Below are 350360 nucleotides of genomic sequence, written 5' to 3'. Positions count from 1 at the left end.
TGGAACACCCAGAGCGGCCCCGGCACGATGACCCCCCACAACGCCATGGTCAACGGCGCCGGCTTCGGCCAGACCATCCGCTCCATCAACGGCTCACTGGAATGCGACGGCCGCAACCCGGCCCAGGTCCAGAGCCGCGTCGACGCCTACCAGCGCTTCACCTCGATCCTCGGCGTCACCCCCGGCAACAACCTGTACTGCTGAGCACGTCCGGGCCTCCCCGCACGGCGGACCGGTGGTTTCCCCCCACCGGTCCGCCGGTGCTCCCGCGGCCGGTTCTTCCGGTGGGTGGGCCGCCGGCAGCCGCCCCGGGACGGCCGGTGCCCGGACAGCGCGGGGCAGGCGGGCACGAAGACGCCGACGGTGACAACCGGACGTCGGCGGCCGCGCCTCCTCGGCAGCCCCGGCGCCGCCGCGGTTCCCCTATCGCGGTACCGGGAGCGGCTTGCCCCTACGGCGATGTGTCGCGGTGGGCGGGGCACGGGTTCGGTGACGTTCTTCTGATGGGGACCAAGACCGCCTGGGCGTCAGCGAAATACCAGGGCCGGCGACCCGGTTCGAGGCACAGTTCGACCTCCGATGACGCGGTCGGTGTCGACAGCCGGGGACGAAGCGGCTCGGTGAACCCACGGAAGCCCTATGCGTCCACGGCACCTTTGACGAATCGCCGGAGGTGCGCACGCACCGCGTCGGGCTGCTCCAGCCAGGGCTCATGCCCGGCGTCCGCTACCCGGGTCAGCGGACGAGCGAGCCGGAGCGCGAGTGCTTCAAGCGCCGACACAGGACGGGGATCGTCGGCCCCGCCCAAGAGTTCCGTCCTCGCGGGCAGGCACGCACGCAGATCGGCAAGGTGCTCGTCGAGCGGATCCGCACGTCCTTCCCCGCCGAGTTCGCCGTTCATGGACCAGTTGACCGGGCGCCGCCGCCGAGCCCCCTGGGCCGCCCAGTGCCACCCGCGGTCCGGATCGGCGTGGTCGGTGAACCAGGACAGCGTGAGCAGTTCGACTTCCTGTTCCTCCGTGCGCTGCGGCAGCTCCTCCAATGCGCGGAGCCTCGCCCGCTGTGCGGCGGACATGCGGCGGCCGCGTTCCGCTCGGTACCCGGTACGCCAATCTCCGGTGAACGGCCCGCACATCAGCAGCATCGCGGCAACCCGGTCGGGGTGCCTCAGGCAGAACCGGCTCGCCAGATCGGTGCCGTAGGAGTGCCCGATCAGCACGGCCCTGGGCACCTCCCATGCGTCGAGCAGTTCGGCGAGATCGTCGACATGCCGGGCGAAGGAATGGCGGCCCCGCCACGGGGACCGGCCTGTGCCACGCTGGTCGTACCGGTACACGGGCGCGAGGTCCGCGATCACCGGGGCGACATCGCCCAGGTAGTCGGGCAGACCCGGACCGCCGTGAAGCAGGATCACGGCCGGCTGCCGAGTCGTGTCCCCCCGCGCCACCCATCGCAACTGTGCCCCGTCGGTCATCGGCACAAGGCCGTGCGTCTCCATCGAAGTCACCGCGAAGAACCTACCGGCGTCTTCGAAGCCCCGCCAAAGGTCGAAGAACGAGCTCGGGAAACGAGCACGATCCGTCCGGGCAGGCCGACTTCGGCCGGTCGGGCGTGGGCTACGGCTACGGCTACGGCGCGGGAGGGCTGAGTCCGGTCGGTCCGTGGCCGAAAAGGGAGGTGCCGGCACCGGGAGTTGTTCGGCGAACGCCCGCAGGGCTTACGGGACATGGCCGCACCGGCGGTGGCGGGAACTCCCCCAGGCCGGCGTCTCAGGCGTGCGCGGTCGCCTCGCGCGGCGGTACGCGAGAGCCGATGAAACGATGCGCCAACCTATTGACGCCGCTCATCAACTTTCATACATTTCCACCGCATTCACAGTTTGAAACGATTCAATCACTCGGCCGCCATCACGCTCTGCCGGTCGCCTGCCACGAACACCGACGATCGTCCGAGCTGCCGCAGACCGCGACCGGACGGGACCTCCCGTCCGCGTCCGCCGCTCACCGAGCCGCCCTGCTTCGCCCGACGCGTGTGAAGGAGTACTCCGTTGGCCAGTCAGACCACACCCCCCACCCCCGGCTCACCCGATTCGCCCGGCTCCGGCTCGCACACGCCCCACGACGAATCCCCGGTCAGCAGACGCGGCTTCCTCGGCACGGCGTCGGCGCTGGCGGCGGGTGCTCTCGCCGCGGGAACTGTCGGCACGTTCGCCGGCCGCGCACAGGCGGCCACCGGAGCGCCCCCGGCCGGGCCCGTCGGGCTGTCCCCGGCCCACTGGATCTGGTATCCGGAAAGCGGTCCGGGCTCCGACGCCCTCGCTGGACACCGCTACTTCCGGACGAGCTTCACCGTCGCCGAGGGCGAGGTGACCGAAGCGCAACTCGTCGTCACCGGCGACGACTCCGTCGACGTATGGCTCAACGGGAAACCCCTCGCCGGCTCTCCCCGAGCCGCCCGGTCCTGGCGCGACGCCCTGTACGTGGACCTGCGGCCCGCCGTGACCGCCGGCACCAACACCATCGCGCTGGCAGGCCGGACCGAGGGCGGCTCGGCCGGCGTCATAGGACGGATCCGCGTGCGGACCACCGGCGGCACGACCGATGTCGTCACCGACGGCCGCTGGTCGGCGGGCAAGGACGTGCCGGCGGGATGGGAACAGCCCGGCTTCACCGAGGCCGGCTGGCCGGCCGCCCGGGATCTCGGCGCCTACGGAACGGCCCCCTGGTACTCCCGGGTGGCCGCTCCCGACCTCTCGGCCCCGTCCCCGCTGAGCGTGGCCGCCTGCACGGTGGAGCACCGTGCCCTCCCCCTGGGCGTGGACACGGCACACCCGCGCTTCGGCTGGGTCCTCGACTCGACGGAGCAGCAGCAGCGTCAGGGCGGCTACCGGATCCAGGTCTCGGCCACGGCCGACGGCTCGGGTGAGCTGTGGGACAGCGGGCGTGTCGCGTCCGACCGGCAGGTCGACATCGCCTACGCCAGCGGGCCCCTGAAGAGCCTGACCCGCTACTTCTGGCGGGTGGGTGTCTGGGACGCCCAGGGCCGGGCGGCCGCGTGGAGCAGACCGCAGTGGTTCGAGACCGGGTTGCTGGTGCCCGCGCAGGAGTGGTCCGCCACGTTCATCGGGCGGCCGCCGGGACCGGACCTCTCGGGGGCCACCTGGATCTGGTACCCGGAAGGCGATCCCGCGTCCGAGGCGCCGGTGGCGACCCGCTTTTTCCGGCGCACCTTCACTCTGACGGACGCCCCCGCCGCCGCGAGCCTGATCGTCACCGGGGACGACACCGCGGACGTCTGGGTCAACGGGACCCAGGTGAGTACCTCACGACGCGTGACCGACTCGTGGAAGAGTGCCGCGACGGTCGATGTCACGGCGTATCTCAAGGCCGGCGACAACACCCTCGCGGTCGCGAGCCGGAACACGACCCTCTCCCCGGCGGGACTCATCGCCAAGCTCACGGTGACGGGCGGCCCGACCGTGGTCACGGATGATGCGTGGCGGTCGCACCAGGACCCGTCCGCGGACTGGCAGAGCCCCGGATACGACGACAGCGCCTGGCCCGCCGCACGCGCGCTCGCCCCGTACGGCAGCGGTCCGTGGGGATCGAACGTCCAGGTCGTGGGGCCGGCGCCGATGCTCCGCAAGAGCTTCGGCGTGCGGGGGCGAGTCGCCTCGGCACGGCTGCTGACCACCGCGCTCGGTCTTCACGAGACACGGCTCAACGGCGCGAAGGTCGGCGACGACGTGCTGGCCCCCGGGTGGACCGACTACGCGAAGCGCCTCCAGTACAAGGTGTTCGACGTCACCGCGCACATCCGGCGGGGCGCCAATGTGCTCGGCGCCTGGCTCGGCAACGGCTGGTACTCGGGCAACCTGGGGTTCGCCGGCAGCCGGCACTACGGCACCCAGCCGTTCTACGGCGCACAGCTGCTCATCACCTACACCGACGGATCCACCCAGTTGGTGACGACGGACGACAGCTGGAAGACGGCCGGCGGTGCGATAAGGGCGGACGATCTGTACCAGGGCGAGACCTACGACGCGCGCCTGCACGTCGAGGGCTGGGACTCGCCGGGCTTCGACGACAGCGGCTGGACGGCCGTCGCCGTCCACGACGGGCCCGTTCCACGACTGGTGGCCCAGGTCGACAGCGGCGTCACCGTGCAGCAGGAGTTCCGTCCGGTGTCGGTGGCCGAGCCGCAGCCGGGGGTGTGGATCCTCGACATGGGGCAGAACTTCGCCGGCTGGAACCGGATCGCGGTCCGCGGCGACGCCGGCACCACGGTCACCGTCCGGCACGGCGAGGTCCTCAACCCCGACGGCACGCTCTACACCACCAACCTGCGCGCCGCCCAGGCCACCGACTCCTTCACCCTCGCCGGCACCGGGAGCGTGGAGACGTACGAGCCCCGGTTCACCGTCCACGGCTACCGCTACGTCGAACTCACCGGCCTGCCGTCCGGTTTCCGGCCCGACCCCACCACCGTCACCGGTCGCGCGGTGTGGACGGACGCCCGGCAGCCGGGCACGTTCAGCGCGTCCGACGCACTGCTCAACAAGCTCCAGCACAACATCGTGTGGGGTGAGCGCAGCAACATGCTCTCGATCCCGACCGACTGCCCCCAACGGGACGAGCGTCTGGGCTGGACGGGCGACATCGCCGCCTTCTGCGCGACCTCCACCTTCAACCTGGACACGCAGGCCCTCCTCACCAAGTTCGTCGACGACCTCACGGACGCCCAGCAGGACAACGGTGCCTTCACGGATGTCGCGCCCGCGGTGATCGGCGGCTCCGGGACGGCCGGCTGGGGAGACGCGGGAGTGGTCATCCCCTACACGTTGTGGCAGCGCTTCGGCGATCTCGACGTCGCGGACCGGCACTTCACGGCGATGGCCCGGTGGGTCGACTATCTGCGCGCCACGTCCGGCAGCGACCTGATACGCGATCAGCAGACCTTCGGCGACTGGCTCAACGTCAACGACAACACGGCCCAGGATCTCATCTGCACGGCCTACTTCGCCTGGTCGGCCCGCCTGGTGTCGCGCATGGCGGCGGCCACCGGCCGCAGCGCCGAGGCCACCGCCCACGGGCAGCTCGCCGACCAGGTGGCAGCCGCCTTCCGCTCCCGCTTCGTCTCGGACGACGGCACGGTCCGCGGCAACACCCAGACCGGCTATGTGCTGGCCCTGGCCTTCGAGTTGCTGCCCGCGTCCCTGGTCCGGGCCGCCGCGGACAAGCTCGCCGCCAAGGTCGCGGCCACGGACGGACACCTCAGCGTCGGCTTCCTCGGCGTGGAGAACCTCCTGCCCGTGCTGGCGGACCACGGTCATGTCGAGACCGCGTACCGGATTCTGCTCCAACGCGGCTTCCCGGGCTGGGGCTACATGATCGACCAAGGCGCCACCACGATCTGGGAGCGCTGGGACGGCATCCGCACCGACGGCTCGTTCAACGACCCGGGTATGAACTCCTTCAACCACTACGGTCTCGGCTCGGTCGGCGACTTCCTCTACCGCCAGGTCGGCGGCCTCGGCCCCGCGAGCCCCGGATACGCCTCCCTGCGCATCGCGCCGCGGCCCGGCGGTGGGTTGACCTCCGCCGTCAGCACCTACGACACCCCGTACGGCAGCGCGGCGAGCAACTGGGCCGTCTCCGGCGGCCGGCTCAGGCTCCAGGTCACCGTGCCCGTGAACACCTCCGCCGACGTCACGGTCCCCACCTCACGGCCGGAGTCGGTCGTCGCCCCGGCACAGGCCGTCCCGACGGGCCCGGCGACCTACCATCTGCCGGCCGGGCGCTACACCTTCACTGCCGTCGTCTGACCACCAGGAGAGTGTGCGGGGACGGGGCGCACGCCCCGTCCCCGCACAGCCGCCGCGGCCTGCCCTGCCTCCGTGACCGCCAGGACCGCCAGGACCGCCACAGAGGTCGGGCCGGGAGCGGCCACGGCCTGCGCCGCGGGGCTCGCTTTGAGAAGTGACACCGATGAATGCGATGTGCGTGAGCTGTTGGACTCGGCAATCGCACCAGGGCACAGTAGGCACGTTCGCCCCCCCCGAACGGCATGAAACCCACTGTCACCTGCGGAGACCCCCATGAACCACGTCGCGGACCCCGAGCGGTACAACGGCACGATGCGCTACCGGCGCACCGGGCGTTCGGGCCTCGACCTGCCCGTCCTTTCGCTGGGCTACTGGCACAACTTCGGTGACGACCGCTCGTTCGAGAGCCAGCGGGACATCGCGCTGCGCGCCTTCGATCTCGGAATCACCCACCACGACCTGGCCAACAACTACGGGCCGCCCTACGGTTCCGCGGAAATCAACTTCGGGCGGCTGCTGAAGCAGGACCTCGGTCCGTACCGGGACGAGCTGGTCGTCTCCACGAAGGCCGGCTGGGACATGTGGCCCGGCCCCTACGGTCAGGGCGGAGGCTCCCGCAAGTACCTGCTGGCCTCCCTCGACCAGTCCCTGCAGCGCACCGGCCTCGACTACGTGGACATCTTCTACTCCCACCGCCTCGACGCGAGCACGCCCCTGGAGGAGACGATGGGCGCGCTCGACACCGCCGTCCGCCAGGGCAAGGCCCTGTACGTCGGGATTTCCTCCTACGACGCCGAGCGCACCCGGCAGGCCGCCGCGATCCTGCGGGAACTGGGCACGCCCCTGCTCATCCACCAGCCGTCGTACAGCATGGTGAACCGCTGGATCGAGACGGACGGGCTGCTCGACGCGGCGCAGGAGGAGGGCTTCGGCGTCATCGGGTTCACGGCGCTGGCGCAGGGCCTGCTCACCGGGCGCTACCTCGACGGCATCCCGGAGGACTCGCGGGCCGCGGCCGGCACGTCGTTCGACACGGACTGGCTGTCGGACGACATGGTGGACAGGCTCCGCGCGCTCAACGACATCGCCCAGCGCCGGGGGCAGACCCTGGCGCAGATGGCACTCGCCTGGGCACTGCGTGACGAGCGGGTCACCTCGCTGGTCATCGGTGCGTCGCGTACCGAACAGCTCGAGCAGAACGTCGCCGCTCTGGAGAACCTGGAGTTCACCGCGGAGGAGCTGGCCGACATCGACACATACGCCGTCGACGGCGGCGTCGACCTGTGGCACGACGCCCGGACCGGAAAGATGAACTGAGCCCGTACGTGCGTAGCCCGACCGACCGCGGTCGTGCCGGGGAGACCGGTGGCCTGTGCGACCGCGCACGCCACCTCGGCACCCCGTCGTACCGGCCGGCACGGCTCGCGTCAGCGTCAGGACGTGCGCTGGCGGTCACGGGGGGGGGCATGGTCAGGCGAAGGCGAGCGACCGGAACGTGTCGCGGACGTGGATGAGGGATCCCTGATCCCTGGTGTAGTAGCCCGTGTTGGTCAGCAGGACCGCCCAGCGGCCCTGTTCGGGAGACAGCCATGCGCCTGCCGCGCCGGAGCCGTAGTGCTCCCAGATGTCGTCGGCGCCAGGGGCCGTTGCCTGGGCCGCGTGCCAGAACAGTCCGCCGGCGGGGGCAAGCACGCCGGTCTGGGTGCGCAGTGACTCCTTGATCCAGGCGGTGCCGAAGCCCGCCAGGTCGGCGTCCCGTCCCGGCTGGAGCAGATGGCGGAGGAAGGTCGCGAGGTCGGGGAGGACGGAGAACACTCCTGAGACGCCGCAGACTCCGCCGAGCAGGCGCGCCGACGAGGCGTGGGCGGTGCCTCTCAGGCGGGACCCCGTGATGTCGTCGACCTCGGTCGGCGCGCAGCGGGCGGCTGCCGCGTCGGGCAGGGGGCCGTAGCGGGTGCGGGTCATGCCGAGGGGCTGCCAGACTTCGGTGGCCGCGAGGTCGTCGAGGCGCCGGCCGGAGAGTTCTTCGGCGAGATAACCGAGGACGAGGGCGGCGCGGTCGGTGTACTCCACGGCCTCCCCGGGCGGGCGACGCACGGCGTCGTGGAGGACGCCGTCGCGCATGTCCTGGGGGTCGGTGCCGTACCGGTTCAACGGGTCGGTCCGGAGCGGGATGCCTGCCGTATGGGTGAGCAGGTGGCGAGCGCTCACCCGGCCCAGCGGATGCCCGCGCACCTCGGACCAGAAGTCACCCAGTTGCTCGTCGAGGTGCAGCTTGCCGGCTTCGACGAGGGATCCGATGGCCGACCACACCGCGAGGATCTCTGTCAGGCCTTCGACGTCGAAGACGGTGTCGTGCCGCATCGGTTCGTCGGGCCGGTCGGGATCCGGGACCCCCGGGGTACCGAGGACCATGGTTCCGGAGCGGTCACCGACGGCCCAGACGGCACCCGGGTAGACCTTGTCGCGGACACCTTCGCCGAGGAACCGGCGGATGCGGTCGATGTCGAGCTCAAGGGCCATGTGGTCTCCCGATCTGTCCTGGTCCGGGCGGTGTCCCGGCGCTCAGCGTAGTGAGACGGGCGGGGAGGTCCTGGCTGCGCCACGGCGAGCCGGGCGCGCTGTTCGCCGAGGTTGCGCGCCTGCCGCCGGGGCGGTGGGCGGGCGCCGCCCGCCGACCGGCTGAGGTCGCGCCGCCAACCGGCGGGTTCTGCGGGCCGGCCGCCGGCGGGCAGGCTTCGCGGGGGTACGCATCGACCGGGGCACGCGAGGAGCGGAGCGCACATGATCCGGGTACTGGTGGTCGATGACGAGGCTTTGATCCGTACGGGTTTCACGCACATCCTCGAGACGGCGGAGGACATCGAAGTCGTCGCGGCGGTACCCGGTGGCCAGGCCGTACAGGCGGTACGGGAGCTGTGCCCCGACGTCGTCCTGCTCGACATCCGGATGCCGGACGTGGACGGGCTCACGATCCTGGCCGACCTCCGCCGCATGCCGGAGCCGCCGGTGGTCGCCATACTCACCACGTTCGACACCGACGAGTACGTGGCGACCGCCCTGCGTTCGGGCGCCGCCGGTTTCCTGCTCAAGGACACCGATCCCGAGCAGCTTCCCTACCTGGTGCGTACGCTGGCCGAGGAAGGGACCGTGCTGTCGTCCAAGGTCACCCGACTGGTGGTGGGCGGCTACCTCGACAACAACGGTCGTGAGCCCACCGCCGTCCGTCTCACCGCCCGGCTCACCGAGCGTGAGCGTGCGGTGCTCGTCCTCATGGCGGAAGGACTCGCCAACAACGAGATCGGCGAGCGGCTGCACCTGAGTACCGGCACCATCAAGGGGCACGTGACCAACGTGCTCGGCAAACTGCGGGTGAGCAGCCGTGTCCAGGCGGCTCTGATCGCCGAGCGCGCGGGCCTGCTCACGCACGCGCAGGACGAGGGCGCCCGGTGAGCCGCCGCCGGGCGCGCGCCGCGCTCATCGACATCGCTCTCGTCGGGACGGCGCTGGCGGACGCCTGGGCTCACGTGGACCTCGAGGACCGGCCGACCACTGCCTGCGCGGTGCTCGGCGCCCTCGCCCTGGTGCTGCGCCACCGGCTGCCCCTGACGACCTTCGTCCTCACGCTCCCCACCGGCCTGGTCACCGACGCGGTGGTCGCCCCCACGGCCGCGCTGTACACCCTGTCCTCCGTCAACCGTCACCGTTTCCTGCTGGGCGGCTGCGCGCTGCTCTACGCGATCATCGACTTCCTGCCCTGGCCGTGGTCGTCCCTGGACGCGACCGAGCTGTCCCAGACGAACAGCCTGTTCCATCTCAGCTACACGCTGGCCACCGCTGCCGCTCCCGTCTTCCTGGGTCAGCTCGTCCAGGCCCGCCGCGAGCTGTCGCTGCGGCTCGCCGACATCTCGGAGGCGCGCAGGCAGGAGCGGCTGCTGACCGCGCAGAGCGTGCTGGCCAAGGAGCGTGCGCAGCTTGCCCGGGAGATGCACGACGTGGTCTCCCACCAGGTCAGTCTCATCGCCGTGCAGGCCGGAGCGCTGCAGGTGGGCGGCCGGGACGCCGAGACGAGACAGGCCGCGGCCACGATCCGCCGCCTGAGCGTGCAGACCCTGGACGAGCTGCGGCACATGGTCGGCGTGCTGCGGGCCTCCGGCAGCAGGCCCACGGAGCTCACCCCGCAGCCGTCGCTCGCCGACCTGGAGCATCTGCTGGAGGCCGGCGGCATCGAGGCGAAGCTGGAGACGGATGTGCCCGAGGAGCTTCCGCCCACGGTTCAGCGGGCCGTCTACCGGACCGTGCAGGAAGCGCTGACCAATGTCCGCAAACATGCCCCCGGCGCCGCCGTGACCGTCCGTATCGGGCTCAGGGAGGGTGTCCTCTGCGCCACGGTCACCAACACCGCCCCCACCCGAAGCGCGCTCGCCCTGCCGAGCGCCCATCACGGCCTGGCGGGTCTGGCCCAGCGGGCGGAGCTCCTCGGCGGTACCGTCACCTCCGGCCCCACGGATCAGGGTGGCTACGAGCTCCGGCTCGAACTGCCCCATGAGCCCGACCGGTGAACGCCGCCACCGAGCCGACGGCCCGCGCGTTCGCAGGCCGCGCGCCGGGTCCGCCCCCTGCCTCGTCGCTGCGTGCTTTCCCGTTCTCCGCAGGGGGGCCGGCCGGTCGGCGGGGTGGTTTCGGACACCTGGCGGATGGTGCCGGTGGGGGTCCCGCACCGACTGTGGAGCAGGTGAGGCACGACGTGCCGGCAGCCGCCACAACGTCCGAAGCCACGCCCGGCCAGGAAAGAGGTAGGTCCCATGTCGATCCACCTGACGCTTCTGTGTGCGCCCGGCGGTGACCCCACTGTGGATCCGCTCCTCGGCGACGCCCATCTCAGCGACGAAGGCATGCACATGGCAGGCGCCGCGAGAGCGATGCTCTCTCCTTGCGAGTCGGCCGTCCGGGCACCTTCGATCCGTTGTACGGAGACTGCTGATGCCATCGGTCTCGCGGCATCGTCCGAGCCCATGCTGCGCGATCTCGACGTGGGCAGGTGGAGCGGTCGAACTGTCAGGGACATCGCCGCGACCGACCCCGCCGGGTTCACCGCCTGGCTCACGGATCCGGATGCCACGCCGCACGGCGGAGAGTCCGTACGACAGCTCTGCCGCCGGTCGGCGCAGTGGCTGAGCAGCATGGCGCCGCACACGAGCCACACGGTGGCCGTCACCGAGGCAGCCGTCGTCCGGGCCGTGCTCATCGATGCTCTGGCCGTACCGGCGAGAGCGTTCTGGCATCTCGCGGTGCCACCCCTGTGCGCGGTCTTCCTCACCTGGCAGAACGGCTCCTGGGACGTCCAGTTCGGTGGCGTCTCGCCCCAGGAGCCCCGGCGTCGGCTGCTCTCCCAGCGTGCGAAGCTCGCGACGGGCAGGGCCTGACCAGCCCGGTCCTCGGTTCCCGCACGACGCGTTCCCCTGTGTCCCGGCCGATCGCCCCGGACCCACGGGAACGCGCCACACCGAGGCATACGAGCGGGGCTGTCGGCTCCCCCGCCGACGGCTCAGCCCGGCAGGCTCAGCTCGGCAGCTTCCAGTTCTGGGCCGCCGTGCCGTTGCAGGTGTACAGCTGGAGTTGGGTGCCGTTGGTCGTCGAGGAGTTCGGATCGTCCAGGCACAGCTTCGACTGGGGGTTGACCAGCGACCCGCTGGCGCCGGCGGTCCACTGCTGGGCGCCGCTGCCGTTGCAGGTCCACAGCTGGATCAGCGTGCCGTTGGTGGTCCCGCTGTGATCGGCGTCCAGACACTTGCCGAGGGTCCGGATCGTGCCGTCACCGGCGACGATCCAGTCCTGGGCGTACGTGCTGTTGCAGCCCCAGATCTGCGCGTGGGTGCCGTCGGAGGTGCCGGAGGACGCGTCGTCCACACACAGGCCGGAGGCCACCGCCGAGGTGAGCGGACCGATCCGCGGCGAGGCCGGCGCCGCGGTGTCCCCCGCGTACGAGGGCGGAGCCGCGGTGGCCGCCGTCGCCCAGGAGGTGTTGGCGCTGGTCCCGAGCGTGAAGTCGAGGGTGCCACCGGCCGTGATCGCCGTGGTGGGGGCGTAGGCGTTGTTCCACGCGGTGCCGTTCCACGCCGCGGACTGGACGTAGGGGGCGTTGTCCGCGGCGCCGTTGCCGTTGACCGTCAGCGTCCTGCCCGAGGGAAGGGTGACCACGGCCTGCGTGAACAGCGGTGAGCCGAGGGCGAGGTCGGAGGTTCCGGGCGTCTCGGGGAACATGCCGAGCGCCGACCACACGTACCAGGCACTCATCGCGCCGAGATCGTCGTTGCCGTCGGCCAGGCCGCCCGGGGTGTTCGACCAGATCTGGTCCTGGATCGCCCGGACCGTGCCCTGGGTCTTGTAGGGCTGCCCCGTGTAGTCGTACTCCCAAGGGAGTTCGATGCTCGGCTCGTTGCCGACCCAGGCGTAGCCGTTGGCGCCCGTGTAGCTGCGCAGCACGGTGTCCAGGTAGTGGTTCATCGCCGTGTTGCCCCCCTTGGCGCGCGTCAGGCCGCCGATGTTGAAGGGCACCATCCCGGTGTAGATCCACGAGTCGGCCTCGACCATGTCGGTGCCGCTGGTGGGGTCGAAGCCACCGGTCCACGAGCCGCCCGCGTTTCGGGGTTCCACGAAGCCGGAGGCGGGGTTGAGCACGTTACGCCAGTCCTGCGCGCGGTTGGCGTACGCCTTCTGGTTCGCGGTGTCGCCGAGCGCTCCGGCCATCGCCGAGATCGCGAAGTCGGCCGTGTCGTACTCCAGGGTGGTGGCCACCGGGCCGTAGAAGTTGCAGCAGCCGTAGCTGCCGTCGTGCGGCATGTATCCCGGTGAGTTCAGGTAGGCGAGACCTGGCCGGTCGTTGTTGGTCGTGCTCGCCTGCCTGACCATGTCGGCCAGGGCGGTCGTGGTGTCGAAGTTCCGGGCGCCGAAGGCGTAGTAGTCGGCGAGGATGGCGTCCGCCGGGTCACCGACCATGACGTACGACTCGCCGTTGTTCTCCGACCATTTGGGGAAGATCCCGGTCTGCGTGTAGTCGTCGACCATCGACTGCGCGGTGTCCGAGGCGACCTGGGGAGCGACCAGGGCTTCGAGCTGGGCCTGCGAGCGGTAGATGTCCCAGCCGGAGTAGTTCGCGTACACCGCGCTGTGGCCGGCGTCCACGGTGTGCGTCTTTCCGTCGAAGCCGTAGTACTGGCCGTTGGCGTCACTGATCACGTTCGGGTGCAGCAGCGAGTGGTAGAGCGCGGTGTAGAAGCTCTGCTGCTGCGCGGCGGTCCCGCCGGCGATCTGCACTCTGCCGAGCGTGCTGTTCCACGCGTTCTGTGCCGCGGTGCGGGTCGCGTTGAAGTCCCAACCGGTGTTCTCCGCGGTCCGGTTGGCGACCGCGCCGGCGACCGACACATAGGAGATGCCGACCTTGGCCTGCACCACCGGGTTGGACGTGGTGTTGAAGGTGACGTAGCCGTTCGAGGTGGCGGCAGCGGGGGCGGCGGCGTTGGGGGCGGACCGCGGGGAGCCCGTGGTCTTCGGCTCCGGGGCGCCCGGATTCTTTCCGTGCAGCACGGGCCTGTTGGGCTTCTCGGCGGCGTTCTTCGACGCCCTGGCGGGGGCGGTGGAAGTGGCTGTCGCGGCCTTGGCGAGCGAGCTGCCCTGCGAGGCGAACGGCTGGTCGAAGACCATGTCGAAGTACACGTTGTAGGTGTTTCCCGCTCCGCAGAAGTGGCCGCTGGTCACCTGGCCGCTCACCTCGGTGCTCGACACCTTGGTGAACTGTGTCGAGGTGGCACCGTTCTGACTGCCCGTCAACTTGAAGATCAGGTTGGCCTGGCTGGTCGAGGGGAAGGTGAAGCGCGCCATACCGCTGCGCGCGGTGGTGGTCAGCTCCGTGGTCACCTGGTTGTTGAGCGCGACCTTGTAGGATCCGGCGGACGCCGACTCGTTGGCGTGCGAGAACGCGTCCGTCGCACCGGTGTTCACGGCTCCCACCGTGGGCAGCACCGGAATGTCACCGGCCGCGCCGCAGCCGGGGCCGGCGATGTGGGTCAGGCTGAAACCGGTGATCGACGAGTCGTTGTACTCGTAGCCCCCGCCGTCGGGGCGCGACGGCGTGTCCGGGCTCCACTGCACCATGCCGAACGGGACGTCGGCCCCCGGGAAGTCGTCGGCCTGGTTGGACGTTCCGATGAACGGATTGACGAGAGTCGCCGGCGAGGTGACGAGCGCGGCCTTCCCGGCCGCCCACGCAGGCGTGCACAGCCCGGCCGCGGCAAGTGCCGCTGCGGCGAGGAGACCGATCGCCGCCGTTCCGGGAGGTCTCGACAGTCGTGTGATCACGGGGTTTGCTCCTCTACTCGGGAGTGGAGGTCCGACAACGTTGTCTCCGCGCCGAGAACGCGACCCCGGGTGAGGGATGACGCACCGAGATGTCTTGATCGCCAGAGGCTGACAACGTTGTCTAACCGTGGAGATGAGGTGCCTGAGATGCGAGCGTTTCGATGGGACCCTGGGCTGCGGGCGCCCAGGAAGCACGTACGGGACTCTTCGCGAAGCTAGCCACAAGGCAGGGGCATGTCAACGACTGCCGCAAGGTCACCGGGTACAGATGTGACGGCATCTCGGGCGGCGGTCCGGCTGAACCGCGGCCGCCCGCCGGACCGAGCGACAATCTACGGTGGCGTACCCGACGCCGAGGGAGGCAGTACATGATCGACGTCGTCTTCGGAGTTGACGTTGGCACCTCCAGCACCAAGGGCGTGGTGGTCGACACCGCCGGCCGCATCCTGGGCGAGGCCGTACGCACTCACGTGGTCGACCGTCCCCGGCCGGGGCACGTCGAGATGGACGCACAGGTGTGGTGGGACGAGTTCGTCTCGCTCGCGGCCGAGCTGCTCGATCGCGACGACGTCGTCGTCCGAGCCGTCGGAGTCAGCGGCATGGGGCCGTGCACCCTCCTGGTCGACGACGCGGGAGAGCCGGTGCGTCCGGCGGTGCTGTACGGGGTGGACACCCGCGCCGAGGAACAGATCACCCGGCTGAACCGGGAGTTGGGGGCGGACGCCGTCTTTCGCAGGTGCGGTTCGGCGCTGTCCTCCCAGGCCGTCGGGCCGAAACTCGCCTGGATCCGCGAGCGGGAGCCCGAGGTGTGGGCACGCGCCCGCCGCCTCCTCATGCCCGCCTCGTGGCTCGCCCACCGGCTGACCGGCGCCTACGTACTGGACCTGCATTCCGCCAGCCAGTGCACCCCGCTGTTCGACATCCACGAGCAGCGCTGGATCCCCGAATGGGCCGAGCACATCGCACCCGGCGTCGAACTCCCCCCGCTGCGCTGGCCGGGCGAGGAGGCCGGCCGGGTGCGCACGCCCGTCGCGGGTGTCCCGGCCGGGACGCCGGTCATCGTGGGGACGATCGACGCGTGGAGCGAGGCCGTCAGCGTCGGCGGCCACGGCGTCGGTGATCTGATGCTGATGTACGGCACCACGATGTTCCTGGTGAACACTGTCGACCGGCTCGTGACCAGCCCGTCGATGTGGTCCACGGTCGGCGCCCTGCCCGGCACCCGTTGCCTGGCCGGCGGCATGGCCACCTCCGGAGCCGTCACCGACTGGCTCGGGCACCTCTTCGGCGACGTCGGCCTCGGCGTGCTGTTCGACGAGGCGGCGGCCTCGCCCCCGGGGGCGAACGGCCTGGTGATGCTGCCGTACTTCGCCGGGGAACGCACACCCGTCATGGACCCCGACGCCCGGGGCGTGATCGCGGGCCTGACGCTGGGTCACACCCGGGGCGACCTGATGCGGGCGGCGCTGGAGGCCACCGCCTACGGTGTCCGGCACAACGTCGAGACGATGCTCGCGGCCGGCGCCGACATCCGGCGGATCGTCGCGGTCGGCGGCGGCACCCGGGGCGGACTGTGGCCTCGGATCGTCAGCGATGTCACCGGTCTCGAACAGATCGTCGCCCGCACGACCATCGGTGCCAGCTACGGTGCCGCCTTCCTCGCCGCCGGCCTGATCGGCCGACCGGACATCACGGCCTGGAATCCGGCGGAGTCGGTGGTCCGGCCCGATCCCGCCACCGCGGCCGTCTACGACCGCCGGTTCACCCAGTACCGGGTCCTGTACGAGAGCACCACCACGGTCACCCACGCCCTGGCCCACGACCAGAACAGGGCGTGAAGGAAGCACCCCCGCGCCGCGGCGTGGCGCGGCGCGTTCACCGACGGCGCGGACCGGCTCGTTCATCGGCGTGCGGCGGCCGGTCCGCGCTTGCCCGCGAGGTCTAGAACTCCTCGACGAAGTAGGGCTCGACGGTCATCCAGCCGTTGCCCGAGGCGCCGTTCAGCCGGCCCGTGGAGTTCTGGGCCAGGGTGTACCAGGACTCCACGTAGTCGGGGTCGTCGGTGAACCAGCCGTCGGGGATCGCGCTGAGGACCGCGTTCACCAGCGGGATGTAGGTGCCCTGGTCGGTCACGGTGAGCAGCGCCGTGGTGATCGCCTGCGCCAGCGCACGGTAGTTGGTGCCGTCGTCGTCCTCCATCATGACGACGTCGGCCAGGTTGTACTTGTAGTTCGACCAGTTGACCAGGATCTGGTTCGGGTAGTAGACGGTGCCGTCGTAGTCCAGGTAAGGCATGTCCACCGAGTCGACGCGCGCCGTGCCGTCCTGACCGAAACCGGTCACCAGCGAGAACATCTCGGCGGAGCCCTTGAACCAGGGCTCCTGGTCGTCGTTCACCTCGACGGCCGTGACCTTGGTCGCCCACCAGCCCGCCGCGGCGGCGTGGGCGCTGTTCGCGGCCTTGGACGGGAGGGAGGTCAGCCCCTTGTCGGCGAAGGCGTTCTGCAGCACCTTCAGGCCGGCCCGGTGAGCCTTGCTGACGTCGATGTCCAGGACGTACAGCGGGCGGTCGGGGACGCGCGCGGTGTCGACGGCGTGGGCGTGGCCCCGACTGTCGTACGCCGTGATGCTCCTGGCGTCGTCGGCGGCCGCGGCGACGGCGATCCAGGGGGTGGCGTCGGCGTTCAGCCGCGACCGCATGGACGGCGCGGCCAGCCGAACGCGCAGCAGCGACCCGGTCGACGCGGGCAGGCCCTTCAGCCTCGCGATGCGACGGTCCGCCGCCGAGACGGAAGCGAACAGGTTCCTGCCCTCGGCAGCGGCGCTCCTGCCGGCCAGCGCCTGAAGGTCCACGTCCTCGGTGCCGAGCGCGGCCGCACGGATCTGCTCGCGCCACCGCGGGTCGCGCAGCGAGGCGGACAGCGCCCGCGCGATCTCCTGCTCGGTCGACCGCACCGGAGACTGCCGGAACGGTGTGGCCTGGTCGCCCGCGTCCCGCACCGGCGCGGCGATCGCGGGCTGGACGGTGCCGCCGATGACCGCGGACAGCATCACGCCGATGAGGACGCCGCGTCTCTTGCTCGATCTGCTCACCATGCTCCTTGTGTTGTCGGTCGCCGCCGCGTCCACGGTGAACGGGCGGCCGTCCTGGGGGTGATGGGCCCGGATTGCCCCGGGCTCCTGAGGGGTCGCCGCCGCGCGCCTGGTCTCGCCCCGCCGGGCGTTCACCAGGGCACGTCGCTATGACCCGTACATGACACATAGAGAAACGTGGAACGAACGGGCATCCGCGCATGATCGGGCCACGCCCGGTCCGGGCCGCCTCGCCGCGCACGGCTCGCCTCGACGGGAGCCGGCGGACCCGCAGCCGGGGCCGGGAAACGCGGCTACCGGGGGCTGTCGGCGGCCGGCCGCCCGCGAGGACTGCCCAGCGCCCCGAGCATGATCTTCTCGGTGCCGGCCAGATACGTCTCCGCGGCGCGCCGCGCCCCTTCGCCGTCCCGGTCGACCACGGCCCTCACCACCGGCGCGAGCCGGTCCGCCGCCCGCGCCGCGTCCTCGAACGGCGCCCGCAGCGAGGCCCGTACCGGAAGGTAGGCGTTGAACAGTGTGTTCGTGAGGAGCAGATAGACCCGGTTGCCCGTGGCCCGCGCCAGTTCGCGATGCACTTCCGCGTCGGCGAGCTGGACGGCGTCGGCGTCCGGGCCGTCCGCGACCTGGCCCAGCAGGTGTTCCAGCCGCCGGGCCTGTCGTTCCGTGCGCCGGTCGGCCGCGCGGCCGGCGATCAGGGTGCCGATCTGCCGCCGTACCTCGAAGACCTCCCGCAGCCATGCGGGATCCTGTGCGGCCAGCATCGGCAGCAGGTCGGCGCCGCCGACCCGCAGGTAGTCCAGGATGCGCGTGCCGATGCCGTGCCGGGTGCTCAGCAGTCCCGCCTGCTCCAACCGGGTCAGCGCGTGTTTCAAGGTCGTACGGGTGACCCCGTAGCCGGCGGCCAGCTCCCTCTCGGGGGGCAGCAGGGAACCGGGTTCGTGCGTGCCGCTCAGGATGTCGTCACGCAGCCGTTCTTCCAGCAGGTCGACCACGGTTCGGCGCGGAATGCTTTCGACGGCCACGGAGGATCTCCCAGGCTTCGGTCAGTGGTTCAGCGGCCCACTGGTCTGGCGGCCCGCCGGTTCAGCGACTTCTTGGTCCAGTGGCTCAGCCACTGCCTCAGTGAAGCAGCCCCCCGACCGCCACGTCAATCACCTGATGGCACAGAGGAGTTGTGCAGGGGTACGCGCGTAGAGGACCGGGGCGCGGACGAGCGGTGTGCGGCCTGGCACTCAGGGACAGCGGGTGGATCGGCTGGTGCCCCACGGCCCTCTTCGGGCCGGACCACCTCCTGCGGCGAGTCCCGCCGTGCCGCCCGGTGCTCCGCGCCGGCCGCGCGTCCGGACCCCGCGGAGTGACCGGGTCTTTCGTGGATCCGCCATGTCTTGGCGGATCCGCCGACCTCGCCGCCGTTCTGTTCCGGGCCGTCCGCGTCCGTCCCACACTGGCGCAGCCGGCAACGCCGCCGGATCGATGAAAGGTCAGCACGATGCCGATGTTCAACGACGGGATGTCCGAGACCGAGCTGCCGGCCGACTCGGCCGTCACGACCGACGTCGTGGTCGTCGGTTCCGGTCCCGCCGGCGCCTCCGCGGCGCTGCTGCTGGCGACGCTGGGCGTCGACACGATCATGATCACGAAGTACCGGTGGACGGCGAACACGCCCCGCGCGCACATCACCAACCAGCGCTCGATGGAGGTCTTCCGCGATCTGGGCATCGAAGCACAGGTGCTGGCCGACGCCACGGACCACTCCCTGGTCGGCGACACGGTGTTCTGCACCAGCATCACCGGCGAGGAGATCGGCCGTATCCACACCTGGGGGACCCGGCCGGACCGGGAGGCGGACTACCGGCTGGCGTCCCCCTGCCTCACCGTGGACATCCCGCAGACGTACCTCGAGCCGATCCTGGTCCGCAACGCGGCGCAGCGCGGCGCTCAGACACGGTTCTCCAGCGAGTACCTGTCGCACACCCAGGACGCCGACGGCGTCACCGTGCGGGTGCTGGACCGGCTCACCGGGCACGAGTACAGCATCCGCGCGAAGTACCTGATCGGCGCGGACGGTGCCCGCTCCAAGGTCGCCGCGGACATCGGTCTGCCCTTCGAGGGCGCGATGGACATCGCGGGCTCGATGAACATCACGTTCAAGGCCGACATAAGCCGCTACGTCGCCCACCGGCCGTCCGTCCTGTACTGGGTCGTCCAGCCCGGCTCGAACGTCGGCGGCATCGGCGCCGGGCTCGTGCGCATGGTGCGGCCGTGGAACGAGTGGCTGATCGTGTGGGGCTACGACATCGCCGGGGAGCCCCCGGTCGTCGACGAAGCCGCTGCCGTGCAGATCGTCCGCAACCTCCTCGGAGCACCCGACCTGGACGTGGAGATCACCGGCACCAGCCTGTGGGGCAACAACGAGATGTACGCGACCCGGCTCCAGCAGGGCCGCGTGTTCTGTGCCGGCGACGCCGTGCACCGGCATCCGCCGAGCAACGGCCTGGGCTCCAACACCTCCGTCCAGGACGCGTACAACCTCGCCTGGAAGATCGCTGCCGTGCTCAAGGGGCACGCGGGAGCGAGCCTGCTGGAGACGTACACGGCGGAGCGGGCTCCCGTCGCCGAGCGCATCGTCAAGCGTGCCAACAGGTCCAGCCGCGAGTTCGTCGACATCTTCGAGGCACTGGGCGTTCTCGGCGCGCCGGACGAGGCCGCGATGTCGGCCGCCATCGAGGAACGCAAGGCCAACACCCCTGCCGGGGCCGCCAAGCGGGCCGCGCTGGTGCGCGCGATGGAGCTGAAGAACTACGAGTTCAACGCGCACGGTGTGGAGCTGGGCCAGCACTACACCTCGACGGCCGTCGTCTCCGACGGCAGCGAACTGCCCGCGCCCGCCCGCGACGCCGATCTGTACTACGAGATGTCGACCGTCCCCGGCGCGCATCTGCCGCACGCCTGGGTCGGAGACAGCGCCCACCGTCACGCGCTGATGGACCTGGCGCCGTACGACCGTTGGACGCTGCTGACCGGCATCGCGGGCGAGGCGTGGGAGCGGGCGGCCCAGAGGGTCGGCGAGGAACTGGGTGTCCCGCTCACGACCGTCGTCATCGGCCCGGGCCGCGAAGTGACCGACCTCTACTACGACTGGGCCAAGCTGCGCGGGATCGACGAGAGCGGTGTGCTGCTGGTGCGTCCCGACAAGCACATCGCGTGGCGGGCCGTGGAACTGCCCGAGAACCCCGAGGACCAGCTGCGTGCTGCTCTGCTCGCCGTCCTGGGAAGGGGCTAGACCGTGCGCTTTGTCCACGACACGCTCCCTCAGCGGGTCCGGTTCGCCTCCGGCGCGGCCGCGGAGGGCCTGGCCGCGGAGGTCGCCGCGCTCGGCGCCCGGCGGGTGATGGTCATCGCCGGAGCGGCCGAGCGGGAGTTCGCCGAGCGCGTCACCGCCGGCCTGCCCGTGGTCCACCGGCATGACGAGGTCGTCATGCACGTTCCCGTCGAGGTCGCCGCGCGGGCTCGCACGGCGGCCGCCGACCGGGACGTCGACGCCCTGGTCAGTGTCGGCGGCGGCTCCACCACGGGGCTGGCCAAGGCGGTCGCGCTGACCACCGGGCTGCCGATCGTCGCCGTCCCGACCACGTACGCCGGCTCGGAGGCCACCGCCGTGTGGGGGCTGACCGAGGACTCCGTGAAGACCACCGGTACGGACCCGAAGGTCCTGCCGCGTGCCATCGTGTACGACGCCTCGCTCACGCTCTCCCTTCCGGTCGGGCTGAGTGTCGCTTCGGGTCTCAACGCGCTCGCCCACTGCGTGGACTCCATGTGGGCACCGCGGACCGATCCGATCGACCAGGCGCTCGCCGCCGAAGGCGTGCGGGCGCTGCGGACGGGGCTGCCGCTGGTCGTGAAGGACCCGCAGGCGCTGGACGGGCGGGAACAGACCTTGTACGGCGCCTACCTGGCCGCCGTGGCGTTCGCCTCCGCCGGGTCGGGACTGCACCACAAGGTCTGCCATGTGCTGGGCGGCATGTTCAACCTTCCGCACGCCCAGACCCACGCGGTGGTCCTTCCCCATGTCCTCGCCTTCAACGTGCCCTTCGCCCCGGACGCCGAGCGGCGCCTGGCCGAGGCCTTCGGCTCCCCGACCGCTGTCGAGGGGCTCGTGGGCCTGAGTGACCGGCTCGGCGCGCCGCGCTCGCTGCGCGACCTCGGTATGCCCCGGGACGGTGTGGCGGCCGTGGCCGAGGCCGTCGTGGCCGCCGCGCCCGCGGGCAATCCGCGGCCCGTCACCCTCGACGCGGTCACCGATCTCGTCCGGAACGCCTGGGAGGCCCGATGAACGACACCCGCACCCCCCGCAAGCCCGTCCCGGCCGAGCAGCAGGAGCGTGAGGAGCAGATCACCCGCCAGGTGCTGGCCTCCTTCGACGACTGCGCCGACCCCCGGCTGCGCGAGATCATGCGGTCGCTGGTCCACCACCTGCACGCCTTCGTGCGAGAGGTCCGGCTCACCGAGGACGAGTGGCACAGGGGGATCGAGTTCCTCACCCGCGCGGGTCACATCACCGACGAGCGCCGCCAGGAGTTCATCCTGCTGTCGGACGTGCTCGGAGCCTCCATGCAGACGGTCGCCGTCAACAACGAGGCGTACGGCGACGCCACCGAGGCCACCGTCTTCGGCCCGTTCTTCGTCGACAACAGCCCCGAGATCGCCCAGGGCGGCGATCTCGCCTTCGGGGCCGCCGGAGAACCCTGCTGGGTGGAGGGCACCGTCACGGACACCGCCGGAAACCCCGTGGCCGGGGCGCGGATCGAGGTGTGGGAGGCCGACGAGGAGGGCTTCTACGACACGCAGTACGGGGACGACCGGATGGCGGCGCGGGCGCATCTGTTCAGCGACGCCGACGGCCGCTACCGGTTCTGGGGGCTCACGCCGACGCCGTATCCCATTCCCCACGACGGGCCGGTGGGAGGGTTGCTGGCGGCGACCGGCCGTTCTCCGATGCGCGCCTCGCACCTGCACTTCATGGTGAGCGCTCCCGCGCTGCGCACGCTGGTCACGCACATCTTCGTCCGCGGTGACGAACTGCTGGACCGGGACTCCGTGTTCGGGGTGAAGGAGTCGCTGGTCAAGGACTTCGTGGCGCAGCCGGCGGGTACGCCCACGCCGGACGGGCGGGACCTCGGCGAGCGGTCCTGGTCCCGGGTCCGCTTCGACATCGTGCTGGCACCCGACGGCACGTGATCCCGCCCCCGCTTCGCGCGGGCACGGGCCCCGCTACGACCGGGCGCGCGCCTCGCGCAGGACGTCGGTGGCGCGCAGGCCGTAGCGCTCCTTGAACCGATGGGAGAAGTGGGCGGCCGACACGAACCCGCAGCGCGCGGCGACCTCGGCCACGGTCGCCTCTCCCCCGGCGGTCAGCAGGGTGCGGGCCCGTTCGAGGCGGCGGTGCAGCAGATAGCGCGGCACGCTCGTGCCGCCCGCGGCGAACACCCGGGACAGATGGCGCTCGCTGATCCCGATGCCGCGGGCGATGCGGGCCGCGGACAGCCCCGTGTCGGCCAGGTGGTCGTCGATGTAGGTCTTCGCGACGGTCAGGTGGACGGTGGAGAGGGAGGGGGCCCGGCCGCTCGCGGCGGACACGAGCAGGTCCAGCACGGTGTCCTCGTCCACGCTCGCGGCGACGGAGGACTCCGGTGGCAGCGCCCGGGCGACCAGGGTGGCGAGCGTCCGGGTGTGGACGGCGCCGGCGTCGACGACCAGCGGCTGGGGCAGGGAGGGCGGGCCGCCGAGGTCACGCCACACCTGGTGGGGAATCTTGACCGCGAGCTCCTCCAGGCCGTGCGAGAAGCCCCGGATGAAGGGCTGGTCGGCGTCGCAGACCAGCAGTTGTCCCGGACGCAGCAGCCGTACGCCGTCGTCGTAGTAGAAGAAGGCGTCACCGGCCAGGGTCAGATAGCAGGCCACGGCGTCCGACGGCACGCGGCGGATCTCGGCGTCCGGTCGTTCGACGACGTGCGGGCTGCCGAGGACCCGGGCGAGGTGTGCCCTGGGCAGCTGGAGGTTGATCTCCGTCGCGTCGAGGGCGGTGTCGTGCAGGGAACGGCAGCGCAGCCCGATCAGGGCCTCGGCGTTGTGCTCTTCCCACAGGGCGATGCGTTCCGCCTCGGGAAGTCCGGTCGTACTGAAGCGCACCGGCGCACCTGTTGTGCCGCTCGTCATCCCTCCAGCGTAGAGGGCGGGGCTTGCCGGTGTTCGGGCCCGTCCACACATTCTCTGATCACCGAGGCGACCTGCTCGGTGGCGGGGGTGGTGCGCCGGGCATGGCCGGCGAGGACCAGATCCACGGATTCCGTCTGGGTGAGGGGCACGTAGGCGACGCTGGCGAGGCGCAGGCTCTGTACCGGTGAGGGCACGAGGGCGACGCCGTGTCCGGCGGCCACGAAGACGACCAGGGTGGCCGTCTCTCCGACCTCCATCAGTGAGGTCGGCTGGAATCCGGCGCGCCGGCATGCGGCCAGGACCCGGCCGTACATGGAGGAGCGCGAGGAGTGGACGACGAACGGCTCGTCGGCCAGGGCCTTGAGTGAGATGCGTCGCCGGGCCGCGAGGGGGTGGTGCGAGGGGAGGACGGCCACCAGGGACTCGGAGCGCAGGGGCGTGGTGCGGATGTCCTCGTGGTCGGCGGGGCCGCGCAGGACCGCCAGGTCGTAGGTGCCGTCGAGCAGTCCGTCGACCAGGTCGGGGGTGAGGAGTTCGCCGCGCAGGTCCATGGTGATCCTGGGCAGCCGGGCCCGCACGGTGCGTGCGACCTGCGGCAGAAGATCGTAGGTGGCGGTGCCGATGAAGCCGGTCGAGACCCGTCCGGCGTGGCCGCCGGCCAGCTCCGTCATGTGCCGGCGGGCGCGCTCCTCCTCGGCGACCAGGGTGCGGGCGTGCTCCAGCAGGTGATGTCCGGCCTCGGTCAGGGCGACGTGCCGGGTGGAGCGGGTGAACAGGGTGGTCCCGAGCTCCTTCTCCAGCTGTTTGATCTGCTGGGAGAGGGCCGGTTGAGCCACGTGCAGGCGCGTGGCCGCCCGTCCGAAGTGGCACTCCTCGGCCAGCGCCAGGAAATACCGCATCTGTCGCAGCTCCATACCCCCATTCTATAAGATCGGCTTATCAATCCATGCAGATTGGGTCTTGGACGTAGTGAAGCCCGCGCTTCTACCGTGACGGTATGACCGACAGTTATCTCTACTCGGCGGTGCGAACCCCCTTCGGCCGCTTCAGGGGCGCCCTCTCCGAGGTCCGGCCCGACGACCTCGCGGCACAGGTCATCGGCGGGGTCCTCGCCAAGACCCCCGCACTGGATCCCGGACGCATCGACGACGTCGTCTGGGGCAACGCCAACGGCGCCGGCGAGGACAACCGCAACGTCGGCAGGATGGCCGTCCTGCTGGCGGGCCTGCCCACCTCGGTGCCCGCCACCACCGTCAACCGCCTGTGCGGATCGTCCCTCGACGCCGCCCTCATCGCCTCGCGCGACATCGAGAGCGGCGACGCGGACATCGTCCTCACCGGCGGAGTCGAGTCGATGACCCGCGCCCCGTGGGTTCTGCCCAAGCCCGGGCGCGGCTTCCCCGCGGGGGACGTCACCGCCGTGTCCACCACCCTCGGCTGGCGCCTGGTCAACGAGCGCATGCCCAAGGAGTGGACGGTCTCCCTGGGCGAGGCGAACGAACAGCTCGTAGACCGCTTCGCGATCTCCCGCGAGCGCCAGGACGCGTTCGCCCTCCGCTCCCACCGGCTCGCCGACGACGCCTGGAACGCGGGCTTCTACGACGGCCTGGTCGTTCCCGTGTCGGACGGCGAGCGCACCGTTCTGGAACGCGACGAGGGCATCCGCCCCGGGTCCACCATGGAGAAGCTCGCCACGCTCAAGCCCGCCTACCGCGCCGACGGCCTCATCACGGCCGGGAACGCCTCGCCGCTGAACGACGGCGCCTCCGCGGTGCTGCTCGGTTCGGCCGCGGCCGCCGCCCGCATCGGCGCGGAGCCCCTCGCCCGCGTCGCGGGCCGCGGCGTGGCCGCGGTGGATCCGCAGATGTTCGGATACGCGCCCGTCGAGGCCGTGAACAGGGCGCTCAAGCGCGCGGGCATCTCCTGGGGCGACGTCGACGCCGTCGAGCTGAACGAGGCGTTCGCCGTCCAGGCGCTGGCGTGCGTGGACGCCTGGGATGTCGACCCGGGGATCGTCAACACCAAGGGCGGGGCCATCGCGCTCGGCCACCCCCTCGGTGCGTCCGGCGGCCGCCTGCTGGGCACCCTCTGCCGCCGTCTGCAGGAATCCGGCAAGCGGTGGGGTGTCGCGGCGATCTGTATCGGTGTGGGCCAGGCCCTCGCCGTGGTCCTGGAGAACGTCGCCGGAGGCAGCAGGTGACCACACAGCTGTGTGCCCACGCGGACGAGGCGGTCGCCGGCGTCCAGGACGGCTCCACGGTGCTCGTCGGAGGCTTCGGCATGGCGGGCATGCCGGTGGCGCTGATCGACGCGCTGATACGACAGGGGGCCACCGACCTCACGGTCGTCTCCAACAACGCCGGCAACGGCGACACCGGCCTTGCCGCGCTGCTGGCCAAGGGACGGGTCCGCAAGGTGATCTGTTCCTTCCCGCGCCAGTCGGACTCCTGGGTGTTCGACGGCCTCTACCGGGCGGGCCGCATCGAACTCGAAGTGGTCCCCCAGGGCACTCTGGCGGAACGGCTGAGGGCGGCGGGGGCGGGCATCGGCGCCTTCTTCTGCCCCACCGGTGTCGGCACGATGCTCGCGGAAGGCAAGGAGGTGCGTGAGATCGACGGCCGCCTCCATGTGCTGGAGTACCCCATCGGCGGGGACCTCGCGCTGATCGGCGCCCATCGAGCGGACCGGATGGGCAATCTCGTCTACCGCAAGACCGCGCGGAACTTCGGCCCCGTCATGGCCACCGCGGCCACCACCGTGGTCGCCCAGGTCCGCGAGGTCGTCGAGACCGGCGAGATCGATCCCGAGACCGTCGTGACGCCCAGTATTTTCGTCGACCGCGTGGTGCAGGTGGCTGATCACTCATGACCCGGACTTCCCCGACGACCGGCGGTCAGGGCCCGCTGGGCAAGCACGACATCGCCGCCCTGATCGCCCGTGACATCCCGCACGGATCCTTCGTCAACCTGGGGATCGGCCAGCCGACCCTCGTGGCCGACCACCTCTCCCCCGGTTCCGGCGTCGTTCTGCACACCGAGAACGGCATGCTCAACATGGGCCCCGCCGCCTCGGAGGACCAGATCGATCCGGACCTGACCAACGCGGGCAAGGTTCCCGTCACCGAACTGCCGGGCGCCGCCTACTTCCACCACGCGGACTCCTTCGCGATGATGCGCGGCGGTCATCTGGACATCTGCGTCCTCGGTGCCTTCCAGGTCTCGGCACGCGGCGACCTGGCCAACTGGCACACCGGCGCACCCGACGCCATTCCCGCGGTCGGCGGAGCCATGGACCTGGCCATCGGGGCGAAGAAGGTCTTCGTGATGATGAACCTCTTCACCCGGGACGGAGCGCCCAAGCTGGTCCCCGAGTGCGGCTACCCGCTCACCGGCCTGGCCTGCGTGGACCGCGTCTACACGGATCTGGCGGTATTCGACCTCACCCCGAGCGGGGTCCGGGTGCGGGAGACCTTCGGCATCGACGTACCCGAACTCGCCGACCGCCTGGGCCTGCCGCTGCAGACCCGTGCCCCTGAACAGCGGGCCTGAACGCGGACGGCCGTCGGCTCCGGTGAGTGCCCATCGGGGCCGGCGTTCGTTCACTGTCCGCGTTCGCCGCGTGATCCGCCGGTGTGGGCGAAGCGAGCCCCGGTGATATTCAATGAGGTGTGCGGTCAGGGATCTCGGGGCCCCGTCGCCGGGTCCGAGCACGGCTCCGGCGCTGCGTCGGCGATTGCTGAGAGAGCCACATGGACTCCACACCCTCCTCTTCGTCGTCTTCGCCGTTCGGCATGGTCAGCAGCGCGCTGGGGCGTTACGTCCCCCGTGGAGGAGCGGAACCGGCCGCCGGTCGCGCCGATGCCGACGGGCGCGGCACGGGTCCGCGCGTACCCGACGGCCCGGCGGCCGGCCGGCAGGATCAGATACTCGGCGTGATCAACCTGGACAGGGATCTGAGAGTGATCCGGTCCAATCTGGACGCGCCGGTGTTCGCCGGTCTGGACGCCGTGGCCGGGAGTCCTTTCGTCGATCTCCTGCCCCCGGGGGACGTACCGACGGTCACCCGTCGGCTGCGACAGGTCCTGGAGACCGGTGAGGCGCATGTCGCGCGGATCCAGCGCCTGCGGCGCCGCGACGGGTCGGAACTGGTGGTGTCGCTGAGCATCCTGCCGGCCGCGGTGCCGCAGGAAGGCCTGACCGTCTCCGTGATCGCCATGGCCAAGAGGCTGCACCTGTACGCCGCCGAGACCGCAATCGGCACCTCGCTGGACATCGGCGAGACCGCGCAGTCACTGGCGGAGTCCCTGCTGGCCTGGGGAGACGTGGCCGCCGTCGACCTCGACTTCACCGTGTGGACGGGCGAGGGAGTCACCGGGCAGGCACAGGGGCGCATCCGGCTGCGGCGGGCGGCCCTGGTGCCGAACCGCGCGTGGCCCGAGGGCTATGTCACTCCGGGCGACGATCTTCCCGGTGACGCGAGTCGCCTGCTGGCGCAGGCGGTGCGGCGGGACGACGCCCCGCAGGCCATCGTCATCCCCGACCGGAAGGCGGTCGAGCGGGTCCTCGGCAGTCCTCGGCTGATACGTGCCCTGGTGCCCGGCGACCGGTCGGCGGGTGTGGCGTGCATACCGCTGGTCCTGGACGGCGCGCCGCCCGTCGTGCTGGGCCTGGCCGAGATCTGGCGTCGGGCCGACAGTCCGTTCCGCGACAGCGAACTGTTCGACCTGCAGGAACTGGTCGCCAGAACCGTCCACCACGTCGATCTGGCGCGTCAGCACCAGCGTGAGCACAAGCAGGTGCTGGCGTTGCAGCGCCGGCTGCTGCCCCGCATGGGCGGGAACACCATCGAGATCGCGAGCGTCTACCAGCCGGCCACGCCCGACAGTGCGGGGGTCGGCGGTGACTGGGTGAACAGCTTTCCGCTGCCGGACGGCCGTACCGCGCTGGTGGTGGGTGACGTCGTCGGACATGGCCTGGGGGCCGCGGCGACCATGGGCCAGCTGAGCATGGAGGCCCGCGCCCTGCTGTCCGCGGGGCTCGCGCCCGACGAGGTGCTGGAGCACCTGGACGAGACCGTGACGCTGCTGGACGACACCGAGTCCGGGCTGGCGGCCGGCTACAGCGCCCTCGGTTCGACCTGCTGCATCGCCCTCTACGACCCGGTCAGCCACAGCATGGCGCTGTCCAGCGCCGGCCACCTTCCCCCGGTCCTCGTGTCCCCGGACGGGCACGCGGGCCCCCTCCCGATTCGCCCGCATCCGGGTCTGGGCGCCGAGTTCGCACTGCGAGAGCCGTTCGACGTACACACGTTCGACGTTCCCTCCGGTTCTCTGCTCGCCCTCTACACGGACGGCCTGGTGGAGGATCCGGCCGTGGCGATCGACGACGGCATCGGCAGGCTGGCGGACGCCGTGTCCACGGTGCACCCCTGGGACGCCCTCCAGCAGGCCGCACGGCACGTGGTCTCCGCGTTGGCACCCCCGCACCAGCGCGACGACGTGACCCTGTTGCTGGCGCGGCTGATCGGCTACCGCAAGGGGGACACCGCGACCTGGCGGCTGCCCGCCCGCGATGACGCGCCGGCCCGGGCCCGCGCGCTGTTCTCCGCGCTGTTGCGGCAGTGGCACGCCCGGGACGACACCCGGGACAACGTGCTGCTCCTGGTCAGCGAGCTGGTCACCAACGCGGTGCGCTTCGCCACCGGCCCCGTCACGGTACGGCTGATCAGGACCGGCCGCAGCCTGCTGTGCGAGGTGGGCGACACCGGCAACGGCAGGCCGCGCCTGAGGCGGGGCGGCCTCTACGACGACAGGGGTCGCGGCCTGTACGTCGTACACCGGCTCACCACCCGGTGGGGCGTGCGGTGGACGGACACCGGCAAGGTGGTCTGGGCGGAAGTCGCACGGTGACGCGGGGACGGCCGCGCGCCGTACGGATGGCGCGGGCCCGGACCACCACCCGCCACCGCCCCCCTTCCGGCTAGAGCCACTCGCCTTCCAGGGCGGTCGCGCTGAGGCCCGGTGCCGCCGCGTACAGGACGGCGCGGCTGCCCGACTTCTGCCCGGCGTCGTACGCCCGCCGCATGATGTCGAACACGGCGGCGCCTCCGCGGTTGCCGCTGGTGTAGCTGTCCCGGCTGTACTCCAGCAGTCCCGACGGCCACGCGTCGGGCATCGTCTGCTCCATGTACTCCAGCACCCGGGTCCCGCCGGGGTGCGCGAGCAGCACGTCGGGGTGCCAGGAGTCGGGGTCGTCCTGGTGGCGGACGCGCAGCCACTCCCACATCGCGGTGACCGTCTCCTGCACGGCGCGCGGCCCGCGCCGGTCCATCACGAAGTGGGTGCCGTCCGCCCGCGTGTCGAGACGGTGCAGGTCCTGGGTGCCCGGCAGGGTATGGTGCCAGGCGGCGTCCAGCCGCAGCGCCGACTCGCTCCGCCGCCGGCCCGTGACCACCGTGGCGACCGCGGTGTCCGCGAACAGCAGCCGGACGATCAGGGACTCGAGAGTGTCGTCCGCGGGCTGGTAGGTCGTGCTCAGCGCCTCCGCGATCACGACCAGGACCACCCGGTCGGGGTCCGCGGCCACGAGATCCGCCGCCAGCGCCAGGGAACGGGTTCCCGCTATGCAGGCCCACTGTGTGGCCGGCAGCAGCATCACGTCGTTGCGCAGGGAAAGCCTGTTGGCCAGGGCGACGTCCAGGCCGGGCAGCGCCGGGGTGGTGGAGTGACTGGTGATCAGGCAGTCGACGTCCGCGGCGTCCAGACCGGCGATCTGCAGGGCCCCGCGTGCCGCATGCTCCCCGTAGGACTGCACCGCCTCCCAGGCCGGCGCGGTGCGCTCCTGCACGGTCTGCGGCGCGGGTATCGCCTCGAGCGCGGCGATCGCGCGGTCCACGTCCTGCTGGGTGAACCCTTCACGCGCCAGTGCTTCTTGGGCCGGGGCGCTGCCGACGGACTGCAGGCCACCGCCCTTGCCGGGCGCCACGGCGGTCTCCAGCGGCAGCATCCACCCGCGGGTCTCTATGCCCGTGCTGGCCGCGATTCCCTCGATCCGCGGCGTCCACGTCGCATGCGGATGCCGGTCGCGCACCTCCGCCACGATCTGGCTGGTTTCCACGGCGTACTCTCCGTGGATCACGGCAGGAGGACAAAGAAAAGCGGACATAAGGTGTCCTTCCGGGAGGATTAGGGAGGGTTGTCGCGGGCACTGTGCCATGGGTCACTTCAGAAACCGCACGCCCAAGACATCGACGGCAGGCTCCAGTTCGGGAGCCGATCGCGCCGCTTCGAGCATGGACGCCAAATGGACATTTCCGCTGTGATGCAAACAACTCAGACCACCCTCGATGGGCGTGACAACGCACACACCTCTCGGACCAGAGCTCTCAGGCCGGTTCCAGGCGCCTTACATGACGCACCGTCAGCAACGAGCCCCAGGTCACTGTCGCCGGTGTCGAGTCACGGCCGCCCATCACCTGGCCGGCGGTGATAATCGGCACGTGAGCGGCTACGAGTCCACCGAGGCGTCCCAGGGACTGGCAACGCAGAGCAAGACGCGCTGGCGTTCCTTCGTGCAGACCGAAACCGGCAGTGCCGTCCTGCTCCTCGGCGCGGTGTGCGTCGCGCTGCTGTGGGCCAACATCGACATGCACTCGTACCAGGCCGTGTGGCAGGCGCACTTCACGATCGGCTTCGACACCAGGCACCTGTCGCTGACCCTGCACGAGTGGATCAACGCCGGGCTGATGAGCCTGTTCTTCTTCGTCGTCGGCCTGGAGGCCCGGCACGAGTTCGACATGGGGGAACTGCGCGACCGGCGCTGGGTGCTGCTGAGCGCGGTGGCCGGACTGGGCAGCATGGTGGTTCCGGCGCTGATCTACTGCGCGTTCAACGCGGGACGGGACTCCCTGCACGGCTGGGGTACGGCGATGTCGACGGACACCGCCTTCGCGCTGGGCATCCTGGCCATGCTCGGGTCGCGGCTGCCGGCTTCCCTGCGGGCGTTCATCCTGTCCATCTCGGTCGTCGACGACCTGGTCGCGCTCCTGGTGATCGCGGTCTTCTACAGCGACGACATCCACCTGCCCGCGCTGTTGGTCGCCGTGGGCACGCTGCTGGTCATCATGCTGTTGCGGCTGGCACGCGTCCGCAAGGGACGGTACTGCGCCGTCCTGTCGGTGGTCGTCTGGGTGGCGCTGCACGAGGCCGGGGTGGACCCGGTCGTGACCGGTCTGGCCGTCGGCGCCCTGATCGTCGCCTATCCGGCGCCGCGCGAGGGCCTGGAGCAGGCCAGTCGTCTCTTCCGGCTGTTCCGGGAACAGCCCACACCCGAGTTGCAGCGCTCGGCCGTACAGGGCCTGACCGCGGCGCTCTCCCCCAACGAGCGGCTGGAACAGAGGTTCCTGCCGTGGGTGAGCTTCGGCATCGTGCCGCTGTTCGCGCTGGCCAACGCCGGCATCGAACTCAGCGGCGGAAAACTCGCCGAGGCGTTCACCTCGCCGATCACGCTGGGCATCGTGTGCGGCTGTGTGGTGGGCAAGATGATCGGGCTCGTCGGGTCCATGGCGGCCGCCCGACTGCTGTCGGGCGGCAGGCTACGGCCCGGTGTCGGCTGGGGCTCGGTCACCGCCGGCGGAGCGATCGCCGGAGCGGCCTTCACGGTGTCGCTGCTGATCGCCTCGCTGGCCTTCGAGGGCGAGGAACTGGACCAGGCGCGTATCGGCATCCTCGCCACGCTGGTCGGCGCCTTCGCGGTGAGCTGGGCGGTCACCGGGGTGATGAACCTGCTGCCGGCCGCCCGCCGGGCCCGGGCGCTGCTGGGCAACGCCGATCCGCTGACCGATCTCGCGGTCACCGTCGACGCCCGCCACGACCGTGTCCGCGGCCCCGAACGGGCGGCGGTCACCCTGGTGGAGTACGGCGACTTCGAGTGCCCGTACTGCGGCCAGGCCGAGGCGGTGGTACGGGAGTTGCTGGGCTGTGACGCGGACGTCCGCTACGTGTGGCGGCACCTGCCGCTGACCGACGTCCACCCCAACGCGCAACTGGCGGCGGAGGCGTCGGAGGCCGCCGCCCGCCAGGGGCGCTTCTGGGAGATGCACGACCTGCTGCTGGCCCGGCAGGACGCTCTCGGCGCGCGCGACCTGCTGCGTCACGCGCAGGAGATCGGGCTGGACGTGGAGCGGTTCCGGCGGGACCTGGAACAGCACCGCGGCGCGCCCCGGGTGGCGGAGGACGTGGACTCCGCGGACCTCAGCAGCGTCTCCGGTACGCCCACCTTCTTCATCAACGGCCGACGTCACCAAGGTGCCTACGACATCCAGACACTGGCGGCGGCCGTCGACTACGCCCGTCAGCGGGCACTGGCGGAGCACGCGGGCGCCGGCCGGGCGAAGCCCGCGACGGACTGAGCGTGCGGCTCGTGCGGACCGCACGGCGCGGTCCGGCAGGTCGCCGCTGCGCCCGCGCGGGTGACTCCGTCGTGCCCACCGCGCGGCAGCCGCGACCGGCCGGACCGATCTGATGATCATCTGAGTGTGACGACCTATCACGGCCCCCACGCCGCGCACTCCTCACGCCGCACGGCGCTCTCCGCCGGACTCGGCGCCCTCTCCCTGCTCTGCCTCGCGTCCCTGTCGGCCGCGCCGCCCGCGGCCGCGCACGAGGAGGCCGTCGGCGCCCCCCGGCCGATGACGGCCGCGGAGGCCCGTACGGCCGCCTACCTGGAGTCGATCCGCAACGACCCCCGGCTGCTGCGCGGTTTCTTCCGGCACCTGCCCAAGGGCGGCGACCTGCACAACCACCTCTCCGGGGCGGTCAGGACCGAGTACCTCGTCGAACTGGCCGCCGACGACGGGCTGTGCGTCGACACGGCCACGCTGACCGCCGTCGTACCGCCGTGCGGTCCCGGTACCCGCCCGGCCGCCGATGCCCGGGCCGACCGCGACTTCTACGAGGCGATCGTGCGCGCCTGGTCGATGCAGGACTTCCCGCCCGACCAGAACGGTCACGACCACTTCTTCGACACGTTCAACAAGTTCGGGGAGGTGCCCTGGCGGCATCGCGGAAAGCTGCTCGCCCAGGTCGCCGACGCGGACGCGGCGCAGAACCAGTTCTACCTGGAGACCATGATCACCCCGGCCTCGGACGGCGCCCGGCAACTGGCCGCCGAGGTCGGCTGGGATCCCGACCTGGCCGCGCTGCACGCCAAGCTCGTGGCCGGGGGCAGGCTCGACAGGGTCGTGGCCGACGCGCGCAAGGAGGCCGACGACGGTGACGCCGAGTTCCGTACGGCCGCCCGCTGCGGCACCAGCCGTCCCCGCCCCGGCTGTGCGCTGACCGTGCGCTGGATCTCGCAGGTCAACCGCGGCAGCGCGCCGGAGCGCGTCTTCACCCAACTGGCCCTCGGCATGCGGCTCGCCGAACGCGACCCCCGGTTCGTCGCCGTCAACCTCGTCCAGCCCGAGGACTGGAACAGTTCGCTGGCCGACTACAGCCTGCAGATGCGCATGCTCAACTACCTGCGCACCGTCTATCCCAAGGCCCATGTCACCCTGCACGCGGGCGAGTTGTGGCCCGGTCTGGTCAAGCCCCAGGACCTGAGGTTCCACATCGCGGAAGCCGTGAACGTCGCCGGCACCGAGCGCGTCGGCCACGGCGTCGACCTGGTCCACGAGGACGGCTGGCAGCAGACCGCCCGCACGATGGCCGCCCGCCAGATCGCCGTCGAGGTGCCGTTCACCAGCAACGCCCAGATCCTCGGCGTGCGCGGCGCCGAACACCCCTTCAACACCTACCGTTCCTACGGCGTACCGGTCGTCCTGGCCACCGACGATCCCGGCGTCTCCCGGATCGACGTCACCCACGAGTACCAGTACGCCGCCCAGACCTACGGCCTGACCTACCCCGAACTGAAGGACCTGGCCCGCGCCTCCCTCGAGTACGCGTTCCTCCCCGGCCGGAGCCTGTGGCGGGGCAATCCCACCCGTGACGGCTACCGCCCCGCGACCGCCTGCGCCGGCCGGCTGCCCGGCAGCGGCCGTACCCCGAGCGAGGAGTGCCTCCGGCTCGTCGCGGTCAGCGCGAAGGCCGCCGTCCAGTGGCGGCAGGAGGCCGCCTTCGCCTCCTTCGAGAGGTGAGTACCTGAGCGCGGGGGTGCCGTGAGCCCAAAAGTTGCAAATTCCGATGAACAGGTGTCGGGCGACGCGCGTGGAGTCATTCATGTGTGGCCCGAACCGTTCCGGACGGCATGCCTCGCTCCCGTGTCGATGTGCTGTCGTCATCGCCGACCCCGACGGCCCATGTGCGAAGGGGTGCAGGAGGCACCGTGCTCACCGCGTTCATCAATGCCTTCAAGACGCCTGACCTGCGCAAGAAACTGCTCTTCACGCTGGGCATGATCGTGCTCTACCGGGTCGGTACCCATGTCCCGATCCCCGGCGTCAACTACAGAGCCGTCCAGACGTGTGTGGGCGAGGCGTCCGGCAACCAGGGGCTGTTCGGACTGGTCAACCTCTTCAGCGGGGGCGCGTTGCTGCAGATCACGATCTTCGCGCTCGGCATCCTGCCGTACATCACCGCCAGCATCATCCTTCAGCTGCTGACCGTGGTCATCCCGCGGCTGGAAGCCATGAAGAAGGAGGGTCAGGCGGGCACGACGAAGATCACCCAGTACACCCGTTACCTGACGGTGGCCCTCGCCGTCCTCCAGGGCACCGGCCTGGTCGCCACCGCCCGCAGCGGCGCCATCTTCTCCGGCTGCTCGGTCGCCTCCAGCATCATTCCGAACCAGTCGATCTTCACCACCATCACGATGGTGATCTGCATGACCTCCGGCACCGCTCTCGTCATGTGGCTCGGTGAGCTCATCACCGACCGCGGCATCGGCAACGGCATGTCGATCCTGATGTTCATCTCGATCGCCGCCTCCTTCCCGTCCGCACTGTGGGCCATCAAGAAGCAGGGCACCCTGGCCGGCGGCTGGATCGAGTTCGGCGCCGTCATCGTCGTCGGCCTCGCCATGGTCGGCCTGGTCGTCTTCGTCGAGCAGGCCCAGCGCCGGATCCCGGTCCAGTACGCCAAGCGGATGATCGGCCGCCGGTCCTACGGCGGCACCTCGACCTACATCCCGGTGAAGGTGAACCAGGCGGGCGTGATCCCGGTCATCTTCGCCTCCTCCCTGCTGTCCATCCCGGCCCTGGTCGCGCAGTTCTCGGGCGGGGACTCCGTCTGGAAACGGTGGATCACCCAGAACCTCACCAAGGGCGACCACCCGATCTACATCGCCCTGTACTTCCTGCTCATCGTGTTCTTCGCGTTCTTCTACGTCTCCATCTCCTTCAACCCGGAGGACGTCGCGGACAACATGAAGCAGTACGGCGGCTTCATCCCCGGCATCCGGGCCGGGCGGCCGACCGCGACGTATCTGTCGTACGTGCTCAACCGGATCACCTGGCCGGGTTCGCTGTATCTGGGGGTGATCGCCCTCGTCCCGACCATCGCGCTGGTCGGGTTCGGGGCGAGCCAGAACTTCCCGTTCGGCGGCACCAGCATCCTGATCATCGTGGGTGTCGGTCTGGAGACCGTGAAGCAGATCGAGAGCCAGCTCCAGCAGCGCAACTACGAGGGCTTCCTCCGCTGACCCCGGGGGCTGGGGCCTGACGGCATCGCATCCATGTACATAGCCGGTAAAATCGGTACGACGTGTGGACCGGACTCCGACTTCGGTCGTGCCGTCCCCGAAGGAGCGGACATGGGTGGGCCTGAACCGATCAGCGCCGAGGGTCGTCGCGCGCTGGAGCAGCAGCTGACCGATCTCCACACCGAGCGGCAGGGCGTCGCCGCGACGCTGCGGGGCGACGATTCCCCGGGCGACCACGCGGACGAGGCCGACGAGTTGCAGCGGGCCGACGACCTCCGGCGCCTGGACGCCCGCATCGAGGACATCACGCTGCGGCTGCACCAGGCGGTGGTCGCCCAGCCGGCCCCCGCGGGCGTGGTCGGTGTCGGCAGCACGGTCACCGTGCGGTTCACCGACGGCGCGGTGCAGGACATCGCGATCGGCGAGATCGCCTCCGCGGCGGACGAGAACCTGGTGACGGAGGACAGCCCTCTCGGGCGTGCACTGCTGGGACACCGCGTCGGCGACACCGTCAGCTTCCAGACCCCCCAGGGAACCACGGACGCCACCGTGGTGTCGCTGGGGGCTCCTAGGTGATACCGGACCGGATTTCGGCGGTAGCGGGCTGAGGGCTGTGTTCGGTGCCGTGCCGTCCCGTGAAGCCGTGGCGAGCTGCTGCTCTCGCACCTGACCGTCAGGATGGCTGGACCTGGTCGAAGAGGGCGAGGGCTTCGGCGGGGTCCTCGCTCACGAGGCGGTCCAGACCGGCCGTGGTGATCTTCGCCCACCTGCCGGCCCGTGCCCACATCCTTTCCTCGAAGGCGCGGACGGTCTCGTCCAGATCTCCGGCGCCGGAGGCGATGGACTCTGCGAGTTCGGCGCCTTCCAGCATCGCGAGGTTCGCGCCCGCGCCCAGCGGGGGCATCAGATGGGCGGCGTCACCCAAGAGCGTCACCCCGCATACGTGGGCCCAGGTGTGGGACACGGGCAGGACGTAGAGGGGGCGGTGGGCGAAAGCGGTGCCGTGGCGGAGGAGTTCGAGGACGGGAGCGGCCCAGCCGTCGAACAGAGCCAGCAGGCTCGATCGCACGGCCTCGACGTCGGCCAGGTCCAGGTTGGTGTGCCAGTCCAGCGGCGCGCGGAACTGGGCGTACACCTTGACGTGGCCGCCGCTGTTGCGCTGGGCGACGAGCTTGCGGTTCACGCCGTACACGGCCACGGAACCGTCGCCGATCAGGCGCGCGAGCTCAGGGTGTCGGGTGTCGACCTCGTCGAGGGAGGTCTCGACCGTGGTGACGCCGGTGTAGTGCGGCGTCACCGTCGAGACCGCCGGGCGGACCCGGGACCAGGCGCCGTCCGCGCCGATCACGAGGTCGAACGTCTCCTGCCGCCCGTCCGCGAAATGGACCAGCACGCCGTCCCGGCTCCCCGGCGCCACCCGCGTCACCTCCCGGCCCCACTGAACGTCCAGCGGCCCGAGCAACAGGTCACGGAGTTGCCCGCGGTCGATCTCGGGATTGGCCCGGTCACCCGGACGGGGTCGCCAGTCGCGCAGGACGGTCCCGTCCGCGTCCAGGATGCGCATGGCCTGCCCCTCGGGGCGGGACAGTGCCTGGAACTCCGCCAGCAGCCCCGCCTTCTCCAGCGCGAGCTGGCCCATCCCTTCGTGCAGGTCCAGCGTGCCGCCGGGGGGGCGGGCGTCGGGCGCGGGGTCGCGTTCGAGAAGGGCGACCGGGTGGCCATGGCGGTGCAGGACGCGGGCGAAGGTGAGGCCGGCAGGACCGCTCCCGACCACTGCGATGCGATGTCTCATGTCGATACACTGTATTTCTTCTTGACGATGCATCGCAACGGTACGGTGTGACCATGACTGTGTGGGACCGGCCGCAGCCGCCGACTCAACCCGTGCCGCTCGACCGGCAGCGGATCGTCGCAGCCGCCATCGCGCTGGCCGACGAGGGCGGGCTGGAGGCGGTGTCGTTGCGCAAGGTCGCCGCCCGCCTGGACGCCGGCCCGATGCGGCTGTACAGGTACATCTCCACCAAGGAGGAGCTGTTCGACCTCATGGTGGACGAGGTCCAGGCCGAGATCCGCCCCGCGGAGCAGCCCGGTGACTGGCGGGAGGCGCTGCGCGTCCTCGCCCAGCGCACCAGGCAGGCAGCGCTCCGTCACCCATGGCTGGCCGACCTTCTCGGTAATCGCCCGCCCCTGGGCCCGAACGGCCTCGCCCTGACCGAGGCCAAGCTGGCCGCCCTCGACGGCCTCGCCGACATCGACACCGTCATGCGCGCCGTGGAAACCGTCAGCGCCTATCTCATCGGCGCGATCAGGCGTGAGATCGCGAACCTGCGGGCCGAGCGCGCCACGGGCCTGTCCAAGCGCGACTGGCAGCGCGCCTCCGGCCCGCATGTGACGAGAATGCTGGCCACGGGCCGCTTCCCGGCGCTGAGCAAGGCCGTGTACGACGGCACGGACGTGGACGCCGAGACATCCTTCGCGACCGGCCTGGACTGGGTCCTCGACGCCGTGGCCGCCAGACTCACCCGGCCGCCGACGTGACGCTCGACTCCTGCCGAAGGTGAGGGAGGTCGGGGTCGGACGGTCAGGGACCCGTTGCCGCCCCTGACGACACCGTGTGCGTCACTCCCCCTCGCCGGCATCCGGGCTGACCGGGACCGCGCGGTCGCTCGGCGCGGCCGGGTTCCCGCGCCGCGGGTTGGCGTACCTGTCCCGCAGGGAGCCCGCTCTGTCCCAGAGGGAGACGTACCAAGCGGGCAGGCGCCGCACCGCGCCGATGACCCAGGCCGGGAGGTGCGCGCGGAGGTGGCGGCGGGCGCGGAGGTGGGCCCGGTCCATGGCCAACTGGGCGTTGGCGCCCGCCTCGGTGGGGCCGAGGTCGTTGGTGAGGGAGATCTCGAGGCCGCCGTTGTACGGGGCGGTCAGGTTGTACAGGAAGGTGGTGAGGGCCGCCAGGCACGAACCCAGGACGACCTCGAGGGTGATGACGCTGAAGGTGATGGTCAGGAACGTGCCCAGCCGGGGCAGGGCGTCCGGCGCGAGGATCGCGGCCAGGCCCCAGGCGGCGACGGAGGTGACGACGGTGAGGATGCCGAGACCACCGAGGAGCAGGAAGCTCATCACCGTCACGGACCAGGGTTCCGCCTCCGATATGCGCATGCGCATCGTCCGTGGCCCAGGCTCAGGACCCTGTGCGGGGCCTAGCGGGAGCGTGTCGCGCACGGTCGGCGAGGTCGGACGGTCTGCCGCGCCGGGCAGGGACGTGTCGGGCAGGGGCCCGTCGGGCAGGGGTGTGTCGGGCGGGGACGTGTCGGGCAGAGGCCCGTCGGGCAGGGGTGTGTCGGGCGGGGACCTGTCGGGCAGAGGCCCGTCGGGCAGGGGTGTGTCGGGCAGAGGCTCTTCGGGCAGGGAGCGGAGTGCGGCGGCGGCCTGTGGCGCGGGCTCGTCCGCGGCGGGGCGGTCCGGCACCGGCTCGTCCTGAGGGACGGTTGCCGTCGCGGTCTCGCCGTGCCCGGGGGCACCTTCGTGCTCCGCCGGCGGCACTCCCCCCTCGTGGAGTGCCGCGAGTGCGGGGGCGGCCTTTTCGTCGGTGTCCCTGCCGAGTGCCGCGGCTTCCGGCCCTTCGACGGACTCGCTCTGCCTCGTGGTGCGGACGGCGCCGTGGGGCCTGGGCGTGGCCTGCTTGCGGGAGGGGTTACGGGTCCTGCGCTTGGCGCGACTCATGCGTGTCTCCCTGAGTGGCCTGGCAGTCTCGCAGGGGGCTCCGCACCGCATCGAACGGGCCTCCGTCGACCGCCCGGCGGCCGGTGGGGGCCTGCTGGTCGTTGCCTTCGACGGTATGGGCTCCTGCGTGATCTTGCATTCCTGGCGACGCACCCGGGGGCCGCCGGCCGGGTCAGCGCCCGCTGTCACGGCGGTGTCCGTCCGGCAGCCGTGACTTCGGGCTCGGCGCGGAGGGTGGTGATCGACGCGGGTCCCCGGCCGCGCGGGGAGGGCCTGCGGGCCGGCCCGGCGGACCTCGCCTCAGGCGCTGTGGACCCCGACCTCGTACAGCGAGTATCCCCAGCCGGTGCCGCGGGCGAGGCCGTGGACGCGGACGTAGCGGGCCGGAGTCCCCGTGAACCGGGCCGTGTCCAGGCCGCCGTCGCCCGAGGTCGTGGACCAGGCGGTCCCCCAGTTCGTGCCGTCGGTGGAGAGCTCGATGCGGTACGACCTGCCGTAGGCGCGCTCCCAGTCCAGCGTCACCCGGGACACCAGGTGGGTGGAGCCCAGGTCGACCTGCCACCACTGGTCGTCGCTCCAGTCACTGGCCCAGCGCGTGGCGTCGTCGCCGTCGGCGGCGCGGCCCGGCTGATAACTGGTGAACGGGTTCCACTCGGACGAACCGGCGCTCGCCGGCCGCCCCTTGGCGAGGTTCACCGAGGCCTGGTGCTGTTCCGTGGCCCTCCAGGTGTCGAGGTAGGACTCGGCGCCGCGGAACAGGTCGTCGACCACGTCCTGGCCGCCGACCTGCCGGATGTCCTCGATCCAGTCGGGGATCATGCCGACGTGGGCCGCGCCGTCGGTGTTGATGTCGAAGGTGCGCTCACCGGAGGTCTGCCGGTCGATGACGGAGCCCCCGTCGACGCTTCTGAAGGGGTACGTCACCTTGTTCGCGGCGTCCGCGCCGCGCGGGGCGGGGTGGTCGCCGATGCCGTTGAAGTCCGTGCCGAAGCCGTAGCCCACGCCGTACTTGTCGCGCAGCGCCCTGGTCCGCGCCGCTTCCGCGACGAACCCCTCGGAGCCGTGCATGTACTGGGCGACGAAGCCGCCGAGGGAGTAGACGCGCTCGGTCCAGTTCAGGTCCATCCAGCTGTGCGAGGAGATCACGCCCGGGTAGGACTCGGACTCCAGGATGTCCAGCGCCTGGCCGACGGCCTTGACGCCCATGTGGTCGATCTCCAGCATCATCTTGCGTTTCATCATGCCGCGCACGGCGTACTCGCCGAGTTCGGTGAGGCCGCGTCTGTTGCACTGGGCGTCCGCGTCGTACGCGGGGACGGCCACGCCCGCCGGCAGGTCCGACTCCGCCTGCGACGAGGCGTTGCCGATGGGGTTGTCGTGCTGCGGGCCGGTGCACTTCTCGGTCTCCCAGAAGGTTCCGGTCGACAGGAACTGCCCGACGTTGATGGCCGTCCCGAGGCCGCCCGAGTCGAAGCGGACGCCGCACAGCGCGTTGTCGAACTTGTGGCACAGGAACATGGAGCGGACGCCGAGCGCGTACAGCTCGTCCAGCCCCCTGTCGATGTCCGCCTTGTCGCACTGCGGGATGTCGAGGACCTGCTTGCAGCCGAAGGGCTCGGAGGTCTCGACGCCCAGGACGACGGCCAGCTTGCCCTGCTCGACGACCGCACGCGCCTGCGCGCTGTCGGTGACGATCCGGAACCAGCCCTTACCGGTGCCGCCGTACATCCTGTCGACGTACGCCTGGAGGTCGTACGTCATCTTCGCCTGCAGCCGGATCGACGTCATCTCGTCGCAGCCGCGGTCCTTGAAGGGGTAGACCGAGCAGATCATGCCGTTGGTGACCAGGTCGTTGACGAGCACCCGCTGGCCGCCGCGCCAGGCCCGCTCCACCCAGGCGTAGTAGTCGGCCTGATGGGTCATCGAGTCGTACGCCGGCCAGTCCTTGAACGTCGGCCAGCCGACCGGGTCGTGCTTGCCGTCGCCGCCGTGGGTGATGTAGTCGAAGAGCGCGAGCGAGCCGTCGGGGTAGTGCTCGGGGCAGTCCTTCAGGGCGTCGGCCACTCCGGCCTCCGAGAAGACCTTGCCGCAGATCAGCCTGCCACCGAAGGCCTCGTTGCCGAACAGGTGGTTGTGCGCGTCGACGAACCCGCGCACCTCGCCCGTCGAGGTGGTGCCGGTGAACGGTTCGCCCGTGACGCCGATCTGGACGTCCGGGGCGGGTCGTGCGGCCGGGGTCCACCAGTCGCCGCCGGCCGCCGAACTCGGGGTGGGCCCGAGGACCACGGCCAGTACCAGGAGCAGCAGCGACAGCACAGTGACGTTTCTGCGTCTGCGGTACGAGCGTCGAGTCTGCGTCACGGCCACATCCCTCGGTCGGCGGGAAGGCGCGGTTGGCGAACCCTTGAGGTTGTCATGACCCGCGCAATACCTCGGACGAGGATGAGGCCGCCCGGCTACCGAGTCAAGGGCCCGGAACGCTTGACCCGCTGACTCAACGGTGCGACTGGCGGGCCCAGTTGCCGAGTACGGGCACACACTTGTCGGCGAAGTACTCGTAGTCGGCTGGCGTGTTGTAGACGTGGGCGGACACGCGCAGGTAGCCGATGCCGTCGAAGCTGGTGAAGTTCGCCTCGACGGCGAGTTCCCGGGCCACTCGGTCGCGCAGCGCGTCGGCCTCGATCCGGCTGCGCCCGAGGCCGTCGGGCAGCCGTACCAGACGCATGCCGGGCACGGGCATCCCGACGTCGGTCCGGCTGTCGTCACCGGTGAGCCGGGCGAAGGCGGCGCCGACGACATGGGCGGCGTAGTCCGCCAGCCGGTCCATGTACCGCCGAGCGGCGGACCAGCCCCAGGTGCGCTCGACGAAGTCGAGGGACGTGGGCGCGGCGAGGTAGGAGGTGGCGTCGATCGTGCCCTGCTGGTCGAAGCGGTCGGGGTACGGCTCCTCGGCGCCCCACGAGTCGATCAGGGGGTGAAGCAGGTCCCGCAGGGGCCCACGGGCGACCAGGGCCGCGGTGCCGCGCGGGGCACAGCCCCATTTGTGGAGGTTGCCGGTCCAGAAGTCGTACGTCGCGCCGTCGAGCGGTGCGACGAGCAGACCGGGCGCGTGGGCGCCGTCCACGAGCATCGGTACGCCGTGCCGGCGTGCCTCCGCGCCGATCCGCTCGACCGGCAGCCGGCGGGCGGTCGGCGAGGTGATCTGGTCGACCACGACGAGGTCGGTGGCCGCCCCGATCTCGGCGGCCACGGCCTCGTACGCCTCGTCCTCGTCCGCGCCCAGTGGTATCCGCGCCGTGCGCACCCGGCCGCCCCAGCGGCGGGCCAGCCGTGCCGCTCCCATGGTGACGGCCCCGTAGCCGTGGTCGGTGACGACGATCTCCCCGCCACGGCGGCGTTCGAGGGCGTTGAAGACCACGCTGGCGCCGGCGCTGGCGTTCGGCACCAGGGCGAGGTCACCGGCGTCGACGCGCAGGAAGCCGGCGAGCTCGGCGCGGGTGGCGGCGAGCCGTCCCGGCAGCTTCGGGAACCACACCACCGGTGCGCCCTCCATCTCGGCGCGCAGCCGCGCCTGCCGCTCCTGCGCCACCAGCGGAACGGCACCGAACGAGCCGTGGTTCAGGTGTGTCAGCGCCGGGTCCAGCGACCACGCGTCGGCGGCGGGTCGGCCGTCGGCCAGCAGCAGGGGGTGCGGCGCGAGGGCCACCTCGGTCTCGGTCACGTCAGGAAGCCTCCGGGAACACAGCGGTCACCCGGCATCCTGGCACGACGGTGCTCGTTCCCCGAGGCCGGGTCGCCGGCGGGACCCTGCCGCCGGAACACACGACCGTGCCCCACCCTCGCCGCCGACCGGGCCGAGCCTCAGCGAGTGGAATCCGCGGCGCCCGCCCCGAACCCGGCCGCGATCGAAACGCGCGGGTGCGGGCAACGCCGGGCCGCCTTCTCAGCCCGTCGCGGCGCTCACTCCACGGGCCATGTGTGTGCCGCCGCGTTCAGGTGCATGTAGTCCATGTACGTGGTGGTCATCCGCCGCAGCGCCTCCCGGCGGTCACAGGTGCCGGTCCGCTCCAGGTGGTGGACCGTCTCCGCCTGCCACAGGGCGCCGTTGCGGGCGTTCACGCAGCGCTGCTCGATGATGCCCAGCATGGGCTCGCGCCAGGAGGCGTCCAGGCCGGCCAGCTCCAGGCCCCGGTGCGCCAGCGGCAGCAGGCGTCTGAGCACCAGTTCCGTCACCGGTACCTCGCCCACCCCCGGCCAGTACAGGCGGGCGTCGATGCCCTCACGGGCCGCCGCGTGCAGGTTCTCCTCGGCGACCGAGAAGGACATCCGTGACCACACCGGACGGTCCTCGTCCACGAGGGCGCGCGTCAGGCCGTAGTAGAAGGCGCCGTTGGCGATGGTGTCGGCCACGGTGGGGCCGGCGGGCAGGACGCGGTTCTCGATGCGCAGGTGCGGCCCGCTGTCGGTGACGGCGTACACAGGGCGGTTCCAGCGGTAGATGGTGCCGTTGTGCAGCGTGAGTTCCCCGAGCTGCGGCACACCGTCGGCGTCGAGGACCTGTCGCGGGTCCTCGTCGTCGCACAGGGGCAGCAGCGCAGGGAAGTAGCGCACGTTCTCCTCGAACAGGTCGAAGACACTGGTGATCCATCGCTCTCCGAACCACACCCGCGGCCGTACCCCCTGGGCCTTGATCTCCTCGGGACGGGTGTCGGTGGCCTGCTCGAACAGGGGGATACGGGTCTCGCGCCACAGTTCCCTGCCGAAGAGGAAGGGCGAGTTGGCGGCGAGGGCGATCTGCACGCCCGCGATCGCCTGGGCCGCGTTCCAGTAATCGGCGAAGTCCTTGGGGGCCACCTGCAGATGGAACTGGGTGCTGGTGCAGGCGGCCTCGGGGGTGATGGCGTCGGCGTACATCGAAAGGCGGTCCACGCCCTCCAGCCGGATCCGCAGGTCCTCGCCGCGCGCCGCGAAGATCTGCTCGTTCAGCAGCCGGTAGCGCGGATCACCGGACAGGGACTTCTCGCCCACGTCCGGCTCGCCCAGCGTCGGGAGGATCCCGATCATGATCAGGTGGGCGCCCACCGTCGCGGCGCGGTCCTCGGCGTGGTTGAGCGCGTCGCGGATCGTCTGCTCCCAGGCGCCGGGGCCACCGGAGGTCAGCTCCCGGGGCGGGATGTCGATCTCCAGGTTGAAGCGGCCGAGCTCGCTCGACCAGGCGGGGTCGGCGATCGCCCGCAGCACCTCGGTGTTCCGCATCGCCGGCAGCCCGTCGTCGTCCACCAGGTTGAGTTCGATCTCCATGCCGACCTGGGGGCGCTCGCTCTCGAAGCCCGAATCGCGCAGCATCTGCGCCAGCACGTCGAGACAGGTGTGCATCTTCTCGCGGTACCGGCGCCGGTCCTCCCGTGTGAACACCCGGGCCGGCACATCACGTCCCATCGGGCCCTCCCGGGTCCCCTCGGCGGATGCCTGCCGTCCCAGCGTCGCACCTCCCGGGCATACCGGACACTCGCCGAGTCGCCGGCTCACGGAGTGCGCCCTGCGGGGATGCGCAGAGTGACCGGACCGGCCCTCCACCAGCCTTTGGCCCGGGCGTACCGAAATCGCCGTTTCTCCGGGACTCGGCGGTCCCACGGAAACACAGGCGCGGGCGCGGGCGCGGCTGGCTCCCTCCGGCCCGACCGGCTGTGCCCGGACACCGTCCGCCCAGTCCCGGACCGGCGCCCGCACCCGCACCCGCACCCGCAGCACCCGCAGCACCCGCAGCACCCGCACCAGGCAATACCCGTCCGGAGCACGCCCGGCTGCCGGGCACACGTGTCCTCGGGAGGGTCAGGCCATCCGGCCAGCCGCCCGTCCGCGTCAGTCGCGGTCCGGGCGGACGGCGAGTTCGGTCTCCACCAGCCGGTTCAGGTGACGGCGGGCGTCCTGGGTGCTGAGCGGCGGCGTCTGCCGCAGCCGCTGGAGGGCGAGGCCGTCGGCGAGGGCGGCGAAGCGGACGGTGAACCCGTCGAGGTCGTCGCCCGCGAACTCCCCATCCTCGACGCCCCGTTCGACCAGGGCACGGATCTGCTGGTGCCAGGCTTCGTAGCGCTGGGCCTGGCCACGGGTGAACGTCTCGTCGGTGTCCGGGTCGCCGGCGTTCCAGTAGTCGAACCACATCCGCCAGTGCCGGTCGGTGTCCTCGGTGAAGAGGGCGTCGACGAGCAGCCGCAGCGCCTCGGCGCCGCTGCCGGCCTGTTCGGCGGCCTCGCTGAGCGCCGCGTAGTAGCGCTCGATGTGCAGGACCATGGCCTCGGACAGGATCTCCTGGACGCTGCCGAAGTGATAGGTGACCGTCCCGACGGAGACCCCGGCCGCGGCCGCCACGTCCCGGACGCCCACCGAGGCGTAGCCGCGCTCCGCGATCAGCGGGACGGCCGCCTCGACGATCAGCCGGCGGCGGACCTCGGTGGGCTGGCGGGTGCGGTCGGCGGCGGCGACGGCACGGCGCGGGGTCTTCGCGGCGCGCTGCGGCTTGGCGGCGCTCATCCGGACGTCCTCGCGCTGGTGTGGTGCCAGGAGCGCTTGGCCACTGTCTCTCCGTTCGCCCGTGCCTCGATACGGCTGTCCATGACGAAGTCCGCGGCCGTGGCCCGCAGCTCCGTACGCGTCATGATCTCAGCGTCGTAGTCGTCGCCGCGCCGCAGCCGGATCCGCCACTGGGACACGGCGCTCGCCGACAGCGGGTCGCCGCCGCGGACACGGTACGTCTCGCGCGCGCTCTCCTCGTAGCGGAGCCCGTCCGGATACGTCCGTGATCCCCCGTAGTTGGGGTCGACCTCCAGGGTCCACTCCCCCGCCGCCACGTCGTGCGTGACGAGTCGTTCGGGGCGCGGCTCGGCGGGCCGGTCGTAGGTGACCGGCAGCGCCGGCGCCTGTTCCGGCTCCTCGAAGACGATCGGCGGTTCCTCGACGGCCGCCCGCACGGGCAGGAGGACGGCGCTGTCGGCGGGTACGACCCGCAGCTCGCCGCGCTCACCGTGCGGCCACACCCACGGCCAGTACACGTCGGAGACGGCGACCCGGACCCGGTGGCCGGGCGGGAAGGCGTATCCGATGCCGGTGAGTTCGACCTCGACGTCCTCGTACGTCCCCGGGGTCCACTCGACCGCCCTGTCGCGGCCGTGCCTGCTCAGCAGGTTCAGCGCCCCCCGGGTAACCAGCGTCGAGGAGCCGTCGGGAGCCACGTCGCACAGCCGGACGATCACGTGGGCGCGTGGGGTGGCGCTGTCCAGGCGCAGCCGGACGCGCGGCCGGCCGAGGATCTCGACGCGCTCGGCGAGGGGTGCGGAGTCGAAGCACACCGAACGGCCGTCCTCCTCGCGCTGGTCGGGCGGCAGGTCGCTCGCGTTGCCGAAGGGGAAGAACCGGCCGGCGTCCAGGCCGGTGTGGAGCGGGGAACGGACCAGGACCGGGGTACGGCAGTCGGGAGCGAGGGCGCGCTCGCTCCATGTCACCTGCGACGAGGGCCAGTTGCTCTCCCCCACCCAGCGGCCCGGCATCGTGTCGTACGAAGTGGCGGGCGGGACCGGGTCGTTGATCCAGGCGCGCAGCAGCGGTTCGCGCAGTACGCCGGTGTCGGTGTCCTTGAGGTGCTGGTCCCACCAGCGCAGGGTCTCCTGGAGGAAACCGATCGCCGGGCCCGGCGGCAGCCCGCGGTCCGGGTACTGGTGGGACCACGGGCCGATCAGGCCGCGCACCCGGTCGGCCGGGAGGTGTTCGACCAGGCGCAGCACGGTGTCGCGGTAGGGGTCGTGCCAGCCGCCGACCGCGAGGACGGCGGCGTCGATGGCGGTGTAGTCCTCGCAGACGCTGCCGTGCCGCCAGTAGGCGTCGCGCTCCTGGTGGTCGAGCCAGGTGTGCAGGAAGGGCTGGAGAGCGTCGAGGCGTTCGCGCCACATGGGCAGCCAGCGGTCGGTGCCGACGCTCGCCGGGTCCGGGGGTCGGGCGGCGAAGGCGAGCATGGTGCCGGCCCAGGCGAGCATGTCGATGCCGAGGACGGCGCCGCCGGTGTAGTGGACGTCGTTGTCGTAGCGGTCGTCGGTGGAGCAGACGGTGACGACCGCCTTGAGCGGCTCGGGGGCGAGGGCCGCTGTCTGGAGGGCGTTGAAGCCGCCCCAGGAGACGCCGAACATGCCGACCTTGCCGGTGCACCAGGGTTGAGCGGCGAGCCAGTTGACGACGTCGACGCCGTCCGCGAGTTCCTGGGCGTCGTACTCGTCGCCGGGCGTGCCCTCGCTGTCGCCGTGGCCTCGGATGTCGACCCGTACGGAGGCGTAGCCGTGTCCGGCGTACCAGGGGTGGCGCTGGGCGTCGCGGGGCGCGGTCCAGTCGCTCTTGCGGTACGGGAGGTATTCGAGCAGCGCGGGCACCGGGTCGGCACCGGCGTCCGCGGGCCGCCAGATGCGCGCGTGCAGCCGGGTCGCGCCGTCCCGGGTGGGGATCCAGACGTCCTCGCGGACGACCTGGCGCTCGAACTGGTCGCGGTACTTCACGAAACTCCTTCGGCCACGGGGGCGTCGACGGGTTGCCGGCGGCGGATCCGATGGCCGCCGCCGAGGTCCGTCCAGGTGTCGTCCGCCTCTGCTGCGTCCGCCCAGTCGGGGGCGTCGCCGGTCAGGGGCGGGGCGTCGGGGTCGGGTTCGAGAGCGGCCGCCATCAGCCGGCGGGTGTAGGGGTGGCCGGGCGCGTCGAAGACGGCTTCCGTGGGGCCTTCCTCGACGACGACTCCGTGCCGCAGGACGACGACGCGGTCGGCGATGCCGCGTACCACGGCGAGGTCGTGGCTGATGAAAAGGCAGGCCAGGTCGCGTTCGCGGCGCAGGTCGTCGAGGAGGCGCAGCACCTCGGCCTGGACGGAGACGTCCAGGGCGGTGGTGATCTCGTCGGCGATCAGGACGTCCGGTTCTCCGGCCAGGGCCCGTGCGATGCCGATGCGCTGGCGCTGTCCGCCGGAGAGCTGGGCGGGCAGCCGGTCGGCGAGGGCCGGGTCCAGGCGTACGTCGGCGATGAGCCGGCGGGCCTGTTCGGCGGTCTCGGTGCGGCCGGTCGCGGTGCCGAAGAACCGCAGCGGGCGGCGCACGGCGTCACCGACGGAGCGGCGGGGGTTGAGGGAGGTGTCCGCGTTCTGGAAGACCAGCTGGACCCTGCGCCGCAGCGGCAGCGGCCGCTGGGGCGCGGGGCGGGCCAGGTCCCCGGCCTCGTGCGTCATGGTGCCGCCGGAGGGGGTGCGCAGTCCCGCCAGGGTCCAGGCCAGGGTGGACTTGCCGCTGCCCGACTCGCCGACGAGGGCGAGGACCTCGCCGCGGCGGACGTCGAAGGAGACCCCGTGCACGGCGCGGGTGCTGCCGTAGTCGATGGTGACGTCGCTCGCGGCGACCGCGACCGGTGAGCCGTCCGGGACCACGGCCTTGGCGCGGACCGTCCGTTCCCCCGCCTCGTCCACGACCGCGAGACCGGCGTCGTCCAGCCGCGGCACGCTCGCCAGCAGTCGCTTCGTGTACGGGTCCTGCGGCGCGGCGAACAGCCGCCGGGTGGCCGCCGACTCCACCACCCGGCCGGACTTGAGGACGCACACCTCGTCGGCCAGGTGGGCGACGACGCCGAGGTCGTGGCTCACCAGGACGGCGGCCAGGCCGAGTTCGTCGCGCAGGGCGGCGATCAGGTCCAGGACGCTGCGCTGGGTGATGACGTCCAGGCCGGTGGTCGGCTCGTCGAGGACCAGGACCTTGGGGCGGGCGGCGACGGCCATGGCGATGGCGACGCGCTGCTGCTGGCCGCCGGACAGCTCGTGCGGGTAGCGGCGGGCGAGTTCGGCGGGGCGCGGCAGCCGGACCTGTTCGAGGAGTTCGACGACGGGTACCGCGCCGCCCGCCTCCTCGATCTGCCGCCCGATCCGCATGGTCGGGGTCAGCGCCTGCCCGGCGTTCTGGGCGACCATGGCGACGGTCCCGCCGCGCAGCCGCCGCAACCGCGGTGCGGGCAGCGCGAACACGTCCTGTCCGTCGACGTGGACGCTGCCGCCGGTGATCCGGGAGCCGTGCCGCAGATGGCCCAGGAGGGTGGCGGCGACCGTGGACTTGCCGCTGCCGGACTCGCCGACGAGGGCGAGGGTCCGGCCCGGCGCCACCTCGAGGGACACCTCGTGCACGACCGGGACGTCGCGGCCGCCCGAACGGTAGGCGACGGAGAGCGAGTCGACGGTGACGACAGAGCTGACGGGGTCGACGGAGACGACAGAGGTCATCAGGAGCCCTCCCTGATCCGGTCGACGCCCCACGCCTTGGACAGGCCGTCGGCCGCGAGGTTGAGCCCGACCACGAGGGTGGCCAGGGCGATGATCGGTGCGAGGCTCGCCATCGGCACGACGGTGATGGCGGTGCGGTTCTCGGCGACCATCAGCCCCCAGTCGGGGGTCGGCGGGTCGGCGCCGAAGCCGAGGAAGGACAGCGAGGAGATCAGCAGCACCACCCAGGAGGCGCGCATAGCGAACTCCACGCAGACCACGTCGGTGATGTTCGGCAGGACCTCGCGGCGCAGGATCGCCCAGGTGCTCTCGCCGCGGGCGCGGGCGGCGGTGACGTAGTCCATGGGTACGACGGCCAGTGCGGCGCCGCGTACCACGCGCACGACCTGGGGGACGTAGACGACGGCGATGGCGAGGACGATCACGGCGGGCCCGGTGCCGAGCGCGGTGACGACGACGAGCAGGGCGAGGATCGACGGCACGGACAGGATCGCGTCCAGCACCCGGCCGAGCAGGTCGTCGAACCAGCCGCCGCGCAGGGCGGCCGCGCAGCCGACCACCGTGCCGAGGGCGACGGTGATCAGGGTGGCGGCGACGGAGACGCCGAGCGCGTACCGGCCGCCGTACAGCACCCGGGCCAGGACGTCGCGGCCGTACTGGTCGGTGCCCGCCCAGTGCGCCCAGCTCGGGCCGAGCAGGGCGTGCGAGGCGTCGTTGGCGATGGGGTGGTAGGAGGTGAGCAGCGGGGCGAGCAGCGCGACCAGGATGTGCACGGCGACGACGGCCAGGCCCACCAGGGCGGTGCGGGAGGAGCGCAGGCCGCGCCAGGCGCGGGCGGCGGAGCGCGGGGCCGCCGGAGCGGTGGCCGGGGCGGCCGGGGTGGTGTCGAGCGCGGTCATCGGGTCCTCCCTCGGGTGCGGAGCCTGGGGTTGAGGGCCATGGCGCCGAGGTCGGCGGCGAGGTTGCAGACGACGTAGATCACGGCGCTGACGAGGGCGATGGCCTGGATGACGGGCAGGTCGCGGTTCTGCACCGAGGAGAGCATCAGCTTTCCGATGCCGGGGTAGTTGAAGACGTTCTCGACGACGGCGACCCCGCCCGCGAGCCAGGCGACGTTGAGGGCGATCACGTGCAGGGTGGGCAGCAGGGCGCTGGGCAGGGCGTGCCGGGTGACGACCCGCCAGGTGGACAGGCCCTTGAGGCGGGCAGTGGTGACGTACTCGCCGGCCAGCACGTCGATGACGGAGGTACGGGCCATCCGCACGATGTAGGCGGCCATGACGACGGCGAGCGCGAGCGCGGGCAGCCAGACGGCGGGCAGGAGCCGGCCGACGCTCGCCTCGGGGCCGTAGAGGACGACCGCGGGGAACCAGGGCAGCGCGACGGAGAAGCACAGCACCAGCACGGTGGCGACCACGAACTCGGGGACGCTCATGCCGACCAGGCTGACGGTGGAGATGAGGTGGTCGGGCCAGCGGTCCCGGTACAGGCCGGCGAGGACGCCCAGGACGAGGGAGCCGGTCACCGCGAACAGGATCGTGACGAGGGCGATGAGCGCGGAGTTGCCGAGGTACTGGGCGACTTCGCCGCCGACGCCCTTCCCGGAGACGAGGGAGGTGCCGAAGTCGCCGTGCAGGGCGCCCCCGACCCAGTCGAGGTAGCGCTCCCAGGCCGGCCGGTCGAGGCCGAGTTGGTCGCGGAGGGCGGCGACGGCGTCCGGGGTGGCGTCCTTGCCGAGGATCTGGGTGGCCACGTCGCCGGGCAGCGCCTGGACGGCGAGGAAGACGAGGACCGAGGAGAGGAACAGCGTGCCGACGGCCGAGGCCAGCCGGCGCAGGATGAACGACAGCATGCTCAGGCCCCCTTCACGCCGATGTTGAGGTAGTCGAACTCGAAGCCGTGCTCGGCGTAGCCGCGGACCTTGCGGGAGATGCCGACCAGCCGGTCGGCGAACATCGGGGTCATCGCCCCGCCCCGCTCGATGACCAGCCGCTGCGCCTCGCCGTAGAGTTCACGGCGCTCGGTGTCGTCGGTCTCGGCGCGGGCCCGGTCCAGGACGGCGTCGAACTCCTTGTCGGACCAGGCGGTCTCGTTGTAGGAGGAGCCGCTGCGGAAGATCTGGGTGAAGAGCTGGTCGACGGGCCGCCCGGTGAACCAGTAGGTGGCCATCAGCGGCTTCTTCATCCAGATCTGCGTGTAGTACGAGTCCGAGGCGGCCGTCCTGACCCGGACCCGGATGCCGGCGCGCCTGGCGGAGTCCTGGTAGGCGAGGGCCATCGGCGTGAACAGCGGGTCGTAGGAGGAGGTGTAGAGGTCGACGGCCAGGCCCTCGTGACCGGCCTGCCTGAGGAGGTGACGGGCCCGGTCGGGGTCGTGCGCGGGGTGCGCGGAGATGTGCGCGGGGTCGGTGGGCGGCACGGGGTTGTCCCAGCCGGCGCTGCCCGCGCCCTGGAGCGCGACCTTCACGACGTGCTCCGGGTCGTAGGCGAGCTTCATCGCCTGCCGGACCCGTACGTCGGTGAAGGGCTTCTCGGTGGTGAGCATCGGCAGCACGTACCACTGCGCGTCCTTCACCCGGGCGATGGTGGCCCGGTCGGAGGCGGCGACCACCCGGGCGGTGGCGAAGTCGAGGTTGGTCTGGGACAGCAGGTCCACCTGGCCGGCGATCAGGGCGTTGGAGCGGGCGGACATGTCGGCGACCGAGTAGAAGGAGATCGCGTCGAGGACCGGGCGGCCGGCCCAGTGGTCCTTGTTCGCGGTGACCCGCCCGGGACCCGCGGGGGCGAAGGACTCCAGCTTGAAGGGACCGGTGCCGATGCCGGTGCGGCCGATGCCCTTGGCGCTGCCGTCCGGGACGACATAGCAGTTGTAGTGCGTCAGCAGGCTCGGGAACTCGGCGTTCGGGGTCTTCAGCGGGACGACGAGGGTGTGGGCGTCGGGGGTGCGCAGGGTGCCGGGGTCGAGGAGCGGGGCGAGAACGGCGGCCTGGGGTGAGGCGGTCGCCTTGGCGAGGATGTGCCGCAGCGTGTAAGCGGCGTCGGCGGAGGTGAAGGCGCGTCCGTCGTGGAAGGTGACGCCCTTGCGCAGTCGGAAGGTCCAGGTACGGGCCTTGCTGTCGGACTCCCATGACTCGGCGAGGTCGGGGGCGAGTTCGCCGTCCGCGCCGACGCGGACCAGCCGGTTGTAGAGGGCGCCGAGGTACTCGTACGCCGACAGGGAGCCGGCGGGATCGAGGGTCTCGGCGTCGGAGGCCGGAGGGCGGGCGATGCGCAGGGTGCCGCCGGCGTCGGGGGTGCCGGTCAGGGCGGCAGCCGTCAGGTCGGGGGCGGCGGCTGCCCCCGTACAGCCGGTGAGCAGCCAGGACGCGCCGAGCGAGGCCGCGCCGGCCGCGCCCGCGGCGAGCACCGAGCGGCGCCCCGGCAGGTGGATGTCGGACATGGACCGACCGTCTCTCTCGCTATTCGTTCGGTGGAACGATTGAGTGAAGTGCGTGAACGATAACCAGATGACGACTTCCAGCCAACCCTTCGGACGCGGAAATTAACCTGCGAAACGGATCGGTAACGGGGGCGGGCGACGGCGCGGCGCGCCCGGCGCCGGCTCCATGCGCGGACGGCACGGTCCCCGCTTGACGGGGATCCCACCCGGGCACACGGTCACCGCTTGACGGGGATCCCACCCGGGCACACGGTCACCGCTTGACGGGGATCCCACCTGGGCGCACGGTCACCCCTTGACGGGGATCCCACCCGGGCGCACGGTCACCGCTTGACGGGGATCCCGCCCGGGGGCCCCGGCGTACGAGGGGCTTCGTGCGGGCCGTCGCCGAGCTGCCGCCGGACGACGGCTCGTCGGTCGCGGAGCGCCGCGGTGTCGTACTCGCCCTGCCGGGCGGCGACTTCGCCGTCTGCCGCGCGGGGCGGTGCGCGTCGTGTTGAATACGGCTCCATGAGCGAGAGCGAGCGTGCGGCGAGCCGGACGGCGGTCCTGGTCTGCCAGGGGCGGGCGGCGGCGGACGGGAAGACGGCCGTGGGCCGGTTCGCGGATCCGGTGGCGGTGCGGCTGCTGCGCGCCGAGGAGCGCGTGCCCGTGGACGAGGTGCGCGCGGGCACCGTGCCGGAGGGCTGGCAGGCGCGCGTCGCGTACGAGGGTGTGCGGGCGTGCGCCGACGTGGTCGTACCACGGACGGTCGCGATCGACGAGGCGCTGCGCGCCCGTCCGACCGGCCAGCTCGTGATCCTGGGCGCCGGTCTGGACACCCGCGCGTGGCGGCTGCCCGAGCTTGCGCGGACGGATGTGTGGGAGGTCGACCATCCCGCCTCCCAGCAGGACAAGCGCGCCCGCCTCGCCGACATCCCCGAGTTGCCGGCCGTCGCCCGTTCCGCACGGTTCACGCCGGTCGATTTCGCGGTCGACGATCTCGGGGCGGCCCTGGACGCGGCCGGGCACGATCCGTCGGCTCCGACGACATGGCTGTGGGAGGGCGTCGTGCCCTACCTCACGCGCGACCAGGTCCGGGCGACGGTCGCCGCGCTCGCCGCCCGGTCGGCCCCGGACAGCGCGCTCGTCGTCAACTACCAGGCGCCGTCGGCGAGGGCGTCCGTGGGGCGCCTGCTGGCACGCGTACTCGGCAGCTCCATGACGTCGGGCGAGCCGTGGCGCTCACTGTGGCGGCCGCGGCGCCTGGCCGCGCTGCTGGCGGAGTACGGCCTGCGGGTGGTGTCGGACGACGATCTCCTCACGCTCGCACGCACCTTGGGCAGCCCGGCGCGGCGGCGGTCGTCCCTGCGGTCCGGTCGCGTGGCCGTCGCGGAGCGCCACCGCGGGTGAGCCCGCCGGTGGCGGCCCGACGGGCGAACGCCGTCGCGCGGAGGATGTCCGACGGCGTCGCGGTTCCTGTGGCCGACGGACTCGAACACGGTCGGCCCGCCGGGGCGTTCGCGGGAGCGGCGGCGAAGGGCGTCTTCGTCTCGCGCCCGCAACGGGACCGGCTCGCGGCACCCCGGCCCCCCGGCCCCCCGGCGACGGAACAGCGGGCCCGCTTTCCCGTTCTACCAGAAGGCACTTGACGTGATGTCCGTCCCGCGCGCCCGACGGCGCGGCCGGTCCCGGCCCGCGTGGGGCGGCGCGCGTGCGCATCTCCTGTACGAATCTTGTTTGCCCGTTGCATGCTTTCCCCGTGTCTGATGGCGGCGGCCGCGCACGCTGCCGGGGGATCCCGTGCGTCCGCCGCCGTCTCGCCCCGAGTCCGCACGGCCCGGGTGCCGTACGGGCTGACAACGTTGTCCCCGATGGGCCCGACCGTGCCGCGTACCGCGACGTTGGAGAGGTTCCGTGCCTGTCAGACCCGATGCCCTCTTGCCCCGCCCACTGCCACCGAGAACCGCCCGCAGGCGTCGCCGGTCACTGCGCGCGGCGGTTGCCTCGCTGCTCGCCGGGGCGCTCGGCGTCGCCGCGCTGGCAGGTGGCGGCGCGGCGGTGGCACTGCCCGCCACCGCCGAGTCCGCGGGGACGTCCGGTGGCACCGACTACACGAGACTGGTCGACCCGTTCGTGTCGACCGCGGGCGACGACGGCAACGACCTGCCGGGCGCGCAGGCGCCGCACGGCCTCGCCAAGGTCAACCCGTTGACCACTCCGGACCGCAACCACACCGGGTACGACTACAACGAGGACCACATCGCGGGCTTCACCGCGACGAACCTCGACGGCGTCGGCGGCTCGGGCGGCGGCGGCGACCTGCTCGTCGTGCCGACCTCCGTGCGGTACGACAAGCGCCCCGCGCCCGGCACGTACGCCCACACCTACCGTCACGACGACGAGAGCGCGACGCCCGGTTCCTACCAGGTGGGGCTCGGATCCGTCTCCGGAACCGCGTCGTCGGTGACGCAGGACCCCGGCACCGTCGAGGCCGAGATGACCGCGACGACGCGCACGGCGCTCGAGCGGTACAGCTTCCCCGCCGGGGCGAACCCCGAGCTCGTCCTCGACCTGGCCAACAACTTCACCAGCCGCACCCGTTCGACGATGAGGGCGACGACGCTCGCCGACGGGACCACCTCGATCTCCGGGCTCATCGCGGGGTCGTTCAACGGCGCCGCGTACCAGCTGTACTACAACGCCACCACGAACGTCCCGGTGACCTCGCTGAAGAGCTGGGGCGACGACGGCAGGCTGACCGACGCGACCACCCAGGACGGCTCCGACACCGGCGCCGTCCTCGGGTTCGACAAGTCCGCCGGAAACGACGTCGAACTGCGCATCACGTTGTCCCCGATCAGCGCGGAACAGGCGGCGGCGGACCAGCAGAACGAGGTCGGCAAGCTCACCTTCGACCAGGCCCGCGCGCAGACGAAGGAGGCCTGGAACAGCGCGCTCGGCGCGGTCGACGTGCGCTCCTCGGCGAAGTCCGACCCCGGGTCGACGCTCACCAAGGAGTTCTACACGCACCTGTACCGCATGTACGCGCTGCCGGTGAACGCCACCAGCACCAGCGGCACCTACCGCGGCGCGGACGGAGCGGTGCATCAGGCGAACGGCTTCACGTACTACGACGGTTGGTCCACCTGGGACGACTTCCGCAAGTACTCCGTCGAGGCGTACATCGACCCGGCCACCTACCGGGACATGATCCAGTCGCTGATCGAGCTCTTCGCCGACCAGCGCGCCTCCGGCAAGAGCCTCGGCAGCCTCACCCACTCGGTTCCCACGGTGCGCTGGGAGCGTTCGGCCGTCCTGGTCGCCGACGCGCTGTCGAAGGGCTTCAAGAACTTCGACCGGCTCGACGAGGCGTACCCGGCACTGCTGTCCTACTCCGGGTACTACACGGGGGCCCAGCTGCGGCAGGGTTACGTCAGCGGTGATCCCGGTACGACCGTCCAGCGTGGCTACGACCAGTGGGCGCTGTCCGTCATCGCCGACGCGCTCGGCAGGGACGCGGACGCGAAGAAGCTGCGCACGCAGTCGACCATGGCGATCGACAACCTCGTGAAGTCCGACGCCTGGACCGCGTCCGACGGCACCAAGGTCGGTCTGCTCACCCCGCGTGCCACGGGCGGCGACTGGCAGGCCGCGGACTACGAGAAGTTCGAGGCGGCCGGCCTCTACCAGGGCACGCTCTGGCAGTACCACTGGTACGACGCGTACGACATGGGCGGCCTCATCAAGGCCATGGGCGGCGACAAGGCGGGCAAGGCCGCGGTCAAGCACATGTTCGGCGAGGACTCCAGCGCCGACGACGGCTCGACCATGCTGCACTCCAACGCCAACGAGATCGACCTTCAGGCCCCGTACCTCTTCAACTACGTCGGAGAGCCGAGCCTGACCCAGAAGTGGGTGCGGTCCATCTACACCGGCACGACCTGGAACCGCTACATCGCGACGGGCTCCACGAACGAAGCCCCCAGCTCCGGCGGCCAGTTCACCCCGCCGGTCAGGACCCAGGTCTACAAGCTCTCCCCGAACGGCTTCCTGCCCACCATGGACAACGACGCCGGCACCATGTCGACCATGTTCGTCGGCGCCGCCCTGGGCCTGTTCCCGGTGACCGCCGGTTCCAGCCAGTTCCAGATCGGCAGCCCGTTCTTCGACGCCACGACGATCACCTACGCCAACGGCTCCAAGTTCACGGTGAAGGCCGACGGCGTGTCGCCGAGCAACTACTACGTGCAGAGCGCGAACCTCAACGGCAAGCGGTTCGACAACACGTGGCTCGACTACTCCCAGATCATCTCCGGCGGCACCCTGGGCTTCACCATGGGGTCCAAGCCCTCCCAGTGGGGCACCCACTCGCAGCCCGCGTACTCGCTGAACACCGACGGGGGCGACACGGGCGACAGCGGCGCCGGAACGGGCAAGGGCGACACCGTCGTCTCCGCCCGTCCGGACACCGTCGACACCGACGCGGACGGCAAGGTCGACGGCAGCGTGAAACTCACCCTGTCCGGACCGGCGTCGTTCGCCGCCCGCAACGGAACCAGCCTGACCAAAACCGGGGCGGCGACCGTGACCGGCCTCCCGGGCGGTGTCACGGCGGACCTGCGCGTCACCGGCTCGCGCACGGCGACGCTGTCGCTCACCGGCGGGACGCAGGTCGACGCGCACTTCGGCATCACCTTCGCCGACGCGGCCTTCGCCCACGGCGTGCGGGCCTCGACGGTGCGCGGCACCGGGGTGTCCCCGACCGACCCGCTCGCCATCTCCGCCGCGGAGGTGCACCGCAAGGCCCTTCGCACCCTGGTCGACCAGGCGTCCCTGGTACGCAGCGGCAACTACTCCGACGGTTCCTGGAGCCTGTTCCGGTCGGCGCTCGAACGCGCGCGGACCGTCCTCGCGGACACCGCCTCCGCGACGGGCACGATCATGGCCGCCGACGACGCGCTGCACTCCGCCATCGGCACGCTCACCATCGACGAGGGCGGCTACGCCGTCCTGCAGGCCGAGGCCCCCGACCAGAAGGAGGGCCCCAGCCTCATCAGCGAGCGGAACAACTCGGACGGCAACCTCGGTGGCGTCACCGAAGGCGCCTGGGAGCGCTACACCAAGCTGGACTTCGGCGGGGTCGCCCCCAGGACCATCTCGGTCCGCTACGCCAACTCGCAGGCGGCCAACGCGAAGCCGAGCAGCGTCGACATCCACGCCGGCGCCGCAGACGGGCCCGTCGTCGCCACCGTCCAGCTGCCCGGAACCGGCGGCTGGCAGTACTACAGCACGGTGCAGGCGGCCGTCACCGACCCGGACGCGCTGCTGAACGCGTCGAGCGCGACGTTCGTGTTCCACGCGCCGGCCGGCCAGCAGTGGGTGTCGAACTTCGACTGGTACCAGTTCTCGCCGTACGAGGTCGCCACGTCCCCGACGACGACGCTCGCCACCCTCACCGCGGTCAACAGCACCACGACCGGCGGCGGTTCGGCCCCGCTCAACCTCTCGAACGGCATCTTCGAGAACGTGACGAACGGCGCGTGGGCCGAATGGAAGGACACCGGCCTCCGGGACGGTGCCGACACCCTCACCGTCCGCTATGACAAGCCCCAGTCGCGCGCGGCCTCGGACTCGCACCTCGAACTGCACCTCGGTTCGAAGGACGGTCCGAAGACCGTGTCCGTGCCGCTCGACTACAGCGGATCGGGCTGGGGAACCATCGCGACCACGAGCGTCCACCTCGACCCGGGCGTCTTCACCGGCGTCCAGGACGTGTACGCCGACTTCGTCTCCAGCACGCAGTCCCCGTCCCAGCCCTACGTGGGCAACATCTACTCGCTGACCCTGACGCAGGAGGCCGACGCACCCGTCGGCTTCGACGCCACCGCGTTCCGCGCGAACAGCGGCGGCGGGCTCAAGAGCGAACCGGTCGGCTGGACCGGCTCGGGCTCCACCACCGACCTCGGCGGCACCTACGACGGAGCCTGGCTCGACTACGGGGACATCGACTTCGGTGCTTCCCGGAAGAGCACCGTCACGATCACCTACGTCAACAACTCCGCCCGCTGCGGCACCGGTTCCGCCGTTGGCCTCTACCTGGACTCCTTCGACACCGCCGACCCCGGCACGCCGTACGCGACCGTCCCGCTGCCGGTCACGGGAGCCGCCTGGTCGTCCGGAGGGACGACGAGCCTGACGCTGCCCAAGGCGATCACCGGCACGCACACCGTCCATCTGCGGTTGACGACGACCCCGGACTCCTCGCACCCGTACGTCGCGAACCTGGGCCGGATCACCTTCAACCACGTCGAGACGCCGGCCGTCACCGACAAGTCCGCCCTGCGCAAGGCGATCGAGCAGTACGAGGGCCTCGCCGCCGACGAAGCGCGCTACGACACCGTCGACTTCGGTGTGTACCGGCGCGAACTCGACGCCGCTCGCGCCCTCGTGGACGCCGACGGCACGACCCAGCTGGAGGTCGACACCCGGACCCGGAGCCTCACCCTCGCCGCCAGACAGCTCGTCCCGGTACCGAGGCTGCGGCTGGAGGACCTGGTCACCACCGCGTCGGCCCTCCAGGACACCCGCTACACGGACGCGTCGTGGAAGGCGTTCACCCAGGCACTCACGGACGCGAAGGCCACGCTCGCGGACGACACGGCCACGGACGCGACCCTGACGGCTGGGTACGACGCGCTCCAGCGCGCCGTGGCCGCGCTCGCCACGAAGCCCAGGACGGTCCCGGCCGCACCTGACACGGTGTCGGCGACGTCGTCCGGCACGAGCGTGACCGTCGCCTGGGCCGCGCCCGGGGACACCGGCGGATCGCCGGTCACCGGTTACCGGGTCACCCTGGACGACGGCCACCAGGTCGAGATCCGGGACCCGGACAGCCGGAGCACCACGTTCACCCGGCTGCGGTCCGGCAGGTCGTACACGGCACGCGTCCGTGCGGTGAACGCGGTCGGCACCTCCCTCCCCAGCGCGGCCACCACGCCGGTGGTGACCGGTGACGGCAAGCCGCAGAAGCCGTCCGTCACGGGCGTCGTCACCACCGGCAAGCAGGTCCGGGTGACCTGGCGGCCGGCCGGCGACGGCGGGTTCCCGATCATCGGCTACACCGTGGCCCTGCGCGACGGAACCACCGCGCACGTCTCCGCCACGGCGGACACCGCGCTGCTCACGACCGCGGGCAAGGCGACGGCGCACACGGCCACCGTCACCGCGATCACCCTGGCCGGGACCTCGGACGACTCCACCGCGGGCACCTCGGCGGACGGCTCCGCGGCTACCGCCCCGGCGGACACCGGCGACCCGGCGTACGTGCCCTCCCCCTTCCCGGACGAGACGCTCGACGCGGCCTACCCGTCGGACAAGTGGCCGGGAACCGGTGACGGGACCGACTACTTCTACGACCTGCTCAACGGCATCGGCGATCTCGGCTCCGGCATCATCGGCGCCAACACCAAGGTGTCCCAGGGCACCCCGCTGACCGCCGAGAACGACCGGATCGCCGTGCGGATCAACAACGCGGCCACGCAGAAGGAGGTGGACCGGGCCGAGGTCGACGCGACGAACAGCTCCACCGTCACGATGGCGGACGGTCTCGGGTCCCGGCTCGGGCAGATCTACAGCGACGCCCTGAAGGGTGGCCGACTGCCCAAGACCAGCGCCCTGTTCTCCCGTGTCACGCAGAACCTCGACAAGGTCGACGCGGCCAAGAACCACTACGGCTACCAGCGTCCGTACGTGCGGCTCGGGTTCGTCGGCGACGGCGGCTCCGTCTACGAGTCGCAGGACGGCTCGTACGGCAGCCTTGCCACCAGCGGCTCGTACCCGAGCGGCCACACCTACGGCGGCTACGAGGCCGGCACGATCCTCGCCACGCTCCTCCCGGAGCTGGCGCCGTCGATCCTCGCGCGCACCTCGGAGTACGGGGACAACCGCATCGTGCTCGGATTCCACTACCCGCTGGACGTCATGGGCGGCCGGATCTCCGGCCAGGCCACCGTGGCGCACCGGTGGGCGGACCCCGACTTCGCGAAACTGCTGCAGCAGGCCCACACCGAGATGGAGAACGTGCTGCTCGCGCAGTGCCAGGAGGAGGGATACGGCGACACGCTCGCGGCCTGTGAGGGCGACCCGTACGCCGGTCTGAGCACGGCGCAGGACGTCGACCTGTACACGCGGCGGCTGACCTACGGGTTCTCCCAGGTGGGCAAGGCCGGGCAGGCTCTCAGGACGCCGTCCGACGCGGCGGCCCTGCTGATCACGGCCTTCCCGGACCTCACCACCGGGCAGCGCACCCAGATCCTGGAGCAGACCGCGACGGACTCCGGGTACCCGCTCGACCTCACCGCCGACGGCGGGGCGAGCTGGCAGCGGATCAACCTCGCGGCGGCGATGGCGGCGAAGGTGGTCGTCAACGCCGACGGGTCGGTCACGGTGAAGAACTTCTCGGACGCCACCAAGGCCAGTGTCGCCGACGCGAAGGCGCTCACCGTCGGAGGCGTTGCGATCGACGGGTTCGACCCGGACGTGTCCACCTACGTCGTCGACTGGCCGAAGAACGGCAGGATCCCGGCCGTCTCCGCCGTGCCGGCCCGGTCCGGCGAGCGGGTGAAGGTCACCGAGGGCAGTTCGGTCCTCTTCTCGACCGGGTCCCGGTTCACCACCCGCACCATCAAGGTGACCTCGGCGAACGGTTCGGTCACCCGGACCTACACGGTCGGGTTCCGGCGCACGGACCGCGACGAGCGGCCGGTCCCGGCCGCAGGTGACGGCACCGTCGCGGGACCCGGCGGGTGGAACGCCTCCGGCGCTTCGGGCGGCGGGCTCTGGTCACGGGGAACGGAGTGGGCGGAAACCCGCGGCATGCCCTGGGCGTAGAGCACCAGCTGACACCGGGAACCCGCCGTGCCCTTCGGGGCACGGCGGGTTCCCGCCGTTCCGGGCCGCTACGAGACGTCGGGGGTGTTCATGGCCCAGCGGATCGTGCGGGTGAGCAGCCGGCCGGCCGGTCGCACCGTGACGTCCTCGACGAACGCGAGCCGGGGCAGCCGCAGCAGCGACCGGGCCCAGGAGGGCAGCAGTGTCACGGCGTTGGCGGCGAGTATGCCGTACAGGGGACGCACCGGCAGGGGCAGCGGGGGTTCCAGGAGCAGGAAGCGTGCCGCCGACCGGGCCTCGGGCGTGGCCCTGAGCTCCGGCCGGTAGCCGGCCAGCCGCGCGGCCAGCTGCCGGCGGTCGCGCGGCGGATCGGTCACCCCGAGTGCCTCGGCGACCCGCGCGGTGTCGGCGACGTAGGCGTCGTAGCCGGCCGCGTCCAGCGGGCGGGAGCCGAAGCGTTCGTGAGCGCGCAGGAAACACTCCGTCTCGGCCGCGTGCACCCACCCGAGCAGGTGCGGGTCGGCGGCGTGGTACGGCTCGCCGTCCGGTGTCGTCCCGCGCACCTTGTCGTGGATGCCGCGCACCGCGGCGACGGCCGCCTGCGCGTCGTCGGCCACGCCGTAGGTGGTCACCGCCAGGAAGGCGCTGGTGCGCTGGAGCCGTCCCCACGGGTCGCCGCGGTATCCCGAGTGCGCGGCGACGGCGGCCATGGCGAGGGGATGCAGGGACTGCAGAAGGAGGGCGCCCAGTCCGCCGACGAACATGGCGGCGTCCCCGTGGACGACGCGGATCGGACGGCCGGAGGCGAACCAGCGGGGACCGGGTGTGCCATGGATACGGGCGCGGGTGGCCGGTCCGTCGGGGCCCGCCACCCGGCGGAAGAGCATCGCGCCCAGCGACGCACGGACGTCCGGCACCACGGCTGCCACCTTTCTCGCCTCTCGCATCGTGTCACCGGCCGGCCGGTCCCGTCACCCCCGACGGCTGCGCGGCCCACCTCGGCTCGCCCGCCCGGCCCGCCGCCCGGCGGGGCTCAAGCGGGCCGGCCTGCGCGAACGTCAGGCTCTGTCCTCGCGGGTACTTGCACGATCCTCGCAACGATGGGAACAGGAGGGCAGCGGGTGGTGCAATGGGCGCATGCCTCTCGAAGAGTTCCGGAGCCTGCTGGACCAGCACGCCCGGCCCGACTGGAGCACCGCCATCGACGGCGTCCTCATCTCGAAGATCGACCGGCCGGATCCGCCGGGGCCCTCGATGTCCGGCACCGTGCTCGCGGTCATCGCCCAGGGCGCCAAACGCCTCGCCCTGGGCGACCGGATCTACGAGTACGGCGCCGGGCAGTACCTGGTCGCCTCCGTCGACCTGCCCGTCACGGGGAAGTTCACCCGGACCGGCCCCGAGCACCCGGCCCTCGGGTTCGGTCTCACCCTGGAGCCGTCCGCCGTCGCCGAACTGCTGTTGCGGGCCGGCCCCGGCGATGTCCCCCGGTCCGGCGCGGGCGTGCCGTCGGGGATCGCCGTCAGCGACGCTCCGGCCGCGCTGCTCGACGCGGTGGTCCGGCTGCTGCGGCTGCTCGACGAGCCCCGCGACCGGGCCGTGCTCGCGCCCCTGTTCAAGCGCGAGATCCTGTGGCGCCTGATCACCGGCGAGCAGGGGGCGACGGTACGCGAACTCGGGCTGGCCGACAGCGGTCTCAGCCATGTCTCCCGGGCCGTGCGCTGGATTCGCGAGCACTACGCGCACTCCTTCCGCGTCGAGGACGTGGCCCGCATGTCCGGCATGAGCGTCTCCGCCTTCTACCGCAACTTCCAAGCGGTCACGGCGATGAGCCCCATCCAGTTCCAGAAGCAGATCCGGCTCCAGGAGGCCCGGCTGCTGCTGGCCACCCACCCCGGCGACGTGACCGGGGTGGGCCGGCGGGTCGGCTACGACAACGCCTCCCAGTTCAGCCGGGAGTACCGCCGCCAGTTCGGCGTACCCCCGAGCCGGGACGCCGCCCGACTGCGCGGCACCACCCGGGCACCCGCGAGCATCCTTCCCTGAGCGGACCGGAAAGCCGTGGAGGATCGTGCAGGCGACGTCACCGGCTCGCCCGGGCCAGGTGACGGCGACGGCCTAGCCGCAGGTCAGCGTCGGTGTCCCCCAGTCGCCGTGGTCGTTGCCGTCGCCGTCGCCCGCGTCACCGACCTTGAGGTCGATCACCTGGGCGCCGCTGACGTCGACGTCGATCGGCACCGCCGCCTGTCTGCCGCGTACGGTCGGCGTGGTCACCAGGGTCTTGCCGTCGGCGATCACGGAGAAGGTGACCGTGCCCGCGCCGCCCGTCTCGTCGTCGACACCGACGTCCGCCGTGAAGCGCGAGCACTGTCCGGCGAGGTAGAGCTGGACGTCGCTGACGGAGTTGGTGCCCAGGCCCTTGGCGTGGCCGACGCCGGCGATGGTGATCGGGCGGCCGTCCCCGGCGGCCTGCTCGCCGACGCTGCTGTCCCGTTCCACCGGGCCCCACCCGTTGGTGGACGACAGGAACGTCAGGTCGCTCACCGCGCTCTTCCCGGCCGGCGGAGCCGGTGGGATCCCGCCGACGACGCGCTCGTCGGTGCCGGTGGCCTGCCGGCCGTTCTGCCGGTAGCGCACCGTGGCGGTGAGTGCCGAGGCGGACGGCAGCGTCCCGTCCGGTGGCCGGACCTTCCACGTGAAGGTGGCCGACGTGCCGGGTCGCAGACGGTCCCATGACGTGGGGCTCGTGGCACTTGCGCTCCAGCCGTCGGGCGCGGAGAGCGCGGCCGTCAGCCGGGAGGCGGACGACCGGTCCTTCGGCACCGCCACCGTCGCGCGGGCCGTGAAGGCCTGTCCCGGCTGGGCGGTGTCCGGCACGTCCAGGGTGACCTCCGCTCCCGGAGCCTTCGGCATCGCGTAGGTCCGGGCGTCGTAGCGCGGGCTGTCGTTCTGCGCGACGCGCAGGGACGAGGCGTAGCTGCCGTAGTTGGTGAGCGAGACCTTGCCGAGGCCGCCGGTGCTGCCGTCGAGGTTCCACACGGCGATGGCGATGCTGTTGTGGCCGTTCGGGTTCAGGATGCCGTCGGGGACGGGGAAGGTGTGCTGCGGGCCGAGGTAGTTGACGTAGTTGCCGACCTGCCAGCCGTTCACGAAGATCGTGGCACGGTACTTGCGGGCCGGGTCGTCGGTGAAGGTCAGCCCCAGCGAGGTGTCCTGGCCGTGCGGCAGGCTCAGCCGGGCGTCGGTGCGGTACCAGGAGACCCCGGCACGGGTGTCGGTCGTCGGCAGGGACACCCGGTCCCAGTCGCCGTCCGGGTAGCCGGGCAGGGACCAGCCGGCCCGCTCGCCGTACAGGCCGCCCGTCGAGAGCGGGCCGCGCACGGTGTCCTGGAGGTCCTCACCGCCGCGTACGCCCTGCAGCCGCCAGGTGACCGAGGTCAGCGGCGCTCCGACGAGGGAGGCGCTGGTCAGGCCGCGCGCGGTCTTGTTGCCGTTGGTGGAGTTGTAGTCCTCCTCGTGCCCCATGTTCACGGTGAGCACGGAGATGAGGTTGTCGCCGTCGGACCTCACCGCGCCGGCCGGGAAGGTGAAGTCGGCGCCGCCCGTGGTGGAGCTGCCCAGGAAGGTGCCGTTGAGCCAGGCGGAGAACGCCTGCGCGCCGCCACCGGAGTCCGAGACCAGATGGATGCCGGTCTCCTTGCCGGTGGCGCGGAAGCGGCCGCGGTACCAGGTGTTGCCGGTGTGGAATCCGTAGTCGTCCGCGTAGAGCACCGGCAGCGCGTTGACGCCGGAGACGCTGTTGGTGGTCGTCCTGTCGGCCACCTGCCAGCTGGAGTCGTCGAATCCGGGGCCCGCTTCGGGGGATTCCTCGGCGTGCTTCCAGTTCGTGAGCGCCGGCAGGTGGATCGGGGCGGCCACCGGGACGGTGCCGGTCAGGCTCCCCGTGTCGGTCGACCTGTTGCCCAACGTCCTGCCGTTCCAGGTGACATGGGCGGCGGTGGTGAACACCTCGATGTTCTTGTCGTCGGCGTTGTCCCCGGTGAGCGCCACGGTGCGGCCGCCGTCCAGGCTGGTCGCCGTCCGCAGCAGGTGGGTACCGCGTACGAGCACCGGGCCGGTCGCCGTGTCCTGGCGCCAGAAGGTCTCCGCCGTGGCCTTGTCCCCCACGAGCAGGAGCAGCGGGCGCTTCCCGCCGCCGCTGACGCTGACCCGGACGAGGCCCTTGTGCGTGTAGTTGAGCCGCAGGTCGCCGGTGGCGGCGTCCCACGTGGTCGTGACCGTGCCGCCGGTGGCGGTCACGGTGGGCCTGGTGGCGTAGCGGAGGACGGTCTCGCCGTCGCTGCCCTGGTCGCCGTAGAGCACGGCGACATCGCGGCCGCCGATCGTCGCGCTGGTCATGATCTCCGAGGTCGAGTACTGCAACTGCGAGTCCCCGAGCCGGTAGTTCGCCACGATCACGTGCGAGTCGCGTCCGTCGAGGGTGATCGCGGTGCCCGGCTGCTGCGGCACCACCGGGTAGGTCGGCTCCGCGGTGTCGGCCGTCGGCACGTCGATGGCGTCGATGGCCACGTAGTTGTCCGTGGAGCCCGAGCTGTGGTTCCCGTCGACGACGATCTTCAGGGTGTGTGCTCCTGGCGTCAGGCCGGTCTTCTGGAAGAGCACCGCCTGGTTCTCGCCGCCGGAGTCGTCGACCGTCGCCACCTTGGTGCCGTCGAGGTAGACGTCGGCGTTGCCGTGGTTGTTCGTCTTCGAGCCGATCCAGCGGACCGCGGTGCCGTCGAAGGGAACGGTGACCGAGTCACCGGCCTTGTTGGAGAACGACTCGGTGTGCTTGTAGTCGCCGCCGGTGTAGCTCTGGTCGGCCACGTGCGACCACGAACCGGTGTACTGCAGCGCGGAGTCGGGGTCGTCCCAGGTGTAGGTGGTGTCCGCGGTCGGCTGCGCGTTGAAGTCCAGCGAGACATGGGTCCTGTCGACCGCGGTGGACGTGGAGTCGCCGTGCCGCAGGACGTGGAACTGCGTCTTGGTGTCGGGGTTCATCCGGGCGGTGTCGACGACGGCGGAGTCGTCCGGCGGCGTCGCCCTGATCGCCTCGGTCTCGGTCAGCGGGGCGACGGACTGGGTGAAGTACCCGATCAGCTTGTCCTCGTAGTACTTCGGATCGAGCTGCCGGGTCTCGCGGATCGCGGCCCCGTAGTCGTACGACGTGTAGTTCTCGGGCATGCCGAGCCAGCCCCAGTTGGTGCCGCCGTAGGTCATGTAGAAGCTCTGCGCGGTGGCGCCGACGGCGATGTTCTGCTTGTAGAAGACGTCGGCGAACCGGTCGTTGATCAGCTGCGCGCACTTGTCGTAGCCCGGTCCGCCCCAGGGGTCGAAGGCGCCGCCCTGGAACTCCGGCGAGTAGAGCGGCTTTCCGGCGGGGTGGTCGTAGCTGATGTCGGGGACGCCGTTCCACTTCGAGGGGTTGGAGCAGTCGAAGCCCTGGGGGTAGGAGTCCGGGCCGTCCACGTCCAGGGCACCGGTGCCCGAGTTGAAGGTGCCGTTGTTGTTGCCGGTGAGCGGAACCGTGATGCCGTCGGCGCGGGCCTTGTCCTCCAGGTGCTGCATGTAGGAGCGGCCGGCGGCCGAGCCGTTGTAGTACTCGTTCTCGACCTGGTAGGCGATGACCGACCCGGTGCCGTTGGTCAGTTGGTGGCGGGCGATGATCCGGTCGATCTGCGTCAGCCACTCGTCGGCGTACCGGAGGAATCGCGGGTCGTCGCTGCGGTTGTTCCCGGCCTTCGTGGTCAGCCAGCCGGGCAGGCCGCCGCTGTCCACCTCCGCGTTGATGTACGGCGCCGGGCGGGCGATGACGTAGAGGCCGGCCTCCTGGGCCATGTCGAGGAGCTTGTCGACGTCCCGCACCCCGGTGAAGTCGTACACCCCCGGCTTGGGCGAGTGGTAGCCCCAGTCGAAGTACAGGGAGGTGGAGTTGAAGCCGGCGGCCTTCATCTTCTGGAAGATGTCGCGCCACAGGTCCTGGCTCGGGAGCCGGAAGTAGTGGAACTCTCCGGACCACAGGTAGGTGCGCTTGCCGTCGACGAGGAACGAGTAGCCGTCGAGGGTCACCGTGTGCGCCCGCGCGCCGGCGGCTGCTGCGGCGGCGGGTGCCTGCCGGGCGGTGTCCCGGGCCGCGGCGGCGGGCGCGGTCATGCCCACCGCCAGGGCGATGGTCGCGGCCGTCGCGAGGAGCGCCCTCCACCACCTACGGCGATCGGGTCTCGCGACCTCTGAACGGATCCCACTTCCCCGCACTGCGGCCTCCATCCCCCTGAGCAATCACCATCGAACAGACTCAGGCAAAGCCGAACAGTAAGGGGACACAAGGTTCAACACAATGGGGCGGGAGGACACAGTCGAGGCGGAAATCCGGGACCGGTTCGCCTGGGCCGCCGCCCCGAAGGCGTGGGCGGCGAAGCCCTCGTCCCCCGCATCGGCCAATGCGCCGACGGAAGGTTCACCGCCGCGTACGGACCCGCACCGAGGTCCGCCGGCGACATGCTTCGCACCTGTGCGGCCGCGAGCTCCAGCGCCGGCGGCAGTCGTTCCAGCTCCTCACAGAAGCCGGCGGTCTTCTGCCGGTGGGTGTCGTCCGCGGTGGCTCCTAAGCCGATTCGCTGCCGTCCTCCGGGCCGGGGTCGGTCGCCAGCCATGCCGAGAGCCAGGGCTCAAGTTCGTACGCGGATGCCCGGCCCGGCTCGTTCCTTGCAGAGCCGGGACCAGTGGTGATGCATGGCGGGGTGCTGGTGTGACCGGCCGAGGCGGGCTCCGCATCACGGGGCGTGGGTCCTGGGGCAGTATGCGTGACGCTCATCGTGCCACCCACTCCCGGTTCCGATCGAGCAACGACCACCGACACGACCAGTGTTGATCGGCGAGGCACCCAGGGCATCGCATGATCCGGTGATCGGCCCGCGCGCCGTCGGGCCGCTCCTCCGGACACGGTCCGTTTCGGGGAGGACGCCGTGCCGTCGGGTCCGGCGTCACCGGTGCCGGCGGGCCGGGCATCACCCATTCAGGGGATCTCTGTGCCCGGGCTCCGCGGTCGGTGGACCCGGTCGGTCGAGCCCTTCGGCACCGGTGCCCCGCTCGATCGCCAGCCGGGTCAGCTCGACCCGTGAGTTGATGCCGAGCTTGGCGAAGATGTGCTTCATGTGGGTGTTGACGGTGTGCACGGACACGTAGAGCCGGTCGGCGACGGCCCGGTTGGTGAGGCCCTCGACGACGAGCGGGATGAGTTTCCGCTCCGATTCGGTCAGGTCCTCCCACCCGCGGGGGCCGGCCGGGTGGCTCCGTACCGGGGCGGTACGCACGCCGAGCCGCCTCAGGCGCCCCCTGATCCGTTCCTGGTCCAGCCCGGCCCCCGAGGCCGACGTCAGGCGGCCCGCTTCCTCGAAGTACGGGATCGCCGATGCCGTGTCCCCGGCTACGGCGATCAGTTCGGCGAGGTCCTCGCAGGCCGCGGCGAGGGCCAACGGTCTGCCGGTGTTCCGGTAGCCGGCGACGGCGGACTCCAGCGCACCGGAGTCGTGGTGGAGCAGGCCGTCCACGTGGGCGCGGACGGCCCCGATGATCTGCCGGCTCTCGTCCTGAACGGCCAGACCGCGCAGGGCCCCCGACACGGCCTCGGCGAGCGGCTGGTCCCCGCCACGGAGCGCCGCGCGCACGATTCCGGGCCAGTGGGACGGGGGCAGTGCCAGCAGACGCGCCGGTTCCTGGCTCGCGAAGCTCTCCGCGAGTGCCGCCGCAGCCTCGCCGTCGTCCCCCTCGGCGTCCGCCAGGCAGGCGCGCGCCAGAGAGACCCAGGGCCCGTACCGATGGGTGTGTGTGCCCGGGTCGGTGCCGGCGGCGCCGAGGTGGTCCTTGGCCTTGGCGAAGTCACCTCGTCTGGTCTCCACCAGTGCCAGGACCGCGCGGGCCTGCGGAGTCGGCAGGGTGATCTCCAGTTCGTCCGCCACCGCCAGGCTGGCCTCGGCCTCCACGGCCGCGTCGTCCAGCGCGCCCTGTTCGAGGAGCGCGCAGGCGCGGGCGGCGTGCCAGTGGGGCAGTGACCAGCCCAGGGCCAGCGCCTCCGCGTCGCGTTGTCCGTCCCGCAGGGTCCGCCCGGTGTCGGCGAGCCGGTCGGTGACGGTCAGTACGGTGGCCAGCCACAGCGCCGGAATCCGCGGGGGCCGCAGATAGAGCACGTCGGGCAGGGTGCCGGCGCGCCGGGTGGCCTCCTCGGCGAGTTCGAGGGCGCGCGCCAGGTGGCCGCGGTAGAAGAACGTCTGCGACTGGAACACCATGGCGCTGACGACCACGGCCGGATCGTCGCTGCCGTAGGAGGCCTCGACCAGCCCGGCCCCGGTGCGCTCGGCGGCGGCGATGTCTCCCAGGTAGACGTGGCCCGTGGCCTTGGTCTTCAGCAGCCTGACCCACAGGTCCGACGGCAGCCCGGGCAGATCCAGGGCCTTCTCCAGGTGTGCCATCGCGGCGGCGTCGTCGCCCGCGGCCTGGTGGATCTCGGCGGCGACCAGACGCAACCGCGCCTCCTGCGGCGGCTCGAGTCCTTCCGGCAGCGTGGCGTCGACCAGGTCCAGCGCCTCGTGGACCCGGCGGGTGCGGCCCAGGTACTCGGCGGCGTCGGTCAGCAGGGCGATACGGCGCGGGTCGTGCGGGGGCCGCAGGCCGGCGACCCGCTGGGCGAGGTCCGCCGCCGCGTCGGGCGCCGAGGACGACATGTCCCGTACGGCGGTGGCCAGCGTGGTCACGGAATGGTCGTCGACCGGGCCGCCCGACATCACGACGTGCCAGGCCACCTCCGCGGGGCGTGCTCCGGTGCCGCGCAGGCTGTCGGCCGCCTCCCGGTGCAGGGCCGTCCGCACGGCCTGCGGCAGGTTGTCGTGGACCGCCTGCCGGGTGAGGTCGTGACGGAAGGCCAGGCGTGGGCCGTCGGCCGAGAGCAGATCGGCGTTGAGGACTGTGTCGACGCCCGACAGCAGGCTGCCGACCTGTCTGCCCATCATCCGGGCGGCCGTGCCGAGGTCGAATTCACGGCCGAGGACGGAGCCGATCTGGAGCAGGTGCAGGGCGTCTTCGGGGAGCCGGTCCAACCGTGCGGCGACACTGCGCCGGAAGCTGACGGGAATGCCGTCGCGGGGCAGGCCGGTCTCGCCCGCCTCCATCCCGGCGACGTCGGTGTGGGCGAAGCCGCGTACCAGCTCGATGGCGAGAAAGGGGTTGCCCGCGACACCGCGCAGCAGCCTGGCCAGTCCGGGGGACGGCGTCGCCCCGAGGACGTCGGCCGCGATGTGCTGCAGCTCGCGCTGCGGCAGGGGGCCCAGGGTGAGCCAGCGGGCGCCGAGGCGTTCGAGGTCCTCCCGGACCCTGGCCACGATCGGCCGCTCGGCGTCCGACCGTACCGCCAGAACCCACAGAATCCGTGCGGCGGCGAGCCGCCCGGGCAGGGTCCGCAGGACGAAGAGCGTGGCGGGATCGGCCCACTGGGCGTCGTCCACGAGCACGGCCACCGGCGCGCGCTGGGCCCGCTCCTCCAGGGCGTCCGCGATGCTGTCCAGGAGCAGGAGCCGCTGGTCGTCGGCGGCCGCGAGGGCCCGGTGGGAGCCGTCGGAGGGTTGCAGGGCGGACTGCAGGGCGGCTCCCGCCGCGTACTGGTCGAGTTCGTCGGCCCGTACCGAGACCACGTCGAACCCGGATCGCCGTGCCATCCCGTCCAGCTCCGCGAGGAACCGGCTCTTGCCGACGCCGGCCGCGCCCTCCACGACGACGCAGGCGCCCCGGCCGCCGCGCACCACGTCCAGTGCCTCACGGGCCGCTGTGATCTCGCGGTCCCGTCCCCGCAGGCGCGGCCCGGTCACGGCCCGGTTCCCGCGCCCACCGGCCTCGTCGCCGGCGGGGTCTGTGCTGTGCATGCGGCAAGCATGGCGCACGGTCACATCGGGCCTCAACGCGAGTGCCGGGGTGACCATCGCTTTCACCCGGGTGAAAGCCCCTTCCGGGCCGTCGGCTCACCCTGTCCGGACACATGCTGCCTGCCATCCGGATCTCTTGTCCCTGGAGAGGAGTACGACGTGCGTACAGGCAAGGAATACCTGGCAGCGCTGAACGACGGCCGCACGGTGTGGGTGGGCGACGAGCTCGTCGACAACGTGGCCACGCACCCGAAGACCCGGGCGTACGCCCGGAGCCTCGCGGCCTTCTACGACCTTCACCACCGCCCGGACCTCCAGGACGTCATGACGTTCGTGGACGAGGACGGGGTACGGCGGTCCATGACCTGGTTCCAGCACCGCTCCGCCGACGAGCTGCGGCGCAAGCGGGAGTACCTGGAGACGGTGCAGCGCGAGCTGGGCGGCGGGGCCGTACCGCGCACGCCGGACGTGAACAACTACGTCCTGCTGACCTATGTCGACGACCCGGAGCCCTGGAGCAGCCAGTCCGTCGGGACCGACGGCCGGGACCTCACCGCGGGGCTCCTCGACTTCTGGAACGAGGTGCGCGACGGCGACCTCAACGCGACACCGGCCTTCGTCGACCCGCAGGCGGACCGCTCGCGCGACTCCGCCCAGGCCGAGTCCCCCGCCCTCAGGGTGGTCGCCACCTCGGAGGAGGGCATCACCGTGCGGGGTGTCAAGGCGATCAGCACCGGCGCGGCCTTCGGCGACTGGATCCACATCGGTGTGTTCTACCGCCCGGGCATCGTCGCGGAGCAGATCATCTACGGGGCGGTGAAGCCCAACACCCCCGGGGTCACCGTCATCTGCCGTGAGAGCAACGTCCGGGACGGCGAGGAGGTGGAGCACCCGCTCGCCTCGCAGGGCGACGAACTGGACAGCATCATCGTGTTCGAGGACGTGCTCATCCCCTGGAACCGCGTCTTCCACATCGGCAACCCCCAGCACGCGTCGCTGTACCCGCAGCGCGTCTTCGACTGGCTGCACTACCACTCGCTGGTGCGGGCGACGGTGAAGGCCGAGTTGATGCTCGGTCTGGCCCTGCTGGTCACCGAGCACATCGGCACCTACCAGTTGCCGCCGGTCCAGGCCCGGATAGCCAGGTTCGCCGGCTTCCACCAGTCGCTCAAGGCGCATGTGGTGGGTTCGGAGGCCCAGGGGTTCTACACGCCCGGCGGCATCTTCAAGCCGAACGTCCTGATGTTCGACTTCGGGCGGGCGTACTACATCGAGCACATCACCGACATGGTGCACGAGCTCATCGACCTGGCCGGCCGGGCCGCGCTCATCTACCCCACCGAGGGGCAGTGGCAGCAGCCCGAACTCAGGCCGTGGCTGGAGGCCCTGCACACGGGGCCGGTCGGCAGGCCGCACGACCGGCTGAAGATCAGCCGCGTGATCCGCGACATGTTCCTGTCCGACTGGGGCGACCGCATCGGCGTCTTCGAGAACTTCAACGGCACGCCCCTGCTGGCCATCCGCACGCTCACCATGAAGCGCGCCGAGATGTCCCCGGGCGGCGCCATGGCGGACCTCGCGCGCAAGGTCTGCGGCATCGAGAACGTGAACACCGAGGAGGAGTCCGCGTACCGGGCCCAGGCGAACTACGCCCGGCGCCAGGACGCCTCACGTCAGGACGCCTAGAGCCCGGACGCGCGCCGGCCGGAGGGGCTCCTTCGGCCGGCCGGTGAGCCGGGACGACATCGCCGGCTCGGTGCGCGCCCGGGAGCCAGGGGCCAGGGCCCGGCCCCGGGAGCAGGAGCCAGGGCCCGGGTCACGGCACACCGCCCCCGGGCCCTGGTCACAGCACACCGATCCCGATCCCGGGTCACAGCACACCGCACTCCCGGGCCCCGGTCACAGCACACCGCCCCCCGGGCCCGGGTCACAGCACACCGCACTCCCGGGCCCTGGTGACCGCCTCGTTCCTGTCGTGGGCGTCGAGCTTGCGGAAGATCGCGCGTACCTGGGTCTTGACGGTGTTGTGGGACACGTACAGCTCGGAGGCGATCTCCCGCAGGGTCAGCGAGCCGCACAGCGCACGCAGCACCCGGCGCTCGCCCAGGGACAGGTCCTGGGGCCGGGGACCGACGGGTACGACCGACGGGTCCCCGCCGACCCGGCCGAGCAGGTCCGTCAGGATGCCGGGCGACTCACATCTGGCCGCCGCTCCCTCGGCAGCCGCCCGGGCCCCGCGCGCCGCGTTCGTGTCGTGCCGTGCGGCCGCCAGCCGCGACCGCGTGAAGTGCCACAGCGCGCGCACGTGGGGTTCGCCTTCCGTCCGGGACGAGTCCGCCAGTGCCGCTTCCGCGGCGGCCAGCATGTGTTCGGCCTCGCCGAGGCGTGCCTCCCTCAGGAGCAGGCCGGCCCGGCCGACGTAGGCGGGCACCGAGACGAAGTGCCGGTCCAGACCGGCCGTCGCCATCTCATGCAGCGCCTCGTCGCTCAGGACGTGTGCCAGTTCGTGACGTCCGGCCAGCAGTGCGCACAGGGTCCGCAGACCCAGCGCGCGGACGAGTGCCAGGCCGTGTCCGGCGGCGTGCGCGTCACGGGTCGCCTCGCCGAGCAGTTCCTCCGCCTCCTCGTACCGGCCGGTCCACAGGAGCGCGGTACCGCGGGCCGTACCGGCGAGGGCGCGCCAGGAGGTCAGCGGCAGGGTGCCGGTGACGGCGGACTCGCCGAGCCGGTCCGCGGTCAGGACCTCCCCCTTCAGACAGCAGGCCACGGCCCGGGCGACGGCGGCCGCGTCGCCGACCGTGCCGCCCTCGCCGACGGTCTGGGCTCCCGTCTGCCTGAGCAGGGCCACGTCCAGCCACCGGCAGGCCGTGGCGGGTGCGCCTTCCGCGAGGGCCGTCATGGCCGCCACGACACACAGGCGGGCGTCGGCGGCCACCGTGCGGCGCGACAGCAGGTCAAGCCACTGCGAGACGCGCGCACCGTGGCCCGCCGAGATCTCCTTCTCCCACCCGTCGAGGACCGCCACGACGGCCGCCGGCTCGTCTCCGCCCAGCATCCGGTGCCGTACGGCCTCGGTCGTCCGTCCCTGCCGTGCGTACCACTGGGCCGCCGACCGGTGCAGGGTCGCGACGGTGTCCGATCCCTCGGATGCCAGGACGTCGGACAGCAGTGCGGCCAGTGCCCGGTGACGGCGGTAGGTGGCCGCCTCGGCGCCGACGGGCACCAGCAGTTGAACGGTTCGTGCCAGTTCGCGCAGCAGGACGCCCGCCCGGTCGCCGGCGAGGGCCTGGCACGGTCCGGCACCGAGTTCGTCGAGCACGCTGGTGCGGAGCAGGAACCGGCGCTGTTCGGTGGTGAGCCGGTCGAGGACCTCGGTGGTCAGGTACTCGGTGACCGCTTGTCTGCCGCGGGCCCGCTGCCCCTCGACGTCGGCCTCGTTCCCGGAGCGGGCCAGGGCCCGTCCCATGATGCACAGCCCGGCGGCCCATCCCTCGGTGGCCTCGTACAGGGCGCGCGCGTTCGCCTCCGTGGGAGGGGAGCCGAGCAGAGCGGTGAGCACCGCTTGTGCCTCCCCGGGGGTGAAGGCCAGGTCGTGCAGGTCGAGTTCGGCGACCAGGCCACGGGCCCGCAGAGCCGGAAGGGGGCCTCCGGGAAGGTGCCGGGTGGCCAGGACGACGCGGAAGCCGTGCGGCAGCCGGATCACGAAGTCCGCGAGGGTGCGCAGTGCGTCGGCGTCCGTGACGGTCTCCAGGCCGTCGAGGACCAGGGTGAGCGGTCCCGCCGTGCCCACCGCCGTCAGCAGGGCGGGCAGGTTCCCGTCGAGCCAGGAGTCGGCCGTCCACTCACCCTCGTCGAGACGGCCGGGCAGGTCCGCTCGTGCCTGGTGCAGTGCGCGCAGGATGCCCGACCAGAGCCGGTCCGGAGCGTTGTCGCAGGTGTCCAGGCTGAGCCAGGCGCAGGCCCCGCGAGCCGTCTTCTCCCGCGACCACTCGGTCAGCAGCACGGTCTTTCCGGCACCCGCCGGCGCGGAGACCACCACCACGGGCTCGGTCGCCGCGTCGAGCCGGTGCAGCAGCCGCGGACGGGTCAGAAGATGCGGGGGCTGGGCCGGAGGATGCAGTTTGAAGGCCGGCACGGAGCTGGTCATGGCACTTCCCCAGGAGTGGGTCGGAACGAGCGGGAGCCCCCGACGGCGGTGGCTCGCCTGCGAGAGCCGGACGTCGGGGGCGTCGGTGGGCCGGTCACCGGCACGGCGGCTGCCGCCGAGGCCTAACGCGAGGCCCTGAGCGCGCCGAAGCCGCCGGCGAAGTGGACCAGCGGCCGGCTGTCGACGCGGTGCGTGCAGTAGCGGACGGCCCCGACGAAGATGGTGTGATCGCCGCCGGGGAGCGCCTCGGCGACATCGCAGACGACGGCCGCGATGGCGTCCTTCAGCACCGGCACGCCGTGGTCGTCGACGGTCTCGATGCCCGCGAACTTGTCCGGTTTGGAGGCGGCGAAGTTCCGCGCCAGGGCCTCGCCGTCCTCGCCGAGCACGTTGACCGCGAACCGGCCGTGCTCCGCGATCGCGGTCCGCGTGTACAGGTGGTTGCCGATGCACACGAGCAGTTGGAGCGGGGCCAGGGAGAGGGCGGACACGGCGCTCGCGGTCATGCCGATGGGTGTGCTTCCGGAGCGTGTGGTGATCACGCTGACACCCGTGACGAGCCGGCCCATCGTGGCTCGGAAGTCGATTGCCGTGTCGAGGATTTCGGTCATCGGAAGCCTCCGTGAAAGTCGGGGGGACGTCGGTGTGAGGCGCGGGGCCCGGGATCGCTCCCGGTCCCGGTGGGTGTGTGAACCCCCAGGTCGCTCGGGCGCGGCCTGACGTGTGCGGCGCCGGCGGTGAGGTCAGTCCGCGGGGAGGGGTTCGAGGACGAAGGTGCGGCGCAGCAGGGTGTACGGCACGTCGGTCAGGCCGCGGCAGGGACCCGTGTCGGCCTCGTAGGTGTCGTAGGACTCCAGCAGCGACTGCTTGACCCCGAACACCGGATCGGCGTCGAGGTACGGGTCGTCGGAGGGGAAGAGCATGGTGGTGACGCGCTGGAATCCCGCGGCCTCGATCAGCAGATGCAGGTGGGCGGGACGCATCAGCGACCTGCCGGTGGCGCTCATGAGTTCACCGACCGGGCCGTCACCGGGGATCGGGTAGCTGGCCGGGCGGATGGAGCGGAAGCCGAAGTGCCCCGTCCCGTCGGTCCGGAACAGCGCCCGCATGGCCGGGTCGACCCGGCCGGGTACCTCCATGTCGTAGTGGCCGTCCGCGTCGCTGTGCCAGACGTCCACCCCGGCACCGGGCACCGGTGCTCCGTCATGGTCCACGACCCGTCCCTCGAAGAACAGCGGGGTGCCGGGCAGGCCGCCGGAGATGTCGGCGGCGTCGGACCGCTGCGGCCGGTCCTCCCTGAAGTAGGGGCCCAGGACGCTGTTCTGGGTGGCTTCGGCGGGGCGCCGGTTGCTCAGGGCGTCGACGAGCATGGTGACGCCCAGCACGTCGGAGAGCAGGATGAACTCCTGGCGCGTCGGCGTGCACGTTTGCCCGGTACGCGTCAGGAAGTCCACTCCCGCGGCCCATTCCTCCTCGGTCGGTTCGACGTCGCGGACGAAGGCGTGCAGGTGCCGTACCAGTGAGTGCAGGATCTCCGCGAGGCGGGGGTCCTTCGTGTCCCGCATGGTCGAGATCACGGCCCCGGTGATGGTGTCGCTGGTCAGATCGCGCATGGCGTGCTCCTGTGGTGATCGAGTGTTCGCTGGCGGAGTCGGTCTGGGCGCCGGTGCTCCGGTGACGGTCAGGGCCGCTCGCCGGCCCAGGCCCGGGTCAGGAGGGCGGTCACCGCTCTCCGGTCCACGGGACGCGGGTTCCAGTAGCCGTCCCGCACGACGAGTTCGGCCGCCTGCGAGATCCCCGACTCGGGCATGCCGAGGTCCCGGAGGGCCCTGGGTGCGCCGAGCCGTCCCGCGAGGTCGAACAGGGAGTCGGCGGGGTCGTCTCCCGGCAGTGCCCGCGCGATGCGGGCCATTGCTTCGCCGGCGGCCGGGGCGTTGTAGGCGACGACGTGGGGCAGGACGACGGTGTGCGTCTCGGCGTGCGGCAGTCCGAAGGTGCCGCCCAGCACATGGCACACCTTGTGGTGCAGGGCCATCCCCACCGTGCCCAGGCAGGTGCCGGCCAGCCAGGCGCCGTACAGCGCGTCGGCCCGTGCCTCCGCGTCGTCCGGGCGTCGCGCGATCAGGGGCAGGGAGCGGGCGAGGGCGTCGAGTGCCTCACCGGCCATCAGGAAGGCGACCGGGTCCTCGTCCTGTGCGTAGAGGGACTCCACGGCGTGGGCCATGGCGTTGATTCCGCTGACCACCGAGACCGGAGCCGGAAGCGTATGCGTCAGCTCGACGTCGTACACGACCGTCCTGGGCCGTACTTCCGGCAGCCGCCTGGTGGTCTTCCTGCGGCCCTCGGTCTCTCCGAGGATGGGTGTCATCTCCGACCCGGCGTAGGTGGTGGGCAGCGCCAGCAGCGGAAGACCGGTCCGGGCGGTGATCGCCTTGCCCAGGCCGACGGTCGACCCGCCGCCGACGGCGAGCACCGCGTCGGCCGCCACGGACCGGGCGTACGCGACCGCCTTCTCGGTGACCTCGACGGGGGTGTGCGGGGCGGCCTCGGTGAAGGTTCCCGCGGCTGCCGCGCCCAGCAGATCCCGTATCCGGGCCGCCTGCTCGACCTGGTCGGGCGTGCACAGTACGAGCACCCGACGGCATCCGAGGGCATCGGCCTCTTCGGGAACACGGCTGCGGGTTCCGCTGCCGAATACCACCTTGGTGATCTGGCCCCGGTGCACGAATGTCTTCATGATGATTTCCTCGGTCCTGCCGCGCCATTTCCTGGGTGGAAGGAAGCGTCGTCATGGAATTGAGGTGCGTCAACGGAATCCATGGAAGATGACCGACCGCCCCGCGGGAATACCCTGTTCGCGTGACCCGCACAGCCCCAACGCCCCCTGCAGCACGTGCGATATCACTCATCTGCGGTATGGCCGGACCGGGTCGGCGCGCCCGACTGTGGGTGCAGGTGCGGACCCGCGATTCGTAATGCTCGAAGGGTGTCGCCGAGCCCGAGCGAATTCCCGTTCATTGCCCGACGAAAACCCCCGGTGGATCCGCATTGTCGAGAGGCAGCGTGAAAAGCGATCGATGAGGTGGTGGCCTGCACCGGCGTCCGCCGGCGCGTCGCCCTGGTCCTCGAACGCTGACACCCCTGCGCGTCGCCGCCCCGGCCCAGCCGAGCGGAGGGCGAGCCTTGACAGCACAGGCAAGGGTACCCAGGATGGGAAACCATGGAAACTAACCCAGTTTCGAAAGTTTCCGAGGGTGACGAGCGGCGTGCCGAGGCGATCGTGGAGGCCGCCGGCCGGTTGTTCTTCGCGCCGGGCCTCGCGCCCGTGAGCATGGACGCCCTCGCTCGTGAGCTCGGCATGAGCAAGAAGACGATCTACCGCCACTTCCCTGACAAGCGCAGCCTGCTGGCCGCGGTGCTGGACCGGCAGTTCGCGGCGGTGGAGGACACGCTGGTGGCGGCGGCCGAGGGCGCGGAAGGGCAGCCGTTCGACGTACGGGTCCAGCGGTTCCTGGTCGCCGCGGGCACCGAGCTCGGGCGGATCGGCGCGGCTCAGCTCGCCACCGGACGCGGCGGCGACCCGATGCTGCGCCAGTACGTGGAACAACGTGTCGACGCGGTGATCTACCGACGCATCGACGAGCTGTTCCGGTACGGGCACCGGGAGGGGCTGCTGACCGCGCCTCCCGAACTGCTCTGCGAGATCACCCGCGGCGCGCTGGAACGCCTGTTCACCTCCCGGCTGCCGCAGGAACTGGAGTGGACCGCGGCGGACCTGCTGCGGGCCACCGTCGACACCGTGCTCCACGGGGCGATCCGCCCCACCGGCACCGGTACCGACGCCGAACGACTCGGAGCGGCCATTCCGGCTGCCCGTGACGACGACAAGGAGGTGAGCCCATGACCGCGACAACCGGCAGGGTGGCCCTGGTGACGGGCGCCAGCAGCGGAATCGGCGCGGCCACCGCCCGCGTGCTCGCCGAGCGGGGCATGCGCGTGGTGCTCAACTACCTCAGCAACACCAGGGCGGCCGAGGAGATCGTGGCCGACATCGAGGCGGCCGGCGGCCGGGCCATGGCCGTACAGGCCGATGTACGCGAGGTGCCGGCCGTCGAGGACATGGTCGAGCGGGTACGGTCGGCCTGGGGCGGCGTGGACGTGCTGGTGCACAACGCGCTCATCCCCTATGCCGTCAAGTCGTTCCACGACATCACGTGGGACGAGCTGGGCGGCAAGCTCGACGCCGAGATGCACGCGGCCTTCGCGGTCACCAAGGCGGTGCTGCCCACGATGACCGCGCAGGGCTGGGGACGCATCGTCTATCTCGGTACCGGCCTCAGCCGCCGGCCCCGGGAGGGCATGATCGCGCTGGGGACGTCCAAGGCCGCGCTGGAGCAGTTCGCCAGGTACCTCGCCCAGGAACTGGGCCCGCAGGGCATCACGGTCAACATCGTCTCGCCCGGACCGGTCGAGTCCCGTATCGCCGCCGACGTGTTCGACGACGCGACGAAGCAGCGGCAGGTGGCCGCCACTCCCCTGGGCCGCCTGGCACACCCGGCCGACGTCGCCCAGGCGGTCGCCTTCTACGTCGGCGAGGACAACGCCTTCATGACCGGCACCACCGCCGCGGTCAACGGCGGAATGGCCATGTACTGAATCCGCCCCGCCGTCCCCCGCACGCGGGACCGCGCCGTCACGGTCCGGTCGACCGCCGGACGGCATCCGACACACCGTCACCAGAGCACCGGGCACCGGGCACCGGGCACCGGGCACCGGGCAGCACGGCGCCTGTGACCGTCACGGAACGCGCGCCTGCGACACGATCAAGGAAGCAGCGTATTCATGCACACGATCGATCTTGCCTACGTCGGCCGGGGCCTGCACGAGGAACTGGCCGCCTACATCGCCGACCAGGAGGACTACTACGCCGACGAGGGCGTCCATGTCGCGCTGCGCGACGGCTGCACCTGGGACGAGGAGCGGCTGCGCCGCGGCGCCACCATCGGGCTCGGCCGGGCCCTGCTGTCCCGGCTGACCGACGGCACCCCGTGGGTCGGGCTCAATGTCAACACCCACCGTCCGCTGTTCTGGTTCCTCGCCCGTCCCGAACTGACCTCGATGGCCGACCTGGCCGGGCGGCGGCTGGCGGTGCACGCCCCGCACACCGCTCCCGGGTGCTTCACCAGGATCGTGCTGCGCAAGGCCGGTCTCGACCCGGACCGTGACATCCGGACGATCGTCCGGGCGCCCGGCGACTACGGCATGGACCTGCGCCGGCTGCGGGACGGCGGGATCGACGCGGCGCTGGTCGGCAGCACCATGGCGCCGGAGGCGGTGGCCGCCGAGTACGGCTGGCGGGTGCCGGCCTGGATGGGCGACCACTTCCGGATCCCCACCGTGGGCCTGGCCGTCGACACCACCTACACCGACCCGGACGACCCGGCGGTGCAGGCCGTCCTGCGCGCACACCGACGGGCCCTGAAGGTGATCCACGAGGACCCCGACACCACCGTGCGGCACATGCAGACGTTCCTCGGCGGACACACCCCGGACGAGGTCCGAGCGCACTACGACACCTTCATCGCACCGCACTTCACCACCGACGGCCAGGCCGACCTCGCGATCGGCGACGCCGCGATCGCCGCGGTCGCCGCCGAACTCGGCGTGCCCGCCACCTTCACCGCGGCCGAGTTCTACCGCACCGCCCCCTAGAGCCGCACCCCGTGTCGCGTGCGTCCATCGGGTGTCACCGGGGACGGGGTGTCACCGGGGACGGCAGGGCGTCATTTCCCCGACCCCGGGAATGAACGCGGTGGCAGCATTTCAGAAGAGCGCCGTCGTTTCGATCCCATGTCCTGATGTGCGGGCGTCGTGGCACATCAACCCCTCCGACTTGGCTGCCCTTTCCGCCTACCGTGATGGTGTGACGCGCCGGAAGGATATTCTGCCGAATCGGGCGCGTCTGCCATTGGCCGTATGCGAAGAGGAAAGAAGGCGATCCGCGTCGTGGCATTGCGATCCCGCGCCGGACAGCCGGCGTCGAATGGGCTGGAATTCGGCCTCAACGAATGGGTTGTCGACGAACAGTACGAGCGGTATCTGCGGGACCCGGACTCCGTCGACCGGGCGTGGCGGGATCACTTCGCCCTCCCCGGCCCCGCGACGGACGGACGGGCACCGGAGAACACGGTCTCCGAGAGCGGCCGTGCGGAGGAGACAGCCGTCAAGGCCGTCCGCGTCGCGGCACTGATCCACGCGTACCGCGTACGCGGACACCTGATGGCCGATACGAACCCGCTCACGAACCAGCAGGGGGTCACTCCCCCGGAGCTCGGCCTGAAGACGTTCGGACTCGGTGAGGAGGACCTGGACCGGACGTTCGTCGTGGACGACTTCGCCGGGCGGGACACGATGACGCTGCGTGACGTGCTGGACGTACTACGGGAGTCCTACTGCCGGACCGTCGGCGTCCAGTACATGCACATCCAGAGCTCCGAGGAACGCTGTTGGGTCCAGCGCCGGATCGAATCGCCGCAGCGGCCGCCGGACCGCGCCGAACAGTTGCAGATCCTCTACCGGCTGGGCGCGGCCGAGGCCTTCGAGAGGTTTCTGCACACCAAATACGTGGGCCAGAAGAGGTATTCGCTCGAAGGCGGCGAGTCGGCGATCGTCCTGCTGGACGCCCTGCTGCACCGCGCCATCGCTCACGGCGTGCGAGAAGCCGTCATCGGCATGGCGCACCGCGGCCGGCTCAATGTGCTGGCCAACATCGTCGGAAAGTCCTACCGGGAGATCTTCCACGAGTTCGAGGATGCCGTGGACATCCGCTCGGTCCAGGGTTCCGGTGACGTGAAATACCACCTCGGGGCGGAGGGGACCTATCGCGCCCTCGACGGCGGCACGGTCGGCGTCTCCGTCGTGGCGAACCCCTCGCACCTGGAGGTCGTGGGCCCGGTGGCCCAGGGAGTGGTCCGCGCCAGGCAGGAAGTCGCCCCGGACGGCGGCGGCGCCTTCGCGGTCCTCCCCGTCGCCGTCCACGGAGATGCCGCCTTCGCCGGTCAGGGCGTGGTCGGCGAGACGCTGAACATGTCGCTGCTGCCCGGCTATCACACCGGCGGGACGGTTCACGTCGTCATCAACAACCAGCTCGGTTTCACGACCACACCGGCCCACGGCCGGTCGAGCGCGTACGCCACCGACGTGGCACGGACCGTCGAGGCCCCGATCCTGCACGTGAACGGAGACGATCCCGAGGCCGTCGTGCGAGTCGCCCGGTTCGCCTTCGACTACCGGCAGGCCTTCCACAAGGACGTCGTCATCGATCTGATCTGCTACCGGCGCCACGGCCACAGCGAGGTCGACGACCCGTCCATCACGCAGCCGGAGATGTACGACCGTATCGACGCCAGGCCCTCGGTGCGCAAGCTGTACGCCGACGCCCTGGTCCGCCGGGGAGACATCGGCGCACGGCAGGCGGAAGGTGCCCTGCGGGACTACCGGGAGCGTCTTGAGCATGCCTTCGCCGAGACCCACCCGGTGCCGGCACCCGGCCGCCTGCCGGAGCACGTCGCCGCCGAGGACCGAGGTCACGCGGCCGCCGCTCCGGCCACCGCGATCACGGAGGCGACCGCCCGGCACGTCCTCGCGTCCCAGACCGACCTGCCACGGGGCTTCACCGTGCACCCGCGTGTTCTGCCGCAATTGCACAGACGTGCCACGATGCTGGACGCGGGAACCATCGACTGGGCCACCGCGGAGACCCTCGCCTTCGGCTCCCTGCTGCTGGACGGGGTTCCGGTGCGGCTGGCCGGGCAGGACTCCCGCCGCGGCACGTTCGGGCAGCGGCACGCCGTGCTCACCGACCGGCACACCGGCGTGGAGTACACACCGCTCAACTCGCTCGGCGCGCAGGCCGCGACCTTCACGCCGTACGACTCGATGCTGTCCGAACTGGCCGTGCTGGGCTTCGAGTACGGCTACTCGCTGGCGCGGCCCGAAGCCCTGGTGCTGTGGGAGGCCCAGTTCGGCGACTTCGCCGACGGTGCGCAGACCGTCGTGGACGAGTACATCGCGTCGGCGGAGCAGAAGTGGGGGCAGCGTTCCGGGGTGACCCTGCTGCTGCCGCACGGCCTTGAAGGGCAGGGACCGGACCACTCCTCCGGCAGGATCGAGCGCTTCCTCCAACTGTGCGCGCAGGGGAACATGAGCGTGGCCGTGCCCACCCTGCCCGGCAACTACTTCCATCTGCTCAGGCAGCAGGCGCTCGAGGCCACGCAGCACAGAAGGCCGCTGGTGGTGTTCACCCCGAAGTCGATGCTGCGGTCGAAGGCGGCCGTCTCGACGCCGGCCGAGTTCACCGCGGGCGGGTTCCGCGCGGTCCTGCCGGACGAGACGGCCGACGCCGCCCGGGTCAGGCGTGTGCTGGTGTGTTCGGGCAAGGTCTTCTACGACCTGGACGGCTACCGGCGCGACGCCGGTCTGTCGGACACCGCGATCGTCCGTGTGGAGCGGCTCTACCCGTTCCCGGAGCGGGAACTCGCCGCGGAACTCGCCCGGTTCCCCGCCGACGCGGAGGTGCGGTGGGTGCAGGAGGAGGCGGAGAACCAGGGAGCCTGGCTGTTCGTGAGCTCCCCTCTGCGGCGGCTGGCGGACCGCCCCCTCGGTTGCGTCAGCCGGCCGCCGGCGTCGGCCGCGGCCGTGGGCTCCGCCCGGCGGCATGCCGACGAGCAAGGGGAGCTGGTGGCATCCGCCTTCCGCTGACCACGGCACACGGACCGGATTCCCGCGGCCCCGACGCCCGCTTCGGGGTGGGACACCGGCCCCGCACGGCCGTTGACCAGCGACGGCACGCGGCCGTGTGTCGGGGAAGCCGGGGCGGGCTGCCCGACCAGGTCTTTCGGCGAGTGTGAGGATCCGCACGTCCGCCGGGATTGCGTCGGCCGGGCCCGCACGCAAGAGTGTTCCAACTGCCCAGCCCAGCAATCGAGATGATTCCGTCGGGCGCCGCGCACAGCGGCACCGGCGAAGAGGATGCGATGCGCGTGAGCCCCATGCCGTTGAGGGGACTCGCGGTGGCCTCGGCCACCGCGGTCACCGCTGTCGGAAGCGTCGTCGGTGTTGCCTCGGGCAGCAGCGCACAGAACAACGACGCGCAGGCGGCGGCTGCCACCGACGCCACCCTCCTCGCGGACCTGCCCGCCGACCAGCAGGCACAGGTGCAGACCGCGTCCCTGACCCAGCAGGCCGACGCCGTGGCCGTCCAGGCGGACGTGAGCGCCCGCAAGGACGCCGAGCAGGCCGCCCGGGCCGCAGCGGCCAAGACCGCACAGGCCAAGAAGGCCGCCGCCGACAAGGCCGCCAGGGAGCATGCGGAGGCCAAGGCAGCGGCCGGCGATTCCACCGCCAGCTTCCCGGTGCGGAGTTCGTACACCGTGGCGCAGCTCAAGGCGATGGCCGCGGAGATAGTGGGCAGCAGCCAGTTCCAGTGCTTCAGCAACATCGTGGACCACGAGTCCACGTGGAACTATCTCGCCGTCAACCCCTCCTCCGGCGCCTACGGGCTCGTCCAGGCCCTGCCCGGCTCCAAGATGGCCTCTGTCGCGGCGGACTGGCAGACCAACCCGGCCACCCAGATCAAATGGGGCCTGAACTACATGAACACGGCCTACGGCAGCCCCTGCCAGGCGTGGGCCTTCTGGCAGGTCCACCACGCGTACTGACAGCCCCTGACCCAGCCGGCGCCGGCCGCCGCGCACCCGAGGATGAGGCGAGGGTGGACCCCTTCGCCGCCCGGTCTTCTGCCGCCGCGAAGCGGTCAGGAGTCGGCGATGGTGCTGAGCAGTGCTGCGGCGCGGGCGATCACTGTGCGGTCTTCGGCGCTGAGGGCGCGCAGTTGATCGTCGAGCCAGGCGTTGCGCCGGGCCCGGGCGGCGCCGGCGAGTTCGTCGCCTTCCGCGGTGGTGCTGAAGAGGACTTTGCGGCCGTCGGCCGGGTCGCGGGTGCGTACGGCGTACCCGGCCGAGGTCAGGCGGTTGACGGTCTGGCTCATGGAGGCGGGTGAGACGCGGCCGTGCTCGCTGAGGTCGGTGAGGGTCTGCGGTCCGTGCTTGTGGAGGCGGGTGAGCACCTCCAGGGCCACGTCCCCCAGGCCGCCTTCGGGACGCTCGCTGCGGAATCGGCGGTAGAGGCGTCCGACCGCGGAGCGCACCTGCCCGCCGAGGTCCGTCTCCTCGCCCTCGGCGGGCCGACCTTCGGTTGCATGCTTCCCCATGGATCATTAGTATACCGAAAAATATCTCTCCTTCACCTATTCCAGTGAGAGCCAGATCCTCAGGCAGGAAGAGTCGAGGCCATGCCCGCAAATCCCCTCGGGGTCGCGCTGCGCAACCGGCGCGCCGGCCACCACACTCTCGTCTGGGCCCGCCCCGACCTACAGGTCCCGGAGAGCTTCGCCCTGACCAGCCCCGCCTTCGAAGACGGCTCACCCATACCGGAAAGGCACCGCGGCCGGTTGTTCGGCGCGAACATCTCACCCGCCCTCGCCTGGACACCGCCGCCGGCGGGCACCGTCGAACTCGCGCTCGTCGTGCAGGATCCCGACGTCCCCATGGGGAAGCCGGCCACCCATGCGCTCGCGCTGGGCATCGACCCCTCCCTGGACGGCCTCCCGGAGAACGCTCTCGCCAACCCCAGCCCTGTCGCGGGAATCCGACACGGGAAAGGCCCGCTCGGCCGCCGCGGCTGGGTCGGGCCCATGCCGATCAGATCGCACGGGCCGCACGCCTACGTCTTCCAGCTCTACGCCCTCGACCGGGCCCCCGAACTGCGTGCGGGCTTCGCCCTCGACGAGCTGATCGCCGCCATCGCGGGCCACGCCGTCGGCCGCGCCCGGCTGGACGGAACATACGAGATCAGATAGCGCCCGCGCGATCAGGTCAGGTGCCGGGAGAAGAACGTCAGTGCGCTGTCCGGTTCGAATGCCGGCAGGTCCCCGTGTCTGCCGGGGTTGGCGTGCAGCGTCTTCTCGGTCGAGGCGAAGGCGTCGAACAGCGCCAGGCACTGGTCACGCGGGACGCGCTCGTCGTCCCACTGCACCAGAAACTGCACCGGAACGCTGATCCGTGCGGCATCCGCCCCCGTGGCCAAGGCCCCGCCGAGACCCAACACGGCAGCGCGGACGCGGGGTTCGGCGGCGACGAAGGGAACACCGAGCCCGCATCCCAGCGAGACTCCCCAATAGCCCACCGGGCCATCGCCCACGTGCTCGAGCCGCCGAACCGCGTCCAGAACCGCCCGCCATTCCGGAACGGTCCGGCGGGCCACGAGCGCCTGGAATCTGGCGACCAGCGGCGCGAGTTCTTCGCCGGCCTCCACACGTGCCTGGTTCTCGGTCGCGATCCGGTTGAACTTCTCGTCCAACGGCCGGTCACCATGGCCGGGCACGTCGACCGCCAGCACGGCGAACCCGCACTCGGTCACGAAGCGGCGCGCACGGTCCATGATGTCGGGGGCCTTCTTGTGCTGACCGCCCCCATGTCCCATCACGATGAGCGGACGGGTCCCGGCAGCGCCTTCCGGCGTCCACAGAACACCGGGAACCTCGTCGCGGACGAAAAGCTGTTCGCGGACGCCGTCGGAGGACGTCTCAGAAAGGAAGCGCATGACGTTCAAGCCCTTCGGGATGCCTTCTGCGGGCGCTCCCTAGGCCATGCGAGGGAGAGAGGCCCGACCTGTCACAGTGTCGATCGGTCTCACCTCCCCAGTTCGCAGCAAGCGCACGGCGGCACCGAAGCTATCACGGGGCCCTCAGGCTCTCGACTCGGCTGCCGTGGTGATGCCTGTTTCCGTCAGGGGCGGTTCACGCGGAAGTGGTAGCAGCCGTATTCGACGGCGCGGACGTGTACCTGCGCGGTGTCGGGGTCGGCGAAGGCCTCGGCCAGCGCCTGCTCGAAAGCCGCGCGGGGATCCTCGGGAATCTCCAGCATGCGACCGCCCGCGATGTGGCCTCGGCGGTCATAGCGGCGCAGGACGCGCAGGGCGCCGGGGCGCGCCCACGGGTAGCCGGCGTCCTCGTCGGCCGGGCCGCCGCAGTCCTCGGCGTGGATGAAGACCGGCCCCTGTTCGTCGTACGCCCCGGGGTCGGCGTCCGTCTCCGCCGCCCACCGGCGCAGCGGGGCGTAGCAGACCAGGGCGATCCGCTCTCCCCTGGTACTGGACCGCAGGCAGCAGCGCAGAGGCGCGTCGCCTTCGTCGTCCGTGTACGGGCGTGGCGGGTTCCCGGCGTCGTCACGAACACGCAGTTCCTCGAGGGCTTCGGACGGGATGGGAAGAGGAAGGAAGGCAGGAGTCATGGGTTCAGCCTGACGCGGGCCGAGCGGGGACGCTGGCGGGATCCGGACGCCGTCTTTCAGGCCGGAGGAGCGTCCGCCGAAGAGGCCCGGAAGTCCCGTTCGGCCGGTAGCGGTCATGGCGTGGCGGGTTCGCGTCCCGTCCCTTCCCGCCGGCGGCAGGCGTGGGGGCGCACCGGGAGTGAACCGGTGGGTGCTCTGGGGCTCGTGAGATGTGCGACGGCGCACTCTTCGAAGCAATCGCGCCACCTCGCGCTCCGTTAATGCTTCCTCACTCCTGGGCAGATATGCCACGGTCAGCTCCGCGCACCGCGGACCACCCCCGCCGACTCCGGCCGCACCCCTGGCGGACCAGGCCCGCGCCGGAGACCATGGCGCCCGACTCACACGATCGCGACGTACGAGACGTCGTCCCGGACGACCGGCGCCATCAGCTCCGCCCGATCTTCGAGCCGCACGGCGTGCGGTCACCCGAACCGCTCTCCCCGCTCGCGGTCCGCCATACGCGGGGCGGAATCCCCTACGAGGAGTTGCCGAAATGTCCCATGATTCACCCGAGTTACCCTCGGACCGGCACCCGTACGACCGCTCCCCCGACGACCGCTCCCCGTACGACCGCTCCCCGCACAACCGCTCCCCCGACGACCGTTCTCCGCACGACCTCTCCGCGCAGGACCGACCGCCGTACGACCGCTCGCCGTACGACCGTCCCTCCCCCACCTGGTCCACCGGGCCGGTGGAGCTGTCCGGCGTCCGTCCCCCGGACCCGCACTCCGGCCCCCACCGCACCCTGCGCCTGCTGCGGCGCGCCTACCGCTGGCAACGGCGCGTGGCGACCGTCACCGCGCTCGGCTACTTCGCCGCCTTCCTCACCCTGACCGTCAAGGCGCCCTCCCTGATGGCCCGGCCGGGCCCGGGCGGCCTGCCCACCGGGCTGGTCCTGGCCCTCGTCCAGATCCCCGTCACCTGGCTCGCGGTCCTCCTCTACGAAGCCGCCGCGCACCGCTTCGTGGATCCCCTGGCGCGCCACGCCCGCCGCCAGACCCACGTGGCCGTCGCGGACCGGGAGCAGGGGCCATGACCGAGTTCAGCGGCTCCGCCCAGTCCTGGTCCCTCGTCGCGTTCTGCACGGTCGTCGCCCTCACCCTGCTGCTGTGCGTGCTCACCGGCCCGGAGGCGGACGACCTCGCCGAGTTCTACACCGGTTACCGGTCCCTCTCCCCGATACGCAACGGGCTGGCCGTCGCCGGTGACTACATCTCCGCCGCCACCGTCCTCACCGTCGGCGGGATCATCGCCCTGTGCGGCTACGACGGAATCGTCCTGGCCCTGAGCGCCCTGCTGTCCCTGTTGTTGCTGATGTTCCTGCTGGCCGAACCCCTCCACAACACCGGCCGCTACACCATGGGCGACGCGCTGGCCCGCCGTCACCCCGCGCGGTCCGTGCGCGTCACGGCGTGTCTGGTCACCCTGGCCGCGCTCGTCCCGATGATGGTCGTACAGCTGGCTGGGGTCGGTGAACTCCTGGCGTACGTCCTCGGGTTCACCGATCCCGGCATGAAGAACGGCTGTGTGGCCGGGGCCGGCGTCCTCATGATCACTTATGCGGCGCTGGGCGGGATGCCCGGCACCGCGCTCGTCCAGATCATCAAGACCGTGGTCCTGCTCGGCTCCGGGCTGGTCGTGAGCGTCCTGATCCTGCGCACGTTCGGCTGGCAGCCCCAGGCGCTGTTCCACGCGGCGGCCGGGGGGAGCGGAGCGGGGCCCGCCTATCTCAGATGGGGTCTGCAGTACTCCAGCAGCCCGCATCCCGCCCTGGACATGGCCAGCACCCAGTGCGCGATCGTGCTCGGCGGTGCCAGCCTGCCGCATGTCACCATGCGGATGTACACCGCGGGCACCCCGCGTCAGGTGCGCCGTGCGATGTCCTGGGCGGTCTCCTCGGTGACCCTGTTCGTCCTGATGCTCACGGTGATCTGCACGGGTGCGGCCGCACTCGTCGGTCACGACCGCATCGCCGCCGCCGACGCGCACGGCACCACCGCCTATCTCCTGGGCGCCCGCGCCGCGTTCGGAACCAGTCTGTCCCGGCCGGAGAGCCTCCTCTTCGCCACCGTCACCACCGCCGTCTTCCTCACCCTCCTCGCCTCCGTCGCCAGCATGACGCTCGCCTGCGCCAACACCCTCGCCCACGACCTGACCGCGTCCCGCGCCCATCCGCCGGCTCCAGCCCGGGAACTGGCCCTCGCCCGGTTCAGCGCCCTGGTCGTGGGCATCCCCACCATCCTCCTGGCCGTCCTCGCCCAGCACCGCAGCCTTCAGCCGCTGGCCACCGTCTCCTTCACCCTCGGTGCCTCGGCCATCGCCCCCGCGCTCCTCTACACCCTCTTCTGGCGCCGCTTCACGCGCACCGCGCTCCTGGCCACCCTCATCGTCGGCTCCCTGAGCGTCCTGGCCCTGGCCCCCGGCACCACCCTGGTCTCGGGGACACCGCTGTCCGCCTTCCCCGAGGCCGACTTCGCCTGGTTCCCCTACAACACGACCGCCCTCGTCTCCGTACCCGCGGGCTTCCTGGCCGGCTGGCTCACCACCGTCCTGTCCGGGCGGCGGGCCACCGCCCGCGAACGCAGCCGCTACGAGTCCCACGAGCACCACCTCCTCACAGGGCCGCCGCCACGCCACTCGCCCCGGTAGTGCCGGACACGGCGGGAAGGGGCGCCCCCCGCCGGGGACGCCCCTTCCCTTCACCGCCCTTCGGAACCTACTCGACGTTGATCTTGAAGGTGCTGGTCGTGTTCTTGATGTCCTGGGCGTTGCCGCTCATCCGCAGGTTGCGGAAGGTGGCCTCGCCGACCGCCGGGCCCTGGCCGGGCTCGGGCAGTTCGTTGGCCCAGATGCCGAAGCCGGACTTGGCGTCGAACGCGTCCCCGCTCTTCTTGGAGTTGGTGATGGAGATGTCGGTGAAGATGGTGTCCTTCACCGGGAACTGCGGCTGGCCGCCGACGTAGTTGGTCTGGAACATCACGCCTCCGTAGGTGGAGTCGTCGATGTCGACGTCGTTGACCCTGATGCCCTGGAAGACCTTCGAGGCGGAGAACGCCCAGATGGCGGGGAAGACCTGGGAGCCCCAGAAGTGGCCGCCCGTCCGGTCCAGCGAGACGTTCTCGATCGTCGTGGGTTCGGTGCCGAAGCCGTTCATCGGGTAGCCGAAGTCCAGCGAGGAGATCGTGATGCCGGAGTAGACGAGGGTGTCGGCGACCCGGATGTTGCGGAAGGTGTTGTTGTAGCCGCCGTAGACCGCGATGCCCGCCGCGCGCCAGGTGAGGGTGGACGTCAGGTTCTCGTAGAGGTTGTTCTTCTCGTCGGCGCCGCCGGCGTCGATGGCGGAGAAGAGCGCGAAGCTGTCGTCACCCGTGGCGCGGGCGTCGTTGTTGACGACGTGGTTGTCCGTGGAGCCGTTCGTCATGTTGATGCCGTCGGCGAACGTGTCACGGATACGGGAGTTCTCGATGGTCATGTTGTCGGTGTTGGCGCCCCAGTAGAGGCACACCATGTGCTCGGCCCAGATGTTGTCGATGGTGATGTTCGAGACGTTGGAGAAGTCGAACACCTTGCCCGGGCCGTCGATCCGGGACGTGTAGTTGCCGAAGTAGGCGAAGCCGGAGAAGGTCGAGCCGTTCGCGGTGGCCTCGGCCCGGAAGCCCACGTCCGTGTTCTCCTGCGAGGAGGGCGCACGGAAGCGGGTGAACCACGGCCCGGCCCCGACGACCTTGACGGCCTTGCCGTAGACCTGGAACTTGCTGGAGGTCTCGTAGTCACCGGCGGGCAGGTAGACGCCGACGAGCTTGCCCGTGGTGTCCATGCGCACCTTGTCGAGCGCGTTCTGCACGTCCTGCTGGGTGAAGCCGGCCGGGACCGTGTAGGCGGCCGGGTCCGGGTTCGGGATCTCCGTCGCCTGTTCGAGGTTGATGAAGTCGACGGCGTAGGTGGAGGTGTTGGCCGCGTCCTTCTGGAGGCGGATCTTGGAGCCGGCCGGCACGGTCTTGCCGAGCAGCAGGTTGGCCTCGTCGTAGATGTGGCGCTGGGCACCGGAGCCGGGCGAGTTGCCGGGCGCGGTCTCGCTGCCGTAGAGCCAGGCGTACTTCGAGGTGAGGTCGATGGCCTTGAGGAACTGGCCGTCGACGTAGACGTTCAGGGTGGTGTTGGTGCCGTCCGGGATCGAGAAGCGGGTGACCAGGGTGTTGGTCGCCGCGCGGGTGGTCCACTCGACGTACTGGCCGGTGCTGTTGAGCGTCACCGCCTTGCGGCCGCTCGCCTCGCCCGCGATGTCGCCGATGGTCCGGTTGGGACCTACGACCTGGGCGCCGCCGCCGACCGTGCCGTCCTCGGCCTCGTACATGTCGTACGGCATGTCCGCGCCGCGGCCGACGAACAGCGGCTGCGTGGTGGTGTTGTTGGTGCGCTTGACCGGCAGTTCGTTGGTGTCGTCGGCGATGACCGTCTTGACGGTGTACTTGCCGTTGACGGCCGTCCACGACCCGAGCGAGATCGGCGCGGTGGTCTGACCGGACGCGATCGCGCCGTTGTAGGAGCCGCTGAGCGTCTTGACGGTCGCGCCGTTGGCGTCCTGGATCGTCAGGGTGACGCCGTGGGCGCCGGCGGCCGAGGCCACCGTGCCCTGGTTCTTGATGGCGACGGTGAAGGCGACCGCGTCGCCCGCCGAGGCGCTGGACGGTGTCCAGGCGACCGGTGCGGCGACCAGGTCGGAACTGGAGACCGGCTTGACGACCAGGGTGTCGGAGCGGGTGAAGACGTTGTTCGCCTCGTTCTGCTCGATGACCTTGTTCGACGGGTCCACCTCGGCGCCGACCGGGTAACTGCCCGCGTCCCGGCTGCCGATGCTCGCGGTGACCGTCGTCGACGCGCCGGCCGCGAGGGCGGGCACGTCGGCCGTGGCGACCTTGGTGCCGCCGAGCGTGAAGTTCAGGTCGGTGGCCTTGGAGGCCTTGCTGCCGCTGTTGGTGACGGTCGCCGTCAGGCTGATGGCGTCCGACTCGACCGGCGCGGCGGGCGAGTTGGTGATCCCGGTGACCTTGAGGTCAGGGTTGGCGGCCGGGGTGCCGATCACCTGCACCTCGGCGACCTGCGCGCCCGGGGCACCGGTGTTGGAGGCGAACTTGAGCTGGATGTCGGCGGCGGCGCCGGAGACCGGGATGGTCACCGTGTTGCCGGTCGCCGGGTTGAACGTGTAGTCCTTCGCCGCGGCGAGGCTGGTGAAGGCCGTGGCGTCCTGGTCGCGGCCGAGCACCTGGATGTTCTGGGTGCGGGTGGACCAGGCGGGGTCCGGGTTGAGCTTGACGACGACCTGGCCGAGGTCGGCGTTGGCACCCAGCTTGGTGGTGAGGGTGGCCGGGTAGGCGCCGCCCGCGCTCTCCCAATAGGTGCCGATCTGACCGTCGTTGGCGTTGGCCGCGACGTAGGTGAAGGTGTACGAGGAGGCGTCGATGGGCTTGCCCTGGGCGAGGTCGGAGCCGGAGCCGTTACCGGCCCGGGTGACGCTGTTGCTGGCCACCGACACGTTCCCGGCGGCGTCCTTCGCCTTCACGTAGTAGGTGACCGTGGCCGTCGCCGACGGGGTGTCGGTGTACGTCGTGACGTCACCCGCCACGGACTTGACGAGCTGGTCGTTGGCGTAGACGTCGTAGCCGGTGACCTGGACGTTGTCGCTGGACGCCTGCCAGGTGAGCTTCACGTCGCTGCCGGACTGGGTGTAGGCGAGGTTGCCGGGCGCCGTGGGGGCCTGGGTGTCGCCGCTCGCCCCCTTGCGGGTGACGCTGTTGCTGTTGGCGGAGACGTTGCCCGCCGCGTCCTTGGCCCGCACGAAGTAGGTGATGTCGCTGCCGGCCGGCTGGGTGTCGGTGTAGGTCAGGACGTTCCCGGCGACGCTCGCCCGCAGCTGGCCGTTGGCGTAGACGTCGTAGCCGGTGACGGCCGTGTCGTCGGTGGCCGCGTTCCAGGTCAGCTTGATCTGGCCGGTGGCGGGCTCGGTGTAGCTCAGGTTGGACGGCGCGGTGGGCGCCTGGGTGTCGCCGGTGGCCGGTCCGTACACCTCCAGCTCGGACGCCTGCCCGGCGGGCCAGCCGCTGTTGGCGGTGAACAGCGCGCGCACGTACCGCGTGGTGGTCGCGTCGAACGTGATGGTCGCCGACTGGTCGTTGGAGCTGTCGAAGGTGTACGCCTTCGAGGCCGTCAGGTCGGTGAAGTTCTGGTTGTCGGTCGAGCCCTGGATCTTGAGCGTCTGGCTGCGGCTCGGCCAGCCGCTGGGCAGCCGCAGCGTCACCTGGTTCACCTTGACCGACGAGCCGAGGTCCACCTGGAGCCACTGCGGGAAGGCGTTGTTCGTGCTCTCCCAGTAGGTGTTGCGGTTGCCGTCACCGGCGTTGGCCGCGCCGTAGACGTCGGCGTGGCCGCTCTCGCTGAAGGGCTTGCCCTGGGCGAGGTTGGGGGTGGAGGCGGCGGCGGTGAGGACCTGCATCTCGGCGAGCTGCGCGGTGGCGGCGACCGAGTTGGCGCTGAAGTCGGCCCGTACGTACCGGGCGAGGGTGGCGGGGAAGGAGACCTTCACCGTGTTGCCGTTGCCGGGGCTGAAGACGTACTGCGCCGACGACTTGAGGGTGGCGAAGCTCTTGCCGTCGGCGCTGCCCTGAAGTGCCAGCGTCTGCTTGCGGGGCTGCCACTGCTCGGGCAGCCGCAGCACGACCTGGCGGACGCGCTCGGTCCGTCCGAGGTCGGTCTGGACCCACTGGGCGGACTTCTTTCCGGCCTGCCAGTAGGTGTCGGTGTCGCCGTCGGTGATGTTGGCGGCCGCGTGTGCGGCGCGGGCGCTGCCCGCCTGGGTCCTGGCGTCCGCGGCGGCGTTGGGCCCGCCGGCCGCGTGCGCGCCGACGGCGGGCAGGCCCAGAACCATCACGGCGGAGGCGAGCACAGCGGTCGCTGCGCGCCGTCTCCAGGATCTCGGCTTGTGTCGAGTCATGCGAGGTCGCTTTCTGCGGAGGCTCGCACGCCGGAGGGGCGGGCGAGGGCGGCTCGTTCCTGGCGGAGTGGGGCAGAAAGGTGCGGGGCTGAACGGGGTCGCTGCGGTCTTTCCGCGGTTTCTTTGCCGTCTCTCTGCGGTCTCTCTGTGGAGCGATGACACGGTGATACGGTGCGCAGAATATTGCGTTGTTTCATCGAAATATTGCAGAGAGCCGCGAGTCGGTCCACAGGCAGGACGGCACAAGTTTCACCAGAAACGCTCATGACACTGCGGCACAGGCAGCCCAAAGCCAGCCAAAAAGCAAGCAGTCAGGCGCACTTCACGGGACCTGACACCCCGGGCCGTCACTCGGATGCGCGCTGAGCGCTTGCGTCACCGGACCGCAAGTGAACGCAAAGAGCGCAAGAATTTGCGCGCTCATGCGTCGCGCAGCTTACAACCCAGGTCCGGGTTCGGCGGTGTGCGGCGAGTGTGCCGGTGAGAACTCCGACGACGCCGGCCCGGCCCGGACCCCCGCAGGAGCAGTGTCGGCTCTTTCGGACTGTGCACAGAGCGCGGTCCGAGCCGACTACGGGCGGTCGGCGTCGCGGGCTGCTCGGGTGGCCGCTCGGGCGAAGAGGCTCCACCGCCCCCCTGCTCGCCGAGACGCCTGGCGAGTTGTCGACTTCGCAGGTCAACAGCCCAGTCCTGACGTGCCCTTGGCGGCCCGCCGCACCCAGGGAAATCTCAGAATGCCGCCTGTTCCCCGGGCGGCGGCCACCCTTCGTTCACGTGTCCGTCGCCGCGGACCGGCTTGCTGTGGGGCGAAGTTATATAGACAACTTTGCTCACCCGGGCGTCGTCGCGACGGCGTCCGGGGCGGAGAGGACCCAACACCGTGCAACCCCTCTCACAGGTCGCCGCGGCCGGCAGCAGCATCAGCATCGGCTTCCCGACGTCCCCGCACCGCGGCGACAGACTGACCTTCGACTGGGCCACCGACGCACCCGACCCGAAGAACTGGATCGGCGTGTACGACGGTGACCGGCAGCCCGGCAGCGGCGGTGGCTCGCTCGTCTGGGCCTACGTCCCCGGCACCTCCGGGCAGACCACGCTCGACACCTCGGGGCTCAGCGCCGGGCCGTACACCGCCTACCTGCTGGCCAAGGACGGCTACGGCATCCTCGCCGAGACGGAGCCGTTCACCTTCGCGGTCCGCCCCGTGATTCCCCGTCCGCACGCGGTCGTGGACGCCGTGACCACCGCCGCGCAGACCGCGGGCACGTCCTTCTCGGTGTCCCTGGGCGGCCTGTGGACCAGGCCGGAGGGCAATGCCCCGGGCAGTCCGTCCTTCCGGCGGGTGTCCGGCGACGCGTGGCTGTCGGTGGCGGCGGACGGCACCGTCAGCGGCAGGGCCCCGGCTCTCGGGCAGCGCACGCCCGGCCGCGTGGTGGTCTCCGTCACCGACAGCGCCGTGGGCAGCGACACCGTGACCGTCCAGGTGCCGGTACGCGGCTCCCGGGACCGGCTCCGGCTCAAGATCGCCACACTGAACCTCTGGGACGGCGGCAGTCACGTCGACGGGTTCCTGGAGAAGCAGTTGCGGCTGGTGCTCACCCAGGGCCTGGACGTCGTGGCGCTGCAGGAGTGCGGTGCCCAGGGGGCCGCCGGCCTCGCCGCGGCGCTCGGCTGGCACGCGTGGCAGGCCGGTGGCCTCGGCATCGTCAGCCGTTATCCGCTCACCGATGTCGTCGCCCCGACCGCCGCGCTGCCGGCCGCCGCGGTGACGCTGCGCCTGCCCGGCGACCGCGCGGTGCGCGTGTGGGCGGCCCAGCTGGACGAGGCGGACTACGGCCCCTACGCGCTGCTGGCGGGCCGGACCGCCGCGCAGGTCGAGGCGTCGGAGAAGGAGACGGTTCGCTACACGCAGGCCAAGGCACTGGTGGCCGCGATGCGACCGGACCTGGCGTCCCGCACGCCCGTCGTCCTGGCGGCCGGCCTCGCCTCGCCCTCGCACCACGACTGGACGGACCGGACCGCGTCCGCCCACCAAGGTGCCGGCCAGGTGCGCTGGCCGGTCACCGAGGTCCTGGAGCAGGCCGGTCTCGTCGACGCCTTCCGCGAGGTCCACTCGAACCCGGCGAAGGCCCCCGGCACCACCTGGTCCCCCGTCAGGCCGCAGCACGAGGGCGGCGGTACGGAACCGCAGGACCGCATCGACCAGATCCAGTACGCGGGACGGCTGCGGGTGCTGGAGGCCCACAGCCTGGTCACCGGCTGGCCGCGGCCGGTGCCGGACACGGCCGCCAACGGCTGGCCCTCCGACCACGCGGCCGCCGTCGTCACCTTCTCCCTGTCCCGCCGCGGCTGACCCGAACGACCCGAAGGACTTCATCCCATGACCGAGATCAGCCGCCGCACCTTCATCGGCACCACCGCCGTCACGGCCGCCGTCGCCGCCGGACTTCCCGGCACCGCGGAGGCGGCGGGGCGCGACACGCGCGGCAGCATCGCCGACGTCAGACACGTGGTGATCCTGATGCAGGAGAACCGCAGCTTCGACCACTACTTCGGCACCCTGAACGGCGTCCGGGGCTTCGGCGACCGGCAGGCCAGCGTCCTGGCCAACGGCGACTCCGTGTTCCGCCAGCCCGACAGAGGCCGGAAGGAGGGTTATCTGCTGCCCTTCCGCATGGACACCACCAAGTACAACGCGCAGAACGCCGGGGGCCTCCCGCACGACTGGGACACCGGGCACACCGCCGTCGACGGCGGCGCCATGGACAAGTGGGTGGCCGCCAAGGGCGAGCGGACCATGGGCTACTTCACCCGCGACGACATCCCTTACCAGTACGCGCTGGCCGACGCCTTCACCCTCTGCGACGCCTACCACTGCTCGCTGAACGGCCCCACCGACCCCAACCGCCTCTACCTGTGGACCGGCACCGCGGGTCCCGGCGTCGACGGCACCACGGGCCCGTGGACCGACAACACCCCGGTCACCGGCAACCCGGTGGCGGACTGGACGACGTACGCCGAACGCCTGGAGCAGGCGGGTGTCAGCTGGCGCGTCTACCACAACCCCGACGGCACCGACGACCGGTACGGCGACTACGACGACAACGCGCTGTCGTACTTCAGGCAGTTCCACGCGTTCCCCAAGGACGACCCGCGCTACGTCAACGCCATGACGAAGTTCGACCTCACGGCGTTCGACCGGCACTGCAAGGACGGCACGCTGCCCACCGTGTCCTGGCTGGTCGCGCCGTACCTGTTCTGCGAGCACCCGGCGGCCAGCCCCGACTACGGCGCCCACTGGGTGAACACCGCGCTGCAGTCGCTGTTCGCCAACCCCGAGGTGTGGAAGCACACCGTCTTCCTGCTCATGTACGACGAGAACGACGGGTACTTCGACCACGTCGTCCCGCCGTCGCCCGAGCCCGGTACCAAGGACGAGTTCGCGGACGGCAAGCCGATCGGGCTGGGCAGCCGGGTGCCGCTGTGGGCGGTCTCGCCGTGGTCGCGCGGCGGCTGGGTCAACTCGCAGGTCTTCGACCACACGTCGGTGCTGCGGTTCCTGGAGCAGGTCACCGGGGTGCGGGAGCCCAACATCTCCGACTGGCGGCGCACCGTCTGCGGTGACCTCACCAGCTGCTTCGACTTCACCCGGCCCGACTACAGCATCCCGAAGCTGCCGGACACGGTCGCGCTGATGGCGAAGGCCGACGCGGGCACCGCGCTGCCGGCGGTGAAGATACCCGACCAGCAGTCCATGCCCGTGCAGGAACCGGGACGGCGTCCGCACCGCCCGCTGCCGTACCGCCCGTGGGCCGAGATCACCGTCGACCGCACCACCGGCAAGGTCACCTGCACCCTCACCAACGACGGCGCCGTCGGCTACCACTTCACCGTGCTGCCGAACATCGAACTGCCCTTCACCGGCGTGCCGTTCACGGTCCCGCCGCGCTCCTCCCGCAGCTACGTGTGGGACGCCGCCGCGACCGACGGCCGCTACGACTTCTCGGTGCACGGCGCCGACGGGTTCGTCCGCCGCTTGGCCGGGACGGTCGTGCGCTACGGCCAGGACGACGTGGCGGTGCCGTCCGTGACAGCGGCGCTGACGCACACCGCACGCGCCCAGGACGCCAGGATCGAGCTGGAGCTGCGCAACGACGGCGGCACCGAGGCGGCCTTCACCGTCACCCCGAACGACTTCGCCGGCAAGGAGCAGACCGTGTGGGTCAAGGCGGGCGGCCACTCCCGGCTGACCTGGCGCACCGACGAAGGCCGGTACGACATCATCGTCACCGCGGGCACCGGGGCCCGGTTCGCCCGGCGCTACGCGGGGACCGTGCACGCAGGCTGAGCGACGCGAGGTGGGGCCGGGCGCGGGCTGTCGAATCCGTGTCCGGCCCCTTCCTGATGCGGAGTCGCGGGGGCGTCGTGCTCAGGGCGAGCCGGTTCCGCGCCGGGTGGGTGGGGTGCCCGGGTGCCCGCCGGGCGGGTGGAGGGTGGTGATGCCGGTGACGACGAAGTCGATGCCGGCGAGGAACTGCTCGCGGTCGTCGTGCTCGCGCATCTGGTCCGCGACGGCCCGGGTGAACGGGTAGGCCTCGGGGTCGAGCTCCTTCCACGCCGTCGAGACGGCGCCGAGGAACTCCGCCCGGTCCGTGTCGGGGCCGGGGGCACCGGCGTTCACGGCGTTCTGGCCCGCGGCGCCGAGGATGTAGTGCAACAGCGCCGAGGTCGCCGTGAACCAGGTGCTCTCGGGCACGCCGAGCGCGCGGACCTGTCGACCGATGCTTTCGAAGAGCCGCGCTGTCACCGTCCCCCAGGGGTTGCGGGAGAGCTGCACGGCGAGCTGGGTGGCCAGCCAGGGGTGTTCCTCGATCGCCCCGGACAGGCCGAGCGCGACGGCACGGATCCCGTCCTGCGGTGACCCGGCGGGATCGGTGGATTCCGCGGGATCGGTGGGTCCGGTGGGACCGGCGGGTCCGGTGGCCAGGGCTGCCGCGACGACACCTTCGGTGGCGGCGCTGAGCAGTTCGTCCTTGTTCGCCACGTGCCAGTAGACCGCCCCGGGGCCGGTGGCGAGGCGCTCCGTGAGCGCCCGGAACGTCAGTCCGCTCTCACCGGCCGCGTCGAGCAGTTCGACGGCGGCCTCGACGATGCGGTCCCGCGAGAGCGCCTCTGTGCGCCGCTGTGACCGGCGCGTCCGCGTTGCCATGCCGCCATGTTGACACATCTGGAGCGCCGTTCCAACATGGAGCACCGTTCCATTCTGGAACGGCGTACCAGAAATTCGAGGGAGAGCCACCATGCGCAACCACGTCACGATCATCGGCGCCGGACTCGGCGGCCTCACGCTCGCCCGCGTCCTGCACGTGCACGGAATCCCGGCCACGGTCCACGAGGCGGAGGCCTCCGCGACGGCGCGGGCGCAGGGCGGGATGCTCGACATCCATGACAACAACGGCCGGCCGGCCCTCGAGGCGGCCGGCCTGATCGAGGAGTTCCGCGCTCTCGTCCTGGAGGGACGCCAGGCGACCCGGGCCCTCGCTCCGGACGGTGCGGTCCTGCACGACGAACCCGACGACGGCACGGGGGGCCGCCCCGAGGTGCTCCGCGGCGAGCTGCGGCGGACCCTGCTCGACTCGCTCCCGGCCGGCACCGTCCGGTGGGGCCACAAGGTCAGCGATGTCCGTGCCCTCGGCGACGGCCGCCACGAGGTGACCTTCGCCGACGGCGGCTCCGTCACCACGAGCCTGCTGGTCGGCGCGGACGGCGCGTGGTCACGGGTCCGGCCGCTGCTGTCCGACGCGGTGCCCGAGTACGTCGGCACGGCGTTCGTCGAGACCTACCTCTTCGACGCCGATACCCGGCATCCGGCCACCGCGAAGGCGGTCGGCGGCGGGGCGATGCTCGCGCTGGCGCCGGGGAAGGGGATCCAGGCCCACCGGGAGAACGGCGGGACCCTGCACACCTATGTGGCACTCCGCAGGACGCAGGACTGGTTCGCCGACATCGACTTCACCGACACGGGAGCGGCGGCCGCGCGGATCGCGGCGGAGTTCGACGGCTGGGCACCGGAGCTCACCGCGTTGATCACCGACGGTGAGACCGCGCCGGTCCTGCGCCCCCTCCACACCCTGCCCGTCGAGCACCGGTGGGACCGGGTGCCGGGGGTGACGCTGCTCGGTGACGCCGCCCACCTCATGGTCCCGAGCGGCGAGGGCGCCAACCTGGCCATGTACGACGGCGCCGAACTCGGCAGGGCCCTGGCCTCGCACCCCGACGACACCGAGGCCGCGCTCACGGCGTACGAGCAGGCCATGTTCTCCCGCAGCGCCGAGGAGGCCGCCGAGGCCGCCCAGCTCCACGAGCTCATGTTCGGCGACGACTCGCCCCACGGCCTGATCGCCATGTTCACCGGAGCCGAGCGGCCGTCGTGAACCACGCGCCGTGCGGCCCGTGAGATCTGTGAGGCGGCCGGGTGACCGGGCCGGGCCGCGTTCCCGAGTGGCGGCACCGGCTCGGTGGGACCAGGCTGGATGCCGGACAGCCCGGCCCTGCCGCGTCGACCCGACTCCTCGGGAACCGGGCGTACGGGTTTGCCCAGCACACGCAGGGTCACCCGCTCACAGTACCGAAGACTCCGGAACCGAGACGCGAGCACATCCGTGCGGCACCCTCCCGGGGCGAGGCCACAGGTGCACCGGCCGGCCCTGGGACAGCGCGAGGACCGGCTGCCCCGTGCGGAGAAAGGCAGAGTCATGACGCAGAAGCCACCCCTCACCACCACCGACTCCGGTGCCCCCGTCGAGAGTGACGAGCACTCGCTGACCGTGGGCCCCGGGGGGCCGGTCCTGCTGCAGGACGCCTATCTGATCGAGCAGATGGCGCAGTTCAACCGGGAGCGCATTCCCGAGCGCCAGCCGCATGCCAAGGGGAGCGGCGCGTTCGGTCACTTCGAGGTGACCGAAGATGTCAGCGCCTACACCATGGCCGGCGTCTTCCAGCCCGGCACCCGCACCGACCTGGTCATACGTTTCTCGACGGTCGCCGGTGAGCGGGGCAGCCCCGACACCTGGCGCGACCCTCGCGGCTTCGCGGTGAAGTTCTACACCAGCGAGGGCAACTACGACATGGTCGGCAACAACACCCCGGTGTTCTTCATCAAGGACCCGATGAAGTTCCAGCACTTCATCCGGTCCCAGAAGCGCCGTGCCGACAGCAACCTGCGCGACCACGACATGCAGTGGGACTTCTGGACGCTCTCCCCGGAATCCGCCCACCAGGTCACCTGGCTGATGGGCGACCGGGGCATCCCGCGGACCTGGCGCCACATGAACGGCTACACCTCCCACACCTACATGTGGATCAACGCCAAGGGCGAACGGTTCTGGGTGAAGTACCACTTCAAGACCGACCAGGGGATCGAGTTCTTCACCCAGCACGAGGCCGACCAGATGGCAGCCGCCGACACGGACTACCACATGCGCGACCTCTTCGAGCACATCCGTGACGGCGAGTTCCCGAGCTGGACCCTCTACGTGCAGCTCATGCCGTACGCGGAGGCCGCGGGCTACCGCTTCAACCCGTTCGACCTCACCAAGGTGTGGCCGCACAGCGACTATCCGCTGGTCCCGGTCGGCCGGATGACCCTGGACCGCAACCCGACCGACAACCACGCCGAGATCGAGCAGGCGGCCTTCCAGCCCAACAACTTCGTCCCCGGCATCGGGCCCAGCCCGGACCGCATGCTGCTGGCGCGGCTGTTCTCCTACGCGGACGCCCACCGGCACCGGATCGGCGCCAACTACCAGCAGCTCCCGGTGAACGCTCCCGTCGTCGACGTCCACACGTACTCCAAGGACGGGGCGATGGCCTACCGGAAGACGTCCGATCCGGTGTACGCCCCGAACTCCAAGGGCGGTCCGGCGGCGGACCCGGCCCGGTTCGGCCCGCCGCCGACCTGGGAGGCCGACGGCAAGATCACCCGCGCCGCCTACGTGTCCCACCCCGAGGACGACGACTGGGGGCAGCCCGGCACGATGGTGCGGGAGGTACTGGACGACGCCGCCCGCGACCGTCTGGTCGACAACGTCGTCGGGCACCTCCTCAACGGCGTGACCGAACCCGTCCTGCAGCGCGCCTTCACGTACTGGTCGAACATCGACGAGACGATCGGCAAGCGTATCGCCGACGGCGTTCGGGCCAAGGCCGACGAGAAGGACCCCAAGGCCGCCGAGCAGGGCAACCCCGCACGCAGTTCCATGCAGCACAAGGCCTGACCTCGTCCGGCTGGCCGAACCGCCACGGAACAGGAACACGCGCCACGGGCCGAGCGATCCGCTCGGCCCGTGGCGGCGCGTCCGGCCCCGTCCTCGGCCGTTCCGCCGACGGCTCGGCCGGTGCCGCGGACCCGGCCGGCACAGTCCTGCACGACCGCCGGGGGGAACACCGACCGGCAGGGCCGGAAGGCAGCGACACGCGTCCCGGGGGGAGCCGCCGCGGTCGTCTGGCCGGCCGGCGCGAGCCGCCGCCCGAACCGCTCGCGCAGAACGGCCGCCGCGACGGACGACGCGCGCGAGCGCTGGTGCCGTGCAGTGCCGCGCAGTGCGACCAGCCGGGTCACCTCGGTGCCCACCATCACTGCGAGCACGCTGTCGGCCTCAGGTACCGAGCAGGGCGGGGGCGATGATGTCGTCGATGGTGAGCAGGCGCCGGGACAGGCCCTGTTCGTGGTGGTAGCGGAGGAACGTGTTGACGGCCTTGCGGTTGCGTTCGACGCCGTACGGCCACCAGTCGTCGCCGAGCAGCCGGCGGTTGCGGTCGAACAGGCTGCTGAACCAGGGGGTCATCAGGTCCCAGTGCTGCTTGGCCGCCCCGTCGACGTAGCGCTGCCCGGCCAGGTCCTTCGCGGCGCGGAACGCGTCGTAGACGGCCGTCACGAGGCTGGTGTCGGTGGCGAGTTCCCGGCGGACGGCCACCAGGTGCATGGGCGGGAAGATGCCGGTCCGCCGGAAGTAGTCCCGCTCGGCCGACTCGTAGTCGGGGAAGAGGCGGGCGACCCGGGGGTTCCCGGCGAGGATCGCCTCGGGCACGTCGACGGAGACCAGTGCGTCGATCTCGCCTGCTTCGAGGAGGGCCCCGAGGGTCCGGCCCTCGGCGAGGCGCCGGATGTCGACGCCCGCCGGCAGCGGCTGGGGCAGCCAGTCGAAGGGCGGGAGGGGGAAGTTCGTACCGCCGATGACCCAGGAGCAGTCCTCGGGCCGTACTCCGAACTCGTCCGCCAGGATGCCCTTCGGCCAGACCCCGGCGTCATGCCCGTACAGGGCGAACTCGCCGATGCGCCTGCCTGCCAGGTCCTCGGGTTTCCCGATGCCGCTGTCGGAGTTGACGAAGACCGCCGAGTGCCGGAAGTTGCGGTTGGGGAAGACCGGCAGGCCGACGAACGGGCACTCCTCGGTGTCCCACATCCGCAGGAAGTAGGTCAGGCCCAGCTCCGCGACGTCGAAGTCCCCCCGCACCATCCTGCGGAAGATCTCCGAGACGACCGAAGCCGACTCGACGGTCGCCGTCACGCCTTCGATCGCGATGTCCCCGCTGAACAGCCCTTCTGTGTGTTCATAGCGATGCACGCCGACCCTGATCCGGCGATCACTCATGGGGATGCCTCCTCACTCGGCACAACTTTCCGCGAATGACCATTCACGGAAAGAGTTGCGCGATTGACGGAAGCAGTCAAGATGAATCAGCATTCGCTTTAGGAAGGGACAGGAGGACCGATGCCGCGCATCACCCCGGAACGCCGGGCCGCGAACCGCGCCGTGATCGTCGCGGCGGCTCGGCGCTGCTTCTCACGCGACGGGTTCCACCGGACTTCCATGCCCGGCATCGCCGCCGAGGCGGGTGTGGCGGTCGGCGCCGCCTACCGCTACTTCACCGGCAAGGACGACCTGATCATCGAGGTCGCCAAGGACGCCTTCGCGGTCGTCTTCGGCCCCCTGGAACGGCTCCACGACCAGGGCGGCGAAGGTTCGGCGGCCGACCTGATCGCCACCGCCGTCCGGGCCGCGGTGACCGCGGAACCCGTCGACGCCGCCGGGAATCCCGTGCCCGTCGGCGAACTCCTGCGCTGCGCGGTGCAGACATGGGGCGAGATCCTGCACCACGAAGGGCTGCACGAGCGCGCCGCCGACGGCGTCGAGCGCGCGCTCGGGCATCTCACGGCGGTCCTGCGGCGCGGCCAGCGGCACGGCGACGTACCCGCCGATCTGGATCCCGTCCAGGGCGCCCGGGCCGTGATGGCTCTCCTGCACGGCTACCTGCTCCAGCAGGTGGCCTTCGGCCCGGTCGACGCCGACGCCTTCACCCATGCCGTACGCGCGCTGCTGGCCGGCCGGCCGGTGGCGTGAACCCCGCGTCGGCGGGCGGTTCGCCGTCAGCGCGGGTGCGAACGCGTCCGGGACACCGAGTGCGGCCCGCCGTGCGAGTTCCGCAGGCCGGCGACGTACAACTCCTTCGAGGTGGTGATCAGCTCCCGCTGCTCCGCGCGTGAACCGACCATCGGGCGGGACCCGTTGAGCGGGACCTGCGCGCTCTCCGGCAGGAACCGTACGGTCAGCAGACCGATCGCGCCGGCCAGCATCAGGTAGTAGGCGGGCATCAGGTCGTCGCCGGTGACGTTCACCAGCGCCTCGGTCACCAGGGGTGTGGTGCCGCCGAACGCGGCGACCGCGATGTTGAAGCCGATGCCCATCGCGGCGTACCGGACGGCCGTCGGGAAGAGGGCCGGCAGCGTGGCGGCGCTCGGTGCCGCGAAGCAGGCCAGCAGGGTGGCGAGGATCAGCACGCCGAGGACGGGCAACCAGGTGCCGTGCGCCTTGATCAGCTGGAAGGACGGCACCGCGAGCAGGATCATGGCGGCCGCGGAGACCCCGTAGACCGGGCGTCGCCCGATCCAGTCGCTGAGCCGGCCGATGAAGGTGATGAGTACGACGATCCAGACCATGCCGATCAGCACCAGCACGTCGGCGGAACCGCTGGAGCGGTGCAGCGTCTCCGTCTGGTACGTCGGGAGGAACCCGGTGACCATGTAGTTGGTGACGTTGTACAGCAGCACCAGGCCCATGCAGATGAGCAGCGGACGCCAGTACCGGGTGACGACGCTCTTGAGTTCGCTGCCCGCCGACGCCTGCGCGAGGCTCTCCTCGTGTTCGTCCAGCTGCTGCTGGAAGGCCGGCGACTCCTCCAGCCTGAGCCGCATGTAGAGGCCGATCACGCCCAGCGGGCCGGCGATCAGGAACGGCAGGCGCCAGCCCCAGCTGAGCATCTGCGCGTCGGTGAGGAGCAGGTTCAGCACGGTGACCAGGGCGGAGCCGAGGGCGTAGCCGACGAACGTGCCGAAGTCGAGCCAGCTGGAGAGGAAGCCGCGGCGCCGGTCCGGCGAGTACTCCGCGACGAACGTGGTCGCGCCGCCGTACTCGCCGCCGGTGGAGAACCCCTGCACCATCCGGGCGAGGAGGAGCAGGATCGGCGCGGCGATGCCGATCGTGGCGTAGCTGGGGATGAGCCCGATGGCGAAGGTGCCCAGCGCCATCATGATCATGGTGGTGGCGAGCACCTTCTGCCGGCCGACCCGGTCGCCGAGCGGGCCGAAGAAGAGCCCGCCGAGGGGCCGTACGACGAAGGCGGCCGCGAAGGTGGCGAACGAGGAGATCACCTGGGCCCCGGGCGAGGCCCCGGGGAAGAAGACCTTGCCGAGGGTGGCGGCCAGGTAGCTGTAGACGCCGAAGTCGAACCACTCCATGCAGTTGCCGAGCGCCGACGCGCCGACCGCGCGTCGCAGCAGCGGGCGCTCGACGACCTGGACGTCACCGCTGCGGAAGGCTCCCTTGTTCCGTCGCAGCCTGCGTGTGAGTTCGTCGCGGACCTGCCGGGGCAGTTCGGCGACCGCCTGCGGCATCTTCGCCGGACCGGGTTCGGAAATCCCGTCGGGTACGGCTCCAGCCACGCCGCCTCCCCCCTTTCACGATCTTCGTACTTCGTTCTTCCGCGATCAGATGTTTCACTGAAGCGAATTCTGTGCCAGGCGTGAACGTCTCGCACGAGAACCGGCCGCCCCGGAACGGTGAACTCATACGCGCGAACTGTGCGCCTGCAACGGCCAGCGCACCGAACGGCGCGATGCGGGCGCCGCGGAGGTGTCCGATTCCCCCACACCCCGACAGCAGCCCACGCTCCCGCACTTGGTCTGAACCAAAAAGGAAACAATTATTGACGGGGTCGAACAGGGTGCGTAGGTTCCGGGCCGAGCCGATCGAAGAGCTGTGTCGCCGTGCCGTCGGTGCGGCCCTCCCCCACTCCGGCCTCGAAGGGACTTGCCATGCATGGTGCCCCGCCCGCCTGGAATGTCATGAACCCACCAAGACCATGGACCGGACCACGGACGTGGCGGGCGCGGGTCGTCGCCGCGCTGGCCACCCTCGGGCTCGCGCTGGGGCTGCTGCTCGGGCTTCCGGCCGTCTCGCAGGCGGCGGGCTCGCTGCCGTGCGACATCTACGCCGCGGCCGGCACCCCGTGCGTGGCCGCGCACAGCGTCACCCGCGCGCTGCTCTCCTCCTACGCCGGCCCGCTCTACCGGGTGACCCGGGTCTCGGACGGCGCGACCGCCGACATCGGGCTGCTGGCACCGGGCGGGTACGCCGACGCGGCGGCCCAGGACGCCTTCTGCGCGACCAGCGGTGGCTGCCGGATCACGAAGATCTACGATCAGAGCGGCCGGCACAACGACCTGACGCCGGGCCCCGCCGGTACCGCGGGCATGGGCGACGACCGGGGCGCCGACGCCTCGGAGATCGCCGTCACCGCGGGCGGCCACAAGGTGTACGGCGTCTGGATCTCCCCGGGGGTCGGCTACCGCTACACCGGCGTCGCCTCGGGAGTCGCCGTCGGCGGTCAGCCCGAGGGCGCCTACATGGTGGCCAGCGGTACCCACGTCGGATCGGCCTGCTGCTTCGACTACGGCAACGCGGAGCGCACCCCGGCCGACACCGGCAACGGGCACATGGACGCCGTGTCGATCGCCACCACCTGCTATTTCGCGCCATGCACCGGGAACGGGCCCTGGGTGGAGGCCGACCTGGAGAACGGCATGTTCCAGGGCGACAACGGCTCCAACACGGCGAACCTCGGCAACAGCAGCACCTTCGTGACCGCCGTGCTGAAGAACAACGGGCAGACCCGGTACGCCCTCAAGGGCGGTGACTCCCGGTCCGGCGCGCTCACCACCTGGTGGGACGGCGCGTTGCCCACCCGGGGCGGCTACCAGCCCATGCACCAGGAGGGCGGGATCATCCTGGGGATCGGCGGCGACAACAGCAACTGGAACCGGGGCACCTTCTTCGAGGGCGTCATGGTCTCCGGCTATCCCACCGACGCCGCCGAGAACGCCGTCCAGGCGAACATCGTCTCCGTCGGCTACAACGGCCGGACGGACGTGCCCAACGGCCCGCAGGGGACGATCACCGGCCCCGGCGGCAAGTGCGTGGACGTCGCGGCGGACGACACCGGCACCAATGGCGCCGCCGTACAGCTGTGGGACTGCCAGACGTACGCCGAGGACCAGCACTGGACGCACAACCCGGACGGTTCGCTCTCCACGCTCGGGCGGTGCCTCGACATCGAGAACAACGGCACGACCGGCGGGGCCAAGCTGGAGCTGTGGGACTGCAACGGGGTCGGCGGCCAGAAATGGGTCCAACAGGCCGACGGCTCCCTCCTCAACCCCCAGTCCGGACGCTGCCTCGACTCCCCCAGCGGCGCCACCGCCAACGGCACCCGCCTGCAGATCTGGGACTGCAACGGCTCCACCGCACAGAAGTTCTCGGTGAACGGCGGAGGGCCGGTCAAGGGGCCGGGCGGCGCGTGCGTGGACGTCGCCGCCGATGACACCGGCACCGACGGGGCCGCCGTACAGCTGTGGGGCTGCCAGTCGTACGCGGTCGACCAGCACTGGTACCACGGGTCCGACAACTCGCTCGCCACGCTGGGGCGTTGCCTGGACGTCGTGGGCAACGGCACGGCGGCCGGCGCCCAGGTGGAGCTGTGGGACTGCAACGGCGTCGGCGGCCAGAAATGGGTCCAACAGGCCGACGGCTCCCTCCTCAACCCCCAGTCCGGACGCTGCCTCGACTCCCCCAGCGGCGCCACCGCCAACGGCACCCGCCTGCAGATCTGGGACTGCAACGGCTCCACCGCACAGAAGTTCAGCCTGAGCTGAGCGCGGGCGCAGGTCAGGGGCCTCTTCCCGCCGTGGCGTTCTTCCGTCGAAGGGTGTCACCCACGCCACTGGGCGGTGAGGGGCCCCTGGTCACGTTCGGTGCGTACCCGGCGGCGGCGCCGCCACGGACGGGGCGGTGACCGTCGACCTCGTCTCCGCCGAAGGGTCCCGCGAAGTGGTCGGCGGTGTCGCGGGGATCGCGCTGCGCGCCACCGCCGTACTCGACCCGGACCGCGCCGGACCGGTACTGGTCCCGGGCGCGGCGGGCCGGATCGGGACCCCCGGTCCGGCTACTGGTTGCTGAACGCGGCGTCGAAGGACGCCTTCGGCACGGGCCACAGCAGCGAGCGTACGAAGGTCACCGCCTCCGCGGCGCCGTGCAGGCGGTCCATGCCGGCGTCCTCCCACTCGACGGAGATGGGCCCGTCGTAGCCGATCGACTCCAGGGCGCGGAAGGCGTCCTCCCAGGGGACGTCGCCGTGGCCGGTGGAGACGAAGTCCCAGCCCCGACGCGGGTCGCCCCACGGCTGGTGGGAGCCGAGGACGCCGGCCCGGCCGTTGCGCGGGCGCAGCCGGGTGTCCTTGCAGTCGACGTGGTAGATGCGGTCCTTGAAGTCGGTGATGAACCCGACCGGGTCGATGTTCTGCCACATCATGTGGCTGGGGTCCCAGTTGAAGCCGAAGGCCTCGCGGTGGCCGATCGCCTCCAGGGTGCGGACGCTGGTCCAGTAGTCGTAGGCGATCTCGCCGGGGTGCACCTCGTGGGCGAAGCGCACGCCCTCCGCGTCGAACACGTCGAGGATCGGGTTCCAGCGGGTGGCGAAGTCCTCGTAGCCTGCGTCGATGACGGTGGCCGGTACCGGCGGGAACATGGCGACGTAGGGCCAGATGGCGGAGCCGGTGAAGCCGACGACGGTGTTCACGCCCAGTTTGCGGGCCACCCGCGCGGCGCGCTTCATGTCCTCGGCGGCGCGTTGCCGTACGCCTTCCGCCTCGCCGTCGCCCCAGACGTACGGGCGCAGGATCGCCTGGTGGCGGAAGTCGATGGGCGCGTCACAGACGGCCTGGCCCGCCAGGTGGTTGGAGATGGCGTGGACCGTGAGGCCGTGCCGGTCGAGGATCTCCAGGCGTGACGCCGCGTAGGCGTCGTCCTCGTCGGCGCGCTTCAGGTCGAGGTGGTCGCCCGAGGCGGCGATCTCCAGGCCGTCGTAGCCCCACTGCGCGGCGAGGCGGGCGACCTCCTCGAAGGGGAGATCCGCCCACTGTCCGGTGAACAGGGTGACGGGGTGGGTGGCTGCGGTCATGTGCGGTCCTCCGTCGCGGGTGCGGACTCGCTCGTCTCGGGTGCGGACTCGCTCGTCTCGGGTGCGGTCTCGATCCAGGTGCCGCGTCCGGCGGCGGAGGCCAGGACGGCCTCGGTGAGCCGGGCGGCGCGCAGTCCGTCGTCGAACGTCGGCATCCCCTCGGGGTGCCTTCCCCGGACTGCGTCGTACACGTCGGTGACGAACGCCGTGAAGGCGTCCTGGTACCCGAGGGCGTGGCCGGGAGGCAGCACCGACAGGCGGGCCGAGTCGGGGGCGGCGGTCCCGGGGTCGCGCAGCAGCAGCTGCGATCCGTCAGGTCTGCCGATCCACAGTTCTTCGGGGCGTTCCTGCTCGAAGCGCACGCTCTGCCGGGTGCCGTGGAGTTCCAGGGTGAGGCTGTTCTTGCGGCCGGGGGCGAGCTGGCTGACGAGCAGGGTGCCCAGTGCCCCGTTGCCGAGTTCGACGAGGAGGGCGGCCGTGTCCTCGTTGGTGACGTGGGTTCCGCCGCGCTCGGCGAAGACCGTCCGGGTGCGGGCGGCCAGCCGGTGGATGCGCTGTCCGGAGACGAACTCGACGAGGTCGCACAGGTGGGAGCCGATGTCGGCGAAGGCCCGGGAGGCGCCGCCCGCTTCCGGGTCGGCGCGCCAGTTGGTGTCGCCGGGGTCGAGGAGCCAGTCCTGGAGGTAGCAGGCGTCCAGGGTGAGGACGGTGCCGAGTTGTCCGTCCGCCACCAGGGCGCGGGCCTGCCGGGCCATCGGGTGGTAGCGGTAGACGAAGGGGACCGCCGCCACCCGGCCGGCCTCCCGGGCGGCCCGGACCAGTAGTTCGGCGTCCGCCGCGGTGGTGGCCAGGGGCTTCTCGCAGATGACGTGCGCGCCCGCCGCCAGCGCCGCCAGGGTGTGTTCGGCATGCAGGCGGTTCGGGCTGCACACATGGACGACGTCGAGGTCGCCGACGGTGGTGAGGCTGCGGGCGTCCGGTTCGGAGCGTTCGACGCGGAGGGCCTCGGCGGCCCGCTTGCCGCCTTCGGGGGTCGAGCTCGCGAGGGCGGTGGGCCGGCCGCGGGCGGCCCGGCTCGCGCGGGTGTGCACGGCCGCCATGAAGCCCCCGCCGATGAATCCGGTGCGCAGCGGGCGGCTCACAGGGTGGCTCCGTAGGGGTCGCGGTCCTCGGGGACGAGAGGTATCTCGCCCGCGGCGCTGGCGACCTGGACGGTCTGGCCGGAGATGACGGACTCGTCGACGGAGATCATGGTGTCGAGGACGTGGTAGCCGAGGTCTCCGGAGGCGATGTGGGGGCGCCCGCCACGGATGGCCCGGGCCATGTCCAGGACGCCCAGTCCGCGACCGGCCTCGATGCCGACCGGCGGGACCGTCTCCCATACGGGTTCCTGGCCGCGTTGCTGGACCCGGGTGATCCGCACCTCTCCCGCGAAGGTGTTGGGGTCGGGCAGCACCAGCGTGCCCTCGGTGCCGGTGATCTCCACGAAACCGGTGCGGGTGAGCGGGGAGTCGAAGCTGAACACGCTCTGGCCCACCCCGCCGTTCTCGAACTGGGTGAGAGCGGAGACATGGGTGGGTACGGCGACGGCGAACTCGGTGCCCGCCCGCCGTCCGCTCCTGACCGTGCGCACCGTCCGGGCGGTGGAACCGACCGCGGCGACCCGGCTGACCGAGCCGAACAGGCAGACCAGGGCGGTGAGGTAGTAGGGGCCCATGTCGAAGAGCGGTCCGGCGCCCCTGGCGAACAGGAACTCGGGGTCGGGGTGCCAGAGGTCGGGTCCCGCGTACTGCATGACGGTCTGTGCGGACAGCGGGGTGCCGATGTCCCCGCGGGCGACGGCCCGCAGGGCGGTCTGCAGTCCGGGGCCGAGCACGGTGTCGGGGGCGACTCCGACCCGCAGCCCGGCCGCGGCCGCCTGGTCGAGCAGGGCACGGGCGTCGGCCCGGTCGACGGCGATGGGCTTCTCGGACCAGACGTGCTTGCCCGCGGCGAGGACCGCCGAGCTGACCTCGGCGTGGACGGCGGGGACGGTCAGGTTGACGACGATGTCTACGTCCGGGTGGGCGAGGACGTCCGCGGCGGTGCCCGACTCCTCGATCCCGTACTTGCGGGCCTGGGTCTCGGCGCGCACGGTGTCGAGGTCGCCCACGACGGTCACGTGCAGGTCGGGGAAGCGGGTGAGGTTGGTCAGGTACTGGTCGCTGATGTTGCCGGCGCCGACGAGGCCGACGCCGACCGGGTGCTGTGCCGCCATCAGGCGATGCCCTTCCCGTTGAGGTAGGCGACGCCCGCCGCGATGCCTTCGAAGATGTCACCGTCGTAGTGGTCGAACTCGATGACGGCGTACTCGGCGTCCGTGGCCGCGGCCAGGGAGGCGTCGAGCGGTATCTCCCCCCGGCCCGCGGGTACCTGGCGGGTGTCGGCGGCGTCGAAGGGGGCGCCGGAGGTGAACGGGTCGTCGATGACGGGGCCGTCCTTGACGTGCAGGGCGCGCACCCGGGAGCCCAGGCGGTTCAGCAACGACACGACGTCGTAGCCGCCCGCCGAGGCCCAGAACAGGTCTATCTCCAGGGCGACTTCCGGGGCCAGCAGGTCGGCGAAGCGGTCGAAGGCGTTGACGCCGGCGACGGTGTGGACGAACTCCTGCGAGTGGTTGTGGTACCCGACGCGCAGCCCGTGGTCGGCGGCCCGCTTCGCGGCCTCGTTCAGGAGCCCGGCGGTACGGGCGATCTCCGTCTCGTCGGCCCAGCGGGCGGCGGGGACGAACGGGTCGAAGAGGATCTCCACGCCCAGCCGCCGGGCGGCCCGGAAGGTCTCGTCGAGGGTGGGGGCCGGTGCCCCCTCGGCCGTGGCGCGCTCCGGGGAGAGGAAGCCGGCGTGTCCGGTCGGCGCGGACAGGCCGTGCCGGGCGAGCGCGTCGGCCAGTTCGGCGGCGCGGTGCACGAAGCCGAAGGCCTCGACCCTGCTCAGTCCCAGGGCGGCGAGGCGGCCCAGGGCCGCGTCCTCGTCGGCTTCCAGAGCGTGACGGACGGAGTAGAGCTGCACCGACATCCGTGGTGTCGACATGTTGGGCTCCTCTCGATGCGGACGACCGCACAACAGAATACCGACAGGGGTGCTGGTTTCTAGAGGGCGATTAACATCTCCGTATGGCAAAGGCGACCGCGCGGCAGGGGACGGCCCCACGGAACTACCCCAAGGGGGAACGCCGGCGCGCCCAGATCATCGAGGCCGCGTTCACCGCCTTCGGGCAGGTCGGCTACCGCAACGCGAGCATGGTCCAGCTGGCCGCGGCCTGCGATGTCTCGCGCGCCGGCCTGCTCCACCACTTCCCGACCAAGGAGTCACTGCTCGAAGCGGTTCTGGAGGAACGGGAGCGCCAGGACGACGCGCACTTCTTCGGTTCGGGCGCGGTCAACCGCGACGGCCTGGAGTACTTCGCCAGCATGATCCGGCTCGTCGCGCACAACCAGGCCAACCCGCTGATCGTGAGCCTGTTCGCCGTGCTGTCGAGCGAGGCGACCGCGGCCGACCACCCGGCCCACCCGTACTTCGTCGCACGCTACGAACGCACCCGCCGGCAGATGCAGTTGGCCGTCGACGACCTGGTACGACGCGATCTGCTGCGACCCCACGTGGACGCGTCGGGGCTGGCGGCGGACCTGATCGCGTTCATCGACGGCCTGCAGATCCAGTGGCTGCTCAGCCCGCACGACATCGACATGCCGGACCACCTGCGCAAGCTGCTGCGCGGCCTCATCAGCGTCGAACTGCCCTAGTCCGGCACCGGGCTCCCGCGTGCCCCTCCGTACGACGACCGTGTCGTCCTGCCGCGCCGCGAGACCGTCACCGACTTCGTACCCGGCGAGCGGGACGGTCACCAGCAGCCCGTCGCTCCGATCGACCACACCGGCGGCCCGGTCACAGCGCGAACAACCGGGCCGCGTTGTCGTGGCACACCGCCCGCAGCCACTCCGGTCCGAGGTCCAGACGTTCCAGGGCCTGGAGCTGGTGCACGTACGGATAGGGGATGTTGGGGAAGTCGGAGCCGAGCAGGATGCGGTCGCCCAGGTCGGCGACCCGGGACAGGGCGCGGCGGGGGAACGGCATGAACCGCTCGGTGAAGTCGGTGAACGCCATCGTCGTGTCCAGCCGCACCTCCTCGAACCGTTCGGCGAGGCCGAGGAAGTCCTCGTACTCGGCCATCCCCATGTGGGCGACGATCAGCCGCAGCCCGGGATGCCGCGCCAGCACCCGTTCGATCGGCTCGGGGCCGGTGTGCTCGCCCGGCGTGGGACCGGAACCGCAGTGGATCACCACGGGAATCCCGGCCTCGGCCAGCAGTCCCCACGCCTGCTGGAGAAGTTCGTCGGCCGGATCGTACGCACCCACCTGGACATGCGCCTTGAAGACCCGGGCGCCCGCTTCGACGGCCTCGCGGACGTACGTTCCCACGCCCGGTTCGGGGTAAAGGGTCGCGGTGTGCAGACAGTCGGGGGTGCGCTGGGCGAAGTCGGCGGCCCACGCGTTCAGCCAGGTCGCCATGCCGGGCTTGTGCGGGTAGAGCATCGCGGTGAAGGCCCGGACACCGAACTCCCGGAGCAGGGCGGTGCGTTCCGCCTCCTCCTTCCGGTAGGTGATCGGCCATTCCAGTCCGCCGAGCGACTCGCCGTTCGTGTCGAAGTAGTTCCAGACCTTGCGCAGGACACGCTCGGGCATGAAGTGCGTGTGGACGTCGACCAGTCCGGCCAGCCCGTGCCGCTCCCGGAATCGGCGGATCTCGGCGGCCTCCGCGCGCGCGGACGCCTCGCTCATGCCCTCCGGCGATCCGGTGGGATCGCCCGGCGCCGGTACTCCCGGGCGGTCGGCAGGTGCCTGGACGGGGACCGGTTCGGCAGGGCCGGCGGAGGCGGCGCGGTGATCGTTCATACCCCCACGATCGGTGCTGGTGAACGCCGAGTCCAGGGTGTTCGCCCGCGGACCGTCCACCGTGCGGGCGGGAGGGCGGCGCCCCGTCGGGCGGGGGCCGTCCTCCCGGCACATCGGGCCCGGGCGCGTGCGGTCCTCAGGACAGGTAGCCCTCCACCTCCGACGCCGAGCGGACGTTCGCCTCGGTCGGGTCCTGCCCCGCCGCGACCCTGGCCCGGCGCTGCCGGAGCAGGTCCCAGCACTGGTCGAGCTCGGTCTCCAGGTGTGCCAGACGGGCGTGCTCGGTCGTCCCGTCGGTCTCCTCCTGCGCCAGGCGCTCACGCAGGTCCTTCTCCTGGCTGATCATTTCCGTGATGCGGCCGAGTATCTGCCTCTCGGCCTCGGCTTCCGGTCCTGTCATGGCTGCCTCTTTCCTGGCGACGGGGGCGGCTCACCCCTACGACGGGACGCTCGCCGTTTCGTCCGCCCCTCCCCCACCTTCTCCCACTCGGCCCCCAGTCGCATCGGTCGGTCGACCGCACCTGCCCGGCCGTCGGGCGCCGGGTGTACGGTGACCGGCGGAAAGCGGTTGCCACAAGCCGGAAGCGCAGGGAGGACCACCGCCGATGGCGTCGACGTCGGAACGACCGCTCGACCACCGTTACCGGGGCGAACACCCCATCCGCACCCTCCGGTACCTCCTGCGCGCCGACCGCCGCAGCCTGACGGCGGCGGTTCTCGTGTTCACCGTCAAGCACAGCCCCATCTGGCTCCTGCCGCTGATCACCGCCTCGGTCGTGGACACGGTCGTACAGCACCGGGAGATATCCCGGCTCTGGACGGCCGTGGGGATCATCATGGCGATCCTGCTGGTCAACTACCCGCTGCATGTGCTGTATGTGCGGCTGCTCTACGGCAGCGTGCGCCGGATGGGCACCACGCTGCGCTCGGCGCTGTGCACCCGCATGCAGCAACTGTCCATCGGCTACCACTCCCGGGTCAGCGCCGGTGTCCTCCAGGCCAAGGTCGTGCGGGACGTCGAGACCGTCGAGCAGATGGTTCAGCAGACCGCCGAACAGGGCCTGGGCGCGCTGACCGTGCTGACCGGCGGGCTGGTGATCATCGCCGTCCGCACCCCGGAGTTCCTGCCCGTCTTCCTGGTCGTGGTGCCGGGCGCGACCCTGATCGTGGCCCGGCTCCGGTCGCGGCTGCGGACCCACAACGAGCACTTCCGGCACGAGGTGGAGACCCTGTCCTCCCGGGTGACCGAGATGACGCGGCTCATCCCGGTCACCCGCGCCCACGGCCTGGAGGGCAAGGCGCTGCGCCGCATGGACGGCACCCTGAGCCGGCTGCTCACCTCCGGGATGCGGCTGGACCTGGTCAACGGCCGCTTCGGCTCGCTGGCCTGGGTGGTCCTGAACGTGATCGGCGTCGCCGTGCTCGCCGCCGCCGCGCTGGTGTCGTACTACGGCATGTGGGGCGTCTCCGCCGGTGACGTCGTCATGCTCAGCGCCTTCCTGACCACTCTCACCAACTCCACGACGACGCTGACGAGTCTGGCGCCGGTCGTCACCAAGGGTCTGGAGTCGGTGCGTTCGGTCGGTGAGGTGCTGCAGGCGCCCGAGCTGGAGGACAACGAGGGCAGGGCGGAGGTCACCGCCGTCCGCGGCGCCGTCGTGTTCGACCGGGTCGGTTTCGCCTACGAGGACACCGACCGCGCGGCGGTGGCGGACTTCACCCTCGATGTGGTGCCGGGCGAGACCGTCGCCCTGGTGGGCGCCTCGGGGGCCGGCAAGTCCACCGTGCTCAACCTCGTCATCGGGTTCATCCGGCCCACCGCCGGCCGGCTGCTCCTGGACGGCACCGACATGAGCGGGCTCGATCTGCGCACCTACCGGCGGTTCGTCTCGGTCGTGCCGCAGGAGTCGATCCTCTTCGACGGCACCATCCGGGAGAACGTCGCCTACGGCATGGAGGACGAGGCCGACGAGGGGGCGGTGCGCGCGGCGCTGCGCGACGCCAACGCGCTGGAGTTCGTGGACCAGCTGCCCCAGGGCCTGGACACCGTGGTCGGCGAGCGCGGCGCCCGGCTCTCCGGCGGCCAGCGCCAACGCCTCGCCATCGCTCGGGCGTTGATCCGTGATCCGCGGGTCCTGGTGCTGGACGAGGCCACCTCGGCGTTGGACACCCGGTCCGAGGCGCTGGTGCAGCAGGCCCTGACCCGTCTGCTGCGCGGTCGTACCACCTTCGTGGTGGCCCACCGGCTGTCCACCGTCCGCGGCGCCGACCGCATCGTGGTGATGGACGACGGCCGTATCCGCGAGATCGGCACCCACGAGGACCTGCTCCACCGGGGCGGTGCCTATACCGCGCTGCACGGTGGGCAGGTGGCCTGACCGACGCACCCGAGGCCCGCGGCGGCCCGGCGGCCCGGTCCTCGGAATCCGCCTGCCGGCGTGCGGGAGACCGGAGCGACCCGGGGTGCCCGCATGCCGCGCTCGGAGAGAGCGCCGGGCCTGCTCACGGCATGCTGGAACCATGATGGTGCTCGCCGTGATCTTCGCCGTCCTGGGTGCCGTCAGCAATGCGACGGGCACGGCCTTCCAGCGGAAGGCCGCGTCGACGCTGCCCGCCGGGGGCGGGGTGCGCCTGCTGCTCGCCCTGGCCCATCGGCCCGCCTGGGCCATCGGGATCACCGGTGTCGTGGGGGCCGCGGTGTTCCAGGCGCTGGCCCTGGTGAACGGCCCGATGGCGCTGGTCCAGCCGCTGTTCATGCTGGAGCTGCCGTTCGCCCTGCTCATCGCCATGCCGCTGATGCACCGGCGGCCGAACCCGCAGGGCTGGTGGGCGATCGCGGTGGTGGTGTCCGGCCTGGCCCTCCTGCTCGGTTCGGCGGCTCCTTCGGGCGGCCGGGAGCAGGCGTCCATGCAGCGCTGGATCCCGGCCCTGGCCCTCACCGTGGGGGCCATCGCCGGCATCGTGCTGCTCGAACGGTCCTCGTCGTCGCCGCTGTTCCGCGCGGCGGCCCTGGCGTCGGGTGCCGCGATCGGCAACGCGCTGACCGCCGCGCTGATGAAGTCGGCCACCGGCCGGCTCGCCGACGACGGGCTGCCCGCCTTCCTCACCACCTGGCAGACCTACGGCTTCGCGCTCGCCGGGATCGCGGCGCTGATGCTCCTGGAGAACTCGTTGCAGGCCGGTCCGCTCGTCGCCTCCCAGCCCGCGCTGACCATCGGCGACGCGTCGGTGAGCCTGCTGCTGGGCGTCGCCCTGTTCGGCGAGTCGGTACGCACCGGCTGGTGGCTGCTGCCGGAGGCGCTCGGCGCCGGGCTGATCACGTGGGGCGTGGTCCGGCTGACCCGCGTCGTACCCCACCTGACGGACGTCGTGCACTGAGACGTCGTGCCGTGCGGCCGGTCCCGGGCCGGGGTGCTTCAGCTGCCGTCGGCGGTGAGTCTCGGGGCGGCGGTGACGATCGCGTGCACGGTCTCGGTGACCAGGCGCCGGTCCAGGGGTGCCTCGTCGAAGGCGCGGTGCATCGGCCAGCCCTCGATCAGCGCGTCGAGCGCGCGGGACACCCCGGGCGTGAAGTGCAGGGCGAGGCTGTCCCTGCTGCGTTCGAGCCAGGTGCGGGTGGTCGCGGACACCGCCGCGTTGTGGTTGGCGTAGGCGTACATCTCGAAGATGAGCGTCATGTCGCGTTCCGTGGCGTACGCCGGTCCGCAGATCAGCTCGACGACGGCCGCCTCGGCGTCGGCCGTCGACGCGGCGGACTGCAGGGTCCGCCGGTAGAGCTGGGACATGGTGTCCGACAGGCGGGCGAAGGCCTGGGCCAGCAGGTCCGCCATCCCGTCGAAGTAGTACGTCAGCGAGCCGAGCGGGACCTGCGCGCGCGCCGCGATCCTCCGATGGGTGGTCGTGTGCACACCGCCCTCGGCGATCACGTCGAGGGCCGCATCCAGAATGCGCTCCTTGCGTCCGGGGTCGTTCGGGATCTCGCGTCGTGTGCCGGTCACGCCCTCAATCTGCCATGGGTCGCGCCACACCGAGTGTGTACGGATGTACAAGCCAGTGTGTACATTCGTACAGACTCATGCACAGGGACCCATCGGGCACATCTGGAGCCAGCAGCCATGACCGCCGACCTCACCGGGCGCCGTAACGCCGTCTTCGTCCTGTTCTTCGTCCCCGGCCTGACCATCTCCTCCTGGGTCACCCGCACCCCGGACGTGCGGGACATGCTCGGCGCCTCCACCGCGCAGATGGGGCTGATCCTGTTCGGGCTCTCGGTCGGCTCGATGGCCGGCATCCTGTGCTCGGGCGCGCTGGTGGCCCGCTGGGGCGCCCGGCTCGTCATCCTCGCCGGCACGTCGGCGATCGCCGCCGGTGCCGCGCTGATCGGTATCGGAGCCGCCGCCGGCTCCGGCCTTGCCGTCGCCCTGGGCCTCGGCCTGTTCGGTCTCGGCATGGGCGGCGGCGAGGTGGCCATCAACGTGGAGGGCGCGGAGGTGGAGCGGCTGCTCGGCCGCTCCACGATGCCCGCCATGCACGGTTTCTTCAGTCTCGGCACCGTCGTCGGCGCGGTCGCCGGCATGTGTCTGACCGCGGTCGGCTTCCCCGTGCTCGTCCATCTCGTCACGGTCGCGGCCGTGGTCCTCGCCGCACTCGCCCTGGTGATCCGGACCGTCCCCTCCGAGGTGGGCCGGCGGACCGCCGCCGAGCGCCGCGAGCCGGGCACGGCGCGGGCCGCGGTGTGGAAGGACCCCACGCTGCTGCTCATCGGCTGCGTCATCCTCGCCCTCGCCATGGCCGAGGGCACCGCGAACGACTGGCTGCCGCTGGTCATGGTGGACGGGCACGGCTTCGACGCCGCCCTGGGCTCGGCCGTGTACGCGGTGTTCGCCGCCGCGATGACCCTCGGACGCTTCGTCGGCGGCCGCTTCGTCGACCGGTTCGGGCGGGCGGCGGCGCTGTGCGGGAGCGCGCTCGTCGGGGCCGCGGGCCTGGCCCTGGTGATCTTCGTCGACAACCAGGGCGTGGCGGCTGCCGCCGCCGTCCTGTGGGGCCTCGGGGCGTCGCTCGGGTTTCCCGTCGCGCTCTCCGCGGCGGGCGACTCCGGCTCCGACCCCGCCGCCCGGGTCGCGCTGGCCGCGACCGTCGGCTACGTCGCCTTCCTGGTGGGGCCGCCCTCCCTCGGCTACCTGGGTGAGCACTTCGGGCTGCGGCACGCTCTGATCCTGGTGCTCGCCCTGGTGGTGGCCGCCGTGTTCGCGACGCCTGCGGCCCGGTCGCCGCGGCGGGTACGGGACGCGGAACCGGCCCGCGGGTGAGATCCGCCGAATCCGCGGTGGGTCCCGCCGTCACTCCGCCGGGCGGGAACCCGGCGTGTGGCCGAAGGCCCGCCGGAAGGCGTCGATGAAGGCACTGGCCGACGACCACCCGCAGGCGTGCGCCACCGCCGTCACCGGGGTCCGCTCGGCCAGCAGGACCAGCGCGTGCTGGAGGCGCAACTGGGTGCGCCACTGCGGGAAGGTCATGCCGAGGTCGCCGCGGAACAGCCGGGACAGGGTGCGGTCACCGGCTCCGACGACACGGCCGAGTTCCCGGAGCGTGCGGCCGTCGGCCGGGTCGGCCTGGAGGATCGCGCACACGTCGCGCAGCAGCGGCGCGGTGGGGGTGGGCAGGTGCAGCGGCTGCTGCGGTGAGGCCCGCAACTGGTCCAGCAGGACGGCGCGCAGCCGGGCCCGTTCGGGGCTGTCGTCGTCCTCGCCACGGGTGTAGGCGATGATCAGCTCGCGCAGCAGCGGGCCCACGGCGAGCACGGTCGGGGCGTCGAGCGCCAGGGGATTCTCGGTGGCGGGCAGTCCGATGAAGTGCAGCTCGAGTTCGCCGTGGGCCCGGTGCGCGTGGACGGTGCCGGCCGGTACCCAGATGGCGCGGTTGCCGGGGGCCACCCAGGAGCCCGCGCCGGTCGTCACGGCCACCACGCCCCGGCCGGCGTAGACGATCTGGTGGTCGTCGTGCCGGTGGGCGTCGATGGCGTGGCCCGCGGCCAGCGATCGGGTGTGGGTGAGGGCGTGTGCCTCGTGGCGGATTTCCGGCATCACTTGGCAGATTACCGGAAGTGCGACAGGCCATCGGGCTCGGAGCATGGCGGGGTGCGAAGGAATACATCGATCACTCTGCTGTCCGCCGGCCATGCCTGTGTCGACATCTACCAAGGTGCCGTGGCGGCACTGCTGCCGTTCTTCGTCGCCGAGCGCGGCTATTCGTACACGGTCGCCTCCGGTGTCGTACTGGCGGCGTCCGTGCTCTCCTCGGTGGCGCAGCCGCTGTTCGGGGTGCTGACCGACCGCTGGCCGATGCCCTGGCTGCTGCCGGTCAGCACCCTGCTGGGCGGTACCGGTGTCGCGCTGAGCGGGGTGAGCGGCTCCTACTGGCTCACCCTGGCGTTCATGGCCCTGTCCGGGATGGGGGTGGCCGCCTACCACCCCGAGTCCGCCCGGGTCGCCCGGGTCGCCAGCCGCGGCAGCCACAGCGCGATGGGGGTGTTCGCCACCGGCGGCAACATCGGCTTCGCGCTGGCACCGCTGATGGTGGGTGCCGTCGTCGGCGCGGGCGGGCTGCGCTGGACACCGGTACTGGTGGTACCGGCGCTGGCCGGTACCGCGCTGTGCCTGCCGGTGCTGCGTGCGCTCCGCGCCGGCCGGACCCCCGGCGAAGCCGCGCCGGTGCCGGCCGGAACCGACGACGTCGCGTCCTTCGTACGGCTGTCCCTGGCCGTGGTGTTCCGGTCGATCGCGTTCGTGGGGCTGAGCACCTTCATCTCGCTCTACGCCGAGCAGCGCACGGGCGGCGCCACCGCCGCCGGCACCGTGGCCCTGACGGTGCTCTACCTCGGGGGCGCGGCAGGTTCCGTGCTGGGCGGGTCCCTGGCCGGCCGCTGGGACCGGGTGACCGTCTCCCGCTCGTCCTACGTGCTGGCCGTGGTGGCCGTCGCGGGTGTGGTGTGGGTGCCGGGGCCGGCGCTCTACCTGTTCGTGGCGCTGGCGTCGGTCGGCCTGTATGTGCCGTTCTCGCTCCAGGTGACGCTCGGGCAGGACTATCTGCCCTCGCGGATCGGCACGGCCAGCGGGGTCACCCTCGGCCTGACCGTGAGCATCGGCGGCCTGGCCGGACCCGCCCTCGGCAGCCTCGCCGACGCCACCTCCCTGCAGACCGCGCTGGCGCCGCTGGTCCTGATGCCGGTACTGAGCCGGCTGCTGTTCGGCACCCTGCGCGAGCCCGGCGGCACCCGGCCACGCGCCACGGCGTCCGGTACCGGGGACGGCGACGACGCCGCGGTTCCGACCGCACCGGGACGCCGCTGACCGCCGCCGCCACGCACTGCCTCCCGTTCCGGCCGGGTAAGCTCGCGCCGACCCGGCCGGAACGGCGGCGTCGAGCACGACGCCGGCCCGCACGGGCCCGCTGCCGTACGCCGTCGAAGGACCGGCTCAGGACGGCCAGACGCGGGTGGCGTAGTCGAGGAAGTTGCGGCCGAGGATCTTCTCGATGCGTTCGGAGTGGTAGCCGCGTTTCTCCAGGAGACGGATCAGCTCGCGGAACTGGTCCACGCCGCGCAGGTCCACGACGAACGGGTAGGTGTCGGCCCGTTCGCCGGCCGCGCCGACACCGGCCGCCTGCCGGGCGGCGACGTGTTCGGCGAGGGCCGCGCGATAGGCACCGAGGTCGTCCACGGCGGTGACACCGCCGTCGGTGCCGATGCCGACGTGGTCCTCGCCGCAGACGTCGACCGCGTGCACGATGTGGTCGACGACGTCGGCGGCGGTCGCGTGCCCGCTCGGGTTGAGGAAGGGCATGAAGTAGATGCCGACGAAGCCGCCTCGGTCGGCGACCAGCCGGAGTTCCTCGTCCGTCTTGTTGCGCGGCAGGTCGGCCAGGGCACGGCAGCCGGTGTGGTTGATCGAGACGGGCTGCCGGGAGTGCCGGGCCGCGTCCAGGCAGGTGTTCTCCCCGCTGTGCGAGAGGTCGACCATCAGGTGGTGGTCGTTGAGGGCCTCGACGACCTGGCGGCCGAAGCGGGTCAGGCCACGGTTGGCGGTGGCCATGGAGCCGTCGCCGAGGTGGTTGGCCTGGTTGTAGGTGAGCTGGACGACCCGTACGCCGGCCTCCGCGAAGCCCGCGACCCGGGCGTCGACGAGGGCGGGGTCCTCGCCGACGGCGACGGCGTTCTGGAAGCCGTAGACGACGCCGATCCGCCGCTCCTGGTGGGCGCGTCGGATGTCGGCGGCCGTACGGACCTTGAGCAGGTCGGCCGGGTGGGCGTCGATGATCCCGTCCCAGACCGCTATCTCCTCCAGCGTGTGCTCGTACGGCGGCAGGTCGCCCATGGTGTAGCCGAGGGTGATGTTGACGGCGGTCAGGCCGGACGCGTGGGCGTCGGCGATCGCCCGTGCGTCGACGGCGAGTTGACCGCTGGAGGGGTTGAGCTGGGTGGCGGCGGCCAGGGCCGCGGGGGCGTTGGGGTTGTCGAGCTGTCCCAGCGCGTTGACGATCACGGGGTGGGTGGCGGTCACTTGGCGTCCTTCTCGAACTCGGCGCGGTCGAAGCGGCAGCCGCGTTTCACGGTGAGGGTGATGGTGCGCAGGTTGGTGATGTCCCGGAGGGGGTCCTCGTCCAGGACGGCGAAGTTCGCGAGTTTTCCGGGTTCGACGCTGCCCATGTCCGCCTCGGTGCCGGCGGCCCGGGCGCCGACCAGGGTCGCCGAGCGCAGGACGTCGGCGGCGGGGATGCCGCAGCGGTCGACGAGGAAGGCGAGTTCGCCGTAGAGCGCGGGGAAGGGATCCTCCGGGCCGGTCTCGAAGTCCGTGCCGGTGCAGACGTCGACTCCGGCACGGTGCGCCTGGGCGGTGAGGGCGGCCGCCAACTCCGCGTTGCGGCGGGCCCGTTCGGCGGACTCGGCGGTGTCCCCACGGAGCTCGTCACTGGTCCACATGGACGCGGTGGCGTCGAGGACGGTGCCGCGACGGCGCATCTCGGCGAAGAGGGCGGCCAGTTTGGGGTCGTCGCCCGTGGCGAAGCGTTCGTGGTCCACCCGGGGTTTGGTCTTGTAGCTGCTCAGCGGCTCGGTGGGGTTCTCGAAGGCGAGCAGGGTGACATGCGAGACGCTGTCCACGCCCGCGGCGACGACCTCGCCGGGCGCGGCCGGGAAGACGGTGGCGTGCGCCCAGACGGCGATGCCCTGGCGGTGCGCCTCGGCGGTGACGGCGGCGACGGTCGCGGCGTCCAGGTCGGCATAGACCTTGATCGCGGCGGCGTGGGTGCCGCGGGCCAGGGCGACGGCGATGGTGAGATCGGTGCCGGGGGTGACGGCCTGCATCCAGGGCACCGCTCCGGGTACGGCGCCCCGGGAGACCTCGTGGGTGCGCGGGTCGTCGAAGAAGGTGGGCCCGGCCATGAGCGCCGCGTAGCGGATGTCGGGGCCGGGGATCTCGCCGACCAGGGTGGCCCGGGCGAGGTCGCCGATCTGGCGCAGGTCGTCGGCCATGTCACGGACGGCGGTGACCCCGCTGTGCACCAGGCGCCGGAGCACCGCCTCGGCGACGGGCCGGTCGGGCGGGGTGGCCAGGTGCTGGTGGGTGTCGATCAGGCCGGGGACCACGAACCGCCCGTCGAGGTCGACGCGGGGTGCGTCGGCCGCGAGCGGGGGAAGCGGATCGCCGTCGCCGGTGACGGTGTGGATCCGGGCCCCGTCCGTGACGATCGTGGTGTCCGGGCGGGGGCGGTCACCGGTGCCGTCGAAGAGCGTGGCGCCGCGGTAGACCGTGACGGTTCCGGCGGGCGGTGCCGCCCAGGGGGTCGGGGCGCCCGGGGGCAGGTCGGTCATGGTCACCTTCGGTCCGCGAGACGGCACGCTGTTACGGTGTACGCAACAGCTGTATCGTGTGATGAAAACGCAGGTACTGTACTCCGCGACCGCCGGATCACCGCAAGGACCCGAACCGGACAGGGCGCCGGTCGGCGCGGCGCCGGACGGGACACCGGGCGGGTCGCGGGCCGGGACGCCGGACAGGACACCGCCCCGGACGCGGACCAGGACACCCCGGTCCGTGCCGCACCGTGGACGAGAGGGAAGAACCGCTGCCATGCCCGTCGTACCCCGTACCGCGGCGCCGCCCCGGTCGGCCGTGGACAAGGCGCTCGACCTGGTCGAGGCCGTCTCGCGCGCACCGCACCCGGTGCGGCTGACCGATCTGGCCGCAGAGGTGGGCCTGCACCGCGCCACCGCCTACCGGATCCTGCTGGACCTGGTCCGGCGGGGCTGGGTACTGCGAGCCGGTGACCGTTATCTGCCCGGTGCCGCGGTGCTGCGGATGTCCGCCTCGGCCGTGGGCAACTCACTGACCGCGCTGGCCCGTCCGGTGCTGGAGCGGCTGTCCGCGGAGACCTCGATGATGGTCAACCTCCAGGTGCTGGAGGAGGGCGGCGCCCGGGTGATCGACGTGGTCAGACCCGAACGGCTCGCGATGATCAGCCACTTGCGGGGCGAGTTGCTGCCGGTACGGCGGTTCGCCGGTCCGCTGGCCCTGGTCGCCGCGCTCGAACCGGAGGCGAGGAGCAGGTGGCTGGACGGGCTCGGGGAGGACGCCGGAGAGGTGGCGCGGGAGCTGGCCGAGGTGGAGCGGACCGGTGTCGCCGTGGAGCACGGCCGTAACGACAAGCTGGTCGCCTCCGTCAGCCGGGCGGTGGTGCCGGACCCTGGCGCTCCGGTGTGCGCGCTGACGGTCGTGGGACCGGACGCCGAGTTCGGCGGGCCGAAACTGGCGTCCGTGCGGCGGGAGTTGCGCGCGGCCACGGACGAGCTGGCGACGGCTCTGACCGCCGGCACGGCGGAGGCCGGCCGGTGAGGCCGGTGAGCGGCATGCTGGTGCTGGACCGCCGGCAGACGGCCGCCGCGTTGCCACCCGCCGTCGTACTCGACGCGGTGGGCCGGGCGCTTGTCGCCGTCGCCCGCGACGAGGTCTCCGTCCCGCCGCGGATCGCCGCCCTGACCCCGACCGGCCTGCTGGGCGCGATGCCCGGTTACGTCCCGGGGCTCGGCCTGGCCGCGAAGCTGGTGACCGTGACCGCCGATCCCCGCCACCCCGGACGCGGTTTCCACCGGGGGCTGGTGGCACTGTTCGACGAGCACGACGGGCGGCCGCTGGCACTGGTGGACGGCGAGTCGCTGACCGAGGTCCGCACGGCGGCATCCGCCACGCAGAGCGCGCTGGCCCTGGCCGCCCGCCCCGGTCTCGGCCGGGTGACGGTGGTGGGGACGGGCGCCCAGGCCCGCGCCCAGTTGGCGCTCCTCGCGGCGGTGCGGCCGGGCGCCGAGGTGACGGTGGCCGGCCGTGATCCGCTGCGAGCCGGTGCGGCTGCGGCCCGGTATCCCGGCGCGCGGGTCGCCACCGGCATCGAGGACGCCGTGCGCGAGGCCGAAGTGGTGTTCTGCTGCACCGGCGCCACCGCTCCCGTCCTCCGCCGCGAGTGGCTCGCTCCCGGCGTCCATGTCTCCTCGGTCGGCGGCTCCCAGGGGCCCGAACTGGACCCGGGCACGGTACGGGACGCGGTCCTGTTCACCGAGTGGACCGGCGCGGCCACCGCACCGCCGCCCGCGGGCGCACATGAGCTCCAGGACCTCTCCCCCGGCCGGCCGGTGACCCTGCTCGGGTCCGTCCTGGACGGCGGCCACCCGGGGCGGGGCGGGGACGCCGATGCCCTCACCGTCTTCAAGTCCACCGGCCACGCGGCGCTCGACGTGGCGGCGGTCCGAGTGGCCTACGACGTGGCGCTCGAGCAGGGGTGGGGAGTGCGCGTGGATCTGTGACGGGCGGGTGCGCCGGCAACGGCGGCCGCCGGCCGGGGAGGTGACCCCGTCCCGGCCGCGGACCCGGCCGGCGCCCCTGTCCCGGCAGGTGTTCCCCGCCGATCCGGGTGTCCCCCGGCATTGCTCTGGTCCAGGCTCTTTGTTTCACCATACATCTAGATGCATAATGCCGTTATGGAGAACCGGATCGAAGATCGGGGCGGCTCCGACGGGCCGGCGGGTGCCGAGGATCCCGCTGGTTCGGCGGAGCAGTTGATGATCGCCGTGGAGCAGTTGGTGCGCCATGTGCGGCACAGCGCCACCGCCGGCGGCCTGAGCACCGCCGCCTCCGCCGCGCTGGGCCGGCTGGGCCGGGAGGGTCCGCTGCGGCTGACCGAACTGGCCCGCGCCGAAGGCGTCTCGCAGCCGGGGATGACCCAGCTCGTCGGCCGGCTCGAGCGCGCGGGGCTGGTGGCACGCAACGCCGACCGCACCGACGGCCGGGGCGTACTCGTGGAGATCACCGGGACCGGACTCGAAGTCTTCCGGCAGCGCCGCTCCGAACGCGCCCACGCCCTCCGGGAACTGATCGAGGAGCTGACCGAGCCCGAGCAGCGCGCCGTCCGGCTCGCCCTGCCCGCCCTGGCCCGTGCGATCGAGGGCCGCCGGGCCCACAGCTGACCCCTTCACTCCCTCCCCCATGGCCGTCCCGTCCGTCCGCATCCGGAAAGAGGACCGTTGATGAGTGCTCCGCACCCGAGGACCGCAAGCCCGTTCAGGCAGCCGAAGGCCGTGTGGGCCGTGGCGTTCGCCTGTGTCATCTCGTTCATGGGCATCGGCCTCGTGGATCCGATCCTGCCCGCCCTGGCCACGAGTCTGCACGCCTCCCCCAGCCAGGTCTCGCTGCTGTTCAGCAGCTATCTGATCGTGACCGCGGTCGCGATGCTGATCGTCGGCTGGGTGTCCAGCAGGATCGGCGCCAAGCGCACCCTGGTCACCGGGCTGGCGATCATCGTGGTGTTCGCCGCGCTCGCCGGCACCTCCGGCTCGATCGACGGCATCGTCGGCTTCCGCGCCGGGTGGGGACTCGGCAACGCCCTGTTCATCGCCACCTCACTGGCCGTCATCGTCGCCTCGGCGAGCGGTGGTTTCGCCGGCGCGATCATCCTCTACGAGACCGCCCTGGGCCTCGGCATAGCCGTCGGCCCCCTGCTGGGCGGCGAGTTGGGGGCCATCAGCTGGCGGGGGCCCTTCTTCGGCGTGGCCGTCCTGATGGCGATCGCGCTCGTCGCGACGCTGGCCTTCGTGCCGGCGCTGCCCAAGCCGGAACGCCGTACCTCACCGCTGGCCCCGATCACGGCGCTGCGCCACCGCGGTCTGCTGACCATGGGCATCATGGCCCTGCTGTACAACTGGGGCTTCTTCACGATGCTCGGCTACGCGCCCTATCCGATGGAGCTGGACGCCCATCAACTGGGGCTCGTCTTCACCGGCTGGGGTCTGCTGGTCGCCGCGTTCAGCGTCTTCTTCGCGCCGCGTCTGCAGGCCCGCTTCGGCACCGCGCCCGTGCTGTACGCCAACCTCGTCGGCCTCGGCGCGGTGATGGCCGTCATCGCCGCCGGGGTCGACACCCCGACCGTCGTGATCGTCGCCGTCATCGCCAGCGGGATCTTCATCGGCGTCAACAACACCTTGACCACGCAGGCGGTGATGGTGGTCTCGCCGGTGGAACGACCGGTGGCCTCCTCCGCGTACGGCTTCCTGCGGTTCATCGGCGGCGGCCTGGCCCCGTACGTCGCCGGGAAGCTCGCCGACGCCACCGATCTGAGCGTGCCGTTCTACCTGGGCGCGGGCACCTTCCTGCTGGCGATCCCGGTCCTGGCCAGCGGGCATGGGCTGCTGCGCGAGGCGGAGTTGCGCCTCGGCGGCGGGGAGCCGGTCGCCCCGGCCCTCACCCCCGTGGGGCGGCGAGTCATCGCCGGGACCGGTCCGGTCGTCGTGGCCGTCGGCGGCCACGGGCAGGCCGCCGCCATCGTCGACGCCGCCGCCCGGCTCGCGCGGGACACCGGCAGCCCGCTGGAGGTGGTGCACGTCCAGCGGACCGCCGTGGTCGAGGAGCAGGCCGCGGACACCGAGACCGCCGAGCAGGCGCGGGCCGCCGTGACCGCCCACCTGGACCGGCTCGCCGCCCAGGGGTTCGCCGCCACCGGCCAGGTACTGGACAGTGTCGGCGATCACGCCGCCGCGGGACGGGTGCTGGCCCGGCACGCCGCCGAGGTCCACGCCCGTGCCGTCGCCGTCGGACGTTCGCCGCGCGGCCCGCTGGCCCAGTTCGCCGACGGCAGCCTCACCACCGCCCTGGCCCATGCGGCGACCTGCACGGTCGTCCTCGTCGACCCGGCCGACGCGCCCCTGCGCCTGACGGCGTCCACCCTCGTGGAACTCCGCGGCGACACCCCGGCCTGAGCCCGCGGTCCCGCCGGCCGGCGGCGCTCAGCCGGCGGGGCGCCGGTCCTCGACAGCGCGGTCCCCGATGCCCTCGCCCACGGCCACCGAGGCGCGGCCCTCCTGCGAGGTGACCACCTTCGAGGGGCGGTTGCCGCGGTCCAGGACGCCGCCGGTGACGGCCAGCGCCAGGCCGGCCATCGCGAGGGCCGCGCCGACCAGGTTGGGGGCCGCCCAGCCCCAGCCCGCCGAGATCACCAGGCCGCCGAGCCAGGCGCCGGCCGCGTTGGCCATGTTGAAGGCGGAGTGGTTGGAGGCCGCGGCCATCGTCGGGGCGTCCTTCGCGTTGATCATCAGCAGCATCTGGACGGGCGTGGTGATGAGCGCGCCCATCGCGCCGATGAAGGTGACGGTCACCAGGGCCGGCACCGTGCTGTGGACGGTGAAGTAGAACGTCACCAGCGCGGCCGCCAGCAGGATGATCCCGGCGTACAGCGTCGGGCGCAGGGCCCGGTCGGTGAGGGGACCCGCGGCCAGGGTGCCGAGGGTCATGCCGACGCCGTAGAGGGCGAGGACCGCGGTGGTCGAGGAGTCGGAGATGCCGGTCAGGTGCGTCAGCATGGGGACGAGGTAGCTGTAGACGGCGAAGAAGCCGCCGAACCCGACGACGGCGGTGCCGAGGCCGATGAAGACCTGCCGGTTGCCCATCGCCCGCAGTTCCCGCCGGATGCCCGCCTGCGGGCCGCGCGGCTGGTGGGGCACGAGGAGGGCGAGCGCGGCGAGCGCCACCAGGCCGATGACGGCGACCGCGCAGTAGGCGTACCGCCAGCCCAGATGCTGGCCGAGGGCGGTACCGGCGGGAACGCCGACGATGTTCGCGACGGTGAGGCCGAGGAACACGCTGGAGACGGCGCGTGCCGCACGCTCCGGGGCCACCAGCCGGGAGGCGACGACGGCGCCCACGCCGAACAGGGCGCCGTGCGGCAGTCCGGCCAGGAAGCGGGCGGCGAAGAGCAGGCCGAAGTCCGGGGCGAGCGCGGACGCCGTGTTGCCCACCACGAACAGCCCGGTCAGCAGGAGCAACAGCCGCTTGTGGGACACCCGGGCGCCGATGCCCGTCAGCACGGGGGCACCGACGACGACGCCGAGGGCGTAGGCGGAGACGAGGTTGCCGGCGTGCGGCACCGAGACACCGAGCCCGTCCGCGATCTGGGGCAGCAGGCCCATGGTGGCGAACTCGGTGGTGCCGATGCCGAACGTGACGACGGCAAGGGCAAGCAGAGCCAAAGGCATGGTGGGTGAGCGAACCTTTCGGGGACGGCGGTCCGGGGGACGGGGAGCGGGACGGACCGGGAGGTGTTTTCGGCCTCCGGGGACCGTCGCGCCGAGCGCCCTTGCCCAGCACACCCCCAAGAAAGGTGTAGCGACATGGGGCCGGCTCCGCATTCCACGAATGGCCGAAACAGCAGGGTGACCTACGTCACGGCCGCCACGGCCGGCGCGTCACGGCCGGCACGGCCGGTGCCACTACCGGCCGGTCCGGGGATCCTGGCGCCGGGTCGGCCAGAATCCGGCGCCGCCACAGCACGGTCCAGGCGACGAGGGGGGCCAGCACCACGTACTCCAGCGGCGGTGTGACGGCGGCGGCCGTGGCCACGGGCAGCACGAGCACCAGCAGGACACGGGCCAGCGCCTCGGCGGTCAGCCCGGCGCCCAGGACGAGGGTCTGCGTCCGGTGTGCGCGACGCAGGCGGGCGTCACCGGACGGATGCCCGTGCAGCCGGCCGGCCAGATAGCCGGTCGCCGGTGTGCCGCGCAGCCGGCTGACCAGGAACACCAGGCCGGCCAGGCCGCTCACCAGCGGGTCCCGCAGGAGCAGCAGGCGGGGTTCGGCGGTGAGCGCGGCGAAGGCCGCCGAGAGGCCGTACATCAGCAGCATGCCGCAGGCCAGGGCGTCGGCCCGGCGGTCGTACAGCGCGGTGGCGGCGAGCCAGACCGCGGCCACCACCGATGCGGTGAGCAGGGCGGGCAGTGTGTCCAGTCCGGCGAGGACACAGCCGTAGTAGGCGAAGGAGGCGATACCGAGGTCGAGGGCGAGTCGGGTCAGACGCGCCAGGCGTCCGGTGCGGGACGGTTGCATGGCTTCTCCAGATGCGGTCCTGGTCCTGGTTCGGCGATTTTTTTAGCTTGGGCGTGCTAAATAAAACCGTAGCATGGCCGTGCTATGAAAGACGGGTGCCGAAGGTAGTGGACCCCGAGCAGCGTCGCCGCGAGGTGATGGAGGCCGTCTTCCGGGTCGTGGCCCGCCGCGGCATCCAGGCGGCCACCCTCCAGAACGTGGCCGCCGAGGCCGGGCTCGCCGTCGGCTCCGTGCGGCACTACTTCGACAGTCACGCCGAACTGCTCGCCGCCGCGGCCCGCGAGATGGTGCACCGCGTGGAGGCACGGGTGCTGGCGCGGCTGGAAGAGCGGCGCCCCGAGCGGGATCCCCGGCGTTTCGTGGAGGAGATCGCGGGCGAGTTCCTGCCGCTCGATGCGGCACGCGCCGACGAGACGGCGGTCTGGCTGGAGTTCTCGGTGGCCGCGCGCACGCACCACACCCTCGGCTCGGTCGCCGCCGAACTCCACGACGGGCTGCGGGACATCAGCCACCGACTGCTGCGCCGCCTGGGCGTGGACGACCCCGTGGCCACGGAACACCTCGCCGCCCTCCTCGACGGCCTCGCCCTCAACGCGGCGCTCCACCCGGACCGCCTGGACCCGGACACGGTCCGCGCGGTCCTGCGCCAACATGTGGCACAGCTGCCGGGCGTACGGCCGGAGGGGCCCGCGGGCACACCCTGAACAGGGTCTGCCCGCACATCCGTCGACGGCAGTCGCGCTCCCGGCGGACGGCGCGCGCGGCCGTCCGCCGGTTCAGGCGCCGATGGCTCTCTGACACTCCGCGCACAGCCCCCACCAGGTGATCTCGGCCTCGTCGACAGCGAAGCCCAGGTCCTTCTCGGGGGTGAGACACGGCGCCACACCCACGCTGCATTCGATGTCCTCGATCCGACCGCAGCGGCGGCAGACGAGGTGATGAGAGAAATCGCCCCGGGGGTCTGGACCGCCGATACTTGTTCACCTACTGTCTAGACATGCCTGGACAGGTTCACAAGCACCATCGCATCGCCCGCGTTCTCGCCGACGAGATCCGCGCCGGGGTCCACGCCGACGGCAGCCGGCTCCCGGGGGAGCACGCGCTGACCGAGCGGTTCGGCGTGAGCCGGACCACCCTTCGGCAGGCTCTGCAGGTTCTCGGCGAGGAGGGCCTCATCGCCACCCACGCGGGGATCGGCTCCTTCGTCACCTTCGACGGGACGCCGATCGACAACCGCCTCGGCTGGACCCGGTCGCTGGCCGAGCAGGGCTCGGAACTCACCACCGAGGTCCTCCGCTTCGAGGAGGTGAGCGATCCGGGGCTGGCCGCTCGGCTGGGGCTCACCTCGCACGCGTTCATCGCGCTGGACCGGGTCAGACGGCTGCCCGACGGGCCGGGCGTCTCGCTGGAACGCAGCCGGGTGCCGGCCATCGGGAGCCTGGCCGGGCTGCCCGAGCGCGGTCTCGACGACGGTTCGCTCAGCCGGGCGCTGATCGCCGCGGGCCGGATCACCGACTCCGGTGAGGGCGTCGTCTCGGTGCGCGGGCTGGCGGCGGACGAGGCGGTCGTACTGCACCGCTCCCCCGGTGAATCCTTCCTCCGCCTGGACCAGGTGTACCGGGCCGCCGACGGCTCGGTGGTCGAGCAGGTCAGCAGCCTGCTCGATCCCGCCCACTTCGAACTGCACGTCCGCTCGGGCCATGGAGGCCGCTCGTGACCGACCGACTCGACCGCGCCCTGGGCGCCTTCTACGGACTCGCCCTCGGTGACGCCCTCGGCATGCCCACCCAGGTGATGTCCCGCGAGGACGTCGTCCGGGTATACGGCACCCTCACCGGCTTCGAGGCCGCCCGGCCCGACAATCCGGTGAGCGCGGGCATGCCCGCCGGGTCCGTCACCGACGACACCGAACAGGCCGTCATCGTCGCCCGGCTCATCGACGAAGGCCACGGGCGGATCGATCCGCTGCGCCTGGCCCATGAACTGCTCGACTGGGAGAAGGAGATGAAGGCCAAGGGGTCCTTCGATCTCCTCGGTCCGTCCACCAAGGCCGCGCTGGACGCGGTGGCCCGCGGCGTCTCCCCCCAGGAGGCGGGCCGCAACGGCACGACGAACGGCGCGGCGATGCGTGTCACCCCGGTGGGGATCGCCTTCGCCGCCGACCCGCTCGACACGTTCGTCGACCGGGTGGTGGAGTCCTGCCAGGTCACCCATGACACGACGATCGGCATCGCGGGCGCGGCCGCGGTGGCCGCCGCGGTCAGCACCGGAGTGGGCGGCGGCTCGCTCGGCGAGGCCGTCCACGCCGCCGTGACCGCCGCCCGCGCCGGTGCGCGGCGCGGGCACTGGATCGCCGGGGCGGACATCGCCGCCCGGATCGAGTGGGCGTGGCAGCTGGTACGGGACCTCCCGGAGGCGGAGGCCCTGGACCGGGTGGTCGCGCTGGTCGGCACCAGCGTGGCGAGCCAGGAGTCGGTGCCCGCCGCCTTCGCGGTCCTCGCCCTGGCCGACGGCGATCCCTGGCGGACCGCGCTGCTCGCCGCCAACCTCGGCGGCGACAGCGACACCATCGGCGCGATCGCCGGGGCCGTGGCCGGTTCGGTCGCCGGGCTCCGCGCGCTGCCCGCCGACGCCGTACGCACCCTCCGCACCGTCAACTCCCTCGAACTGGAGCCCCTGACGGCCCGTCTGCTCACCTTCCGCTGATCCGACAGTCCTCAACCAGGGGAGCGCGTCACGCGCGCCGCCCCAGACCGCCGCACCGCCCGCCCTTCCGCACCGCACCCTGCAAGGAGGTTCCGTCATGGCCGTTTCGAAGACGAACGATCGCGTCGGTGCCATCGAGACCCGCGGGATCGAACCGGTCCCCGACAGTGAACGGCACGGCCATGCCGGCCAGATGTTCTGGACCTGGTTCGCCGCCAACATCAGCATCCTCGGACTGCCCCTCGGTGCCACCTTGGTGGCCTTCCGCGGCCTGGACATCTGGCAGTCGGTGCTCGTCGCCGTCCTCGGATCGTTCGGCTCCTTCGCCCTGGTGGGCGCCCTGAGCCTGGCGGGCAAGAAGGGCGGCGCCCCGGCTCTCACCCTGTCCCGCGCGGTCTTCGGACAGCGGGGCAACGCGGGTCCGACCCTGATCACCTGGCTGAGCCGGGTCGGCTGGGAGACCATCTCCACGACCACCGCGGCCTACGCGCTGCTGGCCCTGCTCGACACGGCGTTCGGCATCCGGCGCAACACCGTGCTCACCCTCGTCTGCCTGCTGGTGTTCATCGCCTGCACGCTGCTGATCAGCGGCCTCGGCCATGCCACCATCATGTGGATCAACAAGTGGGCCACGGTCGTCTTCGGCGTCCTCAACCTCGTCGTGATGGGCTTCCTGATCTCGAGCGTCGACTGGAGCAAGGTCCTCGACGCCCCGGCGGGGCCGGCCAGCGCGGTGGTCGCCGGTGTCGGGTTCATCGCCTCCGGCACGGGCATCGGCTGGGCCAACGCCGGTGCCGACTACGCCCGTTACCTGCCCCGCACGATCCCGGGCCGACGGCTCGTGGTGGCCTCGGCGTTCGGCGCGGGCATCCCGCTGGTGCTGCTGATCTCGCTCGGCTCGCTGCTCTCCGCGGGCGACCCGACGCTGGCCACCGCCTCCGACCCGGTCGCGGCGATCAACGCGATGCTGCCGTCCTGGATGGCGATCCCCTACCTCGTCGCGGCCTTCGGCGGACTGCTGATGTCGAACCACCTCTCCACGTACTCCGCGGGGCTCACGATGATCACCCTCGGCCTGCGGGTGCCGCGCGCCTACGCCGTCGCCATCGACGTCGTGGTCATGTTCGCCGGCGGTGTCTACTTCATGCTGATCGCCGACGACTTCTACGGCCCGTTCTCCACCTTCCTGACGCTGCTGGCCGTACCCATCTCGGCCTGGATCGGGGTGGTCGCGGTGGACTCGCTGCGCGGCCGCACCTACGACCCGCAGGCCCTGATGGACACCACCCGCTCCAGCGCGTACTGGTACACGGGCGGCCTGCGGCTGCCGGCCGTGTCCGGCTGGGCGCTGGCCATCGTGGCCGGTCTGCTCTTCACCAAGGCCTCCACCAGCGCGAGCGACGTCTGGTTCGCGGGCCCGCTCTCCGACACCTGGTTCGGCGTCAACGGTCTCGGCTGGGCCGTCTCCATGGCCGTCGCCGCCGGGGTGTACGCGCTCTTCGGCCGACGGGACCCCGCTCCGGACGGCGGCGGCGAACCCGCCTCCGCTCGCCTCCTGGGAGCCGGTCGATGACCGGCCGGGTGGTCCTCGCCGGGAACGTGATCGCCGATCTGGTGATCGAGGTGCCCGCGCTGCCGGAACGCGGCGGCGACGTCATCGGCACCCGCACCGAGATGACCGCCGGCGGCGGCTTCAACATGCTGGTGGCGGCCCGCCGCCTGGGCACGGAGGCCGTCTACGCCGGTCTGCACGGCACCGGACCGCACGGCGACCTCGTCCGCGCGGCGCTGACCGGCGAGGGCATCGGGACTCTGCTGCCGGCCCGCACGGACCGCGACACCGGCTTCACGGTGGCTCTGGTCGACTCCGGCGGCGAGCGCACCTTCGTGACCAGTTTCGGGGCCGAAGCGACCCTGGCCGCGGCCGACGCGGCCGCGGTCGCGGCCCACCTGCGGCCCGGTGACCTTCTCCAGCTCTCCGGATACGGGCTGGCCCTGCCGGGCAACGGCCCGCTGCTGTCCGGCCTCGCGGCCGCGCTGCCGGCCGGGATCACCCTCTGCCTCGACCCGGGACCCCTGGTCGCCGACATTCCCGAGCGCCTCCTCGCCCCCGTCCTCGCACGGACCGACTGGCTCAGCGCCAACGCCCGCGAGGCACGCATCATGACCGGACACGAGGACCCCCGCGCCGCGGCGGCGGCTCTCCGGCAACGGCTGGCGACCGGGGCCGGTGTACTCGTACGGGCCGACAAGGACGGCTGCTGGCTGGCCGCCCCCGGTCGGCCGCCCGTGCACGTACCGGGGTTCCCGGTCACCGCGGTCGACAGCAATGGCGCGGGCGACGCCCACGTCGGTGCGTTCCTCGCCCTGCTGGGCCAGGGGCTCGACCCGCTGACGGCCGCGCGCGGCGCCAACGCGGCGGCGGCGTACGCGGTCACCCGGCGAGGCCCGGCCACGGCGCCCGACCGGACGGAGCTGGCCGCGTTCCTGGCGGGCGACCCTCTCGCCGAGACGATCTCCGGCTCCGGGGACCGCTGAGACGCGGCGGCCGCTCCGGCCGCCCGTTTCGCCGGCCGGATCTCGCCCTTCCTGTCCTGATCGCACCTCCCCGGACGAGCGGCGGCCCTTCGTTCACAGAGCTGACGTATCGTCATATCCTCTTATGGGAAAAGGAATTCAGTCAGGACCACTGGCGCGGCGTACGTCCCACCGGATATCTCATGCCTCTGACAGCGTTGGTATCTCGTGTCAGAGTGAAGGGAAATCCCGTGCGACTGCGCCCCCTGCGCGTCCTGTGCTGTTCCGCCGTCCTCGCCCTGTCGGCGCCCGTCCTGCTGCCGGGCACCGCCTCGGCGGCCGTCCCCGTCTCCTCGGTCTATCTGCAGAACTTCGTCACCGGCCTCGACGCGGCCGACAGCGGTGGCACGGTGGTGGCCCACAACCCCAAGGGCAACGAAGACCACCAGCAGTGGACGGCCGTCGCGGTCGGCGGCGGCTACCAGCTGCGGAACGCCGACGGGTCCGGCACCTGCCTGGGACGCGGCGGCACCGCCGCGGTGACCGCCGCCTGCGGCGCGGACGGCACCACCTGGAGCATCACGGCCGGCGCCGACAGCACCTACACCGTCGCCGTCCCCGGCACCTCGCAGTACCTCACCGGCTCCACCTCGGGCGCCGTACAGCTCGGCTCGGCGGGCGACCTCGCGCGCTGGTACCTCACCCCGGTCTCCTACGCGACCACGACGATGCCCTCCGCCGACACCCGCACCCTGGACCAGGTCACCTTCCTGACCGCACACAACGCCTTCGCCAACGGCTCCGACGGGAACTTCGCCTCGTTCCCGGTCAACCTGTTCCCCAACCAGAACTACGGGATCAGCCGGCAGCTGTCCGACGGGGTCCGCGGCTTCATGCTCGACGACTACACGGTCTCCGGTCAGGCCGTGCTCTGCCACAACAGCTGCGACGGCGTGAGCAACCCCGTCCCGCTCGCCACCGACCTCCAGCGCATGGTCGACTTCCTCAAGGCCAACCCCGGCCAGTTCGCCACGGTCTTCCTGGAGGACTACGCCTCCTCCGACGTGCTGAAGTCCTCCCTGGCCTCGGTCGACGGCCTCTCCGACGTGCTGTACCGGCCGGACCAGGAGGGCGCCGCCACCAGGGGCTGGCCCACGATGGCCGACCTCGCCGCCCGCGGCAAGCAGTTGCTGATCTTCAGCGACCGGACCCGGGCGAGCGACACCGCCAACGGCTGGGCCACCCGTGACACCTTCGGCGTCATGTACCAGCGCGAATGGACCGTGGAGAACTACTGGTCCATGGGCGGCGGCATAGGCGGCTCCGACTGGTCCTGCTACAGCCGCTGGGGCACCGACAGACCCCTCACCACCGACTCGGCGGCCTTTCACCCGCTCTTCGTCATGAACCAGTTCAGGGACTACCCGATCGGCTCCACGGCCGCCACCGACAACGGCAAACTCCTCAACCGCGCCCAGAACTTCTGCACCCCCGCCGCCCGCAAGAAGCCCAACTACCTCGCCGTGGACCGTTACGACACCGGATCGCCCACCCCGCTCACGACCGTGGGCACCCTCAACACCTACATCCTCGCGCCGGGCCAGTGACAGAACCCATGTAGCGGCCAACGTTCTTCAACGCTCGGCAACGCCCGTGCGGCGAGGGGATGGTGAAGGTAAATCCCGGACCAACTCCTTCCGTGCGTTGGCCCGGAGTTCATCGGCCGCCCCTGATGCACCCCATCTCCCGGGGCCCACAGTGAACGGCGGCCCGTCCTCACGGCCGGGCCTGCCGTCACTCCCGCAAAGGTTCCCGCCCCCCGGAGAACTTGAGAATGGAGCATCCATGGCCGAGTTGACCCGTCGCAGACTCCTGGGCTCCGCCGCCGGCGCGCTCGGCGGCGCCGCGGCCCTCTCACTGCTGCCGCCCAGCGTCCAGCAGGCCGTCGCCGCCGGACCGCCGAAGAACAGCTCGCTGCGCGACATCGAACACGTCGTCATGCTGATGCAGGAGAACCGGTCCTTCGACCACTACTTCGGCACTCTCTCCGGCGTCCGCGGCTTCGCCGACCCGCACGCGCTGAAGCTGGAGAACGGGCGGTCCGTCTTCTACCAGCCCGACGCCGTCAACCCCAAGGGCTACCTGCTGCCCTTCCACCTCGACACGCACACGTCGAGTGCCCAGGCCATCCCGTCCACCAGCCATGCCTGGTCGGTGCAGCACCAGGCCTGGAACAACGGCAAGATGGACCAGTGGCTGCCGGCCCACCGCAAGGCCGACGGCGTCAACGGCCCTTATGTGATGGGCTATTACACCCGCAAGGACATCCCCTTCCAGTTCGCCCTCGCGGAGACCTTCACCATCTGCGACAACTACTTCTGCTCCGTCTTCGGCCCCACCTGGCCCAACCGGCTGATGTGGATGACCGGGAGCATCGACCCGGGCGGCACCCTGGGCGGCCCGATCATCAGCAACGTCGCGCCCACTCCGTACCGCTGGACCACCTACGCCGAGCGCCTCCAGGCGGCCGGCGTCAGCTGGAAGGTGTACCAGGAGGAGGACGACTACGGCACGAACATGCTGGAGCAGTTCGCGACGTTCAAGAGCGCGCAGCCCGGCTCCGACCTGTACGAGCGGGGCGTGCGCCCGCAGCCGCACGGCACCTTCGAGGACGACGCCCGCAACGACCGGCTCCCGACGGTGTCGTGGATCTGCCCCACCAGCTACCAGTCGGAGCACCCGGACTACCTCCCGGCCGCGGGCGCCGACTACGTGGCCTCCAAGATCGAGGCCATCGCCTCGAACCCCGAGGTGTGGCGCAAGACCGCGTTCATCCTCAACTACGACGAGAACGACGGCCTGTTCGACCACGTGGCGCCGCCGACCCCGCCCGCGGGCACCAAGGACGAGTTCATCAAGGGCCTGCCGATCGGCGGCGGCTTCCGGGTCCCGGCGATCATCGTCTCGCCCTGGACGGTGGGCGGCTGGGTCGCCACCGAGGCCTTCGACCACACCTCCGCCCTGCAGTTCCTCGAGCGGTTCACCGGTGTCGAGGAGCCGAACGTCAGCGACTGGCGCCGTGCGACCTTCGGCGACCTGACCTCCGCCTTCCGGTTCCGCGAGGCCCGTCCGCGACCGCCCCGTCTCCCCCGCAACACGGCCGAGCAGCTGGCGAAGGCGAAGGAAGAGGTCGCCACCCTCCCCAAGCCCACGCTTCCGCAGGCCGACCAGAGCTACCCCCACCAGGAGAAGGGCCACCGCCCCCACACCTGACCGCCACCACACCCCGCCGCCGCGGTCGGCGGCGGCGGGGTGTCAGGCGAACGGCCGATCGTTCAGCGGCGGGCTGTCACACGAACGCCCGTCCGTCCGGCGGCGGGGTCGTCACGCGAACAGCCGTCCGACCGGCGCGGGCTGTCACGCGAACGCCCGTCCGACCGGCGGCGGGGTCGTCACGCGCACAGCCGTCCGTTCGGCGGCGCGCGCCGAACGGGGTCCGTTCTACGGCTTGGCGGCCGGCTCCAGCGCACCCACCGCCGCGGCGGCCGCGGACGAGTCCTCGCCGTAGAAGATGTCGATGTCGACCTCTTCACCGCCCATGGTCAGCGTGTCCCAGGCGCCGCTGAGGACCAGCATGCGCAGTGTGGCGGGCTGCAGGGTGCGCAGGCGCTCCAGGATCGCCTCGTCGTCCGGCATTCCCTCCAGCCGCAGGGCCAGACGCGCACGGATGGCCTGCATACGCTCCAGCAGCGTCTTGGTGTCCGCCTCGCGGTCGGGCTCGTCGGGGATCCCGTCGATGCCGTGGCCGATGATGTCCTTGATGGCCCAGGTGACGCCCTTGTCGTCGGTGGTGACCATCGCCTTCCAGGCCCGGCTCTTGTGCCGGTACTGGAGCATCGACATGGCCGCCTCGTGCCGCAGGAAGTCCGCGTCCCGGAACGGCCGCCCGCTCCACGCCCCGTTGAGGGACCGGGCCAGCGAGATCGCCGAAGCCAGACCGCTGTTGAGGCCGCGGCCGGGCCAGAAGTGGATGGCGTTGGCGGCGTCACCGAGGAGGAAGCCGTAGGTGCCCGGGGAGTTGGCGGTGGGCGGCAGCAACTCGGCCGAGAAACGTGGGCGTTGCACCATGTCGAGCCGGAAGCTGGTGACCGCCGACAGGTCGTCGGACTCGACCCCGAACAGCAGCAGGCCCTCGCGCACCCGGCGCCACAGCGGGGAGCCCTTGACCAGGGCGGGGAGGAACAGCGTGCCGTGGGTCGCGCACTGGAAGTCGCCGTACTCGTCGCGGTCCATCAGGCACGGCCGGGAGGCGATGCACTCCTCGAAGACCCGGCGGACCGGGTCGAGGCCGATGACCTCCGCGGCCTCGGCATCGGTCAGCCGCATGTTGAGGAAGCCCTCGCCGCGCAGCGAGTTGAGCAGGAAGCGGTTCTGGGCGACGGTCAGCAGCACCGCCATGGGGTCGGTCAGGCCGGACTTCACCCGCAGGCCGAGGACGACGTCCTGGAGGTGGCGCCCGTCGAGGGAGTAGATCGACTCGTCGGCCTTGCCGAAGCGGGCGGCGAACCGGTCCCGGGTGCGCGAGCGGCCGCCGTCGCAGATCGCGAGCACATGCTGGGTGGCGAGTGCCTCCTGCTGCTCCTCCGCGTCGAACCGGGCGGGTATGAGCCGGATCCGGTCCCGCTTCTCGTTCGCCAGCTCCAGCAGCCGGTCCTCGATGTAGGCGATGCGCATGTTGCGCGGGTGGTTGTCGCCGACCGAGTCCGGGCCGGAGGGCCACATCTCGGTGAAGTGCTCCGGGTCGAAGAGGCGCTCCCGCACCTCCTCCGGCCAGGCGAGGTACTGGCGGCTCTGCACGGTCACCACCTGCAGACGCCGTACGTTGCCCTCGGCCGGGCTCTTCCAGACGACGGTTCGGCCCTGCTTGCGCCACCTGCCGTCGTAGACGGCGATCTGCACCTGGGGGCCGAGGAAGTGTTCGAGGAGCAGGGCGAACGACAGGCCGACCGGGCCGCCGCCGGCGACGGTGACCCGCAGGACGGGTCCGCGTTCGCCTTCCTCCGCGCCGTGCGTCACGGATCGCGGCAGGGAGAGCGCCATCAGCGTCTCCATGGCGTCCGCCACCTCGAAGCGGAACTCCTGGTCGCCCAGGGAGATCTCGTCACCGGGCTGCAGCAGCCGGGACTCCACTTCCTCCCCGTTGACCAGGGTGCCGTTGCTGCTCTCCAGGTCACGCAGTACGTAACCCTTGTCCTCGTCGAAGACGATCTCCGCATGGAAGCGGGAGACGCTGAGGCTGGAGATGACGACGGTGTTCTCCGAGTTGCGTCCGAAGGTGACGCGGGTGTCCAGGACCGGGATGCGCTCCCCCGCCAGCAGACCTTCGAGTCCGACCAGCACCGGTGCCACGGCACTTCCTTCCACAAGCTTGTCAGTTGTTGAACCGGGACACCGATCGTGCGCTACGGCGCGGCAGTTCCCAAGTCGGCATGCGGCCCTGTCCCCCGCCCGCCCCCGCAGCCGAGCCTATACTTGCTTAACCAAGTATTTCCAGTGCACGCTTCGGTACAATCCCTGCCGATCTGACGGGAGTTCGTCGGTTTTCGGCCAATGTGGACTCGCGGAGGGAGGCCCCGAGCGGGCCGGGCGGATGCCGCCCGGCCCGCCGGGCTCGGGTCAGCGGCCGTGACCGTCGGAGCGCTTGCGGTGCAGGGTGAAGTTCTCGAAGACGGTCAGTTCGCCGTGCGGCTTGTTGACGTTGTAGTAGGTGACGTGCATCCGGGTGGTGTCACCGGGGTGCCGGCCGGGGTCGACGGTGAACGCCGCGAAGCCGTAGGGGTGTTCGGTGTCCCGGACACCCGTCCACACCGCCTGCTCCTTGACATAGGTGGAGGTGCGCTTGCCGTTGGAGCCGGGGGTCGCCGACACGGCGGTGATCACCTTGGCGGTGCCGTCCTTGAAGAAGCTCTGGTTGGTGGTTCCCGAGACGCCTCCGCCGCCGAGGATCATGTGCACGGTGCCGAGGCCGGCGTCGATGTCGTCGGTGGCCCGGGAGACCGGGTTGGGGGTGAGGGTCTCGCTGCCGGTCACCACTCCGCGCACGGCCAGCGAACGCTCGTAGTTGTGCTCGTGACCGCAGAGCACCAGGTCGACGTCGTACCGGTCGAACAGCGGGCCGTACTTCTCACGCAGGCCCAGGTCCGCGCCGTTCGCGTCGGAGGAGCTGATCATGACCTGGTGCATCGCCACGACCACCCAGTCGATGTCGCGTGAGGAGCGCGCCGCCTTCAGCTCCCTCTCGAGGAAGGCGAGCTGGCGGCCGCCGGAGTAGCCGCTGATGTAGACGTCACCGCCGTCCTGCAGGCAGTTGTCGTCGTTCTGCAGCACGATCACCCGCACCGAGCCGGCCGTGAACGCGTACCACAGGCCCGCGAGTTCGGCGTCCGTCTCGGTGGAGGGGAGGGAGAAGTAGGTCTGGTAGGCGCCGAGGCCGATCGGGCCGTTGGCCTTCTCGATCTCGTGGTTGCCGGCTGCCGGCATCCAGGGACGGAAGCGCGCCGAACGGGTGTTGTTGGTGAAGAAGTTGTTCCAGGTCCGCACCCGGTCGACGTCCAGGTTGGCGTAGCAGAGGTCGCCGTTGAGGAGGTGGAACAGCGGGGCGACCTGCTCGATACCGGTGACGATGTCCTTCGTCGCGGGCGTGGAGTTGGCGTCCAGGGCGACGGTGCCGTCGGCGGACCAGGTCACCTGCGGGGCGGACTGGTCGCCGAAGCTGGTGAAGGTGACCGGCCGACGTCCCTGCGGAGCCGTGCGGAACGTACCGCTGTCGGGGGTCGCCCCCTCGTGCGTGGCGAGGTAGAGGTAGTCCGTGTCCGGGGCGAGCCCCTTCAGCAGGGCGTGGTGGACGTAGACCGTGCGGTCCGAGGTGCCGTCGACGTAGGTGACGGTCTCGGCCTTCTTGCTGGAGCCGAAGCCGTGCTCCAGGGTGCCGTAGCGCACGACGGGCTTGGTCACCGGCCGGTCCGTGATCCACGACACCGTCATCTGGGTGCGCGGGTCGGCCCCGAAGGTCAGGTGCAGGCCCTGGACGGGGGGCGCGCCGGAGGAGTCCGCGGTGAGGTGGAAGGCCGGACCGGCGTTCGGAGCGGCCTGAGCCGCACCCGCGCCGAACAGCCCGGTGGCGGCGGCGCCCGCCCCCGCGGTGCCCAGCAGGCCCAGCGCGTGACGACGACTGAACCCCTCCGAACCTTCCGCCGATCTGCCCTCTGTTGAGTCTGCCTGTGTGGTCATGACGCCCTCCCGACGAACAGCTGAGCTGACAACGACCGCACCCTGACCCAGCCCAACTGCCCCCACATGAACACCACATGACCACACGGCCACCACGCGTCAGGCATCAGGCCGCCAAGACCGACCCATGCCCTCGCCTTTACCGTCGGCCGCCCTGGCCTTGACCGATCCCGCCCCCGGGGCCCATGGGGTGAGACCCACGTCACACGCGACTTCCTGTCACACATCGCGGTCGGCTCCGGTCAGTCAGGTGGAACCGCCCCCCCCCCAGCGAGGAGATCATCGTGGAATCGCGACTCGACTACTTCGGCCACCCGCTCGCCGGGAAGGTGCTGAGGCACATCAACTCGGCCGGCAAGGCCGTCTCGGACTCGACGCTGCCGGCCACGATCCAGGAGCTGGTGAAGATCCGCGCCAGCCAGATCAACGGCTGCGGTTTCTGCACCGACATGCACACCAAGGACGCCGTGGTGGCCGGGGAGACCGCGCAGCGCCTCCACCTGGTCGCGGCCTGGCGTGAGGCGAAGGTGTTCACCGATGCGGAGCGTGCCGCGCTGGAGGTGGCGGAACAGGGCACCCGGATCGCCGACGCGGCCGGGGGCGTCGCCGACGAGGTGTGGGCCAACGCCGCCAAGCACTTCGACGAGGAACAGCTCGTCGCCCTGATCTCCCTGCTCGCCGTCATCAACGCCTACAACCGCATCAACGTCATCAACCAGCAGCCCGCCGGGGACTACCAGCCCGGCCAGTTCGGGTGACCGACGCCCGCAGGCAGGGCCGGCTGCGCCTTCCCTCTCCGTGGAGGGGGGAAGGCGCAGCCGGTCCGTCGTCCGTCAGTCCGTGGTGGGGCGCGGGGCGCGCAGATGGGCCCGTTCGGCCAGTTCGCCCTCGTCGACCAGCTCGAGCATCGGCTTGCCCGGCGCGCACATCATGGTCACCACGAACCGGGTCCGCGCATCCGTGAGGGCGTTGCCGTCCTGGTAGTGGATCACGTCACCGCCCGGCTCCCAGAACGTCCCGCCGGCCCCGACCACCCGCTCGGGCTCGCCCTCCAGCTCGAAGCGGACGGCGCCCTCGACGACGTACCCGAACGCGGGTCCGGAGTGGCGGTGCGGCGGGGTCCCCGGGTCTCCCGGCTCCCACTCGACATAGATGGTCATCGCCGAGGCCCCCTCGGGGACGGTGATCGGTGCGGCGTCCTGCAACACCGTCACCGCCGTCTTCCACCCCTCCGGGCGCGACTGCCCGCCGGGCCCGTTCGCTGCGTTCCTGTCCGACATGGTCGGGCACCTCCATGGATTCGTCGTCCCTCGGTACCGGCCTTCGCCACGGATGACCGAGCACGCTGGATCTGTGACACGGCGGGACCGGTTCATACCCCTCCGTGCCGTTATGCGAGTGCCAGCTTGTAGCATGATGATCCAACTCTGGAGGACATCCATGCGCGGCGGTGAGAACGGGGGCTCGAGCTCCCTCGACCAGGCGACGAAGGAATTCCTTGCCGCGCGTCCACAGCTGTTCGGTATCGCGTACCGCGTGGTCGGCAGCGCCGTGGAGGCGGAGGACATCGTCCAGGAGGCGTGGCTGCGGTGGCAGAACACCGACCGTGCGGGCATCCGTGAGCCGGCCGCGTTCCTGGCCACGGTCACCACCCGGCTGGCGATCAACTTCACCCAGTCCGCCAAGGTACGGCGGGAGTCGTACGTCGGCCCCTGGCTTCCCGAGCCCGTCGACACGAGCACGGACCCCCAGCTGGGCGCGGAACACGCGGAGGCACTCGACATGGCGGTTCTCCTGGTCCTGGAGAAGCTGAACCCCGTGGAGCGGGCCGCCTACGTGCTGCGGGAAGCGTTCGACTACACGTACAGGCGGATCGCGGACATCGTCGAGACCAGCGAGGCCAACGCACGCCAGCTGGTGAGCCGTGCCCGCAAGCGGCTGACGGCGGAGCGCCGGGAACCGGTGGACTCCGCCGAGCACCGGCGATTCCTGGAGGTGTTTCTCGCCGCCGCGCAGAACGGCCGTCTCTCGGTGCTCGAAGAGGTGCTCACCGAGGACGTGGTCAGCTACGCCGACGGCGGCGGAATGCGCGGGGCGTCCAAGATTCCGGTCATCGGGCTCCCGCATGTCTCCCGGTACCTCGTCGCCTTCGCCCCGCGTTTCTGGCCCCAGACGGACGTCCGCTGGGTCGAGGCCAACGGCAGGCCGGCGGTCCTGATCTCGGCCGGCGGGAACCCGGTGGCACTGCTGTCGGTCGACGTGTCGGCACGCGGCATCGAACGCATCATGTGGGTGATGAACCCGGCCAAGCTGGCCCCCTACGTGTCGTCGCTGGACGGCTGAGCCCCTCGTCCGACAGGCCGCACGCACGGGCTGCAGAGGATGATTTTTCCCGGCTTCCCGGGCGGGCTGTCACAGGCGGAAGGGCTCTCCGGTCTCTTCTGGTGCAGACACCAGAAGCACTCCGAGAGGAACTCCGTCATGAAGGTCGTCGTGATCGGTGGCACCGGACTCATCGGTTCGAAGCTCGTCAGCAGGCTTGGCGAGGACGGGCACGAGGCGGTAGCGGCCGCACCCAGCACCGGCGTCAACACTCTCACCGGGGAGGGGCTGGCCGAGGTCCTCGAGGGCGCCTCGGTGCTGGTCGACGTGTCCAACTCCCCTTCGTTCGAGGACCGGGCCGTCCTGGACTTCTTCCGCACCTCCACGGCCAACCTCCTCCAGGCCGAGGCGGACGCCGGCGTGCGGCACCATGTGGCGCTGTCGGTGGTGGGCACCGACCGGCTCCAGGAGAGCGGCTACTTCCGGGCCAAGCAGGCCCAGGAGGATCTGATCAAGGCGTCCGGCATCCCGTACTCCATCGTCCACGCCACCCAGTTCTTCGAGTTCGCGAAGGGGCTGGCCGACGGGGTGACCGAGGGCGACACCGTGCGCCTGCCGGACGCCAGGATCCAGCCCCTCGTCTCCGACGACGTGGCCGCGGCCGTGGCCCGCGCCACGGTGGGTGCGCCGGCCAACGGCGTGGTGGAGGTGGGCGGCCCCGAGGCGTTCCAGCTCGAGGAGTTCATCCGGATCGCGCTGGACGCGGCGAACGACCCCCGCAAGGTCGTCACGGACCCGCAGGCGCGGTACTGGGGAGCCGAGCTGCGGGAGGACACGCTGCTGCCCGCTCCGGACGCGAGCCTCGGCGAGGTCAGGTTCACCGACTGGCTCGCGCGGCAGCGGTAGGCGCCGACGGGTGGTGGCCCCCGTGGGAGGGGGTACGGGAGCCGCCACCCGGCCACCGAGCGCACGCGAGAACCCCGCCGATGCCGCGGCGCCGCGTGCAGGCCCTACGCGCCGCGGCTCACGACGCGCCGACCAGCACCACGGTGACGCACAGCGCCATCACCACGGTGATCAGGATCATCGCGGTCAGCGTCCCGCGCAGCCAGTGTCCGAAGCGGGCGCGATGCCGCTGTTCCACCACGTGGATGCTCGCGGCGATGTGCTCCGTCACCATGCGGGCCACGTAGGTCTGTTCCGCGAGGTACCAGCGTTCGATGTCCGTCCGCTGGTCCTGCGTCAGTCCCGGCTCCTGCGCGGTGAAGTCCGCGACCCGCCGGCGTGCCGCCCGCAGATGGGCCTGCTGGTAGAGGAAGTCCTGGATGTCGGTCAGGCCGCGGGCGGCCTCCTCGTTCGTGTCCATGGTGTGCTCCCCAGGTGAGGCGGCGGCTGTCCGGCCGGTCACTGTGGTGTGGGCGCGGGGTACGCGCGTCAGCGCCGGGGAGGAGAGCAGCGCGCACGAACGGTCGGGCCGGGACTGGTCGGGCCGGCGAACTCACGAACGCCGCGCAGAGAGCTGGAGCAGACAGCGTGAACGACCAGCGTGGCAACATCCGCGTGAAGCCGCAAGGGCATCGGCCCGGTGGTGTCCCGGGCGTCTCCCCGCACGCCCGGAGGACGGCCGGCGCGATCCGCTCCACGAACTACGTCAATTGACGGAATCGGTCCCGGCGGCGGCCGTCTAGCTTTCTTCGCGTGGCCGCGACGGTCGGACACGCCGAGGGAGAAGCCATGAGTGCTGCAGCACGGAACGTCGTTCTCGTCCACGGAGGTTTCGTGGACGGATCCGGCTGGCAGGGCGTCTACGACGTCCTCACCCGGGACGGGTACGACGTCAGCATCGTCCAGAACCCGACGCTGTCGCTGGAGGGGGACGTCGCGGCGACGCGGATGGTCCTCGACGCGCAGGACGGCCCGGTCGTCCTGGTGGGGCACTCCTACGGCGGTGCGGTGATATCCGAGGCGGGCAGTCACCCGAAGGTCGCGGCGCTCGTCTACATCGCGGCGTTCGCGCCCGACAAGGGCGAGTCGGTGAGCACGCTCATCGCCGACCCGCCGCCCGGTGCCCCCGTGCCGCCGATCCTGCCGCCCAGGGACGGCTTCCTGTTCCTGGACCGCGAGAAGTTCGCGAACTCCTTCGCCGGTGACGTGCCCGCCCAACTGGCGGCGTTCATGGCCGACTCGCAGGTCCCGTGGGGCCTCGACGCCCTCAACGGCGCCGTGTCGGAGCCGGCCTGGCGGGTGAAGCCGAGCTGGTACCTCGTCGCCACCGACGACCGTATGATCCCGCCGCCGGCTCAGCGGGCGATGTCGGAGCGGGCGGGCTCGACGGTCGTCGAGGTTCCCGGCAGCCACTCCGTGTACGTGTCACGGCCGGACGCGGTGGCCGACCTGATCAAGCAGGCCGCGGCCGCTCACTGACCCCGCGGCGTCCTGCGCGCGGCCGGGATCCGGGCAGCCCCCGCGATCCCGGCCGCGGCGGGGTGCCCGGGCGCGTCGCGGCCGGTGTTGGGGCGCGTCGCGGCCGGTGTTCGGACGCGTCGCGGCCGGTGTTCGGGCGCGTCGCGGCCGGTGTTCGGGCGCGTCGCGGCCGGTGTTCGGACGTCGGTGGGAAGCTCGAGAGCGGCGGCCCGCGCCGCCGGCGTACCGCGGGCCACCGGGCTGCCCTCCAACGCCACCGGGCCGGGCCCTCCACCCCACAGCGGATCGCCCTCGGGTCAGTGGCCGCGACCTGCACCGCGCCGCGAACCGAGCGTGCCACAGGTCGCGCAGGAGTGCGATCTCGGCCATGTGGTGGACGAGTTCGAGGCTGGTCTCCCACAGCACGTCGACGAACGGATCGCCGGAGTCGGCGCCGGACGGGTACGGCGAGAGGCCCGGGGCCGACGACCCGTCGGCACGGGGCGCCGGCGGATTTCGGTGCGGGCGGCCCGGGGCCGCTGAGCGGTCAGCTGTCGTAGTCGACCGTCAGCTTCTCGGAGACCGGGTACGTCTGGCAGGTCAGCACGTAGCCGGCCTCGACCTCGGCGGGCTCGAGGGCGTAGTTGCGGCGCATGTCGGCTTCGCCGTCCGTGATCCGTGCCCGGCAGGTGCCGCAGACGCCGCCCTTGCAGGCGAAGGGGAGGTCCGGGCGGATGCGGGCGGCGGAGTCGAGGAGTGCCGTGCCGCGCGGCAGCCGGGCGGTGGTGGAGCGGCCGTCGAGGGTGACGGTGACCTCGCTGGCCGGGCCCGTCGCCGCCGCCTCCTCGTGGCGGACGGGTTCGATCGGCTCGTCGGCGAAGAAGAGCTCCTGGTGGATCCGTCCGCCGGGGACGCCCAGTCCGGCCAGGACCTGCTGGGCGTCGAGCACCATGCCGTGCGGTCCGCACAGCCACCAGTGGTCGGCGGAGGGTACGTCGATCAGCCCCGCGACGAGGGCGGCGAGGCGGTCGCCGTCGAGGCGGCCGGAGAGGAGCTCGGCTTCGCGGGGCTCGCGCGACAGGACGTGGGCGAGGTGGAAACGGGTGCGGTACTCGTCCTTCAGGTCGGCCAGTTCGTCGGCGAACATCACGGTGTCGGTGCGCCGGTTGCCGTAGAACAGCGTGACCCTGGAGCGGTCGTCGGCCGCCAGGACGGACTCGGCGATCGACATCATGGGGGTGATGCCCGAACCCGCGGCGATCAGCACATGGTGGCCGGGCACCGTGAGGTCGGGGGTGAAGGCTCCGGTCGGGGCCATCACCTGCACGGTGTCGCCGGGCCGCACCTCGTGGACCAGCCAGGAGGAGAAGAGCCCGCCGGGCACCTCCCGGACGCCGATGCGGGGCGGTGCGCCGACCGGGGAGCAGATCGAGTACGAGCGCCGCTCGTCGCGCCCGTCGATCTCACGGCGCAGGGTGAGCGACTGACCGGGGCCGAAGGCGAACTCCTCCGCCAGGGCCTCGGGGATGTCGAAGGTGACGGCCACGGCGTCCTCGCACAGGCGCGTGACGGCGGCGACGCGCAGGGGATGGAAGGCTGGGCGGCGCCGCCGGACTGTCGTCGCGGGGGCACCGGCGGTCGGTGCCATCAGCTCTGCCATCAGATCTCCTTGACGTACTCGAACGGCTCGCGGCAGGCCAGGCACCGCCACAGCGCCTTGCAGGAGGTGGCCGCGAAGCGGGAGGTCTCCTCGGTGTCGGCCGATCCGCAGCGCGGGCAGGTGACCGTGCGCCGGGTCGGTGACAGGTTCAGCGGGACGGGACCGGTGGGCTGCCGCGGTGCCGTCGTGGGCGGTGCGATGCCGTGTGCGGCGAGCTTGCGGCGCCCTTCGGGGGTGATCCAGTCGCTCGTCCACGGCGGGTCGAGGACCGTACGGATCTCGACGCGGTCGAACCCGGCGTCCCGCAGGCGGGCGGCGACCCCGGCCCGCATCTCGGCCATGGCGGGGCAGCCCGAGTAGGTGGGGGTGAGACCGGCGACCACCGTACCGTCGGCCTCGATCGTCACCGTCCGCAGTACCCCGAGGTCGGCCAGCGTGAGCATGGGAAGTTCGGGGTCGGGGACCTGTTCGGCGAGGTGCCGGGCCCGCCGGACGTCGGACAGGACGGTCACCATGTCGCCTCCGGGTGGGCGCGGGCCACGCTCTGCAGCTCGGCCAGGAGCGGGGCGAGGTGTTCGGTGTGTCCGCCGTGCCGGCCGTGGCCGGGCAGGGGCGCGGTGTGCGGCACGGGGAGTCCGGCCGCGTCGAGGACCTGCTGGAGATCGGCGAGGACCGCCTCGCGCACGTCCTGCGCGGCGAACAGTTCCTCCCAGTAGGGAGCCTGTGATTCCAGGGCGGTCAGCATGCGCGCGCGGGACTCTTCGGTGCCGTCGCCCAGGCGTACGACCCATTCGGCGGCGTACTGCCGGTGGTAGGTCAGCTCCTTCACGCCCTTGGCCGCGATCGCCGCGAGTACCGGGTCGGGCGTGGAGGCCAGTCCGGTGAAGTGGGCGAGGCGCCAGCTGGCGAACACCAGCAGCCGCAGGACGGAGAAGGCGAAGTCGCCGTTGGGGAGTTCGGCGAGGCGTACGTTGCGGAAGTCGCCGGCGTCACGGAAGTAGGCGTAGGCGTCCTCCGTACGGCCGGTGCCGTCCACCTGGCCGCAGCGCGCGTACAGCAGGCGCGTCTGGCCGAGCAGGTCGAGCCCGATGTTGGCCAGCGCCACCTCCTCCTCCAGTTCGGGGGCGCGGGTGACCCATTCGGCGAGCCGCTGGGCCAGGACCAGGGCGTCGTCGCCGAGCGCCAGGCAGTGGCCGGCCAGTGCGGTGGCGTCGACGCCCTCGGGTACGGCGGTGTCGACGCCGTGCAGCGGGTCCTCGAAGCCGGTGCCGAAGGCCCAGCGGGCGTCGCCGTCGTCGTGGCCCTCGGCCAGCGAAAGGTAGACGTGGTCGTCGCTCATCACCGGCTCCTAGATGTGCGGGACATCGTCGGGGATGTCGTAGAAGGTCGGGTGCCGGTAGACCTTGTCGGCGCTGGGGGCGAAGAAGGGGTCCTTCTCGTCCCGGGTGGAGGCGGCGATGTGGTCCGAGCGCACGGCCCAGATGCTGACGCCTTCGTTGCGCCGGGTGTAGAGATCGCGGGCGTGGGTGAGGGCCATCTCGTCGTCCGCCGCGTGCAGTGAGCCGACGTGGACGTGGTTGAGGCCGCGCTTGCCGCGGATGAACACCTCGTACAGGGGCCAGTTCTCCGAGTCGCTCATGCGACTGTCTCCTTACGTGCCCGGGCGGCCTGCTTGGCGGCGTGCGCGCCGGCGGCCGCACGCACCCAGGCGCCCTCCTCGTGGGCGTCGCGCCTGCGCTGCATCCGCTCCGCGTTGCAGGGGCCGTTGCCGCTGATGACTTCCTTGAGTTCGGAGAAGTCGGGGGTGCCGAAGTCGTGCCGGCCGCGCTCCTCGTTCCAGCGCAGTTCGGGGTCGGGCAGGGTCACGCCGAGCCTGGCCGCCTGGGGCACGGTCATGTCGACGAAGCGCTGGCGCAGTTCGTCGTTGCTGTGCCGCTTGATCTTCCAGGCCATCGACTGCGCGGAGTTGGGCGAGTCGGCGTCGGGCGGGCCGAACATCATCAGGGACGGCCACCACCAGCGGTCCACCGCGTCCTGCACCATCTCCCGCTGCGCGTCGGTGCCGCGCATCATGGTCATCAGCAGCTCGTAGCCCTGCCGCTGGTGGAAGGACTCCTCCTTGCAGACCCGCACCATGGCGCGGGCGTAGGGCCCGTACGAGCTGCGGCACAGGGGGACCTGGTTGCAGATGGCCGCGCCGTCGACGAACCAGCCGATGACCCCGACGTCCGCGAAGCTGGGCGTGGGGTAATTGAAGATCGACGAGTACTTCTGGCGGCCTTCGAGGAGTCGCTGGGTGAGGTCGGCCCGGTCGACGCCCAGGGTCTCGGCGGCCGAGTACAGGTACAGGCCGTGGCCGGCCTCGTCCTGGACCTTGGCGAACAGGATCGCCTTGCGGCGCAGCGAGGGCGCCCTGGTGATCCACTCGCCTTCCGGCTGCATGCCGATGATCTCCGAGTGCGCATGCTGGGCGATCTGCCGGACCAGCGTCCTGCGGTACCCCTCGGGCATCCAGTCGCGCGGTTCGATCCGCTGGTCGCGCGAGATCGTCGCCTCGAAATGGGACTCCAGGTCGTGCTCGGCGTCCCTTCCGGCCGCTTCAGTCATCTCCACCCACTCCCTACCGACCATTCGTTCGGTTCATCATAAGGTATGCCCTCCCTGGTCTGGCAAGGGCCGCACCGGATCGGTGCCCGGCAAAAGGCGGCCGTCCGCGCGGGCCACCGTCCGCCGGGGACGGCGCGCACCGTGCCGTGCCGGCCCGCGCCGGTCACCAGGTGTAGAAGCCCCGGCCCGTCTTCTGTCCGAGTTCGCCGCGGGCCACCTTCTCGCGCAGCAGCCGCGGCGGTGCGAAGCGGTCACCGAGGGTGGCGTGCAAATGTTCGGCGATGGCGAGCCGGACGTCGAGCCCGACCAGGTCGGTCAGGCGCAGCGGCCCCATGGGGTGCTTGTAGCCGAGCCGCATCGCGTCGTCGATGGCCTCGGGCGCGGCGACGCCCTCCTCGACCATGCGGATCGCCTCCAGCCCCAGGACCAGGCCGAGCCGGCTGCTGGCGAAGCCGGGCGAGTCCTTGACCACGACGTCCTGCTTGCCCAGGGCTCTGGTCCACTCCAGAGCGGCCCGCACGGTGTGCTCGGCGGTGTCGGGGGCGACGACGATCTCGACGAGTGCGGAGGCGGGCACCGGGTTGAAGAAGTGCATCCCGAGGAACCGTTCCGGTCGCCTGAGCACGGCGGCGAGGTCGGTGACCGACAAGGAGCTGGTGTTGGTGGCCAGGACGGTCGTGTCGCCCACCGCCTCCTCGGCGGCCTTCAGCAGGCGGGCCTTGAGCGCCGCGTCCTCCGGTACCGCTTCCACGACCAGTTCGGTCCCCGGTGACAGGGCGTCCACCGCGGGCACGACGGTCACCCGGGCGGCCACCCGCTCCGCGGGCTCGCTCAGGTGGCCGCGCTCCCCGGCCCGCCGCAGACTGCCGCCGATCCGCTCCAGCGCCGCGGCGGCGGCCTCCGCCCCGCTCTCCACCACGGTCACGGCGGAGCCGGCGGTGGCGAACGACTGGGCGATCCCCGCGCCCATCAGGCCGCCGCCGATGACGGCGACGGTGTCGGGTGCCGAGGTCATGCGCGACTCCTCTTCTCGAGAAAACGTGTCATGCGGTCCTTCTTGTCCGCGCCCTCGAAGAGCACGGCCTGCGCCAGGTCGTCGGCGACCGGGTGGGCCCCGGGCGAGTCGACGACGAGCTTGGTCAGCCGCAGGGCCGTGGCCGAGGACCGCGCCATGCGGTCGAGCAGCGCGTGGGCGCTCGCCAGCAGTTCCTCGGCGGGAACGACCTCCATGACCAGACCCGCGGCGAGCGCCGCCGGGGCGTCGAGGTTGCGGCCGGCGAGCAGGATCTGCTTGGCGACCGACTCCCCGACCAGTTCGGGCAGCCGCCAGCAGGCGCCGGCCGCCGCGAGGATGCCGAGACCCGGCTCGGGGTTGCCGAAGACGGCACCGGGGCCGGCGATCCGCAGGTCGCAGGCGTAGGCCAGCTCGGCTCCGCCGCCCAGCGCCCAGCCCTCGACAGCGGCCAGGGTGGGCATGGGCAGCCGCCGGACGCGTTCGAACAGTCGGCTGTTGATGCCCTGGAGCGCCTCGTCTCGGCCGCGCTCCAGCAGCTCGGCGATGTCGGCGCCGCCCGCGAAGACCCCGCCGTGGCCGGTCAGGAGGAGCAGCCTGGGCTCGCGCTCCAACTTCTCGCACACCTGGTGCAGTTCGCTGATCATGCGGCCGCTGATGGCGTTGCGGGCCTCGGGGCGGTGGAGGGTGACGACGACCCGGTCGGCCCGCTCCTCCACCAGCAGCGTGTCGTACGACGAAGACGTGCTCACACCCGCTCCACCAGCAGTGCGACGCCCTGGCCCACGCCGACGCAGAGCGTGGCGAGGCCACGACGGCCGTTCTCGCATTCCAGGCGACCCAGGAGGGTGAGCAGGATGCGGGCGCCGGAGCAGCCGAGCGGATGCCCGAGGGCGATGGCGCCGCCGTCGGCGTTGACCTTGTCCTCGTCGAGCTTGAGACGGCGGATGACGGCCAGGGCCTGTACGGCGAACGCCTCGTTGAGTTCCACGGCGTCCAGGTCGCCGGTCCCCCAGCCGGCCCGGGCCAGCGCCTTCTGGGTGGCGGGGACCGGCCCCAGACCCATGAGGTTGGGCTGTACCCCGGCGGAGGCCGAGGCGACGATCCGGGCCCGGGGGGTGAGGCCGTAGCGCTCCACCGCATCGGCACTGGCGACCGTCAGGGCCGCCGCGCCGTCGGACAGCGGGGAGGACGAGCCCGCGGTGACGATGCCGTTCTCGCGGAAGACGGTCCGCAGGGAGCCCAGCTTCTCCAGGGTGGTGCCGGGGCGGGGGCCCTCGTCCCGGGTCACCTCGCCGTCACGCACGGGGACGGGGACGATCTCGCGGTCGAAGCGGCCCGCCTCCTGTGCGGCCACGGCCCGCTGGTGGCTGCGCAGGGCGAAGGCGTCGGACTCGGCCCGGGTGATGCCGTCCAGGGCCGCGACCTCCTCCGCGGTCTCGCCCATGGACAGCGTGACCTTGACCGCCTCCGGCCCGGCGTCCCCGGGGACGGCACGGTCGGCGGCGGTGAAGCGCGGGTTGGTGAACCGCCAGCCGAGAGCGGTGTCGTACACCTGACCCGGCTTGGCCCACGGAGTGCCGGGCTTCTCCATCACCCAGGGCGCCCGGGTCATGGACTCCACTCCCCCGGCGACCACCAGGCCGGCCTCCCCGGCGCGGATCGTCTGGGCCGCCGACGCCACCGCGGTCAGGCCGGACGCGCACAGGCGGTTGACGGTGTAGCCGGGCACGGTGTGCGGCAGGCCGGCGAGCAGTACCGCCATCCGGGCGACGTCCCGGTTGTCCTCGCCCGCCTGGTTGGCGGCTCCGAGAACGACCTCGTCCACGGCCTCGCCGGGCGCTCCGGCGCGCCGCACGGCCTCGGCGACGACGAGGGCGGCGAGGTCGTCGGGGCGGACGGCGGCCAGGGCACCGCCGTAGCGGCCCTGCGGGGTGCGGGCCCCGTCGATCAGGTAGACGTCCGGCATCAGGCGGCCTCCCTGCCCTTCGCGGCGTACTCGCCGTGGACGGATCTGCTCGGTGACTCCGGGTACGCGGACCGGTGGCCGCGGCTCGTCACGGCGTCCGCCGCACGCTCGATCGGAGTGCGGTGACGGGCGAGGCGGTCGGGCCTCTCAGGGGTCTTCTGCGGCATGCGGCACACCTCTTGACATGCGGGGGTCTCGCTGGATTACCTTGACCACACCGCACGCTAACCGAATGTTCGGTCGGTCCACAAGGTGGTGGAAATGACGACCCGGGTACCGGATACGACGCCTGGCCCCGTCGAGACGATGTTCGCCGCGGACGAGGCGTCACAGGGGCTCGGCATCGAGCTGCTCGAGCACGGCGAGGGAACTGCCGTACTGCGGATGACCGTGGCGCCCTCGCAGGTCAACGGGCATCGGATCGCCCACGGCGGCTATCTCTTCCTCCTCGCCGACACCGCGTTCGCCTGTGCCTGCAACAGCCACGGTCCCGTGACCGTCGCCGCCGGCGCCGACATCGCCTTCATCGCGCCCGCGTACGAAGGCGATGTGCTGGTGGCCACGGCGCGGGAGCGCGTTCGGTTCGGCCGCAGCGGTGTCTACGACGTGAGCGTTGTGCGCGGAGACGAAGTGATCGCGGAGTTCCGCGGCCGCAGTCGCACCCTCCGCGCGCGGATTGAGGAGCCGTGATGAGCAGCGAAGTGATCGCGCCCGAGCCGAGGGCCACCCGCCGGGGGGAGCCGCTCCCCGAGGCGCTCCTGGACGACGCCGAGCGGATGTCCCGCGAGGAGCTGGCCTCGCTCCAGCTCACCCGGCTGCGCGCGACGCTGCGGCACGCGTACGACAACGTGGAGCTGTACCGCGAGAAGTTCGACGCGGCCGGTGTGCGGCCCGAGGACTGCCGGACCCTCGCGGACCTCGCCCGCTTCCCCTTCACGACCAAGGCGGACCTGCGGGACACCTACCCCTTCGGCATGTTCGCCGTCCCGATGTCCGAGGTGCGGCGCGTACACGCCTCCAGCGGCACCACCGGCCGCCCCACCGTGGTCGGCTACACCGACAACGACCTGTCCATGTGGGCGGACGTCGTCGCCCGCTCCATCCGGGCGGCCGGCGGCCGGCCCGGGCACAAGGTGCACATCTCGTACGGCTACGGCCTGTTCACCGGCGGTCTGGGCGCCCACTACGGCGCGGAACGCGCCGGGTGCACCGTGATCCCCGCCTCCGGCGGCATGACCGCGCGGCAGGTGCAGATCATCCAGGACTTCCGTCCCGAGATCATCATGGTCACGCCCTCCTACATGCTGACCCTGCTCGACGAGTTCGAGCGTCAGGGCATCGATCCCCGCTCCACCTCCCTGGAGGTCGGCATCTTCGGTGCCGAACCCTGGACGGAGGAGATGCGCCGTGAGATCGAGGAGCGCCTGGACATCCACGCGGTCGACATCTACGGGCTGTCCGAGGTCATCGGCCCGGGTGTCGCCCAGGAGTGCGTGGAGACCAAGGACGGGCTGCACGTCTGGGAGGACCACTTCCTCCCCGAGGTGGTGGACCCGCTGACCGACGAGGTGCTGGCCGAGGGCGAGAACGGTGAGCTGGTCTTCACCTCGCTCACCAAGGAGGCGCTGCCCATCATCCGCTACCGCACCCGGGACCTGACGCGACTGCTGCCCGGCACCGCGCGTCCCGGCCTGCGCCGGATCGAGAAGATCACCGGCCGCTGCGACGACATGATCATCCTGCGCGGGGTGAACGTCTTCCCCAGCCAGGTGGAGGAGATCGTGCTGCGCACGCCCGGCGTGGCCCCGCACTTCCAGATCCAGATCACTCAGCGCGGCCGGATGGACCACATGACCGTCCGCGTGGAGGCCCGGCCCGACGCCGGTCCCGCCGACCGTGAGGCCGCCGCGAGGACGATCGCCCAGGGCATCAAGGACGGCGTGGGCGTCACCGTGGCGGTCGACATCGTCGACCCGGAGACCCTGGAGCGTTCCCTCGGCAAACTCCGCCGGGTCAAGGACCTGCGCAGGGGCTAATACGCTGGCGGGCGGACGGCCGGGGTGCCTACTGTCCTGCGCATGCCCGAGTTGCAGCTGCTCCGCCCGGACCACGCCCCGGCGATCCTCGCCTTCGAGCAGGAGAACCGCGCCTACTTCGCGGCGTCCATCCCCGACCGCGGTGACGAATACTTCGCCCGGTTCGAGGAGCGGCACCGCGCGCTCCTCGCCGAACAGGACGCCGGGATCTGCTACTTCCATGTGGTGGCCGGCGATGCGGGCGAAGTGCTGGGGCGGGTCAACCTGTTCGACGTGGCGGACGGCGGCGCCGACCTCGGTTACCGGATCGCGGAGCGGGCCGCGGGGCGGGGGCTTGCGACCTGGGCCGCGCGGGAGATCTGCGGCCTCGCCGCCACCGGATACGGACTGACGTTCCTGCGGGCCGCGACCACTCTCGACAACACGGCGTCCCGGGCCGTCCTGGCCCGGGCCGGCTTCACCGTCACCGGCGAGACGCGGCTCTCCGGCCACCCCGGTCTGACGTATCTGCGCCGTCTGTAGGGGATTTGCGGGAACATCCGGGCGGACCGCCTCGTTGCCTCAGGGCCGATCCCGTCCCCGACCCAGGGAGCATCGTGCCCGTATCCGCGTCCGTCACCGCCACCGTCCTCCCCGCACTCCCGTCCCTCCGCACGCAGGCCGACCGGCTCATCGAGTCGGGAGTGCACGAGATCGCCGGGCTGTCCGCGGCCGAGGTCCGCGCCGCCGCCGCAACCCCTGCCGGGCCGGGTGCCCTGCTCGCCGTCCATCCGCAGCACGCCCCCGCCTCCGTGCTCGCGCCGCTGCTCCGGCACGACGGCAGGCCGGGGTTCGTCGTCACCGACATGACCGACGCCGACCTCTTCGCCCCGCTCGACACGATCGCGCTGCCCGACGCCCCGCTCTACGTCCTCACCGGTCTCGACCGGGGCGACCGGATGGCGAACTGGAGCCCGGAAAGGCGCTGCCCGCGCTCACCGCGCAGGAGCGCACCCCGCTGCTGCTCAGCGAGGGCCTCCACTGGGTGCTGCAACAGCCCGCCGTCCTGGAGCGCAACCACTGCTTCATGACCATCGGTTCGCGGCTGCGCAAGGCCAACGGCGCCCTGGACGCGCGCACTCCGGCGATCTGGATCAGCAACGGCACCGGGCGGGACGGCCGTGAGCGCCGCAACGCGCCCAAGGTGGGCTGGTGCTGGGCCGGTAACCGGCACACCTGGCTGGGGTTCGCCTCGGCAGCGGGCCGCCGAGTCCGATAGGACGCGACTCCGGGAGGCCGCGGTGCTCGTGGCGCACCGCGGCACCGCGGCCTCCCGGAGTCGGTCAGCCGCTCACCGGCCTGCCGCGGCCCCACGCCCAGGCGAGGCGGTCGGCGCCGGACTGGTTGGTGGTGGCCAGCCAGGGGCGGGAGGTGTCGCCGACGAGCTTCTGGATCGAGTAGGTGTCGTCGGTGCGCAGGCCGGGCCAGTACACCGAGCCCATGCCGAGCTCGCGGAACAGGTCCGTGTCGGCCTGGATGAAGTTGACGGAGTTGTCGTCGGGCGTCGGCACGTCGTAGTCGAGGCCCGTGGTCATCGGGGCGCCGAACTCGTCGGCGACGGTCCGGCCCGCGCAGTCGCCGAGCCGCTCCTTCAGGTCTGCCGCCCACTGGTCGTAGGTGGCGTAGCTCTTCCAGAAGCCGTAGTGGTGCAGGGAGAGGTAGGTCCCCTTCAGACGCGGGTCGGCACAGACGGTGGTGACGTGGTCGTTGTAGCCGGCGCCGCTGACGAAGACGCGGTCGTGCGGGACGGACGGATACGTCGCCAGCCACTTGGCGGCGAGGTCGGCCCACTCGGCGTCGGTGTAGCCGTGCGGCTCGTTCATCGGCTCGAAGTAGACGTGCGGGTCGTGCCGGTAGGCCTTCACGACGGTGTTCCACATCGGCCAGTAGGTGGCCTCGTCGTCGATGAAGCCGTCCTTGTTCGCGCCGGTGCCCTCCCAGTAGGAGACGATCACCTTGAAGCCCTGCGCCGAGGCCGCGTCGACGACTCCGCGGTAGGACTTCCAGTAGGAACCGTTCACCGTGTAGGGGTTGATGGGCAGCCGAACGGTGTTGGCCCCGAGGTTGGCGCGGAACGCGGCGATCACCCGGGTCGCCTTGGCGTAGGTCTGCGCGTAGCTGTCGGAGAGCGACAGGCCGGAGAGGACCACCGGGTCGTCGGCGTAGTTGTCGCGCGGGTCGGCCCAGTTGACGCCCTTGAACTGGCTGGTGCCGTGGCCCGGCACCGCGGCGGAGGCGGAGGCTGGGCTGCCGGTGAGGGTCGTGGCGCCGACCGCGGCGATCGCGACCGCCGCCAGGGCGGCGCGCTGGCGAGGGGTGATCCGGGTTCCGGCGGGGGTCTTGCGCATCAACGTGCCCTTTCAGGAGAAGGCGGCTCGGCGCGGCGGCTCGTTGCCCCGGTCGGATGTTCACGTAAACATCGATCGGGTGTGTTTACGTGAACATCCGCTGCACGACGCGGCACGGAGATCTCCGTGCCGGGCTGTTCACACCGCGATGTTTACGTAAACTCGAAAGCGTCGGAATCGTGGCATCCGCTCCTGCGGCCGTCAAGGTTTCCCGCTCCGTAACATCCGGTACGTGAAGGAGACTTGAGGGGTGAGCCGATGGAGCTGAACGAGCCGGGGGCACCGGTGCCGTCGGCCACGGGCGGTGCGCGGCGGGGCGGTTCCGGGGTGCCGGGCGGGCGCCGGAAGCAGCGGGTCTCGATGGCGGACGTCGCCGAGCTCGCCGGTGTCTCCTCACAGACGGTCTCCCGGGTCTCCAACGGCCATGCCGGCGTGATCAGTTCCACCCGGGAGCAGGTGCTGGCCGCGATGCGGGAGCTCGGTTACCGCCCCAACAGCGCGGCCCGCGCCCTGCGTTACGGCCGGTTCAACACCATCGGTGTGATCCTGTTCAGCCTCTCCTCGACGGGCAGCAGCCGTACCCTGGAGGCGATCGCCACCCATGCCGCGGCCGAGGGGTACGCGATCACCCTCATCCCCATCGACGTGGCCACGCAGGACAACGTGCTGGGGGCGTTCACGCGGATGGGCGAGCTGGCGGTGGACGCCGTGATCGTCATCATGGAGATCCATCTGCTCGACACCAGCACGGTCCAACTGCCGCCCGGCGTCCATGTGGTGGTCGTGGACTCGGACGCCGGGGACCGCCACAGCGTGGTCGACACCGACCAGGCCGACGGCGCCCGGAAGGCCGTACGGCATCTGCTGGAGCTGGGCCACCGGACCGTGTGGCACGTGACCGGTCCCGGGACGTCGTACGCGGGCCAGCGCCGCACCCAGGCCTGGCGGGCCGAGCTGGAGGAGGCCGGACGCCCGGTTCCGGCGCCGCTGCACGGCGACTGGTCCGCCGAGTCCGGTTACGCGGCCGGGCTCGCGCTGGCCCGGGAGCCCGACTGCACCGCGGTGTTCGCGTCCAACGACCAGATGGCCCTGGGTCTGCTGCGCGCCTTCCACGAGCAGGGCCGGTCCGTGCCCGCCGACGTGAGTGTCGTGGGGTTCGACGACACCCCCGACGCGGCCTTCTTCATCCCGCCCCTCACCACCGTCCACCAGGACTTCGCCGAGGTCGGCCGCCGCTGCGTCGAGGGCGTCCTGCGCCAGATCAGCACCGGGGACGACTCCCGTCCCGGCACCGATCTCGTCCCGGCCCGTCTGGTGGTCAGGGACAGCACCGCGCCGCCGCGCAGTTCACCGGGCCGCGGCTGACCTGCCGTCGCAACGGCACCCCGGCCGGCTCAGGCGGTACCGGCCGGCGTACTCGCGGGGCGTCGGGCACGGCACCGAACTCGTCCGGCCCGGGCCCTGGGCCGCAGTCCCCGGGCGCGCACACCCGAACGGGTCCGCGGTCACGGGGGTCGGGGTGCGCCCGACCCTCCGGGGCGGGAGTTCGTGTTCGTGGCGCGGCGGCCGCGGGGCGGGTGAGGTGCGCGGTGCGGGGTACCCGGCCGCCGAACGCGGTGACCGGCACCGCACGGACGTGGAAGGTCAGGCGTCCAAGCTCCATGTCCACGACGCATCCCGCCGAGCGCACCCGCAACGGCCGGGGCTGGTTCGAGCGGCTGGCGGAGGCGGCCTCGAACGTCACCAGCTCCCTGCTGTTCATGTGTTTCTGTCTGACCCTGATCGCGGCCTTCGTCGCCGTCCATGCCGCGGGCCTCGACCTGAGCTGGCAGCTCCTCGTCGGTGATGTCATGACCTCCCTGAACCTGCTGCTGCTCGCCCTGCTGAAGAACTCCGAGCGCCGCGCGGAACACGCCATCCAGCGCAAGCTCGACAGCATCGCCGCCGCGCTGCTCGATCAGCGGGAGGGCGACACCCCGGAGGAAGCGGCGGCGGAGCTGCGCAAGGTGATCCGGATGGAGGAGGAGCTCTGACTCCGCCGAGCCGGGTGAGCGGGCCGTGCCGGGCGTCGGTCGTGTCCTCGTACCCTGTTCGACGTGCCTCCCACCTGCCTGCATCATGTCGCCGTCCTCGTGCTGGAGGGGGCGAAGCCCCTCGACGTGGGTATCCCGGCGCAGGTGTTCACGACCCGGGCGAGCATGCCGTACGAGGTACGGGTGTGCGGTGCGGCGCCCGGACTGGTCACCGGCGGCGACGGGCTGTCGTACCACGTCGCTCATGGGCTGGACGCGCTGGAGTGGGCGGAGATCGTGTTCGTGCCCGGGTACCGGTTCCCGGACCGGGAGGACCCGCCGCGGGCGGTCGTCGACGCGCTGCTCGCCGCACACGAGCGGGGCGCGCGGCTGGCGGCCATCTCGACGGGGGCCTTCGCGCTCGCCGCGACGGGACTGCTCGACGGCCGGCGCGCCACCACGCACTGGCACTACACGCGCGCGCTCGCCGAGAAACATCCGCTGGTCAAGGTCGACGAGAACGTGCTGTTCGTCGACGAGGGCAGCGTGCTGACGTCGGCCGGCGCCGCCTCGGGCATCGACCTGTGCCTGCACATCCTGCGCGGTGACCTCGGGGTGGCCGCGTCGAACCACGCGGCCCGGCGGCTGGTCGCGGCCCCCTACCGCAGCGGCGGCCAGGCGCAGTACGTGCCGCGCAGTGTGCCCGAGCCGCTGGGTGAGCGGTTCGCGGTGACCCGCGAGTGGGCGCTGCACCGGCTCGGCGAGCCGCTCACCCTCGACGCGCTCGCCCGGCATGCGGGGGTGTCGGCACGTACGTTCTCGCGGCGGTTCGTCGAGGACACCGGGTACACGCCGATGCAGTGGGTGATGCGTGCCCGGATCGACCTGGCCCGGGAACTGCTGGAGCGGTCGGAGCGGAGCGTCGAGCAGATCGCCGACGACGTCGGTCTCGGCACCGGGGCGAACCTGCGGCTGCACTTCCAGCGGATTCTCGGTACGACACCGAGCGACTACCGGCGCACTTTCACCAAGGGCGAGTAGCGGCCACAGGACGACGCCGGTCGAGCACGGGTTCACACTCGGCCGCGCCGACGTTCCCCGGCGCCGGTCCAGATGCCCGACCGCGGGCCCGGACGCCGGGGGCGCTGCCTGCGGGGCGGGGACTCAGTTCGGTGGTCACCGGCGCTCCTCTCTCGTCGCTTCCGATGCGGAAAGGGCGGTCAGTTCACGATCGCCGGGCTGCGCGCGGGGGCGGCCCGGAACGCTGTCCACGGCGTGCGGTCGACGACCAGACGGCCCAGCGTGCGCACCTGCCGCGGGGCGTTCCAGCCGAGTACGCCGACCACCCTCCCGTGGTGCCCGTAGGCGGCGGCCAAGTGACCGTCCGACGGGTCGCCGTGGACGAACCGCAGCTCCGTACCCGGCGGGAAGATGCCGTACGCCTGGATCCTGGTGTCGTACTGGTCGGTCCAGACCGATACGGTCCCCGAACGGGCGCCGCACCGGGACCGGCTCGGGCTCGACCACGGCCACCTCCAGGCCCACGGTCCGGGCGGCCGCGGCGACCTCGGTGCCGAGGAATCCGGCCCCGACCACGACCACCCGGGGCCCGGCCCGCAGCGCGGCGCGCAGGGCGATCGCGTCGTCGAGGGTACGCAGGAGGTGGACTCCGGCCAGGTCGCTGCCGGGCATGCGCCGGGGGGGCCACACCGGTGGCGATGACCAGCGCGTCGAAGCCGACGCTCGCGCCGTCGGCCAGGCGCACCCGGCGGCCCGGCACGTCGAGCGCCGCGCACGGCAACCGTCTGGAACGGGACCACGCGATCCACTGGGCCGACGTGTACGCCGCCTCCCGGGGCCTTGCCCACCCGGCGGCCGGTGTGGCGGGATCCTTTTGAACCATGGCGATCTCGCCGCTGTCGTGGCCGGGCGCGGCCCGCGAACCTGGTGGCGTAGCGAAGGGACACCACTTATGACTCGTATCGCCATCAACGGATTCGGCCGCATCGGACGCAATGTGCTGCGCGCCCTGCTGGAGCGGGACAGCGACCTGGAGATCGTCGCCGTCAACGACCTCACGGAGCCCACCGCTCTGGCACGGCTGCTCGCCTTCGACTCCACGGCGGGCCGCCTCGGGCGCCCGGTGACCGTGGACGGGGACGTCCTCGTCGTGGACGGCCGCCGTATCAAGGTGCTCGCCGAGCGGGAACCGTCGCAGCTGCCGTGGGCCGCGCTCGGCGTGGACATCGTGCTGGAGTCGACCGGCCGTTTCACGTCGGCCAAGGCGGCCCGCGCCCACCTCGACGCCGGTGCCCGGAAGGTCCTGGTCAGCGCACCGTCGGACGGTGCCGACGTCACGCTCGCGTACGGCGTGAACACCGGTGCCTACGACCCGGACACGCACACGGTCGTCTCCAACGCCTCGTGCACGACCAACGCGCTCGCGCCGCTCGCCGCCGTCCTCGACGAACTCGCCGGTATCGAGCACGGGTTCATGACCACGGTGCACGCCTACACGCAGGAGCAGAACCTGCAGGACGGCCCGCACCGCGACCCCCGTCGCGCCCGTGCCGCCGGTGTCAACATCGTGCCGACCACGACCGGCGCCGCCAAGGCGATCGGCCTGGTGCTGCCGAACCTCGACGGCAGGCTGTCCGGCGACTCGATCCGGGTGCCGGTCCCGGTGGGCTCGATCGTCGAGCTCAACACGACGGTCGCCCGTGACGTGACGCGCGACGACGTGCTGGCTGCGTACCGTGCCGCCGCGGAGGGGCCGCTCGCGGGCGTCCTCGAATACTCGGACGACGCGCTGGTCTCCTCGGACATCACCGGCAACCCGGCGTCGGCGATCTTCGACTCGGCCCTCACCCGCGTCGACGGCCGCCACGTCAAGGTGGTCGCCTGGTACGACAACGAGTGGGGCTTCTCGAACCGGGTGATCGACACCCTCGAGCTGCTCGCACGCTAGCGGGCCCGGCGGAGCGGCCGGCCTTCGTCAAACGGCCGGCCGCTTCGCGGTGCGCGTCAGCTCGCGGCCCCGGCGGGGTGTGCCGTCGCCTCCGCCCTGGCCTGCGGGGCCCGTGCCGGGCGGATGCCGATCAGGGCCACGGCGATGACCGCGGCCACCAGCATGCCGATCCCGCCGACGAGGGCGCAGGTGTGCAGGGCGTCGGTGAAGCTCGCGCCGTAGGCGGCCTGGGCCTGTCCGGTGCTCTCGGGGGTGTTCAGGTGCAGGAAGGCTCCCGCCTGGATACCCACGCCGGACACCAGTCCGCCGACCTGCCCCTGGTCGGCGGGGCTCAGCCCGGACGAGGCGAGGTGTCCGGGCAGGGTGGCCAGGGTGCGGTGGGTGAGGATGACGCCGAAGACGGCCGGACCGAGGGCGCTGCCGATCTGGCGGAGCGCGCTGTTGGCCGCGGCGGCGGTGCCCCCGAGCCGGTGCGGCAGGGCGTCCATGGCGATGGTGGTGATCGGCGCCATGGCGAGCGCGATGCCGATGCCGAGCACGCCGATCACCAGGGCGGCCTCGCCGGTGCCGGTGCCGGCCTGGAAGACGTTCATGACGAGGGCGCCGATCCCGCCGATCACCAGGCCGGTGACCAGGAGCAGGCCGGGCGTGGCCCGGTTCATCAGCCGCCCGACCAGCGGGCCGAGCACCACCGTGAAGCCGTTGATGGCGATGAGGCGGATGCCGATGTCCAGCGTCGAGGCGTGGTGCACGAGCCCGAAGTACTCGCTCAGCGCGAAGACCAGGCCGACCTGGGCGAACAGGGTGACGGCCATGACGAGCGCCGCTCCCGAGAACGCCGCCGACGTGAACAGGCGCATGTCCAGCATCGGGCAGGAGGACCGGAGTTCCACGAGGACGAAGCCGACCGCGCCGGCCGCGGCGGCCACGAAGGCGATCACCGCCCGGGCCGACGACCAGCCGTCGCTGCCGCCCTCGATGACGCCGTAGACGAGTCCGGTGATGGCGACGACGGCCAGCAGCTGCCCGGGGATGTCCAGGTGGCGTTCGCGCTCGGCGCGGGAGTCGGTCAGTACGACGGCGCCGATCACGGCCGTGACCACGGCGAGGACGAGCGAGGGCAGGAAGATCCACCGCCAGCTCGCGTGCTCCACGATGACGCCGTTGACCACCGGGCCGAGGGTGAGTCCGAGGCCGAGGGCGGCCGTCCACAGGGCTATCGCCCGGGCGCGCCTGCGGGGGTCCGGGATGACATGGCCGATCAGGGCGAGCGTGGACGGCAGCAGCGCGGCCGTGCCGACACCGGTGAGCGCCTGGCCCACACAGACCTGGACGACGCCGCCGGCGGTCAGGCACACCAGGCAGCCGAGGCAGAACAGTGCCAGCCCGGCCAGATACGTCTTCTTACGACCGTACAGGTCACCCACCATGCCGCAGGTCAGCAGCAGTGCCGCGGTCGGCAGGATGAAGGCGTCGGTGATCCACTGGAGCCCGACGGTGGAGGCGTCGAGTGCCTGTTGCATGACCGGCAGCGCGACGGAGACACCGACGACCGGCAGGTAGGAGACGAACACGCCCAGGCAGGCCAGCACGACGGTGACCGTGATGTGCCGGGTGCCCGTGTCGGGCGGCGCGGACGGGGACGCGGCAGGAGAAGGCATGGCCACAGGGCACCTCGAAGCAGTGGAGTGACAGGGCGACGTGCTGGGGCGGTGATCGGCGGCCTGTCGACTCCCGGTCGACCGGCGCACCGCGGCTCTACCGCCGCTCCGACAGCGCGGACCCGGTCATGTCGATCCCGTCGGCGGGCCGCGCGGCGCCTGCGCGGAGGGTTCGGCCGGAATCTTCGTTGACGTGGGCCAGTTCTGTCGGGGCGAGCGCTACGGACCGTATACCGAGGCGTGGCCTGCGGAGATGCCCTTGGACCTGCAACCTAAGGTGAACGCCGCTGACGCCTGCCCCACCGCGCCCCCGGAGAAGGCCGCCGCACCGCGGCACCCGGTCGGCGGTCCCGCGCCCGTCCCGACCGCGGTGACCGGCCCGGGCAGCTCACCGCGATCACCGCGATCACCGCGATCACCGAGCAGCGGTACCGGCACCAGCCCTGCTGGGCAGCCCGTCTAGTAGGTCGACCCCAGTGTCTGCGTCGTGTACGCGCACTCCGTGTAGAGGTAGCCGTAGCGCAGTTTGGCGGTGTCGGAACCCGGGGTGGCCGTGCTGTCGTTCTTCGGTTTGTGCACGAAGTACGTGGTGCCGGGCGGGAGGCTGATCGTGTGCTGCGGATAGTGCTTGCCGCTGTCGCCGCACGGCTCCCAGCCGGGGAGCAGCGAGGAGGCGAACGAGTACGCCTCGCAGCTGCCGCACGGCCCGAGGGTGAAACTGCCGGTGACCGGGCCGGTGTAGAGGACGGTGATCTCGTCGGGGCTGTCGTTCCTGACGGTCACCGAGATGCCGCCGCCGGACGCCATGGTGGGCAGCTTCTTGCCGGCGGCCGGGAGCGTCTGGGCGACCTCGGCACCGATGGCGATCTTGCGGGCGTGGTCGCGGTTCCTGTCGTGCGGGCTGTCGGTGACGAACTGCTGCATGGTCTGCTGCGCCTGCGCGTAGTCGCCGTCCCGGTACTGCCTGACACCGCACGCGTACTCCCCCGAGTCACCGCTGCGGTCGGCCCGGTCGGCGACCTTGACCAGGCCGTCGGCCTCGGTGCCGGTCCCGTTCGACAGCCGGCCGATCTGGGTGTTCAGCGTGTGCAGCCGCTCGACGGCGCCACAGGGATCCTTTCCGGCGACGGCCTTCGCCGCCTTCTTCTCGGCCGCGTCCACGGCGGGGACGACCTTGGCGGCCTGGCCGGAGTCGGGGAAGGTGCTCAGGAGTTCCCCGAACTGGGGGACCCAGTCGTCCCCGCCGTCGGCGAGACCGCCCGCTCCGCACTCGTACAGCGAGGTGGCCAGCCGGTCGTCGGGCCAGTGCGTGAGCGTGCCGAGCTGGTCCCTGGGTATCGAGTCGGGCACCGTCCGCAGGTATGTCAGCGGTGCGACCGCCGCGCAGTAGTCCTGGTGGCCGTAGGCCGCCGCGACCGTCGTGTAGTACGTCTTCATACGGTCGGGGACCTGGGCGGCGGCCCGGGAGCCGGAGTGGTGGACCGCGAGGTCGCGGTAGACGGCGAGGGCGTCCTGGTACTCGGACCTGGCGGTGGCGAAGTCCTTCTGCCGGGCCGCGTCGACCCGTTCGTCGGCGCCGTCGAGACGGTCGAGGAGCGCGCGTTCGACGGCTTCCTTCCGGGCACTGTCGTACCAGAGCGCGCCGCCCACCGGGACGGCGAGGAGGACCACGCCCAGCACGAGCGCGACGGGCCGCTGTCCCGGCCACACCAGCCGGGTACGCACGCCGACGAACGCGCCGTGGAGGGCCGCGAGCAGCAGGAACACGGCATAGCCGACGAGCGCGGCTCCGGGCACGCCGTCGGCGTCCGCGGGCAGCGCGACGAGCAGCAGGACGGCGGTCGCCGCCAGGCACACGGCCAGCGGGAGCCATCTTCGGACGAGCAGATAGCCGAGGCCGAGCCCGGTCAGGTTGAGCAGGGCCACGGCGGCGGCGCGCAGGCCGTCCGGCGGGGCGGGCGGCGGACTCGACGGCATCGGCGGGACGAGAGAACCCGGGGTCGGGAATCCCTGCCGCGAGAACCCCTGACCCGAGAACCCCTGACCCAGGGAGCCCTGGCCGGCGAAACCCTGCTCCGGGAACCCGTGGCCGGAGGGTCCCGGCTGGGGATGTCCTCGATTCGGAGGCCCTTGATACGGGGGCTCGTGATAGGGAGGCTCTTGGCTCGGGGGTCCTTGATAGGGAGGCCCCTGGTAGGGAGACTCCTGGTCCGGAGGCCCTTGATAGGGCGGCCCCTGGTTCGGAGGCCCTGGGTCCGGAGGCCCTTGGTTCGGCGGCTCCTGATTCGGCGGTCCTTGATGCGGACCGTACGCATCCCCGGACATGGCGGCTCCCCCAATTGCTGCCGAATCCCTCGGAATTGACAGCGTACGGCCAAACGTGCGAATTCGACAGAGCCTGGGACATCCGTGCCGCTCCCGGTCCGCCCGGCCGACCGCTCCCCTGCCGCCATCCGCGTGAAAGCCCTGCCGCCTCGCGTGGTTACCGCCGCCTGGTGAGCGTGGCACGTCGGGCGACGGGGTGCCTCCCTCTTACATTCCGGCTGACGGACCGTCGGCCGGACCGTCGTGACGTCGATACCTCGGGCGTGGCGCCGCCGCCCGGTCGCCCGGCTTCTCTGGGAGAGATGTGACCCGGTCCCGCATCCGTTCCACGCTGGCCTGGCCGGTCGCCGGCCTGCTCCTCACCACCGGCTGGTTGGCCGGCTGCGGGGACCGGACCTCGACGGGGGACGCCCACTCCACCCGGCAGCCCGCGCCGGACGAGGACATGGGCATGATGGCCGTCCTGGACATCGTGGCGCCCCGCGAGACCTCACCCGGCAAGTGACCACCATCGCGGGCCGGCCGGACACCGGCCCGTGCCCTGGTCCCACCCGGCGGGAGGCGGGGCAGCCCAGTCCGGCGGGAGGCAGGGCAGCCCAGTCCGGCCGGAGGCAGGGCAGCCCAGTCCGGCCGGAGGCGGGGCAGCCCAGTCCGGCGGGAGGCGGGGCCGCCTAGTCCGGCGGGATCTCCTGCTCGGCCCAGATGATCTTGCCCTCCCCGGTGTAGCGGGCGCCCCAGCGGTGGGCGAGCTGGGCCACCAGGAAGAGGCCGCGGCCGCCCTCGTCCATGCTGCGGGCGTGCCGCAGGCGGGGTGCCGTGCTGCTGGCGTCGGCGACCTCGCAGGTCAGCCGGGAGTCCCGCAGCAGTTTCAGCCGGATGGGCGGGGCGGCGTAGCGGATGGCGTTGGTGACCAGTTCGCTGACGATGAGTTCGGTGGTCACCGCCAGCTCGTCGTAGCCCCACGCCACCACCTGGCGGACCGCCCGGGCCCGCACGTCGGCGACGGCGGCCGGGTCCACGGGCACCTCCCAGGAGACGACATGGTCGGCGCCCAGGGCGTGGGTGCGGGCCAGGAGCAGGGCGATGTCGTCGGGCTGGGGCACGGGGACCAGCTGCTGCACGGCGGCCGTGCACAGCGTGGCGAGGTCGGCGCCGGGGTCGGCCAGCGCGGCGCGGAGGCGGGCCATGCCGCGTTCGACGTCCTGGTCGGCGCCTTCGATGAGGCCGTCGGTGTAGAGCCCGAGGAGGCTGTTCTCGGCGAGTTCGATCTCGATCGCCTCGAAGGCCATGCCGCCGAGCCCGAGCGGCGGTCCCGCGGGCATCTCGACGAACCAGGTCCGCCCGTCGGGTGCCACGACGACCGGTGGCGGGTGTCCGGCCCGGGCCATGACGCACCGCCGGGTCACCGGGTCGTAGACCGCGTACAGACAGGTCGCTCCGACGAACGTGGCCGTGCTGCCCTGGCAGGCCGTGCTCCCGTTCTCCTCCTCCCCCAGCCGCAGCACCAGGTCGTCGAGGTGGGCGAGGAGTTCGTCGGGGGGCAGCTCCATGTCGGCGAGCGTCTGGACGGCGGTGCGCAGCCGGCCCATGCTCGCCGCCGCGCCGAGGCCGTGGCCGACCACGTCGCCGACGACCAGGCCGACCCGGGCGCCGGACAGCGGGATGACGTCGAACCAGTCACCGCCGACGCCGTCCGTCGCGTCCGCCGGCAGGTAGGAGGACGCCACGTCCAGGGCGGTACCGCCCGACAGGGCCTGGGGCAGCAGGCTGCGCTGCAGGGTGACGGCCGCCGTGTGCTCCCTGGTGTAGCGGCGGGCGTTGTCGACGCAGACGGCGGCGCGCGCGACCAGTTCCTGGGCGAGCAGGACGTCGTCGGGCTGGAAGGAGACCGGGTTGAGCGAGCGGGCGAACGTGGTGAGGCCCAGGGCGGCGTTGCGCGCCCGCATCGGGACCGAGATGAGGGAGTGCAGTCCGTACTCCCTCATACGCGCGGTCCGCTCGGGCTGCTCGGCGAGCCACAGCGGGTCCTCCGGGTCGAGCTCGGGGATGAGGATCGGCTCGCCGTTGACGAGCAGGTCGATGCCGTACGTCGGGGGCAGGAAGTCCACCGGGTCGCCGACGTGCGCCACGGCTTCGGGGTTGCCGTCCCGGACGGTCTTCAGCGCGGCACGCCGCATCGCCGGCCCGGTGGGCGCCGGGCCGGCGTCGCTCAGCCAGGCCCCGTGGTCCTCGGTGCTGAGGACGGGCTCCAGGAGGTCGACGATGACGAAGTCGGCGAAGCGGGGGACGGCGAAGTCGGCGAGTTCCTGGGCGGTGCGCAGCACGTCGAGGGTGGTGCCGATCCTGGTGCCGGCCTCGTTGACCATCGACAGCCGCTGCCGGGCGTTCCAGCGCTCGGTGACGTCGGAGACCATGTAGCAGACGCCGGTCACCGAGTCGTCGGCGTCGACGAGCGGAAAGAACGACGTGGAGTAGGCGCGTTGGCGGTGCGGATCGGCCCAGCTCCAGCCGAGGTACTCGTAGTCCTTGACCGGCTCCCGGGTGGTGAGCACCTTGCGCATCAGGCCTTCGATGGTGGTCGCCTGCAGCCCGGGCAGCAGTTCGCTCAGCCGGCGGCCCAGGCGCTGCTCCCGGGGCACTCCGCCGAAGCGCTCCAGGGTGTCGTTCAGCCACACATAGCGCAGCTCGGGGTTCATCAGGGCCAGGCCGATCGGCGAGCGGGTCAGGAACCCGTCGAGGACGGACTGGCCCACCGTCCACTGCGGCCGCCGCTCACGGGCGGACAGGAGGAAGCACTCGTCGCCGTCGATGTGGAAGGCGGCGGAGACCCGCAGGTCCACCTCGAGGGTGTGGCCGTCGCGGTGCCGTACCGGGACGAGCCCGCTCCATCCCATGCCGGAGCGGCAGCGCTCGGCGACGCCGGCGGCCCGGGCCGGGTCGGCGCGCACGGCGAGCAGCTCGGCCGCGGGCCGGCCGACCACCTCGGCGGCCGGGCGGCCGAGCAGGGCCTCGGCGCCCCGGGTCCAGCCGATCACGACGCCCCCGGCCGACAGCACCGCCGCCGCGTCGCTGGAGGCGTCGAAGAGATCGCGCGGACCCACGGTGGGCGGCGCGTCGAATTCTTCTCGCGGAAAATCCATTGGCTACATCCTCTACGTACACCAATGTTCCTGCTTGTCCACCTGATACGCATCGCCCCCGGGGGGCGCCGCGGGCGGCGGCCGGCGGGCACGGGCGGGAGCTCCGCGCGGATCGGGGTACTCGGCCCGGGTCGGCGCGGTCGGGCGGCCGGGGGCAGCATGGAAGTGCCGTGGTGACGGTGTCGGCCCGCCGGCCGGTGGAGGTGGTGGTGGCATGGCTGTGGGATTCCTGCGAGCCGGTGGCTCGGACGGCTCCGGCGGTGACGGGTATGACGGGTACAGCCCCGGCGGAGCGCGCCCGACCGGGCTGCTGGACGTGCTGAGCGTGGCCGCGGTGGCGCTGGACTCGCAGGGTCGGATCGTGTTCTGGACCCCACAGGCCGAGGAGCTCTTCGGCTACACGGCCGAGGAGGCCCTGACCAAGAACGCGGCGAAACTGCTCATTCACCCGGAGCATCTGAAGGCCGTGGTGAACATGTTCATGGAGGTGCTGGAGACCGGCCGCAGCTGGGCCGGCGCCTTCCCGGTCCGGCGCAAGGACGGCGGCAGCCGGCTGATGGAGTTCCGCACCATGCGGCTGCTGGACGATCTCGGCGACGTGTACGCGCTCGGCATCGTGGCCGACCACACCATGCTCCAGCGGGTGGAGACCGACCTGGCGCTGTGCGAGCGGCTGATCAACCAGTCACCGATCGGCCTGGCACTCCTCGACCCGGACCTGCGGTATCTGCTGGTGAACCCCGCGCTGGAGCGGATCGACGGCGTCCCCGCCGAGGAGCACATCGGCCGCCATCTGCGGGAGACCCTTCCGCTGCCCGACATCGACAGCGTCGAATCGGCGTTGCGCCAGGTGCTCACCACCGGCACCCCGCTCCTCGACCAGTACCACGTGGGCCGTCCGCCGACCGATCCCGAGCGCGAGCACGCCTGGTCGCTGTCGTTCTACCGGCTGGAGGATCCCGGCGGCCGCGTCCTGGGGGCGGCGACCTCGGTGGTCGACGTCACCGAGCGGCACCGCGCGGCCGCCGAGGCCGACCGGGCCCGGCGCAGGCTCGCCCTGATCGCGGACGCCTCGGCCCGGGTGGGCACCTCGCTGGAGGTGGAGCGCACGGCGCACGAGCTGGCCGAGATCGCCACCCCGGTCCTCGCGGACGTGGTCGCGGTGGACGTGCTGGACTCGGCGCTGGCCCTGCGCCGCTCCCGCAGACCGGAGAACGGTCCCGAGCTGTTTCGTGCCCTCGCCCTCGAGGCGGCCCATCCGACGGTCGCGCTGCGGGCCGCCGACCCGCCCGGTGACCTCGCGGCCTACGACGGCGACCGGCTGGTCACGCTGTGCGTGCACACCGCGCGGCCGGTCCTGGTCCCGCATGTCGGCCCCCACGATCTGCCGCGCATCGCCCGCAACTCCGAGGCGGGCGATCTGCTGGCGCAGGCCGGGGTGCACTCGTATCTCGCCGTGCCGCTGATCGCCCACGGGGAGGTGCTGGGCGCCCTCGACCTCAAGCGCACCCGCAATCCGCTGCCCTTCGACGAGGACGACGTGGTGCTCGCCACCGAGCTGGCCGGGCGGGCCGCCGTGGCCATCGACAACGCCCGCTGGTTCCAGAGCGTCCGCAACACCGCCCTCACGCTCCAGCGCAGCCTGCTCCCCGACCATCCGCCGCACCACACGGGCCTCGAGCTGGCCTCCCGCTACCAGCCCGCCCAGGCGACGAGTGAGGTCGGCGGCGACTGGTACGACGTGATCCCGCTGTCGGAGGACCGCACCGCGCTGGTCGTCGGCGACGTGATGGGCAACGGCATCGACGCGGCCGCCACCATGGGCCGGCTGCGCACCGCCACCTGCGCCTACGCGGACCTGGAGCTGCCCCCGGCCGCGGTGCTCCAGCACCTGGACAAGATCACCTGCGACCTGGAGCACTACATCGTCACCTGTCTCTACGCGGTGTACGACCCGCACACCCGGAGCTGCGAGATCGCCAACGCCGGCCATATGCCGCCCGCGCTGGTGCACTCCGGGGAGGCGCCGACGCTGCTGGAACTGCCGCCGGCCGCCCCGCTCGGCGTCGGCGGCATCCCCTTCGAGACCAGCACCGTCGACCTCGCCGCCGGTGACCTCCTGGTCCTGTACACCGACGGCCTCGTCGAGACCCGCCGCCATCCCATCGACGACCGTCTCGGTGTCCTGCTCGGCTTCCTGGACGAGCCGGACCGGCCGCTGGAGGAGACCTGCGACCTGCTGCTGCACGGCCTGCGCCACCCGGACGACCACGACGACGTCGCGCTGCTGGTCGCGCGGACGCTCTGAACCGGCTCTCTACGGCGTACCGCAGCAGTCGGTACGGCAGAAGCAGGAGGCGCTGATCGGTACGTCCGCGGTCGCCGCCGCGAGCTTCAGCTGCTGGGCCACGATCCGTGCCTCGCCGTCCCTGCCGAGCCGCCGGAGACATTCGTGGAAGCCGTGCAGGGACCAGACGTTGCCGGGGTGCTGCAACGGCCGGGGCAGGGTGTCGTCCAGGCCGAGGTCGGCCCGGTAGACGGCCTCGGCCTCCTCGACCCGGCCGCGTTCCAGGAGCAGGGCGCCGTAGGCGTGCCGGGTGGGTTGCATCCAGCCCCAGGGTTCGTCGTAGGGAAGGTTGTCGTCCAGGTCGACCGACCGCCGCAGTTCGGCGAAGGCCGTGTCGAAGTCGCCCTTGCGGTAGGCGAGTTCGCCGTCGAGCATGGCGGCGGCGACGGCCAGGATGTCGGCGCAGGTGTTGTTGAACAGCATGCGGGTCCCGGGTACGGCGGCGGCCGCCTCCCGGAAGCGGGCGCGGTCCGCCTCGGCCTCGGCGGTCCGGCCGGTGGCGGAGTGGGCGACGCCCCGCGCGTAGTGCAGCATCGCGGTGGTCACGCAGTACAGGCCGGGGTCCGCGGGCAGCGGCAGGCGCAGGATGTCCTCCCAGCGGCCGAACCGGATCAGGACGTGCACCCGCATCGCCAGGAAGCCCTCCAGCCAGTCGGCCATCGGCGGGCTCGTCACGCGCAGCAGTTCCTCCGGTACGGCGGCTTCGAGCCGTTCGGCCGTGGCGAGGGCGTCCTGGAGACGACCCAGGAACATCGCGCCGTAGATCCGGAAGTGCAGGTTGTGGCAGCGGTAGAGGGTGTAGAAGTTCATCGCGCCGGCGCGGGCGTGGTATTTCTCGTCGGCGGCGACGGCCGCGGCGTTGTCGGAGACCACCCGCCGGTAGTCGCCGCAGAGGACTTCCAGGTGCGAGGGCATGTGCTGGAGGTGCCCGGCGTCGGGGACGAGATCGCGGAGCAGGTCGGCGACGGGCAGGGCGGTCTCGGGCGTGGGCGACATCTCCATCAGGTGGATGTAGAGGTGCAGCAGGCCGGGGTGACGGGTGCCCGCCGCGGCGCCCAGGGCCCGCTCCAGCACGGCCTTTGCTTCCGGCGTCCGGGCGCCCTCGGCCGGCCGGCCGCCGCGGATGTCCCAGAGCTGCCAGGGGGTGAGGTTCATCAGGGCGTCGGCGTACAGGGTGGCGACATCGAGGTCGTCGGGTGACTTTTCGTACACCCCGCGCATGCTGTCGGCGTAGGCCGTGTTCCACACCGAACAGGCCTCCGCGTCCGGGGCCGCGGCCTGCGGGTAGCGGGCGCGCAGTGCCACGACCAGGGCGCGCTCCACGGGGGTCGCGTGGGCGGCCTTGGCGTGGGCGCGCTCCACGGCGGCGTGCGTGCGCTCCACCGTGTGCGCCAGGTCCTCCTGGTCGAAGAACTCCCAGGGTTTGTTGTAGTTGGGGCCGAGGGCGTAGGCCACGCCCCAGTCGGCCATGGCGCATGCCGGGTCCGCCGCGCCGGCCGCCTCGAAACAGCGGACGGCTTCCTCGTGGTTGAAGGCGTAGGTCCAGATCAGCCCCCGGTCGAACCACGTCTGTGCCTCGGGGGACGTCGTCGTCACGCGCCGGCTGTGACTGCCCAGGTCGTAGTAGTCCACGCCCACGAAACTAGTGGCGGAGTGCGCGCCGAGGATTCGTGTTCATCCGAACTCATGAGGATGGCGCGGCGGTTGACGGGCCGCCGCGCCACTCGTGCCGCTGTTCTCAGGGTGCCACCGCGCGGCCGGTCTGCTGGGAGATGCGTCCGGAGCACAGGCCCTTGGCCGCCAGGGTCTGCGCGATGCGCGGGATCGCGGTGAGCGTGTTGGCAGGCCATTCGTGCATGAGGATGATCTGGCCGTTGGTGAGCCGGGAGACGGCCTGCACGATCGCGTCGGTGCTCGCGCCGTTCCAGTCCTGCGAGTCGACGTCCCAGATGATCTCGGTGAGCCCGTACTTGGCCTCGACCGTGCGCACGGTCGTGTTGGTCTCGCCGTACGGCGGCCGGAACAGCACCGGAGTGCCGCCACCGGCGCCGGCTATGGCGGACTGGGTGCGCGAGATCTCCGAGTCGATCTGCGCCTGGGTCTCCTGGGTCAGATGCGGGTGGGTGTAGCTGTGGTTGCCGACCCACATACCCGCGCTCACCTCGGCCCGGACCTGGGCCGGGTAGGCGGCCGCGTACTGGCCCTCGTTGAACAGGGTGGCGCGCAGCCCGGTCGCCCTGAGGGCGTTGAGCAGACCCGGCGTGTGGGCGGTGGACGGGCCGTCGTCGAAGGTGAGACCGACGTAGCCGGCGCAGCCTGCGGAGCGGGCAGGGGCGGCGCCGACGGCGAGCGTGCCCGCGGCGGCCAGCGCGAGGGCGATGACGGTCGCCGGCCAGAGGTGTGACGAGCGCTCCGGTACGGCACTCATCACGCCACCGTGATGGTGGAGCTGCCGCTGCTCTGGTAGCCCTCGGTCGCGAGGATCTGGTAGTAGCTGAAGCTGCCGAGGGGCATGCCGGCCCTGGCCCAGGCGTCGAAGTGGTTGCCGGTGGTGATGGTGCCGCCGGTGCGCTTCGACTGGCGGACGCTCCAGTACTGGTTGAAGGTCTTGGTGCCTTCGACGGACGGGGCGTTGTACCGCGTCGTCTGGTAGATGTCGTAGGTGCCGCCGTCGCTGGTGACGCTGCCCTTGTACGTGCCGGTGGGCCGGTAGGTGCCCCAGTTGTCGACGATGTAGTACTCGACGAGCGGGTTGGACGTCCAGCCGTAGAGGGACAGGTAGCCGTTGCCGGAGGGGCTGAAGCTGCCCGAGTAGGTCACGTTGCGGCGGGCGCCGGTGCTCCAGCCCTTGCCGCAGACGAAGTTGCCGGTGTTGCGCCAGCTGGTGCTGTAGTTGCCGCCGGAGCCCAGGGTCATGGAGACGGTGCCCTGCGCGTCGGTCCAGAACGAGTAGTAGTAGCCGTTGTTGGTGCCGGTCTGGTTCGTGGTGACGACGGTGGCGGCGCGGGCGGTGCCGGGCAGGGCCAGCCCGGCGGCGGCGCCCAGCAGCAGGGCGCCGGCGCTCCGGCGGCTCAGTGCGTGGTCGAGCGGGTTCATGCGGTGCCTCCTCGTATGGCCAGTGCGGGTGTGGCTTGGTGGGGAGTGTTGGTCTGCCCATGTCACCTGTCAACAGTTTCGGTAATTATTTCGAAACCTTCGCTCTACCCGTCCGGCCATTTCCGCACTTCACATAGGTGTCAAGCGAATCTACGATTGACTCTGTCGACAATCGGCCAAATAGAGATCAAAGCGCGAATCCTCGAATCCTCGAATGTTTCGATATCCGAGGCGAATGCTGCCGACAGCACCGGAACATGCCGCTGAGTGGAGCAATCACCGGCGCGGCGGGGGGCCTCCCGCCAGGCTGGGCGTCTTGTCGAGATTCGTAGGCCAGGAGTCCCGGGTGAGGCACGACGGTCGCAATTCAGCACTGCCCGCGCCCCCGGCGTGGATGCGCTGGCTTCCGCTCCTGTACGTCGTCGGTGTGCTGCTGATCGAACCGGTCACCCCCGTGCAGTGGCCGGTCAGCTTCTCGCTGATCGCCCTCCCCCTGGTGACCGCCTTCGCGCACCCGCCCGTCGTCGTCGCGGGCGCCACCGTCTTCGGCATCGGCTTCGAACTTTTACTGGCCGGAACCCCGTGCTGCGCGGGACGCGACGTCGGCTACATCTGGGAACGCCACTATGTCGCCGCCTACGCGTGTACGGCCCTGGTCGGCGCCCTGGGCACGATCCTGGCCGCGCACCGGATCCGCCGGGAACGTACCCTGGCCGACGTCCGGTTCGTGGCCGAGATCGCGCAGCGCGTCCTGCTCAGACCCGTCCCGCACCGGATCGGCAACCTGCTGCTGGAGAGCTTCTACCTGTCCGCCGCCGCGGAGGCACGGATCGGCGGCGACCTCTACGAGGCCGTGCCGACCGCGCACGGGGCCCGGCTGCTCATCGGCGACGTGCGGGGCAAGGGCCTGCTCGCGGTGGAGACCGCGGCGGCGATGCTGGGCGCGTTCCGGGAAGCCGCGCACGACGAACCCGACCTCAACGCCCTGGTGGAGCGGGTGGACATCAGCATGACGCGCCGGGCCCACCAACTGGGGGGCAGCGAGACGGGCGAGCGGTTCGTCACCGCCGTCTTCGCCGAGATCCCCTACGACGAGAGGGTCGTCCGCGTCCTCAACTGCGGCCATCCGCCGCCGCTGCTCATCCGCCCCGGCGAGGTGAGCGAACTGGACCGGGGGCGGTCGGGGCCGCCGCTGAACCTCGGCATGCTGGTCGGGGACCCCTATCACGTCGACACCTACGCCTTCGGCCCCGGCGACCAGCTGCTGCTCTACACGGACGGTGTCACCGAGACCCGTGACCCGGACGGTTCCTTCTACCCGCTGCTCCAGCGGCTGCGCTCGTGGGGACCGATGCCGCCCCCGGAGCTGCTGGAACGGCTCCATCAGGATCTGCAGACCTACAGCGGCGACCAGTTGCAGGACGACACGGCCGCACTCACCGCCTTCCTGCTGCCCGCGGGGGCGGCCGGGGTGCCGGACGGCGGAAACGACGTCCCCGGCACCGAAGAGCTCGGGGACCCGCCGCCGTGACGCGTGTTGTGAGGGTTCTGGGCCGGTCCCCGGCGGCCCCTGTGGGGCAGGTCACGGGTGACTGCACTCCGCCACCGTGAGTTACCACCAAGCGGGTCGTCGGGCACCTCACCGTCGTCGACCTCAAGCCCGACGGCGACTCCTGCGAACGGGCCGTCCTGACCGCCGACCGCCACCAGATCCGCATCGTCGGGGAGAAGCTCGGCAAGGTGGCCCCCGCTGCGTGCGACCTGGCCGACGCCGCCACCGACCACGTGGTCGGCGTGCTGGACGACGGCCCGGTGCCCCGCCGGACGGCCCGGCCCGCCGCGGGCTCCCTGGGCCGCCTCGACGCCTGCACCCTGCTCGGCGCGGCCGACCTCGCCCCCGTGCCCGGGGTCGACGCGGACAACCCGGCGGCCGTCGTCGGGAACATCGCGAAGCGGCTCCCGGGGACGTGAGACGGGCCGCCGCCCGCTCCCAGGTTCTCGTCAGAGGAAGCTGACGCCCTGGGCCAGGGTGAGTTCGCCGGAGTAGTTGACCGTGTTGGTCGCGGCGCGCATGTACGCCTTCCAGGCGTCGGAGCCGGACTCGCGGCCACCGCCGGTGTCCTTCTCGCCGCCGAAGGCACCGCCGATCTCCGCTCCCGAGGTGCCGATGTTGACGTTGGCGATGCCGCAGTCGGATCCGGCGGCGGACAGGAAGATCTCGGCCTCCCGCTGGTCCCGGGTGAAGATGCTGGACGACAGGCCCTGCGGGACGTCGTTGTGCAGGGCGATCGCCTCGTCGAGGGTGTCGTAGCCGAGGACGTAGAGGATCGGCGCGAAGGTCTCCTCCCGTACCACGTCGGTCTGTTCGCCGACGCGCACCAGGACGGGCTCGGTGTAGGCGGCCGCCGGTGCCGCCTCCGCCAGCCGCCGGTTTCCGCCGGCCAGGATCTTGCCGCCCTGCGCCTGGACCCGGGTGAGGGCGTCGTGCATGGCGTCCAGGGCGGCGGTGGAGATGAGCGGGCCGACCAGCGTCGTGTCGTCGAACGGACTGCCGACGGGCAGCCTGCCGTAGACGGCTGTCAGGCGCTCGACGAGGGTGTCGGCGAGGTCGCGGTGGACGATGAGGCGGCGCAGGGTGGTGCAGCGCTGGCCCGCCGTGCCGGCCGCGGCGAAGACGATGCTCTGCACGGCGAGGTCCAGGTCGGCCGAGGGGGCGACGATCGCGGCGTTGTTGCCGCCGAGCTCCAGCAGGCTGCGGCCGAACCGGGCGGCGACGCGCGGGCCGACCGCGCGGCCCATGCGGGTGGAGCCGGTGGCGCTGACGAGGGCCACCCGGGGGTCGTCGACGAGCCGCTCGCCGACCGTGCGGTCGCCGAGCAGGAGGCGGTGCACGTCGCGGGGTGCGCCGGTCTCTTCGGCGGCCCGGGCGAGCAGGTGGTGGCAGGCCAGGGCGGTCAGCGGGGTGAGCTCCGAGGGCTTCCACACCACCGTGTCGCCGCAGACCAGGGCGACGGCGGTGTTCCAGGACCAGACGGCGACGGGGAAGTTGAAGGCCGAGATGACGCCGACCACGCCGAGCGGGTGCCAGGTCTCGGCCAGGCGGTGGCCGGGGCGTTCGGAGGCGATCGTACGGCCGTACAGCTGCCGGGACAGGCCCACGGCGAAGTCGCAGATGTCGATCATCTCCTGGACCTCGCCGAGCGCCTCGGAGCGGATCTTGCCGGCCTCGAGGGTGACGAGATCGGCCAGGTCGCTCTTGTGCTCACGCAGCAACTCCCCCAGCCTGCGTACGAGTTCGCCGCGGCGCGGGGCGGGGGTGGTGCGCCAGCCGAGGAAGGCGGTACGGGCGGCCGTGAGGGCCTGTTCGATGTCGTCGCCGGTGGCGGACTTCAGCCCGAAGAGGTGCTCGCCGGTGATGGGGGTGCGGGCCGGGAAGTCGTCGCCCTCCGCGACCCGGGCGCCGATGGTCCGCAGGCAGGCCCGGGCGCGGGTGCGCAGGTTGTCCGTGCTGGGCAGCGCGGTGCTGGTCATCGTGGGACCTCCAGGGGGTGAGGGGTCAGCGGAGGGTGCCGGTGACGCCCAGGGCGCGGGCGACCTGGGCGAGGGAGCCGTTCTGCTGCTGCTCGTAGAGGGCGTAGGGGTCGAGGACCTCGCGGTCGATGGCGCCGGAGAGCCAGTCGGCGTCGTAGGCGGTGCCCTGTTGGTCGTTGTCGCGGGTGCCCTCGCCGGTGAGGTTGGACTGGAAGATGCCGGCGGCGGAGCGGGGCAGGAAGTCCTCGTAGACGACGGGTTCGGCCAGCACCCAGCCCTGCCGGACCAGTTCACCGACGTCGGTGGGCGGGCTGCCGCCTTCGTGCGGCCGCCCGTCGGCTAGCCGGTAGGTGAAGTACGCCAGGCCCCGCGCCGCGAGTTCCTCCTCGCTGCCGGGCATGTGCCGCTCCCAGACGGTGCGGGCGAGGTCGCCGCGCGGGACCGTGGGGTGCCGGGACGCCTGCTCGTCGACGCGGCCGAGGAGCTCGTCGTAGTGGGCCCGCCCGGCACGGGTGAGGGCGATGCCACGGGCCTCGACCTCGCCGAAGCGAACCCGCAGGGAGCCGTTGACCACGCTGCCGTCCTCGGCGCGCATCGGGCGGGACTCGGCCAGCGCCCGGAAGGAGGTCTGGCGCAGCAGGACGTCGGGGCCCTTCCAGGCCGGCGGGCCCTGGATGGTGTCGATCATCTCGACACCGCGGTCGGTCATACGGCGGTACAGCTCGTCGATGTCCAGCACGCGCGGGGTGAGGTGGTTGATGTGGGTGCCGCGGACCCCGCCGATGTCGGCGGCGACGGCGGAGACCCGCTCCAGGGTCCGGTACCAGGCCCGGTCCACCGGTTCCCTCGACAACTCGAAGACCCGCACGGCCAGTCGGAGGAAGCGTTCGGCGTCGTCCGCCGGCAGTTCGCGGTCGGCCGCGGCGCGGTCGGCCAGGGTGAGCAGCTCCGGGGGAAAGAGCTCGCGGCCGGCCAGGAAGGTCTCCAGGCGCGCGCGCAGGTCGGCGTCGAAGAAGCGCGGGTCGGCGACGGTGAGCATGGAGGTGAACACGCGGAAGGGGTTGCGGGCGAGTTCCGCGCCGTCGACCGGCCGGAAGGCGGTGGAGACGACGGGGACGGCGCTGGCGGCGGCCTCCCGCAGGTCGTAGAAGCCGACCGGGTGCATACCGAGAGCACCGAAGACCCGGGCGACCTGGCGCAGTTCCCGCGGGGTGCCGACGCGGATGGCGCCGTGCCGCTCGGCGGTCACCCGGCCGATGGATCCGAGGCGTTCGGCGTCGGCTCCCCGGTCCCGCAGCACGTCCTCGTTGACCTGGCGCGAGACGTCCACCAGCGTCGTGTAGGCGGGCACCTCCCGGCCGTACATCTCCGACAGCCGTTCCGCGAACGCGGCCCGCAGTCGCCATTGACTGATCGTTGACATGGTTCGGCCTTCCGGGCGGACGACGGGACGGCGATCATGTCTTCGATGGTCGCCGACCGGCCCCCTGCCGTACAGATGACAGGGCCGCGCGCGAGGCGGTCGTGGCGCCGTCGGAAACCCACTGGACCGATCACCGCCTGTGATCCCTACGATATGACCGCAAGACATCTATGCGACCGGTCCGTTGGATGCGGGCCGGTCGGGGTCGCCGATGCCAGGGTCCGCTCCCCGGGCTGCGGTGATCTTCCTACCCAGGAGGACCTTCCGCATGTTCCGACGTATTGGCACTGCCGTCGTCCGACATCCTGTCTGGACGATCGTGGCATGGCTGATCGCGGCGGTGGCGATCGTCGCCACCGCCCCGAGCCTGCCCTCGAACAGCGACGAAAGCAGTTTCCTGCCCAAGAGTTACGAGTCGATCAAAGCGGCCGATCTCCAGCAGAAGGCGTTCCCCAGCGCCTTCACGCCATCCGCGATCGCGCTGTACCAGCGCACCGACGGCGGCAAGCTCAGTCAGGCCGATCTCAAGGACGTCACCCGGATCACCACCGAACTGGGCGACAAACACATCGATCAGGTGCAGAAGGTCGTCCCCGGCCCGCCGTCCAAGGACGGCAGGTACACCCTGACCCTGGTGCAGATGGACAGCAAGAAGGCGGGTCAGCCCGTCCAGGCGGACGCCGCCAAGGTGTTGCGCGACGACGTCAAGCAACTGGCCAAGGGCACAAACCTGGAGGTCAAGCTCGGCGGTTCGGCCGCGCAGGCCCTGGACCAGCAGGACTCGTCCAAGCGCGGTGAGGCGCTGATCGGTATCGGCACCTTCGTGATCATCCTGGTGACCCTGCTGATCATCTTCCGGGCGCCGATCCTGGCGTTCCTGCCCCTCCTGCTGATCGGCGTGGTGTCGGCGATCGCCAACGGGCTGATCGCGTACGCCACCAAGCTGTTCGGACTTCAGGCCAACAGTTCCGTCTCGTCGATCCTGATCGTCGTGCTCTTCGGCGTGGGCACGGACTACTTCCTGTTCCTGATGTTCCGCTACCGCGAACGCCTGCGCGCGGGTGACGAACCCAAGCAGGCCATGATCAACGCGGTCGACCGGGTCGGAGAGGCCATCGCCTCGGCGGCCGGCGCGGTGATCATCGCCTTCCTCGCGCTGGTGCTGTCCACGCTGGGCTTCCTCAAGCAGATGGGCCCGGCGCTGGCCATCTCGGTCTCGGTCACCCTGATCGCGGGGCTGACCCTGATCCCGGCCGTGGTCTCGCTCATCGGCCCGAAGGTGTTCTGGCCCTCGAAGTCCTGGCAGCAGGAGCCGGCCAACGCGCGCTTCGCGGCCCTGGGCCGCGGTGTGCGGCGCCGCCCGGCGCTGACCGCCGCGGTCTCCGGTCTGGTCCTGGTCGTGCTGTCGCTCGGCACGCTCGGCTACAAGGCCACGTTCGACCTGGCGTCGGGTTCCATGCCGAAGACCAAGGAGTCCATGGTCGTCCAGGACGAGATGCAGACGGCGTACTCGGCGGGTGCCGCCGCGCCCACCGACGTGTATCTCTCCAGCAGCGACGGGAAGCCGCTGGACCGGTCCGCGTTCGACGCCTACGCCTCGAAGCTCGGGGCCGTGGACGGTGTCGCGAGCGCCCGGATGTCCCAGGTGAACAAGGCCGGTACGACCGCGGACTTCACCGTCACGCTCAAGTACGAGGCGTCCACCGACAAGGCGATCGACGCCGTGGGCCGGGTGCGGGACGTCGCGCACGCCGACGCTCCCGAGGGCACCGAGGCCGTCGTGGGCGGCATGTCCTCGATCTACAAGGACATCGACTCCGCGGTCAACCACGACTACCGGACGGTGTTCCCCGTCGCCGCGCTGCTGATCATGGTGATCCTGGGACTGCTGCTGCGCAGCATCGTGGCTCCCTGGTACCTGATCGCCTCGGTGGGGCTGGGCTTCGGTGCCACGCTCGGTGCCACGGTCTGGATCTTCCAGGAGGCGCAGAACAAGCCCGGTCTGATGTTCATGCTCCCGGTGATCATGTATCTCTTCGTGGTCGCCATCGGGACGGACTACAACATCCTCATGATCGCCCGGCTCCGCGAGGAGGCCCGAGAGGGACGCGAGCCGCGCGAGGCGGCCGGGATGGCGCTGCGGCACGCCGGGCCGACGGTGGCCGCTGCGGGCTTCATCCTGGCGGCGACCTTCGCCACGATGATGCTGGCGGGCAACGCGCTGCTCACGGAGATGGGCTTCGCGGTCTCCTTCGGCATCGCGGTCGCCGCGTTCGTCATGGCGATGTTCTTCACGCCGAGCCTCACCGCGCTGATCGGTCACGCCGCCTGGTGGCCGGGCCACGCCGACCGGGCGGAGCCGGGAGCGGACGCCGGCTCCTCGCCCGCCGAGGACGACGAGTACCAGGCCGCGGGGCGTCGCGGCTAGCGGCATGAGGACAGCGGGTCGCGACCAGCGGCCTCGGGACAGCGGGGGTCCGCCGGGCCATGTGGTCCGGCGGGCCCCCTGCCCGTTCCAGGAGTCCGCTCAGGTGAGGCGGGTGCGGCGCACCGTGTTGCGGAGTTCGCCCAGTCCGCTGACGCGGGTCACGACCACATCGCCGTCGGCGAGGAAGATCTGCGGGTCACGGGCGTTGCCGATGCCGCTCGGGGTGCCGGTGAGGACCACGTCCCCGGCGCGCAGGGTCATGCCGCGGCTCAGCTCGGCGATGATCCGGGGGACGGAGAAGGCCATCTGGCCGCTGGTCGCGTCCTGCAGCAACCGGCCGTTGACCTCGCACCGCACCCGCAGGCCGGTGAGGTCGTCGATCTCGTCGACGGTCGTCAGCCAGGGCCCGAGCGGCATGGTCGCGTCGATGCTCTTGCCCTTGAGCCACTGGCCGCCGTGCGCCCGCTGGAGGTCGCGCTGGGAGACGTCGTTGGCGACGAGCAGGCCGAAGACGTGGTCCAGTGCCTTCTCTTCCGGGATCGAGCGTCCGTCGCGGCCGATGACCAGCGCGATCTCGGCCTCGTAGTCCCATTTGGCGGAGAGGCCGGGGTCGTAGGCGATGTCGTCGGCGGGGCCGATGACCGTGTCGGGGCCCTTGGTGAAGAAGGTGGGGTGCTCGGGCCGCCCGTCCGGGTCCTGTCCGTCCCGCTTGCCCTTCGACTCCTCGAAGTGGTCCCAGTAGTTCCAGCCGGTGCACAGGACGTCGCGGTTGAAGCGGTGCAACGGGGCTTCCAGACGGATCCCGGACAACGGCACGGTCTTGCCGGGTGCCGCGGTGCGGACCGCCTCGAGGGCCTCCGGGCCGCCGCGGACGATGTCGTCGACGGTGCCGATCTCCGCCGGCAGCACCGTGACCGTCCGCTCGGACTCGTCCACGACGCCGGACCGTCGCACGCCGTCGACGGCGAGGGATGCAAGTTTCACGTCGCCCCTTTCGCTCTGCCCGGGTTCGGGCACCCCACGACCGCCCGCGGACCGCAAGGCGACGCATTGACTTTAAATGACGGCCGTGAAAAATACGAGATACCACTTCCCTCTCCCCCGGAAGGCCGGCATGACTCCTGAAGCGGCCCGCACCGTCCACCGATGCCGCGTGGAGTGGCCGGACACCGACGCCTCCGGGCACTACCACGACTCCGCTGTGGTGCGGTTCGTGGAGGCCGCCGAGGCGGCGCTGGTGCGCGAGCGCGGTCTCGTCGGTTATTTCGGTGCGGCGCCCCGCGTGCGCTACGAGGTCGACTTCGCCGCCCCCCTCTGGTTCCAGCAGGAGGTGACGACGGTCCTCGACGTGGAACGCGTCGGCACCTCCTCCCTGACGTTCCGGTTCGAGGTGTGGGGCGAGGAGACCGACGGCCGGCCGCGCCGGCTCGCCGCGTCCGGGCGCTACACGGTCGTACACGTGCCGCAGGGGGAGGAACGGGTGAGCGCGCCCTGGCCCGCCGAGTGGATCGCCGCCCTCGCCGTGGCCCCGGCGGACACGGGAACGGGCGGGGCCGGGCAGCCGTGACCGCCTCCGGGAGATGCCGCCGAGCCGGGGAAGGCGCAGCGCGCGGCGGCCCGGCCGCGGGAGCCGGACCGCCGTGTCGTGCGGGCGGGTCCTACGCCGCCCGGGATCGCCGTGCGCGGGTCCTACGCCGCAAGGGCGTGCCCTGGATGCAGGACCACCTTGGTGTAGCCCTCGATCCGCTGGTCGAACTTCTGGTACGCGCCCGGTGCGTCCTCCAGGGGCAGTTCGTGGGAGACCACGAAGCTGGGCCTGGCCCGCCCCGCGATGATCAGGTCGCGCAGCTGCCGGTTGTACTGCTTGACGTTGCACTGGCCGGTGCCCATCCGCTGCCCCTTCTCGAACATCCGCCCGATGGAGACCAGCAGCTGGCCGTGCTTGGCGTGTTCGTCGGGTCCGCCCGGGTCGGAGGGTACGTACAGGCCGGGTATGCCGAGCATGCCGGTCGGCCGTACGGTCTCGACGAGGGTGTTGAGGACGACGGCGGGTTCCTCGTGGCTGGCGTCGGGCGACTGGGCCTGGTAGCCGACCGCGTCGACGCCCTTGTCGGTGCCCTCACCTCCGGTCTGTTCCTTGATCTGCTCCGCCGGGTCGCCCTTGCTGAAGTCGATCGGTATCGCCCCGATCTCCGCGGCCTTGGCGAGCCGCTCGGGCACCCGGTCGACCGAGAACACCTTGGACGCACCGCGCAGTAGCGCGGAGTACGCCGCCATCAGCCCGACCGGGCCGGCTCCGAAGACCGCGACGCTCTCGCCAGGGGTCACCTGGGCCAGCTCACAGCCGTGGTAGCCGGTCGGGAAGATGTCGGCCAGCAGCACGAAGTCGGTCTCGAACTCCTCGCCCGGCGGCAGCTTCAGACAGTTGAAGTCGGCGAACGGCACCCGGAGCAGCTCCGCCTGCCCGCCCTCGTAGGGGCCCATGGCCACATAACCGTAGGCTCCGCCGGCGAAGCCCGGATTGACCGTGAGGCAGAAGCCGGTCTTGCCCGCCAGGCAGTTCTTGCAGAATCCGCAGGCGACGTTGAACGGCATGACCACGCGGTCGCCCTTGGACAACGAGGTCACACCGGCGCCGGTCTCCTCGACTATGCCGAGGTTCTCGTGTCCGAAGACGATGCCCGACTCGGCGGCCGTGCGGCCCTCGTACATGTGCAGGTCGGATCCGCAGATGGCGGTCGACGTGACGCGTACCAGCACGTCGTTCGGGTGCTGGATGCGCGGATCGTCGACGTCCCTGACCGCGACGCTGAAGGGCTTCTCATACACAACGGCTTTCACCTGGGTTCACCTCCGCGTGGAACGCCGGGACACGACGACGGACCGCACAGACCGAGGCTCTGGCCAGGAGAAACATGTCGAGACAGAGCCCCCGGTCCATGCCGCAACCCTAGGCGCTCGTGTTTCACCATCGGATACTTCCAGAAAACGCCGCTCACGCGGGCGCTGCAACTCCCTGGAAAAATCGCCTGCCCGAGCCCCCGGACCCCGGCGGCCCGGACGCGCCGCCACGGCGGCTCCACCGCCTCGGTCACGGGGGCCGCGCCACGGCCCCCGGGCGCCACCCGCACGCCACCGCGCGCCCCGGCACGCCACCGCGATCCTGCGCCCCGCCGGCCCTGACCCGGATCGGCGCGGTGAGCGGGACGGCACCGCGGGTACCCGGCCTCCGCGCCACCGCCACCGCCACCGCCACCGCCACCGCCACCGCCGACCGGCTCACCCGTTGATCCGCCCCGCCCCGCCCGGCGCGTCGCCCTCGACATCACCACCATGTCCGGACGTAGGCTCGCCAACAGGCCTATATGACAAGGGTGTTGGTCCAAGGGGGAAATTCGTGGCAGTGGCGCGGACTTCGGCCGTACGGCCCGTTGCGGAGTTGCTCGTCGAGAACTCCCGGCGGCAGGGCGGGAAGACCGCCTTCGCCGACGACCGGCGGGCGGTGAGCTGGGCCGAGCTGGAAGGCAGGACCGGCCGGTTGGCGGCCGGACTCGGTGTCAGCCGCACGGCACGGGTGGCGTTCTGCCTGGACAACAGCGTGGAGCTGGTCGAGGGCCTGCTCGCCACGGTACGGGCCGGCGCGGTGGGCGCGCCGCTGAGTGCGCGCGCCACGGATGCCGAACTCGCCCAGTTGCTGGCCGACTGCGATCCGGCCGTGCTGGTCACCGACCGGCGCCACCTGCCGCGGCTCGCCCGGCTCACCGCCGGCCGGCCGGTCCGGCTGCTGGTCACCGGCGAGGGTCCGCCGCCGGACGGGGCCACCGCCTGGGAATCCCTGGTCGCGGAGTCGTCGTCCGCTCCCCCCGACGACCTCGGCCTGGACGAGCCGGCCTGGCTGCTCTACACCTCAGGCACCTCAGGGGCCGGCCGGGCCGCGGTCTCCAGCCAGCGCTCCGCGCTCTGGTCCTCGGCCGCCTGCTACCTCCCCCGGCTCGGCCTGTCGGCCACGGACCGCGTCCTGTGGCCGCTGCCCCTCTCGCACACCTACGCCCACTCGCTCTGCGTCCTGGGCACCACCATGGCCGGGGCGACCGCCCGGATCACCGAGGCCCCCGAACCGGCCGCGCTGGTACGGCTGGTCGAGGAGTACGCGCCGACCGTCCTGGCCGGGGTGCCCCTCACCTACCGGCAGTTGCTGGACGCCGGGCTGGGTTCCGTGCCGTCGCTGCGGCTGTGCGTCACGGCCGGCGCGCCCAGCGACCCGGAACTGCGGGAGGAGGCCGAGGCACGGTTCGGCGCCCCGCTGCTGGACGGTTACGGCTCCACGGAGACCTGCGGAAAGATCGCCATGGAGGGGCCTGACGGACCGAGGACACGGGGCGGCAGCGGGACACCGCTGCCCGGTATGGAGGTACGGATCGTCGCGCCGGAGGACAACACCGGTGGCGGTGGCGGTGGGGACGGCAGCGGTGCCGGCGGTGGCGACAGCGCTGGCGGTAGCGGTAGCGGTAGCGGTAGCGACAGCCCTCCCGGTGGCGGGGTCGACAGCGGTGCCGATAGCGACAGGAGTCGCGACAGCGGTGCCGGTAGCGACGGCAGTGTCGACAGCGGTGGCGACGGCGAGATCTGGGTGCGTGGTCCCGGGGTGATGCTCGGCTACCACAACCGGCCCGAGGAGACCGCCGCCGCCCTGCGTGACGGCTGGTACCGCACGGGTGACCTGGGCCGGCTCGACGGGGACGGCCGTCTGACCGTCACCGGGCGGGCGAACGACCGTATCGTGCGCGGCGGCGAGAACGTCGACCCGGCCGAGGTGGAGCGCGTCCTGCGCGATCTGCCCGGCGTACGGGACGCGGCCGTGGTCGCGCGGGCCCATCCGCTGCTCGGTGAGGTTCCGGTGGCCTTCGTGGTGCCGGACCGGCCGGACCTCGACCCCGCGCCGCTGCTGCGCGCCTGCGCGGCGGTGCTCTCCGCACCCAAGGTGCCCGAGGAGGTCCTGCTCATCCCGGCCGTGCCGCGCACCGCCGCCGGCAAACCGCGCCGCGCGCTGCTGCGCCAGGCCCTCGCGGGCAGCTCGGCCGAACCCGGCCTCGCCGAACTGGCCGGCCGGACTCCCGGCGAGCGGCGGGCCGCGCTGACCGACCTGGTGTGCACGGAGACGGCGGCGATCCGGGGGACCCGGGGGGCGGCCGCCGAGCCCGGCACCGCCTTCGCCGACCTCGGCCTGACCTCACTGGACGCCATGACCCTGTGGCACCGGCTGGGTACCCGCACCGGGCTGCGGCTGCCGGCGACGCTGGTCTGGGACCACCCGAACCCGGCCGCGGTCGCCGCCTACCTGGACACCCGGCTGCACGGCACCGCCGGGCCCGCACCCGGGCCGGTGAAGCCCCGGCGCGCCCCGGAGCCGGTGGCGGTCGTGGCGGTCGGCTGCCGTTACCCGGGTGGGGTGAGTTCACCCGAGGATCTCTGGCGGCTGGTGGCCGAAGGGGTCGACGCCACCGCCGAGTTCCCCACCGACCGCGGCTGGGACCTGGCCTCGCTCCACCATCCCGACCCCGACCGGCACGGGACGACGTACACCCGCCGCGGCGGATTCCTGGACGGTGTGGCGGACTTCGACCCGCTGTTCTTCGGCATGTCGCCCCGCGAGGCGCTGGCCACCGACCCCCAGCAGCGGCTGCTCCTGGAGGTCGCCTGGGAGACCTTCGAGCGCGCGGGCATCCCGGCGCCGGAGCTGCGCGGGACCGACACCGGAGTGTTCGTCGGACTGATGCACGCAGGCGGGTACGCCACCGGGCTGTCGCCGCACGAACTGGAGTCCCACTTCGCCGTCGGCTCGTCGGCGAGTGTGGCGTCCGGCCGTATCTCCTACGTCCTGGGGCTGCGCGGCCCGGCGCTGACGCTGGACACGGCCTGCTCGTCGTCGCTGGTCGCGCTGGACCTGGCGGCCGGGTCACTGCGGTCCGGGGGGTGTTCGCTGGCGCTGGCCGGCGGGGTGACCGTGCTGTCCAACCCGGAGCCGTTCGTCGCGTTCAGCCGGCTGCGCGGGCTGTCGCCGGACGGCCGCTGCCGGTCGTTCGCGGCGGGCGCGGACGGCACCGCCTGGGCCGAGGGCGCCGGACTGGTGCTCCTTGAGCGGCTGTCCGACGCCCGGCGCAACGGCCATCCGGTGCTGGCCGTGCTGCGCGGCTCCGCCGTCAACTCGGACGGCGCGTCGAACGGACTGACCGCGCCCAACGGCGAGGCCCAGCGGGAGCTGATCCGGCTGGCGCTGGCGGACGCCGGGCTGGGGCCGGCCGACGTCGACGCGGTCGAGGGGCACGGCACGGGAACCGCGCTCGGTGACCCCGTCGAGGCGGGCGCCCTGCTGGCGGCCTACGGACAGCACCGTGACCGGTCCGACCCGCTGTGGCTGGGGTCGGTGAAGTCGAACCTCGGACACACCCAGGCCGCGGCGGGGGTGGCGGGCCTGATCAAGATGATCGAGGCGATGCGCCACGACGAGCTGCCCGCCTCGCTGTACGCGGACCGGCCGTCGCCGCACGTCGACTGGTCCGCGGGCGCGGTCCGGCTGCTCGACCGGGCCCGGCCCTGGCCGCCCCGCGACCGCCCGCGCCGCGCCGCGATCTCGTCCTTCGGCATCGGCGGCACGAACGCCCACGTGATCATCGAGGAACCGGCACCAGCGGACAAGACCGACTCGACCGCGCCCACACCATGGCGGCGGCTCCCGGACACCCGCCGGCTCGTGGGCGGCGGCACCGACCTGGCCGGGCGGCCACCGAGCCCCACCACCACACCGACGACCACGTCAACCGCCGTGCCGGACAGCACCTGGACCGTGCCGGGGCTGCCGGTCATCCCCTGGCTCGTGGGCGGTGGCGACGAGGCGGGGCTGCGTGCGCATGCCGCCGTGCTGGCCGGTGTGCTGGCCGATGCAGAGGACCGGGCCGGTGCCCTGGACGCCGCGTACTCGCTGGCCACGGGCCGGGCGCCGTTGACCCACCGGGCGGCCGTCCTGGCGAAGGATGCCGAGGGCCTGCGCGCGGGTCTGCGCGACCTGGCGGCCGGCGTCGACGGCCCCGCCCTGCTGCAGGGCGTCGCGATCCCGCGTCCGGCCGACATCGACAGCCCCACCCTGCTGCGGGACGTCGCGCACCCGCGTCCGGCCGACATCGACAGCCCCACCCTGCTGCGGGACGTCGCGCACCCGCGTCCGGCCGACATCGACAGCCCCACCCTGCTGCAGGACGCCACCCACCCGCGTCCCGCCGACATCGACAGCCCCACCCTGCTGCAGGACGCCACCCACCCACGTCCGGCCCGCATCGACAGCCCCACCCTGCTGCGGGGCGTCGCGCGCCCGCGTCCGAAGGTGGCGCTCCTGTGCCCCGGCCAGGGCACCCAGCGCCCGGGGATGGGCCGTGAGCTGCGGGCGGCCTTCCCCGCCTTCGACGCCGCCTTCACGGCTCTGTGCGAGGAGTTCACCCCCTGGCTCGACCGCCCCCTGCTGGAGGCGCTCGACGAACCGGGGCTGCTCGACCGTACCGACTACGCGCAACCCGCCCTCTTCGCCTACGCGGTGGCCCTGCACGCGCTGCTCGCCGGCTTCGGGGTGGGCCCGGACCGGCTGGCCGGGCATTCGATCGGTGAGCTGGCCGCCGCCCATCTGGCCGGGGTGTTCTCCCGTGCCGACGCGGTACGACTGGTCGCCGCGCGCGGCCGGTTGATGGCGGCCCTGCCCTCCGGCGGCGCGATGATCGCCGTCCGGGCGCCCCTGGCCGAGGTGACGCGCCTGCTCGACGGGACGCCCGGCGGAGCCGTCGCGGTCGCCGCGGTCAACGGGCCGGAGGCGGTCGTGCTCTCCGGGCCCGAGGACGCGGTGACGGCACTGGCGAGCGCCCTCGCGAGGCCGTACCGCCGGCTGCGGGTGAGCCATGCCTTCCACTCCCCGCTGCTGGACCCGATGCTGGGCGAGTACCGTGCGGTTGCCGAGTCGGTCGTGTACCACCGGCCGTCGCTGCCGGTGGTGTCCACGCTGACCGGTCGTACCGAGTCGGACGCGCTCACCACCGCCGACCACTGGGTACGCCAGGCGCGTGAGACGGTCCGGTTCGCCGCCGCGGTGGACGGGCTCGCGCAGGCGGGTGTCACGGCCTTCGTCGAGGCCGGCCCGGCCCCCTCGCTCGGCGTGGCGGCCGAGGAGTGCCTCGGGCCGGACGCCGGTGCGGTGTTCGCGTCGTGCGGGGACGCGAGCGCGACGGTCGAGGCGCTCGCCGCGCTGCATGTGCACGGAGTGCCGGTGGACTGGCGGTCGGTGTACGCGGACACCGGTGCCCGTCGGCGTCCGCTGCCCACCTACCCCTTCCAACGGCAGCGTTACTGGCTGAACGCCGCCCCGCGCCGGGGCCGCTCCGGCCACCCGCTGCTGGGCGAGCCGCTGCCCGATGCCGACGGCCCCGGCGTCCGGCACACCGCCGTGCTGTCGCTCGCCCGTCATCCCTGGCTGGCCGACCATGTGATCGGCGAGCGGGTGGTGGTGCCCGCGACCGTCTTCGCCGAACTCGCCGCCCGGGCGGGCGGCTCCCCCGGCCCCGTCCGGCTGGCCGAACTCGCCCTCCACGAACCGCTCGTACTCTCCCCTGAGCAGGGTGCGCAGGTGCAGGTGGTGGCCGGGAAACCGGACGAGACGGGCGGGCGTCCGGTCACCGTCTGGGCGCGCCCTGACCAGGCGCCGGGGCCGTGGACCCGGCACGCCACCGCGACGAGCGTGCCGGCCGGGGCACCGCCCGGCGGCACGCCAGGACCGTGGCCGCCGGCGGACGCGCGGCCGCTCACCGTCGACTACGGACGTCTCGCCGCCCACGGACATGGTTACGGACCCGCCTTCCGCGGGGTGACCGCGCTGTGGAGCCGCGGCGACGAGGTCTTCGCCGAGCTGGCGCTGCCGCCCGGGGAAGCGGCGACCGCGGGTTCCTACACTCTGCACCCGGCCCTGTTCGACGCGGCGCTGCACGCCGCGCTGCTGGCCGAGGGCCCGGGTGAGCCGAGGGCGCCGTTCTCCTGTTCCGGTGTGACGGTGTACGCGCCCGGTGCCTCCGCAGCGCGGGCGGTCGTACGGCGGCTCGGCCCGGACGAGTTCCGCGTCACCCTCGCCGACGGGACCGGGTTGCCTCTCGCCGCCGTGGAGTCGGTGGTCACCCGGGCGATCCCGACCCGGCCGCCTGCGCGGACCTACCGCCTCGGCTGGCGGCCCGTGCCGCCGGACGGTGCGGGGAGCACGGAGCACGAGGTGCTGGACGTGGCACGGCTGGCCGCCGCCCTGCCCGCGGACGCCACTGTTCCCGACCGGGTGCGCGGGCTGCTCACCGCGGTGCTGGGGCGGGTACGGGACTGGACCGCCGACGTCCGGCCGGGCCGTCTGCTGGTGCTCACCCGCAACGCCACCGGCGTCGACCCCGACCTCGCCGAGGCGGCCGTCGCCGGACTCGTACGCAGCGCCCGGTCCGAGCATCCCGGCCGGATCGTCCTGGTCGACCGGCGGGGTGCCGCGGTCACGGCGGCGGTGCTGGAGGCGGCGCTGCGGTCCGGCGAGCCGGAACTGGCCGTGCGCGACGGTGTCGTCCTCGCGCCCCGGCTGGCCCTCGCCGACCAGCCGGCCGTCGAGACGGCCGAACCGGATCCCGAGGGGACCGTGCTCGTGACCGGAGGTACCGGAGCGCTGGGAGCGAGCCTGGCCCGGTATCTGGTCGCCGAACGTGGGGTTCGCCATCTGCTGCTGGTCAATCGCAGCGGAAAGGTGCCGGACTGGGCTGGCGAACTGGCCGCCGAGGTGCGGGTGGTGGCGTGCGAGGTGAGCGACCGCGCTGCCGTGGACGCCCTGGTCGCGTCCTGCCGGCCGGCGCTCACCGCGGTCTTCCACCTGGCCGGGGTGGTGGACGACGGCGTGGTGGACACCATGACGCCGGAGCGGCTCGCGGCCGTCCTCGCCCCGAAGGTGGCCGGCGCCTGGCATCTGCACGAGGCGACCCGGGGGCTCGGTCTGTCCGCCTTCGTGCTCTACTCCTCCGCCGCCGGTGTACTCGGCCGGCGGGGACAGTCCAACTACGCCGCCGCGAACGGGTTCCTGGACGCGCTGGCCCGGCACCGGACGGCCTACGGCCTGCCCGCGCGGTCGCTGGCCTGGGGACCATGGGCCACGGACGACGCGGCGGGGATGGCGGGCCGGGTCGCGCCCGACCGCCTCCGTGAAGGCGGCGTCCTGCCGGTCGGCGAGTCGGAAGGCCTGGCCCTGCTCGACGCGGCGCTGCGGATTCCGGAACCGGTGCTGGTGCCGGTGCCGCTGGATCTCCGGGCCGCCGCCGGCCCGGACGGGGCACCCGTACTGGCCGACCTGGTGCCGCGCACCCCGGCCACGGCCGTGGCCCCGCCCCCCGAAGCCCCCGGGCAGGCACCCGGTGCCTGGCGCGAGCGGCTGGCCGCCGCGCCGTCGCCCGAACGGCTGTCCCTGTTGGCCGAGTTGATCCGCGCCGAGATCGCCGCGGCCCTGGGCTTCGCGCACCCTTCGGCCCTCCCCGTCGACCGCGGCTTCACGGAGCTCGGTTTCGACTCCCTGTCCGCGGTGCAGATCCGCAACAGGCTCGGCGCGTTCACACAGGTACGGCTGTCCCCGACCGTCGTACTGGAGCACCCCACGCTGCCCGAGCTGACCGCACACGTCCTCGCGGCGCTGGACGACGGGGAGGCGCCGCCGGAAACAGAACCGGGGCATGCGGCCGACCCGCGCGGGGGGAGGCCCTGATGGCCGCGGGCGCCGCGCTCTCCACCGATGTCGTCGACGGGCTGGACGACTCCCTGCTGCTCGCCGGGGGCGGGTACGCGCGGGTGCTGGAGGACCGGCGGCCCCGGCCGTCGCCGGTTCCGGCCCTGTTGCTGCGCGGCCGGCCCACCGCCGAGATGCCGCGCGGCGCACCCGACGGGGACTGGCACTGGCCGCTGCCGCACGACGGCGTGGACGTCCCCGGCGACCACTTCTCGTTGCGCCACCAGGACGCCGACGGCACGGCCGCGGCGATCCGCGCCTGGCTGCCCCGCTGACCGCGCAGGACCACCACGAGGAGAGACCCCGGACGACTTCGGACCACGACCCGATCGTCGGCGGCGGCCCGCCGGACGCCCCGGCCGTGCCCCGCCGTTCACCCAGGGCCGGCCCGGGGTCACCGAGGACGTCTGTGCCGGCTCCCGGTGTCTAGGGTGTGAGCCATGGACGCCAGTACAACACCCCTTGCTCCGGCCGCCGTTGACCCGGCGGAGCTGCTCGCCGACCCGTACGCCGTGTACGCCCGGCTCCGGGAGGCCGGTCCCGTGCACCGCTTTGCCGGAACCGACGGGCTGCCGGCCTGGCTGGTGACACGGTACGAGGACGTCCGGCAGGCCCTCGCCGACCCGCGGCTCTCGCTCGACAGGGCCCACGCGAAACCCGGCGGCTACCGGGGGCTCGCGCTGCCGCCCGCCCTCGACGCCAACCTGCTGAACATGGATCCGCCGGACCACACCCGGGTACGGCGTCTGGTGTCCCAGGCCTTCACCCCGCGCCGCATCGCCCTGCTGCGCGAACCCGTCCGGCGGACCGCCGACGCGCTGCTCGACGCCCTCGAACCGCTCGGCCGTACCGACCTGATCGCCGGCTACGCCGCGCCGCTGCCCATCGCCGTGATCTGCGAACTGCTCGGCGTGGCGGAGGAGGACCGGCCGGACTTCCGGTCCTGGACCGACGCGCTCGTCGTCCCGGACCCCACCCGGCCCGAGCGGGCGATTGAGGCGGTGCAGGCGCTCCTCGCCTTCTTCGCCCGGCTGCTCGCCCGCAAGCGTGCCGAGCCCGCCGACGACCTGCTCTCCGCGATGATCGCCGTACGGGACGAGGAAGACCGGCTCAGCGAGGACGAGTTGATGTCCCTGACCTTCCTCGTCCTCTTCGCCGGGTACGAGAACACCGTCCACCTGATCGGCAACGCCACCCTCGCCCTGCTCCTCAACCCCTCCCAACTGGGCGCCCTGCGCGAGGATCCGGCGCGGATCGGCGCGGCCGTCGAGGAACTGGCCCGCTACGACGGACCCGCCCCGCTCGCCATCCGCCGCTTCCCCACCGAGGACGTCACCATCGGCGGGGTCACGGTCCCGGCGGGCGAGACCGTGCTGCTGTCCCTGGCGGCGGCCCATCGCGACCCGCGCCGCTTCCCCGAGCCGGACCGGCTCGACATCGGCCGCGACGCCACCGGCCATCTCGCCCTCGGTCACGGCATCCACTACTGCCTCGGCGCACCGCTCGCCCGCCTGGAGGCCGAGGTCGCCCTGGCCGCGCTGCTGGAACGCCTGCCCGGGCTCGAACTCGACGTCCCCGCCGACGCGTTGCGCTGGCGCCCCTCGATGCGCACCCGCGGCCTGCTCGGCCTACCCGTGCGGTACTGAGCGGTTCCGGCGGGAGAAGGGGCGCACCTCAGGGAAGCGGTCCGGCAGGGCTTCGCCGGTACGGCCGCGCAGTCGGCGGTCGAAGAAGCCGGCGAGGCAGGCCCGTTCGGCGGCGATCGCGCGGGCCGGGGCGATGGTGCCGATGTTCTGGACGACCGTCTCGCGGGGCAGGCCGAGCTGACGGGCGATCTGCGGGATCATCGCCTCCGCGTCGGTGTACGTCGCGTGTTCGGCGCCGCGCAGGGTCAGGCCTTCGCCCCAACCCCGGCTGTGCCGCCACAGGGCGTTCCAGGAGGGCACCGTGCTCAGGTCGTTGCCGTCCTTGCCCACCAGCAGGAACGGGCGGTCGAGGCCCTCGGCGGCGACAGCCGAGAGGTAGCCGGAGTCGCTGTCCTCCTGGACGTACGCGAGGACGCCGTCCAAGTCGGCCGCCGCGGCGATACGCCGGTCGTCGTGCATCGCCTGCAACGCGGTGAAGCCGCCGGCCGAGTGGCCGAACATGCCGAGACGTTCCCAGTCCGCGATGCCGCGCACTCCCCCGGGCAGCGCACCGGGCAGGGCGTCGAGGAGGAAGCGGGTGTCGGCCACCCGTACGGCCATCGTCTTCCTGAGCAGCGCCCTGATGCGCGCCGGGTCCGGGTACGCCTTGTCGAACTCGGCGGGCAGCACGGTGCGTTCGACCCGGCCGCCGGGAAACTGGACGGCCGAGGCGTCGTAGGTGTGGTCGAGTGTCACCACGACGTAGCCCCGGGAGGCGAGGTCGTCGCAGAGGGTGGTGCCGAGGGAGCGTGGGTCGCCGGCGCCGGGCGAGTAGCAGACGACCGGGTACGGCCCCCGGTCCCGGTCGGCCGGGGCGCCCCGGTACGCGTGGGTGCGGGTGGCCGCCCAGTCGACCTTGTCGCCGGGCACGTGGGTGAGGTTGTTGACGGCGGCGAAGCCGGCGGCCTCCCCCGGCAGCATCTGCGGCGCCCTGGAGTGTCCGCCGACGGCCCGCGCCGGGTAGCGGACACCGATCATCAGCTCCCGGTACGGCCGGGCCGTCATCCAGGGATCGGCACGTGAGGTGTCGACGAGGCGCAGGGAGACCGTGCCCACCGGGTGCGGTCCGCCGGGCGCGGGCAGTTGCAGCCGTACCGGCACGGTCTTGCGTGGCGTCGCCGCCAACGCCGTGCCCGTGGTGACGGCGGACAGGGTGGTGGCGGCGACGGCCGACAGGACAGCGGCGCGGCGAGTGAGCACGGCAGGCCTCCTTGGCTGCGGGTGTTCGGTGGCTCCTCTCAGCTTTGTGGACCGGACCGGCCGGGACCATCCGGCCTGCCGGTCGCCGCACCGGGGGGCTGGCCGTACCCCGGGCCGGGGGCGCATGGCCGGTCCGGCGCCGGGACGGCGGTGTCGGGAAGGCGGTCAGGAAGCGGTGAGGCGCAGGTAGTCGAGGTTGAAGCCGCCGGTCTCGCAGTAGACGGTGACCGTCTGTTCCCCGGCCCGGAGGGCGACGGGTACGTGCACCGACTGGTAGCTCGCCCAGCCGCCCGTGGCCGGCACGGACGCGGTCGCCAGGGTCGTGCCGCTGTCGTCGCGCAGGGACACGGCGTTCGCCGCGGTGGCGGCCGTGCCGTTGGCGACGCGCAGTTCGAGATCGTACGTGCCGGTCTCCGGCACGTCGACGCGGTAGGTCAGCCAGTTGCCGGCGGCGGTCCAGCCCACGTTCCTGCCGCCGCTGGCGGCCGGGTTGCTCTCGATGAAGTTGCTGCCGTCGGCGGCCCAGCCGTGCTGGTCCGTGTACCCCTCGGCCTCGATCCTCTCCCCCACGGGTGCCGCGTGCGGGCGGACGGTCAGGTGGAGGGTCACCTGGTCGTGGGCCCGGCCGTCGGTGGCGTAGAAGGTCAGGTCCTGCTCGCCGGTGGCCGTCGGACGGATGGTGACCAGGCCGGTCGCCGGGTCGAGGGTGACGCCGTCGGGCAGTTCGGTGGCGTAGTAGGAGAGCCGGTCGCCGTCCCGGTCGGTGGCCTTCAACCGCACCTGTGTGGTGCCGTACTGGTCGGCGACGACGTCGGCGGCCGGCGCGAGGACCGGGGCGTGGTTGCGGGAGCCCGTGGCGGCCCTGCCGTGCCACCGGTAGGTGGCGAAGGAGCCCGCCGGTACCGTCACGACGAACGTCTGGTCGCCGACGACCACCCTGACCCTGCGGTCGGATCCGGCGCCGTTGCCGAGGACGGCCACGTAGCCGCCGTCGCGGGTCCGGTAGACGACGTTGCTGACGCCGTCCGCGGCGGCGCTGGACTCGAGGCGTACGTCACCGGGTGACAGGTACTTCGCGAACTGCCCCAGTTGGTAGAGCTCGTCGCGGACCGTGAACTCCTTGGTGCCGGTGTTCACCGTGACCAGCCGGTCGGGCCACTTGGTGGTGGCGGCGACCTCGTCCCAGTCGATGTTGTTGTCCCGCGACGGCGTCCAGTGCAGGGTGCCGCCGTCCTGGTCGGTGGTCTGGGCCCACAGGATGTAGGAACCGGCGTCGAGGCGGAAGTCGTCGAGGACGGTCGAGGGCGACAGGTCGCTGGTCTCCGTGAGCTGGACCGGCTTCCCGGTCTGCTCGTAGGCGTCGCGCATGACGGTCGGGTCGCCCCAGTAGGGGTGGAAGGCGATGGCGTCCGCCGCCTTGCGGACCTGGGCGCCGGTCACCGAGCCGTCCGGGGCGTCCTCGAAGATGCGGTAGTAGTTCTTCGTCGCCGTGCTGTTGGGGTCGTGCCAGTCCCAGAAGTTGAAGTCATGTACATACAGCTGGGTGCCCAGGTGGGCGGCACGGACCTCACGCTTGATCGCCAGCGCCAGCTTCTGCTGCTGCGCGACGCTGATGTCCATGGCCGGGTAGACGACGTCCATGCCCGGCTCGTTCAGCAGGGTCAGCGCGTCCACGCCGATGCCCTGCCGGGCGTACGCCTGGACGTACTTGACGTAGTACCGGGCGAACACCTCGATGCAGTCGTCCCGCAACTTGCCGACCTGGTAGTAGTCCGTGCTGCTCCCGGGCTTGAGGGCGACCTCGCCGAGGAACCGGTTGTTCGTCTTCATCCAGGCCGGCGCGCTCCACGCCGACGCGAAGAACGTGGCGTGGGGGTTGTAGCGCTGGATGAGTTTGATGGTGTCGATGATGTGCAGGTCGAGGTCCCGCTGGATGGAGAAGTGCTTCAGGCCGAAGTCCTCGGCGACTCCGGCGGGCAGGTCGTCCTCCGACCAGAACGGCAGGTGCTCGATGAGATCGGGGCTGCCGATCGTCAGCCGGAACCGGTCGAGTCCCGCGCCGTGCTCGGGGTCGACAAGGAGCCGGATGGCTTTGGCACGTTCGCCGGGGGTGAGCTTCCACAGGTTGGACACGCTCGTCTCGTCCAAGGAGAAGCCGATGCCGGTGTACTGCTGCCGGAGGGCGCTGGGGTCGGCGACCACGGTGGCGTCGACGGGGCCGTGGGTGTCCGTGCCCGTCCTGACGATCGGCAGAGGGCGCCAGGTCTGGGCGCCGCCGGTGGAGTAGGTGCCGGTCACGACCTGGCCGTGCCCGGTGCGCCCGCTCGCGGGCCGGTCGGCCTGCGCGGTCGGGCCCGCGCCGATGAGTGGCAGTGTCATTGCCGCCACGGCCGCGATCGTGGTGAGCGTACGTCTCACAGCTGCTCCTGGGCTCTGGTGGGTCGGGGGTGTTGCCGTGCCGAACCGGAGGCGCCTGACCGCTGCGTCACCAACGGCCTACTGGGAACGCCGACTTGAGATCCAAGCAATGTCCCCGATGTTAAGTCAAGGCGTGAAGAAAGGGTTTCGCGGTGGGGGGTGCCGGCGCCCGGCCGGTGTGACGGGTACGGCCGGGCGCCGACGGCCCGTCAGGTCAGGGCCGGTGACGTGCCGGGCCGGACCAGATGCCGGGCGAAGAAGCGGACCGCGCTGTCGGCCTCGAACCTGGGCAGTTCCTTGTGGCGGCCGGTGTTGGCGTGCAACGTCTTCTCCTTCGAGGCGAAGGCGTCGAACAGCGCGAGTCCGGCCGCACGCGGAATGTGCTCGTCGTCCCACTGGAGCGCGAACTCGACGGGCACGGTGATCCGCCGGGCCGGCTCGGCGAGGGCATCGGGCCAGTGCAGGCCGAAGACCGCGGCGGTGATCCTGGGCTCGACGGCCGTCAACGGCACCCCGATCGCGGTGCCCATGTTCAGGCCGTAGTAGCCGACCGGTCCCCCGGCGCCGATCTCCGGAAGCTCCTGGAGGGCGTCGAGGGTCGCCCGCCACTCCGGTACGGCGCGGGCCGCCAGGTGGGCGTTGTAGCGGACGACGACGGGGCCCTCCGGCTCGCCCGCCTCCCTCGCCCGGTACAGCTCGGCGATCTCCCGTTCGTCGTGCGCGGTGCGCGGCCGGTCACCGTGGCCGGGCGAGTCGATGCAGGCGACGTGGAAGCCGCAGCCGGTCACCAGGAGGCGGGCCCGGCCCGTCATCGCCGGCCACTTCTTGTGGGTGCCGCCGCCGTGGCCCATCAGCACCAGGGGCGCGCGATCGGGACCGGACTCGGGGACGGACTCGGGACCGGGGCCGGCTTCGGTCCCGGGGACGGACTCGGGCGACCAGAGCACGCCGGGGATCTCGCCCAGGATGAAGTCACGTTCGACGACGCCTTCCGACGTCGTCCGGGCGGTGAAACGCAGGGACTGCATGAGTTGTTGCCTTTCGGGATGGCCTTCTCCTACAGGCGCTCCCGGCGACACCTACGTCAATCGCCCGACCGTGACGGGAGAGGGAGCACCCACTCTGCTACAGCGTTCACGGGTCTCACCTCCTCGCACGACATCACGGTGCCCCGGACGTTACGCACCCGAGCCCGGCGCGTCCAACGCGTTTTCGGCCCGTACGACGACGTCCGCGCGTCCGACGCGGCGCCGCGCCCACGCCGGCTGCCGTGGTCGTCATGCCGGTGGCCGCGCCCGGGTCCGTAGGGGGAACGGTCAGGCGCCCAGGCGGTTGATGTCCTTGCTGTACAGCACCCGGTTCTCGGTCACGCCGGGGCGGGTCAGCGCCAGCATGGCGCGGGCGAGGTGTCCGGTGGTCGTCGTGTGGGCGGGCAGAAGCCGGTGCAGCAGCGGGTAGAGCCAGGACGTGAGGGAGTACATGACACGGTAGGAGCGGGTCCGGGAGACCTCTCCGTGGCGGGGCTGGATATAGCCGGGACGGAGCATGTACGCGTTCATCGGCATCGCCAGGAGGGCGTTCTCGGTGCGCCCCTTCACCCGCGCCCACATGGTGCGGCCCTGTTCGGTGCTGTCGGTGCCCTCGCCGGAGACGTAGGTGAAGGTCGGTCCGGGACCGGCGGCGACCAGCGCACGGGCGGCCGCGAGGGTGAAGTCGTGGGTGACGCGGGTGTACTCGGCCTCGCTCATGCCCGCGGAGGAGACACCGAGGCAGTAGAAGCAGGCGTCCAGGCCGGTCAGCCGGTCGCCGATGGCGGACAGGTCGGTGAAGTCGTCGTGGATGACTTCGGTCAGCTTGGGGTGCGTGACGCCGAGCGGGCGGCGACCCACCACGAGGACGCTGCCGACCGAGGGGTCGAGGAGGCAGGCGCGCAGGACGCCCTGTCCGACCATGCCGGACGCGCCGAAGACGACGACGTTCACAAAGGTCTCCCTCACTGGAAGGCGGTGTCCGGCACCGTACCGGACCTCCGCCGGGCGGGGGCGGTGCCGGTCCGGTCGTCGAGGGCACTGCCCCCTGTCCGCGGCCGTTGCGCGGTCACATCCGCGATGATTTTATACATCTGTCAAACAGATAGCCGCAAGAAGGTACTGGAGGAGCCCCTCATGGCCGCCCACACCTCCGTCTCACCACGGGAAGCCGCCGACCGGCTTGCCATCCGTGAGCTGATCGACGCCTACGCCCACTGCGCGGACCGGCGGGACGCCAAGGGCCAGATGAGCCTGTTCACCGAGGACACGCGTTTCCTGGTGTTCATGGACGCCACGGCGGCGGAGCCGACGCAGGAGCTGCACGGCCGCGCCTCCCTCGCCCCGGTGTTCGACAACCTCAACTCGTATCGGACGACGACCCACTTCAACGGGCAGAGCACCGTCTCCCTGGACGGCGACCGCGCCACCGGCGAGAGCTACTGCCTGGCCCACCATCTCTCGGTCGGGGACGACGGCGGGCGCACGCTGATGATCGCGTCGATTCGCTATCTCGACGAGTTCACCAGGCAGGACGGCGAGTGGCTGTTCGCCGAGCGCCGTCTGATGGTCGACTGGACGGAGACGCGCCCCTCGGCCCCGTGACCTTCGGGCGTCGCGGAGAAGGGTGCGCGCGGTGGGACCGGGTACCCGGCGGCCACGGGAGAGCGAGTCGGACACCGACCGCCCCCGGTGACGAGCCGTTTCCGACGAGGAGGAACAGATGAGCACGGTCAAGAAAGCCGTGGACGTCGCCGTGCCGGTCCACACGGCCTACAACCAGTGGACCCAGTTCGAGGACTTCCCGAACTTCATGGAGGGCGTCGAGGAGGTCAGGCAGCTCGACGACCGGCACAACCACTGGACCACGAGGATCGGCGGGGTGCGGCGCGAGTTCGACACCGAGATCGTCGACCAGCTGCCGGACGACCGGATCACCTGGCGGGCGATCGAGGGTGACATCCGGCAGCGGGGATCCGTCCGGTTCGAGCCGCTGGACGAGACGCACACCCGGGTCGAGCTCACGATGGACGTCGAGCCCAGCGGCATGGCCGAGAAGGGTGCCGACGCACTCGGCCTGATCGACCGCCGCGTCAACGGCGACCTCAACCGCTTCAAGGACTACATCGAGCAGCACGGAGGCGAGACCGGCGCCTGGCGCGGTCGCATCCGCCCCGGCGATCCCGGCTCGGCCTACTGACCGCACCCCCGAAGGCTCCGGGGAAGAACCCGAGAGCGGTCGTACGGCTCCGGCTGCGGACCCATTTGGGCCCGCAGCCGGAGCCGTCGCTTCACGCCGCCGCCGCGCTGCGCAAGGAGCCGCTGCGGCCGGACTACCAGCGAGGGCGGGCCTGGTTCTCGCTGGACCTGGTGGGGGCGTTGCCGAGCTGGTACGGGGAGAGACGGTCACCGTCGCTCCCGGCCCGCGGCACCTCGTTCGGCTCGCGCATCTCACGCTCCTCGCGCACCGGTCCCGTGCGGGGCGGAGTGGGGTGTTCGGAGCGCCGGGGCGGCGCGGACTCCCGCCGCCGCACCCCGATGCCGAGGCGGACGGCCCCCACCAGCGCGGCCACGACGAGCAGACCGCAGACGACGATCACGATCATCCCCACCGCCGAGCCGGCGGCGGCCAGTTGTTCATGAGTCCTGTACATCCGCCCCGGGTACCCCCCGCGGCACGGCGGACACCCGCGAGGCGGCGGACGGCGGCCGGGACGGCATGCGCGGGCCACCCATGGCACCGCTCTGAAGCGGCCGGCACCGGAGCGTCCGGGACCCGCGTGGGGTCCGCCTGTCGAAGACCCCGCCTCCCCCGCCCTCTCCTCATCCGGGCGGCACACCGTGCACAACCCGGCGGACAGGGGGTACTCGGCAACGGACTTCAGTCGGACCGCTCGAGGTGGTGGACACCGTGCCCAGGCCAGGAGGGACCGACGGCAGCGCGCTCGTCGTCGACGGGATCACCACCTCCGGCCACGAGGACATCGAGTCGCCGCTGCCCGTCCGGGCCTCGCCGGGCGCCGGGCCGTACGGCATCCGCGCCGACCGTAGCGCGCCCATCACCTCAGGAAGGGTTTTCCACCATGTCGACGAAGGTCTCGGACTACATCCTCCAGCGGCTGCGCGAGTGGGACGTGGAGCATGTCTTCGCCTACCCGGGTGACGGCATCAACGGTCTGCTCGCGGCCTGGGGACGGGCCGACAACAAGCCCACGTTCATCCAGTCCCGCCACGAGGAGATGTCCGCGTTCGAGGCCGTCGGCTACGCCAAGTTCTCCGGCCGGGTCGGGGTCTGCGCCGCGACCTCGGGACCCGGCGCCATCCATCTCCTCAACGGCCTGTACGACGCCAAGCTCGACCATGTACCGGTGGTCGCGATCGTCGGGCAGACCAACCGCAGCGCCATGGGCGGCTCCTACCAGCAGGAGGTCGACCTGCTGAGCCTGTACAAGGACGTCGCCTCCGACTTCTGCGAGATGGTCACCGTCCCCGAGCAGCTCCCGAACGTGCTCGACCGGGCGATGCGCACCGCCGTGGCCCGCCGGTCGGTGACCGCCGTGATCATCCCGGCCGACGTCCAGGAGCTGGACTACGCGCCGCCCGGGCACGCCTTCAAGATGGTGCCCTCCAGCCTCGGCATGCCGCACTACGCCCCGGTGCCGGACGACGACGACCTCCAGCGGGCCGCCGACGTCCTCAACTCCGGCGGCAAGGCGGCGATTCTGATCGGGCAGGGTGCGCGGGGTGCCCGGGCGGAGGTGCAGGAGGTCGCCGACCGGCTGGGCGGCGGCATCGCCAAGGCGCTGCTGGGCAAGGACGCCCTCGACGACGACCTGCCGTACGTCACCGGGGCGATCGGGCTGCTCGGCACCCGGCCGTCGTACGAGCTGATGCGGGAGTGCGACACCCTGCTCGTCATCGGCTCGTCCTTCCCCTACACCCAGTTCCTGCCGGAGTTCGGCAAGGCGCGCGCCGTGCAGATCGACATCGATCCGCACATGGTCGGGCTGCGCTACCCCTTCGAGGTCAACCTGGTCGGCGACGCCGCCCGGACGCTGCGCCGGCTGCTGCCGCTGCTGGAGCAGATGGAGGACCCCTCCTGGCGGCAGAAGATCGAGAACAACGTCAAGGACTGGTGGGAGGTGATGGAGCGGCGGGCCGCCGTCGACGCCGATCCGATCAACCCGGAGTACGTCACCCACGCCCTGAACGGGCTGCTCCCGGACGACGTGATCCTCTCCGCCGACTCGGGGTCGGCCGCCAACTGGTACGCCCGGCATCTGAGACTGCGGGGCGGGATGCGCGGTTCGCTGTCGGGGACGCTGGCCACCATGGGGCCGGGGGTGCCGTACGCCATCGGCGCCAAGTTCGCGCACGGGGACCGGCCGGCGATCGCCCTGGTCGGCGACGGGGCGATGCAGATGAACGGCATGGCCGAGCTCATCACCATCGCCAAGTACTGGCGGGACTGGGCGGATCCGCGGCTGATCGTGGCCGTCTTCAACAACCGGGACCTGAACCAGGTGACCTGGGAGATGCGCGCGATGGAGGGCGCCCCGCAGTTCCTGCCCTCGCAGTCCCTCCCGGACGTCGCGTACGCCGACTTCGCCCGCTCCCTCGGCCTGGACGGCATCCGGATCGAGCAGCCCGACGGGGTGACGGGCGCCTGGGAGGCCGCGCTCGCCGCCGACCGGCCGTGCGTCCTCGACTTCGTGACCGACCCGGCCGTACCCCCGATCCCGCCGCACGCCACCCTCGACCAGATCGAGGCCGCGGCCGCCGCCGTCCTCAAGGGCGACAGCGACCGGGCGGCGATGGTCCGCCAGGGCTTCAAGGCCAAGATGCAGGAGTTCCTGCCGCACCACCGTGAAGCGGGGCGGCGATGACGGACCCCGGCCTGTTGCCCGGGGAGCCGTCGGCATCCGCCGGCTCCCCGGGCAACAGGGGGTAGGGGCGGCAGCCACCGACGGGGGCCACGCCGAGGCTCACAGCGGGTCGGTCCAGCGGCCGTCCGAGCGGGTCAGCGCGAACGCGTCGAGCGTGCTGCCCGCGAGGAGCACGGTGGCGAGCAGCAGCGGCAGGGCGGGGGTGCCGTCGCGGACGGCGAAGGCGCCGATCAGGGCCCCGGCGAACATCGCCAGCACCGAGAGGGCACGCCGGCCGGTCCTGCCTCCGCCGCCCCCGGCGGCCTTGCTGTCCGAGGCCATGCCGGTGATGGTCAGGGTCAGGACGGTCGTGGTGAGGTCGGGTACGGCGAGCGCGCGGGCGGTCGCGTTCTGGACGCCCATGGCGAGACCGAGGAGTGCGATCAGCGAGTACCGGGTCCCGGCGGTGTCCAGGGGGGCGCCGTACCGGGCGACGGCGTAGGCCGCCAGGAACAGGACCGTCTCCACGACGAGCGCCAGGCGCAGCACGCGGCCGCGGTGCGCGCGGGCCCGGTGCGCGATCCGGCCGCCCACCAGGGCGCCCGCGCCGAAGGCGGCCAGCGCGGCCAGCGAGGCGGCCAGCGAGAACCCTGCGGCGCCCGCTATCGCGAAGCCGGAGAAGACCACGTTGCCGGTCATGTTGGCGACGAAGACATGGCCGAGCACCAGGTAGCTGAAGGCGTCCACGAGGCCGGTCACCACGGTGAGGGCGAGCATCAGCGGGGGCAGGGGGCCATGGCGGTCCGCCGGGTCGGGCAGCACGGTCGCCCGTGCCTCACGGAATACGGGCTGGACTGCATCCTTGATCGACATGACGGTCCCTTCGGGACTGGAGCGAAACCGCACCTCGCGGGGTGCGTCCTCTCCAGCCTCCGGCCACCCCGGTCCCACTGTCCAACATATGGATCCGGGTGCAGCGATCGGTCATACCGATCGATCGCCGTGCTGTTCGAGGACTTCGAGAAACGCCTCGGCGGCCGGAGCCAGCCGGGTGCCGTCGTACGCCACACAGATGTGGTGCACGGCCTCGTCGTCCCTCAGACGCAGCATCCGCGCGCCCCGGGGCAGCTCGTCGGCGGCGTCGAGGCCGAGCACGGAACCGGGGCCGACGACGGTGGACCGGGGTACGACGGTGACGCCCACCCCGCGTGCGGCCAGCCGGATCATGTCGTGGATCTGGCCCACCTCGAAGTGCTGCCCCGCCTCCGCTCCCGCGCGGGCGAAGGCCGCCTCGACCTGGCGGCGCAGGCCGCTGCCCCGCGTGAACTGGATCAGCGGGTGGCTGTCGGGCAGCTCGGCCAGGTCGATGGCCTCCCGGTCCGCGAGAGCGTGCTCGCGCGGTACGACGGCGACCAGCGGGGCGCTGCCCAGCGTCCGGTGGTCCAGCCCCTCCGGCACCTGCCGGGCGGCGAGTCCGACCACCCCGACATCGAGGGTGCCGGCGAGCACCGCGGCGGCCATCCGGGAGCTGGGATCGTTGGAGACGCGCAGGTCGACGCCGGGATAGCGGGCGCGGTAGTCGGCCAGCACCTCCACCATGTCGAAGGGCACCGCCATCGTCTGCACCAGGCCCAGCCGGAGCCGGCCCCGGCGCAGACCCGCCAGCGCGTCGAGGGCGGCCTGGGCGTTGTCGACGTCGGCGAGGATGCGCCGGGCCCGCGGCTCCAGCAGCTCACCTGCGGCGGTCAGCCGTACCGAGCGGCTCGTGCGGCTGAACAGCGGGGCACCGACGTCCTTCTCCAGCCGGGCGATCTGCTGGCTCAGCGCCGACTGCGCCACATAACAACGCGCGGCGGCCTGGGTGAAGTTGTGGGTCTCGGCGACCGCCAGGAAGTACCTGAGATGGCGCAGCTCCATGGACATCAATCTCCCCCACCGATCGATCGAGGTCAATTCATGCGCCAGGCCGATGCCCGCATCGAGGCCACGGCCACCGTGCGGGAGACGGCGACCTGAACGCGCGCCGGCGGCAGCACCGGACGCGGTGGCCGAAGATCGTTGCGCGTACGCTCGAGCACATGGTTCAGCATCGATTGATCGACGTGAACGGAATCCGGCTGCACATCGCCGAGGAGGGTTCCGGCCCGCTGGTCGTGCTGCTGCACGGCTTCCCCGAATCGTGGCACTCGTGGCAGCACCAGTTCGGCCCGCTGGCCGCGGCCGGCTTCCATGTGGTCGCCCCCGACCAGCGGGGCTACGGCAGCAGCGACCACCCCGAGGATGTCGACGCGTACAGCATCTTCCACCTGGTCGGCGATGTCGTCGGGCTGATCCGGGAGTTGGGCGAGGAGAAGGCGTTCGTCGTCGGGCACGACTGGGGCGCGCCGGTGGCCTGGCACACCGCGCTGTTCCGCCCGGACCTGGTGCGCGGGGTGGCCGGGCTGAGCGTGCCGCCGCCGTTCCGGGGGACGAGGCCGCCGCTGCAGGCCATGGACGAGGTGTTCGGGGGCCGCTTCTACTGGAACTACTTCGACCGGCCGGGTGTCGCCGACGCCGAGTTCGCCCGCGACACCCGTACCACGCTGCGGAAGTTCTTCTTCTCGGCCTCCGGCGAAAGCGGTTCGGCCGGGCAGCCCCTGGTCGACCCCGAGCGCGGCTGGCTCGCCGACATGCCGGATCCCGAGCGGCTGCCCGAGTGGTTCACCGAGGAGGACCTGGACGCCCTCACCGAGAGCTTCTCCCAGGGCTTCACCGGTGCCCTCAACTGGTACCGCAACCTCGATCGCAACTGGGAACTGACCGCTCCCTGGCAGGGGGCCCGCGTCACCCCGCCCGCGCTGTACGTCTACGGCGACCGTGACGTGGTCCCGGCGTTCCCCGGTACGCCCGAACTCATCGAGCGGCTTCCCGTCCTGATGCCCAACCTGGTGCGCGAGCCCCTCAAGCTGGCCGGCTGCGGCCACTGGACCCAGCAGGAGCGCCCGGACGAGGTGAACGCGGCACTGGTCGAGTTCCTCGAGTCCCTTTCCTGAGTGCTCCTCCGCGGTCGGGCTCCGCGGCCCGCGCCTGCCTCTACGATCTTCTCGTGAGCGCGTGGAACAAGAGCCTGACCGCGGCCGGGATCCGGGATGCGGAGCTGCGACAGGACTACAGCACCCAACGGCGTACGGTCCGGCGGTATCGCCGGAGCGCCTATCTGGCCTGCCGGATGCTGCTGCCACCCGCGGTGCAGCCCCATGTGGTGGCCGCGACGGCCGTGATGCACCACGGGGACGACCTGCTGGACAGCGGTCCCGAGGCGGGGCGCGCGCAGGCGTGGGCCGACTGGGAGCGGCGGGTGCGTGCGGGGCTGGAGACGGGGACCAGTGCCGATCCCCTGGTCCGCACCCTTCTGCACACGGTCGCCGCGCACCCCCGGCACCGGGCGGTCGTGGAGGCCTATCTGGGCACCGCCTCCGCCGAGTTGGAGTTCACCGGCTTCGAGACCGAGGCCGACTACCAGGACTACCTCGACGCCTACTCGATGCCGGCCTTCCTGCTGATAGGCGCGCTGCTGGGCCCCGAGACCGATCCCGGCGGACGGTTCCTGGCCGGCTGCCGCAGGCTGATCGACGGCAGCCAGCGGCTGGACTTCGTCAACGACCTCGCCGAGGACCTGCGGGAGGGCCGGCCGGGCATCCCCGCGCAGACCCTGAAGCGTTTCTCGGTCACGGCGGAGGACCTCGCGGCGGGCCAGGCCTCGCCCGGTCTGCGTTCACTCGTGGCACACGAGGTCGAGACCGCCCGGGCGGACCTGCGGTCGGCCCGGGCGCTGCTCGAACTGATCCCGGCCGCGCACCGCCCCCTGGTGGGCACTCTGATCGAGATCGAACTGCTCACCGCCGAGGCCGTGCTCGCGCCCGGCACGGACGTGTTGCGCGGCTCGGCGTCGCCGTCCACGGCGGGCACCCTCAGGCTGGTGCTCGGTGCCCGCCGCCGGGCGGCGCGTGCTCAGCGGTAGCAGCCGGTGACGCCGGGATGTCAGGGGCAGGCGATCCCGGCGAAGCCGCCGTCGGCGACGACTCCGACGCTCAGGACGTCACCACCGCGCAGCACCTGACTCTCCTGGACCAGGCCTTCGGCGCCGTCCCGGATCGTCTGCACCAGCCACCGTCCACGGCCGATGCTCAGGGGGACCGTGGCGGTGCGGGCGTACACCCCGCCCAGGATCGCGTCGTACCACCGGAGCATGGACTGCGCCTCGGAGTTCATGAAGTCGATCTTGACGCCCTTGACGCTTACGGCAGTCCCCAGGCCGCGCCCGGTTCGCTGACGGCGGCCGGTGCGATGACGAGGTCCGGGCGGGAGCCGGAGTGCACGAGCACCTCGCGGCCGCGGGGCAGGTCGATGGCGAGGGTGCCGTCGCCGAGGTCGTGGGTGCGGGCCGGGGTGCCGTCGTCGAGCAGGACGGTGAGCGGGCCGGTCAGGCCGTGCCGGAGCTTGAGGGGCTCGCCTGCCAGGCTGCGGATCCGGATGAAGCGGGTCTGTCCCGCCTCGCGGACGGCGCTGACCAGGAAGGCGCCCTGGGTGCGGAAGTTGTGCAGGGTGAGGTCGGCCCAGGCGGTCGGTACGGCGGGGAAGACGCGGACGATCCCGCCCCAGCTCTGGCAGAACATGTCGTGCAGGGACTGCGAGGCGGACAGCGGGGTCTCGATGACCGGACCGGCCTCGGTGTAGTGGGTGTTGGCCCGGCAGGGGTAGCGGGTCGTGGGGTCGAAGAACTTCCGCAGGTAGCCGATGGCGGTGTCGCCGTCGCCGGTCATCGCGTACATGGAGGCGGCCCCGGTGTAGCTGTAGCCCCGGTGGGCGCCGGTCAGCGCGTGCCAGCGGACCACGGACCTCGTGATCAGGTCGCGGTTCTCCGGCTGGTCCCAGTTGACCAGGTACAGCGGGTACACCATCAGCAGGTGCGAGTAGTGCCGGTGGGACTGGGCGTACGGGGTGTCGGCGCCGATCATGAAGCCGTTGTCGTCGACCGGGTACGGGGTGAGCCGGGCCAGCACCTCCTGCCAGCGGGGCTTCGACTCGTCGTCGATGCCGAGCAGTTCGGCGGAGTCGAGGAGGGTCCGGCAGCCCCAGCGGATCAGGGCCAGGTCGTAGTTGGTGTCCTGCGGCGGGACGACCGGGTACTCGGGTGAGAGCGTGCTGGGCAGGTGCAGCCTGCCGTCGCTGCCCGGGGTGAGGAAGTGCAGGTAGTAGTTGACGGCGCGGCGCAGCACCGGGTAGATGGTGTCCCGGAGCAGGGACGTGTCCATGGAGTGCCGGTAGGACAGCCAGACGTTGTGCAGGGCCCAGGTGAGGTCGCCGGTCTCGGCGCCCGTGCTGGGCCGGCCCACCTCGCGGACGGCGAACATGTCGGAGCTGCGGCCGATGCCGGAGCTGTCCGAGCCGTAGGCGGCGGGCACGTTGGCGGCGAGCTGTTCCTGGTTCTGGCGCAGGGTGGTGGCGAGGGCGTCCAGTTCCGGGTGGTTGAAGGCGTGGATCAGCCAGTATTCGAGCTGGACGTTGAGGTTCCACCAGACCGCCGGCCAGGGTGTGGGCTCCAGCCAGGGGCCCGGGGTGGCCATGACCGGCCCGTCCGCGCGGCTGGCGCAGGCCACCTTGTAGAGCTGGATCCAGTGGAAGCTCTGCAGCCGCTGGTCGGGGAACGACACGAAGCTCTTCCGGTAGAAGGCGTGCCACCAGCGGGTGTGCCGTCGTCGGAGGGTGCCGTAGGACATCGCGCGGCGCAGGTTGCGGCGGGAGTCGGCCTCGGCCGCGGTGTCCGAGGGGAAGCTGTGGCCGACGCTCAGCAGGAGCTCGTCGCCGGTACGGCGGTAGGAGGTGGCCGTCTGGCCGCCGCCGGTGAGAGGTTGGAGGACCTGTTCGGTGCCGTCGGCCGACGTCCGTTCGGTCCAGGGCGGGTTGGCGGTGTACCCGGCGGGCGGTGACTCCTGGATCTGCCGGGGGCTGACGGCCTCCTCGGGGTGGAAGGTCCAGGTGACCTGTTCGCCGCCGTCGGCCGTGGCGCGGACGGCGAGCACCTCGTCGTGGATGAGAACGGCGAGGGTGAGGGTGCCGGCGGTGGTGGTGACGGTGCCGGTGAGTTCGGCGTTCCACAGGCTCAGCCGCCAGTCGACGGCGGTGACGGTGCCGGCCGGTTCGAGCGTGAGGTGCCCGACCGGGAGGCGGGCGGTGCCCCAGCCGCTGCCGAACTCGGGCCGGTGGTCCTGGACCCGGCCGTGCTGGACGGTGAAGCGGATCCGGTTGGCACCCGGCTCCTGGTAGATCATGCTGCCGAGCAGCCCGTCGCCGAGGAACGGCCCCTCGTACCAGAGGGCGGGCAGTCTGCTCCACAGCAGGTCCTGGCCGCGCAGGAACCGGTCCCAGGCGCGGTCGGTGGTCATGGTGTCGCGGAGTTTCCAGGGGTGTCCGTGGCCGGCCGCCGCCGCTGGGGGCTGCTGTCCGGCATGGGCGGTTCCGGGCAGGGCCGCGGCCGCCGCGCCGCCGAGGGCGGTGCCGAGTACGGCTCTGCGGGGCACCGGTGAACGTTGCTCCGGCTGCGAGGTCATCGTCGTCCTCCAGACCTGATGGATCCTCGATACATCGGGTGTATCGCGGAACCTAGCAGCGCGCGAGAAGCTGTCAACCGCCTCAACAGGTCAAGCCCGTCCCCCACTCTGGGCGGTGAGCTTTGCGTTCACATCGACAATCCCGGCTCAGGTTCTTGACTCCTCCGATGAATTGACTTGTTCTGGCGCAGCCGAATGCGCACGCCGGTCACCTCGGAGGGTGGCGCGGGTGGCAGTGGCCGGCTTGGACGCCGTCGGCCGCGACCCGTTCACCGGGTCGCGGCCGACGCAGAGGGGCCCCGGACAGGTCAGCCCTTGTGCCACTTCTGGTTGGGGGTGCCGGCACAGGTCCACAGCTGGAGCTTGGTGCCGTTGCCGGTGCCGTTGTCGGTGACGTCCACACACTTGTCGGCCAGGGAGCTGACCAGGTCGCCGCCCGAGCTGAGGTAGAACAGCTGGGCGCGGTTGCCGCTGCACTTGGCGACCTGGATCGCGGTGCCGTTGGCGGTGTTGCCCCAGGCCAGGTCCATGCACAGGCCGAGCGAGCGGATGGTGCCGTCCGACTGGAAGACCCACTTCTGCTTGGCCGCGCCCGAGCAGTCCAGGATCTCCAGCCGGGTGCCGTCCCCGCCCGCGTTGGTGACGTCCACGCAGCGGCCGGACGGGTTTCCGATCAACGCCACGCCGGGGACGGTGGTGGTCTTGGTGCCCCCGCTCGACGAGGAGCCCCCGGCGGAGGACTTCCCGCCCGAGGACGACGACTTGGTCCCGCTCGACTTCGAACCGGACGAGGTGGAGCCCGAGTTCGTGCCGGAGCCCGAGTTCGAACCGGAGCCGACGGATCCGCCGCCGGACTGCTGCCCGGCCGGGCCGGCGCCCGTGCCGCCGCCGGACCCGGAGCCGCCGGAACCGGTCTTGGCGGGCTTGTGGGAGGGGGTGTGGGACGGCGTCGGTGACGAGGACGTGGAGAGCGACTCCGACGTGCTGGACAGCGTGGTCGGCTCGCCCGGGGCCACCGCCGCGGCCGGTGTGGTGTCCGGGTCCGGGAAGAGGTCGACGTGGCTCAGCACCGGTACGGCCAGGGCGACGACGACGGTCAGTCCGGCCGCCGCGGCCACGGTCGCCCACACGCGTACGCCAGGCACCAGCCCGCGGCGGGGCGTGGCGGGACGGTGGGCGAAGGTGTCACTGAAACGTCCCGTCGGACTGCCGGACCGTTCCGCCGAGGGCCGGGGTTTACGAAGGGGCGGCACGTCGTCTCCTGAAAGGTCTCGTGAAGTTCTCGGAACGCCCGGAACGAGCGGGACACAGGAACAGTAACCAAGGCGGGGCGCAGCTCAGGACGCCTGTCCACGAAGATCCCGCCGAACGTCACCTTCCGTCCACCTATGCGGAGTTGCCTGTGACGAACTTGTTGACGTCCGCTGCGATGGTGACTTCGGGAAGTTCCGATTTTCGCGCTAGCGTTCGTACCTGCAGCGTTTCACAGTGACACAGAGCAACACCGCACGACAGCACAACAGCACCACCCGACACCGGAAGGCGGAGGCATTGAGCCTCATCGACCATGACCGCGCCGACAGCGCGGACCGGACGCTCGGCCTCCTGCTCGCGGAGCGCGACAGCCTGCGCCGCTTCGTGACCGGCATGATGGGGCGTGACCCCCATGGCGCGGAGGACGTCGTCCAGGAAACCCTGTTGCGGGCCTGGCAGTCGGCCGGCCGGCTGGACTGGGGCGACCGGCCCATCCGCATGTGGCTGTTCCGGGTCGCCCGCAACCTCGTGGTCGACAGCCGGCGCCGGGACCGGACCATCCTGGTGGGGATCACCGCGGCGGACTTCGGCGGTGCCACGCCGGCACCCGTGCCCGACCACGCCGAACAGGTCGGTGACCGCCGGGTGCTGGTCTCCGCGCTGCGCACCCTGGCTCCCGCCCACCGCGAGGCCGTCGCCCGGGTCCATCTGCTGGGGCAGGCCGGCGACGACGTGGCCCGCCAGCTCGGACTCCCCCCGGGCACCGTCAAGTCCCGTACCCATCACGGCATCCGCGCGCTGCGCACCACCCTCGAATCCCACGGCTGCCACCCGGCCGGAGCAGACAGACTCCGGGGAGAGACGCGATGACCTCCGACACCATCACCACCCTGCTCGGCCTGGTCGGCGTGCTGGTCCTCGTCCTCGCCGTCACCAGCTGGCTGGTGCGGCGCGGCGGCGGCTGGAAGGCCCTGTGGCGCCGGCTCGGGCGTGAGATCACCCTCACCGTGCGGGCGTTCACCGGTCCGGTCCGCACCGAGCTGCGCTACCGGCGCGGACTGCGGCTGCTGGTCCGGCTGCTGCGGGACCCGGCCGTGTGGTCCGACGCCGAGCGGGCCACGGCCCTGGCCGCCTCCGTCCGCCCCGGGGTCCGGCCCTACGGCGTGCTGGCGGGGCCCGAGTGGATGGCCGTGCTGGTCGCGGCGGACGGCGACGCGCTGCGCGAGCCGCCGGAGCCCTGGGCGGCCGACGAGACCGATCCACGGCTGTGGTGGATCGACCGCGGGGATCTCACGGACGACACCGAGGACTCGCCCGTACCGCTGCTGGTGTGCGTGGGTCACGACATGGGGCACGCCGTGCTGCTCGACGTGCGCTCCGGGCCGCCCGCGCTGTCCGTGTACGGCCCGCCGCGCGCCGCCCGTACCGCCCGCGCCGTGCTCCAGGCGCTCGCCGCGCAGGTGGACGCCCGGCTGCCCGAGGGCCGGGTCGCCATCGCCGCCGGGGTGCACCCCCGGCATCCGGGGGCGACGGCCACCGCCACCGTCGGGCAGCCCGGTATCGAGGTCGCCGTGTGCGCCGACCCGCTGGAGCGGCCGCTGCCGTCAGGTGTACGGCTGCTGAGCCTCGGGGTGGCCCGGGGCCGCACCCGGCTGCTGGAGATCGCGCCGGACTCGACGCTCACGGCGCACGGCGCTCCCGCCGCCACCCGGGTCGACGTCCTGCCGCTGTCGCGGGCGGTGGCCCGGACCCTGTCCGCGCTGCCGCCGTGCCCCGACCGCCCGGACGACGAGGCCGCGCGTCCGCAGGACGTCACCTCCGCCGCCGATCCCGACCTGCTGCCGGACGAGCCGGACCTCGACGCCGGCGCGGTGCCGGTCGCCGAGCCGACCGGCGTCTCGGCCACCCGGCCGGCCCCCGGGCCCGAGCCGGCCGTCGCGCCGGTACCCGCTCCGGCTCCTGCGGCCGAGAGCGACGACGACTTCGCGGAACCGAGCACCTCCGGTGCGGCCGGTGTCTCCGCGAGCTCGCCGCCGGCGCCGTAACCGCCGTACCCGTCCCCTGATTCCGCACGAACGACCGCCCGGCTGGGAGCCGTGAACCTCACCATCACCACCGTGGACGCCACGGACGGACAGCGCCGCGACCACCAGGTCCGGCTGCCCTCGAACGCGACCGTCGGCGATCTCGCCGCCGCCCTGACCCAGGACGAGGCCGCCGCCGGTGGCGCCGACTGGGCCACGGCCGGCGCCCCGCAGGCACGCAGCCTCTACGCCGACGGCCACCGGCTCGACCCCGGGACCCGGGTCTCCGGCAGCGGCATCCGCGACGGCGGCCTGCTCGGGCTCGGCGGCCCGGCCCGCCCGGCGGACCTGGTCCGGGCTCATGACGACAGCGACCAGGACGGTGTCCTCGCCGAGGTGCACATCGTCTCCGGGCCCGGCGCCGGGCGCACCTGGCGGCTCGGCCCCGGCAGCCACGAGATCGGTACCGACCCGCTGTGCGCGCTGCGGCTCGACGCAGGCGCCGGGGTGCCCGAGTCCGGGCTGTGGGTGACGGTCGGCGCGGACGGCTCCGCGGCCTGGCACCGCACCGACGCCGAGCCCGAGGCGACCGTCCGGGCCCGGCTCGCCTCGCCGCCGCCCGACGACGCCATCACCCAGCTGCGCAGGCCCCGCCCCCAACCGCCCCGGGAACGCCCGGCGGGGCCGGGCCCGGTGCCCTGGCCGGCCGGTGAGGACCTGACCGTGGGTCCGGTACTGCTGCGGATGAGCGCGCCGGTCGAGGCGGACGCGGCCGTCACCCCGTCCGCCGACGGCTACGGCGTGGACTACAACCGGCCGCCCCGGATCGCCCCCCACCTGGACGCCGAACGGGTCCGGCTGCCGCAGCCGCCGTCGCCGCCGCAGAAGCGGCCGTTCCCGACCGTGATGATGATCTCCCCGATCGTCCTCGGCCTGTTCATGGTCAGCATCTTCAAGTCGTACTACTTCCTGGTGTTCCTGTTCCTCAGCCCGATGATGATGCTGTCGAACTGGGCGACCGGCCGGCGTGCGGCCCGCAAGCAGTTCCTGGAGTCCGAGCGGGCCTACGAACAGCGCCGTGACGTCCTCGAGAAGCAGGTCCGGGACGCGGTGGTCGGCGAGCGGCGGGTCCGGGACAAGACCGGTCCGGACCCAGCGGCCGTCGCCCTGATCGCGACCGGTCCCGGCGGCCGGCTGTGGGAGCGGCGCCGCCGGGACCCGGATCACCTGGTGCTGCGCCTCGGCACGGTCGACCAGCCGTCGGTCCGGGAGCTGGAGGACCCGGCACGGGACGAGAACCACCGCTCGATCCGCTGGAACATCCCCGACACGCCGATCGGCGTCGACATCACCGCGCACGGCGTCGTCGGCATCGCCGGTCCGGCCGCCGAGGTGCAGCCGCTGGCGCGCTGGCTGGTTGCGCAGGCGGGCGTGCTGCACAGCCCGCGCGACCTCAGGGTCGTCATCCTGACCGAGCCGGACCGGGTGGCGGACTGGGCGTGGACGCGCTGGCTGCCGCATCTCAGGCCCGGCACGGCCGGCGGACCGATGGTGCTGATCGGCAACGACCCCGAGTCCACCGCCGCCCGGATGAGCGAACTGGTCTCCCAGGTGCAGGCGCGCCGCCGGCAGGCCGGCAACGACCGTGACGTCGTCTTCACCGACCCCGACGTGCTGGTGATCGCGGACGGCGCCCGGCGGCTGCGTGACGTGCCCGGCATGGTCCAGGTGCTCACCGAGGGCCCGCGGGTGCGGATCTTCAGCGTCTGCCTGGACGAGCAGGAGCGGCTGCTGCCCGAGGAGAGCACCGGAGTGGTCCTCGCCGCCGACGGCCGGCTGACCGTGCGGCGCCCCGGCGCGCCCGACCTGCCCGCCGTCCGTGCCGACCGGGTCTCCCCGGAGTGGTGCGAGCAGCTGGCCCGGGCGCTGGCCCCGATCCGGGACGTCAGCCCCGAGCACGACGCCGGACTCCCCCAGCGGGTCCGCCTCCTGGACCTGCTGGACCAGGAACCTCCCAACGCACAGGGCCTGTTGGAGCGCTGGCAGCGTGATCCCGCCAGCACCTCCTTCCTCATCGGCACCGGCTTCGACGGGCCGCTCTCCCTGGACCTGGTGCAGGACGGGCCGCACGGCCTGGTCGCCGGTACGACGGGTTCCGGCAAGTCGGAGCTGCTGCAGACGTTCGTGGCCTCTCTGGCAGCCGCCAACCGGCCCGACGAACTCACCTTCGTGCTGGTCGACTACAAGGGCGGCAGCGCCTTCAAGGAGTGCGCCCACCTGCCGCACACCCTCGGCATGGTCACCGACCTCGACGCCCACCTCGTGGAGCGGGCGCTGGAGTCGCTGGCCGCCGAACTCCGGCGCCGGGAGCAGGTGCTGGCCGCCGCCGACGCCAAGGACCACCCGGAGTACCGGGCCAAGCGGGCCGCCGATCCCTCGCTGGCGCCGCTGCCCCGGCTGCTGCTGGTCATCGACGAGTTCGCCACCCTGGTCCGCGAGGTCCCCGACTTCGTCCCCGGGCTGATCAGCATCGCCCAGCGGGGCCGCTCACTCGGCATCCATCTGATCCTGGCCACGCAGCGGCCGGCCGGAGTGGTCACCGGTGACATCCGCGCCAACACCAACCTGCGGATCGCGCTGCGGGTCACCGACCAGACCGAGAGCCAGGACATCATCGACGTCAAGGACGCCGTCGACATCTCCACCGCCACGCCCGGCCGGGCCCTGGTACGGCGCGGGCCGCGGCAGGCGGATCCGTTCCAGACCGCCTGGGTGGGTGCCGAACGCCCCCGGGAGAACCCGGCCGCCACGACCGAGCCGGAGGCCGGTCCCCGCAAGCCCGTGCGTTCCGTGGACGTGGGCTGGGACGCGCTCGGCCGCCCCGCCGAACTCCCCGCGGAGACCCGGACGGTGACGACCTCGGCCCCGCAGGGCCCGGCACCGACCGACCTCCAGGTCCTCGTCGAGGAGATCCGCTCCGCCGCCGACCTGCTCGACGACTTCACCCAGCAGCCCAGCCCCTGGCTGCCGCCGCTCCAGCACCGGCTCGTCCTGGACGACCTGGACGAGCTCGGCGCCACCCGCGACGGGCGCCTGGTCATCCCCTACGCCCTGGAGGACGTCCCCCAGCTCCAGCAGCGCCGGGTCGCCGTCGCCGACCTCACCACCTTCGGGCATCTGTACATCATCGGCGCGCCGCGCTCCGGGCGTACCCAGGTGCTGCGGACCATCGCCGGTTCGGCGGCCCGGGTGGCGAGCACCGCCGACGTGCACCTGTACGGCATCGACGCGGGCGGCGGCGGCCTCACCGCCGTCGGCGCGCTTCCGCACTGCGGGGGTGTGGTCTCCCGGCACGACCTGGAGCGGCTCGGGCGGATGCTGCGCCGGCTGAACCAGGAACTGACCGAACGGCAGGACCTGGCCCAGACGCACAGCGCGACCGGCATCGCGGAGCTGCGCCGGCTGCTGCCGAAGGCCGAACGGCCGGCGCACATCATGCTGCTGATCGACGGCTGGGACTCGTTGCAGGTCATCCTCGACGAGCACGACCACGGCCAGCTGCTCCAGGAGGTCATCCGGCTGATGCGCGAGGGTGCCGCCGCCGGCATCCATGTCGTCGCCACCTCGGAACGCTCGCTGCTGGGCGGGCGGATGGCCGCGCACAACGACCACAAGCTGCTGCTCCGGCAGGGCGACCGCAGCGACTACCAGGCCGTCGGCATGATGCCGAACAAGATCCCGGCCGACATCCCGCCCGGCCGTGGCTGGCATGTGCTCAGCGGCACCGAGACCCAGGTGGCGCTGCTCGCCACCGGCGGCGGTACCGAGCAGGCGGAGGCGCTGCGCTCGATCGGCGAGAGCGCCCGCAAGCGGGACGCCCAGGTGCCGGAGGCCCGGCTGCCGTTCCAGGTGGCCGTGCTGCCGCGCTCGGTGGAGTTCGCCGAGGCCTACGCGAAGGTCCAGCCGGACCGGCGGCGGCCGCTGTGGGGTCTGCTCGGTGTCGGCGGCGACGACGGCGGCCCCGTCGGCACGGACCTGGCCGGCACCGCCTCGGCGTTCGGGGTGTTCGGCCCTGCCGGGTCGGGGCGCAGCAACACTCTCGCCTCGATCGCCGTGTCGCTGCTGGCCGGCGGCACCTCGCTGGTGGTGCTCACCCCGCGTGAGTCTCCGCTGCGCGCCCTGGACCGGCATGCCACCGCCACCGTGCTCACCGAGAGCGACCCCTTGGCCGACACCGTGCGGGCGGCGCTGGACGCGCTGCCCGGACCACGGGTGGTGATGATCGACGACGCCGATCTGCTCACCAACTCGGCGGCGGACAAACTCCTCAAGGAGCTCGCCGTCTCCGGTCGCGACCAGGGTCTCGGCCTGGTCTACGCGGCCTCGGCGGAGGGTTTCCAGAGCGGTATGAGCGGCTGGACGCTCGCCGCCCGGCGGGCCCGGAGCGGTCTGCTGCTCGCGCCGAAGAACCTGTCCGAGGGCGATCTGGTCGGCCTGCGCCTGCTGCCCAGTGTGGTGCGGGCGGCCACGCATCCGGGCCGGGCCTGGACGGCCGGTCCCGGCGGCACCCTGCTCGCCGTCCAGGTGCCGCTCACGCCACTGCGCGCCTGACCGGCACAGCGGAACGGCGAGAGGGCCTCCCCGGAAACCCCGGGGAGGCCCTCGTCGTGCTACGCCTCGTCGTACTGCGGGAGTTACGAGTTGTTCTGCAGGCTGCTGCTGATGCCCTGGTCGAACTGGATCGCGTTCTCCTTGATGCCGTTGAACATCTCCGAGAAGTCGTTGATGCCCTTCACGGCGGCCAGCAGGCTGGTGTCGAAGTTGTTGTAGGTCGTGCGGATGACCTCACTGGACTGCTGGAACACCATGCCGTCGTCGACGAGGGTGTTGACCCGGTTGCGCAGGTTGCTGAGCACCGGCAGCAGGTTCTCGTGGGCGTCGTGCAGCAGGCTCACGACCTCCTCGATCTTGTGGTAGTCGAGGTTGATGCCGTTGTAGCTGGCCATGGGTTCCTGTCCGTTCCTGTCGGTCTCGTTGCGGTGGTCGGGTCGTCACCAGGCGGCGGGGGTGCTGTTGTAGTCGTTGCCCCCACCGTCGTCGTCATCGGTGTTGCCGCCCGTCTGCTGCCAGTCCGGCTGGTTGCCGTTGGCGTCCTTGGGGCCACGGGTGTACTCGGTGCGGTCACCGTCGCTGCCGGTGGTGACCATCGTGCCGCTGCCGTCGGAGTTGAGGTTGGTCTCCGAGTGGACGGTGCTGCCGTCCGGGTAGGAGGTGTCCGTGGTGTAGTGATTGCCGTCGCTGGAGTAGTTGGTGACCGAGGTGTACGTCTTGCCGTCGTAGGTGACGGTGGACTCCTCCTTGATCACATGGCGCTGGTCGTCGAGGGTGAGGTGCGTGTGGACGCTGCCCCGCTCGGTGTTGATCGTCTGGTCCAGCGGCGGGGCGCCCGGGTCGGTGGCGGAGCAGAAGTCCGGCATCGTGCCGTCCGGGCCGGGCACGCACTGGTCGAGGTGGGACTGCTTGTAGTCCCACAGGTCCTTGTCCCGGAAGTAGTTCTGCAGGCCCAGGTTGCTGCCCGTGATGCCCATGCCCTGGGCCAGTTCCGAGTCGAAGGACAGGAACGCCTCGCCCACCGAACCGAAGGCGCCGGCCAGCTCCTTGAGGCCCTTGTCCGCGTGGGACATGGTGCTGCTCGCGTTGGAGTAGAAACCCGAGAGCGCGTCGGCCAGGGTCTGGTCACCGAGGACCGTCAGGGCTTCGCTGGAGGTGTATCCGTCGTAGTCCGTCTGGCCCAGCCGGGAGAACGTGCTGTTGTCGAGCAGCGGCCCGATGTCGCCGGCCAGGCTCTCCAGGTCCCGCTTGGCGTCGTTGAGGACGTTGTATTCGATTTTCAGGCTGTCGGCCATGCGTGGGCCTCCCAGTCGAGACTCCGGTCAGTTGGACCACGCCGCAGGCGTCCCGCCGGTTCACCGGGAACGGCGGGTGTAACCCACATCACGTGAACCGCAGCGAGCGCTGTGGCGTGGTCTGTTGGGGAGGAACCGCCCCGAGCCCCGCAGCTTCCGGGAGGAACCCGTATGCCACGCCCGACCGACTGGAACGCGATCGGGCTCGACAGCGACCCCACACCCGGTGACCCCGACCAGATCCGGACGCTGTCCACCGAGCTGAACCACCTGGGCTCCGAGGCCCGGCGCATCAGCACGGCGATCGACGCGGTCATGAACACCGCCGGGGACAGCGTCTTCGTCGGCGAGGCCGCCAACGCCCTGCGCGACAAGGTCAACGACCGGCTGCGCGGGCACGTCGAGGACGTGGCGCAGTCCTTCGAGACCGCGGCGACCGCGCTGAGCACCTGGGCGGACAAGCTCGTCGAGCTGCAGTCCCGTGCCGACGGCGCGCTCAACTCGGGGCGCGGGCTCTCCGAGGACGACTCGAACCGGGAGACCTACGCCTCGACGGCCCGGCAGGCCGGCACCGAGCACGGCGAGGGCGCCTCGGCCGCGGCCGGCAGCATCTCGGGTGTCTCCAACATCCAGCTGCCGATCTCCAAGTGCCAGCTGTTCTGGGAGGCGTTCCAGTGGCTGGCGATCATCCTGATCGTGCCGGCGCTGATCTTCGGCGGGCCGATCGCACTGCTCGCCCTCGGCGTCAACCTCACCCTCTTCATCAAGACGATCGTCGACTTCGCCAACGGTGACGCCAGCTTCCTGGACCTGTTCCTCGCCGGGCTCGGCATCCTGGCGCCCACCACCAAGGCGCTGCCGATCTTCCAGATCATCAAGGGCGTCACCACGACGGCCTTCGCCAAGGGCTTCGCCAACATCGCCCGGGGCACCTTCCAGGCCCTGCGCAACCTGTTCACCAACGGCTTCCGCCCCACCACCCTGCTGCTCGGCCTGAAGGACCTGGTCAAGCTGGGGAGCACCTGGGTCTACAAGGGCGGCCTGTGGGTCCTTGACGGCATCCACAACCTGCCCGGCATCATCGGCCGCGGGATCAACACGGCCGGCCTGACCGTCGTGCAGGGCCTCAAGGGGATCCCCGGGTTCGTGCGCGGGCTGCCCGAGACGTTCTCCAGGGGCTGGCAGGCGACCAAGACCTGGGTGGGCCAGGAGTTCGGCGGCACCAAGTGGCTGCGGATCTTCCTGCCGGTGGACGCGGCGGAGATCGGCGAGTACGGCTTCGCGCGCGCCCTGCGGATCAGCCTCTTCGACCGCGGTGTGCTCGGGCAGCACGTCTTCGGCGCCCCGATCACCAGCAGCATCGGCCGCACGATCAGCTCGGTCCCGGTCGACCCGCGCACCGTGGACGCGCTGGTCGACATGCCGCGCATCCAGCTGAACGAGGTGCGGTTCGGGGCGGGTTCGGGTCAGAGCAGCATCCGGAACCTCGACCTCAACCTGCCCAGCACGCACCTGGACGTCACCTCGACCCTGCGTCCGCCGTCCCTGAACCTCGGTGACGTGGGCGCCATCGCCCACCGCGGCAACTTCGGCGTGCACGCCGCGCGTACGGTGGACGCGCTGGTCGACATGCCCCACGTGCAGCTCGGCAACGTCCACGTGGAGAACTTCGGCGCGCTGGGCGGGCGTTCGGACGTCGGGGTGAGCGTGGGCGCCACACCGACCGTCACCACCGCCTCCGGCCTCCACCTGCCCGCGTCGGCCGGTGTCCCCGGCGCCACCCACGGCCTCACCAACACGCCGGTGACCGGCGTCACCGGCGGTGCCCACACCACACTCACCGGGCTGCACCCGACGCCGACGAACCTGACGTCCACCGCCGACGTGCTGCTGCCGGGCGGGGCGCACAACGGCACCCACGTACCAGGGACGACCGTCCTCACCGGCACCCACGCCACCCCGCCGCCGGTCGCCGGCACGCTCGGTGACATCTCCACCGGAAACCCGGCCGCGGTCACCCTGCACTCCGCGCTCACCGGCAACCCGGGTGTCGGTACCGTCCACGCGCCCGGCACGCCCGGCCTCGGCGCCGCCCACACGACCCTGACCGGCACGCCCGGCACCAACGTGGCGCACACCGCGCTGAACTCGACCCCGACGCCCGGGGCCCCGCACGACGTGACCGCGCCGAACAGCCTGCTCACCGGCCCCACCACGGTGTCCCACCCGTCCCCGGCCGGGATCGGGCACGGCGGTCCGGGCAGCGTCGACGCCGGCAACTCGGCCTTCGACCTGCTGGCCGGCACCCGCCACAGCACGCCCAACACCCCGGTGGCTCCCGGCACCGGCAACGCCCTGGCCGACCGCACGACCAGCGCCCTGTCGGCCAACCAGACCCGGCTGCACCTCGACGAACTGGTCCAGAGCCCCGGCACCCCGCACCCTGGCACCCCGCCGCAGCAACTGCTGCACAGCACGACCACGACGCCGCCGGTCAGCCCCGAGCGGCTCACCACGAACCCGGCGTCCGTCACGACCCCGGACCGGCTCACGGCGAACCCCGGGAACGCCGGCACCCCCGACCGGTTCGCCGGCAACGGCGCCCCGCACGACCCGGCGCCCGTCTCCCCCGGCGGCTCCGGACACCCGGGCGCGCACGGCAACAGCGCCGCCCTCGACCTCGTCGACACCGGCCGCAGCGCCCGCACCACCGACAGCCCCGCCTTCGCCGGCGCGCCCACGCACACGGACGCCGACAAGGGCCTGGCCGGCTCGGCCAACAGCACCTCCGCGCACGTCCCCGAGGACCTGCCGGCGCACGCCGCCCCCACCCCGCCCGGGACCCACACCCCGCTGCCGGGCCACTCCTCCCCCGCGCCGGCCGCCCACACCGCCGACACCACAGGCGCCTTCGACGATCTCCTCAAGGACCCCAACGTCGTCAAGGTCCCGGGCGACCACCAGCTCGCGGTCAAGGCACCGCGCGGCGGCGCACCCGAACTCCACGGCGGCGCGGTCGAGTCGGGCCGGTACACCGTGGAGAAGCAGGGCACGGGCTTCGTCGTACGGCAGCTGGACGCCGTCGGCGGCACCGTGGTGCACAGCTGGACCTTCAAGCGGCTGGGCGGCATCCGGCTCGCCGAGGAGACCGTGCGGTTCGGCGACGGCCCGTTCAGCGGGGTGAGCGTCAAGGTCGCGGGCAAGTCCGTGGACTCCCTGACCGACGCCACCGGCACCTGGCCGGCGAAGCTGGGCGGCGAGCACGAGATCGTCGTCGCCTCCACCTCGGGGAGCCACGTCTACAGCCGGTCCACCGGTGAGCTGCTGCGGTCGTCCACCCCGGACGTCACGCCGCCCCCGCGCCCGGCCGAGCTCACCGGCACGTCCGCGGACAGCTGGGACGCCGCCGCCCACGCGGCCCGCGGCCACATGGGCAGGGCCGCCACCGACAACGAGACCAAGCTGTTCATGCAGGGCGTCATCGGCGGCGCCTTCACCTCGAAGAAGGGGTACGGCGGCTTCGTCAACCCCAGCGCCCTGGAGGCCAGTCCGGGCCTGGTCGGCAAGGTCAAGCAGTTCAACAAGGTCGCCGGTGACCTGATGTTCGAGGGCCCCAACCAGCGGATGACCGTCTGGCGGGGCGTGTCCATGGACCCGCGAGCGGCGCAGGCCGACGTGTTCGTGGAGCGGCTGCCCGCCTCGACCTCCAACAACCGCGCCTTCCAGGCGGAGTGGGCGAAGAACGGCGTCAACAGCAACCGCGTCGTCTTCGAGATCGACGTACCGGCCGACCACGGCAAGCTCGCCATGGCCTACCCGCCCGGATACCAGAAGGCCGCGGACGACGCCCTCGCGCTCAACCAGGACCAGTGGGAGGTCACCCTCTCGCCGACCCGGCTGGTGCGGACCGGGCCGGCCCGGGTGGAGGACGGCATCACGGTCGTCCCGGTGCGCGCCGAGCAGATCCCGGAGGGCCAGCTCGAGAAGCTCATCAACGAGAAGTGGTCCGGGCTACGGTCGGGCGAGGCGTTCGAGGACTTCGGCCGCGCCTTCGGGCAGGACGCGATGCGCCGCTGGGAGGGGCTCGGCGACGCGGTCGTACGGGAGGGCGGTGACGGCCCGAACGTGAGGACGTTCACGGTGAGCCGCCCCGGCTTCGCCGACGAGATGACCGTCACCGTCACCCACAAGGTGGACGACAACGCGGTCTCCGTCACGATCACCGGCGGCGACCGCACCTTCACCAGGGAGTGGAGCGGGACCGGCTTCAACGACCTCGCAGCGGACCTGCGCGGCCACGTCCTCCACAACAACGAGCTGCTCAGCTCCCTGCCGACACCCACGTCATGGGGCGGGGAGCTGCCGAGCCCGGTCCACACCGGCGCCCACACGGACACGCCCGTCCCGAGCCCGGCCGCCGCCACGACTCACACCCATGGCCCGGCCGCCGCCACGACTCACACCCATGGCCCGGCCGCCGCCACGGCCCATACCGACACACCCGTCCCGAGCCCGGCCCGGAGCACCCCCGGTACGACATCCACGCCGCGCCCGGAAGCCCCGCACTCCGGTGGTCAGGAGCTGCCCGGGCGCGGGCCCCGGCTCACCCCGGCCGAGATCGAGCAGGCGTGGTTCCGGGACGGCGAACGGGTCGACGCGCTCTTCGGCCACCTTGACGACCCGCTGCGCGGGGCGCGCCGCGAGGCCTGGCGGGGTCATGTGCAGGCACGGTACGACCTGGGCCGGGCCGAGGATCTGCTGCCGAACAGCGGGCACGCGGGCAGCTCCCGCGGACCCACGCCGGACGAGATCCGCGCCCGCGAGAACGTCGACATCGCCCAGCAGCGGTACGACGCCACCCACCACCGCCTGACCGAACTCGGCGTCGATCCGGTGCGGATGGAGGCCGACCTCGGCGCCCTGCGGCAGCTCAGTCTGAAGGAACGGCCCCGCCTGCTCGGCGGCACGGTCACCACGGCGAACGACGCGACTCCCCCGCCCGCGGTGGCCGCCCACGGCGAGACGGGCGCGGCCTCCGTGACACCGCCCAGGCGGCTGAACGAGATCCTGACCGACCAGACCAAGGCCCACAAGGACCTGCAGCAGGCGGAGATCGCGCAGACGCAGCTGGGCAAGGACGCCGACAAGATCGCGAAAGCCAACGCGGACCTGACCGAGGCGGACACGAGGTTCAAGGACGCCACCCGCGAACTCGACGAGGCGCTCCAGCACGAACTCGACAACCGCCTGCTCTCGCAGCGTGAACTGAATCAGCTCGTCGACCAGTTCGCGGGCGCCGGCGACATCGACCGGGCCCGGGCACTGCAGACCCACGCACGGGATCTGGACGTCCGTTCACGTGGCGCGGGCGACGGCCCCGTCCGCTCGGACCAGTTCATCCGGACCGGCGAGGAGATCCAGTCCCAGTCGGTCACCGTCCAGCGGCTCGCCAACGAGCTCGAGAACCTGGTGAGGGCCGGTACGACTCCCCCCGGTGAGCTCAAGGGCCTGGCAGCGGGTCTCGAGAACGCCGCCAAGGACCTGGACGCGGCCCTCCAGGGCCATGTCACGGACGCCGCCCGCTTCGGGGGCACCTACACGCTGCGCAACCAGCACACGCCCGTCGCCGCCGTGGCCCACCATCTCGCCGAGCTGGTCGACGACGCCGTCAAGGCGGCGAAGCCGGGCGACGGCCTCGTACTCAAGGGCTTCCTCGGCACCGACGCCTCGGTGGAACGGGTCCGGCGCGGCATCCCGGACCTCCTGCGGCGCTACCGCGAGAACCAGGCGTTCGGCGAGGTGCACAGCGGAGAGCAGTGGAAGGCGGTACTGCCCGGGACCGAGGCCCAGTGGCAGAAGGTGTTCGAGAACTTCGACGGCTTCGACAAGCTGTCCAGGTCCCAGCAGCACGACTTCGTGCGCAAGCTGTCCGAGAAGAACATCGCGGACCTGCGTGCCGACGTGGACGGCCTGCTGAAGGACCTGCCGGAGGCGGACCGGCTGAAGTTCCAGCAGCTGCGGGACAGGCTCGAGAACCTGCCCTACCGGATCAAGCACGCCACTCCGGCCTACCACGCCATCGCCAACACCGGTGTGATGTCCTCCCAGGGCGACCTGACCCGCCGGGGCGTCAAGTTCCTCGCGTCCGGCAAGAGTTCGGCGAAGAACACCTCCAATCTGGGCAACGACGACTTCGTGTTCTTCCGTATGGAGGTCGGCGACAAGCCGATGGCGACCCGGTACGGGCCGACCACGCTCGTCTTCGACGCCAAGGTCCTGGAGGAGAAGGGCGGCTGGGTCTCGCTCCACGACCAGCTGCACCCGCTGGACCGCGACACCATGAACCAGCTGAAGGTCGGCGACGACGTCGTGCGCAGCGCGAAGTACGACGACGGCTTCGATGAGGTGGGCAGGCGGGGCCGCTGGACGTACGAGTACCCCGACCACAGCACTCGGCAGGTCTCCTTCGAACAGGAGGTCTTCCACGGCGAACACGTGCAGGAGGCGCTCGCCCTGTCGGTGGTGCGCGAGGTCCGTCTCATCGGCGGCGCCTTCAAGGACGACGTCTTCAAGCTGCTCGCCGCCGGCACCGGCAGTCCGGAGGACCTGGGCTCGGTCATCTCCAAGCTGTACCGGCCCGAGGCGAAGTTCGGCTCGGGGCTGCCCATCAACCCGTTCGGGAGCCATGCCACGAGCGAGTGGCCGTCACCGCTCGCGGTCCATGACGCGGACGGCGACGGACGCTATCTCGCCGACGGCACGGTCGACCCGGCCGCACGGGCCGCCGGCAAGGCCTTCGACGAGGCGTCGGACCGGGTGCGGCAGGCGGACAACGCCGTCAAGAGCGGCAACAACAAGGCGCTGCGCTACAACCTCAACAAGGCGCAGCCGCACGCCGAGCAGTCGGTCAAACTGACCCAGGAGTTCCACGCGGCCGCCGTCGGCGAACGCAAGGACATGGCGAAGACCCTGCTCGACCAGCGCGAGCAGCTCCTCAAGGACATCAACACCCGCCTCGACGCCCTGAAGCCGCAGGCCAGGCCCGAGGGCGCGAAGACACAGCCCAGGCCGGGCAAGAACCAGGGCGCCGGGACCTCCTCGTCGGCCGCCGGGGCGAACGGCCCCAACCTGAGCGAGCTTTCGCAACTGGCCGAGGACGCGCTCAAGGGTGTGCCGGGCATCACCGACCAGATGAAGAAGATGGTCCGGGCGCTCGCCAACTCGGACGGCTTCCGGTCCCTGCCGGACTCCAAGGTCGGCACGCAGACCACGGCCGCCGTCGACCTGGGCAGGACCGCCTTCGACAAGGCGTTCAAGCACCTGTCGAGGGCGGGACTGGTCCACGGTGACTCCGCCGGCCTCCACTTCACGGACGAGGGCCGCCGGCTGTTCCTGCGGCCGGGCGCCGACACCAGGACAGCGGCGCCGTCCGGGTCCGGCGCGACCGACGTCCACACGACACCGGCCCACGCCCAACCCCAGCTTCCCCACACCCAGTCGGGCCCCGACACCAAGACCCCCACGCTCACCGGCGACGGCCTCCCGTCCCACAGCCTGGACACCAGCGCACCGGCACCCCACGACCTCGACACCGACTCCGCGGCGCCGCACGGCACCGACACGCGGCTCCCGGCGCCGCACCGGATCGACTCCGAGATGGCCCCGCCGCTGCTCAAGGAGGGCGACACCACCGTCTCGCACCCCCTCGACGCGGAGATCCCGCCGCAGCACCTCTCCGACACCACCACACCGCACCGTCTCACCGAGACCGGGACGGAGACCTTCCAGTCGCACCCGCTCGACACCGGCACGCCTCCGTCCCGTCTCACCGGGGCCGGCACCACCACACCGCACCTCCCCGACACCGGGACGCGCACACCCCACCTCGCGGACACCGACAGCACCCCGCCCCGTCCCACCGAGTCCGACACGGCCGCACCGCACCTCGACGACATCCACTCGGCCGCACCCCACCGTGGCGGCAACGGCGACTTCGCCTCGATGCCCCCGGGGGACGGGACACGGCTCGGGGACGGCCGGCCCGCGCGGCCGCTCGGGGACGCCGTCCTGGACGACATGCTCGGGCCGCCCCGGCGGACCGGCGACACCACCGGCACGACGGCGCCCGGTACCGCTCACCCGGCCACGCCCGACCTCCTCGACCGGGACGCCTTCCGTCGCAGCACGTACCGGGAGAACGGCATCCGCGCCCGCTCGCAGATCCGGTACGTCGACCGTGCCCTGGACGCCTTCCACCGCGTCCCCGCCGACCAGTTGGCGCGCCGGGCCCAAGCCCTCGACGACCTGGCCGACGCCGCCGGGCGCTTCCTGCGGGACCGCCCGGACTCGGTCCGCCGGGCCGGAGTGCAACAGCTGCTGCACCAGGTGCGGGCCGAGGCGGACGCCTACCGGCTGCTCGACGACTTCCGGCGGCTCGACGGCGGCGCGGACGGGCTGGCCGGCCGCATCCGTACCGCCCTCGACGCCGGCGGCACGACGCCGCTCACGCAGACCAGGCTCCAGACGACGCTCGACGGCATGGACAGGTCCGCGCGGGCCCAACGGCAGAACGACGCCCTGAGCCTGCTGGACGGCACCCCGCCGCTCCGGAACACCGGTGACACGACGCTCACCGCACCGGGCCGGCTGGACGGCGACACGAGCCCGGCGGCAGCCGCCCCTCTCCACGGCGACACCACTCTCGACGCACCCGCCCGGCTGGACGGCGACACCACCCCCGTGGCGCCGGACCGGCCGGACCGGGGCAAGGCTCCGGCCGCGCCCTCCCGGCAGCCCGGGGAGACGCCGTGGGCGGAGGATTCGGCGCGGTTCGACGAACTCCTCGGCGGCGACGGCCGGCCGTTCCGCGAGGCCTGGGTCGAGCTGTCGTCCGCCCGGATCGAACTGAACCGGGTCGAGGATCTGCGCGGCCGGCCGGGCGGCGCCAGCACATCACAGGGTGTCAGCGAATTCGACGTGCAGCTCAACCACGAACTGGTCTCCGCTCAGGACCGGTTCCGCACCGCCTACCGGAACCTGGAGGACCTCGGCATCCATCCGACCGAGATCGAGGCCCGGATCCACGAGATCCAGGTGGCGGCCACCCACCGCGGCGCCACGCTCGGCGCGGGCAAGCTCGCCACGCTGCCCGACACCGCCCCGCCCGCGGTCAACCACGTCGCTCTGAACAACTCGGGCGTGAGCGGGCCGAACGGGCTGACCATCGAACGGAGCGTGGCCCAGGACAACACGGTGACGCTGCGGGTGGTCGACCAGCAGCTGCACCCGGACCCGCTGCGCACGGTCGTCGCCCGGCCGGACGGCGGTTTCGACGTGCGGCACACCCCGTCGGACACCGTCACCACGTACACCGCGAACGGCGACCGGATCGCCGACGACATGCCGCTGTACGGGCCCGACGGCCGGCCTACGGGGCTGCGTCTGCACACGGATCTCAACGCCCACGGCCTGCGCCAGACCATGACGGTGAACGGCCCCGGCGCCGACCGGCTGACCGCCTTCCCGCTGCCAGGCGACGCGGCGCGGATCACCCATCTGGACACCGGCGTCACCCAGCGCGTGGACGCCCTGGGTCTCCGGCTCGACGAGGGCGTCCAGCTCACCGGCCGGGACGGCGTCCCCGCCGGGACCGACCGGGTGTGGGTCACCGACGGCACCGACGTCCGTGTCACCGATCTCGCGGGCGACCCTCTGGACCTGCGGGTGCAGGACCTGGGTGACGGGAACGGCATCAGGGTCACCGACGATACGACCGGGGTGTCCGTACGCCACGACGGCCAGGGCCGCCTCCAGGAGACGGGTGTCGCGCTGACCGACCCGCAGGGCACGCGCGGGCAGCGGTTCCTGGCCGACGACGGCACCGGCCGCTTCACCCTGACCGACACGGCCGGTACCCGGCAGCCGCAGACGGTCACCGCACTTCCCGGCTCCGCCGGCTTCCGGGTGACCGACGAGACGAGCGGCGCGACCAGCAGGTTCACGGCCGACGGCCGTTACCAGGACACCGGCCTCGCCCTGTTCGACCCCGCCACGAACACACGCGGCGGCCGGATCCTCGTACCGGACGGCGCGGGCGGTCACCGTCTCACCGACACCGCGGGGCAGCCGCTGCCACAGCGGGTGGTCGCGGTCGGCGGCAACCGGCCACGCACGATCGACGACGTCACCGGCGAGTCGGTGCTGTACAACGCCCAGGGCCGCCCGGTGAGCACCTCGACCGCGCTGGCCGACCCGGCCGGCGGGCCGCGCGGCGGCCGGTTCGCAGAGCCCGACGGGGACGGTGGCCACCGTCTCACCGACGCCGACGGCAACCGGCTGCCCGACACCGTCACCGCGCTCCCGAACAACGGCGGTTTCCGTACCGTCCACGACACCGGGCACCGCACCTTCGACGTCAACGGCGGCTTCACGGGCGACGGGCTGCGGCTGACCGGACGCGACGGCCTGCCGGCCGGGCGTCTGGACCGGCCGCTCGGCGCGGCCCCGCGCCGGCTGGACGACGCCTTCGCCCCGGACCCGGCGCGCGCGGTCACCCTCGATCCGGCCGGCCGGATCGAGATCGCCCTTCCCGGCGGCGGCCACCAGGTCTTCGACCAGGCCACCGGCCGGTTCGTCCAGGAGACCGTCCCTCTGCCCGGCGGCGGCCACCGGACCACCCTGGCCGACACCTCGTTCACCCGGTACGACGGCCAGGGCGCCGTCACGGCCGCGGGCACTCCGCTGCCCGCGGGCCACGGCGGCCGTTTCCTCGTCGTGGAGCCGCCGGCCGCCGCCCACCCCGGGGCAGCCTGGCTGGAGGACGGGGCGGGCGGCAGGCTCGCGCACTGGGACGCCGTCCGGCGCCCCGACGGCACCACCCGGATCGGGTTCGACGACCCGACCAGCCCGCGGCACGGCGAGTTCGTGCATCTGGCCGCCGACGGGACCCCGGTCCGGCAGGGCTTCAACGTGCTCGACAACGGGCGGCGCACGGACTTCCGGTACGTCGTCGACCACACCGCGGGCACCTGGGAGCGGACCCTGCGGAGCGGGGCGCCGACGCCCGCGGGCGCCTTCCACCACGGCACCGCCGACCTCTCCGGCGCGGCGAGCGGCCACATCCGGCTGCTCAGCTCGACCAAGGCCCGGGTGCCGGTCTTCGAACGGCGGGTGCTGCCCGGTGCCGCGGGCGACGCGGTGGACGCCTTCCGCCGTACCGACACGATCTCCTTCGCCCGCACCAACCCCCGTACCCACTGGGTGCGCTGGGACGACAGCGGCACGCCGGCCGGTACCGGCAGCCGTCACTACGACACGGCGGGCACCGGCTGGCGCGACACCGACGGCTGGGGCCGCACGGTGCGCGAGTACCGGGACGGGCTGCAGAAGTTCGACGGGCGGCCCGGGCACACCCTGGGCGTCGACGACGGCAACGGCGGCTGGACCTGGCACCGTTACGACGGCGCGGGCAGGGAGATCGCCTCCGGCCCGCGGACCCGTGAGCACCTCGGCGGCGGCTGGACCGACCGCACCGCCGGCGGTGACATCGCGCAGCGGCAGTGGGGCATGGCCGAGTGGCCCGAGCGGGCCGGCCAGTACCAGGAGCACGCGATGGCCACGGACGGTACGTTGCGCGGTACCTGGGAGCGGCACTCCCCGCACGGCAAGGAGGTCGGCAGGCACGAGGCGTTCGGCGACGGCTTCCTGACCACCGACCGCTGGCGCGAGCAGCGCCCGCCGACCTGGGTGCGCACCCGCTGGCTGACCGGCGCCGAGCACACCCGGCCGCCGTACGCGCACGTGAGGGGCGACAACACGTACCAGATGTTCACCTGGAGCAGGGAGGCGAACGACGGTACCGTCGCCGCCTCCGGGGTGCGGTACGTCGGCATGGACGGCGGCGCCCTGGACCTGGCGGCCGACGGGAGCTTCGCCCGCTTCAGCGGCAAACTGCACGACGGCACCTCCCTGAAGGTCGGTGACCACGCCGGGCGTCCGGGCCACGCCCCGACGAACCCCACCGACCAGCCCTGGCAGGCGGGCAACGTCAGGGGCTACCGCGAGCCGCTCGCGAACGACCCGGCGGGCCGGCTCTGGCAGGACGTCCACCAGGACGCCGGCGGCACCACCCACGTCGCCCGCGAGGGGCTGCCGGGCGGGGTGGTCCGGGAGTACACCGGCCTGCCGGCGAACCGCCGCTGGGTCGAGCGGGACCCGCACGGCAACCTCGTCGGCCAGAGTCACGCCAAGCCGAACCAGCCGGACCATGTGATCCAGGGCTCCGGCCGCGCCGACTCCGGCCGCTGGACCTGGCGCGAGCTGGACGCGAACGGCGCCCAGGTCGGCACCGGCGAGCGGGAGTTCTTCCGCGGCTCCACCGACTCCCGGCTGCCCTGGGACGACTCCTACCGGGACTTCGACGCGAACGGGCGGCTGGTCCGCGAGCGCCGGATGCTCGACTCGGGCAGCTACGTGGACTCCTGGCGCGACGCCGACGGCCGGTGGAGCGCCAACGCCTTCCGGCGCGACGGCACGGCCCTGGACCCGGCCCTGGCGAACCAGACCCGCCGCTGGTGGCACGGCAACGCCTGGCAGGACCAGTGGGCGCCCGGCGCCCGCCACTTCCGCGACTCGCTGCCCGGCAACGGGCAGGGCGCCGCGCCCACCGTCCTGCGCGAGACCCCGGTGCACAACGGCGGTCCGGTGCGGGTGCGGACGTACGACACCGGTGCCAACACGCCGGGTTCGGTGTGGAAGGAGTACGACCACGGCGGCGTGGTCCGGGAGCGGAAGGCGGAGGGCACCGGCTTCCTGGAGACCGACTCCTGGCGCGGCCAGTGGAACCGCTACAGCGACCGGGGCGAGCTGATCGCCCAGCGCACCGACAACGGCCTGGTGTTCGAGCGGGACACCTTCAACCGCTGGCGGCTGACCGGCAACGAGTACGACTTCCGCGGCCCGCTCACCGAGATCCGCGGCTGGGGCCGTACGACCCGTGAGGCCCAGCGCATGCCCTGGTCCGGCACGGTCCTGCCGGACGGCAACGCGGCGTTGCGCGAGGCGCGTTACGAGCCGTACTGGCAGAGCGTGGCCAAGAAGGCGGCGCTGGAGTTCGGCCAGGAGTTCATCCTGGAGTTCGGTGCGAACCTCGCCGTCAACGGGATCGTGGCCGCCGTCCAGAACAAGCCGTTCACCGGCAAGGACGCGCTCAAGTCGTTCGCCAACGCGGCGGTCGGCGCGACCATCAAGACCGGTCTGAGCACCGCGGTGCACGAGAACCGGGCTCTCGGGTTCGAGAATCTCGGCAAGTTCAAGGCCGGTGTCGCCAACGTGGACGGCGGCAAGCCGTGGACCCGGCGTCCGCTGAACCACGACAAGACCTGGGTCAACGAGTGGGCGGGCAACGAGACGCCGACCCGCTGGCGGGGCGGTGCCTACGACTTCTCGTTCGGCGTTCTCAGCAGCGCGCTGTCCGGCTGGGTCAACGGCAGTATGAACGCGGCCGTGTGGGGCGTGACCGACGCCGACGGCCAGACCGTGAAGCTGCACGGCGGGGACGCGGTCTGGGAGGGCGGGATCAACGCGGCCGCCTCGGTCACCACGGCCGCCACCACCGGACTGGTCAAGAACGTGTTCGTGATGAGCGCGGGCAGCCGGCTCTTCCACCGCCAGGGATTCGCCGACTTCTGGATCCAGCTACCCTTCAAGATCTTCGAGAAGTCGATCCAGTCGCTTTATCTGACCAGTGCCTATCGTGCGAGCATCAGTCCCACCTATTACCAGGCACCATGATCGGGCCAGCGGCGATCACCGAGGACACTGAGGAACGTAGATGACCACCCGTCACACCGTGGCGCCCAAGGGTCAGGGCGGCCGGGGCGCGTACCGGACCATCGGCGAGGCGATACGCGCCGCCTCGCCCGGCGATCTGGTGGTGATCGCCCCCGGCACCTGGACCGAGAACCTGGTCCTGGACCGCGCGGTGGTGCTCACGGCGGAGCACGGCCGGGGCAGCGTCGTGATCGCGGCGCCGCCGGGGGATGCGCCCGCGGTGACCGTGGACGGCCCGGACTGCGCCCTGCACAACATCACCGTGTGGGGCTCCGACGCGGGCCGGCCCGCCGTGAGTGTGTCCCCCGGGGCCGGACTGGTCCTGGAGGAGTGCTCGGTGGAGGGCGGCCGGGTGCAGGCGAAGGGCCCGGACGACGAGGAGGGCGGTACGACGGCGGTCGTGCTGCGCCGCTGCCGTCTGGAGGGCGCCCGGCTGGCCGGCCTGCATCTGGCGGGGGGCGTTCGTGCGCGTGTGGAGGACACGGCGGTCACCGGCGTCGACGGCACCGGCGTGGTGCTGTCCGGCACCGCGAGCCTGGACGCCGTGCGGCTGCGGCTGGAGCGCACGACCGGGTCCGGGGTGCGGCTGCGCGGCCGGTCCCGGCTGCGGCTGACCGACTCGGTACTGGCGGGAAGTGGCCGGGCCGGCCTGCTCCTCGAGGACGCCACCGAGGCCACCGCCGGGGAGTCGCGCATCGAGACGCCCGGCGCGGCGGGGGTGCATCTGACCGGTTCGGCGCGTGCCGAGCTGACCGACTGCAAGATCCGCGGGGCGGCCGCCAGCGGGCTGGTGGTGCAGGAGACCGCGCGGCTCAGCGCGTCCGGCTGCTCGGTGGCCGACGCGGGCGCCAACGGGCTGCTGGTGACGGGAGCGGGCGAGGCGGACCTGGCGGACTGCCGGATCGACCGCAGTGCCTTCAGCGCGGTCCACCTGGCCGGTACGGCCGTGGGGCGGCTCGCCGACTGCCGGGTGCGCGGCGGTTCCGAGCACGGTGTGCACGCCACGGGCGAGGCCCGGATCGAGCTGACCGACTGCGGGATCATCGACGTCGCGATGACCGGGGTGAGCGTCCTGGAGCGGGCGGTGGCCGTGCTCACCGGTTGCCGGGTCGCCGGGTCCGCCGCCGGCATCGGCATCGGCTCGCCCACCGGCAGCACGGTCGCCGACTCCACGGTGACCGGCACCAGGGAGATCGGCGTCCAGGTCGCCAAGGGCGCCGCCGCCTCCCTCGCCGGGATCCGGATCAGCGGCGCCGGGGCGGCCGGGCTGGTGGTCGACGAGGGCGCCGAGGCGACGGTGAACGGCGGCTGGGTCGAGGACTGCGCGGGCTCCGGTGCCGTCATCTGGACCGGCGCGAGGCCGGAGATGACCGGGCTGCACATCGACCGGCCGGGCAAGAACGGGGTGTTCCTCGCGGAGGGCGCGGGCGGCACCTTCACCGGGCTCGACGTCACCCGCGCCGGCTTTCCCGCGCTGCATGTCGCCGCGGGGGCCGACCCGGTGTTCCGGCACTGCCGGGTCCGTGACTGCGCCGAGGCGCTGGGCACCGACGAGGGCGCCAAGCCGGTCCTGGAGGACTGCACGGCCGACGGCGTCCCGCTGACCTTCGGCACCCCGGCCGCGGCCCCGGCGCACGGCACCCCCGGGACGGCGCCTTCCCCCAGGACCGCGAAGTCCGCCGCCGACGACACGGAGGAACCGGCGGAGGAGAACCTGGAGGACCTGCTCGGCGAACTCCACGAACTGGTCGGCCTGGACCGCGTCAAGCAGGACGTCGGCTCCCTGGTCAAGCTCATGCAGACGGTCCGCCGCCGCGAGGAGGCCGGGCTGCCGGCCCCGCCGCTCAGCCGCCACCTGGTGTTCGCCGGCAACCCCGGCACCGGCAAGACCACCGTCGCGCGTCTCTACGGCCGTCTCCTCAAGGCGCTCGGGCTGTTGCGCCGGGGCCATCTGATCGAGGTCGACCGTACGGCGCTGGTGGGCGAGTACGTCGGCCACACCGGCCCGAAGACCACCGCCGCCTTCAACCGGGCGCTGGGCGGGGTGCTCTTCATCGACGAGGCCTACTCGCTGGCCCCGGCGCTGGCCGGCAACGACTTCGGCACCGAGGCCGTGGCGACCCTGGTGAAGCTGATGGAGGACCACCGCGACGACGTCGTGGTCATCGCCGCCGGCTACCCCGGTGACATGCACCGCTTCATCGGCTCCAACCCTGGCCTCGCCTCCCGTTTCGGCCGCACCCTGCTCTTCGAGGACTACGAATCGGCCGAACTGGTCTCGATCGTCGAGTTCCAGGCCGGACAGCACCGCTACGAACTGACGCCCACGGCCCGCACCGAACTCCGCGCCCTCTTCGAGGCCATGCCCCGGGGCGAGGGCTTCGGCAACGGCCGCTCGGCCCGGCAGATCTTCCAGGAGATGACCGAACGCCAGGCCCAGCGGGTGGCCGAGCTGACCGCCCCGACCTCGGAGGAGCTGATCAGCCTGGAAGCCCACGACCTGCCCCACCCGGCCGCACACTGACGGCGCGGGCCCCGGACCCGGCAGGCGTCAGAGCGTCGCCGCCCAGCCGTCCACGGTCGTGACCTCCGCCTGCTTGGGGAACACCTTCTCGGTGAGCACCCGGTGCACCTCCGGGTCGGAGTCGAGGCAGCCGTCGGACAGGACGGTGAGTTCGAAGTCGAGGTCGGCGGCCTGACGCAGGGTGGACAGCACGACACCGCTGGTGGCGATGCCGGTGAGGACGAGGTGATCGATCTCGCCGGCCCGCAGCACCAGGTCGAGGTCGCTGCCGGCGAAGGCGCTGACGCGGCGCTTGGTGACGACGGTCTCGCCGGGTGCGGGTGCCACGTCGGGGTGCACCTGCGTGGCCGGGGCGTCGCCGGCCAGGCCGGCCGCGCGGCTCGGCATGGCGCCGAAGATCTTGTTGCGGGCGCTGATCTCCGGGTATCCGGGGCGGAAGCCGACGACTACGTAGATCACCGGGACCCCGCCGGCGCGGGCGGCGTCGATGGCCTTGGCGAGACGCGGCAGGTAGTCGTCGGCGTCGAACCGGTCGGTGACGACCTGCTGGACGTCCATGACGAGCAGAGCTTGCTCAGGCACCGTCGATGTTCCTTTCCCACGGCCCCGTTAGTCATCAAGCGATTACTTGGTAACGTAGCCCCGCCCCAGGACCAAGTCAACGCACGATTACTTACCGACGGGCCCCTCCCGGGCCGCGGGAACGTCCATGAGAGGAGCCGACGTGTCAGCGGACGAGGCACCCTCGCAGCCCGATCACGCCGATCCCGCCGATCCGGCCGGCGGACGGCGGCGCAGGGACGCGGCGGCGACGCGCCGGGCGCTCCTCCTGGCCGCCCGCACCCGGTTCACCCGGCTCGGGTACGACCGTACGACGCTGCGGGACGTCGCGGCGGACGCCGGGGTCAACCTGGCGCTCGTCAAGCGGTACTTCGGCTCCAAGGAGGGCCTGTTCAAGGCGGCGCTGGCGTCGACGCCCCGGTTCCTGGGCGGTCAGGAGGAGTTCCCGCACGGCCGGGACGCCCTGGCCGAGGCGCTCAGCCGTCAGCTGGCGGCCGGGGCGTGGGCGGAGTTCGGCGAGCATCCGGTGCTGATGCTGTTGCGGGACTCCGGTGACGAGCAGGTGGCCGAACTGCGCCGGCGGGCGCTGGAGGAGTTCGGCCGGCAGGTGCTCGAAGCGTCGGGTGCCGCATCGGCACCCGACGCCCTGCTGCGGGCGGAGCTGCTGGTCGCACTGGGGGTGGGCGTCGCGGTCGTACGCTCGGCGGTCGGCCTGCGGCCACTGGCCGAAGCGGCCCCCGACGACCTCGTGGACCCGCTCCGCGACATCGTGGCAGCCCTGTTCGGCGGCAACCCGACGGACTGACCGCGGGCCGCGGCCCGGTCACTCGGGCCAGGCGGAGCCCTTGATGACCTCGACGAAGTCGCCGCGCCGGAAGCCGGGGACGTAGTGGGCCAGTACGTCGGCCTTGACGTTGCCGAAGGTGGTGTCGGGGCGGTCCTGGATGCCCTCGGTGAAGGCGGCGAGGATCTGGTTCTTGAAGTCCGGGCGCGGGTGCGCCGCGACGACCGCCGTCCGCTGCTCGTCGCTCACCTCGTGATAGCCGATGCCCAGGACGTCCAGCTCGACCCCGCGGGTGACCAGGGCGATCTCGGGTGCCATGTGCAGCGGGATCTCCGGGGTGGTGTGCAGGGCGATGCTCGTCCAGACCCGGTCGGCGGGCTCGCCGGTGATGCCGTGGGCGTGCAGGAACGTGCGGGCCTCGTCGGCGCCGTCGATCTCGAACCGCTGGTCGGTGCGGCGCAGGCTCTTGGTCAGCCCGAGGTCGTGGAACATCGCCCCCACGTACAGCAGCTCGGGGTCGAAGGACAGTCCCAGGGCCCGGCCGCGCAGCGAGCCCCACAGGAACACCCGCCGGGAGTGGTCGAACACCAGCGGAGTGGCGACGTCCCGCACCATCTCGGTGGCCTCCCGCACCAGGGCGGTGTCCGGGATCCGTACGCCTGCGATCTCTTCGCTCATCCTTCTCAGCCTCCATGTCGGATCGGTGGTGTGCCTCCAGGGTTCTCCGGGCGGCGTACGCTGGGCCATGTCTCTGCCGCCAGGAAAACCACGGATTCGGACATGACGCATCGGGTGGGCTTTGTGGTCTTCGACGGGGTGACCATGCTCGACGTCAGCGGTCCGTCGGAGGTGCTGCACCAGGCGGGCCGCCTCGCCGACCCCTATGAGCTGGTCCTGGTCTCACCGGAGGGCGGCACGGTCACCACGTCCGCCGGACTGGCGCTCGCCGGCACGGTCCCGGCGGCCGACGCCGGCCCCCTCGACACGCTCCTGGTCGCGGGCGGCGACCGGCTGGCCGAGCGGCCGATCGAGGAGGAACTGCTGGCCACGGCCCGCGAACTGATCGGGCGGGCGCACCGGGTCGCCTCGGTGTGCACCGGCGCGTTCGTGCTGGGCGAGCTGGGCCTGCTGGACGGCCGCCGTGCGACGACCCACTGGCGGCACGCGGCCGCGTTCGCCCGCCGATACCCCCGGGTGCGGGTCGAGCCGGACGCCATCCACATCCGCGACGGACGGTACGTCACCTCGGCGGGCATCAGCGCGGGCATCGACCTCGCCCTCGCCCTGGTGGAGGACGACCACGGCGCCGGCGTGGCCCGGAACATCGCCCGCGAACTGGTCGTCTTCATGCAACGCCCGGGCGGGCAGTCCCAGTTCTCCACGGCCATCACCACCCCTCCGGCCCGCGGCGACCTCCTGCGCACGCTGGTCGCGTCCGTGCTCGCCGACCCGACCGCCGACCACAGCCTGCCCGCCCTGGCCGCGTCGGCCGCCGTGAGCGCCCGCCATCTCACCCGGCTGTTCCGCGCCGAGCTGGGCACCACACCCGCGCGCTGGGTCGAGCGGGTCCGTCTGGACCGTGCCCAGCAACTGCTCCTGGAAGGCCACAGTGTCACCTCGGCCGCGCTCCACAGCGGCCTGGGCACCGACGAGACCCTCCGCCGCGCCTTCGCCCGCCACCTGGGCACCACCCCGACCCACTACCGCAGCCGCTTCGGCACGACCGGCGGCGGCCGGGAGACGGACCTGCGGATCCCGAGCGGGTAGTCACAGGTGGATCGGCAGGTGGCGGGGGCCGCGCAGCATGGCGTTCTGGCGGTAGGGAGGCGGGTCCTGGACCAGGCTCGCCGTGCCGAGCAGGGGGAGCAGTGCGCCGAGCGCGGTCTGGGCTTCGATGCGGGCGAGCGGTGCGCCGTAGCAGAGGTGGATGCCGTTGCCGAAGCCGAGGTGCTCGTTGTCCGGCCGGGTGGGGTCGAACCGGTCGGGATCGTCGAACCGCCGGGGGTCGCGGTTGCCCGAGGCCAGCACCAGGATGACGGAGGTGCCCCGGGCGAGCGTGGTGTCGCCGACGGTGATGTCGGTGAGCGGGACGCGCTCGCGCATGTGGACCGGGGGTTCGTAGCGCAGGAGTTCCTCGACCGCTCGCGGCAGCAGGCCGGGGTCGCGGCGCAGGTGGTCCAGGTGCTCGGGCCGGCGCAGGAAGGTGAGCACCCCGTTGGTGATGAGGTTGACCGTCGTCTCGTGTCCGGCGATGAGCAACAGCACGGCGGTTTCCGCGAGTTCCTCCTGGGTGAGCCGCAACGCCGGGTCCGGCTCGTTGACGAAGGCGGAGAGCAGGTCGTCGCCCGGGGCGTCGCGGCGCCGTTCGGCGAGGTTCACGAGATACCCGCCCAGCTCGATCCGTGCCTGGTCGCCCGCCTCACGCTTCCCCGCTGAGCCGTCCTCCTCGGGCTTGAGGTCGGCCGCCTCGACCAGCACGTCGGACCAGGCCCGGAAGAGCGGCTCGTCCTCGCGCGGCACGCCGAGCAGGCGGCAGATCACCGTGACGGGCAGCGGGTAGGCGAAGTCGTCGACGAGGTCGATCTGCCGGCCCGACTCGAAGGGCTCCAGCAGTTCCCGGGTGATCCGGTCGATCTCGTCACGCATGGCGTCGACACGGCCCGGGCTGTGGGGCGGTCCGAAGGGCCGCATGGCCAGCGTGCGCAGCCTGTGGTGTTCCGGGTCGTCGAGCCGCAGGAACGGCGGCTTGTGCGTCACCTGGCCGCGGATGCGGGGATCGGCGCTCATCCGCGGGTCGTGGAGCAGGGCGGCGATGTCGTGGTAGCCGCCGACCAGGAAGCTGCCGTCCGCCTGCCGCACCACGGGTCCGGCCTCCCGGAGTTCCGCGTACAGCGGGTAGGGGTCGGGACGGCTGGCGTAGTCGGTGATCCGTGTCAGCAGGGTCTCGGAGTCCATGGTGGCTCCTCGTGGTGGGAGTCGTGGACGGACGCGGGTCAGCGCGTCGGCGGCACCACGGTCAGTCGGCGGTCGGGCAGGTATCCGGTGAGCGCCACGGTGGGGCCGTGGGACAGCACGGAGGGATCCGGTACGTCGGACGGGACCGGGACGTCGGCCGCGAGCGCCCGGTCCGCCGCGCCGGGCGGGGGCGGGAACGGCGCGGCCGCCTCGATCATGTGCCGGTAGTAGTCGAGCGACTTGGCCATGTCGACGGTGACCGCGGCGGTGACCCGCCCCTTGTAGCCGTAGACCATGACCAGGCGGCGCGCCTCCAGCGAACCCTGGGCGATGACCACGTGGTCGGAGTAGGTCGGCACGCCCACCGACTTGATGTTCAGCCCGAACTGGGTCGACCAGAACGTCGGGATGGCCAGGTGGGGTCGTTGCAGCGGCCCCGGGTTGACCATGTTGTGGGCCGCCACCGCGGCCTGTTCGACCGCGTTGCCCCAGTGTTCCAGGGAGAGCATCTGGTAGCCGAACAGCGGATGGGGGAAGCGGGAGACGTCACCGGCCACGAAGACGTCGTCGGTGACGATGCCGTACATGGTGAAGGCGCGGCAGCCGGCGTCGCAGGCGATCCCGCGCGGGCCCGCCGCCAGTCCGGACTCGGCCAGCCACTCGACGTTGCGGACCGCGCCCAGCGCCACGACGCAGACGTCGGCGTCGACGCGGCTGCCGTCGGACAACTGCGCGCCGGTGAAGACGCCGTTCCCGTCCCCGTGCAGGGCGGTGACCGTCACCCCGGTGCGCAGGTCGACGCCGTGGTTGCGCTGCATGGCGGCCGCTAGCTTCGCCAGGGTGCCGCCGAGGGCGCCCACCAGTGGCGCGGGGCCGCGTTCGGCGACGGTGACCTCCAGTCCGCGTTCCCGGCAGGCGGAGGCGATCTCCGAGCCGGTGAAGCCGCCGCCGATGACCAGCACCCGTTCCGGCCCGGCGGCCAGCCGCTCGGCCAGTCCCTCGCCGTCCTCGCGGGTGCGCAGGGTGAACACCCCGTCCAGGGCGCCTTCCTCGGCGTTGGGCCACGGCCGTGCGCGGGTGCCGGTGGCGATCAGCAGCCGGTCGTACGGGAGCGACTCGCCGTCCTCCAGCAGCACCTGTTTCGTGAGCAGGTCCACGCCGGACGCGCGTACCCCGAGCCGCCAGTCGGCGTCCGGATCGCGGCGCATCGGCAGGCCGGTGGTGTCCGCCGTCGCCTGCCCTAGCAGTACCTGCTTGGACAGCGGCGGCCGGTCGTAGGGCGGGTGGGGTTCGTCGCCGACCACGGTCACCGAGCCGGTGAAGCCCTCGTCGCGCAGCCCCTCCGCGGCTCTCAGCCCCGCCAGTGACGCGCCGACGATGACGGCACGGCCGTCCTTGAGGTCACCGGGCACCGCCGCTCACCTCTTCCCCGAGGAGGATCGCCTGCACCGGGCACGCGGCCGCGGCCTGGCGCACCCGCTCCACCTGGTCGTCGGGGACGGCCGTGGCATACAGCAGCCCCTCGTCCCCGTGCAGCTCGAACACCCGCGGTGCGAGGAAGACGCACTGTGCATAGCCCTGGCAGCGTGTGAGGTCCACAACGGTCTGCATCCCACCACTTCCTCCGTTGCCGCACCCCCCTCGTGCCCGCCCCTCGTCTCCAGCATGGAGCCAGACCGAGGCTCCCGCACGCCACACCGCCGGCTCCACCGGACGCATCGCCCGGGTACGGCCCTTCTCCCACTCGGCCGGGCCGGCCGGCGGCTGCTTCCGGTGGACGCCATTCCGTTTCACCGCCCGAGAGGGGGTACTCGGACAATGCACGGTTTCCCATGGGGACTAGGACGGTGAACGATGATGTCCGGACAGCAGAAGGCCAAGGGAAAGATGGAAGAGGCCAGCGGAAAGGCCAAGGAGACGGTCGGCCAGGCCGTGGGCAACGAGCGGATGACGGCCGAAGGCCAGGCCAAGAAATCGAAGGGTGCGGCGCGTCAGGCCAAGGAGAAGACGAAGGACATCTTCAAGCACTGACAAGTCCGGCGCCGAGCGGGATCCCGTGTCCGGGATCCCGCTCCTTCGTGCGCTGCCGGGGCGCCCGGTGACCGGCCCGTTCCCTGTCCCTCCCGGGAGCCGAGGAGACCAAGGGCGTCCGCCATCCCGCCGCCGAGCCCGTTGTCCGCGCCTCGACCGACTTGGTGGTGCCGCCGGCACGGCGGAAACGCTCGACCAGGGCGCCGCGGGGTGGGTTCAGGCCCGGGGCTCGTCGCGCGGGTGGTCGTGCTGGAGGAGGAAGGCGAGCAGTTCGGCGACCGGGAGGCCGCCTTCCGCCGGGTGACGGAGACTGGTGTCCGGCTGGATGCGGTAGCTGTTGCTCCGGCCGTCGCGGGTGTGGGTCAGATACCCCTCGGACTCCAGATCGGTGATGATCTTCTGGACCGCCCGCTCGGTGAGCCGGCAGCGCGCCGCGATGTCGCGGATGCGGGTGGAATGGTCCTCCGCGATGGCGACCAACACGCGGGCGTGATTGGTGAGAAACGTCCAACCGGTGTGTGGCTCTGGTGCCTCAGCTACTTGCCCCATGCCTCCCAGGCTAGACGTGTTGTTCACGCATTCAAAAGACTGAAACTCTTTTCCGGTATCTCTTGACGTGTAATCGGCCGGTGGGTGAGTCTTGTGGAGAGCTTGTGCCGTCGTGTGGAGGCAGCCATGCAGCAGCGGCGAATCCCGCACCCTGCCGGCGCCGTGGATGTGAAGGCAGCCGGAACCCTGGCGGTCGCGATGCCGTACGAACCCGAGGTGAGCACGTGGTCGTACGACGGCACCGTGACCGTCGTGATCCGCGGCGAGCTGGATATCGCCGGCGAGCAGGTACTGAAGCGCGCGCTCAAGGACGCCGTGAACCGGTGCCGCGACCACGTGGAACTGGACCTGGGCGGAGTCGAGTTCTGTGACTGCTCCGGGCTGAATGTGCTGCTGGCCGCGCGGCGACAGGCCGCCGGGCAGGGCAAGACCCTCAGCGTGGGGGCGGTGGGCCCGGTTGTGAAGAATCTCTTGATCAAGACGGGAACGTGGCCGTTGTTTACGGGTACCTGGGCGGCGAAGGACGCCCGGAGCGGGGAGACGGAGGACGCCCTGAGCGACGACGAGATCAAGGACGCCCTGGGTGAGGACGACCTTCTGGCCGAGGTCGCTCAGCTACGACGGGCCATGCGCACGCGCCCGGCCATCGACCAGGCCACAGGCGTTCTGATGGCGACGTTCTCCCTCAACGCACAGGACGCGTGGGCCGTGCTGGTCACGGTCTCCCAGAACACGAACACCAAGCTGCACCACATCGCCGAGGAGGTCCTGGCAGCCCTGCAGGGCGGCTCACTGCCCGACAGCCTGCAGACCCATCTGGCCGCCGCCGTGAGCGCGCTCCGCGCCGGGGAGGGCAGCCCCTCCGGATGACAGGGCCGCGTGGGGCGGGCGAAGACGCGCACGGGGCGAAGGGCAGGGCCGAGCCGGGCGGGTGCCGGGATGCGACGGTTCGAATCCGCGCGCATCCCTTCCCGCACGGCGGTGACAGCGGCTCAGTCCTCACCCCGTACGACGTTCCAGTCGTCCCCGCGCCGGGGCCGGCCCGCGTCGCGGTCGATCGTGGCACGCACCCAGGTGCGTATGCCCTTCCCGCGCAGGCGACGCGCCTTCGCCCAACCCGTTTCGGATACGCGCTCGCTGCCCGTCTTCATGACTTCCATGGTCACGGCTTCTCATCTTCTCTCTGCCCCGGCCCGTTCCGGCCCGGTCGGTAGCCACTCTCCGTCGTCTCCCCCCGTACGCTTCACCCCGGCCGAGTCCCCACCCGACCCGGCCGGAAACGCTGGTCCAGACCGCGGGGGCCGGGCAGCGTACGCGGAGCGGGCTGCGGCCCGCCGAGAGCGGACGACGAGGTCGTGACCGAGGGCGGCGAACCCGCGGGAACCCCTGACGGCCCGTCAAGCCCGAACCGGCTTGGCGCGCCACCCGGTAGCGGAGGCAGCCGACTCTCGAAGGACCAGCACGGCGGGTTCCTCAGTCGGACGAGGTGGCCGGACGGCGGGACAGGGCCGTTGCCGGGGGGTGCGTCACCAGTTCCACCAGGCGTTCGGCCAGGTCGTCGTCGAGTGACGACCCGATCATGAGTCGGCGGTAGAGGATGGTGCCGGCCCACAGGTCCTGCACCAGTTCGGTGTCGAGGTCGGACGGAAGGTCCCCCCGCTCCATCCCCCGGCGCAGCACGACGTCGATGTTGTGCCGCTTGCGGCGCAGGAAGGTTTCCCGGAAGCGGGTCATGAGCTCAGGGTGGGGCAGCAGGCCGGCGGCGAGCGCGGGCAGGGACGCGGCCAGGTCCTCGTCGGCGTAGTTGCGGATCGTCATGTCGACGGCCTGGCGCACTTCCGCGCGGGTGTCGCCCTGGTCGGGAATCTCCTCCGCCCGGAACACCTCCGCGAGCGCGTCGGCGACGAGCGCTTCCTTGTTCGGCCACCAGCGGTAGATGGTCGACTTGCCGACGCCCGCGGCCGCCGCGACCCCCTCGATGGTGAGGGTGGAGTAGCCCTGCTCGGTCAGCAGCGCCCTGGTGGCGTCGAGGATCTTGGGGGCCGAACGCGGGGTGGCCGCCGGATCCGAGGTGAACGCGAGTCCCATGGTCGCAACGATACGTACCGTTTCGTTTTCGGGTCAAGTCGTGTTAGCGTCCAGACGTCCGATTGAAACGGTACGTATCGTATCGGTCCTGGAAGGGAAATCTGCCATGAAGGGTTACACCCTGCCTCTGTCTCCCCGCGGCACCGCCAATCTGGCGCCGACCCCGCCGTGGCACTACGCCGGAACCGTCGTCGGCGTCGAGTTCTTCACCGACCCCGCAGCGGCCGAGGCGGCTCTCCCCGAGGGCCTCGTGCTCGACCCGGACACCCCCGGACGTGGCGTGGCCATGTTCATCGACTGGCAGTACTCCGCCACGGGCCAGGAGTACCTGGACCCCGCCCGTTCCCAGTACCGGGAGTTCCTCACCACCCTCGACGCGCGCTTCGACGACCTGTCCGTCGCCTGGTGCCCGTACATCTACGTCGACAACGACGCGGCCATGGCCCGCGGCTGGGTCCAGGGCTTCCCCAAGAAGCTCGGCGTCGTCCACCAGACCCGTGCCTACCCCCTCGGCAACCCCGCCACCCCGCGGGTCGGCAAGGGCGGTCAGTTCGGCGCGACCGCCTCCACCGCCGGCCAGCGCATCGCCGAAGCCCGCGTCACCCTCGAACAGCCCCTCGGCGATCCCGCCGCCCTCATGAACCGCCCCGTGGTCAACCTCCGGCACTTCCCCAGCCTCGCCGCCGGGCAGCACGACAAGCCTGCCGTTCACGAGCTGGTCCTCGCGCTCCTCGACGACGTGAGCATCACGGAGGCCTGGATCGGCACCGGCGAACTCGACTTCCTCCCGGCCCGCGGGGAAGAGCTCGCCGACCTCCCCGTCCGGCGGACCGGCAAGGGCTTCCGCTTTCACCTCGCCTACTCCGTCAACGACCTCAGGACCCTCACGGACTACGGCAACTGACCGCTCGCCACAACAGCCCGGGGGCGCCCCGGCGCAGCCGGGCACCGGTCCGGGTTCCGCGCCGGGCCACTCCCCCGGCCGGGCACGGAACCTCGCGAGTGCGTCGGGCCCAGGCCCCGAGCAGACGGCGCTCCGAGCCGGCTCCCCCATCTCCGACTCACCCCCGACCCACCCCCGACCCACCCCCACCGGAGACGACATGCCCCTCTACACCTGCACCACCGCGCAAGGCACGCTGACCAAGGAGACCAAGGCCGCGCTGGCCACGGAGATCACCCGGATCCACACGGCGGTCAACCATGTCCCGCCGGCCTACGTGAACATCGTGTTCCCGGAGCTTCCGCGGGACAACGTGTTCGTCGGCGGGGCCCCCGCGACGCCAATCCTGCTCAATGGCTGGGCGCGACGCGGTCACCCGCAGGAGAGCACGAGCCGGCTCGCCCTGGAACTCGCTGCGGCCGTCGCACGGATCGCCCGGGTGGATCCGGAGTCCGTGCTGGTGGTCATCCAGGACAGCCCCGCCCGCTCGGCCGTGGAGGGTGGCCGTCTGCTCCCCGAGCCGGGCCGCGAGTCCGAGTGGACGGGGGCGCACGACCAGGACACGGAGTCACCGGTGGACGACCCCTCTGTGGAGACCCCTGATCCCCGCGGCGATGCCGGCCACCACCACTTCGGCGAGCCGCTGCCGACGCTGACGGGTTCCGTGCTCCGCGCCGACTTCACCCTGGGCGACCGCACGGACGCGGCACCCCCGTCGTCCACTCCACTCCCACCGCCTGCTGTCGCGGGCCATGGCGATTCCGGTACGGAGCAATGCGATAGGAAAGTGGCTGCCGTTGGACGAAGGGACGAGACGTCGTGGACGTGTACGAGGCCGTGAACAGCCGCCGGGCCGTAAGGGCGTTCAGCCCTGAGCCGGTACCCAAAGAGGTACTGGAACGGGTTCTGGCCACGGCGGCCCGGGCTCCGTCGAGCGGGAACCTGCAGCCGTGGCACGTATACGTCGTGACCGGCGCCCCCTTGGCCGAACTGAAGAGACGTGCGACGTCAAGGGCGCTGGCGGGGGACCCGGGTGACGAGCGGGAGTACCCGATGTACCCGGCCGAACTGGTCTCGCCGTACCTGGACCGTTTCTCCGCCGCGGCCGCCCAGCGGTACGAGGCACTGGGAATCGAGCGCGCGGACCCCGCCAGGCCCATGAAGATCGCCGCCCGCAACTCGGCGGCGTTCGGGGCTCCGGTCGTCCTGTTCTGCTACCTCGACCGGACGATGGGGCCCGGTCAGTGGGGGGATGCGGGGATGTACCTGCAGACGGTCATGCTCCTGCTGAGGGCGGAAGGACTGCACAGCTGCCCTCAGGTGATGTGGACGATGTATCGCAGGACCGTCGCCCAGGCAGTCGGGGCCGATGACGGACTCGTACTGTTCTGCGGTGTCTCGGTGGGCTTCGAGGAGGAAGGCGCACCACAACTGCGCACCGGACGGGCGGACATGACGGAAACAGTGAACTTCGTCGGAATGTGATCAAAGATCGGCCTGTTGGCGGGCCTGGGAGAGGACCGCGAGCAGGTGACCAGGGCGCTGCACCGGCTGGTGGAGGCCATGGAGTCGCAGGTGGGGCACCGCTGATCCCCGCCGACGGGCACGGCTGCGAGGGCACCTCCATCGAAACCCATGTCCACCGCCCGCCTCAGGCCGCGCTCGTCCCGTCCTCCGCGGCAGCGGCGGCCAGCACGGCCGTCAGCAGGCCGGGAAAGCGCCGCTCCATCTCGTCGGCGCGGAGCGTGTTCATCTTGGCCGTCCCGACGTAGTACTGCCGGATCACGCCGGCCTCGCGCAGCACGTTGAAGTGGTGGGTCAGCGTCGAGAGCGACACCGGCGCCTCGAACGTCCCGCAGCTCAGGTCCTCGCCGGCGCGGGCGAGCTGCGCCACCACCAGGCGCCGTACCGGATCCACCAGCGCCTCCAGCACCTGCTGGAGCGAGACCTCCGACAGCTCGGGGTGCTCCACTGTGCGTGCGGCGGTACGGGGGCGGGCCACGGTGGCTCCTCGGGACGGCTTCGGGACGGTCACGTCATAGTACGACCGTCATCGAAACCACCGGCGGGCCCGAGATCATTCCTCAGAGCCCTGTGACACCGGCCCGTCGGCCTTCAGGAGCCGGAATTCCGCCAGGTCGAAGCGGTGCCCGTTGACCTGGAGCTGCACTGCGTGGGCGCCCGGATAGTAGACGCGCGTGGTGATGGGGCGGAACGAGTGGCTTCGCGTCACGTCGGCCGACTCCCCGGGGGCCAGCTCGCGCTTGGCGAGCTTGAACACCTTCGGCGCCAGCTTCCCGTTCGCCTTCAGGTGGTGGACGACATAGTCGACGGCGAGGGACACCGCCTTGCCCGAGACGTTGGTGATGCGCGCGGTGAAGACCAGATTTCCGCCCAGGGGGACCTCGCTCTCGTCCAGCAGCGGACCCACCACCTTCAGGTCCTCGCCGCCGCCGTGGAACCCGACCAGCTCCAGGGCGGCCGGGTCGCCCTTCTTGACGAGGGTGCGCATCGCGTGCCGGACCAGGGCGGAAGTGGTGGGCTCCGGCTTCCGCAGCCAGCGGGCGGCGGCCTCGGCGGCCAGTCCGGGATCGAGTCGGGAGATGTCGTTGAGGTGGTTCGCCACCGAACGGCGCACGTCCTGCGAGGCGTCGGCGTACAGCCTGTCCAGCAGGGGCACCGTGACTCCGGGGTCGCGGTTGAGGGCGGGCACCTGCCGGGCCCAGGGGAGTTTGGGGCGGCTGCCCTCGCTCGCCAGCCGGCGCACGGCCGGGTCCGGGGAGTCGGTCCAGGTCAGGGCCGTGGCGAGAGTACGGTCCAGGTCCGCGTTGAGGAAGGTGCGGAGCGCGAACTCGCTGGTCAGGCGGGGCGTGAGCCGCGCCAGCAGGTCCAGTCCGTCGTCGAAGTGCCGGTCGGCGCCGGAGGTGGTGGCCGCGGCGGCCACGGCTTCGGTGACCGGCCAGATCATCCAGCCCGTCAGATCGGCACGGGCGAGGGTCCCTCGTACCGCCCGGGCCAGCTCCTCGTAGTCACCGCCGCAGTCGGCCAGGAGCGCCTCGGCCACCGTCCGGGCCCGCTCACTGAGGCCGAGCGGTCCGAGCAGTGCCGGGCTGTCCGCGACGGCTTGCCAGCGTGACGTACCGGGGGCGGTCTCCCGGAGGATGACAGCCAGACGACGGATGCTGTCGGGACTGATCAGCTCGTCCGCGGTGGGCATGCTTCCTCCAGAAGGCGTTTTGCCGACCGGCGACGCGGGGCGCGCGGCGCCGAGGGCGGAGCGGGTACGGCCTGACCGTGCGGCCGTGGCTCTCCGAAACCGTACAACTCCGTTGCCCCGGCCGGTCACGGTCGCTAGGGTCGGCCGGGTGACTGCCGGGTCGGCCATGGGCCATGCACGAGTGAGGTTCCCGGCCTCGGCGTGAGCCCGAGGCGGGCCAGGGGCCCGCCCGTCCTCTCCGCGTCTTCGCTCCCGGCGCCCGTACCCCCCGTATGCGGCGCCCAGCCCGAGCAGATCCCGAGACCGGAGACTTCCTTGACCTCTGAACAGCAGCGCCCGCACGACCGGACGCACCCTCACGCATCCGAGCCGCCGACGGGCGCCGTCCAGCTGAACCACACCGCCGTCTACGCCAGCGACCGCCACCGGTCCGCCGAGTTCCTCGCCACCGTCCTGGGCCTGCGGGTCGGCGCCCCGCTGGGGCCGTTCCTGCCCGTCGACCTCGGCAACGGCGTGACGCTCGACTACTACGAGAAGCGGGACGAGCCGATCCAGTCCCAGCACTACGCCTTCCTCGTGCCCGAGGAGCGGTTCGACGGCATGATCGCCCGGCTGGAGGCGGACGGCGTCACCTACTACGCCGACCCCCACCACACCCGGCCCGGAGGCGTGAACGGCCTGTTCGGCGGCCGGGGCGCCTACTTCGAGGACCCGGACGGCCACAACATGGAGATCATGACCCGGCCGTACGTCCGCCCCTAGCGGACCCGTGCTGGGTGTCCGTGCCGTCGTCGTCCCGTACGACGGCACGGACACCCGGCACCCGGGCCCCGGGGCCCGCCGTCAGAGGTTGATCATGTGTCCGGCGAGTCCGTGCAGGGCGTCCTGGACCGCCTCGCTCAGGGTGGGGTGGGCGTGGACGTTGCGGGCTAGTTCGGTCACCGTGAGGTCCCACTTCTGGGCCAGCGTCAGCTCGGGCAGCAGCTCGGTCACGTCCGGGCCGATCAGGTGGCCGCCGAGGAGTTCGCCGTAGCGGGCGTCGCTCACCAGCTTCACGAACCCGACCGTGTCGCCGAAGCCGTGGGCCTTGGCGTTGGCCATGAAGGGGAACTTCGCCACCCGCACGTCGAAGCCCTCGGCGCGGGCCTCCGCCTCGGTCCAGCCGAAGCTGGCGATCTGCGGCTGGCAGAACGTGGCCCGGGGGATCATGCGGTAGTCCAGCTCCATGGTCTCCGCACCGGCGATGGCCTCGGCGGCCACGATGCCCATCGCCTCGGCGGTGTGCGCCAGCATCAGCTTCGCCGTGACGTCACCGATGGCGTAGATGTGCGGCTGGCTGGTCCGGCAGTACCCGTCGACGTCGATGGCCCCGCGCTCGGTGAGCCGTACCCCGGTGGCGGCCAGTCCGTAGCCGGCCGTGCGCGGCTGGAAGCCGGTGGCCTGAAGGACCTTCTCCGCCTCCAGGACCTGTTCCGTGTCGCCCTTGCGGACGGTCACGCGGACGTTCTCCTCGGTCTCCTCGATGGCCTGCACGGCCGTCGAGGTGAGCACGCGGATGCCCTGCCGTTTGAAGCGCCGGGTGAGTTCGGCGGAGACCTCCTCGTCCTCCAGCGGTGCGATCCGGTCCAGGAACTCCACCAGCGTGACCTCGACGCCGTACGACCGCAGCAGATAGGCGAACTCGACGCCGATGGCGCCGGCACCCGCGATGACCAGGCTGGCGGGGAGGCTGTCGGAGAGGATCTGCTCCTCGTAGGTGACCACCCGCCGGCCCAGGCTCGTGCCCGGCAGCAGTTTCACGGTCGAGCCGGTCGCGATGATGCAGGAGCGGAAGGAGAGTGTCGTCTCGCCGTCCCGCATCCGCACCTGGAGGGTGTGGGGATCGAGGAAGGTGCCCTGTCCCTCGAACTGCTCGATCTTGTTCTTGCGCATGAGGAAGCCGACGCCCTTGACACGTCCGTCGGCCACCACCCGGCTGCGTTCGTAGGCGGCGCGGTAGTCCAGGTCCACCGCACCGCTGATCTTCACGCCGAACTTCTCCGCGTCGTGCAGGATCAGCTGGGCCACCTCTGCGTTGCGCAGCAGCGCCTTCGCCGGGATGCAGCCGATGTTCAGGCAGACACCGCCCCAGAACCGGCCCTCCACGATGGCGGTGCGCAGGCCCAGCTGGGCGGCCCGGATCGCGGCCACGTAGCCGCCCGGCCCGGCCCCCAGGACGACGACATCGAAGTCGGTTTGCATGGCTCCACCTCACCATTGGGTTGAGTCGGTCCGCTGACTCCACCGTCGCACGATCAGGCGGCGCCGTAGATGAGATCGAGCGGCCCGGACAGGGCGGCGCGAACCTTCCGGGTCGTCTCGTCGACCAGCACTTCGGGCTCGTCACGGGCGATGGCGTCCATGGTCTGCGCCGCCACTTCGGCCGGGTCGATCTTCGGACCGGCGATCTCCGTGGTGGCATCGGTCTCCACATAGCCGACGTGCACACCGACGACGAGGGTCCCCTGGTCCCGCAGGGCCAGGCGCAGCGCGTTGGTCAGCGACCACTGAGCGGACTTCGACGCCGCGTAGCTGGGGAACCGGCTGTTCGCCCGCCAGGAGGCCACGGACAGCATGTTCACCAGGGCTCCCCCGCCGTTGGCCGCGAGGACCGGCGCGAAGGCCCGGGAGACGGCCCAGGTGCCGAGATAGTTCACCTCCAGCTCCCGCCGTGCCCCGTCCAGGGAGCCGTGCTCCAGCAGCGGCGGCCCACCCTGGATGCCCGCGTTGTTGATCACGATGGTGGCGTCGGACGCCGTCCGCGCGGCGGCCTCGACCTGGTCGCCGTCGGTGACGTCGAGGCGCAGCGGTTCCAGTCCCGGCTCGGCGAAGTCCTCCGGCCGGCGGACGCCCGCGTACACCTTGGCCGCGCCCCGGGCCAGCAGCGCACGCGAGAACGCCAGCCCGATCCCCCGGTTCGCTCCGGTCACCAGCGCGACCGATCCCTCGATCCTCATGGTCGGACACCTCGTTCCGCCGCAGGAAAACCGTCATGACCAGTCAAAGCGCAGTGGGCAGCGCTGTCCACGCGGCTCGTGCGCGGTCGGTCGCCGGCAAGCCGATACGAGACATCATCGACACCATCGTCAGCTGAGTTTTCTCATGAGACTCGTTATCGTAAGGACATGAAACGGACGTCGTTCGCCAAGTGGCCGTGCTCCATCGCACGGACCGTCGATCTGCTGGGTGACCACTGGACTCCGCTGGTGGTGCGGGAAGCGTTCTACGGGATCCGTCGCTTCGACGAGTTCCAGCAGGAACTGGGCATCGCCCGCAACACGTTGACCGACCGGCTGCGTCATCTGGTCGACGAGCGGATCCTGGAGAAGCGGCTGTACGAGGCCGAGCCGCCGCGCTACGACTACGTCCTCACGGAGAAGGGGCGGGACCTGTTCGCGGTGCTCGCCGCGATGTCCGCGTGGGGCGACCGCTGGCTGGCCGGGGAGCGCGGGGTCCCCGTGGTGTTCCATCACGACGCGTGCGACCACGACACCACGGCCGAGGTGGTCTGCGCCCAGTGCCGGGCCCCGCTGCGGGCGGAGGAGACCTCGATGCGGATGGGGCCCGGCTATCCCGAGCGGCTCAGGCAGCGGCCGGATGTCCGACGGCGGTTCGGCACCGACTGAGCACGCACTCCCCCTTGACAGGCAGAGTCTCATAAAGCAACTCTGATGGTCAGACCCTTGACGGCGAGGAGGCCGACGACCTTGGAGTGGACGGGCGCACGCTACACGGACAAACCCACGGTCGAGGTGCGGACCTGGATCGACGCCCCACCGGCGAAGGTGTGGGCCCTGGTCAGCGACATCGAACTGATGCCGGACATGAGCGAGGAACTCCGGTCGGTCGCCTGGCTGGACGGCGCGGCCGGGCCGGCGGTGGGCGCCAGGTTCGTCGGCCGCAGCGAGCACGAGGCGTTCGGCAGGTGGGAGACCACGTCGCAGGTGATCGAGTGCGAACCGGAGGCGGTGCTCGCCTGGGCCGTGCAGGACCCCGCCGAACCCTCCGCGGTCTGGCGGTTCCGGCTGCGCTCCGAGCACGGGGGGACCGAGTTGTCGCAGTGGATGCAGCTGGGACCGGGTCGTTCGGGGCTGTCCGTGGCGATCGACCAGATGCCCGACAAGGAACAGAAGATCGTGTTCGTACGGTTGCGGGAGTTCGAGCGGAGCATCACCGCCACCCTCGCGCAGATCAAGCAGCGGGCGGAGGCGTGATGCGGACGGCCACCACGATCGAGGCCTCGGGCGGCGAACACTGGTCCCGGCTGGGCGACTTCGTCGTCGAGGCGGAGAAGCTGGGCCTGGACATCTGCTGGGTCGCCGAGGCCTGGGGCTCCGACGCCCCCTCCGCGCTCGGCTACTACGCCGCGCTCACCGAGCGGATGCTGCTCGGCTCGGGTGTCATGCAGCTGGGCACCCGGACCCCGACAGCCGTGGCCCAGACGGCCATCACTCTCTCCAACCTGTCCGGCGGGCGCTTCCTGCTGGGCCTCGGCGCCTCCGGCCCACAGGTGATCGAGGGACTGCACGGCGTGCCCTTCGCCCGGCCGCTGCGGCGCATGCGCGAGACGGTGGAGATCGTGAGGCGAGTGCTCGACGGCGGCCGACTCGCCTACTCCGGCACCGAGTTCAACGTCCCGCTGCCCGGCGGCGAGGCCGTACCCATGCGGCTTTCGATGCGCGCCGAGCACGAGATCCCGGTCTATCTCGCCGCCCTGTCCCCGGCCATGCTGCGGCTGACCGGTGAGGTCGCCGACGGCTGGCTGGGCACCAGCTTCGTGCCCGAGGGGGCCGCCGACGCGTATTTCTCCCACCTCGACGAGGGCCTGGCCCGCAGTGGTCGCAGCCGCGCGGACCTGGACGTCTGCCAGGGCGCCGAGGTCGCCTTCGCGCCCGACGAGGAGGCGCTCGGCGCGATGGTCGCCGGCCGCAAGAAGGAACTCGCCTTCAGCCTCGGCGGCATGGGGTCTGCGTCCACCAACTTCTACAACGGCGCCTACAGCCGCCAGGGCTGGTCCGAGGTCGCCGCCGAGGTGCACGAGCGCTGGCAGGCGGGTGACCGGGACGGCGCGGCCGCCCTGGTGACCGACGAGATGGTGCTGGGCACGACGCTGATCGGCACGGAGGCCATGGTGCGCGAGCGACTGGCCGTCTGGCGTGACGCCGGCGTGGACACGGTCCGCCTCTATCCGGCCGGGGAGAACCTGGAGGACCGGCTCACCACCCTGGGCAGGGCGATCGAGCTGGTCCACGAGGTCGGCGGGGCCGCCTGAGCCGACGGAGTCACGGGGCGCCGACCCGGGGCCCGTCGGCATACCGGCCGCTGTCCGGTTGCCCGAGGCCCGCTGCCCCACCCTGATCGAGCAGAACATGACCGTCGCCGCCGGCAAGGACGCCCGGCACGGCGGGTGACCCATCCTCGCCCCATCGTCGGAGGTCCTCACACCGAGGGCCTCCGACTGTTGCGTCCGGGTTTTTGACCGCATTCCCAGAGCCCCTCGCCCGATATACCGCGCGCATTCCGGGATTCCAAGGAAAACGACAGAAAATTCGCACCCGCCGCCGAGCTGGGCCGATGAGACGATCTCGCCGCCTGCAATCTTAGATCTCGCGCCGCCTCCGTTGACGGTCTCTCACCCCGATGCGACGCTCACGGCGCACCCGCACAGCAATGCGTTCTCCTTTCCGGTCCCGTGAGACCGACCGCCCGCTCGACCCGCAATTCCCAGCCATATACCGCCGGGTCGAATCCGTCCGGTCAATTGATTCCGGCCGGAGGAGAGATGTGTGACGCCGCCCATTGAAAACCGGACAGAGAACCGGCGGATCGCCCTCGTGGCGCCGGGCCGCTCACTGCGCGGCTGACCCGCCGCCCCCCACGTTGAAGGGAGTTCGTCTTGGTAACCAGGCGCACGCTCATCGCCGGCTCCGCCGGCATCGGCACCGTGGCCGCACTCGGCGGCACCGCCGTCGCGGCCGCCTCTCCCGGTCCGACGGATCCGGTGTCCGGGGCCGGACACATCGTCGGCGCCACCGCGATCACCAAGGTCTACGGCGTCGGCCAGAAGCTCGTGGCGGTGGCGGTCGAGTACGACCGTCCCCTCGCCGGCGCCTCCCTCTCGGTCTCGGCGTTCGCGGTCACCGACCGCACGGTCACGAGGGTCTACGCCAACACCTCGGCCGCGCTCGCCGAGCGGGGCAGGGACGGCCGTCACGTCATCGTGGAGCTCTCCCCCGACGACAGGGCGGCCCTGCTGTGGGGCAAGGACGCGGTCGGCGCGTCGAGCAGCCCGGCCCCGGCGCCCAGCGGGTCGGGCGGCCCGGGCGCCGGCGGTCCGACGGCCGGCGACACCACCCCCGGCGGCCCGATCGTCCCGGCGAAGGCCGTCGTCACCCAGACCGGCACGGTCACCACGACCCACGGCAGGTCCTACGCGCCGAGCGGCACGGCGGTGACCACGAGTGCGGTGGTGAACCCGATCGTCGACGACTTCGAGCAGTTCACCTTCGACGATCCGGACACCGGGAGGTCGCTGAAGTACAACCTCTTCACGCCCAAGGGCTACGACCCGCGCCGGAAGTACCCGTTGGTGCTGTTCATGCACGACGCCGGTGTCGTCAACGTCGACACCGTCGGCCCGCTGGTCCAGGGACTCGGCGCGGTGTGCTGGGCGAGCCCCGAGGACCAGGCCCGGCACGAGTCGTTCGTGCTCGCGCCCGAGTACGGCGAGGTCGTCATCGACGACACCTACCAGCCGACCTCGCTCTTCGAGACCACCGTGCATCTCGTCGAGGCGGTGTCGGAGCAGTACAGCATCGACACGAAGCGGCGGTACACCACCGGCCAGTCGATGGGCGCGATGCTGTCGCTCGGGCTGAACATCCGGTACCCGGACCTGTTCGCGGCCGCGTACATCGTCGCCGGGCAGTGGCCGGACAGCCAGGCCGCGCCACTGGCGGGGAAGAAGCTGTGGATCGTCGTCTCACAGGACGACGACAAGGCCTTCCCCGGCGAGAACGCCATCACCTCGGTCGTCGAGGCGGAGGGGACCAGGGTCGGCTCGGCGGTGTGGGACGCGGGGTCCAGCGCCGCGCAGTTCGCGGCGGACGTACGCAATCTGGAGAAGCAGCGGACACCGGTGAACTACGCCAGTTTCCTGACCGGCACGGTCACCGGCACCACCGGCGCCACGAGCGCGCACATGGGCACCTGGCAGATCGCCTACTCCATCCCCGGAATCCGTGACTGGATCATGAAGCAGTCCCTGTGACCCGACGGAACCGGGTGCCCGCCGGCATACGGCCGTCGGGCACCCCGGTGTCTCCCGCGCCTCGCGTCTCCGGGTCCGTGGCTGCCTTCCAGCTCCGGCCCGGGCTCCGGTTTCGGCTCCGGCTCCGGCTCCGACTCCGGCTCCGGCTCCGGCTCCGAGTCCGACTCCGACTCCGACTCCGACGACGCCGGGCGTCCCGCCGGGGCCGCTGCCTCAGGCGTCCGGGGCCGTCGTGCGCACGCCGTTCAGCAGGGCGGTCAGGATGCGGGTCAGCCGGGGTTCGACGTCGACCACCGCGTGCGCCAACTCGGGGTGGCTTTCGTAGAGTTCGCGAAGACCCGTGCCGGGCGCGGCCATCTGCCACAGCGCCCCGGCCATGCCCGTGGCCGTGGCGATCACGTCCACGGCCGCGCCCTCTGTGATCCCGAGGAGGCCGCGCAGCACGGTGGTGATCGACGCGACCTCGGCGAGCGCGATCGTCTTGAACTCGTAGGCGGCGTCGAGCGACACGTTGCGCTCCAGGTTCAGCGGCGCCTGGGCGAGCAGGTCGCAGAAGAACGGCCGCGCCACCAGCGACCGGGCGACGGCCACCGCGATCTCGTCATGACCGGCACCGGTGAGCTCGCCCAGGCGTGCGCGCAGCGCCGCCGACCACTCCTGCCAGCCTTCGCCGGTGAGCGTCAGGAAGATCTGCTCGCGTGTCTCGAAGTACCGCAGCATCGCGGATTTGTGCATGCCGACGGCGGCGGCGATGTCGGTCAGCGTGACCTCGCGCACGCTGCGTTCGCTGCCGAGCGATCGGGCGGCGTCGAGGATCTCCCGCTCACGCTGCTGCTTGGCCGCCGCGCTGCGGGCGCGCTGAGGACGAGTCGAACTCACGAGCGGGATTTTAGCACAACCAAGTTGCATTAATGGCGCGACCGTGTCCCCGCCCACGGTTGCGGTCCGAACCGCCAACACCGATCGCCCCGCCCGCCGTTAAAGGACACACAGGGAGCCTGTCGCAGATCCCTCGCGGAATTGTCCGTGATCGGTAACGGATGGATCCGGTGCCCGCCGCCTTCCGTCTGGACGGGTGCACGAGTTCAACGGAACGACAAGAATCGGGGCGGACGATGGCACGGCGCGGCGGACGAGGGTGGTACGGCCAGGTGGCCGCGGCGGCGATGGGGGTCACGGCGGTGGCCGTGGCCGCCTCGCTGTGGACCTCACCGTCCGGTCCCGTCGACGGGAGCACGGGAGCCGGGACCTCGGCACGCCACGGGGTGCCCGGCGCCGGCCGGAAGGCGGCCGCGGTGTCGGTGGAGATCGCGCACGCCTCGGACCGGGGCGCCCGGGGCGTGAACATCACCATCGACGACGGACCGGACCCGGTCTGGACGCCCCGGGTGCTCCAGGTGCTCAAGGAGTACGGCGTGAAGGCCACGTTCTGCATGATCGGCCCGCAGGCCCAGGCGCACCCTGACCTGGTCAGGGCGGTGGTGGCGGCCGGGCACCGGCTGTGCGACCACACGGTCTCGCACGACGTCACCATGGACACCAAGTCCGAGGCCTACCAGTCCCAGCAGATCCTCGACGCGGAACGCATGATCACCCAGGCGTCGGGGGGTGTCCGGCCGCTCTACTACCGTGCCCCGGGCGGCGCCTTCACCCCGTACAGCAGGAAGCTCGCCGCTTCGCACGGCATGCGGCCGCTCGGCTGGAACGTCGACTCGAAGGACTTCGAACGCCCCGGCACGGCGGCGATCGTCGGCACCGTCAAGGACGAGATGCCGAACGGCCCGACCATCCTCTTTCACGACGCCGGCGGCGACCGCTCCGAGACCGTGGCCGCCCTGCGCGAGGTGCTCCCCTGGCTCAGGGAACAGGGGTACGCGTTCGGCTTCCCGGTGCGGTGAGCCGGACCAGGTCGGCCCGGTGCACCGAGCCGACGGTCGGGCAATGATCCGCCCAACAGGAGTGCCGGCCCGCCCAGGGCGTCGTACCGTCCCGGTAAATGTTGCGGACCACCCGAGGGTGGCCGCATATGGGTGGTGTGCGCGGTGCGGCGGCGGGGCCGGCTGCCCTGGGCCAGCGGGAGGTGTACATGTCGGGGCGGGCGCCGCGCTGGATGACGTGGCTGCGCGACCGGGACCCGGACCTCGCGGCGACCCGGCGGGCCGCGCGTACCGCGCTGGTGATGCCCGCCCTGTTCGCCCTGTGCGGCGAGGTGTTCCACAACCCGACGATGGCGAGCTTCGCCGCGTTCGGGACGTTCTCGATGCTGCTGCTGGTCGACTACTCCGGTCCGATGGTGGAGCGGCTGCGGGCGCAGGCGGCTCTCGCCGTGGCCTGGCTGGTGCTGATCTGTGTCGGCACGCTGGCGGCGGCCGACATCCGGCTCGCCGTGGCGGCCACGGTCGTGGTCGGGTTCGCGGTCCTGTTCGCCGGTGTGGTCAGCTCGGTCCTGGCCGGCAGCTCGACGGCGCTCCTGCTGGCGTTCGTGCTGCCGGTCAGCGCACCGGCAGAACTGTCGCAGCTGCCCGATCGTCTCGCGGGCGCGGGTCTGGCGGCGGCGGTGGCGCTGCCGGCCGTCGCCCTGCTGTGGCCGCGTCCCGTCGCCGATCCGCTCAGCGCCCCGGCGGCCGCCGTCTGCCGGGCCGCCGCCGGTTATCTGCGCGCCCGCGCCTCGGTGCCGGCCCCGGCCGGGTCGGTGCCCCACAGCGAGCAGTGCAGAGCCGCGGCGGAGATCACCGCCCGTACCGGCGCGGACCTGCGGGTGGCCTTCGACGCCACCCCTTACCGTCCCACCGGCCTGTCCGCGACCTCGCGGGCGCTGGTCCGGCTGGTCGACGAACTCACCTGGCTGTGCGCCGTCCTCGTGGACCGGTCCGACTACACCGACGAACCTCCCGGCTGTGATCCCGCCGCGCACGGCGTGCGCCGCGCCGCCGCGCATGTCCTGGAGGCGGCCTGCGACCTGCTCACCGACCTGACCGGCGACACCGGCCCGCTGCGGGCCCGCACCGAGCGGCTGCGGGCGGAGCTGACCGGGATGGAGCACAGCTCCACCGTCCGGGTGCCCGCCGAACACCCGGGTGGGAACAGTACGGCGGAGGTCTACGGGTTCATCGCCGCGCTCGACGTGTCCTTCCGCGCCCAGGAACTCGGCTTCGCCGTACTGCAGATCGCCGACAACGTGGACATGGCGGCCACCGCCTGGCAGCGCAGCTGGCACGAGCGGCTGCTGGGTCGTGAGCCGGGTGCGCTGGCCGCACCGCTGGCCTCCGCACGGGAGCGGGCCGCCGCCCATCTCAGGGCCGACTCGGTGTGGATGCACAACAGTCTGCGCGGCGGCATCGGCCTCGGCATCGCCGTGTTCCTGGCCGACGCCACCGGCGTGGGGCACTCCTTCTGGGTCCTGCTGGGCACCCTGTCCGTGCTGCGCTCCAACGCGCTCAGCACCGGGCAGAACGCCGCCCGCGCCGTCCTGGGCACGGTGGCCGGCTCGGTCATCGGCGCCGGGCTGCTGCACCTGATCGGCCATCACGGCACCGCGCTGTGGTTCGTGCTCCCGGTGGCCATCCTGTTCGCCGGCATCGCGCCCGCCGCCATCTCCTTCGCCGCCGGGCAGGCCGCGTTCACCGTCACGCTCGTGGTGCTGTTCAACATCGGCCACGACCCCAACTGGCATGTCGCCCTGCTGCGTGTCCAGGACATCGCGTTGGGGTGCCTGGTGAGCATCGTCGTCGCCCTTTTCTTCTGGCCGCGCGGAGCCCAGGCGGCCGTCCACAAGGCACTCGCCCAGGCTTACGCGGACAGCGCCCGTTACCTCGGCGGTGCCGTCGACTACGCCCTCGGCCACCGCCGGCCCGCCGACCCGGATCCGCAGAGCCGTGAGGCGGCGGCCTCCGCCCGCCGCCTGGACGACGCGTTCCGCAGCTTCCTGGCCGAACGCGGCGCCAAACCGGTGTCGCTGGCCTGCACGACCACCCTCGTCTCGGGAGTCGTCGGGCTGCGCCTGGCCGCCGACGCCGTCGTCTCCCTGTGGCAGGGCGAGGACCTGGCGCGCCTGGAGGCCGTGCGCGCCGACGCCCACAGTGCCGTCCTCGGGTCGGCGGCCCTCGTCACCGGCTGGTACCACGGCCTCGCGGCCAGCCTCGGCGACCACTGCCCCGTCCCCGACGTCGTCCCCCTGCACCCCGAGGGTGCCGCGCGGCTGGTGCGGTCCGTCCGTACCGAACTCAGCGACGGTCAGGGCCGGGCCACCCCCGTCGCGGTCCGGATCATCTGGACCGACGACCACGTCGACGCCGCCCGGCGCCTCCAGCCGGGCCTCGCGGACGCGGCGAGGGCCCGCACGGCGGCCCACCACGGCTGGCTGCGCAAGGGTCCCACCGGCTGACCCGCGCCGACGGACGAGCGGCTCGCCACGGGACCGGGGGCGCCGCGATCGAGCTCGCGGATCCGGAGCGCGTGGAGCCGCACAACCGTGCGCTGCGTGAGGCGGCCCGGTCGACCGACTCGTGGGCCTACGTGCAAGGGGTGCGGCGGACCCAGCAGTTGTCGCGGCGCATCGTGGCGGGTGTCGTCGCCGGCTTCGACCTCCTCCTCACGCCGACGACGGCCTGCCTCCCGCCGCGCGTCGGCGCCTGGCGGACGGGCGTCGACGAGAATCCTCTGGCGGCGTTGCTGAAGCAGGTGGACCGGCGAGCCCGACGGAGCACGGGCCGGACGGACCGGCCACGCGCCCCGCACGTAGCCGTCACGCCCGGTGGTACTGGACAGGGGTGTCGACCGTGCCACCGAGCCGCTCGGCGGCGTGGCGGGCCCAGTAGGGATCGCGCAGGAGCTCCCGGGCCAGGAGGACGGCGTCGGCGGTGCCGGAGCCGACGATCTCCTGGGCCTGCTCGGGGTCGGTGATCATGCCCACGGCGGCGACGGGCATGCCGGTCTCCTCGCGGACGCGCTCGGCGAAGGGAACCTGGTAACCCGGGCCGGTCGTGATCCTCGCGTCAGGGACGATGCCGCCGGTGGAGATGTCCATCAGGTCGACGCCATGCGCCAGCAGCTCCTTGGCGAAGCGGACGGTGTCGTCGGCGGTCCAGCCCTCACGGCCGTCCTCGGGGTTCTCCGAGAGCCAGTCGGTGGCGGAGATCCGGAAGAACACCGGCAGTTCCTCGGGCCATACGGCGCGGACAGCGTCGACGACCTCCAGCGCGAAGCGGATCCGGCCCTCGAAGGAGCCTCCGTACTCGTCGGTGCGACGGTTGCTCTGCGGGGAGAGGAACTGGTGGATGAGATAGCCGTGGGCACCGTGGATCTCGGCGACCTGGAACCCGGCCGCGAGAGCGCGGACGGCCGCGTCGGCGAACTGCCGGACGATCTCACGGATGCCTTCCGTGGTCAGTTCCTCGGGAATCGTCGAGGTCTCGTCGAAGGCCACCGCGCTGGGGCCGACCGGGGTCCAGCCGAAGGGTTCGGCCGGGGCGATCGGGCGCCCGCGGTCGACCCAGGTACGCTCGGTCGACGCCTTGCGCCCGGCGTGCGCGAGCTGGATCCCGGGGACGCTGCCCTGCGACTTCAGGAACGCGGTGATGCGCTGGAAGGCGGCGACCTGTTCGTCGTTCCAGATGCCGAGGTCGTAGGGGGAGATGCGGCCCTCGAGGCTGACGGCGGTGGCCTCGGTGATGATCAGCCCGGTGCCGCCCGCGGCTCGCGCGGCCAGGTGCGTGAAGTGCCAGTCCGTGGGCACACCGGCCCGCTCGCCGCCGGGCTCGGCGCTGTACTGGCACATCGCTGCCATCCAGACGCGATTGGGGATCGTCAGCGACTTGAGGTCGAAGGGGGTGAACAGCGAGTTCAACACTTAACTCCTTGGGGAGCCGGATGGGATCAGGCGCGAGGCCGGTCGAGCCGACCACCGGGCCTCGCACCTTGATAATTGCATGCGCGGGTTTTTTATTTCCGCCCACTACCCGCGAATAGTCATGAGTGTTCGGGGCCCGCCGGTCCCGACGACGGACGCGACCGTGTCATGGCTGCCGGTTCCGAGGCCTGCGCCGCCTGACCAGACCGGCGGCTTCCTGAACGGGACCGATGATCTGCGCCTGCAGGAGACACAGCGCGTCGAGGTGGTCCGCCGTCCAGATCATCCGTACGACAGCGGAAGCGGCGTGGGCGTTCCCGTCCGCGCCCAGTTCACGGCGCAGTGCCTGCTCGAGGGCGTGGTCCGCCTCCCTCGGACCTACCGTCCGGTCCGGCACGGCCGAAATTCCCGCCAGCGCGCGGCCCGACCTCTCGAACCAGGCGGCGATCGGCTCGCAAGCGCCCAGGACCGCGGTACGGGCGGCGGCCCGGTCGTCTCCGGGCCGGTATCCCTGACGCGACCACAGGTCGGCTATGGCGTCTCCGGTCAGCCGCACGGCCGCGACCGAGTTGACCAGGCGGGCCACCTCGGGAAGCGCAAGCCGTTTCGTACCGCGCTCCGCCAGGAACCCGCGGAAGGCGTCGTCCAGCCGCCGAGCCGCCGCCGCGGCCGACCGCCTGTCCTCACCCGAGATCGCCGAAGGCGCCGCCAGGCCGTCGCAGCGCAGCAGCCCGAACGCCACGGCACCGCGCAGGTACCGGGCCGCGTCCTGGAAGGCCTCGCACAGCACACAGCCCAGTGCGGCGCCCGCACCCCGGGGCCAGAAGAGGACCCCCACGACCAGGCTCACCGCGCACCCGAGCGCCATGTCCTCGATCCGGATCAGTCCGACCTTCCACCCGACGGGGCTGATGATGCTGAAGAGGATCAGGAGCACGACGGTGAAGCCGGCCTGCCCGGCGGTGAACGAGGTGACCGACGGCTCGAGCCCTATCAGGACGATCGCGAACGGAAGCAGCACCCACAGGGCGACGGGATGGGTGCCGAGCGCGAGGATGAGGGCCACGCCGATGACGAAACCGATGACGGTTCCCACCAGGGCGCGCCCGACGGTCTGACCGGTGTTCACGGCATTGGAGCGCAGCACGGCCAACGTGCCGAAGACCACCCAGAACGAATGGCCCACGCCGCTGAGCTGGGCGAGGACCACGGCGAGGCTGAGCGCGGCGGCACTGCGCAGACTGTTGTGCAGCCACACCGAATGGCGGTTGAGGTGTGCCGCGAGGCGATCACGAGCCGATGACAGTGCGGGGGCGGTGGACACGGGGCGCTGTCCGAGCAACTGTCGCCACCAGGCGCGTCGGCGTGCCGCGAGGGCGAGTTCGATGTCCGCCGCCGTCACCGCCACGATGAAGGCGATTCTCCTCGCACGGAACCCGGGCTCCAACGAGGCGATCAACTCGGCGACCGGATCGGCCGATGCCACGGACCGTGTCCCGACCGAGGTCCGGGCGGAGCGGGTCGCCAGGCTCTCGGGGAGGGATCTGGTCATCGCCTCCTCGAGTCGTGCTCCCGCCGCTTCCAGTCGCCCGATGTCGGAGGCGAGACCGTTCAGCGGTCCCGTACCGGATCGCAGCAGTGCCGCTCCGCGCTCCAGCACCGCCGCGGCCGCGAGCTCGACGTCGCACACCACCAGCCGGCTCGAACGGTCCTGTCTCCACGGCGGGGCCTGTTGCAGGACGCTGCCGAGCCAGAGGACCTCGTCGACCAGCCGGACCAGCGCCCGGGCCGTCGTGGAGAGCCCGGTCGGACGGTACGGGGTCGCGTAGAAGGCCTTCCGAAGAGCGGCGGCGGCGTTCCCCGTGTCCCGCGCCACCGCGTCCAGTGCCGCGGCGTACGGGAGAGCGGCACGGACGCAGTCCGTCTCGGCGCGCAGATATCCGGCCTGGCGGGCACAGACCTCGGCGAGGGAGGTGCGCAGAGGTTCGCCGGCCGGACGAGGCCACATGAGGGCTACGGCGACAACGGTCGCCGCGCCGCCCAGCGACCAGCCGGCCAACCGGTCCGGGATCGAACTCACCGGCCCGGTCAGTGTGGCGGCCAGCACGAAGCTGATCAGGAGTGACGTACCCGATCCGGCCAGGGCAGAGCTGACGACACCCGAGAACAGCACGGTGAACGCGACCACGAAGGTGGCGACCCCCGCGAGCCACACCAGCCGGCCCGCCAGGCTTCCGAGGCAGACCAGCGCGGTGGAGACCGCCACCAGGCTCAGTTGCTGGGCCGCCCGCGCCCGTATCGGACCGCCGAAGTCCACGAACATCATCAGCACCATCGGGCTGAAGGCGGCGAAGACCGCCATCACCGGGTTTCCGAGACCGAGATAGGTCAAGGCGAACAGCGAGGGCGTGATGATCGCGGTGCGCAGTGCGCGCCGCAGTGCCGACAGACCCGGATCATGCTCCCTCATCCGCGCCAGCGTCCGGCTCCCCGCCCTGAGGGCACGTCGCTCCGCGCGTCCGCCACGGCTGGTCCCCGCCGTGTCGTCCCGGCTCGTCGATCGGAACATCAGGACGGCCGGTTGCGTCCGGCGATCGCGTCGGAAGGGGGACTGTCACCCATGATGAGTTCGACGCCGCGGAGGAGAAAGGTGTCCGCCGCCTTCTCCAGGACCTTGCCGTCGTTCTGGAACACCTTCATGAAGGACACCTCTCTCCCTCGCGACGGCGCCCGTCGTACTCCGGTCCACTTCGGTGGTCCGGTCTCCCGCGGGTCGCGCGCGAAACAGAGCGGGAGCGGCCCGGCTCCCCACCATCATGTCCCCGGGCCGCCCCTCTCGCGACCGGCCTTGACACCCGCCGGGGCGGTCGACGTACGTTGAACCGATCGGTTTCTGACGGGTGGAGGCCCTTGATGCACGTATCCGGCGCGGCACCGCAGGGTGTGTGCTCCGGCGTGCGGCTGATCGTCCGCCGGCATGTCGACTACTGCCGCACCTGCTCCGCCGTCTGTCCTTCCGCTCGCCTCTGACCGCTGCCGGCCCGTCCGGCCGGTTCCTCTGCCGGCCCGTCCGCCGGACCGCTTGCCGTGGCCCCGCCCGGCTCTCTCGCCGTGGCCTCGCCCGGCTCCACCGTCGTGGCCCCGCGGCCGCGATTTCCCGTGTTTCCCGGAAGGAACGTCCATTGTCCGGCCCCGCCCTGCACCTCGCCGTCGAGATCGACGGCGACGGCGCCCACCCCGCGGCCTGGCGCCGCGCCGCCCACGCACCCGACCGGTTGCTGACCCCGCGCCGGGTGGCCGGGCTCGCCGCCGTCGCCGAGAACGCCGGGTTCACCCTGATCACCCTGGACGACGGGGTGCTGCCGCCCGGTGCCGCGCCGGATCCGGTCGGCCGCATCGGGGCGGTGGAGCGGGCGGCCTTCGTCGCGGCGTCCACCAGCACCATCGGGATCGCGCCCGTCGTCCCGCTCACGTATGCCGAACCCTTCCACGTCTCCAGCCAGTTGGCGTCCCTGGACCACATCTCAGCCGGCCGCGCCGGCTGGGTGGTGACGGAGGAGGACCGTGCCGAGGCGGCCCGGGTGTGGGGGCGCCCCCTGGTCGCCGACGCGGCCGGGCGGGCCCGGGAGTCCCGGGACGGGGTGGAGGTGGCCCGCGCCCTGTGGGACTCGTGGGAGGACGACGCGGTCATCCGGTCCGTGGCCACCAGCCGCTACCTCGACCGCGACCGGCTGCACTACATCGACTTCACCGGGGAGACCTACGCCGTCAAGGGCCCGGCGATCGTGCCGCGCCCGCCGCAGGGGCAGCTCGTCGTCCTGGGCCGGCCGGACCGGGTGCCCGCCGGCCGGCTCGACGTCGCCCTGGTCGCGGGCCGCGACCCGGCGGCGGTCGCCACGGCCGCCGCCGGCGCCGGTACGCCCCGGGTCTTCGCCGAGGTCGAGGTGGCGCTGGACACGCCGGACGCGACCGGCGCCGACCGCGTCGCCGACCTGGAACGCCATGCGCCGTGGGACGACCGCGGGCGGCTGCGGCACGTCGGCTCGGCCGACGGACTGGTGGCCGTCCTCGACGAGTTGAGCCGTCACGTCCACGGGGTACGGCTGCATCCCCTCGTACTGGACGAGGATCTGCCCGTCCTCTCCCGCCTGGTCCTGCCGGCGCTGTCCGCTCGGCGTCTCGTCGGCCGCCCGCTGCCCGGTACGTCCCTGCGCTCGACCCTGGGTCTGGAGCGCCCCGCCAACCGTTTCGCGGCCGCGGCCGTCCAGGAGGAGACCCGATGACCCGCACCGACCCCCTCGACGTGCCCCGGCCCCACGCCCAGCTGCACTTCGGGGTGTTCTTCCAGGGCGTCAACCACTGGACCATCTGGTCCGCCCCCGACAGCGGTTCGCAGATCGACCCCGCCTCCTTCCGGAAGGTCGCCCAGACCGCCGAACGGGGCCTGTTCGACGCGTTCTTCCTCGGTGAGGGGCTCCGGCTGCGCGAGGTGGACGGCCGGATCCACGACCTCGACGTGGCCGGACGGCCGGACGCCGTCACCCAACTCGCGGCGCTGGCCGCGGTCACCCGCCGGATCGGTCTGGTCTCCACCTCCAACTCCACCTACAACGAGCCCGCCGACCTCGCCCGCCGCCTCTCCGGCCTCGACCTCCTCTCCGAGGGCCGCGCCGGCTGGAACGTGGTGACCACGGACAACGCCTGGACCGGCGCCAACTTCCGCCGCGGCGGCTATCTCGACCACGCCGACCGCTACCGGCGCGCCGAGGAGTTCCTCACCGTGGCCCGCGCCCTGTGGGACGGCTGGGACGACGAAGCGGTCGCCGCCTCCGTGACCGCACCCGCCTGGTCGGTGCCCGGTGCCGTACGCCAGGTGCGCCACCGAGGACCGCAGTTCGACGTCGATCTCGCCCCCACCCTGCCGCGCAGCGCCCAGGGCCACCCGGTGATCTTCCAGGCCGGTGACTCGGGCGAGGGGCGCGACTTCGCCGCCCGAAACGCCGACGTCATCTTCTCCGCCCACGGCAACGACTTCGACGACGCGCTGGCCTTCGCCGAGGACATCCGGCGCCGGCTGCGGGCGGTCGGCCGGCCCGACGACGACCTGCGGATCCTGCCCGGCACCGAGATCATCATCGGGGCCACCGAGGAGGAGGCCGAGGAGAAGAAGCGCTGGATCCGGCTCCAGCAGGTCACCCCCGCCACGGCGTTGGGGATCGCCGGACTGCTGTGGGGCATCGACCTGTCCGACCGCGACGCCGACGGCCCGCTGCCCGTCGAGGACCCGGTCGTCGCCGAGAACGACGGCTCCTTCGGGGCCCGGCGCATCGCCGACCCGCGCACGGTGGTGGCCGAGTGGCGGGCGAAGGCGGAGGCACACGGCTGGTCGCTGCGCGAGACCGTCATCGCGCTCGGCCCGCAGCGCGGGCACGTCGGTACGCCGTCCGGTCTGGCCGACAAGTTCGCCCGGTTCGTGCGGCACGGCGCGGTCGACGGCTTCAACGTCACGCCGTACCTCATCCCCGACGGCCTCGACGACATCGTCGAACTGCTCGTCCCGGAACTGCAGGAACGCGGGGTCTACCGCACCGGGTACACCGGCAGCACGCTGCGCGAACACCTCGGCCTGCGGGCACCGCTCACCCACCGCTCCGCACCCGAGCGACAGCAGGCCGGCTGAATTCGTCGCCCCCGCCGCACCGGACCGGCACCGGGTCCCGGCTCGCCGGTGCGGCGGGGGAACGCATCCCGTGGCTCAGCCCGCTCCGTGGCCCGTGAGCGCGAGCACGGTCTTCCCGTGGGTCCGCCCGGCCTCCTGGCGCCGGTGGACCTCGACGACGTCCGACGCCGGGACGACGGTCGGCGGGGCGTAGGCCAGTTCACCGGAGGCGAGCGCGGACAGGGCCCTGGAGAGGTGTTCGCCGATGGTTGCGGGGGAACGGCGGGCGACGTCACCGATGTTGTATCCGGCGACGGTCCTGTTGTTCTTCCAGAGATCCCAGACGTCCGCCGTCCAGTCCGTGTCCCGTCCGAGGTCCCCGTAGGTGACCAACCGGCCGAAGGGGGCCAGTGCCCGCAGGCCGGCGTGGCGCACCGGCCCGCCGACGGGGTCCAGCACCAGGTCCACCCCGCGGCCCGCGGTGGCCTCCCGGACCGCGTCCTCGAACGCGTCCCGGACGAACAGGGCGTCGTAGCCCAGTTCGGCGGCCAGCCGGGTCTTCGTCGCGGAGCCGACCGTGCCGAACACCCGGGCGGCGCCGTGCGCCCGCGCGATCCGCGCCGCGGCCGATCCGACTCCGCCGGCCGCCGCGTGGATCAGGACCGTCTCGCCCTCGTGCAGCCGCCCCGCGTCCGTCAGCACCCCGTAGGCCGTCGGGTAGACGCACGGCACCCCGGCCGCGTGCGCGAGCGGAAGCGCACCGACCGGCCGGACGAAGTCCGTGTCGACGACGGCGAACTCCGCGTATCCGCCGAAGGCCGGAAGATAGGCCGCGACCTGTTCACCGACCGCCGGTCCCGTCGCCCCGCTGCCGAGTGCGGCCACCGTGCCGGAGACTTCCAGCCCGGGTACGTCGTAGCCGCCGGGGCCGTCGGGCTCGCCGAACTCGCCCCGCCGGTGCTGCACCTCGGCGAAGTTCACGCCGGCGTACGCGACCTCGATCAGTACCTGCCCGGGGCCCGGCCTCGGGGTCGGCACCTGGATCTCCTCCAGGACTTCGGGTCCGCCGTTCGACTTGAATCCGTATGCACGCACGTGGCGTCCTTGTCTACTCGATCGATGCGCAGGGCCGGGGCCAACCCATCGGAGTGCCGTCGGCCGCGGAGTGCCGCCGGCCATCAACTCGCGTTCCCCACACGTGTCCTGACGGCCTGCAACTCTCCTGCGGCAACATCGCGACGTGCCTCGACATTCCGCTCGGGGCCCGGATCGTGCGGTCACCGCCGGGCCCGACGCCGTCCGGAGGCGTCCCGGTCGAGCACGTCGTCGGCCGGGCAGCGACCGCGGCGGACGTAGCGGTCGGCGTAGGCCGCGACGGCGTCCATGACCCTGGTGCTCGCGCCCAACCGGGGCAGGGCGTCCAGTGCCACGGCGAAGCAGGTCACGGCGGCGCGCCTCAGTTCCGGATCGGCAAGCCCGTGGCGTGCCGCGTCCGTCCACAGCGGATTGTGCGGCGCCGGGGCGCCGGCACCCCGCTCGGCCAGGGGCTCCACCGCCCGGTTCGCGAGAACGGCGGCACCCGGGTCGTCGAACAGGGCCGTGGCCACGGCGAGCGGCACGATCCACCCGTCGTCGCCGGGCTGCGCGTCGATCATGCGCAGTTCCAGGTATCCGCGCGGCCTGACGGGCGGAAACAGGGTGCTGATGTGGTAGTCGAGGTCCGCGTGGGTCGGCGGGCGCATGGTGCGTGACCGGGTCCACTCGCGAAAGCTCACTCCGTCCGGCACCTCCCAGGGACCGTCCCGCCGTACGCACATCACCGGTGCGTCGAGGACCCGCCGGACCCAGGCACGGCGTGGGTCGGGGACCAGCAAGGGCCCGCCGGCCCGTCCCGGGTCGAGTTCCGCCCACATCAGCTGCCGCGTGGACAGCCAGCCCGTGGCGCGGCCCTCGGCCATGGGCGAGTTCGCGAACGCCGCGACCAGGACCGCGCCCAGGTGGTGTGCGAGCCACCAGCGGCGCGCGAATCCCATGACGCCGGGTTCCTCCCGTCCGGCGTCGAGGCACACCTGGACGGAGGCCGACGTGCACATCAGGGTCCGCCCCGCCGGACCCGTACGGTCGAGGCAGGCCTCCATGGCGTCGTAGCGCCGCTCCCGAAGGAACCGGCGAGGCGGCTGCCAGGGATCGACGCCCAGGCCGGCCAGGGTCAGGCCGTGCCCGCGCAGCGCGGTGCGCACGGCCGCCAGATCCGCGGCGACCTCCGAGACGCACTGGGCCAGTGACGGGGCCGGCCGGGAGCTCAGCTCCACCTGGCCACCGGGCTCCACGCTCAGCCCGGACGTCAGCGGCAGGGTTCGCAGGTCGGCGTGGGCGGCTTCCAGGTCCCCCCGGCCCACGGCGTCGTGCGGCGCGCGCTCCCGGTGGACGAGCCATTCCACTTCGACCCCGACGCTGCGCGGCGGGCCCGTCTTGAAGCAGATCCCCTCGACGAGCGCCTCCGCCTCGTGTTCGGAGACAGCGGGACCGTCGACGCCGCACTCCGGTGAAACCGACATCCGGGAGCCTCCTGAGCCGCCTCAGGGCCGTCGGGGATCCGACGTCCGGTACGCGCCGCTGTGCCTGCTGCCAGAGTCCGCCGCCTCGCCCTGTCATGACAAGAGCGCACTTTCCAGACACCCGGGCATGCGGCAACCCGCGCCGGGCGGCCCGGGAGGTCCCGGGCCGCCCTCAGCCCGTCGTGGGCCCGCCGCCGGTGTCCCGGCCCTGCGGTCCGGCGTTGAGGAGGCGTGTGACGCGCGGCGTCGGGGTTCGGATGCCGCGTCGGTGCGCCGCAGGGCGGTCCCGGTACGCGCCGGGGCCGCCCCGCGGACCGGCCTGGTTCAGTCCGGGTGCTCGGGCCCCACCGCCGTACGGGCGCCCGGTACGCGGGGTCATGGAACGTGAGTTGAGCAGACGCCCACCCCGTCGGTCGATGACTTCCGGACAGGTCTCACATTGCGGAAACGTGGAACTTCTCCTGGCGGGATGATGCGCGTCGGCCCGGCTGTTGTTCGAAGGACGGAACGCGCAGCTGGAGGGATCCGACATGACCGTTCAGGACGTCGACCGGGTGAGCTTCGTACAGGACTGGGAGGAGTGGCACCGGCAGAAGGAGGCGGTGCTGGCCGGCCCGCACGGGTTCCTCGCGATCACCGGTCTCCACTGGCTCAGCGACGAGCCCACCCGGTTCGAGGACGCGCCCGGTGCCTGGTCGAGCACCACCGCCGGGGTGGTCGTCGCGTTGGACGAGGGCGAGGAGGTGACCGTCGACGGGCAGGCCGTGCGCGGCCGTCACGGCTTCGGCGTCCTCGCCGAACGGGCCAGTGTGTACGTCGGCTGGGGCGACGCGGTGATCGAGGTCGCCAAGCGCGGCGGACACGACATCGTCCGGCCCCGTCACCCCGGCAACGCGCTGCGGACGGCGTTCACCGGGACACCTGCCTACGAGCCGGACCCGCGCTGGGTGCTCTCCGGCCGCTTCCTGCCCTTCGGTACCCCGCGCCCGGTGACCGTCGGTGCCGCCGTCGAGGGTCTGGAGCACGTGTACGACTCCCCCGGCGAGGTCGAGTTCGCACTGCACGGCGCCGTGCACCGGCTCACCACGTTCAACGGCGGGACGCCAGGAGCCCTGATGGTGCTGTTCACCGACAAGACCTCCGGCGTGACCACCTACGCGGCCAACCGCTCCCTCCGGATCGCCGCCCCCGACGCCGAGGGCAGGGTGACGATCGACTTCAACCGCGCCGCCAACCTGCCCTGCGCCTACACGGACCTGGCCACCTGCCCGCTGCCGCCGGCCGAGAACCGGCTGCCGGTCGCGATCGAGACGGGCGAGAGGATCCCGCTGGAGCGCGGCGGCCGCCCCTGACGGAACCGCGCATCTCCTGGCCCCCCGCCGCCGTAGCCGTAGCCGTGGCCTCGGCCGGCGGCGGGGGCCGTCTGCGGGTGCCGGCCGCCTCGATCCCGCGGCCGTCTCTCTCGTCAGGTGCGCTGTTGCTCCGTGAGCGCCTTGGTGAAGTGCGTGACGGGGCGCTCCACCCGTTCTCCGTCGAGAGTGATGTCGACGGCCTCGTTGTAGAAGGCGAGCAGCCCCTGGACCGCGCCGACCGCGGGCAGCGGGTCCGGATAGCTCCAGACGACGTTGGGCGGGACGTCGGCCTCGCCGCGCCACGACCAGTACTCGGCGGTGCCCTTGTAGGGGCAGCCGGTGTGGTGGTCGGTGGCTTCGAGCAGATCGAGGCGGACGTCCTCGCGCGGGACGTAGTAGCGGGTGGGCAGGCCGGTCTCGAAGAGCAGAACCGGCCGGTGGGTGTCCGCGACGACCGTGCCGGCGATCTCGACCACCAGGTGACGGCTGCTGGGGATGGCGTCCACCCGCTTGTGCGGGTCACGGGGGTGGATGAAGATCTCTTCCTCCTCCTCGTACCAGTGGTCCAGGCCCCGTCCGACGCGCCGGAACCACTCGAAGGCGACGTGGCCGGCCAGGTCGGCGGCCGGGAAGGTCCAGGCGGCGTTCTCCAGCAGCTCGCCGTCGACGTCCAGGTCGTAGAAGATCCGCGAGCCGGTGTGGGTGCCGGCCGGGGGGTTCTTCGCGGGGCGGAGCAGGTCCTCGCGGACCTCCGCGCGCGGGAACGCGTACAGCGGTACGGGCACACCGGGCTCCCAGACGAGGACGGGATGGTGGCTGTCCACGACCGTGACGTCACCCTTACGGCCCCGCACCCAGCGCTCGCTCGGCTCCCACAGGAGCCCCTCGGGTGTGGTCCGCACGGCCTGCGCGGTGGGGAATGTGGTCATGACCGGCTCTCCTTCGGCTTGCTCACGCGGTGACTTCGGCGACGTAGGGGCGGTTCTCCCGCCAGGCGGCGAGCTGCTCGGGGCGGCCGAAGACCCGCAGGTACTCCTCGACGTTGCCACTGGCACGCTCCCACACCGAGACGGGTTCGAAGTCGGAGCCGTCCGGGTCGGCGAAGGCCGGCAGCGGTGCCACGACGGTGTCCAGACTCGGGTGGACGAACACCGCGGAGGAGCGGCGGGTGACCGAGCCGCCGGCCACCACCCGGTGCCGTCCGGGGCGCAGCCTGCCCTCCGTCCAGTTGGTCAGCAGGGTGCCGGTGAACACCTGGAGGGCGTCGGGCCGGATCGGTACGGGGGTCCAGGTGCCGTCGGGACGCTGACCCTGCAGGCCGGCGTAGTCACCCTCCTGGTGGAGCACGGTGAGGGCGGAGCCGTCGGCGTGTTCCAGGAGGAGGAGCTTCTCGTCGTCGGAGGCGCTGTCGTACGGCCACTTCGGGTAGTTGTTGACGACCAGCGTCGTGTAGACGTCGCCGCCGAGGGGGAAGGTCTCCGCGGGCACGTCCAGCACGCGCGCGTACAGGCCGAGGACGCGGCGGGCGACGTCCACGAACGCGTCCTGGTAGCGCCGGGCCGCGGCGCGCAGGCCGGGCTCCTGCGGCGGCCACACATTGGCGTGGGCGTAGAGGGTGGCCTGCTCCGGGGTGAGCCCGGCGGCCACGGCCGCGTCCGGGTCGTCGTACTGGCCGATGTTGAACCGTTCGAGTTCGAGGCGGCCGAAGTCGTCGGGCCACTGCCGCCAGCCGCGGTTGGGATGCCCGGTGGGACTGGCCAGCTGTTCCTTCTCGTCACGGGGGAGGTCGAGGACGCGGCGGAAGCCGTCGTTGAACCCGGTGATCACCTCGGTGGGAACGCCGTGGTTGACCACCTGGATGATGCCGATGGACTCGGCGGCGCGCCGCACGCCGGCCAGCAGGTCCTCCGGTGCGTCGTCGGCGAGGGCGGCGGCGAGGTCGATGACGGGGATGTCGTCCGACATGGCGGGTGCTCCTTCGGTGGTGGACTCAGTGGGTCAGGGGGCGCAGGACGTCCGCGAGGGCCTGCGGCTCCGCGTGCACGGTGACGATGTCGCCCTCGGGTACCTGGGTGCGGAACCGGTCGAGGGACCCGGCGTCCAGCGGGCCGCCCTCGGTGCGGACGAGCAACGGGGCGTGGACGGCGGCGAGCTGCTCCCAGAGGGTCTCGTCGTCCAGTGCGGAGGGCGCGTCCGTGGGGAGGCTGCCGAGGTGGTGGCGCCAGGACCAGGTGCCGTCGGCCGCTTGTTCGGTCTCCAGTTCGGCCGTGCGGGCGGCGTCGGTGGCACCGTGTTCTTCCAGCCAGGCCGCCGCCTCGTCGCGGGTGCTGAACTCCGGGCTGGCCGTGGGCCACAGCCGCAGCCCCGGAGAGAGCGTGCCGGGCAGCGCGTCGACGAGGACGAGACGTCCGACGCTGTGCGGGAACCTCGCCTTCAGGGCGATCGCGGCCAGCGCGCCGAACCCGGCCCCCACGACGGGCACGCCTCCCGGTGCGAAGGACCGGGCGGCCTCCTCCAGCGTGGCGGCCAGCCGCCGGGGGCGGTAGTCGCCCCGGCCGCGCCTGCTGGAGCGGCCGTGGCCGGGCAGGTCCAGGGCGACGGCGGGCCGGTCCAGGGCCAGCAGGACGTCGTCCCAGGAACGGGCGCTGGCACCGGCGTCGTGGAGCAGGACCACGGTGGGCCTCTGCGGGTGCCAGAAGACGCCGCCGACGTGACCGCCGGTGACCACGGTCATCCAACGGCGTTGGATGACGGGGGCGTTCGGCAGGCCGGCGAACTCCTCGGCGGCGGTGCTCGCGCTCGTACTCGTGGTTGTGCTCGTACTCGTGGTCATGAGGGCTCCCGGGAGTTCGGGCGGTTGTCGGGTCACAGGGGGTCGGACACGCTGAGCGCCGCGCTGTAAGGGATGCCGGCGGGCAGGTCGGAGGGGTCGAGGTGGCAGCGCACGACGTGACCCGCGCCCAGGTCGCGATCCGGCGGCGGTACGTCCGCGCACAGCCCGGCGATCCGGCGGGTGCAACGGTCGGCGAAGCGGCAGCCACTCGGCCCTGCCGGGGCGCTGTCGGGTGTTTCCGGCAGGCTCGTCACCACCGGACGCGCCGCGGCCTCGACCAGCAGGGCCGTGTACGGATGCGACGGACCGCCCAGCACATCGGCCGCGGGCCCCTGCTCGACGATCACGCCGCGGTACATGACGGCGATCCGGTCGGCGAGATGGCCGACGACCGCGAGATCGTGCGAGATGAACAGGTACGACGTCCCCGTGCGGTCCCGCTGGTCGGCGAGCACCTCCAGCACCGCCGCCTGCACGCTGACGTCCAGCGCGGACACCGGTTCGTCGCAGATCACCAGGTCGGGGCGGCCCGCGAAGCCGCGGGCGATCGACACGCGCTGTTTCTGCCCGCCGGACAGCTGGGCCGGGCGGCGGCCGAGGAGATCGGCGTCGATGCGGGCCCGGTCCAGGAGGGCGTCGAGGGACGCGTCCGAGGCGTCTCCGAGAGTGGCGAGCGCTCTTCTCAGCACCGTGCGCACGGTGTGGCTGGGGTTGAGAGAGGCGTCCGGGTTCTGGAAGACCATCTGGATACGCGGACGCAGGCGGGCTTCGCGGCGGGCAAGGTGTGCGGGCAGTGGTTCGCCGCGCAGCCGCAGGGTTCCCGCACCGTCGGGCGCCAGACCCGCGACGGCACGGGCGAGGGTGGTCTTGCCGCTGCCCGACTCCCCCACCAGGCCGAGGACTTCGCCCTCGCGGATGGTGAGATCGACGTGGTCGACCGCGGTGGTGTGCCCGAACTTCCGTACCAGACCCCGCACTTCGACGAGGACGGCAGGCTTGTCGATCGGCCGTTCACCGCCCCCCTGCGTACCGACTTCCACGGTGGCCTCCCCCGGGTGCAGGCAGCGCACCGCCCGGCCCGGCACGGCTTCCACGTCCAGCACGGGTTCGGTCGCCCGGCAGGCGTCCTCGGCCAGCGCGCAGCGTGGCGCGAAGGTGCAGCCGGCGGTGGTCTCGCCCGGCAACGGCAGCCGGCCGGGCAGGGGCCGCAGCGGGCGCTGCCGACGCGTGACACCGAGGACCGGGACGGCCGCCAGCAGGCCCGCGGTGTAGGGGTGGGCGGGGGCGACCAGGACCTCGCCCACCCGCCCGGTCTCCACGAGGCGTCCCGCGTACAGCACGCCCACGCGATCGCACATGCGGCCGATCAGACCGAGGTCGTGGCTGACGAAGACCACCGCGGCGTTGAGCCGACCCCGCAGCTCCTTGAGCAGTCCCAGTACTTCGTGCTCCACGGAGGCGTCGAGCCCGGTCGTCGGCTCGTCGAGGATCAGCAGGCGTGGCTGCACGGCGAGGGCGGCGGCGATCACGACACGCTGCTGCTGACCGCCGGACAGCTGGTGCGGGTAGCGGTCCACGAGCCGCTCCGGGTCGGGCAGCCGTACCGTGCGCAGCAGTTCGACGGCGCGTTCGCGGCTCTCACGGCGTGACAGACCACGGCCGCGCAGGACTTCGGCGAGTTGCCTGCCGATCCGCATCGTCGGGTCGAGGGACCCCGCAGCGTCCTGGTGCACGAAGGCGAGCCGGGAAGCCCGCCACTCCCGCAACCGCCGCCCGCCCAGGGCCAGTACGTCGGTGCCGTCCAGCCGCACGCCGCCGCCGAGCACCCGTCCGCCCGGCGCGAAGTGGCGGGCCAGCGCGTACGCCAGGGTCGACTTGCCGCACCCCGACTCGCCGACCAGGCCGAAGGTCTCGCCGGGGGCGACGGTGAACGACACGTCGTACAGGACCTGGGCGGAGTCGTACGCGACGCTCAACCCGTCCACGACGAGCCCCTGTCCGCCTGCGCCCGCCCCCGTGACACCGATCCCTTGTTCGCCTGTGCTCAACACCCCGGCGTCGAGGCCTGGTTCACCTCTGCTTAAGCTCCTGCCGCCCAGCCCCTGGTCGCCTGTACTCAACCCTCCGGCGCCCAACTCCTGGTCGCCTGTGCCCAACTCACGGGCGACGAGGTCCTGTTCGTCCGTGCTCATGCGGTCGTACCTCCCGCCGCCCGCCGTGAGGTGTCCGCGACCAGGGCGACCCCGACCACCAGGGAGACGATCGCCAGGGCGGGTGCGAGGACCGTCCACGGCGCGTTGTTCAGCCACACCCGGTTGTCGGCGACGGCCGCGCCCCACTCCGGTGAGCCGGGTGGCTGGCCGAGGCCGAGGAAGGAGAGGGTCGCGGCGGCGAACACCGCGTCGCCGAGCCGTGAGGTCGCCTCGACGTACACCGTGGAGCGGACGTTGAGCAGGATCTCTCGGCCCAGCAGCGACCACAGGGGCTCACCGCGGAGCCGGGCGGCCTCGACGTACGGCTTCCCCCGTTCCACGAGGGTCGCCGCCCGTACGCTGCGCGCGACGAGCGTGGTGAGGGCGGTCGCGACGACGAACACGAGCACCGGCGTCGAGCGGCCCAGGAACGCGACGAACAGCACCGCCGCGATGACGGCCGGAAAGACCACGACCGCGTCGACGATCCGCATCACCACGTCGTCCAGCCAGCCGCCCACCCCACCCGTGACCAGCCCGATCACGGTGCCGGCCAGGACGGCCAGCGCGGTCGCGGCCGGCGCCACCGCCAGCACGGGGCGTGCCCCGGCGAGGGTGCGCGAGAACACGTCACGGCCGAACTGGTCGGTGCCCAGCCAGTGTTCACCGCTCGGCGACAGGAAGCGGTCCTGTGGCCGCTGTACGTCGGGCGGGTAGGGCACCAGGTGCGGCCAGAACAGGGCGACCGCCGTCCACAGCACGATCAGGGCGGCTCCCACGGCGGAGGCGACGGGCTGGCGGCCCAGCCGTCGCAGTCGTCCCAACGGCCGCAGGGCGATCGAAACGGTGCTCACGCCGCACCCCCGAGCCGTATCCGCGGATCCAGCAACCGGTGGACGAGGTCGGCGAGCAGCACGACCAGCATGTAGAGGGCGCCCAGCACCAGGGCACTCGCCTGGAGCGTCGGCAGGTCCTTGTCCTGCACGGACTGCAACAACAGGGCGCCGGCTCCCGGGTAGTTGAAGAGCAGTTCGACCACGACGATGCCGCCGAGCATGTATTGGAGCTGGACGCCGAGGGCGCTGGTGGCCGGTACCGTGGCGTTGCGCAGCACGTGCCGCAGGACGATCCGGGCCGGGCCGGTCCCGCGCAGCCGGGCCGCGCGGACGTAGGGACCCTCGACGACGGCGACGGTGCTGGCGCGCACGTGCCGGGCCACATAGCCGGTACACACCAGCACCAGCGAGACGGCCGGCAACAGCAGGTGCCACAGGGTCTGTCCCAGGCTGTCGGCCCCGGGCCGGGTCTGCGCGGACGCGGGCAGCCAGCGCAACTGCACGGAGAAGACCACCAGCAGGACGACCCCGGTCACGAACTCCGGTGTGGCGCCCAGCGCCAGGGTCGCGGAGGTGATCGCCCGGTCCAGCACCCGGCCGTGGTACAGCCCCGCGATCACGCCGAGGGTGAGCGCGACCGGCACCAGCAGCAGGAACGCGAACGCCGCCAGGAACAGCGAGTGTCCGAGCCGCTCCAGGAGCAGTCCGCGCACCGGCACGTGCAGCGTGTACGACGTCCCCCAGTCGCCGGTGACGAAGTGCCTGAGCCAGCTCCCGTACTGCACGACGAGCGGCCGGTCCAGGCCGAGTTGGTGGTTGAGGGCGTGCACCGAACTGTCCGTGGCCTCCCGGCCGAGGACGGTGCGGGCGACGTCGCCGGGCAGTACCTGGGTGGCGAGGAAGACCAGGAGGGAGACCGCCAGCAGGGTCAGCGGGACGGCGGCGAGGCGGCGGAGCAGAAACCGGGTCATGGTTCAGATCCGGGAGACGCTGGTGAAGTCGACGTACTGGCTGGGGTGGGCCTGGACGCCGCGGAACCCGCCGCTGTTGTAGGCGCGCGCCGCGCCGCTCCAGTACGCGATGACGATCGGCACGTCCTCGTGCAGGGCCTCGGCGATGATCTCCGCCTGCTTGCGTCGCTCGGCGTCGCTGGTGGCGGCGTCGTAGGCCTCGGCGGCAGCGTCGAGGGCCTTGTTGGCGTACTTGGAGCCGTTCCAGACGCCGTTGCTCTTCACCATGGGGATGATGAACTGGCTCGGCACGGCTCTGCCCGCCCAGCCGACCAGGTTGGCGGTGGTGAACAGCCAGGGCGTGTCCTTGGCCTGGTCGCCGCCGTAGAACTCCTTCGAGGAGCGCTGGTCGAGGTCGACGGTGATGCCGGCCTCCTTCAACTGGCTCTGCACGGTGACCGCGTAGTCCTTGCTGGGCGGGTCGAAGGTGAGGGTGAAGCGCAGGCTCTTCAGGCCGGCCGCCTCGAGGAGTTCGGTGACCTTGGCCTTGTCCTTGGCGCGCTGCGTGATGTCGGTGGGGGCGGCCGGGAACAGCGGCGCGAACAGGTGGTCGTTGCCGAGGTCGCCGAGTCCGCTGCCGGCGGCCTGGCGCACGGCGGGCCGGTCGAGGGCGTAGGCGACGGCCTGGCGGACCTCCTTCCGGTCGAAGGGCGCCTGGTCGACGCGGAGGGTGAGCACGGTGACACCTGTGCCCCTGACCTTGTCGACAGCGATACCGCCGCTGTTCCCGAGGGGTTCGACGAGGGCGGGCCGGCTGAGGAACTGGGCGTCGATGTCACCGGACTGGAGGGCGACCAGGTCGGCCTGGTCGTCGGCGTAGAACTTCACGTCCACGCCGTCCAGGTAGGGCTTCGGGCTGTCCCAGTACTTCGGATTGCGGGCGAGGGCGGCACCCGTCGACACGTCGTACGACGTGAGGGTGAAGGGGCCCGTGCCGATGCCCTGCCTGGTGAAGTCGCCGGTGTAGTCCTGCTTCAGGATCACCGCGTTGTAGTTGCCGGCCGAGACCAGGTACGGGAAGTCGGAGAAGGGCCGTTCGAGGGTGAAGACGACGGTCGAGTCGCCCTGGGTGGTCACGCCGCCGGACTTCAGGACGGTGTCGAAGGCGGACAGGGCCGCCGACTTGCTCTTCGGGTCGAGCAGCCGGTCGAAGGACGCCTTCACGGTGGCGGCGTCGAGCTTCGTGCCGTCGGAGAAGGTGACGCCCTCGCGCAGGGTGAAGGTCCACTTGCGGCCGGTCGCGTCCGAGCTCCACTTGGTGGCCAGCCGCGGCACCAGCTTGAAGTCCTTGTCGAGCCAGATCAGGTATTCGGCCACCAGCTGGTAGAGAGCGATCGCGGTGCCGTCGTACGCCGTGACCGGGTCGAGGGCGGTGGGCGGCGGCGGGGCGCCCACGCGCAGGGTGCCGCCGCGCCTGGCCGGGCCGGTGGGCGAGGCCGCCGTCCCGGCCGACGCCTCGTCCTCGGCGCTCGGCGCGCAGGCCGCGAGCAGGGCGGCCAGGGCACCGCCGCCGGCCAGGGTGAGGAAGCCGCGGCGGGTACGGACGGCGGGCAGGACGTCCCGCCAGTGCTGGGGCAGCGGGTCGGCGTCGGATGCAGGCATGGGTTCTCCAGGGAATGACCGGCGGCACGGGACAACCTGGGGGAGCTGTACGCGGGCGTGTGCGGTGCGGACAGAAAGGTGAAAGACGACGAGAGGTGAGGTGCGGAGAGACGACGAAAGGCGCGGAGCGGTGAAGGGCGCGGACGCGTGGAGCCGAGGGCCGTCAGAAGGCCGGCGCGAGGTGCGCGGTCGGGTGCCTCAGCGCTGCGGACAGGCGCACGTGCCGACGCGCAGCAGATCCACGTGGATCCTCCGGGTCAGCAGCGTTTTCGCGGTCACCCCTCATTGATAACAGCGCAGTTCGGCGGCAGACAATGCGGTATCTGTTTCAGAATCGAGAAACTCAGCCGCAAAACTCCGCCCGTACACTTCCGGCATGACCGACTCCCGCCGCGCGCTCGCGCGCCCCGCCGACGGCTGTCGCCGCCACGGTTCCGACGACCACCGGCCGTCTCCGAGGCACGACACGGGAGTTGCTCGCGATGCAGTCACCGGCGCACATCCGGCCCGCGGGGCTCTCGGACGGCACACCTGACACCGGTCACTCCTCGATCGACGAGTTACTGGTCCGTGCCCGTACCCGCCTGACGCGGCTGGCCCCGGCGGACGCGGCCCGTGAACTGGGCGACGGCGCCCTGCTGGTGGACGTCCGCGCGGACCTGGTGCGACGCGCCGAGGGCGAGATCCCCGGTTCCCTCGTCATGGACCGGAACGTGCTGGAGTGGCGGCTGGACCCGTGCAGCGCCTGGCGCATCGAGGAGGCCGTCGACCACTCCCTGCGCGCGATCATCATGTGCTCGCAGGGTTACATGTCGAGCATGGCCGCCGCCGGGCTGCACGACCTCGGACTGGTGCGGGCCACCGACATCGCCGGCGGCTACGAGGCCTGGCGCGCCGCGGGCCTGCCGGTGGTGCCCGGCGGCACGCTGCCCGGGTCCTACGTGGCCGCCGCCCCGTCCCCGATCAGTCTGGACCCGGGCGGGCAGCGCATGCTGGTGGACGGTGCTCCCGTCGCCCTGACCCCGTTGGAGTTCCGGCTGCTGACCGCCCTGCTGCGCGGCAACGGCCGGGTCATCACCCGGGAGGACCTGCGCTCGGGGCTGGGCGAATGGGCGGGCAGCCGCAGCCGCTCCGTCGACCTGCACATCCACCGCATCCGTCGCAAACTGGGCCCCCGTGCAGCGGCTCTGCTCACGACGGAACGGGGCGTCGGCTTCCGCCTGCGCGCGACACCGGCACCGGCACCGGCACCGGCCGAGAGCGGCTGACGGCCCGGGTCACGGGCGATCATGGGGCGCTTCTCCGGCGGACGGCAGGGGGCGTTTCTCCGACGGACGGTTCGTGTGGCGGCCGGTGATCGGGGGACGGCGAGCGGCCGGTCGGCGCCGTCGCTGACGCCGATGCCGGTGCCGACGCCGAGCCTGATGCCGACGCCGACGCCGACGCCGACGCCGAGCCTGATCCCGATGCCGATGCCGTCGCCGACGCCGACCGGGGGCCGGGCGGTGCGGCCGAACGACAGCACGTACAGCAGCCACAGCGCGCCATGCCCGGAGAAGACGATGACCGTCAGGAGCAGGGCCTGGACCGCGTACAGCGTCTGGGTCCACAGCAGCAGGGTCCGGCGGTCGTACCGGTCCGCGATGACCCCGCCCCACAGGCCGAACAGCAGTACGGGGGCGAACTGGAGTCCGGCGACCCAGCCGAGCGCGGTTCCGCTGTGGGTGAGCGTCAGGACGAACCAGTCCAGCGCGACCCCCTGCATGGCGCTGCCGATGTTGGACACCAGGCCGGTGCTCCAGTAGATCCGGTAGTCACGGACCCGTAGCGCGGCGAACACCCCTGTCGGAGCGCTGCTGTTGACGGCCATGCCTCTCTCTCCGGCAAGTCACGACGAGTTGGGACGCACAGGGGCGGGAACGGCCGCTCGGCGACGGCGTGTTCGCGGCTGGAGAAGGGTGAAGGGAGCGCGAGCGGTCAGCGACAGGTCTGGTCGAACTGGTCGGCGCGGCGGCCCACCCAGAACGGGTCGAGCCGCACCGTGCGTGCCTGACCTGCGGTCTCCATGGCCGGATCAAAGCACACGGCACCAGGTGCGTCCACCGCGCGTCCCGGCACGTGAGACGGTCCCGTCTTCTCGAACAGGGCGCCGGATGCGGCATTGACGTACGCCAAAACCGATCCGTACGATCGCCAACGGCATTGAGTGTCAGCGTCAAGCCCTGGCTCGCTGACCGGCAACCCTCCCCCGCGGTGGGGTGCTCCAGGTGAAAGCCCGGCGGGGTCAGCGACGACTCCCGCAAGCGCGTGGCCCCGTGACCGGGGCCGGAGACGAGGAGGGACCGGCATGCGACACGGCGACGACCCGGCTGCCTCCCCCGCCGACGCCACGGCGTACTCCCGGCTCTCGCGCCGGCGCCACATCGATCTGAAGCGCTCGACCAGCTGCCTCTGTCGGGCCTGACCGGCCCGCCTGCCGCCGGCTGACCCTCGTCACCGGCCTGGCCCTTCGCGGCGCCTTTCCCCGTCACCGGTCCCCGGTGTCGTCCACCTGCCTCCGTTCGTCCTCCGTCTGCACTGCGCTTCCCCGGCCGGCGCCGATCCGGCCGGGGCCGCACGCCCCTGCACGCCCCTGCACGCCCCTGCACGGCCGTGCCTCGCGCCCCGAAGCCCGGCACCCCGTGCCGGGTGACACGAGTAGGAGAAAGCCCTCCGTGACTGCACTTCCGGATTTCAGACCCTCCCGATGGGCGCCCCTGGCCGCGCTCCTGACCACCAGTGTCCTGCTGACCGCGTGCGGTTCGGGCGACGACGGCTCCGGCGGCGGAAGCGGCCGGGCGAAGTCCGGCGGCACCCTGACCTTCGCGGTGGGATCCGACGCCGGTTGCGTGGATCCGCAGCAGGTGGGAAGCAACGACACCATCTACTCGGTGCGCCAGATCGTGGACTCCCTCACCGACCAGGACCCGAAGACCGGCAAGATCGTGCCGTGGCTCGCCAAGAGCTGGGACATCAGCAGCGACGCGACGACGTTCACGTTCCATCTGCGGCCGGGGGTCACCTTCAGCGACGGCTCGAAGCTGACCGCCCAGGTGGTCAAGGACAACTTCGACGCGGTGCCGGACCTCGGCGCCCTGGGCACCCTCGCGGAGGGCTATCTGAGCGGTGTCGAAAGCACCACCGTGGTCGACCCGCTCACCGTCAAGGTGTCCTTCAAGCAGCCCAACGCCCAGTTCCTGCAGGCGACTTCGACCCACTCGCTGGGTATCGAGTCGTCGGCGAGCGTGAAGAAGTCCCCGCAGCAGAAGTGCAGTGACGGCGTGGTCGGCTCCGGGCCGTTCGTGCTGAAGCAGTACGTGCAGAACCAGTCGGTCACCCTGGCCAGGCGGACCGGGTACGACTGGGGTTCCTCGCTGTGGTCGAAGAAGGGCGAGGCCTACCTGGACAAGCTGGTGTTCAAGGTCGTGCCCGAGGCCGGAGTGCGGGCCGGCAGTCTGCAGTCCGGGCAGGTGGACGTGATCAGCAGCGTCGGCAAGGCCAACGAGGCGGCGCTCAAGGGCGGCCAGGTCGCCCTCCAGAGCCGGGCCAACCCCGGCGTGGTGTTCGGTCTGGGACTCAACAACTCGCGGCCCCTGCTCAAGGACACGAAGGTGCGCCAGGCGATCCTGGCCGCCGTCGACCGGAAGCAGATCGCCGACACCGTCTTCCCGACCGGCACCCAGCCGGCGACCAGCATCCTGGCGCACACCACGCCCGACTACACCGACCTCTCCACCGACCTCGCCTTCGACGCGGCCAAGGCCAAGTCCCTGCTGGACGAGGCCGGTTGGAAGGCAGGCGGCGACGGCATCCGCACCAAGGGCGGCAAGAAGCTGAGCCTGACCATCAGCTGGTTCCCGAACGCGGCCACCAACCAGCCCGCGCTGGAGCTGGTCCAGCAGCAGCTCAAGGCCGTCGGGATCGACGTGGTGCTCAAGCAGCTCCCGGTCACCCAGTTCGCCACCACGCTCCAGTCGGGTGACTTCGACGTGGTGTGGGGGAACACGACCCGCGCCGACCCGGACATCCTGCGCAGCTCCTTCTCCACCCAGCTGGCCAACTTCTACCACCTGCCCGCCAGTTCGCTGAACACGGCGCTGTCCGCGCAGGCCGCGACCACGGACACCGCGAAGCGCAGGCAACTGGTCACCGAGGCACAGCGGTTGATCGTGCGGAACGCGTACAACGTGCCGGTGGTGGAGCTCCAGACCCAGCTGGGCGTCGCGAACAAGGTGCACGACCTCGCATTCGACTCCGGCAGCCGCGTCCAGCTGCACGACACCTGGATCGGCTAGCGGATGCGGCGCTACGTGATCAAACGGCTGGCGCAGGCGGTCGGGGTGCTCTGGGCGGCCTACTCGGTGTCCTTCCTGGTGCTGGACTTCCTGCCCGGCGACCCGGTCTCCGCGATGGCCGGGGCGGGAGTGGACTCGGGGGAGGTCGACCCGGCCCAACTCGCCAAGCTGCGGCACGAGTACGGCTTCGACAAGCCCGTGCTGGTGCAGTACGCGGAGTATCTGGGCCGGGCGGTGCGCGGGGACTTCGGCGACGCGGTCTCCACCGGCCGCCCGGTGACCTCCACGCTGGCCGACGCGCTGCCGCAGACGCTCCAGCTGACCGGTGCCGCGCTGCTGCTTGCGGTGCTGCTCGGCGGCGGCCTCGCGGTGGTGGCGACGTACACCTCGCAACGGTGGCTGCGGCAGCTGCTGCTGTCGCTGCCCCCGCTGGGGGTGTCGGTCCCGACGTTCTGGGTGGGTCTGCTGCTGGTCGAGGTGTTCTCGTTCCGGCTGCACTGGTTCCCGGCGTTCGGCAACGACGGGCTGCGCGGCCTGGTGCTGCCGGCCCTGACCCTGGCGATCCCGACCGGCGCGCAGGTCGCCCAGGTGCTGGCCAAGAGCCTGCTGAGCGCGCTGGACCAGGCCTATGTGGAGACCGCGCGGGCCAAGGGCGCCGGCCGGTGGCGGGTGCATCTGCGGCACGCGCTGCGCAACGCCTCGCTGCCGGCGCTGACGGTCGTCGGCCTGCTGGTCGGACAGCTGATCGCCGGTTCGGTGGTGGTCGAGACGGTGTTCTCCCGGGACGGTCTGGGCCGGGTGACCGCGGCGGCGGTCACCACCCAGGACATCCCGCTGGTCCAGGGGGTGGTGGTGTTCGGCGCACTGATCTTCGTGGCGACGAACCTGCTCGTCGACCTCGTCTATCCGCTGCTGGACCCGCGGATCGTGGTGGCCTCGGACAGAAGGGTGAGCTTCGCATGAGTCAGAGCCTTGTCGACGACCAGGCCGAGGCCGCCCTCGGCCTCGCCCGGCCGGTCGAGACGGGACCTCCCGCGGAACCCGGACGGCCCGCCGACCTCCGCCGGGTGCTCCGGTTCCTGCTGCGCCGCCCCGGTCTGCTGGTGTCCGCCGTCGTCCTCGTGCTGGTGGTGCTGGCCGCCTTCTGGCCGGAACTGTTCACCTCGCAGGACCCCTTGAAGGGGGTGCCGTCCCAGAACTTCCGCGGCCCGGGCGGCAGTCACTGGTTCGGCACGGACGAACTGGGCCGCGACGTCTTCTCGCGCGTGGTGCACGGCGCCCAGCTCTCCCTCAAGGCCACGCTGATCGCGGTCCTGGTCGCGTTCGTCGTCGGCGGGCTGCTCGGCGTGGTCGCCGGGTTCGTGGGCCGCTGGGTGGACGACGTGCTGATGCGCTTCGTCGACGTCCTCCTCTCCATCCCCGCGCTGTTCCTGTCGCTGGCCCTGGTCACCGCGCTCGGGTACGGGACGGTCAAGGTGGCGGTCGCGGTCGGCATCGCCAGCGTCGCCTCCTTCGCCCGGGTGGCGCGGGCCGAGGTGCTGCGGGTGCGGCAGGCGGTGTACGTCGAGGCGTCCCGGTCCTGCGGGACCCGCTGGTACTCGGTCCTCGGCCGGCACGTCCTGCCCAACGCCGCGGGGCCGGTGATCGTCCTGGCCACCCTGGACTTCGGCTCCTCGATCCTGGCCGTGTCGGCGCTGAGCTTCCTCGGCTACGGCGCGCCGCCGCCCGCCCCGGAGTGGGGGACGTTGATCTCCGACGGCCGCAACTACCTGGCCAACGCCTGGTGGCTGACCGCACTGCCCGGGCTGGCGATCGCCGCGACCGTGCTGGCCACCAACCGCATCGCCAGGGCACTGGACGGCGAATGGGCGCGGCAGCGATGACCGACGACGCGCACGAGAACGATGACGCACGCGAGAACGGTGAGACCGTGACCACACCACTCCTGGAGATCCGCGGCCTGTCCGTGTCGTACCGCACCCGGGGCGGCACGGTCCCGGCCGTACGGGGCGTGGACCTCGACGTATGGCCCGGGCAGGTGACCGCCGTGGTCGGCGAGTCCGGCTCCGGGAAGAGCACCACCGCGCACGCCGTCACCCGGCTGCTGGCGGCGAACGGCACCATCGACGCCGGCACGGTCCGCTTCGGCCGGCACGACCTGGCGACGCTGTCGGAGGCGGAGCTGCGTACCGTGCGGGGCGCGCAGATCGGGCTGGTCCCGCAGGATCCGACGGTCTCCCTCAACCCGGTCGAGCGGATCGGCGACCAGGTCGCCGAGGTGCTGCGCATCCACGGTCTGGCGACCCGCCGGGCGGCGGCGGCCGAGGCGGTCGCCGTCCTTGACCGGGCCGGGCTGCCCGACGCGGCCGTCCGGGCCCGGCAGTACCCGCACGAGCTCTCCGGTGGCATGCGGCAGCGGGCCCTGATCGCCGTCGCGATCGCCGCGAAGCCCCGGCTGATCATCGCCGACGAGCCGACCAGCGCGCTCGACGTCACCGTGCAGCGGGTCATCCTCGACCATCTCCAGCACCTCACCGAGGAGTCGGGCACCGCGATCCTGCTCGTCACCCACGATCTGGGGGTGGCCGCCGACCGGGCCCAGCGCCTGGTGGTCATGTCCCAGGGCAGGGTGGTCGAGGCGGGCGAGACCCGGGCCGTCCTCGCCGACCCGCGGCACGAGTACACCCGGCGGCTGCTGGCCGCCGCCCCGAGCCTGACCACGGCCCGCCCCCGTACCCCGGTATCCGCCGTTCCGGCCGACACGGCGGTCCCCCTGGTCGAGACACGCAACCTGGTCAAGGAGTTCAGGCTGCCGCGCGCCGACGGCGAGGCCCGGACCCTGCGCGCGGTCGACGACGTCAGTCTCACCCTGCGGCGCGGGCAGACCCTCGCCCTGGTCGGGGAGTCGGGCTCGGGCAAGTCCACGACGGCCCGGCTGGTGCTGCGCCTGGCCGAGGCGACCTCCGGGCAGGTGCTGTTCGACGGCACCGACGTCACCACCGCCGGGGGCGCCGAGGTCAGACAGCTGCGCCGGCGCGCCCAGCTGGTCTACCAGAACCCGTACGCCTCGCTCGACCCACGCTTCTCCGTCGGCGAGGTGATCACCGAGCCGCTGCGGGCGTTCAAGGTCGGCGACCGCGCCACCCGCCTCGACCGCGCCCGCGAACTCCTCGACCGGGTCGCGCTGCCCGCCGCGACCCTGGAGCGCCGCCCGGCGGAGCTGTCGGGCGGCCAGCGCCAGCGGGTGGCCGTCGCACGTGCCCTGGCCCTCTCCCCCGACCTGGTGGTGTGCGACGAGCCCGTCTCCGCGCTCGACGTGTCCGTGCAGGCCCAGGTCCTGGACCTGCTGGCCGAGTTGCAGGCGGACACCGGCGTGGCGTACCTGTTCATCTCCCACGACCTGGCCGTCGTACGGCAGATCGCGCACCAGGTCGCCGTCATGCGGGCCGGTCGGGTCGTCGAGACGGGCCCGCCGGAGGACCTGTTCTCCGAGCCCCGGCACGCGTACACCCGCGAGCTGCTGGCGGCGATCCCGGGCGGGCGTGTCCCCTCCCCCGCCGCCGAGACCACCACGAGCTGAGGACCGGCGACCCATGAGCACTCCGACCATCACCTCACTGGCCTTCCTGACGCCCGGCAACTTCGCGGACGACGACCCGTACCCGGGCCTGGAGGAGACCCTCAGGCTGTTCGAGTACGGCGAGCGGCTCGGCTACGACGGCGCCTGGATCCGGCAGCGCCACCTCGAACACGGCGTCGGCTCGGCGGCCGTGTTCCTGGCGGCGGCCGGGCAGCGGACCGAGCGGATCGAACTCGGCACCGCGGTCATCCCGATCGGCTACGAGAGCCCGTTCCGGCTCGCCGAGGACCTGGCACTGGCCGACGTGCTGTCCCGGGGCCGGCTCCAGATCGGTTTCAGCACCGGCATGCCCCACGCCGACCTGCTCGGCGACCTCGTGTACGACGGCGACTGGCGCGGCTTCGACCTGTCGTACGGCAGGATCGCCCGCGTCCTGGAGAACCTGCGCGGCGACTACCTCGGCGGCCCGGACACCGTCATCCGCTCGCCGGGCAACGTCCAGCGGCCCCGTCTGCAACCGCACAACCCCGGTCTGGCGCGCCGGATCTGGTACGGCGGCGGAAGCCTGCGCTCGGTGCGCTGGGCCGGCGGGCAGGGCCTGGGTCTGCTGTCCGGCAACATCGTCACCGGCGAGGACACCGACGACTTCACCACGGCCCAGCTGAACCTGCTCGCCGAGTACCGGCGCTCCCTGCCCGCGGACCGGGCGCCGCGGGTGGCCCTGGGCCGGGTGGTCGTGCCCCTCGACAGCGCCGACGCGACCACCCGCGCCCGCTACCGGGCCTACGCGGCGAGCCGCCACGAGCGCACCCTCGCCCCCCAGGGCCCGAAGCGGATCCTGTTCGCCCCGGACGTGGTGGGGACCGCCGAGCAGATCCTGGAGCGGCTGACCGCCGACCCGGTGCTCGCCGAGGTGTCCGAGCTGCGTCTGGAGCTGCCGTACGAGTTCCACCGGGAGGAGTACGAGCAGATCCTGCACGACGTACGGCACCTCGTCGCACCCGAACTGGGCTGGCGACCCGTCGCGTCGGAGGTTCGGGAGCCGGCCCGTTGAGTGCCGTCCCGTAGCCGGCCGTAGCGCTGGGGGTGCACACGCGCGAGCCGTTCGCCGAGAGACGAGCGGTGGCTGCGGCGGTCGGCCGGTCGTGCCCACGGCACCGCTTCGGCCTGCCCTGAGCCGCACGAACACGGGCGCGGCTCGGTCGACTCACCGCAGCGAAGGCCGGGGTCGCGCCGCACTGCCACGGCCGGCCACGCGTTCGTCGATTCGCAAGACCTGATCACCGCCGTCGGGCGAGGCCGGTGCCGGCTGCGGCACCGCCACGAACCCTGTCGCCGAGGTGGCCGAAGGCTGCCCCGGCCAGCCCGGCACGCCCTGTTTACGGCCCATGATCAGGGGCAAACGAGGTCTTGTGCTTCGGACCGGAGGCGCATGCCCAGCGGGAAATCATCCCGGCTTTCGGCGCCCTCCGGTGTCAGAACGCCTTTCCGCTGTGGCGCCCCCTGAAAAGACCTCAGGAAATGCCTGGACGTCACACTCCAGGCTTTCTGCAAATGCGTCCAGGAGCGATTCCGCATGCCGACCGACTTGTCGAACAGCAGCCTCCGCACGCCCGCCCGCACCGCTCAGGCCACCTCCCGGCGGACCCACGACGACGCTCCCGTGACCGCAGACCTGTTCGCCCGGCTCGCCGATCTCGGGGAGGGTCCCGAGCGGGAGGCTCTGCGTGAGGAACTGGTGGCCGCGTGGCTGCCGATGGCGCACCGGATCGCCGGCCGTTTCCGTGACCGTGGTGAGTCCGTGGAGGATCTGCGCCAGGTCGCGGCGCTGGGTCTGGTCAAGGCCGTGGACCGCTACGATCCCTCGCGCGGTGCCTTCGAGAGCTACGCGGTGCCCACCATCACCGGTGAGGTCAAGCGGCACTTCCGTGACCGGATGTGGGCGCTGCGGGTGCCCCGGCGGGTGCAGGAACTGCGTAACCGGGTGCGGGTGGCGCGCCGTGAACTCACCGAGAGTCCCGGCAGCCCGGAGCCCTCGGTGGCCGACCTCGCGGCCCGGACCGGGCTGAGCGAGGACGAGGTCCAGGCGGGGATGGAGGCGCTGGAGAGCTTCAGCACGCTGTCCCTGGACGCCGAGCTCTCGGCCGGCGAGGACGGTCACCGCCTGGCCGACACCCTCGGGGAGGCCGACGGCTCCTACGACACCGTCGTGGACCGGGAGGCGGCCAAGGAGGGACTGCGCCGGCTGCCCGAACGCGAACGGGCCATCCTCTACATGCGTTTCTTCGAGGACATGACGCAGAGCAGGATCGCCGAAAGCCTCGGCATCTCCCAGATGCACGTCTCCCGCCTCATCAGCCGCAGCTGCGCCCGCGTCCGCGCCGAAGCCCTCGGCCGGCAGTGACACCCCGTCCCCCGTGGTCCGCGCAACTTCTCGCTCCCGCCGTTCCGATCCGAGGAGGCCGTACATGCTCATGCCCCACCCCGCGACTCTGCGCAAGCTCGTCGAGGAGTACGAGACGGTTCTCGCGACGGAGACCCTCAGCGACGACGACGTTCTCTGCACACGCCTGCAGGATGTGGCCTACACGCTCTGTGTCTCCACCGGGACGCGGGAGATAGCCCACGCTCTCCAGGTCGCCCACGACTACCTCGACCGCACGATCGACAGCGCTGAGATCATGCCCGGCCTCGGGCGGGGCCGGGCCGTCGTCGCCTCCGGTGGCGTCGCCCGGGGCAGAGCCCGCAGCGCTCTGCCGACGGCCTGACAGTCCTGCCGGGCGGACCGGTCACCGCCCTCGTCCGGCCCACGGCCGAGCGGATGACGTATCGCCCGGCCGTGGGCCGGGCGATACGTCTCAGTCTCAGCCCTGCTCCGCCAGCCGTGTCAGTCCATGCGGCGGTGGTCCTCCGCGCTCCAGGCGCGGGTGTCGCGGGGCGGGAGGTACGGCTCCTCGCCCTTCGGCAGTCCGCCGACGATGGCACGCTGGCGGGCCAGTTCCGCGTCGAATTCCAGGCCGAGCAGGATCGCGATGTTGCTGATCCACAGCCACATCAGGAAGACGATCACCCCGGCGAGCGTGCCGTACGTCTTGTTGTACGACGCGAAGTGCGCCACGTAGAACGCGAAGGCCGCCGAGGCGATCATCCAGACCAGCAGGGCCAGCACACTGCCCGGAGTGACCCAGTGGAATCCGCGGCCCTTCACGTTCGGCGCCGCCCAGTACAGGATCGCGATCATGGTCATGACCAGGATGACCAGCCCCGGCCACTTCGCGACCGACCACACATTCAGCGCGGCCTCCCCGATTCCGAGCACCGAACCGGCCGCGCGGGCCAGACCGCCGGTGAACACCACGATCAGCGCGCTCACCACCGCCAGGGCCAGCAGTACCACCGTGACACCGACCCGGATCGGCAGCACCTTCCACACGGGCCGGCCCTCGGGCATGTCGTACACCACGTTGGCACTGCGGATGAACGCCGCGATGTAGCCGGAGGCCGACCACACCGCCAGCACGATGCCGACCACGGCGACGATCGAGCCGATGCCGCTGGACGCCTGAAGCTGCCGTACCGCGTCCCTGATGACGTCCCGGGCCGAACTCGGGGCCAGTTTCTCGGCGTTGTCCAGGACCTGCTGTGTCGCCGACCTGCCGGCGACGCCGAGCAGCGAGACCAGGACCAGCAGCGCCGGGAAGAGCGACAGGACGCCGTAGTACGTCAACGCCGCGGCACGGTCGGCGAGTTCGTCGCTCTGGAATTCCCTGACCGTGCCCTTGAGCACCGCCCGCCAGGACCCTTTCGGCAGTTTTCCGGGCCTGTCCGGCATACGACGCTCGACCTGCTGTCCCGATCCCGGTGTCCGTGGCATGCGACTGGAGTATCCCGGCCCGGGCCGGCCATGTGTCGGGATCAGCACCCTGTGGGAATGAGGCCGCGGCGCCTGGTCGATCGCAGAAATGTCCATTGTGCCGTGTGAGGTCCGTTTCGCCGGGCACTCGGTGCCGTGACGCATTGGTCGGGTGTGCCCTACGAGGCTCGCTCCTGAGGCGCCCCCTCGCATGGAGCCACCCCGCGGGTGCGTCCGGTGACACGCTCGGGGCGCGGCTGCGAGGTGTAGGCGTGATCGACATGACGACCCGGAACGACAGCGGAGTCGGCCCGGTACTGGCCCCGTGGAGGGTGTACGCCCCCCAGCACGACACCCTGCTGCTGGCCCAGGCCCTGGGCCGGGAGCAGATCGGCGCCGGAGCCGCCGTCCTTGACGTGGGGACCGGTGCCGGGGCTCTCGCCCTGGCCGCGGCCCGGCGTGGCGCCCGCGTCACGGCCGTCGACAGGGCCTACCGGGCGGTCCTCGCCACCCGGCTCAACGCCCGGCTGGCCCGCCTGCCCGTCGAAGTCCTCCACGGTGACCTGTTCGGCCCGGTCGTCGGCCGCCGGTTCGACCTCGTGGTGAGCAATCCGCCCTACGTCCCGACGCCCGGGGCGGCCCCCCGCCGCCATCGCGCGGCGGTGGCGTGGGACGGGGGTGCCGACGGACGCCTCCTGCTGGACCGGATATGCCGCCGTGCGCATACCTCGCTGCGCCCCGGCGGTGTACTGCTGCTCGTGCACTCCGCCCTGTGCGGCATCGCGCCGACCCTGGCCTGCCTTGAGCGGTCAGGACTCGAAGCCCGGGTGACCGACCGGCGTCTCGTGCCCTTCGGCCCGGTGCTCCGCTCGCGCGGGCCGTGGCTGCGGGAGCAGGGGCTCGTCGACGCCGGCGAGGAGAAGGAAGAGCTGGTGATCATCCGTGCCGAACGGACGCACTGAACAACCGCGCCGGGTCACGCTGACGAGCGACGGGCCGATCCTCGTCGAAGGACCGGTCGAGGTAGTGCTGGAGGACGGGAGCACCGTGTGCTCGGACCGTTTCACCGTCGCGCTCTGCGTCTGCCGGCGTAGCCGGAGCTATCCCTGGTGCGACACCAGCCACCGTGCCCGGGAGAAGAGGCGGACCACATGACCAGCACCGCACCGGCCGTCCACGACCGCGCCACCGGCCCCGCGCTGCCGCAGAGCAGGGGTGAACTCTCCGACGCGGTAGGGCAGTTGCTGAGCCGTCCCGCCGGGACGCCGCTGCCGCAACGGGTGACGGCGGCAGACGCGGACCCGTACGGGGACGATCTGCAACTCGCGCTCTACCTCTGCTACGAACTGCACTACCGAGGCTTCGCCGGCGTCGGCCCCGAGTGGGAGTGGGAGCCCGGCCTGCTGCGGCTGCGGGCGGAGCTGGAGCACCGCTTCCTGTCCGCGCTCCGCGCCGACGTCGGGCCGCCCAGAAAGGCGGAAGAGGCTCTGGCGGAACTTCTCGTGGAGCCCGTCGTCGGCGACGGGCCCTCCCACTTCCTCAAGGAGCGAGGGGAGTTGTGGCAGTTCCGTGAGTACGCGGCCCAGCGCTCCCTCTATCACCTGAAGGAAGCCGACCCGCACGCCTGGGTGATACCGCGCCTCACGGGCCGCGCGAAGGCCGCGATGGTCGCGGTGGAGTACGACGAGTTCGGTGCCGGACGGGCCGAGCGTGTCCACGCCCGGCTGTTCGCCGACCTGATGGCCGACCTCGGCCTGGACAGCACGTACGGACGCTATGTCGACTCGGCCGGCGCGGAGATGCTGGCGAACGTCAACCTCATGTCCCTGTTCGGACTCCACCGTGCACTGCGCGGGGCGCTGGTGGGTCACTTCGCGGCCGTGGAGACCACCTCGTCGCCCGGTTCGCGCCGCCTCGCCCAGGGCCTCGCGCGAGTCGGCGCGGGCCCCGCGGCCGTGCACTTCTACGCCGAGCACGTGGAGGCCGACGCGGTCCACGAGCAGATCGTCCGGCGGGACGTCGTCGGCGGCCTCCTGGAAACCGAGCCCTTCCTCGACGAGGACATCGCCTTCGGCGTCGACGCCACCGAATGGTCCGAGAACCGGCTCGGCCACCACCTCCGCTCCGCCTGGCGAGACGGCCGCACCTCACTGCGCACACCGCTGTGACAGCGCGCATGCGGTACGAGGAGGGCGCCGGGATCACCCGGGAGCCCGGGCGGGTGTCACCCAACCGTGGGCCATGCACTGATCATGTGCATGCGCCGCCTCGACGCGACGCCAAAAAAGGGGTGAATATCGGATAAATGGGAACTCGAAAGGCACCTTACCTCCCCTCAAGGAGCCTGTGCCCATGTCCACCGGAACAATTTTGACGATCATCATCGCGGTCGTGGTGGTGCTGGCCCTCGTCGCTGTAGCGGTGGCGCTCATGGCACGACGCCGGCACCTCCGTGAGCGCTTCGGCCCGGAGTACGAACGGACCATGGAAGGATCCGACGGCCGGCTCGCCGGTGAGCGTGAACTCAGGGAACGCGAGAAGCGGCACGATGCACTGGACATCAAACCGCTGCCCCCCGTCTCGCGTGACCGCTACACACGGGAATGGAGCAGCGTCCAGGAGGAGTTCGTGGACCGGCCGGAGGACGCGGTGCACGACGCGGACCAGCTGGTGACCTCCCTGATGCACGACCGCGGCTACCCGACCGAGGGGTTCGACCAGCAGATGAAGGACCTCTCGGTGGAGCACGGGCGCACCCTGGAGCACTACCGCGCCGCACACGAGGTGGAGTCCCTCAGCACCCGCAGCCAGGCGACGACCGAGCAACTGCGGAGTGCCATGGTGCACTACCGCACGGTGTTCGACGAGTTGCTCACCGACGGCGGCCAGCCACGGGCCGCCCGTTCCTGACACCGAGACCGGGGCGAGCAACCGCCTGCGAGGGGTCCGGCGGTCGGACGAAGTGCGTGCCGCGAGGGCGCTCAGCGAGCTTCGCGGACTCGCGGCCGCGGCGGTCCGCGGCGTCCGGCCGACCGGGTGGACCTCGCGCCGGGCGGGCGCCGGGTCCACCCGGAGGGGGAACCACTGTCTGCTGGGCGGGGACGGACCCGGCCCGGACTCGAACAGCGAGAGGCGGACAGGCGATGGGGCACGGCGGAGACGCGCTGGAGGAATTGATGACCGACCACCGGGAGGTCGAGGAGATGTTCGCCCGGATCCAGGAGATGGCGGGCGGCGGGCAGGAACTCCGTGATCTCGCGGACGAGGTCACGATCGAACTGGTACGGCACTCGGTCGCCGAGGAGCAGTACCTGTACCCGGCGGTGCGCGAGCACATCGACGGCGGCGACCGGATCGCGGACACGGAGATCGCGGACCACGGCCGGATCGAGAAGCTCCTCAAGGAACTGGAGAAGACGGACACCGACGCCCCCGAGATGAGCCCGCTGCTGCAGCAGCTCATGGACGAGGTCGCCGCCCACGTCCAGGACGAGGAGAACAACCTCTTCCCCATGCTGCGGCAGGCCTGTTCCCCCAAGACGCTGAACGACCTCGGGGACAAGATCCGCCGGGCCAAGTCCATGGCCCCGACCCGCCCGCACCCCTCCGCCCCCGACACCCCACCCGCGAACAAGCTTCTCGCTCCGGGCGTCGGCCTGGTGGACCGGGCCCGCGACTTCGTCACCGGCCGTGGCAGGTCCTGACACCCGCGGACCCTACGGCGGGTGATACGAGCTGGTTCCGGGGCCGGACCGTCCACCTCCGGTCCGGCCCCGGCGCCCGGACGGGCCCCCTGTGACGCGGCTCATTTCCTCTTCCGGGACGGCTGCCTACGCTGGTACGCCACGAGCGGGGCAGCGCGGCTCCGCGAAACAGCTCGCGGAACCGATCGACCGGACACAGGCGAGCCCGTTCCCAAGGGACCCGACCGCCGTGACCGACGATCCGACCACCGACGACCTGGCACCTGTCATAGCCGCCTCCACCCGTTGGCTGCTGGCCGCCTACCCCGCGCCCGCCGGCGCGCTCAGCCAGGCGCTGGCCGAGGCCCAGGCCCGACAGGCCGCCACGCTCGCCGCCACCCTGCGTTACCCCACCAGCCTCGACGTGCAGCTGCTCCACCTGCTCGCACCCAGTGGATCCCACCGGCTGGACTGGCTCACCGGATGCGACCCGCGGCCCGACGACACCGCCTGGCGGACCTGGGTCGACGAAACCGTGGTCAGCTGGGCGGCCTGCCTCCTGGCCGACCCCACTCTGGCCACCCGTGCCCAGCAGGCCCTCCCCATGAGCGAGTGCCACACCGTCGGCGGCCTGCGACGGCTGACCGACCCCGGCCGGTGGGACACCGAAGCCGCCGCTCTGCTCCGCCATCCCGACCTGCTCGAGACCATCACCGCCCTGCACCGGCCCCAGCTCATGGAACTGCTCAGCGTCGACAGCGCCGAACTGTCCTGATCTCTCCCCCCGGGGTCGTCCCGGGCGCCGGACTCGCCGTCCTCAGCGCCCGGGGGTCTGCTGCTCGGCCGGTGCGGCGACGAGTCGCCGACGGGCCACGAAGACGCGGTGACGAGCTCCTCCAGCCGCTCGATCATCGCGTCGAAGGCCAGGTCACGAGGTGTTCTCGGCTCGGCAGAGGCTGCCTGATTACGGCCGTGCGAAGCGGCTACTCGGAGCACATGAGACTCAGCACCCTCCCCCACCGCCTCCCGCCGGCGGCCGGACGGCTTCTGCCCGACGCCGGGGGCCCCGGCCGTGTCCTGAAAGCGGTCGACCGCTTGGAACGCTTCTCCGGCGCCGACAAGTTGCTCGCGGTCGTGCAGCGGACGGTGCAGGCGGTGCCGCTCGGCCGGGCCAGAGACGCGCTGCACGGGCGGTGGCTGGGTCACCCGGTACACCCGCTGCTGGTCCAGATACCCCTCGGCAGCTGGCTGTCGGCTGCGGTGCTCGACTCGGTGCCCGGCCATCGACGCGCGGCCCGCATCCTGATCGCCACCGGCCTGCTCGCCGCGGCCCCGGCCGCGGTGTCGGGCTGGGTGGACTGGGCGGAACTGAACCGTCGGCAGCTGCGCGTCGGCATCGTCCATGCCGCGGCGAACCTCACCGGTGTCGCCCTGTACGTCACCTCCCTCACCGCTCGTCTGCGCGGACACGAGATCTCCGGCAGGATGTACGGCTGGGCGGGGCTCGGCGTCGTCGGTGCCGGAGGCGCGCTCGGCGGCCACCTCGCCTACCGTCTGGCAGCCGGCGCCAACCACGCCGAAGCCGTCGCACAGCTGGTGGAGCCGGGCTGGCACTACGTCGCCGACCTGTCCGACCTTCCGCTGGGCCGGCCGACGCGCCGTGACCTCGACGGCGTGGCCGTGGTCGCTGTCCGCCGGTCGGACGACACGGTGTACGTGCTGGCGGAACACTGCAGCCACCTGGCGGGCCCCCTGTCGGAAGGCACTCTGGAGGACGGCTGCCTGCGCTGCCCCTGGCACGGCAGTACCTTCCGGCTGACCGACGGCTGGAACCTCACCGGCCCGGCCACCGCGCCGCAGCCCGCCTTCGACACCCGCATCACCGAGGGTCGGGTGGAAGCCCGGCTGCGCACCTGAAACCGCCTTGCCGGGCCGCAGAAGCCAAGGCAGAAGCAGAGGCGCGTCCTGGCACGGGCCGGTGCGGGTGCCGAGGCCGTCACTCCTGGTCGGCGAAGACTCCGGCGTCGAGGTGTCCGAGGATGTCGGCGGGGTCCCGGTACACCGCGCGGGCGCCGGCCGCCTCCAGGTCCGCGCGCGGGATCCCGCCGGACAGCACCGCCACCGGGATGACTCCGTCCCGTGCGGCGGCCGTCATGTCCCAGACGGTGTCGCCGACGAACACGGCTCGTTCGGCCGGTACGCCGGCGAGTTCCCTGGCCTGCTGGACGGGGTCGGGGGCGGGTTTGCCGTCGGCGACGTCGTCCGCGCTGGTCGCCCCGAGGATGACGTCGTCCGCGTCGACGGCCCGCCGTAGCGCGGCCAGTTCCGCACCGCTCGCCGAGGTCGCCAGGACGATCTCCCAGCCCCGCCCGGCCAGTGCGCGCAGCAGGTCGCCCGCCGCGTCCAGCGCCGGGAGCCGCTCGAAGTAGGTGGCGTAGAGGGCGTGGTGGGCCGCGGTGAGCTGCTCGTCCTCGTCGGGGTCGCGGTCCTCGCCGTCGCCGAGCAGGCGGTCCAGCAGGTCGCCGCCGCTGAGGCCCACGGCCCGGTGGATGTCCCTCATGGGGACATGGTGTCCCGCCTGCCGGAACGCCTCCCACCAGGTGACGACGTGCAGGTGATTGGTGTCGACGAGGGTTCCGTCGACATCGAAGATCGCGGCGCGTTTCAGGGTCATCCCGGGTGCCCTCGCTCTCTCACAGTTCGCGCAGGGCGGGCAGCAGCTTCTGTTCGGCCCATTCCAGGTACGGCTCCTGGTGGTCGCCGCCGATCTGGACCAGGGCGACCTCGGTGAACCCCGCGTCGACGTAGGGGCGTACCGCCTCGACGACCGCCTGCACGTCGTCGCCGCACGGAATGGACTCGGCCACGTCCTCGGGCCGGACGAACCGGGTGGCGGATTCGAAGGCGGCGGGTCCGGGGAGTTCGGAGTTGACCGGCCAGCCGCCGCCGAACCAGCGGAACTGGTCGTGGGCGCGGGCGATCGCCGTGTCGCGGTCGGTGTCGTAACAGACCGGCAGCTGGCCGACCCTGGGCCTGCCCGTGCCGCCGTGCCGGTCGAACGCGTCGATCAGTTCCGGCCTGGGCTCGGTGGCGATCAGCAAGTCGGCGAGATGGCCGGCGAGTTCGCACGAACGGTCGCCGGAGACGGCCACACCGATCGGCGGGGGCGCGTCGGGCAGGTCCCACAACCTGGCGTTCTCCACGTCGAAGTGGGCGCCGTGGTGGTTGACGTTCTCGCCCGCGAAGAGTGCGCGGATGATCTCGACGGCCTCTTCCAGCCTCTCCAGCCGGACGTGCGCGGCGGGCCAACCACCGCCCACCACGTGCTCGTTGAGGTTCTCCCCGGACCCGAGTCCGAGGCGGAAGCGCCCCTGGGAGAGGAGTTGGACGGTGGCGGCCTTCTGGGCGACGACCGCCGGGTGGTAGCGGGCCGTCGGGCACGTCACGTACGTCATCAGGGGGATGCGTTCGGTGGCCTGCGCGGCCGCACCGAGCACGCTCCACGCGTAGGAGGCGTGGCCCTGGGACTCCAGCCAGGGAAAGTAGTGGTCGGATATGACCGAGAAGTCGAAACCGGCCCGCTCGGCACCCACCACATGGCCGACCAGCTCCCGCGGGCCCGCCTGCTCGGTCATCATCGTGTATCCGATCTGCACCATGGTCGCTCATCTCCTCGTGGTTGGACCCCACACGTACGGTCTCCGGCCCCGTCACCCCTTCGTCGCGAGCCGCAGGTCGACCTCCTTCTCCTGGTCACCCGACGCCGTGCCCGACCGGTGCACGGTGAACGCGGAACTCAGGGCTTCGAACAATTGATCGACAGCGAGGTAGTCGCCCTGCAAGGTGGCGGAGACCGAGCCCGCCAGGGGGACCGGAGCGGGCGGGTCCCACTCCTGCGTGGGTTCGAACTCCGCGCTCCACACGGTCGAGCGATCACCCGGCTGCTCCTCGGGCACGTCGTCGGCGGGACGGTCGGTGGGAAACGCGGTCCGCAGCACGCCGAAGACAGCGGCGGCGTCCTCCTCGGACGCTCCGGTGAGGGACACGGTGGCCATCGGGGCACTCTCCTTGGGTGGGACAGGACTCGTCACCCGTCACCGGACGGGCCGGTCACTGGCGCCGGTACGCGTACCCGTCTCGTGTCCTTTCAGGCGGACGAACCTCCGGGTCGCGTACTTCCCTCCCGGCGCGGCTCCGGAAGGGCCGTCCGTCCACGTGGCGTCAGGTCCGCTCCTTCTTGGGGAAGACGTACTCGTCGAGGACCAGGCCGACGGCGACGGCCGCCGGGATGGCGACCAGGGCGCCGATGATGCCGAGAAGCGCCCCGCCGACCAGCACCGCGAGAACGGTGACCAGCGGGTGGACGTCGACGGCGAACTTCATGGCCCGCGGCACGATGAGGTAGTCCTCGGCGACCCGGAAGACGACGTAGAAGACGGCCGTCGCGATCGCGACGGGGAGGGACACGGACAGGGCGACGAGGCTGACGACGACGCCGGCCAGGGTGGAGCCGACGATCGGGATCATGTCCATCAGCGCGGTGAAGATGCCCAGCGCGGCGGCATACGGGACACCGGTGGCCGCGCACCAGCCGAAGGTCGCCACGCCGGCGATCCCGGAGGTGACGAGGTTGCCGAGCATGAACTTGCCTATCCGGTTCATGATCTCTTCGGCCACGCCCTGGACGCGCTCGCGGTGGCTGACCGCCACGAAGCGGAAGCAGAACTGTTTGATGGCCGGCAGCGCCGCCATGCAGTACAGGGTCACCGTGATCACGATCACCGTGGAGGTGAGGGTGCTCAGGACCATCTGACCGGCGCCCAGAACCCCTCCGGCCAGACCGCTCCCTCCGCCTCCCGACCCGATCTGCTGCTTGGCCTTCTCCACCAGGTGGTAGCGGTCCTCCAGGCGTCCGATCGCCGACTGGTGGTCGTGGACCTGCTGCAACCAGCCCGGTACGGCGTCGACCAGCGCGGAGACCTCCTTGGTCACCGGCGGGATGACCAGAGCCAGGAACCCGCCGAGCACCACGACGAACCCCGTCAGCACGATGGCGACGGCCCAGCCGCGCCGCAGACCCCGGCGGGTGAACCAGAGGACGAGCGGTTCCAGGCTGATCGCGATGAACACGGCCAGCAACAGCAAGGTCAGCATCGAGCTGACCCGCATCACCGTCTGGACGGCCAGCCACGCCAGGCTCGCCCCCAGCCCCAGCCCGAACCCCACGGTCACCCACGACCGGCGACGACGCTCACGCACGTCCCCGTGAGACTCCTGGAGCTCGGACCGGGACGCCGGTACGCCCTCCGCGGAGCCCGCGCCAGGGTCCCGCGCGCGCGTCCCCTCGACAGCGCCGTGCTCCTCGCGAACGGCCCCGGGCTCGGACTGCGCAGACATCGCGACACCTCTCCTCGACTGCCTCGGACGGGCGTGGTACCACGGCGGGACACCTCGGGCCGCCGCTCGCGGTGCCGGGCGCGGGCAGCCGTGCTCGCCCTGTGCCGTCGCCCACGACCAGGTCGTTCAGGACGGGCCGGCGACACCGGCCCCGGGTACCCGGATGCTCCGCCGGTAAGAGCCCGTCGGCGCCGGCCGTTTCTGATGGCTCCGTGATCGTGTCTCGGGTCCGGCTGACCGCCGCGGTGACGGCCGGGGTGCCGTGCCGTCGAGGATGTGGTCGCGTGTGATGCCGCTTTGGATGTCGGCCGACGGGAGTTGGTGCTGCGGGTCGCCTTCTGGTTCGTCGGCCCCGGCGAACTCTGTGGGGCTGCCGAGCCTGGGCTGGTGCGCCGTCAGCTCTCGGTCTCGTCGGACGGGCCGGCGGCGGCGCGTTGGGGTGCCACCGTGTACTTCGGGTCCTCGGCCGAGGCGACTCCTGCCGCGAAGATGCCGAAACGGGTGCAGGCCGAGCCCGCGAGGAGGGCGAGGCCCGCGAGTCCGGCCGCGGGGCGGCTGCGGTGGCCGAGCACCAGGCCGGTGGCGGCGCCTGCCGCAGTGAGCAGGCGGGCGGTGCGCAGCAGGGTTCCGGCGCGGCCCTGGTGGTAGGTTTCCGCGACCATGCCGAGGCGCCGTTCGGCCGCCCGGGTCGCGGCCTCCTCGGCGCCGGCGGCGAGCACCGCGGCGCAGCGTGCGGGTGCCGACTCGTGCACCGGGCCGAGGAGCAGGGCCATGCCGGAGGCGGCGGCCGTGGCGGAGGCGGCGAACACGTAGGGCAGTTCACGGTGCGCGCCGTGCCAGGCGGGTACGGCGGTGTCCGCCGCGAGGACGGCGGTGTAGGAGGCGATCGCCGGTCCGAGCAGCGCCGCCGCCGCGGTCGCCGTGGCCCCGGCCCTGGGCAGCCGGCCGGTGACGGCGGTGATCGCGGCAGCGCCGGCCGCCGGTCCGTAACCGGCGAGGAGCCAGGAGCCCACGCTCATGGGGGAGGTGGGCTTGAGCACCCGGAGCATGTGGGGGAACCGGCTCGGCACCCCGAGATCGTGCACCAGCGCGGCGGCGGACAGTGAGACCGCGGCGAGGGAGGACACTTTCATCGCTGTGGCGGTCGACGTACGCCCGGTGAGCTGGGCGCCCGCCGCCAGCACGGAGCCCGCGCCGGCGAGCCCGCCCAGGAAGAAGTACCCGGCGATGTCCCGGGCGCCCCATGAGGGTGCCTTGATGACCGGACGCCCGTAGTACGACTCGAACTCGGCCCGGGGAACCATGAGTTGCTCCCCGTTGCGCTTACGGCGCCCCTGCCGGGTGCCCTGCCCGAGGCTGCTCTTGGAGTCGCTCATCGGGTGCCCTTCCCGCCCAGCACACCGGGCAGCGCGAAGGAGACGGCGAAGGCTCCGGCCAGGGAGAGGGCCGCCGCACCGGCGTGCTTCCACATCGTGGGGAGGTCGCGGGTGGTGACGACCGGGTTCGGGGGCAGCCCGTAGACCTCGGGTTCGTCGAGGAGCAGGAAGAACGCGCCGTCGCCGCCGACGCCGTCATCGGGCTCGTGGCCGTACAGCCGTGCGCCGTCCACGCCCGCCGCGTGCAGTTGGTCCACGCGCAGGGCGGCTCGTTCGCGCAGTTCGTCCAGCGGGCCGAACTGGATGGACTCGGTCGGGCAGGCTTTGGCGCAGGCGGGTTCCTGGCCGGCGCCGAGCCGGTCGTAGCACATGGTGCACTTGAACGCCCGCCCGTCATCGGGGCGTTGTTCGATGACGCCGTACGGGCAGGCGGGCACGCAGTAGCCGCAGCCGTTGCAGATGTCCTCCTGGACGACGACCGTGCCGAACTCGGTCCGGAAGAGGGAGCCGGTGGGGCAGACGTCGAGGCAGGCCGCGTGGGTGCAGTGTTTGCACACGTCGGACGACATCAGCCAGCGAAGTTCCCCGGGCTCGGCGGACGGCTCGGGCTCGGCTTCGGCCAGGGGAAGCCGGGTGCGTCCGTCCGGCGCCGGGACCTGCTGTTCGATGAAGGCGACATGGCGCCAGCTGGAGGCGCCGAGGCCCTGGGTGTTGTCGTAGCTCATGCCGGTGAGGGAGAGGCCGTCCTCCGGGATGGCGTTCCACTCCTTGCAGGCGACCTCGCAGGCCTTGCAGCCGATGCAGACGGAGGTGTCGGTGAAGAAGCCGACCCGGGGCGGGGGTTCGGGATGGCCTGCGTCGCGTGCGGGGTCGGGTTCGGCACCGCTGAGCAGGTGGCGGTCGGTCATTTCCGGGTCTCCGTCCCTGTACTGGCGGTGATGCCCGCCCGGCTGCGGTATTCGGCGACCAGCTTCGGCAGGTCGGGCCCGCGAGGGCGGCGGCCCGGGCGGATGTCGGCGGTCAGCGCCTTGTCCTCCTGGATATGGGCGTTGGGGTCCAGGGCGATGGCGACGAGTTCGTTGGCCGCGTCGCCGGTGGCCACTCCGTTGGGACCCCAGTGGAACGGCAGTCCGATCTGGTGGATGGTGCGGCCGTGCACCGTGAGGGGTGTGATCCGGGCGGTGACCATGACGCGGGCCTCGACGGCGTTGCGGGCCGTGACGATGGTGGCCCAGCCCAGGTGCTCGAGGCCGCGTTCGGCGGCCAGTTGGGGGGAGACCTCGCAGAAGAACTCCGGCTGGAGTTCGGAGAGATAGGACGACCAGCGGCTCATGCCGCCCGCCGTGAAGTGCTCGGTGAGGCGGTGTGTGGTGATGACGTACGGGAAGACCTCGGCACCCTTCTCGTCGCCGCTCGGGTGGTAGCGGTTGCCCTCCCGGGGCAGCAACTGCCGTACGGGGGAACGCGGTGTGGAGGGGTGGAGGGCGTTGGCGAAGGGCGAGTCCTGCGGTTCGTAGTGGGTCGGGAGCGGGCCGTCCTCCAAGCCCGCGGGCGCGTACAGCCAGCCCTTGCCGTCGGCCTGCATGATGAACGGGTCGTCGCCGCGCAGCGCGTCGGGTCCGGTCGCGTCCTCGTCCGGTACGAAGTCCGGGGCGCGGTCGGGTACGAAGTCCGGGACGTCGTACCCGGTCCACTTCCCCTCGGCCTCGTCCCACCAGACGTACGCCTTGCGCTCGCTCCACGGCGTGCCGTCCGGGGCGGCCGACGCCCGGTTGTAGAGGACGCGGCGGTTGGCGGGCCACGCCCAGGCCCATTCGGCGGCCACCCAGTCCTGTTCGCTGCCGGGCCGGCGGCGGGCGGCCTGGTTGACGCCGTCCGCGTACACCCCGCAGTAGATCCAGCAGCCGCACCTCGTCGAGCCGTCGTCCTTGAGTTCGGTGTACGCCGAGAGCGGCGCCCCGCCCGGGCCGTGGCCGTTGATCTCGGCGAGTACGGCGCCGGCGTCCGGTTCGGCCAGCGGGCCGTCGACGGGGTAGTCCCAGGTCAGATCCTGTACGGGCCGGTCCATCGGGTCGGTCGAGGCGGCCAGCCGCTCCTTGATACGGCGGCCCAGGTGGTACATGAACCACAGGTCGCTGCGGGCGTCGCCCTCGGGCTCGACGGCCGCGTGGTGCCACTGCAGCCAGCGGTTGGTGTTGGTGAACGAGCCGTTCTTCTCGGTGTGGGCGGCGGCCGGGAAGAAGAACACCTCGGTGCCGATGTCCTCGGTGCGCAGCTCGCCGGTCTCGATCTCCGGGCCGTCCTGCCACCAGGTCGCCGACTCGATGAGGGAGAAGTCGCGTACGACGAGCCACTCCAGGTTGGCCATGCCGAGCCGCTGGAGCCGAGTGTTCGCGGAGCCGACCGCGGGGTTCTCGCCCATCAGGAAGTAGCCCTTGCACACTCCGTCCAGCTGGGCCATCACCGTGTCGTAGGTGGAGTGGGAGCCGGTCAGGCGCGGCAGGTGGTCGAAGCAGAAGTCGTTGGCGGCGGTGGCCGCGTCGCCGTAGTACGCCTTCAGGAGGCTCACGAAGTAGGCCCGCATGTCGGCCCAGAAGCCCTTGTCGGTGCGGCTGGCCTTGATGAAGGCTTCCAGGTCCTCGTGCGCGTGGGCGTGCGGCATGGGGAGGTAGCCGGGCAGCAGGTTGTAGAGGGTGGGGATGTCGCTGGAGCCCTGGATGGAGGCGTGGCCGCGCAGGGCCTGGATGCCGCCGCCGGGGCGGCCGATGTTGCCGAGCAGCAGCTGGAGCACGCTCGCGGCGCGGATGTACTGGGCGCCGACCGAGTGCTGGGTCCAGCCGACCGCGTACACGAACGCGCTCGTCCGCTCGCGGCCCGAGTTCGCGGTCAGGTCCTCGCACACCTGGAGGAACTTCGCGCGCGGTACTCCGCAGACCTCCTCCACCAGCTCCGGGGTGTAGCGGGCGTAGTGGCGCTTGAGGACCTGGTAGACGCAGCGCGGATGTCGCAGGGTCTCGTCGCGTGGTGCCCGGCCCGCGGTGCGCGCCCCGCCCGAGCCGTGTGCCTCCGGGCCGCCCGAGCCGTGGACCCGCTCTTCGTACTGTTCGTCGACCTCGCCGGTGGGCTGCTGCACCTCGACGCCCTCGTACTGCCAGCTGGAGGGGTCGTAGTGGTGCTTGTCCTCGTCCAGCCCGGAGAAGACACCGTCGAGGTCCTCGGTGTCGCGGAAGTCCTCGCTCACCAGGGTGGCGGCGTTGGTGTAGGCGAGGACGTACTCGCGGAAGTCCTTCTCCTCGGTCAGGACGTGGTTGATGATCGCGCCGAGGAACGCGATGTCGCTGCCGGCCCGGATCGGGACGTGCAGGTCGGCCAGCGCGCTGGTGCGGGTGAACCGCGGGTCGACGTGGATGATCCGGGCGCCGCGCGCCTTGGCCTCCATCACCCACTGGAAGCCGACGGGGTGGGCCTCGGCGAAGTTGGAGCCCTGGATGACGATGCAGTCGGCGTGCTGGAGGTCCTGCATGAAGGTGGTGGCCCCGCCTCGCCCGAAGGAGGTGCCTAGCCCGGCGACCGTGGAGCTGTGGCAGACCCTGGCCTGGTTCTCCACCTGGACCACGCCGAGGCCGGTCAGCAGCTTCTTGATGAGGTAGTTCTCCTCGTTGTCGAGGGTCGCGCCGCCGAGACTGGCGATGCCGAGGGTGCGCGCGGTGCGCAGCCCCTCGGACTCCCACTCCCAGGTTTGGCGCCGCGTCTCGATGACCCGGTCGGCCACCATGTCCATGGCGGTCTCCAGGTCGAGGGGTTCCCAGTCGGCGGCGTACGGCCGCCGGTAGAGCACCTCGTGGCGGCGGGCCGGGCCGGTGGTGAGCTGCAGCGTGGCCGAACCCTTGGGACACAGGCGCCCTCGGCTGATGGGCGAATCCGGGTCGCCCTCGATCTGGACGACCTTGTCGTCCTTGACGTAGACCTGCTGCCCGCAGCCCACCGCGCAGTAGGGGCATACAGATCGCACCACCCTGTCGGCGGTGACCGTGCGCGGCCTGAGGTGCTGGGTGCGCGCCGACATGGCGGCCCGGCCCCGGCCCAGCGGGTCGGATGCGGTGAGCTGGCGGAAGGCGGGCCAGTCACTGATCCACGTACGCACACCCATGGTGTGTCCTTTCGGCGGCCGGAAAGCCCGGCGGCGTCGGCGGGTGTCACTCTCTGTCGTTCCCGGGAGGCTTCGGACGGTCGTTCCCGTGAGGCTTCGGACGGCGGTCGCTCACCGTGCATTTCCTCTCGCGGCCAGGCGTGGGTTCCGGCCCCGGGTACCCGCCGCCGGTGGGGCTACGCAGGGCCGACCGATGGGTACCGGACGATCTTGGCCGTTGCATGAGGCAACGGTCGCTCCACACGTCGGCCGGAGCCGGGCCGCCACGTCCGCCGGCGGGCGTACCCGGTGACGGCTCCCGTCCTGTGAAACCAGGGAGGGAGCCGTCAGGTGGTACCGGCGTGTGCCTTCAGCGGGTCACGCGTGTCGGTGCGAGCGTCGGTTTCCGGTGACGAGGCGGTGGAGAAGGAGCGGGGATCAGCCGCTCAGGCGGCTGCGCAGCATCGCCTTGCCCAGGTCCGCGCCCTTGCGGCTGTCGGCCTGTGCCTTGGTGAACAACTCGACGAGTTGCGCGTCCTTCTCCCGCTCGGCGTCCTTGATGTAGGTGTCCAGCCGCAGGACGTTCTCCATGCAGCTCTCGACGTACCAGAGGAGGTTGTAGTCCTTGTCGGCGGTTCCGGTGATCTTTCCGGTCTCCGTGGCGCTGGCCATCGTCGTCACTCCGTCCGTTGCGTTGAAGCGGGTGTCGATCCGCCGGTCTTGTCGGCCGGACTGCCCGAGTACCCCGCACGGACACGACGCACCACGGGCACCGGGTCACCATGGCGAGGCCACCCATCCGACGGTGCCCTTCGACGTGCGCTTCCTCCCGGCGCGTCTCTGCCCCAGGTCAGGCCCCGGATGGCGGCAGTGTGACGGTCTTGTGCTCGACGTACTGGGCCAGCCCGACCGCCCCGTACTCGCGGCCGATCCCACTCGCCTTGTAGCCGCCGAACGGGCCGTCGAAGGAGATGGCCGCGCCGTTGACGGTGACCGTGCCGGTCCGCAGCCGGCCGGCGACCTCCAGTGCGTGCGCCTCGTCGGCGGACCACACGCCGCCCGAGAGGCCGTACTCTGAGTCGTTGGCGATGCGTACGGCCTCGTCCTCGTCGTCGTAGGGGATGACCACGAGGACCGGGCCGAAGATCTCCTCCTGGGCGATCCGCATGGAGTTGTCGACGTCGGCGAACACGGTCGGGGTCACGTAGTTGCCGCTCTCCAGTCCCGGCGGGACCCCGGGGCCGCCGGTGACGAGCCGGGCCCCTTCCCTGATGCCGACCTCGATGTAGTCGCGCACGCGCTGCTGCTGGTCGCGGCGGATCATCGGGCCGATGAAGGTGTCGGGGTCGGCCGGGTCACCGACCTTGAGCGACTCCACGAGGTCCTTGAGGCCGGTGACGACCTCGTCGTACCGGCCGCGCGGCGCGAGGACGCGGGTCTGCGCGATGCACGACTCGCCGTTGTTGAGCAGGGAGGCGAACTTCAGCCCGCGCACCGCCCGGTCGACGTCGGCGTCCGGCAGGATGATCGCGGCCGACTTGCCGCCCAGCTCGAGGCTGACCCGCTTCAGCTGTTCGCCCGCGATGGCGGCGATCCTGCGCCCGGCCCGGGTCGAGCCGGTGAACGCGATCTTGTCGATGTCGCGGTGCGACACCAGGTACTCGCTGGTCTCCCGGTCGGCGGGCAGCACGCTGATCACCCCTTCGGGCAGACCGGCCCGCTCCAGCAGCTCGGCGAGGACGCCCATGCTCAGCGAGTTCTCCGGGGACACCTTCAGGACGACCGTGTTGCCGGCCAGCAGCGCCGGGATGATCTTCGCCATGGCCGCCGAGAACGGGGAGTTCCAGGGAATGACGGCCGCGACCACGCCGACGGGCTCACGCCGTACGACGGCGCGCACCGCGGAGCCGGACGCCGGCGTCTCCTCCCAGCCGAACTTCTCCGCGGCCGCGAGGTAGGCCTCGGCCTGCCGGGTGAGCCCCGGCTGCCCGGCCCTGGTGAACCAGGCGGCCGAGCCGTTCTCGGCCGAGATGAGGCCGGCGATCCGCTCGGCGTCGGCCTCGCGCAGCGCGTTCAGACGCCGGAGGACGGCGATGCGATCCGCCGGTGCCGTGCGCGGCCAGGGGCCGTCGTCGAAGGCGGCCCGGGCGGCGGCCACCGCGCGGTCGATGTCGGCCGGCCGGGCCTGGGCGGCACGGCCGATGACCGCCTGGTCGTGCGGCGACCGGATGTCGAGCAGTCCGGGGTCGCTGGGCGCCTGCCAGGATCCGGCGATGAAGAGACGGTCGTAAGTGATCATTTGCCCTCTCCCGAGGATGTCGAGCGAAGTTGCCGCGCTATCTGTCACTTCAATGTAGCACTTGTGAATGAGAGCAGCTCATCGATGAGTCATTAGATGAGTCAGACTCCACACCTCGGGCTATGCTCGGCGCGTGAGAGCAGACGCAGCACGCAACCTGGAAGCGGTTCTGACGACCGGGGCCCGTATGCTCGCCGCCGATCCGGCCGCGAGCATCGCCGCGATCGCCGCCGAGGCCGGCGTCGACCGGCGCACCGTCTACCGGCGGTTCGCGTCCCGCGAGGAGCTGCTGGCGGCCATCTACGAGGCGCGGTACGACGCGGTCGAGCGAGCCGTGGAGAACGCCAGGCTGCGTGCGGCTCCCGTCGCGGTGGCGCTGCACCGGTACGTCGAGGAGATCATCGGCGTCAACCGCAAGTGGCCGGTGGAGCTCGGCCGGCTGCGGGCCGACGACACGATCCGGGAGCGGCGCGACGCTCTGATCGCGGAGATCGACGACTTCCTGCGGCGCGCCACCGACGAGGGGCTGCTGCGCCCCGATCTCCCGCTCTCCTGGGCGAGTTCACTGCTGCCACAGCTGATGCATCTGGCCTCGCGGGAGTTGTCCGAGCTCAGCGCCGCGCAGGCCGCCGACGTGGTCGTCGACACCTTCCTGCACGGCCTCGGCCGACGGTGATCGCCACGGGTCTTGTGGTGCGCCCGTACGTCTGATTGGGTACCGCCCGGTAGAACGGGAGCAACCGACATGGATCAGGCGGCACGGCAGGACGTCCGAGGGGCGTTGCCCGAAGGGCTCGGGCAGGCGATACGGCAGGCCGGCGACGACATCGCGGCCGTACTGGACGGCGTGGCGGACACGGGTGTCGCCGTACCGGGGTCGCAGTGGACGGTCGGCGAGGCGGCGGCCCATCTGGCCCTGGCCAACGGGCTGATGGCCGACCTCGCTCTCGGCACGGAACGCCCTTACGGGGACGGCACACCGCAGAGCCTCGCGGCGGCCAACGCGGAGTCGCTGGCCGTGTTCGGGGAGCGCCGGGCCGAGCCGCTCGCGGCGATGATCACCGAGCAGGCCGCGCGCTGTGTCGACGCGCTGGCCACGACGGCGGACGGTCCTGCGCCGGTCACGCCGCTCGGCCGGATGGACCGGTCCGTCCTCGCCTCCTACCTGCTCACGCACATGCTGGGCCACGGTTACGATCTCGCCCGCGCGCTGCGGCGCCCGCACATGATCGACGCCGAACGGGTGGCGCTGTGCATGCCGTTCATGCTCTCGGTGATGCCGACCGTGGCGGACGCTGCGGCGGTCGCCGGGGTGAGCGCCCGCTACACGATCCGGCTGCGCGGTGGCGGCGGTGCCTTCGGCGTCACGCTCACCGAAGGCGCCGTACAGGTGGCGCCGGGGCCGCAGGACCGCCCGGACTGCACGATCCTCATCGATCCGGTCGCCTTCCTCCTCATCGCCCTCGGCCGCCGCAACCCGTGGCTGGCCATGGCCCGGGGCCAGATCCTCGCCACCGGCCGCAAGCCCTGGCTGGCCCCCCGCTTCCCCTCGCTCTTCGTCGCCCCCTGACCACCGCCTCGGCGATCCCCCGGCCGCCGGGCACACACCGCCTTTCCCGGTCCGCCCGGTCCGCCCGGACCGTCCCGCGGCATGCCGCCTTCGCCGGCTGACCCGGCGTACGCCCGACCGCACCCCGTTCGGCCCAACCCCGCTCGTCCAGAAGAGGCGAGCGGGCGTGACCGATGTGACCGTGGTGGAAGGTATGGGCCCGCGCACGGATCCGAGGAGGCTGCATGGCCGAGGGACTGGTCGACGGCAGAGGGCCCCGCACTGCCCTCACGGACGGCCCGAAGTGGTCTCCTGAGCGGTCCGGGCGGGTCTTCGGACAGCTGAGCGCCGTCGCCGATGCCGTCCTCTACGAGGGCTACCTTCTCTACCCCTATCGGCGGTCCTCGCCGAAGAATCGTGCCCGCTGGCAGTTCGGGGTCCTCTTCCCCAGGGACTGGGTGGAGGCCGACGGCCCGGTCAGCCCGGGCGTGTCGGGTTCGGCGGACTCCTGGTACCAGCAGACGGAATGCCTGGTGCGGGTGGACCGGCCGGACGCGGTCCTGCGGGTGCGGGTGCGGTACCTGCAGATGCAGCACAAGCAGGTCGAGGACGCCGAGCGGCGCCCGGTCGAGTCGCTGACGTGCGACGACGGAACCGTGCAGCTGACCTTCGAGGAGGCGGTGCCGCGCGCGGCGGACCTCACGGTCCCCCTCACCGAGGGCGAGCACAGCTTCCCGGTGGGCTCCCCCGCCGGCGCCGACACGGAGGCACTGCCCTCCGGAGCCGGGCGGATCGTCAGGCGCCGGGAGGAACTCCGGGCGACCACCACGGTCATGGCCGAGCGGTTCGGCGAGGGACTCGTGCGGCTCCGGGTGCGCACCGCGCACGACGGACAGCCGACCGATGCGCACGCCCCGCGCGACCGGGCGCTGCGCCACGCCCTCATCGCCACCCACACCCTGCTCGGCGCCGAGGGCGCGGAGTTCGTCTCCCTGATCGACCCCGGCCCGGACCTCCAGGAGGCCGCCCGGAGATGCCGCAACGACTTCACGTTCCCGGTGCTCGGCGGCCCGCCTCCCGCCGACGCCCCCGCCGACGGCTCGGTCTCCGCCCTGCTGCTCTCCTCGCCGATCATCCTGCCCGACCACCCGCAGGTGGCCCCGGAGAGCCCCGGGGACCTGCACGACGCCGGGGAGATCGACGAGATCCTCACCCTGCGCACCATGTTGCTGACGGACGAGGAGAAGCGGGAGGCCCGCGCCACCGACCCGCGGGCCGCCGAGATCCTCGACCGCGTCGACACCATGCCGCCGGAGGTCTTCGGGCGGCTGCACGGCGCGATCCGTTCGCTGAAGCCGGCCGCCGGCCGTCCCGCATGGTGGCAGGAGGGCGCCGACGAGGGGCTCTCCCCGGCCACCGACACCGTCCTGGTCGACGGTGTGCGGGTCGGCGGCGGCAGCGCGGTGCGGCTGCGCCCGCGCCGCCGGGGCGCCGACGCCCAGGACATGTTCCTCGCCGGGCGGACCGCCACCGTGGCCGCCGTCTTCCACGACGTGGACGGCAGCACCCATCTCGCCGTCACGGTCGACGACGATCCGGCGGCCGAACTGCACGGCTGGTACGGCCGTTTCCACTACTTCCGGCCCGACGAAGTCGAGCCGCTCGGGGGCACCGACGTCCCGGACCCAGCGGCGGCACAAGAGCCGCCCGCGGGACTCACTCCATCGGAGGCCTAGCGTATGAGCACCAAGAACGGCACGACCGCCGTCGGCGGCGAACCCAGCGAAACCCGCGAACACCAGGGGTTCGACGAGATCACCATCCTGTGGATCTCCGAGGGCATGAGCTGCGACGGCGACACCGTCTCCGTGACCGCGGCGGACCAGCCCTCCATCGAGGACCTGGTCCTCGGCCTGATCCCGGGCATCCCGAAGGTCAACCTGGTCAACAAGGTGCTGTCGCCGAGCCTGGGCGGCGAGGACTTCCTCGCGCCGTACCGGAAGGCGGCACGGGGCGAGCTGGAGCCGTTCATCCTCGTCATCGAGGGCTCGATCCCGAACCAGAACATCATCGAGGGCGAGGGCTACTGGACGTCCTTCGGCAACGACCCGGAGACCGGCCAGCCGCAGACCCTCAACGACTGGATCGACCAACTGGCGCCCAAGGCCTGGGCGGTGGTGGCCATCGGCACCTGTGCCACCTTCGGCGGCATCCATGCGATGGCCGGCAACCCGACCGGTTCGATGGGCCTCGCGGACTACCTGGGCTGGGACTACAAGTCGCAGGGCGGCCTGCCCGTGGTGAACATTCCGGGCTGCCCGGTGCAGCCGGAGAACTTCATGGAGACCCTGGTCTGGGTGCTCTACCACGCCGCCGGCACCGCTCCCCCGCCCCCGCTGGACCACATGCTGCGTCCGCAGTGGCTGTTCGGGCGCACGGTGCACGAGGGCTGCGACCGAGGCTCGTACTACGAGCAGGCGTCCTTCGCGATGGACTACAACTCCCCCAAGTGCCTGGTGAAGACCGGCTGCTGGGGTCCGGTCGTGAACTGCAACGTGCCCAAGCGGGGCTGGATGGCCGGCGTCGGCGGCTGCCCCAACGTCGGCGGTATCTGCATCGGCTGCACCATGCCGGGCTTCCCCGACGCCTTCATGCCGTTCATGGACGAGCCACCCGGCGGCACCCTCTCGTCGCTGGCCATCAAGCCGTACGGCGCGGTCATCCGCCGCCTGCGCGGCTTCACCAACGACCTGGTCAACCACGAGCCCAAGTGGCGCCACAACAAGCGCAAGCTCACCAGCGGGTACGCCCCGCGCTGGCGGCCCTGACACGCCAGAGTCCTCCCGCCCCACATCCCCCCACAGCAAAGGCCAGCGACGCTGATGACAACCGAGGCCCGGCAGAAAGGGCGAAAGCCCGCGCAGATCGTCGACATGTCCTGGGATCCGATCACCCGGATCATCGGAAACCTGGGCATCTACACGAAGATCGACTTCGCCAACCGGGAGGTGACGGAGTGTCACAGCACCTCCTCCCTCTTCCGCGGCTACTCCGTCTTCATGAAGGGGAAGGACCCGCGCGACGCGGGCTTCATCACCTCGCGGATCTGCGGTATCTGCGGCGACAACCACACCACCTGCTCCGACTACGCCCAGCAGATGGCGTACGGGGTGAAGCCGCCGCCGCTGGCCGAGCACATCGTCAACCTCGGCGAGGCGGCCGAGTACATGTTCGACCACACGATCTTCCAGGACAACCTGGTCTTCGTGGACTTCTGCGAGCAGATGGTCAAGGCCACCAACCCGAGCGTCCTGGCCCGCGCGCAGAAGACCGCGGCGCCGCGCGGTGACATCCACGGGTACCGGACCATCGCGGACATCATGAAGGCCTTCAACCCCTTCGAGGGCGAGGTCTACAAGGAGGCCCTGAAGGTCTCCCGGACCACCCGCGAGATGTTCTGCCTGATGGAGGGCCGGCACGTCCACCCCTCCACGCTGTATCCGGGCGGTGTGGGCACCATGCCGTCGCCGACCGTGTTCACCGACTACCTCAGCCGGCTGATGCACGTCATCGACTTCGTGAAGAAGGCCGTCGCCATGAACGACGACGTCTTCGACTTCTTCTACGAGGCGCTGCCCGGCTACGAGGAGGTCGGCAAGCGCCGTATCCTGCTCGGCTGCTGGGGTGCCTGGCAGGACCCGAAGGTCGTCGACTACCGCTACGAGAACATGGACCGCTGGGGCAAGGCGATGTACGTCACCCCCGGCATCGTGGTCGACGGCGAACTGGTCACCAACAACCTGGTCGACATCAACCTGGGCCTCCGGATCATGCTGGGCAGTTCGTTCTACGAGGACTGGGTGAACGAGGACCCGTTCGTCACCCACGACCCGCTGGGCAACCCCGTCGACATGCGCCACCCGTGGAACCAGACCACCCTTCCGGTGCCGCAGAAGCGGGACTTCGACGCCAACTACAGCTGGGTGATGAGCCCGCGCTGGTTCGACCAGCGCACCGGCGACCACCTGGCCCTCGACACCGGCGGCGGCCCGCTGGCCCGGCTCTGGTCGACCGCGCTGAGCGGCATCGTCGACACGCCGTACATCAAGGCCACCGGCAACAGCGTGCGGATCTCGCTGCCCAAGGGCGAGAGCCTGCCGGAGACCACCCTGGAGTGGAAGATCCCGAAGTGGTCGAACACCCTCGAACGCGACCGTGCCCGGCCGTACTTCGTCGCCTACGCGGCGGCCATGGCCCTGCAGTTCCTGGACGAGGCGATGGGCCTGGTGCGGTCCGGCGACACCAAGGTGTTCGAGGACTTCGAGGTGCCGGACGAGGCGATCGGCTGCGGCTTCCACGAGGCCGTGCGCGGGGTCCTCTCCCACCATCTGGTGATCAAGGACAAGAAGATCGCCAACTACCACCCGTACCCGCCGACCCCGTGGAACGCCAGCCCCCGGGACAAGTTCGGCACGCCCGGTCCCTACGAGGACGCCGTCCAGGGCCAGCCGATCTTCGAGGAGAACGGCCCGGACGACTTCAAGGGCGTCGACATCATGCGGACGGTCCGCAGCTTCGACCCGTGTCTGCCGTGCGGTGTCCACATGTACACGGGCAAGGGCAAGACGCTGAGCGTCACACACTCGCCGACGTACGGGGCGGACCATGGCTGACCCCGGGCGGCTCGACGCCCCGGCGGTCGAGGCCCGGCTCGCCCGCCTCGACTCACTGCTCGAGGGGCTGGAGTCCGCGCCCGGGCCCACCGGCGGCTCGGCCGTGGAGGCGGTTCGCCTGCTGACCGAGGTCTACGGCGAGGCACTCGCCCGCGTCCTGGACGGCGCGGACGCGGCCCTGGCCGAGCGACTCTCCGGCGACGAACTCCTCGACCACCTCCTGGTCCTGCACGACATCCACCCCGACTCGCCCGAGAGCCGGGCGGCCCGCGCGGTCGAACGGCTGCGCCCCGCCGTGCGGGAGCGCGGCGGTGACGTCGAGTGGGCCGGTGTGGAGGGCCAGGTGGGCCGGGTGCGGCTGACCACGGGCGGCGGTTGCGGGTCCGGGTGCGGCGGAGGTACTACGGAGGTGGCCGACGTGGTCCGGGAGGCGGTGCTCGCCGCGGCCCCCGAGCTGACCGACGTGCAGCCGGTGCCCGAGGACCCGGCTCCCGCCTTCGTCCCCCTGGACTCCCTGCGCCGGCCACAGGAGGCCCGGTGAGCACCGACGGAGCCCTGGCCCGCCTCATCCGCTCCGCCGCCGACCACCGGCCGGCCGCGGAGGCGGAGGTGTGCGACCTGTGCGCCGCCCCGGTGCCCGAGAAGCATCCGCATCTGTACGACACCGGGCAGGGCGAGGTCCGCTGTGCCTGCCGTCCCTGCTCGGTGCTGTTCCCCGGAAAGCCGGGACAGGGCACCGGCGAGGCCCAGTTCCGGCTGATCCCGACCCGCCGGGTCCGGCTCCCCAAGGTCGACACCGCGGCTCTCGGGGTCCCGGTCGGACTGGTCTTCTTCGTACCGCGCGCCGACGGCTCGGTCACCGCCGAGGGGCCGAGCCCGGCGGGTGCCATGCGCTGGGAGGTGGACGCGGCGGCCTGGCAGCGGGCGGTCGCCGGCAGCCCGCCCCTGGCCGGCATGGCGCCCGACGTCGAGGCGCTGCTGGTCAACACCGTCCACGGCCTGGACCACCACTGGATCGCACCGGTCGACGACTGCTTCCGGATGCTCGCCGTGGTCCGCCGGGAATGGCGCGGCCTGTCCGGTGGCGGCCGGATGTGGCCGGCCGTGGAGCGTTTCTTCGAGGAGCTCACCGAGCGCCCTTGAGGAACGGCAACACAGGAAGGAGAAACCCCATGGGAAGCATCCGAGTCGGCCGCCCCCAGGCGAAGCCCGACACCCCGACCCACGTGCCCGGTATGCACCAGGGCAACGAGGGGCCGCACACCACCCAGACCGGGCACCACCCGGACGGCACCGCCGACGCGCGGCGCTCCACCGGCATCCACTGGAAGCGGCACGACACCCTGCTGGACGTCATGCCGAACATCCCACCCGGATGAAACAGAACAGGGAGTTCCCCACATGAAGGTCCAGCGAAAGAGAACCGGAACGGCGGCCCAGCGCGTGCTGACCGCCGAGATCGCCGTCGTGGGCACCCTCGCCCTGGCGCTGTTCGTCATGGAACTGCCCTCGATCATGCGCGAGATGAAGATCTGGCGGATCGCGGGCGGTCTGCGCGCCGGTCACCGGTATCCGTGAGGCGGTCGTGCACGAACTGTCGATCGCGAGCGCGATCGTGGAGCAGGCCGGCGCATGGGCCCGGGAGGACGGGACGGACACCGTCTCGGCGGTGTCCGTCCGGGTCGGCGAACTGTCCGGGGTGGTACCCGACGCGCTGACCTTCGCCTTCGAGGTGGCCCGGGACGGCACCGCGCTGGCGGCGGCGGACCTCGTGGTCGAGCAGGTGCCCGCGCTGGCCTGGTGCGACCCGTGCGCGGAGGAGTTCGCGGTGGGCATGCCGCCGTTCTTCTGGTGCCCGCGCTGCGACCGGCCCTGCCCCGAACTGCGCAGCGGCCGGGAACTGGAGATCACCGCCGTCGAGTGACCTCGCCGGTACCCGCAACGACAGGGGTACCGGCGAGGTCCTCGCTCCGATCCGCTTGGCCTCCACCGGCCTCGCCTGGATCTGCCTCGACCTGATCAGCAGATCCGCGGCAGCTGTTCTCCCAGGGGCAGGTCCACGACCCGGGTGCCGCCGAGTCCGGTGGCCACCACGACCATCCCGGGGTGGTCGGCCACGCACTCGCCGATCCGGGTCGCGCCGGCCCCCTGCGGATGGGCGCGCATCGCCTCCAGGACGGCATCGGCCTCCGTCGGCGGTACGAAGGCGACGAGCCGGCCCTCGTTGGCGACGTAGAGCGGGTCGAGCCCGAGGAACCCGCAGGCGTTGGCGACCGCGTCCGGGACGGGGACGGCCCGCTCGGTCAGCCGTACCCCCGTGCCCGAGGCGCGGGCGATCTCGTTCAGCGAGGCGGCCAGGCCACCGCGCGTCGGGTCGCGCAGGACGTGGATGTCCGGCGTGACGTCCAGCATGGTGGCGACCAGGTCGGCGAGCGACGCGGTGTCGCTGGCGATCTCCACGCCGAACTCCAGCCCCTCGCGGACGCTCAGTACGGCGACCCCGTGCAGTCCGATCGGTCCGCTGACGATGACCGCGTCGCCGGGCCGGGCCCGCTGCGGCCGGATGTCCACCCCCTCGGGCACCAGGCCGACCCCGGCGGTGGTGACGTACACCCCGTCCCCGTGCCCGGCCTCGACCACCTTGGTGTCGCCGGTGGCGATGGTGACGCCGGCCGTCTCGGCCGCCGCGCCCATGGCCCGCGCGACACGTTCGACGACGGCCAGTTCCACTCCCTCCTCCAGGACGAACGCGGCGGAGAGGTAGGCGGGCCGGGCGCCGCTCATCGCCAGGTCGTTGACCGTGCCGTTGACGGCGAGGTCACCGAGACAGCCGCCGGGGAAGAACAGCGGCCGTACGACGTAGGAGTCGGTGGAGAACGCCAGCCGGGCGCCGCCGAGCTGGACGACGGCCGAGTCGGTCATCCCGGCGAGCAGCGCGTTGCCGTAGGCGGGGACGAAGACCTGCTCGATCAGTTCGGCGGAGAGGGCGCCGCCTCCGCCGTGGCCCATCACCACGACCGGCTGGTCGCGGATCGGCGCCGGACAGCTCCAGTTCGCCGGGTCGGCGACGGTCTGCTCAGCCAACGGGGTTCATCTCCTCGCGCGGGAGCGCCGGTTCGGACATCCGGCGGTAGAGGTAGTAGGCGGCGCAGGCGCCCTCGCTGGAGACCATGGTGGCGCCGAGCGGGGTGCGCGGGGTGCAGCGGGTGCCGAAGGCCGCGCACTCGGTGGGCTTGATGAGCCCTTGGAGGACCTCACCGGCCCGGCACTCGGCCGGTTCCTCGGTGCGGATGCCGGTGACCTCGAAGCGGTGCTCGGCGTCGTACGCCCGGTAGGCCTCGCTGAGCCGCCAGCCGCTGGCCGGGATGGGGCCGATGCCCCGCCAGGAGCGGTCGGTGACCTCGAAGACCTCCTCGATCATGCGGATGGCCGCCGGGTTGCCGTCCTCACGCACGGCGCGGGCGTAGGCGTTCTCCACCCGGTGCTCGCCGCGCTCCAGCTGAAGGACGGTACGGCGGATGCCCTCCAGGATGTCGAGCGGTTCGAAGCCGGTGACGACGACGGGGACCCGGTGGCGTGCGGCCAGCTCCGGGTACTCGGTCATGCCCATCACGCTGCACACGTGCCCGGCGGCCAGGAAGCCCTGCACCCGGCAGCTGGGGGCGGTCATGATGGCCTCGATGGCCGGGGGGACCCGCACATGGGAGACCAGCAGGCTGAAGTTGGTCAGGCCGAGGCGCTTGGCCTGGTGGACGGCCATGGCGTTGGCGGGGGCGGTGGTCTCGAAGCCGATGGCGAAGAACACCACCTGCCGGTCCGGGTGCCGCTGGGCGAGCTTCAGCGCGTCGAGCGGCGAGTACACCACGCGGACGTCACCGCCCTCGCCCTTGACCCGGAACAGGTCCCGGTCGGTGCCGGGCACCCGCAGCATGTCGCCGAAGGAGCAGAAGATCACCCCGGGGCGGGCGGCGATCTCCAGCGCCTTGTCGATGCACTCCAGCGGGGTCACACAGACCGGGCACCCCGGGCCGTGGATCAACTCCACCTCCTCGGGGAGGAGTTGGTCGATGCCGTGCCGGATGATCGAGTGGGTCTGGCCGCCGCAGACCTCCATCAGGGCCCAGGGCCGGGTGACGACGGACCTGATCCCGTCCAGCAGCCGGCGGGCCAGCTGGGGGTCGTTGAACTCGTCGAGATACTTCACCGGGCCTCGTTCCCCTCTGCCTGCCGGGCCGCCTGCTGCCAGGCGTCGCCGAACTCCTCCTCCAGCAGCCCCAGTTCCTCGAAGAGCTGGAGGGAGGCCAGGGCCGACTCCTCGTCGAGCCGCTGGAGGGCGAAGCCCACGTGGACGATGACGTACTCACCGACGCGGACGTCGGACACGTACTCCAGACACGCCTGCTTCTGTACACCGCCGAAGTCGATCAGGCCGGTGAGCGGATCGGCCGTGTCGTCGATGCTCACGACTCTGCCGGGCACTGCCAAACACATGGGTCACTCCGTCTCGTCGCCGACTGCCGTATGCGGGCCGTCGTGGGGTGGTTGTCCGTGGGCCGCGACCATCAGCTGCCCGAGCGCCAGCCCGCCGTCGTTCGGCGGGACTTCGCGGTGCCGGACGACGGTGAACCCGTGGCCGTGCAGCAGGTCGGAACCGGCCTGCTCCAGAAGGGCGTTGGCGAAGACGCCGCCGGTGAGGGCGACGGTGGTCAGGCCGGTGGCCCGGCGGGCCGCCCGGCAGAGCTCCAGGACCGCCCGGGCGACACCGCGGTGGAAGCGGGCCGCGATCACCGGTACCGGGGTGCCGCGCCGCAGGTCGGTGACGATCGCGCGCAGTGTCGGGGCCGGGTCGAAGCGGTCGCCGAAGGGGTACGCGGCCGTGTCGTGGTCCCAGGCCAGGCAGGCCTGCGCCTCCAGTTCCAGGGCGGCCTGCGCCTCGTACCCGGCTCGGTGGCACACGCCCGCGAGGGACGACACCGCGTCGAAGAACCGGCCCATGCTGGAGGTGGCCACGCAGCCGACCTGGCTTGGCAACTGCCGTGCCAGCAACCTGAGTTCCTCGCGCGAGCAGGCGGCGACGCTGGGCAGGTCCGCATCCCAGGGCAGGCCGGCCGCCCACAGCCGGGCCAGTGCCATCCGGCACGGGTTGGCGACTCCCGCGTCGCCGCCGGGGAGCGGGGCCGGGGCGAGGTGGGCGAGGCGCCGGTAGCCGGCGTAGTCGGCGACGAGCACCTCGCCGCCCCAGACGGTGCCGTCGTCGCCGTACCCGGTGCCGTCGAAGGCGACGCCGATGACCGGTGTGGTGCCGTCGAGGCCGGCTTCTGCCATGGCGGCGGCGACATGGGCGTGGTGGTGCTGGACGAACACCGGCTTCTTCACGGGCAGTTGGGCGGCCCGGCGGCGCGCCCAGGCGGACGAGTGGTAGCCGGGGTGGCGGTCGGCGGCGACCAGTTCGGGGCGGACTCCGGTGAGCCGGTGCAGCTGCCGTTCCGCGCGGACGGCGGCCTCCAGCGTCGCCAGGTCGCCCATGTCGCCGATGTGCGGACCGAGCCAGGCCAGTCCGTCCTCGCCGACGCACAGTGCGTTCTTGAGGTCGCCGCCCACCGCGAGCGCGGGCCGCACCGGGACGGGCAGGGTCAGCGGTCCTGGCACATATCCACGGGAGCGGCGCAGGACCTGTTCGGTGCCGTCGGCGCGCACCCGCAGCAGGGAGTCGTCGCAGGGCGAGGCGATGGGCCGGTCGTGGGCGAGCCAGGCGTCGGCCAGTCCGAACAGCCGGGTCAGCGCCTCGTCGTCGTTCGTGACGATCGGCTCGCCCGAGCGGTTGCCGCTGGTCATCACCAGCACGCGGGGGCCGGGCGGGTCGCCGGGGAGGCCGAACAGGAGGGTGTGCACGGGGGTGTAGGGCAGCATCACGCCGAGGTGCGGGCTGCCGGGGCAGACTCCGGCCGCCAGCCGTACGCCGGCGCGGGAGCGGAGCAGGACGACGGGGCGCCGGGGGCCGGTGAGCGCGGCCCGTTCGGCGGCGCCGACCACGGCGATCCGCTCCACCTCCGCCAGGTCCGCGCACATCACGGCGAACGGCTTGTCCCCGCGTGCCTTGCGGGTGCGCAGGGTGTCGACGGCCCGGGCGTCGCCGGCGTCGCAGGCCAGGTGGTAGCCGCCGATGCCCTTGACGGCGACGATCCGGCCGGCCGCGAGCAGCTCTCGCGCCTGTGAGAGGGCGTCGCCATCGCGAGCGGCCCTCACTCCGCTGCCCGCGGCGGGGAGCAGCCGCAGCCGGGGCCCGCAGTCCGGGCAGGCCACCGGCTGGGCGTGGAAGCGGCGGTCGGCCGGGGCGCCGTACTCCAGGGCGCAGCCGGCGCACAGCGGGAAGCCGGACATGGTGGTGACCGCGCGGTCGTAGGGCATGCCGGTGGCGATCGTGAAGCGGGGGCCGCAGTGGGTGCAGGTGATGAAGGCGTGCCGGTGTCTGCGGTCGGCCGGGTCGGCCAGCTCCCGCAGGCAGTCGGCGCAGGTCGCGGTGTCGGGCGGGAGCAGGGTGCGGCCCGGGGAGGAGTCCTCGGTGACGCGGATGGTGAAGTCGGCGTCCGCCCCGGTGACGGGGACCTCCTCGACGGCGACGGCGGTCACGGTGGCCAGCGGCGGCGGCTCGGTGGCGAGCAGCTCGCAGAACCGCTCGACGGCGCTGGCCGCTCCCTCGACCTCGATGAACACGCCGTTCGCCGTGTTGCCGACGAACCCGGTGAGCGTGAGACCGGCGGCGAGGCGGTGGACGTGCGGGCGGAAGCCGACGCCCTGCACGGTTCCCCGCACGGTGACGCGCCGGCGGACGGTCGTCGCCGTGGTGGGGGCCGTCACGAGGCGCTGGGCGCGTGGAGGTGACCGTGCGGGTGCGGGGCGAGGGGCGGCCGGTGCGCGGGAGCACCGTCCCGTACGGCGAGCACCCGGTCCAGGACCGTGTCGACGCCCTCGCCGGTGCGGGCGCAGGAGCGGACGATCTCCACCCCGGGGTTGACGCGCCGGACCTGGTCGGCGAAGGCGGTCTCGTCGAAGCCGGCCGGCCCGGCGAGGTCGGTCTTGGTCAGCACGACGAGGTGGGCGGAGCCGAAGGCGGTGGGGTACTTCGAGGGCTTGTCCTCGCCCTCGGTCACCGCCATCAGCACGATCCGCAGCTGTTCACCTAGGTCGTAGGAGGCCGGGCAGACGAGATTGCCGACGTTCTCCACGAACAGCAGCGCGGTGTCCGGCGGCAGCCAGCCCTCCAGGTGGCCGCGTACCTGCCGGGCCTCCAGGTGGCACAGCCCGTCGGTGAGCAGCTGTTTCACCGGCGCTCCGGAACGGGCCAGCCGCCTGGCGTCGTTCTCGGTGGCGAGGTCGGCGGTGAAGGCGGCGACGGGCACGTCCCGCTCCAGGGCCCGGGCCAGCACCCGGCCGAGCAGTTCGGTCTTGCCGCTGCCGGGGCTGGAGAGCAGGTTCACCACGCTCACCCCGCGCGCGGCCAGGTCGTCGCGCAGGCTGGCGGCCAAGCCGTCGTTCCTGGCCAGGACGGCCCGGGTGACCTCCTCGGACTGACACATGGGTGCTCCTCGATCGTTGAGTTCCGGAAGAACCGTCGGATCGGGTGGGTCCCGTCCTGGTCCGCTAGCGATCCTCCGCGCCGGTGGCGGCCGGGTGCGGGAGCCCGGCCGCGGCGGGGCCCGTGGATTCCTCCGGGCGGGCCAACGAGGGCGTGACCTGGGGATCGGCGAGCAGCGCCGGGACCAGGGCGTGCAGGGCCTCGACGGCCTGTTCGACCGCGTCCCGGACGGGCTCGCTCAGGCCGGGGGCGATGTCCTCGTCGCCGCGCGGCAGCTCGCCGGGCTCGCAGGCGAGCACGAGGACGCGCGGCAGGGGTTCGTCACCGAGGTGGGCGGCCAGGGCGAGCACCTTCGCCGGGTCCATGCCGTGTGCCTCGGGCGGGGCCGCCGGAGCGCCGTCGGGGAGGTCGGGCTCGATCAGGGAGAGCGTGCCGGGGCGCCGCCCGCGGGCGGCGGCGTCCACGAGTACGGCGACCGTCCAGCCGTCGAGCAGTGCGTAGGCGAGGTCCATGCCCCGGATGCCGAAGTCCCGGACCTGTACCTCGGGGGGCAGCGGGCGCCGGGCCAGGGCGCGGATCACCTCGGGGCCGAAGGAGTCGTCGCCGAGGAAGATGTTGCCGACGCCCGCCACCAGCAGCCGCGTCACCGGGCACCGCCCGGGACCTTGCGGACGAAGTCCGAGCGCAGCGAGTGGTAGGCGGCGTCCGGGTCGTAGAACAGGGCGTGCATCCGGTCGAGTTCGTCCTTCCGGTACTCGGCGAGCGGCCGGCGTGCCTCGTCGGCTTCGCGCGCGGCGGCCTTGGCGACGAGGCGGGCGTCCAGGTCCGGGGTGCCGGCGAGCTCGGCGGCCAGCTCCTCGACCTCGGCGGCGAAGCGCTGTGCGGGGACCGGCAGCAGACGGTCGACGAGTCCGGTCCGGGCCGCGGTGGCCGCGCTCACCGGCTGCGCCTCCTCGGTCAGCCGCCGGGCGGTCTCCGCTCCGGCGCGACGGGGCAGCGAGTACGTCCAGAACTCCGAGCCGTACAGGCCCATCCGCCGGTAGTGCGGGTTGAGGACGGCGCCGGTGCGGCACCAGACCTCGTCGGCGGCGAGGGCGAGCATGGCGCCGCCGGCCGCCGCGTTGCCGGCGAGCGCCGCCACGACCAGCCGGTCGGTGGTCCGCAGCACGGCCTCCACCAGGTCGTCCATCGCGTTGAGGTTGGCCCAGGACTCCTCGGCGGGGTCCGGGGCGGCCTCGATGACGTTCAGGTGGATGCCGTTGGAGAAGAAGTCCCGGCGGCCGCCGAGCACCAGCACCCGGGTCGGCCGGGCGAGCGCGTACTCGTAGGCGGCGAGCAGGCGCCGGCAGTGGTCGGTGCTCATCGCGCCGCCGGGGAAGGAGAAGGTGACGAGGCCGACGTCGCCGCGCTGCCGGTAGCGGATGTCGGTCCAGGTGCGGCGGTCCGGGGGCAGTTCGAGCGGGGCGGGGCTGTCGGGGAGGCCGGCGGCGGCGAGGACGTCGGCCGCGGGGCGGCGGAAGGGGGCGGGGTCGCCGGAGTTCTTGCGGGGGCGCAGCTCGGGGATCCACACGGCGCCGTCCCGGGTGGCCCGGCAGACGGCACCCGCGCGGGTCGCGAGCAGTTCGCCGGGACGGCCGCCCAGTCGGTCCTCGGGGTGGCCACCGTGCAGGAACAGCTCCTGGCCGAGGAGTTCGTCGAGGACCCCCGGCTGCGAGTCGGCACCGCGCAGCTTGCACAGCACCGTCTCGGTGTCGTCGGCCGCCCAGTCGATCCGCCGTCGCGTCTGGCGGAAGACGTCCCGCCAGACGATCCGGCCGTGGATCGAGGGGTCGCTCTGCGGCACCGGCTTGTACGAGCCCTCCGCGTACCGTCGTACGGCCTCGTGGACGGCGGTGAGGGCGGCGTCTGCGACCTCGTTGCGGTAGAGGTCGCTCTTGCCGACCGGCTCCACCGGGAAGGGCTCGCTCGCCCAGACCGCGCCCGCGTCCACGGCCGCCTCGGCCTGGAGCACGGTCACCCCCCAGCGGGGTGCCTGCCCGGCGATGGCCCAGTCGAGCGAGGAGGGGCCGCGGTCACCGGGCGGTCCCGGATGCACGACCAGGCAGGTGTGCTCCCGGCAGACGTCCCCGGGGAGCGCGGTCTTCAGCATCGGCGCGATGATCAGCTCCGGGCGCCGGTCCCGGACCGCGGAGCGGACGGCGTCGGGGCCATGGGTGGCGAGGACGACCTCCACGCGGTGGCCGAGGTCGGACAGTTCGGCGTACACCCGTTGGGACAGGCTGTTGAAGGCGCTGGCGACGAGCAGAATGTCCATGGTGCGGCATATTCGCCGCTTCAGCGGTCTCCGGAAAGCACCCCGGCGGCGTTTCGTCGGCCGTCCTGGACCGCTTGGCCCTGTCGCGCGCGGAACGCCCACTCCATGTCGGGCTCCATCACGAACCGGAAGACCCGGCGCACCGGCGGTGTGCACAGCACGGTCACCACCGTGGCGGCGGCGAGGGTGGCCGTCACCGCGCCCAGCGGGCCGTGCATCCAGGCCGGGTCGTACCAGTGGGCGGGCTTGGCGCTCTGCGCGACGAAGCCGTGCAGCAGGTAGCCGTAGAGCGTGCCCGCGCCGAGCGTGGTGAACCAGGTGCGGCGGCCCGGCACCCAGGAGAGGAAGCAGGCGGCCAGCACCAGCGAGCAGCCGAAGACGGCGAGGGTCATGACGGGCCCGTACCAGGCGGGCGCGCCGAGCTGCTCGGCGCTGTCCCGGTGGAAGAACCAGCGGTAGCCCAGGTGCGGCACCGACCAGTACGCCACGGCGAGGGCGCACAGGGCGACGGGGACGGCCCACAGACGCACCCGCCATCGGCGCAGCAGGCTGAAGTGCTCCGGCCGCAGGCACAGGCCGAGCACGAAGTACGGCAGGAACTGCAGGACCCGCTGGAGGTCGAAGTCGCTGCCGATGGACGGCGTGAGGCTCGCCAGCGCGGCGACGGCGAGCGCGAGGGGCAGCGGCCACCGCACGAGCCGCCAGATCGGCGTCGTCAGCCGCCAGATGAACAGGGCCGCCAGGAACCAGGTCAGGTACAGCGGGTCCAGCAGGCTGATCTCGCGGTCGGGGGCGTGGTCGCTCCACCGGGTGAAGAGGGTGTAGGCGACCTCGAACACCACGTAGGGCACGGCGACGCCGGTGACCAGCCGTTTGATACGGGCGGGGCTGGCGTCGAAGCTGCGGGAGAAGTAGCCGGAGATGATGATGAACGCCGGCATGTGGAAGGCGTAGACGAACGTGTAGAGCGCGGTGACGGTACGGCTGTCCGAGCGCAGCGGCTCCCAGGCGTGCCCCATGGCCACGAGCACGATCGCCAGGTACTTCGCGTTGTCGAAGTAGGCGTCGCGCCGGCCGGCGGGCGGGCCGCTCCGGGGGGCCGGGCCGCCGCGCGGGGCCGGGCGGGGCGGCGGGACCCGGGTCCGGTCCGCGTCCGCCGCCCGGGCGGGCGACGCGTCGACTGTGGCAGCTGTCTCGCGGGAGCCGGACAGACCGAACACCTCTCACATCTCACACAACATGCGCTCAGGGGAGCGACGGGAGCCGTACACGGGACTCCGCGCGGGGGCGGTGCACGGCGGCGCTACCCGGGCGGTACTCCGGTGACGCTGCTCTCCGGAATCCTGCGAAGTAAACCTGTGGTGATACTGCGGCGTCCATGCGGGAAACCTCACACGTCGGCCGGGCTCCCGCCGCGAAGATGGTTCCGCCCGTGTCGACCGATTCCCCTTGGGAGCGTGCCGCGTGACGTCGCCGGACCGGATCTCCGCGCAAGTCGCCGAACTGCTGGACACCCGCCCGGACGTCCTCCGGGAGGCGGCCGACGACTTCGGTCACCTGGTGCGCCTGCCGCCCCTGGGCGTGCTGCGGCCCCGGTCCGCGACCGAGGTCCGGGACGCGCTGGTGTATGCGGGGCCGCGCGGTGTCCCGGTGGCCGCGCGGGCCGGCGGTCACTCGCTCTACGGCCAGGGGCAGGCGCCGGACGGGATCGTCCTGGACCTGTCCGCGATGGGCGAGGTCGGGCAGGTCGGCGACGACCGGGTGGCTGTCGAGGCCGGAGCGCTGTGGCGGGACGTCCTGGCGGCCACCCTGCCGTACGGGCTCACGCCTCCCGTTCTCACCGACTACCTCGGTGCCGGCGTCGGCGGTGTGCTGAGCGCGGGCGGCCTGGGCGGCGCCAGTCACCGGCACGGTCTGGTCGCGGACTCGGTGCTGGAGCTGGAGGTGGTGACCGGGGCCGGTGAGCACCTGGTCTGCGCGCCGGACCGGCACGGCGCCCTCTTCGACGCGGTCCTCGCCGGCCTGGGCCAGGTGGCCGTGATCGTCCGGGCCACGCTCCGGCTGTCCCCCGCGCCCGCCCTGGTGCGCCGCTACTGCCTGAACTACCCCGATCTCGACACCTATCTGGCCGACCAGCACCTGCTCGCGACCGACCGGCGCTTCGACTACCTCGAGGGCCAGGTCCGCCCGGTGGAGGACACCGTGGCCGGCTGGACCTGCATGGTCGAGGCCGTCGCCGCCCACCAGGGCCCGACCCCGCCCGACGACCGGACCCTGCTCGCGGGCCTCGCCTTCGACTCGGCGGAGATCACCGACCTCGGACACGCCGAGTTCGCGCACCGGGTCGCGGCCGACGAGGAGCTGCTGCGCGCGACCGGCGAGTGGCTGCACCCGCACCCCTGGCTGAACCTGCTGCTGCCCGAGGACACCGCCGCGTCCGTCGTGACCGGCATCCTCGCCGACCCCGCCTTCCGGGACCTGCGCGAGAACGGCGTGGTCCTCCTCTATCCCCTGCTCACCCGCGCCCTGCGGGCCCCGCTGTTCCGCCGCCCGCGCGGCGAAGTCGTCTTTCTCCTGGCCCTGTTGCGTACGGCGGCCCCGGGCGCGGCCGACCCGATGGTGGCCGCCAACCGCAGGGCGTACGAGGCCGCGCGGGCGAAGGGCGCCGTCGCCTATCCGGTCAACGCGCTGCCGATGACCCCGGCCGACTGGCGGGAGCACTACGGCGGCCGGTGGGACACCCTGGCTCGGGCCAAGAGCGTCCACGACCCGTACGGCATCCTGGGCCGGGGCCACGGGATGGCGCGCTGAGAACTGCCGTCCGCCGGGGTGTCGATTCCGTGCGGCGCCGTTCGTCGGTGGGGTGTAAGAAGCTCTTGAGGACCGGGAGGAACCATGAAGTACATGCTGCTGGTCTGCGGCGACGACACCGCCGACGCCTCCGGGATGGCGCCGGTCGAACCCTGGGTGGAGGAACACGGCGTCCGGAGCGGGGCCCGGCTCTACGGCCACCGGCTGCGGCTGCCCGACACGGCTGTCACCGTGCGCGTCCGCGACGGTGAGGTGCTGCGGACCGACGGCCCGTTCGCGGAGACCAAGGAGTACGTCGCCGGATTCGACGTCGTCGACTGCGACAGCCTGGAGGAGGCCGTACGGATCGCCGCCGGGCATCCCGTGGCCACCATCGGGGCCATGGAGGTGCGGCCGTTCTGGGACGAGGGGTTCGCCGAGGACGCCGAGACGGCGATCCGTCAACTCGACGCGGAGCTCACCGAGGCCGCCCGTGAACGCGACGTCGAACGGCTGACCGCCTGCTACGCGCCCGACGTGGAGACCTTCCAGCCCTCCGGCGTCGAGACACGGTCGGGGATCGCCGCGTTCCGCAAGGCGGTCGAGGGGTGGTTCGCGACGCTCGACGGGCCCGTCCACCGCGAGGTGCTCGAACTGCGGGTGCGGCCCGGGGAGGGCAGCGCCTTCAGCCACGCCCTCGTCCGGGTCCGCGGCACCCGCCGGTCGGGGCAGCCCCTGGACCGTACGGTGCGCGTCACCACCGGCTACCGGGACACCGGTTTCAGCTGGCTGATCGCCCACGAGCACGTGTCGGTGCCGCTGGAGGAGACGGCCGGGAAGGAGTGGTCATGAAATACGTCCTGTTCATCTGCACGCCCGTCGGCGGCGAGGAGCTCAGCCCCGCCGAGATCGCCGACGACCCCCGTTTCACCTCGTACATCCACGAGGTCCGCAGCCGTGACCTCGTCAAGGGCGGCGCCCGGCTGCGGCCGGCCTCCGACGCGACCACCGTGCGCGTCCAGGGTGACGAAGTGCTGCTGAGCGACGGGCCGTTCGCCGAGACCAAGGAGTACGTGGCGGGCCTCGACATCATCGAGGTCGCCGATCTCGACGAGGCCATCGCGCTCGCCTCCCGGCACCCCGCGGCGCTCGCCGGCGGCTCGGTCGAGGTGCGGCCGGTCTGGGAGTGAGTGTCACGGACGACGTCGAGAAGGCCGTCGCCGCCGCCTTCCGCGAGGAGTGGTCCCAGGTCGTCGCCACCCTGATCCGGGTGACCGGCGACTGGGACCTCGCCGAGGAGTGCGCGCAGGACGCCTTCGCCCAGGCACTGGAGCGGTGGCGGCGCGACGGAGTGCCGCGCCGTCCGGGCGCCTGGCTGACCACGACCGCCCGCAACCGCGCCCTGGACGTGCTGCGCCGGGAGGCGGTGGGGGCGGCGAAGCTGCGGGAGGCGGCCGTGCTGGCACGGGACGAGGGACCGTACGACCCGGATCACGAGGGCGACGACAGCGGGGTGGCCGACGACCGGCTGCGGCTGATCTTCACCTGCTGCCATCCGGCGCTGCCCGTCGAGGCCCGGGTCGCCCTGACCCTGCGCACCCTCGCGGGGTTGACGACGTCCGAGATCGCCCGCGCGTTCCTCGTCCCCGAGGCGACGATGGCGCAGCGGCTGGTGCGCGCCAAGCGGAAGATCCGCAACGCCGGCATCCCGTACCGGGTGCCGCCCGCGCACCTGCTGCCCGACCGCACGACGGGCGTCCTCGGCGTGGTCTACCTGCTGTTCAACGAGGGGTACGCGGCCACGGCCGGCACCGACCTGATGCGCACCGGGCTGTGCGCCGAGGCCGTCCGGCTGGCCCGGCTGCTGGCACGGCTGATGCCCGACGAGCCGGAGGTCGTCGGGTTGCTCGCCCTCCTGCTGCTGCACGACGCCCGCCGGGACAGCCGGGTGGACCCGGCCGGTGACCTGGTGACCCTGGAGGACCAGGACCGCTCGGCATGGGACCGCACCGAGATCGACGAGGGCGCCGCCCTGCTGGAGGGCGCCCTGCGCCGCGGCCGCCCCGGCCCGTACCAGATCCAGGCGGCCGTCGCGGCCTGCCACGTCACCGCGGCGACCGCCGCCGACACCGACTGGGCTGACATCGCCGGCCTCTACGGCGAACTCCAGCGGTACGTCCCCTCGGCCGTGGTCCGCCTCAACCGCGCGGTCGCCGTGGGCATGGCCGAGGGCGGGGAGGCGGGCCTCGCGCTGGTGGCGGAGCTGGAGGCGGAGGACGAGCTGTCCGGTTACCACCTGCTGCCGGCGACCCGCGCCGACCTGCTGCGCCGAACGGGCCGGATGCGGGAGGCGGCCGAGTCGTACGAGCGGGCCCTGGCGTTGGTGGAGAACGCGGCGGAACGCCGGTTCCTGGAGAAACGCCTCACGGAGTGCCGGTCCGGGTAGGTACCGGGGATTCGCCGCAGGCTCCGGCCGGGGGTTGCCCCCACTCGGGACTGCCGGCCCTGCTCGTCGACGCGACCGGCGACCCGCGCACCATCCACCAGGGCACTGAGGCGGTGCGCCGCGACTGGCCCGGCTCCCGGCTGGCGACCCTGCGCGGCGCGGACCAGCACGCGGTGTCCGGCGTCCACGGCAGCGCCTGCGTCGACGCGACGGTCGACGCCCACCTCGCGGGCGGGACGTTGCCGGCCGCGGACGTCACCTGCTCCACCAGGCGGGGACCAGCGGGCGCCGGCGGCGGTGGTCCAGCCGGTCTGGCCACCGCCCCCGGCGCGGGGCGTCAGCCGCCGAGCGCGGCCATCACCACCGCCTTGGCCTCCTCCTGTACCCGGGCCAGGTGGTCGGGGCCCTGGAAGGACTCGGCGTAGATCTTGTACACGTCCTCCGTGCCGGACGGGCGGGCCGCGAACCAGGCGTTCTCCGTGGTCACCTTGATGCCGCCGATCGCCGCGCCGTTGCCCGGCGCCTCGGTGAGGACCGCGGTGACCGGTTCGCCGGCCAGGGTCTCGGCGGTGACCTGGGCCGGGGAGAGCTTGGCCAGGAGGGCCTTCTCCGCGCGGGTCGCCGGGGCGTCGATACGGGCGTAGGCGGGCTCGCCGAAGCGGGCGGTCAGGTCGGCGTAGTGCTCGGACGGGGTCCTGTCCGTCACGGCCGTGATCTCGGAGGCGAGCAGGGCGAGCAGGATGCCGTCCTTGTCGGTGGTCCACACCGAGCCGTCCCGGCGCAGGAAGGAGGCGCCGGCCGACTCCTCGCCGCCGAACCCGATGGCGCCGCTGACCAGTCCGTCCACGAACCACTTGAACCCGACGGGAACTTCGACCAGTTGCCGGCCGAGGTCGGCGGCGACCCGGTCGATCATCGAGGAGGAGACGAGGGTCTTGCCGACACCGGCGCCCGCCGCCCACTGCTCGCGGTGCCGGTAGAGGTAGGAGATGGCGACGGCCAGGTAGTGGTTGGGGTTCATCAGGCCGGCGTCGCGGGTGACGATGCCGTGCCGGTCGGCGTCCGCGTCGTTGCCGGTGGCGACCCGGAACTCGTCCCGCTTCTCGATCAGCGAGGCCATCGCGTACGGCGAGGAGCAGTCCATGCGGATCTTGCCGTCCCAGTCCAGCGTCATGAACCGCCAGGTGGGGTCGGTGTACGGATTGACCACGGTGAGGTCGAGGCTGTGCCGTTCGGCGATCCGGCCCCAGTAGGCGACGGAGGCGCCGCCGAGCGGGTCGGCGCCGATGCGCAGCCCGGACGCCCGGACCGCGTCGAGGTCGAGGACACTGGGCAGGTCGTCGACGTACACGCCCATGAAGTCGTACCGGCCGGTGGTCGGCGCGGCGAGCGCGCGCTCGTAGGGGATCCGCTGTACGTCCTTCAGGCCGCCCGTGATGATCTGGTTGGCGCGGTCCTGGATCCAGGAGGTGGCGTCGGAGGCGGCGGGCCCGCCGCTGGGCGGGTTGTACTTGAAGCCGCCGTCGGCGGGCGGGTTGTGCGAGGGGGTGACCACGACACCGTCCGCGAGTCCGGTCGTACGGCCGAGGTTGTGGGTGAGGATGGCGTGCGAGACGGCGGGGGTCGGCGTGTAGCCGTCGGCGCTGTCGATCAGGACGGTGACGCCGTTGGCGGCGAACACCTCCAGGGCGGTGACCTTGGCGGGCTCGGACAGGGCGTGCGTGTCGGCGCCCAGGAAGAGGGGACCGTCGGTGCCCTGGCCGCTCCGGTACTCGCAGATGGCCTGGCTGGTGGCCGCGATGTGGTCCTCGTTGAACGCGGTCGTCAGCGACGATCCGCGGTGCCCCGAAGTGCCGAACGCCACCCGCTGGGCCGGGTCGGCCGGGTCGGGGTGCAGTGCGTAGTACGCCGTGACCAGCCGGGCCACGTCGACGAGGTCCTCCGGAGCCGCCGGCCGGCCCGCTCGCTCATGCGGCATGAGTCCACTTCCTCCGCAGTCGTTGATCGATCGCTGGACGCCCATCTTTCCTTGTCAGCGGCGGCGGACGCGAGTGCGGCACCGACGTCGGCACCGAAGACACGGCTGGTTCACGGCGGGTTCACAGCAGCCGCAGCGCACCCGGCGCGCGCTGCGCGAAGAGCTCCAGTTGGCGGGCGGTCTCCAGGTGGCCGAGATTCACCCGGGACGTCTCGTGGTCGCGCCACTCGAAGACGAAGCCATCGTCGCCGGGGGTGCCGAAGCCGCCGCCGAGGCAGTCGGCGAGCGCGCCGAGATTACGGCCGAAGTAGCCGCCGGGCCCGTTGACCGCCTCGCCGATCATCCGCCGGAAGTCCTCCAGTGTTGCGATCCGGGTGCCGTCCAGTACAGAGGCCGCCGTCACGGCCCGCAGGATACGGCGCTCGTACGGCAGGAAGCGGGCGGTCGGCCGAACGGCTCCCGAACGGGCGCGGCGGACGTTCCGGAACGCCTGCGACGGGACATACTGACCATCAGTCAACTCCCGCGCCCCCGGGCACTCACGAGAGGCCGCACCGTGGAGAACTCCCTCGCGCCCGCCGTCCAGGATCGCTACGACACCTATCTGGACCATGTGAGGCGCTGCCCCGACTGCCGCCCCGTGCGCCGCGGGGCGGGACAGGCACTGGTGCGCGCCTATCTGGCGACCACCCGGGCGGAGCGACCGGACGCCCGCGAGCACTGACACGGCTCGCCGCGGGAGCCGTCGCCGCCAGTGTCGTTGCCCTTGCCGGCCGAGCAGCCGGACGGGGAGACACAGGTGGGTACGCCGAGTTTCTCGGACTGCACGGGATTCCCCGACCAGGGATGTGGCACACCTGGCTCCGCCAGGCCGTCCCGACGCACCCACGGCCGAGCGACCGGGTGGTGCCCAAAGAACGCGAGAGGGCCCCCGGATGGTTCCGGAGGGCCCTCGCGTGTCGTGCGTCGTTCAGTGTGCGGCGGGAACCGTCCGCCCGGCCGGGGCCGTCGCCGGCCTGGGGTTGAGCTGCCGTTCCGCCAACTCGCCGAAGAGCAGGCCGAACCCGCCCCACAGCACCAGCTGGATGGCCAGCGCCGAGAGCCGGAACCGCCACAGCAGGGTGGCCGGGAAGTCCGTCGGCACCTCGTTGATGGTCGGCAGGAACTGGTACGCCAGTCCGATGACGACCGCGAATCCGGCGACCGCGACCACGGTCGCCCACCAGGTGCCGAGGCTCGGCCGGAGCCGCTTGCCCAGGATGGTGGCGGCGACCGCCAGGAGCACGCTGAGCACCATCATCAGGAAGTACAGCGTGGTCCGCTTGCCGATGGTGTCCGGGTCGCCCACCGACGGCGGGTTGGCCGGGTACTTCAGGAAGGGCACCACGTACACGGCGAGCAGCGCGCAGACGGACAGCAGCAGTGCCGTCGCCCGCGGCGAGAAGCGGCCGACGCGGCCCAGGGCGAAGCAGTAGGCGAGTGCCGCGATGCCGCCGAAGGCGACCCCGTAGACCAGCACACCCGTGGCCAGGCCCGCGGTGGACTGGAGGGAGCGGGAGACGACCTCCATCTCGTGCTCGTGCGAGTGGGCGTCCTCGAAGCCGATCGCCTTGTCGACGTTCGGTTCACCGAGGAGATAGGCGACGACCAGGGCGAGCACACCGGCGGCGAGGCCGGCGAGCATGCCCCGCACCAGGAGGTTTCTTACCGTTGCGGAGTTCATGGGCGTGCGGCGTCCCTTGCGTCAGTGGCAGGGGAAGCCGAGGAGGTGGCGGGCGTCGTGCACCCACTCGTGGACGTCCGTGCCGCTGAACACGGAGGTGGCGCCCTGCTCGGCGCCGACGAAGTAGAGCAGGATGAGCATGAGGATGCCGAAGAAGACCGCCCAGGGAGCTATCGCGCTCAGCGGCAGCTTGGCGGGAACGACGGGGGTGGTGGCTGTCGGCTGCGCGACGGTCTGCGCCATGGCAGAACCTCCTCTGGGAGTTCGCGTCCCATCTCGGTGGTGCGGTGGACGACGGCTACGGGTCTGACTCACGAGCTCCCGAGGGCTCTCGCATACAGTGGCGCGACCGTGCCGGACTTCCACCGGCTTCCGTTCTGTCGTCGTCGATATCGGACAGACCGTACCGCGTGTCAGGAGCACGGCCAAGACCGCACCACCAGGCGTGATCTTCATCTCGCGCCCGGTGGCCTGTTATGGGGGTGCCGGGTCAGCGGTGACGGAACCCGTCGGGCGCCGTGCTCATTCCGGCTCCCCGCGCTGGTCCCGGATGGTTGGTACGACGCCGGAGAAGTCCTCGGCGGCTCCGACGCGTTCGGCGCAGGCGGCGTACAACTCGGCGGCGACGGTACGGCTCACCAAGCCGCCTCCGTCGTGGTGTCGGGGCCGGCGAGCCCCAGTTCGCGTTCGCCGAGCGGAGCGAAGAACCGGTCGACGTCGGCGTCGGTGACCTCGGCGAGGGTGGCCGGGGACCAGCGCGGGTCGCGGTCCTTGTCGATGACCTGGGCACGGATGCCCTCCATCAGGTCCGGGGCGGACAGGGCGGCACAGGAGACGCGGTACTCCTGGTCGAGGACCCGCTCCAGCGGACCGAGCCGCCGGGCCCGGCGCATCGCCGCCAGGGTGACTTTCAGGGAGGTCGGTGACTTGCTGAGCAGGGTCTGCGCCGCCTCCTTCGCCGCCGGGTCGCCGTGGGCGAGCAGCCGCCGGACGATCTCCTCGACCGTGTCGGCGGCGTAGCAGGCGTCGATCCACTCCCGGTGACGGGCCAGTTCGCCTTCCGGCGCCGGTCGCACGTGCCGGTCGAGCGCGTCGTGCACGGGCCGGTCGGCGAGGTCGGCGATCAGCCGCTCGATCCTGTCCGAGGGGACACAGTGGTCGGCGAGTCCGCACAGCAGGGCGTCCGCCGCACCGATCTGAGCGCCCGTCAGCGCGAGGTGGGTGCCCAGTTCGCCGGGGGCGAGAGCGAGCAGGTACGTGCCGCCGACGTCGGGGACGAAGCCGATGCCGGTCTCCGGCATCGCGATCCGCGACCGCTCGGTGGCGATCCGGACGCTGCCGTGTGCGGAGACGCCGACGCCGCCGCCCATGACGATGCCGTCCATGATCGCGACATAGGGCTTGGGGTAGCGGGCGATCCGGGCGTTGAGGCGGTACTCGTCGCGCCAGAACTCCGCCGACGCGGTGCCGCCCCCGGCGCGGACGTCCTCGTAGATGCTCCGGATGTCGCCGCCCGCGCACAGGCCGCGCTCCCCCGCGCCGGTGATGACGACGGTCTCGACGGCCGGGTCGTGCTCCCAGGCGGTGAGGGCCTGGTCGACGGAGCGGACCATGGCGTGGGACAGGGCGTTGAGGGCCCTGGGGCGGTTGAGGGTGAGGTGGGCCGCCCGGCCGGCGGTGTGGAGCAGGACGTCGCTCATCCGAGGGCCTCCGTGAGGCCGCGGGCCACGATGACGCGCATGTTCTCGTTGTTTCCTTCCAGGATCTGCTGGACCCGCAGGTCACGGACGACCAGCTCCGCGTACCGTGCGATCAGGTTCGTCACGGCCGTCGTATCCGCGATGGTGTTCATGGCAGATGAGGGTAGGAGGCCATGCCGGTCCGCCGTGTCCACCGCCACGGCCACAGCTGGGCGGCACCGAACGCCACCTCCACCACGAGGAAGAGCCACAGCAGCCGCGTGGCACCGTGGCCCAGCGCGTACGCCTGCCACAGGGCGAACAGGACCCGGGCCACGCCGTCGAACAGGCCGTGGGCCGGCCGTGGTTCGACGATCCGCAGCAGCGCCCACACCACCACGACCGAGCCCATCAGGTTCGCGTACAGGGTCTGCGTCGGGTCGAGGGCGGGCAGCACGCCGAGCCCGAGGGCGTCCCCCAGCGACGACAGTCCGTCGTGTACGAGCGCATAGGTCCACGGGGTCGCGAATCCCGCGGTGACGACGAGGTCGTACCAGGCGCTCGCGCGGACGACGCGCGGATAGGCGGGGTGGATGGGGGCGGCAAGACGGATCACGACGGGGCTCCTGCTCATCTCGTGGCAGCGACGCCTCACGCTAAACAGTGGAGTACTGTCCAACGTCAAGTCCCAGTGCGGCGGTCCGGCGGAGGGTCATGCGTATCGGAGAGCTGGCCGCGCGGGCCGGCCTGAGCAAGGACACGATTCGCTTCTACGAGAGGATCGGCCTCGTCACGGGTCGCCGGCTGTCCAACGGCTACCGTGATTTCCCGCCGGAGACGGTGCCTTGGCTGCACTACGTCCGTACCGCGCAGACCCTCGGTTTCTCGCTGGCCGAGATCGGCCGGCACTTCGAGGAGCTGGGCGACGCGCCGGACTCGGCCGAGGCGCTGTCCGCGCTGTTCCAGGAGAAGATCCGGGTCGTGGACGCGCGCATGGCCGAACTCGCGGCCCTGCGGAGCGAACTCGAAGAGCGTGTCGGCACCGGATGCCCGTTGCGCGCGGAGGTCCGGCCCGGCACCGGCTGAGGGGCTCTTCGGGAGGTCCGGTGAACCGGCAGGGAACTCTTGGTCATGGGTTTCCCTGGACGGCCGTTCGAGTGCGCGGGCGTGCCTAGCATGAGGCGATCACGAACGGTACGGACCCGGGAGCTCGGGATGGTGTTGTCCGGCCTCGCCCGGAGGTCGTTGCGTCCCTGGGCGGTCGTCGCGGTCGCCGTCCTCTGCCTGGTGGCCGGCGTCCTGGCGCTCACGCACGACTCACGCCCCGCACACGCCGGCCCGGCCGCCCTGCCGCACACCACGGTGGAGGTGTCCGCCAGCCGCTGTGGCCGGGGCTGGCGCGCGCCGGTCCCCGGCGTCCAGGTCTTCGACCTGCGCAACCCGACCGACGGCCCCGCCGAGGTCCTGCTGGAGGACCCGGAGAGCCAGGCCGTCTACGGCGAGGTGGAGGACGTCGGCCCCGGTACCACCCGGGAACTCACCGTCCGCCTCGGCAAGGGCAGCTACGCGTTCAAGTGCGTCCCCGACGACGCCGACGCCGTCACCGGGCCCACGGTCCGCATCGCCGAGGGGAGGAGCGGCCCGGCCGCGGCTCCGGTCACCGAGCACGACCTGATCCCGCCGGCGCTCGCCTACCAGAAGTGGATCGGCGGCGGCCTGTCCGACGTCGTACGGCTGACGACGACACTGCGGGACGCGATCGACGGCGGCGACCTCGCGGCCGCCCGTACCGCCTGGCTGCCGGCGCACCTGGAGTACGAGCGACTGGGCGCGGCGTACGACGCCTTCGGGGCCGCGGACGGCGCGATCAACGGCACGGAGGCGGGCCTGCCCGGCGGGGTGCACGACAAGGACTTCACGGGCTTCCACCGCGTCGAGTACGGCCTGTGGCACGGCGAGTCCGCGAGCGGCCTGCGCGGCCCGGCGGCCGGCCTGGTCAAGGCGGTCACCGCGCTCCGCGACGACTGGGCCCAGACCCGGATGGACCCCGCCCAGCTGGGGCTGCGGGCGCACGAGATCCTGGAGAACACGGTGCAGTTCGAGCTGACCGGCCGCACCGACTACGGCAGCGGCAGCAACCTCGCCACCGCCCGCGCCAACCTGGACGGCACGGTGCAGGTCATGTCCCGGCTGCGCCCGCTGCTGGCCACCCGGTACGCCGGTCTGGCCGGTCTGGAGGGCGAACTGGACCGGCTCGGGAAGACGCTCGACGGGTTCGAGCACGGGGGCACCTGGACACCCCTGGGGCAGCTGAGCCACCGGCAGCGCGAGAACGTCGACGCGGCGCTCGGGGACCTGGTGGAACGGCTGGCGTCGGTGGCGACCCTGTGCGACCCGCGGAGGACGGGGTGAGCACCGACGAGACGACCGGCAGGGGCGGTGTCGGCCGCCGTGGCTTCCTGCGGGGCGCGGCGCTCGCGGGCGCGGGACTGGCCGCCGGCGGGGCGGCCGCCCCGGTCGCGGACCGCACGGCGGCGACGGCCGCCCTCGCGCCCTTCCACGGCGCCCGTCAGCAGTCCGCGATCGCGGCACCGCGCCGGTCGACCGTCTTCACCTCGCTCGACGTCACCGCCACCGACCGCGCCGAGCTGACCGACCTGCTGCGCACGCTCACCGACCGCGCCCGCTTCCTGACCTCCGGCGGCACCCCCGATCCGGTGGGCGTCACCGGGCCGCCCGCCGACTCCGGCGTCCTCGGTGAGGAACTGCCGTCGAGGGCGCTGGCGGTGACCGTCGGCGTCGGCGCCTCGCTCTTCGACGACCGCTACGGGCTCGGGAGACTGAGGCCCCGCCGGCTGACCACGATGCCGGCCTTCCCCGACGACGACCTCCGGCCCGAGTGGTGCCACGGCGACCTCAGTTTGCAGTTGCACGCGGACGACACCGACACCGTGCTGCACGCCCTGCGCGACATAGCCCGGCACACCCGGGGCGGCATGCAGGTCCGCTGGCGGCTGGACGGGTTCACCAGCCCGCCCCGGCCGTCCGGCACCCCGCGCAACCTGCTCGGCTTCAAGGACGGCACCGCCAACCCGGAGACCGGCAGCGCCCGTGAGATGGACCGGCTGGTGTGGGTCGGCGCGGACTCCGGCGAGCCGGACTGGGCGGTCGGCGGCAGCTACCAGGTGGTACGGCTCATCCGCATGCTGGTGGAGTTCTGGGACCGGGTCTCGCTGAGCGAGCAGGAGCGGATGTTCGGCCGCTCCCGCCGGTCCGGGGCGCCCCTGGACGGCGACGCCGAGCACGACACGCCCGACTACGCGGCCGATCCCAAGGGTGACGTCATCCCGCTGGACGCGCACATCCGGCTGGCCAACCCGCGCACCACGGCCACCGCCGGGCAGCGCGTCCTGCGCCGCGCCTACAACTACGACCGGGGCATGGACAGCAACGGCAACCTCGACATGGGCCTGCTGTTCAGCTGCTACCAGCAGGACCTGGCGCGGCAGTTCGAGACCGTGCAGAAGCGGCTGGCCGGCGAACCGCTGGTCGACTACGTCTCGCCGTTCGGCGGCGGGTACTTCTTCGCGCTGCCCGGGGTGCGGGACACCGACGACTGGTACGGGCGCGCGCTCCTCACCTGAGCCCGTCCACAACCTGAGCTTGTTCGGACAACTCCCCGGCCTGATCGGTCAATACCCGGTCAAGATTTGCCCCAGCATCCCTGACCCGCTATTCATTCAGCCGCCATCATGGCTCCGCCACAGCGCCCGGAAGCGGGCGAAGCATCCCTGCCTGTACGACGCAGTGACGTTCATGCCCGGAGGGTGAGTCCGCATGGCCAGCACAGCAAGACGAACGGCGATCAGGAGTCTGGGGGCGCTCGCGGGGGCCGCCGCGCTCACGGTCCTCGGCGGCACCGCGCCCAGTTGGGCGGCCGTCCCCGCCGGGCACGGTGGTGGGTCGTCGACCGCGACCCCGATCAAGCACGTGGTCGTGCTGTTCGACGAGAACATCTCCTTCGACCACTACTTCGCGACCTACCCGAAGGCCGCGAACACCGACGGCACGAAGTTCACGGCGTCCAGGAAGACCCCGAAGGACATCGACACCGTCGCGCACGCCGGGCTGCTCACGAAGAACCCGAACCAGTACACGCCCAAGCGGCTTTCCCCGTCACAGGCGCTGACCTGCGACCAGAACCACTCCTACGGGCCCGAGCAGCTGGCCTACGACGGCGGCAGGGCCGACCAGTTCGTGCAGAACACCGAGGTCGACAAGTGCAGCGGCGGCCTGTTCGGCGAGCCGGGCCTGGTCATGGACTACTACGACGGCAACACCGTCACCGGGCTGTGGAACTACGCCCAGCAGTACGCCCTCAACGACCGCTCCTACAGCTCGGTCTACGGCCCGTCCACGCCCGGCGCGCTCAACCTGATCTCGGGTCAGACGCACGGCGCGATCTCGGTCGACTCCGTCACCGGCAAGCAGACGTCGACGCCCGACTCCTACGCCATCGCCTCCCCGAACGCCAAGGGCGTGGGCACGGTCATCAACGACCCCGACCCGGCCTTCGACGACTGCTCCGACAAGGACCACACCAGCACCAGCGCGCTGGCCTCGCTGCAGGGCAGGAACGTCGGTGACCTGCTCAACTCCAAGCATGTGACGTGGGGTTGGTTCCAGGGCGGCTTCCGTCCGTCGACCGGCTGGGACGGCAAGCCGGCCGACCACGCCAAGTGCGACACCACGCACAGCAACGTCGGCGGCGCCTCCGTGGTCGACTACAGCCCGCACCACAACCCGTTCTCGTACTACAAATCGACGTCCAACCCGCACCACGTGGCGCCGAAGAACGTGAACGAGATCGGTCACAACGGCCAGGCGAACCACAACTACGACCTGACCGACTTCAGCGCGGCCGCCAAGGCGGGCAAGCTCCCGGCCGTCAGCTTCCTCAAGGCCGGTGAGTACCAGGACGGCCACGCCGGGTACTCCGACCCGATCGACGAGCAGCACTTCCTCGTCAACGAGATCAACGCCGTCCAGAGCTCCCCGGAGTGGAAGTCCACGGCGGTCGTCGTCGCCTACGACGACTCCGACGGCTGGTACGACCACGCCTACGCCAAGCCCCGCAACGGCTCCAAGGACACCACGGCCGGCTCCAACGGCAAGGCGCTCGACAGCGCGGCCTGCCAGGCGGGCCCGGCCGCGTCCGGCGGCTACGCCGACCGCTGCGGGCCGGGCACCCGGCAGCCGCTGCTGGTCATCTCGCCGTACAGCAAGGTGAACAAGGTCGACCACACGCAGACCGACCAGTCGTCCGTCATCCGCTTCATCGAGGACAACTGGCGCACCGGCCGCGTCGGCGACCACTCCTTCGACGCCACCGCGGGCTCGCTGACCAACATGTTCGACTTCCGGCACCCCAACAACAAGCAGGTGCTGCTGAACGCGAACGGCTCCGTCAAGCACGTCGGCCCGATCCACCACGTGGCTCCGGTCAGCACGCACATCACGCCGGGCCCGGCGATGGTGAACACGGCCGCGGCGACCGGCTCCGGCGCGTTCCCGGCCCTCCCGGTGAGCCTCGGCGTGGGCGCCCTGGTGGCCGCCGGCGCCACGGGCACGTACCTGACGCTGCGCCGTAGGCAGCGCACCACGGCCTGACCTCAGCACGACCCCTGTCACCTCGGCACGGTCCTCCTCCCCGGACCGTGCCGAGGTGCGTGAGCCGACGGCACGACGAAGACGTACCGCCGCACCTCCCGGACGTTCAACGACGCGCTGGGCTTCACCATCGCCGACGGCTCCTACGAGCAGTGGAGCTTCCTCAGCCTCGCGCCGATCGTCCACCCGATGCACATCCATCTGGCCGACTTCCAGCTGCTGGGCCGCGACGCCCACGACGTCTCGGGCTTCGACCCGGCGGTGGGCGGCACGACCAGGCCGATCGCCCACGACGCGGCCACGCAGCTCCCGCTGGCGCCCAACGAGCGGGGCCACAAGGACGTCTTCCGGGTGCCGGGCGGCCAGATCCTGCGCGTCATGGGGAAGTTCGACGGCGCGTACGGACGGTTCATGTACCACTGCCACCTCCTCGAACACGAGGACATGGGGATGATGCGGCCGTTCGTCGTCATGCCCGAGGAGGCGATGAAGTTCGACCACGGCGCGGCCCACGGCGGCCATGACGGAGGCCACACCGGCTGACCTTCCGCGGCGACTCGCGTCGGCACTCCACGGTGGTGGTGCGGTGCCGACGCGAGCCGTCACCGCCGCCCTCCGCGGACTCCCCGGCGCACGCTGGTTACGATCACCGGCGGCACGGAATGCGGCACTGCGGAAGGGGCGCTCCACGATGACGAGCGGGGAGACCGTCGCACTCGACGACCCGGCGGGCGCGTCCCTGAGCGGTCACCATGCGCATCTCGGCCGCCGGCTCGGCCGGGCCGTCAGCTATCTGCGGGACGTCGCGACCTTCTCGTCGGTGTCCGCCCACCCCGGCCCGGACGACTGGAGCGACCTGGCCAGGCTGCTCGGCCCGGGCGCGTTCGCCGACATGTTCAGCTGCCCGGCGCTTCCGCCGCGGGAGCGGGAGCCGGTCTTCGTCCTCGAAGGCCGGCAGCCAGCGCGATCGCGCTCTACGAACGGCTCGGCTTCGAGAGCCGCAGGCAGGTGACCTTCCGCGGCTTCCGCACCCCGTGACGCCATGGGCCGCCGGACGGCCCGGCAGCCGCGGCGCCTGCCCCAGCCCCGGCGGATTACATGCACTGTGCACTTTCTCACCCGGCTCGACGGCGCGGATGGCGATAGCGTCCGAGGTGTTCATCCCGACAAGGAGAGACGTCCGTTGTCCATCCCGACCGTGTCCCCGGGCAGTTACTTCGAGGCCGTCGACGGCCACCGCTACAAGCCGACGCCGCACGCGGTCGGTGCCTGGGCGCCGGACGAGCAGCACTTCAGTCCGCTGTCGGGGCTGGTCGTCCACGCCCTCGACCAGTACCGGGCCGCCCGCCCGGACAACGGTCTGCTGCTCTCCCGGATCAGCTACGACATCCTGGGTCGCCTCGCCCTGGACGAGTGCGAGATCGAGGTGGAGACCGTTCGTCCCGGGCGGACCATCGAGCTTCTCGAGGCGGTCGTACGGATCTCCGGGCGATCGGTCCTGCGGGCCCGCGCCTGGTATCTGGCCGAACTCGACACCACCGCGGTCGCCGGCGGCCCCGACGACCCTCTCGTCCCGCCGGACTCCCTCGCCCCGTGGCCGGCGGGCGAGCTCTGGCCCGGCGGCTACATCGAGTCCGTGGAGATCCGCCCGGTCGAACCGCGGCGCCCGGGCCGTACGGCGGCCTGGATCTCCACACCCGTGCAGCTGGTCGCCGGGGTGCCGGTCAGTCCGCTCGCGTCGTATCTCACCCTGGTCGACACCGCCAACGGCATCGCCGTCCGGCAGTCCCCCACCGAGTGGATGTTCCCGAACGTCGACCTGACCGTCCACCTCCACCGCCGGCCCCGGGGCATCTGGACGGGGTTGGACACCAAGGTCACCTTCGGCCCGACCGGACAGGGTCTGACCAGCACGGTCCTGCACGACGTGGACGGCCCGGTCGGACACGCGTCGCAGATCCTCACGGTCCGGCCGCTGCCGGGGGCGTAGGTCACCTGGCCGCGGCCCGCCACCGCGGTCCCTTGATGGACAGCCGGCCGCCGATCTGCACGGCCTGTGCCACGGTCGCCGAGACGAGGGTGATGGTGCGGGTCCGGGCGACCGGGTGCGCGAGCCAGCGGGGTACGGCGTCGGGAGTGACGGTGACGCTACGGCGCGCCGGGAGCGGGCCGCCGCCGAGGCCCGTCACCCTGCCGGACAGCTTGCGGACGTAGAGGGTGACCACGCCGTCGGCACCCTGCCCCTTGAACGAGGAGGTCGTCGCCGGTCTGGCCCTGAGGCGCAGCGCCGCGCGGCCCCGGCCGGCCGTCAGGTCGAGGTCGACGGCGTCCAGCGACCGCACGGTGAACCTCAGCGCCCGGACGGTCCCCGTGGCGGTGCGCACCGTGGCCGTCCCGTGGAACCTGGCACCGCGCAGCACGAGCCGGTCGGCACGCAGCACCCAGGAGCCCTCGGCGGCGCGGGGCGGGCGCGGCCCGTGCCGTGGTGCGTCGGCGGCCGCCGAGGAGACGCCCAACGCCGGGTGCAGGGACAGGGACAGGCAGGCCACGGCCGCCGCGCAGGCGAGCGGCCGGGAAGCACGGGCGAGCACGGAACCGGTCGTACCCGTACGGCGCGGGCGACCGCGTTCGTCGGTGGGCACACCCCGGCCGGTGCGGTCGTCAGCAGCCGTCACTTGGGCCCTCCGCCGCCGCAATGACCGTGGTCCCGCCCTCGCTCGGCGGTGCCGGCGGTTCCCCGGCCGCGGGCGGCAGCCAGGCGCAGGCCAGCGAGCCGCCGACCAGGCCGGAGGCGACACCCAGGAAGAGCCCGCCGAAGTTCGCGACGGGAAAGGAGATGACGGCGAGCAGGAGGGTGGCGATCCCGGCGAACACCCGGAGATGGGGACGGCAGCAGAGCGCGACGCCCAGTACCAGGAGCAGGGTTCCGATCACCAGGGACCCGGCGCCCGAGGTGGTCGACAGGGCGAGCGGGATGCCGCCCAGGTCAAGTTTCGCGAAGGGCCAGTAGAGGATGGGCAGCCCTGCGGTGAAGGTGAACAGGCCTGCCCAGAAGGGGCGTTCGCCGCGCCAGGTGCGGAACCTGCGCCGGAACCCCGGTGCCGCGGCGAGCAGTTCGGCCGGCCTGCCGAAGGGGTTGGTGATCACGCGTCCTGTCCTGATCAGTGGTGTCGTGGTCCGCCGGGTCAGGGGCATGTGTGGTTGCCCGGTTGGATGCGCACCCGCAGACCCGGGACGTTGAAGGTGCCGGCGGACAGCGCGAGCGTGTTCACCCGCACGTCGGTGAGGGTGACCGAGGTGGACTGGAGCCCGATGCCGTCCGGATCGAAGAACCGGGAGTCCCGGTCTCCGGACCTGACCGGGCCTTTGGAGATGGCGCCCTGGGCGACACCGATGTCGAGGCCGGTGAAGTTCGCTTCCGCGGCAGCTTCGGCCGTGGAGTCGAGGAACAGGTCCGACGCCTCGGCCAGCCGCTGGTCGCCGCCGGTGAGGCGCAGGGTCTGCGTGCCCAGCACCGGAACGTCGACCGTGATGGCCTCGCAGAGGCGGCTGACCTTCGCATGCCGGAAGCCGGTGACCACGACGGGTACGAGTTCACGCTTCCTGGTCACGTCGATCATGCTGTAGAGGCTGACCCCACGGGCGGTCAGCGAATCGGCGGTGAGCTGGAACTTCTGGCCGGAGATGAAGAAGGACGCGGCGAGCACACCCTGCGCCATGCCGATTCCGACGGTGGCGCACGCCGCGACGCCGGGCACCAGGACCACCGCGAAGAGCCGCCAGCGCGTTCTCCCGGCGCGGTGCGACATCCCGTCTCCTTCGGTCGTGAGGTGATGCCCCGCCCCTGCCGGACAAGGCGAAAGATGTCCTGTTTGTCCGGTGACGGATCCTAGGCTTCCGGGTCGGGCGACCGGCTGCACGCCAGGCCCGCCGTTCGAGTGATGCAAGTTCTGCTGGGCCCTTCGGGCGACGGGGTGTGGACCGTGCGGGGTCCGAGCAGGCCGGCGGGCGTTCGAAGTGGGTCACGTGCCCATGTCGCCGAGAGCCGGCCCAGCACGGCCCCGGCCAGCGGTCCGCGGGCCGGGGCCTCGCGCCGCTCTCAGTTCCCGGGCTCCGCCTCGGCCGGTGCCGCGGCGGCGGTCTCCGCGGGCC

The 350360-nt window shown here is 72.0% G+C and carries 274 protein-coding genes, 10 pseudogenes and 1 riboswitch (1 of these 285 cut by a window edge); of the genes and pseudogenes, 144 read left to right on the top strand and 140 right to left on the bottom strand.

Going from position 1 to position 350360, the window contains the following annotated elements:
• Window positions 1–204: chitinase (locus ACWDGI_RS10675; RefSeq protein WP_450757442.1), on the top strand; the 204-nt coding region annotated here is incomplete at its 5' end.
• A gap of 433 nt (window positions 205–637) precedes the next feature.
• Here the strand turns inward: ACWDGI_RS10675 and ACWDGI_RS10670 are convergent.
• Window positions 638–1498 carry an alpha/beta fold hydrolase gene (locus tag ACWDGI_RS10670; protein WP_450757440.1) on the bottom strand — a complete coding sequence of 287 codons (861 nt, stop codon included), beginning with the start codon at window positions 1496–1498 and terminating at the stop codon, window positions 638–640.
• 549 nt (window positions 1499–2047) lie between these two features.
• On the opposite strand from ACWDGI_RS10670, the gene ACWDGI_RS10665 reads away from it, so the two are divergent.
• Window positions 2048–5824: a family 78 glycoside hydrolase catalytic domain gene (locus ACWDGI_RS10665; RefSeq protein ID WP_450757438.1), complete on the top strand. Its 3777-nt coding sequence runs from the start codon at window positions 2048–2050 to the stop codon at window positions 5822–5824.
• 273 nt (window positions 5825–6097) lie between these two features.
• A complete protein-coding gene (mgrA, locus tag ACWDGI_RS10660) occupies window positions 6098–7141 on the top strand; it encodes an L-glyceraldehyde 3-phosphate reductase (RefSeq protein ID WP_450757436.1) in 1044 nt (347 codons plus the stop codon).
• A gap of 153 nt (window positions 7142–7294) precedes the next feature.
• Here the strand turns inward: mgrA and ACWDGI_RS10655 are convergent, their stop codons facing one another.
• Window positions 7295–8347 (bottom strand): serine hydrolase domain-containing protein, encoded by a 1053-nt coding sequence (locus ACWDGI_RS10655; protein WP_450757434.1) that lies wholly within the window; start codon window positions 8345–8347, stop codon window positions 7295–7297.
• Window positions 8348–8608: 261 nt separating this feature from the next.
• Between ACWDGI_RS10655 and ACWDGI_RS10650 the strand changes: the two genes are divergently transcribed.
• The 3 genes from ACWDGI_RS10650 (at window position 8609) to ACWDGI_RS10640 (ending at window position 11250) form a co-directional block, all read left to right on the top strand.
• Window positions 8609–9277, top strand: coding sequence for a response regulator (locus ACWDGI_RS10650; protein WP_450757432.1), 669 nt, complete (start codon window positions 8609–8611; stop codon window positions 9275–9277).
• Window positions 9274–10386, top strand: a complete 1113-nt coding sequence (locus ACWDGI_RS10645; RefSeq protein ID WP_450757430.1) for a sensor histidine kinase — start codon at window positions 9274–9276, stop codon at window positions 10384–10386. The genes ACWDGI_RS10650 and ACWDGI_RS10645 overlap by 4 nt, the downstream gene beginning before the upstream one ends.
• 243 nt (window positions 10387–10629) lie before the next feature.
• A complete protein-coding gene (locus tag ACWDGI_RS10640) occupies window positions 10630–11250 on the top strand; it encodes a histidine phosphatase family protein (RefSeq protein ID WP_450757428.1) in 621 nt (206 codons plus the stop codon).
• A gap of 136 nt (window positions 11251–11386) precedes the next feature.
• Here ACWDGI_RS10640 and ACWDGI_RS10635 read toward each other — a convergent pair whose 3' ends face one another.
• Window positions 11387–14182, bottom strand: coding sequence for a lectin (locus ACWDGI_RS10635; RefSeq protein WP_450757426.1), 2796 nt, complete (start codon window positions 14180–14182; stop codon window positions 11387–11389).
• Between the two features lie 368 nt (window positions 14183–14550).
• On the opposite strand from ACWDGI_RS10635, the gene ACWDGI_RS10630 reads away from it, so the two are divergent.
• Window positions 14551–16020 (top strand): FGGY-family carbohydrate kinase, encoded by a 1470-nt coding sequence (locus tag ACWDGI_RS10630; RefSeq protein ID WP_450757424.1) that lies wholly within the window; start codon window positions 14551–14553, stop codon window positions 16018–16020.
• A 103-nt stretch (window positions 16021–16123) separates the two neighbouring features.
• Here ACWDGI_RS10630 and ACWDGI_RS10625 read toward each other — a convergent pair whose 3' ends face one another.
• Together ACWDGI_RS10625 and ACWDGI_RS10620 are read right to left on the bottom strand one after the other, a co-directional pair.
• Window positions 16124–17278 (bottom strand): DUF3103 family protein, encoded by a 1155-nt coding sequence (locus ACWDGI_RS10625; RefSeq protein ID WP_450757422.1) that lies wholly within the window; start codon window positions 17276–17278, stop codon window positions 16124–16126.
• Between the two features lie 290 nt (window positions 17279–17568).
• Window positions 17569–18297, bottom strand: a complete 729-nt coding sequence (locus tag ACWDGI_RS10620; RefSeq protein ID WP_450757420.1) for a FadR/GntR family transcriptional regulator — start codon at window positions 18295–18297, stop codon at window positions 17569–17571.
• 467 nt (window positions 18298–18764) lie between these two features.
• On the opposite strand from ACWDGI_RS10620, the gene ACWDGI_RS10615 reads away from it, so the two are divergent.
• From ACWDGI_RS10615 to ACWDGI_RS10605, 3 genes are read left to right on the top strand one after another with little or no spacing between them, the layout of a single operon-like run.
• Window positions 18765–20558 carry an FAD-dependent oxidoreductase gene (locus ACWDGI_RS10615; protein ID WP_450757418.1) on the top strand — a complete coding sequence of 598 codons (1794 nt, stop codon included), beginning with the start codon at window positions 18765–18767 and terminating at the stop codon, window positions 20556–20558.
• A 3-nt stretch (window positions 20559–20561) separates the two neighbouring features.
• Window positions 20562–21608 (top strand): maleylacetate reductase, encoded by a 1047-nt coding sequence (locus tag ACWDGI_RS10610; RefSeq protein WP_450757416.1) that lies wholly within the window; start codon window positions 20562–20564, stop codon window positions 21606–21608.
• On the top strand, window positions 21605–22513 hold the full coding sequence (locus ACWDGI_RS10605; protein WP_450757414.1) for an intradiol ring-cleavage dioxygenase: 909 nt from the start codon (window positions 21605–21607) through the stop codon (window positions 22511–22513). Before ACWDGI_RS10610 ends, ACWDGI_RS10605 begins: the two co-directional genes overlap by 4 nt.
• A gap of 33 nt (window positions 22514–22546) precedes the next feature.
• Here the strand turns inward: ACWDGI_RS10605 and ACWDGI_RS10600 are convergent, their stop codons facing one another.
• Window positions 22547–23491 (bottom strand): AraC family transcriptional regulator, encoded by a 945-nt coding sequence (locus ACWDGI_RS10600; protein WP_450757412.1) that lies wholly within the window; start codon window positions 23489–23491, stop codon window positions 22547–22549.
• A complete protein-coding gene (locus tag ACWDGI_RS10595; protein WP_450757410.1) occupies window positions 23488–24405 on the bottom strand; it encodes a LysR substrate-binding domain-containing protein in 918 nt (305 codons plus the stop codon). The genes ACWDGI_RS10600 and ACWDGI_RS10595 overlap by 4 nt, the downstream gene beginning before the upstream one ends.
• A gap of 83 nt (window positions 24406–24488) precedes the next feature.
• Here ACWDGI_RS10595 and ACWDGI_RS10590 point away from each other — a divergent pair, with 83 nt between their 5' ends.
• The 4 genes from ACWDGI_RS10590 (at window position 24489) to ACWDGI_RS10575 (ending at window position 29399) form a co-directional block, all read left to right on the top strand.
• Window positions 24489–25691 carry a thiolase family protein gene (locus ACWDGI_RS10590; protein WP_450757408.1) on the top strand — a complete coding sequence of 401 codons (1203 nt, stop codon included), beginning with the start codon at window positions 24489–24491 and terminating at the stop codon, window positions 25689–25691.
• Complete coding sequence (locus ACWDGI_RS10585) at window positions 25688–26359, top strand: 3-oxoacid CoA-transferase subunit A (RefSeq protein WP_450757406.1); 672 nt, start codon at window positions 25688–25690, stop codon at window positions 26357–26359. The genes ACWDGI_RS10590 and ACWDGI_RS10585 overlap by 4 nt, the downstream gene beginning before the upstream one ends.
• Window positions 26356–27039, top strand: coding sequence for a 3-oxoacid CoA-transferase subunit B (locus ACWDGI_RS10580; RefSeq protein ID WP_450757405.1), 684 nt, complete (start codon window positions 26356–26358; stop codon window positions 27037–27039). The genes ACWDGI_RS10585 and ACWDGI_RS10580 overlap by 4 nt, the downstream gene beginning before the upstream one ends.
• 200 nt (window positions 27040–27239) lie before the next feature.
• Window positions 27240–29399 carry a SpoIIE family protein phosphatase gene (locus ACWDGI_RS10575; protein WP_450757403.1) on the top strand — a complete coding sequence of 720 codons (2160 nt, stop codon included), beginning with the start codon at window positions 27240–27242 and terminating at the stop codon, window positions 29397–29399.
• Window positions 29400–29469: 70 nt separating this feature from the next.
• On the opposite strand, the gene ACWDGI_RS10570 is transcribed toward ACWDGI_RS10575, so the two are convergent.
• On the bottom strand, window positions 29470–30654 hold the full coding sequence (locus tag ACWDGI_RS10570) for a type III polyketide synthase (protein ID WP_450757401.1): 1185 nt from the start codon (window positions 30652–30654) through the stop codon (window positions 29470–29472).
• 334 nt (window positions 30655–30988) lie between these two features.
• Between ACWDGI_RS10570 and nhaA the strand changes: the two genes are divergently transcribed.
• From nhaA to ACWDGI_RS10550, 4 genes are all read left to right on the top strand, one after another.
• A complete protein-coding gene (nhaA, locus tag ACWDGI_RS10565) occupies window positions 30989–32899 on the top strand; it encodes a Na+/H+ antiporter NhaA (RefSeq protein ID WP_450757399.1) in 1911 nt (636 codons plus the stop codon).
• 126 nt (window positions 32900–33025) lie between these two features.
• On the top strand, window positions 33026–34627 hold the full coding sequence (locus ACWDGI_RS10560; protein WP_450757397.1) for an adenosine deaminase family protein: 1602 nt from the start codon (window positions 33026–33028) through the stop codon (window positions 34625–34627).
• Window positions 34628–34815: 188 nt separating this feature from the next.
• A complete protein-coding gene (gene secY, locus ACWDGI_RS10555) occupies window positions 34816–36129 on the top strand; it encodes a preprotein translocase subunit SecY (RefSeq protein ID WP_450757395.1) in 1314 nt (437 codons plus the stop codon).
• A 111-nt stretch (window positions 36130–36240) separates the two neighbouring features.
• Entirely contained in the window at window positions 36241–36705 is a 465-nt protein-coding gene (locus tag ACWDGI_RS10550; RefSeq protein WP_450757393.1) for a GreA/GreB family elongation factor, read from the top strand.
• Window positions 36706–36802: 97 nt separating this feature from the next.
• On the opposite strand, the gene ACWDGI_RS10545 is transcribed toward ACWDGI_RS10550, so the two are convergent.
• Window positions 36803–37921, bottom strand: coding sequence for an FAD-dependent oxidoreductase (locus ACWDGI_RS10545; RefSeq protein ID WP_450757391.1), 1119 nt, complete (start codon window positions 37919–37921; stop codon window positions 36803–36805).
• 53 nt (window positions 37922–37974) lie between these two features.
• On the opposite strand from ACWDGI_RS10545, the gene ACWDGI_RS10540 reads away from it, so the two are divergent.
• A complete protein-coding gene (locus tag ACWDGI_RS10540) occupies window positions 37975–38667 on the top strand; it encodes a TetR/AcrR family transcriptional regulator (protein ID WP_450757389.1) in 693 nt (230 codons plus the stop codon).
• Window positions 38668–38748: 81 nt separating this feature from the next.
• Here ACWDGI_RS10540 and ACWDGI_RS10535 read toward each other — a convergent pair whose 3' ends face one another.
• From ACWDGI_RS10535 to ACWDGI_RS10490, 10 genes are all read right to left on the bottom strand, one after another.
• A complete protein-coding gene (locus tag ACWDGI_RS10535; protein WP_450757387.1) occupies window positions 38749–39849 on the bottom strand; it encodes a DUF3566 domain-containing protein in 1101 nt (366 codons plus the stop codon).
• A gap of 300 nt (window positions 39850–40149) precedes the next feature.
• Complete coding sequence (locus tag ACWDGI_RS10530) at window positions 40150–42210, bottom strand: galactose-binding domain-containing protein (RefSeq protein ID WP_450757385.1); 2061 nt, start codon at window positions 42208–42210, stop codon at window positions 40150–40152.
• Between the two features lie 133 nt (window positions 42211–42343).
• Window positions 42344–43570 carry an aminotransferase class V-fold PLP-dependent enzyme gene (locus tag ACWDGI_RS10525; protein WP_450757383.1) on the bottom strand — a complete coding sequence of 409 codons (1227 nt, stop codon included), beginning with the start codon at window positions 43568–43570 and terminating at the stop codon, window positions 42344–42346.
• A 239-nt stretch (window positions 43571–43809) separates the two neighbouring features.
• Window positions 43810–45288, bottom strand: coding sequence for a glutamate--cysteine ligase (locus tag ACWDGI_RS10520; RefSeq protein ID WP_450757381.1), 1479 nt, complete (start codon window positions 45286–45288; stop codon window positions 43810–43812).
• 423 nt (window positions 45289–45711) lie between these two features.
• Window positions 45712–46380, bottom strand: coding sequence for a TetR/AcrR family transcriptional regulator (locus ACWDGI_RS10515; RefSeq protein ID WP_450757379.1), 669 nt, complete (start codon window positions 46378–46380; stop codon window positions 45712–45714).
• Complete coding sequence (locus ACWDGI_RS10510; protein WP_450757377.1) at window positions 46377–48386, bottom strand: CocE/NonD family hydrolase; 2010 nt, start codon at window positions 48384–48386, stop codon at window positions 46377–46379. The genes ACWDGI_RS10515 and ACWDGI_RS10510 overlap by 4 nt, the downstream gene beginning before the upstream one ends.
• Window positions 48383–50137 (bottom strand): dipeptide ABC transporter ATP-binding protein, encoded by a 1755-nt coding sequence (locus ACWDGI_RS10505; protein ID WP_450757375.1) that lies wholly within the window; start codon window positions 50135–50137, stop codon window positions 48383–48385. Before ACWDGI_RS10505 ends, ACWDGI_RS10510 begins: the two co-directional genes overlap by 4 nt.
• Window positions 50137–51036: an ABC transporter permease gene (locus ACWDGI_RS10500; protein WP_450757373.1), complete on the bottom strand. Its 900-nt coding sequence runs from the start codon at window positions 51034–51036 to the stop codon at window positions 50137–50139. The genes ACWDGI_RS10505 and ACWDGI_RS10500 overlap by 1 nt, the downstream gene beginning before the upstream one ends.
• The gene (locus ACWDGI_RS10495; protein WP_360477781.1) at window positions 51033–51989 is read right to left on the bottom strand and encodes an ABC transporter permease; all 957 of its coding nucleotides are present in this window, start codon (window positions 51987–51989) and stop codon (window positions 51033–51035) included. Before ACWDGI_RS10495 ends, ACWDGI_RS10500 begins: the two co-directional genes overlap by 4 nt.
• A gap of 2 nt (window positions 51990–51991) precedes the next feature.
• Window positions 51992–53575 (bottom strand): ABC transporter substrate-binding protein, encoded by a 1584-nt coding sequence (locus ACWDGI_RS10490; protein ID WP_450757371.1) that lies wholly within the window; start codon window positions 53573–53575, stop codon window positions 51992–51994.
• Window positions 53576–53949: 374 nt separating this feature from the next.
• Between ACWDGI_RS10490 and ACWDGI_RS10485 the strand changes: the two genes are divergently transcribed.
• The 3 genes from ACWDGI_RS10485 to ACWDGI_RS10475 all read left to right on the top strand — a co-directional run bounded on the left by ACWDGI_RS10485 (window position 53950) and on the right by ACWDGI_RS10475 (window position 62446).
• On the top strand, window positions 53950–54075 hold the full coding sequence (locus ACWDGI_RS10485; RefSeq protein ID WP_450757369.1) for a hypothetical protein: 126 nt from the start codon (window positions 53950–53952) through the stop codon (window positions 54073–54075).
• A 10-nt stretch (window positions 54076–54085) separates the two neighbouring features.
• Complete coding sequence (locus tag ACWDGI_RS10480; protein ID WP_450757367.1) at window positions 54086–54967, top strand: class I SAM-dependent methyltransferase; 882 nt, start codon at window positions 54086–54088, stop codon at window positions 54965–54967.
• 528 nt (window positions 54968–55495) lie between these two features.
• Complete coding sequence (locus ACWDGI_RS10475) at window positions 55496–62446, top strand: glycoside hydrolase domain-containing protein (protein WP_450757365.1); 6951 nt, start codon at window positions 55496–55498, stop codon at window positions 62444–62446.
• Window positions 62447–62514: 68 nt separating this feature from the next.
• On the opposite strand, the gene ACWDGI_RS10470 is transcribed toward ACWDGI_RS10475, so the two are convergent.
• Window positions 62515–63333, bottom strand: a complete 819-nt coding sequence (locus tag ACWDGI_RS10470) for an oxygenase MpaB family protein (RefSeq protein ID WP_450757495.1) — start codon at window positions 63331–63333, stop codon at window positions 62515–62517.
• Between the two features lie 250 nt (window positions 63334–63583).
• Here ACWDGI_RS10470 and ACWDGI_RS10465 point away from each other — a divergent pair, with 250 nt between their 5' ends.
• A complete protein-coding gene (locus tag ACWDGI_RS10465; protein ID WP_450757363.1) occupies window positions 63584–64489 on the top strand; it encodes an AraC family transcriptional regulator in 906 nt (301 codons plus the stop codon).
• Window positions 64490–64561: 72 nt separating this feature from the next.
• Here ACWDGI_RS10465 and ACWDGI_RS10460 read toward each other — a convergent pair whose 3' ends face one another.
• Together ACWDGI_RS10460 and ACWDGI_RS10455 are read right to left on the bottom strand one after the other, a co-directional pair.
• Window positions 64562–68635, bottom strand: coding sequence for a beta-galactosidase (locus tag ACWDGI_RS10460; protein ID WP_450757361.1), 4074 nt, complete (start codon window positions 68633–68635; stop codon window positions 64562–64564).
• An 854-nt stretch (window positions 68636–69489) separates the two neighbouring features.
• The gene (locus ACWDGI_RS10455) at window positions 69490–72393 is read right to left on the bottom strand and encodes a helix-turn-helix transcriptional regulator (RefSeq protein ID WP_450757359.1); all 2904 of its coding nucleotides are present in this window, start codon (window positions 72391–72393) and stop codon (window positions 69490–69492) included.
• Between the two features lie 159 nt (window positions 72394–72552).
• On the opposite strand from ACWDGI_RS10455, the gene ACWDGI_RS10450 reads away from it, so the two are divergent.
• Window positions 72553–74079: a 4-hydroxyphenylacetate 3-hydroxylase family protein gene (locus ACWDGI_RS10450; protein ID WP_450757357.1), complete on the top strand. Its 1527-nt coding sequence runs from the start codon at window positions 72553–72555 to the stop codon at window positions 74077–74079.
• A gap of 241 nt (window positions 74080–74320) precedes the next feature.
• Here the strand turns inward: ACWDGI_RS10450 and ACWDGI_RS10445 are convergent, their stop codons facing one another.
• The 4 genes from ACWDGI_RS10445 to ACWDGI_RS10430 all read right to left on the bottom strand — a co-directional run bounded on the left by ACWDGI_RS10445 (window position 74321) and on the right by ACWDGI_RS10430 (window position 79277).
• Window positions 74321–76540 carry a LuxR C-terminal-related transcriptional regulator gene (locus ACWDGI_RS10445; protein WP_450757355.1) on the bottom strand — a complete coding sequence of 740 codons (2220 nt, stop codon included), beginning with the start codon at window positions 76538–76540 and terminating at the stop codon, window positions 74321–74323.
• Window positions 76541–76662: 122 nt separating this feature from the next.
• Window positions 76663–77151: a flavin reductase family protein gene (locus ACWDGI_RS10440; RefSeq protein ID WP_450757353.1), complete on the bottom strand. Its 489-nt coding sequence runs from the start codon at window positions 77149–77151 to the stop codon at window positions 76663–76665.
• Between the two features lie 132 nt (window positions 77152–77283).
• Entirely contained in the window at window positions 77284–78153 is an 870-nt protein-coding gene (locus ACWDGI_RS10435) for a dioxygenase family protein (RefSeq protein WP_450757351.1), read from the bottom strand.
• A 68-nt stretch (window positions 78154–78221) separates the two neighbouring features.
• Window positions 78222–79277: a maleylacetate reductase gene (locus ACWDGI_RS10430; protein ID WP_450757349.1), complete on the bottom strand. Its 1056-nt coding sequence runs from the start codon at window positions 79275–79277 to the stop codon at window positions 78222–78224.
• Window positions 79278–79760: 483 nt separating this feature from the next.
• Here ACWDGI_RS10430 and ACWDGI_RS10425 point away from each other — a divergent pair, with 483 nt between their 5' ends.
• From ACWDGI_RS10425 to ACWDGI_RS10405, 5 genes are all read left to right on the top strand, one after another.
• Complete coding sequence (locus ACWDGI_RS10425) at window positions 79761–80444, top strand: TetR/AcrR family transcriptional regulator (RefSeq protein WP_450757347.1); 684 nt, start codon at window positions 79761–79763, stop codon at window positions 80442–80444.
• The gene (locus ACWDGI_RS10420) at window positions 80441–81196 is read left to right on the top strand and encodes an SDR family NAD(P)-dependent oxidoreductase (RefSeq protein ID WP_450757345.1); all 756 of its coding nucleotides are present in this window, start codon (window positions 80441–80443) and stop codon (window positions 81194–81196) included. Before ACWDGI_RS10425 ends, ACWDGI_RS10420 begins: the two co-directional genes overlap by 4 nt.
• 186 nt (window positions 81197–81382) lie before the next feature.
• Window positions 81383–82252, top strand: a complete 870-nt coding sequence (locus tag ACWDGI_RS10415; protein ID WP_450757343.1) for an ABC transporter substrate-binding protein — start codon at window positions 81383–81385, stop codon at window positions 82250–82252.
• Window positions 82253–82516: 264 nt separating this feature from the next.
• Window positions 82517–85300, top strand: coding sequence for a multifunctional oxoglutarate decarboxylase/oxoglutarate dehydrogenase thiamine pyrophosphate-binding subunit/dihydrolipoyllysine-residue succinyltransferase subunit (locus ACWDGI_RS10410; RefSeq protein ID WP_450757341.1), 2784 nt, complete (start codon window positions 82517–82519; stop codon window positions 85298–85300).
• A 275-nt stretch (window positions 85301–85575) separates the two neighbouring features.
• Window positions 85576–86259, top strand: coding sequence for an aggregation-promoting factor C-terminal-like domain-containing protein (locus ACWDGI_RS10405; protein WP_450757339.1), 684 nt, complete (start codon window positions 85576–85578; stop codon window positions 86257–86259).
• Window positions 86260–86354: 95 nt separating this feature from the next.
• On the opposite strand, the gene ACWDGI_RS10400 is transcribed toward ACWDGI_RS10405, so the two are convergent.
• Window positions 86355–86810 carry a MarR family winged helix-turn-helix transcriptional regulator gene (locus tag ACWDGI_RS10400; RefSeq protein ID WP_450757337.1) on the bottom strand — a complete coding sequence of 152 codons (456 nt, stop codon included), beginning with the start codon at window positions 86808–86810 and terminating at the stop codon, window positions 86355–86357.
• An 81-nt stretch (window positions 86811–86891) separates the two neighbouring features.
• Between ACWDGI_RS10400 and ACWDGI_RS10395 the strand changes: the two genes are divergently transcribed.
• Window positions 86892–87458, top strand: coding sequence for a YbhB/YbcL family Raf kinase inhibitor-like protein (locus ACWDGI_RS10395; protein ID WP_450757335.1), 567 nt, complete (start codon window positions 86892–86894; stop codon window positions 87456–87458).
• 11 nt (window positions 87459–87469) lie between these two features.
• Here ACWDGI_RS10395 and ACWDGI_RS10390 read toward each other — a convergent pair whose 3' ends face one another.
• Both ACWDGI_RS10390 and ACWDGI_RS10385 read right to left on the bottom strand, forming a co-directional pair.
• Window positions 87470–88201: a dienelactone hydrolase family protein gene (locus tag ACWDGI_RS10390; protein WP_450757493.1), complete on the bottom strand. Its 732-nt coding sequence runs from the start codon at window positions 88199–88201 to the stop codon at window positions 87470–87472.
• Between the two features lie 185 nt (window positions 88202–88386).
• Window positions 88387–88890, bottom strand: a complete 504-nt coding sequence (locus ACWDGI_RS10385; protein ID WP_450757333.1) for a DUF1203 domain-containing protein — start codon at window positions 88888–88890, stop codon at window positions 88387–88389.
• 535 nt (window positions 88891–89425) lie between these two features.
• Between ACWDGI_RS10385 and ACWDGI_RS10380 the strand changes: the two genes are divergently transcribed.
• Both ACWDGI_RS10380 and ACWDGI_RS10375 read left to right on the top strand, forming a co-directional pair.
• On the top strand, window positions 89426–89968 hold the full coding sequence (locus ACWDGI_RS10380) for a DUF485 domain-containing protein (protein WP_450757331.1): 543 nt from the start codon (window positions 89426–89428) through the stop codon (window positions 89966–89968).
• Window positions 89965–91581: a sodium/solute symporter gene (locus ACWDGI_RS10375; RefSeq protein ID WP_450757329.1), complete on the top strand. Its 1617-nt coding sequence runs from the start codon at window positions 89965–89967 to the stop codon at window positions 91579–91581. Before ACWDGI_RS10380 ends, ACWDGI_RS10375 begins: the two co-directional genes overlap by 4 nt.
• Window positions 91582–91648: 67 nt before the next feature.
• Here the strand turns inward: ACWDGI_RS10375 and ACWDGI_RS10370 are convergent, their stop codons facing one another.
• A complete protein-coding gene (locus ACWDGI_RS10370; RefSeq protein ID WP_450757327.1) occupies window positions 91649–95920 on the bottom strand; it encodes a discoidin domain-containing protein in 4272 nt (1423 codons plus the stop codon).
• An 880-nt stretch (window positions 95921–96800) separates the two neighbouring features.
• Here ACWDGI_RS10370 and ACWDGI_RS10365 point away from each other — a divergent pair.
• Both ACWDGI_RS10365 and ACWDGI_RS10360 read left to right on the top strand, forming a co-directional pair.
• Window positions 96801–98273 carry an endonuclease/exonuclease/phosphatase family protein gene (locus tag ACWDGI_RS10365; RefSeq protein ID WP_450757325.1) on the top strand — a complete coding sequence of 491 codons (1473 nt, stop codon included), beginning with the start codon at window positions 96801–96803 and terminating at the stop codon, window positions 98271–98273.
• A 27-nt stretch (window positions 98274–98300) separates the two neighbouring features.
• A complete protein-coding gene (locus tag ACWDGI_RS10360) occupies window positions 98301–100268 on the top strand; it encodes a phosphocholine-specific phospholipase C (protein WP_450757323.1) in 1968 nt (655 codons plus the stop codon).
• 81 nt (window positions 100269–100349) lie between these two features.
• Here the strand turns inward: ACWDGI_RS10360 and ACWDGI_RS10355 are convergent, their stop codons facing one another.
• Window positions 100350–101129: a TetR/AcrR family transcriptional regulator gene (locus tag ACWDGI_RS10355; protein WP_450757321.1), complete on the bottom strand. Its 780-nt coding sequence runs from the start codon at window positions 101127–101129 to the stop codon at window positions 100350–100352.
• A gap of 91 nt (window positions 101130–101220) precedes the next feature.
• On the opposite strand from ACWDGI_RS10355, the gene ACWDGI_RS10350 reads away from it, so the two are divergent.
• Entirely contained in the window at window positions 101221–102354 is a 1134-nt protein-coding gene (locus ACWDGI_RS10350; RefSeq protein ID WP_450757319.1) for an FAD-dependent oxidoreductase, read from the top strand.
• A 321-nt stretch (window positions 102355–102675) separates the two neighbouring features.
• Complete coding sequence (locus ACWDGI_RS10345) at window positions 102676–104196, top strand: catalase (protein WP_450757317.1); 1521 nt, start codon at window positions 102676–102678, stop codon at window positions 104194–104196.
• A 381-nt stretch (window positions 104197–104577) separates the two neighbouring features.
• On the opposite strand, the gene ACWDGI_RS10340 is transcribed toward ACWDGI_RS10345, so the two are convergent.
• Complete coding sequence (locus ACWDGI_RS10340) at window positions 104578–105573, bottom strand: 4,5-dihydroxyphthalate decarboxylase (protein ID WP_450757315.1); 996 nt, start codon at window positions 105571–105573, stop codon at window positions 104578–104580.
• Window positions 105574–105693: 120 nt separating this feature from the next.
• Here ACWDGI_RS10340 and ACWDGI_RS10335 point away from each other — a divergent pair, with 120 nt between their 5' ends.
• Window positions 105694–106323: a TetR/AcrR family transcriptional regulator gene (locus ACWDGI_RS10335; RefSeq protein ID WP_450757313.1), complete on the top strand. Its 630-nt coding sequence runs from the start codon at window positions 105694–105696 to the stop codon at window positions 106321–106323.
• Window positions 106324–106349: 26 nt separating this feature from the next.
• On the opposite strand, the gene ACWDGI_RS10330 is transcribed toward ACWDGI_RS10335, so the two are convergent.
• A complete protein-coding gene (locus tag ACWDGI_RS10330; RefSeq protein ID WP_450757492.1) occupies window positions 106350–107873 on the bottom strand; it encodes an MFS transporter in 1524 nt (507 codons plus the stop codon).
• Between the two features lie 450 nt (window positions 107874–108323).
• Between ACWDGI_RS10330 and ACWDGI_RS10325 the strand changes: the two genes are divergently transcribed.
• Entirely contained in the window at window positions 108324–110189 is a 1866-nt protein-coding gene (locus tag ACWDGI_RS10325; protein ID WP_450757311.1) for an arabinofuranosidase catalytic domain-containing protein, read from the top strand.
• A 112-nt stretch (window positions 110190–110301) separates the two neighbouring features.
• Window positions 110302–110475: pseudogene (locus ACWDGI_RS10320) on the top strand (DJ-1/PfpI family protein); the annotation flags it as partial.
• A 4-nt stretch (window positions 110476–110479) separates the two neighbouring features.
• Here the strand turns inward: ACWDGI_RS10320 and ACWDGI_RS10315 are convergent.
• The 4 genes from ACWDGI_RS10315 to ACWDGI_RS10300 are packed head-to-tail and all read right to left on the bottom strand — an operon-like array spanning window position 110480 to window position 114562.
• The gene (locus tag ACWDGI_RS10315) at window positions 110480–111493 is read right to left on the bottom strand and encodes a sugar phosphate isomerase/epimerase family protein (protein WP_450757309.1); all 1014 of its coding nucleotides are present in this window, start codon (window positions 111491–111493) and stop codon (window positions 110480–110482) included.
• Window positions 111490–112635, bottom strand: a complete 1146-nt coding sequence (locus ACWDGI_RS10310; RefSeq protein WP_450757308.1) for a Gfo/Idh/MocA family protein — start codon at window positions 112633–112635, stop codon at window positions 111490–111492. Before ACWDGI_RS10310 ends, ACWDGI_RS10315 begins: the two co-directional genes overlap by 4 nt.
• On the bottom strand, window positions 112632–113750 hold the full coding sequence (locus ACWDGI_RS10305) for a Gfo/Idh/MocA family protein (protein ID WP_450757306.1): 1119 nt from the start codon (window positions 113748–113750) through the stop codon (window positions 112632–112634). The genes ACWDGI_RS10310 and ACWDGI_RS10305 overlap by 4 nt, the downstream gene beginning before the upstream one ends.
• Window positions 113750–114562, bottom strand: coding sequence for a sugar phosphate isomerase/epimerase family protein (locus ACWDGI_RS10300; RefSeq protein ID WP_450757304.1), 813 nt, complete (start codon window positions 114560–114562; stop codon window positions 113750–113752). Before ACWDGI_RS10300 ends, ACWDGI_RS10305 begins: the two co-directional genes overlap by 1 nt.
• A gap of 83 nt (window positions 114563–114645) precedes the next feature.
• Between ACWDGI_RS10300 and ACWDGI_RS10295 the strand changes: the two genes are divergently transcribed.
• Window positions 114646–115275, top strand: a complete 630-nt coding sequence (locus tag ACWDGI_RS10295; protein ID WP_450757302.1) for a TetR/AcrR family transcriptional regulator — start codon at window positions 114646–114648, stop codon at window positions 115273–115275.
• A 142-nt stretch (window positions 115276–115417) separates the two neighbouring features.
• Here the strand turns inward: ACWDGI_RS10295 and ACWDGI_RS10290 are convergent, their stop codons facing one another.
• Window positions 115418–116311 (bottom strand): amidohydrolase family protein, encoded by an 894-nt coding sequence (locus ACWDGI_RS10290; RefSeq protein ID WP_450757490.1) that lies wholly within the window; start codon window positions 116309–116311, stop codon window positions 115418–115420.
• 250 nt (window positions 116312–116561) lie between these two features.
• Window positions 116562–116825, bottom strand: coding sequence for a DUF2630 family protein (locus ACWDGI_RS10285; RefSeq protein ID WP_450757300.1), 264 nt, complete (start codon window positions 116823–116825; stop codon window positions 116562–116564).
• A 205-nt stretch (window positions 116826–117030) separates the two neighbouring features.
• On the opposite strand from ACWDGI_RS10285, the gene ACWDGI_RS10280 reads away from it, so the two are divergent.
• Both ACWDGI_RS10280 and ACWDGI_RS10275 read left to right on the top strand, forming a co-directional pair.
• Complete coding sequence (locus tag ACWDGI_RS10280; RefSeq protein ID WP_450757298.1) at window positions 117031–118803, top strand: ABC transporter ATP-binding protein; 1773 nt, start codon at window positions 117031–117033, stop codon at window positions 118801–118803.
• A 142-nt stretch (window positions 118804–118945) separates the two neighbouring features.
• Window positions 118946–119803 carry a DMT family transporter gene (locus ACWDGI_RS10275; RefSeq protein ID WP_450757296.1) on the top strand — a complete coding sequence of 286 codons (858 nt, stop codon included), beginning with the start codon at window positions 118946–118948 and terminating at the stop codon, window positions 119801–119803.
• 38 nt (window positions 119804–119841) lie between these two features.
• Here the strand turns inward: ACWDGI_RS10275 and ACWDGI_RS10270 are convergent, their stop codons facing one another.
• A complete protein-coding gene (locus ACWDGI_RS10270; RefSeq protein ID WP_450757295.1) occupies window positions 119842–120423 on the bottom strand; it encodes a TetR/AcrR family transcriptional regulator in 582 nt (193 codons plus the stop codon).
• Window positions 120424–120540: 117 nt separating this feature from the next.
• On the opposite strand from ACWDGI_RS10270, the gene ACWDGI_RS10265 reads away from it, so the two are divergent.
• Complete coding sequence (locus ACWDGI_RS10265) at window positions 120541–121737, top strand: MFS transporter (protein ID WP_450757293.1); 1197 nt, start codon at window positions 120541–120543, stop codon at window positions 121735–121737.
• A gap of 30 nt (window positions 121738–121767) precedes the next feature.
• On the opposite strand, the gene ACWDGI_RS10260 is transcribed toward ACWDGI_RS10265, so the two are convergent.
• On the bottom strand, window positions 121768–122511 hold the full coding sequence (locus tag ACWDGI_RS10260) for an AraC family transcriptional regulator (protein WP_450757291.1): 744 nt from the start codon (window positions 122509–122511) through the stop codon (window positions 121768–121770).
• 54 nt (window positions 122512–122565) lie between these two features.
• Here ACWDGI_RS10260 and ACWDGI_RS10255 point away from each other — a divergent pair, with 54 nt between their 5' ends.
• Entirely contained in the window at window positions 122566–123777 is a 1212-nt protein-coding gene (locus tag ACWDGI_RS10255) for an MFS transporter (RefSeq protein ID WP_450757289.1), read from the top strand.
• 126 nt (window positions 123778–123903) lie between these two features.
• Here the strand turns inward: ACWDGI_RS10255 and ACWDGI_RS10250 are convergent, their stop codons facing one another.
• Both ACWDGI_RS10250 and ACWDGI_RS10245 read right to left on the bottom strand, forming a co-directional pair.
• Window positions 123904–124986 carry a dipeptidase gene (locus tag ACWDGI_RS10250; RefSeq protein ID WP_450757287.1) on the bottom strand — a complete coding sequence of 361 codons (1083 nt, stop codon included), beginning with the start codon at window positions 124984–124986 and terminating at the stop codon, window positions 123904–123906.
• Window positions 124983–126296, bottom strand: coding sequence for an amidohydrolase family protein (locus ACWDGI_RS10245; RefSeq protein ID WP_450757285.1), 1314 nt, complete (start codon window positions 126294–126296; stop codon window positions 124983–124985). Before ACWDGI_RS10245 ends, ACWDGI_RS10250 begins: the two co-directional genes overlap by 4 nt.
• Window positions 126297–126555: 259 nt before the next feature.
• Between ACWDGI_RS10245 and ACWDGI_RS10240 the strand changes: the two genes are divergently transcribed.
• The 4 genes from ACWDGI_RS10240 (at window position 126556) to ACWDGI_RS10225 (ending at window position 130724) form a co-directional block, all read left to right on the top strand.
• On the top strand, window positions 126556–127317 hold the full coding sequence (locus tag ACWDGI_RS10240; RefSeq protein ID WP_450757283.1) for an IclR family transcriptional regulator: 762 nt from the start codon (window positions 126556–126558) through the stop codon (window positions 127315–127317).
• A 14-nt stretch (window positions 127318–127331) separates the two neighbouring features.
• Window positions 127332–128279 (top strand): ornithine cyclodeaminase family protein, encoded by a 948-nt coding sequence (locus ACWDGI_RS10235; RefSeq protein WP_450757488.1) that lies wholly within the window; start codon window positions 127332–127334, stop codon window positions 128277–128279.
• A gap of 255 nt (window positions 128280–128534) precedes the next feature.
• Window positions 128535–128939, top strand: coding sequence for a MarR family winged helix-turn-helix transcriptional regulator (locus tag ACWDGI_RS10230; protein WP_450757486.1), 405 nt, complete (start codon window positions 128535–128537; stop codon window positions 128937–128939).
• Between the two features lie 60 nt (window positions 128940–128999).
• The gene (locus ACWDGI_RS10225; RefSeq protein WP_450757281.1) at window positions 129000–130724 is read left to right on the top strand and encodes an MFS transporter; all 1725 of its coding nucleotides are present in this window, start codon (window positions 129000–129002) and stop codon (window positions 130722–130724) included.
• 27 nt (window positions 130725–130751) lie between these two features.
• Here the strand turns inward: ACWDGI_RS10225 and ACWDGI_RS10220 are convergent, their stop codons facing one another.
• Window positions 130752–131996 carry an MFS transporter gene (locus tag ACWDGI_RS10220; protein ID WP_450757279.1) on the bottom strand — a complete coding sequence of 415 codons (1245 nt, stop codon included), beginning with the start codon at window positions 131994–131996 and terminating at the stop codon, window positions 130752–130754.
• A gap of 187 nt (window positions 131997–132183) precedes the next feature.
• Entirely contained in the window at window positions 132184–132843 is a 660-nt protein-coding gene (locus ACWDGI_RS10215) for a VC0807 family protein (RefSeq protein ID WP_450757277.1), read from the bottom strand.
• A 95-nt stretch (window positions 132844–132938) separates the two neighbouring features.
• On the opposite strand from ACWDGI_RS10215, the gene ACWDGI_RS10210 reads away from it, so the two are divergent.
• The 7 genes from ACWDGI_RS10210 to ACWDGI_RS10180 all read left to right on the top strand — a co-directional run bounded on the left by ACWDGI_RS10210 (window position 132939) and on the right by ACWDGI_RS10180 (window position 141339).
• Window positions 132939–133547 carry a TetR/AcrR family transcriptional regulator gene (locus tag ACWDGI_RS10210; RefSeq protein WP_450757275.1) on the top strand — a complete coding sequence of 203 codons (609 nt, stop codon included), beginning with the start codon at window positions 132939–132941 and terminating at the stop codon, window positions 133545–133547.
• 293 nt (window positions 133548–133840) lie between these two features.
• Window positions 133841–134560, top strand: a complete 720-nt coding sequence (locus ACWDGI_RS10205) for a GntR family transcriptional regulator (protein ID WP_450757273.1) — start codon at window positions 133841–133843, stop codon at window positions 134558–134560.
• The gene (locus ACWDGI_RS10200) at window positions 134557–135549 is read left to right on the top strand and encodes an ADP-ribosylglycohydrolase family protein (protein ID WP_450757271.1); all 993 of its coding nucleotides are present in this window, start codon (window positions 134557–134559) and stop codon (window positions 135547–135549) included. The genes ACWDGI_RS10205 and ACWDGI_RS10200 overlap by 4 nt, the downstream gene beginning before the upstream one ends.
• Window positions 135550–135646: 97 nt before the next feature.
• Window positions 135647–137122: a purine-cytosine permease family protein gene (locus ACWDGI_RS10195; RefSeq protein ID WP_450757269.1), complete on the top strand. Its 1476-nt coding sequence runs from the start codon at window positions 135647–135649 to the stop codon at window positions 137120–137122.
• The gene (locus ACWDGI_RS10190) at window positions 137119–138087 is read left to right on the top strand and encodes a PfkB family carbohydrate kinase (protein ID WP_450757267.1); all 969 of its coding nucleotides are present in this window, start codon (window positions 137119–137121) and stop codon (window positions 138085–138087) included. Before ACWDGI_RS10195 ends, ACWDGI_RS10190 begins: the two co-directional genes overlap by 4 nt.
• A 236-nt stretch (window positions 138088–138323) precedes the next feature.
• Window positions 138324–139673, top strand: coding sequence for an RICIN domain-containing protein (locus ACWDGI_RS10185; RefSeq protein WP_450757484.1), 1350 nt, complete (start codon window positions 138324–138326; stop codon window positions 139671–139673).
• 238 nt (window positions 139674–139911) lie between these two features.
• The gene (locus ACWDGI_RS10180; protein WP_450757265.1) at window positions 139912–141339 is read left to right on the top strand and encodes an alkaline phosphatase family protein; all 1428 of its coding nucleotides are present in this window, start codon (window positions 139912–139914) and stop codon (window positions 141337–141339) included.
• Between the two features lie 228 nt (window positions 141340–141567).
• Here ACWDGI_RS10180 and ACWDGI_RS10175 read toward each other — a convergent pair whose 3' ends face one another.
• Both ACWDGI_RS10175 and ACWDGI_RS10170 read right to left on the bottom strand, forming a co-directional pair.
• Window positions 141568–143475, bottom strand: a complete 1908-nt coding sequence (locus ACWDGI_RS10175) for an FHA domain-containing protein (protein WP_450757263.1) — start codon at window positions 143473–143475, stop codon at window positions 141568–141570.
• 267 nt (window positions 143476–143742) lie between these two features.
• On the bottom strand, window positions 143743–145356 hold the full coding sequence (locus tag ACWDGI_RS10170; RefSeq protein WP_450757261.1) for a purple acid phosphatase family protein: 1614 nt from the start codon (window positions 145354–145356) through the stop codon (window positions 143743–143745).
• 284 nt (window positions 145357–145640) lie between these two features.
• Between ACWDGI_RS10170 and ACWDGI_RS10165 the strand changes: the two genes are divergently transcribed.
• Window positions 145641–146114 carry a carboxymuconolactone decarboxylase family protein gene (locus ACWDGI_RS10165; protein WP_450757259.1) on the top strand — a complete coding sequence of 158 codons (474 nt, stop codon included), beginning with the start codon at window positions 145641–145643 and terminating at the stop codon, window positions 146112–146114.
• 75 nt (window positions 146115–146189) lie between these two features.
• Here ACWDGI_RS10165 and ACWDGI_RS10160 read toward each other — a convergent pair whose 3' ends face one another.
• Window positions 146190–146636 (bottom strand): cupin domain-containing protein, encoded by a 447-nt coding sequence (locus tag ACWDGI_RS10160; protein WP_450757258.1) that lies wholly within the window; start codon window positions 146634–146636, stop codon window positions 146190–146192.
• A 160-nt stretch (window positions 146637–146796) separates the two neighbouring features.
• Between ACWDGI_RS10160 and ACWDGI_RS10155 the strand changes: the two genes are divergently transcribed.
• Together ACWDGI_RS10155 and ACWDGI_RS10150 are read left to right on the top strand one after the other, a co-directional pair.
• Window positions 146797–147699 carry an RNA polymerase sigma-70 factor gene (locus tag ACWDGI_RS10155; protein ID WP_450757257.1) on the top strand — a complete coding sequence of 301 codons (903 nt, stop codon included), beginning with the start codon at window positions 146797–146799 and terminating at the stop codon, window positions 147697–147699.
• Between the two features lie 138 nt (window positions 147700–147837).
• A complete protein-coding gene (locus tag ACWDGI_RS10150) occupies window positions 147838–148584 on the top strand; it encodes an SDR family oxidoreductase (protein WP_450757255.1) in 747 nt (248 codons plus the stop codon).
• A 118-nt stretch (window positions 148585–148702) separates the two neighbouring features.
• Here ACWDGI_RS10150 and ACWDGI_RS10145 read toward each other — a convergent pair whose 3' ends face one another.
• Window positions 148703–149044, bottom strand: coding sequence for a hypothetical protein (locus ACWDGI_RS10145; RefSeq protein WP_450757254.1), 342 nt, complete (start codon window positions 149042–149044; stop codon window positions 148703–148705).
• Window positions 149045–149211: 167 nt separating this feature from the next.
• Between ACWDGI_RS10145 and ACWDGI_RS10140 the strand changes: the two genes are divergently transcribed.
• Window positions 149212–149337, top strand: a complete 126-nt coding sequence (locus tag ACWDGI_RS10140) for a hypothetical protein (RefSeq protein ID WP_450757252.1) — start codon at window positions 149212–149214, stop codon at window positions 149335–149337.
• 75 nt (window positions 149338–149412) lie between these two features.
• Entirely contained in the window at window positions 149413–150102 is a 690-nt protein-coding gene (locus ACWDGI_RS10135; RefSeq protein WP_450757250.1) for an alpha/beta fold hydrolase, read from the top strand.
• Window positions 150103–150426: 324 nt separating this feature from the next.
• On the opposite strand, the pseudogene ACWDGI_RS10130 reads toward ACWDGI_RS10135, so the two are convergent.
• The 10 genes and pseudogenes from ACWDGI_RS10130 to ACWDGI_RS10085 form a co-directional block, all read right to left on the bottom strand.
• A pseudogene (locus tag ACWDGI_RS10130) lies at window positions 150427–150558 on the bottom strand (DinB family protein); the annotation flags it as partial.
• 70 nt (window positions 150559–150628) lie between these two features.
• Window positions 150629–151729: a 1,2-phenylacetyl-CoA epoxidase subunit PaaE gene (gene paaE / locus ACWDGI_RS10125; RefSeq protein ID WP_450757482.1), complete on the bottom strand. Its 1101-nt coding sequence runs from the start codon at window positions 151727–151729 to the stop codon at window positions 150629–150631.
• A gap of 11 nt (window positions 151730–151740) precedes the next feature.
• Entirely contained in the window at window positions 151741–152256 is a 516-nt protein-coding gene (gene paaD / locus ACWDGI_RS10120) for a 1,2-phenylacetyl-CoA epoxidase subunit PaaD (RefSeq protein WP_450757248.1), read from the bottom strand.
• Window positions 152250–153080 carry a 1,2-phenylacetyl-CoA epoxidase subunit PaaC gene (gene paaC / locus ACWDGI_RS10115; RefSeq protein WP_450757246.1) on the bottom strand — a complete coding sequence of 277 codons (831 nt, stop codon included), beginning with the start codon at window positions 153078–153080 and terminating at the stop codon, window positions 152250–152252. The genes paaD and paaC overlap by 7 nt, the downstream gene beginning before the upstream one ends.
• A gap of 9 nt (window positions 153081–153089) precedes the next feature.
• On the bottom strand, window positions 153090–153380 hold the full coding sequence (paaB, locus tag ACWDGI_RS10110) for a 1,2-phenylacetyl-CoA epoxidase subunit PaaB (protein WP_360478002.1): 291 nt from the start codon (window positions 153378–153380) through the stop codon (window positions 153090–153092).
• Window positions 153377–154348 carry a 1,2-phenylacetyl-CoA epoxidase subunit PaaA gene (gene paaA / locus ACWDGI_RS10105; RefSeq protein WP_450757244.1) on the bottom strand — a complete coding sequence of 324 codons (972 nt, stop codon included), beginning with the start codon at window positions 154346–154348 and terminating at the stop codon, window positions 153377–153379. The genes paaB and paaA overlap by 4 nt, the downstream gene beginning before the upstream one ends.
• Window positions 154349–154511: 163 nt before the next feature.
• Window positions 154512–155363 (bottom strand): 3-hydroxyacyl-CoA dehydrogenase family protein, encoded by an 852-nt coding sequence (locus ACWDGI_RS10100; protein ID WP_450757242.1) that lies wholly within the window; start codon window positions 155361–155363, stop codon window positions 154512–154514.
• The gene (locus ACWDGI_RS10095; RefSeq protein WP_450757240.1) at window positions 155360–156112 is read right to left on the bottom strand and encodes an enoyl-CoA hydratase/isomerase family protein; all 753 of its coding nucleotides are present in this window, start codon (window positions 156110–156112) and stop codon (window positions 155360–155362) included. Before ACWDGI_RS10095 ends, ACWDGI_RS10100 begins: the two co-directional genes overlap by 4 nt.
• A complete protein-coding gene (locus ACWDGI_RS10090; RefSeq protein ID WP_450757238.1) occupies window positions 156109–157329 on the bottom strand; it encodes a thiolase family protein in 1221 nt (406 codons plus the stop codon). Before ACWDGI_RS10090 ends, ACWDGI_RS10095 begins: the two co-directional genes overlap by 4 nt.
• Complete coding sequence (locus ACWDGI_RS10085; RefSeq protein ID WP_450757236.1) at window positions 157329–157496, bottom strand: hypothetical protein; 168 nt, start codon at window positions 157494–157496, stop codon at window positions 157329–157331. The genes ACWDGI_RS10090 and ACWDGI_RS10085 overlap by 1 nt, the downstream gene beginning before the upstream one ends.
• A gap of 94 nt (window positions 157497–157590) precedes the next feature.
• On the opposite strand from ACWDGI_RS10085, the gene paaI reads away from it, so the two are divergent.
• The 4 genes and pseudogenes from paaI (at window position 157591) to ACWDGI_RS10065 (ending at window position 160623) form a co-directional block, all read left to right on the top strand.
• The gene (gene paaI, locus ACWDGI_RS10080; RefSeq protein ID WP_450757234.1) at window positions 157591–158019 is read left to right on the top strand and encodes a hydroxyphenylacetyl-CoA thioesterase PaaI; all 429 of its coding nucleotides are present in this window, start codon (window positions 157591–157593) and stop codon (window positions 158017–158019) included.
• On the top strand, window positions 158019–159365 hold the full coding sequence (gene paaK / locus ACWDGI_RS10075) for a phenylacetate--CoA ligase PaaK (RefSeq protein WP_450757232.1): 1347 nt from the start codon (window positions 158019–158021) through the stop codon (window positions 159363–159365). The genes paaI and paaK overlap by 1 nt, the downstream gene beginning before the upstream one ends.
• 42 nt (window positions 159366–159407) lie before the next feature.
• Window positions 159408–159887 (top strand): GNAT family N-acetyltransferase, encoded by a 480-nt coding sequence (locus ACWDGI_RS10070; RefSeq protein WP_450757230.1) that lies wholly within the window; start codon window positions 159408–159410, stop codon window positions 159885–159887.
• 74 nt (window positions 159888–159961) lie between these two features.
• Window positions 159962–160623, top strand: a pseudogene (locus ACWDGI_RS10065) (DUF5701 family protein).
• Between the two features lie 64 nt (window positions 160624–160687).
• Here ACWDGI_RS10065 and ACWDGI_RS10060 read toward each other — a convergent pair.
• Entirely contained in the window at window positions 160688–161752 is a 1065-nt protein-coding gene (locus tag ACWDGI_RS10060) for a glycoside hydrolase family 5 protein (RefSeq protein ID WP_450757229.1), read from the bottom strand.
• Window positions 161753–162010: 258 nt separating this feature from the next.
• Between ACWDGI_RS10060 and ACWDGI_RS10055 the strand changes: the two genes are divergently transcribed.
• The 3 genes from ACWDGI_RS10055 to ACWDGI_RS10045 all read left to right on the top strand — a co-directional run bounded on the left by ACWDGI_RS10055 (window position 162011) and on the right by ACWDGI_RS10045 (window position 164805).
• Window positions 162011–163117 (top strand): LacI family DNA-binding transcriptional regulator, encoded by a 1107-nt coding sequence (locus tag ACWDGI_RS10055; RefSeq protein ID WP_450757227.1) that lies wholly within the window; start codon window positions 162011–162013, stop codon window positions 163115–163117.
• Between the two features lie 296 nt (window positions 163118–163413).
• Entirely contained in the window at window positions 163414–163785 is a 372-nt protein-coding gene (locus tag ACWDGI_RS10050) for a low affinity iron permease family protein (protein ID WP_450757225.1), read from the top strand.
• Between the two features lie 63 nt (window positions 163786–163848).
• Entirely contained in the window at window positions 163849–164805 is a 957-nt protein-coding gene (locus tag ACWDGI_RS10045) for a GlxA family transcriptional regulator (RefSeq protein WP_450757223.1), read from the top strand.
• Window positions 164806–164984: 179 nt separating this feature from the next.
• On the opposite strand, the gene ACWDGI_RS10040 is transcribed toward ACWDGI_RS10045, so the two are convergent.
• The gene (locus ACWDGI_RS10040; protein ID WP_450757480.1) at window positions 164985–165197 is read right to left on the bottom strand and encodes a hypothetical protein; all 213 of its coding nucleotides are present in this window, start codon (window positions 165195–165197) and stop codon (window positions 164985–164987) included.
• 100 nt (window positions 165198–165297) lie between these two features.
• A pseudogene (locus tag ACWDGI_RS10035) lies at window positions 165298–165456 on the bottom strand (FAD-dependent oxidoreductase); the annotation flags it as partial.
• 26 nt (window positions 165457–165482) lie between these two features.
• Here ACWDGI_RS10035 and ACWDGI_RS10030 point away from each other — a divergent pair.
• Both ACWDGI_RS10030 and gap read left to right on the top strand, forming a co-directional pair.
• A complete protein-coding gene (locus ACWDGI_RS10030; RefSeq protein ID WP_450757221.1) occupies window positions 165483–165662 on the top strand; it encodes a hypothetical protein in 180 nt (59 codons plus the stop codon).
• 74 nt (window positions 165663–165736) lie between these two features.
• Complete coding sequence (gap, locus tag ACWDGI_RS10025; protein ID WP_450757219.1) at window positions 165737–166732, top strand: type I glyceraldehyde-3-phosphate dehydrogenase; 996 nt, start codon at window positions 165737–165739, stop codon at window positions 166730–166732.
• 56 nt (window positions 166733–166788) lie between these two features.
• On the opposite strand, the gene ACWDGI_RS10020 is transcribed toward gap, so the two are convergent.
• Complete coding sequence (locus tag ACWDGI_RS10020; RefSeq protein WP_450757217.1) at window positions 166789–168393, bottom strand: MFS transporter; 1605 nt, start codon at window positions 168391–168393, stop codon at window positions 166789–166791.
• 459 nt (window positions 168394–168852) lie between these two features.
• Complete coding sequence (locus ACWDGI_RS10015; RefSeq protein WP_450757215.1) at window positions 168853–170370, bottom strand: hypothetical protein; 1518 nt, start codon at window positions 170368–170370, stop codon at window positions 168853–168855.
• Between the two features lie 652 nt (window positions 170371–171022).
• On the opposite strand from ACWDGI_RS10015, the gene ACWDGI_RS10010 reads away from it, so the two are divergent.
• Window positions 171023–171223, top strand: a complete 201-nt coding sequence (locus ACWDGI_RS10010) for a hypothetical protein (protein WP_450757213.1) — start codon at window positions 171023–171025, stop codon at window positions 171221–171223.
• 166 nt (window positions 171224–171389) lie between these two features.
• Here the strand turns inward: ACWDGI_RS10010 and ACWDGI_RS10005 are convergent, their stop codons facing one another.
• Window positions 171390–173858: a SpoIIE family protein phosphatase gene (locus tag ACWDGI_RS10005; RefSeq protein ID WP_450757211.1), complete on the bottom strand. Its 2469-nt coding sequence runs from the start codon at window positions 173856–173858 to the stop codon at window positions 171390–171392.
• A gap of 214 nt (window positions 173859–174072) precedes the next feature.
• On the opposite strand from ACWDGI_RS10005, the gene ACWDGI_RS10000 reads away from it, so the two are divergent.
• Window positions 174073–176166, top strand: coding sequence for a SpoIIE family protein phosphatase (locus ACWDGI_RS10000; RefSeq protein WP_450757209.1), 2094 nt, complete (start codon window positions 174073–174075; stop codon window positions 176164–176166).
• Between the two features lie 9 nt (window positions 176167–176175).
• On the opposite strand, the gene ACWDGI_RS09995 is transcribed toward ACWDGI_RS10000, so the two are convergent.
• The 3 genes and pseudogenes from ACWDGI_RS09995 to ACWDGI_RS09985 all read right to left on the bottom strand — a co-directional run bounded on the left by ACWDGI_RS09995 (window position 176176) and on the right by ACWDGI_RS09985 (window position 179301).
• Window positions 176176–177837: a hypothetical protein gene (locus ACWDGI_RS09995; RefSeq protein WP_450757207.1), complete on the bottom strand. Its 1662-nt coding sequence runs from the start codon at window positions 177835–177837 to the stop codon at window positions 176176–176178.
• A gap of 109 nt (window positions 177838–177946) precedes the next feature.
• Window positions 177947–178633, bottom strand: a pseudogene (locus ACWDGI_RS09990) (polysaccharide deacetylase family protein); the annotation flags it as partial.
• On the bottom strand, window positions 178633–179301 hold the full coding sequence (locus ACWDGI_RS09985) for a glycoside hydrolase family 11 protein (protein ID WP_450757205.1): 669 nt from the start codon (window positions 179299–179301) through the stop codon (window positions 178633–178635). The gene ACWDGI_RS09985 and the pseudogene ACWDGI_RS09990, both read right to left, overlap by 1 nt.
• A 346-nt stretch (window positions 179302–179647) precedes the next feature.
• On the opposite strand from ACWDGI_RS09985, the gene ACWDGI_RS09980 reads away from it, so the two are divergent.
• On the top strand, window positions 179648–180832 hold the full coding sequence (locus tag ACWDGI_RS09980) for a PP2C family protein-serine/threonine phosphatase (protein WP_450757203.1): 1185 nt from the start codon (window positions 179648–179650) through the stop codon (window positions 180830–180832).
• 209 nt (window positions 180833–181041) lie between these two features.
• Window positions 181042–181272 carry a hypothetical protein gene (locus ACWDGI_RS09975; RefSeq protein ID WP_450757202.1) on the top strand — a complete coding sequence of 77 codons (231 nt, stop codon included), beginning with the start codon at window positions 181042–181044 and terminating at the stop codon, window positions 181270–181272.
• Window positions 181273–181302: 30 nt separating this feature from the next.
• Here the strand turns inward: ACWDGI_RS09975 and amaB are convergent, their stop codons facing one another.
• Together amaB and hglS are read right to left on the bottom strand one after the other, a co-directional pair.
• A complete protein-coding gene (gene amaB / locus ACWDGI_RS09970; protein WP_450757200.1) occupies window positions 181303–182832 on the bottom strand; it encodes an L-piperidine-6-carboxylate dehydrogenase in 1530 nt (509 codons plus the stop codon).
• A gap of 25 nt (window positions 182833–182857) precedes the next feature.
• On the bottom strand, window positions 182858–184255 hold the full coding sequence (gene hglS, locus ACWDGI_RS09965) for a 2-oxoadipate dioxygenase/decarboxylase (protein WP_450757198.1): 1398 nt from the start codon (window positions 184253–184255) through the stop codon (window positions 182858–182860).
• Window positions 184256–184523: 268 nt separating this feature from the next.
• Between hglS and ACWDGI_RS09960 the strand changes: the two genes are divergently transcribed.
• Window positions 184524–186683, top strand: a complete 2160-nt coding sequence (locus tag ACWDGI_RS09960; RefSeq protein ID WP_450757196.1) for an MMPL family transporter — start codon at window positions 184524–184526, stop codon at window positions 186681–186683.
• A gap of 99 nt (window positions 186684–186782) precedes the next feature.
• Here ACWDGI_RS09960 and ACWDGI_RS09955 read toward each other — a convergent pair whose 3' ends face one another.
• On the bottom strand, window positions 186783–187667 hold the full coding sequence (locus ACWDGI_RS09955) for a fumarylacetoacetate hydrolase family protein (protein WP_450757194.1): 885 nt from the start codon (window positions 187665–187667) through the stop codon (window positions 186783–186785).
• A 130-nt stretch (window positions 187668–187797) separates the two neighbouring features.
• Here ACWDGI_RS09955 and ACWDGI_RS09950 point away from each other — a divergent pair, with 130 nt between their 5' ends.
• Window positions 187798–188250: an acyl-CoA thioesterase gene (locus ACWDGI_RS09950; protein ID WP_450757192.1), complete on the top strand. Its 453-nt coding sequence runs from the start codon at window positions 187798–187800 to the stop codon at window positions 188248–188250.
• 122 nt (window positions 188251–188372) lie between these two features.
• Here ACWDGI_RS09950 and ACWDGI_RS09945 read toward each other — a convergent pair whose 3' ends face one another.
• The gene (locus ACWDGI_RS09945) at window positions 188373–189524 is read right to left on the bottom strand and encodes a glutathione-independent formaldehyde dehydrogenase (RefSeq protein ID WP_450757190.1); all 1152 of its coding nucleotides are present in this window, start codon (window positions 189522–189524) and stop codon (window positions 188373–188375) included.
• A gap of 562 nt (window positions 189525–190086) precedes the next feature.
• Between ACWDGI_RS09945 and ACWDGI_RS09940 the strand changes: the two genes are divergently transcribed.
• The 3 genes from ACWDGI_RS09940 to ACWDGI_RS09930 all read left to right on the top strand — a co-directional run bounded on the left by ACWDGI_RS09940 (window position 190087) and on the right by ACWDGI_RS09930 (window position 199154).
• Window positions 190087–197487: an SDR family NAD(P)-dependent oxidoreductase gene (locus ACWDGI_RS09940; RefSeq protein WP_450757478.1), complete on the top strand. Its 7401-nt coding sequence runs from the start codon at window positions 190087–190089 to the stop codon at window positions 197485–197487.
• Window positions 197487–197783 (top strand): hypothetical protein, encoded by a 297-nt coding sequence (locus ACWDGI_RS09935; protein ID WP_450757188.1) that lies wholly within the window; start codon window positions 197487–197489, stop codon window positions 197781–197783. Before ACWDGI_RS09940 ends, ACWDGI_RS09935 begins: the two co-directional genes overlap by 1 nt.
• Before the next feature lie 165 nt (window positions 197784–197948).
• Window positions 197949–199154, top strand: coding sequence for a cytochrome P450 family protein (locus ACWDGI_RS09930; RefSeq protein ID WP_450757186.1), 1206 nt, complete (start codon window positions 197949–197951; stop codon window positions 199152–199154).
• On the opposite strand, the gene ACWDGI_RS09925 is transcribed toward ACWDGI_RS09930, so the two are convergent.
• The 4 genes from ACWDGI_RS09925 to ACWDGI_RS09910 form a co-directional block, all read right to left on the bottom strand.
• The gene (locus ACWDGI_RS09925; RefSeq protein ID WP_450757184.1) at window positions 199137–200393 is read right to left on the bottom strand and encodes an alpha/beta hydrolase family protein; all 1257 of its coding nucleotides are present in this window, start codon (window positions 200391–200393) and stop codon (window positions 199137–199139) included. The genes ACWDGI_RS09930 and ACWDGI_RS09925 overlap by 18 nt on opposite strands.
• Window positions 200394–200558: 165 nt before the next feature.
• On the bottom strand, window positions 200559–202811 hold the full coding sequence (locus ACWDGI_RS09920) for a carbohydrate-binding protein (protein WP_450757182.1): 2253 nt from the start codon (window positions 202809–202811) through the stop codon (window positions 200559–200561).
• A 209-nt stretch (window positions 202812–203020) separates the two neighbouring features.
• Window positions 203021–203839 (bottom strand): alpha/beta hydrolase, encoded by an 819-nt coding sequence (locus ACWDGI_RS09915; protein WP_450757180.1) that lies wholly within the window; start codon window positions 203837–203839, stop codon window positions 203021–203023.
• A 288-nt stretch (window positions 203840–204127) separates the two neighbouring features.
• Complete coding sequence (locus ACWDGI_RS09910) at window positions 204128–204793, bottom strand: epimerase (RefSeq protein ID WP_450757178.1); 666 nt, start codon at window positions 204791–204793, stop codon at window positions 204128–204130.
• Between the two features lie 183 nt (window positions 204794–204976).
• On the opposite strand from ACWDGI_RS09910, the gene ACWDGI_RS09905 reads away from it, so the two are divergent.
• Entirely contained in the window at window positions 204977–205444 is a 468-nt protein-coding gene (locus tag ACWDGI_RS09905; RefSeq protein ID WP_450757176.1) for a nuclear transport factor 2 family protein, read from the top strand.
• Between the two features lie 118 nt (window positions 205445–205562).
• Entirely contained in the window at window positions 205563–206039 is a 477-nt protein-coding gene (locus ACWDGI_RS09900) for an SRPBCC family protein (protein ID WP_450757175.1), read from the top strand.
• A gap of 133 nt (window positions 206040–206172) precedes the next feature.
• Here ACWDGI_RS09900 and ACWDGI_RS09895 read toward each other — a convergent pair whose 3' ends face one another.
• The gene (locus ACWDGI_RS09895) at window positions 206173–206493 is read right to left on the bottom strand and encodes a DUF6479 family protein (protein WP_450757173.1); all 321 of its coding nucleotides are present in this window, start codon (window positions 206491–206493) and stop codon (window positions 206173–206175) included.
• A gap of 429 nt (window positions 206494–206922) precedes the next feature.
• On the opposite strand from ACWDGI_RS09895, the gene ACWDGI_RS09890 reads away from it, so the two are divergent.
• The gene (locus tag ACWDGI_RS09890) at window positions 206923–208725 is read left to right on the top strand and encodes a thiamine pyrophosphate-requiring protein (RefSeq protein WP_450757171.1); all 1803 of its coding nucleotides are present in this window, start codon (window positions 206923–206925) and stop codon (window positions 208723–208725) included.
• 99 nt (window positions 208726–208824) lie between these two features.
• On the opposite strand, the gene ACWDGI_RS09885 is transcribed toward ACWDGI_RS09890, so the two are convergent.
• Both ACWDGI_RS09885 and ACWDGI_RS09880 read right to left on the bottom strand, forming a co-directional pair.
• The gene (locus ACWDGI_RS09885) at window positions 208825–209577 is read right to left on the bottom strand and encodes a YoaK family protein (protein WP_450757169.1); all 753 of its coding nucleotides are present in this window, start codon (window positions 209575–209577) and stop codon (window positions 208825–208827) included.
• A 111-nt stretch (window positions 209578–209688) separates the two neighbouring features.
• A complete protein-coding gene (locus ACWDGI_RS09880; protein WP_450757167.1) occupies window positions 209689–210621 on the bottom strand; it encodes a LysR family transcriptional regulator in 933 nt (310 codons plus the stop codon).
• A 161-nt stretch (window positions 210622–210782) separates the two neighbouring features.
• Between ACWDGI_RS09880 and ACWDGI_RS09875 the strand changes: the two genes are divergently transcribed.
• A complete protein-coding gene (locus tag ACWDGI_RS09875) occupies window positions 210783–211736 on the top strand; it encodes an alpha/beta fold hydrolase (protein WP_450757165.1) in 954 nt (317 codons plus the stop codon).
• 53 nt (window positions 211737–211789) lie between these two features.
• Complete coding sequence (locus ACWDGI_RS09870) at window positions 211790–212704, top strand: phytoene/squalene synthase family protein (RefSeq protein ID WP_450757163.1); 915 nt, start codon at window positions 211790–211792, stop codon at window positions 212702–212704.
• 20 nt (window positions 212705–212724) lie between these two features.
• On the opposite strand, the pseudogene ACWDGI_RS09865 reads toward ACWDGI_RS09870, so the two are convergent.
• From ACWDGI_RS09865 to ACWDGI_RS09855, 3 genes and pseudogenes are all read right to left on the bottom strand, one after another.
• A pseudogene (locus ACWDGI_RS09865) lies at window positions 212725–212928 on the bottom strand (glycoside hydrolase family 97 protein); the annotation flags it as partial.
• A 53-nt stretch (window positions 212929–212981) separates the two neighbouring features.
• On the bottom strand, window positions 212982–215294 hold the full coding sequence (locus tag ACWDGI_RS09860) for a glycosyl hydrolase family 95 catalytic domain-containing protein (RefSeq protein ID WP_450757161.1): 2313 nt from the start codon (window positions 215292–215294) through the stop codon (window positions 212982–212984).
• A 308-nt stretch (window positions 215295–215602) separates the two neighbouring features.
• On the bottom strand, window positions 215603–216547 hold the full coding sequence (locus ACWDGI_RS09855; RefSeq protein WP_450757159.1) for a ricin-type beta-trefoil lectin domain protein: 945 nt from the start codon (window positions 216545–216547) through the stop codon (window positions 215603–215605).
• Between the two features lie 235 nt (window positions 216548–216782).
• Between ACWDGI_RS09855 and ACWDGI_RS09850 the strand changes: the two genes are divergently transcribed.
• Genes ACWDGI_RS09850 through ACWDGI_RS09840 form a run of 3 tightly spaced genes read left to right on the top strand, consistent with a single transcriptional unit; the run spans window position 216783 to window position 223183 of the window.
• A complete protein-coding gene (locus ACWDGI_RS09850; protein WP_450757157.1) occupies window positions 216783–217418 on the top strand; it encodes a sigma-70 family RNA polymerase sigma factor in 636 nt (211 codons plus the stop codon).
• The gene (locus tag ACWDGI_RS09845; protein ID WP_450757156.1) at window positions 217415–218593 is read left to right on the top strand and encodes a hypothetical protein; all 1179 of its coding nucleotides are present in this window, start codon (window positions 217415–217417) and stop codon (window positions 218591–218593) included. The genes ACWDGI_RS09850 and ACWDGI_RS09845 overlap by 4 nt, the downstream gene beginning before the upstream one ends.
• 51 nt (window positions 218594–218644) lie before the next feature.
• Entirely contained in the window at window positions 218645–223183 is a 4539-nt protein-coding gene (locus tag ACWDGI_RS09840; protein ID WP_450757155.1) for an FtsK/SpoIIIE domain-containing protein, read from the top strand.
• Between the two features lie 83 nt (window positions 223184–223266).
• On the opposite strand, the gene ACWDGI_RS09835 is transcribed toward ACWDGI_RS09840, so the two are convergent.
• Together ACWDGI_RS09835 and ACWDGI_RS09830 are read right to left on the bottom strand one after the other, a co-directional pair.
• Window positions 223267–223578, bottom strand: coding sequence for a hypothetical protein (locus ACWDGI_RS09835; protein WP_046730425.1), 312 nt, complete (start codon window positions 223576–223578; stop codon window positions 223267–223269).
• Between the two features lie 45 nt (window positions 223579–223623).
• Window positions 223624–224478 (bottom strand): hypothetical protein, encoded by an 855-nt coding sequence (locus ACWDGI_RS09830; RefSeq protein ID WP_450757153.1) that lies wholly within the window; start codon window positions 224476–224478, stop codon window positions 223624–223626.
• Window positions 224479–224649: 171 nt separating this feature from the next.
• Here ACWDGI_RS09830 and ACWDGI_RS09825 point away from each other — a divergent pair, with 171 nt between their 5' ends.
• A complete protein-coding gene (locus ACWDGI_RS09825; protein WP_450757151.1) occupies window positions 224650–238269 on the top strand; it encodes a hypothetical protein in 13620 nt (4539 codons plus the stop codon).
• A 40-nt stretch (window positions 238270–238309) separates the two neighbouring features.
• The gene (locus ACWDGI_RS09820; protein WP_450757150.1) at window positions 238310–240832 is read left to right on the top strand and encodes a right-handed parallel beta-helix repeat-containing protein; all 2523 of its coding nucleotides are present in this window, start codon (window positions 238310–238312) and stop codon (window positions 240830–240832) included.
• 27 nt (window positions 240833–240859) lie between these two features.
• On the opposite strand, the gene ACWDGI_RS09815 is transcribed toward ACWDGI_RS09820, so the two are convergent.
• The gene (locus tag ACWDGI_RS09815) at window positions 240860–241414 is read right to left on the bottom strand and encodes a cysteine hydrolase family protein (RefSeq protein ID WP_450757148.1); all 555 of its coding nucleotides are present in this window, start codon (window positions 241412–241414) and stop codon (window positions 240860–240862) included.
• A 142-nt stretch (window positions 241415–241556) separates the two neighbouring features.
• On the opposite strand from ACWDGI_RS09815, the gene ACWDGI_RS09810 reads away from it, so the two are divergent.
• Window positions 241557–242198 carry a TetR/AcrR family transcriptional regulator gene (locus ACWDGI_RS09810; protein WP_450757146.1) on the top strand — a complete coding sequence of 214 codons (642 nt, stop codon included), beginning with the start codon at window positions 241557–241559 and terminating at the stop codon, window positions 242196–242198.
• A gap of 18 nt (window positions 242199–242216) precedes the next feature.
• Here the strand turns inward: ACWDGI_RS09810 and ACWDGI_RS09805 are convergent, their stop codons facing one another.
• On the bottom strand, window positions 242217–242855 hold the full coding sequence (locus ACWDGI_RS09805) for an HD domain-containing protein (protein WP_450757144.1): 639 nt from the start codon (window positions 242853–242855) through the stop codon (window positions 242217–242219).
• A gap of 102 nt (window positions 242856–242957) precedes the next feature.
• On the opposite strand from ACWDGI_RS09805, the gene ACWDGI_RS09800 reads away from it, so the two are divergent.
• Entirely contained in the window at window positions 242958–243944 is a 987-nt protein-coding gene (locus tag ACWDGI_RS09800; RefSeq protein ID WP_450757142.1) for a GlxA family transcriptional regulator, read from the top strand.
• Here the strand turns inward: ACWDGI_RS09800 and ACWDGI_RS09795 are convergent, their stop codons facing one another.
• Genes ACWDGI_RS09795 through ACWDGI_RS09785 form a run of 3 tightly spaced genes read right to left on the bottom strand, consistent with a single transcriptional unit; the run spans window position 243945 to window position 246743 of the window.
• Window positions 243945–245132, bottom strand: a complete 1188-nt coding sequence (locus tag ACWDGI_RS09795; protein ID WP_450757140.1) for a cytochrome P450 — start codon at window positions 245130–245132, stop codon at window positions 243945–243947.
• Window positions 245133–245170: 38 nt separating this feature from the next.
• On the bottom strand, window positions 245171–246544 hold the full coding sequence (locus tag ACWDGI_RS09790; protein WP_450757138.1) for an NAD(P)/FAD-dependent oxidoreductase: 1374 nt from the start codon (window positions 246542–246544) through the stop codon (window positions 245171–245173).
• Window positions 246534–246743 (bottom strand): ferredoxin, encoded by a 210-nt coding sequence (locus ACWDGI_RS09785; protein WP_450757136.1) that lies wholly within the window; start codon window positions 246741–246743, stop codon window positions 246534–246536. The genes ACWDGI_RS09790 and ACWDGI_RS09785 overlap by 11 nt, the downstream gene beginning before the upstream one ends.
• 246 nt (window positions 246744–246989) lie before the next feature.
• On the opposite strand from ACWDGI_RS09785, the gene ACWDGI_RS09780 reads away from it, so the two are divergent.
• A complete protein-coding gene (locus ACWDGI_RS09780; RefSeq protein ID WP_450757476.1) occupies window positions 246990–247163 on the top strand; it encodes a CsbD family protein in 174 nt (57 codons plus the stop codon).
• Window positions 247164–247379: 216 nt separating this feature from the next.
• On the opposite strand, the gene ACWDGI_RS09775 is transcribed toward ACWDGI_RS09780, so the two are convergent.
• Complete coding sequence (locus tag ACWDGI_RS09775) at window positions 247380–247712, bottom strand: helix-turn-helix transcriptional regulator (protein ID WP_450757134.1); 333 nt, start codon at window positions 247710–247712, stop codon at window positions 247380–247382.
• A 126-nt stretch (window positions 247713–247838) separates the two neighbouring features.
• Here ACWDGI_RS09775 and ACWDGI_RS09770 point away from each other — a divergent pair, with 126 nt between their 5' ends.
• Entirely contained in the window at window positions 247839–248582 is a 744-nt protein-coding gene (locus ACWDGI_RS09770; RefSeq protein ID WP_450757132.1) for an ANTAR domain-containing protein, read from the top strand.
• A 122-nt stretch (window positions 248583–248704) separates the two neighbouring features.
• Here ACWDGI_RS09770 and ACWDGI_RS09765 read toward each other — a convergent pair whose 3' ends face one another.
• Both ACWDGI_RS09765 and ACWDGI_RS09760 read right to left on the bottom strand, forming a co-directional pair.
• Window positions 248705–248878, bottom strand: coding sequence for a hypothetical protein (locus tag ACWDGI_RS09765; RefSeq protein WP_450757501.1), 174 nt, complete (start codon window positions 248876–248878; stop codon window positions 248705–248707).
• A gap of 307 nt (window positions 248879–249185) precedes the next feature.
• Window positions 249186–249800 (bottom strand): TetR/AcrR family transcriptional regulator, encoded by a 615-nt coding sequence (locus tag ACWDGI_RS09760; protein ID WP_450757130.1) that lies wholly within the window; start codon window positions 249798–249800, stop codon window positions 249186–249188.
• A gap of 106 nt (window positions 249801–249906) precedes the next feature.
• On the opposite strand from ACWDGI_RS09760, the gene ACWDGI_RS09755 reads away from it, so the two are divergent.
• The 3 genes from ACWDGI_RS09755 (at window position 249907) to ACWDGI_RS09745 (ending at window position 252228) form a co-directional block, all read left to right on the top strand.
• On the top strand, window positions 249907–250704 hold the full coding sequence (locus tag ACWDGI_RS09755; RefSeq protein ID WP_450757128.1) for an acetoacetate decarboxylase family protein: 798 nt from the start codon (window positions 249907–249909) through the stop codon (window positions 250702–250704).
• 199 nt (window positions 250705–250903) lie between these two features.
• Window positions 250904–251584: a tautomerase family protein gene (locus ACWDGI_RS09750; protein WP_450757127.1), complete on the top strand. Its 681-nt coding sequence runs from the start codon at window positions 250904–250906 to the stop codon at window positions 251582–251584.
• Window positions 251563–252228: a nitroreductase gene (locus ACWDGI_RS09745; protein ID WP_450757125.1), complete on the top strand. Its 666-nt coding sequence runs from the start codon at window positions 251563–251565 to the stop codon at window positions 252226–252228. The genes ACWDGI_RS09750 and ACWDGI_RS09745 overlap by 22 nt, the downstream gene beginning before the upstream one ends.
• Before the next feature lie 166 nt (window positions 252229–252394).
• Here ACWDGI_RS09745 and ACWDGI_RS09740 read toward each other — a convergent pair whose 3' ends face one another.
• Window positions 252395–252745, bottom strand: a complete 351-nt coding sequence (locus ACWDGI_RS09740; RefSeq protein ID WP_450757123.1) for an ArsR/SmtB family transcription factor — start codon at window positions 252743–252745, stop codon at window positions 252395–252397.
• A 75-nt stretch (window positions 252746–252820) separates the two neighbouring features.
• Window positions 252821–253960: a DNA alkylation repair protein gene (locus tag ACWDGI_RS09735; protein WP_450757121.1), complete on the bottom strand. Its 1140-nt coding sequence runs from the start codon at window positions 253958–253960 to the stop codon at window positions 252821–252823.
• Window positions 253961–254275: 315 nt separating this feature from the next.
• On the opposite strand from ACWDGI_RS09735, the gene ACWDGI_RS09730 reads away from it, so the two are divergent.
• Window positions 254276–254722: a VOC family protein gene (locus ACWDGI_RS09730; protein WP_450757119.1), complete on the top strand. Its 447-nt coding sequence runs from the start codon at window positions 254276–254278 to the stop codon at window positions 254720–254722.
• An 81-nt stretch (window positions 254723–254803) separates the two neighbouring features.
• On the opposite strand, the gene lpdA is transcribed toward ACWDGI_RS09730, so the two are convergent.
• The gene (gene lpdA, locus ACWDGI_RS09725; RefSeq protein ID WP_450757117.1) at window positions 254804–256201 is read right to left on the bottom strand and encodes a dihydrolipoyl dehydrogenase; all 1398 of its coding nucleotides are present in this window, start codon (window positions 256199–256201) and stop codon (window positions 254804–254806) included.
• Window positions 256202–256254: 53 nt separating this feature from the next.
• Window positions 256255–256956 carry an SDR family oxidoreductase gene (locus tag ACWDGI_RS09720; protein ID WP_450757115.1) on the bottom strand — a complete coding sequence of 234 codons (702 nt, stop codon included), beginning with the start codon at window positions 256954–256956 and terminating at the stop codon, window positions 256255–256257.
• 168 nt (window positions 256957–257124) lie between these two features.
• On the opposite strand from ACWDGI_RS09720, the gene ACWDGI_RS09715 reads away from it, so the two are divergent.
• From ACWDGI_RS09715 to ACWDGI_RS09700, 4 genes are all read left to right on the top strand, one after another.
• Window positions 257125–257625: a winged helix-turn-helix transcriptional regulator gene (locus ACWDGI_RS09715; RefSeq protein ID WP_450757113.1), complete on the top strand. Its 501-nt coding sequence runs from the start codon at window positions 257125–257127 to the stop codon at window positions 257623–257625.
• A gap of 81 nt (window positions 257626–257706) precedes the next feature.
• A complete protein-coding gene (locus ACWDGI_RS09710; RefSeq protein WP_450757111.1) occupies window positions 257707–258213 on the top strand; it encodes an SRPBCC family protein in 507 nt (168 codons plus the stop codon).
• Window positions 258213–259271, top strand: a complete 1059-nt coding sequence (locus tag ACWDGI_RS09705; RefSeq protein WP_450757109.1) for an LLM class flavin-dependent oxidoreductase — start codon at window positions 258213–258215, stop codon at window positions 259269–259271. The genes ACWDGI_RS09710 and ACWDGI_RS09705 overlap by 1 nt, the downstream gene beginning before the upstream one ends.
• 624 nt (window positions 259272–259895) lie before the next feature.
• Window positions 259896–261269, top strand: a complete 1374-nt coding sequence (locus ACWDGI_RS09700; protein ID WP_450757107.1) for an alpha/beta hydrolase-fold protein — start codon at window positions 259896–259898, stop codon at window positions 261267–261269.
• A 213-nt stretch (window positions 261270–261482) separates the two neighbouring features.
• Here ACWDGI_RS09700 and ACWDGI_RS09695 read toward each other — a convergent pair whose 3' ends face one another.
• The gene (locus tag ACWDGI_RS09695) at window positions 261483–262178 is read right to left on the bottom strand and encodes a TetR family transcriptional regulator (RefSeq protein ID WP_450757474.1); all 696 of its coding nucleotides are present in this window, start codon (window positions 262176–262178) and stop codon (window positions 261483–261485) included.
• A 206-nt stretch (window positions 262179–262384) separates the two neighbouring features.
• On the opposite strand from ACWDGI_RS09695, the gene ACWDGI_RS09690 reads away from it, so the two are divergent.
• Together ACWDGI_RS09690 and ACWDGI_RS09685 are read left to right on the top strand one after the other, a co-directional pair.
• Window positions 262385–263167 carry a polysaccharide deacetylase family protein gene (locus ACWDGI_RS09690; protein WP_450757105.1) on the top strand — a complete coding sequence of 261 codons (783 nt, stop codon included), beginning with the start codon at window positions 262385–262387 and terminating at the stop codon, window positions 263165–263167.
• Between the two features lie 128 nt (window positions 263168–263295).
• Complete coding sequence (locus tag ACWDGI_RS09685) at window positions 263296–265653, top strand: FUSC family protein (RefSeq protein WP_450757103.1); 2358 nt, start codon at window positions 263296–263298, stop codon at window positions 265651–265653.
• A 360-nt stretch (window positions 265654–266013) separates the two neighbouring features.
• On the opposite strand, the gene ACWDGI_RS09680 is transcribed toward ACWDGI_RS09685, so the two are convergent.
• The 3 genes from ACWDGI_RS09680 to ACWDGI_RS09670 all read right to left on the bottom strand — a co-directional run bounded on the left by ACWDGI_RS09680 (window position 266014) and on the right by ACWDGI_RS09670 (window position 269817).
• The gene (locus tag ACWDGI_RS09680; protein WP_450757101.1) at window positions 266014–267114 is read right to left on the bottom strand and encodes an NADH:flavin oxidoreductase/NADH oxidase; all 1101 of its coding nucleotides are present in this window, start codon (window positions 267112–267114) and stop codon (window positions 266014–266016) included.
• 169 nt (window positions 267115–267283) lie between these two features.
• Window positions 267284–269587, bottom strand: a complete 2304-nt coding sequence (locus ACWDGI_RS09675) for an FUSC family protein (protein WP_450757100.1) — start codon at window positions 269585–269587, stop codon at window positions 267284–267286.
• 98 nt (window positions 269588–269685) lie between these two features.
• On the bottom strand, window positions 269686–269817 hold the full coding sequence (locus ACWDGI_RS09670; protein WP_450757098.1) for a hypothetical protein: 132 nt from the start codon (window positions 269815–269817) through the stop codon (window positions 269686–269688).
• A gap of 482 nt (window positions 269818–270299) precedes the next feature.
• Here ACWDGI_RS09670 and ACWDGI_RS09665 point away from each other — a divergent pair, with 482 nt between their 5' ends.
• The gene (locus tag ACWDGI_RS09665) at window positions 270300–271400 is read left to right on the top strand and encodes an LLM class flavin-dependent oxidoreductase (protein WP_450757096.1); all 1101 of its coding nucleotides are present in this window, start codon (window positions 270300–270302) and stop codon (window positions 271398–271400) included.
• Window positions 271397–272797, top strand: a complete 1401-nt coding sequence (locus ACWDGI_RS09660; RefSeq protein WP_450757094.1) for an NtaA/DmoA family FMN-dependent monooxygenase — start codon at window positions 271397–271399, stop codon at window positions 272795–272797. The genes ACWDGI_RS09665 and ACWDGI_RS09660 overlap by 4 nt, the downstream gene beginning before the upstream one ends.
• 75 nt (window positions 272798–272872) lie before the next feature.
• On the opposite strand, the gene ACWDGI_RS09655 is transcribed toward ACWDGI_RS09660, so the two are convergent.
• Complete coding sequence (locus ACWDGI_RS09655; RefSeq protein ID WP_450757092.1) at window positions 272873–273871, bottom strand: quinone oxidoreductase family protein; 999 nt, start codon at window positions 273869–273871, stop codon at window positions 272873–272875.
• 182 nt (window positions 273872–274053) lie between these two features.
• A complete protein-coding gene (gene egtA, locus ACWDGI_RS09650) occupies window positions 274054–275334 on the bottom strand; it encodes an ergothioneine biosynthesis glutamate--cysteine ligase EgtA (protein WP_450757090.1) in 1281 nt (426 codons plus the stop codon).
• Between the two features lie 530 nt (window positions 275335–275864).
• Here egtA and ACWDGI_RS09645 point away from each other — a divergent pair.
• Entirely contained in the window at window positions 275865–276686 is an 822-nt protein-coding gene (locus ACWDGI_RS09645) for a DUF1684 domain-containing protein (protein ID WP_450757088.1), read from the top strand.
• A gap of 113 nt (window positions 276687–276799) precedes the next feature.
• On the opposite strand, the gene ACWDGI_RS09640 is transcribed toward ACWDGI_RS09645, so the two are convergent.
• From ACWDGI_RS09640 to ACWDGI_RS09605, 8 genes are all read right to left on the bottom strand, one after another.
• On the bottom strand, window positions 276800–277615 hold the full coding sequence (locus ACWDGI_RS09640) for a DUF427 domain-containing protein (RefSeq protein ID WP_450757086.1): 816 nt from the start codon (window positions 277613–277615) through the stop codon (window positions 276800–276802).
• A 22-nt stretch (window positions 277616–277637) separates the two neighbouring features.
• Window positions 277638–278651 (bottom strand): 2-oxoglutarate and iron-dependent oxygenase domain-containing protein, encoded by a 1014-nt coding sequence (locus tag ACWDGI_RS09635; protein WP_450757084.1) that lies wholly within the window; start codon window positions 278649–278651, stop codon window positions 277638–277640.
• A 25-nt stretch (window positions 278652–278676) separates the two neighbouring features.
• On the bottom strand, window positions 278677–279519 hold the full coding sequence (locus tag ACWDGI_RS09630) for an alpha/beta fold hydrolase (protein ID WP_450757082.1): 843 nt from the start codon (window positions 279517–279519) through the stop codon (window positions 278677–278679).
• A gap of 32 nt (window positions 279520–279551) precedes the next feature.
• Window positions 279552–281711: a dipeptide ABC transporter ATP-binding protein gene (locus tag ACWDGI_RS09625; protein ID WP_450757080.1), complete on the bottom strand. Its 2160-nt coding sequence runs from the start codon at window positions 281709–281711 to the stop codon at window positions 279552–279554.
• Window positions 281708–282565, bottom strand: a complete 858-nt coding sequence (locus ACWDGI_RS09620) for an ABC transporter permease (protein WP_450757078.1) — start codon at window positions 282563–282565, stop codon at window positions 281708–281710. Before ACWDGI_RS09620 ends, ACWDGI_RS09625 begins: the two co-directional genes overlap by 4 nt.
• Window positions 282562–283518 carry an ABC transporter permease gene (locus ACWDGI_RS09615; protein WP_450757077.1) on the bottom strand — a complete coding sequence of 319 codons (957 nt, stop codon included), beginning with the start codon at window positions 283516–283518 and terminating at the stop codon, window positions 282562–282564. Before ACWDGI_RS09615 ends, ACWDGI_RS09620 begins: the two co-directional genes overlap by 4 nt.
• Window positions 283519–283521: 3 nt before the next feature.
• Window positions 283522–285159: an ABC transporter substrate-binding protein gene (locus ACWDGI_RS09610; protein WP_450757076.1), complete on the bottom strand. Its 1638-nt coding sequence runs from the start codon at window positions 285157–285159 to the stop codon at window positions 283522–283524.
• Between the two features lie 198 nt (window positions 285160–285357).
• Window positions 285358–285438 carry a putative leader peptide gene (locus ACWDGI_RS09605; protein WP_450757472.1) on the bottom strand — a complete coding sequence of 27 codons (81 nt, stop codon included), beginning with the start codon at window positions 285436–285438 and terminating at the stop codon, window positions 285358–285360.
• Between the two features lie 203 nt (window positions 285439–285641).
• On the opposite strand from ACWDGI_RS09605, the gene ACWDGI_RS09600 reads away from it, so the two are divergent.
• Entirely contained in the window at window positions 285642–286427 is a 786-nt protein-coding gene (locus ACWDGI_RS09600) for a winged helix-turn-helix domain-containing protein (RefSeq protein WP_450757074.1), read from the top strand.
• 305 nt (window positions 286428–286732) lie between these two features.
• On the opposite strand, the pseudogene ACWDGI_RS09595 reads toward ACWDGI_RS09600, so the two are convergent.
• Window positions 286733–287029: pseudogene (locus ACWDGI_RS09595) on the bottom strand (MFS transporter); the annotation flags it as partial.
• 328 nt (window positions 287030–287357) lie between these two features.
• Window positions 287358–287471: riboswitch (SAM riboswitch) on the top strand.
• A 35-nt stretch (window positions 287472–287506) separates the two neighbouring features.
• Between ACWDGI_RS09595 and ACWDGI_RS09590 the strand changes: the two are divergent.
• From ACWDGI_RS09590 to ACWDGI_RS09555, 8 genes are all read left to right on the top strand, one after another.
• The gene (locus tag ACWDGI_RS09590; RefSeq protein ID WP_450757072.1) at window positions 287507–287623 is read left to right on the top strand and encodes a putative leader peptide; all 117 of its coding nucleotides are present in this window, start codon (window positions 287507–287509) and stop codon (window positions 287621–287623) included.
• 250 nt (window positions 287624–287873) lie between these two features.
• A complete protein-coding gene (locus ACWDGI_RS09585) occupies window positions 287874–289493 on the top strand; it encodes an ABC transporter substrate-binding protein (protein ID WP_450757071.1) in 1620 nt (539 codons plus the stop codon).
• A gap of 3 nt (window positions 289494–289496) precedes the next feature.
• Window positions 289497–290456 carry an ABC transporter permease gene (locus tag ACWDGI_RS09580; RefSeq protein WP_450757069.1) on the top strand — a complete coding sequence of 320 codons (960 nt, stop codon included), beginning with the start codon at window positions 289497–289499 and terminating at the stop codon, window positions 290454–290456.
• The gene (locus ACWDGI_RS09575; protein WP_450757067.1) at window positions 290453–291376 is read left to right on the top strand and encodes an ABC transporter permease; all 924 of its coding nucleotides are present in this window, start codon (window positions 290453–290455) and stop codon (window positions 291374–291376) included. The genes ACWDGI_RS09580 and ACWDGI_RS09575 overlap by 4 nt, the downstream gene beginning before the upstream one ends.
• Window positions 291373–293073, top strand: a complete 1701-nt coding sequence (locus tag ACWDGI_RS09570) for a dipeptide ABC transporter ATP-binding protein (RefSeq protein ID WP_450757065.1) — start codon at window positions 291373–291375, stop codon at window positions 293071–293073. The genes ACWDGI_RS09575 and ACWDGI_RS09570 overlap by 4 nt, the downstream gene beginning before the upstream one ends.
• Window positions 293074–293086: 13 nt before the next feature.
• Window positions 293087–294127, top strand: coding sequence for an LLM class flavin-dependent oxidoreductase (locus ACWDGI_RS09565; protein WP_450757063.1), 1041 nt, complete (start codon window positions 293087–293089; stop codon window positions 294125–294127).
• A 522-nt stretch (window positions 294128–294649) separates the two neighbouring features.
• Entirely contained in the window at window positions 294650–295477 is an 828-nt protein-coding gene (locus tag ACWDGI_RS09560; protein WP_450757061.1) for a SigB/SigF/SigG family RNA polymerase sigma factor, read from the top strand.
• A gap of 64 nt (window positions 295478–295541) precedes the next feature.
• Window positions 295542–295841 (top strand): DUF5133 domain-containing protein, encoded by a 300-nt coding sequence (locus ACWDGI_RS09555; RefSeq protein WP_450757060.1) that lies wholly within the window; start codon window positions 295542–295544, stop codon window positions 295839–295841.
• A gap of 119 nt (window positions 295842–295960) precedes the next feature.
• Here the strand turns inward: ACWDGI_RS09555 and ACWDGI_RS09550 are convergent, their stop codons facing one another.
• Window positions 295961–296947 (bottom strand): YihY/virulence factor BrkB family protein, encoded by a 987-nt coding sequence (locus ACWDGI_RS09550; RefSeq protein ID WP_450757059.1) that lies wholly within the window; start codon window positions 296945–296947, stop codon window positions 295961–295963.
• 260 nt (window positions 296948–297207) lie between these two features.
• On the opposite strand from ACWDGI_RS09550, the gene ACWDGI_RS09545 reads away from it, so the two are divergent.
• The 7 genes from ACWDGI_RS09545 (at window position 297208) to ACWDGI_RS09515 (ending at window position 302526) form a co-directional block, all read left to right on the top strand.
• The gene (locus tag ACWDGI_RS09545) at window positions 297208–297888 is read left to right on the top strand and encodes a HemK2/MTQ2 family protein methyltransferase (protein WP_450757470.1); all 681 of its coding nucleotides are present in this window, start codon (window positions 297208–297210) and stop codon (window positions 297886–297888) included.
• Window positions 297869–298081: a CDGSH iron-sulfur domain-containing protein gene (locus ACWDGI_RS09540; protein WP_450757058.1), complete on the top strand. Its 213-nt coding sequence runs from the start codon at window positions 297869–297871 to the stop codon at window positions 298079–298081. The genes ACWDGI_RS09545 and ACWDGI_RS09540 overlap by 20 nt, the downstream gene beginning before the upstream one ends.
• Window positions 298078–299094, top strand: coding sequence for an iron-containing redox enzyme family protein (locus ACWDGI_RS09535; protein WP_450757057.1), 1017 nt, complete (start codon window positions 298078–298080; stop codon window positions 299092–299094). Before ACWDGI_RS09540 ends, ACWDGI_RS09535 begins: the two co-directional genes overlap by 4 nt.
• 184 nt (window positions 299095–299278) lie before the next feature.
• Window positions 299279–299836: a hypothetical protein gene (locus ACWDGI_RS09530; RefSeq protein ID WP_450757056.1), complete on the top strand. Its 558-nt coding sequence runs from the start codon at window positions 299279–299281 to the stop codon at window positions 299834–299836.
• A 233-nt stretch (window positions 299837–300069) separates the two neighbouring features.
• Window positions 300070–300630: a hemerythrin domain-containing protein gene (locus ACWDGI_RS09525; protein WP_450757055.1), complete on the top strand. Its 561-nt coding sequence runs from the start codon at window positions 300070–300072 to the stop codon at window positions 300628–300630.
• A gap of 229 nt (window positions 300631–300859) precedes the next feature.
• Window positions 300860–301384 carry a hypothetical protein gene (locus ACWDGI_RS09520; protein WP_450757053.1) on the top strand — a complete coding sequence of 175 codons (525 nt, stop codon included), beginning with the start codon at window positions 300860–300862 and terminating at the stop codon, window positions 301382–301384.
• A 221-nt stretch (window positions 301385–301605) separates the two neighbouring features.
• Window positions 301606–302526, top strand: a complete 921-nt coding sequence (locus tag ACWDGI_RS09515; RefSeq protein ID WP_450757051.1) for a Rieske 2Fe-2S domain-containing protein — start codon at window positions 301606–301608, stop codon at window positions 302524–302526.
• Between the two features lie 79 nt (window positions 302527–302605).
• Here ACWDGI_RS09515 and ACWDGI_RS09510 read toward each other — a convergent pair whose 3' ends face one another.
• From ACWDGI_RS09510 to ACWDGI_RS09470, 9 genes are all read right to left on the bottom strand, one after another.
• Window positions 302606–303283 carry an HAD family hydrolase gene (locus ACWDGI_RS09510; protein ID WP_450757049.1) on the bottom strand — a complete coding sequence of 226 codons (678 nt, stop codon included), beginning with the start codon at window positions 303281–303283 and terminating at the stop codon, window positions 302606–302608.
• Between the two features lie 19 nt (window positions 303284–303302).
• Entirely contained in the window at window positions 303303–304268 is a 966-nt protein-coding gene (locus ACWDGI_RS09505) for an LLM class F420-dependent oxidoreductase (RefSeq protein WP_450757047.1), read from the bottom strand.
• 51 nt (window positions 304269–304319) lie between these two features.
• Entirely contained in the window at window positions 304320–304664 is a 345-nt protein-coding gene (locus ACWDGI_RS09500) for a hypothetical protein (RefSeq protein ID WP_450757045.1), read from the bottom strand.
• A gap of 166 nt (window positions 304665–304830) precedes the next feature.
• Window positions 304831–305868, bottom strand: a complete 1038-nt coding sequence (locus ACWDGI_RS09495; protein WP_450757043.1) for an AI-2E family transporter — start codon at window positions 305866–305868, stop codon at window positions 304831–304833.
• 533 nt (window positions 305869–306401) lie between these two features.
• Entirely contained in the window at window positions 306402–307382 is a 981-nt protein-coding gene (gene nrfD / locus ACWDGI_RS09490) for an NrfD/PsrC family molybdoenzyme membrane anchor subunit (protein ID WP_450757041.1), read from the bottom strand.
• Window positions 307379–308290, bottom strand: coding sequence for a 4Fe-4S dicluster domain-containing protein (locus tag ACWDGI_RS09485; RefSeq protein WP_450757039.1), 912 nt, complete (start codon window positions 308288–308290; stop codon window positions 307379–307381). Before ACWDGI_RS09485 ends, nrfD begins: the two co-directional genes overlap by 4 nt.
• On the bottom strand, window positions 308287–311532 hold the full coding sequence (gene fdh, locus ACWDGI_RS09480; protein WP_450757037.1) for a formate dehydrogenase: 3246 nt from the start codon (window positions 311530–311532) through the stop codon (window positions 308287–308289). The genes ACWDGI_RS09485 and fdh overlap by 4 nt, the downstream gene beginning before the upstream one ends.
• 417 nt (window positions 311533–311949) lie before the next feature.
• Window positions 311950–312183 carry a hypothetical protein gene (locus ACWDGI_RS09475; RefSeq protein ID WP_450757036.1) on the bottom strand — a complete coding sequence of 78 codons (234 nt, stop codon included), beginning with the start codon at window positions 312181–312183 and terminating at the stop codon, window positions 311950–311952.
• A gap of 178 nt (window positions 312184–312361) precedes the next feature.
• Window positions 312362–313810 carry an aldehyde dehydrogenase gene (locus tag ACWDGI_RS09470; RefSeq protein WP_450757034.1) on the bottom strand — a complete coding sequence of 483 codons (1449 nt, stop codon included), beginning with the start codon at window positions 313808–313810 and terminating at the stop codon, window positions 312362–312364.
• A gap of 187 nt (window positions 313811–313997) precedes the next feature.
• Between ACWDGI_RS09470 and ACWDGI_RS09465 the strand changes: the two genes are divergently transcribed.
• From ACWDGI_RS09465 to hypA, 10 genes are all read left to right on the top strand, one after another.
• A complete protein-coding gene (locus ACWDGI_RS09465; RefSeq protein WP_450757468.1) occupies window positions 313998–314486 on the top strand; it encodes a TetR/AcrR family transcriptional regulator in 489 nt (162 codons plus the stop codon).
• Between the two features lie 69 nt (window positions 314487–314555).
• A complete protein-coding gene (locus ACWDGI_RS09460) occupies window positions 314556–315380 on the top strand; it encodes a maleylpyruvate isomerase family mycothiol-dependent enzyme (protein WP_450757032.1) in 825 nt (274 codons plus the stop codon).
• A 224-nt stretch (window positions 315381–315604) separates the two neighbouring features.
• Complete coding sequence (locus ACWDGI_RS09455) at window positions 315605–317095, top strand: hypothetical protein (protein WP_450757030.1); 1491 nt, start codon at window positions 315605–315607, stop codon at window positions 317093–317095.
• A gap of 3 nt (window positions 317096–317098) precedes the next feature.
• Window positions 317099–318187 (top strand): NADH-quinone oxidoreductase subunit B family protein, encoded by a 1089-nt coding sequence (locus tag ACWDGI_RS09450; protein ID WP_450757028.1) that lies wholly within the window; start codon window positions 317099–317101, stop codon window positions 318185–318187.
• A 51-nt stretch (window positions 318188–318238) separates the two neighbouring features.
• Window positions 318239–320032, top strand: a complete 1794-nt coding sequence (locus ACWDGI_RS09445) for a nickel-dependent hydrogenase large subunit (protein ID WP_450757466.1) — start codon at window positions 318239–318241, stop codon at window positions 320030–320032.
• Window positions 320025–320573, top strand: coding sequence for a NifU family protein (locus tag ACWDGI_RS09440; RefSeq protein WP_450757027.1), 549 nt, complete (start codon window positions 320025–320027; stop codon window positions 320571–320573). The genes ACWDGI_RS09445 and ACWDGI_RS09440 overlap by 8 nt, the downstream gene beginning before the upstream one ends.
• Window positions 320570–321175 (top strand): DUF5947 family protein, encoded by a 606-nt coding sequence (locus ACWDGI_RS09435; RefSeq protein ID WP_450757025.1) that lies wholly within the window; start codon window positions 320570–320572, stop codon window positions 321173–321175. The genes ACWDGI_RS09440 and ACWDGI_RS09435 overlap by 4 nt, the downstream gene beginning before the upstream one ends.
• Before the next feature lie 29 nt (window positions 321176–321204).
• Window positions 321205–321411 carry a hypothetical protein gene (locus tag ACWDGI_RS09430; protein WP_450757023.1) on the top strand — a complete coding sequence of 69 codons (207 nt, stop codon included), beginning with the start codon at window positions 321205–321207 and terminating at the stop codon, window positions 321409–321411.
• 22 nt (window positions 321412–321433) lie between these two features.
• Window positions 321434–321610, top strand: coding sequence for a hypothetical protein (locus ACWDGI_RS09425; protein ID WP_450757021.1), 177 nt, complete (start codon window positions 321434–321436; stop codon window positions 321608–321610).
• 7 nt (window positions 321611–321617) lie between these two features.
• Window positions 321618–321956: a hydrogenase maturation nickel metallochaperone HypA gene (gene hypA / locus ACWDGI_RS09420; RefSeq protein WP_450757019.1), complete on the top strand. Its 339-nt coding sequence runs from the start codon at window positions 321618–321620 to the stop codon at window positions 321954–321956.
• A 95-nt stretch (window positions 321957–322051) separates the two neighbouring features.
• Here hypA and hypE read toward each other — a convergent pair whose 3' ends face one another.
• The 8 genes from hypE to ACWDGI_RS09380 all read right to left on the bottom strand — a co-directional run bounded on the left by hypE (window position 322052) and on the right by ACWDGI_RS09380 (window position 331133).
• Window positions 322052–323041 carry a hydrogenase expression/formation protein HypE gene (gene hypE, locus ACWDGI_RS09415; protein WP_450757465.1) on the bottom strand — a complete coding sequence of 330 codons (990 nt, stop codon included), beginning with the start codon at window positions 323039–323041 and terminating at the stop codon, window positions 322052–322054.
• Between the two features lie 67 nt (window positions 323042–323108).
• Window positions 323109–324236, bottom strand: a complete 1128-nt coding sequence (gene hypD, locus ACWDGI_RS09410) for a hydrogenase formation protein HypD (protein ID WP_450757017.1) — start codon at window positions 324234–324236, stop codon at window positions 323109–323111.
• Entirely contained in the window at window positions 324233–324523 is a 291-nt protein-coding gene (locus ACWDGI_RS09405) for a HypC/HybG/HupF family hydrogenase formation chaperone (RefSeq protein WP_351696557.1), read from the bottom strand. Before ACWDGI_RS09405 ends, hypD begins: the two co-directional genes overlap by 4 nt.
• A gap of 3 nt (window positions 324524–324526) precedes the next feature.
• Window positions 324527–326890, bottom strand: coding sequence for a carbamoyltransferase HypF (gene hypF, locus ACWDGI_RS09400; protein WP_450757014.1), 2364 nt, complete (start codon window positions 326888–326890; stop codon window positions 324527–324529).
• Window positions 326887–327609 (bottom strand): hydrogenase nickel incorporation protein HypB, encoded by a 723-nt coding sequence (gene hypB / locus ACWDGI_RS09395; protein ID WP_450757012.1) that lies wholly within the window; start codon window positions 327607–327609, stop codon window positions 326887–326889. The genes hypF and hypB overlap by 4 nt, the downstream gene beginning before the upstream one ends.
• Window positions 327610–327673: 64 nt before the next feature.
• Complete coding sequence (locus ACWDGI_RS09390) at window positions 327674–328255, bottom strand: hydrogenase maturation protease (protein ID WP_450757010.1); 582 nt, start codon at window positions 328253–328255, stop codon at window positions 327674–327676.
• Window positions 328252–329922 carry a hydrogenase maturation protein gene (locus ACWDGI_RS09385; RefSeq protein ID WP_450757008.1) on the bottom strand — a complete coding sequence of 557 codons (1671 nt, stop codon included), beginning with the start codon at window positions 329920–329922 and terminating at the stop codon, window positions 328252–328254. Before ACWDGI_RS09385 ends, ACWDGI_RS09390 begins: the two co-directional genes overlap by 4 nt.
• A 20-nt stretch (window positions 329923–329942) precedes the next feature.
• Window positions 329943–331133 carry an acyltransferase family protein gene (locus tag ACWDGI_RS09380; RefSeq protein WP_450757463.1) on the bottom strand — a complete coding sequence of 397 codons (1191 nt, stop codon included), beginning with the start codon at window positions 331131–331133 and terminating at the stop codon, window positions 329943–329945.
• A 253-nt stretch (window positions 331134–331386) separates the two neighbouring features.
• Here ACWDGI_RS09380 and ACWDGI_RS09375 point away from each other — a divergent pair, with 253 nt between their 5' ends.
• The 5 genes from ACWDGI_RS09375 to ACWDGI_RS09355 all read left to right on the top strand — a co-directional run bounded on the left by ACWDGI_RS09375 (window position 331387) and on the right by ACWDGI_RS09355 (window position 335583).
• On the top strand, window positions 331387–332733 hold the full coding sequence (locus ACWDGI_RS09375; RefSeq protein WP_450757006.1) for an FAD-binding protein: 1347 nt from the start codon (window positions 331387–331389) through the stop codon (window positions 332731–332733).
• 84 nt (window positions 332734–332817) lie between these two features.
• A complete protein-coding gene (locus ACWDGI_RS09370) occupies window positions 332818–333564 on the top strand; it encodes a nuclear transport factor 2 family protein (protein WP_450757004.1) in 747 nt (248 codons plus the stop codon).
• Window positions 333561–333902: a YciI family protein gene (locus ACWDGI_RS09365; protein WP_450757002.1), complete on the top strand. Its 342-nt coding sequence runs from the start codon at window positions 333561–333563 to the stop codon at window positions 333900–333902. Before ACWDGI_RS09370 ends, ACWDGI_RS09365 begins: the two co-directional genes overlap by 4 nt.
• Window positions 333899–335158: an RNA polymerase sigma factor gene (locus tag ACWDGI_RS09360; protein WP_450757000.1), complete on the top strand. Its 1260-nt coding sequence runs from the start codon at window positions 333899–333901 to the stop codon at window positions 335156–335158. Before ACWDGI_RS09365 ends, ACWDGI_RS09360 begins: the two co-directional genes overlap by 4 nt.
• Window positions 335143–335583 carry an alpha/beta hydrolase gene (locus ACWDGI_RS09355; RefSeq protein WP_450756998.1) on the top strand — a complete coding sequence of 147 codons (441 nt, stop codon included), beginning with the start codon at window positions 335143–335145 and terminating at the stop codon, window positions 335581–335583. The genes ACWDGI_RS09360 and ACWDGI_RS09355 overlap by 16 nt, the downstream gene beginning before the upstream one ends.
• Here ACWDGI_RS09355 and pgm read toward each other — a convergent pair.
• Together pgm and ACWDGI_RS09345 are read right to left on the bottom strand one after the other, a co-directional pair.
• Entirely contained in the window at window positions 335496–337136 is a 1641-nt protein-coding gene (pgm, locus tag ACWDGI_RS09350) for a phosphoglucomutase (alpha-D-glucose-1,6-bisphosphate-dependent) (protein ID WP_450756996.1), read from the bottom strand. The genes ACWDGI_RS09355 and pgm overlap by 88 nt on opposite strands.
• 145 nt (window positions 337137–337281) lie before the next feature.
• A pseudogene (locus ACWDGI_RS09345) lies at window positions 337282–337539 on the bottom strand (barstar family protein); the annotation flags it as partial.
• A 153-nt stretch (window positions 337540–337692) separates the two neighbouring features.
• Here ACWDGI_RS09345 and ACWDGI_RS09340 point away from each other — a divergent pair.
• On the top strand, window positions 337693–337860 hold the full coding sequence (locus ACWDGI_RS09340; RefSeq protein WP_450757499.1) for a hypothetical protein: 168 nt from the start codon (window positions 337693–337695) through the stop codon (window positions 337858–337860).
• Between the two features lie 246 nt (window positions 337861–338106).
• On the opposite strand, the gene ACWDGI_RS09335 is transcribed toward ACWDGI_RS09340, so the two are convergent.
• The 5 genes from ACWDGI_RS09335 to ACWDGI_RS09315 form a co-directional block, all read right to left on the bottom strand.
• The gene (locus ACWDGI_RS09335; protein WP_450756994.1) at window positions 338107–338859 is read right to left on the bottom strand and encodes a CbtA family protein; all 753 of its coding nucleotides are present in this window, start codon (window positions 338857–338859) and stop codon (window positions 338107–338109) included.
• Between the two features lie 21 nt (window positions 338860–338880).
• A complete protein-coding gene (locus ACWDGI_RS09330; protein WP_351323751.1) occupies window positions 338881–339102 on the bottom strand; it encodes a CbtB domain-containing protein in 222 nt (73 codons plus the stop codon).
• Between the two features lie 392 nt (window positions 339103–339494).
• A complete protein-coding gene (locus ACWDGI_RS09325; protein ID WP_450756992.1) occupies window positions 339495–340559 on the bottom strand; it encodes an enoyl-CoA hydratase/isomerase family protein in 1065 nt (354 codons plus the stop codon).
• A complete protein-coding gene (locus ACWDGI_RS09320) occupies window positions 340556–340711 on the bottom strand; it encodes a hypothetical protein (protein WP_450757497.1) in 156 nt (51 codons plus the stop codon). Before ACWDGI_RS09320 ends, ACWDGI_RS09325 begins: the two co-directional genes overlap by 4 nt.
• The gene (locus ACWDGI_RS09315) at window positions 340708–341154 is read right to left on the bottom strand and encodes a hypothetical protein (protein ID WP_450756990.1); all 447 of its coding nucleotides are present in this window, start codon (window positions 341152–341154) and stop codon (window positions 340708–340710) included. The genes ACWDGI_RS09320 and ACWDGI_RS09315 overlap by 4 nt, the downstream gene beginning before the upstream one ends.
• Window positions 341155–341252: 98 nt before the next feature.
• Between ACWDGI_RS09315 and ACWDGI_RS09310 the strand changes: the two genes are divergently transcribed.
• The 7 genes and pseudogenes from ACWDGI_RS09310 (at window position 341253) to ACWDGI_RS09280 (ending at window position 348198) form a co-directional block, all read left to right on the top strand.
• The gene (locus ACWDGI_RS09310) at window positions 341253–341624 is read left to right on the top strand and encodes a MerR family transcriptional regulator (protein ID WP_450756988.1); all 372 of its coding nucleotides are present in this window, start codon (window positions 341253–341255) and stop codon (window positions 341622–341624) included.
• Between the two features lie 129 nt (window positions 341625–341753).
• Window positions 341754–342950 carry an EfeM/EfeO family lipoprotein gene (locus ACWDGI_RS09305; RefSeq protein WP_450756986.1) on the top strand — a complete coding sequence of 399 codons (1197 nt, stop codon included), beginning with the start codon at window positions 341754–341756 and terminating at the stop codon, window positions 342948–342950.
• Complete coding sequence (gene efeB, locus ACWDGI_RS09300) at window positions 342947–344182, top strand: iron uptake transporter deferrochelatase/peroxidase subunit (RefSeq protein ID WP_450756985.1); 1236 nt, start codon at window positions 342947–342949, stop codon at window positions 344180–344182. Before ACWDGI_RS09305 ends, efeB begins: the two co-directional genes overlap by 4 nt.
• Window positions 344183–344375: 193 nt before the next feature.
• Window positions 344376–346208, top strand: a complete 1833-nt coding sequence (locus ACWDGI_RS09295) for a phospholipase C (RefSeq protein ID WP_450756983.1) — start codon at window positions 344376–344378, stop codon at window positions 346206–346208.
• 66 nt (window positions 346209–346274) lie between these two features.
• A pseudogene (locus ACWDGI_RS09290) lies at window positions 346275–346751 on the top strand (multicopper oxidase domain-containing protein); the annotation flags it as partial.
• Between the two features lie 148 nt (window positions 346752–346899).
• A pseudogene (locus ACWDGI_RS09285) lies at window positions 346900–347166 on the top strand (GNAT family N-acetyltransferase); the annotation flags it as partial.
• A 225-nt stretch (window positions 347167–347391) separates the two neighbouring features.
• The gene (locus ACWDGI_RS09280; RefSeq protein WP_450756981.1) at window positions 347392–348198 is read left to right on the top strand and encodes a thioesterase family protein; all 807 of its coding nucleotides are present in this window, start codon (window positions 347392–347394) and stop codon (window positions 348196–348198) included.
• A 1-nt stretch (window position 348199) separates the two neighbouring features.
• On the opposite strand, the gene ACWDGI_RS09275 is transcribed toward ACWDGI_RS09280, so the two are convergent.
• From ACWDGI_RS09275 to ACWDGI_RS09260, 4 genes are all read right to left on the bottom strand, one after another.
• A complete protein-coding gene (locus ACWDGI_RS09275) occupies window positions 348200–348883 on the bottom strand; it encodes a hypothetical protein (protein ID WP_450756979.1) in 684 nt (227 codons plus the stop codon).
• Window positions 348870–349355 carry a DUF6114 domain-containing protein gene (locus tag ACWDGI_RS09270; RefSeq protein ID WP_450756978.1) on the bottom strand — a complete coding sequence of 162 codons (486 nt, stop codon included), beginning with the start codon at window positions 349353–349355 and terminating at the stop codon, window positions 348870–348872. The genes ACWDGI_RS09275 and ACWDGI_RS09270 overlap by 14 nt, the downstream gene beginning before the upstream one ends.
• Window positions 349356–349393: 38 nt before the next feature.
• Window positions 349394–350017 (bottom strand): DUF6230 family protein, encoded by a 624-nt coding sequence (locus ACWDGI_RS09265; protein ID WP_450756976.1) that lies wholly within the window; start codon window positions 350015–350017, stop codon window positions 349394–349396.
• Between the two features lie 290 nt (window positions 350018–350307).
• On the bottom strand, window positions 350308–350360 hold the 3' portion of the coding sequence (locus tag ACWDGI_RS09260) for a TMEM175 family protein (RefSeq protein WP_450756974.1). The gene runs 613 nt beyond the window's last position; 53 of the gene's 666 nt are visible here — the last part of the coding sequence; its start codon lies beyond the right edge, outside the window; the stop codon is at window positions 350308–350310.

It is taken from the genome of Streptomyces sp. NPDC001220 (assembly GCF_053597895.1).
The sequence above is the reverse complement of the archived record's forward strand: the minus strand, read 5'-3'. Positions and strand labels throughout refer to the sequence as shown.

Bases quoted from the DNA above. Each gene is read 5' to 3' on its own strand.
- ACWDGI_RS09630 (WP_450757082.1), bottom strand. From the start codon at position 279,519: ATGACCACGAGTACGAGCACAACCACGAGTACGAGCGCGAGCACCGCC.
- ACWDGI_RS09545 (WP_450757470.1), top strand. From the start codon at position 297,208: ATGACGACCCGGAACGACAGCGGAGTCGGCCCGGTACTGGCCCCGTGG.
- ACWDGI_RS10345 (WP_450757317.1), top strand. From the start codon at position 102,676: ATGACGCAGAAGCCACCCCTCACCACCACCGACTCCGGTGCCCCCGTC.
- pgm (WP_450756996.1), bottom strand. From the start codon at position 337,136: ATGCCGCATGAGCGAGCGGGCCGGCCGGCGGCTCCGGAGGACCTCGTC.
- ACWDGI_RS10230 (WP_450757486.1), top strand. From the start codon at position 128,535: ATGATCGCCGTGGAGCAGTTGGTGCGCCATGTGCGGCACAGCGCCACC.
- ACWDGI_RS09960 (WP_450757196.1), top strand. From the start codon at position 184,524: ATGTTCCGACGTATTGGCACTGCCGTCGTCCGACATCCTGTCTGGACG.
- ACWDGI_RS09560 (WP_450757061.1), top strand. From the start codon at position 294,650: ATGCCGACCGACTTGTCGAACAGCAGCCTCCGCACGCCCGCCCGCACC.
- ACWDGI_RS09535 (WP_450757057.1), top strand. From the start codon at position 298,078: ATGACCAGCACCGCACCGGCCGTCCACGACCGCGCCACCGGCCCCGCG.
- ACWDGI_RS09845 (WP_450757156.1), top strand. From the start codon at position 217,415: ATGACCTCCGACACCATCACCACCCTGCTCGGCCTGGTCGGCGTGCTG.
- ACWDGI_RS09335 (WP_450756994.1), bottom strand. From the start codon at position 338,859: ATGAACTCCGCAACGGTAAGAAACCTCCTGGTGCGGGGCATGCTCGCC.
- ACWDGI_RS09820 (WP_450757150.1), top strand. From the start codon at position 238,310: ATGACCACCCGTCACACCGTGGCGCCCAAGGGTCAGGGCGGCCGGGGC.
- gap (WP_450757219.1), top strand. From the start codon at position 165,737: ATGACTCGTATCGCCATCAACGGATTCGGCCGCATCGGACGCAATGTG.
- ACWDGI_RS10550 (WP_450757393.1), top strand. From the start codon at position 36,241: ATGGGTGGGCCTGAACCGATCAGCGCCGAGGGTCGTCGCGCGCTGGAG.
- ACWDGI_RS09625 (WP_450757080.1), bottom strand. From the start codon at position 281,711: ATGAGCACGGACGAACAGGACCTCGTCGCCCGTGAGTTGGGCACAGGC.
- ACWDGI_RS09265 (WP_450756976.1), bottom strand. From the start codon at position 350,017: ATGTCGCACCGCGCCGGGAGAACGCGCTGGCGGCTCTTCGCGGTGGTC.
- ACWDGI_RS09935 (WP_450757188.1), top strand. From the start codon at position 197,487: ATGGCCGCGGGCGCCGCGCTCTCCACCGATGTCGTCGACGGGCTGGAC.
- lpdA (WP_450757117.1), bottom strand. From the start codon at position 256,201: ATGCAAACCGACTTCGATGTCGTCGTCCTGGGGGCCGGGCCGGGCGGC.
- ACWDGI_RS10090 (WP_450757238.1), bottom strand. From the start codon at position 157,329: ATGCCGGACGTCTACCTGATCGACGGGGCCCGCACCCCGCAGGGCCGC.
- ACWDGI_RS09330 (WP_351323751.1), bottom strand. From the start codon at position 339,102: ATGGCGCAGACCGTCGCGCAGCCGACAGCCACCACCCCCGTCGTTCCC.
- ACWDGI_RS09485 (WP_450757039.1), bottom strand. From the start codon at position 308,290: ATGACCGACCGCCACCTGCTCAGCGGTGCCGAACCCGACCCCGCACGC.
- ACWDGI_RS09510 (WP_450757049.1), bottom strand. From the start codon at position 303,283: ATGACCCTGAAACGCGCCGCGATCTTCGATGTCGACGGAACCCTCGTC.
- ACWDGI_RS09705 (WP_450757109.1), top strand. From the start codon at position 258,213: ATGCGGACGGCCACCACGATCGAGGCCTCGGGCGGCGAACACTGGTCC.
- ACWDGI_RS10455 (WP_450757359.1), bottom strand. From the start codon at position 72,393: ATGCACAGCACAGACCCCGCCGGCGACGAGGCCGGTGGGCGCGGGAAC.
- paaI (WP_450757234.1), top strand. From the start codon at position 157,591: ATGACGACCCGGGTACCGGATACGACGCCTGGCCCCGTCGAGACGATG.
- ACWDGI_RS09455 (WP_450757030.1), top strand. From the start codon at position 315,605: ATGGCCGAGGGACTGGTCGACGGCAGAGGGCCCCGCACTGCCCTCACG.
- hypB (WP_450757012.1), bottom strand. From the start codon at position 327,609: ATGTGTCAGTCCGAGGAGGTCACCCGGGCCGTCCTGGCCAGGAACGAC.
- ACWDGI_RS10205 (WP_450757273.1), top strand. From the start codon at position 133,841: ATGCCTGGACAGGTTCACAAGCACCATCGCATCGCCCGCGTTCTCGCC.
- ACWDGI_RS10135 (WP_450757250.1), top strand. From the start codon at position 149,413: ATGAGTGCTGCAGCACGGAACGTCGTTCTCGTCCACGGAGGTTTCGTG.
- ACWDGI_RS10360 (WP_450757323.1), top strand. From the start codon at position 98,301: ATGACCGAGATCAGCCGCCGCACCTTCATCGGCACCACCGCCGTCACG.
- ACWDGI_RS10030 (WP_450757221.1), top strand. From the start codon at position 165,483: ATGACCAGCGCGTCGAAGCCGACGCTCGCGCCGTCGGCCAGGCGCACC.
- ACWDGI_RS09440 (WP_450757027.1), top strand. From the start codon at position 320,025: ATGGCTGACCCCGGGCGGCTCGACGCCCCGGCGGTCGAGGCCCGGCTC.
- ACWDGI_RS10595 (WP_450757410.1), bottom strand. From the start codon at position 24,405: ATGGAGCTGCGACAGATGCGGTATTTCCTGGCGCTGGCCGAGGAGTGC.
- ACWDGI_RS10480 (WP_450757367.1), top strand. From the start codon at position 54,086: ATGAGCGAGAGCGAGCGTGCGGCGAGCCGGACGGCGGTCCTGGTCTGC.
- ACWDGI_RS10380 (WP_450757331.1), top strand. From the start codon at position 89,426: ATGTCCCATGATTCACCCGAGTTACCCTCGGACCGGCACCCGTACGAC.
- ACWDGI_RS10100 (WP_450757242.1), bottom strand. From the start codon at position 155,363: ATGACCTCGGCACCCGACACCGTCGCCGTCATCGGCGGCGGCCTGATG.
- ACWDGI_RS10145 (WP_450757254.1), bottom strand. From the start codon at position 149,044: ATGGACACGAACGAGGAGGCCGCCCGCGGCCTGACCGACATCCAGGAC.
- ACWDGI_RS09365 (WP_450757002.1), top strand. From the start codon at position 333,561: ATGAAATACGTCCTGTTCATCTGCACGCCCGTCGGCGGCGAGGAGCTC.
- ACWDGI_RS10575 (WP_450757403.1), top strand. From the start codon at position 27,240: ATGGACTCCACACCCTCCTCTTCGTCGTCTTCGCCGTTCGGCATGGTC.
- ACWDGI_RS10445 (WP_450757355.1), bottom strand. From the start codon at position 76,540: ATGACCAGCTCCGTGCCGGCCTTCAAACTGCATCCTCCGGCCCAGCCC.
- ACWDGI_RS09450 (WP_450757028.1), top strand. From the start codon at position 317,099: ATGAGCACCAAGAACGGCACGACCGCCGTCGGCGGCGAACCCAGCGAA.
- paaK (WP_450757232.1), top strand. From the start codon at position 158,019: ATGAGCAGCGAAGTGATCGCGCCCGAGCCGAGGGCCACCCGCCGGGGG.
- ACWDGI_RS09460 (WP_450757032.1), top strand. From the start codon at position 314,556: ATGGATCAGGCGGCACGGCAGGACGTCCGAGGGGCGTTGCCCGAAGGG.
- ACWDGI_RS10590 (WP_450757408.1), top strand. From the start codon at position 24,489: ATGACCGACAGTTATCTCTACTCGGCGGTGCGAACCCCCTTCGGCCGC.
- ACWDGI_RS09895 (WP_450757173.1), bottom strand. From the start codon at position 206,493: ATGTACAGGACTCATGAACAACTGGCCGCCGCCGGCTCGGCGGTGGGG.
- ACWDGI_RS09565 (WP_450757063.1), top strand. From the start codon at position 293,087: ATGAGCACTCCGACCATCACCTCACTGGCCTTCCTGACGCCCGGCAAC.
- paaC (WP_450757246.1), bottom strand. From the start codon at position 153,080: ATGAGCGACGACCACGTCTACCTTTCGCTGGCCGAGGGCCACGACGAC.
- ACWDGI_RS10415 (WP_450757343.1), top strand. From the start codon at position 81,383: ATGCACACGATCGATCTTGCCTACGTCGGCCGGGGCCTGCACGAGGAA.
- ACWDGI_RS09675 (WP_450757100.1), bottom strand. From the start codon at position 269,587: ATGAGGGAGCATGATCCGGGTCTGTCGGCACTGCGGCGCGCACTGCGC.
- ACWDGI_RS09755 (WP_450757128.1), top strand. From the start codon at position 249,907: ATGAAGGGTTACACCCTGCCTCTGTCTCCCCGCGGCACCGCCAATCTG.
- ACWDGI_RS09915 (WP_450757180.1), bottom strand. From the start codon at position 203,839: ATGCAGTCCCTGCGTTTCACCGCCCGGACGACGTCGGAAGGCGTCGTC.
- ACWDGI_RS10350 (WP_450757319.1), top strand. From the start codon at position 101,221: ATGCGCAACCACGTCACGATCATCGGCGCCGGACTCGGCGGCCTCACG.
- ACWDGI_RS10545 (WP_450757391.1), bottom strand. From the start codon at position 37,921: ATGAGACATCGCATCGCAGTGGTCGGGAGCGGTCCTGCCGGCCTCACC.
- ACWDGI_RS10220 (WP_450757279.1), bottom strand. From the start codon at position 131,996: ATGCCTTTGGCTCTGCTTGCCCTTGCCGTCGTCACGTTCGGCATCGGC.
- ACWDGI_RS10235 (WP_450757488.1), top strand. From the start codon at position 127,332: ATGCTGGTGCTGGACCGCCGGCAGACGGCCGCCGCGTTGCCACCCGCC.
- ACWDGI_RS10215 (WP_450757277.1), bottom strand. From the start codon at position 132,843: ATGCAACCGTCCCGCACCGGACGCCTGGCGCGTCTGACCCGACTCGCC.
- ACWDGI_RS09985 (WP_450757205.1), bottom strand. From the start codon at position 179,301: ATGAACCCGCTCGACCACGCACTGAGCCGCCGGAGCGCCGGCGCCCTG.
- ACWDGI_RS10500 (WP_450757373.1), bottom strand. From the start codon at position 51,036: ATGACCGCGCTCGACACCACCCCGGCCGCCCCGGCCACCGCTCCGGCG.
- ACWDGI_RS10655 (WP_450757434.1), bottom strand. From the start codon at position 8,347: ATGGCCCTTGAGCTCGACATCGACCGCATCCGCCGGTTCCTCGGCGAA.
- ACWDGI_RS09720 (WP_450757115.1), bottom strand. From the start codon at position 256,956: ATGAGGATCGAGGGATCGGTCGCGCTGGTGACCGGAGCGAACCGGGGG.
- paaD (WP_450757248.1), bottom strand. From the start codon at position 152,256: ATGGTGACCGTCCTGTCCGACGTCCGGCGGGCCCGGCACCTCGCCGAA.
- ACWDGI_RS10370 (WP_450757327.1), bottom strand. From the start codon at position 95,920: ATGACTCGACACAAGCCGAGATCCTGGAGACGGCGCGCAGCGACCGCT.
- ACWDGI_RS09470 (WP_450757034.1), bottom strand. From the start codon at position 313,810: ATGATCACTTACGACCGTCTCTTCATCGCCGGATCCTGGCAGGCGCCC.
- ACWDGI_RS10160 (WP_450757258.1), bottom strand. From the start codon at position 146,636: ATGTCGGACAGGAACGCAGCGAACGGGCCCGGCGGGCAGTCGCGCCCG.
- ACWDGI_RS10330 (WP_450757492.1), bottom strand. From the start codon at position 107,873: ATGCCGCAGGCGGTCGCCGAACTGCCCCGGCAGGTCCGCGACGAACTC.
- ACWDGI_RS09805 (WP_450757144.1), bottom strand. From the start codon at position 242,855: ATGAGCGAAGAGATCGCAGGCGTACGGATCCCGGACACCGCCCTGGTG.
- ACWDGI_RS10425 (WP_450757347.1), top strand. From the start codon at position 79,761: ATGGAAACTAACCCAGTTTCGAAAGTTTCCGAGGGTGACGAGCGGCGT.
- ACWDGI_RS10340 (WP_450757315.1), bottom strand. From the start codon at position 105,573: ATGAGTGATCGCCGGATCAGGGTCGGCGTGCATCGCTATGAACACACA.
- ACWDGI_RS09385 (WP_450757008.1), bottom strand. From the start codon at position 329,922: ATGGACATTCTGCTCGTCGCCAGCGCCTTCAACAGCCTGTCCCAACGG.
- ACWDGI_RS10265 (WP_450757293.1), top strand. From the start codon at position 120,541: ATGACCGCCGACCTCACCGGGCGCCGTAACGCCGTCTTCGTCCTGTTC.
- ACWDGI_RS10060 (WP_450757229.1), bottom strand. From the start codon at position 161,752: ATGCGCAAGACCCCCGCCGGAACCCGGATCACCCCTCGCCAGCGCGCC.
- ACWDGI_RS10460 (WP_450757361.1), bottom strand. From the start codon at position 68,635: ATGACCGCGCCCGCCGCCGCGGCCCGGGACACCGCCCGGCAGGCACCC.
- ACWDGI_RS09715 (WP_450757113.1), top strand. From the start codon at position 257,125: ATGAAACGGACGTCGTTCGCCAAGTGGCCGTGCTCCATCGCACGGACC.
- ACWDGI_RS09305 (WP_450756986.1), top strand. From the start codon at position 341,754: ATGGTGTTGTCCGGCCTCGCCCGGAGGTCGTTGCGTCCCTGGGCGGTC.
- ACWDGI_RS10020 (WP_450757217.1), bottom strand. From the start codon at position 168,393: ATGCCTTCTCCTGCCGCGTCCCCGTCCGCGCCGCCCGACACGGGCACC.
- ACWDGI_RS10150 (WP_450757255.1), top strand. From the start codon at position 147,838: ATGAAGGTCGTCGTGATCGGTGGCACCGGACTCATCGGTTCGAAGCTC.
- ACWDGI_RS10430 (WP_450757349.1), bottom strand. From the start codon at position 79,277: ATGAAGACATTCGTGCACCGGGGCCAGATCACCAAGGTGGTATTCGGC.
- ACWDGI_RS10290 (WP_450757490.1), bottom strand. From the start codon at position 116,311: ATGAGCGAGGCGTCCGCGCGCGCGGAGGCCGCCGAGATCCGCCGATTC.
- ACWDGI_RS10615 (WP_450757418.1), top strand. From the start codon at position 18,765: ATGCCGATGTTCAACGACGGGATGTCCGAGACCGAGCTGCCGGCCGAC.
- ACWDGI_RS09760 (WP_450757130.1), bottom strand. From the start codon at position 249,800: ATGGGACTCGCGTTCACCTCGGATCCGGCGGCCACCCCGCGTTCGGCC.
- ACWDGI_RS10305 (WP_450757306.1), bottom strand. From the start codon at position 113,750: ATGGCGGCACAGCACCCGGTCGGCGTCGGCCTCGTCGGCGCCGGCAAC.
- ACWDGI_RS10505 (WP_450757375.1), bottom strand. From the start codon at position 50,137: ATGACCTCTGTCGTCTCCGTCGACCCCGTCAGCTCTGTCGTCACCGTC.
- ACWDGI_RS10640 (WP_450757428.1), top strand. From the start codon at position 10,630: ATGTCGATCCACCTGACGCTTCTGTGTGCGCCCGGCGGTGACCCCACT.
- ACWDGI_RS10580 (WP_450757405.1), top strand. From the start codon at position 26,356: ATGACCCGGACTTCCCCGACGACCGGCGGTCAGGGCCCGCTGGGCAAG.
- ACWDGI_RS10225 (WP_450757281.1), top strand. From the start codon at position 129,000: ATGAGTGCTCCGCACCCGAGGACCGCAAGCCCGTTCAGGCAGCCGAAG.
- ACWDGI_RS10465 (WP_450757363.1), top strand. From the start codon at position 63,584: ATGCCTCTCGAAGAGTTCCGGAGCCTGCTGGACCAGCACGCCCGGCCC.
- ACWDGI_RS10670 (WP_450757440.1), bottom strand. From the start codon at position 1,498: ATGGAGACGCACGGCCTTGTGCCGATGACCGACGGGGCACAGTTGCGA.
- ACWDGI_RS10490 (WP_450757371.1), bottom strand. From the start codon at position 53,575: ATGTCCGACATCCACCTGCCGGGGCGCCGCTCGGTGCTCGCCGCGGGC.
- ACWDGI_RS10470 (WP_450757495.1), bottom strand. From the start codon at position 63,333: ATGCTCTTCCGCCGGGTGGCGGGCCCCGACGGACCGGCCACCCGCGCC.
- ACWDGI_RS09295 (WP_450756983.1), top strand. From the start codon at position 344,376: ATGGCCAGCACAGCAAGACGAACGGCGATCAGGAGTCTGGGGGCGCTC.
- ACWDGI_RS09900 (WP_450757175.1), top strand. From the start codon at position 205,563: ATGAGCACGGTCAAGAAAGCCGTGGACGTCGCCGTGCCGGTCCACACG.
- ACWDGI_RS10315 (WP_450757309.1), bottom strand. From the start codon at position 111,493: ATGACCGCAGCCACCCACCCCGTCACCCTGTTCACCGGACAGTGGGCG.
- ACWDGI_RS09555 (WP_450757060.1), top strand. From the start codon at position 295,542: ATGCTCATGCCCCACCCCGCGACTCTGCGCAAGCTCGTCGAGGAGTAC.
- ACWDGI_RS10055 (WP_450757227.1), top strand. From the start codon at position 162,011: ATGGAGCTGAACGAGCCGGGGGCACCGGTGCCGTCGGCCACGGGCGGT.
- ACWDGI_RS10540 (WP_450757389.1), top strand. From the start codon at position 37,975: ATGACTGTGTGGGACCGGCCGCAGCCGCCGACTCAACCCGTGCCGCTC.
- ACWDGI_RS09930 (WP_450757186.1), top strand. From the start codon at position 197,949: ATGGACGCCAGTACAACACCCCTTGCTCCGGCCGCCGTTGACCCGGCG.
- ACWDGI_RS10280 (WP_450757298.1), top strand. From the start codon at position 117,031: ATGGCGTCGACGTCGGAACGACCGCTCGACCACCGTTACCGGGGCGAA.
- ACWDGI_RS10195 (WP_450757269.1), top strand. From the start codon at position 135,647: ATGGCCGTTTCGAAGACGAACGATCGCGTCGGTGCCATCGAGACCCGC.
- amaB (WP_450757200.1), bottom strand. From the start codon at position 182,832: ATGACCAGCACCGCGCTGCCCAGCACGGACAACCTGCGCACCCGCGCC.
- ACWDGI_RS09550 (WP_450757059.1), bottom strand. From the start codon at position 296,947: ATGCCACGGACACCGGGATCGGGACAGCAGGTCGAGCGTCGTATGCCG.
- ACWDGI_RS10085 (WP_450757236.1), bottom strand. From the start codon at position 157,496: ATGCCGCAGAAGACCCCTGAGAGGCCCGACCGCCTCGCCCGTCACCGC.
- ACWDGI_RS10335 (WP_450757313.1), top strand. From the start codon at position 105,694: ATGCCGCGCATCACCCCGGAACGCCGGGCCGCGAACCGCGCCGTGATC.
- ACWDGI_RS10395 (WP_450757335.1), top strand. From the start codon at position 86,892: ATGCCCGCAAATCCCCTCGGGGTCGCGCTGCGCAACCGGCGCGCCGGC.
- ACWDGI_RS10260 (WP_450757291.1), bottom strand. From the start codon at position 122,511: ATGCCGGAAATCCGCCACGAGGCACACGCCCTCACCCACACCCGATCG.
- ACWDGI_RS10570 (WP_450757401.1), bottom strand. From the start codon at position 30,654: ATGTCCGCTTTTCTTTGTCCTCCTGCCGTGATCCACGGAGAGTACGCC.
- ACWDGI_RS09310 (WP_450756988.1), top strand. From the start codon at position 341,253: ATGCGTATCGGAGAGCTGGCCGCGCGGGCCGGCCTGAGCAAGGACACG.
- ACWDGI_RS09830 (WP_450757153.1), bottom strand. From the start codon at position 224,478: ATGGCCGACAGCCTGAAAATCGAATACAACGTCCTCAACGACGCCAAG.
- ACWDGI_RS09370 (WP_450757004.1), top strand. From the start codon at position 332,818: ATGAAGTACATGCTGCTGGTCTGCGGCGACGACACCGCCGACGCCTCC.
- ACWDGI_RS09685 (WP_450757103.1), top strand. From the start codon at position 263,296: ATGGGTGGTGTGCGCGGTGCGGCGGCGGGGCCGGCTGCCCTGGGCCAG.
- ACWDGI_RS09425 (WP_450757021.1), top strand. From the start codon at position 321,434: ATGAAGGTCCAGCGAAAGAGAACCGGAACGGCGGCCCAGCGCGTGCTG.
- ACWDGI_RS09690 (WP_450757105.1), top strand. From the start codon at position 262,385: ATGGCACGGCGCGGCGGACGAGGGTGGTACGGCCAGGTGGCCGCGGCG.
- mgrA (WP_450757436.1), top strand. From the start codon at position 6,098: ATGAACCACGTCGCGGACCCCGAGCGGTACAACGGCACGATGCGCTAC.
- ACWDGI_RS09530 (WP_450757056.1), top strand. From the start codon at position 299,279: ATGTCCACCGGAACAATTTTGACGATCATCATCGCGGTCGTGGTGGTG.
- ACWDGI_RS10015 (WP_450757215.1), bottom strand. From the start codon at position 170,370: ATGCCGTCGAGTCCGCCGCCCGCCCCGCCGGACGGCCTGCGCGCCGCC.
- ACWDGI_RS09615 (WP_450757077.1), bottom strand. From the start codon at position 283,518: ATGACCCGGTTTCTGCTCCGCCGCCTCGCCGCCGTCCCGCTGACCCTG.
- ACWDGI_RS10385 (WP_450757333.1), bottom strand. From the start codon at position 88,890: ATGACTCCTGCCTTCCTTCCTCTTCCCATCCCGTCCGAAGCCCTCGAG.
- nrfD (WP_450757041.1), bottom strand. From the start codon at position 307,382: ATGAGCGACTCCAAGAGCAGCCTCGGGCAGGGCACCCGGCAGGGGCGC.
- ACWDGI_RS10520 (WP_450757381.1), bottom strand. From the start codon at position 45,288: ATGGGACGTGATGTGCCGGCCCGGGTGTTCACACGGGAGGACCGGCGC.
- ACWDGI_RS10390 (WP_450757493.1), bottom strand. From the start codon at position 88,201: ATGCGCTTCCTTTCTGAGACGTCCTCCGACGGCGTCCGCGAACAGCTT.
- ACWDGI_RS09515 (WP_450757051.1), top strand. From the start codon at position 301,606: ATGAGACTCAGCACCCTCCCCCACCGCCTCCCGCCGGCGGCCGGACGG.
- ACWDGI_RS10190 (WP_450757267.1), top strand. From the start codon at position 137,119: ATGACCGGCCGGGTGGTCCTCGCCGGGAACGTGATCGCCGATCTGGTG.
- fdh (WP_450757037.1), bottom strand. From the start codon at position 311,532: ATGGGTGTGCGTACGTGGATCAGTGACTGGCCCGCCTTCCGCCAGCTC.
- ACWDGI_RS10420 (WP_450757345.1), top strand. From the start codon at position 80,441: ATGACCGCGACAACCGGCAGGGTGGCCCTGGTGACGGGCGCCAGCAGC.
- ACWDGI_RS09580 (WP_450757069.1), top strand. From the start codon at position 289,497: ATGCGGCGCTACGTGATCAAACGGCTGGCGCAGGCGGTCGGGGTGCTC.
- ACWDGI_RS10410 (WP_450757341.1), top strand. From the start codon at position 82,517: ATGCGAAGAGGAAAGAAGGCGATCCGCGTCGTGGCATTGCGATCCCGC.
- ACWDGI_RS09570 (WP_450757065.1), top strand. From the start codon at position 291,373: ATGACCGACGACGCGCACGAGAACGATGACGCACGCGAGAACGGTGAG.
- ACWDGI_RS09875 (WP_450757165.1), top strand. From the start codon at position 210,783: ATGGTTCAGCATCGATTGATCGACGTGAACGGAATCCGGCTGCACATC.
- ACWDGI_RS09950 (WP_450757192.1), top strand. From the start codon at position 187,798: ATGACTCCTGAAGCGGCCCGCACCGTCCACCGATGCCGCGTGGAGTGG.
- ACWDGI_RS10495 (WP_360477781.1), bottom strand. From the start codon at position 51,989: ATGCTGTCGTTCATCCTGCGCCGGCTGGCCTCGGCCGTCGGCACGCTG.
- ACWDGI_RS10275 (WP_450757296.1), top strand. From the start codon at position 118,946: ATGATGGTGCTCGCCGTGATCTTCGCCGTCCTGGGTGCCGTCAGCAAT.
- ACWDGI_RS10070 (WP_450757230.1), top strand. From the start codon at position 159,408: ATGCCCGAGTTGCAGCTGCTCCGCCCGGACCACGCCCCGGCGATCCTC.
- paaE (WP_450757482.1), bottom strand. From the start codon at position 151,729: ATGGCACCGACCGCCGGTGCCCCCGCGACGACAGTCCGGCGGCGCCGC.
- ACWDGI_RS10180 (WP_450757265.1), top strand. From the start codon at position 139,912: ATGGCCGAGTTGACCCGTCGCAGACTCCTGGGCTCCGCCGCCGGCGCG.
- ACWDGI_RS09795 (WP_450757140.1), bottom strand. From the start codon at position 245,132: ATGGACTCCGAGACCCTGCTGACACGGATCACCGACTACGCCAGCCGT.
- ACWDGI_RS10240 (WP_450757283.1), top strand. From the start codon at position 126,556: ATGCCCGTCGTACCCCGTACCGCGGCGCCGCCCCGGTCGGCCGTGGAC.
- ACWDGI_RS10355 (WP_450757321.1), bottom strand. From the start codon at position 101,129: ATGGCAACGCGGACGCGCCGGTCACAGCGGCGCACAGAGGCGCTCTCG.
- ACWDGI_RS09835 (WP_046730425.1), bottom strand. From the start codon at position 223,578: ATGGCCAGCTACAACGGCATCAACCTCGACTACCACAAGATCGAGGAG.
- ACWDGI_RS10245 (WP_450757285.1), bottom strand. From the start codon at position 126,296: ATGACCGACCTGCCCCCGGGCGCCCCGACCCCCTGGGCGGCACCGCCC.
- ACWDGI_RS09600 (WP_450757074.1), top strand. From the start codon at position 285,642: ATGCAGTCACCGGCGCACATCCGGCCCGCGGGGCTCTCGGACGGCACA.
- hypE (WP_450757465.1), bottom strand. From the start codon at position 323,041: ATGGGCCACGGCGGAGGCGGCGCCCTCTCCGCCGAACTGATCGAGCAG.
- ACWDGI_RS10630 (WP_450757424.1), top strand. From the start codon at position 14,551: ATGATCGACGTCGTCTTCGGAGTTGACGTTGGCACCTCCAGCACCAAG.
- ACWDGI_RS09590 (WP_450757072.1), top strand. From the start codon at position 287,507: ATGCGACACGGCGACGACCCGGCTGCCTCCCCCGCCGACGCCACGGCG.
- ACWDGI_RS09695 (WP_450757474.1), bottom strand. From the start codon at position 262,178: ATGCAACTTGGTTGTGCTAAAATCCCGCTCGTGAGTTCGACTCGTCCT.
- ACWDGI_RS09670 (WP_450757098.1), bottom strand. From the start codon at position 269,817: ATGAAGGTGTTCCAGAACGACGGCAAGGTCCTGGAGAAGGCGGCGGAC.
- paaA (WP_450757244.1), bottom strand. From the start codon at position 154,348: ATGACTGAAGCGGCCGGAAGGGACGCCGAGCACGACCTGGAGTCCCAT.
- ACWDGI_RS09775 (WP_450757134.1), bottom strand. From the start codon at position 247,712: ATGGGGCAAGTAGCTGAGGCACCAGAGCCACACACCGGTTGGACGTTT.
- ACWDGI_RS09575 (WP_450757067.1), top strand. From the start codon at position 290,453: ATGAGTCAGAGCCTTGTCGACGACCAGGCCGAGGCCGCCCTCGGCCTC.
- ACWDGI_RS09465 (WP_450757468.1), top strand. From the start codon at position 313,998: ATGCTCGCCGCCGATCCGGCCGCGAGCATCGCCGCGATCGCCGCCGAG.
- ACWDGI_RS10625 (WP_450757422.1), bottom strand. From the start codon at position 17,278: ATGGTGAGCAGATCGAGCAAGAGACGCGGCGTCCTCATCGGCGTGATG.
- ACWDGI_RS09785 (WP_450757136.1), bottom strand. From the start codon at position 246,743: ATGCAGACCGTTGTGGACCTCACACGCTGCCAGGGCTATGCACAGTGC.
- ACWDGI_RS09525 (WP_450757055.1), top strand. From the start codon at position 300,070: ATGGGGCACGGCGGAGACGCGCTGGAGGAATTGATGACCGACCACCGG.
- ACWDGI_RS09640 (WP_450757086.1), bottom strand. From the start codon at position 277,615: ATGACCACATTCCCCACCGCGCAGGCCGTGCGGACCACACCCGAGGGG.
- ACWDGI_RS10605 (WP_450757414.1), top strand. From the start codon at position 21,605: ATGAACGACACCCGCACCCCCCGCAAGCCCGTCCCGGCCGAGCAGCAG.
- ACWDGI_RS09780 (WP_450757476.1), top strand. From the start codon at position 246,990: ATGTCCGGACAGCAGAAGGCCAAGGGAAAGATGGAAGAGGCCAGCGGA.
- ACWDGI_RS09800 (WP_450757142.1), top strand. From the start codon at position 242,958: ATGACGCATCGGGTGGGCTTTGTGGTCTTCGACGGGGTGACCATGCTC.
- ACWDGI_RS10650 (WP_450757432.1), top strand. From the start codon at position 8,609: ATGATCCGGGTACTGGTGGTCGATGACGAGGCTTTGATCCGTACGGGT.
- ACWDGI_RS09405 (WP_351696557.1), bottom strand. From the start codon at position 324,523: ATGTGTTTGGCAGTGCCCGGCAGAGTCGTGAGCATCGACGACACGGCC.
- ACWDGI_RS09320 (WP_450757497.1), bottom strand. From the start codon at position 340,711: ATGAACACCATCGCGGATACGACGGCCGTGACGAACCTGATCGCACGG.
- ACWDGI_RS09860 (WP_450757161.1), bottom strand. From the start codon at position 215,294: ATGACCTCGCAGCCGGAGCAACGTTCACCGGTGCCCCGCAGAGCCGTA.
- ACWDGI_RS09500 (WP_450757045.1), bottom strand. From the start codon at position 304,664: ATGGCCACCGTGTCCCTCACCGGAGCGTCCGAGGAGGACGCCGCCGCT.
- ACWDGI_RS09735 (WP_450757121.1), bottom strand. From the start codon at position 253,960: ATGCCCACCGCGGACGAGCTGATCAGTCCCGACAGCATCCGTCGTCTG.
- ACWDGI_RS09890 (WP_450757171.1), top strand. From the start codon at position 206,923: ATGTCGACGAAGGTCTCGGACTACATCCTCCAGCGGCTGCGCGAGTGG.
- ACWDGI_RS10535 (WP_450757387.1), bottom strand. From the start codon at position 39,849: ATGAGTCGCGCCAAGCGCAGGACCCGTAACCCCTCCCGCAAGCAGGCC.
- paaB (WP_360478002.1), bottom strand. From the start codon at position 153,380: ATGAGCGACTCGGAGAACTGGCCCCTGTACGAGGTGTTCATCCGCGGC.
- ACWDGI_RS10295 (WP_450757302.1), top strand. From the start codon at position 114,646: ATGGCAAAGGCGACCGCGCGGCAGGGGACGGCCCCACGGAACTACCCC.
- ACWDGI_RS10435 (WP_450757351.1), bottom strand. From the start codon at position 78,153: ATGCGCGATCTGACCAGCGACACCATCACCGGGGCCGTGATCTCGACC.
- ACWDGI_RS09635 (WP_450757084.1), bottom strand. From the start codon at position 278,651: ATGTCGGACGACATCCCCGTCATCGACCTCGCCGCCGCCCTCGCCGAC.
- ACWDGI_RS10050 (WP_450757225.1), top strand. From the start codon at position 163,414: ATGTCCACGACGCATCCCGCCGAGCGCACCCGCAACGGCCGGGGCTGG.
- ACWDGI_RS10300 (WP_450757304.1), bottom strand. From the start codon at position 114,562: ATGTCGACACCACGGATGTCGGTGCAGCTCTACTCCGTCCGTCACGCT.
- ACWDGI_RS09645 (WP_450757088.1), top strand. From the start codon at position 275,865: ATGACCGTTCAGGACGTCGACCGGGTGAGCTTCGTACAGGACTGGGAG.
- hglS (WP_450757198.1), bottom strand. From the start codon at position 184,255: ATGTCAACGATCAGTCAATGGCGACTGCGGGCCGCGTTCGCGGAACGG.
- ACWDGI_RS09660 (WP_450757094.1), top strand. From the start codon at position 271,397: ATGACCCGCACCGACCCCCTCGACGTGCCCCGGCCCCACGCCCAGCTG.
- ACWDGI_RS09505 (WP_450757047.1), bottom strand. From the start codon at position 304,268: ATGGTGCAGATCGGATACACGATGATGACCGAGCAGGCGGGCCCGCGG.
- ACWDGI_RS09430 (WP_450757023.1), top strand. From the start codon at position 321,205: ATGGGAAGCATCCGAGTCGGCCGCCCCCAGGCGAAGCCCGACACCCCG.
- ACWDGI_RS09325 (WP_450756992.1), bottom strand. From the start codon at position 340,559: ATGAGCGACGTCCTGCTCCACACCGCCGGCCGGGCGGCCCACCTCACC.
- ACWDGI_RS09750 (WP_450757127.1), top strand. From the start codon at position 250,904: ATGCCCCTCTACACCTGCACCACCGCGCAAGGCACGCTGACCAAGGAG.
- ACWDGI_RS09905 (WP_450757176.1), top strand. From the start codon at position 204,977: ATGGCCGCCCACACCTCCGTCTCACCACGGGAAGCCGCCGACCGGCTT.
- egtA (WP_450757090.1), bottom strand. From the start codon at position 275,334: ATGTCGGTTTCACCGGAGTGCGGCGTCGACGGTCCCGCTGTCTCCGAA.
- ACWDGI_RS10170 (WP_450757261.1), bottom strand. From the start codon at position 145,356: ATGACCACACAGGCAGACTCAACAGAGGGCAGATCGGCGGAAGGTTCG.
- ACWDGI_RS10325 (WP_450757311.1), top strand. From the start codon at position 108,324: ATGAACCCACCAAGACCATGGACCGGACCACGGACGTGGCGGGCGCGG.
- ACWDGI_RS10285 (WP_450757300.1), bottom strand. From the start codon at position 116,825: ATGACAGGACCGGAAGCCGAGGCCGAGAGGCAGATACTCGGCCGCATC.
- ACWDGI_RS09770 (WP_450757132.1), top strand. From the start codon at position 247,839: ATGCAGCAGCGGCGAATCCCGCACCCTGCCGGCGCCGTGGATGTGAAG.
- ACWDGI_RS10375 (WP_450757329.1), top strand. From the start codon at position 89,965: ATGACCGAGTTCAGCGGCTCCGCCCAGTCCTGGTCCCTCGTCGCGTTC.
- ACWDGI_RS09475 (WP_450757036.1), bottom strand. From the start codon at position 312,183: ATGGCCAGCGCCACGGAGACCGGAAAGATCACCGGAACCGCCGACAAG.
- ACWDGI_RS10600 (WP_450757412.1), bottom strand. From the start codon at position 23,491: ATGACGAGCGGCACAACAGGTGCGCCGGTGCGCTTCAGTACGACCGGA.
- ACWDGI_RS09880 (WP_450757167.1), bottom strand. From the start codon at position 210,621: ATGGAGCTGCGCCATCTCAGGTACTTCCTGGCGGTCGCCGAGACCCAC.
- ACWDGI_RS10000 (WP_450757209.1), top strand. From the start codon at position 174,073: ATGGCTGTGGGATTCCTGCGAGCCGGTGGCTCGGACGGCTCCGGCGGT.
- ACWDGI_RS09825 (WP_450757151.1), top strand. From the start codon at position 224,650: ATGCCACGCCCGACCGACTGGAACGCGATCGGGCTCGACAGCGACCCC.
- ACWDGI_RS09885 (WP_450757169.1), bottom strand. From the start codon at position 209,577: ATGTCGATCAAGGATGCAGTCCAGCCCGTATTCCGTGAGGCACGGGCG.
- ACWDGI_RS10440 (WP_450757353.1), bottom strand. From the start codon at position 77,151: ATGACCGAAATCCTCGACACGGCAATCGACTTCCGAGCCACGATGGGC.
- ACWDGI_RS10400 (WP_450757337.1), bottom strand. From the start codon at position 86,810: ATGGGGAAGCATGCAACCGAAGGTCGGCCCGCCGAGGGCGAGGAGACG.
- ACWDGI_RS10155 (WP_450757257.1), top strand. From the start codon at position 146,797: ATGCGCGGCGGTGAGAACGGGGGCTCGAGCTCCCTCGACCAGGCGACG.
- ACWDGI_RS10005 (WP_450757211.1), bottom strand. From the start codon at position 173,858: ATGGATTTTCCGCGAGAAGAATTCGACGCGCCGCCCACCGTGGGTCCG.
- ACWDGI_RS10405 (WP_450757339.1), top strand. From the start codon at position 85,576: ATGCGCGTGAGCCCCATGCCGTTGAGGGGACTCGCGGTGGCCTCGGCC.
- ACWDGI_RS09610 (WP_450757076.1), bottom strand. From the start codon at position 285,159: ATGCCTGCATCCGACGCCGACCCGCTGCCCCAGCACTGGCGGGACGTC.
- ACWDGI_RS10515 (WP_450757379.1), bottom strand. From the start codon at position 46,380: ATGAGCGCCGCCAAGCCGCAGCGCGCCGCGAAGACCCCGCGCCGTGCC.